We start from the raw sequence: 449,269 nt of genomic DNA, 5'->3' as shown, positions 1-449,269 counted from the left end.
TCGCGGTGGCCTGCCGATTCCGGTGCTGCCCGAGGTGACCCGCGCCGCGGCCCGGTTCATCCGCCCGCTGGTGCCGCCGGTGCTCGCCAAGGCGATCGACACCACCGCGCACCCGCTGCGCACCGCCCGGCACGCGTTCGAAGAGGTGGAGGAGATGACCTTCTCGTTCCGCCGGACCCGCAAGGTCACCTACGACACCGGTGAGGCTCCGCAGGCGCCGGCCCAGCAGGCTGTTTCGTATGCGCCGCACCCGGCCGACGCGACGGGCGCGATCCCGGTCGAACTGCAGTTCCTGCGGCCCGAGCCCCAGGCTGCGTACCCGACGCACACTCACCAGCAGCCGGCCCACCAGTTGCCGCCGCAGCCCGCGCAGGCCACACCGCTCGGAGCCGGCCACGCAGAGCAGACCGGCTTGGGCGCCCGGGAGCGCGACGCCGAGCTGACCGCGCGACGTCAGGGTGAGTTGCCGCCGCGCACCGGACCGCGGGAACTCCCGCCGGCGAATTAGCGAGGCGCTGCGGACCTGGATTCGCCCGTCGGATCTCGGACTTAGCGGCCGCCGGCGGGTTCCACACCCAATCGGTCGCGGTCGTCGGAGCCGAGCATCGCCCGGCCCTCCTCACGCATCCCGCGCACCCAGTCCAGGAACCGGGCGCTCGCGACCGCGGTGTAGTGCCCGTGGGTTGAGCCGAAGAAGTCGAAACCGTGTTGCGCGCCGGGGATTTCGGCGTACACAACCGGCGACGTCGAAGCTTCGCTGAGCTCCTGCACGAACTCCCGCGCTTCCTCCACCGGGATCAGCGAGTCGGCGTCACCGTGCAGCACGAAGAACGGCGGCGCGTCGGGGCGCACATGGTTCACCGACGACGCCTCCCGATATTCCTTCTCGCTGGTGGTGAAGTCGGTCTTCATGATGATCCAGCGCATCAGCACGCTCATAAAGGGATTACGGCCGATCCCCTCGGTGCTGTGCATGTCGTAGCGGCCGTACACCGGGACCGCCGCGGCCACCGAGGTGTCGGATTCCTCGAAGCCCGGCTGCCACTGCGGATCGTTGGCGGTCAGCGCCGACAGTGAGGACAAGTGCCCGCCGGCCGAACCTCCGCTGATGGCAATGAAATCCGGATCGCCGCCATAGTCGGCGATGTTCTCCCGCACCCATGCGATGGCCCGCTTCACGTCGATGATCTGGTCGGGCCAGGTGTGCAGCGGGGACACCCGGTAGCCGATGGACACGCAGATCCAGCCCTCTTCGGTGAGATGCCCCATCAGCGGGTAGGCCTGCGGCCGGCGCAGCCCCAAAATCCATGCCCCGCCAGGCACATTGATCAGCACCGGCGCCTTGGCGTCGGGCCTCAGGTCCTGGCGGTGCCAGATGTCGGCCCGGTTGGCCCGGTACGGCCCGTAGCGCACCACGTCCGCGCGCTTCACATAGCGACGGCGTGCGCCGCCGGACCGAAACAGCCCGGCCGCCAACTGAATTCGGCTGGGCCGGACGATGTCGGTGTAGTGGGGCCCGAGCTCGGCGCGCAGCGGCTCCTCGAAATGCGGTCCGGAGCGCAGGTTTCGCTGATGCACGCCGGCCAGCACCGCCCACGACAGCGCCGTCATCCCCAGCGCCAGCTTCCCCGAACGGCCGCGGAAGTCACCGCGGCGCCAGCGGCGCGCGGCGTCCACCATCGACGCGGTGCCGACCCAGGGGGCCAGTTCCGTGGACGGGCAGCCGGCGAAGAACGCCGGCAGCGCGCCCCAGCTGTTCCGGGTCAGCGGGCGAACGGCGTTGGCGGCGTTGACAAGTTCCAGCGCCGCCCGCACCAGGGTGCGCCGCGGGGGTCGAGGTGCTCTCACGTCTTCTGCGATCCTTCCGGGAGGGGCGTTGCCATCGTAGAAGGCGACAGCACCAGCACGAGATTGCTCACCAGGAACTCTCGCACCCCGGGCGCCGCGGTCAGCGGCCAGGCCCAGCGCGGGTGGTAGCGCGGGAACGCCGCGACCAGCGCTCCGGTGGATCGCGCCCAGTCCAGACCGTCGGCCGCCGACACCGCGAAAAGTGACGAGCCGAAGTTGTTCTTCGGCGGATGACCGTGCTTGCGGGTGTACCGGGCCGCCGCGCGCGCCCCGCCCAGGTAGTGGGTCAAACCCATCTCGTGGCCGCCGAACGGTCCCAGCCACACCGTGTAGGACAAGATCGCCAGCCCGCCCGGCCGGGTCACCCGCAGCATCTCCGCGCCGAGGCGCCACGGCTGCGGCACATGCTCGGCGACATTGGAGGACAGGCAGATGTCCACGCTGGCGTCGGCGAACGGCAGCGCCAGCCCGGAGGCCCGCACGAAGCTGCCCGTACTGCCCGCCGGCGACGTCGGGCCGGCATGCATCTCCGACGGGTCGGGCTCCACTCCGATGTACCGGGCGCCGCGGGCCGCGAACGCGTCGGCGAAATAGCCGGGGCCCCCGCCGACGTCGAGCACCGTCGTGCCGCCCAGGTCAGCGCCCGCGTGCGCGCCCGCCCACAGGTCGGCGGTCATCGCGGCGGTGTCGTCGGCCAGCGCGCCGTAGAACCGGTCCGGATCCGGTTGCTCGTAGCGGAACTCACCGAGCAGGCGCACCGAGCGGCGCAGCGTCGCCCGGCGAGCGAACAGATCGGTGACGGCCATCGGGCCAGGTTATCGGGGTGCTCTTCGGTGCGCGGAATCTGTGGGCGGAAGTGCGCGCGGGCATCGCCGAGGTGCTCCGCGTGGAACCTGGTGGCGGAAGTACCCGCGGAGATCGCCAAGACGCTCCACGTGGAACCTGGTGGCGGCGCGACATCGCCAAGACGCTCCACGTGGAACCTGGTGGCGGAAGTGCCCGCGGAAATCGCCAAGGCGCTCCGCATGGAACCTGGTGGCGGCGCGACGGCGGCGCAAACGACCGGCGCCAGCCGGGGCGAGCAGGGATTTAGCGGCGGGGCGCCGTTCAACTACCCTGAAAACGATGTCAGATCACCCCGTCCGCTCCGTGTTGCTGCTGTGTTGGCGCGACACCGAGCATCCTCAGGGCGGCGGCAGTGAGGCCTACCTACAGCGCATCGGCGCGCAATTGGCGGCCTCCGGCGCCGCCGTCACCCTGCGCACCGCGCGGTACCCGGGCGCCGGGCGCCGCTCGGTGCGCGACGGTGTGCGGATCAGCCGCGGCGGGGGCCCGTACTCGGTGTACATCCTGGCCGGCCTGGCCATGGTGGCGGCCCGGGTCGGGCTCGGCCCGCTGCGGCACGTCAAACCGGACGTGGTGATCGACTCGCAGAACGGGCTGCCGTTCCTGGCGCGGTTGGCCTACGGCCGGCGATCGGTGCTGCTGGTGCACCACTGCCATCGCGAGCAATGGCCCGTCGCGGGCCGCCGGCTGGCCCGGATCGGTTGGTTCGTCGAATCGCGGCTGTCACCGGCGCTGCACCGGCGCAACCAGTACGTCACCGTGTCGCTACCATCCATGCGCGAGCTGGTCGATCTCGGGGTGGACCCGGAGCGCATCGCGGTGGTCCGCAACGGCGTTGACGAGCCTCCCGCCGAAACGTTGACCGAACCGCGCTCCGCCACCCCGCGGGTGGTGGTGCTGTCCCGGCTGGTGCCGCACAAGCAGATCGAAGACGCGCTCGACGCGGTCGCCGCGCTGGCCCCCCGGTATCCGCAGCTGCGGCTCGACGTCGTCGGCGGCGGCTGGTGGCAGGACCGGCTGGTCGCGCACGCCGCGGCCCTCGGCATCTCCGACGCGGTCACCTTCCACGGCCACGTCGATGACGTCGCCAAGCACCACCTGGTCCAGCAGGCCTGGGTTCAGGTGCTGCCGTCGCGCAAGGAGGGCTGGGGCCTGGCGGTGATCGAAGCAGCCCAGCATCAGGTGCCGACCATCGGCTACCGCAGCGCCGGCGGGCTGTGCGACTCCATCGTCGACGGGGTGACCGGGTTGCTGGTCAGCGACCGGACCGAACTGGTCGACCGGCTCGACGAGTTGCTGGCCGACGAGGTGCTGCGCGCCGAGTTGGGACACAAGGCGGCCGCCCGCGCCGCGGAGTTCTCCTGGCGTCAAAGCGCCGACGCGATGGGAACCGTGCTGGCCGCGGTCAGCGACGGCCGTCGAGTCGGCGGACTGATCGCCGACTGAACCGACTGAGCGACGCCGCCCCGAGGCCGCCGACCACCAGCGTGGCCAACCAGACCAGATGCGCGCCGATCAGCAATCCGCGCCGTGGCGACGCGGCCACCGGCGACGGGTCCGGGACCCGGTACAACCGCAGGTCGTCGTCGCCGTAGACCTGCTCCAGTCCGGCGAGGGTTCGCGCCGAGGATCCCAGTTCCCCGGGGGAGGCGGCCACCACCACCCAGCCGACGCCGACCTCGGCCAGCGCATCCGGTGCGGCGCCGGCCAGCAGCAGGTCCTGGATCTCCCGGGCTCGATTGCCCTCGCCGTACACGGTGGACCCGGAAATGCTCAGATCGCCGGTGGTGAGCACGTCGGCCCGGACCCAGCGCGGCAGCGGATCGAGCACCGGCGCCGGCCCGGCCCAGTCGAACCGGCGCATGCTGTCGGCGGGCAGCACCGCCACCGGGGCGGGCGCATCATTGATCTGCTGCGCGACGGCGGTGAACGCGGGCGGGTACTCGACGGCGTGCGCCCGGTTTCCGACGCCGAACGCCAGATCGGGCTGGGTGGCCAGCAGCGCCGCACAGCACACCGCCGCCACCGCCGCGGGCCGCAGCCGGCTGCCCCGGCCGGCGAGCACCGGGACCGCCGCCGCCGCGCACAGCGCGTAACCGGGCATCGCCAGCGCCACCCACTTCTGCCCGTCGCGCAGCACCCCGAGGCCCGGGGAGACCTCGGCGGTGGCCTGCAGCAGCGCCCGGCCCGGACCGGTGGCCGCCAGCGCCGGTAGCAGCACCGCGACCGCGGCGAGCACCAGCAGCGGCCGCGCCTCAGCACGCTGCCAGGCGCCGCGGGCCCCGATCAGCACCAACCCGAGCAGCACCACGGTGGCGACGACGGCGAACCAACCGTCGCGCAGCGGCGGAACCGCGTCGCCGTTCCAGATGCCTCCGAGGCCGGCCAGACTGCCGAGCACGCCCAGACCGGGTTCGGCGCGGGCGGCGAAGGCGTCGAACCCGGGAGCGCCGGCGCCCCGGTAGGTCCCGAGCGCTCCGCCCGCGGACGCGATCAGCCACGGCGCGGCCGCGGCCAGCGACAACGCGAGAATCCCGAGCCCCTGGCGGGCCCGGGAACCGGCGCCCGGCGCGGCCAGGCAGGTCAGCGCCGTCACCGCGGCCAGCAGCAGCCCGGTGGGGGTCAGACCGGCCAGCGCCATCCAGAACGCCAACGCGAACCAACCGCCGCCGCCGTCGCGCAACCGAAGCGCCGTCAACGCCACCCAGGGCAGGCAGCCGTAGCCGAGCAGCAGGCTCCAATGCCCCTGCAGCAGGCGTTCGGCGACGTAGGGATTCCAGATCGCCAGCGTGACGGCGACGAATGGTCCCCCTCCGGTGTAGCCGGTGGCGGAGGAAACCAACCGGGCGGCGCCCCAGCCGGCCAGCCACAGGCCGGCCAGCAGCAGCGCCTTGACCACGATCCCGCCGTCGAGCAGCGCCGACGCGGAGGCGATCGCGAAGTCCTGCGGCACAGCGCGCGCGGCGCCCTCGGACAGGCCCAGAGCGGCGTCCGACAGCCAGGACCGCGGGGTGGAGACCGCGTCGCGCAGCAGCAGATACCCCGGCCCCAGCAGCGGGGCGAGCAGCAGCAGGCTCAGCAGCAGCGCGTACCCGGGCGCCGCGAGGCGGCGCAGCCGGGCCGAGCCGCTAGTGGGGATCGCCGGATGGCCCTCGGCCACGATCGAGGTCCGGACGCTGCGCGGGCAGCTTCTCGGTCTGCGCCTCGGCGGCCGGCATCGGTCCGGTGTCGGCCGGGCGACGGCCGAACAGGCCGCCGGTGTCCAGGCCCGGATCGATCAGGGCGGCGTCGGTGCGCATCCCGAACGAGTACAGCAGCGCCCCGGCGACCAGCGCGATCAGCCCACCGGCGGTGAAGGTGATCGGCAACACCCGGGTCCACAGTCCGATCCGGTCCCGCTCGGAGCGGGCGGAGGCGACCTGCTGCTCGATGGTGCTCTCGGTGGAGGTCACCTTGTAGTCGGCCAGCGCCATCTCCGGGGCCAGCGCGTCGCGCGAGTAATAGTGGTTCGCGTGCTCTTCGCTCTTGACGATGGTGCCCGAAACCGGGTCGACCCAGAAGGTCCGCTGAGCGGCGTAGTAGCGCTCCATGGTGATCAGCTCTTCGGGGTCGACGCCCTCCAGGCCCCACAGCCCGGCGCGGGCGGTGACCGAGGTCTCCTCATTGTGGTCCAGCAGCGACTTGTACGGGATCGGCTCGACCAGCTTGCCGGTCGAGTCGTAGCCGACGTTCTGCTGGAACCGGTAGGCGGTCAGGCCGTTGACGTCCTCTTCGCTGACGTAGTTGGCGTCGTATTCCTGCTGCGCGATCGGGTCGAAGACCGGGTAGGTCTTCTTCTCGGTGTCGAACGGGAAGCGGTAGGTCAGGCCCTGGTGCTCCAGCGGGCGGCTGGTCGCGGGCTTGGTGTCCTCGACGGTGCGCGGCGCCTGCAGCGACCCCGCCGGGTACTCCTCGCTGTTGACGGCCTGCGCGGTGGTGCGGTCCACGGTGACGGTGTCGACCATGGCCAGCAGCAAACCGGTGTCCTGCTGCTTGTCGCTGCGTCGCACCGAAGTGCCGACCTGCAGGGTCACCACTTCGGCGTTCGACGGCTGCTCGACGCTCAGCGCCTGCTGCGACACCAGCGGGACGTCACGGTTGATGACGAAATGGGGCTGCAGCAGCGAGTCCGGGTCCAGTGCGGTGCCCGTTCCGCTGCTGACCAGGGTCTTGTCCAGGTCGAGCGGAATCTGGGTGATGCGGCTGGAGGTGTACGTGGACAGCAACAGGGCAGCCATCAACAGCGCAGAGCCCAGCCCCAGCAAACCGCATGCCGCGATACGCAACAGAACTGCACGATTCACGTGGCAGAACCTTCCTTCCGGTCCGGGTTGCGGCGGCGTGACGCTCCTGTGGACCCTAACAGCAGCCACCAGGGTAGTGGTTGCGACCGAGAACGCTGCAATCAAGCCCGCCGCAGGGCCCCCGAGCGGGCATTGGGCAAGATGGTTGCGTGGCAGATCGAGCGGCTGACGGCGCCGCGCCCGCCGAGGTGGGTGGGACGCGCGGCTTCCTGCCCGCCGTGGAGGGGCTGCGCGCCTGCGCCGCGATGGGCATCGTCTTGACCCACGTCGCGTTCCAGACGGCCGCGGCCAGCGGCGCCGGGGCGCGGGCGCTGGCCCGGTTCGATTTGGCGGTGGCGGTGTTCTTCACGCTGTCCGGGTTCCTGCTCTGGCGCGGCCACGCCGCCGCCGCCCGCGGCCTGCGGCAACGACCGCCGACCATGCACTACCTGCGGTCCCGGATCGTGCGGATCATGCCCGGCTACCTCGTCGCGGTGGTGGTGATCCTGTCCCTGATGCCCGACGCCGCGGGAGCCAGCCTGACGGTGTGGCTGGCGAACCTGACCATGACCCAGATCTACGTGCCGCTGACGCTGACCGCCGGGCTCACCCAGATGTGGAGCCTGTCGGTTGAGGTCACCTTCTATCTCGCGCTGCCGCTGCTGGCGCTGGCCGCCCGGCAGCTGCCGGTGCGCGCCCGGGTGCCGGCGATCGTCATCGTGTCGCTGCTGAGCCTGGGCTGGGGATTCCTGCCGATCCCGCACCCGGATGGGTTGAGCCCGCTGAACTGGCCGCCGGCCTACCTGAGCTGGTTCGGCGCCGGGATGCTGCTGGCAGAGATGACCGTCAGCCGGGAGACCTGGATGCACCGGCTGGCCCGACGCCGGGGCTGGATGGCGGTGATCGCGCTGGTCACCTTCGCGGTGGCGACCACCCCGCTGGCCGGCCCGGAGACGATGGACCGGATGGTGCACCACTTCACCGCGCACACCGCCGTCGGCGCGATTCTGGCCTGGGCGCTGCTGGCTCCGCTGGTGCTGGACCGCCCGGACACCGAGCACCGCATCCTCGGCAGCCAGACCATGGTGACGCTGGGGCGCTGGTCCTACGGATTGTTCGTCTGGCACCTGGCCGCGTTGGCGATGGCGTTCCCGATGCTCGGGGTGTTCGCCTTCTCCGGGCATTTCTTCCCGGTGTTGGTCCTCACGCTGGTGTTCGGGTTCGCGATGGCGGCGGTCAGCTACGGGCTGGTGGAACAGCCGTGCCGGCAGCTGCTGCGCAACTGGGAGCGCCGTCGCGCGCAGGTCCCGGCGCTGGACAGCTCCGTCGACGACACCCCGGAGCCCGCCACCGCGCACTGAGGTTCACGTCCGCCGACCCTCGCTGAACCGCACGGCTCCTATGTGGCGGTTCCAGCTTCGTCTCGGCTCCGCAGGCTCCGCCGACCCTCGCTGAACCACACGGCGCTGGCCGCCAGCAGGCCCAACGCGATGAGCGCCAGTAGTTGCGGGCCCCAGGAATGCCCGATGTAGCCGTCCACCGAGCGCCACGGATACCGCGACAGCACGCAGCCGGCCAGGATCATCGCCGTCGGCGTCCCGACGAGGGGCACGACGCGGGTGGCTCGGGGCCGGTCGCGCAGCAACCGCAGCGTCGCCAGCGCCAACCCGAACACCAGCGTCCCGGCCGGCCCGGAGATCAGCGTGCCGACCACCAGCACCCCGAACACCGCGCCTGCCCGGGGCATCCAGGTCGACGGCGGCACGCCGGTTTCCCGGCGGCGCGCCGGCCACAGCGCCAGCAGTGCGAGCAGCGGCAGCAGCGCCAGGCCGCCGATCAGCCCGGCGCGGTACGGCGTGTTCGACGGGAAGCTCAGCGTGACCGGACCGGACATCCCGGCCGGCACCACCCAGCCCTGTTGCCAGCCGTTGACCACCACCGGGGTCAGCGCGGACCCGTCGGCGCCGCGGGCGATCCAGCCGGGGCTGACGCTTTCCGGGATCACCAGCGCGCGCGGCGCGGTCGACGGCGACACCCGCACCTCGCGGTGATCGGGCCCCCACACCCCGGTCTGCGCCGGCTCGGCCTTGCCGGTCGGCACGTCGGCGGCCAGCGGGGTGTCCAGTCCGACGCCGTCGACGACGAACGCCGGGCCCGGGCTGACGATCAGTTCCTGCTCGCCGCGCGGCAGCGAGATCGGCGCGGTTCGGCACGGCTGCGCCGGAATCGGGTCGCCGGCCAGCAGCGCGCCGACCGTGGTGCGCACCGAGGTTTGGATGAACTCGCCGGCCACGCCGATCACCGGGCCGTCACCGCAGGCCAGTGTGACGACGCGGTCCCGATTGGCCGCCGCGTCGGCCGCGGCGATCGGGGCTCCGTGCGGCGTCAGCGCGGTCACCTCGGCCAAGCCGGGCGGTTTCACCTGGTCGAAGCCCAGGGCGGTGCGGTCGATGACGTCGTTCCACTCCAGGATGCTGACCCGGACGGTGTCGGTGACCCGCGGTTTGAGGTTGACGGTGGTGGCCTCGTCGGGGTCGAGTTCGCGCACCTGCGGCCCGTCGCCGAGGTCGATGGCGACCAGCGTCGGATGGGTGGGCAGGTCGGCGGCGCTGGGGGTCAGTGTCAGCCCGCCCACCTCGGCGGGTTTGGGCAGCCGCAGCGTCAGGGTGGGCCGGCCGTGCGAGTGCACGATGCGCTGCGGCGCGGTCCAGGAGGTGCGGGGATCGCCGTCGGCGGCGGCGTAGGCGGTGCCCAGGATGTCGACGCCGTCGGCGTCGCCCTCGGCCCAGGCGGCCCCGGGCGCGCGCACCAGATCGGCCAGCCGCGGCCCCTGGCGCGGCCGCACCCACACGGTGGGGTCGACGTCGACCGGGTCGGTGACGGTCAGCGTGCGGCTGAAGTTCACCGGCTCCTCCGGGGACACCGCCATCGACGCCGCGCAGTGCACCGCGTCGGGGGAGTCCGCGCAGCCGGGCCGGCCGAGCAGTTCCTGGCCCAGATCCCACCCGGCTACCTGCGCGCCGCGCGGCGGGCCGGGCACGTCGAGGGTGTGCCGGATGTTGACCGGGTGGGCGTAGCCGGAGGCGTCGTACTGAGTGACCGACAGGTCGGTGATGCCGAACTGGACCCCGGAGCCGCCGTCGTCGGTGCCGGTGGCGGTGATCCGCACCCACGGCGTCTCCCCGTAGGGCAGCGCGACCGTCAGCGGCTCGCCGGGCTCCTCGAAGCGCACCGAGCTGGTGCCGTTGATCGTGGAGATCTCCAGCCGCCGGACCTGCGCGCCGATCGCGGTGCCGCTCGGGGTGACGGTGATGGTGGCGTTGGTCACCGGGTGGTCGAAGTCGATCTGCAGCCACTGGCCGAGCGCGGCCTGCAGCGCGCTGGACACCCAGGCGGTGCCGCTGTCGCCGTCGATGGCCGCCGCCGGGCCGGTGGAGGGGGCGACGACGGGCAGTGTGGTGGCGTCCGAGGAGGAACTCGACGCGGTCAGCCGGCCGCCGGACCAGTTCGCCCACACCGACCAGGCGCCCGGCGCCGGGTAGTCCGGCACCCGGTTGGAGGTGTGCCGGGTGTCGCCGCGGGCTCGGGCGGCCGACGAGTGGTCGTCGACGCGGCCGTAGTCGGTCTCCCGGGCGACCGGGGTGTCGGTGATGGTGACCAGCGGGTTCGGCAGCCCCGCGGCGGTGGCGTCCTGGCTGAGCAGCACCGGCCCGAGCGGGGTGCGATGCTGCAGCCGGCGGCGTTCGTCGATCCGCAGCAGCGACTCCGGTCCGCCGTCGACACGCGCCATGGTGTCGATGTCCGCCAGGTACGGGGCGCCGGCGTTGTCGGCGGTGGTGACCCGGTAGATCTCGATCGCCGGGTAGTGCGGCCGCAGGCCGCTGTCGGTGACGAAGCCGTCGAGCAGCCCGGGGCCGACCTCCTCGCCGAACTCGGCGACCTTCTCCAGGCCCGCGGAACCGTCGACGGCGCGGTGCGCCAGGATCGGCCGGGCCGAGCGGGAGCTGTCCGGGTCCAGGTCGTTGCGGAGCACCAGGTAGGAGATGCCCTGGCGGGCCAGGGTGTCGGCCATCCCGTCGGACGGGCGGCCGGCGGCCAGCAGCCGCTGCACCGAATCCAGCGCCCGGATGGTCTGCGGCGGGTTCAGTGGGATGGAGTCGCGCACCCCCCACGGCGTCATCGACAGCACCTGCATGGGTTCGTCGTGGCTGTTGCCCCACACCTGGTTGGCGAACGGGGCGCCGGGCGCCACCAGCACCCGGCCCGGCGTGGGCTCGCCGGTGTTGTGTTCGGCCAGCCAGGCGGCGGCGTCCGACCAGTAATCGGGGATGGCGTCGAAGTCGCCCGGTGGGACCAGCCGGCCGGACCAGGCCAGCGATGTCGCCGCGACGATCGCCGCCAGCGTCACGATGCCGACGGTGATGCGCCGGTCGTCCTCGGGGTGGGCGAAGGCGCGCCGCCAGACCGGCCGCGGCGCGCTGCCCGGCAGCGGTATGCGGCCGAGCAGGTGCGCGATGCCGAGCACGACGGGGATCCGCACCACCGGCTCCAGTTTGTGCACGTTGCGCAGCGGGGCCCCGGAGCCGTCCAAGAACGCCTGCGTCATGCCGGCGATCGGCGAGCCGAGGGCGCCGGAGTAGCCGACCGCGATCAGGGTGATGCCGACCAGCAGCATGGTGATCAGCCGGCCTCGGGCGGGCATGGTGGCCAGCGCCAAGCCGGCCAGGCCTGCGGCGACGACGATGGTGGTGGCCAGCACTCCGACCGCGCCGGTGACCAGTGACGCGCCGGCCGTCGCGTCCGGGGACACGAACGGGGTCCAACTGCTGGTGCCGCGCAACACCTCGGTCAGCGACGCCCACCGGGTGGTGACACCGGCGGATTCGATGAAGTCCAGGAACGGCGGGCTGATCCGGCCGAGCAGCACCAACGGGATGACCCACCAGGTCACCGCGAGCGCGCCGGCCAGCGCCCACCAGCCGGTGAAGCGCCACCACAGCCGGTTCGGCCGCTGGCTCAGCCACCAGATCACCGCCGGCAGACAGGCCATCGCCGTCGCGACCGCGTTCACCGCGCCCATCAGCGCCAGCGCGACCCCGGAGCGGGCGGCCAGCAGTCGCAGCGACGGCCGATCGGCGCCGCCGTGCCGGAACGCCAGCACCACCGGCAGCAGCACCCACGGCGCGAGCATCATCGGCAACGTCTCCGAGGAGATCGAGCCGAGGGTGGTCAGCGCACGCGGGGCCAGCGCGAACGCGCAGCCCGCCACCACCCGGGAGCTGGTGGTTCCGATGCCGAGCGCTTCGGCCAGCCGCAGCAGGCCCCAGAACCCGACGACCAGCAGCAGCGCCCACCACAGCCGCTGGGTGATCCACGGCGGGATGTTGAGCAGGTCGCCGACCAGGAAGAACGTGCCGTGCGGGAACAGGTAGCCGTAGGACTGGTTCTGGGTCTGGCCGAACGGCAGGTCGCTGTTCCACAGGTTGGCCGCCCGGCTCAGGAACTGCAGCGGGTCGATGGCGAGGTCGAGCTTGGTGTCCGGGGAGATACGTCCGGGGGACTGGGCGAAGGTCAGGACGAGCGCGATGGCGCTGACGAGCCACAACCAGCGTCGGGACAGGCCGGGCGGGCATGCGAGCGTCGACCCGCCCGGAAGAGTCGGCATGCCGGTGGAGCCAGAGGCTATTTGCGTTCGCCGTATTCGACGCGGTTGAGCACGGCGGAATCGGGATTGCCCGCGGTCACCGGCGGTTTCGTGTCCTGCTGAACCATCAAGGTGGCGCCGAACACGGAGGCGGCGCCCAGCAGCAGACCGACCAGGATGCTGGCGGCAGCTGGCACCACGAACCGGGACATGGCAGCTCCTTCAGCATCAGAAAAACCCTGGGGTGTTCGTGGGCCAACCTAGCAGATCGCCCGATCGGCGCTGGTCGCCGCCGAACCTCAGGCCTCCGGCGGCACGATCAGCACCGGTCGCCCGCCGTGCCGCAGCACCCGGTCGGCGACGCTGGACTGCAGCAGCGACCGCAGTCCGGTGGTGCCGCGGGTGCCGGTCACGATGAGATCCGCGTCCAGCCAGTCGGCGGCGTCGATGATGGTCCGCCAGATGGTGCCGCGCAGCGACACGCACAGCGCCTCGGCGGACAATCCGACCGTGCGGGCCAGCGTGATGCCCTCGTCGCTGGTGTGTTTGGCGTCGGCGAACGCGATGTCGACGTCGTCGGCGTCGCCGGGGTCCGGAGGCCCGTCGAGGTCGAAGCTGACCTGATCCCCGGGCTGTTTGATGGGTTCCCACACGGTGACGAGCACGGTGCGTGTGGGCGCCAAGAACTTGGCCGCGTAGCCAACTGCCCGTCGCGCCCCCGGTGTGCCGTCGTAGGCGATCATCACGACCGTCATCGCCTTCGATTATCACCCAGGACGCTCGTGGGGCAGGTCACAAGGGTCCGACCGGTTAACATTGCGGTCATGCCGACACTCTTCGATGCGGTGAAGCGCGCCCGCAAGAGCCTCCGCCCCGCCACCGTCGCCCTGAGTTTCCTGGCCGTCCTGGTGCTGACCGTCGCCGTGGTGGTCGGTCTGCAGAGCCGTTCGCCGCGCACCTCGGCGCCGGTGGCCGCCGCCGACCCGGCCCCGCAGAGCGCGGACGTGCGTCCGGCCGCGAACACCGTCGGCAACGTGCCGCAGGCCCCGATGTGCGACGCGATGCCGCTGCGCGAGCAGCTGGCGCAGCTGCTCATGGTCGGCGTGACCGGGGCGGCCGACGCCCGGGCCGTGGTCACCAACCACAAGGTCGGCGGCATCTTCATCGGCAGCTGGACCGACCTGTCGATGCTGGGCGGACCGCTGGCCGAGATCAAGGCCGCCGCCGGCGCGACCGGACTGGCCGTCAGCACCGACGAGGAGGGCGGCCGGGTGTCCCGGCTGAAGTCGGTCATCGGGGTGCAACCGTCGGCGCGCGAGCTCGCCGCCACCAAGACCCCCGAAGAGGTCCGGGCGATCGCCGCGGACCGCGCCCGCAAGATGTCCGGGCTGGGCATCACCATCGACTTCGCGCCGGTGCTCGACATCACCGCCGGTGACGCCGACGGCGCGATCGGCGACCGGTCCTTCGGCGCGGACCCGAACACCGTCATCGAGTACGCGGGCGCCTACGCGGCCGGCCTGCGCGACGGCGGGCTGCTGCCGGTGTTCAAGCACTTCCCCGGTCACGGCCGGGCGTCGGGCGATTCGCACACCGGCGGCGTGACCACCCCGCCGCTGTCGGAGCTGGAGGCCACCGACCTGGCCCCGTACCGGGCGCTGATCCCGTCCGGCCCGGCCGCGGTGATGATCGGGCATATGAACGTCCCGGGTCTGACCAACGGCGAGCAAGCCTCGTTGAGCCCGGCCGCCTACGCGCTGCTGCGCCAGATGGGCTTCGGCGGGGTGGCGTTCACCGATGACATCTCCTCGATGCAGGCCATTTCCGATCAGTACGGGGTGCCCGAGGCCGCGTTGAAGGCGCTGCAGGCGGGCGCGGATGTGGCGCTGTGGGTGACCACCGCCGAGGTCCCCGCGGTGCTGGATCGGCTGGAGGCCGCGGTGAATTCCGGTGAGCTGTCGTCGGCGCAGGTCGACGCCGCGGTGCGCCGGGTGGTCGCGATGAAGGGCGGGCACCTGCCCTGCTGACGCCCGTCGCGCGCGTTTCGGTCTGGGTCTGACCTGACCCGTTGGGCTCCGGAACGGGTAACTTACTCTGGAGTCAGATAAGCGGAGTGAGAGGTGGGTGCCGATGGCCGGCGGAACCAAACGGCTGCCACGTGCCGTCCGCGAGCAGCAGATGCTCGACGCGGCCGTCCAGGTGTTCTCGGTCAACGGCTACCACGAGACCTCCATGGACGCGATCGCCGCGCGCGCCGAGATCTCCAAGCCGATGCTTTACCTGTACTACGGCTCCAAGGAGGACCTGTTCGGCGCGGTGCTCGACCGTGAGCTGCGCCGGTTCATCGAAGGGGTGGCCGCCAACCTGGATTTCGGCCTGCCGGCCCGCGACATGCTCGCTACGGCGCTGCCCTTGTTCTTCAATTACATCGACGCCAATCGCGCGTCGTGGATCGTGTTGTACACCCAAGCCACGAGTTCGCAGACGTTTGCGCACACGGTCCGGGAGGGGCGCGAGCGCATTATCGACCTGGTCGCCCAACTGTTGTCCGCCGGAACCCGAAATCCCGAGCCGGGCACCGACTTCGAGCTCACCGCCACCGCGCTGGTGGGCGCCGGTGAGGCGGTCGCGAACCGGGTCAGCGCCGGGGACGTCGACGTCGACGACGCCACCGCGTTGCTGACCAACCTGTTCTGGCGGGGGCTCAAGGGCAAGCCCGCCGCCGGCTAAGCGAGGGGCCTGCTGCGGGCGGGCCTGCCTGCCGCGAGCGGTAGGTCGGCGGCAGTGACCGGCCTGCCACGAGCGGTCATCGAGTGAGACGTGATGGCGGGTTGTGAGAACTGGTGGCGGGGCCTTTCATCGACTGAGACGTCAGGTAGGCGTTTGAGAACTGAGGTAGCTCGGTGAGACGTGAGGGCGGCGATCTTCATCGAATGAGAAATAGGGGCGGGGGTTACTCGCACAACGTGTCCCTGATTTCTCAATCGATGAAAACGCCCGCCGCCAGTTCTCACGGAGGTGCCTGAGTTCTCACCAGCCGCCGACATTTCTCAGTCGATGGCCTGCGCGCCAACACTTCTCACTAACCGACCAGGGTTCTCACTCGATGTGAGAACCCTGGTCAGGCTCGATGTGCGAACCCCGGTCTGGCTTAGAGCCCGCGGACGGTCCCGGTCAGGTGCGGGTAACCCTTCTTCAGGTTCCGCAGCGCGACATCCCAACCCGGCGCATCCCCAGCGTCGGAAGAAGTTTCGGTGTAGACGCCCACCGATGCCGGCAGCAGGATCGGCTTGCCGAACCGCACCGAGTACTGCACGGCATCCGGGATCTGGGCCTCGATATTGGCGAGGACCGCTGCGGCGCTGAACATTCCGTGCGCAATCGCCGACGGGAACCCGAACAGCTTCGCGCCGAGGCCACTGGTGTGGATCGGGTTGTGATCCCCGCTGATCGAGGCGTAGCGGCGGATATCGCCGCCGGTGATGCGCAGGATCGCGTTCGGCGGCGGCAGTTTCGGCTGCTTGGCCGGCGCCGGCTTGGGCTCACCGGACAGGCTGGTCCGCTGTTGATGCAGGAATGTGGTGACCTGACGCCAGGCCAGCTCGTTGCCGACCTTGACCTCGGAGATCAGGTCCACCAGCAATCCCTTGCGATGCTCGCGCAGGTTCTCGGCCCGCGCGGTGACGCCCAGGGTGTCAGTGACCGAGATCGGCCGATACCGGGTGATGACGTTCTCGGTGTGCACCGAGCCCATTGCGGCGAACGGGAAGTCGAAGCCCGTCGCCAGAGACATCATCGCCGGGAAGGTCAGCACGAACGGATAGGTCAGCGGCACGGTGTCGCGGTAACGCAGCCCGGTGACCGACGCGTACTCCGCCACGTTCTCCCGGTCGATGGTGATGTCGTCGAGCTCGACCGTGCGGGTGGTCAGCTCGGCGCTGCGGGAGATCACCGGCAGCGCGCCGACGGCGGCGCGCAGCATGTTCGCCAGGTTGGACGGTTGCTCGCTCACCTCAGGCTCCGATCATCGCCTGGCCGCAGACCCGGACGGCGTTGCCGGTGACGGCGTTGGAGGCGGGGCTGGCGAAGTAGGCGATCAACTCGGCGACGTCGACCGGCTGGCCGCCCTGGAACAGTGAGTTCAGCCGTCGGCCCACCTCGCGGGTGGCGAACGGGATGGCCTCGGTCATCTTGGTCTCGATGAACCCGGGGGCCACCGCGTTGATGGTGATGTCCTTGGCGGCGAGCTCGGGGGCCAGCGCCTGGGTCAGGCCGATCATGCCGGCCTTGGTGGCGCCGTAGTTGGTCTGGCCGCGGTTGCCCGCGATGCCGGCGATCGAGGACAGGCCGACGATGCGCCCGCCGGCGCCGATCACGCCGGTGTCCACCAGGCCCTGGGCCAGTCGCTGCGGCGCGAGCAGGTTGACCGCGATGACCGAGTCCCAGCGGGCGTCGTCCATATTGGCCAGCAGCTTGTCGCGGGTGATGCCGGCGTTGTTGACCAGCACGTCGGCGTGGCCGTCGTAGTGCTCGGCCAGGTGCGCGGTGATCTTGGCGACGGCGTCCTCGGCGGTGACGTCCAGCGCCAGCGCGGTGCCGCCCACCTTGGCCGCGGTCTCGGCCAGCGCGTCGCCGGCCTGCTCGACGTCGATGGCGACGACCTTGGCGCCGTCGCGGGCGAACACCTCGGCGATGGTGGCGCCGATGCCGCGGGCCGCGCCGGTGATGATGGCGACCTTGCCGTCCAGCGGCTTGTCCCAGTCGGCCGGGGCGGTGGCGTCGGCGGCGCCGACGTAGAACACCTGGCCGTCGACGTAGGCCGACTTGCCCGACAGCAGGAAGCGCAGGGTGGACTCAAGCCCCGTCGCACCCGGGCCGGCGTCCGGGGACAGGTACACCAACTGGGCGGTGGCGCCGTGCTGAAGTTCCTTGGCCAGCGAGCGGGTGAATCCCTCCAGCGCGCGCTGGGCGATCCGCTCGTCGACGCTGCCGGCGAGATCCGGGGTGGTGCCGACGACGACGATCCGCCCGGACGGGGCGACATTGCGCAGCAGCGGGGTGAAGAACTCGTGCAGCGCCTTCAGGCCGACCGGGGTGGTGATGCCGGTGGCGTCGAACAGCAGGCCGCCGAACTTGTCGGCCCAGCGTCCGCCGAGGTTGTTGCCGACGATGTCGTAGTCGTCGGCCAGGGCGTCGCGCATCGGCTCGGCGATCCGGCCTTCGCCGCCGATCAGCAGCGGGCCGCCGAGGGCGGGGTCGCCGGCGCGGTAGCGGCGCAGCGTCTCCGGCTGCGGGACGCCGAGCTGCTTGGCCAGGAATGCGCCGGGGGCCGAGCCGAACACGGTGGAGTAGACGTCGGACGGAATCTTGGGGGCCACGGAAGCTGCCTCTCATATCGCAGTGGGATGCGGTCGGGTACTAACTTACTCCAGAGTAAGGACGGTGGGTAATATGGCCCTCGACTAGAGAGCCACGGCTCACAGCGAATAGTAGGGAGAATTCTCGTGCCCACCGAAGCATCCACCAGGTCCGAAGGCCGGCGCCGCGTCGCCGTGCTCGGCGGCAACCGGATCCCGTTCGCGCGCTCGGACGGCGCCTACGCGCACGCCAGCAACCAGGACATGTTCACCGCCGCCCTCGACGGCCTGGTCGAGCGGTTCGGGCTGGACGGCGAGCAGCTGTCCATGGTGATCGGTGGCGCGGTGCTCAAGCACAGCCGCGACTTCAACCTGGTCCGCGAATCGGTGCTGGGCAGCAAGCTGTCGCCGTACACCCCCGGATTCGACGTGCAGCAGGCCTGCGGCACCGGCCTGCAGGCCGCGCTGATCGCCGCCGACGGCATCGCGCTGGGCCGCTACGAGGCCGTCGCCGCCGGCGGTGTGGACACCACCTCCGACGCCCCGATCGCCTTCGGCGACGAGATGCGCAAGACCATGCTGTCCATCCGTCGGGCCCGTTCCACCGTCGACCGGCTCAAGCTGGCCGGCAAGTTGCCCGCCACCCTGGGCCTGGACGCCCCGGCGAACTCCGAGGTGCGCACCGGCCTGTCGATGGGCGAGCACGCCGCCATCACCGCCAAGCAGATGGGCGTCAAGCGCACCGACCAGGATGCGCTGGCCGCCGCCAGCCACCAGAACATGGCCGCCGCCTACGACCGCGGCTTCTTCGACGACCTGGTCACGCCGTTCCTCGGGCTGTACCGCGACGACAACCTGCGGCCGAACTCCTCGACGGAGAAGCTGGCCACCCTGCGCCCGGTGTTCGGCGTGCGCCTCGGCGACGCCACCATGACCGCCGGTAACTCCACGCCGCTGACCGACGGCGCCTCGGTGGCTCTGCTGGCCAGCGAGGACTGGGCAGTGGCGCACGGGCATCAGCCGCTGGCCTACCTGGTCGACGGCGAGACCGCCGCGGTGGATTTCGTCAGCGGCGCGGACGGCCTGCTGATGGCCCCCACCTACGCGGTGCCGCGGCTGCTGGCCCGCAACGGCCTCACCCTGCAGGATTTCGACTTCTACGAGATCCACGAGGCGTTCGCGTCGGTGGTGCTGGCCACCCTGGCGGCCTGGGAGTCCGACGAGTACTGCAAGGACAAGCTGGGCCTGTCCGGCGCGCTGGGCGCAATCGACCGGTCCAAGCTGAACGTGAACGGCTCGTCGCTGGCGGCCGGGCATCCGTTCGCCGCGACCGGCGGCCGGATCGTCGCGCAGCTGGCCAAGCAGCTAGCCGGGCGCAAGGCCGAGACCGGCAAGCCGGTGCGCGGTCTGATCTCCATCTGCGCCGCCGGTGGCCAGGGCGTCACGGCGATCATGGAGGCCTGAGTTTCAGTTCCACGACAAGCACCCCTCCCATTGGGCCTCTGGCCTGGGGGAGGGGTGTTTCTCGTTTGGCGACGCCGCGGATGGCTGTGACCGACGCCGGGGCGGGCCGCATCCAACATGGTGTCGATTCCGTCAGTGGGCCGTCGTTGTCGCTGGTCAACAGCGTTGTGGACGTCACCGGGGTCGGCAAGCGCATGTTCGGCGATGTCGTCAACCACGAGGCCGTCGGATTCGCGGCCCCGGCGTCCTTCAGCGCGCGCGAGGCGTTGGTCACCCCGCAGTCGGTGACCACGCAGGCGGTCAGCAGCAACCCGATCACCCGGGTGCTGTCGGCCATCGGCCTCGGCGGGCTGGTGAACGGCGGCGGGTCGGGCACCGGAGATTCCCCGCTGGTCTGGGGCCTGCTGGCGTGGGTGCGGCGCACCTTCGACAACAGCCACCCGGTGGCCGGCACGCAGACCGTCAACACCCAACTCGTGGGCACCACCGCCACCCTGCACCTGGCCCCGCCCGCCGACGCCGACGGCGACGCCACCTTCAGGCCGGATGTCTACCGCGGCACAAACGGAGGGACACTGACGGTCACCGCCGACGGCACGGCGGTCTACAAGCCGGTCTCGAGCACCACGCCCACGACCGAGCAGTTCACCGTCACCGCCACCGACGAGGGCTCCGGCTGGCACATCCACGGGTTGTCCGGATTGCTGAACACCGTCACCTTCGGGTTGCTCGGCGACCCGGGGCACACCAGCACCCAGATTGTCACCGTCAAGGCCGTGCCGGTGGCGTACGTGTCCACTGCGGTTTCATCCGGCGCCATCTTCGACCTGGACGACGGAATCGCCACGGCGAACCGCGGTGCGGACGGGACAGCCGCGTACTCTTCCAAGACTCCGGACGGGAACAAGATCACCGTATTGCGCCCCGACGGCACGAGAACAGAGTTCGACGTGCCGAAACTGCAGTATGACTATCCTCCCGGCGTGGCGGTGGGGGCTGATGGCACGGTTGCGGTGACGACAAGCGGTGGCCTCTATGTGCTGGCTCCGAACCGCGACGGGACTGCGGTGCGTGTTGTCGTGGACCCGTCGGATCTAAATGCGCCAGCCCTCGCGCCTCTGGGCACCAACGTCGGCCCGGGCAGGACCGTGGCGTTCTTTCCGAACGGTGAGCTCGCCGTGCTAAACGACACCGGGTACACCACATATCCGGGGATTGTGACCGAAACACTGACCCGGACGTTGATCGCTGAGGACGGAACGGTCATCGTCGTGCACCTCCACACCAACGACCCGTTCACCATCAGCGATCCCGATGCTCACGTGGTCCGACCTGACCTGGCGAGACCGATCCCGGGGGGACCTTGTTCAAACATCTCACCGAGATGCCGCAAATCGGTTCCGACAACACGATCGCAGTGACCTATCTCGATGACAGTGGGGCGCCCAAGGTCACCACCTGGTTCCCCGACGGCTCGCAGCAGACGACGTCGGCGACCTCGGCCCGCCTGGGCGAGCCCGGCGCGGTGATCCTCACGCGCTATGACTCTGCCAACGACAAGACCACCGTCAGCGTGATTCGAGGCAACGGCCCGGAGCAAACGATCGGCCTCCTCAGCGGCGACATGCGACTTGATGCCGGGGGCGCCGGCAACACCGCGCTCCTCACCAACGCCAACGGCGAATACGCCGTGCTGCGGCACGGCCACGACCCGGTGACCGGAGTGAGCGCCGTCAGCGGATCTGGTGATCGGTGGCCGCGTCTGGGCGACGGTTGGTCCGAATGGCGATATCGCAGTGGTATCCGACGCCCCCGACACGGATGATTCAGATCCTGACGCCCAATGGCAGACCACCGTCAGAGTGTTCCACCAGACGGCTCTCAGATCGTCAGTCAACTGCCTCTTCACGGCGATGCGGTTGCGAAGGCGGATCTCGCTGTCGGCGCAGACGGCACGGTGGCTGTGTATACGCACGACGGTGACGGCCGCGTGACGATACTCCGCCCCGACGGGAGCACACACAGTGTCGACGGCACGCTACGCACGGGACCTCTGATCGCGGATGACGGCGCGGTGGTGCTCGCGACGGATGGCGGAGTGGGCTCCGACGGCGGCTGGCTAACCAATGTGATCGTGCTGCGGCAAGGTCTGCCTGCCCGCCCAGACAATCGTGCTCCCGGGTATGACGGACTCCGTGTCACCGGTGGTGATCGGCGACGATGGCACGGTAGCGGTTTCTACCGTTTCTATCGCGGGTACGAGCGCTCCGTGGAAGCTCTATCACACCCTTTTCACCATAACCCTGGCCCCGGGGAACGAGCCGGCAACGGTGGTTTAGGTGGGGTGTGGCAACACGCGAGCCCCTCGTGCCCGAGATCAGTGCAGGTGGTCGGTCAGCGCGCCCTGCTCGCCGAACAACTCGGCGGTCCAACGCTCGAGCAGCGCGGAGTTGTCGATGTCGTCGGGATGGAACCCCAGTTTCGTGTAGGCGTTCAACCGGGACCACACCGAGCGGGCCAGAAACGGCGACCGCCGCAGCTGGTAGAGGCTGCTGAACAGTCGCCGCGGGTTGTAGGCGGCGCGGTCCCGCACCAGTGACAGCGCCGTGCAGACGACGACGCTCAGCAGGAAGCTCAGCCTGACGGTGTGCATGGTCCAGATCCGCCGTCGCTCGCTGCCGCCGACGGCCCGGTACACGTCGAACGCGACGGCGCGGTGCTCGGATTCCTCGATGGCGTGCCACAGCAGCATTGACCGCACCTCCGTCGTGCCGAGGAGCGCCTGCGCCCGTTCGTCGGTGAGCAGCGTTTCGGCGAGCACCGCGGTGAAATGTTCGAGCGCCGCGGTGGTCGCGAGGCAGTTCAGCGGCGGCAGGACGCGTTCGAAGATGGCGAGGTCCGCTCGGGTTCGCCGATCGACTACGCGGGTGGGGTAGCCCATCTGCTGGAGGCGCTCGTTGAGCGCGCGGTGTTCGCGGCCGTGGGTGACTTCCTGTCCGATGAAGCCGCGGACCTGCGCTTTCAGCTCGGGATCAGTGATTCGGTCGGCGTAGTGCCGCACCGAACGCACGAAGAAGTCCTCGCCCTCCGGGAACGTCGCGGACAGGTAGGCGACGATGTGGCTCATCACCAGGTCGCCGTCGACGAAGTGCCGGTCCAGCGACCCGGTGGGGTAGGAGAACCGGATACGACGTGCCCGCACCGCCGGTTTTCCGGCCGGGCGTGCGCTCTCGGCGTCGTTCATGCTGTGACCTCCTCGGGCTTCAGCATGCGCCGCCGGAATTATTCCGTCAATCAATTCTTCGATTTACCCGGCGTGCGCCTGAACAGGGATTCCCAGTTCTCGGACTGTGCGGTAACACAATGATCCCGGGCGTCGATATAGCGCTCAGCCCCGTATTGTCGTCCGACCCCCCGACCCGACGGCAGTACGGGGCCCTTGCGCGCCCGGCCCCGTTGGTTGGCGGCTGCCAGTGACGGTGTGGCGATAGACGCGTCGAAAATCGCCCTACCGTCACATGCGCCGGGAAGATGGTCCGGAAACGACGAAACCCCCGCCGAAGCGGGGGTTTCGCCGGTGCGAACCGATTGAGAATCGAATCAGAACGCGGCTTCGTCGAGCTCCATGACCTCGTTATCGATGTTCTCGATGATGGCACGGGTCGAGGTCAGCTGCGGCAGCATGTTCTTCGCGAAGAACGACGCCGCGGCGATCTTGCCCTCGTAGAAGGACTTGTCCGCTCCGGTCGCGCCGGCGTCGAGCTTCTCGATCGCCACCGCGGCCTGGCGGGCCAGCAGCCAGCCGGCCAGCAGGTCGCCGACGGCCATCAGGAAGCGCACCGAACCCAGGCCCACCTTGTAGACGCTGGACGGCTCTTCCTGCGCGGCCATCAGGTAGCCGGTCAGCGAGGCGGCCATCGCCTGCACGTCGGACAGCGCGGTGGCCAGCAGCTCCCGCTCACCCTTCAGGCGGCCGTTGCCGGTGTCGTTCTTGATGAACTCCTCGATCTGGCCGGCCACGTAGGCCAGCGCCTGACCCTTGTCCCGGATGATCTTCCGGAAGTAGAAGTCCTGCGCCTGGATGGCGGTGGTGCCCTCGTACAGCGAGTCGATCTTCGAGTCGCGGACGTACTGCTCGACGGGGTAGTCCTGCAGGAAGCCGGAGCCACCGTAGGTCTGCAGCGACTCCTGGCCCAGCAGCACGAAGGCGCGCTCGGAGCCGCAGCCCTTGACGATCGGCAGCAGCAGGTCGTTGACCTTGTGGGCCAGCGCCGGCTCGACGCCGTGGCAGGCCTCGGCGACCTCGGCGTCCTGGAAGGACGCACAGTAGAGGTAGATGGCGCGCATGCCCTCGGCGTAGGCCTTCTGGGTCATCAGGCTGCGACGGACGTCCGGGTGATGGGTGATGGTCACGCGCGGGGCGGACTTGTCCATCATCTGGGTCAGGTCGGCGCCCTGGACGCGCTCCTTGGCGTACTCAAGCGCGTTGAGGTACCCGGTGGACAGGGTGGCGATGGCCTTGGTGCCCACCATCATGCGGGCCTGCTCGATCACGTCGAACATCTGCGCGATGCCCTGGTGGACCTCGCCGACCAGCCAGCCCTTGGCCGGGACGCCGTGCTGGCCGAAGGTCAGCTCACAGGTGGCCGAGACCTTCAGGCCCATCTTGTGCTCGACGTTGGTCACGAACGCGCCGTTGCGCGCGCCCAGTTCGCCGGTCTCGAAGTCGAAGAGGTACTTCGGCACGAAGAACAGCGACAGACCCTTGGTGCCCGGGCCGGCGCCCTCGGGGCGGGCCAGCACCAGGTGGAAGATGTTCTCGAACAGGTCATCGGACTCGGCGGAGGTGATGAATCGCTTCACACCGTCGATGTGCCACGAGCCGTCGGGCTGCTGGGTGGCCTTGGTGCGGCCGGCGCCGACGTCGGAGCCGGCGTCCGGCTCGGTCAGCACCATGGTGGCGCCCCAGTTGCGCTCGGCGGCCATGACGGCCCACTTCTTCTGCTCTTCGGTGCCGTTGACGTAGAAGATCTGCGCGAACGCGGGGCCGCCGGCGTACATCCACACGGCGGGGTTGGCGCCGAGGATGTGCTCGTTGAGCGCCCACAGCATGGCGCGCGGGGCGGGCATGCCGCCGAGTTCCTCTTCCAGGGCGAACTTGTGCCAGTCGCCGTCCATCAGCGCGCGCACCGAGGCCTTGAAGGGCTCCGGCAGCTTCACGGTGTGGGCGTCGGGGTCGAAGACCGGCGGGTTGCGGTCGCCGTCGGCGAAGGACTCCGCGATCGGGCCCTCGGCCAGGCGGGCCATTTCGTGGAGCATCTCGCGGGCGGTGTCGGCGTCGAGGTCGGCGAACCGGCCCTTGCCGAGCGCCTTGTCAATGCCGAAAACTTCGAACAGGTTGAATTCCTGGTCGCGTACGTTGGACTTGTAGTGGCCCACGGCCGGTCCTCCTCGTTGAGAAAAAATGCCATTTGAGCTGGAATTTTGTGGTTGAGCACCGTGATCTAAGTTACCCACCAGTAACTCCAAACTATACTCAGCGAATCCTTAAATGCAAGTTTTCCGGCGGGCAATGTGACGCACCCAACCAGCCGGTTGGGCGCAATTGCAAGCGCAGGTCAGCACCGGTATCCCGGTACAGTCTGAACCCATGGACACGTCCAGCGGACTGACTCCCGCCGCGTTGCGCGACGCCTTCGGGCATTTCCCCTCCGGAGTGATCGCGGTGGCCGCCGAACACGCTGGTGAGCGCGTCGGTCTGGTCGCCAGCACCTTCTCTCCGGTCTCGTTGGATCCCCCGCTGGTGTCGTTCTGCGTGCAGAACACCTCGCTCACCTGGACCCGGCTGCAGCAGGCCCCGGCGCTGGGCATCAGCGTGCTCGGCGCGGCGCACGACGCCGTCGCGCGCACCATGGCCGGCCAAGGCGACCGGTTCGCCGGATTGAAGACCGTCACGCGCAATGGCGCGGTGTTCGTCGACGGCTCCAGTGTCTGGCTGGAATGCCGGGCCGAGCAACTGGTGCCCGCCGGCGATCACACCGTGGTGCTGTTACGCGTCGACGCGGTGGACGTGCACGACGAGGTCGCGCCTATGGTGTTCCACCGCAGCGTCTTTAGACGCCTCGACCAACGGAACTGAGATCGGCGCGAGCAGAATTTAAGAGTTCAGGGCCGGGCGGCGAGCTCTGCCCGGTACCCGTCGACCCGGGTCTCGAGCTCTTCGGCGTCGGAGAGCCTGCCCTCCTTGCGGGCCAGGTCGGCGCGGGCCGACAGCTCCCGGATCGCGGTGCGGATGTCGTTGACGCTGATGGTGGATTGACCCAGCATGGCGTGCCCTTCGTCGTTGAATTGCCGCTTCATCCGAGGCTACGCCCGCGATGTGACCCAAGCTGTGTGGGAAACGCTCTACCGCCGGCGGAATAACTTGTTGCCCAACCACACCAGCGGGTCGTAGCTGCGGTCGACCACTCGCTCCTTCATCGGGATCAACGCGTTGTCGGTGATCTTGATGTGCTCGGGGCAGACCTCGGTGCAGCACTTGGTGATGTTGCAGTACCCCAGCCCGAACTCCTCGCGCGCAGCCTCGCGCCGGTCGACGGTGTCCAGAGGGTGCATCTCCAGCTCGGCGATGCGCATGTGGAAACGCGGGCCGGCGAACGCGGCCTTGTTCTCCTCGTGGTCACGCACCACATGGCAGACGTTCTGGCACAGGAAGCACTCGATGCACTTGCGGAATTCCTGGCTGCGGTCGATATCGCGCTGATCCATCCGGTACTCGCCGGGCCGCAAACCCTCCGGCGGTGTGAACGACGGGATCTGGCGGGCCTTCTCGTAGTTGAAGGACACGTCGGTGACCAGGTCGCGCAGCACCGGGAAGGTGCGCAGCGGAGTGACGGTGACCGTCTCGTCGGGGGAGAAGGTCGACATCCGGGTCATGCACATCAGCCGCGGCTTGCCGTTGATCTCCGCCGAACACGACCCGCACTTGCCGGCCTTGCAATTCCAGCGCACCGCCAGATCCGGCGTCTGGGTGGCCTGAAGTCGGTGGATGATGTCGAGCACCACCTCGCCGTCGTTGACCTCCACGGTGTAGTCGCGCAGATCCCCGCCCGAGGGGTCGCCGCGCCAGACCCGCAGCGATGCGTCGTAAGGGGCCATTTAGCTGCTCCGTTCCGGGTGCTCGGCGAGCTCGGCGTCGGTGTAGTACTTCCTCAGTTCGGACAGTTCGAAGGTGGCCAGCAGGTCCGGGCGCATCGGGACTTGCGGCTCCGGGGTCACCGACACATCGGGCACCAGCGGGTCGCCGCCGTCGGCACGGCAGGCCAGCAGCGTGTTGCGCCAGTCGGCGTCCATGTCCGGATAGTCGTCGCGGGTGTGCCCGCCGCGGCTCTCCTGCCGGGCCAGCGCCGCCTTGGCCACGCATTCGCTGACCAGCAGCATGTTGCGCAGGTCGACGGCCAGGTGCCAGCCCGGGTTGAACACCCGCGGGCCGTCCACGCTGACCCGGTGCAGCCGTTCCCGCAGCTCGTCGAGCTTGGCCAGCGCGGCTTCCATCTCGTCGTGCCGACGGATGATGCCGACCAGGTCGTTCATCGACTGCTGCAGCTCGTGGTGCAGTTCGTAGGGGTTCTCCGGGTCCTCGTGGGGGGCGAACGGGGCCAGCGCGTCGTCGACCGCGGCGTCCAGCGACTGCGAACTGACCGTCGGGCGCGAATCCAGGGCGGCGACGTACTCGGCGGCGCCCAGCCCGGCGCGACGGCCGAACACCAGCAGGTCCGACAGCGAGTTGCCGCCGAGCCGGTTGGAGCCGTGCATGCCGCCGGAACACTCCCCGGCCGCGAACAGGCCCGGGGTGGCCGCGCCGCCGGTGTCCGGGTCGACCTCGATGCCGCCCATCACGTAGTGGCACGTCGGGCCGACCTCCATCTCATCGGCGGTGATGTCCACCTCGGCGAGCTCCAGGAACTGGTGATACATGGAGGGCAGCCGGCGCTTGATCTCCTCGGCCGACATCCGCGACGCGATGTCCAGGTACACCCCGCCGTGCGGGCTGCCCCGGCCGGCCTTCACCTCGGAGTTGATCGCCCGGGCCACCTCGTCGCGGGGCAGCAGATCCGGGGTGCGCCGCGCCGAGTCGTTGTCGCGCAGCCACTGATCGGCTTCTTCCTCGGTTTCGGCGTACTGCCCGGCGAACACCGCCGGGATATAGTCGAACATGAAGCGCTTGCCGTCAGAGTTCTTCAGCACCCCGCCGTCGCCGCGGACGCCCTCGGTGACCAGGATCCCCTTCACCGACAGCGGCCACACCATGCCGGTCGGGTGGAACTGGATGAACTCCATATTGATCAGCGCCGACCCGGCCCGCAGCGCCAGCGCGTGGCCGTCGCCGGTGTACTCCCAGGAGTTCGACGACACCTTGAACGATTTGCCGATCCCGCCGGTGGCCAGCACCACCGCCGGGGCCTCGAACAGCACGAACCGCCCGGTCTCCCGGTAGTAGCCGAACGCCCCGGCAACCGCGCCGTCTTCTAACAGCAGGTCGGTGACGGTGCACTCGTGGAACACCTTGATCCGGGCCTCGTAGTCGCCGAACTCGGCGAAGTCCTGCTGCTGCAGCGCCACCACCTTCTGCTGCAGGGTGCGGATGATCTCCAGGCCGGTGCGGTCCCCGACATGCGCCAGCCGCGGGTAAGTGTGCCCGCCGAAGTTGCGCTGGCTGATCCGGCCGTCAGGGGTGCGGTCGAACAGCGCGCCGTAGCTCTCCAGCTCCCAGACCCGGTCCGGGGCCTCCCGCGCGTGCAATTCGGCCATCCGCCAGTTGTTCAGGAACTTGCCACCGCGCATGGTGTCGCCGAAGTGCACCTGCCAGTTGTCCTTGGTGTTCACATTGCGCATCGCGGCCGCGCAGCCACCCTCGGCCATCACGGTGTGCGCCTTGCCGAACAGCGATTTGCACACCACCGCCACCCGCAGGCCGTGCTCGCGGGCCTCGATCACCGCGCGCAGTCCGGCGCCGCCGGCTCCGATCACGACGACGTCGTATTCGTGCCGTTCGATGTCCTCTTGGGTCATCCGATGAACCTCAGGTCGGAGATGGTTCCGCTGGCCACCAGCATGATGTAGAAGTCGGTGAGCATCAGGGTGCCGAGGGTGATCCAGGCGAACTGCATGTGCCGGGTGTTCAACTTCGACACCTGCGTCCAGATCCAGTAACGGATCGGATGCTTGGAGAAGTGCTTGAGCCGCCCGCCGGTGACGTGCCGGCAGGAGTGACACGACACGGTGTAGGTCCACAGCAGCGCCACGTTGAGCACCAGGATCACGTTGCCCAGCCCGAAGCCGAAGCCGCTCGGGGAGCGGAACGCGCTGATCGCGTCGTAGGTGTTGACCAGTGAGATCAGCACCGCGACGTAGAAGAAGTAGCGGTGCGAGTTCTGAATCAGCAGCGGAAGCCGGGTCTCACCGGTGTAGCGGGCGTGCGGTTCGGCGACCGCGCACGCCGTCGGGGACTGCCAGACCGAGCGGTAGTAGGCGCGCCGGTAGTAATAGCAGGTCACCCGGAACAGCAGCAGGAACGGCAGGCTGACGAACGCCATCGGGATGAACCACGGCAGCTCGCCGACCCACTGGCCGAAGTGGCTGGAGCCCGGCGCGCAGGCGGTGCTGACGCAGGGGGAGTAGAACGGCGTCAGATAGTGGTAGTCGGGCACCCAGTACGCGCTGCCCCACAGCGCGCGCACGGTCGCGTAGACGATGAACGCCGCCAGACCCAGGTCAGTGAGCAGCGGGGCCTTCCACCATCGGTCGGTGCGCAGGGTGCGCGCCGCGATCGCCGCGCGCGTCGGGGAGAAAACGCCGACGCCGCGACCCGGTGAGCCCACTACCTCAGCCCGCCCACGCCCTCGTCGTCGATGCCCTGCCAGATCTGTTCGTCGTAGCGGCTGTCGGGCACCTGGATCTTGGCCGCGGCGGGCGGCGGGGTGTAGCGGGTCAGACCCAACTCATAGGCGTCGGCGTCCAGCAGGTCCAGGTCCGCGAGTATGCGGTCGGCGTCGAGGACGAGTCGACGCATGCTCGGATCGTTGGCGTGCTGGCCGCGCAGGGCGATCGCCAGGTGCCGCATCCGGCCGGCCATATCGCGCAGTTCGGTCAATTCCGCAGTCGTGGACAAGAGGACCTCCTTGGGCTGAAGGTGGTGCGCATCACACTACGAACCCGATAGTAGGCGACGAAAATGTGACACGTGTCACGAATGTCCGGTTGCCCACCGTAATCGCAGCGTCTGCCCGGGTCGCAGCTGCGCGAGCGCGTCGGTGTCCTCGTCGAGCAGCACTCCGACGACGGGGTAGCCGCCGGTCACCGGGTGGTCCGCGCCGAGGATGACGGGCTGGCCGTCCGGCGGGATCTGGATCGCGCCGCGGACGAGGCCCTCCGACGGCAGCTGCCGATCCGGGTCGACGTGCCCCAAAGCCGTTCCGTGCAGCCGCACCCCGATCCGATCGCTGCGGTCGCTGACCGCCCAGTGCTCGCGGACCAATCGGTCGGGGTCGGTCAGCCAGTCCGCGCGCGGGCCGCGGACCACCCGCAGCGCCACCGGGTCGGTCGGCGGCGGCGGGGCCGGGGCCAGCTCGAGATGTGGCTGCGGGTCGGGGTTCGGGCCGATCGGCAGCACGTCGCCGATCCGCAGCGGCCTCGGCCCGATCCCGGACAGCGTGTCGTAACTGCGCGAACCGAGCACCTCGGGCGTCTCTACCCCGCCGCGCACCGCGAGGTAACTGCGCATCCCGGCGATGGGCGCGCCGAGGGTCACGGTCTGCCCGTCACGCAACCGCCGCACGCTGTTGAGGCCGACGGGCCGGCCGTCGACCTCGGGGCTCGCGTCGGTGCCGGTGACCGCGATCTCCAGGTCCCCGCCCAGCGCGCGGACCGCCAGGCCGCCGAGGGCGACCTCGATGGTGGCGGCGCCGTCGGGGTTGGCCAACAGCCGGTTGGCCAGTAGGTGCGCGCGACGGTCGGCGGCGCCGGAAGGGCAGACGCCCAGCTGGCTCAGTCCCGGCCGGCCGAGGTCCTCCAGCAGGGCCAGCGGCCCGGTCCGCAGCACCTGCAGCGCCCGCGGCGCGATGACGGTCACGGACGGACCGCCCGGAAACGGACCCACGCGCCGGGGGTGAGCAGCGCCGGCGGGTCGCGGTTCAAGTCCCACAGCACGGCGTCGGTGCGGCCGATCAGCTGCCAGCCGCCGGGGGACTCCCGCGGGTACACACCGCTGAACTCCCCGGCGAGCGCCACGGCGCCGGCCGGCACCCGGGTGCGTGGCTGGGCGCGGCGCGGCACCCGCAGTCGCGGGTCGCCGCCGATCAGATAGCCGAATCCGGGTGCGAACCCGCCGAAACCGACCCGCCAGGGTGTGCCGGTGTGCGCGTCGACGACCTCGGCGGGGCTCAGGCGGGTCAGGTCGGCGACGTCGTCCAGATCGGCGCCGTCGTAGACCACATCGATCACGATCTCGGTATGTTCTGGTGACGCTGCGGTGGGCTCGGGGACCTGCAGGCCGGCCAGCGCATTCCGGACCGGCGCCCGGTCGGCGGGGCCGGCCAGCCGCAGCAGCGCGGTCCGGGCCCCGACCACCACGTCGAGCACCCCGGGCAGCTCGCGCAGCGCCCCGGCGGCCGCCAGCACCGCCGCGGTGTCGTCGAACTCGAGCAGCAGCGCGGTGTCGCCGTAGTCCAGCGCGTCCATGGCTCAGGCGGGCTGGTAGCTGGGTTCGTGGCGTTTGACGTACCCGATCGCCTGGTAGGTCACCGGCAACAGCACCACCTCGACGGAGGTCTTGTAGATCAGACCCAGCACCAGGTAGACGGCGAAATCCCGGAACGTGCTGATCCCGATCGCGCCGGCCGCGATGGCGCAGAACACCACCGTGTCGCCGAGCTGGCCGACCGCGGTCGATCCGATCAGCCGGGCCCACAGATGCTTCTCCTTGGTGCGGGCCTTGATCGCCACCAGCGTCCAGGCGTTCAGCGTCTGGCCGACCAGGAAACCGGCCATGCCCGCGACGATGAGCTGGGTGTAGGCGCCGACGATGTTCTCCAGGTGCTCCTGGTTCTCGTAGAAGTCCGCCGCCGGCAGCGCGACGGTGACCCAGAACGCGGCCGCCGCCAGCGCGTTCATCGCGAAGCCGAGCAGGATCGCGCGCCGGGCGGCCTTGAACCCGTAGACCTCCGACAACACGTCGCCGATCACATAGGTCAGCGGGAACACGATGAACCCGCCGTCGGTGATGATCGGGCCGAACGCGACGCCCTTGGTGGCGGTGACATTGGAGATGATCACCAGCGCGGTGAACACCGCGACGAACACCGGGTAGTAGCGGGAGCCGGCGGCGGCGTAGGCCGGCGCGGCGCCGGGCTGGTCGGGGGAGTTGCCGGTCACTCGGACAATCCAAGCACGACCGCGCAATGCTTTGCCGTGGGCCGCCGCTCGACTCAAGCCGGCGACCGCCGCGGCGGAAGCTTGGTGGTCTCCGGCTTTCTTGCGTTCGCAAACGCAACTACTTGCGGTTGCAACCACCTGCCCGCCCGCGTCGGCCGGTGATAGGCGACAATATGGCCCATGTCGGACCGCGAACCCCGCCTCGGTCTGCGCGAACGCAAAAAGCACCGCACTCGGGAGAACATCCGGCGAGCAGCGCACCGCCTGATCGCCGAACACGGCTATGCCGCCACCACCGTCGATGACATCGCGGCCATGGCCGACGTCTCGACCAGCACCTTCTTCCGCTACTTCCCGAACAAGGCCGCCGTGCTGGTGTCCGACCACCTCGTCGACGCCGTCCTGGAGCACTACCCGGAGGCGCCGGCCGAGTTGTCTCCCGTCGGCGCCTACCGGTGGGGTTTCGAGCAGGTCATCGCGGAGATGGGTGGCGCCGGGCTCAGTGAGGAAGTGACCCGGCAGGCGCTGATGTACACCCTGCCCGAGGCCGCCGGCCCGCTGTACACCCAATACGTGGTGGCGATGGAGAAGGTCGCCCAGGCCGTGGCCGTTAGGCTCAACCTGCCCGTCGACCAAACGGGTGTCTACGGCGGGGCGATTCTTGGCGTCACAATGCAATTTATGAACGGGCGTCCCACGGATGCCGATAGGTTGGTCAACGGCCTGAACCGGCTGGACGACCTGCTGCGCCAGGCCTGAACAACCCGAAAGGCGTTTGATGCCCAAGAGTGTGTTCATCACCGGCGCGGCGGCGGGTATCGGCCGGGCCACGGCCCTCAAGTTCGCCGCCCGGGGCTACACCGTCGGAGGCTACGACCTCAATGAAGCCGGGCTGGCCTCGCTGGCCGACGATATCGCCGCGGCCGGCGGCGCGCCGCTGACCGGCCGCTTGGACGTCACCGACTACGACGAGTTCGCCGCCCGGCTGGCCGAATTCACCGAAGCCGCCGGCGGGCTGAATGTGCTGGTCAACAACGCCGGGATTCTGTTCGGCGGACGGCTGCAGGACATCGACCCGGCCGACCATCGCCGGCTGATCGACGTCAACTGCAAGGGCGTCGTCAACGGCTGCCAGGCCGCACTGCCGGCGCTGCGCGCCACCGGCGACGCCACCGTGGTGAACCTGTGCTCGGCCTCGGCGATGTACGGACAGCCCGAGCTCGCCGTCTACAGCGCCACCAAGTTCTTCGTCCGCGGTCTCACCGAGGCGCTGGACCTCGAGTGGGGCGAATACGGCATCAGGGTGATCGCGATGTGGCCGCTGTTCGTGCAGACCGCGATGGTCGACGGGCTGGACATCGGTTCGCTGGACACCACCGGGGTGCACCTGAGCGGCGACGACGTCGCCGACGCGATCCTCGCCGCCGTCGAACCCGGCCCACTGGATCGGCTCACACACCGGGTGCATTACTCGGTCGGCTTGCAGGCCGAACTCGCGGCGACGATCACCCACTACGCGCCGAGCTGGGCGTCCCGGCTGCTGCATAAATACGTCTCGCACAGCTGAACCTGCGGCGAGCGTGCAACCTGCCGGCGCTATCCGGCGGCAGGCCCGCGGCGCGAAGCCTCCGTTCCTCCGGCTTCGCTTGCGACCTGCCGCGGCTCCACCGCCACCAAAGCAGAGCCGACGGCGAACAGGATCACCGCGTGCCAGGACACCGACCCTCCCGGCGCGAAGCCCTGGGCGGCGACCACCGAGATCCCGTAGCCGGCCATGATCACCCCGGCCAGCAGGCTGAGCTCGGTCCATCGGGCCGGGGCGTTCACCCGGATCGGCGGCAGCGGCGCGGCGAAGAACCGGCGCATCTTGAGCAGCGCGAACAGCTCACCGGCGGTGACCACAGCGAGGATGCCCACCCACACCAGTCGCATCCACCACCAGGGCGCGCTGTTCTCCGGGTACTGCGGCAGCAGCCCGGCCGGGTAGGCGATGGCGGCCACGACGACCACCGGAACCATGTGCCACAGGTACAGCGCCATCACATTCGCGTTGGCCACCGACAGGATCGGCTTCAGCCGCCCGCTCATCGCGCGGTGCACCAGTGGCGCCAGCGAGGCCGCGATGCCGGTCTGGGTCAGGCCCAGGAACAGGATGGCCAGCGATGGCGGCGAGGAGTTCTGCACCTCCTGGCCCGGAATCGCGATCATGCTCACCGGGTACGGGCCGATCAGCACCAGCGCGAGCAGCACCGGGCCGGACACCGCCGCCAGCGCCACCGGCCGCCAGCCTCGCAGCATCCCGTCCCGCCAGGCCAGACCCAGCTGGTACATCGCGCCCCAGCAGAACAGGTAGTTGACCCAGTTGAGGTAGGGCGCCCCGCCCGCGTAGGTGAGCAGGTCGACCACACCCACCCCGACGGCGCAGGCGGCCGGAACCCACAGCCCGAACCGCCGGTGCAGCGCCATGCCCATCGGCGTCAGGTAGACCACCATCGAGTACACGGACAGGAACCACAGCTGCATGGCGACCGCCCAGCCGGCGTACTCCAGCACCGTGCCCGGGGCACCGAACGCGCCCGCCACGATGATGATCAGCCAGATGACACCGAGGTAGGCGGCCGTCGGGCCCAACGTGGTGGTCAGCCGTCGGCGCACCCAGTCCTGGCGGGACATCTTCCCGGACTCCACCCAGTGCCCCCAGGACACCGCGCTGGCGTAGCCGGCGGCCAGGAAGAACACCGGCACGGCCTGCAGCGGCCAGGTCAGCCATTGCGTCCACGGGATGTCGACCAGCGGGTTCTCCCGGTCGAAGGTCCCTTCGACGTAGGTGATCGAGGACAGCAGCCAGTGCCCGAACACGATCAGCATCACGCCGGAGACGCGGTAGTAGTCGACGGCCAGGTCGCGGGTGGGCGTCTTGGCGGTCGTGCCCGGGGTGCTGGACATTCCTGCCTCCGTGGAAGTCTCGGGGTGGCGGCGATGCGGTCGGTTCCGACTCTAAGTCCCACCTGCCGTCGTGCCCGGCGCCATCTGCGGGGCGGCTTTCGCATCGTCACCGAACCGAGTCCAATCCGCGGGCCGTCGTCGAAAGCGAATCCACGGCGAAACCCTTGCCGAAGGTCATAGGGTGGACACATGTCGAAGCTCACTGATCTGGCCCAGCAAGGCGTTAACGCACTGGGCGAAACGGTGTCCAAGTACGTGGATCGGGGAGCGGCGGAGCTGCACTACGCCCGCAAGATGTTCTCCTCCGGCGCGTTGAAGATGAGCCCGCCGGTCTTCGCGAACATGCTGGCCGACATGGCCCGCTGGGGTGAGATCGGGATGATCCCGGCGCTCAACGCCCGCCGCAATCCGGACGGCATCGCGGTGATCGACGACGACGGTGAGATCACCTTCGCCGAACTCGACGCCGCCGCCCACGCGGTGGCCAACGGATTGCGGGCCAAGGGCGTCCAGGACGGCGACGGGGTGGCGCTGCTGGCCCGCAACCATCGCTGGTTTCTCATCGCGCTGTACGGCTGCGCCCGCGTCGGCGCCCGGATGATCCTGCTCAACAGCGAATTCTCCGGCCCGCAGATCAAAGAGGTGTCCGAGCGCGAGGGCGCGCAGCTGATCATTCACGACGACGAGTACACCGCGGCCGTCGCCGCGGCGGAACCGCCGCTGGGCAAGCTGCGGGCGCTGCCGACCAACCCGGACACCGATGAGCCCTCGGGCAGCACCGCGCCGACGCTGGCCGAGCTGATCGAAGGCGACGACGGCAAGCCCGCGCCGCGGGCGGCCAAGCAGGCCAAGATCATCATTCTGACCTCCGGCACCACCGGCACCCCGAAGGGCGCCAACCGGGCCGCGCCGCCGTCGCTGGCGCCCATCGGCGGCATCGTGTCGGCGGTCCCGTTCCGCGGCGGTGAGGTCACCTCGCTGCCCGCGCCGATGTTCCACGCGCTGGGTTTCCTGCACGCCACCATCGCGATGATGCTGGGCAACACCCTGGTGCTGCGCCGCCGCTTCAAGCCCGCGCACGTGCTGGAGGACCTGGAGAAATACCGGGTCACCGCAATGGTGGTGGTGCCGGTGATGCTGTCGAGGATCCTGGACTACCGCGACACCCTGGAGACCAAGCCGGACACCTCCGCGCTGCGGATCATCTTCGTCTCCGGCTCCCAGCTGGGCGCCGAGCTGGCCAGCCGCACCATGAACGACCTCGGCCCGGTGGTCTACAACCTGTACGGCTCCACCGAGATCGCGTTCGCGACCATCGCCCGGCCGAAGGACCTGCAGAAGAACCCGGCCACCGTCGGGCCGCCGGTGGTCGGCGTGCGGATCAAGATCATCGACGACAACGGCGTGGAACTGACCACCCCCGGCGAGGTGGGCCGGATCTTCGTCGGCAACACGTTCCCGTTCGAGGGCTACACCGGCGGCGGCGGCAAGCAGATCATCGACGGCCTGATGTCCACCGGTGACGTCGGCTACTTCGACTCCGACGGTCTGCTCTACGTCAGCGGCCGGGACGACGAGATGATCATCTGCGGCGGCGAGAACGTGTTCCCGGCGGAGGTGGAGGACCTGCTGTCCGGGCACCCGGAGATCATCGAAGCCACCGCGCTCGGCGTCGACGACAAGGAGTGGGGCTCGCGGCTGCGCGCGTTCGTGGTCAAGGCCGACGGCGCCGAGATCGACGAGGACGCGATCAAGGCCTACGTCCGGGACAACCTGGCCCGCTACAAGGTGCCCCGCGAGGTGGTGTTCGTCGACGAGCTGCCGCGCAACCCCACCGGCAAGATCCTCAAGCGCGTGCTGCGCGACATCGGCGAGGGCGTCGCCGACGTCGAGGACGCAGCCGCCAACATCTCGGAGAAGATCGGCGAGGGCGTCTCCACCGTCACCGAGGCGATCGGCGACGCGCTGCACGGTGGCGGTGAGGACGAGCGCGCCGCCGCCGTCGCGGAGGTCGACGTGGAGGCCGTCGCCGAGGGCGTCGAGGACGGCAAGTAGCTCGGGTCCCTAACCTCCGGCGCGTGCGTGCGCGTCGTGTGTGCGTCCTGATGATCGGCGTGCGCATTGTGTGTGCGTCGTGATCGGCGTGCGCATTGTGGGTGCGTTCAGATCGTGGAATCCGCTCATTTCGCGATCTGTGCGCACGCAAGACGACGAACCTGCCACATTGCACACTCGACGGGCAGGGCGGCGCCTACGGATCCCGGGGCAGGCCCAGCAGCCGCTCGGCGATGATGTTCAGCTGGATCTCGGAGGTGCCGCCGTAGATCGTGGTCGCGCGGCTGCCCATCAGGTAGCCCACCCAGCGGCCCGGCTCGGTGGATTCGTCGCCGACGATCCCGTCGGTGCCGAAGGAGGCCACCGCGAACTCGGCGTAGCCCTGGCCGGTTTTCATCGCCAATAGCTTGGAGATGGCCGCCGAGGGCATGGCGTCCCCGCCGGCCAGTGTCAGCAGCGTCGAGCGCAGGTTCAGCAGCTTGGCGGCGTGACCCTCGGCGATCAACCGGCCGGCGTGGTTCTGCTCGATCTGGTCGAACTGCCCGTCGCGCAGGAACGCCACGAACTGGTCCAGGTTCGCCAGGAACGGCGGCTCACTGCTGCCGATGGACACCCGCTCGTTGGTCAGGGTGTTGCGGCTGACCTCCCAGCCGCGGTTGACCTCGCCGAGCACCAGATCGTCGGGCACGAACACGTCGTCGAGGAAGACGGTGTTGAACATGGCGTTGCCGGTCAGCTCGCGCAGCGGCTTGACCTCCACACCGGGGCTCTTCATGTCCAGCAGGAAGTAGGTGATGCCCTGGTGCTTCGGCGCCGACGGGTCGGTGCGGGCCAGCAGCGCCCCCCATTCGGAGAACTGCGCGCCGGTGGTCCAGATCTTCTGGCCGGTGATGCGCCAGCCGCCGTCGACCTTGACCGCCTTGGTGGTCAGGCTGGCCAGATCCGAGCCGGCGCCGGGCTCGGAGAACAGCTGGCACCAGATCATCTGGCCGCGGAACGTCACCGGCAGGAAGCGCTGCTGCTGTTCGTCGGTGCCGTAGGCGACGATGGAGGGGATCAGCCAGGCGGCGATGCCCATCATCGGCCGGCGCACCCGGCCGGTGCTGAATTCCTGGGCGATGATGATCTGCTCGACGGGGGTGGCGGCGCGGCCCCACGGGGTGGGCAGGTGCGGCTGCACCCAGCCGCCCTCGGCGATGGCGGTGTCGCGCTCCGGCCCGCTGGGGATCGCCTTGAGCGCGGCGACCTCGGCGCGGATCTCGGTCCGCAGCGCCTCGGTCTCGGGATCCAGGTCGATGTCGATGCCGCGCATCCCGGTGCTGGTCGCGGTGTCGACCACCAACTGCGGGTACTCGGCTGCGCGGCCGAAGCACGCGGCCAGCGCCAGCGCCCGGCGGTAGTACACGTTGGCGTCGTGCTCCCAGGTGAAGCCGATGCCGCCGTGCACCTGGATGCAGTCCTGCGCGCAGTCCTGGGCGGCGACCGGCGCCAGGGTGGCCGCCACCGCGGCGGCGAACTCGTAGTGGCTGTCACCGGATTCATCCAGCGCCCGGGCCGCGTCCCACACCGCGGCGGTGGCCCGCTCGGTGGTGGCGATCATGTGCGCGCACTTGTGCTTGATGGCCTGGAACTGGCCGATCGGGCGGCCGAACTGTTCGCGGATCTTGGCGTAGTCGGCCGCGGTGTCGGTGGCCCAGCGGGAAACCCCGACCGCTTCGGCGGACAGCAGGGTGGACATCAGCGCGCGGGCGCGCTGCCGCGACAGGTTGTTCAGCACCCGGTCGTCGCCGAGTTCGACGGCGTTGGCCCGCACGTCGGCGATCGGCCGTAGCGGATCCAGGCTTTGGCGCTCGACGATCTCCAGTTCGTCGGCGCGCAGCACCATCCATTCCTCGCCGCTGTCGATGGCGACCGGCAGCACCAGCACCGACGCCTGTGCCGCGGCGGGCACCGCGCGGACCTCGCCGCGGATGATCAGCACCTCGTCGTGGCGGGTGGCGGTCAGGCCGGAGTCGATGGCGTAGGCCGCGATGGTGTCGCCGGACGCCAATTCGGCCAGCAGCGCATGATCCGGGTCGTGCGCGGCGATCAGCGCGCTGGCGATGGCCGACGGGACGAACGGGCCGGGCACCGCGCCGTAGCCGAACTCGGCCAGCACGATCGCCAACTCCAGGATTCCGTAGCCCTGCCCGCCAACCGATTCGGCCAGGTGCACACCCTGCAGGCCCTGCTCGGCGGCCGCCCGCCAGTACGGCGGCGGGTTCGGAACCGGGTTCTCCAGGGCCTCGTGCAACACCTCCGACGGTGTCGTGCGCGCCACCAGGGCGCGCACCGAATCGGCCAGGGCGAGGTGTTCTTCGGCGATCGCGATGGGCATGGCGGCCTTCCATTGGCTCTATTAACCGGTTGGTTAGCGAGCCTACTCGGAGCGGCAGGTTGCGCGTTCACAGATCGCGTTGCGACCGTGTCCGAACGCGCCCACGGACGACAGTCGCGGGTTCCAGGGAACTTCCGGGGTCAGGTGCGCGACCATTCCGAGTGTGGAAACGCATCACTTCTGGCCCCGGATCGCCGCCGCCCGGGCGCGCCCGTGATCGACGAACTATGGCTGCGGTGGTTGGTCACCGCGATGTTTCTGATCAGTTCCGCCGAATGCGTCCACCAGTTGGCGACCGGTCGGAATCGTTGGGCTGATCGGGTCAGCCTGATGCTGCATGCGCTGATGGGGGTGGCCATGACGGTGATGGCCTGGCCCGCCGGAGCCGGACTGCCGACTACCGGCCCGATGTTGGTCTTTGCCGCCGCCGCGGCCTGGTTCCTGATCCGAACCCTCGCTGATCGCGGCCACCGGGCCCGCAACGCGTACCACGGCGTGATGATGCTGGCGATGGCGTGGATGTACGCGGTGATGGGCGGCGGCTTGGCGCCGACACCGGCCGACGGCGGAACGTCGGCGATCGGGCACGCCGCGCACCATGGACCGGCGGCCGCGGCCACCGGCGCACAGCATGGGGATCCACCGCTGATCACCGGACTGGACTGGGCTTTCGCGGTCGGATTCGCCGTAGCGGCACTGTGGTGGTTCGCGCGTCCGGCGCTGCGGCGAAGCGCCGGGGTGGGCGCCTCCTGGCGGGTCGGCGCCAATGACATCTGCCAGGCCATGATGGCCGCCGGAATGGCGGTCATGTTCAAAGTGATGCTGTGATGGCGGCTGACGCGTCCGCCTCGACGGGAGGGGACCCCATGACCACGACCCAGATTGCCGTCTCGGCGCGGCGCGCCGACGCCGCGGTGCTCCGCCGGATCTGGCGCCTGCACTTCTGGGTGGGAGTGTTCGCCGCCCCAGCCCTGGTGGTGCTGGCTTTCTCCGGTTTGGTGATTCTCTACAGCGAGCCAATCGAGGCGGCGCTCAACCGGAGCCTGCTGTTGGTCAGCGAGGGGCCCGGCGCGATTCCGTTGGATGACCAGGTCGCCACTGCGCGACAGCACGTGGGGCCGGGCTTCGCGTTAGACGGCGTGGCGCCACCGGCCGGACCGGGCCGCTCCACCCGGGTGGACTTTCTGGCGCCGGACGCCCCTGAGTATCCGGCGGCGGAAAGCGAACTGACGCAAGTGTTTGTCGACCCCTACACCGGCGCCTATCTGGGCCAGCGAGAATCGCTTTCCGGGCTGGTGGGTTTCGCCAACCAGGTGCACCGCATGTTCGGCAACGACGGACCCCAGGTCCCGCTGCCGTCTTTCGGACATCTGATTAATCCGGAGGCCTACCCGGACGCCACCATTGGGGTGGGAGTGGCGAACCTATGGCTTGAGCTGACCGCGATGTGGATCCTGGTGCTGTTGTGCACCGGCGTCTATCTGTGGTGGCCGCGCGCCATCGAAAGCGTCAAACCGCTGCTGCGTGTCCGGTGGGGTAGAGGCGGCCGCATCCGCTGGCGGGACCTGCACGCCAGCCTCGGAATCGTCTTGTCGGTCATGTTGATCTGCCAGATCCTGTCAGGCCTGACCTGGACCAGGTATTGGGGCGAGAACTGGCGGGCCTTTTCTTCCACCGTGGCGCCCTCGCTGAGCGTCGACGCTCCGTCCACCCCGGCCACCATGGGCGACTACGACCGGCTGGGCCGGCGCATCGCGTGGGCCGCCACCGACGACCCGGTCTACGCCTCGGCGCCGGCGGGCCCAGTCGCGGCGAAACTGTCGCTGGCCGACATCGACCGGATCGCCAAGGGCGAGAACATGGTCCCCGGTTACCTGATCATCCCGCCAGCCGACAGCACGGTTGACGGCGACACCGTCTACGGCAGCTACGCCGTGGTGAACCCGTGGCCGCAGCGGCTGTCTGAGCAGCGCACGCTCTTCCTCGACCAGTTCAGCGGGAAGACCATCGCCAACGCCACCGCCGCCCAGGACGGGGCACTGGCCCGGCTGACCAGCTTCGGCATCGACATGCACATGGGATACCAGCTCGGTGTGCTCACCAGGATCACCGCCACCCTGGCCGCGCTGGGCGTGTTGGCGATGGTCGCCACCGGGTTTCTGATGTGGTGGAAACGCCGCCCGAGCGGCAGCGCCGGCCTGCCCGGCCCGCTGAACCCGAAAATCCGAGCGGCCACCCCGAAACGCGTGGTGATCGGTGTCGGCGCCGCGGCGGTGGTCCTGGGGGTGTTGTTCCCGGCCTTCGGGGCGTCTGTGCTGCTGGTGTTCGCCGTGGACCGGCTCGTCGACCGACAGCGCCGGAAGCCGCTGGGCGATCAGACGGCTGGTGGCATCGGCGAACACTTGGCCGACGCCGACGCCGACGCCGACGCCGACGCCGCGCCGATGACGGCCAAGCGGTGACGGCGCCCGAGCGCGTTGACTTCGGGGCCGGCACCGCCGATGTTCACGCCGGGTGGTGCAAACGGTGTTCCAACAGCGGGTTGTTCTGCAGCTGCCGTAGCGCCTTGGCGCCCGCCAGCACCCCGAGGTCGGCCAGCGGCTCGATCAGGATCACGACGATGTACGCCGAGCCGAAGGTGGCGATGTCGCGGATCGTCTGCGCGGAGAAGCCCTCGCCATAGAGGGCCCAGAACGCCACCCACGCGACCACTCCCGCCTGGTAGCTCACCGACAGGGCAAGCACCTGACGGTATTTCAGGTCGACGTAGGGAGTGCGCGGTGCGATCACCTTGGACGCCACCGCCTGCAGCGCGAATAACGGCACCAGCAAAGTGGTCACGTTCATGCCGTACTGGGGCAGGTCGAACGGGGCGAAGAACACGCCCTGCAGCAGCAGTCCGCCAGCGAGGCCGAGCGCGGCTGGTCCGGGTCCGAACAGCAAGAACAGTGTCGAGCCGAGGATTAGGTGAACCTCGGACACCCCCACCGGATAATGCGGGAACACTTCGAAGAAGACGAAAACCAACCCGGTGGTCGCCAGAACTCGCATGACCAGGGCGCCGACGCCGCGCTCCTTAGCCAACTGGGTAGCCAGCCACAGTGCGTAGGCGCCGGCCCCGGTCGCGGTCAGATAGCTCAGGATGATCTTGGGGCCCTCAACGACCCCCGGTTCGATATGCAACGGAACGGACCTTTCTGTGTTTCGTCCCCGACGACGGGTTGTCTCGGGGTGCGTTTAAAGACGCTGAGAGCCGAGCACTTGTGATTTCGGCACGTCACAGCTCGATGGGTGGGCGTGGCCACGGCGACGGGGCCGGGCGGGACCGCACCACCTGCGGCCACCAGAACCATCGTCCCAGCAGGGCGGCGATGGCCGGGGTCATGAATGACCGGATCACCAGCGTGTCGAACAGCAGCCCGAGCCCGATGGTGGTGCCGATCTGGGCCACCACCCGCAGTTCGCTGACGGCCATCGACATCATGGTGAAGGCGAAAACCAGTCCCGCCGAGGTGACCACCGAACCCGTTCCGCCCATCGCCCGGATGGCGCCGGTCTTCAGCCCCGCGTGAATCTCCTCCCGGAACCGAGACACCAGCAGCAGGTTGTAGTCCGCGCCGACCGCCAGCAGCACGATCAGCGCCATGGCCATCACCATGAAGTGCAGATCCAGGCCAATGATGTGCTGCCACACCAACATCGACAATCCGAACGCCGCGCCGAGGGACAGTGCGACGGTGCCGACGATCACCGCGGCCGCGACCAGGCTGCGGGTGATGACCAGCATGATGATGAAGATCAGGCTCATCGCCGACAATCCGGCGACCCACAGGTCATAGACGTTTCCGTCGCGCATGTCCTTGAAGACCGACGCCGTGCCGGCCAGGCTGACCTTGGAGCCTTCCAGCGGCGTGCCCTTCATCGCTTCTCTCGCCGCCAGTTTGACGCGCTCAATGCGCTCAATGCCTTCGGCGGTCAGCGGATCGCCGTCGTGGGTGACGATGAACCGGATCGCGTGGCCGTCCGGGGAGACAAAGTTTCTCATGCCCTTCGCGAAATCCGGGTTGTCGAAGGTCTCCGGCGGCAGGTAGAAGGTGTCGTCATTGTTCGCGTCGTTGAAAGCCCGGCCCATCGCGGTCTGGCCCCGGGCCATCGCGTCGCCGTGGTCCTGCACGCCCTGCTGCGTCGAGGTGCTTTGCGACAGCAGGTTTCTGGTGTTCCGCAGCGTCTCGATCTGGCCTGGCAATTGCCCCAGCAGCGCCGGGGTCAGTTCGTCGAACCGGTCCAGCTCCGCCAGCAGCGCCTGCGCATCGGTGCTCAGGGTGTCCGCGCCGTCGAGCGCGTCGAACACCGAACGCATCGACCAGCATGCGGGGATGTTGTAGCAGTGCGGCTCCCAATACAGATAGTTGCGCAGCGGCCGGACGAAATCATCGAAGTCACCGAGGTGGTCGCGCAGCGCCGCAACATCGCTCACCATCTGGTGGGTCTTGGCGACCATGCTGTGGGTGACCTCGGCGGTCTGGGCGATCAGCGCCTGCATGCGCGTCAGAGTGTCGATGGTGGCGGTGACGTCTTCGATCTGCTGTTGCGCCCCGCCGGTCAGGCGCCGCAGGTGGGCTTCATTGAGCGCTTGCGGGGCCCCTGTCATGCTCAGCTGCGCCGGCAGAGTGCTGAACTTCAGCGGTTTGCCGTCGGGGCGGGTGATCGCTTGAACGCGGCTGATGCCGGGCAGCCGCGCCACCGCTTTCGCGATCTTGTCCAGCACCAGGAAATCCGCGGGATTGCGGACATCCCGATCGGCTTCGACGAGCAGGAATTCCTGGTTCATCCGGGCTGCGGAGAAATGCCGCTCCGCGGCGGCGTCGCCGGCCATCGCCGGCAGCGTGTCCGGAACGTAGTTGCGCTCGTTGTAGTTGGTGCGGTAACCCGACAACGTCAGCAGCCCGATCAGCGAGACGGCCACCGTGGCAAGCAGCACCGGCGCCGGCCAGCGCACGACCAGCGCGCCGACTTTGCGCCAACCGCGGATCCGCATGGCGCGGCGGGGTTCCAGCCGGCCGAACCGGGTGGCCACCGCGACGGTGGCCGGACCCAGCGTCACCGCCGCGCAAACCGCGACAACCATGCCGGCCGCCAACGGGACGCCGAGCGTCTGGAAGTAGGGCAGCCGGGTGAAATGCAGGCAGAGGGTGGCCCCGGCGATGGTCGACCCGGAGGCGATGATGACGTGCGTCGTGCCGCGAAACATGATGTTGTACGCGGTTTCTGGATCCTGGCCTGCGGTCCGGGCTTCCTGGTAGCGGCCCACCAGGAAAATGGCGTAGTCGGTGGCCGCGGCGATCGTCAGGGTCACCAGCAGATTGGTGACAAAGGTGGTCAGGCCGAACACGTGGTGATAGGCCAGCAGCGCCACCACGCCCCGGGCGGCCTGCAACGTCAGCAGCACCATGGCCAACACGATGAGGACCGTTCCGATCGACCGGTAGACCAACACCAGCATGGTCGTGATCACCACGAAGGTGAGGATGACGATGATCGCTGCGCTGCGGTCGCCGGCCTCCAGCTCATCGGCGGCCAACGCCGCCGGGCCGGTGACAAAAGCCTGCACCCCGGGCGGCGCCAGGGTGCCCGAGACGATCTCCTGCACGGCGCGCACCGACTCGTTCGCCAGCGGCTCGCCCTGGTTGCCGACCAGGTACACCTGAACGTAGGCGGCCATACCGTCCTCGCTCTGCACGCCCGCCGCGGTCAGCGGGTCGCTCCACAGATCCTGGACGAACTCGATGTGGTCGTGGTCGGCGTTGAGCTGCCGGACCACCGATTCATAGAAATCGTGGGCCTCGGCGTCCAGCGGCTGATGGCCCTCCACCACGATGGTCACCGAACTGTCGGAGCGGAATTCCCCGAACACTTCGCCGATCCGCTTCATGGCGGTGACCGACGGCGCGTAAGAGGGGTTCATCGACACCGCCCGCATCTGTCCGACGGCTTCCAACGGCGGAATGACGATGCTGACCGCGGCGACGAACGCGACCCAGGCGACGATGACGGGGACGGCGAACCGGCGGATCCACCGGGAGGCGCCGGATCGCTGACGCGGCAAAGGCGACTGTCGGAGTCCTACGGTCACGGGGTGTCTGCCGGACCGCTCATCGGCGTGTCAGTCGGAGTTCCTGGAGCTTGGCAGAACGCGCTGGGCGCGGCGGCGAACCGCCGAAAAGTGTTGACGTTTATCATATTTCACTGTCATCTGGTCCATCCTGTGACAATCGCAACCGTCCTGGACATCCACCGAAGCAACGCGCGCAGGGGGCCTCTCCGATCTGCGTCGTCGGGATCGGCGATGGGCGAGGTGATTTCGATCCGCTCGGCGGCCTGGTATCCGGCGCGCTCCACCGCCTGGCGCAGCTGTTCGACGGTGACGCCCGGCGCGGCGTCGACGGAGGCGATCTTGGTGGCGATCTTGACCGTGGCGCGCACGCCGCCAATCCTGTTCAGGGCTTTCTCCAGGCGTCGTGCGCACATCACGCACGTCATGCCGGTCACATCCAATTCGATGCGGCGGCTGGCCATTTCATCCTGCGGAGCTGCCAACTCGGTCAAGGCGCTGTCCCTTCTCAAAACACCGGTGTTTCCCGAGTTCTCAGTCGTCGGTCACGACGGGAAAGTTCCCGAGTTCTGCGGCGCGACTGTCCCCAGCAGCTCCCGCAGCGGGCCGGGGGGCGCTTGGAGCTCGGTGACCGACCGGATGTCGAGTTCGACCGCGGGACGCTGGGCCAGGAACTCGGCGTAGGTGCGGCCGCCGAGCAGCGCGCCCAGGGACAGCCAGCCATCGATGATGGACCAGCGCTGCGGGTGGCGGCGCGCCCACGAACTGGTGTCCAGGCGGTGTTTCCACTCGGCGGCGTCCATCGCCCGATCGGCGAAACCGGCCAGGAACTCGCGGTAGTCGACCACCGTGCCGCGCAGAGCGGTGATGTCGCGGCCCAGCCGAGGCAGGGTGTCCCCGTCGGCCAATCGGCTCAAGATCGCCTGCGCCGCAGCCCGCCCGGTCGTCACCTCTTCCCGTGCCGACAGCAGCGGCCGGGCCCCGAGCGCGGCGCAGGCGTCGACAATCGACACCAGGATGTCGTTCGACTCGGCCAGCTGGGCGGGCTCGCCGAGCACTCGGGGCAGCCGCACCATGGTGAAGTCGAGATCCTCGGGGGCGTCGGCCATCGCCAACTCGGCCACCGCCTTGACCGCCGCGTACGGATAGGGGGCCTGGCGGGGATCCACGACGCGCGCCGCGCAGACATCGTCGACCAGCACCGAAGTGGACAGGTGCACCAGGCTCACCGACCGGCGCAGGCAGGCGTCGATGGTGATGGGGACGATGTCCAGATTGGCCGGACGCAGGTCGGCGTACGGGGCCAGCATGTCGGCGCTGCCGATGCAATTGACCAGGGCGGCCGCGCCGGTGTCGCGCAGCAGCGCGTCGATCTGCGCCGGGCCGAAACCCTGCGGCATCCGCTCCAGCCGCACTCCGGGGGCGCTCGCCAGCGCCGACCAGGGATCTCCGTCGGGCAGCGCCGAGCGCATCGCCAGCACCACCTCCGGGTGCGTGGCGCCGCTTCGGCGTGCGTCCAGCACAGCCTCGGCGAAGCCGCGTCCCAGGGTGCCCGACGCGCCGAGCACCACGATCGTGTCGGATCGGGTGAGCGCCGGTTCGGCGGCGACGCGCGGCAGCGCGCGCCGCCGCTCGACGGCCCGCATGTCGGCGTCAACCTCGGCGACGGTCTCCTGTGGCATGGTGGTCGCGTTGTTCGGCGTGGCCTCGGCGAGGTTGGCCGCGGTGTCGGCGCTGATCAGATCGAAGATGGACAGCTGCCAGCCGAGGAGCTGCCGGGTGGGGGGCAGGATCTTGATCAGGTCCAGCGAGCCGACACCTTCGTCGAGCAGCGAAGATCCGACGCCGATCGGCCTGCCGAGCGCGGCGCCCCATAGGTCGGCCAGTGCGCCCGCGAGCCGTTCGGCTTCGCCGTCCCCCGCCGCGCTGCCGCCGGTCGGTTCCGGCAACGCGGTCCGGTCCACCTTCCCACCGAGCTTTCGGGGGATGGCGGCGATGCCGGCCACGAAGTACGAGGGCACCCCCGCCGCGGCCAGGACCGCCCGGACCCGGGCGGCGGTGGCCGGATCCGCGCCCTCGGCGCGACTGCGATGGGTGCTGAACCACACGCCCAGGGCGCCGTCGGCGACCTCCACCGCGAGATCGGTGATTTCGGTGTCGGCGCCGATGCGCCGGCTGATGTCGGCGGTGTCGATCCGGCGCCCGGATATCTTCACCAGCGCGTCCCGGCGCCCGCGGAACACCGGGTGGCCGTCGGCGACGGCCACCCGGTCGCCGGTGGCGTAGGCGCGCCACCGGGTTCCGTCGGCGGCCACGACGGCGCCGAACGCCTCAGCGTCGGCGCCGAGATACCCGGCGGCGACCAGCTCGCCGATGATGACGACCTCGCCGAAGGCGATGTGGACGGTGTTTGCGACCAGCGGGCGGCCCAGCCGTGAGCGCACGCCGGGGTCATGTCCGGGCGGCAGCGGAAGATAGCTGGCGATCACCGTCGTCTCGGTGGGACCGTAGGTGGAGATCAGCGAAATCGCCGCGGTGGCAGGAGATTTGCACCAATTGTCGACGGCGCTGCTGCGAACCGGCTCACCGCCTATGACCAGCTGGCGCAGCGCAGTGCCGCCCAGGCTCGCGATCGCGTCCGGGTCGTCGCACAGCAGGTGCCACAGTGCTGTCGGCAGGTCCGCCACGGTCGCCCGGGTGGACAGCAGGTCGCGGCACAGGGCCTGGAGATCGCCGGAACGGGTGGCGGTGGACCGGCGCAGCCGGGCGCCGGCGGACACCGCCCCGAAGATCTCCTCGACGCTGATGTCGGAGGTCAACGGCGCGCACTGCAGCACCGTGTCCGACGGCCCCCAGCCGTAGGCGGCCCCGATCCCGTCGCAGAACCCGGCCAGCGCGCCGTGGCTGATCCGCACCAGCTTCGGTTCGCCGGTGGATCCCGAGGTCGGCATGACGTAGGCGGTCCGCCGGCTCAGCTCGGGGTCGGCGGCGACCGCCGCGAGCCGCGCGGCGACCCGGCCGGCCGTGGCGTCGTCGACGTCGAGCCGCAACGACACGGCCGCGGGGTGCACCACGCGGGCCGCGAAACCGGACTCCGCGATCCGCCGGGCGCGTGCCGCCGCCTGCTCGGCGGTGTCGCACGGGCTGTACGCGCAGCCGGCGAGGTGACACGCCAGCAGCAGGTCCACGGTCCGGTCGGTGTTGTCGTCGGTGAGCACCAGCACTTCGCCGGGCGCGGTCTGCGCGGCCTCCAGCCAGGCCAGCCAGGGTCGCAGCCGGGAGAGGTCCAATGCGGCCGGGCGCATCGGATCGGCGAACCATGCCGGGGCCGTCCCCGGCGCCGGGGCGGCCTGCTCTCCGTCGGCCAGGGTCCCGCCGTCGGTCAGCACCTGCCACTGCCCGACGGTCGCGGCGACTGGGCGTTCCCAGCCGGTGGCGAAGGAGCCCAGCGCTCCGGCGATCCGTTCGCCGACCCCGCGGTGCGTCGTCGCCGGCGCGTCCTCCCGGTTCCAGATTGTGATCTGCAGCCGGCGCTCGACGTCGTCGACGACGGCGGCGACGGTCAGGCTTTCGATCGGGCCGATATCGGTGGTCGCCGGCGGTTCGGTCAAATGCGGGCGCAGCGCCGGCGCGCACGGCGCGGCCAGGAAATTCAGTGTCAGCGCCTCGACGCCGGTGGTCCGGTTGATCGCCAGATACATCCGGCGGTACCGCTCCTCGCGCAACCATCGCCGCCGCAGCGCTTTGACGTAGCCGCGGTCCATTCCCGAAACCACGTCGCCGACGGAGTCGAACGGCGCAAACCGGACCTTCTGGGCGATCGAGTTGACCAAGCAGGAGGCGACGTCCAGCGCCGCCTCGCCGAATCGGTTGTCGATGGCGTGCACCACGAGGATGTCGGTGCCCGACCGCGCACCCGCGTCGACCGCCACCGCCGCCGCAGCGACCAGCACGTTCAATGGGACTTCGCGCTCGTCGGCCAGCGCCTGCAACGCCTCATAATCGGCGCCGTCGACGGTGGCCACCTCGGTCAGCACCCCGCGCGAGGCATGGCCGGGTGTCTGTCCGGCGGGAACAACGTCGGCTCGCGCGTCGGCCGCCAACTCGCGCGCGGTCACCGCGGCCAGCCGCTCCAGCGCCTCGTCGATACGGTCCGCCTCGTGCCGGTGCGCCTCCTGCAGCGCGCTGAACCCCTCGGCGGTGGAGGCGAAGTCGGTGTCACCGGCCAGCGCTCGACCGAGGTGTTCTTCGACGACGCCGGTGCCCCCGCCGTCGAGCAGGATGTGGTGGCAATAGGCGTCCAGGCCGCACACCGCGCCGTCGCGGCTCGTTCGGATGATATAGCGGACCAGCGGCGCTCCGGCCAGGCCGGTTTCCCAGGCCGCGCACAGATCCGCGGCGGCGGCGCACTCGGCGCCGTCGGCGCAGACCTCGACGAGGTCCTCCGCGCGGAGTTTGCGCCGCAGCGCGGGATAGTCGTCGCCGTTGGGTTCCAGCACGCACAGGTGGATCGGGTTCGCGCGGATCGTTGCTTTCAGCGCCGAGAGCACGGCAGCAACCCCGACGGGGCGGAAACGGTAGCGGCGGCCGATCAGGTACAACCGCGGATCGCCGTCCTGTAGCACGCCGTTGTAGATATTTCGCTGGGACCGGCTCAGCGCAACACGGGTCACCGGCGCTCCAGTTCGCGGACCCAGCCGGCCACCGTCAGATGGTCGGCCAGCCGCCGCGGAAGCTCAGATTCGCGGTCCACGCCGAGACGTTTCATCAACAGCACGAAACGCACCGAGTCCAGCCCGAGGTCGCGTAGGTCGGTGTCGTCGCCATCGGCGAAATCCGTCTCGTCGACGTAGAGCACGTCGGCGAGGGCGGCCATGATGCGCTCGCGTTGATTCTTAGCCACCCGTCGGCGCCCCATCCGCCGCCGCGGCCAACTCGGCCCGGATCACCTTGCCCGAAGCCGTGCGGGGAATCTCGGTGACGGCGCAGATCCGCGCCGGCCGCGCCATGGGCTCGGATTCCTGCCGGAACCGCGCGGCGATGGCCTGTTTGAGTCGGCGGATCTGCTTGGCGTCGAGTTCGGCGGTCGGAACCACCGCCAGCCCGATCAGCGCTCCGAACTCCGGATCCGGAATCTCGAAGCAGGCGGCCTGACGCACCCCGGGAACTCTCTCGGCGATCCGATCGACCTCGTCGGGCGCCACGTTGACCCCACCGGAGATGATCATCTCCGACGCGCGGCCACGGATGTAGAAGTAGCCATCGTCGTGTTGTTCGAGCAGGTCTCCGGTGTTCACCCAGCCGTCGACCAGCACTTCGGCGGTCTTTTCCGGATTGTCCCAGTATCCCAGCATGTTCGCCGGTGAGTTGACCCAGAGTGTCCCAGCCGAGTCCAGCCGTGTCTGCACGCCCGGATAGGGCCGGCCAACGGCGCTCGCCGCGATTCGGTCGATCGATCCATCTCCGGTGGGCAGACACAGTGCGGTGCAACCGGTTTCGCTCAGGCCGTAGACCTGGGCCGTGCGGACACCCGCGGTTTCCACCTGGTCGATGTCCGAGGCGACTGCCCGTGAGCCGCCGTATCCGAGCAGCCGCAGTGATTGCGGCAGGTCCGCGCCGGTGGCCTTCTGCTCGGCGACCAGGCGGGTGATCAGGGTGGGCACCAGGCACGCGGTGGCAACCTGATGCCGTTCGAGGATCTCCAGCAGCGAGGTGGTGTCCTCACCGCCGGTGACGCAGACGCTGCCGTGCATCAGACAGTTCAAAATCCACCAGAGTCCGCCGATGTGGGTGGCCGGCAGCGGGGAATAGGTCGTTTCCCCGGGCTCCCAATCGACCCAGCTCAGCCGCTCGGCCGCCAGGATGTCCGCGATGGCGTAGAAGGTCCGGTTGGGGAGCAGGACCGCCTTGGGCTCTCCGGTTGTGCCGCTGGTGAAGATCATGGCCAGTGGATCGTCGGCTGCGCTGTCGGGAAGATCCTCGCTTCCCGCGACGCGAGCCGAATCGGCTGGCCCGGAGCCGATTCCGATATCGATCAGCGGCAGTCCGCGCAGACTGTCTGGAAGATCCGCGGCGCGGAGTCTGGCGCCGGGGGCGATCGCCACCGCCGACGGAGTGGTGATCTCGGCGAATCGCGCGATGGTGGCCGGCGGCAGAGCTCCGTCGGCCATCACCGCGATCACACCGGTGCGGGCGCAGGCCAGCACGCCCAGGTAGGTCTGCGGCCCGTTGTCGGAGACAATGAGCACCCGGTCTCTCCGGCCGATCGAGGCGGCCGCGAAATCCGCTGCGATCCGGCCGGTTTGAGAGTCCAACTGGCCATACCGCACGGTGCCGGAGTGATCGCAGCGCCGCAACGCGACATCATCGGGGTGGTTGGCGGCTTCTGCGGCGATTCGCCGCCACACCGCTGAGCTCTGTGCCATCGGTGGCGGTTGCTCCTTCTCGGACGGGGATGGGCTAGGGAATGTTGAGCGCGGCCAGTTCGACTTCGGCGCACGCGAATCCGCCGCTCTGGTCCCAGAATTCGATTTCGCAGGGGACTTTCAGGTAGCGCCAGGTGCGTGCGACCACCTCGAAGTCCTTGCACAGCAGCCGGGCCCAGAACTGGCTCGCGTTGATGGGCCGTTTGAATCGCCCGGAGAAGTTCTTGATGAGCATGCTGGGAAGCTGGTAGTTGAAGTAGTCCTCGATCGACCACCCCCGCAGTTCGGGGATTTCGCCACGGACCACCGCGGGCGCGAAGGCGCTGTAGGCGATCTGGTTGAAGCAGATCGTCAGCTCGGCGGCGTTGAAATGCCCGGTGGACCGGATGTAGGCGGAGTCGGAGATGGTGAACCGGCCCACCGAGAACACCGATGTCTCGGTGGCCCGGTACTGAGCGTCGAGCAGGTAGCGGCAGCCCTTGTGGGTGTACGGCTCGAGGACCCGTTCCAGCAGGTCGTCGCTGATCGGCTCCAGGTCGGTTGTGTCGATCTGGGCCTGTGCGACGGGGCTGGGCGCGGCGGCGCTCACGCGGGGTACCCGGGGGTCTCGAGCCCGTCCAGCATGGTCAGCCGGTGCGTGGTGAGGGTTCCCGAGGAGGCGCCGTGCTTGGCGCGGTGCATCAACACCCGGTTGTCCCACACCACGATGTCGCCCACCTCGTAGTGCTGGGTGTGGATGAACGGCGAGTTGAACTCGGGGTCGAGCTGGCCGGTCGCCCCCATCAGGCCGTCCAGAATGGCCGGATCCAGCGCATTGCCCTCGGCGTCCTCGATCTTGTTGGTGCCGGATGCGCAGATGTAGAGGATCTCCTGGCCGGTCTTGGGGTGCCGGATCACCGTCGGCCACGTGATGGGCGGGGTGGTCCGGGTGATCTCGTCCCACACCTCGCCGATCGGCCGGAAGACGTCGTCGGGCCGGATCTTGATGTGCCGCCTCGGGTCATGGGTGGCGAACGTGCCGCGGGCGAGCGCCCGCTGCGACTCGGGCAATGATTCCCAGACCCTGTTCAGATCGATGAAGTATGTGCCGCGGTCGGCGCCGGGGACCGTGAGCGGGACCACCATGGTGAACGCGAACGGCTCCGGCATGAACATATAGTCGATGTGCCAGAAAGCGCCGGTCTTGGGAACACCCTGGCCCTGTTCGGTGGACGAGACGAAGATTTCTGGGAAGTCCTTGTGGTGGTAGATCGGCTCGTAATAGGTCACCACCTCGCCGAGGACTCGCCCCAGCCGCAGGAATTGCTCCGGGGTGGGGTGGACGTCTTTGAGGACGATCAGCTTGTTGGCGTAGACGAGGTCGCGAAGTTCGTCCCGGTCGATCTCGCCGAAGCGCGCCGGGTCGAGCCCGGTGACTGAGGCTCCGATGCCTTCGCCTTTGACGTTCAATGACATATTCGCGAACCTTCCTTCGGGGTCTTACGGTGCTAGGTCGTCCGCCGGGCCGGCGGGGTTCCCGGTGGTTTCCGGGGCGGCGGTCCAGCTCGACGGCAGTAGTGGGGCTTGCTTGGCCGCCGGCATTCGCGCCCACCCGGTCGAATCGGCGTCGAGGCGCTCCGCGGGCGCTGGGGGCAGCGCCCCTGATCGCCCAGCGCGCACGGCGCCCTGGCTGCTGGCGGCGGCCGATGTCGAGGACGTTTCGGGCTCCGAAGTTGGGGTGTCCTCGGCGCTGTCGAGGTCGGCGTACTCGTACCGAGGGCCTTTGAGATCGGCGTGCTGGGGCCTTCGCCTGCGTGCGCGCTGCTGGGCCCGTGACGCGGCGCTGGCCGCGGCCACCGCGGCGATTTCGGCGGGCAGGGGGTTTGCGCCGCGCGCCTGCGTGGTCGGCCCGAAGGATTCACGCGGGGGGTCGAAGGTGTGGACGGCGTACAGCAGGGTGGGGGCCGGGGCGGCGGTCGAGGCGGCTGGGGCCGCCGACGGGCTGGGCGCAGGCGCGGCGGTGGACGCGCCGGCGGTCGCGGTGGGCGGCGGGCTCAGAAGCACCCCGCTCGGCGGATTCTGTTCGGCGGTGGTTCGGCCGCCGTCGTGGCCGGGCGCCTCGGCGGGGATCTGCGGCGCCGGCGCCCTCATCAGCAGCCCCAGGGCGCCCAGGGCGCTCAGCGCGCTGAGCGCCGGAGCGAAGAACGGCAGCAGCAGCAGCGAATACGACGCGTAGTAGGGATACCACAGCACGTCGTAGAGCAGCAGCGCGATGCCCGCCAGAATGACGGCGGTCGTGGGATCAAGGCCGAGGCTCTCGAAATAGTTCAGGAAGTGGCCGTACGGGTCGGCGATGAAATCGCCGATGTTCTGCGCGAACTGTTCGATTTGCGACCACAGATCCTGGGAGCTTGAGTTCTCGGCCTTGAGAATGGTCGGCGCCGTAGTCGTCGAGGGCGTCGCGGCTGTGGAGGCTGTCGTCACGGCTTGATAGGTGGACATGGTGGTGGCGGCCTGGACCCACATGCGGGCGTAGTCGGCTTCGTTGACCGCGATGGGAATCGTGTTGATGCCGAGAAAATTGGTGGCCAGCAGCACGCCGTGGACGGTGTGGTTGGCGGCCAGTTCGACCAGCGTCGGCATGGTCGCCAGGGCTGCGGTGTAGGCGGCGGAGGAGGTCTCCAGCTGCGCCGCGGTGACCGCGCTGTCGGCCGAGGCCTGCTCCAGCCAGGCCAGATAGGGGACATGCGCCGCGAGGTAGCCGGCCGCACTCGGGCCCTGCCAGGCGGCGGACGACACCGCGGCGAGGATCGCTGCGAGTTCGGCGGCGGCGGCGCTGTATTCCGCGCTCAGGCCGGCCCACTGGGCGGCGGCGGCCAGCAGCGACGCCGGACCGGGGCCGCCGCTGAGCATCGCCGAATGAACCTCCGGCGGTGAGGCCATCCAGATGGGGGCGGACAAAGCCGGCCTCCTTCCCCTACCGCGTGTAGTAGTTGCGTCCCGTAGTAGTCGGACGCAGGAGGTGTTCGGTTCCCGGCGGGCAAAAGCCCCGAGGCCGGTCTGGGAGAAACGCCGCTCGTTGGCTCGCCGGAGTTAGCTGCGACACATTCCTCGGGGAACTTTTCCGGCGATCGGCGCGACCAACAGGCAATGTCGGGCGCCCTCGCGTCGGGTGGCGCGCCGGAGCTCTCGACAGTTAGCTTATGCAATGCTAACTTCCGGACATTGACTGAGATTTGACGAACTGAAAGGGTTGGTGGGACGCGGGTGGCCGCGCCCGCACGGGTAGTCATGACAAACGGCAGTGAGCTCGGAACGACGCAGGTGAAGTCGCCTCCCGGGCAGATGGCGGTGGACGCCGACGTTGTGAGCAGGTTCGCCACCTGCTGCCGGGCGCTCGGCCTGACGGTCTACGACCGCCGCCGCCCGGCCGATTTGACCGCCGCTCGAGCCGGTTTCGCCGCGCTGACCCGCGTCGCGTACGACCAGTGCGACGCCTGGGTCGGACTGGCCGCTGCCGGCGACACCTCCACGGCGGTGCTCGAGGCCGCGTCGCGCACCTCGGCGACCTCCGCAGTGCTGTCTCGCAAGGTTGAATTGGCCCCCCGCGCGCTGGCCTTCCACTACGAGACCGGGCTGTACCTCAAACTCGTCGCCGCCACTCCGGACGATTTCCAGCTGGCCTATGCTGCCGCGCTGGCCGGACAGGGCCGGCTCGCCGACGCCGACGCCGTCGTCGGCGAGGTGCTGCGCCGTCGGCCCGATTGGCCGGACGCCCGCTGGGTCTCGGCGGCCATCCACTATCGCGCCCAGCGCTGGGCCGACGTGGTCCGGCTGCTGACCCCCGTCGTCAACGCCGAAGGCATCGACGCGTCGTTCGCGCATGCCTCCCGGATGGCGCTGGGCGCCGCGCTGGCCCGCTTGGGCATGTTCGCCCCCGCCCTGTCGCACCTGGAGGAGACCGCCGGCCCGGTGCCGGTGGCCGCGGTCGACGGCGCGCTGGCCAAGGGCCTCGCGCTGCGCGGACACGGCCAGGACGACGAGGCCGCCGAGGTGCTGCAGGACCTCTACGCGGCCAACCCGGAGAACGCAGAGGTCGAGGCCGCGCTCTCGGACCCCACCTACGGCATCGTCACCACCACCGGCGCGCGCATCGACGCCCGCACCGACCCGTGGGATCCGGCCACCGAGCCCACCGAAGCCGACTTCGTCGACCCCGGCGCGCACGAGCGCAAGGCCGCTCTGTTGGCCGAGGCCGAGCAGGAACTCAACCAGTTCATCGGCCTGGAAGAAGTGAAACTCCAGGTCGCGCGGCTGAAGAGCTCCGTCGCGATGGGCCTGCTGCGCCAGGAGCGCGGCCTGGCCGTCGCCCAGCGCACCAACCACCTGGTGTTCGCCGGCCCGCCCGGAACCGGTAAGACCACCATCGCCCGCGTGGTCGCCAAGATCTACTGCGGCCTCGGACTGCTCAAGCGGGAAAACGTGCGCGAGGTCCACCGCGCCGACCTGATCGGCCAGCACATCGGTGAGACCGAGGCCAAGACCAACGCGATCATCGACAGCGCGCTGGACGGCGTGCTGTTCCTCGACGAGGCGTACGCGCTGGTCGCCACCGGCGCCAAGAACGACTTCGGCCTGGTCGCCATCGACACGCTGCTAGCCCGGATGGAGAACGACCGCGATCGGCTGGTCGTCATCATCGCCGGCTACCGCGCCGACCTGGACCGGTTCCTGGACACCAACGAGGGTCTGCGGTCGCGTTTCACCCGCAGCATCGACTTCCCGTCGTACAACCCCGCCGAACTGGCCGAGATCGCCGGGGCGATGGCCGCCCAGCGCGACAGCGTGTTCGAGCAGGCCGCCCTCGACGATCTGGAGCGGCTGTTCGCGCACCTGGCCGCGTCCAGTTCCCCGGACACCGCCGGCATCCAGCGCCGCAGCCTCGACATCGCCGGCAACGGCCGTTTCGTCCGCAACGTGGTGGAGCGCTCCGAGGAGGAGCGCGAGTACCGACTGGACCACTCCGAGCTGGCCGGCACCCTCGACTTCACCGATGAGGCACTGATGACCATCACCGCCGCCGACGTGCGCGCAGCCGTCGAACCGCTGCTGGCCGGGCTCGGCCTGGCCGTGCCGGCTGGAGGCAAGCCGTGAGCGAGAACCAGCCCGAGGACGACCGGCGCGGATTCGCGTCCCGGACCCCGGACAACACCAACCCGGACAAGGTGGTCTACCGCCGCGGGTTCGTCACCAAGCACCAGGTCACCGGCTGGCGGTTCGTCATGCGCCGGCTGGCCTCCGGCGTCGCGCTGCACGACACCCGGATGCTGGTCGACCCGCTGCGCAGCCAATCCCGCGCCGTCGTCACCGGCGTGCTGGCCGTCGTCGCCGGCCTGATCGGCTGCTTTATTTTCTCCCTGATCCGTCCCGGCGGCGTCGCCGGCAACGACATCGTGCTCGCCGACCGGGCCAGCTCGGCGCTGTACGTTCGGGTCAACGACCAACTGCACCCGGTGCTCAACCTGACCTCGGCGCGGCTGATCGCCGGTAAGCCGGTGGACCCGAAGAACGTCAACGCCAAGGAACTCGACAAGTTCAACCGCGGGCCGATGATCGGCATCCCGGGGGCCCCGGAGCGGATGGTGCAGAACACCGACCGCAACGCCTACTGGGCCGCCTGTGACGGCGTCGGCAACGCCGGCTCCGGCTCGGGCGTCAGCGTGATCGCCGGCCCGCTGGACAGCGACGGCGAACGCGCCAAGCCGCTCGGCCGCGACGCCGCCGTGCTGGTCGCCAACGGCTCCGGAACCTGGGTGCTCTGGGACGGCCGCCGCAGCGCGATCGACCTGAACGACCGCGCTGTCACCTCCGCGCTGGGCTGGGGCGTCGACGCCCCGACCCCGCGCACCGTCGCCGTCGGCCTGTTCAACACCGTCCCCGAGGGCGCCCCGCTGCGGGCCCCGGCGATCCCGCGCTCCGGCGACGCGCCGGACTTCCCGATGCCCGGCGGCGCCCCGATCGGCTCGGTGGTGGTGTCCTTCAGCGCGGACAACACCATGAACCACTACGCGGTGCTGCCCGACGGCCTGGCCCCGGTCTCCGGCGTGCTGGCCGGCATCCTGCGCAACACCGACTCGCACGGCTTCGCCCAACCCCCGCGGCTGGGCGCCGACGAGATCGCGAAGCTGCCGGTGTCGCGGATGCTGGACAACGGCGCCTACCCGCAGAACCCGCTGACCCTGGTGTCGGTCGCCGACTCGCCGATCACCTGCGCCTCCTGGGCCAAACCGGACGGCGCGGCGAGCGCCTCGCTGGCGCTGCTATCCGGCTCGCTGCTGCCGGTGGCCAACCCGTCGGCGGCGGTGCCGCTGATCCCGGCCGGCTCCAGCGCCAGCCGCGCGGCCATCACCCCCGGCTACGGCTACCTGGTCCGCACCGTCGGCAACGAGCCGACCGCCCCGGCCACCGGCTCGCTGTTCTGGGTGTCCGACACCGGCATCCGGTACGGCATCGAGGCCGCCAATTCCGAGGACGCCGTGAAGACCGCCGCCGCGCTGGGCCTGGTCGAAGCGCCGGTTCCGGCCCCGTGGTCGGTGCTGTCGCTGCTTCCGGCCGGCCCCGCACTGTCACCCGCCGACGCGCTGGTCGCGTCGACCTTCACCGAGAACAGGGCTTCGTCATGAGTCGGTTGATCTTCGAGAGCCGCCGCCGGCTGCCCCGCCCGGCCGCCCGCAAGGGCGCGATCCTCATCGAGTCGCCGCCGGAACTGCAGCGGGTGGTGCCGCCGTCGTTGCTGCGCCGGGTGCTGCCGTACCTGATCGTCGCCCTGATCATCGGCATGGTCGTCGCGCTGTTCGCCACCGGCATGCGGGTGCTCAGCCCGCAGGTGCTGTTCTTCCCCTTCGTGCTGCTGCTGGCCGCCACCGCGCTCTACCGCGGCAACGACGGCAAGATGCGCACCGAGGAAGTCGACATGGAGCGCGCCGACTACCTGCGCTACCTGTCGGTGGTCCGGGACAACATCCGCGCCCAGGCCGCCGAACAGCGCAAGGGCCTGCTGTGGTCGCACCCGGACCCGGCCGATCTGGCGACCTACGCCGGCACCCGCCGGCAGTGGGAACGCGACCCGCGCGATTCGGACTACCTGGTGCTGCGCACCGGCCTGGCCGACGTCCCGCTGGACACCCCGCTGAAGGTCAAGGACACCGCCGACGAACTCGACCTGGAGCCGGTGTCGCACAGCGCGCTGCGGGCCCTGCTCGACGTGCAGCGCACCCTGCCGGACGCCCCCACCGGGCTCGGCCTGAGCCGCATCTCCCGGATCACCGTCGCCGGTGACGCGGGAGAAGCCCGCGCCGCGGTCCGCGCCTGGGTCGCCCAGGCGGTCACCTGGCACGACCCGACCGTGCTCGGGATCGCGCTGGCCAGCCCGCGACTGGAGTCTCCGGACTGGTCCTGGCTGAAATGGGTTGCCCACGTGGACATCCCGGGCGCGGTCGACGGCCTCGGCCCGGCCCGCTACCTGAGCCCCAGCACCGACCGGCTGATCGCCGCGATCGGCCCGTCGCTGGCCGACCGCCCGCTGTTCGACGGCGGCGACGACCACGGCCTGCGGCACCTGATCGTCATCGTCGACGACCCGGGCTACGACCTGAGCACCTCGGTGCTCTCCGAACCGCTGGCCGGGGTGACCGTCATCCAGGTCGCCGGCGACATCACCCCGAGCCGGGACGCCTACCCCGACCCGCAGCGACCGATCCTGCGCGTCTCCCGCGGCCGGGTGGACCGCTGGCAGGCCAGCGGCTGGGAGACCGAGGTCGACCGCGCCGACACGCTGTCCGCGCCGGACGCCAACCACCTGGGCCGCGCGCTGGCCCGCTGGGACTCCAACCCCACCCACACCGGGCTGCGCTCGGCGGCCACCAACGGCGCGTCGTTCACCACGCTGATGGAGATCCCGGACGCCACCTCGCTGGACGTGCCGACGCTGTGGTCGCCGCGCACCCGCGAAGAGGAACTGCGCGTGCCGATCGGCGTCACCGCCACCGGCGAGCCGATGTACTTCGACCTCAAGGACGAGGCCGAGGGCGGCATGGGCCCGCACGGCCTGATGATCGGCATGACCGGCTCGGGCAAATCCCAGACCTTGATGTCGATCCTGTTGTCGCTGTTGACAACCCATTCCGCCGAACGGCTGATCGTCATCTATGCCGATTTCAAGGGCGAAGCGGGCGCGGACATCTTCCGCAACTTCCCGCAGGTCGTCGCGGTCATCTCCAACATGACCGAGAAGCGATCGCTGGCCGACCGCTTCGCCGACACGCTGCGCGGGGAGGTCGCGCGCCGGGAGAACCTGCTCAAGGAGGCCGGCCGGGCCATCCAGGGCAGCGCGTTCAACTCGGTCGCCGAGTACGAGGCGGCCATGGAGACCGAGGCCGCCGCCGGATACAACTACCCGCCGCTGCCGACGCTGCTGGTGGTCGCCGACGAGTTCACCCTGATGCTCGCCGACCATCCCGAGTACGCCGAACTGTTCGATTACGTTGCGCGCAAGGGTCGTTCGTTCCGGATCCACCTGCTGTTCGCGTCGCAGACCCTGGACGTCGGCAGGATCAAGGACATCGACAAGAACACCTCGTACCGGATCGGTCTGAAGGTGGCCAGCCCGTCGATCTCCCGGCAGATCATCGGCGTCGAGGACGCGTACCACATCGAGTCCGGCAAGAACCACAAGGGCGAAGGCTTCCTGGTGCCGGCGCCGGGCGCGGCCCCGATCAAGTTCCGGGCCACCTACGTCGACGGCATCTACGAGCCGCCGCGCGCCGCGAAAACCATTGTGGTGCCGTCCACTCCGCAGCCGCGGCAGTTCAGCGCGGGCGCGGTGGACCCCGATCAGGACATCATCGAACTGGTCGCCGCCGAGGACGACTACGACACCGCGCCGCCGCGCAAGCTGATCGCCACCATCGGCGACCAGTTGGCCTCCTACGGCCCGAAGGCCCCGGAGCTGTGGCTGCCCCCGCTGGACTCCTCGATCCCGCTGACCACGGTGCTGTCGAACGCGGCCGTGCCCGCGCATTCGCGGCGCTGGCCGCTCGGCGAGATCGACAAGCCGTTCGAGATGCGTCGGGACCCGCTGGTCTTCAACGCCGCGTCCAGCGCCGGCAACCTGCTGATCCACGGCGGCCCCAAGTCCGGTAAATCGACTGCGCTGCAGACGTTCATGCTGTCGGCCGCCGCGCTGCACGCACCCGGCGAGGTCAGCTTCTACTGCCTGGACTACGGCGGCGGCAAGCTCGCCGCGATGTCCTCGCTGGCGCATGTCGGCAGCGTCGCCTCGCCGCTGGAGCCGGAGCGGATCCGGCGCACCTTCGGCGAACTGGAGGCCCTGCTGGCCGCCCGTCAGCGCTCCGGCGCGACCGGCGACTCCGCGGTCTGGGCCGACGGCTACGGCGATGTGTTCCTCATCATCGACAACCTGTACGCCTTCTCCCGCGACAACTCCGATATGTTCAACACCCGGAACCCGTTGCTGGCCAAGGTGACCGAGCTGGCGAACTCCGGCCTGGCCTACGGCATCCACGTCGTGGTGACCACGCCGAACTGGCTGGAGGTGCCGCTGGCCATGCGCGACGGCCTGGGCTCCCGGCTGGAGCTGCGGCTGGCCGACACCCGGGACTCCAACGTCCGGGTGGTCGGTGCGATCCGCCGGCCGGCCGAATCGGTGCCGATCGACCAGCCGGGCCGCGGCCTCACCATGGCCGCCGAGCACTTCCTGTTCGCCAAGCCGCAGCTGGAACTGATCGCCGAGATCAACGCCGGCTACCCGGGGCGGCGCGCCCCGGCGGTGCGGCTGCTGCCGGCCGACCTGGCGCCCTCGGCGGTGGCCCCGCTGTTCATCCCGCCGGAGCGGGTGGTCATCGGCCAGCGCGAAGAGGACCTGAACCCGGTCGCGCTGGACTTCGCCGAGAACCCGCTGGTGATGGTGTTCGGCGACGTCCGATCCGGCAAGACCACGCTGCTGCGGCATGTGATCAGCACGGTCCGCGACAACGCGGCGTCGAACTCGGTGTGCTTCACCGTGATCGACCGCCGGCTGCACCTGGTCGACGAACCGCTGTTCCCGGACAACGAGTACACCGCCAACATCGACCGGGTCACCCCGGCGATGCTGGGCCTGGCCGCGCTGATCGAACGCCGCCGGCCGCCGGCCGGGCTGACACCGGCCGAACTGGCCTCCTGGTCCTACCGAGGCGGCGAAGACGACCGCACCCACTACCTGATCATCGACGACGTCGACGCCATCCCGGACAGCCCCGCGCTGTCGGGCCCGTTCGTGGGCCAGCGGCCGTGGACGCCGCTGGTGGGGCTGCTCGCCGAAGCCGCCGATCTGGGGCTGCGGGTGATCGTCACCGCGCGGGCCACCGGCTCCGGGCACCTGCTGATGACCAGCCCGCTGCTGCGCCGCCTCAACGACCTGCAGGCGACCACCCTGATGCTGTCCGGCAACCCGGTGGACGCAGGCAAGATCCGCGGCCACAAGTTCGCCAAGATGCCGGCCGGCCGCGCCATGCTGCTCGACCACGCCGACGCGCCGACGCATCTGCAGCTGGTGAACCCGATGTTCGGCATGGGCGCCGACAGCGGAAGCCATACCCGTAGTTCAAGAAATATCGATGAGAGAGGGGAGTTCCCGTCATGACACTCCATGTGATCCCCGAAGGCCTGGCCGCTGCCGGCGCCGCCGTGGAATCTCTGACCGCCCGGTTGGCCGCGGCCCACGCCGCCGCCGCCCCGGCGATCACCGCCGTGCTGCCGCCGGGCTCCGACCCGGTGTCGCTGCAGACCGCCGCCGGTTTCAGCGCGCACGGCAACCAGCACAATGCGGTGGCCGCCCAGGGCGTCACCGAGCTGGGCCGCGCCGGTATGGGCGTCGCCGACTCCGGCGCGTCGTATGCCACCGGCGACGCAGCTATCGCTTCCACCTACGGCGTCTGATGGCCGCCCCGGTCTGGATGGCGTTTCCCCCCGAGGTCCATTCGGCGCAGCTTTTCGGCGGCCCGGGACCCGGGGCGATGCTGGCGTCCTCGGCCGCCTGGACCGGGCTGGGCGTCGAATACACCACGGCGGCAGCCGAACTCACCTCGATCCTGGCGGCGGTGAACACCGGCGCCTGGCAGGGGCCAAGCGCGGAGATGTATGTCGCCGCGCACACGCCGTACCTGGCGTGGCTGGAGCAACAGGCCGTCAACGCCGCGACCAGCGCGGCGGCGCAGCAGACCACCGCCGCCGCGTACACCACGGCGCTGGCGACCATGCCGACGCTGCCGGAGCTGGCGCTCAACCACGTGATCCACGGGGTGCTGGTGGCCACCAACTTCCTGGGCATCAACACCATCCCGATCGCAGTCAATGAGGCCGACTACGTCCGGATGTGGGTGCAGGCCGCCACCACCATGGGCGCCTACGACGCGGTGTCCACCGCGGCGATGATGCCGGCCACCCAGCCCAGTCAGCCGGCGCCGATGATCATGGCGGCCGATAGCGGGATGGTGGCCAAGGCGGCCCTCGAACCCGGGCAGACCACCCACCTGACCCCGAGCTGGTGGAGCCAGAACCCGATCATCAAGGCACTTGCGGACTACCTGCGGAACACCGTCGGGGAGTTCGGCGGCAACCAACTCGCCTACCTGATCCAGTACCCGCTGGACGCCATCCAGTGGCTCGCCACGAATCCGTCCGCGGCACTGCCCTTCCTGCTCCTGGCCGGCTACCAGGCGTTCTTCCAGCCGGTCGGCTGGGGCACCTGGATCGGCATTTTCACCTCGCCGCTGTGGTTGCCCATGCTGGGCGCGATCGCGCTCGGTGTGATCGGCGGCGTGCTGTCCCAGCTGAACCTCGGACCGGACTTCAACCCGGTCGACGTGCCGGCCGAGGACACCGGAACCCAGCAGCAGCAGTACCCGGTGGCGCCGGGCACCCCGCTGCCGGGCCCGGCCGGGGTCGGGGCGCCCGCCACGCCGGCGCCCGCCACCGCCACCCCCGCCCCGGCGCCCGCCCCCGCGGTCGCCGCCGGCGCCCCGGCGCTGGCGTATGCGGTCCGGATGGATCCCGAGGAAGGCGTCGGCCCGACACTGCGCGACCACGACAGCGTCAAGGCGCCGTCGGAGACCATCGCCGCGCCGGCCTCGGCCGCCGCGCTGGCGGCCGCCGCCGCGGCCAAGCGCAAGGCGCGCCGGGCCCGCGGCGCCGCGATCAAGGACCGCGGACGCAAGTACGAGTACGCGGACCTGGAGGCCGACGAGATGCCCGACGCGGCAGCCGCCGCGGCCGAGGAGCAGCGGCTCCGGGACGCCCGCGCCGCCGCCAACGCCGCCCAGGCCTCCCGCCAGGGCGCCGGTCAGGTGGGCGCCTCCGGCGCGTTCGCCGGCGCCACGTCGACCGCCGACACCGAAGCCGCCGCGGGACTGACCGCGCTGCCCGACGACGAGTACGGCAACGGGGCCAAGATGCCCCTGCTGCCCGGCAACTGGTCGGACCTGCCGGCGGGACAGGAAGGAGAGACTCCACCTGAAACGCAACGCTGAGCCCTCGGTTCGAGGGCGCCACCGACCGGATAGCCCCGGTCACCAGAACCCAACCCGCACAACACGATTGGAGATCACCCGATGAGTTTCCTGGACGCACACATCCCGCAGCTGGTCGCTTCGGAGGCCAACTTCGGCGCCAAGACCGCCCTGATGCGGTCCACCATCTCCGCGGCCGAGCAGTCCGCGGTCTCGGCGCAGGCCTTCCACCAGGGCGAGGCCTCGGCCGCCTTCCAGGCCGCGCACGCCCGCTTCATGGAGGCCGCCACCAAGGTCAACGTGCTGCTGGACCTGGCCCAGGCCAACCTCGGCGAGGCCGGCGCCACCTACGTCGCGCAGGATGCCGCCAACGCCGGCGCCTACGGCACCGCCGTCTAGCCGACCCGAACCCCTAGAGAGGAACACGCCTGATGAGCAACATCATGTACAACTACCCGGCCATGCTGGGCACCTCGTCGGAGATGAGCGGATACTCCGGCGCGCTGGCCGGCGTCGGCGCCGACATCGCCGCCGAGCAGGCCGCGCTGCACGCGTCCTGGCAGGGCGACAGCGGTATGACCTACCAGGCCTGGCAGGCCCAGTGGAACACCGCGATGGACGAGCTGGTCCGCGCCTACCGCGCGATGGCCGGCACCCACGAGACGAACACCATGTCGATGCTGGCGCGGGACCAGGCGCAGGGCGCCAAGTGGGGCTGAGTCGGCGTGGGGACCGCTAACGCCGTCGAACTGACGGTTGAGGCGGCCTGGCACATCGCCGACGAGGTGGGGGCCGGCGCCTATCCCTGGGTGCTGGCCATCACCCCGCCCTACCGCGACGAGGGGGAGAAACCCGCTTTCGCGCAGCGGCAGCGCGCGCAACTGCGCCGACTGAACGTGATCGGGGAAAGCGGGCGGATCAACCCCGACGTCACGCGATGGGTGTCGGCGGTGTGCTTCCCGGACCGATGGCTGGAACTGCGGTTCGTCGGCCCCAGCGGGGAGCCCGACGATCTGCTGCGCGGCGTGGTCGCCCAGCGGGACGGGAACGTGGTGGTCGCCCTGCGCAGCGGCCGGCTGATCACGCTGACCGCGATGGACATCACCGACCCGTCCGGACTGGTGCCGATCGTCACCGCCGGCCTGTCCGGCAAGGCGCCAGCCCGGTTCCCGGAGTTCGTGCTGCCGGCCCGGGCGGGCGCGGTCGCCGACGAGCAACTGCGCCGCGGTTCCCCGGTCGTCGAGGTGCTGACCCAGCTCGGCATCCCGCGCGGGGCCCGCGACGTCGTCGCCGCGGTGTACGAGGGCAAGCGCAGCTACGTCGAGATCGTCGCCGGCAGCCGGCGCGACGGGACCCAGGCCACCTCCGAGGTGGGCCTGGGCATCGTCGACGCGGCGCCGGGGCGGATCCTGGTCAGCCCGCAGCGCGCCAGCGACGGCGAATGGGTCTCCACCTTCACCCCCGGAACCCCGTTCGCCATCGCCTGCGCGATCGACAACCTGGCGGCCACGCTGCCGAACGGGCGCTGGTTCGAAACCAGCCGCCTGACCCGAGACTTCGCGGTCTAGACCGCACCACCTGAAAACTCCAACAAGCACCAGCAGAGAGAAGACCACGCATGACACAGGCCCTGGACAACCCGGCGTCGCCGGCGCCGGTGCTGCCCATCGTCCGAGTCGCGATCCTGGCCGAACGCCGGATCGTGGAGATCGCGCTGCCCACCGAGGCGCCGCTGCGGGAGATCATGCCCGCGGTGCTGCGGCTGGTGGCCGCCGATCCGGAGTCCGGCGAGGACGCGGCCGAGCCCGACGAGACCTCCCGCCGGATGAGCCTGGCGCCGATCGGCGGCGCGGCCTACAGCCTGGACGCCAGCCTGGACACCGTCGGCGTGGTCGACGGCGATCTGCTCGCGCTGGTCCCGGTGTCGACCGGCCCGGCCGCCCCCGGCGTGGTGGAGGACATCGCCGACGCGGCGGTCATCTTCTCCGCCTCCCGCCGCCGCGGCTGGGGCCTGACCGACATCCGCCGGCTGGCCCGCGCCGCGGCCATCGTGCTGCTGCTGGCCGCCACCGGCGTCGCCGTCGCGCACCGGCTGACCGCCGACAACGCCCTCGGGCTGTACGCGGTCAGCGCGCTGGCCGCCGTCGCCGTGATCGCCGCGCTGGCGCTGCGCGGCAAGGCCGACGAACTCGCGATCGCCGCCGTCGTGCCGATCGCGGCCGCCTTCATGCTGGCCGTGCCCGGATCCTTCGGGGCGCCGCAGGTGCTGCTGGGCGCCGCGGGCGTCACCGCCTGGGCGCTGGTCAACGTGTTCCTGTCCACCCGCTGGACCGGATTCTTCACCGCCGCGACCGTGATCGGCGGCGGGCTGACCGTCGCCGCCGCGGTGTCCGCGCTGTGGCCGAGCTTGACGCTGGCCTCCCTCGGCGCCGGACTGATCGTCATCGGACTGCTGGTCACCGTGCAGGCCGCCGGCCTGTCCGCGATGTGGGCGCGGCTGCCGCTGCCGGTCATCCCCGCCCCGGGTGACCCGATCCCGTCGGCGCCGGCCCGCTCGGTGCTCGCCGACCTGCCGCGCCGGGTCCGGCGCGCCGACGCCCACCAGACCGGCTTCATCGCCGCCGGTGTGCTGCTGGGCGTGCTCGGCTCGCTGGCCGTGCTGCTGCCGGTCACCGGGCAGCCCGCCGCCGGCGGCTGGTCGGTCTACCTGGTCGTCGCCATCTCGCTGGGTTCGGTGCTGCGCGCCCGGGTCTGGGACACCGCCGCCTGCAAGGCGTGGCTGCTGAGCCAGCCGTACCTGCTGGGCGTCGCGCTGCTGGCCGCGTTCGTCGCCGGTGGCCGCTACGTCCCGGCGCGGTGGGTGCTCGGCGTGCTCGCGCTCGCCACCCTGGTGTGGGTGGTCGTGGCCGCCAACCCGAAGCTGGCCGAGCCGGAGAGCTACTCGCTGCCGGCCCGCCGCGTCACCGGTTTCCTGGCGTCCGCCCTGGACGCCTCCATCATCCCGGTGGTCGCCTACCTGGTCGGCATCTTCGCCTGGGTGCTGAATCGATGATTGACCGCGTGCTTCGCCCGGCCGCGGCGGTGTGCGCCGTGGTCGGCGTGCTCGCCGCGACCGCCCCGCCGGCCGGGGCCATCACCCCGCCGACGGTGGACGCCGACGCGTCGCCGCCGTCGGGCAGCACCGGCGGCGTGCCGATGTCGCAGCGCGGCGAGTGCGTCACCACCGGACTGCTGGGCGGCGACAGCGCCACCCCGGTCTCCCCGTCGCAGCAGGCGCTGAACCTCACCGGCGCGTGGGAGTTCTCCCGCGGACAGGGCCAGAAGGTGGCGGTCATCGACACCGGCGTGCAACCGGGTCCGCTGCTGCCCGACGTCGACGGCGGCGGGGACTTCCTGGGCTCCGGCGACGGCCTGACCGACTGCGACGGCCACGGCACCCTGGTCGCCGGAATCATCGCCGGCCAGCCCGCTCCCGGCGGCTTCTCCGGGGTCGCGCCGGAGGCCACCCTGGTGTCCATCCGCCAGACCTCGGCCCGGTTCACCCCGACCGACAACGGCGGCGACCCGGCCGCCGAACGCGCCCGCGCCGACATCGCGTCGCTGGCCCAGTCCATCGTGCGGGCCGCCGACTCCGGCGCCCAGGTGATGAACATTTCTGTCACCACCTGCCTGCCGGCCGACAACACCTTCGACCAGTCCGCGCTGGGCGCGGCGCTGCGGTACGCCGCCGAGGACCGCGACGTGGTGATCGTCGCTGCCGCGGGCAACACCAACGGCGTCAGCTCCGGAACCGGAATGATCGGCCAGTGCGAGTCCAATCCCCTTGGCGGACTGGCGAATCGCAACGACCCGCGGGACTGGTCCGGGGTCAGCGCGGTGTCCGTGCCGTCCTGGTGGCAGCCCTATGTGCTCAGCGTCGGATCGCTGGCGCTCGACGGATCCCCGTCGTCGTTCAGCATGGCCGGACCGTGGGTGGGCATCGCCGCGCCCGGTGAATCCATCGTGTCGGTGTCCAACGCCCCCGACGGCGGGCTGGCCGACGGCACGCCCAATGACAAGGGCAAGCTGACCGCGCTGTCCGGCACCAGCTACGCCACCGCCTACGTGTCCGGAATCGCCGCGCTGGTCCGCAGCCGTTTCCCGGATCTGAACGCCAAACAGGTCATCGAACGGCTCACCGCCACCGCGCACAATGGCGCACGGGACCCGTCGAACCTCGTCGGCGCCGGAACCGTCGACCCGGTCGCTGCCCTGACCTGGGAACTGCCGACCGCCGCGCGCGGCCCGCAGACCGAGAACATCGCCGCGCCGGTCCCCGAGCCGGCGCCGAACCACACCCCGCGCAATATCGCCTTCGCGGTCACCGGGCTGCTGGCCTGCGCGGTCATCGCCGCCGGTTTCATCGCCCGCCGTCGCACGGGCGCCAATGGAGAGGAATCCGTCTCGTGAGCATGCGCCGACCCACCATGGTCTGGCCGGGAACAGCCCGGATCAGCCTGGTTGCGCTGTTCGCGGCGCCCGCCGCGATGGCCTACCCGTGGCACACCCTCACCCAGCGCTGGGTGCTCGGCGTCGCGATCGCCGTCGCACTGGTGCTGCTGCCGTGGTGGCGGGGTGAGCACCTGACCACCATGGCCGCCCGCCGGTTGGGCATGGTGACCCGCCGTGGCGGTGAGGGGGCCCACGAGGTGATCGACCACGCGCCGACCGAAGCCCGCACCACCGCGGTGCTGCAGGTGCGCGCCGACGACGACGAAGAGGCCCAGGAATTGCCGCTGACCTTGATCGCCGACTACCTGGACCGCTACGGCGTGCAGTGCGAGTCGGTGCGGATCGCCAGCCGCGACACCCCGGCCCGGCGCAGCACCTTCGTCAGCCTGACTATGGCCGCCGGACCGAATCTCGCCGCGCTGCGGGCGCGTTCGTCGAACCTGCCGCTGCGCCGCACCGCCGAGGCCGCAGCCCGCCGGCTCGCCGACCACCTCCGCGAACTCGGCTGGGACGCCGTCATGGTCACCGGCGGACTGGATGTGCCCGAACTGCTGGGCCCGCAGGCCAAGGAGGGCTGGCGCACCGTCACCGACGGCTCCAGCGGCTTCGTCAGCGGCTACGCGGTCAAGGTCGACGACGAACTGTCCGACGTGCTGGCCGAACTGTGGGCACTGGACTCCCCGGAGATCTGGACCGTCGCCGAGATCAGCGCCGACGGCCTGGCCGTGGGCGCGGCGATCCGCTCCGAGGACAAGCCGGATCCGGCCGGCCCGCTGGCCGGGCTGACCGCGGTGCGGGGCCGCCAACGCGCCGCGCTGGACGCGCTGCACCCGATGTCGACCGAGCGACTGCTCGGCCGGTCCGGCTCGGCCGGGCTGCTCGGCGAGCTGTCCTGGCCGGCCAGCGACGACGAGCCGGCCCGCGTCTAACACCTGGCCGGGGACGGTTTCAGCGCCGAAGGTGCGCGTAGGTCCGTTTTGGGCCGCGAGGGTGCGCGTAGGTCCGTATTTTCGCGCGAGGGTGCGCGTAAGTCCGTTTTGGGCCGCGAGGGTGCGCGTAGGTTCGCTGCGTCCTGGGGAAATGCGGACCCGTGCGCACGCTCGGCGCGGAATGCGGACCTGTGCGCACGCTCGGCGCGTCGAAGGAGCTCGCTAGAACATCACCGGGCCGAGGAACCGGGTCATCCGGCGCAGGTAGTCCGGCTGGCTGACGTGCAGGACGTGGTTGCCGGGGAACCAGTGCAGCGCGCAGCGGTCCCAGTGCCGCCACAGCTCCTCGGCGTGCTCCGGCGGCGCCAGCCGGTCGCCGAGCCCGGTGATGATCAGCCGGCGATCCTTGGCCGGCTGCGGTCGGTAGTTCAGCGGTGAGTGGAACGCCGCGGCGGCGTCGGCGGCCTCCCGGCTGATGCCGTTGGCCAGTCGCCCGAAGGACACCAGCCGATTCGCCGGAAACCAGGTGTCCAGCAGCCGTTCCGGCGCGACCACCGGGACGTTCGGGATCACCGCCTGCAACCGGTGGTCGGCGCTGGCGATCAGCGCCGAGGTGTAGCCGCCCAGCGACATTCCGGTCAGCGCCACCCGGTCCACCCCGGTGTGCTCCAGGTAGTCCAGCAGCGAGCGGAAGTCGAAGACCGCCTGGCCCATCGTCTCGGCGAACCCGGACAGGCCGTTGGCGAACACCCCGTAGCCGCTGAACGGGGAACCCTTCTCCGCGCGGGACCCGTGGAACGGCAGGGTGTAGAGCACGATGTCGTACCCGGAACGGAAGAACCACGGCAGCGAGAAGAACAGGCCGTTGAGCAGGTACGGCGAACCCAGGAATCCGTGGATGACGCACAGCGTCGGCCGGGGCCCGTCGTTGTGCCGCCAGTGCTGCGCCGCGACGGTGTTATTGCGCCCGAACCCGCTCCACAGCGAACGCATCTCCGGGTTCAGCGGCCGGAAGCCACTGGCGAACCGGATCTGCTCCACCCGCCCGTGCGCCACCCACTCGGCCAGCGGCGCGGCCGGTCGCACGCTGACCCGCGGCGGCTCGTCGGGGGCGGGGAAGGACCGGTCCGCGTCACCCGCGGCGGCCACCTCGGCGAAGAACTCCAGCCGGCGCCGTTCCGCGGCGAGCTCCCCGCGGCCCAGCAGCGCGCCGAACACCGGTGGCAGCATCGCCGCGCCGACCAGCGAGGCGATCGCCGTCCGAAGGCCCAGATCGGCCACCGCGGAGGCGTCCACCACCGCGCGCTGTCGCAGCGTCAGGTCCTGCCGGCGGGGCAACCCGCGGGCGGTCGCCTCCCCGCCGGCCACGTCCGGCATCGGCAGCGGCGGTTCCAGCGGATCTTCGACGGCGTGCTCGGCGGCCACGGTTCCCGATGCTATCGCCGGGAGGCGCCTGGCCGAGGGAACACCGCCGCACCCTTCCCTCGTCGGGGACGATGGATGCCATGTGGAATCCGGACAGCTATCTGGCCTTCGCCGACCAGCGCGGTCGGCCGTTCTTCGACCTGCTCGCGCGCGTCGGCGCCACCGAACCCCGGCGCGTCGTCGACCTGGGCTGCGGCCCGGGGAACCTGACGGCGGCGTTGCCGAGACGCTGGCCCGACGCCGCCATCGAGGCGATCGACAGCTCCCCGGAGATGGTGGCCGCCGCCCGCGAGCGCGGCGTCGACGCCCAGCTCGGCGACGTCGCGCAGTGGCGTCCCGCGCCGGACACCGATGTCGTGCTGGCCAACGCGGTGCTGCAGTGGATCCCCGGCCACACCGAGCTGCTGACCCGGTGGGCCGGCGAACTCGCGCCCGGATCCTGGCTCGCGATGCAGGTGCCAGGCAACTTCGACGCGCCGTCGCACCGGGCCGTGCGCACCGTCGCCGGCTACCCCGAGTTCGCCGACGCGCTGCGCGATATGGCGTTCCGCACCGGTGAGGTCGTGGACACCCCGGCCGGTTACGCCGCCGCGCTCACCGACGCGGGCTGCGTCGCCGACGCCTGGGAGACCACCTACATCCATGAGCTGCGCGGCGAGACTCCGGTGCTGGACTGGATCTCCGGCACCGCGCTGACCGATGTGCGGGCCCGGCTGCCGGAAGACGCCTGGGCGGAGTTCCGCCGGGCGATCATCCCGCTGCTCGCCGAGGCGTACCCCGCGCGGCCGGACGGGACGACGTTCTTCCCGTTCCGCCGGGTGTTCGTGGTGGCACAGGTGAGCGAGTGACTCGCCGCAGACTTCTCACCGCCGGTTCGCTGCTGGCCGCCGCCGTGCTCTACGCCGTGCTGTGGCTCGGCTGGACGCAGGACTGGGAGTGGCTGAACCGGGCCGATGACGCCGCGCTGAACCTGTTCGTCCGGGTCGCCGACAGTCGCCCGTGGTGGGTGACCGGCTGGGATGTGTTCTGCATCGTCTTCTCGCCGACGGCATTGCGCGTGCTGGCGCTGGTGCTCATCGTCCGGGAGCTGGCGCGGCGCAACTTTTCCACGGCGTGGTTCCTGGTGCTCAGCGTGGAGCTCAGCGGGCTGGTCACCGAGGGGGCGAAGGCCCTGGGCGACCGGCCCCGGCCGGTCACCCAGATGGTGTCCGCGCACAACACGTCGTTCCCGTCAGGGCACGCCCTGGGTTTGCTGGTGATCGTGTTCGCCCTGCTGATCGTGTACGGGCGCTACGTGCCGCCGCGGTGGCGCAACACGGTGGTGTGGCTGGGCATCGGCCTGGTCGTCGCGATCGGCCTGGGCCGGGTGGTGCTCAACGTGCACCACCCCTCCGATGTGCTGGCCGGGTGGGCGCTCGGCTACCTCTACCTGGCGCTGTGCCTGTGGTTGTGCCCGCCGCGGGGCGCCCGCGGTGGGCCGGTCAGCTCAGCCAGCGGTACACCGGCAGCGCCCGATACAGCGACGTGAACGTCGCCTCCGGCAGCGCGGCCCCCACCTCGCCGTCGTGCGCGACCGGGGTGGGCCCGTCGACCGCGGCGAAGGAGAATTCCGGCACCTGCAACTCGTGGTACAGCTTGCTGCGGGTCAGCCGGCCCAGGACCAGCGCGCCGAAGATGCGGAACCGCGCCCACGGCTGACCGACCTCCAGCATCCGGACGTCGATCAGACCGTCGTCCATCCGGGAGCGCACCGACGGGGCGAAGCCCGACGGCAGGTAGATCGAATTGCCGATGAAGAACAGCGACGTCTCGACGGTCTTGTCGTCGTAGCGGATCCGCACCGGCGGCTCGTTGCGCATCGTCTGCCACAGCGCGTACGCGCCGGCCAGCGGTTTGCCGACCTGCTTCTCGTGCCGTTCCCGGCGGGCGACGAATTGCGGGTAGGCCCCGATGCTCGCGGTGTTGACGATGATGTTCGTGCCGTTGAGCCGGATCAGGTCCACCTTGGACACCGAGCCGGCCCGGATCGCGGCGATGGTCCGCGCGGGGGTGGGGCAGCCGATGTCCTTGGCGAAATGGTTGAAGGTGCCGGCCGGGAACACCGCCAGCGGTTTGCCCACCTCGAGGGCGACCGCCGCGGCGGCGCTGACGGTGCCGTCACCACCGGCGATGCCGAGCACCTCGGCGCGCGCGGCCGCCGAGCGGAGCACCTGCGACACGTCGTCCTGCGGGCCGAGCTCGACGATCTCGACCGCCGGCAGCTCGTCGCGGACCTGCTGCAGCACCCGCTCACCGGTGCCGCTGCCGGACGCCGGGTTGACCACCAGCACCACGCCGGCGCCGTCGGGCCGCGCCGGCGTGTCGACCAGCAATGGCTCGGTGCGCGGCAGCTTGGCCTCCACCACCGGCGGAACGAGTTTGGCGCCCAGCACCGCGATGGTCGCGCCGATGCCGAACCCGGCCAGCACGTCGCCGGGGTAGTGCGCGCCGGTGTAGATCCGCGACAACCCGACCAGACCGGCCAGGCCGCCGATCACCAGCCCGGCCGGCGGACTCTCCAGGCCCACTCCCAGCGCGAACGCGGCGGCGCTGGCCGAATGCCCGGACGGGAAGGAACTCGACGTCGGGTAGCGACGGCGAATCCGGCGCGGCAGCGGCACCGAGGCGAGGCCCGGCCGCTCCCGGCGGTGCAGTCGCTTGGAGCCCTGATTGGCCACCAGGCTGGTGACCCCAAGGGTGATCAGGCCGCGAACCGCGCCGCGGCGCAGCGACGGTTTGCCGGACGCCGCCAGCGCCGCGGCGATGCCCATCCAGAGTTTGGAGTGGTCTGCGGCCCGAGTCAGCGGCGGCAGCACCGCGTCCAGCAGCGGGGTTTCGGAGCCGGCCACCGCGTCGAAAATCTCCTGGTCCAGGGTGCCCAATCCTCGGGTGATCTCCTGGTAACCGCGGGTGTTCCGCAGGTATCCACCGGTTTTCTGCAGCGCGCGTGCCATAGCGCAAACCCTATCCGCGAGGCGCGCCTCGGTCAGGCATCTGGGGACGACGGTGGGTTGGCCACCACCCGGCGGGTGGCGACCACCTTGCCGTCCACCCGCTTGGTGACCGCGGGCGCGCTGGGCGGGAGGTCGATCCGGCCCTGCACCGGCGCGCCGTTGCGGACCGCCGGCGCGCTCACCCGTTTGGTCGCCGGAGCGCCGTCGGGTGTGGACCCGGCGGCCGACGCCAGCGGGCCCGGCGACATCATCGGCATCCCGCCGACACCCGGCGTCGTCGTCGGCGCCGGGGCCGACGCAGTGGGAGTGACCGCGGGCAACGACCGGGCCGAGGTCGGGACGGTGGCAGCGGACTGCGCTGGCGGCGGACCGAGCATCGCGGTCGGCGCGGCGCCGACCGGGGAGGCGCCGTCGGACCCCTCGTCGCCGCCCAGGCCGAGGTCACCCAGATCGCCCAGATCGCCCAGCTCACCAAGGCTGCCCAGATCTTCCGGCAGCAACTCGTCGTAGCCCTGCGGGGATTCTGCGGAACCCGACACCTGCTCGGCCAACTGCTGGCCGAACTGGCCCAGCTGGCTGGGCAATTGGCTCAGCGGCTGCGTCAGACCGCCCAGTCCACCGGTGATCCCGCCGACCAGACCGCTGATCAGCTGCGGGATCTGCTGGGCGAACTCCGAACCGGACTGGCCCTGCGTGACGGCGTCCATCCGCTGCGCGGAGGCCTCCTCATTGGCCGGGAACTTCGCCGCCGCGTCGGACGCCTTCAAATCCCGCTCGGCCTGCTCGGTGGCGGCGCGCTCCAGGTCGGCCGGATCACCCCAATTGGCGGCCAACTGCAGCACTTGGGCCCACCACTCGGTCAGCACCGTGCCGGCCAACACCGGGTCCGACGGGATCGGTGGTGGTGGCGGCAGCCCCAGCAATTCCAGGTACCGGACCGCATCGGCGTTGATGGTCGGCGCCATCTCAGAATGGTAGATCCGCGGACGCCGGCGCGGTACTCACCTTCGACCGTGACTCAACCTTGACTTGACCCTTTGATCCGGCGGCGGAGACCATGGACCGATGTCTGCCCTGCGATCGATGTGCTGCGCGGCTGCGGTCCTGCTGCTGGCCGCGCTGACCGTCGGCCCCGCCACGGCCGACAACCGGCCGTGGTTCGCCGCGCAGGTCGGCAACGCCACCCAGGTGATCTCGGTGGTCGGCGTCGGCGGATCCGAGGCGAAGATGGACGTCTGGCAGCGTGGCGCGGCGGGCTGGCAACCGGTCGCCGCCGCGATCCCGGCCCAGATCGGGTCTGCGGGGATGTCGCCGAATATCTACGAGGGCTCGATGATGACCCCGATGGGCGTATTCACGCTGAACTCGGCGTTCGGCACCAAGGCGAATCCGGGCACCGCGCTGCCGTATGTGCAGGTCGGCTCGAATCACTGGTGGAGCGGCGACGTCAACAGCCCGACCTACAACTCCATGCAGGTGTGCAGTTCCGACGCCTGCGATTTCGACACCGGTCCGCCGTCGGAGAACCTGGACATCCCCGAGTACGGGCACGCGGTGGTGATGGGCGTCAACAGTCAGCGGGCCCCAGGCAAGGGCAGTGCGTTCTTCCTGCACGAAAGTGGTGACGGGCCGACCGCCGGCTGCGTCGCGATCGACGCGAACACGCTGACCCGGATCCTGCAGTGGCTGCGCCCGGGCGCGGTGATCGCCATCGCGAAGTAGTGCCCTCTGTTCGCTCGTCGACCCCGGCGGTCCTTGAGAACTCCCTGAGCGGTGGGTGTCGCACGCGCCCCGGGGCGCCGCGGTCGTTAGGGTGGGCCGAATGAGTGGGCCGACCGGTGGTGTTGCGCGCCCGGTCGGACTGTCGATCGGGACGACGAACCTGGTGGCCGCCCGGGTGGGCGACCCGCCGGTCACCCGCCGATCGATTTTGACCCTGTTCCGCAACCGTCCGCCCGAGGTGGGCGCTCCTGCCGAGAATCCGGCGTTGACCGAAAGCGGCCTGGTGCTGGGCGGTTTCGTCGAGCGCGTGGGTGACCCGGTGCCGCTGGTGGCGATCGACGGTTCGACCCACCCGGCCGAGGCGTTGCTGGCTGCCGCGCTGGCCACGATGGCGGCGCCCGGCGGCCAGCCCGTCGGGCCGGTGACCGTCGCGGTTCCCGCGCACTGGGGTCCGGGTCCGCGGCGGGCGCTGGAACGCGCGCTGGCCGGTGGGCGACTGGCCGCCGGCCGTCAGCCGCCGCGGTTGGTCTCCGACGCCACGGCCGCCCTGGTCGCGCTGCAGGCCAATCCGGGGCTGCCCGCGACGGGAGTGGTGGCGCTGCTGGACTTCGGTGGCAGCGGAACCAGCATCACCCTGGTCGACGCGGGCGCCGGGCTGGCGCCGATCGGCGAGACGCTGCGGCACCCGGATTTCTCCGGTGATCAGATCGACACCGGTGTGCTGGCCGCGGTGCTGGCCGACCTGGAAAGCCAGGGCGCGGACACCTCGGCGACCGCGGCCGTCGGCCCGCTGACCGGCCTGCGTGAGGAGTGCCGTCGGGTCAAGGAACGGTTGTCGGCGGAGTCCGCGACCACACTGGTGGTCGACTCCGGCATCGGCGGGGGCGTGCGGCGGGAGGTGCGATTCACCCGCGCCGAACTCGAGGCGCTGATCGACGAGCCGTTGACCGGTTTGCTGGGCGCGCTGCAGCAGCACCTGGACCGCAATCGGATCCCGTGGGCGCGCGTTTCGGCGGTCGCCACCATCGGCGGCGGCGCCGCGATACCCGTTGTCACCCAGCAGATTTCGCAGCTGTCCCAAGCGCCCGTGTTGACCACGCCGCACCCGGAACTGAGCGCCTCGGTGGGCGCGGCGGTGATGGCCGCCCGCGGCCCGTCGGCCGACGCCCCCACCGGCCCCGCGCCGGTGGCCCCCGATGCGGCCACCGGCCTGGCGCCCGTCGCCCCGGACGCCGCCACCGGTCTGGCCCCGGCCGTCGCCGACGCCAGCACCGCCAGCTCGCCCGCCGCCGGCGACACGCAGGCCCGTCAGGCGCTGGCCTGGTCGGAGGACGCGGACGCGATCGGCGACCCGCTGCCCTACCAGGGCGGGGACTATCAGAGCGACTACGACGCCGCGGAGAACCCGTACCGCCCCGACGGCGCGCGTCCGCGCGTCGACTTCGACGACGACGGGCCCATCGTCGCGGCCCCGGCCCGCCGATCCCGGATACCGGGTCTGGCGGTCGCGGGCGCCGGCGTGGTCGCGTTGTTCGCGTTCGGCGCGGTGGTCTACAACCTGGCCAACGACGCCAAACCCATCGAGGACACCCCGGCGCCCACCACCACCGTCGAACCGCCACCGGTGACCAGCGAAGAACCGCCACCCCCGCCGCCGAGTGAGGAGCCCGCGCCGCCACCGCCGCCGGCGCCGACCACGGTGTGGACCCCGCCGACGACGGCGGAGCCGCCGCCTCCGGAGCCGACCACCACGACGCCGGAGCCCACGACCACGACTCCGGAGCCGACGACCACCACGCCGGAACCCACCACCACGCCGCCGACCACCACGACGACGCAGCCGACGACGACCACGACCGTGCCGACGACGACCACCACGACGCGGATGACGACGACGCATCTGAACATCCCGGGCTTGCCGATCCCGATCCCGATCCAGGTGCCCGACCACAGCGGGGGCTGACTTCGGTCACCGATCGGGGGACCGTTCGTCGTCGAAAGGTCCTAAACCGCCGTTGATTTCAGCGCCGGGCCTTAGGTTGGGCGCAGGAGGATCGATGGCTGAGTTCATGACCAATGCGGACGCTTTCACCTGGGCCATGGAGGCTGATCCGCGGCTGCGTTCGACGATCGTCAGCCTGCTGATCCTGGACAAGACGCCGGATTGGGACGCGGTGCGGCTGCGGTTCGACCGGATCACCCGGGTGCTGCCGGCGTTCCGGCAGAAGGTGGTGGCGTCCCCGGTGCTGGCCCCGCCGCGCTGGGATCCCGATCAGGACTTCGACCTGGATTACCACCTGCGCCGGGTTTCGGCGCCGGAACCCGGGACCTCCGATATCGACACGGTGCTGGCGATGTGCCGGGTGGAGGCGATGGAATCCTTCGACACCGCCCGTCCGCTGTGGCGGGTGACCATGGTCGACGGCCTGCCCGAGGGCCGATCCGCGCTGATCATCAAGCTGCATCACGCGCTGACCGACGGGATGGGCGGCGTGCAGATCGGGATGCTGTTGTTCGACCTGACCGCGGACGCGCCGACGCCCGAACTGCCCGACGAACCGGGCGCCCTCGGACTGCTGGACCGCTGGGGCGAGTACCGCGAGACGCTGCGCTACGGCGCGGGATTGCTGGGGTCGGCGCTGACCGGGGCGCTGACCGCGGCGCCGCGGCTGCTGGCCGACAGTCTGCGGGATCCGCTGGGTGCGGCGGGTTCGGCGGCCGAGACGGCCGCGTCGGTGTACCGCACGGTCCGCCCGATCAACCGCAAGGGCTCACCGCTGATGCGGGAGCGCACGCTGCGGCGTGAACTGTCCACCCACACCGCGCCGTTGTCGGTGCTGCGCGAGGTGGCGCACGCCCGCGGCGCGGCGCTCAACGACGCGTTTCTGGCTGGGGTGACCGGCGGCCTGCGGCGCTACCACGAGCATCACGACTCGCCCATCGGCGATCTGCACCTGACGATGCCGATCAGTCTGCGTTCCGAGGCAGATGCCATGGGCGGCAACCACATAACGCTGATGCGGTTCGATGTGCCGGCCGGCGAGCCGGATCCGGGCCGCCGGATCGAACGGATCCACCGCCGGGTGCGACGGGTCCGTGGCGAGCGCTCGCTGCCCTACACCCAGCTGATCGCCGGCGCGCTGAACCTGGTGCCGCGGCCGATCCTCGGCTCGGTGCTGACCAATGTCGACTTCCTGGCCAGCGATGTGCCGGGCATCCCGGTGCCGGTGTACCTGGCCGGGGCGCGGGTCGTCGAGCAGTTCGCCTTCGGCCCGACGATCGGCGCCGCCGTCAACGTCACCCTGCTCAGCTACGTCGACACCTGCGCGTTCGGCATCGACGTCGACGCCGGAGCTGTTCCCGACGCCGATGTTTTCCACCGCTGCCTGGTGGAGGGGTTCGCCGAGGTGCTCGCACTGGGGGAGTAGCTGTGTTGCCGGTGTTCCCGGTGTTCCCGGGCCCGCTGTTCACGCCGTTCCCGGTGTTCGCGGGCCGGATTGGGCGTGAGCGAGGCCCCTCAAGGAGGCTTTTGGGGACATGACGCCGGGCGCCTCATCGACTGAGATCTCTGGGATGCATTTGAGACATGAGGTAGGTCAGTGAGACGCCACGGCGGCGGTTCTCCGTCGTGTGGAACACCAGGGCGGTTTTGCGTCTTGTGGCCGCCACCACGTTCCATTCGACGCAGAGCGGCCGCCCTCAGCTCTCACTCGCATCCGTGGTTTCTCACAAGCGCGCCTGGCTTCTCAGTCGATGGGCGGTTCCGCCACCAGTTCTCACAAGCGTGCCTGGTTTCTGAGTCGATGAGCAGTCCCGCCACCACCTCTCGCATCCGTCAGCTCCCTGCGAACGCGGACCGATGATCCGGAAGCGCTCGTCGCGTCAGGCGGCGACGAGCTCGTCGTTCTGGGGCCGCCAAGCCGACGGGTGCCCGAAAGCCCGGGCGGCTTCGCGGGCCAGCGCGGTGCGGGCGGCGTTGTTGGCGGCCAGCGCGGCGGGGTTGTCGCGGTAGGCCGACCGGGGGCTCCACCACCCGGTGCGACGGTTCTGCCGCTGAACAAAATCGATCTCGTCCTGGCATTCGCGGTAACTGCCGGTGAAACTGTAGCGCTCGGTGTAGCTCGTGAGGACCAGGCCGATGTGCCGGACGAGTTCGATCCGGAACTGCGGCTCAATGCGGTCCGAACTGGTCGAATCCGAGGAATCGACGGTCTGGGCGAGGGTGGCTGCGGCGCTCATGTCGGTCTCCTTGTTGCCGGTGCGCCGCGTGTTCCGCTGCGCTGATGCGGCAACTATGACAGATAAACCGTAGCAGTGCAACTCAAAACCGTAGCGCCGCGTCAGTTCTGCAAAGGAAGCTCTATTTTCGCCGCTCAAAGCTGGTTCTGGCGGATAGGTCCGGCCACGGCGGCCGCCTCAATACCGCGAGCGTTCCGATCAGCGCGGCCACGAACCCCGTCGCCGTGCCGATCACCGCCATGGTGTTCGCGTCCACCGCGGGAATCCAGCGAGACTGACCGTCGGTGCTGGAGAACACCCCGATGGTGCGGCGGTGGCCCCGCCAGGTGCGGCCCAGCACCGTGATGACGGTGCTGCCGTCGGGCATGGAGACCACGGTGGAACCGTCGGCCAGTTCGGCCACGGTGGCGCCGTTGTGCAGGGTCACCAATTCGGTCATCGCCTCACTCCGTCTCGGTAGGCCGGGCGATCTTCGGTCCGGCGATCCGGGGCGCATCGTCCTCGGGCAGGCTCGCCGGCGAATCCGCTTGTGGCGCAGAGGGTTCGGATTGGGAACTCACGGCCGGGCGGGCGATGGCGGGACCGGCGATCCGTGGCTGCTCGGCGGTCCGCGACACAGGTGGCGCGGCCGACGCAGCTGGGGCCGGCGCAGCTGGGGCCGACGCAGCTGCGGCCGACGCAGCCGGGGCCGGGGAAGCCGCGGAAGAACCGGGCGCGCCTGCCGGAGCAGTACGACGCGCACCCGCACCCGCGGTGACGCGTTTGCGGGGGCTGCGACCCAGAACCGTCAGCGCCAGGCCCAGCACCGCGGCGGCGAGCACACACAACACCACGTCGAACGTCGAGGTGATCTGCTGGTAGAGGTCGTTGCCGAAGATGTCGTCGTACTCGGTCGGTGCGAAGGACTCGACCCGCGGCACCAGGACGATGCCGAGCACCACCCGGCACACCGTCAGGGTGACCAGTCCGACCAGCACCGCCCGCATCCCGAGCTTCGGCAGGCTGTCATAGCCGTTGCGCGCGACCCAGCCGGCCAGCAGCGCGGTGAGCGCGTCGAATGCCAGCATCGCGGTCTGGTCGAACGGCATGACCGGCAGCCCCAACGTGCCGGCGGTCACCAGGTCGGTGATCCGCAGGATGGCCGAGCCCGCCGACCACACCGCGATCAGCAGCAGCGCCTTGCGGGTCGCGTTCTGCCAGGCCAGGTTTCCCGACGCGGACCGGCCGACCGCCCGCAGCAACGCCAGTGGTCCGACGATGGCCGCCACCGCGACCCAGGCCAGGTAACCCTGGAACCCGACCGTCGCCACGCCGGTGTTCTGCGCGATGCCGTGGAAGCCGTCGATCTCGCGGCCGGTCGGCAGCCACCACACCAGGGCGCCGGCCACCAGCGTGGACGCGCCCAGCAGGGTGACCACCAATCGGTCGGACTCCTCGCCGGAACGCATCCAGCGGGCGGCCACCAGGATCGGCGCCAGCGCGACCGCGCTGTAGAGCAGGAAGGCCACCGTCACGGCCAGGTTCTGGCCGACCGCCTCGCCGGCGACGATGTCCGGGACCACCCGTCGCAGCCGCCAGTACAGCGTGAACAGCACCGCCAGCACCGCCAGGCCGACGGACACGTCGGTGATCATCCGGGCGCTGCGCGACCAGCGGCCCGACGTCGTCCCGCCGCCGAACACCGGCTGCGCGCACAGCAACGCTCCGGCGACGCCGAACCAGACTCCCGGACCGACGCCCGGGGCGACGACACCGCTGCCGCCCAGCGCGATCGACCCGATCAGGCTGAACAGCACCGCCGCGGTGGCCAGCAGCAGATACGGGGTGCTCAGCAGCAACCGCAGCCGGGACAGACTTTCGGGCTGCGCGTCCTCACCGAGCCGACGATGGGTGATCAGCGCCGAGGCCCAGACTCCCAGCGTCGCGATGATCAGCAGCGCGAACATCCAGTGCGCGCTGCCCTCGATGGTCAATCCGAACCGGACGTTCCACGGCAGCAGCAGCGCCAGCAGCGCGAACGCCGCGCCGAGGCCGTCCCGGATGGCGTCGGGCCGCCGGTTCGGCGTCGTTGTCTCGTGCACGAGGGTGCCCCTTGGGTTGTCGATATTCGTAGGCTAGCGCGGCTGGAAAGCGATGTTCATGACCGCGGGGTCCGGAAGTGGTTTCGTCTCGCCGCCCAGGTCGATGCTGCGGCCCACCGGACGGGTCACCTGCTGCCCGTCGTCGATATTGAGCAGGGTGAACTCGGTGACCGGGCCGGCGTGGTCCTCGGCCGCGTATTTGACGACGACGACCTCGGTGCGGGCGAAGTAGTCCCAGGTCGTGCCGGTCAGCCGGTAGCCACCCAGGTCGGCGTCGACCGGCGGGCTCAGCGGGGAACCGGAGGCGCAGTGCGTCCGGGGCACGCCGAGCGCGTCGACCAGCACCGCGGTGCCCGCGGCCAGCACCGCCTGTTCGGGCCCGGACGGCGTGTGCAGGGTGACCCAACTGTCGTTGAGCAGCACCACCGGAGTCAGCGTGTTCAGGTAGAACGGCAGCTGCTCGGGCGTCAGGCCCAGCGCCAGGCCCCACGGTGTGGCCGTCCCGGGATTGGCGTCCAGGTCGTTGGCCAGCGCCACCACGTCGCACGGGGCGACGGCGCCGACGCCGTACAGGCCGGGCTGACGACCCGAAGCCGGGCGCACCCCGCGCCGCGGCGAGACTGGCAGCTGCTGGCGCAACTCGGCTGCCTTGGCCTGCGCCGGTTCCGACAGCAGCACCGCGGTGCTCAGCACCGACGAGGTGAACGGCTCACTGACCGCGTTGACCCCGATCAGCACGGCCTCCGGCTCGGGCGCGGCCTCGGGCTGCTCGGGCCCGTAGCTGAGCACGACGGTCACCAGCGCGGTCAACACCAGCACCGTCAGCGCCAGCGCGGACATGGCCAGGATCACCGGCGCGCGGGGATTGGTCACCGGGGTCGTCATGGCTGGGCCTTCCGCAGCGCCGGGTGCGGCCGGTCCCCGAGCGGGTTGGCTCCGGCCGCGACGTCGATGACCGTCAAACCGGTCAGCCGGTCGTGCAGGCCTGGCCGGGGAGTGGGGCTGGCCAGCATCGGCAACGCCGCCAACCCCAGGGTGCCGACGAAGATCAGGCTGCGCAGCACCGTCGGACCGAATCCGGGCGGGCGATTGTCGGCGTTGACCAGCCGCAGACCGAGCATCGCCTTGCCTGCGGACTGGCCCATCAGCCCCAGCCAGATCTGCATCCACAGCCAGACCGCCACGAACGCCAGCGGCACCACCATGGAGACCACCTCGGGCACATCCAGCAGCGCGGCCGTGATCGACAGGGGGAACGCCGGGACGATCATCGCGGCGACGTCCATCAGGTAGGCGGCGCACCGCACCGACCGGCCGGCCGGGCGGATGCCGTCGGCCGGGAGCTGTGAGGTGCCGGTTTCGGCGCCGCAGGACGGGCAATACAGCTCGGTGTGCCCCAGCGCAGCCCCGCACTGCGCGCACCAGCGTGCCTGCGAGAGCTCGGACATGGTGTGCGGTGACGCCTTTCGATCGGGGCTTTCCGGCAAACCCTAGTTTGACGGGTTCCTCGCCGGTAACAAGCCGGGCTGCGGGGACGAAAACTCAAAGCAGCGGGCAAAGTGCGCCGAGCCCGCCCGGACTACAGTGAAACCGAAGACGTGAACCGCGTCAGGCGGTCGGTTGCGAGGGGCGAACTGCATGGAACTCATGCTCGGTGTGTCGGTTGAGGGCAGCCGGGGTCGCATTGCGATGCTCGACGCCTCCGACGGAGTCACACTCATCGACCAAGCCGACGTCGACCTGCTCGGGCAGCCGCTGTCCGCGTTGGTCACCCAGGTCGCCGACACCAATCGGATCGTCGCCGAGGGCGGGCACCGGCTGGTCACCACCCGGCTGGTCTGCTCGGACGCCGACCTCGCCGAGCGGCTGAGTGGCGAATTCGTCACCGCCGGGCTGGCGAACGTGGTGTCGGTGCCCCGCGCCGACGCGCTGGCGGCCGCCGGCGAGACCGGCGAACTGGCGCTCGGGGCAGCCCGGACCGCGGCGCTGCAGGCCGCCACCGGATTGGCCCCCGCGGTGGATCCGGAGGCCACCGGCTTGGCGCCGGTCACCGATCCCGAGGCCACCGGGCTGGCCCCGGCCGCCGATCCCGAAGTGACGGGCTTGGCGCCGGTGACCGACGCGCTGGATCCGGATGCGACCGGGCTGGCCCCGGCAACCGACGCGCTGGCCGCGGACGCGCCGACCGGACTCGCGCCGGCCGCCCCGACGGACCCCGAGGGCACCTACGCCATTCCGGTCGACGCGAAATCGAACACCGAGCAGAACGACCTGGCGTACTCGCAGGCGGACGGCGGAACGCCCGTCGCCGACTACGACTTCCCGCCGCCCGACGACGTCGATTACCTGGAGGATGTCGCCGACGACGAACCGGGCAGCACCCGCGGCCCGCTGCTGCTGGGCAGCATGGTCGCGGGGGTGGTGATCGTCGGATGCGCCCTGCTGGCCGTCACGGTCGCCGTGAGCGTCCGGCCGACGGCGTCGGAGCAGGCGATCCGGCTGCAGCAGGACGCCGTTCCCGGCAAGTACTTCCCGATGGCGCCCGGTCAGGGCGTGCAACCCGACGGCCCGGCCTGGACCATGGTCGAGGAGCTGCCGCCGCCGAACGCGACCGAAGCGGTGCGCACGTTCCAACCGGTGGCGCTGAGCCGCAGCTCGAACCTCGCCACCAACGCCGCCACGCAGACCGTGCGGGTCTTCCCCGACGGCGCGATGACCGTCGGCAACGGCGCGCCGATCCCCGCCGCGACGATCCCCGGCGTCACCGCCCCCGCCGCGGTCAATCCCGGCGCCGACATCTGGACGCCGCTGATCATCGGTCAGGCGCTGCGCCACACCCAGCACATCCCGACCGTGCTGGAGACCGTCAACAACGTCACCGACATCTTCGCGCCCAAGCCGAAGCCGAAACCGCCGGTCGACGAGGACGTCGTGCTGCCCGACGACGACGGCACGGATGGCTCCACCGGGGTCGATCCCAGCGATTCGGTCACCCCCAGCGACGAGGCCACGCCCAGCGGCGAATCCACCACCAGCGCGCCGGCCAAGCCCAGCGAGTCGGCTACCTCCAGCGAATCGGCGACCTCCAGCGAGGAAACCAAGCCGAGTGAGTCGGCCACATCGAGCGAGCAGACGAAGCCGAGCGAGCGGTCGACGTCGTCGACCCCGACGCCCAGCGAAGAACCGCAGACGAGCGAATCGCCGAAGCCCAGCGAGCGGTCCCGGCCGTCGGCGGAGCCCAGCAGCGCCCCGGAGACGACCCAGGCCCCCGCGCCCACCAGCGCCGCCGCGCCGGAGCCCAGCAGCGTGCCCGCGCCGACCAGCGCGCCCGCCAGCTCGTCGGACGGTTCCGGCAGCTCGGACGCGCAGCCGCAGCAGCCTGTGCAGACCGTTCCCGAACCCGTGCAGCCCGCACCGGTTCAGGAGCCGGTCCAAGCGCCCGTGCAGGAGCCGGTCCAAGCCCCGGTGCAGGAGCCGGCCCAGGCTCCCGTGCAGGAGCCGGTGACGCCGGTCGAGCCGCCGGCGTCGTCCTCGGATTCCTCGGGCTCGTCGTCGTCGGATTCGTCGGGCTCGAGCTCGTCGAGCACGGACTCCGGGATCTTCGAACTGCCCGATTTCTCCTTCGGCGGGTGACCGCGCCGGGAGTGATCTTGCTCCGGCGTTGACCGGGATGTGACGGCGTCGGCTGTGAACCGGTGTGCGGCGCTCTCAGTGACGTCGTACACAATGGGATCGACCACACCGGCCGGCCGCCGATCGCGGACCGCTACCAGGGGAGAACATGGACGACGCCTTCCTCGGGATGGGTATCCCGACGCTGTTGCTGCTGATCATCGGCTGGCTGATCGCCGGCGCGGTGGCCGCCTTGATCGCGCATAAGCGTGGCTTGAATCCGATCGTGTTCTTCCTGGTGACAGCGTTTTTCCTGGGCCCGCTCGGGCCGGGATTCGCATTGTTGGCCCAGCCCGACGCCAATCCGGAACCGGCGAAACGAAAGGTCGCCGACGGCCGTCGCCGATTCGTCTGCCCGCGCTGCGGCGCCGAGAATGACATTCCGAATGAGGACGCGTCGTATAACTGCTGGCGTTGTGACGAGCACCGCAAGGTTCGCCCGGTCAAGGCACTCGTCGACGCGCCCGCCGGCCCCGCCGAATAGCGCATTGTGACCCGAATCGGGTCACCCACGACAATGCCGGTCGGCCAATTATTTCCGTTTGAATTGGTTCACCGTTATCAAACAGTTATCGTATCCGCGTGGGTCGACACGAATCAGCCAAGCCGACGCGGCGGCGTTCGCCGTTTCTGATGGCGGTGATGGTTGTCCCCGCGGCCGCTCTGCTGGCGGCCGGGGGTGGGGCACTGCCCGTCGCCGCCGATGTCCCGGTCCCGGACGGCGTCACGATCACCGGTGGTGATTCGTCGGTCCTGATGGTGGCGGCGCCGCAGGCGGTCAACATGGCCAACCTGCGCAAGGTGGACCCGCCGCCGGACACCCTGCCGGTCGGCCGGGCCCCGGAAAGCGGCCTGCAGGTCAAGACCATCCTGGCGGCCCGCGCGATCAGCGCGGAGTTCCCCGAGATCCTCACCATCGGCGGGGTTCGGCCCGACTCGCTGCGCTGGCACCCCAACGGCCTGGCGCTGGACGTGATGATCGCCAACTACGGCTCGGCCGAGGGCATCGCGCTCGGCGATCAGATCGTGGCGTTCGCGATGGCCAACGCCGACCGGTTCGCGCTGCAGGACTGCATCTGGCGCGACACCTATTACACGCCCGACGGCGGCGCGCAGGTCGGCGGCTACGGCCACTACGACCACGTCCACATCACCACCAAGGGCGGCGGCTACCCGACCGGCGCCGAGATCTACACCGCCCGTTGAGTCAGGGCCGCAGCACCAGTTTTCCGACCGTTCGCCGATCGCCCAGGTCTCGGTGCGCGTGCGCGACGGCCTCCAGCGGGTACTCGGTCACCGCGACCCGCAACCGCCCGTCGGCGGCGAACCCGATCAACCGGCGGAGCGCCTCGACGGCGCGTTCCCGATGCGCCAGCCGGCCCTGCAGCGCGTACCCGGTGACGCTCAGATTGCCCGCCATCAACGCCATCGCCGGGTAGTCGGCGGGCGTCCGGCTGGCCGCGCCGAACGTCACGATCCGGCCGAAGGGCGCCACGCAGTCCAGCGTCTGGCGGGAGATGGTCCCGCCGACCGAATCGAGCACCAGATCCGCCCCGCGTCCACCGGTGGCGCGCCGCACCGCGGCGGCCCAGTTCGGGTCGGTGTAGTCGACCGCCAGATCCGCGCCGTGGGCGAGCACATGATCGCGCTTCGCCGGCGTGCCCGCCGTCCCGATCACCGTCGCCGCCCCGAGCAGCCGGGCCAACTGGGTGGCCAGGGTGCCCACGCCGCCGGCCGCCGCGTGCACCAGGACGGTGTCGCCCTCGGTGAGGCCGCCGGCGTCGGTCAGCGCCTGGTAGGCCGTGAGCCCCTGCACCCATAGCGCCGCGGCGGTCGGGAAGGCCACGGAGTCCGGCAGCGGCAGCACCGCGTCGGCCCGGGCCAGCGCGTATTCGGCGTAGCCGCGGTCCACCATGGCCGCCACCCGCGTGCCGACCGCAGGCCCGCCCGGCGTATCGGCCGCGACGACACCGGCGACCTCTTGGCCCATCCCGGCCGGGAACCCGACCTCGCCGAAGTCCCCCCGCCGTTTCATCACATCGCCGTAGGAGACACCCGCGGCTTCGACCCGGATCAGCACCTCACCCGGGCCGGGGCCGGGATAGGCGCGTCGACGACGCGCAGCACCTCCGGGCCGCCGAACTGGGTGATCAGCACGGCCCGCATGGTGTTCCCCGTCGCGGCGCCCGCGGTCCCGGCGTTCATCGGCAGATCCTGGCGTCGCCGGCGAACAGCTGCCCGGCGAGGGCTTCGCGGTCGAGTTCGGCGCCGAGGTAGGCCAGGTAGCCGTCCGGGCGGACCAGCGCGACGCCACCGTCGGGCAGCCCGTAGGCGGCGGCAGCCGCCGGATCGGGGATCCGCGCCACCTGCACCCGTTCGCATAGGTCGTCGGCGTCGATATCGGCGAACACCAATAGCGTGTAGCCGTCGTCGTCGAGCAGATCGTGCAGGCGCACCGACCAGCCCGTCGCGGCGCCGACAGTGAGGTCGGGCGCCCGGTCGCCGACGGCGACCCGGCCGTGGGGCGCGGCGCCGGAACCGTCGTGATACGACACGTCGAGCTGCGAGATGGCTCGGGTCAGCACACGCTGGGTGTGCGCGAGGCGCAGCACCCGCGGCGCCACCCTTCGGCGCATCGCGGTGCCGCCCGTATCACCCGAGGTGCCCGCCAAGTCCGGCTGCGTATCGACGCCACCTGGCGCTGGGCCGCGATCATTGCCACCGCCTGGCAGGCCATCCGCACCGCCTTCGGCTGACACCGGCCCCCTGACCGACCAACCACGAAAGACCCACAGGCACTGGGAAAGCCCGCCCCGCCCGGCGACACGGGACGCCCCACCACGCCAGCCACCCGACATTGCCACACCGAGAAAGAAGCCCGGAAGACGCTGGCGGAATTGCAGAACCTGGCGGCCACCGGCGCTTATGCGTCTCCGTCGAAACTCACCGTCGAACAGGTCTGCGAGGACTACATATCCGGCCGCCACAATTTGCGGGCGACGTCGCTTTCCAAACTGGAATACGATCTTGCTCCGCTGCGGGAACGGCACGGTGAAATGGCGGTACAACGCCTCACCAAGGCTCAACTCGACCAACTCGTCGCCGATCTGGTCGCCGGCGGCACCGTCACCGCCAAGGGCAACACCCGCAGGCCGTGGTCAGCGGACTCGGTGAACAAGGTGATCGTCAGCGTCGGCCAGGTGCTCGCCGACGCCCAGGAGCAAGGCATCGTCAAGCGCAACGTCGCCGCCAAGGTCGCCAGGGTCACCAAGTCACACAAGGACGTCGAGACCTACACCCGCGCCGAGGTGGAGAAGATGCGGGCGCAGTTCGCCGACCACCGCATCGGCCACGCTGGGGAACTGTCGCTGTACGGGCTGCGGCGTGGCGAGATCGCCGGGATGCGGTGGGCCGACGTCGACCTCAAAGCGAAGACGCTGACGATTGCGAACAACCGGGTCGCCGCCGGCGCCAAGGTAGTGGAGAACGATCCGAAGTCCGATGCATCGCGGCGGAAGCTGCCGCTGCCAGATCGCTTGGTGAAGGTGCTCAAGGCGGCGAAGAAACGGCAGGCCGCCGAACGGCTCGCCCTCGGTGAGCACTACGGGCCGGGGGAGTACGTCGTCAGCAACGAGATCGGCCAGCCGTACCACCCTCAGGTGATCTCCCGGTACTGGGCCGACGCCGCCAAGGCGGCCAAGGTGCGGCACATCAAGTTGCACGGCGGCCGGCACACCGCCGCCACGCTGATGCACCTGGACGGTGTGCCCATCGCGGTGATCGCGGCGTGGATCGGGCACTCGGATGCCACGTTGCCGCTCAAGGTCTACGCGCACAGCCAGGACGATGCGCTCAAGGCCGCCGGGTCGTCCCTGGACCGCCCGAACAGGAGTTCCGTCTGAGTTGTGACCCTAGGTGAGCCTGACGGGTCGGGTCGAACAGGATCGAACAGGGTATGCGCTGGTCAGAGTGGAGCCGATGACGGGAATCGAACCCGCGTATTCAGCTTGGGAAGCTGATGTTCTGCCATTGAACTACATCGGCACGGAGCGGCTCACAGGCTATCAAACAGCGTTGCGGCGTCGGGGTGCGCGGTGGTGTCCATCGCGAATCGCCGACATGATGGCGGCCTCGGTCTCCGGCCAGTTGTAGACGACGTCCTGGTAGGTCAGGCGCATGTGGAGCAGGCCCTGCCGCGCCGCTTCGCGGTCCTTCCTGCGGTCCTTGCGGAAGCCGGCTTCGGTCAGGTGATGCTCCACGCTGTCGGCCTCGATGATCAGCCGATCCCCGACCAGGGCGTCCACCCGCCCGACGCCGGGGATCGCCGCCTGCGGCTCCACCTTGACCCTCTTGCTCCGCAGCCGCAGCCGGATCATGGTCTCGGTGCCGGAATCCGCTCGGGCGTCGCAGCGGTCCAGGCACCGTCGGATGTGGGCGGGTGCCCCGTCGAAGGCGGCTTCCACCTCGGTGGGAGTAAGGACCTCGACGACGGGCTCACCGGCCAGCGCTCGCCGCGAGATGTTCAACAACGAGTCGCACACCACGGTGATCCCTTCATGGTCCAGGCATCGCAGCGCATGGCGCAGCGCCAGAAAGGGCTCGTCGGTGGCCTCGCGCACCGGTTCGGGCGCCCCGTACTGCTGGCAGTACCGATCAGGATGGGCTCGGTTGAAATGGTCATTGCCGCGGATGTGCAGTTTTGGTGGATGCGGCGGTACCCAGACACCGAGAAACTCCAGCGCAGTGATGCAACTGACGGCGCCGCCCCTTTTCACTGCTTCCACTGCTTGGGGATTCGCACCGGGTAACGAGAACCAACCGCGCCGAATCCGAACGTAGGCTCCACTCCGCAAGCCCCGGAGAAGTTCATTCCGGCCCACCCCGCGACGATGCCACTCCTGACGCGAGCGAATGCCTGGATAGACCACCGCGTCAGTGTCACCCCTCGCCACCGCGGAGACGGGTCAGCAAGCCCAAGGCCTGTGCATAAGCACTCGTGTGCCAAACCACCGGCTGTGTGGGCGTTCATCTGGATAATCCAATCGAGAGTGCGCACAGCCGGTGGTTTGACACACCTCCACCCGTGAATCCCCCGCCGGGAGCCGATACGCTCCACGTGTGCTGCTCTCTGACCGCGATATCCGCGCGGAATTGTCCTCCGGCCGACTCGGCATCGACCCTTTCGAGGATTCTCTGCTGCAGCCGTCGAGTGTGGATGTGCGGCTGGACAATCTCTTCCGGGTTTTCAACAACACCCGTTACACCCACATCGACCCCGCGCAGCGGCAGGATGACCTGACCTCCCTGGTCGAGCCCAAGGAGGGCGAGCCGTTTGTGCTGCACCCGGGCGAGTTCGTGCTCGGCGCTACCCTGGAGCGCTGCAGCCTGCCCGAGGACCTCGCCGGCCGCCTGGAGGGCAAATCCTCGCTCGGGCGGCTCGGGCTGCTGACCCATTCGACAGCGGGATTCATCGATCCGGGGTTTTCCGGGCACATCACCCTGGAGCTGTCCAACGTCGCGAACCTGCCGATCACGCTCTGGCCGGGCATGAAGATCGGCCAGCTCTGCCTGCTGCGGCTGACCAGCCCCGCCGAGCATCCGTATGGCTCCGACAAGGCCGGATCGAAGTACCAGGGCCAGCGTGGACCCACCCCGTCGCGTTCCTACCTGAACTTCCGCCGGGACTGATCGACCGATCATTTAGCCACTCTCGACAAACGGTTCTATCGGCGTAGGGTGGACGTCGGGTCGGGGCCCGGATGTCGGGCGGGTCACCGTTGTCGGAGGTAACGCCGGCGACAGCGAAGTCGATGAAATAGCAGGCGCCAACTCAGGCGCGCACAAGACGGAGACTTGGAGGGGCCGTGGACATCGTTCTTGGTGTGTCGATGACACCCACGACGGTCCGCATGGTGCTCGTTGAAGGCGAGAACGCCGACGGCGTCACCGTTGATCACGATGTGTTCGCCATCCCCGCTGGGGAGAGCGCCCCCGCGCAGGTCGTGGCGGCGATCCTCGGCACTCGGGAGAGCGCCGTCGAGGGTGGCCACCACTTGCTTTCGGTCGGTGTCACGTGGCGCGACCACGCGTCGGCCAAGGAACTCCGCGAAGCCCTGAAGAGCAACGGCATCGATGACGTGATGCTGGTGTCCGAGTTGCACTCGGCCGGGGCCCTGGCGACTGCTGCCGGTGGCGCGATGGGCTACGAGAACACCGGGCTGATGTTCCTGGAGCGCGACACTGCGACGCTGTCCGTGGTCGACAACGCCGACGGTTCGATCATCAAGGTCGAGCGCCGCGAGCTGCACACCGCAGACGCCGTCGCCGAACTGGGTGCGATGCTGCGTGGGCTGGAGGACCTGAAGGCCTCCCCGGACGGGGTGTTCGTGGTCGGCGCCGGTGTCGATGTGGCAGCGATCAAGACCGAACTGGAATCCTCCACCAGCCTGGCGGTGGTGGCGCCCAGCGAGCCGGAGCTCGCTCTGGCCCGCGGCGCCGCGCTGGCCAGCACGCAGGCCCCGCTGTTCGAGGCGACCACCTCCGGGATGGCGTTCGCGCTGGCCGACCGCACGGTGGCCGGTTCGGTGGTCGCCGCGGCGCTGGCCGCTTCCACCGAGCCCGCCGACGGCCCCGCTCTGGCCTACAGCGCTGTTGACGACGCCGACGATGCCGCCTTTGCCGCGAAGCTCGCCAGCGAGCATGACCTGGACTCCGGGCAACTCGCCGAGATCGCCGAGGCGCTGGAGGTCGGTGAGGAGGCAGAACGCAAGCCGTTCCTGCTGGTCGGAAGCACCCTGGCGACGGTGTTCGTGGTCGGCATCGCCGCGCTGGCGATCTCTTTGGCGGTGACCATCCGGCCGACCGCCGATGAGCGTCCGGCCCCGACGAACCAGGCGATCGTTCCGGCCGAGCAGCTGGAGAAGGAACCGGTCGTCCCCGCGCCGGAGACCATCACCGCGCCCGAACCAGCCGCGCAGCAGGCGCCGGCCCAGCAGTCCGCTCCGCACACCGTTCAGGCCAACGCCCCGGCGCCGGCCCCGGCAGCTGCTCCCGTGCAGGCGCCCGCGCCCGTGGTGGTCGAGGCTCCGGCCGCGGTCGAAGCCCCGGTGGTGGTGCCCGTGCAGCAGCCGCCGGCCGCCGTGATCGAGACTCCGGCGCCCGCCGCTCCCGCACCCGTCACGCAGGCTCCGGCGGTCGTGCAGCCGACGCCCGCGCCGCAGCGTCAGCAGACCTACCCCGCGCCGCAGCGTCAGTGGGAGCCCTCGCAGAACCAGCAGACCACGCAGTACCCGCAGAGCAATCCGATGTGGCCGCAGCAGCAGTACCCGAGCTGGCCGCAGCAGCAATACCCCAGTTACCCGCAGCAGCAGTACCCGAGTTATCCGCAGCAGCGCCAGTCGGAGTCGCAGTACCCGTCGCGCAAGAGTGACAAGAGTGAACGACGCAGCTCCCGCGACGGCATCCTGGACATCCCGTTCCTGCCCTGGCCGCTGGGCGGAGATCGCTGACTGTTGGTCACCTGACGTTCGCGCTCTGATCGCGACGGCGACGCCGACGGGACATCCCCGGCTCCTATACAGGGTTCATGAGATGCGCCGTATTCGGAACCGGTTACCTCGGCGCCACCCATGCGGCCGGGATGGCCGAGCTGGGTCACGAGGTGATCGGCGTCGACATCGACCCCGGAAAGGTCGCCAAGCTCGCATCCGGTGAAATCCCTTTCTACGAACCGGGATTGGCCCGGATGCTGCGGGAGAACCTGGCGGCGGGCCGGCTGACCTTCAGCACGGACTACCAGCTCGCGGCGGACTTCGCCGACGTGCACTTCCTGGGTGTCGGGACGCCGCAGAAGAAGGGTGAGCTCGGCGCCGACCTGCGGCACGTGCACGCCGTCATCGACGAGCTCGCGCCGCGTCTGAGTCGGCCCGCGGTGATCGTCGGGAAGTCGACGGTGCCGGTGGGCACCGCCGCCGAGCTGGGCCGACGGGCCCGCGCGCTGTCCAGCGTCGAGGTCGAGGTGTCCTGGAACCCGGAGTTCCTCCGGGAGGGATTCGCGGTCGAGGACACCCTGCGACCGGATCGCATCGTCGTTGGTGTGCAACAGGATTCGACCCGGGCCGAGGCCGCGCTGCGGGAGCTCTACGCCCCGATGCTGGCCGCCGACGTGCCGTTTCTGGTCACCGATCTGCAGACCGCAGAACTGGTCAAGGTCTCGGCGAACGCCTTCCTGGCCACCAAGATCTCTTTCATCAACGCGATCTCGGAAGTGTGCGAGGCCGCGGACGCAGACGTGACTGTGCTGGCCGATGCGCTGGGCCATGACCCGCGCATCGGCCGGCGATTCCTCAACGCCGGCTTGGGATTCGGCGGCGGCTGCCTGCCGAAGGACATCCGTGCCTTCATGGCGCGCGCGGGCGAACTGGGCGCCAGCCACGCGCTGACCTTCCTGCGCGAGGTGGACAGCATCAATATGCGGCGCCGAGCCCGGATGGTGGAGCTGGCCACCCGCGCCTGCGGTGGATCGCTGCTGGGGGCGAACATCGCGGTGCTGGGAGCGGCGTTCAAACCCGAGTCCGACGATGTGCGGGATTCCCCGGCTCTCAATGTGGCGGGGCTGCTTCAGCTCAACGGCGCCGGGGTGCAGGTGTATGACCCGAAGGCGTTGGAGAACTCGCGCCGGGTGTTCCCGACACTGAACTACGCCACCTCGGTCATCGAGGCCTGTGAGAACGCCGACGCGGTGCTGGTGCTCACCGAGTGGCAGGAATTCGTGGACCTCGCGCCGGCCGAACTCGATTCGGTGGTGCGGTCGAAGGTCATCGTGGACGGCCGCAACTGCCTGGACGTCGCCCGCTGGCAGTCCGCTGATTGGCAGGTGCACTGCCTGGGGCGCCTCGTACGCTGATCGGGTGGATTTCGTCGCAGAGTTTCTCGCCCAGAACCGGGCGTTCGGTGACACCGTCGCGGTGATCGACGAGGCCGCGTCGGTGCCGACGTGCCCCGGTTGGACCGTCAAGCAGCTGTTCCGCCATGTCGGGCGCGGGAACCTGTGGGCCGCGCAGATGGTCGCGGAGCGGGCCACCGCGCCCGCCGACCCCGCGAAGGTGCCGGGCGGCCGCCCGCCAGGGGACCCCGAGGGCGATCGCGCCTGGCTCGACGCCGGGGCCCGGCTGCTGGTGGACGCGGTCAACGAGGTGCTGACCGAGGACGGTCCGGAGGCGATGGTGTGGACATTCTGGGGTCCGCGCCCGGCCCCGTGGTGGATACGCCGACGGCTGCACGAGCTGCTGGTGCACCGCGCGGACGCCGCCGCGGCGGGCGGCTTCGACTTCGAGGCGCGTCCGGAACTGGCTGCCGACTGCATCGACGAGTGGCTCGACTCGGCGGTCCGAATGGTCCCGGATCTGCCGTTCCGGGTGCATCTGCACGCCACCGACTACCCCGGCGAGATGGGCGAGTGGATGATCGGCGGCGGCACCTGGACGCACACCCACGGGACGGCGGAGCTGGGCCTGCGCGGTCCGGTCCGGGACCTGCTGCTGGTGGTCACCGGGCGCCGCCCGGTCGCGGAGACCGACATCGAGGTGTTCGGCGACGAATCACTGCTGCCGACCTGGCGTGCCGGCATGAAGTTCTGAGCAGATAGGTTTAAGCAATGAGCACTTCAGAGATCGCCACCGTGCTGGCCTGGCACGACGCCCTGAACGAGCGCAATATCGACACGCTGGTTCAGCTGTCCAGCGATGACATCGAGATCGGTTCGGCGAGCGGCGCCGCCCAGGGGTTGGCGGCGCTGCAAGATTGGGCCGCCACCGTGGAGGGCGCGGTCACCGTCGGCCGGCTGTATGTGCACGACGGCGTGGTGGTCGCCGAGCAGACCTTCGACAACGGGGCCGTCGGCGCCAGCGCGTTCCGGGTGGTCCACGATCAGGTCACCTCGGTGTTCGGCCACCCGGATCTGGAATCGGCGCTGCGGGCCACCGACCTCACCGAGGACGACCTGGACGCCTGATGCGCGGCATCATCCTGGCCGGCGGCTCGGGCACCCGGCTCTACCCGATCACGATGGGTACGAGCAAACAGTTGCTGCCGGTCTACGACAAGCCGCTGATCTATTACCCGCTGTCCACCCTGATGATGGCCGGGATCCGAGACATCCTCATCATCACCACCAGTTTCGACCAGCCCGCGTTCCAGCGACTGCTCGGCGACGGGTCCGAGCTGGGCGTGAGCATCAGCTACGCGGTGCAGGACACCCCGGACGGGCTGGCCCGCGCGTTCGTGATCGGCGCCGACCACATCGGCGAGGACAGCGTGGCTTTGGCGTTGGGGGACAACATCTTCTACGGCCCCGGGCTCGGCACCAGCCTGCGGCGATTCCAGGACGTCGACGGCGGGGCGATCTTCGCCTACCGGGTCGCCGACCCGACGGCCTACGGGGTGATCGAGTTCGACGCCGACGGCAAGGCGGTCTCGCTGGAAGAGAAGCCCAAGAACCCGAAGTCGCACTACGCGGTTCCGGGCCTGTACTTCTACGACGCCGACGTGGTCGAGATCGCCAAGTCGCTGAAGCCGTCGGCGCGTGGTGAATACGAGATCACCGAGGTGAACCAGACCTACCTGCGGCAGGGTCGGCTCGCCGTGGAGGTGCTCGATCGTGGCACCGCCTGGCTGGACACCGGCACCTTCGACTCACTGTTGGACGCAAGCGATTTCGTGCGCACCATCGAGCGTCGGCAGGGCCTGAAGATCTCCATCCCCGAAGAGGTCGCGTGGCGGATGGGTTTCATCGACGACGAGCAGCTCGACCGTCGCGCGGAGGCGCTGCTGAAATCGGGGTACGGCGGATACCTGCGAAACCTGTTGGCGGACTAACGCGCAGTGCGCGCCGGGGTGGCCAGGGCCGCCGCGATCGCGGTGGTCAACGGCACCGACAATGCCAGCGCGATGCCGCCGACGGCCGAGCGCGCGATCTCGATGGCGACCGCCTCGCTGGTCAGCACATCCCCCAGAGACCGGTTGGCCACACTAAAGAGCAGCAACAGCGGCAGCGCGCTACCCGCGTACGCCAGCACCAGGGTGTACACCGTCGAGGCGATGTGATCGCGGCCCACCCGCATGGCCCCGGTGAAGATGTCCCGCCGCGAGCCGGTTTCGGACAGCTCGGCCAGCTCGAACACCGCCGACGCCTGCGTCACGGTGACGTCGTTGAGCACGCCGAGGGAGCCGATGATGAAGCCGGCCAGCAGCAGCCCGGTGATCGACACGTGCCCGAGGTAGGCGGCGACCTCGGCGTTCTGGTCCTCCGAGAGGCCCGTCAGATGCGCCAGTTCGATGGCGGCCCAGGACAATCCGGCGGCCAGCAGCAGCGCCATCAGGGTGCCGAGCAGCGCCGCGCTGGTCCGCAGGCTCACCCCGTGCGCGAGATAGAGCACCGCGTACAGGATCGCCGCCGACGCGATGAGGGCGACCGGGACGGCGGGGGCGCCGTCGCGCAGCGCCGGCAGCAGGAATACGACCAGCACCCCGAACGCCACCACGATCCCGATCAGGGCGCGCAGCCCACGCCAGCGAGCCACCGCGACGACCACAATCGCGAACGCCAGCGCGAGCAGCGCCAGCGGCCAGGTCCGTTCGTAGTCGTAGAAGCCGTAGCTGGTGGCCCCGGCGTCGTCGACCGCCCGGATGATCCGGATGTGTTCGCCGGCAACGAGGTTCGGCTGACCCGGGCCGGGGGTGAACTCCAGCAGGGTGTTGGCGCCGGCATTCGGTCCGGAGGTGATCTCGATGAGGGACTGCACGCACGAACCGGCGCCCGGTATCCCGGGCGCCGCGGCGCCGATGAGAACCCGGCCCGCCGACGGGCTTCCACAGTCGGCGAGCTCGGTGGACCGCACCAGGCCGCTCTCGGTGCTGACTGCCCCGCCGCTGGAGCTCTGATACGGCAGCGGGATGTCGACCTTCTGGTGGCTGGGCCACATCACGGCGGCGCCCACCGCCACCACCACGCCGATGGCGACCAGCAGGCCGACCACGATGCGCGCGGCCAGCGGGCCCAGCGGCGCCGGGCCCGAATGGGCATGGGAGTGCGAGTGGCCCACCTGCGCGGTTACTGCCGGTAGCTCACCAGGAAGTTACCGAGCCGCTCGATCGCCGCGGCCAGGTCCCTGGCCCACGGCAGGGTCACGATGCGCAGGTGATCGGTTGTCGGCCAATTGAATCCGGAGCCCTGGGTGACCAGGATCTTCTCCTGCAGCAGCAGGTCGAGGACCAGCTGCTCGTCGTTGTCGATGTCGTAGACCTCAGGATCCAACCGGGGGAAGGCGTACAGCGCGCCGCGCGGCTTGACGCATGACACCCCGGGGATGGCGTTGAGGCTCTGGTAGGCGACGTCGCGCTGTTCGAGCAGCCGTCCGCCGGGCAGCACCAGGTCGTCGATGCTCTGGTGCCCGCCGAGCGCGACCTGAATCGCGTGCTGCGCCGGAACATTCGGGCACAGCCGCATGTTCGCCAGCAGGCTCAGGCCCTCGATGAAACTGGCCGCGTGTTCCTTGGGACCGGTGATGACCAGCCAGCCGGACCGATAGCCAGCCACCCGGTAGGCCTTGGACAAACCGTTGAAAGTCAGCGTCAGCACGTCGGGGGCGACGCCCGCCATATTGATGTGCTCGGCGTCGTCGTAGAGGATCTTGTCGTAGATCTCGTCGGCCAGGATCATCAGCTGGTGCTTGCGGGCGACGGCGGCCAGCTGGGTGAGCACCTCGCGGCTGTACACCGCGCCGGTCGGGTTGTTCGGGTTGATCACCACCAGCGCCTTGGTGCGGTCGGTGATCTTGGATTCGATGTCGGCGATATCGGGCTGCCAGCCGTTGGTCTCATCGCACAGGTAGTGCACCGGGGTGCCGCCGGCCAGCGCCGTCGTCGCGGTCCACAGTGGGTAGTCCGGCGACGGGATGAGTACCTGATCGCCGTTGTCCAGCAACGCCTGCATGGTCATGGTGATCAGCTCGGACACCCCGTTGCCGAGGTAGACGTCGTCGACGTCGAAGCGCGGGAAGTCCTCGACCAGTTCGTAGCGGGTGACGACGGCGCGGCGGGCGCTGAGGATGCCCTTGGAATCGGAGTAACCCTGCGCGTAGGGCAGCGCCTGGATCATGTCGCGCATGATCACGTCGGGCGCCTCGAACCCGAACGGGGCGGGGTTGCCGATGTTCAGCTTGAGGATGCGGTGGCCTTCGGCCTCCAGCCGGGCTGCGTGGTCGTGGATGGGTCCGCGGATCTCGTAGAGGACGTTCTGCAATTTGGTGGATTGCATGAACACCCGTTGCCGGTGATGCGGATGCCCCGACGCATGCGGGTGCAGCTGGTGAGTGGTCACGCAGAAGATTCTCCCACGGTTGTCCAATCGATTAGCTGGATGATCCCTGCCGAGATCCACCGGCTCCGGGCCGGGATCGGTTTGGTGACAAGGCGGACACGAATCGGCAGAAGGGTGCGCTGAACAGGTGTTTCCCCGCGCCAGGGCGGTATTTTCGCGCGGTGGGAACTTCCTTGTCTTCGTCTTCGGTTCGACCCGGCGCCCGGGTGCTCGGCGCGTTCGCTGTGGCGGGAGCCACAGCGCTGATCTGCGCGGGGCCCGCGGCAGCTGCGCTGCAGGACGGCGTCTACGCCATGGACGGCAGCGACGGGATGAGCGAGGTGACCGTCACCACCAACTGCCTGCCGACCGGGTGCGCCACCCTGGTGTCGAGCAACGCCGGCTGGGTCGCCCAGGCGCAGGAGTCCAACGGCCTTTGGTACTTCTCCTACACCCGGCCCGACGGCCAGATCTGTCCGGACCGAACCTTCGCCCCGGTCACCGTGCACTACGCGGTGAACCTGAACACCATGTCGGGGGTGATGTCGGCGGATTCCAACGGCGACTGCCCGGGCGGCGTGATCAACCAGACGCCGTTCAGCTTCCACAAGGTGCGCTGAGGATCTTCGCCGCAGGTCTTCGTCGCAGATCGGCGAGGGCGTCACCAACGTCCCCCGTGTGACCGTGCGGCGGAAAATCGCCGATCGCCCGCCGCACCGTCACAGGCGAGGTTGCGCGAGCGACACCACGGCCCCGAAAACCCAAAAGGGCGGGCGGGTGTGAACCCGCCCGCCCTTTCTGGGCTGTTGCAGTTGGCTTAACGCTTGCCGGGCCGCCGCGCGCCGGGGGCCAGCCCGAGCCCGACGACGGGCTTGGCCGGTTCGGCGGGCGCAGTGGGTTCGGCCGTAGCCGGGGCTTCGGCAGCCGGAGCCTCGGTGGCGGCAGGATCAGCTGCGGCAGGCTCGGCGGCGGCCGGAGCCGCAGCAGGCGCTGCGACCTTCTTCGCGCCGGGTCGACGCGCGCCGGCGGCCAGCCCGAGCCCGACGACGGGCTTGGCCGGTTCGGCGGGCGCAGTGGGTTCGGCCGTGGCCGGGGCCTCGGCAGCCGGAGCCTCGGTGGCGGCAGGCTCAGCTGCGGCAGGCTCGGCGGCGGCCGGAGCCGCAGCAGGCGCTGTGGCCTTCTTCGCGCCCGGTCGCCGGGCGCCGGCGGCCAGCCCCAGGCCCTTGACCGGAGCCGCGGGCGCCGACGGTTCGGCAGCGGCAGCCGGAGCGGCATCAGCGGCCGGAGTGGCGGGTGCTGCGGCCGCGGGCTTCTTGGCGCCGGGGCGGCGGGCGCCGGCAGCCATGCCGAGGCCCTTGGTCGGGGCCGCGGGCGCGGCCGGGGCGTCCGAAGCCGAGGGCGCCGGGGCGGCTGCGGCGGGGGCCGCCGCAGCCTTCTTCGCGCCGGGACGCTTTGCCCCACCGGCCATCCCCAGACCCTTGACCGGAGCGGCGGCCTTGGGCGCCTCGGCGGCTGCGGGCGCAGCCTCCTCGACCTCTTCGACGGCGGGCTCCTCGATGACCACCTCGGGCTCGGGCTTCGGCTTGGCGGCCTCGCGGGCGGCGGCCTCCTCGGCGGCGGCGCCCTTGGGGGGCAGCGTCACCGTGGACATATCCAGCGAACCCAGCAGCAGCTGGGCCACGTCGAGCACCTCGACCTTTTCGATCTGCCGGTCGGCGGCCACCTCGTCGACGCCGTCGGTGATCATCACCCGGCAGAACGGGCAGCCGGTGGCGATCTGCGAAGCGCCGGTGTCGATGGCCTCTTCGGTGCGCGAGGTGTTCACCCGCTTGCCGATGTGCTCTTCCATCCACATCCGGGCGCCGCCGGCGCCGCAGCAGAAGCCGCGGTCCTTGTTCCGCGGCATCTCGACCAGCTTCGCGCCGGAGGACTCGACCAGCTCACGCGGCGGTTCGTAGACCTTGTTGTGCCGGCCCAGGAAGCACGGATCGTGGTAGGTGATCTCCTGGCTGACCGGGCTCACCGGCACCAGCAACTTGTCCCGGACCAGCTTGTTCAGCAGCTGGGTGTGGTGCAGCACGGTGTATTCCGCGCCCAGCTGGCGGTACTCCCGGCCGACGGTGTTGAAGCAGTGCGGGCAGGTGGTGACGATCTTGCGGTGCGGGGTCTCCACCCCCTCGAACAGTTCGTTGAGGGTCTCCACGTTCTGTCCGGCGAGTTGCTGGAACAGGAATTCGTTGCCGGCGCGGCGGGCCGAGTCTCCGGTGCAGGTCTCCCCGGCGCCCAGCACCAGGAACTTCACGCCCGCGGCGGCCAGCAGTTCGGCGACGGCCTTGGTGGTCTTCTTCGCGCGGTCCTCATACGCCCCGGCGCAGCCGACCCAGAACAGGTACTCGAAGCCCTCGAAGGACTCGACGTCCTGGCCGTAGACCGGGATGTCGAAGTCGAGCTCGTCGATCCAGGCGGTGCGCTCCTTGGCGTTCTGGCCCCACGGGTTGCCCTTGTTCTCCAGGTTGCGGAACAGCACACCCAGCTCGGAGGGGAACTCCGACTCGACCATCACCTGGTAGCGGCGCATATCGACGATGTGGTCGATGTGCTCGATGTCCACCGGGCACTGCTCGACGCAGGCGCCGCAGTTGGTGCAGCTCCACAGCACGTCGGGGTCGATGACGCCGCCCTGCTCGGCAGTCCCGACCAGCGGCCGCAGCGCCTGGCCCGCGCCGGAGCCCGCGATCCGGATGAAGCCGTCCTCGGGCACACCGTGGCCGTGCTCGAACGAGTCATGGGCGAAGTCGACGGAGTCCTCCGGCGGCATCGGCTTGCCCTCGATGATGTAGGGCGCCTTGGCGAACAGGTGGTCGCGCAGGTTCATCATGACCAGCTTCGGCGACAGCGGCTTGCCGGTGTTCCACGCCGGGCACTGGGACTGGCAACGCCCGCACTCGGTGCAGGTGGCCATGTCGAGGTTGCCCTTCCAGGTGAAGTCCTCGATCTTGCCGCGGCCGAACACTGCGTCCTCGGCGGGGTCCTCGAAGTCGATCAGCTCGCCCTGGTACTCCATCGGCAGCAGCGGGCCCAGGCCGTCGGGCAGTCGCTTGAAGGTGACGTTGATCGGGGCCAGGCCGATGTGCAGATGCTTGGAATGCAGCACGATCAGCAGGAACGCCAGCATGACGCCCAGGTGGGCCATCAGCGCGCCGGTCTCCAGCCAGACGTTGGCGGTCTCGCCGAGCGGCGCGAGCAGCTTGGCCATCGCGTCGGAGAAGAAGGCGCCGGACTGGTACGGGAAGTCGGCGCCGAGCACGTTGACCGCCGCGCCGCGGAACACCGCGTAGGTCGCGATGACCAGGAAGATCATGATCAGGATGGTCCAGGCGCCGCCGTTGTGCGAGCCGTAGAACCGGGATTCGCGGCCGAGTTCCTCGGGGTTCTTCCGGATCCGGATGATCGCGAACACGATGATGCCGACCAGCACGGCGAGGGCGAAGAAGTCCTGCAGGAAGCCCAGCGCCGGCCAGCGCCCGATGAGCGGGATGTGGAACTCGGGGTTGAACAGCACGCCGTAGGCCTCGAGATACACCGTCGCGAGGACGAAGAAGCCCCACATGGTGAAGAAGTGCGCGATGCCGGGGATCGACCACTTGAGGAGCTTCGTCTGAGCGAAGACTTCCTTGTTCTGGTTGATCATGCGGCGGACGAACTCGTTCTTGCGGCCCTTCTCGTCCTTGACGGGCTGGCCGGAGCTGATCAGCTTGGTGAGCCACAGCACCCGCTTGGCGGCGAACACCAGCACCACGGCGGTGGCGACGAGAGCGAGAACCAGTCGCACCCAGAACAACGTGTGCTCGAGATGTTCGAGATCCATGGAGCGCCTCCATTCATAGTTACCCGTGGGTAACTTGAGCGTGGTTACCGACGGGTAACTTAGCTTCTGTCAGCTCATAGTGACACTTTGCGGTTTGCCTGCGCTACCGAGGATTACCTAACTTCGGTCCCGGGGTGACCTGCGTCTCAATAAATCGCCGGCGGTTCACGCGACGATTCGAACGGACGAAAGCCGCGGACTCGGCCGCCCGAAATCAGGTTTGCGGGGCGAGCATCGAGCGGAGCATGGACAGCATCTCGCTGCGCGACCCGGCGTCCAGGCGCCGCCGGATCCGGGCCACATGATGCTCGACGGTTTTGGCGGAAATGAACAATTGCGCGCCGATGTCTCGGTACGGCATGCCCAACAGCAGCAACTCCGCGACCTCGCGCTCCCGGTCGGAGAGCACCGCGCCTCGGGCTGCCGGCGGGCGGGCGGCGGGCTGATCGGCTTCCGCCGGCGCGGGGTCGTCGGCGCCCACGGTGAGCTTCAGGTCGCGGGCCAGCGCCAGCATCGCCGCCGACACCCGCGGGTCGGTGGCGCCGAGCGCCGCTTGGCCGGCCAGCCGGGTCGCGTCCCAGGTCAGACCGAACTGCGCCAGCCCGCGGGCGGCGGCCGACACCTCGGCCGCCTCCACCTGGCCGGCCAGCACCCGCAGCCAGGCCCGGCCGCCGGCGGCCAGCGCCCGGGCGAAGTCGCTGTGCGCGGCCGCCGCCGACAGCGCCGCGGCGTGCGGGGTCATCGAATCCGGCGTGCCGGCCAGAATCGCGGCGTGCACCCCGGCCCAGTGCAGCGGCAGCGACCACGCCGGTGGATTGCCCAGACCGGACAGCACCGCGAAGGCGCGCTGCAGCGGGTGCCGTAGCCGGTCGGCCTGCCGCAGCCGCGCCGCGGCCACCCACAACTCGCCCAGCGGCAGCAGCGAGTACAGGTCGGGACAGTATTCGGTGAGCACCGCCATCCCGGCGTGCCAATGCCGATGCAGCGCGCCCGCGTCACCCGCGCGACGGGCGATCCCGGTCTGCAGCGCGGCCAGCCACAGCGCGTCGCGGGGATGCGGGTCGGCGCCGACGGCCGCGGCGCCCGCGGCCGCGGCGGTCACCTGGCCGTCGAGCAGCTGTGTCCACGCCGCCAGCAGCAGCCGCCGGTTCTCGAACAATCGGTTGTGTCCGGCGTCGCGCCCGACCAGGACGGCGGCCCGTGCCGGGTCGCCGGCGTGCAGCGCGGTCAGCGCGGCCAGCGCCGCCGGGTCGTCGGGCATCGCGACCTCGGTCGGCCCGCCGACGGCCTGACTGAGTCTGCCGATGGCCGCGCCGTAGGGCTCGTCGATGGTCATCAGCAGGCCCTCGGCGAGATTGCGGGCGCGGCGCGCGCTTGACGTCGGCGGCCCCGACGGCTCGGCCCGCAGGGCGGCGCGGGCGGCCGGCAGATCGCCGACGGCCATCGCCACCACGGTGGCGGCGGACACCGTCTCGGCCTCGGGGTGTGGCGCGGGTTGGTCGGCCAGCCAGCCGAACAGTTCGGCGGCGTGCGCGGTGTTCCCGTCGTGACACGCAGTGCTGGCCGCGATGCGGACCGCAGCCGCGCGCACGCCCGGATCGGAGTCGCCCAGCAGGTCGTCGGCGATTCGGGTGGCCGCTGCGCAGTCACCGGCCAGCGCCAGGGCGTCGGCGAACGGCAGCGGGTCGGCGTCGCCGGCCCCGGCGGACAGCGCCGCGCGATAGCAGCGAGCCGCCTCGACCGGATCCGCGCCGCGGCCCGATTCGGCGAGCCGGTCGGCCAACCGCGCGTCGCGGACGCCGTGTTCGGCCAGCGTCACCGCCAACGAGACGGTCAGGGTGCCCATCTCCAACTGCGAGTCCAGCAGCGCGGTCTCCAGCTCGTGGTGGCGCAGCGCGCCGACGGCTCGGCTAGCCGCGTCATGCAGCACGTCCCGTCCCGGGGCCGCCGGATCCAGCAGCCCGGTGGCATATCCGCGGTCCACCAGGTCGCGAGCCGAATCCAGCGGAATGCCCAGGGCGGCAGCGACATCCGCGGGTCCCAGCGCGTCGTCCAGCGAGAGCACCGTCAGCGTGTCGGCCAGTTCGTCGTCCAGTCCGCGCAGCCGGGACGCCAGCCGGACCGGGTCCGTCCAGCGGCGGGCCGGGAGTCGCAGCCGGGGCCGTTCACGCTCCAGCGTCGTGGTCAGCTCCCGCAGCCGGCGATGATGCAGCCGCGGCGCCACCGCGACCACCACGGTGCGCGCCGGGTCGGCGGCCAGACTGGTCAGCGCGGCCAGTTCGGTGTCGGTGAGTTGATCGGCGTCATCGACCACGAACGCCGCGCCGGACGGCGCGTCCGGGTCGGGCCGGGTTCGGACGTCCAGGCCCGCGTCGCGCAGGGTGTCCCGGACCGCGGCGGCCGCGGCGCTCTTACCGGCGTCGATGCCACCGGCGATCACCAGCTTGACCGGGACGTCGGAGGCCTTGCCCAGCGCCGCCGTGACGACGGCGGGAAGTTCGGCCGTCGCATCCGGCCCCCCGCCGCCGGATCGATCGCTCACCTACTCGCCCGTGTCGCCACCGGTGTCGCCGCCACCGCCCGTGTCGCCGCCGCCGGTGTCGCCACCGCCGGTGTCACCCCCACCGGTGTCGGGCACCTCGGTGGTGGGTGGCTGCGTCGGTGGCTGCGTGGTCGTCGGCGGCTGGGTCGTGGTCGGCGGCCGGGTCGTCGTGGGCTGCGTGGTGGTCGGTTGGGTGGTGGTCGGTTGGGTGGTGGTGGTCCGCGTCGTGGTGGTCGGTTCGGTGGTGGTCGTGGTCTCTTCGGTCGTGGTGGTCTCTTCGGTGGTCGTCGTCTGCTCGGTGGTGGTTTCCGAGGTGGTGGTCGGTTCGGTGGTCGTCGGCGGCGGCACCATCGAACTGGTGACCTCGCCGTTCTCGCCGGTGTAGGTGACCACCGCGCTCGACGACGGCGGCAACGCGGTGGTGATGACCTCTCCGTTGGGCAGTGTGATGGTGGTGGTCACCGGCCCGGAGTCGGTGTCGCCGGACAGGGTGAGCGCCAACCCGCCCACGGACGCGATCGCGGCCACCGCGGCGATGCCGAACAACACCGGAGGACGCTTGTACCAGGGGATTGCGGGGGCCGGGTCGTACTTCTCTGTCTCGGCGTCGAACTCCACCGAGGGCCGCGCCGCGCCCGCGGTGTACTCCGCGCCGGTGTAGGGCACCGGTTCCTCTTCGCCGTGGACGCCCTCGGACCAGGCCAGCCCGCGCGAGGTGGCGTCCGGGGCGCCCGGGTCCTCCTGGCTGGTCCAGGACGCCGGGGCCATCCCGGTGGGGGAGTCCGGCGCCGCCGGCGCCAATCCGGTCGGGGAGTCCGGGGCGGCCGGGGCCATTCCGGTGGGGGCGTACGGATCGTCGACCGCGGGGGCCAGTCCGGTGGGCAGCCCGGCCGCCGCGCCCGGCATGGCGGCCATCCCGGTCATCGCGTCCGGGGCGGCGCCGCGTTCGGAGACCAGCGCGGCGCCGACGGCAGCTGCCGCCGCGGGTTCGGGGAGGGTGACCACGGGAACCCGCAGTTCCTCGGAAAGCCGCTGGGTCAGCAGCGGGATGGCCGCGCCGCCGCCGACCGTCGCCACCGCGGACAACCTGGCCGCCGGCACCCGATTGCGTTCCAGCAGGTCGCCGATCGCGTTGAGCAGGCCGCCCAGCGGCCCGCCGATCAGGCTCTCCAGTTCCGCGCGGGTCACCCGCACGTCGGTGGTCGTGCCCTGGTGCTCGGCGGGGATCACCGCGACGGTGTCGGTCGACAGCTGCTCTTTGGCCGCCCGGCACTGGTTGCGCAGCCGGCCCAGCGCGCCGACCGCGGCGGTGCCACCGGTCTCGCCCTGGCCGACCGGAGTCAGGCCGGCCAGCACGTGATTGAGCAGCGCCTGGTCGATCAGGTCGCCGGAGAGTTCGTGGTAGCGCAGCGGCTCACCGACCGGCCGCAACCCCGCGCCCGCGTCGGCCAGCGCGACGGTGGTCCCGGCGCCGCCGAAGTCGGCCAGCAGCACCACTCCCTGGCCGGGTAGCCCGGGGCCGTTGCTCAGCGCGGTCAGCGCGGCGGTGGTGTCCGGGATCAGCTCCGGCGGCGCCCCGTCGGAGTTCAGCGCGGGCTGGCCGCGCAGCGCCGTGCGCAGCGCGGCGACCGCGTTGGGTCCCCAGTGGCCGGGATGGGCGATGGTGACATTCTGCGGCGCGCCGGTTCCGGCGCCGGCCGCGCGGGCCAATGCGGCCAACGCCTCGGCGGCGACCTGCTCGGACCGGTGCGACGAGCCGTCCGGGGCGACCATCGGCACCGGGTCGCCGACCCGATCGGCGAAGCCCCACAGCACCAGACCCGATTCGGACAGCTGCGGATTCTCCGCCGGCAGGCCCACCTCGGCGGGCCGGTGCGCAAACACCGTCAGCACCGATCGTCGGCGCAGGGGAGCGGCGCCGTTGCGCACGGCCACCATGTTCGTCGTCCCGAGGGAAAGGCCCAATGAGTCCATGCACACACGGTAGTGGTCCCCCTAACAACCGGCAATCCCCTAATCCGATATCCCCTAGGGGGATAGTCTCGGGGGCGGGCCGGCGCCCGATCCCGGATTGGCCCGCGCTGCCTAACATTGCTGCCAGGAACCGCTGAATCCGGCGGGCACTCGGTAGACAGGGAGCGCTGCAGATGGCAAACGAACTCCTGGACTTCGTCATGGGACTGGTCCGAGACCCCGCGGCCGCCGCGCAGTACGCAGCCAACCCCGACCAGGTCATCGCCAACGCCCACCTTGCCGGTGTGACCAGCGCGGATGTCAATAATCTGCTGCCGATGGTGACGGAGTCGGTGGCCATGTCCACGCCCGGAGTCGGCCCCGACCTGATCTCCGCGCCCGGCGCCACGGGCCTGGATCTGACGATCGGCAACATCTGGTCCTCGGGCGCCGCGCACGCCGCGTTCGAGGCGTTCGACGCCGTCGCGCCGGGCGCCTCCGGGTTCGACCTGCCCGCCGTGCACGATGCCGCCGCCGGCGTCATCGACAGCGGTCCGGCGATCGAGGCGCCGGCCGTCGACTCCGGCCTGGCCGCCACGCTTCCGGACGCGTTCTCCCAGGTCGCGGACGCAGCACCGGTGTGGGCCGAGGAGTCCGTCGACCATGCGCCGGACCCGACGTTCGGGACCGCCTCGGATTGGGCGCACCCGGCCGCGGACGCCCATCATGTCGACCCGGGGCATACGGGGCTCGACTTCTTCAATTGACGACCTGATACGCGGGAATCCCCCGCGTTACGACCGCCCGGCTGCTGAAAGAGCGGCCGGGCGGGTTCGTTTTTGCCCCTTGAACTGCGTGAACACTGCGAATTCCGGGATCGTCACGTCGTCCCGAGTTATCCCCCTAATCCCCTAATGCATAGGGGATTAAAGCCCCTAGGGAGGCTTTGGGGGAACGGGATCAAACCCCGTTTCCGGGCGCTTTCCGCGGTTCTAACGTGTATTTCAGATCGCCGGAACCGCCGGCGGATGACCGAAAGGCACCTCAGATGCTTACTCTCGTCGACTGGCTGCTCAACCTCTTCCGCAACCAGAACGCCGCCCAGCAGTTCGTCCTCGCCCCCGAGCAGGCCATGCGCGACGCCGGCCTGTCCGGCATCACCCCGGCTCAGCTGACCGCGGTGGCCAGCACCGCGATGCCGGGCCTGGCGCTGGGCAGCGACCCGGTCGCCGGACTGCAGCGCGCGGTCGCCAACAACTACGGCTACAACGACTACACCCCGTACTCGTCGCATTACGCGCCGAGCTACTCCCAGGGCTACGACTACTCGCCGAGCATCGCCTCGCCGAGCCTGCTGTCGCCGAGCTGGGCCCCGCAGAACACCTTCGCCCCGGACACCGACCTGGCCAGCAACAACCGCACCGACCTGATGAGCCACAACCAGACGCCCATCATGAGCCCGGTGCAGAGCTCGGGGGCCAACTCCCAGCAGGGCGGGTTCAACCTGGGCTTCGGTGACATCACCCTCGGCGACAAGACCAGCAACACCGCCTCCAACGGCGGCGTGGTGGTCGGTGGCGAGAACCGCGGCGACATCGTCAGCGGCGACGGCGCGGTCCTGGGCGACGGAAACAGCGTCACCAACGGCGACGTGGTCGCCGGGTCGGGCGCCACCGTCAACCAGGGTGAGGGCACCGTCACCAACGTCGGCTCCACCACCAACACCGGCAGCGGTTCGGTGATCCGCGACAACGACGCCCCGGTCTTCCAGGACGTCGACGCCAGCGGCGGCAACGGTGGGCATGCCGGCGGTGGGTCCGGCGGTCTGCTGGACGTCGGCATCGGCAACCGGACCGACGGCGGCGACGCGGGCGGCGGCGGCATCACGGTGATCACCAAGGACACCGGCAACTCGAGCAGCAGCTCGCAGTCGCACACCGTCACCGAGACCCGCACCACCACGTTGGTCAACGACAACTCCGACAACGTCAACTACACCGGCAACACCAGCAACCACACCCTGGTCGACAACGACAACCACTCGCTGTTGAGCAACTCCGGCAGCCAGAGCCTGCTGGGCAACAGCGGCGGGGAGTCGATGTTCGGGACCACCGGCGACCACTCGCTGTTCGGCAACAGTGGCGGCGAGTCGGTGTTCGGCGCCGACACCACCGTCGACAACCAGGCTGCGGTGACCGCTCCGGGCCACCACGGGCTGCTGGGCTTCTGACCCGATCACGCTGATGCGGCGGGGACCTACCCGGTCCCCGCCGCTTCCGCGCCTACCGTGGGACCAACACCGTCAGAAAGGCGTGCGCTGTGACTCAACCGGAGGATCCGCGCCGGGTGCGGGTGATCGTCGAGCTGATCGACCACACCGCCCGGATCGCCGAGCTCTACGACCGCGGCGACCTGCGCGCCCGGCTCCAGGTGGCCAAGGAACGGATCACCGACCCGCAGGTTCGGGTGGTGATTGCCGGCCAGCTCAAGCAGGGCAAGAGCCAACTGCTCAACTCGCTGCTGAACCTGCCGGTGGCCCGCGTCGGCGACGACGAGACCACCGCGCTGATCACCGTCGTCAGCCACGCCGAGCAGCCGTCGGCGCAACTGGTGGTCGCCCCGGACCCCGGCCAGACCGAACCCGAGGTCATCCCGATCGGGGTCGAGGAGATCCGCCACGACCTGCGCCGGGCACCACAGGCCCGCGGCCGCGAGGTGCTGCGGGTGGAGGTCGGCGCCCCCAGCCCACTGCTGCGGGGCGGGCTGACCTTCATCGACACCCCCGGTGTCGGCGGGCACGGCCAACCGCACCTGTCGGCCACCCTGGGCCTGCTGCCCGACGCCGACGCCATGCTGATGATCTCCGACACCAGCCAGGAGTTCACCGAACCGGAGCTGCGGTTCATCCGCCAAGCTCACGAGATCTGCCCGCTGGGCGCGGTGGTCGCCACCAAAACCGACCTGTACCCGCACTGGCGCGCGATCGTCGCCGCCGACGTCGCGCACCTGCAGCGCGGCGGACTGAACCTGCCGGTCATTCCGGTGTCATCCCTGCTGCGCGGCCACGCGGTCGCCACCAACGACGCCGAACTCAACAACGAGTCCAACTTCCCGGCGCTGGTCGCGTTCCTGTCCGAGAAGGTGCTCGGCCGGGAGAACGACCGGGTGCGCGAGCACGTGCTCGCCGAGATCTCCGCGGCCGCGGAGCATCTCGGCGTCGCGGTGAACTCCGAGCTGTCGGCCATCAACGATCCCGACGACGTCCGCCGGCTCACCGAGGACCTGGAACGGCGCAAACAGGAGGCCTCCGACGCGCTGGCGCACACCGCGCTGTGGCAGCAGGTGCTCAACGACGGCATCACCGACCTGACCGCCGACGTCGACCACGACCTGCGGGCCCGGTTCCGCGCCATCATCGACCACGCCGAATCCGTGGTGAACTCCTGCGACCCCACCCTGCACTGGGCCGAGATCGGCTCCGAGGCCGAAGACGCCATCGCCACCGCGGTCGGCGACAACTTCGTCTGGGCGTTTCAGCGCGCCGAGGCGCTGGCCGCCGAGGTGGCGCGCACCTTCATCGAGGCCGGGATGGACGCCGTGGACCTGCCCGAGGTCAGCGCCGCCGCGATGGGCGCCGGGTTCGACGGGCTGCGCGCCATCGCCCGGATGGACTCCAAACCCGTCGGGATCTCGCACAAGGCGGTGACCAGCATGCGCGGCTCCTACGGCGGCGTGTTGATGTTCGGCATGCTCACCTCGATGGCGGGGCTGGGCATGTTCAACCCGCTGTCACTCGGCGCGGGCCTGCTGCTCGGCCGCAAGGCCTACCGCGAAGAGATGGAGGCCCGGATGTCCCGGGTCCGCGGCGAAGCCAAGGCCAACCTGCGCAAGTTCGCCGACGATGTGGCGTTCGTGGTGGGCAAGGAGTCCCGGGACCGGCTCAAGGCCATCCAGCGCCAACTGCGCGACCACTACCGGGAGATCGCCAACCAGGCGACCCGGTCGCTGAACGAGTCGCTGCAAGCCGCGGTGGCCGCCGCCCGGCTGCAGGAGAACGAGCGTTCCGGGCGGGTCCGGGAACTCGAACGCCAGGCCGACATCCTGCGGCAGGTCAACGAGAACATCGCCAAGCTGACCGCGCCGCCGAGCGCTACGGGCCGGGAGTGAGAATCCGAGTCTCGTTGTAGCGAGCCCGCTTGCGCGTCGTGGTGATCTCGGATTCCTCGTCGTCGGCCTCGGCGCCGCGGGGGCGGGTGGTCGCCGTCGTCGGGGCGTCCTCGTCGGGCTCACCGGATGCACTGGTTCCCGAGACGTCGGCGCCGCTCGGGTCGGCCGGATCGCCGGTCTCCAGGCCGATCTCCGTGGTGGAGATCGGCGCGGTGGTGTAACTGGTGGTCGACTCCGTGCTGGTCAGCAGCGACTCGCTGGAGCTGGGCAGGTTCGCGGTCATCCGGCCGAACTCCGGCGGCTTGACGTTGTCGTCGGGTGATTCCCACTGGCCCGACATCCGCACCACCAGCACGAATAGCGCGACGACCAGGATCAGCCCGAGGCCGCCCGCGGCGTACACCGCGGCCTTCGTGCGGTGCCAGGGTTGCGGGTCGTCGGTCACGACGGCCGATGCTACGTGGTTGCGTGACGATCGGAGCCGTAAACTCGCTCGTGCAATGAGCACCAGCGACCAGGTGCGCGCCATTTTGGCCGCAACAATCAGCGCCTACCAGGGCGAACCGGCCTACCGGCAGCGAGCTGACGTGTTCGACCAGCTCAACCGGATCGGCTGGCAGCTCAACCAGCCGATCCGGATCGCGCTGGCCGGCAGCCTCAAAGCGGGCAAGTCCACCCTGGTGAACGCGCTGGTGGGGGAGAACATCGCGCCCACCGACGCCACCGAAGCCACCCGCATCGTGACCTGGTTCCGGCACGGCCCCACCCCGAAGGTCACCGCGGTGGACTATCGGGGTGGCCGGCGCAACGTGCCCATCGTCCGCGCCGACGGCCTGACGTTCGACTTCGCCGCGCTGGACGCCGAACAGGTCGCCCTGCTCGACGTGGAGTGGCCGGCGTCCGAACTCGTCGGCGCGACCATCATCGACACCCCGGGCACCTCCTCGCTGTCCCGCGACGTCTCCGAGCGGACCCTGCGGCTGCTGGTGCCGACCGACGGCGTGCCCCGGGTGGACGCGGTGGTGTTCCTGCTGCGCACCCTCAACGCCGCCGACATCGCGCTGCTGCAGCAGATCGGCGAACTCGTTGGCGGCTCGGCCGGCGCGCTCGGCGTCATCGGGGTGGCCTCCCGCGCCGACGAGATCGGCGCCGGGCGCATCGACGCCATGCTGTCCGCCCGCGAGGTGGCCACCCGGTTCACAGCCGAGATGGAGAAGACCGGCATCTGCCAGGCCGTGGTCCCGGTGTCCGGGCTGTTGGCGCTGACGGCGCGGACGCTGCGCCAGAGCGAGTTCACCGCGCTGCAGAAGCTGGCGGCGATGGACCCCGCGGTGCTGAACAAAGCCATGCTGAGCGTGGATCGCTTTGTCCGCGAGGATGATTCGATTCCGGTCGACGCACCCACCCGCGCCGCGCTGCTGGAGCGATTCGGCATGTTCGGCATCCGGATCTCGATCACCCTGCTGTCCTCAGGTGTCTCGGATTCGGTGGCGCTGGCCGACGAGCTGTTGGAGCGCAGCGGGTTGACGGCGCTGCGCAACGTGATCGACCAGCAGTTCGCGCAGCGTTCGGAACTGCTCAAGGCGCACACCGCGCTGCTGTCGCTGCGACGGGTGGTGTCGGACAACCCGATTCGCGCGACCCCGCTGGTGATCGCCGACATCGACCCGCTGCTGGCCGACACCCACGCCTTCGAGGAACTGCGGCTGTTGAGCCAACTGCGCTCCCGCGCAACCACTCTGAACGACGACGAGGTGGCCTCACTGCGCCGGATCATCGGCGGATCGGGGACCGACGCGGCCAGCCGGCTCGGCCTGGCGCCGTCAGATCTGCACGACGGGCCGCGTGCCGCGTTCGCCGCGGCCCAGCGCTGGCGTCGCCGCGCCGAGCACCCGCTCAACGACCCGTTCACCACCCGGGCCTGCCGGGCGGCGGTGCGCAGCGCCGAGGCGCTGGTCGCCGGCTACGCGCGTCGCTGACGCGCGTCGCTGGCTCAGTGTCCGTCGCTGGCTTAGTGTCCGCCGTGGGCTCAGTGCCCGCCGTGGTCCCCGTCGGCGGGCGGCTCCTCGGCCGGGAAACCGCCGGGCGGCACGCTGACCGACGTGGTGGTCGTCGTGGTGGGCGCCGTCGTCGTGGTGGACGTCTCCGAGGAGGTGGTCTCCTCCGTCGTCGTCGTTTCCTCGGTGGTGGTCGTGGTCTCTTCGGTGGTGGTGGTTTCTTCGGTCGTGGTCTCTTCGGTGGTCGTCGTTTCCTCGGTGGTCGTCGTGGGCGACGGCGAGACGCTCGTCGTCGACGGGGTGGTGGTCACCGAGGTGGAGGTGGCCGGGGCGATCGGGGTGATCCGGTCGTTCTTCTCATGTGAGGCCGGCGAGCTCATCAGCGACACGATCGCGTACACGCAGAGGCCCAGAATGATCGCCGAGATCGCGCCGATCGCGATCAGCACGCCGGGCTTGTTGAACCAGCGGGGCTCGGGCTCCGGGGCCGGTTCGGCCGCGCCGGGGTCCTGATAGCCGCCGAAATTCTCGGTGGCGCCGTAGTCCTGGGCCCGCGTCGGGTCGTTGTACCCGTAGTTCGCCGCCTGAGTGGGATCGTTATAGGGATCTTCGGGGGTTCCGTTGGCCACGAACCCGATCCTAACCCGGCGGGCGGGGGATCCCGGGAACCGCAGGATTGCCGCACAACAGTGACCAGCGGGCGGCCGGGAGCATTCGCGGGTGTTCGCCAGTGACTGGTGGACGGCGAATGGCCGCCTCATCGCATCGTCAGTGACGTCAGGACGGAACCCGACGTCGCGGGTAACCACAGGGCGGAAAACGGGCCGTGAATCGGCCCCCAGTCACTGGCGCGTTCGGAAGTCGTCCTGAGGTCACTGGCGTTGCCGAATCGGCTGTCGCGGTCGTCCTGGGGTCACTGGCGTCGCGGGTTCAGCGGAACTGAGAGGAAACCCCGTCGGCGAAGAGCTCGAGGTGGTCCAGGTCGGCGAGGTCCAGCACCTGCAGGTAGACCCGAGAAACCCCGGCCTCGATGAACGGCCCCAGCCGGTCGACGATCTCGTTCGGCGTGCCCACCAGTGGCGTGTTGGCTCGCAGCTCGTCGACTTCGCGGCCGATCGCGTCGCCGCGGCGGGCCACTTCGGCGTCGTCGCGGCCGGCGGCCACCACGAAACAGGCCGAGTAGGTCATCGACTCCGGTGTCCGGCCGGCGGCGGCCACCGCGTCGGCGACCCGGGCGAACTGCGCGGTGATCACCTCCAGGGTGTCGAACGGGATGTTGAACTCGTCGGCGAATCGGGCCGCCAGCGCGGGCGTCCGCTTGGGGCCCTTGCCGCCCATGATGATCGGCGGGTGCGGACGCTGCGCGGGTTTGGGCAACCCGGGGGAGTCGACCACCGAGTAATGCGCGCCGGAGTAGCTGAAGGTCTCGCCGTCCCGGGCGCCCCACAGCCCGGTCAGGATGTCCAACTGCTCGCCGAGCCGGTCGAAGCGTTCGCCCAGCGGCGGGAACGGGATCGCGTAGGCGGCGTGCTCCTTCTCGAACCATCCCGCGCCGATCCCGAAATCGACTCGGCCGCCACTCATTTCGTCGACCTGCGCAACTGAGATGGCCAACACTCCGGGGTGCCGGAAGGTCGCCGAGGTGACCATGGTGCCGAGCCGGATGGTGCTGGTCTCCCGGGCCAACGCGCCCAGGGTGACCCAGGAGTCGGTGGGCCCGGGCAGCCCGTCGCCGCTCATCGCCAGGTAGTGATCGGAGCGGAAGAACGCCGAATAGCCCAGGGATTCGGCGGCTTGGGCGACGGCGAGTTGGTCGGAGTAGCTGGCGCCCTGCTGCGGTTCGACGAATACCCGGAAGTCCATGCCCGCCAGGTTAGAACGATTCCACGCCCTGGGTTGCGACGAACATGCCGTGGCCGGTGCCGTTGTTGGTGAACCGGGTGCCGTTGGCGTCGGCGACGATGGTCCAGCCGACGGCCTGGTAGGTGGCGTAGTCGAGGGCGACGGTGGGGATGGCGCCGAGATTGCCCTGGATCCACTCGAGGGTCCCGGCGCTGTTCACGCTGACACCGTTGGCCGGGTAGCCGTTGATCTCCGGGGCGTTGTCGAAGGCCGACTCACAACCCACGGTGGCCGAGCTGAGTTGGCAGCGGGTCTTGCCGGACTTCGTCTCGATGTAGACCAGGCCCTGGGCGTCTGCGGGCAGGTTCTCCCCGCTCGGCGCCGGACCGGTGGGCCCGGGCGCGGGTTCGACGGGGGTGGGCGCCGGCGCCGCGGTGGGCGCCTCGGCCGTCGGGGACGGCGTCGGGCCTTCGGGCTCGGTGTAGGAGCCGCAGCCCGGGCAGCTCGGATCGCCGTCGATGACCGTGCTGCACGCCGCCAGGGCCAAAACCGCCAGCAGCGCGCCCGTCACCGCCAGCCGGGACTTGATTGTGCGCACCTGAATCGCTCCTTGGAGGTTCCTCGCCACGCTACCGGGGCCGTGACGGCAGTGACAGGTGCGACGGGTGTTGTTTATCAAGTCGTGAGGTGCTTAGAGTTGAGTCATGGTGACGCAACTCACGGACCGGCTCGCCCCGCCCCGCGCCCAGGCGCGCCGTTGAGTGTGCGCTCAGGCAGGGCCTCGCCATTGTGTGTGCTGCTAGATCGTGGTTTCAGTCAAAAGTGCGATCTGAGCGCACGCAGGATGGGAATGCCCCCGAATGACCTCGAATAGCCCCGAATGGGGAGGTTCCGGGGCGCGTGCACGGCCCCACGCCGGTCTTTCCTCGGTGGTCGGGAATGAATTCCAGACGCCGCCCGTTGCACAGTTCGACAAACTTGAGTGAGACAGACTCAACTAGGGTTGACAACCGCCGCCCGGCGGGAGCAGTCTTGAGCGCGGTTCACTCAGATCCAGTAAAGCTATTCAGGAGGCAGTAACTATGGCTCGTGCGGTCGGCATCGACCTCGGGACCACCAACTCCGTCGTCTCGGTTCTGGAGGGTGGCGACCCCGTCGTCGTCACGAACTCCGAGGGCTCCCGGACCACCCCGTCGGTCGTCGCGTTCGCGCGCAACGGCGAGGTGCTCGTCGGCCAGCCCGCCAAGAACCAGGCGGTGACCAACGTCGACCGGACCATCCGTTCGGTCAAGCGGCACATGGGCACCGACTGGTCCATCGAGATCGATGGCAAGAACTACACCGCTCAGGAGATCAGCGCCCGAGTGCTGATGAAGCTCAAGCGCGACGCCGAGGGCTACCTGGGTGAGGACATCACCGACGCGGTCATCACCGTGCCCGCGTACTTCAACGACGCTCAGCGTCAGGCCACCAAGGAAGCCGGCCAGATCGCCGGCCTCAACGTGCTGCGGATCGTCAACGAGCCGACCGCGGCCGCGCTGGCCTACGGCCTGGACAAGGGCAGCAAGGAACAGACCATCCTGGTCTTCGACCTCGGCGGCGGCACCTTCGACGTGTCCCTGCTGGAGATCGGCGACGGTGTCGTCGAGGTGCGCGCCACCTCCGGTGACAACCACCTCGGTGGCGACGACTGGGACGACCGGATCGTCGAGTGGCTGGTCGACAAGTTCAAGTCCAGCGCCGGCATCGACCTGACCAAGGACAAGATGGCCATGCAGCGGCTGCGTGAAGCCGCCGAGAAGGCCAAGATCGAACTGAGCTCCTCGCAGAGCACGTCGATCAACCTGCCCTACATCACCGTCGACGCGGACAAGAACCCGCTGTTCCTCGACGAGCAGCTGACCCGCGCCGAGTTCCAGAAGATCACCCAGGATCTGCTCGATCGCACCCGCAGCCCGTTCCAGCAGGTGGTCAAGGACGCCGGCATCGCCGTCGGCGACATCGACCACGTGGTGCTGGTCGGCGGCTCCACCCGGATGCCCGCGGTCACCGAGCTGGTCAAGGAACTGACCGGCGGCCGGGAGCCCAACAAGGGCGTCAACCCCGACGAGGTCGTCGCCATGGGCGCCGCGCTGCAGGCCGGCGTGCTCAAGGGTGAGGTGAAAGACGTTCTGCTGCTTGACGTCACCCCGCTGAGCCTCGGCATCGAGACCAAGGGCGGCGTGATGACCAAGCTGATCGAGCGCAACACCACCATCCCGACCAAGCGCAGTGAGACCTTCACCACCGCCGACGACAACCAGCCGTCGGTGCAGATCCAGGTCTTCCAGGGCGAGCGCGAGATCGCGGCGCACAACAAGCTGCTCGGCTCCTTCGAGCTGACCGGCATCCCGCCGGCCCCGCGCGGTGTCCCGCAGATCGAGGTCACCTTCGACATCGACGCCAACGGCATCGTGCACGTGACCGCCAAGGACAAGGGCACCGGCAAGGAGAACACGATCAAGATCCAGGAAGGCTCCGGCCTGTCCAAGGAGGAGATCGACCGGATGGTCAAGGACGCCGAGGCGCACGCCGAGGAAGACCGTCAGCGCCGCGAAGAGGCCGACGTCCGAAACCAGGCCGAGTCGCTGGTCTACCAGACGGAGAAGTTCGTCAAGGAGCAGCGTGAAGCCGAGGGCGGATCGAAGGTTCCGGCGGACACGCTGAGCAACGTCGAGTCGGCCATCGCCGACGCCAAGTCCGCGCTGGCGGGAACCGACATCGCGGCGATCAAGTCCGCGATGGAGAAGCTCGGCGAGCAGGGTCAGGCCCTGGGCCAGGCGATCTACGAGGCCGCCCAGGCCGAGCAGGCCGCCGGCGGCTCCAGCGCCGACGCGCAGGCCGGCCCGCAGGCCGACGACGTTGTCGACGCCGAGGTTGTCGAGGATGACCAGGAGAACAAGTGAGTGAGAACGATTCGCACGAGCCGGTGACCATCACCGACAAACGGCGCATCGACCCCGAGACCGGGGCTCCTCGCGAGACGGCTTCCGGCCCGGCCCCCAGTGGGCCGGCGCCGGAGGCGTCCGCGGCTGAGGACCCGGTAGCGGACGCGCCGGACCCGGCAGCCGAACTGCTGGCCGATCTGCAACGGGTGCAGGCGGACTTCGCCAACTACCGCAAGCGGTCCCTGCGCGATCAGCAGGCCGCCATCGACCGGGCCAAGGCCGGTGTGGTGGCGCAACTGCTGCCGGTGCTCGACGACCTGGAGCGCGCCCGCGCCCACGGCGACCTGGAAACGGGTCCGCTGAAGGCCGTCGCGGACAAGCTGGCCACCACCCTGCTGGGGCTGGGGTTGAGCTCGTTCGGCGAGGAGGGCGACGAGTTCGACCCGGAGGTGCACGAGGCCGTGCAGCATTCCGGTGACGGCTCGGCCCCGGTGCTCGGAACCGTCATGCGCAAGGGCTACAAGCTCGGCGAGCAGCTGCTGCGCCACGCCATGGTCGCCGTCGTCGACGCCGCCGAGCGGGCGGCCGGCGACTCCGACCCCGGACCGGGCGAGGGATCGCCCTCGAATTCGTAAGTGAGACAGAAATTATCAGCAACGACGGCGAGGAGGTGATGCGCAGTGGCCCAGCGTGAATGGGTTGAGAAGGACTTCTACAAGGAGCTGGGCGTCTCCTCCGACGCCAGCCAGGACGAGATCAAACGGGCTGCCCGCAAGATCCTCGCGGAGAACCATCCGGACCGAAATCCGGGCAACAACGCCGCCGAGGAGAAGTACAAGGCAGCTTCGGAAGCCAAGGATGTGCTGTCCGACCCGGCCAAGCGCAAGGAGTACGACGAGACCCGTCGGCTCTTCGCCGGTGGCGGTGGCTTCGGCCGCCGCTTCGGCGCCCCCGGTGGCGCCGGCCAGGGCGGCAACTTCGGCGGATTCAGCGGCGACGGAGCCGATTTCGACCTCGGTGACCTGTTCAACGCCGCCGGCCAGTCCGGCGGGGCGAACATCGGCGACCTGTTCGGCGGCCTGTTCGGTCGCGGTTCCCAGCCCCGGCCCAGCCGGCCCCGGCGCGGCAAGGACCTGGAAACCGAAACCGAACTGGACTTCCTGGAAGCCGCCAAGGGGGTGGCGATGCCGTTGCGGCTGACCAGCCCCGCGCCGTGCACCAACTGCCACGGCAGCGGCGCCCGGCCGGGCACCAGCCCCAAGGTCTGCCCGGGCTGCAACGGATCCGGAGTGATCAACCGCAACCAGGGCGCGTTCGGGTTCTCCGAACCCTGCGCGGAATGCCGTGGCAGCGGGTCGATCATCGAGCACCCGTGCGACGAGTGCAAGGGCAGCGGACAGACCACCCGGACCCGGACCATCAATGTCCGGATCCCACCGGGGGTCGAGGACGGCCAGCGGATCCGGCTCGCCGGACAGGGCGAAGCCGGCCTGCGGGGCGCCCCGTCGGGTGACCTGTACGTCACCGTGCACGTCCGCCCGGACAAGGTCTTCAGCCGCAACGGCGACGACCTGACGCTGACTATCCCCGTCAGCTTCACCGAACTGGCTTTGGGCACAACGCTTTCGGTGCCGACGCTGGACGGAAAGGTCGGCGTCCGGGTGCCCAAGGGCACCGCCGACGGCCGGATCCTGCGGGTTCGCGGTCGCGGTGTGCCCAAGCGCAGCGGCGGCAGCGGCGACCTGCTGGTCACCGTCAAGGTCGCGGTGCCGTCCAATCTGGAGGGTGACGCGCTGGAAGCGATGCAAGCCTATGCGGCAGCCGAGAAGGCCAGCGGATTCGATCCGCGAGCCGGATGGGCTGGGAACAGGATGTGATGTCCGGTGAACACGTCGGAACCGCGTGATCAGGGGCGGACGTTCCTGATCTCGGTCGCGGCCGAACTGGCCGGAATGCACGCCCAGACGCTGCGCACCTACGACCGGCTCGGGCTGGTCAGCCCGCAGCGCAGTTCCGGTGGAGGCCGGCGCTATTCGGAGCGCGACGTGGAGCTGCTGCGCGAGGTGCAGCGGCTGTCGCAGGACGAAGGCGTCAACCTGGCCGGCATCAAGCGGATCATCGAACTCACCAATCAGGTTGAGGCGCTGCAGAACCGGGTGCGTGAGATGTCCGCGGAGATCGACGCCGCCCGGGCCGGCCGACAGCGGCCAGCCCCGGGCACGGCGTTGGTTGTGTGGCAACCCCGAAACCGGGGACAGCGCCCCAACTGAGAACTACAGATTCCGGGAGATCACCAACCGCATGATGTCGGAGGTGCCCTCCTCGATCTCCTCGAGCTTCACATCCCGCATCCACTGCTCCACCGGATACTCCCGCGAATAACCCCACCCGCCGAGGGTCTGCACCGCGGCGTGCGTGACGAACATGGCGGTCTCCGAGGCGGTCAGCTTGGCCATCGCCGCGATCCTGGTGGCGGGCTCGCCCGCGTCGATCAACCGCGCGGCGTGCAGCACCAGCAGCCGAGCCGACGCGATCCGGTTCGCCATATCGGCGAGCCGGAACGCGACCGCCTGATGCTCGATGATCGGCTTGCCGAACTGGGTCCGGTTGCGGGCGTAGGACAGCGCGTACTCGTAGGCCGCTCGGGACGCGCCGACGGCCGCCGCGCCGAGCACGATGCGGGAGATGTCGAAGGTCTCCATCAGCCCGTAGAACCCCTGGCCCTCGTCGCCGAGCCGGTCCGATTCGGGGACAAACACGTTGTCGAAGAACAGTTCTCGGCAGACGATGGCCCGCTGGCCCATCTTGCGCATCGGCTGGCCCCAGGAGAATCCCTCGGCGCCGGCGCGCAACAGGAACGCGGTGACGCCCTTCGAGCGCTCATTGCGGTCCGTCTTGGCGAACACCACGTACTGGTCGGCGGCCCCGGCGTTGGAGATCCACGCCTTCTGCCCGGTGATCCGGTAACCGCCGTCCACCCGATCGGCCCGGGTCGCGATGGACGCCGCATCCGAACCGGAACCCGGCTCGGTGGTCGCCAGCGCGGTGATCAGCGGGTTCGGCCCGGTCAGCGGCCGCAGCCACTCCTGCTTCTGCGCCTCGGTGCCCAGCGCCATCAGCGGGTCGGAGAAGAAACCGTTGGAGCACACGAAGTTTCCGATGCCCGGGTCACCCCAGCACAGCTCCTCCTGGACCAGGCACTGGGTGAAGACATCGGTGTACCCGCCGCCGCCGTACTCCTGCGCGATCATGAAATCGGTGATCCCGACCGCGGCGGCCTTGGCGAAGATGTCCACCGGGGTCACCACGTCGGCCTCGTCGACCTCGCGGCCACGCGGCCGGATCTCCTTCTCCGCGAAGTCATGACACAGTTTCACGATCTCGCGCTGCTCATCGGTCAACGGCCAGGGCTCGAACTCGCTCATCGCGGTGTCCTTTCGGGGTTTGGTGCGAAGGTCTGTGTGGGGGTGAGGGTTTCGACGATGAGGGCGTCGACTGCGACCGCGCCGTCCGGGGCGACTCGGAGCGGGTTCACCTCGATCTCGGCGATCTGCGGGCAACCGGCGGCCAGCGTGGACAGCGCCACGATCACCTCGGCCAAGGCGTCGATGTCGGTGGCCGGGCGGCCGCGCCACCCGGTGAGCAGTCGGTGGCAGACCAGTCGGCGGACCATGGCGCGCGCGGTCTCGTGGTCCACGGGAGCCAGCTCGATCGCGGTGTCGCGGTGCAGTTCGGCCTGGACGCCGCCGGCGCCGACGAGAACCACCGGGCCGAAGTGCGGGTCCCTGCGGGCGCCGACGACCATCTCCACCACGTCGCCGCGGAGGTCCTGCTCCTCGACGACGTAGTCCCCGTCGCCCAGGGCGGCCCGCATGTCCGCGAACGCGGCGCGCAAGGCGTCGGCGTCGGCAAGCCCGACCGACACCCCGCCGGCCTCGCTCTTGTGTTCCAGCCAGGACGCTTTCAGCACGTACGGCGCCGACAGCGCGGCGGCGGCCCACTCCAGCGCGTCAGCGTCACGGATCAGGCGGCCGGCGGGGAACGCAATCCCACCCCCGCGCAGGAATTCCTGCGCCGCGAGGTATCCCGAACCCGGCTGGTCGAGGATGACCGCCGGGGCGGCCGGGGTGCGGGGCGCCGCGGCCAGCCGCGCGGCGGCGGCGAGCGCGCCCACCGCGGTTTCGATGGTCGGGTACACCGCGACGCCGTGGCTGCGCAGCGTCTGCACGGTCGGGCCGCCGTCGGCCATCGAATGCGCCGCGAGCGGGATACCGGCCCGCTGCGCCGCCGCGGCGATCTCCGCGGCCACCTCGGACTCACGGGCCGCGCTCGCCGGGTTGTCCAGCGCGTAGCAGCCGAAGTAGCCGGTCAGCAGCACGGCGTCGGCTTCGCCCGATTCGAGCGCGGTTTGCGCGACGGCAAGGTAGTTGGTCAGGTCCTGCTCGCCCGCGCCGGCCAGATCGACGGGGTTGGCGCAGGCGGCCCCGGTGGGAAGTTGGGTGGCGAGGCGATCCTGCAGCGCCGCGGAGAACTCGGCCACCTGCAGCCCCGCCGCGCCGACCAGATCGGCCGCGACACCGGTCTGCCCGCCGCTGTCGCCGATCACCGCGACCCGGTCCCCGGCCGGGACGACGCCGGTGGCCAGCAGCGCGGCGGCCTGCACCAATTCGTCGGGGGTGCGGACCCGGGTGGCGCCGGCGGCGCGCATGGCAGCGTCGACCACATCCAGCGCCGAGGTCATCGAGCCGGTGTGCGAGCGGGCCAGCCGGGAACTGGCCGCCGACGCCCCGACGGTCAGCAACAGGGTGTGCTTCCCGGCGGCGCGCAGCCGCCGGATCGCGGCGACGAGGTCGGCGCCGTCGGCGAAGCTCTCCAGGTACAGCGCGACCACCCGGGTGTGTTGATCCTCGATGAGGTCGTCGAGCAATTCGACGGCCCGCACGTCGGTTTGGTTGCCGACGGAGACGAATCGCGACAACCCCATGCCGGCCCGGGCGGCGAGGCTTGCGATCTCCGAGCCGAGCTGCCCGCTCTGGGAGATCACCGCGATCGAGCCGGGCTCGAACGTTCCCCAGGTCAGCTGCAGCTCGGTTGCGGCGTCGTAGATCCCGAGACTGTTCATGCCGACCAGCCGGCCGCCGGCCGCGCTGATCCGCGCGGCGACAGCCGCCTCATCGCCGACGCCCGCGGTGATGCCGAGAAACGCCCGGACACCGAGCGCGAGCGCCTCGTCGACGACGCCGCTCACCGCGGCGGCGGGCACCGCCAGCACGACCAGCTCCGGTGTGGCGGGCAACGCGCTCAGACTCGGGTACGCGGTTGCGCCGAGAACCGTTGCCGCGCTGCGGTTCACCAGATGGACCGTGCGCCGGCCCGCGCCCCTCAGTGCTCCGTGGGCGAGCCAGTAACCCCATTTGGCGGGATCGGCGCTGGCGCCGACCACCGCCACCGACGCCGGGTCGCGGAACGACCGCAGGCCGGGTGCGCTCACTCGGTGGACTCCGGCTCGCGCACGTGGATCAGGGTCGGCCGATCGGCGCGGAACGCCTCGCGCGCCGCGGGGCCGACCTCGGCGTAGCCGGAAGCCGAAACTCCGTGGCAGCCCAGCGATTCGGCGAGCCGCGAAAAGTCCGGGGACGGCAGGTCCACCGACAGGATGCGGCCGTCACGGTCGCGCATCTCATTGCGGATCTCGCCGTAGCCGCCGTTGTCGACGACGACGATGGGCAGCGCCAGCCCGGCCGCCGCGGCGCCCGCGAGTTCGGCGATGCTGAACATCACCCCGCCGTCGCCGAGCACGCCGATCACCTGGCGCCGAGGTTGCGCGATCTTGGCGCCCATGGCGGCGGGCAGCGCGTAGCCCAGGGTGCCCAGGCCCGCCGGATACAGGAAGGTGCGCGGCCGGTACCGGGGCAGGTTGCCGAGCAGCCCGAAGTAGCAGGACATCGACTGGTCGGCGACGACGATGGCGTCCTCGTCGAGGACCTCGGCCAGCGACTCGCACAGTCCGAGATACGCCGCGCCCCGGGACCGCGCCTCGGCGCGCAGCGTCTCCCGCCCGTGCGCGGCCCGCCCGGCCCCGTCGCGTGAGCACGCCGTCAGCTGCCGGTTCAATTCGGTGAGGGTGACGCGAGCGTCGCCGACGATCCCGACGGCCGGGGTGGCGTTGGTGTTGATCGACATCGGGTCGATGTCGATCCGGACCAGGGTGGTGACCGGCGGCGGGCCCCACCACCAGTCCGCGGGCGCCAATTCGGTCCCGACGGCGATCACCACGTCGGCGTCGCGAACCAGATCCCGGGCGGCCTCCAACTGAACCCCGGCCCCCAGCGCGAGCCGATGGTCCTCGGGCACAACGGCTTTGCCGTTCGCAGTGGTCAGCACCGGGGCGTCGACGGCTTCGGCGAACGAGGTCAGCGCGGCGCCGGCGGAGCTGGATCCGCCGCCGGCGACGATCAGCGGCCGCTGCGCGGCGGCGATCAGTTCGGCAGCCCGGGCGATCGCCGCGGTCGAGGGCGCCGCGGTGGCCGCGTCGACCAGTGGCACAGGTGCGGCCGCGCCTTCGGCGTCGAGCACGTCGATCGGCAGCTCCAGGTACGCCGGGCGGGGCCGGCCGCTCGTCATGGCGGCGAAGCATTGGTCCACCGCGTGCGGGATGTCCTCGACGCTGGTGGCGCGCTGGGCGTGACCGACGACCGCGCTCATCGCGTCGAACTGGCTCTTCACCTCGTGCAACAGGCCGTTGTGGCCGCTCGGGTGCGTCAGCGGCATACCGGGGGCGATGAATAGCACCGGGATCGAGTCCGAATAGGCCTGCGCGGCGGCCGCGGCGGCGTTCAGGATCGCCGGGCCCGTCGTCGTCAGGCAGACGCCGGGCTTGCCGGCCGCGCGCGCGTAACCGTCGGCGGCGTAGCCCGCGCCCTGTTCGTGACGCGGCGTCACATGCGCGATGGCGGACTGGGCCAGCGCCGAGTAGATCGGCAGGTTGTGGGTGCCGGGAATGCCGAACACCGTGTCGACACCGCGGGCGATCAGGGCGTCGACCAGAGCCTGGCCGCCGTTGACGAGTCGGGACATCCGGGGCTCTCCTTAGCGGGGCAGGTAGGTGGGGAAGGTCGCCTCGATCTCGGCGAGGTTGCGGGCGGCCAATTCGAAGGCGGCGGCGCGCAGCGTGATGTCGCGACTTTCGGCCACGTCGAACACCCCGTCGGTGAGGGCGGTCATCCGGTCGGCGATCTTGGCGAACGACTGCTCGGGGCTGCCGTCGATATCGCCGAAGAACGCCCACCACCACCAGGCGTTGGTGGCCGAGTTGGCGACGAAGTCGGGGCAGACCAGCACGCCTCGCTCGGTGAGCGCCGCCTCGGCGTCGGCGGTGACCGGCATGTTCGCGGCCTCGACGATCAACCGGGCGGCGACCTGGTCCTGGTTGTCCGCGGTGACGCAGTAGGAGATGGCGGCCGGCACCAGGACGTCGGCGGGCAGCGACAGCCACGCGGCGGCGTCGAGTTGCCGGTCGTCGGCGCGCAGCCGCGACCGGTCCACGTTGCCCTTGGCGCTGCGGGACAGCAGCAGGGTCTCGACGTCGAGGCCGTCCGGGTTGTGGATCACCCCGTCGACGTCGACGATCCCGACGATCTTCACCCCGGCGCGGGCGAGGTAGCGGGCGGTCGCGCCACCCATCGACCCGAAGCCCTGGATGACCGCGGTGGCCTGCGCCGGGTCGATGCCGAGGCGGCGCATCGCGGCCAGCGCGGACTGCGCGACGCCGTAACCGCCGACCAGTTCGTCGAGGGTGACGCCGTCGACGCTGCTGGAGAACGCGGTGGACATCCGGGCGCGGGCCGCCTCCGGGTCGTCGACCACCTGGTAGGCGGCCTGGATGGAGTTGCTCACCCCGAGCTCCGGGAGGATGCGGTCGACGGTGGCTTGCTGGACGCCGAAGTCCTCGCCCATGGTCCAGCGCTGCTCGATGATCGGGGCCATCGCCTGTAGGAATCGGCGCAGCACCGCGTCGGCGTCGGGGCTGTAGGGGTCGAAGTCGATGCCGCCCTTGGCGCCGCCGAGTGGGACGTAGCGCGCGCCGGGCTCGTAGTGCACGCCCTCCTTGAGGGTCATGCCGCGGGCCAGGCCGCGCACCTCGTCGAGGGTGCAGCCGGCCCGCATCCGCAGCCCACCCGAGGAGACGCCGCGGACCAGCCGGTCGATGACGACGTAGCCGGTGGCGGGACTCTCGGTGTCGTGCCAGATGGCCTCGAAGAAGGCGTTGTCCGTCCGCGCGCCGGCGGCGCCGTCGATCGCATTGGGCAGCGTCAACGCCATCAAAACCACTCCTGTCATGCGTGAACACTGTCTAACTGAGTGCTCAGTCAGTATGTCTCGGACGGGGGATCGGCGTCAACCGCCGCGGCTAGCGAGCGCCCGGCAGACCCAGCTCGCGGCGGGTGGCCAGATCCAGCCAGTCCTCGATCTGGGCCATCGTCACCTCCTCGTCGAAGACGACGTGGTGCACCGCGAGCCCGTCCAACAGGCTGGTCAGCCGCCAGGCCGCGCTGGCCGGGTCGGGGCAGGCGAACGTCCCGTCCGCCACACCCTCTTCGATGAGCCCGGCGATCACCGTCCGCCAACCCTGGTCCAGCCGCGCGATCGCCGCCCGCAGCTCCGGATCCCGCAGGCTCGCCGACCAGCACTCCACCCACAGCCGCCAACCGAACGCGCTCCCGGTGGGCCCGTACTCGCGCAGCACGGCGCGCAGTCTCGTCAACGCGTCGTCGTCGGTGTCGGTCAGGAGCCCCGCGATGATCGCCATATCGCGGTCGGTGGCGTACTGCACCGCCGCGGTGATCAGCGCCGGCAGGTTGTTGAAGTGGTAGAAGATCAACCCGGTGCTGACGCCGAGGCTGCTGGAGATGTCGGCGGCCCGCACCTGGTCGATGCCCTTGGCCTCGATCTGGCGCAGCGTCTCCACCAGGATGTCCTCCCGGCGATCCTCGGCGCCCTTCTTCTTCCGGGCCATCAGACCGGGTCGCACTGGATACTGTCGGCGGGCGCGCCCTTGGCGACCAGCGCGGCCCGCGTCGCGGCGATCATCGACCGGCTGCCGGCGACCAGGATCTGCCGATCGGCCCAGCTGCCGTAGCTGGTGACCACCTCCGGCAGCAGACCGGTCTGGCGCACGTGCAGCCCGCGCGGCGGCGTGGGGTCGGGGTAGTCGACCGCCCACGGCGGACTGATCTTGTACTGCGACACCGGCGTCACCGAGAGCCACGGATTGGTCGCGGCGATCTCCCACAGCGTCTGCAGGTCATACAGCTCGCACGGATAGCGGGCCCCGAAGAACAGGTGCACGCGCGGGTTCTGACCGAACCGGCACATGTCCATGATGATCGAGCGCAGCGGCGCCAGCCCGGTGCTGCCGGCGACCATCAGGACGTCCTCGCCGGCGCGGTCGACCTCCAGCGCCCCGTGCGGGCTGGACAGTCGCCACCGATCACCGGCCCGCGTCTCGGCGACCACCGCGTTGCTGACCAACCCGCCGGACACCGCCCGAACGTGAAACTCGATGCGGCCGTCCGGATCCGGCGGCACCGCCGGCGACAGGTAACGCCATCGCCGCGGCAGCTGAGGCACCTGGACGTTCACGTACTGGCCGGGGTGGTAGTCCATCGGCCGATCCAGGATCAGCCGCACCACCGCCAGGTCGCGGGACACCCGATGATGTTCGACGACGGTGCCGTCCCACCAGTCCGGGCCCCGGTCGGCGTCGGCGGCGCCGAGCATCACCCCGGCGATCAGGTTGATCACCGCGCGGGCGGTCTCGTCGACCGCGTCGGTCCAGACGTTCTCGAACTCCGCGGACAAGGTCGCGAACAGCGAGTGCGCCAGCGTCTCGTAGTGCGCCTTGGTCGCGCCGTACTTGCGGTGATCGCGGCCGAGCTGAGCCAGGAAGGCCACCGGCTCGTCGGCGTTGCGGGCGATGAACTCCGACAGCAGCCAGTCCAGCACCCGACGGAACGTCTCGCGCTGGTCGGACATGTCCGCCGGGAACAGGTCACGCACCTCGGGGTCCAGGGCGAACCAGCAGGTGAACACCCGGCCGATCAACGCGTCGGCCTCCGGGCCGCGCACCCCGGCGCGCAGCAGCGTCAGCGCGTCGCGATTCTCCAACCCCACAACCGCGATCCTAGAGCCGTGGTGCGCGCCGACGCGCCGACACCGCGTGTCAGAGGTGGCTGATTCCCTTGTAGAGCATGTGGGCGCCGATCAGGATCAAGGTGGCGGCCACCAGCGCGGTGCTGTGCCGCTCCAGCCAGGCGCGCAGGCGCGTCAACGGCGGATCCAGCCGCTGGCCGGCGACCAGGTAGGCCAGCGTGGGCAACAGCACCGTCGAACCCGCGGCGAGCACGAACGCGAACACCGCCCAGGGGGTCGCCGCGCCCAGGTTCTCCGCGCTGATCAGCAGTCCGGCGGCCAGGCACATGAACAGGACCTTCGGGTTCGCCGCCGTCAGCACTGCGGCGATCAGGAACAGCCTCCGCGGGCTCGCGTCGGTGATGTGCCGCATGCCCGGCAGCTCGTGCGGCTCCCCGCGCTGGGTGATCCAGCGGTACAGGCCGAAGCCGATCAGCACCGCGCCGATCGCGATGCGCACCCATGCCGCCCAGACCGGGGTGCCGTGCTCCGGGCGCGGCAGCAGGCCGGGGACCACGGTGAACAACCCGGTCAGCAGGCCCAGGCCGAGAAGCCAGCCCGCCAGATAGGCCACCGATCCCGGCCGCGGGCGTGGGCTGTGCAGCACGCCGACGATGGGGATGATGGTCAGCGGGGACAGCGCGATCACCAATGCCAGCGGGATCAACTCGGTGAGCGCGGGGCCCGACGGTGAACTCATCCGCTGAACGTAGTCCACCGAACCTGTGCTTGACCCTGACGCTGCGTCAACGCCTACCGTGGGAATCGGGCGGGGGATCGATCGCGCAGGAAAGGCCGCTATGAACGCCGTCGCCAAACCCCCGGTCCTGCTGCTGCACAGCTTCTTCGGCACGCCGGAACTCATGGAGCCGTGGGCCGAACAGTTGCGCGCGCACGGCTACCACACCGTCGCCGCGACTCTGCCGGGTCGCAATCCCACCGACACGGCGGTGCTGAACCGCAGCGGGTTCACCGACTACCTCGACGCCGCGCTGGCCGCTTACGACGCCATTGGGTCCGACGCGATCGTGATCGGTCATAGCCTCGGCGGGCTGCTCGGACAGCACATCGCAGCCCAGCGCAGGCCCGCCGCACTGGTGCTGCTGGCGTCGGTGCCGCCCGGCACGCTCTGGGTGCAACCGAGCTCGATGCCGTACCTGGTCCCGATCCTGCCGGCGATCATCGCCGGCCGGGCGTTCCGGCCGTCGACGCGCACCATGGCCAACGTCCCGCTGAACACGCTCCCCGAGCAGGAGCGCCAACAATTGATCCCGAGGCTGGTGCCCGACTCCGGCCGGATCTTCCGGCAGATGTCGCTGGGCGTCCCGGCGCTGCGGGTCAAGGCCGCTGACGTGAGCTGCCCGGTGTTGTGCGTCAGCGGCGGCGCGGACCGCAATGTGTCGTCCTGGATCTCCCGGCGGATCGCTCGCCGCTACCGGGCCGAACACCAGGTTCATCCGTCCGCGCCGCACTGGATCGTGGCGGAATCCCTGACGCCGCAGGTGCTCCCACCGGTGATCGGGTGGCTCGCCACTGCGACGGGGTGAGGGAGGGAGAGATCTGTCCCTTGTTTGGTCTGGCGACGACGGCAAAACTGGCTGTCAGGACTCAAGAATCCGTGACCTTCAAGAGCCGAAGCCTGACCATCTCCGGAACCTTGTTCCTTCCGGAAGGCGTCGAAGGCAAGCTGCCCGCGATCGTGATCGGCCACCCGGTCACCAGCGTCAAGGAGCAGTCGCCCACCTTCTACGCGAAGGCGCTCTCCGGGATCGGCTACGCCGTGCTGATCTTCGACGCCACCTACCAGGGACATTCCGAGGGTGAACCGCGGCTGTTGGAGGACCCGTTCGCCCGCGCGGAGGACGTCAAGGACGCGGTGTCGTTCCTGAGCGCCGACTCCCGGATCGACGCCGACCGGATCGGCGCGCTCGGTATCTGCGGCTCCGGCGGCTACGTGCCCTTCGCGGCGCAGACCGACCGCCGGATCAAGGCGGTCGCCGGTATCAGCGCCGTGAACATCGGCGATATGGTGCGCGAGGGCACGGATTTGTCCGGCGGTGACCGTGATGCCCTGGACGCTCAGCTCAACGCTGCCAACGCGGCGCGCACCGCCGAGGCCAAGGGCGAGCCGGCCGCGGTGACGGCGATGCTCCCGATGACCGCCGAGGAAGCCGCGCAGACACCGGACCGGTCCATGCTGTCCGACGCCTACGAGTTCTACCGGGTCGAATTCTGCAGCCCGGACGCGCCGAACAAAGTCGCCGTCCGCAGCTTCGACCAGATCGCGCAGTTCGACGCCTGGCAGTTCCTCACGCTGATCTCGCCGCGGCCGCTGCTGCTGATCGCCGGCACCGTCGCGGACTCCCGGGCGCACAGTGAACGCGCCATCGAGAAGGCCGCCGAGCCCAAGGAGTTGTTCTGGGTCGAGGGCGCCAGCCACGTCGACCTGTACGGACACAAGCCGGAGTTCCTGGATCCGATCATCGCCAAGCTGACCGACTTCTACGGCAAGTGCCTATAAGACTTTTCGCACGAGCCACGCGGCGTCTCTCCGGGGCGCCGCGTGGCTCGTTTTTCGGTCTGGGACCCCCGCGTGGGCCAGGTCGCACAGATTTGTTAAGTTGAGCGGAATAGACTCAACCTTGACGAAGTTGCACCTGGCGACAAGCATTTACCGGGCGTCTCGTGTGCCCGGTCTCAGACTGAAGAAAGTGAGGTGTCGTGGACTCGTTCAACCCGACCACGAAAACCCAGGCGGCGCTGACCTCGGCGATGCAGGCGGCAACCTCCGCCGGCAACCCGCAGATCACGCCCGCCCATTTGCTGATGGCGTTGCTGACCCAGAATGACGGCATCGCCTCGCCTCTGCTGGAGGCGGTCGGAGTCGATCCCGCCACCATCCGCACCGGCGCGCAGCGCGTCCTGGACGGACTGCCCAGCGCGTCGGGCTCCAGCTCGACCCCGCAGCTCAACCCTGCGGCGATCGCGGCGATCAGCGTCGCGCAGAACCTGGCCACCGAGATGGACGACGAGTACGTCTCCACCGAGCACCTGCTCTACGGCCTGGCCAGCGGCGATTCCGACGTCGCCAAGCTGCTCGCCAATGCTGGCGCCTCCCCGGACGCGCTGCGCGAGGCCTTCGTGAAGGTCCGCGGCAGCGCCCGCGTGACCAGCCCGGACCCCGAGGGCAGCTACCAGGCGCTGGAGAAGTACTCCACCGACCTGACCGAGCGGGCTCGGGAGGGCAAGCTCGACCCGGTCATCGGCCGGGACACCGAGATCCGGCGCGTCATCCAGGTGCTTTCCCGTCGCACCAAGAACAACCCGGTGCTGATCGGCGAACCCGGCGTCGGCAAGACCGCCATCGTCGAAGGCCTGGCCCAGCGCATCATCGCCGGCGACGTCCCGGAATCGTTGCGGGACAAGACCGTCGTATCGCTGGACCTGGGGTCCATGGTCGCCGGCGCGAAGTACCGCGGTGAGTTCGAGGAACGGCTCAAGGCCGTCCTGGACGACATCAAGAACTCGGCCGGACAGATCATCACCTTCATCGACGAGCTGCACACCATCGTCGGCGCCGGTGGCACCGGCGAAGGCGCGATGGACGCCGGCAACATGATCAAGCCCATGCTGGCGCGTGGCGAGCTGCGCCTCGTCGGCGCGACCACCCTCGACGAGTACCGCAAGTACATCGAGAAGGACGCCGCGCTGGAGCGCCGCTTCCAGCAGGTCTACGTCGGGGAGCCGTCGGTGGAGGACACCATCGGCATCCTGCGTGGCCTCAAGGAACGCTACGAGGTGCACCACGGCGTCCGGATCACCGACTCGGCGCTGGTCAGCGCCGCGACGCTGTCGGACCGCTACATCACCAGCCGGTTCCTGCCGGACAAGGCCATCGACCTGGTCGACGAGGCCGCGTCCCGGCTGCGGATGGAGATCGACTCCCGCCCGGTCGAGATCGACGAGGTGGAGCGCGTCGTGCGCCGCCTGGAGATCGAGGAGATGGCGCTGGCCAAGGAAGAGGACGACGCGTCCAAGGACCGGCTGGAGAAGCTGCGTTCCGAGCTGGCGGATCACCAGGAGAAGCTGGCACAGCTCACCGCTCGCTGGCAGAACGAGAAAAACGCCATCGACATCGTCCGCGAGCTCAAGGAAGAGCTGGAGAATCTGCGCGGCGCGGCCGACCGGGCCGAGCGCGACGGTGATCTGGCCAAGGCCGCCGAGCTGCGCTACGGCCGGATCCCGGAGGTCGAGAAGAAGCTCGACGCCGCGGTCCCGCAGGCCCAGGCCCGCGAGGATGTGATGCTCAAGGAGGAGGTCGGACCGGATGACGTCGCCGATGTGGTGGCGTCCTGGACCGGCATCCCCGCGGGGCGGCTGATGGAAGGCGAGACCGCCAAGCTGCTGCGGATGGAGGACGAGCTCGGCAAGCGGGTCATCGGCCAGAAGGCCGCCGTCGCCGCGGTGTCGGATGCGGTGCGCCGCACCCGGGCCGGCGTCGCCGACCCGAACCGGCCCACCGGCTCGTTCCTGTTCCTCGGCCCGACCGGCGTCGGCAAGACCGAGCTGGCCAAGGCGCTGGCGGACTTCCTGTTCGACGACGAGCGCGCCATGACCCGCATCGATATGAGCGAGTACGGCGAGAAGCATTCGGTGGCCCGCCTGGTCGGCGCGCCTCCGGGGTACGTCGGCTACGACGCGGGCGGGCAGCTGACCGAAGCCGTGCGCCGCCGGCCCTACACCGTCGTGCTGTTCGACGAGGTGGAGAAGGCGCACCCGGATGTGTTCGACGTGCTGCTGCAGGTCCTCGACGAGGGTCGGCTGACCGACGGTCAGGGCCGCACGGTGGACTTCCGCAACACCATCTTGATCCTGACGTCCAACCTGGGCGCGGGTGGCTCCGAGGAGCAGGTGATGGCGGCGGTGCGCGCGGCGTTCAAGCCGGAGTTCATCAACCGTCTCGACGACGTGCTGATGTTCGACCACCTGCAGCCCGATGAGCTGGTCCGCATCGTGGACATCCAGCTGGAGCAGCTGGCCAAGCGGCTGGCACAGCGTCGCCTGACGCTGGAGGTCTCGCTGCCGGCCAAGCAGTGGCTGGCCGACCGCGGTTTCGACCCGCTCTACGGCGCGCGCCCGCTGCGGCGGCTGGTGCAGAAGGCCATCGGCGACGAACTGGCCAAGATGCTTCTGGCCGGACAGATCCACGATGGCGACGTCGTCCCGGTGAACGTCAACGCCGACGGCGACGGCCTGGTTCTGGGCTAGCCAAATGTGAAGTCGCCCCGGCTCTTTCGAGAGCCGGGGCGATTTCGCGTCTGTGCAGCGTTAGAACTGCACCTGCGGCGGGGCCTGGTGGGCCTCCGGCGCGGCGTAGAACGGCCGCTTGTGCACCCCGGCGATGCCGGTGAAGAACATCCACGGAATGGTGACGACCTTCTTGTTCAGCGTGGCGACCGCGTCGTTGTAGTACTGCCGCGCGAACGCCACCTGGTTTTCGGTGTCGGCTAACTGGTCTTGCAGCTGCAGGAAGTTCGCCGAGGCCTTGAGATCCGGGTAGTTCTCTGCGACCGCGATGACGTTGCCGATCGCGCGGTCCAGGCGTGCCTCGGCCTGAGCCTTCTGGTCGACGTCGTGGGAGGCGGCGGCCTTGGCGACGCCGGTGCGCGCGGCGGTGACTTCCTCGAAGATCGCCTTTTCGTGGCCGGCGTAGCCCTTGACGGTGTTCACCAGATTGGGCACCAGGTCGGCACGACGGGTCAGTTGCACGTCGATCCCGCCGAGCGCCTCCTCGGTCTCCACGTCGAGCTGGCGCAGCTTGTTGAACGCGACGATGGTGAACGCGAGCACGATCGTGATGATCACGCCGATGACGGCGACGAGAGTGGCGCCCATAGCTGCTCCTTACGGGGTGGATGTGCGGCCCTGATTCTGCCCGACGGGGGATCACTTCTTGACGGTGAACGTCACAACACCGGTGGTCGAGGCTGGCAGTGGCCGTGGTCAGTGTCCCCAGATCATCTGCACGCGGTCCCCCTCACCGGTGTTCACACCGATGGTGAGAACAAAAACGTCCCCGGAACTGTCGACGGCGAGGTCGGCCGGAAAATCCTGCAATGCGAATGGCAAGATCTCCTGCTTCCCTGACGTGGTGTAGGGCCACGCGGAAGTCAGGCTGCAGGCCAAGCACACCCTGGCACGCCTCGACAAGTGGTCCCGGTATCGCTGAGGTCGCCGCTGGCGGCGAGTGCTGATGTTCCTCAAAATGTGCGCGAAAAGCTGGGGGTCAGCGGCAATGTGTCAGTGGCCACCCCGATTTCGCGCACGTTTTGACGAAGGACGTTCAGCGGTAGCCGTAGGAAGATTCCCGGAGAGGCGATCCAGCCGAGCGGGGCGATCCACTTCAACAACTGTCACGGATCCACCAACCCGGGCGGTGCCGACGAGATTTAGCTCACCCGGCCCACCGGCCCCGACGCGATGCGGCGCAAAGCCGTAAGCAACCCGGCACGCTGCGGGAACAACAGCGAAATATGACGGACGAACACTTGAGTCAGGCAATCGGTGACGAGGTTGTGACCTGTTCGGATTCTTCAAACCTGCGCTGCAGCGATTAGGCTGTGTTCGATGGTCCCGTTTTGGTTCACGCTGTCTGCGCTCTGCTTTGTCGGAGCCGCGGTACTGCTGTATGTCGATTACGACCGGCGCCGAGGTCTCGGCCGCCGGCGTAAGTCGTGGGCGCGTTCGCACGGGTTCGACTACGAGCCGGTTTCCACCGACATTCTGGACAAGTGGAAGCGCGGCGTCATGTCCACCGTCGGCGACGTCACCGCCCGCAACGTGGTGCTCGGCCAGATCCGCGGCGAAGCGGTCTTCATCTTCGACCTCGACGACGTAGCCACCGTCATCGCCCTGCACCGCAAGGTCGGCACCAATGTGGTCGTCGACCTGCGCCTGAAGGGCCTGAAGGAACCGCGCGAGACCGACATCTGGCTGCTGGGCGCCATCGGCCCGCGGATGGTGTACTCCACCAACCTCGACGCCGCCCGCCGCGCGTGTGACCGCCGGATGGTCACCTTCGCCCACACCGCGCCGGACTGCGCGGAGATCATGTGGAACGAGGAGCACTGGACCCTGGTGTCCATGCCGATCACCAGCGGCCGCGCCCAGTGGGACGACGGGCTGCGCACCGTCCGCCAGTTCAACGACCTTTTGCGGGTGCTGCCGCCGACTCAGCAGGCGCTCGGCGCCGCTCCGCGTCGCGACGAGCCCAGTCGCCCGCTGACCCCGCCGCCGGCCGAACTGCCGCAGGGCCGCAGCGCCGAGCCGGGCATGCTGCGCACGGAAGCCCGACCCGCCGCGCCGCGGCGTGAGCCGGTCCGCCGGGGCGCGCCCCACGGTGGCCGTCAGCCGCTGTGACCTCGCTTTCCGCCGACGATCGCGCCGAGCTCGCCGCGCTGGTCCGCGACCTCGCCGTCGTGCACGGCAAGGTGACCTTGAGTTCCGGCAAGGAATCCGACTATTACGTCGACCTGCGCCGCGCCACCCTGCAACACCGCGCCTCCCGGCTGATCGGCAAGCTGATGCGCGAACTCACCGCTGATTGGGACTACGCCGCCGTCGGCGGCCTGACCCTGGGCGCTGACCCGGTCGCCACCTCGATCATGCACGCCGAGGGGCGTCCGATCGACGCGTTCGTGGTCCGCAAATCCGCCAAGACCCACGGCATGCAGCGCCTCATCGAAGGCTTCGACGTCGCCGGTCAGCGGGTGCTCGTCGTCGAGGACACCTCCACCACCGGCGCCTCCCCGCTCACCGCGGTGCGCGCGGTCCGTGAAGCCGGTGGCGAGGTCGTCGGCGTCGCCACCGTCGTGGACCGGGCCACCGGCGCCGCGGAGATCATCGAGGCCGAAGGCGTGCCGTACCGCAGCGTGCTGGGCCTGGCCGACCTCGGCCTGCCCACCTCCTGATGCCGGAGGGCCCCGGCCCCACGGAGTGGGGTTCCGGCAACGGCGTCGGGCCCTGGACCGGCCCGCTCCCGCGCGACCCCCGCTACGACCCGGACCTGCTCGCCGACGGCGACACCCGCAACGTCGTCGACGCCTACCGGTACTGGACCCGCGAGGCGATCATCGCCGACATCGACTCCCGCCGGCACCCCCTGCACGTGGCCATCGAGAACTTCGGCAGCGACGCCAATATCGGCGGGGTGGTGCGCACCGCCAACGCGTTCGCCGTCGACACCGTGCACATTGTCGGGAAACGACGATGGAACCGCCGCGGCGCCATGGTCACCGACCGCTATCAGCGGCTGTGCCACCACGACACCACCGCCGAGCTGCTGGAATTCGCCCGCGGGCGCGGGCTGGCCGTCGTCGCCGTCGACAACGTGCCCGGATCGGTGCGGCTGGAGACCGCCGAACTGCCGCGCGACGCGGTGATGGTCTTCGGCTCCGAAGGCCCCGGCATCAGCGACGACGCCCGCGCCGGCGCGGACCTGCTGGTGTCCATCGCGCAGTTCGGCTCGACCCGCAGCATCAACGCCTCGGTGGCCGCCGGCATTGCGATGCACGCATGGATCCGGCAGCACGCTGACCTGGGCCGGGCGTGGTGAGATCGGCGATGCGGCCCTAAGGACCTGCGCGGACGTCCGGTAGGGCTAAATTGGCCTGTTATGGAGCAGGTATGGGCCAACCGCGCCGGATCCGCCGAAACCGCGATCAATACCCGGCACCTCAAGAAGTTGTGGGGTCTGCCGGGCACCCAGCTCGGCGTCACCGGCTGGCCCGCCACCAAGAAGGAACGCCACTTCGGCATCTGGCACTACTGGTGGCAGGCGCACCTGCTGGACTGCCTGATCGACGCCCAGCTGCGCGATCCGCAGGCCGCCCGGCTGACCCAGATCTCCCGGCAGATCCGCGGGCACTGGCTGCGCAACACCGGCTGGACCAACAGCTACTACGACGACATGGCCTGGCTGGCCCTGGCGCTGCAGCGTGCCGACCGCCAGCTGGGCATCGAGAAGCCCCGCGCGCTGGACAAGCTGGCCTCCGAGCTCATCGACTCCTGGGTGCCCGAGGACGGCGGCGGCATCCCGTGGCGCAAAGAGGACCAGTTCTTCAACGCCCCCGCCAACGGACCGGCCGGGGTCTTCCTGGCCCGCTACGGACGACTGCGCCGGGCCACCCAGATGGCCGACTGGCTCGATGAGACCCTGATCGACCCGGACACCCACCTGGTGTTCGACGGCATCAAAGGCGGGTCTCTGGTGCGCGCCCAGTACACCTACTGCCAGGGCGTGGTGCTCGGGCTGGAGACCGAACTGGCGATCCGCAGCAACGACGATCGGCACGTCGCCCGGGTGCGCCGCCTGGTCGCCGCGGTGTCCGAGCACATGACCGAGAACGGGGTGCTGCGCGGCGGCGGTGGCGGCGACGGCGGGCTGTTCAACGGCATCACCACCCGCTACCTCGCGCTGGTCGCCGTCGAACTGCCCGGTGACACCGACGAAGACCAGCAGGCCCGGGCCACCGCCCGCGACATCGTGCTCAAATCCGCCCGTGCCGCCTGGGACTACCGGCAGACGGTCAACGGGCTGCCGTTGTTCGGGCCGGCCTGGGACCGCAACGCCGAGGTGCCCGGCGCCGAAGGTAAGGCCGCCGAGTTCGTCGAAGGCGCGGTCAACCCGTCGCAGGTCGCCGAACGAGACCTGTCGACGCAGCTTTCCGGCTGGATGCTGATGGAAGCCGCGCACCGCATCGAGGCGCACGAGTCCGGCGCCGATGACTGAACCGCTCACCGGTTCTTGGACGCCCGACCCCGCGTCGGTCGCCGGCGCCCAGATCACCGCATTCGGTGAATGGCTGCGGGACACCGGCCGCGGCGACTACCCCGACTACCCGCAGCTGTGGCAGGCGTCGGTGTCCGACGTGGCCTGGTTCTGGGAGGCGGTGTGGCAGTTCTTCGACATCCCGCTGCGCACCCCGCCGCAACAGATCCTGGCGTCCGCGGAAATGCCCGGGGCGCAATGGTTCACCGGCGCGACGCTGAACTACGTCGACCAGGTGTTCCGGCACGCGACCGTCGACCGGCCGGCGATGGTCGTCGTCGGCGAGGACGGTGCGAGCGAATGGTCCTGGGCCCGACTGGAATCCGAGACCGCCGCCTTCGCGGAGCACCTGCGCGGGCAGGGCGTCGGCCCGGGGGACCGGGTGGTGGGTTACCTGCCGAACATCGGGGAGACGGTGGTGGCCTTCCTGGCCGCGGCCAGCGTCGGCGCGGTGTGGGCGGTGTGCAACCCCGACGTCGCCGTCGGCGGGGTGATCGCGCGGCTCGGCCAGCTGGAGCCGACGGTGCTGGTCACCGTCGACGGCAGCGTCTACGCCGGCAAGCGGCGCGACAAGCGCGCGGAGGTCGCCGAGTTGCGGGCCGCGCTGCCGACGCTGCGGGCGACCGTCGTGGTGCCCCGAGTTGGGCTGGACACCTCCGAATTACCCGGGGCCATCAGCTGGGACGAGGCGATTTCGGTTGGCGGACAACTCGATCCGGTGTCGCTGCCGTTCGACCATCCGCTGTGGGTGCTGTTCTCCTCCGGCACGACCGGCGCGCCGAAGGGCATCGTGCACGGCCACGGCGGGGTGGTGCTCGAACACGTCAAGTACCTCGGGCTGCAGCTGGACATGCGGGCCGCGGACCGATTCTGCTGGTACACCACCACCAGTTGGATGATGTGGAACTTCCAGATCGCCGGGCTGCTGGTCGGCGCGACCATAGTGCTCTACGACGGCTGCCCGACCTATCCGGGCGCCGGCGCGATGTGGGACGTCGTCGACGAGCAGGGAGTCACGATGTTCGGCGCCGGCGCCGGATACCTGCTGGCCTGCGCGAAGGAGGACCTGCGACCCGATCGCCCGCTGGACCGGCTGCGCTCGGTCGGCTCCACCGGCAGCCCGCTGCCCGCCGACGCGTTCGGCTGGGTGCAACGCGCCGTCGGCCGCGCGGTCCCGGTGCAATCCTGCAGCGGCGGAACGGATCTGGTCAGCGCGTTCGTCGGCAGCGCGCCGAACGTGCCGATCGTCGCCGGTGAGCTGGCCTGCCGCTCGCTGGGCGCGGCGGTGCAGGCCTGGGACGACGGCGCGCCGGTCATCGGTGTGCCCGGCGAACTCGTGATCACCGCGCCGATGCCGAGCATGCCGGTCCACTTCTGGAATGACCCCGACGGCAAGCGCTACCGCGACGCCTACTTCGGTTCCGGAGCCGTGTGGCGCCACGGCGACTGGATCACCATCACCGACCGCGGATCCGTTGTGGTGCACGGCCGATCGGATGCCACCCTCAACCGCCAGGGGGTCCGGATGGGCAGCGCCGAGATCTACAACGCCGTCGAGCCATTGCCGGAGATCGCGGACTGCCTCGTCGTCGGTGTCGAGCTGCCCGACGGCGGCTACTGGCTGCCGCTGTTCGTCGCGCTGGCCGACGGCGCCGACCTAGACGACGCGCTGCGCGCCAAGATAACCGACGCCATCCGCACCGGCGCTTCCCCGCGACACGTGCCCGACGAGATCATCGCGCTGCCCGGCCTACCGCGCACCCTGACCGGCAAACGACTGGAGATCCCGGTCAAGCGGATCCTGCAGGGCGGCGACCCGCACACCGTCGTCACGGCGACCTCCATCGACCGCCCGGATCTCCTGGACGGCTTCACCCGCTACGCCCGAAAGGCTCCGGTATGAGCACACGCGCCCGCATCGACTTCCCGTCCCGCGTCGGCGTCTGGTGGTCCGGCGACACCTGGGCCATGCCTGCGGCGCAGCAGGTGGCCCGCGACATCGAGGAGATGGGCTACGGCTCGCTGTTCCTGCCCGAGACCGTCGCCAAAGAATGCCTGACCCAGTCGGCGGCGTACCTGTCGGCCACCGAACGCCTGGTCATCGGCACCGGCATCGCCAACATCCACGTCCGGCTGCCGTCGGCCGCCGAAGCCGGCGCCCGCACCCTGACCGCGCTGCATCCCGGCCGATTCGTGCTGGGGCTCGGCGTCAGCCACGGCCCGCTCGTGGAGCGGGGGATGGGCGGGGTCTACACCAAGCCGCTGACCACCATGCGCGACTACCTGGACCGGATGGCCGCGGTGCCCGAGGCCATCGAACCGGGCGTCGGACGTCCGCCCCGGCTGCTGGCGGCGCTCGGGCCGAAGATGATCGAACTGTCCGGCGCCCACGCCGACGGCGCGCACCCCTACCTGGTCACCCCGGAGCACACCCGGTTCACTCGGGACATCCTCGGCCCGGACAAATGGATCGTCTCCGAGCAGGCGGTGTCGCTGGATCCCGACGAGGCTGCCCGGATGGCCGCCGCGCACGGTCACCTGGAGTTCTACTCCGGGCTGCCGAACTACCGGAATTCCTGGCTGCGGCAGGGCTTCGAGGAGTCCGACCTGGTTCGCGGCGGCTCGGACCGGCTGGCCCGAGCGCTGGTTGGGATGGGCGGGGTGGAGCGGGCCGCGGCGGCGCTCGTCGCGCACCTGGACGCCGGCGCCGACCACGTCGTCGTGCAGGTCGTCGACGGCGGCATGGGCGCCGACCCACGCCCGGCGCTGCGGGAACTCGCCGGGGCGCTCGGGCTTTAGCTTTCGGACAGTCCGACGTTGTCGCCGCCGCCGCAGCGGTTCCGGAAGTCCACGATGGGCTGCCGGATGGCGCGCAGTTCGTCGCGCACCTGCGGGTTCGCGTCCCCGTAGGCCCGCAGCTCCGCCCGGATCTCGTCCTTCGGCAGGTTCTTGAGACCGGTGATGAACGCGTTCACGTCCGGGTGGGTGAACAGGTAGGCCGAGGTGGCGGTGGTGACGCCGGCCAGCACCCCGGACTGGTCGGCGGCGGTGCAGTTCGGCGGGTCGTCGGCGGCGGCGACGCCGGCCCCGACGAGCGCGGCGGCGCCGAGGGACAGGCCGGCGATGGCGGATCGGATCATCATCGGTGTTCGCGCTCCTTGGGTGAGGATTCTCATGGTGGTCAGGAACCGGCTCAGCGACGTCCGGGCCGGTTGTTTCCGCGACGCGGCAAATCGTTGTCGACCCGCGGCGGTGCGGAGACGTTGCCGCCCCCGCCGTCGATGTCCCAGACGATGTCGAATCCGTCGTAGCAGTACCAGTCGTACTCGCACGGGTACGGCGAGTAGACGCCCGGCCCGGACCCGTCTGCGCCGCGCACATCGCCCTGCGAGCAGATGGTGGTTCCGCCGGAACTCACGCAATCGGCCGCGGCCGGCGGGGCCAACGCGACCCCGGTCCCCACCGCCAGCAGCAACGGCGGAATCGCTGACAGGACCGTCGCTTTCATCGCCCACCTCCTCGTCGTGGGGCGCGGAGTGCCCGGCCGCCAGGATCGCACCGGCGAATAATAGGCCGGCCGAGGACGCCCGTCATCACCCGAAGTGGGGGATGACGATGCGGTCCCGGCGGTCCTACCGTCCGGATGTTCACAAGTGGCGACGTCGGGAGGACCGGTGATGGCGGCAGATGGCGAGGTGTGGGCCCGGCCGGCGGCCACGGCCCTGCCCGAGGAAGGGTACTTCCAGTTGGAGCGCGGCCGGTACGGCCCGATCTACCCGCGCACCCCAGCGTGCTACGGCTTTTCGATCATCGCCAAGGTCAAAGCGGGCCGTGAGGGCGCCGTGCGGGCCTACGGAAAAGAAATCGAGAACGCTGTCGCCGCGAACCCGGAGGTGCTGGCCCCGCTGCGCCTGCACTATCTGCGCTGGCAACTCTTCGACGTCGGATCCGGCCTGCACTTCCAATACCAGGGCATCTTCGACACCGACTTCGACAAGTACACCGAGGACGCGGTGAAACTCTTCAGCCAGACCGGGATCACCACGGTGTTCACCAATCTTGAGGGGTTTCCGGAGGATTGGCAGACCAATCCGGAGGCGTTCATCGCGTTCGTCCGGGCGCACCAGTGCCCCAGCTTCCTGGAGTACGGGGAATATCCGTATGTGACCGCCGACGAGATCAAGAAGGCGTTGCGGCTCAAATCCGCGTTCGCGGGCATGCTCGACCAGATGCAGTAGCGAGGTGTCGATGACGCTCGAACTCGATGACATTCAGCACATTCTGTTGACCCGAACCCCGGCGATGACCGGTCGCTACGAGTTCCTCAGCTTCGACGATCCGGTGTCCGCGCGGCGCTGGCTCGGCGAACTGCTCGACCGGGTGCAGTCCGCGGCCGACGCCCGGCGCACCATGGACGCGTCCCGACGCTGGATCACGCTGGCCTTCACCTGGTCGGGGTTGCGCGCGCTCGGACTCGACGAGGAATCGCTGGACAGCTTTCCCGACGAATTCCGGGAGGGTATGGCCGCCCGCGCGGAGATCTTGGGGGACACCGGCAGCAACGCGCCCGAGCATTGGGCGGGCGGGCTGGCCGGCGCCGAGCTGCACGCCATCGCGATCCTGTTCGCCCGCGACGAGCCGGAACGACTCCGCTGCGTCGGCGAGCACGACGCGCTGCTGCGTCGCTGCCCAGGGGTGCGGTCGCTGTCCCACCTCGACCTCAACGCGGCGCCCCCGTTCGACCACGCGCACGACCACTTCGGCTTCCGGGACCGGATCTCACAACCGGTCATCGGGGGATCCGGAGAGGATCCCACCCCGGGTTCGGGGGCACCGGTGGCGGCCGGCGAGTTCATCCTCGGATATCCCGACGAGACCGGGTCCTTGCCCGCACAGCCGCGCCCGGCGCAATTGTCCCGCAACGGAAGCTACCTGGCGTATCGGCGGCTCCAGGAACACGTCGGGCTGTTCCGGGACTACCTGGCCGGCCACGCGGGCGATCCCGCGGAGCAGGAACTGCTGGCCGCTAAGCTCATGGGGCGCTGGCGCAGCGGAGCCCCGCTGGTACTGGCCCCCGACGCCGACGATCCTGTTCTCGGCGCAGACCCGTTGCGAAACAACGACTTCGGTTACAAGGAGATGGACCCGTTCGGCTATGCCTGCCCGCTGGGCGCGCATGCCCGGCGGCTCAATCCGCGCGACACCGCGCACAACATGAACCGGCGGCGGATGATCCGACGCGGCGCCACCTACGGACCGGCGTTGCCCGACGGCGATCCTGAGGACGACGTAGAGCGCGGAATTGCGGCGTTCATCATCTGTGGCAGTCTGATCCGGCAATTCGAGTTCGCCCAGAATGTTTGGATCAACGACGACACGTTCCACGAACTCAGAAACGAACATGACCCGATCTGCGGGACGCAGGACGGCACGATGGACTTCACCGTGCCCAAGCGCCCGATCAAGAAGGTGCACAAGGGAATCCCGGCCTTCACCACGTTGCGGGGCGGTGGGTACTTCTTCTTGCCCGGGCTGGGCGGCCTGCGCCATCTCGCCGGGATCGGCAGCGGCGGGCAGCGATGACGGCCCAACCGGCGCGAACCTACAACCAGGCCCACCGGTCCCGCCCGGACACCGGCGGCCGGCGCATCAGCATCTACTGGACGTGGAGTTATCCCTGGGAAGCGCAACGGGATCCGGGCCTGCTGGAGAATCGGTTCTCCACCATCACCGAGGTGCGCAACGCGGTGTGGCCGGCCTACGAGACAGCCGAGTTCAGCGCTGACAATTTCCTGCAGGGCGTCGCCGGGACCCTGGAGTTATTCCACCGGTCCACGCTGAGCTTCCAGGACGTGGTGCAGTCGGTCACCGGCCACCCGGTCGCGGTGTTCCAGCGGGTCGACCAGGCCGGCTACCGCCAGCAGATCGACGAGCGCATCCTCGCCGACACCGACACCTTGATGGTGTTCGGCCTCGACCATCTGCCGCACGGCCAGCAGGCCGACCCGGCCGAGGTCGACGCGCTCCGGCAGTGGCTGCGCCGGGAGGGCAGCGCCCTGGTGCTGGCACCGCACCACGACGTCGGGTTCACCGACGACCGCGACCAGCAACAGGTTGAACACCTGCACCACGGCGACCCGCTGGTCCCGCGTCGGCAACGCTTCAGCGGCTACACCCGGTCGTTGATGGCCGCCCTCGGCGTTCCGGTGCGCAACACCTGGGGGCTGCGCCCGGCCGTGCTGGACGGCGGCACGGAGATCGCGCCGATCACGGCGTACCCCGACCTAGACGGGCCGGGTCTGCTGGCCGGCGTGCCGACGTTGAGCTTCCACCAGCATCTGCCGCACTACGAACTGACCGAGCCGCCCGGGGCGGGGCTGCGGGTGCTCGCTCGTCAACGCGTCGACCCGCACCGCCCGCATCCGTTCACCGCGGGCGGGAACACGGAATTCAACGCAGTCGTCTGGTTGCCGCCGGCCGGGGAACGCGCCGGTGACATCGTGGTGGTCGATTCCACGCATTTCACCACCCTTTTCGGCGGCGACCACAGTCTGCGCAGACTGTGGCGCAACGTGGCGGCCATGCCGGGGCGGTGAGCGGCGTCCGCGGTCACCCGCGGAGCAACCCGATGCGCTTGGACTCGGCGACCGCCGCGGACCGCCCGGACACCTCCAACTTGCGGTAGATCGAGGTGACCTGACTCTTGACCGTCTCCCGGCTGACCGCCAGATCATCGGCGATGCCCTGCAGCGAGCGGTGGCTCGCCAGGTGCGGCAGCAACCGCAGTTCCGCGGACGTCAGGTGCGCCACCGGTTTGCCCGTCGACTGGGTCCGGACCTGGTCCAGCAGCCGCGACAGCATTCGGGCGTCGGGTTCCCGGTGGCGGGCCCGGTCGGCGGCGTCCAAGTGGCGGCTCAGGTCGGTGGCCTCGCCGAGCAGCGCCGCGGCCCATGCGGCCAGGGCGTGGCCCAGCAGCGCGGTGCGCGCGGCCAGGTTGCCCAGCCGGTCCAGCAGGCGTTGCGTCGACCGCAGCGCCGCGCGGGCGGTGTCGAGATGGCCGGCCCGGGCGGAGGTCACGGCGCTCACGGCGTACACCACGATCATCGGCACCACGTCGCAGAGATCGGCGTCGTCGACGATCTGGCGGGCCTTGGCGCCGCGTTCGGCGGCATGGGGCTCGTCGCCGGCGATGAGGTCGAGCAACGCCAGATGCGCCAGCGCGGCGCCGTGGAAACCGGGCAGGTCGTCGACCACCGGAAGCGCCGACTCCAACAACCGGCGGGCTCGCTCGGGCTCGCCCATCATCGATATGGCTGCGCCGTACATCACCGTCGCCGCGCCCCACCACGGGTTGCCCAGGTGGCCGCCGGCGGCCCGGACGATCTGGGCGGACCGGGCGACCTCACGGACACCGCCGACCCCGACAACCGAATTGACCAGCGCGACAGCGACCGGCACGCTCGGAGTGCCGTCGGACATGGGCGCTCCGCGGTCGGCCCGGCAGGCCATCAAGACCGACTGCTGGATCAGTTGGGCGTCCCCGGTGGTCACGCCCAGCCAGGCGCGGGCGATAGCGGCGTCCGGATAGGCGGCGAAGACGCCGTCATCGAGCAGTCCGATCCGGCGGGCCAGCACCCCGGCACGACCGTCGAATCCGAGTCGGACCGCTTCGGATCCGAGCAGCGCGGCGGCACGTTGCCGGTCCTCGGCCGCCAACGCCGACAGCAGCGCGCCGTCGATGTCGCCCTGCCGCTGGCGCAGATCGGCGGCCCGGCTGGCCAGCATCCGGAACCGTGCGGGCTGCTGTTCGCGGAGCCGGGAACTCAGCACGTCGCGGAACAACCCGTGGTAGCGGTACCACACCCCCTCCGGGTCAAGGGAAACCAGAAACGGATTCCCCGATGCCACGATGGCGGCCAACATGCGCGCGGAGTCCTCGCGGTCGAGGACCGCGTCGAGATCGGCCGCGCAGAACCGGTCCAGCACCGCCGAATCCTGGAGGAAACCCGCAGTCTCCGGGTCGAGTTGGACGAGCACGTTCTCCACCAGGTACGCGGTGACCAGACGATGCCGGCCGGTGACGGTCGCCGCGTCGGCCCCGTCGCGCACCGCCAGGGCGGCCAGCACCACGCCGGCCGGCCAACCCTCACAGACCGTGTGCACGGCCAGAGCGGCCGCCGGGTCATCGGAGTGGCTGAGGCGGGGGAAGACGGCGAGCGTCTCCTCGGCGGTGAACCGGAGGTCCTGCGCGCCCACTTCGCTGAGTCTGCGCTCCAGCCGAGTGCGGGCCAGATCCAGCGGCGGTGGGCGCCGGCCGACGAACACCGACGTCAGCTGCGGCGGCGCCTGACGGACGAAGGCGCGCAACACCGCGATGGACTCGTCGTTGTCCAATCCGTCCACGTCGTCGAACACCACCACGACCGGGCCGCAACGCTGGAGCGCCTCCAGCAGCGCGGGCAGCAACTGGGTCAGCGGCCCTCGGCCTGGTCCGCGCAGATAGTCCAGGATCCTCGGGTCGACGGGCCGAACCCGATCGAGCGCGGCGGCGATATGCAGGACCAGGTGCGCGGGGTCGTCATTGAGGTGATCGATCCGCAGCCAAGCGAAGGGTCGCCGATCGGACTGGTCCCACAGCGCGACCGCCGTCGATTTGCCGTATCCGGCCGGCGCGACGACCACGACGGTCGACCCGTCGACCCCCTGGCCGAGCCGTTCCACCACCGCCGGGCGCGCGATGACACCCTCGGCGGCCGCGGGCCGGCCGGTGGTCGCCGTCGGGACACTCGGCCGCCACTCCGCAGCCCCCACGGCAGCATCGTATAACCGGTGCCCTATCGGCGCCGGTGATCCTGACAGCGTCAGTCCTCGAGCGGTTCGGGAACCTCGTTGGCGTCGTCGGCGGCGGCGTCATCGACCGCGTTCTGCTCGGCCTTGGCGGCCTTGCGGCGCTTACGCCACTCGAAGACCATCGGCAGCACCGAGAGCACCACGATCAGGATGATGATCGGCTCCAGCAGCTTCTGGATGATCTCGAACTGTCCCAGCCAGTAGCCCAGCAGCGTCAGGCCGATGCCCCAGATCAGGGCGCCGACCACGTTGTAGACGGTGAACTTGACGTAGGTCATCTTCGCCGCGCCGGCGGTGATGGGGGCCAGGGTCCGCACGATCGGAACGAATCGGGCGATCACGATGGCGATCGGCCCGCGCTCCTCGAAGAACACGTGCGCCTCGTCCAGGTACTTCTGCTTCAGGAAGCGGGCGTTGGGCTTGAACATCTCCACGCCGATGAACCGGCCGATGAAGTAACCGACCTGCCCGCCGAGGATCGCCGCGATCGGGATGAACACCAGCAGTTGCCAGAGCGCGAAATTCGGTTGGGTGGCGCAGGCCGAGCCGGTGGTGATGCCGGCGGCCAGCATGCCCGCCACGAACAGCAGCGAATCGCCCGGCAGCACCGGGAACAGCACACCGGACTCCACGAACACAACGACCAGCAGGCCGATCAGCGCCCACGTGCCGAAATTGCACAGCAGGATCGCGGGATCGAGGAAGTCGGGCATCAGCGCGAGGTGCGCGGTGGTCTCCACGGCGGCGTTTCCGATCACGATGGACAAGGGTACCCGGGTGTTATTCCGACTCCGGTTTCGTCGCCGCGCCGGTCCTGCGATACTGCAGGGACGTCACTCGCCGCAGGTCGCTTTCAGGAGGAAATCCCCATGCCCATCGCCACGCCCGAGGTTTACGCCGAGATGCTGAACCGGGCCAAGGAGAACTCCTTCGCTTTCCCGGCGATCAACTGCACGTCCTCGGAGACCATCAACGCCGCGATCAAGGGCTTCGCCGACGCCGGCAGCGACGGCATCATCCAGTTCTCCACCGGCGGCGCGGAATTCGGCTCCGGCCTGGGCGTCAAGAACATGGTCGCCGGCGCGGTGGCGCTGGCCGAGTTCGCGCACAGCATCGCCTCGCACTACCCGATCACCATCGCGCTGCACACCGACCACTGCCCCAAGGACAAGCTGGACACCTACGTCCGCCCGCTGCTGGCGATCTCCGCCGACCGCGTCGCCCGCGGCCTGGACCCGTTGTTCCAGTCGCACATGTGGGACGGCTCGGCGGTGCCGATCGACGAGAACCTGACCATCGGCCAGGAACTGTTGGCCCAGGCGGCGGCCGCCAAGATCATCCTGGAGTGTGAGATCGGCGTCGTCGGCGGCGAGGAAGACGGCGTCGAGGCCGAGATCAACGACAAGCTGTACACCTCCCCGGAGGACTTCGAGAAGACCATCGACGCGCTCGGCTCCGGCGAGAAGGGCCGCTACCTGCTGGCCGCGACGTTCGGCAACGTGCACGGCGTCTACAAACCCGGCAACGTCGTGCTCAAGCCGGAGGTGCTGGCCGAGGGGCAGCGCGTCGCCGCCGCCAAGCTGGGCCTGGACTCCTCCGCGCAGCCGTTCGACTTCGTCTTCCACGGCGGATCGGGATCGCTGAAGTCCGAGATCGAGGACTCGCTGAAGTACGGCGTGGTGAAGATGAACGTCGACACCGACACCCAGTACGCGTTCACCCGCCCGTTGGCCGGGCACATGTTCAGCAACTACGACGGCGTGCTGAAGATCGACGGTGAGGTCGGCAACAAGAAGGTCTACGACCCGCGCAGCTACCTGAAGAAGGCCGAGGCCGGGATGAGCGAGCGCGTCGTGGAGGCCTGCAATGACCTGCACAGCGCCGGCAAGAGCGTCACCGCCTGACTCGAGTCGCCGAGGAACGCAATCGGCCGCGGCACCCCGATGGGGTCCGCGGCCGAATTGCTTTATCGGGTCAGCAGATCTTCCACTGGCCGTCGGTCTTGACCAGGTCGAAGCTGCGGATCGACGTCTCCGACGGGTCCGCGGCGATGTAGCTGGTGACGTTCGCCTCGGCGTGGTCGCCGTTCACGACGATCTCGTCGATGCTGTAGACCACCGGGTTCTGCTTGGCGTCGACGACCTGGGTGTGCACGGCCTGCCACTGGTCGTCGTCGAAATCGTCGTATCCACCGCAGGTCACCGAGCGCAGGGTCGTCAGGTCACCGTCGGTGACGGCGTCGTTGTAGGTCTCGATGGTGTCGCGCACCTGGTCCACCTGCGCCTTGTCCCCGCTGCGGGCGAACAGCACGATGACCAGGATCGCGACGGCGACCAGCGCGGCGATGACCAGCAACAGCGCCAGCACCCACCCCCAGCTGTGCCGGCGCTGCGCCGCCGATTCGGCGGGGGTGGCCGGCCGCGGCGGAATGGCCTGCGGGCCTGCGGGCCGCGGCGGGGCGGGCATCGCCGGCTGGGTCGCGCCGGCGGCGGCGGTCACCTCGGCCGGCGTGCCGATGATCTCGGTCGCCGGGTCCGGGGACGGTGTGCCGATGATCTGGGTGGACCCGTCGAACGCCGACGGGGCGGTGTAGCGCCGCTCGTCCTCGGCCGGCTCCTCGGCCGGGGCGAAGATCTCGGTGGCGGCGTCACCCTGGCCGGGGTCAGCGCCTGCGCCGGATTCGGGGCGCTCCGGGCCGGGTTCGGAGGGGGTCGACATGGCTTCAAGCCTAATGGAGTGCGTCCGTCCAGGCGCCACCCGCGGTCGGCGCCGGGCACGGCAGAATGGTCGCCATGACGCGCATGGGTGATCTGCTTGGTCCCGATCCTGTCCTGCTTCCCGAGGACCCCGACGTTGAAGCGGCGCTGGTCGCCGGGGAACCGGCCGCGCGGGTGGCCGCCGCGCACCCGACCGCGTCGGTGGCCTGGGCGGCGCTGGCCGAGCGGGCCCTGGACGACGACCAGGTCATCACCGCCTACGCCTACGCCCGCACCGGCTACCACCGTGGGTTGGACCAGCTGCGCCGCAACGGCTGGAAGGGTTTCGGCCCGGTGCCGTTCGCGCACGAGCCGAACCAGGGCTTCCTGCGCTGTGTCGCCGCGCTTGCCCGTGCCGCCGACGAGATCGGCGAGACCGCCGAGTACCAGCGCTGCCTGGACCTGCTCGACGACTGCGACCCGGCCGCCCGGGTGGAACTCGGCGTCAAGTAGCGGGGCTCAGCGCCAGAACAGGGTCAGCCCGTACCCGACGCCGGCCAGCGCGGAGATACCGCCGAAGAGTTCGTAGACCTTGAACACGAACCCGAAGAACCAGCCGTTGAGCGGCGGGAGCAGCAACACCACCAGCAGAATCAGGAACCCCCACTGACGCACCGGGTCCAGCTGCTGGCGCAACTGCGGGCTCAGGTGCGGCTCCAGCGCGCCGTAGCCGTCGAGGCCGGGGATCGGCAACAGGTTCAGCACCAGCGCCATCACTTGCAGCAGTGCCAGGAACGCGATGCCGGACCAGAACACCGAATGCTCGGGGGAGTAGCCGACCTGGACTGCGGTCAGCAGGCCCACCGCCAGCGCCAGGTTCGCGATCGGGCCGGCCAGGCTCACCACCGACTGCTGAGTCTTGGTCATACCGCTGGTGTTCACCCACACCGCGCCGCCGGGCAGGCCGATGCCGCCGATCGCGATGAACAGCAGCGGCAGCGCCAGCGACAGGCCGGGGTTGGCGTACTTCAACGGGTTCAGCGTCAGGTAACCGCGGATCGCCGCTTCCCGGTCGCCGAACCGGTACGCGGTGAACGCGTGGCCGAACTCGTGCAGGCACAGTGACACCACCCATCCGGCGATGACCAGGATGAACACCCCGGCGTAGGCCAGCGGTTTGACCTCGTCGCCGGCCATCCAGGCCAGCACCCCGCCGAGCGCGGCGACGCCCACGATGAGCAGGAAAATCGGGCTGGGCCGTACGGAGGAGCGGATCGGGTGAACGGTCACACGTCCATCATTGCCGAACCGGGCTCAGGTCGGCCCGCGGCGGACGCGAGAATCGGCGTTCGCGTGTTCGATTGCTCGCCGCACCTGGACCGATGTGCCGAACCACCGGCTGTGGCGTGAGCAAAGTGGATTATCCAAACGAGGGCCCGCAGCGACGGTGGTTTGGCACACCGCGTCAGCTGACCCGGAGCCACCCGCGGGTGTTGCGGTAGAAGGTGGACCGCTTCACCGGGTTGGCCACCGGCTTTCCGTCGCGCACCACGATCGCCCCGGTGGTGCCCAGCTGCGCGGCCCGGCCGGTCACCCAGCGCGGCGAACCCAGCCGCCCGGACACCACCTGCGCCCGCAGGCCCGGCAACTGCCCGGTGGCCTGCACGCGCACCGACCGCGCGTGCCCGTCGAAGAGCACCGTGTCGTCGACGATGGCCTCGCCCTCGATCAGCGCGGAACCGTCCGGGGGCAGCCAGAACGCCGTCCCGACCAGCGCCCGGCCGGTCTCATCCCGAATCAGCGGCACCCGCTTGGACTCCCCATCGCGGGCCCGCCGGGCCAGACGCGCATTCGGCGCCGGGGCCACCTCCACGTCGAGGAGATCCTGGCGCAGCAAGCGGGACAGCACCATCGCCAGTTCGGCGTCGCCGCCGAGCACCAGCACCCGCGAAGCCGACGAGATCACCGGGTCCAGGTCGGCCGGAGCGGCCACGTCGACCAGCGGCAGGTCGCGCAGCGAACGCGGCGCCCGGCGGTCGTCGAAGCGCAGCACAACGGTCAACGCAGCTCCTTTTGGCGGTCCAAGCCCTCAAGTCGGATAAGGTTACTCACCGGCTGGATGCGGTATCCGGCGAGATGAGCAGGAGATTTGTGCCATGCCGGCAATCGTCCTCATCGGCGCCCAGTGGGGCGACGAAGGCAAGGGGAAAGCCACCGACCTTCTCGGTGGCCGAGTTCAATGGGTCGTCCGCTACCAGGGCGGCAACAACGCCGGGCACACCGTGGTGCTGCCGACCGGCGAGAACTTCGCTCTGCACCTCATCCCGTCAGGCATTTTGACCCCGGGTGTGACCAATGTGATCGGCAACGGCGTCGTCGTCGACCCGGGGGTGTTCCTCACCGAACTCAACGGGCTGATCGATCGCGGCGTGGACACCGAGCGGCTGCTGCTGTCCACCGACGCGCACCTGTTGATGCCGTACCACGTCGCCATCGACAAGGTCACCGAGCGCTACATGGGCTCCAAGAAGATCGGCACCACCGGCCGCGGCATCGGGCCCTGTTACCAGGACAAGATCGCCCGGATCGGCATCCGGGTCGCCGACGTGCTCGACGAGAAGTCGCTGGCTGTCAAGATCGAGGCGGCCCTCGAGTTCAAGAACCAGGTGCTGGTCAAGATCTACAACCGCAAGGCGCTGGACCCGGCCGAGGTGCTCGACACCCTGCTCAGCCAGGCCGAAGGCTTCAAACACCGCATCGCAGACACCCGGCTGCTGCTGGACCGCGCGCTGGCCAACGGCGAGACGGTGCTGCTGGAAGGCTCCCAGGGCACGCTGCTCGACGTCGACCACGGCACGTATCCGTTCGTCACCTCGTCCAACCCGACCTCCGGCGGCGCGGCCGTCGGCTCCGGCATCGGGCCCACCCGGATCACCACGGTGCTGGGCATCCTGAAGGCCTACACCACCCGCGTCGGCTCCGGCCCGTTCCCCACCGAGCTGTTCGACGAGCACGGCGCCTACCTGGCCAAGACCGGCGGGGAGGTCGGCGTGACCACCGGCCGGGCCCGGCGCTGCGGCTGGTTCGACGCCGTCATCGCCCGCTACGCCACCCGGGTCAACGGCATCACCGACTACTTCCTGACCAAGCTCGACGTGCTGTCCAGCCTGGAGACCGTGCCGATCTGCGTCGGCTACACCGTCGACGGCCGGCGCACCGATGAGATGCCGATGACCCAGTCGGAGTTCCTGCGCGCCGAACCGGTGTACGAGGAGATGCCGGGCTGGTGGGAGGACATCTCGGGCGCCCGGGAGTTCGACGAGTTGCCCGCGCGGGCCCGCGACTACGTGCTGCGCCTGGAGGAGTTGTCCGGCGCGCGGGTGTCCTGCATCGGCGTGGGGCCGGGCCGCGACCAGACCATCGTCCGCAACGACGTGCTGGCGTAATGGCCGAAGAAGCCGACCCGACCTCCGTCGACCCGGACTACGAACGGCACGGCGGCTTTCCGCGGTTCAGCCCGGCCGATCCGGGGCCGGGTTTCGGCGAGTTCGTCGCCGGGATGCGCCGACTGCAGGATCTCGCGGTGTCGGCCGATCCCGACGACGCCACCTGGGATGTCGCCGCCGCCAAGGTCGCCGAGCTGGTGGAGCTGCTGGCCCCGTCGCAGGCCGGCGAACTTGTCGGCCCCGCGGGGCGGTCGCTGAAACTGCCGGCCGCGGGCAGCCTGCTGCTGCCGCCGTGGCAGATCACCGCGTTCGGGCCCGACGGTGTGGCGCTGGACGTCACCTTCAGCCGCTATCACGTGGGCGGCAACAACGCGGTGCACGGCGGGGTGCTGCCGCTGCTGTTCGACACCCTGTTCGGCATGACCATCCGCGCTGTGCGGCGCCCGATCAGCCGCACCGCGTTCCTGCACGTCGACTACCGCAAGGTGACCCCGATCGACGTCCAGCTCAGCGCCCGCGGCTGGGTTCGGGAAATCGACGGTCGTAAGACGTTCGTCAACGCCGAGCTGCGTGACCCCGACGGCGCGCTGTTGGCCGAGGCCAACGGGCTCATGGTGCGCCTGCTACCGCACCAGCCCTAGCACTCAGCGGTCCAGCGCCGCCTCGCGCAGGTCCAGGTCCTGCATCAGCTCGCGGAGCACTTCGTCGTCGATGAGGTTCTCGTCGCGGGTGGCGATCAGCGCCTCCCGCTCGGCGGCCAGCATCCGCAGCCGCAGCTTCCGGTACACCGCAGACGGTTCCGGACCCATCTCCTCGGTGGGCTCCAGCGCTTCGGACTCGGCCACCACCCGGCGGCGAGCGTTCCACATGCGCAGCGCCTCGGCGGTCTCCTCGTACACGTGCATCGGCTTGCCCGCGGTCCGGGCGGCGTTCAGTTCCTTCTCCAACCGCCGGTCGGAGGCGTCGAGCGCCCGCAGCCGCGCCGCCGCGACGGCCTCGTCGTCGGCCCGCGGGTCGTCGGCGCTGATGTCGAAGCGCCGAATCACCCACGGCAGGGTGAGCCCGTGCAGCAGCAGGGTGCCGATGACCACCACGAAGGTCAGGAAGATGATGTTCGGCCGCCCCGGGAACGGGTCGCCGGCCAGCGTGGTCACCGGCACCGCGGCGGCCGCTGCCAGCGACACCACACCGCGCATGCCCGCCCAGGCCACCACGAACAGCTCGGCCGGCCCGGGTTTGACCCGCCGCACCGTCGGACTGAGCGCTGCGAACGCGAACACCCACGCGATCCGCACCGCGAGCACCGTCGCGAACACCGCGGCCGCCGAGGTGATCAGCATCAGGGCCGACAGCCCGGACAGCTGTTCCACCACCTGCGGCAACTGCAGCCCGATCAGCAGGAAGGCGAACGACTCCAGCACCAGCTGGACCGACCGCCAGGTCGCGGCGTCCTGCAGTCGAGTGGCGTAGCCGTCGCCGGTGGAACGCTGCCCGACGATCAGCGAGGCGACCACCACGGCCAGCACCCCGGAGCCGTGGATCTCCTCGCCGACCAGGTAGCAGACGAACGGCGCCACCAACCCGATCGCGCTTTCGGAGACGGCGTCTTCCATCCTCGAGCGGATCGCCACCAGAAGTTTGCCCGCGATCACACCGACGACGATCCCGCCCGCGACGGCCAGCAGGAAGGTCTCCACGGCGTGGCCCCAACTTTGCGTCACCCCGATCGCCGCGGCAAGCGACACCTTGTAGGCGGTCAGCGAGGTGGCGTCGTTGAGCAGACTCTCGCCGCCGATCAGGGTCATCAGCCGGCGCGGCAGGCCCAGTTTGCGTCCGATCGACGTCGCCGACACCGCGTCCGGGGGCGCCACGATCGCGCCGAGGACCAGCGCTGCGGCCGGCGTCAGCTCGGGAACCGTGTGGTAGGCGACCAGTCCGACGACCGCGGTGGTGCCCAGCGGCAGCAGCACCGCCAGGTTGCTGACCGCGCCGAAGTTCTTGCGCAGGTCCAGATATGAGCTCTCCAGCCCGGCCGTCCACAGCAGCGGCGGCAGGATCACGAACAACACCAGGTTCGAGTCGAGCACCAGGTGCGGCATGCCCGGGATCAGTGTCGCGGCCAGGCCGACGGCGACCAGCACCAGCGGTGACGACCAGCCGATCCGCCGGGCGACTCCGGCCACCAGCACCGACACCACCAGCGCCGCGAGAAACTCTGCGGGCAAGCTGGCTCCTTCCGTGGGTGTGCTGCACCTATTCTGGGTCGAATGTGGCCCACATGTTGCACCGAACCCCGAATTCGGGCCTGCCGATGACGAACCCGGCGGTGCGAGCGGCGCGGGTGGCGTTGCTGGGGCCCGGTGATTTCGGCGCCGACCAGGTCACTGCGTTCCAGCGGCTGGGCGCGGTCGTCATCGTGGTCAACGGGCGTGGCGAGGAGGGCGGGCCGGCGGCGCGGATCGCCGATGGCGCCGAGATCGTCAACCTCACCGACCCGACGATGTTGAGCGCGTTGCTGCGCCGGTTGGGGCCCGACGTCATCGTCACCGCGACCGACCGGGTGGCCGCCGGCGCGCTGGCCGACTTCGCGGGCGGGGACACCGTCGTCGCGCCGAGCGTGCGGACCGTGCGGCTGGCGCTGGACCGGGAGGGCCTGCGGCGACTGGCCGCCGACAAGCTGGGCCTGCCGACCGCGCCGTTCTGGTTCGCCTCCTCGGCGGCGGAACTCGCTGCGATCACCGAGCACGCCGGCCTGCCGATGGTGGTCAAGCCGTTGGTGTCGCTGCCGAGCGATGGGCAGTCGGTGCTGCTGCGCCCCGAGGATGTGGCGCCCGCCTGGGATCGCGCGGTCGCCATCGGCGGCCGGATCACCCACAACCGGGTGCTGGCCGAGACCGTCGTCGAGATCGACCACGAGCTGACGTTGCTGACCCTGCGCTCCGACATACCCGGAGAGGAGGGGCTGGTGTTCTGCGAGCCGATCGGGCACCGTCAGGTCGACGGGTTCGCCGGCCAGACCGTGCTGGAGTCCTGGCAGCCGCAGCTGCTGAGCCCCGCCGCGTTGGACGCCGCCCGCTCAATCGCCGCCCGGATCGTCAACGCGCTGGGCGGGCGTGGGCTGTTCGGGGTGGAACTGTTGGTCGCCGGCGACGAGGTGTACTTCTCCGACGTCAACCCGTGGCCGACCGACGCCGGGCTGGTCACGCTGCGCTCGCAGCGGCTGTCGCTGTTCGACCTGCAGGCCCGCGCGGTGCTGGGGCTGCCACTGGACACCATCATGATTTCGCCTGCGGCGGCGGAACTGACCTATGGTTCTGGTGCGGTGACCGGTCCGGCGCTCAGTGAGCTGGCCACCGCGCTGCGGGCGCCGGAAAGCGATGTGCGGGTGTTCGGCGGCCCGTCCCGGGCGCCGCGCCGGCGGCTCGGGTTGACCCTGGCGACCGCCGGGGATGTGACCACCGCCCGCGACCGGGTTCGACGGGCCACCACCGCACTGCACGCGCGTTGGCGCGCGGGGACGAAGGGAAGCTAGATGGGTCTGGGACGACGGGACGACGACAGCGGGTCCAGTGCGGCGCCGTTCATGATCGCGCTGGGCGTCGTTGTGATCGTGCTGATCGCAATCGGGCTGATCTCCCTGTTCGGCCGGGAGGCCGATATGGATCAGGAGCAGATCATCCGGGCCACGATCGGCCAGAACGACGCCCTGCAACGCGTCGACCACGACGCCTACGCCAGCTACACCTGCCCGGAGCAGACCCCCGACGCCGCGGAACTGACCCGCCGCCAACATGATTCGTCGGCCGAGCGTGGTCCGCGCTACGTCGAGGACGTCGTCGACGTCTCCGTCGACGGCGACACGGCGACTGCCAAGGCGGTGTATTTCTTCGAGAGCAACCGGGACGAGAAGGTCGACGCCACCATCGACTACGTGCGCGCCGACGGCCAGTGGAAGGTCTGCAGCGCGACTCCGTCCTGAGCTGTGGGAAACTGCGACGGTGAGTTACGCCGGAGACATCACCCCCGAACAATCCTGGAAGATCCTGACCGATAACGCCGAGTCCGTGCTGGTCGACGTGCGCACCTCCGCGGAGTGGCGGTTCGTCGGCGCGCCGGACCTCAGCGGACTCGACCGCGAGGTCGTCTTCGTCGAGTGGGTTCGCTCCGACGGCACTCGCAACGAGAACTTCCTCGCCGATCTGGCCGCCGCCGGGGTGACGCCGGGGGAGCGTTCGACGATCTTCCTGTGCCGCTCGGGCAACCGGTCCATCCCGGCCGCCGAGATCGCCACCGCGGCCGGCATCGCGCCGTCGTACAACATGCTCGACGGGTTCGAGGGCCAACTCGACGCTGACGGGCATCGGGGTGTGGGCGGCTGGAAGTCCGCGGGCCTGCCCTGGCGGCAGTCATGAGTTCTGAGGTCCCGTCGGTCCGGATCCCCAAGCCGCTGCCCGACGGCGTCAGCCAGGCCACCATCGGAGTGCGCGGCGGGCTGCTGCGGTCGAACTTCGAGGAGACCTCCGAGGCGCTGTTCCTCAACTCCGGTTACACCTACGCCAGCGCCTCGGCCGCCGAGCAGGCGTTCACCGGCGAGATCGACCGGTTCGTGTACTCGCGCTACGGCAACCCGACGGTGCAGATGTTCGAGGAGCGGCTGCGGCTGATGGAGGGCGCCGAGGCGGCCTTCGGCACCGCCAGCGGCATGGCCGCGGTGTTCACCGCCCTCGGCGCGCTGGTCGGCGCCGGCGACCGGCTGGTGGCCGCCCGCAGCCTGTTCGGCTCCTGTTTCGTGGTGTGCAACGAGATCCTGCCGCGCTGGGGCGTGGAGACCGTCTTCGTCGATGGCGAAGATCTCGACCAGTGGGAGCAGGCGCTGTCCGTCCCCACCCAGGCGGTGTTCTTCGAGACCCCGTCGAACCCGATGCAGGCGCTGGTCGACATCGCCGCGGTCGCCGAGATGTCGCACGCCGCGGGCGCGCAAGTGGTGCTGGACAACGTCTTCGCCACCCCGCTGCTGCAGCAGGGCCTGCCGCTGGGCGCCGACGTGGTGGTCTACTCGGGCACCAAACACATCGACGGACAGGGCCGGGTGCTCGGCGGGGCGATCCTGGGCACGCGCGAGTACATCGACGGGCCGGTGCAGACGCTGATGCGGCACACCGGGCCGGCGCTGAGCCCGTTCAACGCCTGGACGCTGCTCAAGGGCCTGGAGACCATGCCGCTGCGGGTGGCGTACTCCAATGATTCGGCGTTGCGGATCGCGGAGTTCCTGGAGGCGCACCCCGCGGTGAGCTGGGTGAAGTACCCGTTCCTCCCGTCGCACCCGCAGTACGAGCTGGCCCGACGGCAGATGTCCGGCGGCGGCACCGTCATCACCTTCGAACTCGTCGCCGACGACGGCGACGGCAAGGCGCGGGCGTTCGAGGTGCTCGACAAGCTGAAGCTGATCGACATTTCCAACAACCTGGGCGACTCCAAGACGCTGATCACCCACCCGGCGACCACCACCCACCGCGCGATGGGGCCCGAGGGCCGGGCCGCGATCGGCCTCGGCGACGGTGTGGTCCGGATCTCGGTGGGCCTGGAGGGCACCGAGGATCTGCTGGCCGACCTGGAGCAAGCGCTGAGCTTGCGAAGCGCGTAGAGGCGAGGTCGATGGGCGCAGCCCTGGAGCAAGCGCTGAGCTTGCGAAGCGCGTAGAGGCCAGGTCGATGGGCGCAGCCCTGGAGCAAGCGCTGAGCTTGTAGCTGACTCAGTCCTCGATGCCGGTCGAGCCCTCGGCGCGCTGCTCGTAGCCGGCGCGGGCGGTGCGGTCGAAGTCCAGGAACACCCGCTCGTTGCCGAGTTTGCGGTTCAGCCAGCGCCGTCCGCGCGGCGGCAGCAGCGTCGAGACGATCGAAATCGCGCGCAGCGGTTCGGGCACGCTCAGCGCGGTCCGCGGCTTGTCCAGCAGCTTCACCACGCCGGCGGCGATGTCGGCGGGCTCCACCGGCTTCTGCGCGGCCGACGGGTGGGTGCCGGAGATCAGTTCGGTGTTGGTGAAGGTCGGCAGCAGCATGCTGACCTCGACGCCCTGCGGCGCATACTCGTCGGACATCGCGGTGGTCAGCCCGACGACGGCGAACTTGGTGGCGGCGTAGACCACCTGCCCGGGCAGGCCCAGAATGCCGGCCAGTGAGGCGACGTTGATGATGTGGCCGCTGCGCCGGGCGACCATTTCCGGCAGCACCAGCCGGCAACCGGTCAGCACGCCCTCGATGTTCACCCCGATGGCGGTGCGGATGGTCTGCTCGGACTGGTCCAGGAACGGCCCGACGGGCATCACGCCGGCGTTGTTGATCAGCACGTCGATGCGGCCGTTGCCGTCGACGCGGGCCTTGTCCAGGAAGGTCGCGAACGACTCCGGGTCGCTGACGTCGAGCGGATGGCCGGTGACCTGGCCGCGACGGTTCAGCGTTTCGACGGCCGCGGCCAGGGTGTTGACGTCGCGGTCGCCGATGACGACCCGCGCGCCGCGGGCCAGCAGCGCCTCGGCGGTGGCGTAGCCGATGCCGCGAGCGGCCCCGGTGATGACGATGGTTCGGCCGGAGATTCTGTCCACGGGCCGAACTTTACAGGTGTCAAGTCCGCGGCGGTAGGGCGTGATCTCACCGCCGTCGTCCAGGACCTCGGCCCCCGCCCGGTGGCCGAGGAGTAGAAACGAAACCGTGGCTGAACTCAAACTCGGATACAAGGCGTCTGCTGAACAGTTCGCTCCCCGCGAGCTCGTCGAACTGGGGGTGCTCGCCGAAGCGCACGGTATGCAGAGCGCCACCGTCAGCGATCATTTCCAGCCCTGGCGGCACCAGGGCGGCCACGCCCCGTTTTCGCTGGCCTGGATGACCGCCGTCGGCGAGCGCACCAAGCGGCTGCAGTTGGGCACCTCGGTGCTCACACCGACGTTCCGCTACAACCCCGCCGTCGTCGCACAGGCCTTCGCCACCATGGCGTGCCTGTACCCGGACCGGATCTTCCTCGGCGTGGGAACCGGCGAGGCGCTCAACGAGATCGCCACCGGCTACACCGGTGAGTGGCCGGACTTCAAGGAACGGTTCGCCCGGCTGCGCGAATCGGTGCGGCTGATGCGCGAGCTGTGGCGCGGAGACCGGGTCGACTTCGACGGCGACTACTACCACCTGAAGGGAGCGTCCATCTACGACGTGCCCGCCGGCGGCGTGCCGATCTACATCGCCGCAGGCGGACCCGTCGTCGCCAAGTACGCCGGCCGCTCCGGAGACGGGTTCATCTGCACCTCCGGCAAGGGCGAGGAGCTCTACGCCGACAAGCTGCTGCCCGCGGTCCGCGAGGGCGCGCAGGCCGCCGATCGCGACGTCGAGGACATCGACAAGATGATCGAGATCAAGATCTCCTACGACCCGGACCCGGAGAAGGCGCTGGAGAACACCCGGTTCTGGGCGCCGCTGTCGCTCACGCCGGAGCAGAAGCACTCCATCGACGACCCGATCGAGATGGAACGCGCCGCCGACGCGCTGCCCATCGAGCAGGTCGCCAAACGCTGGATCGTCGCCTCCGACCCCGACGAAGCCGTCGAAAAGGTCGCCGACTACCTCCGCTGGGGGCTGAACCACCTGGTCTTCCACGCGCCCGGCCACGATCAGCGTCGTTTCCTGGAACTCTTCGAGCGAGACCTCGCGCCCCGGTTGCGCAGACTCGGGTGACCACGGTCCGCGCTGCGGGCCTGCGTCGTCGTGTGCGCGTGGCCAGGTAGGGCACGAGAACCTCAGCGATGACACTGAACTCGCGTGGGAGAACGTGCCGTAGATGGCCACTCGCGGCCAGGCGCGACCGTCGATGCACGCTCGTGCCGGGTAAGTTCGGAGGTCTGGACAGCGCCAAGGACTGCGTTCGCATTTCTGAAAAGCGACACCGCGACGCCGCCACCGCCGGGCAGTTCCTGGCAAGCTGATCCCCGTGTCCGACACCGCCGCGCGCACCACCGCGATCTACATCGCCTCCCCCGAGGGGCACACCGGAAAATCCACCGTCGCCCTGGGCATTCTGAACCGGCTGCGCGTCACCGCGCCACGGGTCGGGGTGTTCCGCCCGATCGGCCGGGCGGGCGAGGCCCGTGACTACCTGCTCGACCTGCTGCTGACCCAGACCACGGCGGGGTTGACGTACGAGGAGTGCGTCGGCAGCACCTACCAGCAGCTGCACGAGGAGCCGGAGACCGCGCTGGCGACGATCGTCGACCGGTACCACGCGGTGGCCGACCGGTGCGACGCGGTGCTGATCGTCGGCAGCGACTACACCGACATCGCCAGCCCCAGCGAGCTCAGCATGAACGCCCGCATCGCGGCGAACCTCGGAGCGCCGATCGTGCTGACGGTGCACGGCAACGGGCGCACCCCCACCGAGATCGCGCATCTGGCGGAGCTGTGTATGGGTGAGATCACCGCCCAGCACGCGCACACCGCCGCGATCGTCGCCAACCGCTGCGATCCCGATCAGCTGGAGGCGGTCGCCGCGGCGCTGGCCCCGCTGTCGCCGAAAACCTATGTGCTGCCGGAGGAACTGCTGCTGAGCGCGCCGACGGTCGGTGAACTGCTGACCGCCGTCGACGGCACCATGATCAAGGGCGACGAGGCGCTGCTCGGCCGCGAAGCCACCGGGGTGATGGTCGCCGGGATGACGGCCGAGCACGTCCTGGAACGGCTCACCGAGGGCGTCGCGGTGATCACCCCCGGCGACCGGTCCGACGTGGTGCTGTCGGTGATGGGCGCGCACGCCGCCGAGGGCTTCCCGACCATGTCGACGGTGATCCTCAACGGCGGCCTGCCGCTGCACCCTGCCATCGCGGCGCTGGTCGACGGGCTGCGCTTGCGGCTACCGGTGATCACCACCGATCTGGGCACCTTCGAGACGGCCAGCGCGGCGGCCTCGGCCCGCGGCCTGATGACGGTGGACTCCCAGCGCAAGGTCGACACCGCGCTCGGGCTGATGGACCACTACGTCAACGTCGGCGAGCTGGTCGACGAGTTGTCGCTGCCGATCCCGACCGTGGTCACCCCGCAGATGTTCGAGTTCGAGCTGCTGGACCGGGCACGCGCCGACCGGAAGCGCATCGTGCTGCCCGAGGGCGACGACGACCGGATCCTGCGCGCCGCCGGCCGATTGCTGCGCCGCGGCGTCGCCGACCTGACCATCCTGGGCGACGAGCACCAGGTTCGAGGGCGCGCCACCGAGCTGGGTCTGGACATCAGCGGCGCCGACGTGATCAACCCGCTCACCAGCGACCTGCGCGAAGGCTTCGCCGTCGAATACGTCGAGCTCCGCAAGAAAAAGGGCGTCACGCACGAGCAGGCCCGGGAGGTCATGCGCGACGTGTCCTACTTCGGCACCATGATGGTGCACAACGGTCTGGTCGACGGCATGGTGTCCGGGGCCCGGCACACCACCGCGCACACCGTCCGGCCGGCGTTCGAGATCATCCGCACCGCGCCCGAGGTCAACACGGTGTCCAGCATTTTCCTGATGTGCCTGGCCGACAAGGTGCTGGCCTACGGTGACTGCGCGATCGTTCCGGACCCGACGGCCGAACAACTCGCCGACATCGCGATCAGCTCGGCGCGCACCGCCGAGCAGTTCGGCATCGAGCCACGGGTCGCCCTGCTGAGCTACTCGACCGGTGATTCCGGCACCGGCGCCGACGTCGACAAGGTCCGCACCGCAACGGAATTGGTGCGGGAACGCGCCCCGGAGCTACTCGTCGAGGGACCCATTCAATACGACGCCGCCGTCGAACCATCGGTGGCGGTCACCAAGATGCCCGACTCGAAGGTGGCCGGGCGCGCGACGGTGCTGATCTTCCCGGACCTCAACACCGGCAACAACACCTACAAGGCGGTGCAGCGCAGCGCCGGCGCGATCGCGATCGGACCGGTGCTGCAGGGCCTCAACAAGCCGGTCAACGACCTGTCCCGCGGCGCGCTGGTCGCCGACATCGTCAACACCGTGGCGATCACCGCGGTCCAGGCGCAGGGGGCGGCGAAGTGACCGGCCCAGAAACCACTGTGCTGGTGGTCAATTCAGGCTCTTCATCACTGAAGTTCTCGCTGGTGGATCCGGCCGCCGGTGTCGCGTTGGCCGACGGCATCATCGAGCGGATCTGTGAGGAGACGTCGCACGCCAAACTCGGCTACCGCGACCAGGAGATCGCCCGCGAGGTGCGCGCCGCCGACCACGACGCCGCGCTGCGGCTGGTCTTCGACCTGTTCGCCGAACTCGGTGGCGATCTGGATGCCCTCGGGCTGGTCGCGGTGGGACACCGGATGGTGCACGGCGGGCAGCGTTACCACGCGCCGACCCTGATCGACGACGCCGTCGTCGCCGACCTGGCCGAATTGTCCCCCCTTGCGCCACTTCATAATCCGCCCGGAGTGCTCGGCATCGAGGTGGCCCAGCGGATCCTGCCGGAGTTGCCGCACGTCGCGGTCTTCGACACCGCGTTCTTCCACGATCTGCCCGCGGCCGCCGCGACCTACGCCATCGACGCCGACGTCGCCGCGCAGTGGCAGATCCGTCGCTACGGCTTCCACGGCACCTCGCACCGGTACGTCAGCGAGCAAGCCGCCGACCTGCTGGGCCGACCGTACGGCGAGCTGAAACAGATTGTGCTGCACCTGGGCAACGGCGCGTCGGCGTCAGCGGTCGACCGCGGCCGCGCGGTGGACACCTCGATGGGCATGACTCCGCTGGAGGGCCTGGTGATGGGCACCCGTTGCGGGGACATCGACCCGGGCATCGTGTTCTACCTGGCTCGCACCGCCGGCCTGTCGATGGACGAGATCGACACCCTGCTCAACCGCCGCTCCGGGATGCTCGGCCTGGCCGGGGAGAACGACTTCCGCGAGGTGCACCGGCTGATCGACGCCGGTGACGCCGCCGCCCGGCTGGCCTACGAGGTGTACGTGCATCGGCTGCGCAAGTACATCGGGGCCTACCTGGCGGTGCTGGGCGGCGCCGACGTCATCGCGTTCACCGCCGGGGTGGGGGAGAACGACGCGGCGGTGCGCCGCGACGCGCTGGCCGGCCTGGAGCCGCTCGGCGTCCGCCTCGACGAAGCGCGCAACACCTCCGGCGACCGCGGCGCCCGGGTGATCTCCGCCGAGGATTCCGCGGTCACCGTGCTGGTGGTGCCCACCGACGAGGAATTGGCCATCGCCCGCGACACCCTGGCGGCGCTGGGCTAGATCGCGCAGCGGGGTCAGAACGTCGTCAGCGGCCGGACGTTGTTGGCCATGTCGATCAGCGCGTAGCGGTGCTGCTGGGTGGGCGCCATCCGGGCCAGCGTGCGCAACGAATCCTCCACGCCCAGTTGCAGCCCGTGCTCGGTGAACGGGAACCCGAGGATGTGGTGCGGGTCGGCGGTGTTGTCCGCGATCCAGTCCAGCGCGGTGCCCAGCACCAGCGCCCGAATCTGTGTCACCCGCGGCTCGGACTCCGGCAGCGCGTCGACCCGGCGGGCGGCCTCGCGGATCTGGTCCTCGGTGACCTCGCTGATCGACCGTCCGGACAGCAGGGTCACCGCGCTGGTCAGGCGCGCGGTGGTGAAATGCCGGGAGGTGGCCGGGACCGCGTCGAGGGTGCGCACCGCCGCCGCGCGTTCGCCCTTGCGGGCCTGGGCCCGAGCCAGACCGAAGCCGGCCGAGATGACGCCGTTGTCGGTGCGCCACACCGACTCGTAAAAGTTCGCCGAGCGGGGGTTGCCCGCCAATTCCAGGGTGGCGGCCAGCGCCATCTTGGGGGCCAGCTCGCCGGGCAGCGTGTTGAGCACCTCGGTGAAACGCTTCGTCGCCGACTCGTAGTCGGCGTTGAGCAGCTCCGACACCCCGCGGTACCAGGTCAGCCGCCAGGACCGGCCGACCCGCCTGTAGAGCTCGTCGAGCTTGCGGGTGGCCTTGGCGACATCGCCCAGATCCAGCAGCGCGCGGATCTCCATGAGCGGCAACTCGATCGAGTCGGTGAGGTCCACGCCCTCGGAATCCAGCGAGCCGTGCCGGATCGCGCGCAGCGAGTCCAGCGTCTGCACCGGGGAGGACAGCACAGTGGCCGCCAGCACCTTCGCGCCGACGTCGTTCGGGTTGACCCGCGGGACCTGCAGCGCGGTGACGATCTCGGCGGCGGTCAGCTTCTCCGAGTGGGGGCGGCCGTCGAGGTAGACATCGGTGTGCGCGACGAGAAGCTCCACCCCGAACGTCGAGCGCGACGGGCTGAACACCGTCGACAGGCCCGGCCGGGGCAGCCCGGTGTCCAGCGAGATGACCTCGCGCAGCACACCGAGCAGCTGGGCGGACATCTTCTCCGCGGTGGCGAACCGCCGCCGCGGATTGGGGTCGGTGGCGCGGCGCAGCACCCGGGCGAAACTGTCGTAGCGCTGCAGCACCGGGTCGTCCTCGGGCAGGCCGTCGCGGTAGCGGCCCTTGCGGGTGGGCAGCTTCATGGTCATCGCGGCCAGGGTCCGCCCCACCGTGTAGATGTCGGTGGCGACCGTCGGACCGGTCCGCACGATCTCCGGGGCCTGGTAGCCCGGGGTCCCGTACAGGAAGCCGAAGGAGTTGATCCGCGACACGGCGCCGAGGTCGATCAGTTTCAGCTCGTCGCCGGTGAGCATGATGTTGTCCGGCTTGAGATCGTTGTAGCACAACCCGATTGAGTGCAGATACCCCAGCGCGGGCAGGATCTCCAGCATGTAGGCGATCGCCTGGATGACCGGAAGTCGTTGCACCCCACGTTGTTTCAGCGATGTGCCGCCGACATACTCCATCACGATGTAGCCGACCGGCTCACCGTGCTTGTCCGGGTGCTCGACGAAGTTGTAGATCTTGACGATCGACGGGTGCGCCACCTCGGCCAGGAACCGGCGTTCGGCCATCGCGATGGCTTGGGCTTCGGCGTCCCCGGCATGCACCAGGCCTTTGAGCACGACGGGTCGCTCATTGACGTTGTGGTCGACGGCCAGGTAGATCCAGCCCAGCCCGCCGTGCGCGATGCAGCCCTTGATCTCGTACTGGTCGGCGACCATGTCGCCCGGGCGAAGCTGCGGCAGGAAGGAATACTGGCTGCCGCAGTTCGGGCACCATCCTTCGGCCAGCGCCGCGCCCGCCGACGACGACCTGCCGACCGGCTTCCCGCAGTTCCAGCAGAACCGTTTCGATTCGGCGACAACGGGATCGACCATCAACGCGTTGAGCGGATCGGTTTCGGGCACCGGTGGCACTTCGACGAGCCCGCCACCAAGCCTGCGCACCGGCGCCACCGCCCGGGTGGGGACCGACCCGCGTTCGGCGGACGGAACGCTGTCCTCGTCGTCTTCTTCGTCCTCGTCGTCGTCGAAGTCCGGCCGGAACACCGCCTGGGTGGCCATCGGCCGAGCGGTGGTCAGCGAGTCCGGCGGCGCGGCCCCGGTCGCGACGCTGACCGGCGCGGGCTCGTCCTCGTCGTCGGCGAACACGTCCACGCGCTGAGTGCCGGGATGTCCCGGCTCGTCCTCGTCGTCGGCGAACACGTCGGCGCGCTGAGTGCCGGGACCGGGCTCGTCGTCGTCGGCGACGTCGGCGAAGACATCCACGCGCTGGGTGCCGGGACCGGGTTCGTCGTCGTCGGCGAACACGTCGGCGCGTTGGGTGCCCGGACCCTCGTCGGGGTCCGGCTCCGCACCGTCATCGTGAAATGTCATGTCAGTCCAGGTACCTCGGGACCGGTGGGGCCGGCGTCGGGCCGAGCACCGTCAGCCATTTGCGCCACAGCGCCGTCCAGGTGCCGTCGGCCCGGATCCGCTGCAGGGTGCCGTTGACGAAGCGCACCAGACCGGTGTTGGTCAGATTGATCCCGATGCCGTAGGGCTCCTGGTTCATGCTGGGGCCGACGATCTGCAGGTACGGGTCCTGGGACATCAGCCCGGCCAGGATGGTGTCGTCGGTGGACACCGCGTCGGCCTGGCGTTGCTGCAGCGCGACCAGGCAGTCCGCCCAGGTCGACACCGTGACGACCACCGGCGCCGGGCTGATCTCGCGCACCCGGTCCAGGCTGGTGGTGCCGCGAACCACGCACACCCGTCGGCCCGACAGATCCGAGCTCTGCCGGATCGGCGAGTCCCGCGGGGCCAGGATCCGTTGGTAGGCATACAGATACACCGAGGAGAAGTTGACCATCTTGCGTCGGGCGCAGGTGATGGTCATGGTCTTGACGACAATGTCGACGTCCCGGCTCTGCAGCGCCGCGATCCGGTCGGCCGAGGACAGGATGCGGTATTCGACCTGGTTGGGGTTGTTGAAGATGTCGCGGGCCACCTCGGCGGCCAGGTCGACGTCGAAGCCGGTGATCCGCCCGGTCACCGGGTCGCGGAAACTAAACAGGTTGCTGCCCACATCCAGGCCGACCAGCAGCCGGCCGCGTTTGCGGATGTCGGCGACGGCCTCGTCGGCCTCGGCCCGGTTGCCGAACGGCCGCAGGCTGGCGGTCAGGTCGCAGTCCTGATCGGGCGCGGGAGCGGGCGCGCGCTCGGGGGGCAGTTCGGCCATCCCCGCGGGACTGGGCGGGGCCAGGGTCAGCGACGTCGCCGTCGCCGGGAGGCCGGCGTCGCCGCATCCGGTGAGCGCCAGCAGCAACGCCAACGCCAGAATCGCCACCCGCCTCATCGGTACTCGCTCAGCCGGGGCCACAGGCCCAACGCCACCGCCAGCGCCGCGCTCAGCGCCAGCACCACACCGCCGACCGTCGTCCCGGACAGCACCCGGCGGGCCGAGGCGATGTCGCTGCGCAGTTGGTCGCGGCTGGTCTTGAGCCCGTCGGCCAGCGACGCTTCCAGGCTGTCGAAGGCCGGGGTGGCGTCGTCCTCGCCGGCGCCGAGCGCGACCTGGGTGGCGGCCTCGTAGTTGCCGACGGAGATGTAGGCGTCGATGCGTTCGTCGGCGGCGCGCCACCGTGACAGCAGCTCCTGGGCGTTGGCCAGATCGGATTTGTCGACCCGGTCCTTGCCGGACAGGTACTGGTCGAGCAACTCCTGCATGGTGTTCAGCCGCTGGTAGTAGGACTGCTTCCGGACGTTCTCGTCGCCGCGGCGGATCAGCGACAGGGTCTCGTCGGCGCGGGCCTGCTGGGCGGTGATGGACAGGTTGGTGATGACGCGCAGCGACGCGGCCGAGGTGTCCTTGGCCTGCCGGCTGCCCGCCGTCGAGATGGTCAGCGCGGTGCCCACCCAGATGACCAGCACCCCGATCGCCAGCCCGCCGACGACCAGCCCCAGGTTGATCCGGCGACGGGTGCGCCGGGCCAGCCAGCGGTGCGCGAACAGGCCGAACACGATGGTCGACCCGACCACCAGGATCACCGGGGCGGGGATGCGGGCCGAGGCGCTGGTCTCGGCGTCCACCCGCGCGGTGGTCCATTCGTAGAGCCGCTGCGCGTCGGGCAGGATGCTGTCCTGCATCAGCGCGGAGGCCTCCGAGAGGTAGGAGGAACCGACCGGGTTGCCGGACCGGTTGTTGGTGCGGGCGGTTTCGATCAGGCCCGTGTACACCGCTACGCGGGCGTTGATCCGGGTGAGCACCGCCAGCATGTCCTCGTCGGTGAGGCCGGAGGACGCCTGGGTGACCGCGGCGGTGGCGTCGATGATCGCCTGCTCGTAGCGCTGCCGGACCGGCTGTGGTTCGGACCCGGCGATGAACGCGGTGGCCGCGGCGGCGTCGGCGACCGAAAGCCGGGTGTAGATCTGGCCGGCCGCGAACGACAGCGGCTCGGTGTGGTCGAGCACCGCGGTCAGCGCCTCCTGCCGGGTGGCGACGGTGGTGGAGGTGGCGAACGCGGTCGCGATCCCCAACAACGCGAGGGTGGCCCCGATCGCCAGGATGCGCCCGGGGGTGGTCCAGATGAACCACCAACGCGGGTGGGCGCGGTCGGTCCGGGTGCGCGAGGCGAGCGGCTCGGTCGACGGATGCGCCAGCTCAACCGTCACCTGTTTGCGCCTGCCTTCCGCGGAGGATCAACTCTTAAGCAAAGTCTAAGAGGTATTCGCGGGAGCCGCTGCAGGATCGGTTGGTATGTCTTGTCCGTCTGCCCCCGCGACGGGGCGGAGCCGTCTGCTTATCCTGGTCGGGTGCGGGGTGACGGCGACGGATGGGTGGTCTCGGAATCGGGATCGCGTCATTGGGGCCGCCACGGCGCCGCCGGACTGCTGCTGCGCGCGCCCGGCCCCGACGGCCGCGCGGCGGTGCTGCTGCAGCACCGGGCCCCGTGGAGTCACCAGGGCGGAACCTGGGGTCTGCCCGGCGGCGCCCTGGACAGCCACGAAACCCCCGAACAGGCCGCGGTCCGGGAAGCCAACGAGGAAGCCGGGCTGTCGGCCGAGGCGCTGCGGGTGCGGGTCACCCTGGTCACCGCGCAGGTCGCGGCGATCGGCGGCGGCAGTTGGAGCTACACCACGGTGATCGCCGACGCGGACGGGCTGCTGGACACCATCGCCAATCGGGAGAGCGACGAACTGCGCTGGGTCGCCGTCGACGACATCACCGACCTGCCGCTGCATCCGGGGTTCGCCGCCAGCTGGCCGCAGCTGCGCGCGGTGATCGCCGAGCTCTGAGGGTTTAGCGCTTTCGCGTCGATTGAGAACTCACGGACGCGTTTGAGAACTGGTGGCGCGGCCTCTCATCGACTGAGGCCTGAAGCAGGTTTGTGAGACCTCATGGATCCCAGTGAGACACCATGGCGGCGGTTTGTCGTCGTGTGGAACACCAGGGCGGCGATCGAGGCTTTGAGCGCCACTACGTTCCATTCGCCGACGAACTACCGCCGCCAGTTCTCACGAGCCGCCCTCTGTTCTCACTCGGCGCCGGGCACGCCTGCGTGGGGTCGCATTCCGAAGCTCCGCCGCGAAGCCACTACCCGCGCAGCGCCTCGGCCAGCCGCCGGGTCGCCGCGGCTGGATCCTCGGCGGCGGTGATCGCGCGGACCACCACGATCCGGGTGGCGCCGGTCGCCAGCACCTCCGGCAGCCGCTCCTCGTCGACGCCGCCGATCGCGAACCACGGCTTGTCGGTGGCCAGGTCTACCGTGAAACGCAGCAGGTCCAGCCCGGGCGCGGGGCGGCCCGGCTTGGTCGGCGTGGGCCAGCACGGCCCGACGCAGAAGTAGTCGACGTCCTCGGCCACCGCGGCGCGGACCTGGGCCTCGTCGTGGGTGGAGCGCCCGATCACCGCGGTGGGGGCGATGATTTCGCGCGCCACCGGTAGCGGCAGGTCGTCCTGGCCCAGGTGCAGCACATCGGCGCCTGCGGCCCGGGCGATGTCGGCGCGGTCATTGACGGCCAGCAGCCTCCCGTGCCGGCGCGCGGCGTCGGCCAGCACCGCCAGCGCGTCGAGTTCGCCGCGGGCCTCCAGCGGGCCGAACTCCCGTTCCCCGGCCGAGCCCTTGTCGCGTAACTGGATGATGTCCACCCCGGCGGCGAGCACTGCGTCGGCGAATTCGGCCAGGTCGCCGCGTTCGCGGCGGGCGTCGGTGCACAGGTACAACCGGCTGCGCTGAAGGGACGGATGTGGCATCACCTGAGGGTAATCAGGTGATGAGTAGGCTGATCCGGGCAGGTCGGTGGAGGGAGTGAGCAGGATGGGCGCGACGCCGACGCTGGCCGTGATCGGTGACGGCGTCATCGGTCTCTCGGTGGCGCGCCGAGCGCTGCGCGACGGCTGGTCGGTGCGGGTGCACCGCGGCGAGGACCCGGGCGCGTCCTGGGTCGCCGGCGGCATGCTGGCCCCGCACAGCGAGGGCTGGCCCGGCGAGGAGCAGCAGCTGCGGATCGGGCTGGCGGCGCTGGACCTGTGGCGCGCAGAGGGCCCCGACAGCTACCGCCACGGACTGCCCGAGCAGATCGTCACCGCGCGCGAGTCCATGGTCGTCGCCGTCGACCGCGCCGACGTCGCGGACCTGCGGACCGTCGCCAACTGGCTTGCCGCGCAAGGGCACCCGGTGACCCTGACCGCCGCGGCCCGCGATATCGAACCGATGCTGGCCACCGGTGTGCGACACGGATTCGTGGCCGGCACCGAGATGGCCGTCGACAACCGCCGCCTGGTCGACGCGCTGACCGCCGAATGCGAACGCCTCGGAGCCAGTTGGGGCTCGCCGGTCACCGACCTGTCCGAGACCGACGACGTCGATCAGCGGGTGATCGCCAACGGCATCGACGCGCCCAAACTGGCGCCCGAACTACCGGTCCGCCCGGTCAAGGGCGAAGTGCTGCGGCTGCGCTGGCGGCCGGGCTGCCTGCCGCCGCCGCAGCGGGTCATCCGCGCCCGGGTGCACGGCCGGCCGGTGTATCTGGTGCCGCGCGCCGACGGCGTGGTGGTGGGCGCCACCCAGTACGAGCACGGCCGGGACACCGCGCCGTCGGTGGCCGGGGTGCGCGACCTGCTGGAGGACGCCTGCGCGGTGCTGCCCGCCCTCGGCGAGTACGAGATGGCCGAGGCGGCCGCCGGACTGCGCCCGATGACCCCCGACAACCTGCCGGTGGTCCGGCGACTCGATCACCGCACCCTGGCCGCTGCCGGGTTGGGCCGCAACGGATTTCTGCTCGCCCCGTGGGCGGCGCAGCGGATCGCCGAAGAGCTGCGGAAAGAAGAACTGCCGAAAGGAGACGAACGGTGAAACTGATCGTCAACGACGAAGAGGTCGAGGTCGGCGACGGGTCGACCATCACCGGACTGCTGGCCCAGCTGGGCTTCCCGGAGAAGGGCATCGCCGTCGCCGTCGACTGGACGGTGCAGCCCAAGTCGCACTGGGACGAGCCGCTGACCGACGGAGCCCGGGTGGAGGTCGTCACGGCGGTGCAGGGTGGCTAACCCGCCCGAGCCGCTGGTCATCGCCGACCGGAGCTTCGGCTCCCGGCTGATCCTGGGCACCGGCGGCGCCACCAGCCTGGCCGTGCTGGAAGAGGCGCTGGTGGCTTCGGGCACCGAGCTGACCACCGTGGCCATGCGGCGGGTGGACGCCGAGGCCGGCACCGGGGTGCTCGACCTGCTGCGCCGACGCAACATCACGTTGTTGCCCAACACCGCGGGTTGCCGCAGCGCCGCCGAAGCGGTGCTCACCGCCCGGTTGGCCCGCGAGGCGCTGGACACCAACTGGGTCAAGCTCGAAGTCATCGCCGACGAGCGCACCTTGCTGCCCGACGCCATCGAATTGGTCCGCGCCGCAGAGGAACTCGTCGACGACGGGTTCGTGGTGCTGCCGTACACCACCGACGACCCGGTGCTGGCGCGACGCCTGGAGGACACCGGCTGCGCCGCGGTGATGCCGCTGGGTTCGCCGATCGGCACCGGGCTGGGCATCGCCAACCCGCACAACATCGAAATGATCGTCGCCGCAGCCGGGGTGCCGGTCATCCTCGACGCGGGGATCGGCACCGCCAGCGACGCCGCGTTGGCCATGGAACTCGGCTGCTCGGCGGTGCTGCTGGCCAGCGCGGTGACCCGCGCCGAGGACCCGCCGGCGATGGCGGCCGCGATGGCGGCCGCGGTCACCGCCGGGCTGCTGGCCCGAAGCGCGGGGCGCATCCCGAAGCGGTTCTGGGCCCAGGCCTCCAGCCCCGACTCGGGCCTGATGACACAGGCGACCGGCTGCGAGTCCTAGCCCGTGATCGAACTCCGCGGCCTGACAAAGCATTACGGCTCGACGGTGGCCGTCGACGACCTGACCGCCACCATCGAACCGGGTGTCGTCACCGGCTTCCTCGGCCCCAACGGGGCCGGGAAATCCACCACCATGCGGATGATCCTCGGCCTGGACCGCCCCGACGCGGGCAGCGCCACCATCGACGGTCGCCGCTACCGGGACCTGGACCGGCCGCTGCGCACCGTCGGCGCGCTGCTGGACGCCCGGCAGTTCCAGCCGACCCGGTCGGTGCGTGCCCACCTGCGCTGGATCGCCGCCGCGGACGGCATCCCGGCCGCCCGGGTCGATGAGGTGCTCGGCCAGGTCGGTCTCGACTCGGTCGCCGGGCGCAAGGCCGGAACGCTGTCGCTGGGGATGTGCCAGCGCTTCGGCATCGCCGGCGCGCTGCTCGGCGACCCGCGGGTGCTGCTGTTCGACGAACCGGTCAACGGATTGGATCCCGAGGGCATCCGCTGGGTGCGGACCCTGATGCGCGACCTGGCCGCCGAGGGCCGCACCGTGCTGGTGTCCTCGCATCTGCTCTCGGAGATGGCCGACACCGCCGACCAGCTGCTGGTCATCGGCCGCGGACGACTGGTCGCCGCCACCTCGGTCGCCGACTTCACCGCGGGCGCCTCCGCGTCGGCGGTGCGGGTGCGCAGCCCGCAGCGCGCCGAACTGCGTGACGTCTTGACCCACGCCGGGCACACCGTCTCCGACGACGGGGACGCGCTGATCGTCGCGGACACCGGCCCCGAGACCGTCGGCGAACTCGCCGCGGCCCACGGGCTGACGTTGCACGAGCTGACCGCGCGGCGGGCCTCGCTGGAGCAGGCCTACCTGGAGGTCACCGAGGCCGTCACCGACTACCAGGGGCGGAGCCGATGACCCGCGCGCTGGCCTCCGAATGGCGCAAGCTCATCAGCACCCGCACCCCGTTGTGGGCGGCCGTCGCGGTGGCGGCGCTCTCGCTCGGGGTGGCGCTGCTGCTCGGCTACACCGCCTACCCGTTGACCCCGATGGCCCCGGAGAAGGCCGCCACCGGCGTCGCGCTGCTCGGCGTCCCGGCGTTGATGGTGCTGGCCTCGATCTCGGTGACCGCCGAGTACCGCTCGGCGATGATCCGCACCACGTTCCTCGCCACCCCGAACCGCGCCGCGGTGCTGACCGCGAAGGCGCTCGTCGCCGCGGTGTGCTGCGCGGTGCTGGCGGCGCTGGCCACGCTCGGATCGGTCCTGGTCGCCCGGTGGGCGGCCGCGCCGCGGGCCGCGGCCGGACTGGACCTGGCGCACGCCGACACCTGGCGCGCCGTCGGGGCTGTGGCGCTGGTGGCCGCGCTGGCGGCCGTGGCCGCGGTCGGCGTCGCGGCGGTGCTGCGCGAGGCCGCAGCGACGGTGGCGGTGCTGCTGATGTGGCCACTGGTCATCGAGTCGGTGCTGGGCACGCTGCCGTCGATCTCCGCGCACGTCGGCCCGTACCTGCCGTTCGCCAATGGGTTGGCGTTCGCACGGGTGCCCGCGTTCACCGCCCCGTTCCCGATGGCCTGGGGCGAGCTCGGCAGCCTGGCCTACTTCACCGGCTTCGTCGCGGTGTGCTTCGCCGCGGGGCTGGTGGCGATCAGCCGTCGAGACGCGTGATCGCCCGCTCGCGGTGGCGCGGCGGCAAACGTGAGTGATCTCTCCGGACTGCCGCGCGGAGCACTCCCCGACAGCGGATAACGTGGACGCACATGGGGAGAAATTCCGGCGCCGCGATCCCGGCGATTGTGATGGCCGTGTTGCTCGCGTTCACCGTCGTTGGTTGCGGGCGTGACAAACCCGCCGACGGGTCGGAATCGGAGCGCGCCGCCGCGGCCGAGGAGTTCGCCCAGCAGCTGCACGGCGACGTGACCCTCGACGCCATGATGAGCCACCTCTGGTACCTGCAGGACATTGCTGACCGCAAGGGCGGCAACCGGGCGATCGGCAGCCCCGGCTACGACGCGAGCGTCGACTACGTCGCCACCCAGCTGCGTGAGGCGGGCTTCGAGGTCCGCACCCCGGAGTTCGAGGTCCGGCTGCCCAAGAGCGAACCGGGCACGGTCCGCGCCGGCGACGCGTCGTTCGTCGCGCACGCGCTGAACTTCTCCACCGGGACCACCCCGGACGGCGTCACCGGCGATCTGCTGGTGCTGCCCATCGAGGACGACAGCCCCGGCTGCGCCGACGACGATTACGCCGGCCTGGACGCGACCGGCGCGGTGGTGCTGGTCAACCGCGGCAAATGCCCGTTCGCCGACAAGCTGGCGGTGGCCACCAAGGCCGGCGCGGCCGCCGTCGTCGTCGCCGACACCACCGACGAGAAGCAGATGGGCGGCACCATCGGGGAGAACAGCGAAGTGAAGACCCCGATCGTCTCGGTCACCAAGGCCGACGGCGCCGCGCTGCGGGAGCACCCCGGCCCGGTCACCCTCACCGTCGAGGCCAGCGTGCAGGAAATCGCGGTCCGCAATGTCATCGCCCAGACCGAGACCGGCTCCAGCTCCGATGTGGTGATGGTCGGGGCGCACCTGGACTCGGTGCCCGAGGGCCCCGGCATCAACGACAACGGCTCCGGGGTGGCCGCGGTGCTGGAGACCGCGAAGAAACTCGGCCCGAAACCGGAGATCGCCAACGCGGTCCGGTTCGCGTTCTGGGGCGCCGAAGAGGTCGGCCTGGTCGGCAGCCAGAAGTACATCGAGACCCTCGACGAAGCCGAACTGCGCGATATCGCGCTGTACCTGAACTTCGACATGGTGGGTTCGCCGAACCCCGGCTACTTCACCATCGACGGTGACCAGTCCACCACGATCCCGCGGAACCAGCCGGTGCCGCGGGTGCCGGAAGGCTCGGCCGGCATCGAACGGTTGCTGTCGGGATACCTGCGCGGCCAGGGCAAGGAATCCCGGGACACCTCGTTCGACGGCCGATCGGACTACGACGCGTTCACCTTCGCCGGAATCCCGTCGGGCGGACTGTTCTCCGGCGCCGAGGGGGAGATGACCCGCGAGGAAGCCGAGCTGTGGGAGGGGCAGGCCGGCCAGCCCTACGACCCGAACTACCACAAGGACTCCGACACCCTGGAGCACATCAACAAGACCGCGATGGACATCCAGGGCCGCGGGGTGGCGTACGCCGTGGGTTACTACGCGCAGGACCTCGGCGGGCGCAACGGCGTTCCGGCGCGCGAGGACCGCACCCGGCACGTCGTCCCGCCCAGCTGAGCGGAACTGGGCACAACCCGTTACCCAACCGAGGCATGAGCCGAATACCCTGATCCGGTGATCGGATCCCGGCTGCTTGCGGCACTCTCGGCGACGGCCCTGCTGGCCGCCTGCACCACCTCGCAGCAGCCGACCGACGCCGAACCCGAAGCGCCGACCCCGCTGGCCGGTGAGCTCGCCACCAAGGTCACCACCGACGCCATGTGGGTGCACCTGGAGGCGCTGTCGCGGATCGCCAAGGCCAACCGCGGCAACCGCGCCGATGGCACGCCGGGCGGTGAGGCCAGCGTCGAATACGTGGTCAACACCCTGCGAGACAAGGGATTCGAGGTCTCCACGCCCGAGTTCAGCCGGGTTGAGACGGTGGACGTCGGGGATCCGAGCCTGACCGTGTCCGGCATGGTCTATCAGGTGGATCAGGCGTCCCTGCTGCTGCCGACTCCCAAGGGCGGGTTGACCGGGACGGTGGTCCAACCGGTCAAACCGGCCGGGTGCGCGGCCGCGGACTACCGCAAGGTCCCCAAGGGCGCGATCGCCGTCGTCGACGACACCGGATGCTCGGTCGGGGAGAAGGCCGCCGCGGCTTCGGAAGCCCGGGCGACGGCGGTCCTTGTGGTCAGCGATGGCGGCAGCAACGGCAGCCCGAAAGGACTGTTCGGCCGCAACTACTACGAAGGCCTGCCCATCCCGGTGGCGGTGATCGGCAGCTCCGCGGGCGCGGCGGCCCGCAAGTCCCAGAAACCGGTGAAACTGGTGCTCGACGGCAAGTCGGTCAAGCACACCTCACAGAACGTGTTGGCCCAGACCAAAACCGGGTCGACGGAGAACGTGGTGCTGGTCGGCGCCCACCTCGACAGCGTCACGGCCGGGCCCGGAATGAACGACAACGGCTCCGGGGTGGCCGCGGTGCTGGAGACCGCGCTGGCCCTGGGCCCGGAGCCCGCGGTGAACAACGCGGTGCGCTTCGCGTTCTGGGGCGCCGAAGAGCGCCAGGCCGCGGGCTCCATCGACTACGTGTACGGCCTGGACCGCGACGCGCTGAACGACATCGCCCTGTACCTGAACTTCGACATGGTGGGCTCGCCGAACGCCGGCTACTTCACCTACGACGGCGACCTGTCCGGACCGGCCGACGCCAACCCGGACCCCGACACCGTTCCGTACGGGTCCGCGGGCATCGAGCGGACGCTGGCCGGGTACCTGAACCTGGCCGGCAAGCGGCCCGCGGATTCGGGTTTGAACCAGCGCTCGGACCACCGGGTCTTCCTGAACTTCGGGGTCCCGGTCGGCGGAATCACCACCGGCGCAGACGAACTCAAGACCAAGACCCAGGCGCGGCTGTGGGGCGGGAAAGCCGGCCAGGCCTTCGACCCGAACTACCACAAGAAGACCGACACCCTGGAGCAGGTCAACCGGGACGCGATGGCCATCACCGGCCCGGCCGTCGCATTCGCCGTCGCGACCTACGCGTACTCGATCGAGGGCGTCAACGGGGTGCCCGCGCGGGACAAGCGACACCGCACCCCGTTGGCCAGGTGAGGCGCGCCAATGTCTGATGACCCGACGGATCCGTTCCGGGCGCAACCGGAACCGCGCACTCAGCGGATGGCCCGGCCGGCCCAACCGACCGAGCGATTCGAGCACCTGACGGAGCGCTTCGCCCCGCCGACGGCAGAGTTGGCCCCGCCGACGGAGCAGTTCGCTGCCCCGACGGAGAAGCTGGCCCGGCCGACGGACCCGCACGCCGAATACCGACGGCAGGCAGACCTGTTCTTCGCCGGGCAATCGGCGCCCCGGATCGCCCCCGCGGCGCCGCCGCAGCCCCCGGCCGGCCCGCTGATCTTCGACCTGCGGCCCTGGCACGCGCTGTGGGGAGTGTCCGTCCTGTGCCTGCTGGCCGCGTTGTTCTCCGACTCGATGTTCGGCTGGATGCTGCTGGCGGTGGCCTTCGGCGTCGGCGGCTGGTGGGCGATGCGGAAACGGGTCGGCTGGCCGCCGGACGTCCGCGAGACGCTGACGCGTCGACGCCTGGCGCCGCCCACGCCCGCCGGCGCGCAGCCACCCGCCGCGCCACCGATCCCGTTCCGGCCCATGACCGTTTCGGAGCTGTTCACCGGCAGTCTGCGGATCATGGCCCGCAACTGGCCCACCCTGGTCGGCATCCCGGTGGCCCTGCTGTTCGGCGTCGTACTGGTCGTCTACGCCTTCGCGATGGCCATCGGGCACTTCGTGTTCGACACGGCGTCGTCGCTGGCCGGTGGGTCGCTGCTCAGCGGTGACCTGATGTCGAACATGATGATCCTCTACGTCGTGTTTCTCGTGGTGATCGCCGCGATCGGGCTGCCCGCCGACGCGCTGCTGATCGCGCTGTCGGTCAGCGCCACCGAGGACGCGGTGCGCGGCCGCGGCATCCGGTTCGGCGCGGTGCTGCGCCGGGCTCGGCGCCGGATCTTCGCCGTCTGTCGACTGACCCTGGTGTTCTACGCGGTGATCTTCCTGACCGACATCGTGATGATGTTCGCGGTCGGCGCCGCGGTGATGGCCGGGGCGCCGGAGATGCTGAACTATCTGGCGCTGGTGGCGGCGCTCGGCGTCTTCGCGTTCGGGGTGCTGTTCAGCCTGTCGCCGATCGTGCTGGTGGTCGAAGGCCGCGGGGTGTTCGACTCGTTGCGCCGGTCGGCGACGATGTCGAAACCGGCGTGGGGTCGGATCCTGGGGATCCACCTGCTGTGGGTGGTGTGCGTCTTCCCGCTGGTGTTCGGCGGGTTCTTCGTCGGCTTCAATGTGCTGTACTTCGCGCTGGCGCTGGGAGTGATGATCGCCTGGGTTCGGGTGCTGCAGGTGCTCGTCTACACCGATCTGCGGATGCGGCAGGAGCACTACGAGCAGCAACTCATCGCCGAGTGGACGCAGAACACCGGGCGGATGCCGTTGTGACGCGATTCAACGTCCCGCCGGGCTGGCCGCCACCGGCGCCGGGGTGGTTCCCCGACCGGGCCTGGGCGCCGGATCCGGCTTGGCCGCCGGCTCCGCCCGGATGGCAGTTCTTCGTCGACGAACCCGCCGCAGCCGTGAGACAACCGTCGGTGGTCGGCGGCTGGCTGGCGCGGTTCGCCGCGCTGCCCAAGCCGCTGTCGATCGGCGTCGTCGCGGTGCTGGTGGTCAGTCTGCTGACCCTCGGCTTCAACCGGGCGATGCAGCCCGAGGTGATCGTGCTCAAACCCGTCGACCAGCGCGGAAACATTGTGTACGACGAGATCGACTGGGACCTGCGCACCCCGAGCATCGAAGTCGACTGCTCCGGCGGCTGGCCGTCGCCATTCGACGTCAGCGGCCACGCGCGTTCCTGCGGCTCGAACGCCGACGCCACCTTCGCCTGCTTCCGCGACGAGGACGCGGCCCTGATCGCGTGCGTGCAGGATCCGTTCGCCGAGGAGTTGGCTTACATATCGGCCACCGGCCTGGATGAGCCGCGCCAGCCGCTGAAGGAGGATCCGCGCCCGCTCGGCCTGGAGCTCAGCGACGGCGCGCAGTGCCAGGCGCGCACCGGCGGCGCCTGGGGCTCACCCACCCAGCACCCGGATTGGATCGGCTACTACGGCTGCCGCTATCCCGATGACGAGGACGCCTTCGCCGCCGTCTGGGGGCCCGGTGACCGGGACAACGGCATCGACAAGGGCATCGGGGGCTGGAAGGTGTCGGTCGGCTCCGGCGAGGGGAAACTTAAAACCGAGCGGGTCACCAAGGTCATCTACGTGGGAACCACCTGACGCGCCCAGGGAACGCCTCAGGCTTCAGCTGTAGTTGTAAGCGCTGAGCGGGAACGTCTTCGCTTCGCGGAACGCGTTCGCCGTCGACGTCGGGCGCAGCAGCGTCGCCTCACCGGCGTGGTTGAAGTAGTAGGACCGCGCGCTCGCGCAGTCACCCGCGTAGAACACCGTGTCATCCAGGTGCGACGTCATCCGGGCCAGGAAGTCGGCGTTGGCCTCTTCGGAGACCTCCACGGTCTGCTTGCCGCGGCGTTGCGCCTCGCCGAGCACCCGCTGCAGGTGGATCATCTCGCATTCGATGGTGGTGAAGTAGGACAGGCCGCTGTAGGAGTATGGTCCGGCCAGGTTGAACAAGTTCGGGAACTCCGGGACCGAGATGCCCTGATAGGCCTGGAACCTGTTGTCCCGCCACCACTTCCCGAGGTTCCGGCTGCCGCGTCCGATGACCTCGATGGCCGGGAAATTCGCGTCCCACAGGTCGAATCCGGTGGCCAACACCAGGGTGTCGATGTCGACCTGCTGGCCGTCGAGGGTGCGGATGCCGTCGGCGGTGATCTGCTCGATCCCGCCGGCTTGCAGGGACACGTTCGGCTTGTTGAAGGCGCGGTAGTACTCGTTGGAGAAAGTGGGGCGTTTGCAGCCGAAGTCGTAGTCCGGCTTCAGCGCGTCGCGCACCTTCGGGTCGCGGACACTGAGTCGGCGGAACAGGTGCGCCGCGCCGGCCGCGATCCGGTTGACCGGGTTCAGCTGCCGGAAGTGCAGCACGCCGACCACCATGATCACCTCGTAGACCAGATCGGTGACCGTGCGGGCGCCCTTCTGCGCCAACGGGATCCGATTGAACACGCTGCGAACCGGCGCGGGGATGGCGAAGTCCACCTTCGGCGTCACGTAGATCGGGGTGCGCTGGAACACCGTCAGCTCGTCGGCGGTCTTGGCCAGTTCCGGAATCAACTGCACCGCCGTCGCCCCGGTGCCGATGATCGCGATCTTGCGGCCGGACAGGTCCAGGTCCGGATCCCACGCCGTGGTGTGCACGATCTGGCCCGCGAAATCGGTGATGCCGGGGATGTCCGGGGTGTGCGGTTGGGACAGGTATCCGGTGGCGGCGATCAGAATCCGCGGGTTCAGGGTCTGCCCGTCGTCGAGGGTGAGCCGCCAGCGCTGCTGCTCCTCGTCCCACTGCGCGCTTTCGGCGCTGACCCCGAAGCGCATGAGCCTGCGCACGTCGTACTTGTCGGCGACGTGCTCGGCGTAGCGCTTGAGCTCCGCGCCGGGCGCGAACAATCGCGACCAATTGGGATTGGGTTCGAAGGAGTAGCTATAGGTGGTGCTCGGGATGTCGACGGCCAGGCCGGGGTACCGGTTGACATGCCAGGTGCCCCCGAGGTCGTCTTCGCGTTCGACGATGACGATGTCGTCGATGCCGATCCTGCGCAGCGCGATGGCCGCGCCGATGCCGCCGAATCCAGCGCCGATGATGACGGCTTCCGGGAAGTTCTCCATAGGTCGACGGTACCGCAGGTACCGCCTATTCGACAGGTGTCAGCAGTCGCAGCGCGGCGTCCACGGCGAGGGCCGGAACGTCGGGCAGCGTGCCCGGCGCCGGGCCGGAGCGAGGCCGGCGGGGAATGAGGTCATGCCCGGCGTTGGCGATCTCCACGATCTCGGTCTCCGCCCTGATCAGCGTCGCCGCGGTGGCGAGTTCCTCGATGCTGCCGAAGGGATCCCGCGCGCCCTGGGTGAACACCGTCGGCGCGGTGATGTCCGGCAGATGCTCGGTGCGCAGTCGCTCCGGCTTGCCCGGCGGGTGCAGCGGATAGGAGAACAGCGTCAGCACGGCGACCTCGAGGCCGCCGGCGACCGCCATCGACGTCATCCGGCCGCCATAGGAATGGCCGCCCGCGATCACCGGCCCGAGGGCCAGGCCGCGCGCCCACCCGACCGCCTCGGCGACGCCGGCCTGGTCGGCCGCGGCCGACCCCGACGGCGGTCCCTTCGGCCGTCGGCGTCGGTAGGGCAGGTTGTACCGGACCGCCAGCCACCCGCGCGCCGCCCATTCGTCGCAGACCCGGACCAGCGTCGGGGTGTCCCGGTTGCCGCCTGCGCCGTGCGTGAGCACGACGACCCCCGCCGGGCTGCCGTCGGGTGAGTGCGCGACGCCGTCGATGGCGTCCGGGCCGGTCATGATCGCAGGCGGAACAGCGCGTTGACCGGGCCGTGCCCGTGGCCCAGCGGGTACGCGGCGCGCAGACATTCGGTGACCCAATCCTTGGCGAACGCGACCGCCTCGGGCACCGAGTAGCCGTGCGCCAGCGCGCAGGTGGTGGCCGCCGCCAGGGTGTCGCCGGCCCCGTGATCGTGGCCGGTGTCGATCCGCTGGGTGTTGAACTCGAAGAACCCGGTCCCGTCGTAGAGCAGGTCCGGGCTGCCCGCCGACGAGCGCAGATGCCCACCTTTGACCAGCACCCACTGCGGGCCCAGGTCGTGCAGGGCCCGGGCGGCGTCGCGCTGGCTGGCGTCGTCGACGACGTCGATGCCCACCAGCAACCGCACCTCGTCGAGGTTCGGCGTGATCACGGTGGCCAACGGGAACAGCACGTTGCGCAGCGAATCCAGGGCGCTGTGGTGCAGCAGCGGGTCGCCGTGCATGGAGGCGCACACCGGGTCCACCACCAGCGGGACCGTCAGCTTCTCAGACGTCCAGGTGTGGGCCACGGTCTCGATGATCTCCGCCGACGCCAGCATTCCGGTCTTGGCCGCCGAAATGCCGATATCGGAGGTCACCGCCGCGATCTGGCCCGCGATGATGTCGGTCGGGATCTCATGGAATGCCCTGACCCCCACCGAGTTCTGCACGGTGACCGCGACGACGGCCACGCAGCCGTGCAGTCCGAGCATGGCGAAGGTGCGCAGATCGGCCTGGATGCCGGCGCCGCCGCCGGAATCGGAGCCGGCGATGGTCATCACCCGGACGGGGGGCTCTCCGGGCGGGGATAGCGGAAGCAGGTTCACACCCGCGATCCTCGCAGAGTGGGCTCGATCGGGAGGTAGACCTGATTGCCGTGTTGGGCGAACTCTGCCGATTTCGCGTCCATCCCGGCCTGCGCGACGGCGGCGCTGCCGTCGCCGTAGGCGTCCCGGATGTCCTGGGTGATCCGCATCGAGCAGAACTTTGGGCCGCACATCGAGCAGAAGTGCGCGGATTTGGCGGGCTCGGCCGGCAGCGTCTCGTCGTGGTAGGCACGCGCGGTGTCGGGATCCAGGGACAGCGCGAACTGGTCGTGCCAACGGAATTCGAAGCGCGCCCGGCTCAGCGCGTCATCGCGCAGCTGCGCCCGCGGGTGGCCCTTGGCGAGGTCGGCGGCGTGCGCGGCGATCTTGTAGGCGATCACCCCGTCTTTGACGTCCTTGCGGTCCGGCAGCCCCAGGTGCTCCTTGGGCGTGACGTAGCAGAGCATCGCGGTGCCGGCCTGGGCGATGATCGCGGCGCCGATCGCCGAGGTGATGTGGTCATAGGCCGGCGCGATGTCGGTGGCCAGCGGGCCCAGGGTGTAGAACGGGGCCTCCTCGCAGAGCTCCTCCTCCAGTCGCACGTTCTCCACGATCTTGTGCATCGGCACGTGACCGGGGCCTTCGATCATCACCTGTGCGCCATGGGATTTCGCGATCTTGGTGAGCTCACCCAGGGTGCGGAGTTCGGCGAACTGAGCGGCGTCGTTAGCGTCGGCGACGCAGCCCGGGCGCAGGCCGTCGCCGAGGGAGAAGGTGACATCGTAGCGGGCGAGAATCTCGCAGAGCTCGTCAAAATTGGTGTACAGGAACGATTCCCGGTGGTGGGCCAGGCACCAGGCGGCCATGATCGAGCCGCCCCTGCTGACGATGCCGGTCACCCGGTTGGCCGTCAGCGGGACGTAGCGCAGCAGCACGCCGGCGTGCACGGTCATGTAGTCCACGCCCTGCTCACACTGCTCAATCACGGTGTCGCGGTACAGCTCCCAGGTCAGTTTGGTGGGATCGCCGTTGGTCTTCTCCAGCGCCTGATAGATCGGCACGGTCCCGACCGGGACCGGAGAATTGCGCAGGATCCATTCGCGGGTTTCGTGAATGTTCTTGCCGGTGGACAGATCCATGATGGTGTCCGCGCCCCAGCGGGTCGCCCACACCATCTTGTCGACCTCCTCGCCGATCGACGAGGTCACCGCGGAGTTGCCGATATTGGCGTTCACCTTCACCCCGAACGCCTTGCCGATGATCATCGGTTCGCTCTCGGGGTGGTTGTGGTTGGCCGGGATGACGGCGCGGCCGCGGGCCACCTCGGCGCGGACCAACTCCGGGTCGACACCTTCCCGGACGGCGATGAACGCCATCTCGGCGGTGATCTCCCCGGCGCGGGCCCGCTGCAGCTGGGTGCCGCGATCGGCCACGATGCCCGGTCGAGGCGGCAGCCCGCGTTCCAGGTCGATGGCGGCGTGACTGTCGGTGTACGGACCCGAAGTGTCGTAAAGGTCCAGGTGTTCGCCGTTGGTCAGGTTCACCCGGCGGAACGGGACCCGGGCGCCGTCGGGCAGGGTTTGGTACGCCTTTTCGCTGCCCTCGATGGGCCCGGTGGTGATTGACGGGTCAACAGAAACACTCATCGCAATCCTCCCTACGCCGGCATTACCCGGACAGGTTCATACGGTCGACGGCCCCAGCCGTCCTCTCAGCGCTTTCGGATAGCGCTCCCGTGGTACCCCGCCAATGTAACCCAAGTCACCGCCGGGCGGTGCGGGTGGGCGGCGGCAGTCAGCTCAGTTCGACCAGAACCGGGGCGTGATCGCTCGGAGCGGTGGCGCCCTTCTTGGGCCGACGCTCGTCCTTCACGATCTCGGCGGCCGACACCCGCGACGCCAGTCCCGGCGAGCCGAGGATGAAGTCGATCCGCATGCCGCGGCGCTTCTGGAACGCCAACTGGGTGTAGTCCCAGTAGGTGTACACCCCCGGACCCGGGGTGTAGGGCCGCACCACGTCGGTGAACCCGGCGTCGGCCATCGCGGTGAACGCGGCCCGCTCCGGCGCGGACACGTGCGTCTTACCGTCGAAGGCGGCCATATCCCAGACGTCGTCATCCTCCGGGGCGATGTTCCAGTCACCCACCAGCGCGATCGGCGCCGACGGATCCGCGGCCAGCCAGCCGGAGGCGGTGTCCCGCAGCGCGGCAAGCCATTCCAGCTTGTAGGCCAGGTGCGGGTCGGTCAGCGAACGACCGTTGGGCACGTACAGGCTCCACACCCGCACCCCGCCGCAGGTCGCGCCGATCGCGCGGGCCTCCACCGTCGGGTCGATCCCGTCCTTGCCGAATTCGGGCTGACCGTCGAAGCCGATCTGCACATCGTCGAGCCCGATCCGGGAGGCGATCGCCACCCCGTTCCACTGGCTGAGCCCGACGTGCGCGATCTCGTAGCCGAGCGCCTCGAACGCCAGCGCGGGGAACTGCGCGTCGGTGCACTTGGTCTCCTGCATGGCCAGCACGTCGACGTCGCCGCGGGCCAGCCAGTCGGTCACTCGTTCCACCCGGGTGCGGATGGAGTTGACGTTCCAGGTCGCCAGGCGCATGCGTGGTCCTCTCGGTGCCAAATGAAGCCGAACGAAATCAGTGGCCGAACGGGTCGGCGACCTCGCCGGGCATCCAGGCCAGCCCGGGCACGCCCCAGCCGTTGCGTTTGACGGTCTTCTTCGACGCGCGGGCGTGCCGGCCGATCAAGGTGTCGATGTAGAGGAAGCCGTCCAGGTGCCCGGTTTCGTGCTGCAGCATCCGGGCGAACAGACCGTTGCCCTCCAGTTCGATGGGGGAGCCGTCGGCGTCCAGGCCGGTGACCTTCGCCCAGGTCGCCCGGCCGGTCGGGAAGGACTCGCCGGGCACTGACAGGCAGCCCTCGTCGTCGTTGTCGGGGTCAGGCATGGTCTCGGGGATCTCCGAGGTTTCCAGCACCGGGTTGATGACGACGCCGCGGCGACGTTTGGTCTGCCCGCGGTCATCGGCGCAGTCGTAGACGAACAGCCGCAGCGGCACGCCGATCTGGTTGGCGGCCAGGCCGACTCCGTTGGCCGCGTCCATCGTTTCGTACATGTCCTCGATCAGCGCCGGGAGGTCAGCCGGGAGGCTGCCGTCGGCGCCGACGGGCACGGGCTGGGTGGGGTTGTGCAACACGGGGTCGCCGACGATGACGATTGGTCTGACTGCCATGATCTCCCAAGCTTAAATCGCGACCGACGCGCGCCGACATGTGGCCGGTCGGCGCCGCGGGGCGTGATTGAATAACGGCCGAACTACAAGTTTGTCATTCGGTGGGCAGCGGAGGAGGACCAGCCGGGATGAGGGACAACGCCGCAGCTCCGGTCGAGCTTGATTCGAGCGAACCCGCCGACGGCCTGACGCGACGCGAACACGACATCCTGGCTTTCGAGCGGCAATGGTGGAAGTACGCCGGCGCGAAGGAAGAGGCCATCAAGGAGCTGTTCTCCATGTCGGCCACCCGCTACTACCAGGTGCTCAACGCGCTGGTCGACCGACCGGAGGCGCTGGCCGCCGATCCGATGCTGGTCAAGCGGCTGCGACGGGTCCGGGCGACCCGCCAGAAAGCCAAGGCCGCGCGTCGGCTCGGCTTCGAACTGAGCTGACGATTCCCAGTTTCGCCTAACCCACCGATATGGTGGACGCGATGAACGAGCGCGTACCAGATTCCTCGGGGCTCCCGCTGCGGGCCATGGTGATGGTGTTGATCTTCCTTGGCGGGGTTTTCCTGCTGGTGGCCTTCCAGGCGATGTCCTCCAGCGGGCCGTCGACCAGCACGTCGGCGACCACGTCACAGAGCACGTCGGCGAACGCGGAGACCACCACCTCGGAGGCCCCCGCGCCGAAGCCTGAGGTCCGGGTCTACAACATCTCGGAGGTCGAAGGCGCCGCCGCCCGCGTCGCCGAGCAGCTGACCGGCGCCGAATGGGTGGTCAGCGAAACCGGCAACCTGGGCGAGCTCGTCGGCCCCGAAGGACCGCCGGAATTGCCCGGTGTGGTCGAGAACACGGTCTACTACGGTGAGGCCGAGGGCGAGAAGGAAGCCGCCGAGGAGATCGGCACTCTGCTGCAGGCCCCGGTGCACCCGCGCTCGCCCGAAATTTCCTGGCAGCCACCCGGCGTGATCGTCGTCGTCACCGGCTAGGCTCTAGAGCCATGGTCAAGCCCGCGTTCCCAGAGCCCTGGGGTAAGTCAGCCGTCGCAGTCCTGTTCGCCGCACCTGTCGCGCTGCTGAGCGCGTGTGCGCCTCCCGGAGAGGTGCCCGCCGACGCGCCGGGCACCACCCCGTCGGTGTGGACCGGCTCGCCCGCGCCGGGCAGCGGCGCCGAAAGCCACGGCGAAGAGTCCAGCGGCTCCGAGGCGCTGGTCGTGCCGCTGCGCAACGTCGGCGGCGCCGAGGTGGCCACCGCGACCTTCGATTTCGAGTCCGGCTTCGTCAAGGTGACCGTCGAGACCACCGGGACCGCGGCGCTGACCCCCGGCTTCCACGGCCTGCACATCCACGCGGTCGGCAAGTGCGAGCCGAGCTCCACCGCCCCGGCCGGTGGCGCCCCGGGCGCGTTCCTGTCCGCCGGCGGCCATTTCCAGGCCCCCGGGCATTCCGGACACCCGATGAGCGGCGACCTGAGCTCCCTGCAGGTCCGCGAAGACGGTTCCGCGCTGCTGGTCACCACCACCGACGCGTTCACCGAGGACGATCTGAAGGCCGGCTCCGGAACCGCCATCATGATCCACGAGGGCGCCGACAACTTCGCGAACATCCCGGACCGCTACTCCGCCGACGGCGTCGCGGGCCCGGATGCGAACACCATGGCCACCGGTGACGCCGGATCCCGGGTGGCCTGCGGTGTCATCAGCGCCGGCTAACGTCGAACGCATCCCCTTCGAGGGGTCCCCGCGGCCCACGCTGGGCGTGGAGTGGGAGTTCGCCCTCGTCGACGCCCAGACGCGCGACCTGTCCAATCAGGCCGCCTCGGTGATCGCCGAGATCGGCGAGAACCCGCATGTGCACAAGGAGTTGCTGCGCAACACCATCGAGGTCGTCACCGGGGTCTGTGACACCGTGCCGGCCGCGATGGCGGACCTGCGCTCCACCCTCCAGGTGGTGCGGAACGTGGTGCGCAACAATGGCATGGAGCTGTTCTGCGCGGGCACCCACCCGTTCGCGCAGTGGGAGGCCCAGGAACTGACCGAGGGCCCGCGGTACGCCGAGCTGATCAACCGCACCCAGTGGTGGGGCCGGCAGATGCTGATCTGGGGCGTGCACGTGCACGTCGGGGTGTCCTCGGCGCACAAGGTGATGCCGATCATCTCCTCCCTGCTCAACCAGTACCCCCACCTGCTGGCGCTGTCCGCGTCGTCGCCGTGGTGGGAGCACGAGGACACCGGCTATGCGAGCAACCGCGCGATGATGTTCCAGCAGTTGCCGACCGCGGGCCTGCCGTTCCAGTTCCAGACCTGGAGCGAGTTCGAGGGCTTCGTCGGCGACCAGAAGAAGACCGGCATCATCGACCACATCAACGAGATCCGTTGGGACATCAGGCCGTCGCCGCACCTGGGCACCATCGAGGTCCGGATCTTCGACGGGGTGTCCAATCTGCGCGAGCTCTCCGCGCTGGTGGCGCTGACGCACTGCCTGATCGTCGACCTCGACCGGCGCCTGGACGCCGGCGAGGAACTCCCGACGATGCCGCCGTGGCATGTGCAGGAGAACAAGTGGCGCGCGGCCCGCTACGGCCTGGACGCCGTCATCATCCTGGACGCCGACAGCAATGAGCGCCTGGTCACCGAGGACCTCGACGACCTGCTGACCCGGCTGGAGCCGATCGCGCGCTCGCTGGACTGCGCCGACGAGTTGCGCTCCGTCGCGGATATCCCGCGCACCGGAGGCTCCTACCAGCGGCAGCGACGGGTCTCCGAGGAACACGAGGGCGACCTTCGGGCCGTCGTCGACGCGCTGATCGGCGAGCTGGACCTGTAGCGCCATGCCGCCGACGCCGATGTTTCCGCTGCAGTCGGCGTTGCTGCCGGGCGAGACACTGCCGCTGCGGATCTTCGAGCCGCGGTACTCGGAGTTGGTCTCGCACTGCCTGGCCGGTGATGGCCGCTTCGGGGTGGTGCTGATCGCCGCGGGCGCCGAGGTCGGCGGCGGTGACCGGCGCAACGACGTCGGGGTGCTGGCCCGGATCACCTCGCACGTCGCGCACGGCGATGGCCGCTATTCGCTGAATTGCGCGCTGACCCAGCGCATTCGGGTGCTGCGCTGGCTGCCGGACAATCCCTATCCGGTGGCGGACACCCAAGCCTGGCCGGATCCGCCCGCGTCGGTGTCGGCCGCTGACCTCGCGCGCCTCGAAGACGACATCTGGGCCCTGCTGCAGACCATCGCCGGGGTACGGGGATTCCGGCTGCGCCGCCGCGCCGAGGTGCTCGGGACCGGCGCCGGCGACGACGGGCAGCGGCTCTTCGATCTGGCCGCCCGGGTGCCGATCGGCCCGGCCGACCGCTATGCGGTGCTCGCCGCGCCGGGACCGGTCGAGCGACTGGCGGTGCTGCGCGAGGCCGTCGAGACGGTGTCCGACCTGGTGAGATTCCAGCTTTCGGAGGAGTAGGCCGAGCCTACCGAGCCTGCGATGGCCGGATCCGGCCAGCGATTCCGCACCCGACCGGTGAGGACAACCTGAGTCGGCGCCACCTCCCGCGGTGCGCGACGATGAAGCGATGGAATCCCCGGGCCGCGATCTGAGCCGCTGGGCGCTGATCAGCATCGCTGCCGCAGTCGTGACGATCGCTCTGAAGACCGCCGCCTGGCAGCTCACCGGATCCGTCGGCCTGCTGTCGGACGCCGCGGAGTCGGTGGTGAACCTGGTCGCCGCCGTCATCGCCTTCATCGCGCTGAAGATCGCCGCCCGCCCGCCGGATGCCCGCCGCAACTTCGGCTACTTCAAGAGCGAGTACTTCGCGGCCACCATCGAAGGCCTGATGATCGCCGTCGTTGCGACGGTCATCATCGTCAGCGCCGTCGACCGACTGGCCCACCCGCGCGAACTCGAGCAGGTGGGCGTCGGCCTGCTGATCTCCGTGCTGGCCAGCGCCGTCAACGGGGGCGTCGCGGTGCTGCTCATCCGGACCGGGCGCCGGCACCGGTCGATGGCGCTGGAGGCCGACGGCAAGCACCTGATGACCGATGTGTGGACCACCGCCGGGGTGATCATCGGCGTCGGGCTCGTCGCGGTCACCGGCTGGCTGTGGCTGGACGCCGTGGTGGCGATCGCCGTCGCCGTCAACATCCTGGTGATCGGATTCTCGCTGGTCCGCCACTCCACCGCCGGGCTCATGGACACCGCCGTGCCCGACGAGGATCTGGCCGCCATCGAGGCGGTGCTCAACGAGTTCCGCAGCGACGAGGTCGAGTTCCACGATGTCCGCACCCGGGTGTCCGGCCGGCACAGCTTCGCGCAGTTGCACATGTTGGTGCCGGGTGCCTGGCTCGTGCAACGCAGTCACGACCTCGCCGAGGAGGTCGAATCCCGGCTGCGCGGCGCCGTCGACGGGCTGGTGCCGACCATTCACATCGAGCCCGTCGAGGACCCTCGGGCCTACGAGCCGTGGCGCCGCTGAGCGTTTGCCTTCGGGGGCGCGGGGGGTCCGTTTGAAGTTTGCGGACGTCAGTGTGGCGCCGAACGCGCGGGTGAAGTTCGCCGCGGCCTGCGAATCGAGTGAGGCGTGATGGCGGTTCGTGAGAACTGGTGGCGCGGCCGGTCATCGAGTGAGGCGCCAGGTAGGCGTTTGAGAACTGAGGTAGCTCGGTGAGACGTGAGGGCGGGGTTCTTCATTGAGTGAGACATGCGGGTGGGGGTTACTCGAACAACGTGTCCCTAGATTCTCACTCGATGAAGATCGCCGCCCTGGTGTCTCACTTGCATCCCTGAGGTCTCACTGACGTACCTGGTTCCTCACTCGATGACCGGCCCCGCCGCCACTTCTCACTGAAGTACCTGATTTCTCACTCGATGCGCGCAGCCACCCCGCCAGCCCACAGCCGCGCAGCCGAAAGCCCGCCAGCCCGAAGCCCCCGCGACCTACCGGTCGTCCATCTCGTCCAGGGTGAGTCGGTCCTTGAGGTTCTGCTCCCGGTAGGCGAGCTGGCCGACGCGCTGCGCGACCACCGGCGCGGTGATCAGGGTGAACATCCCGGTCAGGATCAGCATGCCGACATCGGAATTGCCCAGCAGCTGAATCGCCGCGCCGGCCAGCACCAGCAACAGGCCCAGGGTCTGGGGTTTGGTCGCCGAGTGCATCCTCGACAGGGTGTCGCGGAAGCGCACGATGCCGATCGCCGCGGTCAGCCCCAGCGCCGATCCGCTCAGGATCAGCACCGAGCTGATGATGTCGGTGACGCTCATGGGCGTCCTCCGTCGCGGTCCAGCGGGTCGACGGTGTCGGGCACTCGGAAGCGGGCGATGCTGACCGAGCCGACGAAGCTGATCAGGGCCAGCGCGGCGAGGCTGTAGGTGACGGTGGTGTCGTGGCTGTACGCCGCCCACACCCCGATCGACCCCATGGTCACCGCGATCAGGGTGTCTAGGGCGACCAGGCGGTCCAGGGTGCTCGGCCCGGCAAGCAGCCGGTACATGGTCAACACCGCGGCAAGCGTCATCATCACCGCGGCGATGGCGAAAACGGTGCTCATGCGCTCGCTCCTCCTCGGGGCTGGTGCCCCGCCGCGCATCGTCGGCTCGCGGTGCTCACTGAGCCTCCACTTCCGACGACGACGACGACGGCGGCGACGAGGACGAGGACGGCGACGGGTTCAGCGGCGGGAAGGCTCCGTTCACCCGTCGCTCCACCGCGGCGATCTGCCGGTAGAAATGCCCGACGGCGCGCTGCGTGCCGACATTGATCACATGCACGTAGACGATGCGCCGAACCTGGTCGATCTCCAGCACGATGGTGCCCGGAGTCAGGTTCACGATGTTGACCGCCAGCGCCAGCATCAGATCGGACTTGATGTTCAAGTGCGCCCGCAGCACCGCGTTCAACGGCGCCTTGCCGGGCTTCACCGCCAGCCAGGCCATCTGCGTTGACGACCAGATCAGGCTCCAGGTCACGTAGCCGATCAGCGCCAGCACTCCGAGCGGGCGCACCCGGCTTTCCACCGGCACCGGCGGCAACGGCAGCAGGTAGCTGATCAGCAGCGCCACCACCAGGCCACTGAGCAGGTTGGCCCAGGACACCGAACCCCACAGCAGCACCCAGACCGCGACCAGCCAGGCGATCATCCCGACCCGCAGTCCGCGGCGGCGCATATCCTCCCGGATCACGGTGGGCCTCCCAGCACGGCGCTGATGTATTCGCCGCGGTCCATGATCTCGTCCGCGGCGCGTTCGGCGTAGCCGAAGATCGGCCCGGCGAACACCGTCAGCGCCAGGCCGACGGCGATCAGCGCCATGGTCGGCACCACCATGCCCGCCGGCATCCGGCCGACGTCGTCGCGGTCGGCGAACTCCACGTCGTCGGAGTTGAACAGCAGCGCCGACGGGGTGGCCATGGCCATCTCGCCGTCTGGCGCGTCCACCCGGGCCCGCCAGAACGCCTTGGTCCAGACCCGCGTCACCACCCACAGCGTCAGCAGGCTGGTGATGACGCTGCCGGCCACCAGCGCCCAGGCCAGCACCGAGCCGTCCTGGGTGCCGGCTTCCAGCAGCGCGACCTTGCCGATGAAACCGGAGAACGGCGGGATGCCGCCGAGGTTCAGGGCGGGCACCACGAACACGAACGCCAGCAGCGGGCTGGCCGCGGCCAACCCACCGAGGCGGCGCAGCGTCGACGCCCCGGCCTGGCGTTCGATCAGGCCCACCACCAGGAACAACGTGGTCTGCACGATGATGTGGTGCGCGACGTAGTAGATCGCGCCGGCCATCCCCAGCCGGGAGGACAGCGCGATGCCGAACACCATGTAGCCGATGTGGCTGATCAGGGTGAACGACAGTAGACGCTTGATGTCGGTCTGCACCACCGCGCCCAGGATCCCGATGATCATGGTCAGCAGCGCCGCCACCAGCAGCACTTTGTCCATCGAACCGTTCGGGAACAGCAGCGAGTGCGCGCGGATGATGGCGTACACGCCGACCTTGGTCAGCAGGCCGGCGAACACCGCAGTGACCGGCGCCGGGGCGGTGGGGTAGGAGTCCGGCAGCCAGGCCGACAGCGGGAACACCGCCGCCTTGATGCCGAACGCCACCAGCAGCACCGCGAACAGCGCCATCCGGGTGCCGTCGGCGACGCCGCCCAGGCGAACCGCCAGTTCGGCCATGTTCAGCGTGCCGGTCGCCGCGTACACCAGCGCGATGCCGAACAGGAAGATCAGCGACGACACCATCGACACCATCACGTAGGAGATGCCGGCCCGCACCCGGTCCGCGCTGCCGCCGATGGTCAGCAGCACGAAACTCGCGGTCAGCAGCACCTCGAACCCGACGAACAGGTTGAACAGGTCGCCGGCCAGGAACGCATTGCAGACACCCGCCGACAGCACCAGGTAGGTGGGCAGGAAGATCGACACGGGTTGCTTGTCGTCGCCGTCGCGCAGACCCTGGCCGATGGCGTAGACCACCACCAGCAACAGCACGATGGTGGAGACCACCAGCATCAGGGCCGCCAGCCGGTCGACCACCAGGCTGATGCCCAGCGGGCCGTAGCCGGTCTCGGACTGGCCCCAGCCGCCGACTTGCAGCACCAGCGTCCCGTGCTGGTCGGTCAGGTACAGCAGCACTCCGCAGACCGCGGTCACCGCGGTCAGCGCGACCAGGGTGATCAGCCGCTGGTAGCGCGGCCGGCGGCTGCCGATCAGGGTCAGCGCCGCCCCGAGCAGTGGGATCAGCACCGGCAGCGGGATCAGCAGCTGCGCCAACTGCGGGCCGGTCATCGGGATCCCTCCCGTCCGGGCAGCGCGTCGAGCTCGTCGGGCTCGTCGGTGTCGGGGTGGGTGACCGGCTCCAGGCCCTCGTCGTCGGACTCGCGGATCTGGCCCTCCTCGGCGGACCGGGCGACCCTGGTGTCCTCGGTGTCGTCCTCGACGGCGTCGGCGGTGGTCAGTCGGTAGGCGCGGTAGGTCAGGGCCAGCACGAACGCCGCCACGCCCATGGTGATGACGATCGCGGTGAGGATCATCGCCTGGGCCAGCGGGTCGGCGACGGTGTCCTCGCCGGCGCTGCCACGGCCGTAGATCGGCGGGCTGCCGGCTTTGCCGCCCGCGGTCAGGATCAGCAGGTTGAACCCGTTGCCGAGTAGCAGCAAGCCCAGCAGGATGCGGGTCAGGTTGCGTTCCAGCAGCAGGTACACCCCGCACGAGACGAGTACGGCGATCAGCACCAGCGACACGATGTAGACGGTCATCCGGTCACCGCCGAGTGCCGCCGGGTTCCGGATTCGCCGATCTCCACGTCAATGCGCGCGCCGAGGCTGCGCAGCACGTCGAGCACCAGGCCGACGACGATCAGGTACACGCCGAGGTCGAAGAACAACGCGGTCACCATCTTCAGGTGGCCCAGCACCGGCAGGTCGATCTCGATCAGCGCCGACGACAGCGCCGGCGCGCCGACCAGCACCGAGGCGACCGCGGTGCCCGCGGCCAGACTCAACCCGACGCCGAGGATCTTCCCGGCGTCCAGCGGCAGGGTCTCGCCGAGCTCGTAGCGGCCGCCGGCCAGGTAACGCAGCACCAGAGCCAGACCCGCGGTCAGACCGCCGGCGAACCCGCCGCCGGGGGTGTTGTGGCCGGTGAAGAAGAAGTACACGCTCAGCACCATGATCAGCGGGAAGATGAACCGGGTCGCGACCTCCAGCACCAGCGAGCGGTACCGCGGATCGCGGTACTCGCTGCCGCGCAGCCAGGTGATGTCGCCGACGGCGGGGCTGTAGGGCACCGGGACCTGGACCACCCGGACCCGGTCGGTGTCCACCTCCGGGTCGGGAACCCGCGGCGGCAGGCCGAAGCGGTGGTGCCGGAACACCAGCGAGGCCACCCCGGTGGCGGCCACCAGCAGCACCGAGATCTCCCCGAGGGTGTCCCAGGCCCGGATGTCGACCAGGATGACGTTGACCGTGTTGGAGCCGTGGCCGCGCAGGTAGGCGGCGTCGGGCAGCAGTTCGGCGATGCTGTGCCCGGTCCGGGCGGCCAGCGCGAACGCGGCGAGACCGGCGACAGTCACCCCGACCCCGGCGGCCAGCACGGCGCGCGGCAGCCGGAATCGTTGGCTGCGGACGTCGGTTTCGGCCGGCAGCGCCCGCAGCACCAGCACGAAGAACACCAGCGTCAGCGTCTCCACCAGGAACTGGGTCAGCGCCAGGTCGGGGGCGCCCTGCAGCACGAAGATGACGCCGCAGCCATAACCGGTCAGGCCGACCAGCAGCACCGCGGCCAGCCGGTTGCGCATCACCACCGCGCCCAGCGCGCCGGCGATCATCAACACGCCGACCACCAGCTGCAGCCGCACGTCCCACAGCGCCAGCTCGGGCCGGTCCCTGCCGCCCAGGAACAGCACCGTGCCGGGCAGCAGCACCAGGGTCAGCAGAATCACCGACTGGGTGATCGGCAGCGAACCACGCTGGGTAGTGCCGGTGAGCCGCAGCGCGACACGTTCGATCCCGCGCAGGGTGGCGTCGTAAATCTTGTCGGCGTTGCCCAGCGGCGGGGGGCCGAGGTGGAAATCGTGCAGCCGGGCCCGGGCCGCGAACGCCAGCGTGCCGACCGTCAGCACCAGCGCCGACAGCGCCAGCGGCAGGCCGAAGCCGTGCCACAGCGCGAGGTGGTAGTCGGTGCGGCCGGGCAGGCTGGCCGGGAAGTCGCCGATCAGGCGCTCCAACAGCTGCGGCGCGAGGCCGAACACCAGCCCGGCGGCGGCCAGCACCGCCGGGGCGGCCAGGAACGCCGGAGTCGGGCGGTACAGCTCGGCGACGCGCGCCGACGGCTCGCGCAGCCGCTTGCGGGCGAACGCGCCCCACAGGAAGCGCAGGCTGTAGGCGGTGGTGAACATCGAACCGATCACCAGCAGGCCCAGCACCCAGGGGCCCCAGGCCCCAAGCGAATGGTCGTGCAGCAGCGTCTCGAACGCCGCTTCCTTGGCGATGAAGCCGAGGAACGGCGGGAACGCGGCCATGCTGGCGGTGCCGGCCGCGGCGATCGCGAACAGCGCCGGGGCGCGCGCGCCCAGCCAGGCGAGTTTGCGGATGTCGCGGGTGCCGGTGGAGTGATCGATCACCCCGACCACCATGAACAGCGTCGCCTTGAACATGGCGTGCGCGCACAGCATGGCCAGCCCGGCCAGCATCAGGTCCCCGCCGCCGATGCCGACCAGCACCGCGATCAGGCCGAGCTGGCTGACGGTGCCGAACGCGAGGATCAGCTTCAGGTCGAATTCCCGCAGCGCGCGCCAGCCCGCCAGCAGCACGGTCAGCACGCCGAGGCTGACGATCATCGGCCGCCACGGCGCGGCGTCGGCGAAGCCGGGCGCCATCCGGGCGATCAGGTACACACCGGCCTTGACCATCGCGGCGGCGTGCAGATAAGCGCTGACCGGGGTGGGGGCGGCCATCGCGCCGGGCAGCCAGAAGTGCCACGGCACGATCGCCGATTTGCTCAGCGCGCCGATCAGCACCAGCACCAGCGCGGCGTTGATCGCGGTTCCGGTCGGCGGGTTGACGACCAGATCGGAGAGCAGGTAGCTGCCGCCGAGCTCACCGATCACGATGATGCCGACCAGCATCGCCAGCCCGCCGAAGGTGGTGACCAGCAGCGCCTGGGTGGCGGCGCGACGGCTGGTGGCGCGTTCGGCGTAGTGCCCGACCAGCAGGAAGGACAGCACCGACGTCAGTTCCCAGAACACGTAGAGCAGCAGCAGATTGTCGCTGCAGACCAGGCCGAACATGGTGCCGGAGAAGGCCACCAGCTCGGCGGCGAAGCTGGGCAGCCGCTTCTCAATGTGCTCGTCGTGGTGGTGGAAGTAGTCCGAGCAGTAGAACAGCACCAGCGCGCCGATCGCCAGCACCAGCACGCTCATCAGCGCGGCCAGCGAGTCGAACCGCAGCTCGATGTCCATCGACAGCTCGGGCACCCACGGGATGCTGACGGTCTGCGTGTCGTGGCCCGCCGGCCAGTTGGCGCCCACCCAGATCAGCGACAGCAGCGGGACCAGCGCCAGCGGATAAAACGCCCGCCGCCCCCACCGGTTCACCAGCAACGGCGCCACGGCTGCGGCGACCGCGTGGGCGAACAGGACGGCGAGCATGGCACTCCTACGTCTCGGCGCTGGGCCGATATCGGGGTGTCAGCCGGAAAGGCTCTGGCTAGGGCTGATCCAACCTTACTGGGTCGGAGTCAGCGGCTCGTCGCGAAGTCCCGCAGCGCGGCCACCTGGATCGGATCGAGCGAGGGCCGGACGTTTTGCCGCGCGACCGCGACGTCGTCGGCGGTGACGTCGGCGGCGTCGATGGACCGGCGCATCGCCGTGAGCGCCGCCTCGCGCAGCAGGGCCACGCAATCGGCGGCGCTGTAGCCATCCAGGTCCGCGGCCAGCTGATCGAGGTCGACGGAGTCGGCCAGCGGCACCGATTTGGCGGCGGAGCGCAGGATGTCGCGGCGCGCTTCGGCGTCCGGCGGCTCGACGAACACCAGCTTCTCCAGCCGGCCGGGCCGCAGCAGCGCCGGATCGATCAGGTCGGGGCGGTTGGTCGCGCCGAGCACGACCACGTCGCGCAGCGGGTCGATGCCGTCCAGTTCGGTGAGCAGCGCCGCCACCACCCGGTCGGTGACCCCGGAATCGGTGCTCTGCCCGCGCCGCGGCGCCAGCGCGTCGATCTCGTCGAGGAACACCAACGACGGCGCGGAGTCCCGGGCACGGCGGAACAGGTCGCGCACCGCCCGCTCGGACGCGCCGACCCACTTGTCCATCAGTTCCGCGCCCTTGACGGCGTGCACGGACAGCCGGCCGGAGCTGGCCAGCGCCCGCACCACGAACGTCTTGCCGCAGCCGGGCGGGCCGTAGAGCAGCACCCCGCGCGGCGGGTCGACGCCGAGCCGGGCGAAGGTGTCCGGGTGCTGCAGCGGCCACAGCACCGCCTCGGTCAGCGCCTGTTTGGTGGCGACCATGTCGCCGACGTCGTCGAGGGTCACCGCGCCGACGGCGACTTCCTCGGTGGCCGACCGGGACAGCGGCCGGATCACCGTCAGGGCGCCGGTGAGGTCCTGCTGAGACAGCCGCGGTGGCGCGCCGTCGGCGCTGGCCCGGGCCGCGGCGCGCAGCGCGGCCTCCCGGATCAGCGCGGCCAGGTCGGCGGCGACGAAGCCCGGCGTCTTATCCGCGATCGCGGACAGGTCCAGGTCGTCGGCCGGCACGTCGCGCAGCAGCACCTCCAGCAGCTGGCGGCGCACCCCGGCATCCGGCAGGCTCAGGCCCAGGTCGCGGTCGCACAGATCGGGGGCGCGCAGCCGCGGGTCCAGCCCGTCGGGCAGCGCGGAGGTCGCCACGAACGCCGCGCCCGGGGTGGCGATCAGTTCCCGCAGCTCGGCCAGGATCAGGTTCGACACCGGTTCGCTCGGGCGTTCCCCGGGCGCGGGCAGCAGTGCGTCGACGTCGGCGATCAGCAGCACCCCGCCGCCTGCGCGGACCGCTCGGGCGGCGTCGCGGACCGCGGCCAGCCGCGCCTCGGCGGCCTGCGCGCCGACCTCCGGACCGTCGAGTTCGATCAGGCGCCGGCCCTCGCAGACGGTCCGGACCATGGTCGTCTTGCCGACCCCGGCGGGGCCGGTGACCAGCACCCCGAGATTGGCGGCGGCGCCCAGCGCGGTCAGCAGTTCGGGCTGGTCCAGGGCGAGTTTGAGCCATTCGGTGAGTTTGGCGGCGGGGATGTGGCAGCCCTTGAGGTCGTCGAAGGACACCCGCTTGCCCTCCGGCCGGGACGGTGGCGTCCCGGTCAGCGCGCCGGTGTCGGCGGCGTGCGTGCCGTTGCCCCAGTTCACCGCGGAGTTCGGCTGCACACTGACCGGCCCGGTCGGGTCGACGGCTGTCACGGTCAGCAGCTCGGAGGTCCAGGTGATGCCGACCGAGGCGGCCAGCGCGGAACTGGCCGCCGAGGTGGAGGTGCCGGGCCCGAGGTCGCGCGGAAGCAGCGACACCGTGTCGCCGACGGTCATCACCTTGCCGAGCAGCGCTTGGCGCAGGGTGGCCGGCGGCACCGAGCCGCTGGCCAGCGCGGATCCGGTGACGGTGACCGAACGCGCGCCGTAGACGGTCACCGGCGCGACGATGACGGCGGCGTCCTCACGCAGCCCGGCGTTGGACAGCGTGATGTCGTCGAGCAGCGCGACGCCGACCGGGATGCCGGGCCCGGTCAGCCCGACGACGGCGGCGGTGGTGCGCGATCCGGTCAACGCGACGGCGTCCCACTCGCGCAGGCCCAGGGCCGCGATCGCCTCGGGGTGCAGCCGGATGACACCGCGACGGGAATCCAGCGCGGCGGTGTTCAATCGGGCGGTCAGCGTCAGGCGCGGGGCGCTGGGGTGGGTCACACCGGTCCTTCAGGTCACTGGTGGCCGCCGGGCTTGCGCAGCCCGAGCCGGGCCGAGGAGCCGCGCAGCAGCCGGCGGTTGGGGTGTTCGGCGCGGCGGATGGCGCGGCGCGCCTCGCGTTGTTCTTTGGGCTTGTCGTCCCACACCTCGGGGTGCGTGGACAGCCACTTCTTGTGCCGCACCGCGAACGGGATGTGCAGGACGTAGGCCCCGATGATCAGCAGAATGACCAGGTAGCCGTACTGGATCGCGGCGGCGATGAAGATCGCCAGCACGGCCAGCAGCGGCACCGCCGCCTGCCGGGGCACGGCGAAGGTGTGGATCTTGCGCATCGGGATGGTGCTGACGACCAGCAGCGCCACACCGAGCATCCAGCCGGCGATCACCCACTGCGCAGTCGGGGTGGACCACCACGGGCCGGGGAACTGCAGCTTCGCCGCGATCGGGCCGATCGCGCCGATCGCCCCCGCGGGGGCGGGCATCCCGGTGAAGAACTGGTCCTCGTAGGCGGGTCCGTCGCCGTGCAGCTTCGCGTTGTAGCGGGCCAGTCGCAGCACGATGCACACCGCGTACAGCAACACCACCACCCAGCCGACCTGCGCCAGCGGGGTGCCGTTGAAGATCGCCAGGTAGACGATGAACGCGGGCGCCACGCCGAAATTCACCGCGTCGGCCAGCGAGTCGATCTCCTCGCCCATCTTCGAGGCGGCGTTCAGCATCCGGGCGGCCCGCCCGTCGAGCGCGTCCAGGATCGCCGCGACGGCCAAAAACGCCATCGCCACGGTGTAGCGACTGTTCGGGTCGGGGTGGTCGATCGCGTCGACGCACAGCTTGACCGCCGACAACCCGAAGCAGATCGCGGCGACCGTCATCGCCGACGGCAGGATCCGCAGCGACGCCTGCGACTTCAGGTTCGGTTTCATGAGGGCAGCTCGGCCAACACGGTTTCGGCGCCGACGGCCCGCTGGCCGATCGCGACGGCCAGTTGCGAACCGGCCGGCAGGTAGGTGTCGAGCCGGGAGCCGAACCGGATCAGGCCGTAGGTGTCGCCGATGCCGACGGTGTCGCCGGGGCGGACGTCGCAGACGATCCGGCGGGCGATCAGCCCGGCGATCTGGGTGGCGATCACCTCGGTCCCGTCGGGCGTGCGGATCACGATGCTGTTGCGTTCGTTCGCGTCGCTGGCCTCCGGCAGGTCCGCGGACAGGAACTGGCCGCGCTTGTGGGCGGTGGTGAGGATCTCGCCGCCGATCGGCGCGCGTTGCACATGCGCGTCGAGCACCGACAGGAAGATCGACACGCGCAGCCGTGGCTCGTCGGACAGGCCCAGCTCCGGCGGCGGGGACGCCATCTCGATCAGGCAGATCTCGCCGTCGGCCGGCGCCACCACCACGCCGGGGCGGGTCGGCGGCACCCGCTTGGGGGCCCGGAAGAACGCCGCGTTGGCCGCCGCCGCGGCCAGCCCGGCCGTCCACAGCCAGCGCCGCCGATACCCGAGGGCGGCCACGCCCAGCGCGCCGCCGACGAAGGGCACTCCGGCGGGGTGCATGGGAGGGATCTGGGACCGGATCAGGTCAATGAGATGACTTGCTTCGGACGTACGAGGGCGTCTGGCCACCGGGCCAGTGTAGATAAGGCCCCGGGTGAGGTGGCGTGCAATGGGGCGCTGCGGCGCGGGTCAGTCGCCGGGGGCGGTGGCGCTGCGCCGGACCGGTCGCATCCGGCCGGTGCGGTGCAATCGTTTGGACAACCATTCGCCGAGCGTCACGCCGGAGGCCAGCGCGGTGGCGATGGCGGTCGCGGTGAGCACCGAGTTGAACCCGATGCCGTCGGCGTCCTCGATGATTCCGTAGACGCCGTGCAGCAGCGCAAGCCCGGGCATCAGCGGGATGATGCCGGCGATCGACACCACCAGCGGCGGCGCCAGTTGACGGCGTTCCATCAGGTGGCCGACCAGGCCGATCGGCACCGCGGCGGCGAACGACGAGAACACCGCGCCGATGCCCAAACCCTGCGCGGCCAGGAACGCGCCCACACCCGCGCCGCCGCCGATCGCGGCGGCGGTCAGCGCGGATCGTTCGGCGTAGCAGGCCAGCGCGAACGCGGCGGCGGTCGCGGCGCCGAAGGCGACCCGGATCAGGATCTCCGACAGCGCGGGCGGGGCCTGGGAGCCGATGGTGAACTCCGGTCCGCCCAGGCGTGCCGAGACGTGCAGCGACAGCGCCACCCCGGCGATGGTCGCCACCGTCAGCATCACCAGTTCGAAGAACCGCCCGGCGGCGGTGACGGGCGCGCCGCTGATCAGGTCGCCGATGGAGCTGACCAGGGACAAACCGGCCAGGATCACCACCAGGCCGGCGGCGATGGTGACCTGCGGCTGGAACTGCAGGGTCCACGACCCGAGGCGGATCTCGCGGTCGGGCATCAGCCAGAAGAACGCCAGCGCGGGTGCGGTCGCGATGACCCCGCCGACCGCGTACTGGAAGAAGAACGGCAACCCGAGCTTGTTCAGCCGCCGGTTGGTGCGGTCGATCACCATCGTCGACAATGCCGCGACCACGCAGGCCAGCGGTCCGCCACCGAGGGTTCCGGCGGTCGCGAACGCCAGCGCGCCCCAGGCCAGGGTGGCGATCCAGCGCCGGTACGGGTGCGGCGCGCTCATGATGGTGTCGAGTTCGGCGCGGGCCTCGGCCGGGGAGATCGGCGGCCCGCTGCTCGGCGGGATCGGCTGTTCTCCGGTGGTCCGCGTCCGGTCCTGCCCGTCGTCCGCGGGTTCCTCGCGGACCTCCCAGCCGGAGGCCGGGGTGCAGATCCGGTTCACCAGCCGGTCGATGGTGGCCAACCGGCTGAAGTCCGTCGACCGGGTCGGCACGATGTGCATGGAGCTGCCGGGCGGCAGTTTCGGCCCGCGGTAGACGCTGATGTGGATGGCGGTGTTGATCACGTCCACCGAGCAGTCCGGGAACCCGTAGGCGTTGACGATCCGCCGGATCTGCCCGGCGGTGTCGATGGTCGCCGTGCCGGAGGCCATCAGCAGGGCGCCGACCGTGCCGGCCAGGTCGAGGACCTCGCCGAGTCGCTCGTCGTAGTAGTCGCTCGGGGTGCGGTCCTCGACCCTGATGACCGGCAGCGCGTCGGTCGGGGCCTCGGTGTCCCGCACGATCCGGCTGATCCGCCGCCGCTGCCGGTTGCTCCACGCGTGCACCGGAAGTTCGCGGTTCACCGTGCTCTCTGCATCGGTCGGCCCCCAACGACAGTGGTGAGTCTGACCTGAACCACGGTACAGATCCGCCCGAGGGCTCGGGCCTTAGAGGATGACGACGGAGCGTAGGACGGGTTCGCCGCCGCCGTGCATCCGGTGGAAGGCGTCTTCGACCTGATCCAATCCGATGCGTTCGGTGACGAATTTGTCGAGAGGGAGGCGGCCTTGGAGGTAGAGGCTGGTCAGGGTGGGGAAGTCGCGTTCGGGGAGGCAGTCGCCGTACCAGGAGGATTTCAGGGCGCCGCCGCGGGAGAAGAAGTCGATCAGCGGCATCTGGAGGGTCATGTCGGGGGTGGGGACGCCGACGAGGACGACGGTTCCGGCCAGGTCGCGGGCGTAGAAGGCTTGTTTCCAGGTGGCGGGGATGCCGACGGCGTCGATGACGACGTCGGTCCCGTATCCGTCGGTGAGGTCCTGGATGGTGTCCACCACGTCGAGTTCGTGGGCGTTGATGGTGTGGGTGGCCCCGAACTCCCGGGCCAGGGCGAGTTTCTTGTTGTCGGTGTCGACGGCGATGATGGTGCGCGCCCCGACCAGCGCCGCGCCGGCGATGGCGGCATCGCCGACGCCGCCGCAGCCGATGACGGCGACGGTGTCATCGCGGCCGAGGTTGGCGGTGTTGACCGCCGCGCCGAGTCCGGCCATCACTCCGCACCCCAGCAGTCCGACGACGGCGGGGTCGGCGGCGGGATCGACTTTGGTGCATTGGCCTTCAGATGGCCAGGCAGAGACGGTAGGCGTCGAAGATCGCGGCGTGGATATTGCGGCTGGCCACCGCGTCGCCGATCCGGTACAGCACGTACCGGCCGTCCGGGTTGTGCACCGCGGACTGCGGCCGCCGGGCCAGCAGGTCGCCGACGAGGATCTCGCCGTGATTCCGTGACCCGGCGCGCAGTGACTCGTACAGCTCGGTGTCCGGCGCGGTGCCGTGCTCGATGACGACGGTGTCGACGATCCGGGTGGTGCTGACGTGGGAGTCCTCTACCTGCAGCGTCACCGCCAGCGCGCCGTCACGCCGCTCGATGCCCATCAACTGGTGCAGCACCGTCATCCGGACGTCGTTCTCGGCGAGCATGGCGAAGTATCCGGCGGCCGGCGAGGACCCGACGTCGGGGGCGACGGTGCGGCCCAGGGTGACGTACTCGATCTGGCTGGCGCATCGGGTCAGCGTCTCGATGGCGTCCAGGCTCTGGTGACCGCCGTGGTCGTCGTAGACCAGCACCCGGCCCTTGGGCTTCACCGCGCCGCACAGGATGTCCCAGGTGTCGATGGCCAGTTCCACCCCGGTGGCGTCGATCGCGATGTCCGGCATGCCGCCGTTGGCCAGCACGATGACGTCGTAGCCGAGGCGCTCCAGTTCGCCGGGCTCGACGAAGTGGTTCAGCCGGATGTCCACGCCCAGGCGTTTGCACTCGTCCAGGCGCCAGTCGACGATGCCGATCAGGTCCCGGCGGCGGTGCGACAGCGCGGCCAGCGCGACCTGCCCGCCGACGCTGTCGTTGGCCTCGTACAGGGTGACCCGGTGGCCGCGCTCGGCCAGCACCCGGGCGGCCTCCAGACCGGCCGGGCCGGCGCCGACGACCGCGCAGTGCTTCGCCGCCGCGCCCGGGCTGACCAACTGCGGCAGCTCCTGCTCCCGACCGGTGGCCGGATTGTGGATGCACAGCGTGGAGCCGTTGGTGTAGATGCTGTCCATGCACAGGCTGGCGCCGACGCACGGCCGGATCTGGTCGGCGCGCCCGGTGCGGACCTTGTTGGGCAGTTCCGGGTCGGCCATCAGGGCGCGGACCATGCCGACCATGTCCAGCAGGCCCTCGGTGATGGCGTACCGGGCGGTGGCCACGTCGGCGATACGCCCCGCGTGCATCACCGGGACGTCGACGTTCTTCTTGACCCAGCCGGCGAACTGCAGGTGCGGGCTGGCCGGGGTCGCCATCGGTGGGATGAACTTGGTGAGCTGCGCGTCGGTGTCGAGGAAGCCGCGGTGCGCGCAGATGAAGTCGATTCCGGCGGCGGTGACCTCGTGGGCGATCCGCAGGCCGTCCTCGGGGTGGACGCCGAGCACACGCTGCTCGTCGAAGCACATCCGGACCCCGACGATGAAGTCCGGGCCGACGGCGGCGCGCACCGCCCGGATCACCTCCAGCGGGAACCGGAGCCGATTCTCGAAGCTACCGCCGTACTCGTCGGTGCGGAAGTTGCGGGCCGGGGAGATGAACTCCTCCAGCAGGTGCCCGCTGTACAGCGAGATCTCGACGCCGTCGAGCCCGCCGGCCTGACAGCGCTGCGCGGTCTCGGCGAAATCCCGGGTGATCCGCGCGATGTCGGTGGCCTCCGCGGTGCGGGTGAAGGCGCGGTGCGCGGTCTCTCGGGTGCCGCTGGCCGACAACGCCGGGATCCAGTCCCCGAAGTCGTTGTAGGTGCGGTGACCCATGTGGGTCAACTGGGTCATCAGCGCCGCGCCGGCCTCGTGCACGTCGTCGGCGATGGCCTGCAGGTACGGCACCGCCTCGTCGCGGAACAACTGCAGATTGCCGAACGGCGGGTTCGAGTCCGGGCTGACGAGCGCGCTGCCGCCCATCATGGTCAGCGCGACGCCGCCGCGGGCCTTCTCCCGGTGGTAGGCCCGGTAGCGCTCCTTGGGCAGCCCGTCCTCGCTGTAGGCGGGTTCGTGGGAGGTGCTGACGATGCGGTTGCGCAGCGTGAGGTTCTTCAACCGGAACGGCGAGAACAGTGGATCGTTCATGGGCAATGGCAACCTTCGGCGTTGTCGCTGTGCGGGTTGATCATGAATTTCCGGTTCGCACGCCGGCGACGTCATCGCGGATTTCGGCCGTGACGAACGAAAAGTACCTACGGTCAGGCGATGACGCTTCCGGCGATCTCACTCGATCCGGCCGAGCGGGACGCGCTGAGCCGGTTGATGACCTCGCGGCGCACCCCGCGCGACGAGATCACCCGGGCCCGGATCGTGCTGGCCTGCGCGGAGGACTCCGTGGCCGAGGCGGCCCGGCGCTGCGGCGTCAGTTTCCACACCGCGGCCAAGTGGAAGCGGCGCTACCAGCAGGACGGGGTCGCCGCGCTGCGCGACCTGCCGCGCACCGGCCGGCCCGCCGTCGACGACAACGTCGTGACGCAGACCCTGACCGCGGCGCTGCGTGAGCCGCCTCCCGGCGGCTGGACCACCCGGTCGATCGCCGAGGTCACCGGGATCAGTCAGTCCACCGTGTGCCGGATTCGCCGCGAGCATTTCCCGCCGGTCCGCTCCGACCAGTCACCGCGCACTGCTGAGCAGCGGGTTCTGCTGGCTTACGTTTACGCCGACGCGCAGCGCTGCGCGCTGGCGTTCCATAGCCCGCCGACCGCGCCGACCGCCCGCGCCCGCAGCCGGTCCACCGCCCGGGAGATCGCCGGGGCGCTGGAGACCGTGCTGTGCGCCCCGCTCGTCGCTCCCGCCGGGGACGCCGCGGCGACCGCGATGGATGTGCTGCGCAGGGCGGTCCGGGGGACGCCGCCGAATCGTTCGGTGACCGTCGTGATGGACGTCGAGGTGGATTCCGACATGGCGAACTGGTTGCGCCGCAACCCGCGCGTCATGGTGCGGACCGTTCCTCGACAGCGCTGGCTGGGCCAGTTGCACGCGCTGTCCGGCGGGCTCGACGGCAGACAGATCCCCGAGCTCGCCGAGTTGGGGAATCGGGTGCGGAAGTGGGCGGCGGCGCCGGTGGGCGCGTTCGAATGGAGCCGCTTCGACGGGAGTTCTGACTCGCGTTCGGCGCCCGGTCCGGTGCTGAGCCGCGGGCCCGCAGAACGCCGGGTGTCGGACTCGACCCTGGTGATGCGCGGCCTGTACCAGGCCATCCTGGACGGCGCCCTTCATGCCGGCCGGCAGATCCGGGAACGCTCGATCGGCCAGCTCACCCAGCTGTCCACCGGTGTGGTGACGGACGCGCTGCGTCAGCTCGCCGAGGACGGCCTGGTGCACAGCGACGAGTTCGGCAGGTACTTCGTCCCCGCCCCGCAGCAGCGCGATGTGCTGGAGACCTACACCGCGCGCGCGTTGCTCGGCAGCGCGCTGGTGCGACGGTTGGCGTCGGCGCCGAAACCGCCGCCGGCGGGGGCACAGGAGCTACTCGCCCAGCTGGTCGCCTACGCCGGGCAGCAGGATTACAGCCTCTGCGGGTCGCTGGACCTGGACTTCCAGGATGAGCTCGCGCATGCGGCCGACATGCCGCGGATCGAGGCTATGTTCGTGCGGTTGACCTTGCAGCTGCGGCTGTTCGTCACCCTGCTCGGACTGAATTACCAGTATCCGCCGGACGAGATCGTCGCCGATGACACGGCGATCCTGGAGGCCATTCTGGGCCGGGATCCCGACGGCGCGGTCGCGGCCTGGCGGGCCAAGATCGACAACTGCGTCCGCTACATGGTCGAGTACCTGCAGACGAGGTCCAGCTGAGCCGGTGTTGTCGCCGGTGACGGTGAACGCGCAGGACAGCGCGGCGACGTGCGCACCCTCGCGAGGGAAAGCTGACCTGGATGCACCCTCGCGGCGAATGACCCCACCATTCCTTCGCGAACGGCCAACTGTTGCACGTTTCCCTTCGCGAGTGGCCAACGACTGCACGTTTTCCTTCGCGAGTGGCCATCTACTGCGCGAGTGGCCAACGATGCACACAGATGCCCAGGACAGCACGGCCCGAGGCGGACGCCATGGAGCCCTCGTGCGCTAATTGGCCACTCGCTGAGGTTCTCGTGCCGGAATTGGCCACTCGCAAGGGTTCTCGTGCGCTACTTGGCCGCTCACGGAGCTCGCGTGCTGAAAGTGGCCACTCGCAAGGGTTTTCGTGCGCTACCTGGCCGCTGGCGAACACGCACGTACGACGACGGTCACTCCTGGCGGCTGCGAACGCACACATCCGTTCCTGACGGCGAACCCGCCTAGTCAGCGCCGCCGCGACCGACAGATCGGCGGTCTCAGCGGGCGACCTCCAAGCGAGGAACCAGGGCGACTGGCTCCGGGCCCACTCCCGTCGTTCGGCCGACCTTTTCCTCGCGCGCTCGTTCCTCGCTTGCTCGTCGAGTCGGCCGGGCGCGCTCGTTCCTCGCTTACTCGTCGAATCAGCCCGCGACGCGGATCATCTTCTTGTTGACGAACTCGTCGATGCCGAACCGGCCCAGCTCGCGGCCGAAACCGGAGCGCTTGATGCCGCCGAACGGCAACTCGACGCCCTCGGCGCCGACCGCGTTGACGAACACCATGCCCGCGTCGATCTGATTTGCGACGCGCTCCGCCTGCTCGGCGTCGGTGGTGAACACGTAGGAGCCCAGGCCGAACGGGGTGTCGTTGGCGATCTCCACGGCCTCTTCCTCGGAGCCGGCCTTGAAGACGATGGCCACCGGCCCGAACAGCTCCTGGTGGTAGACGTCGTTGTCGACGGTCACGCCGGTGAGCACACCCGGCGGGAAGAACGCGCCGTTGCGCTCGCCAGCCGCGGTCAAGGTCGCGCCCTGCTCGACGGCCTGCACGACCTGCTGCTCCAGGGTGGCGGCGGCCCGCTCGGACGACAGCGGGGCGATCCCGTCGGCGGCGGCCAGCATCTTGTCGGTGAACTTGGCCAGGAAGTCGTCGTAGATGCCCTCGGCGACGATGAACCGCTTGGCGGCGTTGCAGGCCTGGCCGGTGTTCTCCATCCGGCCGGCCACCGCGGCTTCCACCGTGGCGTCCAGGTCATCGGTGGACAGCACGATGAACGGATCGGCGCCGCCGAGCTCCAGCACGCACTTCTTCAGGTTGCGCCCGGCGATCTCGCCGACCGCGGCGCCCGCGCGCTCCGAGCCGGTCAGCGACACCGCCGCCACCCGCGGGTCGGCGATGATGTCGGCGATCTGGTCGTTGGTGGCGCGGATGTCGACGTAGGCGCCCTGCGGGAACCCTGCCTCATTGAAGATCAGCTGCAGCAGCTCCGCGGACTCCGGGCACTGCGGGGCGTGCTTGAGCAGGATGGTGTTGCCCACCGCCAGGTTCGGGCCGGCGAACCGCGCCACCTGGTAGTACGGGTAGTTCCACGGCATGATGCCCAGCAGCACCCCCAGCGGGCCGCGCTTGATCACCGCGGAGCCGCCGCCGTCGAGCAGGTCGATCTGCTCGTCGGCGAGGAAGGCCTCGGCGTTGTCGGCGTAGTAGCGGTAGATCGCGGCGCTGAAGTCCACTTCGCCGAGTGACTGGTCCAGCGGCTTGCCCATCTCCCGGACGATGACGTTCGCCAGTTGCTCGCGGCGCTCCTCGTGCAGGTCGGCGACCCGGCCCAGCAGCGCGGCGCGCTCGGCGACGGTGCTGGTCCGCGACCAGCTGCGGCCGGTCTTGGCGGCCGCCTCGATCGCCGCGGCGATCTCCGCGTCGCTCGCGGTGGGGTAGTCGGCGACGACCTCGCCGGTCGCTGGGTTGGTGACGGCGTACTCGCTCATGGTTCTCCTGTGTCGTTTGCGTGTGGACCGGCCACTCCTCGGATCACCCTAGGCCGAAACCCGGGTGAACTTCCGGGCTTTCGGCGGCCCCGCACGCCCTGGCTGGCGCTCAGTACCGCCCGGACAACGATCCCCACTGCCCGGACAGCCCGGCGCCCCGGCGGGACTGCGGCACACCCCACGGATTGTCGTCCCGCAGTGCCGGCGGCAGCACCGACTGCGGCGCGTTCTGGTAGGCCACCGGGCGCAGGAACCGGCCGATGGCCGCGGTGCCCACCGAGGTGGAGTCGACGGTGGCGGCGGGGTAGGGGCCGCCGTGCTGCATGGCGGCGGTCACCGACACCCCGGTGGGCCAGCCGTTGAAGATCACCCGGCCGGCGATCCCGGCCAGCGCGGCGGTCAGGTTCGCCAACTCGGCGGACTCCTCGCCGGCGGCGGTGTGCACGGTGGCGGTCAGGTTGCCGGGGAACAGTCGCTGGGCCAGCTCCGGCAGCGCGTCGGCGTCGTCGTATTCGACGATCACCGACAGCGGGCCGAACGCCTCTTCCAGCAGATCCTCCCCGCCGGAGGCCAGCGCGGCGACCGTCGTCACCACGAAAGTCGGTGTGGCCCAGCCATATCCGTCGTCATCGGTGCGCACTGAGCCGGGCACCACCGCGTCGACTCCGTCGGCGCCCAGCAGCGTCTCGCGACGCTCCTGGTAGCCGCGGGTGATCGGCACGGTCAGCGAGCGGTGTTCTGCGATGTCCTCGGCGGCGGAGACGATCGGTCCGACCAGCGCCTGCGCCGACGGCACGAACAGGAATCCGGGCTTGGTGCAGAGCTGGCCGGCCGACCCGCTGACGCTGGTGACGTAGCCGGCGGCGATCCCGGCCGCGTTCTCGGCGAGCGCGGCCTCGGTCACGAAAACCGGGTTGACACTGCCCAATTCGCCGTAGAACGGGATCGGGGTGGGGCGCGCGGCGGCGATATCGGCCAGCATCCGGCCGGCGTGGGTGGACCCGGTGAACGCCCCGGCGCGCACCCGCTCGTCGTTCAGCGCGGCGATGCCGTTGTCCCGGCCCTCGATCAGCGCGAACGTGCCCGACGGCATGCCGGCCTCGGTCAGGGCGTCGACGACGATCGCCGCGGTGGCCCGGCTCAACGCCGGATGACCCTGATGGGACTTGACGATCACCGGGTTGCCGGCCGCCAGCGCGGCCGCGGTGTCCCCGCCGGCCACGGAGAACGCGAACGGGAAGTTCGACGCGGCGAACACCAGCACCGGGCCGACCGGCGCGTTGACCCGGCGCAGATCCGGGCGCGGCCCGATGACGTAGTCGGCGTCGGCCTCATCGATGCGGGCGTCGAGGTAGCCGCCCTCGGCGATCACCTCGGCGAACAGCCGCAGCTGCCAGGTGGTGCGGCGCACCTCGCCGCGCAGCCGCGGCTCGCCCAGCCCGGTCTCGGTCATCGCGGTCGCGATCAGCTCGTCGGCGGCCGCGTCGATCCGGTCGGCGACCGCGACCAGGGCGCGGGCCCGCTCGCGGGGGTCGACGGCCGCGAACTCGGTGGCCGCGGCGGCGGCGCGGGACAGCACCTCGTCCAGGGCGACGGTGGTTGCGGTGTCGGTCATGAGCACTCCGTTTGATTCAGAAGGTGAACCCGGTGGGGAACGGGTCGTAGGGGTCGAGCATGTACTGGGCGGTCCCGGTGACCCAGGCCCGTCCGGTCACGGTCGGCAGCACCGCGTCGTAGCCGCCGACCGTCGTGGTTCCGAGCAGCCGCCCGACGAAGCGCGAGCCGATGAAGGATTCATTGACGAAATCCTGCCCCAGCGGCAGTTCGCCGCGGGTGTACAACTCGGCCATCCGTGCGCAGGTCCCGGTCCCACACGGCGAACGGTCGTACCAGCCGGGATGGATCGCCATCGCGTGCCGAGACAGCGTGGCGTCCGAGCCCGGCGCGATGAACTCCACGTGGTGCATGTGGCCCAGTCCGTCGATGGTGGGGTGCTTGGGCGGCGCGGTGGTGTTGATCGCGTCCATGATGGACAGCCCCGCCGACAGGATGTCGCCGGCCCGGGCCCGGTCGAACGGCAGCCCCACATCGTCCAGGTTGACCATCGCGTAGAAATTGCCGCCGAACGCGATCGAGTACGGCACCGCGCCAAGGCCGGGCACGGCGATGGTCTCGTCGAGCCGCTCGGTGAAACTGGCCACGTTCTCCAGCGTCACCGAAACCGCCCGTCCGCCTTGCACTTCCACGTCGGCGATCACCAGACCGGCCGGGGTGTCCAGCCGGATCACGGTGCGCGGCTCGGTCACCGGGACCATTCCGGTCTCCACCAGCACCGTCGCCACGCCGATGGTGCCGTGCCCGCACATCGGCAGGCAGCCGCTGGCCTCGATATAGACCACGCCATAGTCGCAGTCCTCCCGGATGGGCGGCTGCAGGATCGCCCCGGACATCGACGCGTGCCCGCGCGGCTCGTTCATCAGCAGCTGTCGAATGTGGTCGAGGTGGGCGATGAAATGCAGTCGCCGCTCATTCATGGTGGCGCCCGGGATCACGCCGACGCCGCCGGTGATCACCCGGGTCGGCATGCCCTCGGTGTGTGAGTCGACGGCGTGCAGAATCAGCGACGAGCGCATCAGCGCTTGCCGAGTGCGGCCAGCGCGCGTTCGGTGTCGGCGACGACCTGCGCGTGCTGCTCGGCGGTCAGCGGGGTGCGCGGCGGCCGGGTGGGCCCGCCGTAGGAGTTTCCGCAGACGTCCATGGACAGCTTGATGGCCTGCACGAACTCGGTCCGCGAATCCCAGCGGAACACCGCCACCAGCTGCTCGTAGAGCGTGCGGGCCTCCTGCCACTTACCGGTGGCGCACAGCTCGTAAAGCTCGACGGCTTCCTTCGGGAAGGCGTTGGGGTAACCGGCGAACCAGCCCACCGCGCCGTCGATCATCATCTCGAAGAGCACGTCGTCGGCGCCGGCGATGACGTCGATGTCGCAGCGCTCCTTGATCTCGAAGACGCGGCGCACGTCGCCGGAGAATTCCTTGATCGCGACGACCTCGGGGATCTCGGCGATCCGGGCCACCACGTCGGGGGTGATGTCGACGAAGCCCTCGCCGCGGCCGGTCAGCTTCTCGCGCATGGTGCTCAGCCGGGCCCGTCGCGCCAGCGATTCGTACAGCAGCATCTCCATGGTGGCCGGGTGCCGATGGAAGTCGGCGAACACTCGCGCTGGCTCCGGCAACCCCGGGTCGCCGAAGATCGGCCGTGCGTCCACCAGCAGCGAGGCCATGATCGCGCCCTGGTTCTCCCGCGGATGCGACAGCCAGCTTTTGGCGGCGGTCCGCCACTGCTCGTCGGTCCGGGAGAAGCCCTGGTGCATGGGGAACGCGCGATGCGGGTCGACGCTGATGCCGCACCGGGTCAGCACCTCGCCGACTGTGCCGAACACCTCCCGGTAGCGCGGGATGTCGTCGGCGTACTCGTCCTCGAACGTGACGGCGGCGTCCAGATCCGAGGACGGCACCGCCTCCCGGCGGCCGTTGCTGCCCAGCGACAGCCAGGTGAACGCGTCGGTGGTGAGGTCCGGGTGTTCCTCGAAGACCAGCGCGATGGCGCGACGCACGATGGAGTCCACGATCGCGGAGTTGACCGCGATCACCCGGTCGGCGGCCAGTCCGCGCTCCAGGAGCTCGGCGAGCAGGGACGGCACCCGCTGCGCCCGGGTGACGAGGTCCTCGATGGTGCGTGCGTGCCGGATCTGCTCGTGGATGCCGACACCGGCGGTGGTGGAGGCGAACACGAAATCGCCTTCATCGACGGCGCCCGCCAAACTGCCGTCGACGTTGGTCACCAGCAGGATCGGCACGTCGCAGTCGAGCATGGTGATCAGCGCGTCGGCCGAGGAGGCGCCCAGTGACACCGTCGCGGCCGGATGGGCCATCATCGCGGCGGCCGGGGAGTCGACCGGCATCCCGTCCACCAGCACCCGGCGGCGCAGCAGTTCGTCGGTGACCAGCCCGTAGCCGTCGTCGGTCTCGACGGCGGCGTACGGCAGGTCCCGATCGGTCATCTGCCTGGCCACCTCGGTGACCGGCTGGTCGGCCCCGACCACCAGCGGCTTCTGCTCGACCAGATCGGCGACCACGGTGTACATCGGCGTGCTGGCGACCAGCTTGCGGGCGTGGGTGATGTGTTCGGCCAGGAATCGGGCGCCGCTGCGCGACGCGAACGCCGGCATCACCAAATCCAAGGGCAGGATCGCGATCCGCGTCGTCTCCGCGGGCGCCTCGTTGATCCGGTCCGGGTCCACCCACAGATCCACCTCGCCGGAGACGATGACGTAGACGTCTTCGGGCGTCGTGTCGAACGCGTCGATGACCAGTTCGCCGGGCGAGAAATCCTTGACCGCAGCGGCGGCGACAGCCGTCGCGAGGTCCTCGGGACCCAGTGAGTCGAACGGGCGGCACGCCGCGAGCAAGGACGCGAGGTCGTCGCTGACAGTCACGGGGAGTCCTCTTCGGTTCGGACGGGCCTGGGCACGCGAGGTGGGTCTGTGGCAGTGAGGTTGTTCCAGCCGGGGCGGTTCGACGGCACGGACCTCGAACGCGCGCCAACTGCGCTGCGCGTGGACCTGATGGCCGGGGTCGACGCCGATGAATCTGCCGCCGGCCAATTCGGTGATCTCGTGGTGGGCGGCGTCGTCGTAGCTGGTCGCCGGGTCCGGCGACGGGCCGTGGCTGCCGGTGTGTCCGTGCACCTGGCTGAACGGCAGTTGGCGGTCGTTCCAGCCGGGGATCAACTCGGTCGTGCGGTCCGCCCAGATGGGTCCGACCAGCGGGTTGGGCGGCCCGCCGCCGAGCATCTTGCCGCCGCCGTAGAGCACCTGGCAGCCGTCCCGGGCCAGGACGTTGATCCGCCGGGCCGCCTCGACGGCCGAGCGCGGTCCGTGCAGCCGCTCGCGCCAGAACTGCTCGGTGACCCCAGCGTGGGTGATCAGGAACTCCTCGTCGGCGGCCCGGACCGCGACGGCGGTGTGGATCTGGCCCTCGCGCCACCACTTGCGCAGCGTGCGCCGGGCCGCGAACCCGACGTGATCGACCCAGTGGAACACCGGTTCGTGCAGGTAGTACGCCTCGTGGTTGCCGATCAACTGAATCCACTGGTCGGGTTGCTTGCGCAGGTAGCGGTTCACCAGCCGCACGACGCCGTCGGAGTCGGGGCCGCGGTGGATCAGGTCGCCCACCTGGACGACCACCAGATCGTCGGGCAAACGACCGGTCGGGCCGGCCCCGAGGCGGCGCAGCTCGCGGACCAGCTCCGTGCGGTGGCCTCCGACGTCACCGATCACCGCGACACGCAACGACATGGTCGTCGCTCACACCGGGTAGCTGACTCCGGTCAACTCCTCGGACACGGTCCACAATCGGGCGGCGATGTCCTCGTCGCGGGACTGCCGGGAGGATCGCACCCGCCGCGGCGGTCCCTTCACCTCGCCGAGCCCGGCCGGGCCGTAGTAGTCGCCGCTGACCGCGTTCGGGTCGGTGGCCGCGCGCAGCGTCGGCAGCGCGCCGTCGGCGGCCTTCTGGGCGATCAACGGCGCGGTCAGCTTGAACCCGAGGGACACCGGGAACGGCAGCTCGCGGAACAACTCGGTGTCGCTCATGCCGGGGTGAGCGGCCACCGCGATGGTCTCGGCGTCCGCGGCCGCCAACTTGCGCGACAACTCGTAGGCGAACATCAGGTTGGCCAGCTTGGACTGGCCATAGGCGGCGATCCGGTCGTAGCCGTGTTCCCAGGCCAGGTTGTCGAAGTGGATGGCGGCCCGGATGTTGTGGGCCATGCTGGAGACCACGACCACCCGTGACCCGCGCACCGGCAGCAGATTCGGCAGCAGCAGTCCGGTCAATGCGAAGTGCCCGAGGTGGTTGGTGCCGAACTGCATCTCGAAGCCGTCGGCGGTCAGTTCCCGCGATGGTGTGTACATCAGCCCGGCGTTGTTGATCAGCAGGTCGATCCGGGGGTGTTCGGCGCCGAGTTGGTCGGCTGACGCGCGCACCGAATCGAGCGACGACAGGTCCAGCCGGCGCACGCTCAACTGGGCGTTCGGGTGCAGCTCACGGATTTTCGCCGCGGCGGCCTCGCCCTTGTCGGTGTTGCGAACCGCGAGCACGACGGTGGCCCCGGCGCCCGCCAGCACCCGCGCGGTCTCATAGCCCAGGCCGGAGTTGGCGCCGGTGACGATCGCCAGCCGCCCCGACTGATCAGGCACATCGGATTCGGTCCACTTGCTGCTCATGTTTTCAACATACGGGGTGATCTAGGGTCAGAGGCCATGGATTCGCAGCAGAGCTGGGACACCGCGTGGATCGCGGTGGGCATCGTCGGAGTGCTGGCGCTGGCCGCCGTCATCACGCTGAGCGTGCTGCTGATCGTCGCGCGGAAGCAACTCCGTTCGGCCCGCGCCGAACTGGATCGCATCCGTGACGAACAGGGCCGCAGACGCAAGCGGATCGGACTGGCCCCGCTGGCGGTCAAAACGGTGTGGGAGACCGGGAACTCGCTGATCACCAAGGGCATCGGCGCCACCGTGCGCAACTCGATCGAGGATTTGGCCGGCTGGGCCAAGGTGGAGCGGCCCGACCTGGCCCGGATCACCGCCGACGGCGAGGTGGTGATCGCGTTCTCCGACATCGAGGGCTCCACCGAGCTCAACGAGACCCTCGGCGATCGGGAGTGGGTCAAGGTTCTGGACCGGCACAACAAACTGGTCACCCGGGCGGTGGAGAACCACGGTGGGCACGTGGTGAAGAACCAGGGCGACGGATTCATGATCGCTTTCGCCGATCCGGCCGAGGCGGTCCGCGCCTGCGTCGACGTCCAGCACGATCTGGAGACCACCGCGATCGCCAAGCAGCCGATCCGGGTCCGGATGGGCCTGCACCAGGGCAGCTCGGTGCGCCGCGGCGACGACCTGTTCGGCCGCAATGTCGCAATGGCTGCCCGGGTCGCGGCGCAGGCCTCCGGCGGGCAGATCCTGATCTCTCAACCAGTGCGCGACGCCGTCGCCGACACCGATATCGAGGTCGGTGAGCCGCGCACCGTGGAACTCAAGGGCATCCGCGGCAGCCAGGACCTCTACCCGGTGCTCATCCCGGAGCTCGCGACCTCTTAATCACCCGTGTTGATGGGGTGAGGTCCGCTGCGCAAAGCCTCCGCAAGCTCCGGCTTCGCTTGCGACCTCAGTGTTTGATGTTCGGTTCCAGCTTCGACTCGGCTCCGCAAGCTCCGCCTAGCCTCGCTGAACCTCACCCGTGTGCCGCGTAAATCGCTTCCGACAGTTCGATCTTCAGCCGGTAGAACTCCGGCGTGGCGATCACCGACGGGTCGCGCACGGTGTCCGGATTGTCGCCGGGCAGCGAGATCCGACGGTCGAGCACCACCCGCCCGGGCCGTGCGCTCATCACCAGCACCCGGGTGGACAGGAACAGCGCCTCCTCCACCGAGTGGGTGATGAAGATGATGGTCTTGTGCTCGCGGCGCCACAGGTTGAGCAGTTCCACCTGCAGCCGCTCACGGGTCAGCGGATCCAGCGCCCCGTACGGCTCGTCCATCAGGATGATCCGCGGGTCGTTGACCAGCACCCGGGCGATCTGCGCGCGTTGCTGCATACCGCCGGACAGTTCGTAGGGCCGACGCTCGCCGAACCCGGTCAGGCCGACGGTCTCCAGAATCGCCTCGGCCTTCTGCTGCCGAGTCGCCTTGTCGATGCCCTGGTTGCGCAGCCCGAACTCGACGTTGCCGAGCACGCTGAGCCACGGGTACAGCGTGGGCGCCTGGAACACCACGCCGCGGTCCGGCGACGGGGTCTTCACCACGGTGTCGCCGATCCGGATCGTCCCTGACGTCGGGGCGAGGAACCCGGCGATCATCTGCAGCAGCGTGGTCTTGCCGCAGCCCGACGGGCCGACCAGCGAGATGAACTCGCCCGGCTCAATGGTCAGCGAGGTCGGCTGCACCGCGGTCACTTCGTCGCCGCCGGAGCGGTAGGTCTGGCCGACGTCGACCAAAGTCAACCGCGCGCTGGGATCACTCATGTCCGGCTCCATTCTCGTGGCCCTCGTTCGCTCGCGGAAAAACGTTGCCCGCTCATCGGGCCAGCTCTTTCGCCGCGTCGGGGTAGATGGCGTCGGTGTAATCCGCGGGCGGGCCGACGGCGTCGACCCCGCTCTGGCCCTTCAGGAACAGGGCGGTGTTGCGGATATCGGGGCCCAGCCCACCGCCGAGGTACTTAGGCCCGGCCTGGGTCGCGGCGTCCAGGTAGATGTAGCCGTCCAGCTGGGCGGCCACCTGATCGGGATTGACGCCGAGCTGTCCGGACAACCGGGTGATCGCGGCGTCGCGATCGTCGTTGATCAGATTCACCGCCCAGTTCTGCGCGGCCGTCCAGGCCAGCAGCACTTCGGGGTTCTCGTCGATGAACTGCCCCCGCGCGGCCTCCAGGTCGAAGGTGGGGCTGCCGGCCTTGGCGGTGTCCTCGGCGGTCAGAATGATGTGGCCGTTCTGGGTGAGCTCGCCCAGGGTGGGCTCCCAGATGAAGGCGCCGTCGATCTGGTTGCCCTGCCAGGCGCCGACGATGGCGCTGGGCTCCAGGTTGATGACGTTCACGTCCTTGGCCAGGCCGGCCTTGTCCAGCGCGGACTGCAGGCTCAGGTGCGCGGTGGACCCGAACGGCACCCCGACGCTCTTGCCCCGCAGCCCGTAGATGTCGGTGATCGCCGGGTCACGCACCGCCAGTGACTCGGCGGAGCCGATGACGTCCTGGATCCAGATGACGCGCACGTCGAGGTTCAGTGGCGCCGACAGTGACTTGGCCGCCGGGGCGGACCCGTACAGACCCAGGTCCAGCGAGTCGGACCCGAAGGCCCGCACCACGTCGGCGCCGGAGGAGAACTGGGTCCACACGATCTGCGCGTTGGGCAAGCAGGTGTTCAGCAACTCGGCGTCCTTGACGATCAGGTCGCCGTTGGGGATCTGCTGGTAGCCGATCCGGACGGTCGCGGTGACGTCCGGGTTCGGCGCGATCGGGCAGTCCACCTTGTCGATCGTGGAACGGCTCATCTCACCGCGGCCGGACTCCACCAGGCAGCCGGAGAGAGTCAGTCCGGCGGCGAGCGCCAGCAGGCTCGTCGTCAGAATGGGCCGGGCGGGGGTGCTCACACGTGTCCCTTCCAGGGGGCGGCGATGTTGCCGAGCCATTTGATCGCCGAGTCGAGCAGCAGTGCGGTGATGCCGATGACGACGATGCAGGCGATGACCAGTGGGGTGCGTAGTTGGGTTCCGGCGACGTAGGCCAGTCCGCCGATGCCGGGGATGCCGTTGTTGAGTTCGGCGGCCACCACGGTGGTCCAGGCGAACCCGACGGCCAGCCGGATGCCATTGATGATGTCCGGCGTCGCGGCCGGCAGCACCACCCGGCGAGTGACCTGGGAGTGATTGGCGCCCAGGGCGCGGGCGGCGTTGACGTAGTCGCGTTTGACGCCGGTCACTCCGGCCAGGGTGGCGACGGTGATGGCGGGGAAGGCGGCCAGGAACAGCAGCCAAACTTTGGAGGTGTCGCCGATGCCGAACCAGACGATCAGCAGGCTGAAGTAGCCCAGCGGCGGCAGCGCCCGCAGGAAGTTCAGGTACGGCTCGACGATGGTGGAGATCCATTTCGAGGAGCCCATCAGGAAGCCGAGGGCGACGCCGAAGACGATGGCTGCGGCGACGCCGATGAAGATGCGTTGCAGGCTGGCGATGAGGTGTTCCCAGAGGAAGTAGTTCTGTTCGCCGAGCACCTCGCGGGGGACGCCGGGGGCGACTTGGTGCCAGGTGTTGGCGCGGACGAAGGCCTGCCAGACTTCGCCGGGGGCGGGCAGGTAGAGCGGTTGGATGAGGCCGGCGGCGGTGACCGCCCACCAGGCCAGCAGGAAACCGACCAGCGCGGCGACCCGCACGGCCCAATGCCGCAGGTTCGACGATGCTTCGGCGCTGAGAGTGCGCGGGCGGCCGGCGCGGCGGCTCACCGCGACGGCGTGGGCGGTCAGGGTGGTCATGCGGTCGCCTCCTTGAACAGTCCGCGTTCGGTGAGGATCGGCACGACGCCTTCGCCGAACCAGTACAGCTCTTCCAGGTGCGGGTAACCGGAGAAGATGAACTCGTCGATACCGGCGTCGGCGTACTCGGCGATCCGGTCGGCGACCTCGGTGTGACTGCCGACCAGCGCGGTGCCCGCTCCACCCCGGACCAGCCCGACCCCGGCCCACAGGTTCGGCGCGATCTCCAGCGCGCGGGCGTCGTTCCAGCTGCCGTCGGCGCGGTGGGACTCGTGTAGCGCCAGCATCCGGCGCTGCCCCTCGGATTCGCTGCGGCCCAGCCCGGCCTGGGCTTTGGCGACGACTTCGTCGTCCAGGGCGTCGAGCAGCCGGCCGGCCTCGGCCCAGGCCGCCTCGGAACTGTCCCGGGAGATGGTGTGCAGCCGGATGCCGAACCGGATCTGGCGGCCCTGGGCCTCGGCGAGTTCGCGGATCCAGGCGATCTTGGCGGCCACCGCCTCCGGTGGTTCGCCCCAGGTCAGGTACACATCGGCGTGCCGGGCGGCGACCGGGCCGGCGGCGGGGGAACTGCCGCCGAAGTACAGCGGCGGCGCTGGATTCGGCAGTGTGGCCAACGCGGCCTCCTGCACCCGGATGTGCTCGCCGTCGTAGCTGACGGTCTCTCCGGCCCACAGCCCGCGAACCACCTCCAGGAATTCGTCGCAGCGCCGGTAGCGGGAGTCCTTGTCGATGAAATCGCCGTAGCTGCGCTGCTCGTGCGCCTCGCCGCCGACGACGACGTTGAGCAGGATCCGGCCCGGCTCGTGCCGGGCGAAGGTGGCGGCCATCTGCGCCGACAGCGTCGGGCTGATCAGCCCCGGCCGCAGCGCCACCAGGAACGCCAGGGTGCTGGTCTCCCTGGCCAGCAGCGAGGCGGTGACGAACGCGTCCTCGCACCAGGCGCCGGTCGGGATCAATGCCCCGGTGAACCCGAACGTCTCGGCGGCCCGCACGATCGAGGCGAGGTAGTCGATGGAGGCGTCGCGGTCGCGCCTCGCCGCGCCGGCGGCGGTGCCGTGGCCGCCGCCGACGATCTCGCGACTGTCACCGTAAGTGGGCAGGAACCAGTGCAACTGGATGGTCATGGAAGGGCCTCGCGTAAGTAGAGTTACTTCCGCAAATGCTGCCCGGAACCGCTCAGGACGTCACGGGTTGTTCTCACCCTGAGTAGAAGCCGTCGCCTTGACCCGCTCGACCAACCGGGGCCGCTCGGCGCGTTGCTGGCGCCGATCAGTCAGCCGCTGCTCGACCGCGTTCTGAATCTTGGCGACGCCGTCGCGCAGTTTCGGCGGCGCGAGTTCGCGCACCGCGGCCTTGAGATCACGCCGTGCTGTCGAGAACGCGTTCGCCGCCGAGGTCACCGCGGTGCGCAGTTGCCCGCGCGGGGGCGCCGGTGTCGAGTCATCGCGCGTGGCGTCGGCGACGAGCCGGTCCCGCACCTTGGCGTTGCGGTCCGGGTCGCTGGTCGGAACGGTGAGCCCGAGCAGCTTGCTCGCCGATTCCTGCAGCTCCCGCGGGGTGGGCACGTCGACCCCGGCGAACTTCTGCCGCACCCCGGGCTCGGGCACCGGAACCAGGATGCTGATGACGTAATCGACCTCGCGCGGCACCGGCACGCCGTTGTCGCGCAGCATCATCGCCCACGGGTTTCCGCCGTCGTAGACGACGTAGGTGGTGTTCCCGCAGTTGGCGAGGCAGCCGTCCTTGCTGCTCCAGCGCCGGACCTCGGTGAAGTCGTTGAGGTCGTCGTTCATATTGGCGTGCAGGTAGAAGCCGGGCGCCAGGTAGAACAGCGTGCCGAGCGGGTCGGCCAGCGGGTTTCCGACGCCGCAGGTCGCGTCGCCGCGCACGCAGTAGGAGTACACCTCCGCGTCGCCGAGGTCGGCCGGATCGCGGTCCCCGTTGGTGAGCATGCCGGGCAGGAAGCTGGGCAGGACGTTCTCCACCCCGGTGTTCGGGAAGCGGGAGTCCGCGCCGACCACCACCATGATCTTCTCGTCGGGTGTGCCGCGCAGTCGCAGCAGGTGGGCGGCGTTCATCGCGATCGGGGCGCTCTGCGAATAGCCGTTGAGCACCACCCGGCCGTTGCCCTGGTGATTCTCTGCCGCCGCGACGGCCTTGGCGGAGCCGATGTCGGTGGAGCCGTTGAAGGTGCCGGTCCCCACGATCGGGATCAGCACCGGGCCGATGGTGAACCCGAACGCCGCCGGGTAGTCGATGATCCGCACCGGCGGCCAGTTCGCCGGGTCGGTCCCGAACAGGCCGATGTCACGGCTGCGGCCGAGTTGGTCGGCGCCGCCGGCGTCCCCGGTGCCGGGGACCGATACGACGACGTCGTCGTTGTCCAACGTCGGCATCCAGTCCGGCTGGGCGACGGCGCCGGCCTGGGCGGGCGCCGCCAGTGCGAGCGCGGTGACGGCCGCGACGGCCGCCGCGGCGAACCGGTAGGCGTGATGGCGCATGTGATGTTCCCCCGAGCTGCTGATCCGGCCAGCCTAGGTGGTCGGGGTCGCCACCACGAACTAGGAGCCCAGACGCCGACGGACGAAGAACAGCAACATCGCCACGGCGAAGAAGACGAACCCCAGGATGAGCACGATCATGTGCCCCATCCAGGGCAGCGCGCCGCCCATCCGCGCGTCCGAGGGATTCTCCGGGCGGTAATAGACGCCAACCTTGTCGCCGACATGCGGCGCCGGGTTCGACGAGCCGGAGGGAGTGTGCGTGTAGGGGACCCCGTCGACCTCGTAGCGGACGTCGATCCGGTAGGTGACGCTGCGGTGGCCGTCGGAATCGGTCGAGGTCACCGCATGCCGGCCGACCACGACGCCGGTGGTCTCATCGGAGGCGCGGATCATGGCGATGTCGACGGCGCCCCAGACACAGGCGCCGATGGTGAGCAGCGCGCCGAGCACACCGAAGATCCAGCCCACGATGGCCGGGACGTCCATGTCCTCGATGCTCGATCGCACGCTCACAGCTCCCGGTGCAGCGTCCGGATCGCCTCGATGCGCTCTTGGAGCTGCTCCCGGTTGGCGGCGGCCACCGGCGGCCCGCCGCAGCGGCGGCGCAGCTCGTTGTGGATCCAGCCGTGCGGCTTGCCGGACTTGTGGTGGGTGGCCGACACCAGCGAGTTGAGCTCGCGACGCAGCTCGCGCAACTGCCCGTGGGTGGACGCCACCTTCGGCAGCTCCCCGGAGGCGGTCCGCTTCTGCAGCTGGGCGTCCTGGCGACGGGACAGCAGGTCGCGCATCTGTCCGGCGTCCAGCAGACCGGGGATGCCGAGGTAGTCGGCCTCCTCGTCGCTGCCGGCGGGGGTGGCGGTGCCGAACGACGATCCGTCGAAGATCACCTGGTCGAGCTCGGCGTCGGCGCCGAGGGACTCGAAGCCCTTCTCCTCTTCGGACTTCTCTTCGCGGCGCTGCGCGGCCAGCTCGGCGTCCAGCGGATCCTCGTCGAGGCTTTCCTCGCGGTGCGGCTTGCCGAGCACGTGGTTGCGCTGTTCCTCCAGCTCGCTGGCCAGTTGCAGCAGGTTCGGCACCGACGGCAGGAAGATGCTGGCGGTCTCCCCGGCCAGTCGGGACCGCACGAACCGGCCGATGGCCTGGGCGAAGAACAGCGGGGTGGAGGCGCTGGTCGCGTACACCCCGACGCTCAGCCGGGGCACGTCCACCCCTTCGGAGACCATCCGCACCGCCACCAGCCAGCGGGAGTCGGAGTCGGAGTAGGCGCTGATCCGGTCCGAGGATCCGGGGTCGTCGGACAGCACGATGGTCGGGATCTCGCCGGTGATCTTTCTGAGCAGTTCGGCGTAGGCCCGGGCGGTGGTCTGGTCGGAGGCGATGACCATCGCGCCGGCGTCCGGCACGTGCGCGCGTTTCTGGGTGAGCCGGCGGTCGGCGGCGGCGAGCACCGCGGGCATCCACTCGCCGGCCGGGTCCAGCGCGGTGCGCCAGGCGCGGGCGGTGTGCTCAGCGCTCAGCGGTTCGCCGAGCCGGGCGGAGTACTCCTCGCCAGCGCTGTCGCGCCAGCGGGCCTCGCCGGAGTAGGCCAGGAACACCACCGGGCGGACCACGCCGTCGGCCAGCGCGTCGGAGTAGCCGTAGACGTGGTCGGCCTTCGAGCGCTGGTAGCCGGCGCCGTCGGGCTCGTACTCGACGAACGGGATGGGGCTGTCGTCGCTGCGGAAGGGGGTGCCGGTCAGGGACAGCCGCCGGGTGGCGTCGTCGAACGCCTCCCGGATGGCCTCGCCCCAGCTCTTCGAGTCGCCGCCGTGGTGGATCTCATCGAAGATCACCAGGGTCTTGCGGTTCTCGGTGCGAACCCGGTGCCGGGTCGGATGGCTGGCGACCTGGGCGTAGGTCACGACGACGCCGTGGTACTCGCTGGAGGTCTGGGAGTTCGAGTTGGAGAACCGTGGGTCCAGTGCGATGCCGTTGCGGGCGGCGGCCTGGGCCCACTGCACCTTGAGGTGCTCGGTTGGGACGACGATCGTCACCTGGTCGACGGTCCGCTCGGCCAGCAGTTCGCCGGCGATCCGCAGCGCGAAGGTGGTTTTTCCCGCGCCGGGGGTGGCCACGGCCAGGAAGTCGCGTGGCTTGGCGGCCAGGTATTTCACCAAAGCTCGTCGCTGCCAGCCCCGCAAAGCCTGGGTGCTGGGCGCTATCTCAGCCGGCACCCGAAGACTCCAATCGATTCGTCCCGCAGTTTAGGCCAGCCGGTTTGGCCGACGCACATCCGCGCGGCGTGTCCTGGGCGAACCCGGGAGCGTCGAACCCTGTCTCATCCGGGCTCCCGTCTCACGGAAACCCGGCGGCAATCAGCGACCCGGCCTGGAAGTGCCAGTACCATATATGGCATGCACAAGACCACGGTGTATCTGCCGGTCGAACTCGATGTTCGCCTGGAGGCTGAGGCGCGGGCGGAGGGCGTCAGCAAGGCTGAGTTGATTCGCCGTGGTGTCGCGAAACTGCTGGACGAAAGCCAGCGGCCCCGGCAGGCGAAGCCAATGCCCGTGTTCGACAGCGGGCGTAGCCGCGCCGTTGACGAGATCAAAGCCGAGTTGGTCGACGAGATCGCCGACCGAGCGGCGCGCCGGTGATCGTCGTCGCCGACACCTCCGCGGTGCTGGCGGCATTCGATGCCGGTGAGACCGAGCACCAATCCGCGAGGTTGGTGATGGCCTCGGAACAGCTGGTCATCTCGCCCACTGTGCTGACCGAACTCGACCACCTGATGCGCCGGAATTTCGGCTTCCGGGCCGCGCTCGCCGCCGTGGAGGCGCTGACCGACCGGATAGCGGACGGGGACTATGTGTTGGCGCCGGTCGCCAACGACGATCTGATCGCCGCCGCAGGAGTCCGAACTGCCTACGCAGGCCTGGAACTGGATCTCGCCGACGGGCTCGGCGTGGTCATCGCGGATCGGTACCGCACCAACCGGATCTTCACCCTGGACCTCCGCGACTTCCGCGCCATCACGCCTCTGACGCCTGGCTTCGGCAGCTTCACCATCCTGCCCGCCGACGGGTGAGGGGTGCTGATCCGACGTCGGATCTTGTGTCCGGGACCCGTCGGCGAGGCCCTTAGCCTCAATGTATGAGCGCGGAGGTGGGCCAACGGCGACGCGGTCTGCGCGTCGCGCTGATCACGCTGGCCGCGGTGTTGCTTGCCGGCGCGTTGGCGTTTGTCGGGTGGATCGCGTGGATCGTCATCGTGGTCGGCCCGTTCGGGGATCCCGACGACTATGGCTATCACCGGATCGACGAGCAGGCTGCGGTTGAGGCGATGGACTACCGCGAGGTCGCGATCCCCGACGGGTTCCAGTTTGAGCAGATGACCGCGCTGATCCAGTTCAGCGGGGCTGACTCGTACTGGGGCCGCTACCGCGCGCCGGGCACATTCGAGCAGGCTGCGGCGGCTGTCGCCGCCGCGAACCCGGCGTTCCCGGCGCTGCGGTCCACCACCTGCGACGACGACGTGGTGGCCCGCGGCTTCACCCGGGAGTCGGTGAACGACGGGTACAACGGACCGGTGCTGGAATGCGCCGCCGACACCCGACTGGCTGTCACCACCGCCTGGGCCGGGAGTCCCGGAGGCTCCCTCGACAACTGGGTTGGCACCCCCGCGGACGCCGAAACCCTGCTCGTCGTCGGCGCCGGGAACCGCGTCGAACTGTGGGTGCTTTCGCAAGGCCACTGACGATCCCTCGGCAGCTAAACTGAATCCCAATATGGGATTCACGGTGTACTCTGGCTGTATGAGCACTCAGATCGCGGTTCGGTTGCCCGACGCTCTGGTCACCGCGCTGGACCGTGTGGTCGCGGCCGGCCGTGCGCGCAGCCGCGCGTCCCTGGTGGAAGCGGCCCTGGAGCGGGAACTCCGTCGATTGGCTGCTGAGCGTGACGTGGAGCGCCTCGCCGAGTACGGCGCCGGCGACGATCTCGACGGTCTTGTGGAATGGACCGCCGAGGCTCTCCACGCTCGGGAATGAGCGCCCGCGAGATCTGCCTGGCCAAGCTGGACAAGACCAGGCCGGTGGTGGTGCTGACTCGCGCCCTGGCGCGGCCGGCGATGACGAAGGTGACCGTCGCGCCGATCACGACGACGGTCAAAGGGCTGAGTAGCGAGGTGCCCGTCGGCCCGGAGAACGGTCTCGACCGCGCGGGGGCCATCTCGCTGGACAACGTGGTGACCATCCCGACGCGACTGCTCGGGCGGACCGTCGGGGTCCTCACCGACGCGCAGGAACGCCAGCTCGCCGCGGCGGCCGTGCTTGCCTATGACCTGGATGTTTCGCTGCTCTCCGAGTGAGGACTGGCTGACTCATTCGGGCAGATTGCCGGCCAGCACGTCCGCGATGGTCAGGTCGGGGAATCCTGAGCAGCCCACGTCGATGATCGGCGCGACGAGGTCGGCGTTGTTGCCGCCGAGCGCCTCCAGCACCGCGATCTGATGAGACTCGTCCAGCGTCTGGTACTCCCGGCAGGTGATGGTCTGGTAGTTCGCCGGAGGCGGCACCGACGACACCGGGGCCTTGGTCGTGGTGGGCGCCGCGGTGGTGGGCACAGCGGTCGTGGTGCTCACGGTGGTCGTCGTTGTGGTGGTCGACGCTTCCGGCTCCGGATGCCCGGTTGTGGTCGGACACCCCGTCAGCACCACCGCTGCCGCAATCGCCGCCATCCCCACCCGCGCCCACGCAATTCCCCATGGCCAGAGCCTAAGCCGCGTCGGGCAGGGCGCGACGCGGCAATTCCGCCCCGGTCATTCAGCTCTGCGGAGGAACCCGGAGTCGCCGCAACAGGTAGGCGATCGCCCCGGCGGTGACGGCGAGAAATCCGATCAGCAACGCGACGAACACCCCGACGCCGACGGCGTGACCCGCCGCGACCCAGCCGGAGATCCCCAGGATCGCCGTCATCAGCAGCAGGCACGCCGCGCCCACGCACTCCATGCAGTCGGCGACGGCGTCATCGAGTTCGGCGCGGCGCTCTTCGGCGGTCCAGTAGGCGTGCGCCCGCCGCGACGGCAGATTGATCAACCCGGCCGGCATCTTGCCGAGCCAGTGGCGCATCGTCCCGAATAGCAGCGCCAGCACTGCGGCGAGCACCCCGATGACGGCCAGGAAGGCGAACTTGGAATCCCACCGGTCGACCTGACCGGCGGCGTTGAAATGCGCGGGCACCGCGGCCGGGGCCGATAGGCCGAACCACACCCACGCGGCCAGGAAGGCCACCAGCGCGATCAGGAACAACTTTGTCGGGATTCGCACGTCCTTCAGTCAACCGCATCGAGTGGTGAACGCGCTTCGACGGCCTAATCGGTCACCTGGCCAAATATCGTGTGATAGGACGAAGGTCGGACGGCAGGAGGACAGATGCACCCAGGGGTTTTCGCCGCGCTGACTCCGGACAAACCGGCCGTCGTCATGTCCGACACCGGCGAAACGTTGACCTACGCGGCCCTTGAGGAACGCTCCGTCCGGCTGGCCAACGCCCTGCGCGATGCCGGTCTGGGTCGCGGCGACGTGCTCGCGGTGTTGGCCGAGAATCTGCTCGAGACCTACGTGTTCTATTGGGCGGCAATGCGATCCGGGCTGTACCTGACCGCGATCAACCACCACCTCACCGGGCCCGAGGTCGCCTACATCGTCAACGACGCGCAAGTCGGCGCGCTCATCGCATCGGCCGGCTTCGCCGACACCGCCACCGCGGTCGCCGCCGAATGCCCGGCGGTGCGGCTCCGGTTGGCCGTCGGCGGCCCGATCCCCGGCTACGACGATTACGACGCCGCGCTGTCCGCGGCGTCGCCGACGCCGCCGCAAGACCAGCCCCGAGGAACGGACTTCCTGTACTCCTCCGGCACCACCGGCCGGCCCAAGGGTGTCAAGCCGGCGCTCCCGGAAGCCTCGATCGACACCCACGTGAACATGCTCCGGATGTTGTTCGGCGCCGCCTACGGGTTCGACGCCGACACTGTCTACCTGTCTCCGGCGCCGCTCTACCACGCCGCGCCGCTGCGGTTCGGCGGCATGATCCACGAAGTCGGCGCGACGGTGGTGGTGATGCCGCGCTTCGACGCCGCCCAAGCCTTGACGGCCATCGAGAAGTATCGCGTCACGCACAGCCAGTGGGTGCCGACCATGTTCGTCCGGATGCTGAAACTCGCCGACGAGCAACGTCGTTCGCACGATCTGTCGTCGCACCGGATCGCCATCCACGCCGCCGCCCCGTGCCCGGCCGAGGTCAAGCACGCGATGATCGACTGGTGGGGACCGATCTTGTGCGAGTACTACTCGTCCACCGAGGCGATCGGCGTCACCATGATCGACTCCGCCGAGTGGCTGGCCAAACCCGGATCCGTCGGCCGGTCGGTGCTTGGCGCCATCCACATCTGCGACGACGACGGTCGTGAACTTCCGGTCGGGGAGTCCGGCGTCGTCTACTTCGAGCGCGAGGTGTTCCCCTTCGCCTATCACAACAACCCCGAAAAGACCCGCGGCGCACAGCATCCCGAGCATCCGAACTGGGGCACCACCGGCGACATCGGTTACCTCGACGACGACGGCGCCCTCTACCTGGTGGACCGCAAGGACTTCATGATCATTTCCGGCGGGGTCAACATCTACCCGCAGGAAATTGAGGACGCCCTCGCGCTGCACCCCGACGTGCACGACGTCGCGGTGTTCGGCGTTCCGCATCCGGAAATGGGCGAGCAGGTGAAAGCCGTCGTACAGGCCGCGCCCGGATCCCGGCCCGAGGCGTCCGCGCTGGCCGACTACCTGCGCGAACGCGTCGCCGGCTACAAGATCCCGCGGGTCATCGAGTTCATCGACGAGATGCCGCGCACCCCAACGGGCAAGCTGCTCAAGCGCACGCTGATGGGCTGAAACGCCGAAGGCTGCCGACGAATACGTCGACAGCCCTCGGGGTGAAGCTCAGAACTACGCGCGCCCGGCCCGCACCATCTCGTCGCGGTCGACGACCTTGATGCGCTGGCGGCCGGCCGCCTCGCCCAGGGCCACCTCGTGGGCGTCGAGCTTGTCCCACTCCTCGCGGGTGGTGAAGTCCACGCCGTTGCCGCTCAGGTGCTCGAGGATCGCGCCCGGGTCGGAGATCTCCGGCGCGCTGATCGACGGCAGGTCCTCCAGCAGGTTCTTGATGGTCTCGGCGGCGTCGGACTTGGTGTGCCCGATCAGGCCGACCGGACCGCGCTTGATCCAGCCGGTGACGTAGACGCCCGCCTGCTGGCCGTCCATGTCCTGGACCCGGCCCGCCTCGTTCGGGATGACGCCTTCGTGGTGGTCGAACGGCACGTCGGCCAGCGGGGAGGACAGGTAGCCCACCGCGCGGTACACCGCCTGCATCGGCCATTCCTTGAACTCGCCGGTGCCGCGCACGGTGCCGTCGCCGGTCAGTTCGGTGACCTCGGTGCGCAGCGCGACGACCTTGCCATCTTCGCCGAGAATCTCCGCCGGCGACTGGCACAGGTGGATGTGGATCCGGTGCGGCGCGCCGGTCGGCTCCTGCTCGAGGTACTTCATCATGGTGTTGACGACGAGCTTGACCGACTTGGTCTTGTTGATCGCCTCCTGGCTGCCCTCGTCGATCTCGAAGCCCTCCGGGTGCACGATCACGTCGACGCTCGGGGAGTGCGACAGCTCGCGGAACTCCATGGGGGAGAACTTGATCTGGGCCGGGCCGCGGCGGGCGAACACGTGCACGTCGGTGGCCTGGTTGGCCTTCAGGCCCTGGTACACGTTGTCCGGGATCTCGGTGCTCAGCTGCTCGTCGGCCGGCTTGGCCAGCATCCGCGCGACGTCCAGGGCCACGTTGCCGGCGCCGAGCACGGCGACCTGCTTGGCAGTCAGCGGCCATTGCCGCGGAACGTCGGGGTGCCCGTCGTACCAGGACACGAAATCGGCGGCGCCGTAGCTGCCCTCGAGGTCGATGCCCGGGATGTCGAGGGCGCGGTCACGGTGCGCGCCTGTGGCGAAAATCACGGCGTCATAATGGCGTTTGAGGTCGGTCAGCTTGACGTCGCTGCCGTAATTCACGTTGCCGATGAAGCGAATCTCGTCGCGGGAGAGCACCCGGCGCAGCGCCTTGATGATCTCTTTGATGCGCGGATGATCCGGCGCGACGCCGTATCGAACCAGGCCGTAAGGCGCAGGCAGACGGTCGAAAATGTCGATCCGGGCTTCCGGATGCTCGTTGGCGAGGATGTCAGCGGCGTAGATACCCGCAGGTCCAGCGCCGATGATGGCGACACGGATCGGCCTCATAGTCATGGCTCCTTAAATAGGCGCGGCAAGATTAGCCAATCTCGCTCGCGGCTTGGGCCCTACGTCTGACAGAGCCCCGTCTCATCCCCGTCTGGTCGTGCGCACGGGATGCTGACTGATTCGTCGTTCTCCTCTGGAATTGTAATTGAGGCAAGTTAGGCAATGCACATTCGCGAAGGCCCGGGCAACGGTCTTCGGCGGGTGTTTCCTGGCTCGATGCGGCGCCGCCGCAACTTAGTTTCAGCGCTGAGCGGAAGTCCGCGCCGGCCCGCGTCCCGATCTTGCACTCTCCTATGTCGAGTGCTAAGAATGTTTTGGCACTCACGACCGGTGAGTGCTAGGTCGGGACGGTGAGGCAGGGCCTTCGTTAGCCCACAGCCGTCCGTCGCGGGCACTGCACCCGGCCGGCGTAAGTAACGAGTCATCCCCGATCCGGAGGAATACTTCGCAATGGCCAAGACAATTGCGTACGACGAAGAGGCCCGTCGCGGCCTCGAGCGGGGCCTCAACGCCCTCGCCGACGCGGTAAAGGTGACGCTGGGCCCCAAGGGTCGCAACGTCGTCCTGGAGAAGAAGTGGGGCGCCCCCACGATCACCAACGATGGTGTGTCCATCGCCAAGGAGATCGACCTGGAGGACCCGTACGAGAAGATCGGCGCTGAGCTGGTCAAGGAAGTCGCCAAGAAGACCGACGACGTCGCGGGCGACGGCACCACCACCGCCACCGTGCTGGCTCAGGCCCTGGTTCGCGAAGGTCTGCGCAACGTCGCGGCCGGCGCCAACCCGCTCGGCCTCAAGCGCGGCATCGAGAAGGCCGTCGAGCACATCACCGAGAACCTGCTGAAGTCCGCCAAGGAGGTCGAGACCAAGGAGCAGATCGCGGCCACCGCCGGGATCTCTGCGGGCGACCAGACCATCGGCGACCTGATCGCCGAGGCCATGGACAAGGTCGGCAACGAGGGTGTCATCACCGTCGAGGAGTCCAACACCTTCGGCCTGCAGCTGGAGCTCACCGAGGGCATGCGCTTCGACAAGGGCTACATCTCGGGCTACTTCGTCACCGACGCCGAGCGTCAGGAAGCCGTCCTGGAGGATCCCTACATCCTGCTGGTCAGCTCCAAGATCTCCACCGTCAAGGACCTGCTGCCGCTGCTGGAGAAGGTCATCCAGGCCGGCAAGCCGCTGCTGATCATCGCCGAGGACGTCGAGGGCGAGGCCCTGTCGACCCTGGTGGTCAACAAGATCCGCGGCACCTTCAAGTCTGTGGCCGTCAAGGCCCCGGGCTTCGGTGACCGCCGCAAGGCGATGCTGCAGGACATGGCGATCCTCACCGGTGGCCAGGTCATCAGCGAAGAGGTCGGCCTGTCCCTGGAGACCGCCGACGTCGCCCTGCTGGGTCAGGCCCGCAAGGTCGTCGTGACCAAGGACGAGACCACCATCGTCGAGGGCGCCGGTGACTCCGACGCCATCGCCGGCCGGGTGGCCCAGATCCGCACCGAGATCGAGAACAGCGACTCCGACTACGACCGCGAGAAGCTGCAGGAGCGCCTGGCCAAGCTGGCCGGCGGTGTTGCGGTGATCAAGGCCGGGGCTGCCACCGAGGTGGAGCTCAAGGAGCGCAAGCACCGCATCGAGGACGCCGTCCGCAACGCCAAGGCTGCCGTCGAAGAGGGCATCGTCGCCGGTGGCGGCGTGGCCCTGCTGCAGGCCGCCCCGTCGCTGTCGGATCTGTCGCTCTCCGGTGACGAGGCCACCGGCGCGAACATCGTCCGCGTCGCGCTGTCGGCTCCGCTGAAGCAGATCGCCTTCAACGCCGGCCTGGAGCCGGGCGTTGTCGCCGAGAAGGTCTCCAACCTGCCCGCGGGCAGCGGCCTGAACGCCGCCACCGGCGAGTACGAGGACCTGCTGAAGGCCGGCGTCGCCGACCCGGTGAAGGTCACCCGCTCGGCGCTGCAGAACGCGGCGTCCATCGCGGCGCTGTTCCTCACCACCGAGGCCGTCGTCGCCGACAAGCCGGAGAAGGCCGCCGCTCCCGCCGGCGACCCGACCGGTGGCATGGGCGGCATGGACTTCTAAGTCCTTATCAGCTCAACCGGAAGGCCCGGTCTGCTTCGGCAGGCCGGGCCTCTCCTCTTGGGCGCGAGCCCGTCAAAATGTGCGTGGATTCGGCGGGTCTACTGGCATATAGCCAGCGGACCCGCCGAATCCACGCACATTTTGACGAAGCCGCCCAGTGCGGTGCGTTCAGGTCCTGAAGATGACGCAGTCCGGGGAGCCGTCGGCGCCGCGCCGGTGCAACAGCGCTTTGGTGGGGACCACCACCGTCGACGCGGGATTGGCCTGGGCCAGCCCGTCGACCATCAGCGCGTAGCCGCCGGGTTCCCGGGCCGGCCACAGCAGGGTGACGTTCGGGCGGTCGGCCAGATTCGCCGCGGTATGCCCACCGACAGCGCCGACGTCGAAGGCCCCGGCGGTGAACATCGGATCCACCTCCACCACGTGTGGGCGGCCGTCGTCGCCGACGGTGACCAGAAAGGCCTGGTCGAAGTCGGGCAGGGCTGCGGTCAGGCGGTCCAGGTCGACGGAGCTCATCCGCACGACGATAGTCCCGCGGCGCCTCGGCGCGCGGACGTAGCGTGAGCCCATGATCGACCACATCGGCATCAACTGCGGCGACTGGCCCGCTGCGCAGGTGTTCTACGACCGGGTGCTCGGCGTGCTCGGGTACACCCGACAGCTGGATCACGGCATCGCGGTCGGGTACGGCCGCGACGGGCACCCCAGCTTCTGGATCGCCGATATGTCCGCCGGCGACGCGTCGGGCCCCAACCGGGAGGTGCACCTCGCTTTCCAGGCCGCCGACACTACGGCCGTCGACGCGTTCTACGCCGCCGCGATCGAATTGGGGGCCACCTCCTTGCACGCCCCCCGCCGCTGGCCGGAGTACCACCCGGGGTACTACGGGGCCTTCGTCCGCGACCTCGACGGCAATAACGTCGAGGCGGTCTTCCACGGCGCCGGAGCCTGAGCGCCCGCGGGTAACGTCGCCGGCCATGAGGCAGCTGTTTCGCTGGTGGCCGGTCATCGGCGTGCTGGTGATGATCGCGCTGGCCCGGGTCGTCGGCCGCGGCCCCACCCGGTTGGACCGTTACTTCCTGCGCGACAACATCGCCATCTACGACTGGCGGTTGGTGCTGCTGTTCGTCACCGACCACCGAGTGGTCACCGCCGCCTGGGTGATCGGCGTCGCTGTCGCGTTGTGGCAGCGGCGCCTGCGGGTGGCCGCCACCGTGCTGGTCACCGCGCCATTGTCGGCGTTGCTGCTGGTCCCGGCGATCAAGGCGGCGTTCGGGCGAACCAAGGGCGGCACGCTGGCCTATCCGAGCGGGCACACCACCGCCCTGGTGGTGGTAGCCGGGCTGCTGGTGATCGTCGCGGCCTGGCAGTGCTGGGCGGTGCTGGCCGCCGGTGTGCTGATCGTCGCGGGCATGCTCGGGCAGTCGCTGACCTACCACTACTTCACCGACACCGTCGGCTCACTGTTCCTGGGCACCGCGGTGGTCGCTGCGGCGGCCGTCGTCGCCGGCTGCCCACCGCCGGGAGTCGGGGCGGGTCGCTGAGCGTACCGAAATGGGGTGTGGGGGAGCCGTCGACGGGATTATCCACACAACGCCCCGCACACACCCCATTCCGGTACGGCACCGACCGACCCGGGCGTGCGCGCTGCTGCGGCGACGCGCCGCCGTGCCACACTGGCGAGGCAAACCTGCGAGGAGGGGGAGTCGTGCGCGCGATCCGGACGGCCATGCTGTGGTTGCTGGCCACCGTGTTGCTCGCCGTCGCGGTGCCGGCCAACTGGGCGCAGCACAATCTCATCCGGGCCGACGGGTACGCGGCGCTGGCACAGCGCGCGGCCGCCGATCCGGAGCTGCAGCTGGCCGTCGCCAGTCAGCTGAGCACCCAGATCGTGTCGATGGCGGGTGAGGGCTCCGGCGTGAACCCGGCGGTGGTGCGCGCGGTGGCCACCTCCTACACCCGCGGGAGCGCGTTTCCGGGCCAATTCGCGCAGGCCAACCGGTTCGCGCACCGCTGGTTGTTCACCCACCGGGTCCGCTCCGAGGTCGACGACCAAGGTCGCTGGGTGATCGACGTGGCGCCGATGCTGTCCGACCCCGCGTTCACCGACACCCTGGCGGAGTTCAACATCAGCGTGCCCGACGCAATCCCGGTGCCGCTGACCGAGGCAGCCCCGGACTGGGCGCGCCCCGGAGCCCTGAAACCGGCGTCGACCTGGGGGCCGATCGTGGCGATCGGCGCGGCGTTGCTGGCGCTGGTGTTCGCGGTGGCGACGCTGTGGAGTTCCCGACGGCTGGGCCGCGGGCTGATCTCGCTCGGGGTCTCGGGTCTGTTGGTCGGCGCGGCCGGCTGGGCGGGCGCGGAGGTCGGCCGCGGCCGGGTCGACGAGGTGTTCGACCAGCTGACCACCGACGCCCGCGCGGCGGCGCAGGCCTTGTTCGGCACAGTGCTCGACAGCCTGCACAGTTGGCTGACGATCAGTCTCGCCGTAGGCGGGGGACTGGTGGTGGTCGGCGTGATCGCCACCCTGCTCGGTGGTTTGCGCCGCGCCAGCTGAGCGTCAGGTCTTCCGCGTCAGCGACGGCAGCACCACCTCGTCGACCAGTGCGCGCACCGTTTCCGCGTCGGGTGGCGGCGTGGGCAGCAGGAACCGGAACACCAGGTAGCCCGGGAGCACGTTCCACAGTTCGGGGTTGACGGCGTCGGCGTTGATCTCACCGCGCCGAACGGCCGCCTCGAGCACCTCGTTGAACAGGGCGTGCCGCTCGTCGAGGAATTCGGACTGCATGGCCTCCCGGAGGGCCGGGGTGCGGGAGATCTCGTTGAGCACCGCGCGGACGGTTGGCGCGTGCGTCCCGGCCGTCGCGCAGATCATCCCGCCGATCGCCAGCAGGTCCTCGCGCAAGGAACCGGTGTTCGGGGGCCGGGCCTGGATGCGTACGCCCTCGATGAAGGCCGCCACCACCAGATCGGTCTTGGAGGGCCAACGCCGGTACAGGGTGGCCTTGCTGGCCTTGGCTTCGGCGGCCACTTCGTCGACGGTCAGCCGGTCGTAGCCGTGCTCCTGCAGCAGCCGCAGGGTGATTGTCAGAAACTCCTGCTCACGCGCCGACCAGCGGGGCCGCGCGGCGGCGTCGATCAGCTCGGAGGTCATGGGAACACCCTAGCCAAAGCCGAACGGTACTGTACAGTACCGTTCTATCTTGGCGGGGGCCGACGCGAAGGGTGCGGCATGGGCGCGATCTTGCGAGTTGCGCGGCGACATTGGATGTGGGTGGTGCTGGTTGTGGTCATCGCCACCGTCGGATTCACGGTGGCCCGGTTGCAGGGCATGTTCGGGTCGGACAACCGGATCACCGCCCGCAGCGTCGAGTCGCTGGACAACACCACCTACAACCCGAAGCGGGTGACGTTCGAGGTGTTCGGCGCACCCGGCGCCACCGCGACCATCAACTTCCTCGACGAGCAAGCCCAGCCGCAGCGCGTCGACAATGCCGTGCTGCCATGGTCACGGGAACTGACCACCAATGACCCGACGATGTTCGCCGACCTGCGCGCACACGGCGGCGGCTCCATCGGCTGCCGGATCACCGTCGACGGCGTCGTCAAGGACGAACGCAGTGTCGACGCGGAGAGCGGCTACATCGCCTGCCTGGACAAAGCCGCATGAGCGACACCACCGACGCCACCACCACCGACGACGTCCACCGGTCCCGCCCGGCGCGAACCGTCCGCGCGCTGGCCGTCCCGATCCTGCTGTTCTGGGTGGCCGTCGCCGCGCTGACGAACGCCCTTGGGCCGCAACTGGAAATTGTCGGCTACGAGCGATCGGTGTCGATGAACTCGCCGGATTCGCCGTCTCGGCAGGCGATGCTGCACATCGGCCAGGTGTTCGGCGAATTCGACTCCGACAGTTCGGCGATGATCGTGCTGGAGGGCGACGACGCATTGGGCGCCGACGCGCACGCCTACTACGACAAGCTGGTGAGGCGGCTGCGGGCCGACACCGAGCACGTTCAGCACGTGCAGGACTTCTGGGGCGACCCGTTGACCGCCGGCGGATCGCAGAGCAAGGACGGCAAGGCCGCCTACGTCCAGATCTACCTGGTCGGCGATATGGGGCAGGCGCGGGCGAACAAATCCGTCGAGGCGGTGCGTCACATCGTCGCCGACGAGCAGGCCCCGCCCGGCGTGCGGGCTTACGTCACCGGCGCCGCGCCGCTGCTGACCGACCAGTTCGACGTCGGCAGCGAGGGCACCGACAAGGTCACCATGCTGACCTTCGGCGTCATCTCGCTGATGCTGTTCCTGGTCTACCGCTCGGTGCTCACCACCGCGCTGATGATGGTCGTGGTGCTGGTCGAGGTCGCCGCCGCCCGCGGCGTGGTCGCGACGCTGGCCAACAGCGGCATCATCGGGCTGTCCACCTACTCCACGAACCTGCTCACCCTGCTGGTCATCGCCGCCGGCACCGACTGGGCCATCTTCCTGGTCGGCCGCTATCAGGAAACCCGCAACACCGGGCGCGACCGTGAGCACTCCTACTACGGGATGTTCAGCGGCACCGCGCACGTCATCGTCGGATCCGGGCTGACCATCGCCGGCGCCGTGCTCTGCCTGAGTTTCGCCCGGCTGCCCTACTTCCAAAGCCTGGGCCTGCCGGCGGCCCTCGGTGTGCTGGTCACGCTGGCCGCCGCGCTGACGCTGGGCCCGGCGATGATCACCATCGCCGGCCGGTTCGGCTGGCTGGATCCCAAGCGCGCCACCAAGACCCGCGGCTGGCGACGGATCGGCACCTCCATCGCGCGGTGGCCCGGACCGATCTTCGTGGTGTCCTGCCTGGTCGCGCTCATCGGCCTGCTGTCGCTGTCGGGCTACCGGACCAACTACGACGTGCGGCCCTACATGCCGGCCTGGGCCCCGGCCAATGTGGGATACCAAGCGGCGGAACGGCATTTCTCGGCGTCGCGGCTCAACCCAGAGTTGCTGATGATCGAGACGGACCGCGATATGCGCAATCCGGCCGACATGATCCTGCTCGAACGGGTGGCCAAATCGGTGCTGCACACCCGCGGAATCGCGTTGGTGCAGTCGATCACCCGCCCGCTGGGCACGCCCATCACGCACTCGTCGATCCCATTCCTACTCAGCGCGCAATCCGCCGGCCAGGTGATGAATCTCAGCGCGCAGCAGGAACAGTCGGCGAACATGCTGAGCCAGGCCGGGGAGATCTCCAAGAGCATCGAGACGCTGCGACAGCAGCTGGCCCTGCAGACCAAGAGCGCCGAGGCCACCGACGCGCAGGTGCAGGCCTTCCACGAGACCGTGAAAACAGTGGACGGCCTGCGCGACAAGCTCGCCGACTTCGACGACTTCCTGCGCCCGATCCGCAACTACTTCTACTGGGAGCCGCACTGCTTCGACATCCCGGTGTGCGCGGCCATGCGGTCGGTGTTCGACGCGCTCGACGGCATCTCGGACCTGTCGGAGAAGTTCAGCGCGGTGACCGCGAGCCTGGACCAGCTCAACGAACTGCAGCCGCAGCTGTTGGCGCTGCTAACGCCGCAGATCGAAACCCAGCAGCGCAATCTCGAACTCACCATGAGCAACTACGCGCTGACCAACGGCATGACCGACCAGGCCGGCGAGTCACTGCAGACCGCCACCGCGCTCGGCAAGGCGTTCGACGAGGCCAAGAACGACGACTCGTTCTACCTGCCGCCGGAGGCGTTCGAGAATCCGGCGTTCCAGCGGGGGTTGAAGCTGTTCCTCTCCCCGGATGGCCACGCGGCCCGGATGATCATCACCCACGAGGGGGATCCCGCCACCCCCGAAGGCATCGAACACGTGGACGCGATCAAGGAGGCCGCGTTCGACGCGATCAAGGCCACCCCGCTGGCCGACGCCAAGGTGTACGTGGCCGGCACCGCGGCGATGTACAAGGACATCGCCGACGGCGCGCGCTACGACCTGATGATCTCCGCGCTGTCCGCGCTGGCGCTGATCCTGCTGGTGATGATGTTCATCACCCGGAGCCTGGTGGCTGCGCTGGTCATCGTCGGGACGGTGGTGCTGTCCCTGGGGGCGTCGTTCGGTCTGTCGGTGTTGTTGTGGCAGCACATCTTTGGCATCAACCTGTACTGGATTGTGCAGGCGCTGGCGATCATCCTGCTGCTGGCAGTCGGCGCGGACTACAACCTGCTGCTGATCTCCCGGTTCCGCGAGGAAGTGCACGCCGGGCTCAAGACCGGGATCATCCGGGCGATGGGCGGCACCGGCGCCGTCGTGACCGCGGCCGGTCTGGTGTTCGCGGTGACCATGGCCGCGTTCATCGTCAGCGATCTGCGGGTGCTCGGGCAGATCGGCACGACGATCGGGCTGGGGCTGATGTTCGACACCCTGATCGTCCGGTCTTTCATGACGCCGTCGACGGCGGCATTGTTGGGCCGCTGGTTCTGGTGGCCGCAGAACATCCGGCCGCGCCCGGCAAGCGAGATGCTGCGCCCGTACGGGCCCCGCACCGCGGTGCGCGAACTACTGGGCCGCCCGGCGAATTAGCGCAGCACGCGGTGCAGGAAGGTGTAGGTCAGCGCGGCCTTGAACGCCGCCTGCGAGTTGTCCGCCGCCCCGGCGTGGCCACCCTCGATGTTCTCGTAGTAGCGCACCGAATGTCCGGCCGCCTCCAGTGCGGCGGTCATCTTGCGGGCGTGTCCCGGATGTACCCGGTCATCACGGGTGGACGTCGTCATCAGCAGCGCCGGGTAGTGCGCGTCCGCCGAAATGTTCTGGTACGGCGAGTATTCGGAGATGAACGCCCAGTCCTCCGGGTTGTCCGGATCGCCGTACTCGGCCATCCAGGACGCCCCGGCCAGCAGCTTGTGATAGCGACGCATGTCCAGCAACGGCACGCTGCAGACCAGCGCGCCGAACAACTGCGGGTAGCGGGTCAGCATGATGCCCATCAGCAGTCCGCCGTTGGAGCCGCCCTGGGCGCCGAGCCGATCGACGGTGGTGATGCCGCGGTCCACCAGGTCGGTTGCCACCGCGGCGAAGTCCTCGGCCACCAGATGCCGGCCCTCGCGAGTGGCCTGGGTATGCCAGGCCGGGCCGTACTCGCCGCCGCCGCGGATGTTGGCCAGCACATAGGTTCCGCCTCGGGACAGCCACAGCCGGCCCAGCACCCCGCCGTACCCCGGCAGCGAGGAATGCTCGAACCCGCCGTACCCGCCCAGCAGGGCTTTGCCCGGCCCGCTGGAATCACGGTGTCCGACAACGAAGTACGGGATCCGGGTGCCGTCGGCGGAGGTCGCGAAGTGTTGCGCCACGCTCAACCCGGCCGCGTCGAACATCTCCGGGGCACTCTTGACCTGGCTCAACTCGCCGTGCACCGATCCGCACAGCAATCGTGAGGACCGGTCGAATCCACTGGAGTCCAGGAAGATCTCGTCACCGAGGGTGTCGGCGGCCACCACAACGGTGGTGGTGTTTGGCTCCAGTCCGTCGACGTCGCGGCGCTCCCAGGTGCCGGGTGTCACGATCTGCACTCGGCTCGTCACATCGCACAGGGTGACCAGCACCAGCCGGTCCTTGGTCCAGGCGAAACTGTCCAGGAAGGTGTGTTCGTCGGGGGTGAACACCACATCGAGGTGATCGACTGCGCCGGAGACGAATTCGTCGTAGTCGGCGGCCAAGAGCGATCCGGCCGGATAGCTGTGCTCGCCGATCAGCCACTCAGTGCGCGGCCGGATCAGCAGCCAATTGCGGTGCAACGAGATCGACGCGTCGGTGGGCACGTCGATGCGGATCAACTCGTTGTCGTGGGTCAGTTCGTAGCGCTCGCGGTTGTGGAAATCCAGCGACCGGACCACCAGGGTGCGCTCGAAGCCGGGCGTGCGGTCCACTCCGGCGCCCACGCTGACGTCGGTGTGCGCGCCGCTGAACACCGTCTCGGCCTGCTCCAGCGGCTGGCCGCGCCGCCAGCGCTTGACGATCCGCGGATACCCGGAGTCGGTCAGCGAACCCGGACCGAAATCGGTGCCGATCAGCACGGTGTCCTCGTCGGCCCACCCGACATCGGTCTTGGCCTCCGGAACGACGAAGCCCTGGTCGTTGAATGTGCGGGTGGCCATGTCGAATTCGCGGACCACCACCGCGTCGGCGCCGCCGCGGGACAGGCACACCAAGGCCCGTGTCAGCTCGGGCTCGATGACCGCGGCGCCGGCCCACACCCAGTTCTCGTCCTCGGCGGCGGCCAACGCGTCGAGGTCGAGGATGACGTCCCAGTCCGGGTTTTCGGTGCGATAGGACTCCAGGGTGGTGCGGCGCCACAGGCCGCGCGGATTGGCGGCGTCACGCCAGAAGTTGTAGAGCAGCTCACCGCGGCGGCGGACGTAGGGAATGCGCGCGTCGGTGTCGAGCACCTCCAACGCCTCGGCGCGGAACTGTTCGAACTCGTCGTCGCAGAATTCCGTCAGCGTCGGCTCGTTGTGGGCGCGCACCCAGTCCAGCGCGGCCTCACCGGTGACGTCCTCCAGCCACAGGTGCGGATCGACGGGTTCGGCGGGGGTGCTCGGTTCGGCCATTCGGCCATTGTGGCCGATGGTGATCGCACTAGGCTCGGCAGTGTCGACTGTGGTGGAGGTGATGGGTCAGATGTCCGAACCGATCCCGCGGGTGTTGGTCACCCGCCCCGCCGCCGACCTGCTAGAGACGCTGATCGCGCGACACGGGCCGGTGATGTTCCACCAGTCCGGCGGCTGCTGCGACGGGTCCTCGCCGATGTGTTACCCGGACGGGGAGTTCCTGGTCGGCAGCCGCGACGTGCTGCTGGGCGTGCTGGGCGTCGGCGACGGGACGCCGGTGTGGATCTCCGGTCCGCAGTTCGAGGCGTGGAAGCACACCCAGCTGGTCATCGACGTGGTGCCCGGGCGCGGCAGTGGTTTCAGCCTGGAATCCCCGGAGGGACTGCGGTTTCTGTCCCGCGGCCGGGCCTATGCCGACGACGAGTTGGCTGTGTTGGGAGGTGATCCGCCGCTGACCGGACGGGACTGGGACGCCGGGGCGCGGCCGTCGTCGCCGCCTGCGGCGATCGTCGCGGAGGCCGCCGACGCCTGCCCGACGCCGGCGGGGCGCGCCGCGCGGCTCCCCGGCTAGCGAGGAAACCCGACGTATTGTCGGAGGCATGATTCCGCTGCCGCGGGCGCCCATCCTGACTGCTGTGATGCTGGTCGGCGTCACCGTCGGGATCCTGTGCGGGGTGCTGGGAATGTTGTTGGTGACCACGCCGATCCGGCCCGACCTGGCGATGGGCCTGGTGCTCGGCGTCCCGTCGGGGATCGGGATTCTCGCCGTGCTGGTGTCCGGGCGGCGCTGGGTGACCGGCGCCGGCGCGTTCCTGCTGTCGGTGGCGCCCGGGTGGTTCGCGGTGATGGTGCTCGCCCAGGTGGTGCACGGTGCCTGAGAAGCCCGAGGACGAGCTGGACGGTGGGTCTAGCGTCGACACCGCCGCGCCCGAGACCGGAACGCCGGCAAACGGCGCAACCGCCGAAGGCAAACCGTCCCGCAAACCCGTCGACATCGACGAGATGCCTTACACCGAGCCGCATCACGCGCCGATCTTCGACACCGGGCCGCATCCGCAGCCGCTGGGCACGGATGAAGAGGCGCTGAACGCGCCCGTCCCGGCCGAGGCGGTCGAAGACGAGCCGGGCGAGCGCAAGGACCGCTCCGGCGACAGTGGGGACCTGACCCCGGACGCCGACAGCGCGCCTGTCGCCACCGCCTGGGCCTTCTCCGACGAGGAGTTGGTCTGGCGCGCCCCCGACCCCGAGCCAGTGCCGGCAGACGTCGAACCGGACGCCGGCGGGGTTGCGCCGGGCCCCTTCGGAGCTCGTTCCTCGCGCCTCGAACCCGGCGGCGCGCTGGGCAACCCGCACGTGCACACCGAGAACCTGAGCATCACCGACCTGGACGCCGAGCGGCTCTCTGCCGACCCGGACGACCAGTCCGACGACGTCGGCGATGAACACCACGACGAACACCACGAGGAGCATCACGGGCCCCGGCACGCGATGCCCAAGAGTCGCAGCCGCAAGGTGTCACCCGCGCTGCCGGTGGTGGTCCCGGGCGCCTATCAGAGTGTCCGGCTGTGGCAGTTCCTCCTGGTGCTGGCCGGGGTGTGGGTGCTGGCCGCCGGGATCGGTCTGGGCCTGTTCCAGTGGTGGCACTCCGCGCTGGACAAGACCTGGACCGAGTTCGCCACCTTCGGGTTCGTGGCGGTCTCGACGCTGGCCGCGCTGCTGGTGTCGTTGGCCGATCAGCGGCGGCCGCTGTTGCCCGGGCTGGCGATCGCGCTGATGTCCGCCCCGTTCGCGGCCGGACTGGGAGCGCTGGCGCTGTACGGGTCCTACGCGTTCGGTTGGATCACGCCGTAACGTCGCTGAACCGTCGTGACTTTCCCCTGCCGGTATCCCGACCGAGCCGATAGGGTTGGCGACGTGACTCACTATGACGTTGTCGTGCTCGGAGCAGGCCCCGGCGGCTATGTCGCCGCCATTCGCGCAGCCCAACTCGGGCTCAAAACCGCGATCGTCGAACCCAAGTACTGGGGCGGGGTGTGTCTGAACGTCGGGTGCATCCCGAGCAAGGCGCTGCTGCGCAACGCCGAACTGGCGCACATCTTCCACAAGGAGGCCAAGACCTTCGGCATCAGCGGTGAGGTGAGCTTCGACTTCGGCGCCGCCTTCGACCGTAGCCGCAAGGTGTCCGAGGGACGCACCGCCGGCGTGCACTACCTGATGAAGAAGAACGGCATCACCGAGATCCACGGCTACGGCCGCTTCGCCGACGCCAACACCCTCAACGTCGAACTGAACGACGGGGGATCGGAGACCGTCACCTTCGACCACGCCATCATCGCCACCGGCAGCAGCACCCGGCTGGTGCCGGGCACGTCGCTGAGCGAGAACGTCGTCACCTACGAGAAGCAGATCCTGACCCGCGAGCTGCCGGGCTCCATCGTCATCGCCGGCGCCGGCGCGATCGGCATGGAATTCGCGTACGTGCTCAAGAATTACGGCGTCGACGTCACCATCGTCGAGTTCCTGCCCCGCGCGCTGCCCAACGAGGACGCCGAGGTTTCCAAGGAGATCGAGAAGCAGTACAAGAAGCTTGGCGTCAAGATCCTCACCGGCACCAAGGTGGAGTCCATCCAAGATGAGGGCGCCGACGGGTCCGTCATTGTCACCATCAGCAAGGACGGCAAGACCGAGGGACTGCGCGCCGACAAGGTGCTGCAGGCCATCGGGTTCGCGCCCAACGTCGAGGGCTACGGGCTGGATAAGGCCGGCGTCGAGCTGACCGAGCGCGGCGCGATCGCCATCGATGACCGGATGCGCACCAATGTGCCGAGCATCTACGCCATCGGCGATGTCACCGCCAAGCTGCAGCTCGCGCACGTCGCCGAGGCCCAGGCCGTCGTCGCCGCCGAGACCATCGCCGACGCGGAGACCATGACCCTCGGCGACTACCGGATGATGCCGCGGGCGACGTTCTGCCAGCCGCAGGTGGCCAGCTTCGGGCTCACCGAGGAGCAGGCCAAGGCCGAGGGCTACGACGTGGTGGTGGCAAAGTTCCCCTTCACCGCCAACGGCAAGGCGCACGGCCTGGCCGACCCGACCGGCTTCGTGAAGCTGATCGCAGACAAGAAGCACCTGGAGCTGATCGGCGGGCACCTCATCGGACCCGATGTTTCCGAACTGCTGCCGGAGCTGACGCTGGCGCAGAAGTGGGACCTGACCGCCGTCGAATGCGCCCGCAACGTGCACACCCACCCGACCCTGTCCGAAGCCCTGCAGGAGTGCTTCCACGGGCTGGCCGGGCACATGATCAACTTCTGACCCCGTACACGACTGAGCGCTCGCCGGGACCCATTCCGGCGAGCGCTCGGCTTTGTGCGGACGTCAGCTTTCAGTCGGCGAAGTCCAGCGGGATCCGCAGCGTGTTCATGCTGGCCGACAGGCCGTCGTACTGGGCGGCCAGCATGCAGAACTCGATCTGCTGACGACGGTCCAGGTGTCGGGCCAGCTCGGCCCACGTCTCATCGGAGACCCCGCGGTTGAGCACGAACTCGTCGGTGGCCCGCAGCAGCGCGCGCTGCCGGTCGGTCAGCCCGGCGGCGTCCGGGCCGGCGAAGATCTTCTCCTGCGTTTCGGCGTCCACGCCGCGGGAGCGGGCCAGCCGGCGGTGCTGCTGCAGCTCGTACTCGCACTCGCGGATGTGCCCGACCCGCAGGATGACGGTCTCGGCGTCCTGGCGGGACAGCCGGCCCCAGTACAGCAGCACCCCGGAGAACGGCAGCCAGCTCCAGAACAGCAGGCTGTGCCGACTGAGCACGTTGAACAGCCGGAACTCAGGCGCGCGAATACCGCGGGCGCCGAGACGGCAGATGGCCCAGTTGATCGGCCCCACGCTGCGCAGGTCACTGTCGGACGGGAAGCGGGCGGGCTGCAGTTCGCTCATGGGGGCAGTCTGGCACAGGCGAGGCTCCCTACGGCCGGACCAGGTACGGCGACACCGTGGACCGGTGCGCGTCCAGATCCAGCGCGCGGCCCAGCGCGGGGAAGGCCCGCTGCGCGCAATTGTCGCGCTCACACACCCGGCAACCCGCCCCGATCGGGGTTGCGACGTCGCCGGAGAGGTCCAGGCCCTCGGAGTACACCAGCCGGTGGGCGTGCCGGATCTCGCAGCCCAGCCCGATGGCGAACGTCTTGCCGGGCTGGCCGTATCGGGAGGCGCGGCGCTCGATGGTGCGGGCCACCCACATGTAATTGCGGCCGTCGGGCATCTGCGCGATCTGCACCAGGATCTTCCCCGGGTTGGCGAAGGTCTCGTAGACGTTCCACAGCGGGCAGGTGCCGCCGGCCGAGGAGAAGTGGAAGCCGGTCGCCGATTGCCGCTTGCTCATATTGCCGGCCCGATCCACCCGGACGAAGGAGAACGGCACGCCGCGCATCGAGGGGCGTTGCAGGGTGGACAGTCGGTGGCAGATGGTCTCGTAGGAGACCTGATAGAACGCGGAGAGCCGCTCGACGTCGTAGCGGAAGTTCTCCGCCACGTCGTGGAACTGGCGGTAGGGCAGCAGCGTCGCGGCGGCGAAATAGTTGGCCAGCCCGAGCCGGGCCAGCGTGCGCGATTCGTCGCTGGTGAACCCGCCGTCGGCCACCAGGGTGTCGATCAGTTGGCCGTGTTCCAGATACGCCAGCTCGGTCGCGAGTTTGAACACCTGCTGCCCGGCCGAGAGGTTGCCGTTGATCTCCAACGTCCGGGTGTCCGGGTCGTAGCGGTGCAGCAGGTTGTCGCCCAAGTCGATACGCCGGGTGATCAGCACCCCGTGCACCTCCGAGAGCCGCCGGGCCAGGTCGCCGGCCAGGTCGCCGCGGTGCATCCGCATCCGGTTGGTGAGGTCCTCGGCGGCTGTGTCGAGCTCGTGCAGATAGTTCTGCCGCTGATAGAAGTAGTCCCGCACCTCCTCGTGCGGCATGGTGATGGCCCCGCTGCCGCTGCCGTCGTTGAACCGGTCCTCGGTGGCCGCGGCCAGCTGCGCGGTGGTGATCCGGTAGCGCCGGTGCAGATTGACCATGGCCTTGGCCAGCGACGGATGCGCGGCGACCAGATCGGCGATCTCGGAGACGTCGACGTCCACGCCGAGATCGCGGTCCAGGGTGGCCTCGCGCAGTTCGGCGACCAGCCGGGTGTCGTCCTCGGAGGCGAAGAAGGTCGCGTCGACGCCGAACGCCTCGGTGATGCGCAGCAGCACCGGCACGGTCAACGGGCGGACGTCGTGCTCGATCTGGTTGAGGTAGCTCGGTGAGATCTGCAGCCGCTGGGCCAACGCGGCCTGGCTGTAGCCGCGTTCGTTGCGGAGTTGTCGTACCCGCGCGCCGACGAACGTCTTGGACACCGAGTCAGCGTACGCGCGCGGTTAAGGCCGGTTCGCAAAGGTGCCAATGCCGGCCGTCGACGGCGGCTGGCATGATCGGCTGCGTGCAGAACAACGCCGCCGGCACGACCGGCCTCGCCAAGCAACTCATGCCGGTGCCGGATCCGCATCCCGACGTGTTCGACCGGCAATGGCCGCTGCGGGTCGGCGACATCGACCGCACCGGACGGCTCCGGTTCGACGCCGCCGCGCGGCACATCCAGGACCTGGGCTCCGACCAGCTGCGGGAACTCGGCTACGAGGCCACCCACCCGCTGTGGATCGTCCGGCGCACCATGATCGACCTGATCGCGCCGATCGAGTTCGGCGACATGCTGCGGCTGCGGCGGTGGTGTTCGGGGACGTCGAACCGGTGGTGCGAGATGCGGGTGCGCATCGACGGCCGCAAGGGTGGACTGGTGGAGTCCGAGGCGTTCTGGCTCAACATCAATCGGGAAACCCAGGGGCCGTCCCGGATCTCCGACGACTTCCTGGCCGGGCTGCGCCGCACCACGTCGGTGGACCGGCTGCGCTGGAAGGCCTACTTGAGCCCGGGCGCGCGCGCCGACGCCGTCGACGTCCGGACCTACCCGGTGCGGGTGACCGACATCGACCTGTTCGACCACATGAACAACGCCCAGTACTGGGGCGTGATCGAGGATTACCTGGACGAGCATCCCGAGCTGCTGGCGAAGCCGCTGCGGGTGACCATCGAGCACGACGCGCCGGTGGCGCTGGGTGATCGGCTGGAGATCGTCAGCCACGTGTACCCGCCGGGCAGCACCGACCGGTTCGGACCGGAGCTGACGGATCGGACTGTAATAACCCTCACATATGCCGTCGGCGACGAGGTGAAGGCCGTCGCGGCGCTGTTCAATCTCTAACAGTACGTCTGTCCTGTTTTTCTCCCGTTGACCTGCGCAGACTTGTTACTTACGGGTTACTTCTGAACCGGTAAAGCGTAGGCCGATCTTCGCAAACTTAGCTAGATCGTCTGCGGCTTGGCGAAAATTGGCAATGGCATGGGGTGGACCTGCGCATATGCGGCATGGCACCCTCATAGGAGCGCATCAGCGACGTTGCGGCGGTGTTAGCAAGCCGGTGATCCCGGAGACGCCAAGGCGACGTGCAGCCAAGCAAGCATCGCGAGTTGAAGGAGTCCCCTGTGTCCACTGTCGGCACCCCCAAGTCCCCCGAGGCCATCCAGCACGACTGGGATACCAATCCCCGCTGGAAGGGCGTCACCCGCACCTACACCCCCGCCGACGTCGTCGCCCTGCAGGGCACCGTCGTTGAGGAGCACACCCTGGCCCGCCGCGGCGCCGAGGTGCTCTGGGAGCAGCTGCACAACATGGATTTCGTCAACTCGCTTGGCGCGCTGACCGGCAACATGGCCGTCCAGCAGGTCCGTGCCGGCCTGAAGGCCATCTACCTGTCCGGGTGGCAGGTCGCCGGTGACGCCAACCTGTCCGGCCACACCTACCCCGACCAGAGCCTGTACCCGGCGAACTCGGTGCCGCAGGTCGTGCGCCGGATCAACAACGCGCTGCTGCGCGCCGACGAGATCGCCAAGGTCGAGGGCGACACCTCGGTCGAGAACTGGCTGGCCCCGATCGTCGCCGACGGCGAAGCCGGCTTCGGTGGCGCGCTGAACGTCTACGAGCTGCAGAAGGCCATGATCGCCGCCGGTGTCGCCGGTTCGCACTGGGAAGACCAGCTCGCCTCGGAGAAGAAGTGCGGCCACCTCGGTGGCAAGGTGCTGATCCCGACCCAGCAGCACATCCGCACCCTGACCTCGGCCCGCCTGGCCGCCGACGTGGCCGACGTCCCGACCGTGGTCATCGCCCGCACCGACGCCGAGGCCGCCACCCTGATCACCTCCGATGTGGACGAGCGCGATCAGCCGTTCATCACCGGTGAGCGGACCAAGGAAGGCTTCTTCCGCGTGCAGAACGGCCTGGAGCCGTGCATCGCCCGCGCCAAGGCCTACGCCCCGTACTCCGACCTGATCTGGATGGAGACCGGCACCCCGGACCTGGAGCTGGCCAAGAAGTTCGCCGAGGGCGTCAAGAGCGAGTTCCCGGACCAGATGCTGGCCTACAACTGCTCGCCGTCGTTCAACTGGAAGCAGCACCTGGACGACGACACCATCGCCAAGTTCCAGCGCGAGCTGGGCGCGATGGGCTTCAAGTTCCAGTTCATCACGCTGGCCGGCTTCCACGCCCTCAACTACTCGATGTTCGACCTGGCCTACGGCTACGCCCGCGAGCAGATGAAGGCCTACGTCGAACTGCAGGAGCGCGAGTTCGCCGCCGAGGAGCGCGGTTACACCGCCACCAAGCACCAGCGTGAGGTTGGCGCCGGTTACTTCGACAAGATCGCCACCACGGTCGATCCGACGAGCTCGACCACCGCGCTGGCCGGCTCCACCGAAGAAGGCCAGTTCCACTAAGAATTCAATGCATCAGGCCCCGCCCGGCCCGTTCTGGGCGGGGCCTGTCGCATAGCTCCCCACCTGCGGAAAGAAGTGACAGCATGACAACCAAACCGATTGAACGCGTCGGCGTCGTGGGCGCCGGCCAGATGGGCGCCGGCATCGCCGAGGTGTGTGCCCGGTCTGGCGTCAACGTCAAGGTGTTCGAGACCACCGACGCGCTGGTGGCCGGCGGCCGCGCCCGGATCACCAAGTCCCTGGAACGCGGGGTCAGCGCCGGCAAGATCACCGAGCGGGAGCGCGACCGGGCCCTCGACGGCCTGTCGTTCACCACCGATCTGGCCGACTTCGCCGACCGCGACCTGGTCATCGAGGCCGTCATCGAGGACGAGAACGTCAAGGCCGCGATCTTCGCCCGCCTCGACGAGGTCATCACCGACCCGGAGGCCGTGCTGGCGTCGAACACCTCCAGCATCCCGATCATGAAGATCGCCGCCGCCACCAAGAACCCGTCCCGGGTCATCGGCCTGCACTTCTTCAACCCGGTTCCGGTGCTGCCGCTGGTCGAGCTGGTCTCCAGCCTGGCCACCGGCGACGACGCCGCGGCTCGCGCCGAGGAGTTCGCCGGCAACGTGCTGGGCAAACAGGTGGTGCGCTGCGGGGATCGCGCCGGCTTCGTCGTCAACGCGTTGCTGCTGCCCTACCTGCTGTCGGCCATCCGGATGGTCGAGGCGGGCTTCGCCACCGTCGAGGACATCGACACCGCCGTCGTCGCCGGACTCTCGCACCCGATGGGGCCGCTGCGGCTGTCCGACCTGGTGGGCCTGGACACCGTGAAAATGATCGCCGACAAGCTCTACGACGAGTTCAAGGAACCGCACTACGGATCGCCCCCGCTGCTGGAGCGTATGGTCGAGGCGGGGATGCTCGGCAAGAAGTCCGGCCAGGGCTTCTACAGCTACGGCTGATCCGCACAGGTGGGTTGACCTGGGGAAATTGGTTTCTCCGGGGAGCTCAATTAAGGTGACCTGGATCGCAATCGGTCCGTTTTCCCGTTCTGAGTTAGGTGTGTGAATGTCAAAGGTCGAGTCGGATCTCACTCCGTACTACGAGGAATCCCAGGGGATCTACGACGTCTCCGACGAGTTCTTTGCCCTGTTCCTCGATCCGACCATGGGTTACACGTGCGGCTACTACGAGCGCGACGACATGAACCTCGAAGAGTCGCAGACCGCCAAGTTCGACCTTGCCCTGGGCAAGCTGAACCTGGAGCCCGGCATGACCCTGCTGGACATCGGCTGTGGCTGGGGCGGGGCGCTGCGGCGTGCCGTGGAGAAGTACGACGTCAACGTCATCGGCATCACCCTGAGCAAGAACCAGGCCGCCTACAGCCAGAAGCTGATGGCCAGCCTGGACAGCTCGCGTAGCCGTGAGGTGCTGCTGTGCGGCTGGGAGGAGTTCGACCGCCCGGTCGACCGCATCGTGAGCATCGGCGCGTTCGAGGCGTTCAAGGCCGAGCGCTACCCGGCGTTCTTCGCCAAGGCCTACAGCCTGCTGCCGTCGGACGGCCGGATGCTGCTGCACACCATCCTGGCCCACACCCAGGCGTTCTTCCGGGAGAACGGGATCAAGCTGACGATCAGCGATCTGAAGTTCATGAAGTTCATCGGCGAGGTGATCTTCCCCGGTGGTCAGCTGCCGTCGGTGGAGAACATCGAGCAACTGGCCGTCGACAGCGGCTTCAACCTCACCCAGATCCAGCTGCTGCAGCCGCACTACGCCCGCACCCTGGACATGTGGGCGGCGAACCTGGAAGCCCGCAAGGACGAGGCGATCGCCATGCAGGGCGAGGAGATCTACGACCGGTACATGCACTACCTGACCGGCTGCGCCGATTTCTTCCGCCGTGGCATCACCAACGTCGGCCAGTTCACCCTGGTCAAGGGCAGCTAACTAGGCCTGCTCTACCCGGGCCCGCTCGGCCTCGACATCGAAATCGGCGGGTGGCCAGCTCAGGTCCATCGCGCGCAGGGCTTCGATCAACAGCTCGGTGACGGCCAGCCGGCTGTACCACTTGCGGTCACACGGCACCACGTGCCACGGGGCGTAGTCCGTGTTGGTCTTGTCCAGCACCGCCTGGTACGCCTCCTGGTACTGCGGCCACAGCTTGCGCTCGTCCAGATCGCCCGGGTTGTACTTCCAGTACTTGTCCGGGCGTTCCAGTCGGGCGGCCAGCCGCTGCTTCTGCTCCTCGGGTGAGACGAACATCGCCACCTTGACGATCGTCGTCCCGGCGTCGACGAGTTCCTTCTCGAAGGCGTTGATCTCGTCGTAACGGGCGCCCCAGACCTCCGGGGCGACCAGATTGCGCACCCGGACCACCAGCACGTCCTCGTAGTGGGATCGGTCGAACACCCCGATGTGGCCGGCCGGCGGCAGCGCGTTGCGGATCCGCCACAGGTAGTGATGCGCGCGCTCCTCGGCGGTCGGGACCCCGAAGCTGGTGTACCGCACGCCCATCGGGTTGGCCGCGCCCACCACGTGCCCGACGATGCCGCCCTTGCCCGCGGTGTCCATGCCCTGCAGCACCAGCAGCACTGATCGGTGGTCGCCGGCGGTCTTGCCGTTGGCGTAGAGCATCTCCTGCAGGTCGGCGAAGACGGCGTTGCGCTCTGCCTGCAACGCGGGGGCGTCGGCCTTGTCGCCGCGGAAGCCCGGCGTCGCGCCGGCGTCGATGTCGGTCACCCGGTTGCCGGGGCGGAAGGCGAGCACGGAGCTCGGGTGGTGGGTCCACAGGTCGGGAAGCTCTGCCATGGGGCCCACCCTAGGCCCGTCGGTCAGTCCCGGCGGGTGAGATGCGGCGGCAACGGCGGCGACGGGTGCGGGCTGTTGCGGAACACCTCCAGCGATCCGCCGACCTCGACGATGCCGCACAGCGCGTTCCACCCCAGCATAGTCAGGTAGTCGATCAGCTCGTCGGAGCTCATCCGGGGGTTCGACATCCAGGAGTGGGTGGCCAGCTGCACCCCGCCGACGATCATGTAGGACCACGGCCCCACCCCGGCGGTGTTCATGCCGACCTTCGCCATTCGCTGGCGGAACATCACCGCCAGCATCCCGGCGATGATCCGTTCGCTGTCGGCGATCACCTTGTTTTTGCTGGGGGAGTTGTTCGAGAAGACAAACGGGTAGACCTCCGGTTCGGAGGCGACGGTTTCCACGTACACCCGGATGCACTCCCGCGCCAGGTCGTAATCGTCGAGATCCTGGGCCAGCGCGGCGGCCATGTTCGGGATCAGGGTGGTCTGCGCGAACCGCATCATCACCGCGGTGGTGAGATCGGATTTGTCCACGAAGTAGCGGTACAGAACGGCCTTCGAAACGCCGATTTCAGCAGCTATATCGTCCATGCTGACATCGCGCCCGCGGCGGCGGACCGCGTCCAGCGCTCCGTCCACCAGTTCATTGCGACGATCGACCTTGTGTTGCCGCCAGCGCCGTTTGCGACCATCCACCTTGGCCGCGGGGGGCGGTGTCTGAGGGACCACAGTAAGGGCATTCCGTTCGTGTTGACTGCTTCGATTCTACGGCGTGAACCGAGCCACCGGGCCGGGCGCCGGGGTGAGGATTACCACCAGTCACAGTAACTGACTCGGAAGGGTTCTCGGCGAGGTCGCCACCGGGACAAGCTCGGTATGGCCCATGATGGTGAGGTGACGCAGACGCAAACGCGCGGGTCCTTCACCGACAACCTGGCCGAATCGTTCGCCGGCGCCGACGTGGACGCCGACGCGCAGCGCCGCGCGTCGCTGCGCCGGATGAAGCTCGTCGCGCTCAGTTTCCTGATCGGCGCGACGGTGATCTTCCTGGCCTGCACCTGGGCGCAGAAGGGCGGCGACGCGCCCGGCTGGGTGGGCTACCTACGGGCCGCGGCCGAGGCCGGCATGGTCGGCGCGCTGGCCGACTGGTTCGCCGTCACCGCGCTGTTCAAGCATCCGCTGGGCCTGCCGATCCCGCACACCGCCATCATCCGGCGCAAGAAGGATCAGCTCGGCGAGGGGCTGGGCACCTTCGTTCGGGAGAACTTCCTGTCGCCGGAGGTCGTCGAGAACAAGGTGCGCGACGCCGACATCCCGGCCCGGTTGGGGGACTGGCTGATCGACCCGGCGCACGCGATGCGGGTGGCCGACGAGACCGCCACCGTCGTCCGGGTGACCGTGGAGCTGCTCAACGACGAGGACGTCCAGCAGGTCATCGACAAGATGATCGTGCGGCGGGTCGCCGAGCCGCAGTGGGGGCCGCCGATCGGGCGGGTGCTGGAGACGCTGCTGACCGAAAGCCGGCAGGAGGCGCTACTGCAGCTGCTGGCCGACCGGGCTTTCGAGTGGGCGCTCAACGCCGGGGACACCATCGAGCGGGTGGTCACCCGGGATTCCCCGACCTGGACCCCGCGGTTCGTCGACCAGTTGGTCGGTGACCGGATCCACCGGGAGTTGATGGATTTCACCGACAAGGTGCGCCGCAACCCCGACCACGAGCTACGCCGCTCGGCGACCCGGTTCCTGTTCGAGTTCGCCAGCGACCTGCAGAACGATCCGCGCACCATCGCCAAGGCCGACGCCGTGAAGGACGAGCTGATGGCCCGCGACGAGGTGACCCGCGCCGCCGAGACGGCCTGGAAGCGGCTGAAGAACCTGCTGCTCGACGGCGCCGACGATCCCGACGGCACCTTCCGGCAGCGGATGGCCACCACGGTGGAGCAGATCGGCCAGCAACTGCAGACCGATCCGGAGCTGCGCGCCAAGGTGGAGAACTGGATCGTCCGCGGCGCCAAGCATCTGGTGGCCCGGTACGGGGTGGAGATCACCTCGATCATCACCGAGACCATCGAGCGCTGGGACGCCGACGACGCCAGCCGGCGGATCGAATTGCACGTCGGGCGGGACCTGCAGTTCATCCGGATCAACGGCACCGTGGTGGGCGCCCTGGCGGGCCTGGTGATCTACACAGTGGCGCAGATCATATTCTGACCTGCGCTTGCTAGCGCTTGCAATTGCTAGCGCACTCGTGTAGCGTTCATGTTACTGATCAGTACGAAACTGGTTCGGAACGCGAAACGAGAGGAGGCCGGCATGTCTCAGGACGAGAACATCGCCACCGTCGTCACCCAAACGGCCTCCGATATCGGCGCCTACATCAAGTCTCAGCGCGAGGCCGCCCAGGTCTCCATCCGGCAGCTGGCCGCGCGCGCCGGGGTCAGCAACCCCTACCTCAGCCAGATCGAGCGCGGGTTGCGCAAGCCGTCGGCCGAGGTGCTCGGGCAGATTGCCAAGGCGCTGACCTTGTCCGCCGAGGTGCTCTATGTCCGTGCCGGCATCCTGGAACCGGGTGAGAGCAGCCAGGTGCGCGACGCCGTGATCAACGATCAGGCGATCACCGACCAGCAGAAGCGGGCGCTGCTCGACATCTACGCGTCCTTCCTGCACCAGAACGAGAGCGTCCAGCGCGCCGCCGCTCCGGCGGAAGTGACCCAGCCGCTGGACACCCCCGCCCCGCAGGCCGCCGCGGCCCCGCAACCGCCGGTCCCCGCCGACGCGCCTGCCCCGCAAGATTTTCCGGCCCCGGCGCCGGGATCGACGACCGGTGAGGAGTCCAGCACTGGCTGAATCCGATTGTCCCGCAAGCAACACCCATCGTTAACAACCAGAGCAAACCCATTGGAAGAGGGAGAGAAAAATGGCTGAGAACACCACTGTTGAAGAACTGAAGGCCCCGCTGCTGGCCGCCGTCGGCGCTGCCGATCTGGCCCTGGCGACCGTCAACGAGATCGTCGCGACCCTGCGTGAGCGTGCCGGCGAGGCCCGCACCGACGCCACCGCGCGCCGCGAAGAGGCCCGCGACCGGATCACCAAGCTGCAGGGCGACATCGCCAAGCTGCAGGAAGAACTGCCGAGCCAGGTGGGCGAGCTTCGCGAGAAGCTGACCGCCGACGAGCTCCGCAAGATCGCCGAGGGCTACGCCGAGTCGGCCCAGGCCACCTACAGCAAGCTGGTCGAGCGCGGCGAGGCCGCACTGGAGCGGCTGCGCAACCAGCCCGCGCTGGAGGACGTTGCCGGTAAGGCCGAGGGGTATGTCGATCAGGCCGTGGAGCTGACCCAGGAGGCGCTGGGCAACGTCGCGTCGCAGACCCGCGCGGTCGGCGAGCGTGCCGCCAAGCTGGTCGGCGTCGAGCTGCCCAAGAAGACCGACGAGGCCGTCGCCAAGGCTGAGGTCAAGGTCTCCGAGGCCGCCACCGCGGTGAAGAAGGCCCCGGCCAAGAAGGCTCCGGCGAAGAAGGCCGCCCCGGCCAAGACCGCCACCGCCGCCAAGAAGGCCCCGGTGAAGAAGGCCACCCCGGCCAAGAAGGTCACCCAGAAGTAAATCAAGTTCCAAGACCCGACCGGGTCGGCCGCACCGGCCGACCCGGTCGGCGTTTTTTCTGGCGACGGATAGGCTGGCGGAGTGCATCTCGCAGTCCTGACGAACTACATCATGTTCGCGCTGTCGGTGGCCGTCCTGATCACCGCGGTCGCCGCATTCGGAAACGCCGCCACTCAGCGGCCGGACGCCTACACCGCGACGGGCAAGCTCACCAAGCCCACCTGGCTGGCGATCCTGGGCGGCGCGATCCTGCTGGCCGTGCTGGGCATCTACGGCGGCTCGGTGTTCGCCGCGGCCATCGCCGCGGCCGCCGCCGGTGTCTACTTGGCCGATGTCCGCCCGAAACTGCTGGAGATCCAAGGCAAGCGATGACCCTCGCCCGGGCGGCCGCGATCGCCGCTATACCGGTCGGCGCGGCGCTGGCCCTGGCCGGACCTGCCGCCGCCGACACCGGAGGCCAGGGCATCGAACTGGTGTCACCGCCGCCGTACGTCGAGCGGACCGAGTGGGTGACCAGGGATGGCCGCGCGTCACTGCGGGTGTACCCCACGGCGTCGGCGCGCATCGAGTCCGTGCGACCGCTGAGCGGGGAAGCCCCCGGCCGGGAAGCCTGGTCGGAGGTGCTGGCCGCCGCCCCGGACGCCGACACCCCCGGCATGCGCGCGCAGTTCCTCTGCCACTGGCACTGGGCCGAACTCGGCCAGCCGGGCAAGACCAGCTGGAACCTCGAGCCGTGGCGGCCCGTCGTCGACGACGCCCAGATGGTGCTGGACCACTGCAACCCGGGCGACGCCGAGGAGCCCTTCTAGGCCAATAGGCCGGAGGTCAGCGGATCGAGGCGAAGCAGGGGTCGTCGTTGCCCTTCGGGATGTCGGCGTTGGCGGTGGAGAACCGCGCCTGCACACCCTCGGACGTGACGGTCACGCTGTCGGCCTTGATGCCCATCGGGTAGTCCTTGGTGAGCCGCTCGGTGGCGTCGTCGAGCACAGGCTGGATGCTCTCCCGGGGCAGGATGGCGCCCAGACCGGTCAGTCGCAGCACCTCCAGCGAGATCCCGCCGTCGACCAGCTTCGGCTGGGTGACGATGGTGGCCAGCCCGGCGTCGACGGAGATGGTGCCGGCGCTCGGGTCGGTGGTGACCTCCGAGATCATGCTTCCGCCCACCGGCAGCACGCCCGACAGAGTCTGCTTGATGCCCTCGCTGGTCCACTTCACGTCGGCCACCAGCGACCCGATGGTGCCCGCCGCGTCAGCGGTCTCGTTGAGCTTCACGTCCTTGATCTCGATCTGCAGCGACATCTGGGTGGCGTCCCGGACATTGTTGCCGTCGGTGTGGATCGAGATGGACGAGTAATCACGGGTGAAGTGCTGGATCAGGAACGGCGGCATGGTCCCGAACGACGCGCTGGCCTTGTCCTGCACCACGCACTGCACGACGCCGGCCACGATGTGGTTGGCGCGGTTGCGGGCGTACAGCTCGCCGCCGACCAGCCCGGCCAGCCCCAGCGCGATCACGATCACCAGCACCAGAACCACCGACAACGGGTCCTTCAGGAACCCGGCCAACCGACCCTGGGATTTCGCCTTCGGCTCGATCTTCTTCGGCGCCGCCGGCGCGGCCACCGGCGCGTCGCCGGCTGGCTGGTGCGCGCCCGGGCGGGGCAGCTGCTGGGTGGCCGGCTCGCCATGTGTGCGGGGCAGCGCGGTGGTGGGCTCCTCGCCCGGCTTCGGGATCCGGGCGGTGGGCTGCGCCTCGGCGCCGGGCGGCCGCGACCACTGTTGGTTGCCGGGCTGCTGGGACGGGTTCTGCTGGCCACCGGGGTGCGAGGGGCCGTGCGGCGGATACGTCACCTGGGCGATTCTGCCTTATCCGGCTGAGGGCGCCCCGCACGGTTTGCCAGAACCCCCAGCTGCGCGCGGGCCGCCCGAACCTGTTCGGGGTCGACGTCGGCCAGCAGCAATGCGGCCTCGGGACCGGCGACGAGGACCTCCTCGCCCAGCGGAGAGGCCAGCAGGCTGCCGCCGACGCCGGTCGGGCCGGCGGCGGCCACCTCGTCGCCGGGATAGCCCTGGTCGACGGCCGCCACGAACCCCGCGGTGTCCAACGCCCGAGCCCGGGCCAGCAGGTTCCACTGCGCCAACTTGCCCGGCCCGGGCCCCCAGGAGGCGCTGACCGTGATCAGCTCCGCGCCGCGGTTCGCCAGCTCCACGTACAACTCCGGGAACCGGATGTCATAGCAGGTGCTGAGCCCGACGGTGACGCCGTCGACGGTGATCACGGTGGGCCGGTGACCCGGCGCGACGGTGCGCGACTCGGCGAATCCGAACGCGTCGTAGAGGTGGATCTTGTCGTAGCGGGCCGCCACCCCCGGGCCGGTGGCCAGCAGCGTGTTGGTGACCCGGCGGTCGTCGTCATCGGCCGGGCAGAACATGCCGGCCACCACGGTGATCTGCGCGTCGGCGGCGATCGCCCGGACCGCGTCGGCCCAGCGGCCGTTGAACGGTTCGGCGACCTCGGCGAGCGGGACCCCGAACCGGCACATCGTCGCCTCGGGAAACACCACCAGCGACGCCCCGGCGTCGGCCGCCCGATGGGTGTGGTCGGCCAGCACCGCCAAGTTGGCTGCCGGGTCGACTCCGCTGATGATCTGGGCCAGCGCGATCCGCATTCGTCCAGGGTAGGTCAGCGCACCGGGGCGACGGCAGACCACGGGACGGTCAGCACCGCGTCGCGCAGCGCCCGGCGCTGCGGCTCGATCGGCGTGCCGGCCTCGGTCAGCTCCGCGAGCATCGCCCGCCAGCGCGCCCGCGGCCCGAACACCCCGTGGCCGGCGGCGTTGGCCCAGGCCCGGTCGGCGGCGCGCAGCAGGTCGTGGATGGGTTCGCCGTCGACATTGCGGTGGATCAGCGCCTTGGGCAGCCGTTCGGCCAGATCCGACGGTCGGTCGATGCGCCGCGGATCACAGGCCAGGGTCAGGCTGACCGGCCCGGCGGCATCGAGCAGCACCCAGGCGCAGCGTCGGCCCAGCTCGTCACAGGTGCCGTCGACGATCAGCCCGTCGGCGGTGACGCCGGCCCGCAGCCGCGCCCAGGCGGCGAGCACCTCGTGCTCCGGGTACTGGCGCAGCACGTTGAACGCCCGGACCAGCACCGGGCGCAGACCCGCCAGCTCGAATCCGCCCAGTGCGAAGTCCACGCCGTCGCCGGCCGCCGCGGCCGCCGTCGCCACCCGCTCCGGGTCGATCTCCAGACCGGTCACCCGCAGGTCGGAACGCACCGCGCGCAGTCGCGCGGCCAACTCCAGCGTCGTCACTGGCAGCGCCCCGTAGCCCAGGTCGACGACCAGCGGATCGGCCGCCTCGGTCAGCACGCGACGAACCCGGGGGGAGTGCGCGAGCCAGCGGTCGCAGCGACGCAGCCGGTTGACGCCGGTGGTGCCGCGGGTGATCGCCCCGACCGGTTTGGGCATCGGTCAGGAGCGACCGGTGAGCCACTCGGTGGTGAAGCGCTGCTCGTAGGCGATCAGCTCCCGCAGCTGGCCGCCCAGCATCTCTTCGATCTTCCCGCCCACCAGTGGGATCCGGACCTCGACGGACACGGTGAGCTGCAGGTGCGATCCCGCGTGGGCGGGGGACAGCGTGCCGTTGCCGGCGAGTCGCACCGGGGCGCCGGGCACCGCCCCGGTCACCGTCGCCGTCGAACTGCCGCCGGAGACCGGGGACCAGTGCTCGCTGCGTTCGACGCGCAGGTCACCGGGATACACCTGGCGCACCAGCGCAGGCAAGGTGTCGCTGTCGAGCACCTCGGTGGTGCGCACCGTGATGGCGCCGTCGGAATCGCGGGTCAGCTGGTCGAGGTGCGCTTCGCCGGTGGAGGCGTCCAGCCGGGCCAACCAATAGCGCTCGTCGCCGAACGCCGCGAGCACGGTCGGCACGCTGCTGGCGTAGTCGGCGGCCATGTCGAATGAGCGTGGCATAGCTGGTCAGGCTACCGTTAGCCCCCGTGACCGGTGCACGCTACGCGGGCGCGGCGGTGGCCGAGCAGGCCCCGCTGGCTTCCTTGACGACCCTGCGCACCGGGCCGGTGGCCGATCGGTTGATCACCGCCGTGAGCACCGAGCAGATCGTCGCGGCCGTCACCGAACTCGACGCCGAAGGCGCCGCCCCGCTGCTGCTGGCCGGCGGGTCGAACGTGGTGATCGCCGACGACCTCGCGGGCCTGGCGGTGCTGCGGCTGGCCAGCGCCGGGATCACCGTGGACGGCAACCTGGTCCGCGCCGAGGCCGGCGCGTGTTGGGACGACGTGGTGACCGCCGCGCTGGCCGCCGGCCTGGGCGGACTGGAATGCCTGTCCGGGATCCCCGGATCGGCAGGCGCCACGCCGGTGCAGAACGTCGGCGCCTACGGCGTCGAGGTGGCCGACGTGATCACCCGGGTGCGGCTGCTGGACCGGCGCACCGGCGAGGTGTCCTGGGCGCCGGCGCAGCGGCTGGCGTTCGGCTACCGCACCAGCGTGCTCAAGGGCAGCGACGACGCCGTCGCGCTGGAGGTCGAGTTCGCCCTCGACGACGCCGGGCGCAGCGCCCCGCTGCGCTACGGCGAACTGAGCGCCACCCTGGGCGTGGAACCTGGCGGGCGTGCCGATCCGCAGCGGGTCCGCGAGGCGGTGCTCGCGCTGCGCCGTGGCAAAGGCATGGTGCTCGACGCCGAGGACCACGACACCTGGAGCGTCGGTTCGTTCTTCACCAACCCGGTGGCCCCCCGCGCGGTGTACGACGCGGTGTGCGCCGCGGCCCCCGGACCGGTGCCCAACTATCCGGCGCCGGGTGACCAGGTGAAGTTGGCCGCGGGCTGGCTGGTGGAGCACGCCGGCTTCGGCAAGGGTTATCCCGACGCCGCGGCACCGGCCAGGTTGTCGACGAAACACGCTCTGGCGCTTACCAATCGGGGTTCGGCGAGCACTTCGGACATCCTGGCGCTGGCGCGGGCGGTGCGCGACGGGGTGGCCGAGAAGTTCGGCATCACCCTGGTCCCCGAACCGGTGCTGATCGGCGCCCAGCTTTAGCGGCAGGCCCGCTGCGCAAAGCCTCCGCAGGCTCCGGCTTCGCTAGCGACCTACCGGGGCGCTTGATCCCGCGGCCGCATCACGATCCGGTCCAGCGCCACGTGCGACGGCCGCGACGCCACGAACCCGATCACCTCGGCGACATCCTCGGCGACCAGCGGGGTCATCTTGGCGTAGATGGCGTCGGCGCGCTCGGAGTCGCCGTCGAAGCGGCGCAGTGAGAATTCGGTCTGCACCGCGCCGGGCAGAATCTCGGTGAGCCGCACCGGTTTGCCGAGCAGCTCCAGCCGCAGGGTCCGGTGCAGCGCGGACTCGGCGTGCTTGGCCGAGGTGTAACCCGCCCCGCCGACGTAGGTCTCGAACGCCGCGACCGAGGTCACCGTGACGATCAGGGCGTCGCCGGAGTCCAGCAGCGCCGGCAGCAGCGCCCGGGTCACCCGCAGCGTGCCCAGCACGTTGGTCTCCCACATCCAGCGCCAGTGCTCGATGTCGGCCTCGTCGATCGGCTCCAGCCCGCGGGCCCCGCCGGCGTTGTTCACCAGCACCGACAACGGACCCGGCAGTCGCCCGACGGCGTCGGCCAGCGCGTCCACCGACTCCTGGTTTGTGACATCGGCCACTACCGAGGCGCCGCCGATCTCCTCGGCCAACTCGGTGATGCGGGCCGCGCGGCGCGCCGCCAGCACCACGTGAAAGCCCTGTGCGGCAAGGGTTCTGGCGGTGGCCGCGCCGATCCCGGAACTGGCGCCGGTGACCACCGCGATGGGCTGGGCCGAATTTGGGTCGCTCATCGGGCCAACTGTAATCAGCGTGCTAAATTCTCATCCATGTTCACCGGACACCCTGCCGCCGCGCACGTCGGCATGTGTTGTTGTCCCGGTTTCTGCTGCGCCTGACGTCTGAAGGTCGGCGCGGCGCAGGTCCCCGCCCCGACTTTTTCAAGGACAACTCCTCGTGCGCACCGCTGTTTCCACCCCCGTTGCCGTTTCCACCAGCACTGCCGATTCCGCTCCCGTCCGCCCGGTGACCGCCGCGGCCAGGGCGGCCCATCCCACCCGGCTGCACCCGGTTCGGCCGCGGCGCCATGTCGTCTCCCCGGCCCTGCAGGTCGCCGAATCCGCGAGCGCCGCGGTGTTCGGCGCGGTCCGCGCCCGCGGGCCGATCGCCCGCGACACCATCGCCCGCTCCACCGACCTGTCCATCGCCACGGTCAACCGCCAGGTCACCGCGCTGCTGGACGCCGGCTTGCTGCGGGAACGCGCCGACCTGACCATCGCCGGGGCGATCGGCCGCCCCCGGATCCCGGTCGAGGTCAACCACGAGCCGTTCCTCACCCTCGGGGTGCACATCGGCGCCCGCAGCACCAGCATCGTGGCCACCGACCTGCTCGGCCGGGCCCTGGACGCCGTGGAAACCCCGACCCCGCGCGGCGGCCAGCAGGTCGCGCTGGCCGCGGTCGCCGCCAGCGCGCAGCGTTACCTCACCCGGTGGCGGCGCCGGCGGGTGCTGTCGGTCGGTGTCAGCATCGGCGGCACGGTGCACAGCGCGACCGGCTACGTCGACCATCCGCGGCTGGGCTGGACCGAGGCGCCGGTCGGGCCGGTGCTGGCCACCGCGCTCGGGTTGCCCACCTCGGTCGCCGCGCACGTCGAGGCGATGGCCGGCGCGGAACTGCTGCTGGGCCGGACGGGGCCGGAGCGCGGCAGCGCTCCGCGACTCGGAGACGACGCCACCCGGCTCTACGTGTACGCCCGCGAGACCGTCGGGTACGCCCTGGTCATCGGCGGTCGGGTGCACAGCCCGGCCAGCGGTCCCGGCACCATCGCGGGGCTGCCGGTGCGCAGCGACCTGCTCGGCGGCGACGGGACGCTGGAGGCCACCGTCAGCGACGAGGCGGTGCTGACCGCCGCCCGTCAACGCGGCGTGGCCGCCGCAATCGACGGCGTCGCGGCGGTGCTGGCCGCCGCCCGCGGCGGCGACGAGACGGCCGCCGCGCTGCTGCGCGAACGCGCCCGGATCCTCGGCGAATCCACGGCCCTGCTGCGCGATCTGCTCAATCCCGACGAACTCGTCGTCGGCGGACAGGCGTTCACCGACTACCCCGAAGAACTGCCCACCCTGCGGGAGGCGTTCGCGGCGCGCAGCGCGCTCGCGCCGCGGGCGATCCGGCTGACGACATTCGGCAACCGGGTGCAGGAAGCCGGCGCCGGCATCGTGTCGCTGAGCGCCCTGTTCAGCGACCCGATCCGGGCGCTGCGCCGGGCGCAGTGAGCGCGCGGCGGGCCGCCATCGCCCGTCGTGCCAATATGGGAGGGTGCGCGCAGCCGTCATCTCCGTCCACACCTCGCCGTTGGCGCAGCCCGGCAAGGGCGACGCCGGTGGGCTCAATGTGTACGTGTTGCAGAGCGCGCTGAACCTGGCCCGGCGTGGAGTGGCGGTGGACATCTTCACCCGGGCCACCAGCTCCGCGGACCCGGCGGTGGTCGCGGTGGCGCCCGGGGTGACGGTCCGCAACGTCATCGCCGGCCCGTTCGAGGGCCTGGACAAATACGACCTGCCCACCCAGCTGTGCGCGTTCGCCGCCGCGGTGCTGCGCGCCGAAGCCGCGCAGGAACCCGGCTACTACGACGTGGTGCACTCGCACTATTGGCTGTCCGGGCAGGTTGGCTGGCTGGCCGCCGACCGGTGGGCGGTGCCCCTGGTGCACACCGCGCACACCCTGGCGGCGGTGAAGAACGCCGCGCTGGCCGACGGCGACATCCCCGAACCACCCTTGCGCGCGGTCGGCGAGCAGCAGGTGGTCGACGAGGCGGACCGGCTGATCGTCAACACCGCGATCGAAGCCGACGAACTGGTCGCGCTGCACAATGCTGACCCCGACCGCATCGACGTGGTGCACCCCGGTGTGGATCTCGAGGTGTTCACCCCCGGCGACAGGACCGCCGCGCGGGCCGCGCTGGGGCTCGGCGACGGGCCGATGGTCGCGTTCGTCGGCCGGATCCAGCCGCTGAAGGCCCCCGATGTGCTGCTGCGGGCCGTAGCCCAACTCCCGGACCTGCAGGTGGTGGTGGCCGGCGGGCCGTCCGGATCCGGGCTGGCAGCCCCCGACGGGCTGGCCGAACTGGCTGCCGACCTCGGTATGGCCGACCGCGTCACGTTTCTGCCGCCGCTGCCGCGCGCGGAACTGGCCGACCTGTACCGGGCCGCCGACCTGGTCGCGGTGCCCAGCTACTCGGAGTCCTTCGGACTCGTGGCGGTGGAGGCGCAGGCCTGCGGCACGCCGGTGGTCGCCGCGCGGGTGGGTGGTCTGCCGGTCGCGGTGCGCGACGGCGTCACCGGGGTGCTGGTCGACGGCCATCGGCCCGACGACTGGGCTGCGGCGCTCGGCGCGGTGCTGTCCTCCGGCCGGCTGGCTGAGATGGGCCGCGCCGCCGTCGAGCACGCCGGCGGGTTCTCCTGGGGTCACACCGCCGACGCGCTGCTGGAGTCCTACCGGCGGGCCATCGCCGACTACGGTCGGGAACGGCAGCGCGCCGCCGGGCTGGCGCTGCGGGCCCGCCGCGATGGCCGGCGGTGGAACCTACGAAGGGGAGTTCGCGCGTGAGGCAGCACAAGGCATGAGCGCCGCCGTGGAAAAGCTGATCGCCGACGCCCTCGACGAGCGCGAGTTGACCTACCAGCGGTTCCCGGGCGCGCACGGCGGGCTGCCGGGCCTGGTGGTCGAACTGCCCGGCGAACGCAAGCTCAAGACCAACACCATCCTGCAGATCGGCGAGCATTCGGTGCGGGTGGAGGCGTTCGTCTGCCGCCAGCCCGACGAGAACTTCGAGGGCGTCTACCGGTTTCTGCTGAAACGCAACCGGCGGCTGTACGGGGTGGCCTACACGCTGGACAACACCGGCGACATCTACCTGGTCGGGCGGATGGCGCTGGAAGCGGTGACCGCCGATGAGATCGACCGGGTGCTCGGGCAGGTGCTGGAGGCGGTGGACTCCGACTTCAACACCCTGCTGGAACTCGGCTTCCGCAGTTCCATCCAGAAGGAATGGGCCTGGCGGGTCGACCGCGGCGAGTCGCTGAAGAATCTGCAGGCCTTCGAGCACCTGATCGAGGAGTGAGGCGGGTTCTTGGTGCGCGAGCGAACCCTCGGGTACGCGTGAGAGGATTCCTGGCATGGGAACCTCGACGCTGGTGCTGCTCCGTCACGGCGAGAGCGAATGGAACGCGCTGAACCAATTCACCGGGTGGGTGGACGTCCACCTGACCGAGAAGGGCCGCTCCGAGGCGGTCCGCGGCGGTGAGCTGATGGCAGAGGAAGGCCTGCTGCCGGACGTGCTCTACACCTCGCTGCTGCGTCGCGCGATCACCACCGCCAACCTGGCGCTGGACGCCGCGGACCGGCACTGGATCCCGGTGCACCGCGACTGGCGGCTCAACGAGCGCCACTACGGCGCGCTGCAGGGCCTGGACAAGGCCGCCACCAAGGAGAAGTACGGCGAAGAGCAGTTCATGGCGTGGCGGCGCAGCTACGACACCCCGCCGCCGCCGATCGAGAAGGGCAGCGAGTTCAGCCAGGACGCCGACCCGCGCTACGCCGAGATCGGCGGCGGGCCGCTGACCGAGTGCCTGGCCGACGTGGTGGCCCGGCTGGTGCCGTACTTCCAGGAGACCATCGTTCCGGACCTGCGGGCCGGCAAGACGGTGCTGGTCGCCGCGCACGGCAACTCGCTGCGCGCGCTGGTCAAGCACCTCGACAACATGTCCGATGACGCCATCACCGGCCTGAACATCCCGACCGGCATCCCGCTGCGTTACGACCTCGACGAGAACCTCACGCCGCTTGTCGCGGGCGGGGTGTACCTGGATCCGGAGGCCGCCGCCGCCGGCGCGGCCGCGGTCGCCGCCCAGGGCGCCAAGAAGTAGCCGCGCCGTCGCCGGGGCGACAAACACCACCGGCCCGCGAACACCGGGTGAACGTCGGTGAACGCTGCCTGAACAGCCGCGCTGATGGCTGTGATCTGTGCCGAGAATGGCCGCACGCTGCTGGGATGACGTTCATCGGGGCCGTACGATTTGCCCGTGAGTTTGTTGGCGGCAGTTCTGCTCGCCGGTGTCACGACGGCCGCGGGCGTCGCCATCGGGCTGGCCTTGTCGCCGCGGTTGGCCGAACGCCGCCGGATCGCCGACGCCGAGCAGGCCGGGATGACAATGTCGGAACTCCTCGCTGACATCGTCGCCCGCGCCCCGATCGGCGTCGCCGTGGTCGACAAGTTCCACGATGTGGTCTACGCCAACGACCGCGCCGCCGAGCTGGGGCTGGTCCGGGACCGCCGGCTCGACGACCGGGTGTGGCAGGCCGCCCAGCGCACCCTTGCCGACGGCCGCGACACCGAGGTGTCCCTGCTTGCCGGGCGCCGCGCCGCTCAGGGCCGCTCCGGGCTGTCGGTGCGGGTCCAGCTTCGCCGGCTGGACGGCGCCGACCCCCGATTCGCCCTGATCTACGCCGACGACCAGTCCGAGCTGGCCCGGGTGGAGGCCACCCGGCGGGACTTCGTCGCCAACGTCAGCCACGAGCTCAAGACCCCGGTCGGGGCGATGGGAGTGCTGGCCGAGGCGCTGTTGGAGTCGGTCGACGACCCCGAGACGGTGCGCCGGTTCGGCACGAAGGTGCTCGCCGAGTCGCGCCGGCTGGCAGGCATGGTCGGCGAGCTCATTGAACTGTCCCGGTTGCAGGGCGCCGACCCGCTGCCCGACCTCGGCGAGGTCGACGTCGACTCGGTGGTCGCCGAGGCGGTCAAGCGCAACAAGGTGGCCGCCGACAACCACGAGATCCGCATCGTCACCGACGCCGCCAGCGGTCTGACCATGCTGGGCGACCACACCCTGTTGGCCACCGCGGTGGCCAACCTGATCTCCAACGGGATCGCCTATTCACCGCAGCGTTCGACGGTGTCGATCTCCCGTCGCCGCCGCGGGGACCTGATCGAGATCGCGGTCACCGACCGCGGCATCGGCATCGCCAAGGACGACCAGGAGCGCGTCTTCGAGCGCTTCTTCCGCGTCGACCAGGCCCGCTCCCGCGCCACCGGCGGGACCGGCCTGGGGCTGGCGATCGTCAAACACGTGGCCGCCAACCACAACGGGACGATCCGGGTGTGGAGCCAACTCGGCACCGGATCCACCTTCACCCTCGCCATCCCGGCCTGGCCGGAGACCGATGAACAAGCCTGAAAAGAAAGTGAGTGATCACGCGATGACCAGTGTGCTGATCGTCGAAGACGAAGAGTCTTTGGCCGACCCGTTGGCCTTCCTGTTGCGCAAGGAGGGATTCGAGGCGACCGTGGTGACCGACGGGCCCTCGGCGCTGGCCGAGTTCGAGCGTTCCGGCGCCGACATCGTGCTGCTGGATCTGATGCTGCCCGGAATGAGCGGCACCGACGTCTGCAAGCAGCTGCGTGCGAAATCCGCGGTGCCGGTGATCATGGTGACTGCGCGCGACAGCGAGATCGACAAGGTGGTGGGCCTGGAGCTGGGCGCCGACGACTACGTCACCAAGCCCTACTCCGCGCGTGAGCTGATCGCCCGGATCCGCGCGGTGCTGCGCCGCGGCGGTGAGGGCGACGCCATCGGCGGCGACGGGATCCTGGAGGCCGGGCCGGTGCGGATGGACGTCGAACGCCACATCGTCACCGTCGGCAACGAGCCCATCACGCTGCCGCTCAAGGAGTTCGACTTGCTCGAATACCTGATGCGCAACAGCGGCCGGGTGCTCACCCGCGGCCAGTTGATCGATCGGGTGTGGGGCGCGGACTACGTGGGGGACACCAAGACCCTCGACGTCCACGTCAAGCGGTTGCGCTCCAAGATCGAGGAGGACCCGGCCAACCCGGTCCGCCTGGTCACCGTGCGAGGGCTGGGCTACAAGCTCGAGGGCTAAGCCGGGCTAAGCCCGCTTCTTGCCGCAGCGGCCCTGCGCGGCCGTCGTCGCCGGATGCACGGCGACCAGGCCCAGCTGGGAACGCCGGCGGCACAGCGCGGCCAGCGCGTCGTAGGCGTTCTCGCCGATCAGCTCGATGAGCTCGGGCCGGTAGGACTCGTAGACCGGCCGCGCCCCGGTGTGCGCGTCCGGGTCGCTGGTGCAGTACCAGTGCAGGTCCGCGCCGCCGGGACCCCAGCCGCGGCGGTCGTACTCGGTGATGGTGGTCTTCAGGATCTCCGCGCCGTCGGGCCGCTGCACCCAGTCCTGGCTGCGCCGAACCGGCAGCTGCCAGCACACCTCCGGCTTCATGGTCAGCGGCTCGACGCCCAGTTCCAGCGCCTTGCTGTGCAGCGCGCAGCCCACCCCGCCGGCGAACCCGGGCCGGTTCAGGAAGATGCAGGCGCCCTTGTGCTTGCGGGTCCGCAATTGCGGCTCCCCGTCGTGCTCGTCTTCCTCCAGGTAGCCCTTGCGGCCCAGTCCCTTGTCGCGGTACTGCCAGTCGTCGGCGCCAAGGCGCTTCACGGCGTCGTCGAGTTTGGCGCGGTCGTCGTCGTCGGACAGGAACGCGCCGTGGCTGCAGCAACCGTCGTCGGGACGGCCCGCGACGGTGCCCTGGCAGGCCGGCGTGCCGAACACGCAGGTCCACCGCGACAGCAGCCAGGTGAGGTCCGCGCAGATCAGATGTTCGGGGTCATCCGGATCGGCGAACTCGACCCATTCGCGCGGGAAGTCCAGCGCCACCTCGCCGGGGTGTTCAGCAGACCACGCGTTCACGGCTGTCACCGTAGTGGCTAACCGACCCCGCCCGCGACACGCCGGGTGTTAGCCGACTAATTTGTCATCGTGCGATTGGGCGTGCTCGACGTGGGCAGCAACACGGTTCATCTGCTGGTGGTGGATGCCCGTCGCGGCGGTCACCCCACACCGATGAGTTCGACGAAATCGGCGCTGCGGCTGGCCGAGGCGATTGACGACTCCGGCAAACTCACCCGCAAGGGCGCCGACAAGCTGGTGTCGACGGTGAGCGAGTTCGCCACCATCGCCGCGAGTTCGGGCTGCGCGGAGCTGATGGCGTTCGCGACCTCCGCGGTCCGCGACGCCACCAACTCCGAGGCGGTGCTGGCCCGGGTGGCCGAGGAGGCCGGGGTCAACCTGCAGGTGCTCTCCGGCCGCGACGAGTCGCGGTTGACCTTCCTGGCGGTGCGCCGCTGGTACGGCTGGAGCGCCGGTCGGATCATCAACCTGGACATCGGCGGCGGGTCGCTGGAGCTGTCCAGCGGGGTCGACGAGGAACCCGACGTGGCGCTGTCGCTGCAGCTGGGCGCGGGCCGGTTGACCCGGGACTGGATCACCGAGGATCCGCCGGGCAAGCGTCGGGTGGCGATGCTGCGTGACTGGCTGGACGTCGAACTGGTGGAGCCGGCCAAGGAGGTGCTGGCCGCCGGGTCGCCCGACCTGACCGTCGCCTCGTCCAAGACGTTCCGTTCGCTGGCCCGGCTGACCGGGGCGGCGCCCTCGGGCGCGGGACCGCGTGTCAAGCGGACGCTGACAGCCAACGGTCTCAGACAGCTCATAGCGTTCATCTCTAGGATGACCGCAGCTGATCGGGCAGAGTTGGAAGGGGTCAGCAGCGAGCGGGCGCCACAGATCGTGGCCGGCGCCTTGGTCGCCGAGGCCAGTATGCGGGCGCTGTCGATCGACACCGTCGACATTTGCCCGTGGGCGCTTCGCGAGGGCCTTATCCTGCGCAAGCTGGATAGTGAAGCCGACGGCACCGCACTGGTGGAGACGCCGGTGCGGGATGCTGGTCGAGGTGCCGACGAACCTCGTTCCGGTGGGACGAAAGGCGGGAAACGATGAGCGACGCAGACGACACCAAGCGGATATCGGTGGCCGAGCTGCTGGCCAAGAACGGCACCATCGGCTCGCCCCCGGTGGGCGGGCGTCGCCGCCGGCGCCGCGGCAACGCCGACGCGGTGACGGTCGCCGAATTGACCGGCGAGATCCCCATCATCCGGTCCGGCGCCATGCCGATCGTCACCGACAAGGACCTCAAGGACGCCGGGTACGAGTCCGCGCCCGAACAGGTGGAGGAGCCGCCGGCCGAGGCGCTGGCCCCGGAGTCGGAGATCTTCGAAGAGGCCGTCGAGGTCGAAGAGATCATCGCCGAGGATGAGCCCGCGGTTGCCGAGGAGCCCGCCGCCGCCGAGCCCGCCGCCGAGCCCGAGCCCGAGCCGGAAGAGCCCGAGGAGTCCGTCGCCGCGGTCGAGGTGCCGCCGCAGCGCTCGTCGCGCCCGTCCCCGCGCCGCGGCGGTGACCGCCGTCCCGAGCGCAGCCCGGACTTGCGTCCGCTGCGCCGCAGCCTGCGCTCCCGCCCGGCTCCCAAGACCGAGGAACCGGCGGAGGAAACCGTCGTCGAGGAGCCGCAGCCCGCGGCGGTGGCGGCCGTCGAGGTCGAAGACGCCGAGTGGATGAGCCCGGACCTGGCCGATGAGGTCGCCGTCGTCGACCTCGAGCTGGACGCCGATGCCGACGACGCGCTGTTCGGCGGTGACAGCGTCGCCGACGAACTGGCCCGCCGGCGGGTCAACGGCGAGCCGGAGATCGTGCTCGACGACAGCGACGCCGTCGACGAGGACGAAGCCCCGCCGCCCTCGCACGATCAGCCCGGTTTCGGGCACAAGCTGCTGCGCGGGCTGGCCATCGCCGCGCAGTCCATCCTCGCGGTGGCGCTGGGGGGCGGGCTGTTCCTGGCGTTCCTGCGGCTGTGGGAGTGGCAGAACATCATCGCGCTGGTGCTGTCGGTGCTGGTCATCCTCGGACTGGTGGTCGGCGTGCGCATCGTGCGCAAGACCGAGGACATCGCCAGCACGCTGATCGCCGTCGTGGTGGGCGCCCTGATCACGCTGGGTCCGCTGGCCCTGCTGCAATCGAGCTAGTGCGCCCCGCGATCAAAGTCGGCCTGTCGACGGCCTCGGTCTATCCGCTGCGCGCCGAGGCCGCCTTCGAATACGCCGCCCGGCTCGGTTACGACGGCGTCGAGCTGATGGTGTGGGCGGAATCGGTCAGCCAGGACATCGACGCCGTGGCCCGGCTGTCCCGCAAGTACTCGATGCCGGTGTTGTCCGTGCACGCCCCGTGCCTGCTGATCTCGCAGCGGGTGTGGGGCGCGAACCCGATCGCCAAACTGGACCGCAGCGTGGCCGCGGCCGAGAAACTGGGCGCGCAGACGGTGGTGGTGCACCCGCCGTTCCGCTGGCAGCGGCGCTACGCCGCCGGCTTCTCCGATCAGGTCGCCGAACTGGAGTCGCGCAGCGACGTGCTGGTCGCGGTGGAGAACATGTTCCCGTTCCGCGCCGACCGGTTCTTCGGCACCGGCGCGCCGTCCATCGAGCGGATGCGCCGCCGCGGCGGCGACCCGGGCCCGGGGATCTCGGCGTTCGCGCCGTCCTACGACCCCCTGGACGGCGATCACGCGCACTACACGCTGGACCTGTCGCACACCGCGACGGCCGGCACCGACGCGCTGGAGATGGCCGCCCGGATGGGATCCGGTCTGGTGCACCTGCACCTGTGCGACGGCAACGGCGCGGCGGCCGACGAGCACCTGGTGCCCGGCCGCGGCGCGCAACCGACCGCGCAGGTGTGCCAGAACCTGGCCGCCGGGGACTTCAACGGCCACGTCGTGCTGGAAGTCACCACCTCCGCCGCCCGTGACGACGCCGAGCGGACCGCGCTGCTGGCCGAGTCGCTGGAGTACGCGCGCACCCACCTCATGCGTTAAGTGTCGCGATAGGGTTCTCGGCCATGGCGAGAATCGCGATCATCGGTGGCGGAAGTATGGGCGAGGCGATCCTGGCGGGTCTGCTGCGCAGCGGCAGGCAGGTCAAGGATCTGGTGGTGGCCGAGAAGGCCCCCGCGCGGGCCAAGCATCTGGCCGGCAGCTACGGCGTGCAGGTCACCGACAAGGTGTCCGACGCGGCCGGCCACGCCGCCTACGTGATCGTGGCGGTCAAGCCCACCGACGTCGCCTCCGCCGTCGCCGCCATCTCCGAGGCGGCCGCGGTCGCCGAGGACAACGGCACCGAGCAGGTGTACATCTCGGTGGCGGCCGGAGTGTCCACCGCCTTCTACGAGTCCAGCCTGCCGGCCGGGGCCCCGGTGATCCGGGCGATGCCGAATGCGCCCGCCCTCGTCGGCGCCGGTGTCACCGCGCTGGCTCCCGGGCGCTTCGCGACCCCGGAGCAGCTCGAAGAGGCCGCCACCCTGTTCCGGGCCGTCGGCACCGTCGAAACGGTCTCCGAGGCGCAGATGGACGCCGTTACGGCGCTCTCCGGTTCCGGCCCGGCGTACTTCTTCCTGGTGGTCGAGGCGTTGGTCGACGCGGGGGTGGCCTCCGGGCTGAGCCGCGCGGTGGCCACCGACCTCGCGGTGCAGACGATGGCCGGGTCGGCCGCGATGCTGCTGGAGCGACGGGAATCGGATCGCTCCGCGGCCGACGGCGCGCAGGCGCACGCGGTCGACACGTCGGCCGCCCAATTGCGCGCGACGGTGACCTCTCCGGGCGGCACCACCGCCGCGGGCCTGCGGGAACTCGAAAAGGGCGGGCTGCGGGCGGCCGTCGCCGCGGCCGTGGACGCCGCGAAAACGCGGTCTGAGCAGCTGGGAATCACACCCGAGTAGTTCAAGAATTTTCAACGGATTACCCCACACCCGTCGCAGTAACCCCATCAGTCCCGCTATTCTCCTCGTGGAAGCACGCGTTCGCTCCAGCGGTGGGGAAGCCGCTGGAACGGCCGTGCCTGACTGATTGGGTTGCGATGACGTCTATGAACGGACCATCGGGTGGCGCCAAGGGCGCGCGTGACGGGGCCCCCGAAGGGCAACCGGCGGCAACGACGCAGTTTCTGACCGTCGCCGAGGTCGCCGCATTGATGCGGGTGTCAAAGATGACGGTGTACCGGTTGGTGCACAACGGCGAACTGCCCGCGGTCCGGGTCGGACGCTCCTTCCGGGTGCACGCCAAGGCCGTGCACGACCTGCTGGAGACCTCCTACTTCGACGCCGGCTGAGAACGTCCACACCCGTCGATCGTGCGTGTGACCGGCCCGTTTTCGGGTTCACGCGCTCTCTTCGGTAAGGTGACCGGGTTGAGTCAGGAGCGGCGCATGGCGTCGCGTGGGTAGACAGCGGAGTTATGGGTTCAGTCATCAAGAAGCGGCGTAAGCGGATGTCGAAGAAGAAGCATCGCAAGCTGCTCCGCCGCACCCGGGTTCAGCGCAGAAAACTCGGCAAGTAGCGCTTGTGGCGGCCCGACGCGCACCCGGTCACGGCGTGCGCTCGGGTCGTCATCTCGTCTGTACCTGCCGGTAACACCCGCGCCCAACGCGCTCGGTACCCTATCGGGATGGAGTCGGGACACCGCGGCGTGAACGAGGCAGCAGGGCCCCCCAAGGTGGTGCTGGTCACCGGCGCCTGCCGATTCCTCGGCGGCTATCTGACCGCCCGGTTGGCGCAGAAATCCGACATCGAGCGGGTCATCGCCGTCGACGCCTTGACCCCGAGCAAGGACATGCTGCGCCGGATGGGCCGCGCCGAATTCGTGCGCGCCGACATCCGCAATCCCTTCATCGGCAAGGTGATCCGCAACTACGACGTCGACACCGTCGTGCACGCCGCGGCCGCGTCCTTCGTGCCGCGGTCCGGCGGCCGCGCCACGTTGAAGGAACTCAACGTGATGGGCGCGATGCAGTTGTTCGCCGCCTGCCAGGCCGCCCCCACGGTGCGGCGGGTGGTGCTGAAATCCACCTCCGAGATTTACGGTTCGAGCGCCTATGACCCGGTGGCCTTCACCGAGGACAGCAGCGCCCGCCGGCCGCCGCGGGAGGGATTCGCCCGCGACAGCATCGACATCGAGGGATACGCCCGCGGGCTGGGCCGCCGTCGCCCCGACATCGGGGTCACCATCCTGCGGCTGGCCAATATGATCGGCCCGGCCATGGACACCGCACTATCGCGCTACCTGGCGGGCCCGGTGGTGCCGACCATCGCCGGCCGCGACGCCCGGCTGCAGCTGCTGCACGAGCAGGACGCGCTGGGCGCTCTGGAGCACGGCGTGGTCGCCGGCCGGCCCGGAACCTTCAACGTCGGCGCCGACGGGATCATCATGATGTCCCAGGCGATCCGCCGGTCCGGCCGGATCGCGCTGCCGATGCCCGCGTTGGGGTTGCGGCTGATCAGTTCGGACATCACCGAGGATCAAGTGGATTACATGAGCTACGGCCGGGTGATGGACACCGTTCGGATGCGCGCTGAGCTGGGATTCGGGCCCAAGTGGACGACGCTGGAGGCGTTCGACGACTACGTCCGCGGCCGCGGACTGACTGCCATCCTGGACCCGCGATGGGTAGTCTCTGTGGAACGACGCGCGGTGGCGATGGCCCAGCGCCTGGGGAGCTGATATTCACGCCGGAATCGGGCCGGCGAAACAAGCGGTGGGGAGAAGGTGGACGTGGCGAACAGTTCTGAAGCGAATGTGATTCCGCTGCATGGCAATTCGGGCCGCGCCGGGGCGAGTCGACGTAGTGCGCAGCGGGCCGAGGCGGCTCGCCGCCACCCATCGTTGGCGGATCAGCAGGCCACCGCCGAGGAGTTCGCCGGGGTCGTGTTCGACCTGGAGGGCCGAAATCTCACCGCCGCCGCCGAACCCAACGAACTGTCGCAGCGGATCGCCTCGGTGGCCGACTTCCTGCGCAAGCGGTTGACCGGTGACTACGTCGTCGACGAGTTCGGCTTCGACCAGCATCTCAACGACGGCGTGATCCTGCCGTCGCTGCGGCTGCTGTTCAACAACTGGTTCCGCGTCGAGGTCTCCGGGGTGGAGAATCTGCCGCGTGAGGGCGCCGCGCTGGTGGTGGCCAACCACGCCGGTGTGCTGCCGCTGGACGGCCTGATGGCCTCGGTCGCCGTGCACGACCACCACCCCGCGCACCGCGACCTGCGGATGCTCGCCGCGGACCTGGTGTTCGACGTCCCCGGGCTGGGGCAGGCCGCCCGCAAGGCTGGCCACACCATGGCCTGCTCGGCCGACGCGCACCGGCTGCTGGCCGCCGGTGAGCTGACCGCGGTGTTCCCCGAGGGCTACAAGGGTCTCGGCAAGCATTACCGGGACCGCTACAAGCTGCAGCGATTCGGCCGCGGTGGGTTCGTGTCCGCCGCGCTGCGCACCAAGGCGCCGATCATCCCGTGCTCGATCGTCGGGTCCGAGGAGATCTACCCGATGATCGCCGACCTCAAGCCGCTGGCCCGGCTGCTGGGCCTGCCGTACTTCCCGATCACGCCGTTCTTCCCGTTCGCCGGGCCGGCCGGGTTGATCCCGTTGCCGTCGAAGTGGCGCATCGAGTTCGGCGCGCCGATCGAGACCGCCGACTACGACGAGGCCGCCGCGGATGACCCGATGGTCACCTTCGAGCTGACCGACCAGGTGCGCGAGACCATCCAGCAGACCCTGTACCGGCTGCTCGGCCAGCGCCGCAACACCTTCCTGGGTTAGAGCCCAAGCGGTTAGAGCCCGAGGCGGGCGGCGATGGCCTTGGTCTGCTCGTCGAGCTCGGCGTCGCTGGCGGCCTCACCGATCATGGTGACGATGCTGGTCATCACGGGTTCGCCGGCGGCGTTGGTGACCTCGGCGCGCATCTCGACGATGACGGTGCCGTGCGACTCGATGATCGAGTCCAGGTAGGAGTCGAAGAACAACTTGTCGCCGACCTTCACCGGGCGGTGGTACTTCCACTTCTGGTCGCGGTGGATCACCCGGGCGATGTTCACCCCGACGTCGAACTTCTTGAACATCTCCAGCTGCACCTGCCGGCCGGCCACCGCGACGAAGGTCAGCGGGGCGACGGCGGCGTCGTGGCCGAGTTCGGACGCGGCGTCGGCGTCGAAATGCGCCGGGTGCTCGTCGAACACGGCCCGGGCGAACTCGCGGACCTTCTCGCGGCCGACCTCGAAGTAGTCCGGGTAGCGGTAGTGCGTTCCGATGATGTCTTCGGCGATGACCATGTCAGTTCTGCTCGTCTCTTCCGCGCGTGCCCGCCGCTGCCGGCAACTCGATTCAGCGGCGAAGTTTACCGGCTCAACGCCGGTCGTTGCGGCGTGATGCCAGCGCGGCCAGCGCTCCGCCCGCCGCCCCCAGCGCCAGCGCCGACGGCACGCCGATCCGGGCGGCCTTGCGCGCGGTGCGGAAGTCGCGGATCTCCCAGCCGCGCTTGCGGGCGTACTCGCGCAGATCCCCGTCGGGGTTGATGGCGACCGCGGTGCCGACCAGCGACAGCATCGGCACGTCGTTGTAACTGTCGGAGTACGCGGTGCAGCGCCGCAGGTTCAGGCCCTCCCGGATGGCCAGCGCGCGCACCGCGTGCGCCTTGCCCGGCCCGTGCAGGATGTCGCCGACCAGCCGGCCGGTGAACACCCCGTCCACCGACTCGGCGACGGTGCCCAGCGCGCCGGTCAGCCCGAGCCGGCTGGCGATGGTGGCGGCCAGCTCGTAGGGGGTCGCGGTGACCAACCACACCTGCTGGCCGGCGTCCAGGTGCATCTGCGCCAGTTCGCGGGTGCCGGGCCAGATCTTGTCGGCCAGGATCTCGTCGTAGATCTCCTCGCCGAGTTCGACCAGCTCGGAGGTCGGGCGGCCCTCGATGAAGGACAGCGCCTTGCGCCGGCCCTCGGCGACGTCCTCGCTGTTCTCCTTGCCGGTGAGCTGGAACTTTGCCTGGGCGTAGATGAACTTGGCGATGTCGAGATAGGTGAAGTAGTCCCGGGCCGCCAGACCGCGGGCGAAATGCACCAGCGAGGAGCCCTGGATCAGGGTGTTGTCCACATCGAAGAACGCGGCGGCGGTCAGGTCCGGCGGCGGCGGGGTCCGTTCGCCGAAGGCGTCGGTGTCAAGTCGGGCGTTCTCCAGGCGTGCCTTCTCCAGATCGGCCAGCGCCATCTCGGCGCTCGGCGCGCCGCCGGCAGCCGTCTCGGTGTCGTCGGTCATCGCTCCCCTGCCTCGCCTCGCCTGGACCAATATCGTATCGGGCACACTGGGCCGGGTGGAGCGCGCACGTGTGGAATTGCTGACCCGGGCCGGCTGTGTGATCTGCCAACGATTGGCCGGGGAGTTGATGGCGCTGGCCGACGAACTGGGCTTCGAGCTGGCGGTCACCGATGTCGACGAAGCCGCGGCGGCGGGGGAGCCCGCCCTGCGGGCGGAGTTCGGCGACCGGCTGCCGGTGGTGTTGCTCGACGGCGTCGAGCACAGCTATTGGGAGCTCGACGAACCACGGCTGCGCCGGGATCTGGCCGCCCGCCGACCCTGACCAAGGGCGCCCTCGCCTCGCTGACCACGCGGTTTGACGGCCGTCGACGGGGTTCGGCCAAAATTTGGTGCCCGCGACTCCCACCGTCTACCGTGGGTGGACGTCTATGGTGAGGGAGCGGGCACAATGACGGCCACCAGGGTGGTGCTGTGAGCGTTCTTCTGTTCGGTGTGTCGCACCGCAGTGCGCCGGTGCCGGTCCTGGAGCAACTCGCCACCGATGAGGCCGATCAGGCCAAGATCATCGACGAACTGCTGCAATCCTCTCTGGTCACCGAGGCCATGGTGCTGTCCACCTGTAACCGGGTCGAGGTGTACGCGGTGGTCGACGCCTTCCACGGCGGACTGTCGGTCATCGGCCAGGTGCTCGCCGAGCGGTCCGGGATGTCGCTGGGCGACCTCACCAAATACGCCTACGTGCGCTACGCCGAAGCCGCTGTCGAGCACCTTTTCTCGGTGGCCGCCGGCCTGGATTCGGCGGTCCTCGGCGAGCAGCAGGTGCTGGGCCAGGTGCGCCGCGCCTATGCCTCGGCGGAAGCCAATCAGACCGTCGGTCGCACCCTGCATGAGCTGTCGCAGCGCGCGCTCTCGGTCGGCAAGCGGGTGCATTCGGAGACCGGGATCGACGCCGCCGGGGCCTCGGTGGTGTCGGTGGCCCTCGGCATGGCCGACGGGCCGCTGAACGGACTGGCCGGACGCGCCGCCGTCGTCGTCGGCGCCGGGTCGATGGGCGCGCTCACCGGCGCGCACCTGGCCCGCGCCGGCATCGCCAAGGTCCATGTGGTCAACCGGTCGATGGCCCGCGCGCACCGGCTGGCCGCCAACCTCAGCGAACTGGGTGTGATCGCCACCGCGGTGGCGCTCGACGATGTTGCGGGCGCGCTGATCGACGCCGACGTGGTGATCAGCAGCACCGGAGCCGTCAGCCCGGTGGTCTCGCTGGCCGATGTGCACCACGCGCTGGCGCACCGCTCCTCGGCCGGCGCGGGGGAGCGCCCGCTGGTGATCTGCGACCTGGGCATGCCGCGCGACGTCGACCCGGCCGTCGGCGGCTTGCCGGGTGTGCTCGTGGTCGACATGGAGCGCATCCAGCGTGAGCCGGCCGCCCGGGCGGCCTCCGGCGACGCCGAGGCGGCCCGCGCGATCGTGGCCACCGAGGTGGCCACCTACCTGGCCCGGCAGCGGATGGCCGAGGTCACCCCGACCGTCACCGCGCTGCGGCAACGCGCCGCGGAGGTGGTGGAGGCCGAGTTGCTGCGGCTGGACAACCGGCTGCCGGGGTTGGACACCAGCCACCGCGACGAGGTCGCCCGGACCGTGAAGCGGGTGGTGGACAAGCTCCTGCACGCCCCGACCGTGCGGGTCAAACAACTGGCCGGCGCGCCGGGCGGCGACAGCTACGCCGAAGCGCTGCGGGAACTCTTCGAGCTGGATCCGACGGCCGTCGAAGCCGTCGCCACGGCCGGTGAATTGCCTTCGGTGTCAATGGATTTCGACAATCAACTGACCGCTGAGAACGACGAGTAGATTGCCCACTCCTGACTTGGCCGGATCGCAGCCGATCCGGATCGGCACCCGCGGCAGCCTGCTGGCCACCACCCAGGCCGGCACGGTGCGCGACGCGCTGATCGCCCTCGGCCGGCCCGCCGAGCTGGTCATCATCTCCACCCAGGGCGACCGCTCACAGGCCCCGGTCGCCGAGATCGGGGTCGGGGTGTTCACCGCGGAACTGCGCGAAGCCATCGCCGACGGCCGCGTCGACGCCGCCGTGCACTCCTACAAGGACCTGCCAACCGGCGCGGACCCCCGGTTCGTCATCGCCGCCACCCCGGCCCGGGCGGACGCCCGCGACGCCCTGGTGGCGCGCGACAACCTGGTGCTGGGGGAGTTGCCGGCCGGCGCGACGATCGGCACATCCTCGGTGCGGCGGGCGGCGCAGCTTAGAGCACTGGGTCTCGGTTTGGAAATCCGCCCCCTAAGAGGCAACCTAGATACCAGGTTGAACAGGGTGAGCAGCGGTGAACTCGATGCCATCGTGGTTGCTCGAGCGGGTCTGGCCCGTATCGGACGCCTCGAGGCCGTGACCGAGACGCTGGAGCCGGTGCAGATGTTGCCGGCCCCGGCTCAGGGGGCGCTGGCGATCGAGTGCCGTTCCGGTGATGCCGAGCTGGTGGGGCTGTTGGCGAATTTGAACGACGCCGACACTCAGGCAGCCGTCACCGCCGAGCGAATCCTGCTCGCCGAACTGGAGGCGGGTTGTTCCGCACCGGTCGGCGCGATCGCTGAGGTGGTCGAGTCGATCGATGAGGACGGCAATGTCTTCGAAGAGCTGTCGCTGCGCGCCTGCGTGGCGGCACTCGACGGATCCGATGTGATCCGCGCGTCCGGGATCGGGACTCCCGACCGGGCAGCCGAGCTGGGACGCTCGGTCGCCGGGGAGCTTTTCGAGCTGGGCGCGCGAGAACTGATGGATTCCCTGCACTAGCCGGGTATTCAGAAAGCGGTGGGAGAGATACATGACCACGCGAGGGCGTAAGGCCAAGCCGGGGCGTATCACGTTTGTGGGCTCCGGCCCGGGGGACCCCGGTCTGCTGACCACGCGGGCCAAGTCGGTGCTCGGCGCCGCGGCCCTGGTGTTCACCGATCCCGATGTCCCCGAGGCCGTGCTGCGGCTGGCCGGCGCCGATCTGCCGCCGACCGTCGGACCCGACCCGGTGGCCGCCCCGGCCGGCGAAGAGGCCGCGGCCCCGATCGTCAGCGGCGGCGCCGAGGTGCGCCCCGCGCTCGGCGATCCCGCCGAGGTCGCCAAGACCATGGTCGCCGAGGCCCGCAAGGGCAACGACGTGGTGCGCCTGGTGTTCGGCGACCCGCTGTCGTTGGACCCGGTGCTGGCCGAGGTGAACGCGATCGCGCGGACCCAGCTGGTCTTCGACATCGTGCCGGGCCTGCCCGCCACCACCGCGGTGCCCACCTACGGCGGCCTGCCGCTGGGCTCCTCGCACACTATCGCCGACGTCCGCGGCGACGTGGACTGGGCGGCGCTGGCCGCCGCTCCCGGCCCACTGATCCTGCAGGCCGGCCCCGAGCATCTCGCGGACGCGGCCCGCACCCTGATCGACTACGGCCTGGCCGACAACACCCCCTGTGTGGTCACCGCCCAGGGCACCACCTGCCAGCAGCGCAGCGTGGAGACGACGCTGAGCGGCCTGACCGAACGCGCCGCGCTCGGCGCCGCCGACCCGGCCGGTCCGCTGACCGGTCCGCTGGTGGTCACCATCGGCCGCACCGTCGCCAACCGCGCCAAGCTGAACTGGTGGGAGAGCCGCGCCCTGTACGGCTGGACCGTGCTGGTGCCGCGCACCAAGGACCAGGCCGGTGAGATGAGCGACAAGCTCGTCGGCCACGGCGCGCTGCCGATCGAGGTGCCCACCATCGCCGTCGAGCCGCCGCGCAGCCCCGCGCAGATGGAACGCGCCGTCAAGGGTCTGGTCGACGGCCGCTACCAGTGGGTGGTGTTCACCTCCACCAACGCGGTGCGCGCGGTCTGGGAGAAGTTCGGCGAGTTCGGCCTGGACGCCCGCGCGTTCTCCGGGGTCAAGATCGCCTGCGTCGGCGAGGCCACCGCGGAGCGGGTGCGCGCCTTCGGCATCAGCCCCGAGCTGGTGCCCTCCGGTGAGCAGTCCTCGCTGGGCCTGCTGGCCGAGTTCCCGCCGTACGACGAGATCTTCGACCCGGTCAACCGGGTGCTGCTGCCGCGTGCCGACATCGCCACCGAGACCCTGGCCGAAGGCCTGCGCGAATCCGGCTGGGAGATCGAGGACGTCACCGCCTACCGCACCGTGCGCGCCGCCCCGCCGCCGGCGCAGACCCGCGAGATGATCAAGACCGGCGGGTTCGACGCGGTCTGCTTCACCTCCAGCTCCACGGTCCGCAACCTGGTCGGCATCGCCGGCAAGCCGCACGCCCGGACCATCGTGGCGTGCATCGGCCCCAAGACCGCCGAGACGGCCGCCGAGTTCGGCCTGCGGGTGGACGTGCAGCCGGAGACCGCCGCGATCGGCCCGCTGGTCGACGCGCTTGCCGAGCACGCCGCCCGGCTGCGCGCCGAGGGCGCGCTGCCCCCGCCGCGCAAGAAGAGCCGTCGCCGGTAGTCCGCCGTGACCCTCCACCGGCCCCGGCGGCTGCGAACCACGCGTGCGATGCGCCGGCTGGTCGCCGAGACGTCGCTGGAACCGCGGCACCTGGTGCTGCCGATGTTCGTCGCTGACGGCATCGCCGAGCCCCGGCCGGTGTCCTCGATGCCCGGCGTCGTGCAACACACCCGGGATTCGCTGCGCGCCGCCGCCGCCGAAGCGGTGACCGCCGGCGTCGGCGGGCTGATGCTGTTCGGGGTGCCCGCCGAAGGCGATAAGGACGCCTGCGGCTCGGTGGGCACGGACGCCGACGGAATCCTCAACGTCGCGCTGGCCGATCTGGCCGCCGATCTGGGCGACGCCACCGTGCTGATGGCCGACACTTGCCTGGACGAGTTCACCGACCACGGACACTGCGGGGTGCTCGACGACCTCGGTCGCGTCGACAACGACGCCACCAACGCCCGGTACGCCGACCTTGCCGTCGTGCAGGCCTCGGCCGGCGCGCACGTCGTGGCCCCCAGCGGGATGATGGACGGCCAGGTCGGCGTGATCCGGGCGGCGCTGGACGACGCCGGGCACGCCGACGTCGCGATCTTGGCGTACGCCGCCAAGTACGCCTCGGCGTTCTACGGCCCGTTCCGGGAGGCCGTGGGGTCCAGCCTCACCGGCGACCGCCGCACCTACCAGCAGGATCCGGCCAATTTCCGGGAGTCGCTGCGCGAGATCGACCTCGATCTGGCCGAGGGCGCGGACCTGGTGATGGTGAAGCCGGCGATGTCCTACCTCGACGTGGTCCGCGCCGCCGCCGAGCTGTCCAATGTGCCGGTGGCGGCCTACCAGGTCTCCGGCGAGTACGCGATGATCTCCGCCGCGGCCGCCAACGGCTGGATCGACCGTCGGGCCGCCGCGCTGGAATCGCTGCTGTCCATCCGACGGGCCGGCGCGGATATCGTGCTGAGCTACTGGGCCGCGGAAGCCTGCGGCTGGCTCCAATAGGCTGGGGGATCATGACCTCACCTCAGAACCGGCCGAAAGTCGTCGAGGCCGCCAGTTGGTCGATGTTCGTCGGCGCCATCCTGTTGATCGTGGGCGGTGCGCTGGCCGCGACCGTCGACGGCGACGCCATCCGCGCGCAGGCCCAGGGCGTGCTCACCCCCGACCAGACCGAAAGCCTGCTGCTGGCGCATCGCATCGGCGGTGTGCTGGTGGCGGCCGCCGGCCTCGGCATCGGGTATCTGACCGCCCAGGCCCGGCGCGGTGATGAGCGCTACCGCCGCAGCGGCGTGGTGCTGTCGGTGGCCACCGTGTTCGCGGTGCTGGTCATCACGGTGTTCCTCGGGTCGCACCTGCTGACCATCATCGGCATGCTTCCGATCATCGTCGGCGCGCTGATGCTGACACGGCCGGCGGCCCGGGCGTGGTTCGCCGAGCGCACCGGCCATCAGGGATACGGAGACCTCGTTGTCTGAGCCGACCACCCCGCCCGGCGAGGACGCCCCGGTGCTGTTCGCCGAACCTGGCGCCAGCCTGTTCTGGCTGCTGGCCGGGCCCGCCGGCGGTGGCGTGCTGGCCTATATGCAGGTCAGCAGCGGCGTGGGCTTCCAGTGGGGATTGCCGGTGGTGTTCGGCGGGATCCTCACCATCTTCACCACCATCGTGGTGCTCGGCGCGCGTCATCACACCACCGTCGAACTGACGCCGGGCATTCTGCGCCAGGGCGCTCAGCGGCTGCCCACCGCGCAGATCGTCGGGATCTTCCCGGAGCTCTCCGATGGCGACGACGGCGGACCGCGACAGGCTTGGGTGAACCCGGTGACGGCGCGCGCGCTGCGCAAGGCGGGGCTGGACCCGGCCGAGGCCAAGGGCGCCACGCCGGTGGAGCCGGACGCCGACGTGCATTGGCGCGACGCCCCGTCGCTGGGGGAGCTGACCGGAGTGCCCCGCGGTCGCAAGGGCATCGGGCTGCGGTTGGCTGATCAGCGGATCGTGCAGGCCTGGGGGCGCAACCACCACGGCCTGCGGGCGGCGCTGGTGGCGTTGCTCAACGACCGGGAGGAAGGCCCGGCAGATGACTGAGCCGGGGCGCACCGCTCGGCGGGCCCGGGTGCTGATCGGCGCCGCGGCGCTGTTCGCTGTGTTGGGGGTGTGGAGCTGGCTGGCGGCGCAGCGCACCGTCGCGGTCAATCCCGTCGTCGAGGGCGCCCCGGCCACCGAGTCGGTGGTCTTCGACCCGTCGCTGGTGACGCTCTTCCTGATGGCGGTCACCGCCGCGGGTGTCTGCGCGGTGCTGGGCGTCGCCCGGTTGCGGCGATCCATTGATACATACCCCTAGGGGGTATGCACTCAATGGTGTTCGTGATGGGCGACGGGAAGGGATCCAGCATGACGACCACGGAATACCAGGTCACCGGGATGTCCTGCGAGCACTGCGAGAGGGCGGTCCGCGAGGAACTGAGTGAGCTGCCCGGCTTGGAGTCGATCGAGGTCAGCGCGTCGACCGGAAAGCTGGTGGTCACCGCGTCCGGCCCCGTCGACGACGCCGCGGTGCTGGCCGCCGTCGACGAAGCGGGGTACGCGGCCGTGCCCGTCGGGTGATTGCGGTACAGGGGACAATATTTGTAACATTGTTCCTATGACGGAACTGGCTGACGCCGAAGCACTGTCCGGGGAGGGGCGCGCCGACGGCCTGCCGCTGGACGCCGACTCGCTGATCTGGCGGTGGTTCGGCGACAACCGGATGTACCTGATCGGCCCGCGGCCCGCCGTGCTGCAGAACATGCTCGCCGAACTCGGCCAGGGCGTCGCGGATCATTCGGTGTTCTTCGCCGACACCGCCGCCCGGATCAAGCGTTCGATGCCGCCCATCTTCGGCACCGTCTACGGCTCCGAGGACGACAACGCCGGCACCCGGGTCCGCGACTTCCACACCGGCATCAAGGGGGAGATGCCCGGCCCAGACGGCGGGCGCTACCACGCGTTGAACCCGGAAACCTACTTCTGGGCGCACGCCACCTTCGTCGAAGCGGTGCTGTACATGGCAGACACCTTCGTGCGCCGGCTCAGCGACGCCGAGCGCGAGCAGATCTACTCCGAATCCAAGACCTGGTACCGTCGCTACGGCGTCAGCGACCGGATCCTGCCGGCCGACTACGCCGCGTTCACCGCCTACTGGGACCACATGATGGACACCGTCCTGGTGCCTCACCGGACCGCCATCTACGGCGTCGGCTACGTCACCAAGGGCTTCCCCAAACCCAAGGCCGTGCACCCGCTGGCCTGGAAAATCATCGCGCCACTGTTCAATCCGGTCGCGGCGTTCCTGACCACCGGAGGCATGCCGCCGCGGGCCCGGGCCATGCTGAACCTGCCGTGGACCGAGAAGCAGGAGCGCCGCTACCAGCGCTTCGCCGCCCTCTGGCGAACCCCGACGGTGAACCGGATCTGGGACCGGCTGCCGATGTCGGCGCGCTACACCCCGATCGCCAAGCGCGCCTACGCCGACGCCGGGGTGACCCCATAGCCGCCGACGCGACGACCGGGGCCATCCTGGACGCCGCCCTCGCCGAGTTCTCCGCGCACGGCTTCCGCCGGGTGGCGCTCGACGATGTGGCCCGACGCGCCGGGGTCAGCCGCACCACCATCTACCGCCGGTTCGCCGGCCGCGACGAACTGATCGCCGCGGTGATGGACCGGGAGAACGACGAACTGTTCGCCGAGATCGCCGAACACATCAACGCCCTCGGGCCGCAATCCAACATCTACGTCGAAGCGTTCACCGTCGCGATCGTCAAGTTCCGCGACCACCGAGTGCTGAACCGGCTGATCACCGACGAGCCCGCGTTGGCGCTGGAACTGGCCCACCAGCACTACGGGGCGGCGCTCACCCGGGTCACCGCCGCCCTGCAGCGGGTGTTCCCGACCGGCTTCGCCGCGAAAGTGGGGCCGCGGACGGTCAACGAACTCGCCGACGCCATCCTGCGGTACGCGCTGATGGCGCTGCTGCTGCCGGGCCTGCGCCCGCTGGACACCATTGAGGACATCCGCGCGTTCGCCGCCGCGGAGTTCCTGCCCAGCGTGCCCGCGGCGCTGCGCGCCGCCACCGTATAAAGGCAGATATGACCGAACTGCAGACCGTCGCCCCCGCCTTCGTCGAGATGGCGCACCGCATCGTGTGGGCCTCGGTGGCCACCGTCGACGACGCCGGCCGCCCCACCAGCCGGGTGCTGCACCCGATCTGGGAATGGGACGGCGCCGAACTGACCGGCTGGATCGCGGTGTGGGCCTCGCCGCTCAAGCGCGCGCACATCGCCGCCCACCCGCAGCTCTCGGCGAACTACTGGCATCCCGACCAGGACACCTGCCTCGCCGACTGCGAGGTCGAGTGGGTCTTCGACGACGCCGGCCGCGCCGCGCTGTGGGAGCGGTTCGCCACCGCGCCGGCCCCGGTCGGCTACGACCCGGCGATCATCCCGCAGTGGGCCGACGGCCCGACCTCGGAGAGCTTCGCCGGCTGGCGGCTGCGGCCCTACCGGCTGCGGGTGGCCCCGGCCGCGGTGCTGCTGGGCCAGGCCCAGCCGCTCAGTTGGCGCGCTTGAGCACGACCGCCTGCTCGAACGGAAGCCGCGGGAACACCAGTCGCATCGGGCCGGTGATGTAGGGCGCGGCCTGCTCCTTGCTCATCACCTTCGGATCGGTCACCCGGAAGGTTTTGCCGCGGCGGATCATCAACCCGCCGCCGTCCGCGGTGATGTTCTTCAGCCAGTCCCGGTTCGGACCGTAGGTCAGCAGGATCGCCACGCCGTCGTCGGTGCCGAATACGGTCAACGGGGTGCGATAGGTCTTGCCCGATTTGCGCCCGACGTGCTCCAGGATCCCGAATGTCGGGGCCTTGCCCGCCCAAAGGCGCTGGATCGGATTGGTGACGTGCCGGTTGAACCGGGCCAGCCGCTGAGGAAGTCGCATCCTCCGATCATCGCGCGACCGCTCGGTTCTGTACAGGTCGGAGTGCGCACATCCCCGCGACGGACCACTTTTCGCACGCGCGTTCCTGGGGTTGGCGTGCCAGAACTGGCACTTCGTGCGAAAAGTGTTCCCTCGCCGACGGGTTCGACGGCTCTGGCCCCGGCTCAGCGCGCCGATAGGCCACAATCAACGCCATGGGCATCCTGCCGAAACCGCACGCCACCCTCAGCGACGCCGACGTGGCCGACGGGCTGAGCAAAGCCGTCGCCGTCATCGACCCGCTGCTGGACCTGCTGAGCGAAACCGACGTCACCGGGCTGCGCGCCCGCACTCACCGGCTGCTGCGGCCCGCCCGCGGCATCGGCGACCGGATCCGCCGCTTCCGGGTGCGCCGGCGCCGCAAGGAGGCCGGGCGCGCGCCGAGCAACGCCAACCGCGCCATGAACGCCGGCGCGCACCTGGCCAACGCCGTCGAACTGCCCGGCACCGCGGCCTGGGAGCGGATGAGTCGCGACCAGCGGGTGTCCTGGTGGGTGAACCGGGTCGGCGGTCTGGACACCGTCGCGGTCGCCTCCCCGGGCGCGTTCGGCTGGCTGAACCGGCTGCTGCCGATCAGCGACATCACCGGCTTCGTCAACCAGGCCATCGTGCTGTGCGCGGTGGCCCGCGAGTACGGCGTCACCGACCACCGCGAACAGGTGCGACTGCTGGCCGAGGTGCTGTGCCGACGACAGTTGCCGCCGGACTTCGATTGCGACGACCATCCCGATCCGGGCCCGCTGCCGGAGACCGCGCCGAAGGGCTTCGCCCCGCTGGAGGCGATCAAGTCCTCCATGCCGGTGGTGGTCACCCGCACGCTGTGGCAGCTGGCCGGCATCCTGCGGGCGGTCTTCGACGAGACCGGCAAGCGGCACAAGCCGACCAAGCGCTACCGCTACCTGTCGATGATTCCCGGCCTCGGCTGGGGCGCGGTCTACCTGGGGGAGCGCTCGGCGCTCAAGCGTTCCGCCCGTGACGGCGTCGCCTGGCTGAACGCCCACACCGCCGAAACCACGCATGCGCCCGGGCCCACCCACTCCCCGGCGCCCGGGGGCGAAACCCCCGCCGCCCCGCAGGTGGGCGACCCGACCCTCTGATTAGGACCGCGCCGGAGCGCCTGTAAGACTGAAGGGGTGAGCAACACGGACCTGTCGGCGGCGCTGTTCGCCGATGCCTGCGAGGTCATCCCCGGTGGCGTGAACTCCCCGGTCCGCGCGTTCCAATCCGTCGGCGGCACACCGCGGTTCATCAGCTCCGCGCAAGGCTGCCGACTGACCGACGCCGACGGCAACGTCTACGTCGACCTGGTCTGCTCCTGGGGCCCGATGATCCTCGGCCACGCGCATCCGGAGGTCGTCGACGCCGTCGCGCAGGCGGCCAGAAACGGCCTCTCGTTCGGGGCGCCGACGGCGTGTGAGTCCGAGCTGGCCCGGGAGATCATCGGCCGCGTCGGGCCGGTGCAGCGGCTGCGGCTGGTGAACTCGGGCACCGAGGCCACCATGAGCGCGCTGCGGCTGGCCCGCGGCTACACCGGCCGCGCCAAGGTGATCAAATTCGCGGGCTGCTACCACGGCCACGTCGACGCGCTGCTGGCCGCCGCCGGCTCCGGTGTGGCGACCCTGGGCCTGCCCACCTCGCCGGGAGTGACCGGGGCCAGCGCAGCCGACACCATCGTGCTGCCCTACAACGACATCGACGCGGTGTCGGAGACCTTCAACCGCTACGGCGACGAGATCGCCGCCGTCATCACCGAGGCCAGCCCCGGCAATATGGGCTGCGTGCCGCCGGTGAACGGCTTCAACGCCGCGCTGCGCCGGCTGACCACCGAGCACGGCGCGCTGCTGATCTCCGACGAGGTGATGACCGGTTTCCGGGTCAGCCGCAGCGGCTGGTTCGGCCTCGATCCGGTGGAAGCCGACCTGTTCACCTTCGGCAAGGTGATGAGCGGCGGGCTGCCGGCCGCGGCGTTCGGCGGCCGCACCGACATCATGGAGCGCCTCGCCCCGCTCGGACCCGTCTATCAGGCCGGCACGCTGTCCGGGAACCCGGTCGCGATGGCCGCCGGCCTGGCCACCCTGCGCGCCGCCGACGACGAGGTGTACGCCGCGCTGGACCGAAACGCCGACCGGTTGGCCGGGCTGCTCACCGACGCGCTGACCGCCGAGGGCGTCACCCACCGGGTGCAATGCGCCGGCAACATGCTCAGCGTGTTCTTCACAGACGCCGAGGTGACGAACTTCGCCGCGGCCCAGGCCGCCCAGACCTGGCGTTTCCCACCGTTCTTCCACGCCCTGCTCGACGGCGGTGTGTACCCGCCGTGCAGCGCGTACGAGGCGTGGTTCGTTTCGGCCGCCCTCGACGACGCCGCCTTCGACACCATCGCCGCGGCGCTGCCCGCCGCCGCCCGGGCCGCCGCCGCAGCCACCGACCCCAAGGACGCGAATGCCTGAGAAGACGCTGGTGCACGTGATGCGCCACGGCGAGGTGCACAACCCGGAGAAGATCCTCTACGGCCGGCTGCCCGGCTATCGGTTGTCCGACCGCGGCCAGGCCCAGGCGCAGGCCGTCGCGAAATGGCTGGCCAAAAACGACATCACCTACATCGTCGCGTCGCCGCTGCAGCGGGCCCAGGAGACCGCCGCGCCGATCGCCGCCGAGCACGGGCTGACCATCCACACCGACGACGAGCTGATCGAATCGGAGAACATCTTCGAGGGCCAGCGGGTGTCCCCGGGGGACGGCGCGCTGCGCGACCCGCGGAACTGGAAGCACCTGCGCGACCCGATCACCCCATCCTGGGGTGAGCCGTACCGGCAGATCGCGGCCCGCATGATGGCCGCCGTCGACCGGGCGCGCCAGGCCGCCGTCGGGCACGAAGCGGTGTGCGTCAGCCACCAACTGCCGGTGGAAACGCTGCGCCGCGCCCTGACCGGATCCCGGCTGGCGCACTTCCCGACGCACCGGCAGTGCAACCTGGCCTCACTGACCACCTTCGCCTACGACGGCGACACCCTGGTCGGCTGGGGATATGCGGAGCCGGCCGGTCGGTGAGCGGCAGGTTCGGGTCGACGGCGCGCCGACTGCAGGCGGCGCTGGCGGCCGCGGCGCTGCTGGTGACCGGTTGCGCCACCGGCGATGACGCCGTCGTCACCGGCGGCACCTTCGAGTTCGTCGCCCCCGGCGGCAAGACCGACATCTTCTACGACCCGCCGGCCGACCGCGGCAAGCCCGGGAAGATCTCCGGGCCCGACCTGATGGATCCCGAGACCACCATCGGCGTCGACGACTTCCCCGAACAGGTGATCGTGCTCAACGTGTGGGGTCAGTGGTGCGCCCCGTGCCGCACCGAGATCAGCGACCTGCAACAGGTCTACGAGCAGACCCGCGACCAGGGCGTCACCGTGCTCGGCATCAACGTCCGCGATTACAACCGCGACGCGGCCGTCGACTTCATCACCGACCGCGGCATCACCTTCCCGTCGATCTACGACCCGGCGCTGCGCACCCTGATCGCGTTCGGCGGCAAATACCCGACCACCACCGTCCCGGCGACCATCGTGCTGGACCGTCAGCACCGGGTGGCCGCGGTGTTCCTACGCGAACTGCTGGCCAGCGACCTGCTGCCCGTCGTCCAGCGACTGGCCGACGAACCCGCCGAGGGCGCGACCGCCGAGGGCGCGCCGTGACCGGAGCCACCGAGATCGCCGTCAACGGGCCGCTGCTGCTGGCGCTCGGGGTTTGCGTGCTGGCCGGATTGATCTCGTTCGCCTCGCCGTGCGTGGTGCCGCTGGTGCCCGGGTACCTGTCGTATCTGGCCGCGGTCGTCGGCGTCGACGAGAACACCCCCGGCGCCCGGGTGCTCACCCGTCGCTCCGAGGCGCTGCGGCTGGCCGGCGCGGCGCTGCTGTTCGTGGCCGGTTTCACCACCGTGTTCGTGCTGGGCACCGTCGCTGTGCTCGGCATGACCACCACCTTGATCACCAACCAGGTGCTGCTGCAACGCATCGGCGGTGTGCTGACCATCCTGATGGGCCTGGTGTTCATCGGGTTCGTCCCGGCGCTGCAGCGGCAGGTCCGGTTCACCCCGCGGCGGGTGTCCACGCTGGCCGGCGCGCCGCTGCTGGGCGCGGTGTTCGGGCTGGGCTGGACGCCGTGCCTGGGCCCGACGCTGACCGGGGTCATCACCGTCGCGTCGGCGACCGATGGGGCCACCGTCAGCCGCGGCGTCGCCCTGGTCATCGCGTACTGCCTGGGCCTGGGCCTGCCGTTCGTGGCGTTGGCGCTGGGCTCCGGCTGGGCGGTGTCCGGGATGGGCTGGCTGCGCCGGCACACCCGGACCATCCAGATCGTTGGCGGGGTGCTGATGATCCTGGTCGGGGTCGCGCTGCTGTCGGGGGCCTGGAACGAATTCGTCGGCTGGGTCCGCGACGCGTTCGTCAGCGACGTGAGGTTGCCCCTGTGAGCGTGACTGAGCAGACGGTGGAGACGACCGACGAGCCCCCGGAGCGGACCAAAGCCCGCCGCTCGCCGCTCGCTCTGATCCGCAACACCTGGCGCGCGCTGACCTCCATGGGCACCGCGCTGGTGCTGCTGTTCCTGCTGGCCCTCGGCGCGGTGCCGGGTGCGCTGATCCCGCAGCGCTCGCTGAACGCCGGCAAGGTCGACGAGTACCTCGTCCAACACCCGACGATCGGGCCGTGGCTGGACCGGCTGCAGATGTTCGACGTGTTCTCCAGCTTCTGGTTCACCGCCATCTACGTCCTGCTGGTCATCTCGCTGATCGGCTGCCTGACCCCGCGGATCATCGACCACATCCGATCCATGCGGGCGGTCCCCACCAAGGCTCCGCGCAACCTCGGCCGACTGCCCAAGCACGCCGAGGGCTGCGCCGTCGGCGACCCGGAAAGCGTCGCCGCGGGAATCACCGCCAAACTGCGCGGCTGGCGCACCATCACCCGCCCGGACGGCGCCGGCGTCACGGTGTCCGCGGAAAAGGGCTACCTGCGTGAGTTCGGCAACCTGGTGTTCCACTTCTCGCTGCTGGGCCTGCTCGCCGCCGTCGCCGCCGGAAAGCTGTTCGGTTACGAGGGCAACGTCATCGTCATCGCCGACGGCGGCCCCGGATTCTGCACCGCGTCCCCGTCGGCGTTCGACTCGTTCCGCGCCGGAAACACTGTCGACGGCACCTCGCTCTACCCGATGTGCGTCCAGGTCGACGGCTTCGACGCCGACTACCTGCCCAGCGGGCAGGCGCTGTCGTTCGCCGCGGACATCCGCTACCAGGCCGGCGCCGATCTGACCGATGACATCTGGCGGGACTACCGGCTGGAGGTCAACCACCCGCTGCGGGTCGCCGGCGACCGCGTCTACCTGCAGGGCCACGGTTACGCGCCGACGTTCACCGTCACCTTCCCGGACGGACAGGTGCGCAGCCAGACCATCCAGTGGCGGCCCGACGACCTGAACACGCTGCTGTCCTCCGGCGCGATCCGGATCGACCCGCCCGCCGGCGCCTACCCGGACGCGATGGAGCGCCGGAAGAACCAGATCGCCATTCAGGGTCTGCTGGCACCGACCCAACAACTCACCAGCGGTGAGGAGGGCGGCGCCGCCACCCTGCTGTCCTCCAGCTACCCGGAGCTGCGTGACCCGGCGGTGGCCATCGACATCTACCGCGGCGACACCGGCCTGGACACCGGCCGGCCGCAGTCGATCTTCGCCCTGGACCACTCGATGATGGCGCAGGACCGGCTGAAGCGGGAGAAGCGGACCAACCTGTCGCTAGGGGAGTCGGTGCGCCTGGACGACGGCACGGTCGTCGCGTTCACCGACGTCACCCCGTTTGTGAACCTGCAGGTCAGCCACGACCCGGCGCAGATCTGGGTGCTGATCTTCTCGATGACCATGATGGGCGGGCTGCTGGTGTCGCTGGTGGTGCGCAGCCGCCGGGTGTGGGCGCGGATTGAGCCCGCCGGTGTGGCGGGTACCGTGAACGTCGAGCTTGGCGGCCTGGCGCGCACCGACAACTCCGGTTGGGGCGACGAGTTCGAGCGATTGGCCTCCCGATTGCTCGATTCCGGGTCAGCAGGACATAAGGAAGGTCGATGAACAGCGAGCACGTCGATATCGGGTTGTCCCGCTACTCCGACTGGGCGTTCACCTCGTCGGTGCTGGTCCTGACCCTGGCGCTGCTGGCGCTGGCCATCGAATTGGCCTATAGCCGCAGCCGCAAGGCGGCCGAGAAAGAACTGGTGTCCGTCGGCGCGACGGTCAGCTCGGACGCCGAGGTTCCCGGTGTGGTGGCGTCGGCCCCGACCCGCTCGGTCGAAGAGCGCACCGGTCGCGCGGGTGTCGCCCTGGTGTACCTGGGCATCGGACTGCTGGCCGTCAGCGTGGTGCTGCGCGGCCTGGCGACCTCACGGGTGCCGTGGGGCAACATGTACGAGTTCATCAACCTGACCTGCCTGTTCGGCCTGCTGGCCGCTGCGGTGGTGCTGCGCCGCTCCGGTTACCGCTCGCTGTGGGTCTTCGTGCTGCTGCCGGTGCTGATCCTGCTGACCGTCTCGGGCAAGTGGCTGTACGCGCACGCGGCGCCGGTGATGCCCGCCCTGCAGTCCTACTGGCTGCCGATCCACGTGTCGGTGGTCAGCCTGGGCTCCGGGGTGTTCCTGGTGGCCGGCGTGGCCAGCATCCTGTTCCTGCTCAAGACCTCCCGGTGGGCCGAACCGGACGCAGGAGGCCCGATGGCCGCGCTGGTGTCCCGGCTGCCGGACGCGAAGGCGCTGGACCGGATCGCCTACCGCACCACGATTTTCGCGTTCCCGGTGTTCGGCTTCGGTGTCATCTTCGGCGCGATCTGGGCCGAGGAGGCCTGGGGCCGCTACTGGGGCTGGGACCCCAAGGAGACGGTGTCCTTCATCGCCTGGGTGATCTACGCCGCCTACCTGCACGCCCGGTCCACCGCCGGTTGGCGTGACCGCAAGGCGGCCTGGATCAACGTGGCCGGCTTCGTGGTGATGGTCTTCAACTTGTTCTTCATCAACCTGGTCACCGTCGGCTTCCACTCCTACGCGGGAGTGGGCTGAGCGATGTCGAGTGGCGCCCGGTGTGCGCACGCACCGGCGCCCACCCGCGCGATGTGTGATCGGACACGGTTGCCCGTTTCCGGTTAACGGCGCTGAGCGCTGGGCCGATACCCCGGGCAGCGTCGTCGAGAAACGCAGGCTGTCGAGAAACGCAGACGAGGAGTTTTGGTGTCAGATTCATTGGGTTCCGATCCCCGCCGCCGCGATGAGGATGAGGCCCCGACCAGCCTGATCGAACCGGTGCGGCAACCCTCGGGCGGCTACCCGCAGCCCAGCTTCCGTAGTGAGCAGCGCCGCACCGAGCAGCGCTTCGCCGAACCGGACCCGATGACCGGCCCGACCCGGCCCACCGCGCAGTTGGCCCCGCCCACCGGGATGCCGTCGGTCGACCCGTTCGGCCAGCCCGGCTACGGTCCGCACTTCGGCCACAACGCCCCGGTGCGCCCGGCCCCCACCCCGGCCGGCGCGGCGCTGCCGGTCCCGGTGCGCCCCGTGGTGCCGCAGACCCCCTACCCGGACCTGTCCACCAGTTCGCTGCTGCGCCAGGTGAAGCCGGCGCCGACCCAGGGTTGGCGACGCTGGGTCTACCTGGGCACCGGCAAGCTGGTGAACCTCGGCGAAGGGGCTGCGGGCGAGCACCACAGCAACCTGATCGCGCACGTCAACAAGCCGCTGGCCGGCTGCCACACCATCGCGGTGCTCAGCCTCAAGGGCGGCGTCGGCAAGACCACCATCACCGCGACGCTGGGCGCGACGTTCGCCTCCATCCGCGGTGACCGGGTCGTGGCCGTCGACGCCAACCCCGACCGCGGGACGCTGAGCCAGAAGGCGGCGCTGGAAACCCCGGCCACCGTGCGCGATCTGATCGCCGGCGCCGCGGACATCGCCCGCTACAGCGATGTGCGCCGCTACACCTCCCAGGGCCCCAGCCGGCTGGAGTTGCTGGCGTCGGAGGCCGACCCGGCGGTGTCCGAGGCGTTCAGCGACGCCGACTACACCCAGGTGCTCGAGGTGCTGGAGCGCTACTACAGCCTGGTCCTCACCGACTGCGGCACCGGTCTGATGCACTCGGCGATGTCCGCGGTGCTGGCCAACGCCGACACCCTGATCATCGTCAGCTCCGGATCGGTCGACGGCGCCCGCAGCGCGTCGGCGACGCTGGACTGGCTGGACGCGCACGGACACGAGGAACTCGTCCGCAACGCGGTCACCGTCATCAACGCGGTGCGGCCGCGCAGCCGCAAGGTGGACCTGCAGAAGGTCGTCGACCACTTCTCCCGGCGCTGCCGCGCGGTGCGCCTGGTGCCGTTCGACCCGCACCTGGAAGAGGGCGCGGAGATCGACCTGCAGCGGCTGCGCCCGCAGACCCGGGAGGCCCTCATCGAGTTGGCCGCCGTCGTGGCCGACGGGTTCAGCAGTAACTAGGGCGCGTCACGAGAAGCCTGACGTTGATCGTCGTCGTGCGGGCACGTTCGCGAACGGCCAGGTAGCGCACGAGAAATCTTGCGAGTGGCCGATCCCGGCACGAAAACCTTCGCGATTGGCCAGTTAGCGCACGAGGGCTCCGTGGCGTCCGCCTCGCGCAGGGCCGTCCTGGGCTTTTGTGTGCGTCGTTGGCCCCTCGTGCAATACATGGCCACTCGCGTAGGAGAACGTGCCGTAGCAGGCCGTTCGGGAAAGAAACGTCCCCTCGTTGGCCACTTGCGGTCAGACGCGACCGTCGGCGTCTCCTACGGGAGGCGGCGCAGGAAGTCGGGGTCGTCGTCGGGCCCGATCACGCGCGGGGGCACCGTGCGCCGCTGCGACAGCCGCACACCCACGTAGACCAACGCGGCTGCCAGAAACAGGGCCAAGAGCAGGTAAAGCACGACGAACCTCCTGAGATCGAATATACCCGCGTGGGTAGGCTCTGAACCGTGGCTGAGCAGCGCCCGATGGGCCGGATGATGACCGACGTGCTGATGTACACCCTGGCGCGCATTGCCCTGGTGGTGGTGTTGACCGTGGTGATCTACTACGGCGCGAAGGCGTTCGGGGTGCAGAACCTGCCCACCTATGTCGCCGCGCTGTTCGGGCTGGTCATCGCGATGCCGCTGGGCATCTGGCTGCTGCGCCCGCTGCGGCAGCGCGCCACCGCCAGCATCGCCGTGATCGATGAGGGCCGCCGCGCCGAGCGTGAGCGCCTGCAGAGCCGGCTGCGCGGCGAGGACGACGCCTAACGGCCTGTTGCGTAAGTGGCGGGTGTTGCCCAGCGGGCTTCTGTTGCGAGGGGGTCGGGGCTAAGGCCGCCGGAAGCTGATCTGAGTGCAGCTCGGCCCCGAAACCGGATCTAACCGAGCCCCAGCGCGACGGCGGCGCAGGTCGCCAGCACCAGCATGGTCAGCCCGGTGTCGCGCAGCACCGGGATCAGCGCCGGCCCGACGGCCCCGGTGACCACCGGCCGGGCGGCGCGCGCCGCCAGCGGAGCCGCCGCCAGTCCGGCCAGCGCCCACGGAGTGGCGAAAGCCAGGGCCACCGTGGACAGGCCCGCGACCACAAGCAGCCCCAGGTACAGCCGTCGGGTCCGGGTGTCGCCGAGCCGCACCGCCAGGGTGATCTTGCCGGAGACCGTGTCGGTGGGGATGTCGCGCAGATTGTTGGCGACTAGCACCGCCGAAGACAGCGAGCCCATCGCGACCGCCAGGGCCAGGCCGACCCAATCGACCCGCAGCGCCTGGGTGTACTGGGTGCCGCAGACCGCGACCAGCCCGAAGAACACGAACACCGCCACCTCGCCGAGACCGAGGTAGCCGTACGGCTTGGAGCCGCCGGTGTAGAACCAGGCCGCCGCGATGCACACCGCGCCCGCGACGATCAGCCACGGATTGCTGGCCAGCGCCAACGCGACGCCGGCGAGCCCGGCCACCCCGAGGCTGATCAGCGCGGCGGTCAGCACCGCCCGCGGCGCCGCCAATCGGGCGCCGACCAGCCGAACCGGGCCGGCGCGCTCGTCGTCGGTGCCGCGGATGCCGTCGGAGTAGTCGTTGGCGTAGTTCACCCCGATGATCAACGCCACCGAAACCAGCAGTGCCAGCAGCGCTTTCCACCACACAGCGGCGCCCAGCCAGGCCGCGGCGCCGGTGCCGGCGATCACCGGCGCGATGGCGTTGGGCAGGGTGCGGGGACGGGCGCCTTCAACCCACTGCGCGACGGTGGCCATCCGGCAAGCGTAGTCAGCCCAAATTCAGCAGGCTCGCCACCAGGTTGATGGAGATGGCCAGGATCACCGCGCCGAGGACGAAGGACACCAACGCCTGGGCCAGGATGGTCCGGCGCATCCGGGGACTGCGCAGGTTGGTGTCGGCAACCTGGTAGGTCATGCCGACGGTGAACGCCACGTAGGCGAAGTCCAGGTAGGTCGGCTCGAACTCCGGGTCGTTGAAATCGATCTCCCGATTCGGGTAGTACAGCCGCGCGTACCGCAGCGTGAAGGCGGTGTGCACGGTCAGCCAGGCGCAGATCACGCTGAGGATCCCGACCGTCACGTTCCGGACGTCGCCGCCGTGTCGTGCGGCGACCAGCAGCGCGCCGACCCCGGCGAGGCTGGCCAGGGCCGCCAGCACCACGATCAGCTCGACCGCGCGTGGGGTGGAGTCGTCCCGGGCGGCGGCGGTGGCGTGCTCACGCGTTTCTGCCGGGGTCATCGGGGCGATCAGCAGCCAGGTCCAGCACAGGTACACCAGCGCGGCGGCGATCCAGCCCGCCACCGGAGCGTACGTCCAGCCGACCTGAGAACCGAAGACCCCGATCGCCGCGAGGCCGACGACGGCGGCCGCCGCCAGCCGGACGGTCGGCGGTCCGCTATGAACTCGAAGTGCCACGCCGTCAGCTAAGCACGCGGGGCGCCGGTTCGCCCCGTCGGAGCAGGCCGGTGTCGGCACGTAGTCGTCGCGCCGGAGACAATGGCGTGATGATCGGCGTGATCGGTGGCTCCGGCCTCTACAGTTTCTTCCCGCCCGACGCCCGCCGGGTCGAGGCGGACACTCCCTACGGCGCCCCCAGCGCGCCGATCACCGTCGGCGAGATCGCCGGCCATGAGGTGGCGTTTTTGCCCCGGCACGGTGTGCGGCACGAATACTCGCCGCACACCGTGCCGTATCGGGCCAATATGTGGGCGCTGCGCGCGCTCGGGGTGCGACAGGTGCTGGCCCCGTGCGCGGTCGGCAGTCTGGACCCGCGGTTGGGACCGGGCGCGATGGTCGTGCCGGACCAACTGGTGGACCGCACCGCGGGCCGGGCGTCGACCTACTTCGATGGCGGCGGCATCCACGTCGGGTTCGCCGATCCGTACTGCCCGGATCTGCGGTCGGCGGCGCTGGTCGACGGCGTCCTCGACGGTGGGACCATGGTGGTGATCGAGGGCCCGCGGTTCTCCACCCGCGCGGAGAGCCGCTGGTACGCCGATCAGGGCTGCACCCTGATCAATATGACCGGCTGCCCGGAGGCGGTGCTGGCCCGCGAGTTGGAAATCTGTTACGCGCCAATCGCTTTGGTCACCGACCTGGACGCCGGCGTGGAGGTCGGGGAGGGTGTGCGCACCGTGGACGTGATGGCGGAGTTCCAGCGGAACCTCGGCCCGTTCAAGGACGTGGTGGCCGCGGCCATCGCCCGGATACCGGCGCAGCACACCTGCGCGCACTGCCTGGCACACGACGGGGTGAAACTGCCGTTCGAACTTCCTTGAGCTGATCAGACGACGGTTCCCGCTGCCGCACAAGTCATTTGGACGTTGTGCGCGTCGGTGTTCATATTGTCGGCGGTGGTGTTGAGCCGGTCGCCGCCGGCGTGCAACCCCATGATCAGCAGCAGTTTGGTGGCCCGCAACGACCAGGACCGCATCGGTCCGGAGATCGCCGGGTCCAGTCCCGGGGTGTTGGCGGCGCTCATCGCCGCGGCGGAGGCCTCCCGCAACGCGGTGCGACCGGTCACGTTCGAGGTGCGCACGTTGGGATCCGACCAGTTGACCCCGATGACCCCAATGTGGCCCAGGTCGCGAACAACGCCCCGGATGCCGCCCCGCCGGCCGGCGACCCGGGCTCGGCGCTGCTGGGGCCGATGCCCTCGGGGCCGCCCGGGGTGATGATGACCCCGGACGGTTGGCAGCTCAATGTCACCGGGCTGGAGGAGTCCCTGGCGGCGGTGCCGTCGTTGACCGGCGCTCCGACCTCCCGCGAGTACATCGTCGACGGGACCTTCGTCGGCACCATCACCGGCGCGGGCAGCACCGAGCTGTCCGGCGGAGTGCTGGAGGCGGGCTACCAGATCGGATGCGGCATCATCCAGGACACCGTGGAGTCGATCACCTCCGCCGGTGTCTCGCCGTTCGTCGGCGGATTCATGAAGGGCTGGCGGCCGCAGCTGCCGACTTTCGGCATCGCCGCGAACGTGAACCAGCAGCTGAAGATCGCGCTGAAGCCGGGCACCGTGAACATCGTCTCGGTGGGGAAGAAGTCCTACAAGGGGGACACCGCGCGGGTCTCCATCTACGGCTTCCGAGTGAAGATCGACGGTTGCGCGGGCCAGTCGTTCATCCGGTCATTCGCCACCCTGACCAGCTCGACCGACGACACAGACGACGTCATCACCTATCTCGGTGTGACCAAGGCCGTTTAGGCCAACGACGCAGAGCAAGGACAGAACATGTTGCACCGCTTGGGAATTCCGGCCGCCGCGCTGATTCTCGCGGTCGCCGGCGCGCCACTCGCGCCGGCCGACCCGACCGATCCGGCAGTGGCCGCCGCCGACGCGGCGCCCGCACCGGAGGCCGCGCCGCCGGACGACGCAGTGGCGCCGCCGGACGCGGCCCCGCCCGTTGAAACCGGCGCCGCGCCGTCCGGGCCGCCCGGAATCGCGCACACGCCCGACGGCCGCATGCTGACCGTGCTGGCCAAGGATGAGACCCAGCTGCCGGTCGCGCCGCTGACCACCTCGCTGTCGTCGCGGGAATGGCTGGTGGGCGCCACCTTCACCGGTGAGGGCATGGACTCGGTCAAGGGCGGGACGCTGGAGGTCGGCTACCAGATCGGCTGCGGCATCGAAATGGACAAGGTGAAGCTCAACGGCTCGATCGGCTTGTCCGGTGGCCAACTCGCCTATGACACCACCGGCGCCAGCGGCACCAACGGACTGTCCGACATCGGCGCGATCACCGTGCCGATCCAGGGGCAGATCGAGGTCGCCCCGCGGCCGGGCACCGTCACCGCCGTGGTCGTGAACAAGAAGTCCTTCAAGGGCAATTCGACGCGGGTCACCATCCGCGATGTGCACGTCAAGATCGACAACTGCGTGGGCGCCTCGTCGTTGCGGTCGTATGCCGTGCTGACCAGCTCGGGGCCCGACGCCGACGACATCGTCTCGTACTACGGCGTGCCGAAGACGTTCTGAGATGGCCATTCCGAGGCCACTGTGGTTCGCGGCCGCGGCGCTCGTCGCGGCGGTGGCGGCTAACGCTCCCGCCGCGACGGCAGACCCGGCGCCCGCGCCGCCCGCGCCCGCTCCCGCGCCTCCGATCGGGTCGGGACTGCTTGCCGGGCAACCGAATCCGGGGGCGGTGGTCGACGCGCCGCCGCCGCCCGACCCGCAGGTGCAGTCCTTCGGTCCGCTGGGCGCGGTGGCCGGAGCGCCAATGGATCAACTGACCCTCGGGCAGCGCCCACCGTCGGGGCAGCCCGGGGACGCGGGGCCGAATGACGATCTGCTGTCGGCCGGGGCGTACCTGAACCCGAACCAGTACCGGGTGCCCGGTGACCGGGCGCCCAACCAGTACCAGCTGCAGACCAGCGCGCCCGGCCCGTTCGCCCGGATCGACGGGTTCAAGGGGCTGCACGCCATGCTGCACGGGGCGCTCGGCCGGATGCCCGCGCCGCAGTTGTCGGAGCCGCTGCCGGGCACCGCGCCACCGGAGGACGCGGCCCTGCCGCCCGGGCCGGTGGAGAACCTGCCCCCGGCGCCCACCGAGCCCACCGACGTGCCGCCCGCGGTCCCTTAGTCGACGTTGGCCGTCGGAGTGAAGCCCCGCAGCCGCAGGCTGTTGCCCACCACGAACGCGCTGGAGAACGCCATCGCCGCGCCGGCCAGCATCGGGTTGAGCATGCCGACGGCGGCGACCGGGATGGCCGCGGTGTTGTAGGCGAATGCCCAGAACAGATTGCCCTTGATGGTGCTCAGCGTTTTACGGGATAGCCGGATCGCGTCGACGGCCCCGGTCAGGTCGCCGCGCACCAGGGTGATGTCGGCGGCCTCGATCGCCACGTCGGTTCCGGTGCCCATCGCCAGTCCCAGATCGGCCTGAGCCAGCGCGGGCGCGTCGTTCACGCCGTCGCCGACCATCGCCACCACCTTGCCGCGGGCCTGCAGCCCGGCGACCACGTCGACCTTGTCCGCGGGCAGCACCTCGGCGATCACCTCGTCGACGCCGACCTCGGCGCCGACCTGCCGGGCCACCGCGGTGTTGTCGCCGGTGAGCAGCACCGGCGTCAGACCGAGTCGGCGCAGGCCGGCGATGGCGGCCGCGCTGGTCGGTTTCACCGCGTCGGCGACGACCAGCACGCCGCGGGCGGCGCCGTCCCAGCCGACGGCGACCACGGTCTTGCCCTCCCGCTCGGCGGACGCCTTGGCCGCGGCCAGTTCCGGGCTCAGGTGCTCCGACCAATCGGCCAGCAGCGACTCGCGGCCGACGACGACGGCGTGCCCGTCGATGACGCCTTGCACGCCCTTGCCCTCGACGTTGACGAAGTCCTCCGGTTCGGGCAGCTCGCCGACATCACGGGTGGCGGCGGTGGCGATGGCCGCGGCGATGGGGTGTTCGGAGGCGTTCTCCAGCGCGCCGGCCAACCGCAGCAGTTCCGAGCGGTCCACGCCCGCCTCGGGCAGCGCGTCGAGCAGCGTCATCTTGCCGGTGGTCACCGTGCCGGTCTTGTCCAGCACAATGGTGTCGACCTTGCGGGTCGATTCCAGCACCTCGGGCCCCTTGATCAGGATGCCCAGTTGCGCGCCGCGGCCGGTGCCGACCAGCAGCGCGGTCGGGGTCGCCAGGCCGAGCGCGCACGGGCAGGCGATGACCAGCACAGCGACGGCCGCGGTGAGCGCGGCGTTGACCGGGAATCCCGCGCCCAGCCAGGCCCCGAGGGTCATGGTCGCGACCGTGATGACGATCGGCACGAACACCCCGGAGATCCGGTCGGCCAGCCGCTGCACCTGCGCCTTGCCGGTCTGGGCGTCCTCGACCATCCGGGCCATCTGCGCCAATTGGGTGTCCGAACCGACCCGGGTGGCCCGCACCACCAGTCGGCCGCCGGCGTTCACGGTGGCGCCGGTGACCAGGTCGCCGAGGCCGACCTCGACGGGCGCCGACTCGCCGGTCAGCATCGACGCGTCGACGGCCGAGGAACCTGAGACGATCTGGCCGTCGGTGGCGATCTTCTCACCCGGCCGGACCACGAATTCGTCGCCGACGGCGAGTTCGTCGACGCCGATCGTGCGCTCGACGCCGTCACGGCGAACCGTGACGTCCTTGGCGCCGAGCTCCAGCAGCGCGCGCAGCGCGGCGCCGGCCTGACGTTTGGACCGCTTCTCGAAGTAGCGGCCGGCCAGGATGAACAGCGTCACCCCGGCGCCGACCTCGAGGTAGATGTTGGCGGCGCCGTCGGAGGGCTGCAGGGTAAGGGTGAAGGGGTGCTTCATCCCCGGGGTTCCCGCCGTTCCGAAGAACAGCGCGTACAGCGACCACAGGAAGGCGCTGAGGGTGCCCATCGAGATGAGGGTGTCCATGGTCGCCGCGCCGTGACGCAGGTTGACCCAGGCCGCCCGGTGGAACGGCCAGGCGCCCCACACAATCACCGGTGCGGCCAGCGTCAGCGACGCCCACTGCCAGTAGGGGAACTGCAACGCCGGGATCATCGCCATGGCGATCACCGGCACGGTCAGCACGGCGGAGACGATCAACCGGGTCCGCAGGCTCGACAGTTCCGGGTCGGCGTCGGCGGGTTCGGCGGTGTCGTCCGGACGGGATTTGCGGGGCGCCGGCAGCGCGGCGGTGTACCCGGTCTTCTCCACCTCGGCGATCAGCTGCTCGGGGTCCAGACCCTCCGGAACCCGCACGGTGGCCTTCTCGGTGGCGTAGTTCACCGTCGCGTCGACCCCGTCGAGCTTGTTCAGCCGCCGCTCGATCCGGTTCGCGCACGACACGCAGGTCATGCCGCCGATCTGCAGTTCGACGGTGCTCACGAGTGCTCGTCCTCTCCCACGTGCCGGTGCGCGGTGTCGACGACGAACGTTGCCGTTCGGACCTGGTCATCGACCTGGAAATCCAGGTACAGCAGGTAGCGGCCGGCGGTCGGGGCTTGGGTCGCGAAGGTGACCGTTGGGCCGCCGCGGTGATCGGCGGTGGGTTCGGCGCCGTCGGGATGCGCGTGCAGGAACGCCAGATCGCCGTCGCGCAGCGCGACGAGGTGACCGAACGCGCCGAGGTAGGGCTGCAGGTCGGTGACCGGGCGGCCGTCGCGAGCGAACTCGACGGTCAGCTCCTCGGTGGCGCCGGGGGTGAGGTCGCCGCGAAGTGTCACGGTGAACCCGTCGACCTCGGCGGTGCGCCGGACCGGCCCGGCCTCGATGGGGTTGAAGTCTCCGGCCACCTGCACGGTCCGGGACAGGGTCAGCGCCGGCGCCTCGGCGGGCTGGAAGTCGGCGAAGACGCGGTAGGTCCCGGCGCTGTCCCACCGCCAGGGCAGCGACCACACGCCGGTCTGGCGGTCCAGCCGCGGGTGCGCGTGCCGGAATTGCGCGCCGTCGGACCGGACCGCGATGAGGTGCAGGTCCCGGTCGTGGGTGGTGTCGTAGTCCCGCAGCGGCGTGCCGTCGGCGCCCAGAATGGCGAAGCTCAGTTCCCCGGGGGCGGCGGTGGTCGGGGGGGTCCGCACGGGACCCAGGGTGTAGCCGCCCTGACCCAACGAGAGCCCGGTCGGACCGGAGTCGTGGTCCATACCGGGCATGTCGGCGTGCGCCGCCGCCTGTTGCTGCCAGGTGGTGACCGCGGATTCCGGGACGATCGCGCCGGCCGCGGCGTACGCGCCGGCGAACGCCACCGCCAGTCCGGTCCCGAAGGCCGCCAATCGTCCTGCGGCGTTCATCCGGCTCTCCTCTCCCGCGCCATATACCCCTAGGGGGTATATGGCGCAGAGTATACCCCTTGGGGGTATGCCGCAAGGGGTGTGGAGTCAGGCGCCGGAGAACCGGGCGACCAACGCGCGGCGGTCCGGTTTGCCGATCCCGCGGCGTGGAATCTCTTCGACGACGTGCGCGACGCGCGGCGCGGCCGTGCCCGCCAGCCCGGCGGCCTCGAGGTGGCGCCGCAGCTCGCCAAGTGTCGGGGCGGCGGCGTCGGGGGAGAGCACCAGTGCCGCGGTCACCTGCTGACCGAGCCGCGGCTCGGGCGTGCCGAACACCACCGCTTCGGCGATCGCGGGATGAGCCAGCAGCGCCGCCTCCACCAGCTGCGGGAGCACCGTCAGCCCACCGGTGAGGATGCCGTCGTCGACGCGTCCCAGCACCCGCAGCCGGCCGTCGCCGTCGAGCTCGCCGAGGTCGTCGGTGGCGAACCAGCCGGGCTCGGCAAAGGGATTGGGCGTCACAGGATTTCGGTACCCGCAGGCCAGCGTTGGACCGCCGAGGCGCACCCGGCCGCCGTCCACCCGCACCCGCACACCGTTCAGCGGCACACCGTCGTACACACAGCCGCCCGCGGTCTCGCTCATCCCATAGGTGCGCACGACGGGGATCCGCGCCGCGGCGGCGGAGTCCAGCAGCGGCGCGGGCGCCGGCCCGCCGCCGAGCAGCACCGCGTCGGTCTCGGCCAGCGCGGCGGCGGCCGCGGGGTCACGCAGCGCGGCCGCCAGCTGGTTGCTCACCAGCGACAGATAGCGCCGCCCGGAGCCTAAAGCGGCGATCGCGCCCGGCAGCGCGGTGACGTCGAATCCGCCGCTGACATCCAGACGGACCGGCGCCGTGCCGGCGACCAGGCCCCGGATCAGCACCTGCAGCCCGGCGATGTGGTGCGGCGGCAGCGCCAACAGCCAGCGACCCGGACCGCCGAGGCGGTCATGGGTGGCCGCGGCGCTGGCCAGCACCGCCGCGGTGGACAGCATCGCGCCCTTGGGGAAGCCGGTGGAACCGGAGGTGGGCACCACCAGAGCGACCGCGTCGTCGATGGGTTCCCCGGCCCGCAGCGCCTCGGCGACGCCGCGGCTGTGATCGTCGTCGCCGGCCAGCGGCAGCAGAGTGATGCGGCCCGAGAGCGCGTCATCGAGCAGGCCGAGGAGTTCGGCGTCGGGCAGTCCCGCGTCGAGGGCCCGGGCGGTCAGGACGCGGATTCGGGCCCGTCCTCGGCGCGTCCGGTGTCGACCGGGCTGTCGTCCCGCAGATCATCGAGCGGCCAACCCTTGGCGATCAGCCGTTCCCGGACCCGTTCGACGTCCACCGGGGCGGGCAGGTCGTCGATCACCGACATCACCTCGACGCCGATGTCCACATTGTCGATCGGCGGGTCGGCCGACGCGGCCAGCTCCTCGGCGATGAACTTGATCTCTTCGACGGTCAGCTGCCGGCGCAGCAGCGCGAACAGTGGCAGGTAGTCGTTCTGCGGAACGCCGTTCGGGTAGCCGGCGCGCAGCCAGGTGACGATCCGGTTGAGGAAATCGCTCAAGGACTCACCTTTCGAGGAGTCGGCGTGCTCGCTGACAGCGGCCGATGCTACTTGGCTTTCGCGCCCAGCAGGTACCAGCCGGTGTGATGCCCGATGAAATCACGGGCAATAAAGAGGATGCCCAGAAGCACCACCGTCAAAACAAGCAGGAAGATCGCCCAGCTCAGCGCGACCAGCACGGGGCTCTTGCGGGTCACGCCGCCGTGTTCGGCGACCCCGACGCCTTCGGCGTTGAGTCGGACCCCGATGGAGAACAGGGCCGGCAACCCGGCGCCGACGATCAGTCCGGCGACCAGGATCTGGAAGATCGCGGTGGTGTTGATCCAACCGTTCACGGAAAGGCCTCTCTGATTCCTGCTCAGACCGCGGGGGTCTCGGCCTGCGTGGCCTTATTAGGGGAAGTGGGCTCGGGGTCGTCGTTGACGCCGGTGGTCAGATCGCCCTTCCACTCATTGTTGACGTTGTTGTGGTCGATCTTGGTCTTGCGGGACTGCAGGTAGATCGCCGCGGAGACCGCGATCAGGCCGCTGAAGCCGACGATCGCCCCGACCCAGCCGCCGATCCCGTGCACGACCCCGTAGGTCAGGGCGCCGACCAGCGCCGCGGCGGGCAGGGTGACCAGCCAGGCGACCGCCATCCGGGCCGCCACATTCCAGCGGACCTCCGCGCCGGGCTTGCCGACGCCGCTGCCCAGGATCGAGCCGGTGGCGACATGCGTGGTCGACAGCGAGTAGCCGAAGTGGCTGGACAGCAGAATGATCGCGGCGGACGAGGTTTCCGCCGACATGCCCTGCGGGGACTCGATCTCCACCAGGCCCTTGCCCAGGGTGCGGATGATGCGCCAGCCGCCCAGGTAAGTGCCCAGCGCGATGGCGAACGCGCAGGACGCGATCACCCAGAACGGCGGCATGTGATCGTCGCTGCTGACCGCGCCGTAGGAGATCAGCGCCAGGAAGATCACGCCCATGGTCTTCTGCGCGTCATTGGTGCCGTGCGCCAGCGAGACCAAGGCGGCCGAACCGATCTGGCCGTAGCGGAATCCGGTGTTGGTGCGCTCTTCGGGCACCTTGCGCACCGAGCGGTACACCAGCCAGGTGCCGACGCAGGCCACCAGGCCGGCGATGAACGGCGCCATCATGGCCGGGACGATCACGGTGCGGACCACGCCCTGCCAGAGCACGCCGGAGATGCCGGCCGCGGCGAGCATGGCGCCGATGATGCCGCCGATCAGCGCGTGCGACGAACTCGACGGGATGCCCAGCAGCCAGGTCAGTAGGTTCCACACCACGCCACCGACCAGGCCGGCGAACACCAGTTCCAAGGACACCAGGTTGGCGTCCACCAGTCCCTTGGCGATGGTGGCCGCCACGGCGGTGGACAGGAACGCGCCGACGAGGTTCAACACCGCCGACATCGACACGGCCACCTTGGGCTTCAGCGCCCCGCTGGCAATCGACGTCGCCATGGCATTGCCGGTGTCGTGGAAGCCGTTGGTGAAGTCGAAGGCCAACGCCGTCATCACGACGATGATCAGGAGGAAGAACTGGAAGTCCACCCCTGGATTCTGTCGGGTTGGTGAACGTCTGGCAAACCAATCGGAGAACTGGTGCCAGCAAATTACCTAGGTATGCCGGCGGAGGGTCATTCGGACCGGAGCACACCCTTAGGCGGACCCGAGGGCCGAGGCGCCAGATTGGTCGCGCTGCCGCTGGGAAACGGCTGAGCGACAACGCGTGAACGCTTGGTGAACTCCTCCCGAATTCCGGTAAATCAGCAGGTCAGGCTGCTACAGATCATTAGGAGAACCCGTGTGGGGTCTGCTGCAATGTTCAGCTATGAGCGCAGAGTTGATCATTCTGGTGCTGTTGGTTGCCACCGCGTTGGCATTCGACTTCACCAACGGCTTCCACGACACCGGGAACGCCATGGCGACGTCCATCGCGACGCGCGCCCTCAAGCCGAAGACCGCCGTGCTGCTGGCCGGCGTGCTGAACCTGGTTGGCGCCTTCCTCTCGGTCGAGGTCGCCGTCACGGTCACCACCTCGGTGCTGAAGATCCAGGACAGCAAAACCGGATCGCTGCTGCCGAACATCGACCCGTCGATGGGTCTGACCATCATCTTCGCCGGCCTCATCGGCGGCATCCTGTGGAACCTGCTGACCTGGCTGTTCGGCATCCCGTCCAGCTCGTCGCACGCGCTGTTCGGCGGCCTGATCGGCGCCGGACTCGCCGCGGTCGGCCTGGCCGGCATCAACTGGGGCGGTGTCACGCAGAAGGTGCTGATCCCCGCCCTGGCCGCGCCGGTGATCGCCGGCCTGGTCGCCGCCTGCGGCACCTGGCTGGTCTACCGGCTCACCCGCAACGTGGTGAAGCGTCGCCGCGAAGAGGGATTCCGCTGGGGCCAGATCGCCACCGCCTCGCTGGTTGCGCTGTCGCACGGCACCAACGACGCGCAGAAGACCATGGGCGTGATCGCGCTCGCGCTGATCACCACCGGGCACCTCACCGGCAATGTCGCCGAAGACGGGCTGCCCATCTGGGTCATCGCGAGCTGCGCGATCGCCATCGGCCTGGGCACCTACCTCGGCGGCTGGCGCGTCATCCGCACCCTGGGCAAGGGCCTGGTGGAGATCGAATCCCCGCAGGGCCTGGCGGCCGAGGCGTCCTCGGCGGCGATCATCCTCAGCTCCAGCGCCGCGGGTATGGCCCTGTCCACCACGCACGTCGCCACCGGTTCGATCCTCGGCTCCGGCGTCGGAAAGCCCGGCGCCCAGGTGCGCTGGGCGGTCGCCGGCCGGATGGTCGTCGCCTGGGTCGTCACCCTGCCCGCTGCCGCCCTGGTCGGCGCGCTGACCTTCTGGCTGGCGCACGCAATCAGCAGCGCCACCTCGGCGCTGGTCGGCTCCCTGGTCATCTTCGCGATCCTGGTGGGGCTGTCCTACTACATCTGGTGGCGCGCCAACCAGCAGAAGGTCGACCACACCAACGTCAACGCCGACTGGGATGACAGCACCAACTCCGTCGTCCCGGCCGAAATGCGCCAGGGCGAGAAGTCCGCCGCCGGCAACACTCCGGTCGCCTGAACGGGTTAGGAAAGAACTGATGCATTACCTGGAAAGCATCCTGCGGGTGCTCGCAATCGGCCTGGTCCTCGGCGCCGGCCTGCCCGCACTGTTCGCCGTCGGACTGGTCGCGTTCTCCTCCGGCGCGGGCGGTGAGACCGAGGACGGCGCCCTGCACGCCCCGAACCCGGTGCTCAAGGCTCTCGGCCTGGTGCTGTTCGCCGTGGTGGGACTGGTCATCGTGATGGCGATCCTGTGGATCACCCGGTCCACGATCGTCCACCACTTCAACGTTGATCCGTTCTGGTACCTCCCGAAGAAGTAGGGGCCCAGATGTCGGAGAACACGAATGCGGCGGACAACGTCCTGGACTGGCTGCGAGCCGGTTACCCGAACGGCGTGCCGCCCAAGGATTACTTCCCGTTGCTGGCGCTGCTGACCCGGACGCTGACCGAGGAAGAGGTGGTGCTCGCTACCCGCGGAGTGCTGCTCAGCGACGCCAACCCGGACGGGGTGAGCCCCGAGCGGATCAAACAGGCCATCCGCGAGGTCGCGGAGAAAGAGCCGAACCCCGAGGAGATCCACCAGGTGGCCGCGCGTCTCGCGTCGGTCGGGTGGCCGCTGGCGTCAGCGCACTAGCTCGCGGTGCGGGTGTCCCGCCGCAGCGGGTGGTCGGCCGGGATCTGGACGAAGATCAGGGTGAGGCCGTCCGGGTCGGCGACGTGCAGCTCGTGCAGGCCCCACGGCTCCTGGCGCGCCGGCCGCAGAATCGGCACACCGCGCCCGGAAAGGTCGGCCTCGGTCGCGTACACGTCGCGGACCTGCAGCCACAGCGCACCCGGGAACGGCGGCGCCCCGGCCGGCGGTGTGCCGTGTCCGGCCAGCTCGATCAGCGACTGCCCGGCGTGAAAGACCGTGCCGCCGGGGTACTCCCGGGCAATGGCCAGCCCGAGCTGCTCGCCGTAGAACTGCAGTGAGCGCTGATAGTCGGCGGGCCGCAACAGGATCCGGCTGGCCAGGATCTCCATCGTGGCGGCTCAGCCCTTCGGCGGCGTGGGCTGCACGCGCTGGCGGGTCATCAGGTTGTTGACCACACCGGGAGCGACGACGTCGATGGCGCGGGCCCCGACCGCCATCCGCGGCGCGATCCGCAGCGGCCGGTGCTTGGCCGCGTCGATCATCCAGTCCGCGGCCTCCGACGCCGATATCGCGGCCAGGTCGTCATACGCTCGGGTCGGGGCGATCATGGGCGTCGAGACCAGTGGGTAGAACAGCGTGGTGGAGTGCACACCCTTGCGGGTCCACTCGGTCTGGGCGACCCGGCTGACCGCGGTGAGCGCCGACTTGGACGCGGTGTACACCCCGAACAGCGGGGACGCCTCGGTCAGCACGCCCCACGTCGACACGTTGATGATGTGTCCGTCCCCGCGCTCGATCATGCCCGGAGCCAACCCGCGCATCAGCCGCAGCGGCGAATAGTAGTTCAGCGTCATGGTCCGCTCGACGTCGTGCCAGCGGTCCAGCGAATCCGACAGCGGCCGGCGGATGGACCGGCCGGCGTTGTTGATCAGAATGTCCACCGGCCCAACGGATTCGCACAGCGCGTCGACGGCGTCCAGGTCGGTCAGGTCACACGGGACCGCGCGGGCGTCGCCACCCGCGGCGGTGATCCGCCCGACCACCTCGCCCAGCAGATCCTCGCGCCGGGCCACCGCGATGACCGTCGACCCGGCCCGCGCGAACTTCTCCGCCGCGGCCTCCCCGATGCCCGACGAGGCGCCGGTCAGCAGCACGGTCTTGCCGGCCAGGTCGATATTGATCCCGGTCGGCAGGCTCAGAGGTGGACGCATCGCGTTCAGCATCACCGTGTCGGAAATCCTGCGCAGCAACGGTTTACGGCTCATCGGGGTCCCTGTCGGTCAGAAGTAGCGGGGGTAAGGGGTCCAGTCCGGGTCGCGTTTCTCCAGGAACGCGTCGCGTCCCTCGACGGCCTCGTCGGTCATGTACGCCAGCCGGGTCGCCTCCCCGGCGAACAGCTGCTGGCCCACAAGTCCGTCGTCGATCAGGTTGAACGCGTACTTCAGCATCCGTTGGGCCTGCGGTGACTTGCCGTTGATGGCCGCGGCCCACTCCAGCGCGACCCGCTCCAGGTCGGCGTGGTCGACGACCTCGTTGACCGCGCCCATCTGGTGCATCTGCGCGGCGGTGTAGGTGCGGCCCAGGAAGAAGATCTCCCGGGCGAACTTCTGCCCGACCTGACGGGCCAGATACGCCGAGCCGAAGCCGCCGTCGAAGCTGCCCACGTCGGCGTCGGTCTGCTTGAACCGGGCGTGCTGGCGGCTGGCCAGGGTCAGGTCGCACACCACGTGCAGGCTGTGCCCACCGCCGGCGGCCCAGCCGTTGACCAGGCAGATCACCGGCTTGGGCATGAACCGGATCAGGCGCTGCACCTCCAGGATGTGCAACCGGCCGGCGCGCGCGGCGTCGACGGTGTCGGCGGTCTCGCCGGAGGCGTATTGGTAGCCGCTGCGCCCGCGGATGCGCTGGTCCCCGCCGGAGCAGAACGCCCACCCCCCGTCCTTGGGCGACGGGCCGTTGCCGGTCAGCAGCACCACCCCGACGTCGGGGGACATCCGCGCGTGGTCGAGAACCCGGTACAACTCGTCGACGGTGCCGGGCCGGAACGCGTTGCGCACCTCGGGGCGGTCGAACGCCACCCGCACCGTGGGCTGCGGCACGCCGTCGACGACGTGGCGGTGGTAGGTGATGTCGGTCAGATCGGCGAAGGCCGGCTCGAACTCTGCGACGGGCCGCCATGCCGTGGGGTCGAACGGATTCTCGGTCACGGCAATACGGTATCCCCACCCGCAATAGTCGGTACCGCTGGTACCGGGTAATCAGGGGCGCTGATGCGGCTGACCTCTTCCTCGCGCGCTCGTTCCTCGCGCGCTCGTTCCTCGCTTGCTCGTCGAATCAGCCGGCGCTGATACGGCTGACCTCTTCCTCGCGCGCTCGTTCCTCGCTTGCTCGTCGAATCAGCCGGCAGGATCGATGCGGAAAACCGCGCAGCGACCGGCCAGCGCCTCGAACTCATCCGGCGAGCCCTCGGTGACGAGGCCGGCGTTGCGGATGAAGCTCACCCCGGTCGGCACCAGCGTCGGGAACTGCCGCAGCAACGGCCGGGCCTGCTCGACGCTCATCTCCACCAGTCGCACCGGGCGGCTGCGCCGGTTCTGGGTGTAGGTCGCCTCCGGGTTGGCCCGAGCGTTGCGCACCCAGTCCGCGCCCGGGAAACCGCCGACCACATAGCGGGCGCCGTCGACCGTCATCGGCGTGACCGGCACCGGGCGGGGTTTGCCGGTGCTGCGACCGGTGACCGTCAGCACCACGGGACCGTTATCCCCGCCTATCGGAACCCCGAGTTTGAGCACCGCCATGAACACCTTGTTCATCGGTTTGAGCCACCACGGCGGTTTGATCTTCTCTTCGGCCATCAGCCCGACGATAGTCCCGAACTATGACAGCACGCCGCGCTCGCGCAGCGGGCGCAGTAATCCGTCCGGGCGCTGCGTGGTGGGCAGCGGGTCGACCAGCACGAACTCGCAGCCCAGCGCCCGCGCGCCGCCGTCGGCCTCCTCGGAATCGCCGACCATCACGGCCCGGTCTGCCGCCACCCCGAGCCGGGCCAGCGCGGCCGCGAAGATCGCCGGATCCGGTTTGACCGCCCCCACCTCGAAGGACAGCACAAACTCGTCGACGTCGCCGGCCGCCCCGATCGAGGCGAACGCCGGCCGCACATCGAAGGCGATATTGGACACCACGGCGGTGCCGATCCCGGCGGCCTTGAGCCCGGCCAGCACCGCGGCGGTGTCCGGGTAGGCCACCCACGACGCCGGGTCGACCACCCGCCGGTACAGCGACTCGGCGTGCTCGTCGGCGACGCCGGACTCGCGCAGCACGTGCAGGTAGGCCTCCCGGTGCAGATGCGGGGCCAGATCCCGGTTCACCCAGGCGTGGTGCTCCTCGGGCCCCATCTCCACGCTGCGCCCGGTCGGCGCGGTCAGCCGGCGCATCAGCTCGGCCTGCACGTGCCCGTCGACCTGCTGGTCGTCGACGACCATGCCGTCGAACCAGCTGTCGTTTTCCTCCAAGCGGAAGAGCGTTCCGGAGAAGTCGAACAGGACGGCGTCAGGTTGGGGCACGCCCTAAATTATCGCCCCGTCGATGTTCTCGGCGATCTCGTTGACCAGATCGGCGGCGCTGTCGGCGTCGCCGCCGCCCGCGCACACGACGGTGTCGATGACGACATTGCGGTGCGCGCCCAGACCGCGCTGGCACGCCCAATCGGCGCCGCGGCGGGAGTTGACGATGGTGATCACCCCGTCGTCGGTGCGATTCAGCTCGCCGAGCACCGCGACCACCTCCACCCCGGAGTCGGTGTCGGTGTCGATGACCTCCTGCCCGGCGCACTTGGCCCACGCGGTCGCGGAATCCTCCAGATAGTCCTGGGCCCCACCGGCGTCGGTGAATCCAACGACGAACTGGATCACCGTCATGCCGTCGGCCGCGGTCGTCCCTCCGCGCATCAGCGCCCCGGCGGCCGACAGGTACCCGCTGCCCTGGTAGCCGGCCTGCTCACCGCCGTTCCACGCCCCGACACACTGCTGCTTGTCCACCCCGACGCCGTCGTTGATCAGCGTCGGCGAGGTGGCCACGAGATCGACGCCGGACCCGCCCACGATGTCGGAGACGGCGTCGTCATCGAGCAGCAGCGACGGCAGCGTGGCCATCGGAACGGTCACCGTCTCCAGCGGGCCGCCGCCGTCGTCGGCGCGCACGGCATTGCCGTCGGTGGTGTTGGCGCAGCCGGGCAGCAACAGGCAGATCGCGGCCAGGGCCATCGGGTATCGCATATGTGTTCCGCTCAGGAGTCTCTGACAGCTGAGTCTATGGCCACCTTTGGCGCCTGCCGTGCGCCAATGCGCGCGCGTCGGGGTAGCCCTGGACACATTCGGTCACAGCGCCAACACTGGCAGTCGTGACCGAGCAAACCTTCACCCCCGCCATGGGCCGCTTCGGCTCCGGCCGACTCTTCGACCTGGTCGCCATGGCGACCCGCGAACGGCTGTGGCGCCCGCTCATCGTGATGTACGCCGCGCCGCGGGCGGGGGAGCGGATCGTCGACGTCGGCTGTGGCACCGGATCGTTGGCGGTGTTGCTGAATCGGGTCGCGCCGGACGCCGACGTCATCGGTGTCGACCCGGACCTCGCCATGCTGGCCGTGGCCGCGGGCAAGAACGGGTTGATCGATTGGCGAGAAGGCATGGGCGACCAGCTGGTTGAGCTCTTGGGCCCCGAGTCGGTTGACACCGTGGTGAGTTCGCTGGTGCTGCACCAATGCCCGATGCCGGTCAAGCAGGCGATCCTGGCGGCCATGTTCGCCGCGCTGCGCTCCGGCGGCCGACTGGTCATCGGCGACTACGGACTGCAGCGGAACCCATTGATGCGCAACGGGTTCCGTATTGTGCAGTTCGTCGACGGCAAGGAGGACACTCAGCCCAACGCCGACGGCGTGCTGCCGGATCTGATCACAGCAGCCGGGTTCGCCCGGGTACGCGAGGCGGAGGTCATCTCCACCGTCAGTGGCTCGATTTCCATCTACGTCGCCGAAAAGGACTGAGCCCGAGTGGATCTGCCGCCGCTGGCCGACCTGCTGGAGCGGGTGCGGGTGGTGTCGCTGCCGATGCGGGTGCGCTTCCGCGGCATCACCGTGCGGGAGGCCGCGCTGATCGACGGACCGGCCGGCTGGGGTGAATTCTCCGCGTTCGCCGAGTACGGACCCGCCGAGGCGGCGCACTGGCTGGCCGCCGGCGTCGAATCCGCGTACCGCGCGCTGCCGCCGCCGCGACGGGACGCCATCGCGATCAACGCCACCGTGCCCGCGGTGCCCGCCGCCGAGGTCGCCGCGGTGGTGGCCCGGTTCCCCGGCGCGCGCACCGCCAAGGTCAAGGTCGCCGAAAAGGGCCAGACCCTGGCCGACGACGTCGCCCGGGTCAATGCGGTCCGCGCGCTGATCCCGACCGTGCGAGTGGACGCCAACGGCGGCTGGACCCTCGACGAGGCGGTGCGCGCCGCGGCGGCGCTCACCGCCGACGGCCCGCTGGAATACCTCGAGCAACCGTGCGCGAGCGTGGCCGAACTCGCCGAGCTGCGCGAGCGCGTCGACGTCCCGGTCGCCGCCGACGAGAGCATCCGGCGGGCCGAGGACCCGCTGAAGGTGGCCCGCGCGGGCGCCGCCGATATCGCCGTGCTCAAGGTCGCCCCGCTCGGCGGGGTGGCCAACCTGCTGCGAATCGCCGACGAAATCGCCCTTCCCGCGGTCATTTCCAGCGCGCTGGACACCGCGGTCGGGATCGCCGCCGGGTTGCGCGCCGCCGCCGCGCTGCCGCGGCTGGAGCACGCCTGCGGACTGGGGACCGGGCGACTGTTCGTCGAGGACGTGGCCGAACCGGTGCAGCCGGTCGACGGCGCCCTGCCGGTGGCGCCCGTCGTCCCCGACCCGGACCGGCTCGCGGCATTGGCCGCCGACCCCGTGCGCCGGGACTGGTGGCTGGCCCGCGTCGCCGACTGCTACCCGCTGCTGTCCTGATCTGTGGGGACCATGTCCTAGACGCCACGGGTGAACCCGCCGACGATGGACCTCATGCGAAGAACGGTGCTCATCCTCGGCTACCCGGGCGTGCAGGCGCTCGATGTCGTCGGCCCGTTCGAGGTGTTCACCACCGCCTCGCTGCTACTGGCGGCCGATCCGGACAAGGCCGGCCGGGCCCTCGGCTACGACGTGACCCTCGTCGCCCCGGGCGCCCAGCCGGTGACCTCGGCGACCGGGCTCGGACTGGTCACCGCGGAACTGCCCGACCAGGGCCGCGCGCCGGTCGGCACCGTTCTGCTGCCCGGCGGGAACACCACGGCGATCATCGCCGACGAGACCGCGATGGCGTGGGTCGCCGCGATCGCCGGGCATGCCCGCCGCGTCGTCAGCGTGTGCACCGGCGCATTTCTGGCCGCGGAGGCGGGCCTGCTCGACGGCTGCCGCGTGACCACCCACTGGCCCGTACGAGGTGCTGCGCATGCTGCCGGACGCCGACATCCGGTTCGTGTGGCGCGAAACCGGTCCGGTCGCCGCCGATTCCGGAGTCCTGCTGATCGGCGCCACCCACACCTTCGACGAGACCCCGGCGCCCGACGTGGTGCTGGTGCCCGGCGGGCCCGGCACCGTGGCGGCGGCCCGCGACGACGCGCTGCTGGGCTGGCTGCGCGCGGTGCGCCCCGGCGCGGCGTGGACGACGTCGGTGTGCTCGGGGTCGGTCGTGCTGGCCGCGGCCGGGCTGCTGGACGGGCTGCGAGCGACATCGCACTGGTCGACGCTGCCGGTGCTGAAGACCTTCGGCGTCACCCCGGTGGCTGACGAACGCGTCGTGCGCGCCGGCGACATCGTCACCGCGGCGGGGGTGTCGTCGGGCATCGACCTGGGACTGTGGCTGGCCGGGCAGATCGCCGGCGACGCCCGGGCCCGCGCCATCCAGCTCGGCATCGAGTACGACCCGCAGCCGCCGTATGACTCCGGCCACATGTCCAAGGCCTCGGCAGCCACCAAAGCCGCCGCCACCGCGCTGCTGTCCCGGGATCTGATCAGGCCCGCGGCGCTCAAAGCCGGCGCGCTGTTGGCGTGGGACCGGGCCATCGCCACCGCCCGATCGCGGCGCAAGGGCCGCTGAGCCGCGCAGCGTTCTCCGATACCGTGACCGGGTGAGCACCCTGGCATACGAGGACCGCGGCACCGGCGACCCGGTGCTGTTCATCGCCGGACGCGGCGGCGCCGGGCGGACCTGGCACCTGCACCAGATCCCGGAGTTCCGCCGCAACGGCTACCGCGTCATCACTTTCGACAACCGCGGCGTCGGCGCCACCGAGAACGCCGGCGCGTTCACCACCGAAACCATGGTCGCCGACACCGCCGCCCTGATCGACGAACTCGTCGGCGGTCCGGTGCGCATCGTGGCGGTGTCGATGGGCTCCTACATCGCCCAGGAGTTGATGGTGGCCCGCCCCGACCTGGTCAGCCAGGCGGTGCTGATGGCCACCCGCGGCCGCCCGGACCGGATGCGCCAGATCGGCGCCGTCGCCGAGAAGGCGCTGGCGGCCTCCGGGGCGAACCTGCCGGTCGAATACCAGGCCCGGGCCCGGCTGCTGGAGAGCTTCTCCCCGAAGACGCTCACCGACGACCGGATGGTCGGCGACTGGTACGAGATGTTCACCATGTGGCCGACGGTGCTGACCCCGGGTGTGCTGTGCCAGCTGGACATCTCCCCGCAGGAGAACCGGCTACCGGCCTACCGCGGGATCAGCGCCAAGGTGCTGGTCATCGGATTCGCCGACGACGTCGTGCTGCCCGCGCCGCTGAGCGCCGAGGTCGCCGCGGCCATCCCCGGCGCGCGGTACCTGGAGATCCCGGACACCGGGCACCTGGGTTTCATCGAGGCCCCGGACGCCGTCAACACCGCGATCCTCGACTTTTTCCGGCCCGGCGCCCTCGGCCTGGTGTGACACGCTGTGAGCGTGAACCCCTCCACCGCACAGGCGCGCATCGTCGTCGACGAGTTGATCCGCGGCGGCGTGCGAGACGTGGTGCTGTGCCCCGGGTCGCGCAACGCGCCGCTGGCGTTCGCGCTGTCCGCGGCTGACGCGGCCGGCCGGATCCGGCTGCACGTGCGCATCGACGAGCGCACCGCCGGGTTCCTCGCCGTCGGTCTGGCCGCCGCCCAAGGCGCGCCGGTGTGCGTGGCGATGACCTCCGGCACGGCGGTCGCCAACCTCGGGCCGGCCGTGCTCGAGGCGAATTACGCCCGGGTGCCGTTGATCGTGCTGAGCGCCAACCGGCCCTACGAACTGCTGGGCACCGGCGCCAACCAGACCGTCGAGCAACTCGGCTACTTCGGCAATCAGGTCCGCGCGGCGATCAGCCTCGGGCTGGCCGAGGACGACCCGGCGCGGATGGCGACCTTCAACGCGCAGTGGCGTTCGGCGACCTGCCGGGTGCTGGTGGCCGCCACCGGGGCCCGCACCGGCAACGCCGGGCCGGTGCAGTTCGACATCCCGCTGCGGGAACCGCTGGTGCCCGACGTCGACGACGACGGCGCCGCCCCGGCCGGCCGGCCCGACGGCCGGCCCTGGACCCACACCCCGCCGGTCAGCTTCGACCAGCCGGTGGACATCGACCTGACGCCGGACACCGTCGTCATCGCCGGGCACGGCGCGGGTCCGCAACCCAACCTCGCCGCGTTGCCCACCGTCGCCGAACCGACCGCGCCGCAGGCCACCTCCGGGGCGAAGCTGCTGCACCCGCTGGCCTTGCCGCTGCTGGCGCCCAAGCAGGTCGTCATGCTCGGCCGGCCCACCCTGCACCGGCCGGTCTCGGCGCTGCTGGCCGACCCGTCTTTGCCGGTGTACGCGCTGACCACCGGCCCGCGCTGGCCCGACGTGTCAGGTAACTCGCTGGCCACCGGAACCCGCGCCATCACCCACGGCGACCCGGACCCGTCCTGGCTGAACCGGTGCGCGCAGGCCAACGCCGGCGCCGTCGCCGCGGTCGGCGCGCAGCTGCGCAGCCACTCACCGGCGACCGGACTGCATGTCGCGGCGGCGGTCGCCGCCGCGCTTCAGCCTGGCGACCAGCTGGTGCTCGGCGCGTCCAACCCGGTTCGTGACGTGGCGCTGGCCGGAACGCTGCCCGCCGGGGTGCGAGTGCGGTCCAACCGCGGCGTGGCCGGCATCGACGGCACGGTGTCCACCGCGATCGGCGCGGCGCTGGCGCACGACCGCACCGGCGGGCACACCGTGGCGCTGATCGGCGACCTGACCTTCGTGCACGACGCGTCCGGGCTGCTGGTCGGTCCCACCGAACCACGACCGCGACGGTTGACCATCGTGGTGGCCAACGACAACGGCGGTGGAATCTTCGAGCTGCTGGAGCAGGGCGACCCGCGTTTCGCCGACGTGTCGTCGCGGGTGTTCGGCACTCCGCACGATGTGGACATCGCGGCGCTGTGCCGGGCGTACCACGTCGAGCACAGCTGCGCCGATGTCGAGGAACTGGGCCCGGCGCTGGGGTCGGCGTTCGACGGGGTGCGGGTGCTGGAGGTCAAAACCGACCGCAGCACCCTGCGCGGGCTGCACGCCGGCATCCGGGCGGCCATCGCCGGAGCGGTCGCCGGATGAGCGTCGTCGACTCCGCCCGGATGCAGCTCGGGCTGCTGCTGGAAGTGGCCAAAGCGGTGTCGCGGGTGATGATCCACGGCCCCGGCGGGGAGGTGTCGCATCACCGGTCCGGGAAGATCATCCGGTGGTGCCGGATCACCATCCTGGTGATCGCCGCGGCGGTGGCCGCCCAGTCGGTGCTGCTGGTGGCGGGCGCCTGGCGCAACGACCGGATCATCGAATCCAATATGGGCGTGGCGGCCGCCACCGTGCTGAATGCGGGCCCGCGCCGTTCCACTATCGAATTCGTCACGCCCGACCGGGTGACCTACCGGCCCGAACTCGGCGTGCTGTACCCGTCCGAGCTGGAGAACGGGATGCGGATCTACGTCGAGTACGACCGCGACGACCCGAACCTGGTCCGGGTGCAGGACCGTGACGCCCGGCTGGCGCTCATCCCGGCCGGGTCAATCCTGGTGCTGGACTGGGTGATCGCCGGCGCGCTGCTGATCGGTCTGGCGGTGCTGGAGAAGTCGCTGGACCGACGACGGGAACTGGCGGAGCTGTAGCGCTGTTCGCGCCCCGTCCGGTTTGCGGTCACCTGCGCGTCACCGCGGCCTGGGACCGTGGACGGCGTGCGGGTAGCCATCGTCGCGGAAAGTTTCCTGCCGAACGTCAACGGCGTCACCAACTCGGTGCTGCGGGTCCTGGAGCATCTGCGGGCCGGGGGCCACGAAGCGCTGGTCATCGCCCCGGACACGCCGCGCGGCCAGGAGCCCGCCGACCGGTTGCACGACGGCATCCGGGTGCACCGCGTGCCGTCGGTGATGTTCCCGGGCGTCACATCGCTGCCGCTCGGCGTCCCGCTGCCGCGGCTGGTGCGGGTGCTGCGCGGTTTCGCGCCGGACGTGGTGCACCTGGCCTCCCCGGCGTCGCTTGGGATGGGCGGGGTGCTGGCTGCGCGCCGGCTCGGCGTGCCGAGCGTCGCGGTGTTCCAGACCGACGTCGCCGGCTTCGCGGAAAGCTACGGGATGGCCGCGGCGTCGCGGGCCGCCTGGGCGTGGGCCCGCCGACTGCACTCGATGGCCGACCGGACCCTGGCGCCGTCCTCGGCGAGCATGGAAGCCCTGGCCGCGCAGCGGATCCCGCGGGTGCACCACTGGGCCCGCGGCGTCGACATCACCGGGTTCGCCCCGTCGGCGCGCAGCGACGAACTGCGCCGGCGCTGGTCGCCGCAGGGCATGCCGATCGTCGGGTTCGTCGGGCGCCTCGCCCCGGAGAAGCAGGTGCAGCGGCTGGCGGCGCTGGACCGGATGCCGGGTGTGCAAGTGGTGGTCGTCGGCGATGGGGTGGACCGCGCCAAGCTTGAGCGCGCGCTGCCGTCGGCGGTGTTCACCGGCGCGCTGTACGGGCCGGAACTCGCCTCCGCCTACGCCAGCATGGACGTGTTCGTCCACACCGGCGAGCACGAGACGTTCTGCCAGGCGGTGCAGGAAGCCATGGCGTCGGGCCTGCCGGTCGTCGCGCCGGACCAGGGTGGACCGCGAGACCTGGTCACGCCCATGCAGACCGGACTGCTGCTGCCGGTTCCCGAATTCGAGGCGCAACTGCCCGCGGCGGTCGGCCACCTGCTGGCCGAGCGGCGCCGCTACTCGCCGGCCGCGCGGCGCTCGGTGTTGCACCGCACCTGGCCGATGATCTGCGACGAATTGCTCGCGCATTACCGCGCGGTTCAGCCCCGCGGCGCGTTCGATGTGCCGAACCACCGGCTGTGCGAGCCATCGAGTGGATTATCCAGTTGAGTGCTCGCTGGGCCGGTGCTTTGGCACACACTGCGCGGCGTCCGAGCCCGCAGGCGCTAACGTCGTCGGGGTGAGCCGCGCGACGCTGGACAAGGATCCCCGCGAGGTGGCGTCGATGTTCGATGACGTCGCCCGCCGCTATGACCTGACCAACACGGTGTTGTCGATGGGCCAGGACCGCTACTGGCGCCGGGCGACCCGCGCGGCCCTGCAGATCGGCCCGGGGGACCGGGTGCTGGATCTGGCCGCCGGCACCGCGGTGTCCACGGTGGAGCTGGCCCGCTCCGGCGCCTGGTGCGTCGCGGCGGACTTCTCGGTCGGGATGCTGGCTGCCGGGGCACACCGACCGGTGCCGAAGGTGGGCGCCGACGCGACCCGGCTGCCTTTTGCCGACAACACTTTCGACGCGGTCACCATCAGCTTCGGGCTGCGCAACGTGGTCGACCACGTCGCCGGCCTGGCCGAGATGGCCCGGGTCACCCGGCCCGGCGGGCGGCTGGTGGTGTGCGAATTCTCCACGCCGACCATCCCGGTCTTCGCCACCGCGTACAAGGAGTACCTGATGAAGGCGCTGCCGGCGATCGCCACCGCGGTCTCCAGCGACCCGGAGGCCTACGTCTATCTCGCCGAATCGATCCGCGCCTGGCCGGACCAGGCGGCGCTGGCCCGCCAGATCGAGTCGGCCGGCTGGTCACAGGTGCGCTGGCGGAACCTGACCGGCGGCATCGTCGCGCTGCACGCCGCGCAGAAGCGCTAAATGATCGCGTCGTAGAGCGCGGTGAACCGGGCGATCAGGTCCGTGTAGTACGGCGCCTCGGTGGGATTGGGCACCGTCAGGTCGGTCTCCGGGATCACCGCGGCGGGATGATCCGGCGCCAGCACCGACAGCGCCAGCACGGCGGCGCCGCGCATCGTCACCCGCTTGACGTTGACGACCTGCACCGGGAATCCCAGCGCGTGCGCCACCACTTGCATCACTCCGGGGTAGGCGCTGGTCACTCCACCGGAGGCGATCACCCGCTCCATCTCGGGGTTGACCTGGCGCAGCTGCTCGAACACCCGGGCGTAGGACACCGCGACGCCTTCGGCGACGCCGCGCCACATGTCCAGCGGCGTCGTCGCAGAGGACACCCCGGTCATCGCGGCCCGCGCGTTTCCGGCCCAGCCGGTGGCCCGCTCACCGGTCAGGAACGGCAGCACCAGCGGAACATTGGCGCGCGCCGGAGCCACCAGCGCCTCATGGATCTGCTCCATGGTCATCGGCGTCAGACTGTTCTGCAGCCAGATCATCGCGCGCCCGACGTCGTTGAGCGCGCCGCCGACGATCGACTGGGAGCGTGACACCGAGTACGCCCACAGGCCCGACGGCAGCACCTCGGGCGTGCCGTCGACGATGACCCGGATGGCCCCGGACGTCGCGGCCGAGAGCGCCGCCTTGGTCGGGGTGGCCGCGCCGACCCCGATATTGGAGGCGTAGCCGTCCGGGATGGCCGGGAACCATGCCGCGCCGGCCAGCGCGGGCCAATTCTTCTCCACCTCGGCGGACACCTCGGTGATCGGCTGGTCGGGGTCGATCACCGGCGCGAACTGGTCGGCGGACACCCCGGTGACCTCCAGCAGCTGCTCATCGAGCGTCAGGGTGTGCCGGTTCAGGATGCCGGCCCACGCCATCGTCGAGGTGGCGGCGCCTCGGATGCCGGCGAGCTTGGCGTACACGTACTCGCCCAGGGACAGGAACTTCGCGGTCCGCGCCAGCACGGTCGGGAACGCCTCACGCAGCCACAGCAACCGCGGCGGGTGATAGCTGGTGTGCAACCGGGTGCCGGTCCGCTGGTGGATGGCGGCCTCGTCGAGCTGGGTCCGCAGCTGCGCCAGTTGCGGCGCCGAGCGGGAATCGGCGTAGGTGAAACACGGGGTCAGCGCCGCGCCGTCGGCGTCCACGCAGACCAGTGAGGACGCGAAGGTGTCCATCACGACACCCTTGATCAGACCGGGCTCGATGCCGCCCACCGCGGCGGTGAGCACCGACGCGACTTCGTTGGCGATCTGGTCCGCGTCGATCTCCGCTGTGCCGTCGGCCTTTTCGACGAACAGATGATCGGCCTTGACGGTGCGTTTCTTGATTGGCCGGGCGTAGGCGTCGTACACGCCGCAGCGCGTCGACCCGGAGCCGATGTCGATGGCCACCACGAACGGCTGGACCGCGTCGGCGAGTTCCACCGCCTTGAGGTCCGGCAGGTTGCGGGGAATGCGGGCAGTCACGGAGTTGGTCATGGCGTCGTCCCGCTCAGCGGCGGTGCTGGCTGCGGTCTGCCTCCCAGATGATGTGGAAATTGCCCTCTTGGTCGGTGCGCTCGTAAGTGTGCGAACCGAAGAAGTCGCGCAGTAGCTGAACCAGCGCGGTCGGAAGGGCGCCGCTCATCAGCATCGTCTGGTGGTTGACCGCGGCGGCCAGCGCGGGGGTGGGGACGTTGCCGAGGATCGCCTCGGCGGCCACCTGGCGCAGGCTCGGCAGCCGCTCCAGCAACTGCCCGCGGAACGGCTCCATGCTCAAGAACGACACGCACTCCGGGTTCTCGGCGTACACCCGGGACACCGCGTCGAGGAACCCGGCGCGGATGATGCAGCCGGCCCGCCAGATTCGCACCACCGGCGCCAGCGCGACGTTCCAGCCGAAGGTCTCCGAGGCGGTCGCCAGCAGCGCCAGACCCTGTTGGTAGGCGATCAGTCGGGCGGCCATATAGGCGTCCCGCACGGCGTCGACCGGCAGGTCGGCGGAGGCGCTGACCGGATCGCCGGCCCAGGCCTGCCGTTCGGCGGTGGCCGACGAGATCGACCGGGCGAAAAGCGATTCGGCGATCACGCTGACCGAGACGCCTTCGTCGGCGCCGGCGATGACCGTCCAGGCGCCGGTGCCCTTGCCCTTGGCGTGGTCGAGCACGTAATCGATCAGCGCCCCGCCGGTGTCCGGGTCGGACTGGGCGAGCACCGTGGCCGCGCTCTCCAGCAGGTAGGACCGGTCCTCGCCGGTGTTCCAGGAGGCGAACACCTCCGAACACTCGGCCGCGTTGCGGCCGCCGGCCCGCAGCAGCGCATACGCCTCGCCGATCAACTGCAGGTCGGCGTACTCGATGCCGTTGTGCACCATCTTGGTGAAGTGCCCGGAGGCCCCGGACCCGACCAGCGTCACGCAGGGCTGGCCGTCCTCGGCCTTGGCGGCGATCGGCTCCAACAGCCCGGCGATATCCGCCCACACCGTCGGGTCGCCGCCGGGCATCATGGCCGGGCCGAGCAGGGCGCCCTGCTCGCCGCCGGAGACACCCATGCCGATGAACCGCAGATTGTTCTGCGCGCATTCGGCGACCCGGCGCTCGGTGTCCGGGTAGTGGGTGTTGCCACCGTCGATGATGATGTCGCCGTCGGTCAGCAGCGGGGTCAGCGACTCGATCACCGCGTCGACCGGCCGGCCGGCCGGCACCATCAACAGGATCACCCGCGGCACGGCGAGTGCGGCCACGAAGTCCGGCAGGTGCGAGAAGCCGGACAGGTTGGCCTCCGGGTGCGCGGCGACCAGCGCGGAAATCTTGGACTCGTCGAGGTCGAACATCGCCACCGATCCGTCGACGTTGCGGGACAGATTGCGTGCCAGGCTGGCGCCCATCACCCCCGTCCCGACGACGCCGATCGGACTGAGTCCGGACTGGTTCGAAGATGCTGCTTCGGCCACAGGGTCTCCTTCGATTCGGCGGCGAGGACGGACGCCGAAACTGATGCTAGGGGAGTGACTCGCGCCGCGTGGGTCGTCTGTGTTTCATACGGTTCCAAGTCTGGGCCGACGACAATTTCAAACCCCGCCGCGGCGGGGTTCGCGGGTCTAATGTTCCCGACGTGAGCCTGCTGCAATCGGTGTTGCCCGCCCTGGACGGAGTTCAACTGCTGGCCGAGGCACCGGAGGAACCCGTCGCCGGAACCACGCAATTGGTGCTGGCTGCTGTCGTCTCGATCGTGCTGATCGTGGTGCTGATCATCTGGGTGAAAATGCACCCGTTCTTCGCGCTGATGCTCGGCTCGGCCGGAATGGCCGTCGCGGCGAACATCCCGTACACCGACGCGTTCGCGTCGTTCTCCACCGGATTGGGCAAGACCGTCGGCGGCGTCGGCGTGCTGATCGTGCTGGGCGCGGTGATCGGCCAATTCCTCACCGAATCCGGCGGCGCCGACGAGATCGTGGACACCATCCTGGCCAAGACGCCAGCCAAACGATTGCCGTGGGCGATGGCGTTCGCGGCGTTCATCATCGGCATCCCGCTGTTCTTCGAAGTCGGTGTGGTGCTGCTGATTCCGATCGTCATGCTGGTCGCCAAACGCGCCAAACTTCCGGTCATCCTGGTCGGCATCCCAGCGCTGGCCGGCCTGTCCGCACTGCACGGCCTGGTGCCGCCGCACCCCGGACCGCTGATCGCCATCGACGCCCTGGACGCGAACCTCGGTCTGACCCTGGCCCTCGGGTTGCTGGTCGCGATCCCGACGGTGATCGTGGCCGGTCCGATCCTGGCCAAGCCGATGGCCAAGTGGGTCCCCATCGGGGCGCCGGAGAAACTGCTGGCCTCCGCCGACGAGCAGAAGGGTCAGCGACCCAGATTCGCCATCGCGCTGTCGGTGGTGCTGATGCCCGTGGTGCTGATGCTGATGATGACCGCGGTCGAGGCGATGGGCATGGACGAGACCGCGATCGGCCGGGTGTTGGTGTTCATCGGCACGCCGCTGCAGGCGCTGCTGATCACCTCGCTGTACTCGATGTGGGCGCTGGGCCTGTCGCTGGGCAAGTCGGCCAGCGAGGTCGCCGACGAGACCGGCGCCGCGTTCGCGCCGATCGCCTCGATCCTGCTGATCGTCGGCGCGGGCGGTGGTTTCAAGGAGACGCTGGTGAACTCCGGGGTCGGCGACGTGATCGGCGAGGGCATCGCGAGTTCCGGTATGCCGCTGCTGCTGGCCGGCTGGGTGGTCGCGGTCGCGATCCGCGTGGCGACCGGTTCGGCGACCGTCGCCACCATCACCGCCGCGGGCATCATGGCGCCGCTGGCAACCGACCTGAGCAACACGCACGTGGCGCTGATGGTGCTGGCGATCGGCGCCGGGTCGGTCTTCCTCTCGCACGTCAACGACGCCGGCTTCTGGCTGGTCAAGGAGTACTTCGGGATGACGGTGCTGCAGACCTTCAAGACCTGGTCGCTGATGGAGTGTGCGGTGTCGGTGGTCGGTCTGATCGGCGTGCTGCTGCTGGGCCTGGTGGTCTGAGGGCCCGCAGGCCGTCGCGGATGGCAGCTTGGGCGGCGGTGTCGTCGCAGTTGTAGCGCAGGCACCAGTCCTTCGCCTCCACCGACCCGGCGCGGGCCTGCTCGATGCGCAGCAGCGCGGTCAGCCCGCCGGAATCCTCGTGGTCCCAATCGAATCCGAAAAGCGGCGCCACCGCCTTGATGGACGACGACGTCCGGGCGAAGAACTCCGCCTTGAACCAGGCCATCAGGTCGACGGTGTGCCCGGCCAGCGCCGCGGCCACCCGCGGGAACTTCGCCGACTTGTGGATCTCCACCGGGCTCCAGTGGAAGACGGTGACGCTGCGGCCGGTTCGCCGCGCGTCGGCCAGCACCGCCTCCAGCCAATCGGCGAACTCGTCGGCCAGCGCGGCTTCGCCCGCGTCGTCCATCGGATCGAAGGACACCGTCGGCTCATAACGCGCGGTGGCGTCGTCCTGGCCGTCGCGGATCCGCACGCCCCACTGATAGATGTGATCCATATCGTGCTCGATGTCGAAGTCGATCTCGATATCGGCGGTTGGGACGTCGGGCCAGCCGGACCCGTTCGGTTCGACGTCGACACCGGTCACCGTCATGGCCGCCCGCCGCACCGCGTTGGCCAGCCGGGTCAGCCCGCTGCGCTGACCGAGGGCGGCAAAGGATTCCCGGTGCGCCTCGACATCGACGCCGGCCAACTCCTCGACGGTCAGCCGGGCGCCGTCGCCGACGGTGTCGTACAGGTGGCGCCACTCGGGCAGGCTCAGGTGCCCGGTCAGCACGGCGAACGACGCGTCATCGGGCCCGGCGACCTGCGCGCAGTGCGGGAACCAATCGCAGCTGTCGCACTCGGAGATCCGCACCGGCCGCACCAGCTCCCGGCCTTCCCGGGCCGCTTCGGCGACCCGCAGCCGCAGGGCGAACTCCTCGTCGTAGCGGGCCAGGGTGTCCTCCAGCGGATGCCACACCACGCCCTGCGCGGTCCCCAACGCCGCGGTCAGGTCGGTGGCGCCGATGACCCCGCCGATCAGCTCGCCGCCGTGGCGGCCCAGGTCCTGCAGCATTCGCGTGTAGTGCGCCAGCTGCATGGCGTCTTCGCGGCGTTTGCCCGAGTCGGCGCGCAACCCGGTCACGGTGTGGATCTGTCCGGGCGCCGACAGCGGGGCGACCTGCACCGAGGCCCGCGACCTCGGGCTGGTCGATCGGGTCGGGGAGTCCAGCGTCTTATGGTTCTTGATGTCGACGGGCAGATAGCCGTCGCCGTGGCGGATCAGCAGGTCCGGCGCCCCGGACCGGCCGTTGACGTTCGGCAACCGGGCTCCGGCGATCACCGGAACGCCCGCGTCCATCGCGGCCGCCGTCTGCTCGACCGCGGCCGACCAGTCCGCGGCGTCGACGACGACCACCCCGTCGCCCAGCGTGGGAGCGAGCGTCTCCACAACCGCGGCCTCGAACGCGATCCCGGCGTCCACCAGCGCCTGCCGGGCCGGGTCGGGCGGCCCGAGGGTGGGCGCCGTCGGATCGAACCGGTTGTGGGTCGATCGGGCGCAGCGTTTCGCCGGGTAGCTGCCCAGCGCGATCTCTGCCATCTCGCCACCGACGATACGGCGCTCCCCCGACAATGGATCGCATGACCGACTTGCCGCTCGATCCCACCGGCCGCCGATTCACCATCGCCTCCGGCGACGCGGTCGCCGAGGTGTGCGAGGTGGGCGCGGCGCTGCGGGCGTTCGCCGTCGGCGACATCGACCTGGTGCCCCGCTACGGCAGCGACCGGTCGACCCCGGCGGCGTCCGGGATCGTGCTGGCGCCCTGGCCCAACCGGGTGCGCGACGGGCACTGGACCCAGCGTGGACAGCAGTACCAGCTCGCGATCACCGAACCCGCGAAGGGCAACGCCTCGCACGGGCTGCTGCGGTTCGCGTGCTACCGGCTGCACAGCCAGCAGGACGACGCGGTGACGCTGGCCGCCGACATCGTGCCGCAGACCGGGTACCCGTTCCACCTGGCCACCACCGTCGAATACGCCCTGACCGGACCGGCGCTGACGGTCACCCACACCGTCCGCAATGTCGGCGCCGCCGAGGCGCCGGTGGCGCTCGGCACGCACCCGTACTTCTGCGTCGGCGACGTGCCGACCGGTGACCTCACGGTGCGGCTCGACGCCGCGTCGCGATTCGTGGTGGACGACCGATCACTGCCTGTCGGCGAGGAACCGGTGGACGCGGACACCGACCTGCGCGAACCGCGCCGGCTCGCCGAGCTGGACCTCGACACCGCCTACAGCGACATCGGCCGGGACGCGCAAGGACGCATCGGCGCCCGACTGGCCGCGCCGGACGGCCGCGCGGTGTGCCTGTGGGCCGACGAGAACTTCAACTATCTGCAGGTGTTCACCACCGACCGGTATCCCGGGTATGACCTGGCGGTCGCGATCGAGCCGATGACGGCGCCGGCCGACGCCTTCAACTCCGGCCGGGACCTGCGCTGGATCGCCCCCGGAGAGCGTTGGACCGCGCGGTGGGGCGTCGACTACCAAACTCCCTGAGCGTCAGCAGAACGGTTTGCGTCGGTCGGCGAGCCGGGAGCCGGCCCCGGAGAACCGCCACAGCCGGGCCACCCAGTCGGCGTCCTCGTCGGTGACGAGATTGCCCATCACCCGGACCGCCAGGTGCATCAGCCGGGGGGAGCGCATGGCCAGCGGCCCGGTGCGCGGCAGGAACCCGGGCACGGTCAGCAGCAGCCCGAGCCGTCGCGCGATGGAGAAGCCGCGCCCGTAGTGCTGGACCAGGGTCTGCGGCCACACCTCGGTCAGATCGGCGCTGTCGGCGACCAGTTCGGCGGCCAGCCGGCCGGATTCCAGGCCGTAGTCGATGCCCTCGCCGTTGAGCGGGTTGACGCACGCCGCGGCGTCGCCGATGAGCATCCAGTTCGGGCCGGCGACGCCGGACACCGCACCGCCCATCGGCAGCAACGCCGAGGCGACCGCGCGCGGCTTACCGTCGAAGCCCCACTCGTCACGGCGCTGATTGGTGTAGTGCTCCATCAGCGGGCGCAGCGCCAGATCGGCGGGGCGTTTGCTGGTCGCCAGCGCGCCGACGCCGATGTTCACCTCGCCGTTGCCGAGCGGGAAGATCCAGCCGTAGCCGGGCAGCACGGCGCCCTCCGGTGACCGCAGCTCCAGGTCCGAGGAGATCCACGGCTCGTCGTTTCGCGGAGAGGTGAGGTATCCGCGGGCGGCCACCCCGTACACGGTCTCCTTGTGCCAGGTCCGGCCCAGCGCCCGGCCCAGGGTGGAGCGGGCGCCGTCGGCGACGATCAGCTTCTGGCAGCCCACCCGCGACCCGTCGGCCAGCAGCACCGCCGTCACCCGACCTACCGCGTCGAACTCGACGTCGACGGCCTTGTCGCCCAATCGCATTCGCGCGCCGGAGTCGACGGCGACCATCCGGATCTTGTCGTCGAGTTCGGTGCGCGGCACCGCCGACCCGTTCGCCGGGAACGACGGGCCGGGCCAGCGCACCTGCACGTCGTGGCCGAATCCGCGGAGCCGCAAGCCGTGGTGGGCGATGTGCTCGTCGAGCCACGGACCCAGTCCGAGCAGCCGTAACTCGGCGACCGCGCGCGGGGTGAGACCATCGCCACAGGTCTTGTCCCGGGGGAACTTCGCGCCATCGATGACCAGCACATCCCGGCCGTCGCGGGCGGCCCAGGCGGCCGCCGCCGCACCCGCGGGCCCGGCGCCCACCACAGCCAGCTCGACGTTGACGTCCATTACTTCAGTATGTTGGACCAATGAGAACGCCGGGCAGCGTGGTCGCAGGGGTGGACTTCGGCGACGCCGAGTTGGCGCGGGAGGTTCGCGACGGGGTGGACCGGGTCGAGGCGCTGATGCGGACCGAACTGGGCCGCGCCGATTCGTTGATGTCTGAGGCCGTGCAGCACCTGTTCATGGCCGGCGGCAAACGGTTCCGGCCGTTGTTCACCGTGCTGTGCGCCCAGCTGGGGCCGGAGCCGGACTCCGATCGGGTGACCGTCGCCGGCGCGGTGATCGAGATGGTGCACCTGGCCACGCTGTACCACGACGACGTGATGGACGAGGCGCAGGTGCGCCGCGGCGCCCTGTCGGCAAATGCTCGCTGGGGCAACAACATCGCCATCTTGGCCGGCGACTACCTGTTCGCCACCGCCTCGCGGCTGGTGTCGCAGCTCGGCCCGGAGGCGGTGCTGATCATCGCCGACACCTTCGCCGAGCTGGTCACCGGCCAGATGCGGGAGACCAAGGGCGCCGCCGAGCACACCGACAGCGTCGAACACTACCTGAAGGTGGTCTACGAGAAGACGGCGTGCCTGATCGCGGCGTCCGGACGGTTCGGCGGCACCTTCTCCGGCGCCCCGGCGGACCAGGTGGATCGGCTGGCTCGTCTCGGCGGCATCGTCGGCACCGCGTTCCAGATCTCCGACGACATCATCGACATCGAGAGCGACGCCGACGAGTCCGGCAAGCTGCCCGGCACCGACCTGCGTGAGGGTGTGCACACCCTGCCGGTGCTCTATGCGCTGCAGGAGAGCGGACCCGGCGCGGACCGGCTGCGCGAGCTGCTCGCCGAGCCGCTGACCGACGACGACGAGGTCGCCGAGGCGCTGACGCTGCTGCGGGCCTCCGACGGCATCGAGAAGGCGCGGGCCACGGTCCGCGACTACGCCCGCCGGGCCGACGAGGAACTGGCCGAGCTCCCGGATCTGCCCGGACGCCGGGCGCTGGCCTCGCTGGTGCAGTACACCGTCAACCGGCACGGTTGAGGCCGGCCGCAATATCGCTGACCCGGTTCGCCAGTCGCGTCACACCGGGGAACCCCTGCGGTCATACTCGGCGTTGAAGCAGCGAGTCTTCAGGAGGTATTTCGATGCATTGGCACCCCGCCGGGAACCGCATCAAGACGTTTGTGCTGCTCGTCGGCTTCACCGCCCTCATCGGGCTGGTCGGCGCGATGTTCGCTTCGGCGACCGGCAACACGATCTGGATCTGGGTGGCGCTGGCGTTCGCGCTGGCCACCAACTTCTACACCTACTTCAACAGCGACAAGCTGGCGCTCAAGGCGATGCACGCGCAGCCGGTCACCGAGGTGCAGGCGCCGGCGATCTACCGCATCGTCCGCGAGCTGGCCACCACCGCGCACCAGCCGATGCCGCGGCTCTACATCTCCGACACCGCCAACCCGAACGCGTTCGCCACCGGCCGCAACCCGCGCAACGCGGCGGTCTGCTGCACCACCGGCATCCTGAACATGCTCGATGAGCGCGAATTGCGCGCCGTGCTGGGCCATGAGCTCTCGCACGTCTACAACCGCGACATCCTGATCTCCTGCGTGGCCGGGGCGATGGCCTCGGTGATCACCGCGCTGGCGAACCTGGCGTTCTTCGCCGGGATGTTCAGCCGCGGCAACGGCCAGGGCGGCGGAAATCCGCTGGCGTTGCTGCTGATCCAACTGCTCGGGCCGATCGCCGCGACGGTGGTGCGGCTGGCGGTGTCCCGGTCGCGGGAGTACCAGGCCGACCAGTCCGGCGCCGAGCTGACCGGCGACCCGCTGGCGCTGGCGTCGGCGCTGCGCAAGATCTCCGGGGGAGTGCAGCGCGCGCCGCTGCCGCCGGAGCCCGAGCTGGCCGACCAGGCCCACCTGATGATTGCCAGCCCGTTCCGGGCCGGGGAGAAGCTGGGCAAATTGTTCGCCACCCACCCGCCCATGGAGGACCGCATCCGCCGGCTGGAGAACATGGCCGGCGAGCGGGGCTACCGGCCGCCCGGCGGCTACTGAGCGAGCGCTATTCGGTGTCGGACGACGTCGGCTTGGCCCGGCGGTCCAGACCCAGCGCCTTGGCGGCCTTCCGCACCACCTCGCGGGTGGCGGTGACGAGCTTGGGCTTCTCGGCGTTGCTCCGGCCGTCCGAGAGGCCGGCTACCAGCGACTGAAGCGGCCGGGAAGTCTCGCGATTCGAACCGGCGCGGCCGGCCGGGCCGTTGTCGGTCAGCGTGCCCAGCCCTTGGCGCACCCCGTCGCGGAAATTCCGCAGGAAGGTCCGCGTCTCCCGCAGCGACGGGACCAGCCCGGCCGGTTGGTAGTCGCCCGGGTTGCCCAGCGGGTCGTTGTCCGGGTAGCCGTAGTTCACGACGGCCCGCAGCGAGGGTTACAGGGCGTCGGCCAGCTTCTTGCCGGTGTCCCCGCCGACGCCGCGCAGCGGCGCGAGCAGCGGAAGCTCGTCGGTGTGGTAGCCGACGTAGGTGACGCCGTTGACCTTCCGGACGGTTGCGCGCATCGACCGGCCGTCGGCGGTGAACGCGACAGCGGTTGAGCCGTCGTCGTTCAGGGTGGTGGCGCAGGGGGCGTCGCAGCCCGGGGAGCCGTCGTCGCGCACCGGCAGCGTGAGCGACCCTTGACCGAGCCGTCCGCTCAGGTAGGTGGCCAGCGAGTTGAGGTCCGCGACCGGGTTGAGGATGTACTTCGGGGCGTTGCTGTTGATGTCGTACTCGGTGGCGGTCGAAATCACCGTCGGCCCGTCGGGCAGCGCTGGAGTCCCGGTGGGCAGCGGATTCACCCCGATCAGCGCGAACAGCGGATACCGGGTCCCGAAGCCGCCGTTGGGATTGGCGACGTTGTTGTCCAGCACCCAGGTGCTGTCCGTGAGCAGCGGGTCACCGGTGGCCGACAGGTGCGCGAGCAGCAGGCTCGCGTTGGCGGCTCCCCACCCGGAGGACAGCACCACGTCGGGGTCTCCACCACGCTCGACCCGCAGTTCCCGAAGGATGCCGTACGGGCCGGTCAGGAAGTTGATCGTGCGGATGTCCTCGGCCAGGTTCTCGGTGAACCGGCCGCCGTAGAACTCGGCGATCCCGTCGCCGCCCTGGTTCGTGGAGCTGCCCTGGATGATCAGCGCGCTCAGCGACACCGGCTGGGTGGACACCGCCAAATCAGGCAAAGCAGCGGATCCTGCGGTAACGGCGCTTGCGGCGACGGCGATGGTCATCGTGAGCGAAGCGATGGATGTGCGCACGCTGGTGGTCCTCCCCCGAGGTCCGGTTGAGGACACCGGAACCGCTGGATCATATCCGTCGCGCGCGACTGCGGCTGCGGAGACGAGCGGGAGGGCCTAGGGTGACGAAGGTGTTGAGCAGAGCGCTGGCAGGACTGGCGATCACGGCGGCCGCGGTGAGCATGCCCGCGGCCTCCGCCGACCCGGAACCGGCCCCGGCGCCCGCGCCGCCGAGCGTGCAGGGGCTGACGCCGGTGTCCCCGGTGCCCTTCACCGTCGCCGACGGCATCTACGCCTTCAGCGCGCCGGTCGGGGTGAACTGCGTGGTGAGCAAGACCTCGCGCAGCTACGGCTGCAGCGGAACCATGCCCGGGGCGCCCAACGGCGCGAACACCGTCACGGGCGGCGCGGCGGGGGAGCCGGGCTTCTCCGCCGCCGACCGGCCGCTCTTCCACTTCGACGGCACTCCGCAGGAACTCGGCGAGGGCACCCGGATCGGTACCGGCACCATCAGCTGCGGCGTGGTGGCCGGCGGCGTGGTGTGCGACAACAGCTTCGACCAGACCGGCTTCGTGATCAGTTCGGCCGGCACCTACAGCTACGGCGCGGTGAACCCGCTGCTGGACCGCCCGGAGGGCACCAACCCGTACTTCAACTGAGTCAGAACCCGGTGCCGTACACCTCGTGCCCGGGCTTCTCTGCGATCAGCCCGCGGTAGGCCTGCTCGACAGACGCGCCGTGGTTGATCACCGCGTCGACCTCGCGGGCGATCGGCATGTTCAGCCCGTACTCGTCGGCGAACTCCATGATCACGCTGGCCGCCTTCACGCCTTCGGCGACCTGGTTCATCGAGGCGATGATCTCCTCGACCGTCTTGCCGGAGCCGAGTTCCTCGCCGACGTGCCGGTTACGGCTGCGCTTGGAGGTGCAGGTGACGATCAGGTCGCCCATGCCGGCCAGGCCGGCGAAGGTGTCGCGGTGGCCGCCGACGGCCTCGCCCAATTTCGACATCTCCCGGACCGCGCGCGCCATCACCATGGCGCGGGTGTTCTCGCCGATCCCCAGTGAGTACCCCATCCCGACGGCGATCGCGTAGACGTTCTTCAACGCGCCGGCCATCTCCACGCCGATCACGTCGTCGGTGGTGTAGGTGCGGAATCGCTTGGTGCGGAACAGCTTTGCCAGCGTGGCGGCCAGGTTCTGGTCGGGCATGGCCAGCACCGCCGCGGCCGCGTAGCCCTCGGCGACCTCGCGGGCGATGTTCGGCCCGGCCAGGATGCCGGCCGGATGCCCGGGCAGCACCTCTTCCACGATCTGGCTCATCCGCAGGTTGGTGCCCTGCTCCAGGCCCTTGACCAGGGACACCACCGGAACCCACGGCCGCAGTTCCTTGGCCAGTTCCACCAGCACGCCGCGGAAGCCGTGCGAGGGCACCGCCATCACGATGACGTCGGCGCAATTGGCCGCCTCGGTGAAGTCGGTGGTGGCCCGCAGGGTGTCCGGCAGCACCGCCTCGTCGCCGATGTAGGCCGAGTTGCGGTGGTTCTCGTTGATGTCGGCGGCGGTGTCCGCCGAGCGCATCCACTGCAGCGTCTCCCCGCGCCGCGCGCAGATGGAGGCGACGGTGGTCCCCCAGGACCCGCCGCCGAGGACAACTACCTTGGGTTCGCGATGATCTCCCGACATGCCGATCAGGCTATGACGGCGGCGTCTCCCGCGCGGGAAGTTGGCAAACTCGCTATCGAGCGTCGGAGGAGGCCGAGCCTGCGCGGTTCGCCTCGGTCCGGTCCGGACGGCAACCGCCGAACACCATGTGCTCGTCGATCCGATCGACCCGGTGGTCGATGGCGTCGAAGACGTAGTTCTGCCGCACATTCCACGGCCGACGGGTGCCTGACTTCGGCAGCGCGTGCGCGTCCCGCCGCACGTATCCGGCGTTGATGTCCCAGGACAGTTTCTCCCGCATGGTGGCGCCGCGCAGGTGCGGGTAGGCGTGGGTGTAACCGTGAGAATCCATGTGCGACACCAGCTTCGAGAACTTCTGCGCGGTCAGGTCTGAGCGCAGGGTCCACGACGCGTTGGTGTAGCCCAGGCACCAGGCCAGGTTCGGCACGTCCTCCAGCAGGTAGGCCTTGTAGACGAAGCGGTCCTGCGGGGCGACCTCGACGCCGTCGACGGTGATCCGGATGCCGCCGAGCGCCTGCAGGCGCAGTCCGGTAGCGGTCACCACGACGTCTGCGGCCAGATGCCGGCCGGACTGCAGCCAGATCCCGGTGGCGTCGAACCGCTCGATCTGGTCGGTGACGATCTCGGCGCGGCCGGCGGACACTGCGCTGAGCAGATCGGCGTCGGCGTCCAGGCACAACCGCTGGTCCCACGGGTTGTAGCGCGGTTTGAAGTGCAGGTCGACGGGATAGCCGTCGGGCAGTTTGGTGATGACGTGCCGGCGGATCATCGCCCGCATGGCGCGGGGGAACAGCCGGCACAGCAGGAACACCAGGCCCTCGAACAGCGCGGCGTACCACTTGGCGACCCAGTGCGACGCCCGCCGCGGCAGCACCCTGCGCACCGCGTCGATGGCGGGGTTCACCCGCGGCAGGGCGAAGATGTAGGTCGGCGACCGCTGCAGCATGACGACCTTGTCGGCCCGATCGGTCAGCGCGGGCACCAGCGTGATCGCGGTGGCGCCGCTGCCGATCACCACGACGCGCTTCCCGGCGTAGTCCAGGTCCTCGGGCCAGTGCTGCGGGTTGACGACGGTCCCGGCGAACGACGACAGCGACGGGAACTCCGGGACGTAGGGCTCGTCGTAGTTGTAGTAGCCGCTGCCGAAGAACACGAACCGGGACCGGACCTGATGGGTCTGGCCGTCCTGCTCATAGCCCACCAGCCAGGTGTCGGAACGCGAGTCCCAGTCCGCCGAGATCACCCGGGCGCCGAACCGGATGTGCCGGTCGATGCCGTACTTGGCGGCGAAATCGGTCAGGTAGTTGCGGATGTCGTCTCCGTCGGCCACGCCCTCCGGATGCGTCCACGGCTCGTATGGGTAGCTGAGCGTGAAGATCGAGCTGTCCGAGCGCACCCCGGGATAGCGGAACAGGTCCCAGGTGCCGCCGATGCGGTCCCGGCGTTCCAGCACGACGTAGCGCTTGCCGGGATTCCTCTCGATCAGCCGGTAGGCGGCGCCCAGGCCGGAAATCCCCGCGCCGACGATGACGACTTCGACCTCTGTGCCCATGTTTCCCGCCTCGCTTGGACCCGGTAATGCCGGGTCCCAGGGTAGTCAGCAGGCGGCCCTCACCCGCAGGGCTTGGCTGGCTGCGGTGTGATCCCACCCGCGAACTCGATGGTCCCCGACTTGTCCGCCGATGGCCCGTTGACCAATTCGGTGGGCGAATCGGAGGTCACCGAGCAGGTCAGCTTGAGGCCCGCCGGCCCCGCGCTGGTGGCCGACACCGTCAGCCATGGCGCGTCGATGACCTTCCCGGTCCGGGTCCACGACCACCCGACGGTGACGTCGATGTTGTTCTCCTGGACGAACTTATTGTCGTCGCCGAGGTAAGCGATGTTGATGCGGGCCCACGGCAAGCCCTCGGCGCGCAAGTTGTAGGTGGCCGTCGACTTGCTCCACTCGCGGCCGATCTCCGGATTCACCTCGGCCCTGTCGTCGACCTGGATGCCGTCGGCGCCGGTTCCGGTGACGGGGTCTTCCTTGTGCGCGGTGTAGAGCGCGACCGCGACGCTGCTGAGGTCGGCGTTGTCATTGCGGAAGTTGCCGACCCCGAAGGTGTCGTAGCCGCAGTCGGCGATGGCCTCGGCGGCCTTGCCCATCAACATGTCGACGGCGTAGCGGTCGCGGCTGCCGCTCTGGTCGATGACGACGGCCCGGTCGGCGGTCACGTTCACGGCCGCCAGCGCGCCGATCGGGTCCGTCTGCGGATTGGTGTGCAGGTCGATGGGTGGCAAGGGCGCGAAGAGCGCGTCGGAGGTTTTTGCGTGCGCGATGTTGTAGTCGGCGTTGATCCACGAGCTGTACCAGGCCACCGTCGCTCCCTCGGTGGTCCAGGCGAGTGGCGCGCACCCGGCGGACGCGCGGGCGCCGTCCACCCGGGTGCGCAGGTCGTCGGCGGTGCCTGCGTGCGCGGGCGTGACCGACATCAGCGCGGCTGCGATCAACGCGGCGCCGGTCAGTGGGACAAGACGGGTGGGCTTGCGCATGGCGTCGCCTCCGGGGCGGTTCTGGCCCCGCGGGCGCGTGGCTGGAAACCGATCGTCGGCGCGGACGGCGCCCGGGACAACGCCCGGTTCCACTCAGTGGAACCGGGCCTCCGGTTCCCTACCGGTAGTTGACGAACTGCAGCGCCACGTCGAGGTCGGCCCCGCGCAGCAGCGCCTGGACGGCCTGCAGATCGTCGCGCTTCTTGGAGCTGACCCGGATCTCCTCGCCCTGGGTCTGCGTCTTGACGCCCTTGGGGCCCTCGTCGCGGATCAGCTTGTTGATCTTCTTGGCGTCCTCGCTGCTGATGCCCTGCTTCAGAGTGCCGGTCAGGCGGAAGATCTTGCCGCTGGGCTGCGGGTCGCCGGCGTCGAACGCCTTCATCGAGATGTCCCGGCGGACCAGCTTCTCCTTGAACACGTCGATGGCGGCCTTGAGTCGTTCTTCGGTGGAGCTGGTCATCTCGATCGCCTCGTCGCCCTTCCAGGCGATGGTGGTGTCGGTGCCGCGGAAGTCGAATCGGGTGGAGAGTTCCTTGGCCGCCTGGTTCAGCGCGTTGTCGACCTCCTGGCGGTCGACCTTGCTCACGATGTCAAACGATGAATCCGCCATGGACCCGTCCTCTCTGCTTCGCCGGCTCATGGACCGGGGCGTTTTCGTTCTGGGTACATCCTCTTGTACCCTGCTAGTCGCACCACGCCCGGGGTTCCCCGCGCGCAGTGCGACTAACCCGGCAGGTTGCCCGAGCGGCCAATGGGAGCGGACTGTAAATCCGTCGGCTAACGCCTACACAGGTTCGAATCCTGTACCTGCCACCAGAAGTCAGGCCCCCTTGCGAGGGGGCCTGACTTTGTCGGGGGCTCGCTTCAGGCGGTGTGGCGCTCGAGGTATTCGATAAGGGCGCGCCGGATGATCTCGGCAGGCTTGACGTCTTCCGCGACCGCTTGAGCATCGAGTCTTGTCTTGATGTCTACGGGCAATCGGACGGAGGTCGTCGGGGTGCGGCCCTGCGGGGTGCCGCCACCTGCCGGCCGACCGGTGCGCAGTACGGCGACGTCGGGATGGTCGGGGTTGATCACGACAGGTCCGACCATTTCGTCGGACCGCAGTGGGTTCGCCGCATAGTCGGCAGCCATCTCGGCGTATTCGGCATCGGTCAGGCGGTGTCGGGTCATGGTGCTGGCGCCTCCTGTCTCAGAATCGTTGGGCCGCGTATCGGGGCGTGAAGAGTCCGTTTAGATGGGTTTCATAGGTGCTGGGGCGAAGCAACATCGCGTGGAAGGCAACCGCGACGGCTTGGTCGATGTGGTCTGCGATGACTTCGATGTGCGGTTGGTGGTCGTTCACCGATCCTGCGTATAGGAACAGGTCGGCGTGGTAACGGCGAGCGGGTATGGCCTGTCGTGCGATCGGAAAAGTGACGACCGCGCGTATCTCCTCATCGGTGATGCCATGCTGTCGGGCGCTTGGTGCGATTTTGATCCGCACGAACTAAGGGTAGCACCCTTTTGGTGAAGTGCAGCACCATTACGGGGGGCTGATCCAAGGTTGCCGCACTGGGAGCGGACTGTAAATCCGTCGGTGTGGCGCGGCGCAGCGCCGATCGCATGATCTAACCGGTCCTCCAGTTCGTCGTCGGGCTGGCGTGAGCGCGGTCTACCCTCACCTCCATGAGGTGGCCCGCGTCGATCTGCGCGGTGCTGCTGTGCGCGGCGCTGGCCCCGGCGCCGCTCGCCCAGGCCCGGGTGCAGGTCGCCCCCGGCATGGAGATCCAGCTCTCCAGCGGCTCGGCCTGCACGCTGGGGTTCCTCGCCGGAAACGACGCGGGCAAACGCCTCGCGGTGACCGCCGGGCACTGCGCCGATGGCCCGGGGGAGGGCGTCTACACCAAGAACGGCGGCTTGATCGGCGAGGTCGTCGCGCACTACCCGGACTCCGAGAACATCGCCGAGGGGTTCGGGGTCACCGTGCTGGAGCTGGATTCTCGCGTCGAGATCGCCGACGGGTTCTTCACCCGATACGGCAATCCTCGCCCGGGGGACGCGGTGGCCAAGTACGGCAGCACCACCGCCGGCACCGAGGGTGAGATCACCTCGGTCGACGTCGACGAGGAGTTCCCCCGCTACTCGGTGATGCGATCGACATTGCTTGCCGAACACGGCGACAGCGGATCGCCGTGGTTTGCCGACACCGACGCCGGTCCGATGCTCTACGGCATCACCATCGGGCATTTCGCCGATCCGGACAGTGGCGCCACCCGCGGCGCCTACGGGTTCCCGATCGACAGCCTGGTCGCCTATGCGCGGCAGGCCTCCCCGGAGTGGGGCGCCGGGTTCATGCCCGGGAGTTGAGACCTCTCCCGGATCGTGACGGACATGACGTTTTCCCTCGATCGTCATCGGGGGTCACCGGCGGCTAGTATCTAGGTCACGGCCGGCGGGGCAATCCCGGCCGAATCAAACGAAATCACAATGGAGTTGGCTGTTTTGCGCGTGAATCGTCGTCTGGTCGGAGCCTGGCTCGCCGCTTTCCTGGGCGTGCTGGTGATCGCCGGTGGGGTGCTGGTCACCTGGCTGCCGGAGTGCCAGGGGCGCTGCGCCGATGTCGCCAACGCCAGTCACCCGGTCGCCGTCGTCGTGACCCCCGGGCCGGCGAAGCTGGCCGTGATGCCCGCCGATGGCTCCAAGGGCGTGTCGCCCGCCGCGCCGGTGCGCGTCGCGGCGCGCACCGGGACGCTGAAGAACGTCAGCATGGTCAACGACGCCGGCGTCGAGGTGCCCGGAACGCTGTCCGCCGACCGGCTCAGCTGGACGCCGGACACCCAGCTCGGCTACGGCCGCGGCTACACGCTGACCACCACGGCCGTCGGGCCCGGCGAAACCCCGACCAAGAAGGTCTCGTCGTTCCGCACCGTGTCCCCGGACGCGCAGAGCTACCTCTACCTGCGGATGAGCTCGGGCAACCTGATCAGCGAGGGCGCCACCTACGGCGTCGGCGCGGTGATCTCCGCCCGGTTCGACAGCCCGGTCGCCAATCGCGCGGCCGCCGAGGCCAGGATGAAGGTCACCTCGGTCCCGGCAGTGGAGGGCTCGTGGAACTGGGTCAACGACCAGACCGCGCACTGGCGCCCGCGCGACTACTACCCGGCCGGCGCCCGCGTCACGGTCGACGCCCCGATGTACGGCGTCCCGCTCGGTGACGGCGTCTACGGCGCCCAGGACGAGAAGGTGTCCTTCCTGATCGGCCCGCGCCGGGTCAGCATCGTCGACGACGTCGACAAGATCGTGCACTCCTTCGAGAACCACCAGCTGGTGCGCTCCATGCCGACGTCGATGGGCAAGGGCGGCGTCGAACAGATCGCCGGCCAGACGCTGACGTACTGGACCCCGCCCGGGATCTACAGCGTCTTCGACAAGGCCGAGTCGGTGGTGATGGACTCCTCCACCTACGGCGTCCCGGTGAACTCGTGGCTGGGGTACAAGCTGACCATCCCGTGGGCCACCCGGATCAGCACCAACGGCATCTACCTGCATCAGCTCAACGACACGGTCTGGGCGCAGGGCAACACCAACGTCAGCCACGGTTGCCTGAACCTCTCCGGCGAGAACGCCCAGTGGTTCTACAACTTCGCCCAGCCCGGCGACATCGTCGAGGTGAAGAACACCGGCGGCCCGGCGCTGACCCTGGAGCAGGGTGGCGACTGGAGTGTGCCGTGGGACCAGTGGCAGGCCGGCAGCGCCTTCGCCGTCGCGGCCGGCTGAGTGCAATGCCGCGCAGCTAACTGGCGCGGGATGGGGCCCGGCGTCTCGTGTCGAGCGGTCAGTTTCGGCACGGAATCGCCCTCGAGTGGCCCGATCCCGCACAATATCGCCCGCGAGCGGCCCGATAGGGCACGAGCGCCCCATGGTGTCCGCTGCGCGCGGAGCTGTCCTGGGCTTTTGTGTGCATCGATGGCCGCTCGAGCAGCAGCAGGCCGCTCGAGGCCCTATCCCCGCAAAGGAGCTACGGGCCACGCAAAGGAGCTACCGGTTTTGCTTGCGACTAGCCGCCCATCAGGGCGCGCCACTGCGGCAGGCTCGACGCCCGGTACACGTAATTGCTGCGCTTGACCTCTTCCAGCCCCGCGCTGGGCTCCGCGGAATACCAGTGCCCGGGGAACACCGTCGGGTCGCCGGGCAGCGCGGCCAGTTGCTGCAGGCTGCCGAACATGGCGTCGACGTCGCCGCCGGGGAAATCGGTGCGCCCGCAGCCCTCCAGGAACAGCGTGTCGCCGGCGACCAACCGGCCGTCGACCAGGAAGCACTGACTGCCCGGTGTGTGCCCGGGGGTGTGCAGCAGTTCGATGTCGATATCGCCGACCGAGACGACGTCCCCGTGCGAGTGGCTGGTCAGCTCGCTGGGCGCGATGCCGGTGATCTTGGAGACCCAGTCCGCCTCGAGGGCGTTGACGTGCACCGGGACACTGCTGCGTTCCAGCATTTCGGCCAGTCCCTTGAGGGTGAACCCCATCATCGAGCCACCCACGTGGTCGGGGTGGTGGTGGGTGACCAGCACTCCGGCGATGCGCATGCCGTCGGCTTCGGCGGCGTCCACCAGATCGCCGGCCGCGTACGCCGGATCGACCACCAGCGCCTCGCCGGTCTCCCGGTCGCCGATCAGGTAGGCGAAGTTTCGCATCTGGGTGGCGATCATGTCGCCGGCGGCGTAGTCGCGGCCCGCCAGCAGCTGGCGGAAGTAGAGGCGGTCGTCGTCACCGGAGGCCATGTTCGCGAGCCTAATCCGGGGGCCTCAGTAGCGACTCCGCAGGTCTAAAAACCGCACGAAAGTGGGTGTTCAACGGCACAGCCGTAAAACTGGCATCTGAGATGCGGAATTAACTAGCGTCCTGGATCGTGCAACTCACCCGGTTCACCGATCTCGGCCTGCGAGCGATGATGCTGCTCGCCGCCGGGGAGTCGCAGGAGCAGCGGATCACCACCCGCGGCATCGCGGTGGCCGCCGGCGCCTCCGAGCACCACATCGCCAAGGCCGTGTCGCGACTGGCCGAACTCGGCCTGGTGCGCACCCGGCGCGGTCGCAGCGGGGGACTGGCGCTCACCGACGCCGGCCGACAGGTCTCGGTCGGCTGGCTGGTCCGGCAGCTGGAGCGTGACCGCGAGGTCATCGACTGCGACGGCGACAGCCCGTGCCCGCTGCTGCCGGCCTGCCGGCTGCGCCGCGCGATGGCCGCGGCCAAGGAAGCCTTCTACGCCGAGCTGGATCGGCACACCATCACCGAACTCGTCGGGAGCAGCCCGCTGCCCGTCGTGCTGCCGGCGCCGCGCCTGCAGCTCTCCACCGAAAGGATCCCGTCATGACCGTCGCCGTCGAACGCGCCGAACTCTCCGCTGAGCACGCCGAAGTCATCCGGGCCACCTTGCCCCTGGTGGGCGCCCATATCGACGAGATCACCCGCGCGTTCTACAACCGGATGTTCGCCGCGCACCCGGAGCTGCTCCGCAACCTGTTCAACCGCGGCAACCAGGCCCAGGGCGCCCAGCAGAAGGCGCTGGCCGCGTCCGTGGCGACCTTCGCCACCCACCTGGTGGACCCGGACCTGCCGCATCCGGCTGAGCTGATGACCCGGATCGCCCACAAGCACACCTCGCTGGGCATCGTCGCCGAGCAGTACCCGATCGTGCACGAGCACCTGTTCGCCGCGATCGTGGCGGTGCTGGGCGCCGACGTGGTGACCGAAGACGTCGCCGAGGCCTGGGACCGGGTGTTCTGGATCATGGCCGACGCGCTGATCGGCGAGGAGCGCGCGCTCTACGCCGACGCCGGTGTCGCCCCCGGCGATGTGTTCCACCGGCTGCGGGTGTCCGGGCGGGTCGACGACCCGTCGGGTGTGGTGCTGGTCACCGTCGCCGCGCCCGGGATCCGCGCGCTGCCCGGCCAGTACGTGTCGGTGGGCGTGACGCTGCCCGACGGGGCCCGCCAACTGCGGCAGTACTCCCTGGTCGGGATTGACGGCGACGAACTGACCTTCGCGGTCAAACCGGTGCGGGCCGACGGCGGCTGCCCGGCCGGTGAGGTGTCCACCTGGATCCGGGCAAACGTGCGGGTGGGTGACCTGCTGGAGGTGACCACGCCGTTCGGCGACCTGCCCACCCCGGCCACCGACGGCACTTCGCTCATGCTGATCTCGGCCGGCATCGGGATCACCCCGATGATCTCGATCCTGCAGTTCCTGGCCGAGCGCGCGCCGCAGACTCCGGTGCTGGTGTGCCACGCCGACCGCAGCCCGGCCGAGCATCCGCTGGCCCAGCGCCAGCGGGACCTGGTGGCCGCGCTGCCCAACGCCGACCTGGAGCTCTGGTACGAGGACGACGCGGGCGACGCGCACCACGGCCGGATGAGCCTGCGCGGCGTCCCGGCGCCCGCCGAGGCCCAGGTGTACCTGTGCGGGCCGGACGCGTTCATTCGCGGCGTCCGCGAGCAGGTGCTCGCCGCGGGAGTGCCGGCCGAGAGGTTGCACTGCGAGCTGTTCAGCCCCAACGACTGGCTGCTGGGCTGACTCGGAACAGGGGTACAGCCTGCGGTTTGGTGTAGCTGAGCCGCAGCCTGTACCCTGCATAAGGCTTCTAACGGCGTTGCCGGAGAAGCCACGAAGGAAGGCCCCCTTAGCTCAGTCGGCAGAGCGTTTCCATGGTAAGGAAAAGGTCAACGGTTCGATTCCGTTAGGGGGCTCGGTGGACGCGCGGCGCTCGCAGCGCCGCCCGCGGCTATCGGGGCGGTGTAGCTCAGCTGGTTAGAGCGCACGACTCATAATCGTGAGGTCGGGAGATCGAGCCTCCCCACCGCTACTAGGCAATCCGAGAACGTGAAAGTAGAGGGCAGTCAGCATGGCCTCAAGCACCGATGTCCGGCCGAAGATCACCCTGGCCTGCGACACCTGCAAGCACCGTAATTACATCACCAAGAAGAACCGCCGCAACGACCCCGATCGGCTGGAGCTGAAGAAGTTCTGCCCGAACTGTGGCAGTCACCAGCCGCACCGCGAATCGCGCTGATCGCTGGGGGGCCGGCCCGGATTTCAGCGAACACCGTCGGCCCGCGGAATCGAGATGGGTAGGTTCTAGGCTGTGGTAGCGGAGAGCTTGGTGGGGTTCCATTATCGGCACCCCGAGTCCTACATGGTGGAGCGCGAGAAAGTCCGGGAGCATGTTCGCTCCGTTCAGGCGACGCACCCGGCGAGCCTCTCCGAGGCCGCGGCCGCCGAACTGGGCTATGACGGCCTGATCGCGCCGCCGACCTACTCCGCGAGCTTCGGCGTGATCGCCGAGACGGCCATGTTCAACGCGGCCGGAGTCGACCTGCACACCGCGCAGATCGTCCATGTCGATCAGGTGGTGAAGACCTTCCAGCCGCTTGTTGTCGGCATGGAACTGTTCGCGGACGTCACGGTCGAGTCGCTGCGCAAGGCGCACGGCACCGATGTCATCCTCATCAAGTTGGTCATCACCGATCCGAAAGGTGATGTCGTTCAGGAGACCTACACCACGTTGGCGGGGCGTAGTGGAGAAGAAGATGGAGAGGCTGGCTTCAGCGATGGCACTGCGTAAGTTCGATTCTGTCCAGGCGGGCGATGAGTTGCCGGAGAAGGTCTACACGCTGACCCGACAGGACCTGGTGAACTACGCCGGCGTTTCCGGCGACCTGAACCCCATCCACTGGGACGACGAGATCGCCAAGATGGTCGGCCTCGACGTCGCCATCGCGCACGGCATGCTGACCATGGGTCTGGGCGGCGGCTACGTGACCGACTGGGTCGGCGACCCGGGCGCGGTCACCGAGTACAACGTGCGGTTCACCGCCGTCGTGCCGGTCCCCAACGACGGCAAGGGCGCCGAACTGGTCTTCAACGGCCGGGTCAAGTCCGTCGATCCGGAGACCAAGTCCGTCACCCTGGCGCTGAACGCCACCACCGGCGGCAAGAAGATCTTCGGGCGCGCCATCGCGACCGCGAAACTGGCCTGACCGTGGCGCTGGCAACCGACATTCTGGGGATGGTGCACACCTACCCCGACACCTTCATCGTGGCCCGCGAGCAGATCCGCGGCTTCGCGCGCTCGGTGCAGAACGACGATGACGCGTTCTTCTCCGACGACGCGGCCGCGGAACTGGGGTACGACGGCGTGCTCGCCCCGCTGACCTTCGTCTCGATTATCGCCAACCAGGTTCAGCAGCACTTCTTCATGACCGTCGACGTCGGCGTGGAGACCATGCAGATCGTCCAGGTCGACCAGCAGTTCCTCTACCACCGGCCGATCAAGGTCGGCGACGAACTGCAGGCCGTCATGCACATTCATTCGGTGGACGAGCGGTTCGGGGCCGATATCGTCGTCACCCGGAACGTGCTGATCGACGTCGCCACCGGCGAGACGGTGATGGAGGCCTTCACCACCCTGATGGGCCAGCAGGGTGAGGAGTCTTCGAAGATCAAGTTCGACAAGTCCACAGGTCAGGTCAGCCGCGTAGCGGATTAGGCGGTAGTGGATTAGCACCTGGGATAAACCCCGTTGTACACTCGGACCTTGGGGTTCTCCCAGAACAAGCGCGCTGTTCGACGGTTCGTTTCGATGGACTGATCGAAGAGCGCGCAAGTTTTGTGGGCATCTCGACAGAGGGGCGTAGCTCAACTGGCAGAGCAGCGGTCTCCAAAACCGCAGGTTGCAGGTTCAAGTCCTGTCGCCCCTGCTCAACTGAATATGGCAACTGGTGAACCAAAGGAGCGACCGGGTGAGCGACGATCGGGGCGATGCCGACGGTGAGGGCACTGCTGCCCTGTCGACGACGCCGGGGATTACCCCCCCGCGGCCGACCGGCAAGCGGACCCGCCGGCGGGCGCTGACCGCGGACGTCGACACCGAATCGGCCGAGGTCGAGACGACCGAGGTCGTCACGGACGACGCCGCGGCGGACGACAAGGCCAAGGACAAGCCGAAAAAGAAGAAGAAGGCGAAGTCCGACAGCCCGTCGCGCAATCCGATCGTCTTCGTCATCAACTATCTGAAGCAGGTCGTCGCCGAGCTGCGGAAGGTGATCTGGCCGAACCGCAAGCAGATGGTCAGCTACACCTCGGTGGTGCTGGTCTTCCTGGTGTTCATGGTGACGCTGATTTCGCTCGCCGACGTCGGCTTGGCCAAGCTGGTGCTGATGGTGTTCGGTTAAGCGCCGAACTCAACGATTTTTTAGAGAGGACTGACAACCGTGACGAGCTTCGAGGGCGATACGCCCGCGGCCGACTCGGACGACGTGGCCGGCGTGGTCGATGTCGTGGACGAGACCGTTGTCGAGAGTCCGGCGGAAGAAGAGGAGCTGGACCCCGCCGTTGCGCTCAAGAAGGAGCTGCGTCTCAAGCCGGGCGACTGGTATGTCATCCACTCCTACGCCGGGTACGAGAACAAGGTGAAGGCCAACCTCGAGACCCGCGTGCAGAACCTCGACGTCGGTGACTACATCTTCCAGGTGGAGGTCCCCACCGAAGAGGTCACCGAGATCAAGAACGGGCAGCGCAAGCAGGTCAACCGCAAGGTCCTGCCCGGCTACATCCTGGTGCGGATGGACCTCACCGACGATTCCTGGTCCGCGGTGCGCAACACCCCCGGTGTGACCGGCTTCGTCGGCGCGACCTCGCGGCCGACGGCGCTGTCGCTGGACGACGTGGTGAAGTTCCTGCTGCCGCAGGGCGCCGCGAAGAAGGCCGCCAAGTCGACGGCCGCCGCGGCCGCCTCCAGCGAGGCGACCCTGGAGCGTCCGGAGATCCTGGTGGACTTCGAGGTCGGCGAATCCGTCACCGTCATGGACGGCCCGTTCGCGACGCTGCCGGCGTCGATCAGCGAAGTCAATGCCGAACAGCAGAAGCTCAAGGTGCTGGTGTCCATCTTCGGGCGCGAAACACCTGTCGAACTGGGCTTCAACCAGGTCGCCAAGATCTAGGCAGATCTGAACTTTCAGAAAGGAAATATCACCCCATGGCACCGAAGAAGAAGAAGGTCGCCGGGCTGATCAAGCTGCAGATCCAGGCCGGGCAGGCCAACCCCGCCCCGCCGGTCGGCCCCGCGCTCGGTCAGCATGGCGTCAACATCATGGAGTTCTGCAAGGCGTACAACGCCGCGACCGAGTCGCAGCGCGGGAACGTCATCCCCGTGGAGATCACCGTCTACGAGGATCGCAGCTTCACCTTCGCCCTGAAGACCCCGCCCGCCGCCAAGCTGCTGCTCAAGGCAGCCGGTGTGCCCAAGGGTTCCGGCGAGCCGCACAAGACCAAGGTCGCGAAGGTCAGCTGGGATCAGGTGCGCGAGATCGCCGAGACCAAGAAGGAAGACCTCAACGCCAACGACATCGACGCCGCGGCGAAGATCATCGCCGGCACCGCCCGCAGCATGGGCATCACCGTCGAGTAGTTCGAGCGCGACCACCACCGTGGGAGGGCCCGCTTCGGCCCGCAACCACAACCTCTGAAATTCAGGAGAGAAAATGAGCAAGAACAGCAAGGCCTACCGGGCCGCCGCCGAGAAGATCGACAAGACCCGCCTGTACAGCCCGCTGGAGGCCGCCAAGCTGGCCAAGGAGACCTCCTCGAAGAACCAGGACGCCACCGTCGAGGTCGCGATCCGGCTCGGTGTGGACCCCCGCAAAGCCGACCAGATGGTGCGTGGCACGGTGAACCTGCCCAACGGCACCGGCAAGACCGCCCGCGTCGCGGTGTTCGCCGTCGGTGAGAAGGCCGAGGCCGCGCTGGCCGCCGGCGCCGACGTGGTGGGCAGCGACGATCTGATCGAGAAGATCCAGGGCGGCTTCCTGGACTTCGACGCCGCGATCGCCACCCCGGACCAGATGGCCAAGGTCGGCCGGATCGCCCGCGTGCTGGGCCCCCGTGGCCTGATGCCGAACCCCAAGACCGGCACCGTCACCCCGGACGTGGTCAAGGCCGTCAACGACATCAAGGGCGGCAAGATCAACTTCCGCGTCGACAAGCAGGCCAACCTGCACTTCGTGATCGGCAAGGCGTCCTTCGACGAGGGCAAGCTGGCGGAGAACTACGGCGCCGCGCTCGATGAGATCCTGCGCGCCAAGCCGTCGTCGTCCAAGGGCCGCTACCTGAAGAAGATCGTCGTTTCGACGACCACCGGCCCCGGCATCCCGGTCGACCCGGCCGTCACCCGGAATTTCACCGAGGAGTAAACCTCGTGTCGACTGTGGACCTGTTGCGCATCACACGCCGTAAGGCGCGCAACAGGTCCACAGTCGTTTGCGCGGGCCTGCTGGCGGCGTACAGCCTCTCGCCGCAGGTGAACGCCGCGCCGACAGCCGCGCAGGCGGGATTCGTCGACGTTCGCACCGTGGTGCCCGACGCCGTCATCGACCTGCGCTACGCGACCCCGAACAACTTCACCGGCGTCCAGCTGTATCCCACCGGCGCGCGTTGCCTGGTGCACGAGTCGTTGGCCCCGGGCCTGGCGACCGCCGCGGCGGCGCTGCGCCGCCAGGGCGCGCGACTGGTGTTCTGGGACTGCTACCGCCCGCATTCGGTCCAGGTCGCGATGTTCGAGGTGGTGCCCGACCCGAACTGGGTGGCCCGGCCCGGGACGACGGCCCGCAGTCACACCGCGGGCCGCTCGGTCGACGTCACTCTCGCAGACGCGGCCGGCCGGCTGGTCGACATGGGCACCGATTTCGACGACTTCCAGCCGCAGGCCGGGGCGTACGCCACCGACGGCGTGTCGACTGCCGCGCAGGCCAATCGGGCGGTGCTGCGCAACGCGATGGCCGCCGGCGGGCTCGGTGTCTACGCGGGGGAGTGGTGGCACTTCGACGGACCGGGGGCCGCGGTGGACCGCCCGATCGTCGAAGTTCCGTTGGTCTGACCTACGGCTGCTTTTCGCAGGTGAACTGGTCGACGCCGAGGTGCCCGCTGCGGAACCGGGGCGCACAGCCGGTCAGGTACTTCATGAAGCGGTCGTAGGCCACCTGGCCCTGCAGCGCGATCGCCTCGTCCTTGTGCTCCTCCAGCGCGGCGGCCCAGATGTCCAGGGTCCGGGCGTAGTGGTCCTGCAGCGACTGGACGCGGCTGACGGTGAAGCCCGCCTCGGTGGCCCGCTCGACCACCATCGGGACCGACGGCAGCCGGCCCCCGGGGAAGATCTCGGTCATGATGAATTTCGCGAACCGGGCGTGCTCGAAGGTCATCTCCAGCCCGAGTTCCTTGGCGCGCCGCAGGTCGAATCCGGTGATGCAATGCAGCAGCATCACACCGTCGTCGGGCAGGGCGTCGTAGGCCATCTTGAAGAACGCCGGGTAGCGCTCGAAGCCGAAGTGCTCGAAGGCGCCGATGGAGACGATGCGGTCGACCTTCTCATCGAACTCCTCCCAGCCCTGCAGCCGGACCTCGATGGTGCGGTCGGTGTCGATTTTGGACAGCTTGTCGATGGCGTACTGGCGCTGCTCCTGGCTCAGGGTCAAGCCGATGACGTTGACGTCATAGCGCTCGACCGCGCGTTGCATGCAGGCGCCCCAACCGCAGCCGATGTCGAGCAGCGTCATGCCGGGCTGCAGGCCCAGCTTGCCCAGTGCGAGATCGAACTTGGCGAGTTGCGCCTCGTCGCCGGTCATGTCGTCGCGCTCGAAGTATCCGCAGGTATAACCCATCGTGGGCCCGAGAAAGAGCTCGTAGAACTCGTTCGAGATGTCGTAGATCGAAGCCAACTCGTCGTACTTCGGCGTCAGTTTCATGTCGTCACTCACCAGCGGTCTCCCACCCAGCATCTGTTCGTTGCCCCCGGGACGAGCATAGTCGCCGATGCCGGCGTGTCGGGGTTGTGAACCGCGGCGAAAGACCCCGGAGCCGGTGACCTAAGTCAGTTCGACGCGGCGCGGAAGGTGATCTCGAGTTGCTCAACGATCGGGTCCCAGAGCTGTTCGGGCAGGTCGTGGCCCATGCCGTCGAACATCACCAGCCGGGCGCCGTCGATATTGCCGGCGACGGCCTTTCCGCCGGTCGGCCGCATCAGCCGGTCGGCCCGGCCGTGCAGCACGACGGTCGGCGCGCTGATCTTCCGATTGTGGTGGCGCAGGCTGCCGCTGCCCAGCACCGCGCCGAAATGTCGCGCCACGCCGACCGGGTAGTAGGAGCGGTCGTAGCTCTCGGCGGCGTCGGCGCGCAACCGTTCCTCGGGCGCCGGATAGCCGGGGCTGCCGATGATGCGGCTGACCCGCACCGAGTTGTCGATGATCACCTCGCGCGGGGAATCCACCGGCGGGCCCTTGAGCAGCGCGAACAACGCCTTGGGGTGCGGCGGTGGCAGCGCGGCCTGATTGTTGCTGGAGAAGATCACCCCCAGCGAGCGGGTCCGCTCGGCGTGCCGGGCGGCGACGATCTGGGCGATCATTCCGCCCATCGAGCCACCGACGATGTGCGCCCGCTCGATGTCGAGGTGATCGAGCAGCGCGGCGGCGTCGTCGGCCATGTCCTCGAGGGTGTACACCGCCGCGCTCGGCTTGCCGAGCACCGAGCGCAGCATCGCCGGGTACTGCGAACCGGGGACGCGCTGCCCGTCGAGTTTGGTGGACAGGCCGACATCGCGGTTGTCGAACCGGATGACCCGGTAGCCGAGATCGATGAGCTTCTGGCAGAAACCCGGCCGCCACAGCAGCAGCTGGGCGCCGAGGCCCATGATGAGCAGCACCGCCGGGTCGTCCGGATTGCCCATGTCCTCGTAGTAGATCTCGATGTCGCCGGAGCGGGCGACACCGGTGCGGACGGGCGTCGGGGTGCTCACTTGGTGGTCTCCGATTCGTCGATGTCGAGGTCTTCGCGGTGATCCCGGCTGACCTCGACCATGAAGTTGGCGAAGTAACCGGAGAACTGCGGATCGTTCATCATCTGCCACCTGGGGGCCAGCAGTTTCATGTACCGCTCGACGTAGAGGAACTGCTTGCCGATCAGCACCAGTTCGCGGGGCAGTTTGACGTCATAGGCGTCGGCCAGGGTGGACAACTGCCTGCCGATCTCGGCATACGACATGTCGCCCAGGGTTTTCAGCGTCAGCGGCTGGGCGAAGGACTCCAGATCCTTGGCGGCCTCGGCCTCCGGCCGCATTCGCCCGACCGCGCCCAGCAGCACGACGATCTTGCCGGCGGCGGCGTGGTCCTTCTTGACCAGCAACGCGTAGATGAGCTCGCGCAGCAGCCACCGGGTGCGCGGGTCGATGCGGCCCATGATGCCGAAGTCCAGGAACACGATCCGGCCCTCGTCGTCGACCAGCAGGTTCCCGGCGTGCAGGTCGCCGTGGAACAGGCCGTGCCGCAGCCCGCCCTCGAACGTCGAGAACAACAACGCCTTGACCAGTTCGGTGCCGTCGAACCCCTTCTTGCGGATCGCGGCGACGTCGTCGATGCGGACGCCGGCCACCCGCTCCATCGTCAGCACCCGCTCGCTGGTGAAGTCCCAGTGCACGTCGGGCACCTTGATGTTCTTGCCCAGCGGCGAGGAGTGCAGGCTGGACACCCAGGCCTCCATGGACTGGGCCTCGATGCGGAAGTCGAGCTCTTCGGCGAGGTTGTCGGCGAAGTCCGCGACGACGTCCTGGGCGGAGAGTCGGCGGCCCAGCTTGGCCACCTCGACCAGCTGGGCGAATCGCTTGAGGATCTGCAGGTCCGCCGACACCCGGCCGCGGATGCCCGGCCGCTGGATCTTCACCACGACGTCCTCGCCGGAGTGCAACGTCGCGTAGTGCACCTGGGCGATCGACGCCGACGCGAACGGTTGCTCGTCGAAATGCTTGAACAGATTCTGCGGCTCGTCGCCGAGCTCCTCTTTGAACAGCCGGTGCACCTCGGCGGTGTCGGCCGGAGGGACCGCGTCGAGCAGGGTGCGGAACTCCCGGGACAGCGGCTCGCCGAACGCCCCGGGACTGGAGGCGATGATCTGGCCGAACTTCACATAGGTGGGGCCCAGATCGGCGAAGGTCTGCGGGATCTCCTTGATGGCCGCGCCCTGCAGCTGTGCGGGGGTGGGGAGCTTGAGGGCCACCCGGGCTGCGGTGCGGGCGATCTGCCACCCGGTGGCGCCGATCCGCAGCGCCTCGACGGGCAGCGGCACCCGGTCCAGCCTGGCGTTGTCGCGGTGGTTGGTCGGACTCATTCCGTCAGTGTCTCAAAGCCACGCAACTCTTACCAATTTGCCAAACTATGCGCGTGCGAGCGGGCACACCGCGTGGCCGGTTGTTAGCTGGATCGTCCTCAGCGCCTGCCTGTGATGGATGAAACGCGTCGCTGCGGGGCGCTGGCATGCCAGCGCAACCGCAGTAGCAGCAGGCCCCGGTGGGCCTGCCAGCCCAAGGACAGCGGATCGCGCCAGGGCGATCCGGAACGGTGTTCGTCCATCGATGCCTCCTGCCGGCTCTCGGAAGTGCTTTCGGCGGTCCCCTCCACTGTGGCACGGGCGCCGCGGCTCGGCATCCGGGCGCAACCGGCTCTGCGCTGAACTGTTGCCGAACAGTGGTCACGGGCCGGTGCCGGGCGGGTATGTGAACATCCGGTCTTGGGCGCGACGAAACATAGGTGCTGTGATATAAACATTCAGTGATTGCAGGCAAGGGTGACGAAGAAAGCCTCTTGTGCATAGGTGAGGCTATTGATATCGCGGCAGATCTGACCGCGCGGTTCCTCAGTGACCGGACCTCGGTCAGCGCCCCCGCCGCCTACGTGCTCAACCGCATCGATCACGGTGGGCCGGAGCGGTTGACCACGCTGGCGACGCTGGAGGGCGTCAGCCAGCCGTCGATGACCCAGCTGATTCAGCGCATGGAACGCCACGGATTGGTGTCCCGCCGGGCCGACGCCGACGACGGGCGGGTGGTGCTGGTCGGTCTCACCGATGAGGGCCGCGCGCTGCTCGACCAGCGGCGCGACGCCCGTCGTCGGCGACTTGGCGATCTATTGCCCGAGTTGAGCGACGAAGACCGCGCGACGCTGCTGCTCTCGTTGAAGGTGGCGGCGCCGATTCTGGCGAAGCTGACCGGTGCCGCAGAGACGAGGCGCCGGACCGACGATCCGCCGGGCGGCCCCGCAACGGGAGGCCCTGAGACGAAGAAACGGGGGGACTGACGATGAAGCGATTCTTCACCGCGGCGGGCCGGGTGCTGAAGAGCCGCGCAGCGCCCGGCCGGGCCGATTCTGGTTCAAGGTGGGCACCGCGGTGGTGCGCTGGCCGGCGCCGATCTTCGTGGTCAGCCTGGCCGTGGTGATGGTCGGCATGCTGGGGCTGCCCGGCTACCAGACCGACTACAACGACAAGCACTACCTGCCGCAGGACGCGCCGTCGAACCTGGGATACGCCGCCGCCGGTCGGCACTTCACCGAGGCGCGGATGAACCCGGACATCCTGATGATCGAATCCGACCACGACATGCGCAACACCGCCGACATGCTGGTGCTGGACAAGGTGGCCCGCAACCTGCTGGGCGTCGAGGGCATCGCGATGGTGCAGAGCATCTCCCGGCCGCTGGGCGTGCCGATCCAGCACAGCTCGATTCCGTTCCAGACCTCGATGTCGGGGCAGACGATGAATCAGAACCTGCCGTTCCTGACCGAGCGGATGGGTGACATCAAGAAGATGTCGGACGAGATGGGCGTCATGATCGACACGATGACGCGGATGTACAACATCATGAAGAAGCTCACCGAGACCCGCCAAGTACGACCTGATGATCTCGGTGGTGTCCTCGCTGACGCTGATCTTCATGATCATGCTGATCCTGGTGCGCAGCGCGGTGGCCGCCCTGGTCATCGTCGCCACCGCGGCCAGCTCGATCGCCGCCTCGTTCGGGTTGTCGGTGCTGATCTGGCAGGACCTGTTCGGCTTCCGGCTGCACTGCCTGGTGGCGGTGATGTCGGTGATCATCCTGCTGGCGGTCGGTTCCGACTACAACCTGTTGTTGGTGTCCCGGTTCAAGGAGGAGATCCACGCCGGCCTCAAGACCGGCATCATCCGCGCGATGGGCGGCACCGGTGGCGTGGTCACCGCGGCGGGCATGGTGTTCGCCGCGACCATGGCGGGCATGCTGATGAGCGACCTGACGGTGCTTGCCCAGATGGGGTCGACGATCGCGATCGGCCTGATCCTGGACACCTTCATCGTGCGCTCACTGCTGATGCCGTCGATCGCCACCATGCTCGGCAAGTGGTTTTGGTGGCCGATGGTGGTGCACCCGCGCGGCGAGTACGGCAGCGGCCACCAGCCCGCGCCGGTCGGTGGCGACGGACCCGACGGCGGTCCTGACAACGACGGCGGTCCGGAGGACGGCGGTCCGGACGACGACGGACCCGACGACGGCGGCGACCGCTCCGACGACGACCGAACGACCAGGCTGGCCACCGTCGGGTAGTGCCCGCCGCGTCCGCGAACCGGCGCCGGGTGCGGCCGGGGATCGGCGTGGGGTGAGAATCGGCGGTATGACCGGACCCCTGCTGGCCATCGACGTCGGCGGCACCAAGATCGCCGTCGGCCTGGTCGACTCCGGCGGCACGCTGCTGACCGCGGCGAAACACCCGACACCGCGCGGCGAGGGGCCGGAGGCGGTGTGGGCCACGCTGGCCGAGCTGATAGCCGAGCAGACCGCGGGCATCGCGGTGCGCGGGGTCGGGATCGCCTCGGCCGGACCGGTGGACCTGCCGTCGGGAACGGTCAGCCCGATCAACCTGACGGACTGGCGACGGTTCCCGATCCGGGACCGGGTGGCCGAATTGCTGCCCGGTCTGCCGGTGCGGCTGGCCGGCGACGGCGCGGCGATGGCGCTGGGCGAGCACTGGCGCGGCGCCGGACAGGGCGCGTCGTACGTGCTGGGCATGGTGGTCTCCACCGGGGTGGGCGGCGGTTTGGTGCTCGACGGGCTGCCCTACGGCGGCCGGACCGGCAACGCCGGGCACGTCGGGCACGTCGTCGTCGAACCCGAGGGCAGGCCGTGCAGCTGCGGCGGGCACGGTTGCGTGGAAACCGTCGCCGCCGGTCCGCACCTGGTCGAATGGGCCCGCGAGCAGGGCTGGACCGGCCCGGACGACGCCCGCGACCTGGCCGCCGCCGCCGATGCCGGCGACCCGATTGCTCTCGCGGCGTTCGACCGGGCCGGCGTCGCGCTGGCGGCGATGGTGGCGTCGGTGGCCGCGGTCTGCGACCTGGACCGGGTGGTGGTCGGCGGCGGCGTGGCCAAGGCCGGTGAGCTGCTGTTCGGTCCGCTGAACCGGGCGCTGGGGCGGTTCGCCGGGCTGGACTTCATCGCGAGGCTGCAGGCGGTTCCGGCCGAACTCGGCGGCGACGCCGGCCTGATCGGCGCCGCGGCCCTGGCCCGCTGAGGGAGGAGTGAAGCCATTGGTGCTGAACGACGCCCGTTTTGGCTGATCGGGCCCCGACCCGTTACGCTTGTCCACGATCCACCGAAGACCGTCGGTCACCGAGCAATCGGTTGAAGGTCCGGGACACACTCCCGGCGGCCCACGCAGGAGGACGAGGTGACACCGAACGTGCACGCCCCGGCCGCATCCTGCGCCGGGGCGTTTGTCGTTCCAGGTGGGCACGGGAGAGTTTCACGTACACAGGCACAACACTTAAGGAGGCGTGCATGGCAAAGGCTGACAAGGCGACCGCCGTTGCAGAGATCACCGAGCAGTTCAAGGCCTCGACTGCGACCGTCATCACCGAATACCGCGGTCTGAGCGTGGCCAACCTGGCCGAGCTGCGGCGTTCGCTGGGTGCCTCGGCGACCTACTCCGTCGCCAAGAACACCCTGGTCAAGCGCGCCGCCGCGGAGGCGGGCGTGGACGGCCTGGACGAGCTGTTCGCCGGCCCGACCGCCATCGCCTTCATCGGTGGCGAGCCGGTCGACGCGGCCAAGGCGCTCAAGAAGTTCGCCAAGGACCACAAGCAGCTGGTCATCAAGGGCGGCTACATGGACGGAGCCGCGCTGACCGTGGCGCAGGTCGAGGCGATCGCGGATCTGGAGAGCCGCGAGGTGCTGCTGGCGAAGCTGGCGGGCGCCATGAAGGCGAACCTGTCCAAGGCGGCCGCGCTGTTCAACGCGCCGGCGTCGCAGGTCGCCCGTCTGGCGGCCGCGCTGCAGGACAAGCGGATCGCCGACGGCGAGACCGCTCCGGTGGCCGAGGCCGCCGACGCTCCGGCCGAGGCCGAAGCGACCGAGACTGCGGAAGCCGCTGAGGCTTCCGAAGCCGCCGAATAACCCAAGCCAACAATCCGGCTGTAATCAAACCCCTGGAAAGGATCCAAAATGGCCAAGCTGACCACCGACGAACTGCTCGACGCGTTCAAGGAACTGACCCTGCTCGAGCTGAGCGAATTCGTTAAGAAGTTCGAGGAGACCTTCGAGGTCACCGCCGCCGCCCCGGTCGCCGTCGCCGCCGCCCCGGCCGCCGGCGCCCCGGCCGAGGCCGCCGAAGAGCAGACCGAGTTCGACGTCATCCTGGAGGGCGCCGGCGACAAGAAGATCGGCGTGATCAAGGTCGTTCGCGAGATCGTCTCCGGCCTGGGCCTCAAGGAAGCCAAGGACCTGGTCGACAGCGCCCCGAAGCCGCTGCTGGAGAAGGTTTCCAAGGAAGCCGCCGACGACGCCAAGGCCAAGCTGGAAGCCGCCGGCGCCTCGGTCTCCGTCAAGTAAGACCGCAGTTCCCCGAAATGCCCCGGAGCCCACGGCTCCGGGGCATTTCTGCGCGCTCAGGCCCGCAGCTGGGCGGCCACCGCCGACGCCTGCAGGGCCGCCGGCTCGTCGCCGAGGTCCAGCAGCACGTGCATGCCGAGCCCGCCCAGCACCGGCCCGACGGCGGCGCCGTCGTCGCCGAAGAAGCCGGCGAGTTCCAGCATCACGAACCCGTGCGTCATGGCCCAGAACTGCCCGGCGATGGTCATCACCTCGCGGTTGTCGGTGGCGTCGCCGCGCATCCGGCCGGCGGTGATGCAGCGGCGCACCAGCCGCACCAGGTGAATCAGGCTGGGGTGCAGGTCCCGCTCGGGCTCGCCGGTCTGGATGTCGCGCGCCGGCGCCCGCACGCCCGCGGCGCTGGTGCTGCCGAACATCAGCCGGTACAGGTGCGGGCGGCGGATCGCGAAGTGGCGGTAGGCGCCGCCGCAGGTCAGCAGGTCTGCCACCGGATCGTCGGTGTCGGGCACATCCAGGGCGAGGTCGAACTGGGCGAGGCCGTAGTCGGCGACCGCGGCGATCAGATCCGGCATCCCGCCGAAGTGGGTGTAGACGGCCATGGTGGAGGTCCCCGCGGCGGTGGCCACCCGGCGGGTCTGCAGCGCGTCGGGCCCGTGCTCGTCGAGCAGCCCGACGGCGGCCAGCAGTAGCTCGTCGCGCACCGATCGCGGCGCTTTCGCCTCTGGATCCATTTCCCGCCCGTTCCGCCATTGCCAAGCCGATCAACCCGGCGTAGCCTATCCATAAATCGGTAATAACAATGTTATGCCAGGTCGCAGCTTATCCCTAGGAGGACAGATGTCCGCGCCAACCGTTTCCGCAACCGACAACCAGTACCTGGAGGGATTCCTGGCCCCGGTGGGTCGCGAGGTCACCGCGATCGACCTCAAGGTCACCGGGACCATTCCCGAGCACCTCGACGGCCGCTATCTGCGCAACGGCCCCAATCCGGCCGAGGAGGTCGACGCCGAGCGGTACCACTGGTTCGCCGGGGACGCGATGGTGCACGGGCTGTCCCTGCGCGACGGCAAGGCGCTCTGGTACCGCAACCGCTGGGTCCGCACCGCCGCGGTGGCCGGGACGCTGGGGGAGCCGCGCCCGGCGCGGCTGGACCCCAAGGCGGGCATGCTCTCGGTCGCCCCCAACACCAATGTGCTCGAACACGCGGGCAAGACGCTCGCCCTGGTCGAAGGCGGCGGCGCGAACTACGAACTCACCGATGACCTGGACACCGTGGGCACCTGCGACTTCAACGGCACTCTCGGCGGCGGCTACACCGCCCATCCGCACCGCGACCCGGTCAGCGGCGAACTGCACGCGGTGTCCTACTCCTTCGCGCGCGGCCGCAATGTGCAGTACACCGTGCTGGACACCGCCGGCCGGGTGCGCAAGGTCGTCGACATCCCGGTGCACGGCTTCCCGATGATGCACGACTTCACCCTGACCGAGAAGTACGTGGTGCTCTACGACCTGCCGGTGGTCTTCGATCCGGGCCAGGCGGTGCCCGACAGCGTGCCGAAGCTGGCCCGCCCGGCGGCCCGCAAGATGATGAACGCGCTGGCCGGGCGAGTTTCGATCCCCGGTCCGATCGCCGCCCGGGTGGCCGCCGACACCACCCGCATCCTGTCGCTGCCGTTCGCCTGGGACGACAATTACCCGGCCCGGATCGGGGTCCTGCCGCGCGACGGCGGCGCCGACGACATCCGATGGTTCCAAATCGCGCCGTGCTTCGTGTTCCACCCGCTCAACGGCTACACCGAGGTCCGCGACGGCCAGGAGGTGCTGGTGCTCGACGTGGTCCGCTACCGCCGGATGTTCGACCGGGATCGGCGCGGCCCCAGTGACGGCGTCCCCAGCCTGGACCGCTGGGAGATCAACCTGGCCACCGGGCGGGTCAGCGACGGCGTCCGGGACGACCGCCAGCAGGAGTTCCCGCGGATCAACGAGGCGCTGACCGGCCGGGCGCACCGCTTCGGCTACACCGTCGGCACCGACGGCATCTTCGAGTCCGCCGCGGACATGAAGAGCTCGCTGTACAAGCACGATTACGCGACCGGATCCGCCGTGGTCGCGGGCCTGGACCCCGATCTGCTGCTCGGCGAGTTCTGCTTCGTGCCGAACCCGGACTCCCGGGCCGAGGACGACGGGATCCTGATGGGCTATGCCCATCACCGGCCCACCGACGAAGGCCGGCTGGTGATGCTGGACGCGCAGAGCCTGGACACGATGGCCGCCGTGCACCTGCCGCAACGGGTGCCGATGGGCTTCCACGGCAACTGGTGCCCCCGCTAGGTCACATAACAAAAGTTATGTTGCCGAGATTGCGCTCCGGTACGCGCACAACGTGAATACAACCGTTTAGGCTGCGTTACAGTGACTCGAACCACATCGCCGCGCGGGTGGTGGGTGGTCGGCGAAAATCGCCGTGATTGGAAGGATCAGACGTGGGCATTGGTATCCAGGTCGAAGGGCTCACCAAATCGTTCGGCTCCCAGGTCATCTGGGAGGACGTGACATTCGACCTGCCGGCCGGCGAGGTCACCGTGCTGCTGGGGCCGTCCGGCACCGGTAAGTCGGTGTTCCTGAAGTCCCTGATCGGCCTGCTGCGCCCGGAGCGCGGCAAGATCATGATCGAGGGCACCGACCTGATCGAGTGCTCGGCCAAGGAGCTCTACGAGATCCGCACCCTGTTCGGCGTCATGTTCCAGGACGGCGCGCTGTTCGGGTCGATGAACCTCTACGACAACACGGCCTTCCCGCTGCGCGAGCACACCAAGAAGTCCGAGAGCGAGATCCGCAAGATCGTCATGGAGAAGCTGGACCTCGTCGGTCTGGCCGGCCACGAGATGAAGGCCCCCGGCGAGATCTCCGGCGGTATGCGCAAGCGCGCCGGCCTGGCCCGCGCCCTGGTGCTCGACCCCAAGATCATCCTGGTCGACGAGCCGGACTCCGGCCTGGACCCGGTCCGGACCGCCTACCTGTCGCAGCTCCTGATCGACATCAACGCCCAGATCGACGCCACCATCCTGATCGTGACGCACAACATCAACATCGTGCGCACCGTGCCGGACGACATCGGCATGCTCTACCGCAAGCGCCTGGTCATGTTCGGCCCCCGCGAGCTGCTGCTGACCAGCGAAGAGCCGGTGGTCAAGCAGTTCCTCAACGGCCGCCGCATCGGCCCGATCGGCATGTCGGAGGAGAAGGACGAGGCCACCGCCGCAGCCGAGGCCCGGGCCCTGGAACTCGGCCAGAGCGACGGCGGCGTCGAGGAGATCGAGGGCGTGCCGCCGCAGCTGACCGTCACCCCCGGCATGCCGGAGCGCAAGGCCGTCGGCCGTCGCCAGGCCCGGGTGCGCGAGGTGCTGCACACCCTGCCGCCGGCCGCCCAGGAGGCGATCCTGGCCGATATGGCCGCCACCGGCGCCGACTACCACTCCGAGTCGCGCACCGAGGAGGTCCGGACCCAGGAAGTTCGGGCCGACGAGGACAAAACCGTCAGCATTCCGGTCCAGCGCGAAGGCTGAGCGGCGCGTTCCTCTTGACGGAACCGCCGCGAGGGTCCACGCTATTTGGCAGCATGCTCATACGCAGTGATCGGGCCGCCAGCCAGCGCTTGACCTGTACGCACATGCGGGCTGACGCCGTCATTTGAGGAATACGCCGTCCTGCGCTATTGTTGGACGTTGCGCTGGCTGCCTCCTGCCCTTCACCTCTATCCGACCTGCACCGGTCGTTGTGGACCTGGCCCTGAGCATTGTCGCTCAGTGACTGGCCACCTGCCGTGCGTCGGGCCCCGGGACGGGTGCTTCCAGCCAAACCGACGCAGATAACGCGACGAGCAGGCATCCGGCGTCCGCCGGGGGGCTGAGCAGTCGCCATAGGTGCTGGAAGGACGCATCTTGGCTGTCTCCCGCCAGAGCAAGTCAGTGGCTACCAACTCCGTTCCCGGAGCGCCGAACCGAATCTCCTTCGCCAAGCTTCGCGAGCCGCTGGAGGTTCCCGGGCTGCTGGATGTGCAGACGGATTCGTTCGAGTGGTTGATCGGATCGGACAAGTGGCGCGCGAGCGCCTCCGCCCGTGGCGATATCGCCAACCCCAAGGGCGGCCTGGAGGAGGTGCTCGACGAGCTCTCCCCGATCGAGGATTTCTCCGGCTCGATGTCGCTGAGCTTCTCCGACCCGCGCTTCGACGAGGTCAAGGCGCCCGTCGCGGAGTGCAAAGACAAGGACATGACGTACGCGGCTCCGCTGTTCGTCACGGCCGAGTTCATCAACAACAACACCGGCGAGATCAAGAGCCAGACGGTCTTCATGGGTGACTTCCCGATGATGACCGAAAAGGGCACCTTCATCATCAACGGCACCGAGCGCGTCGTGGTCAGCCAGCTGGTCCGCTCGCCGGGCGTCTACTTCGACGAGAGCATCGACAAGTCCACCGAGAAGACGCTGCACAGCGTCAAGGTGATCCCGGGCCGCGGCGCCTGGCTGGAGTTCGACGTCGACAAGCGCGACACCGTGGGTGTGCGCATCGACCGCAAGCGCCGTCAGCCGGTCACCGTGCTGCTCAAGGCGCTGGGCTGGACCAGCGAGCAGATCCGCGAGCGCTTCGGCTTCTCCGAGATCATGATGGGCACCCTGGAGAAGGATCCCACCGCCGGACCTGATGAGGCCCTGCTGGACATCTACCGCAAGCTGCGCCCGGGCGAGCCGCCGACCAAGGAGTCCGCGCAGACCCTGCTGGAGAACCTGTTCTTCAAGGAGAAGCGCTACGACCTGGCCCGCGTCGGCCGCTACAAGGTCAACAAGAAGCTGGGTCTGAACCTGGACAAGCCGGTCAACACCAGCTCGAACACGCTGACCGAGGAAGACATCGTCGCGACCATCGAGTACCTGGTCCGCCTCCACGAGGGCCAGACCACGATGACCGCCCCCGGCGGCTCCGAGGTGCCCGTCGAGGTCGACGACATCGACCACTTCGGCAACCGTCGGCTGCGCACCGTCGGTGAGCTCATCCAGAACCAGATCCGGGTCGGCCTGTCCCGGATGGAGCGCGTCGTGCGCGAGCGGATGACCACCCAGGACGTCGAGGCGATCACCCCGCAGACCCTGATCAACATCCGCCCCGTGGTGGCTGCGATCAAGGAGTTCTTCGGGACCAGCCAGCTGTCGCAGTTCATGGACCAGAACAACCCGCTGTCCGGCCTGACCCACAAGCGCCGCCTGTCGGCGCTGGGCCCCGGCGGTCTGTCCCGTGAGCGCGCCGGCCTCGAGGTCCGCGACGTGCACTCCAGCCACTACGGCCGGATGTGCCCGATCGAGACCCCGGAAGGCCCGAACATCGGTCTGATCGGCTCGCTGTCGGTGTACGCCCGGGTGAACCCGTTCGGCTTCATCGAGACGCCGTACCGCAAGGTCATCGACGGTGTGATCACCGACCAGATCGACTACCTCACCGCCGACGAGGAGGACCGCCACGTCGTGGCGCAGGCCAACTCGCCGACCGCTGAGGGCGACGGCGGCCTGGTCTTCACCGACGATCGCGTGCTGGTCCGCCGTAAGGGCGGCGAGGTCGAGTTCGTCTCGGCCGCCGAGGTCGACTACATGGACGTCTCGCCGCGCCAGATGGTGTCGGTGGCCACGGCCATGATCCCGTTCCTCGAGCACGACGACGCCAACCGCGCCCTGATGGGCGCGAACATGCAGCGCCAGGCGGTTCCGCTGGTGCGCAGCGAGGCGCCGCTGGTCGGCACCGGCATGGAGCTGCGCGCCGCCATCGACGCCGGCGACGTGGTCGTCTCGGAGAAGGCCGGTGTGGTCGAGGAGGTCTCCGCCGACTACATCACCGTGATGGCCGACGACGGCACCCGGCAGACCTACCGGATGCGCAAGTTCGCCCGCTCCAACCACGGCACGTGCGCCAACCAGCGTCCGATCGTCGACGCCGGCCAGCGGGTGGAGTCCGGCCAGGTCGTCGCCGACGGGCCGTGCACCGAGAACGGTGAGATGGCGCTCGGCAAGAACCTGCTGGTCGCGGTCATGCCGTGGGAAGGCCACAACTACGAGGACGCGATCATCCTCTCGCAGCGCCTGGTGGAGGAGGACGTCCTGACGTCCATCCACATCGAGGAGCACGAGATCGACGCCCGCGACACCAAGCTGGGCGCCGAGGAGATCACCCGGGACATCCCGAACGTCTCCGATGAGGTGCTGGCCGATCTCGACGAGCGCGGCATCGTCCGCATCGGCGCGGAGGTCCGCGACGGCGACATCCTGGTCGGCAAGGTCACCCCGAAGGGTGAGACCGAGCTGACCCCGGAGGAGCGGCTGCTGCGCGCCATCTTCGGCGAGAAGGCCCGTGAGGTCCGCGACACCTCGCTGAAGGTGCCGCACGGCGAGTCCGGCAAGGTCATCGGCATCCGGGTGTTCTCCCGCGAGGACGACGACGAGCTGCCCGCCGGCGTCAACGAGCTGGTCCGCGTCTACGTCGCGCAGAAGCGCAAGATCTCCGACGGCGACAAGCTGGCCGGCCGGCACGGCAACAAGGGCGTCATCGGCAAGATCCTGCCGATCGAGGACATGCCCTTCCTGCCCGACGGCACCCCGGTCGACATCATCCTGAACACCCACGGTGTGCCGCGACGGATGAACATCGGCCAGATCCTGGAAACCCACCTCGGGTGGGTGGCCAAGGCCGGCTGGAACGTCCAGGTGGCCGGCGGCGAGATCCCGGAGTGGGCGGGCAACCTGCCCGAGGACCTGCTGTCCGCCCCGTCGGACAGCATCGTCAGCACCCCGGTGTTCGACGGCGCCCGCGAGGAGGAGCTGCAGGGCCTGCTGAGCTCGACGCTGCCCAACCGCGACGGCGAGGTCATGGTCGACGGCGACGGCAAGGCGCGGCTGTTCGACGGCCGTTCCGGCGAGCCGTTCCCGTACCCGGTGACGGTCGGCTACATGTACATCCTGAAGCTGCACCACCTGGTGGACGACAAGATCCACGCCCGCTCCACCGGTCCGTACTCGATGATCACCCAGCAGCCGCTGGGCGGTAAGGCGCAGTTCGGTGGCCAGCGGTTCGGCGAGATGGAGTGCTGGGCCATGCAGGCCTACGGCGCCGCCTACACGCTGCAGGAGCTGCTGACGATCAAGTCCGACGACACCGTCGGCCGCGTCAAGGTGTACGAGGCCATCGTCAAGGGCGAGAACATCCCCGAGCCGGGCATCCCGGAGTCGTTCAAGGTGTTGCTCAAGGAGCTGCAGTCGCTGTGCCTCAACGTCGAGGTGCTCTCCAGCGACGGCGCCGCGATCGAGATGCGCGACGGCGACGACGAGGATCTGGAGCGCGCCGCGGCCAACCTCGGCATCAACCTGTCCCGCAACGAGTCGGCGTCCGTCGAGGACCTGGCCTAAACCTCGCCCGTAGTCAGTTTTCTATCCCGCAAGGGGAAAGGGAGTTTACGTGCTAGACGTCAACTTCTTCGATGAGCTCCGCATTGGCCTGGCCACTGCGGAGGACATCCGCAATTGGTCCTACGGCGAGGTCAAGAAGCCGGAGACCATCAACTACCGCACGCTCAAGCCGGAAAAGGACGGCCTGTTCTGCGAGAAGATCTTCGGACCGACTCGCGACTGGGAGTGCTACTGCGGCAAGTACAAGCGCGTCCGGTTCAAGGGCATCATCTGTGAGCGCTGCGGCGTCGAGGTGACCCGCGCCAAGGTGCGCCGCGAGCGGATGGGCCACATCGAGCTCGCCGCCCCGGTCACCCACATCTGGTACTTCAAGGGCGTCCCGTCCCGGCTGGGCTACCTGCTGGACCTGGCGCCCAAGGATCTGGAAAAGATCATCTACTTCGCGGCGTATGTGATCACCGCGGTCGACGACGAGATGCGGCACAACGAGCTGTCCACTCTCGAAGCCGAGATGGTCGTCGAGAAGAAGCGCGTCGAGGACCAGCGGGATCTGGATCTGGCTGAGCGCTCCCAGAAGCTGGAAGCCGATCTGGCCGAGCTGGAGGCCGAGGGCGCCAAGAGCGACGTCAAGCGCAAGGTTCGCGACGGCGGCGAGCGCGAGATGCGCCAGCTGCGCGACCGGGCCCAGCGGGAGCTGGACCGGCTCGACGAGATCTGGACCACCTTCACCAAGCTGGCCCCCAAGCAGCTGATCGTCGACGAGAACCTCTACCGCGAGCTGGTCGACCGCTACGGCGAGTACTTCCAGGGCGCCATGGGCGCGGAGTCGATCCAGAAGCTCATCGAGAACTTCGACATCGACGCCGAAGCCGAGATCCTGCGCGACACCATCAAGAACGGCAAGGGCCAGAAGAAGCTGCGCGCGCTCAAGCGACTCAAGGTCGTCGCCGCGTTCCAGCAGTCCGGCAACTCCCCGATGGGCATGGTGCTCGACGCCGTTCCGGTCATCCCGCCGGAGCTGCGCCCGATGGTTCAGCTCGATGGTGGCCGGTTCGCCACCTCGGACCTGAACGATCTGTACCGCCGCGTGATCAACCGCAACAACCGCCTCAAGCGACTGATCGACCTCGGCGCGCCCGAGATCATCGTCAACAACGAGAAGCGGATGCTGCAGGAGTCCGTCGACGCGCTGTTCGACAACGGCCGTCGTGGCCGTCCGGTCACCGGCCCGGGCAACCGCCCGCTGAAGTCGCTGTCGGATCTGCTCAAGGGCAAGCAGGGCCGGTTCCGCCAGAACCTGCTCGGCAAGCGCGTCGACTACTCGGGCCGTTCGGTCATCGTGGTCGGCCCGCAGCTCAAGCTGCACCAGTGCGGTCTGCCCAAGCTGATGGCGCTGGAGCTGTTCAAGCCCTTCGTGATGAAGCGTCTGGTCGACCTGAACCACGCGCAGAACATCAAGAGCGCCAAGCGGATGGTCGAGCGCCAGCGCCCGCAGGTGTGGGACGTCCTCGAAGAGGTCATCTCCGAGCACCCGGTGCTGCTGAACCGCGCGCCCACGCTGCACCGCCTGGGCATCCAGGCCTTCGAGCCGCAGCTGGTCGAGGGCAAGGCCATCCAGTTGCACCCGCTGGTCTGTGAGGCGTTCAACGCCGACTTCGACGGCGATCAGATGGCGGTCCACCTGCCGCTGAGCGCCGAGGCGCAGGCCGAGGCCCGCATCCTGATGCTGTCCTCGAACAACATCCTGTCCCCGGCGTCGGGCCGGCCGCTGGCCATGCCCCGCCTGGACATGGTGACCGGCCTGTACTACCTGACCACCGAGGTCCCCGGCGCGGACGGCGCCTACGCGCCGGCCACCGCCGACGCCCCGGAGACCGGCGTGTACAGCAGCCCGGCCGAGGCCATCATGGCGATGGACCGCGGCGCCCTGGGCGTGCGCGCGCCGATCAAGGTGCGGCTCACCCAGCAGCGCCCGCCGGCCGAGGTCGAGGCCGAGCTGTTCGGTGAGCAGGGCTGGCGCCCGGGCGACGCCTGGACCGCCGAGACCACGCTGGGCCGGGTGCTGTTCAACGAGTTGCTGCCCAAGGCCTACCCGTTCGTGAACGCGCAGATGCACAAGAAGGTGCAGGCGTCGATCATCAACGATTTGGCCGAGCGCTACCCGATGATCGTCGTCGCGCAGACCGTCGACAAGCTCAAGGACGCCGGCTTCTACTGGGCGACCCGCTCCGGCGTGACGGTCTCGATGGCCGACGTGCTGGTGCCGCCGCAGAAGAAGGAGATCCTCGACCACTACGAGGGCGAGGCCGACGCGATCGAGAAGCAGTACCAGCGCGGCAAGCTGAATCACGACGAGCGCAACGAGGCGCTGGTCAAGATCTGGCAGGAGGCCACCGAGAAGGTCGGTAAGGCTCTGGAGGATTACTACCCGGAGGACAACCCGATCACCCTGCTGCCGAAGTCGGGCGCGACCGGCAATATGACGCAGGTGCGCAACCTGGCCGGCATGAAGGGTCTGGTGACCAACCCGAAGGGTGAGTACATCCCGCGTCCGATCAAGTCCTCCTTCCGCGAGGGCCTGACCGTGTTGGAGTACTTCATCAACACCCACGGCGCCCGTAAGGGTCTGGCTGACACCGCGCTGCGCACCGCCGACTCGGGTTACCTGACCCGTCGTCTGGTGGACGTGTCGCAGGACGTCATCGTCCGCGAGACCGACTGCGGCACCGAGCGCGGCATCACGGTGACCATCGCCGAGAAGCAGGCCGACGGCTCGCTGATCCGCGACGCGCACGTCGAGACCAGCGCGTTCGCCCGCACCCTGGCCGCCGACGCGGTCGACGCCGACGGCAACGTCGTCATCGAGCGCGGTCACGACCTGGGCGACCCGGCGATCGACGCGCTGCTGGCGGCCGGCATCACCGCCGTCAAGGTGCGTTCGGTGCTGACCTGCACCACCGGCACCGGCGTCTGCGCGACCTGCTACGGGCGCTCGATGGCGACCGGCCAGCTGGTCGACATCGGCGAGGCGGTCGGCATCGTGGCCGCCCAGTCCATCGGCGAGCCCGGCACCCAGCTGACCATGCGCACCTTCCACCAGGGTGGCGTCGGTGGCGACATCACCGGCGGTCTGCCGCGGGTGCAGGAGCTGTTCGAGGCCCGCGTGCCGCGCGCGCGTGCCCCGATCGCCGATGTCACCGGCCGCGTGCAGCTCGAAGAAGGCGACAAGTTCTACAAGATCACCATCGTCCCGGACGACGGTGGCGAGGAAGTCGTCTACGACAAGCTGCCGCGTCGTCAGCGCCTGAAGGTGTTCAAGCACGAGGACGGCTCCGAGCGTCCGCTGTCCAACGGCGACCACGTCGAGGTTGGCCAGCAGCTGATGGAAGGCTCCGCCGATCCGCACGAGGTGCTGCGCGTGCAGGGCCCGCGGGCGGTTCAGGTCCACCTCGTCAACGAGGTTCAGGACGTGTACCGGGCGCAGGGTGTGTCCATCCACGACAAGCACATCGAGGTGATCGTCCGGCAGATGCTGCGCCGGGTGACCATCATCGATTCGGGCGCCACCGAGTTCCTGCCCGGCTCGCTCACCGAGCGCGCCGAGTTCGAGTCGGAGAACCGTCGGGTTGTCGCCGAGGGCGGCGAGCCCGCGGCCGGCCGTCCGGTGCTGATGGGTATCACCAAGGCATCGCTGGCCACCGACTCGTGGCTGAGCGCGGCTTCCTTCCAGGAGACCACCCGCGTGCTGACCGATGCGGCGATCAACTGCCGCAGCGACAAGCTGCAGGGTCTGAAGGAGAACGTGATCATCGGCAAGCTGATCCCGGCCGGCACCGGCATCAACCGGTACCGCAACATCTCGGTGGAGCCCACCGAGGAGGCCCGGGCCGCCGCGTACACGATCCCGTCCTACGAGGATCAGTACTACAGCCCGGACTTCGGCCAGAGCACTGGCGCCGCGGTCCCGCTGGACGACTACGGCTACAGCGACTACCGCTAGGTTGCAAGCAAAACCCGGAGCTTGCGTAGGGTTTTGCGCAGCAGGCCTAGCGGCGTCAAACACCGCTAGGTTGCAAGCAAAACCCGGAGCTTGCGTAGGGTTTTGCGCAGCAGGCCTAGCGGCGTCAAACACCGCTAGGTTGCAAGCAAAACCCGGAGCTTGCGTAGGGTTTTGCGCAGCAGGCCTAGCGGCGTCAAACACCGCTAGGTTGCAAACGAAAAAGCCCCCGCTTCGGCGGGGGCTTTTTCGTTCAGATCGAGACTTGTCGTTTACACCGTCAGGTCGGTGATCGCCACGACGGTGCCCGGCGCCTCGTCGAGCAGGGCGACGGTCGCCCGCGCGGCCTCGTCGATCTGCACTCGCGGTTCCGGGGGCAGCTCGTTGGTGTACCAGGTGCCCGGACCGTAGAAGTAGCCGTACCGCAGGATCACCCCGCCGGCGTCGAGCACCAGCTGCTCGTGCTCGGCGACCGCTGCCGGGAACGCGGTGCTCTGCGCGATCATCTTGGCCGGCTTGGCGGCGGCCAGCAGGTTGCGGGTGCCCTCGGTGCGGATCCGCTCGTTGGCGGCCAGCGAATCCTCCAACTCATCGAAGTGATCAGGCAGATCGGTCAACTGGTGCATCACCAGGCTCGGGTTGAAGTCCAGCACCGCCTCGCGAAGCCCCGGCAGGTCGTAGATGTCGCACACCACCGGCTCGGCGCCGAGATTGGCCACCGCCTCCGGGTTGGACCGGGTCAGCCCGGCCACGGTGTGGCCCTCGGCCAGCAGCAACGGCACCAGCCGTCGTCCGATGACACCGGTAGCCCCGGCCAGGAAGATTCGCACGACGACCGCCCTTCTGCTGTGCTGCTGATCTGATCATCACCGGATACCCGCCGGACGGACCGCGCACACGCCGCAGCGGATGTGATTTACGCCGAAATCGGTGTCCGATGGGGTTCCCGCGCGCTCGTAGGCTCGACGCATGGACGGCGCGCCCCAGCAACCGCGGCGCGGCCGATGGACGCTGGCCGGTGTGCTGCTCGGCGCGGGGGTGACGTCGCTGCTGGCGGCGATTGGCTTCGGGGTGTTCGCCCGCACCTATGCGACCCGCGCGCAGCTTCCGGTGCGCAACTCGGGCGGCTGGGACAGCGCGACGCCCGGCTTCGCCGCCGTGATGGCGGTGTTGGTGAGCGTCCTGCTGTTGACCGCCGTGGTGATCGCCGTGGTCAACCGCGGATGGCTGCCGCTGGCCGGCCTCGCCGGCATCCTGGCGCCGTGGATGCTCGCCCTGTGCGCCCTGCCGCGTCACTACCGGATCATGGTCGACGCCTACCCGCCGGCCCAGTCGGTGCCGGTGACCCTGCTGGCCTGGACCTTCGCCATGGCCGGCGCGATCGTGGTGCTGCTGGCCGCCTGCTGCGCGCTGGTGCGACGGAGCGGGATCGGGTGGCGGTCGGCCACTGTCGGGGTGGCGGCCGCGGTGGCGGCCTGCGTCGCGTTCTCGGTGGTGGTGATGGGCGACATGAACCCCGACCGGTTGTTCACCGCGACCACCGCGCCCAGCCTGGCGCCGCCGCCGGTCCCGGATGCCGTCACCGGCCCGGCGCTATTCACCCTGCGGGCGGCGGATTACGAGGCCACGGTGCGCGCCGCCGAACCGGGGTTCGTCGTCCGCACCCCCGATGGCGTCCGCGCCTTCGACGCCGACGGCCGGCAGCGCTGGGAACACCTCGGGAAGGGGCCCTGGCAGGCGGCGCACATCGGGGTGTTCGACGACGGGAAGACCGACGTGATCGACTTCGATTCCGGGGCGCACGAATCGGGCCAACTGGTCGGCCTGGACGCCGACACCAGCGAGCGGCTGTGGCGGCACGGTTACGGTCCGAGTCTCTGGGAATTTCGTCAACAGGCGGCGACCTGGGACGGCGCCGACCTGCGCCACCTGATGCTCGACAGCGGTCGGACGCTGGACCGGATCGACACCAGGACCGGTGAGCAGCTGTGGAGCGTCGATAGCCTCGAGCTGCGATCGCGGGTGCTGTTTCAGAACGCGGCCGGGATCGGCTACTTCGGTGTCGACGACGAAGGGCAGCGGCGCTACATCGTGCTGGACCCGGCGACCGGTGAGCGCCGGTCCGACGTCGAAGTCGACGGCTCCCGGGACCCGCGGGGCGTCGGCAGCGTCGGGCTGATCGTCGGCGGTGAGGACGGCCTCCGCTACGTGAACGCGCAGACCGGCGGCGTCTGGCCGTTCGACACCCGGGCGCTGATCCCGTCCGGCTTCGACGACCAGGACTTCCTCACCTGGAGCGACACGGTCATGCGCGGGCGACGGGTGACGCTGCGTGACGGGGCCGACGGCCGGGCGCGTTGTGACATCGTGGCGCCGCGGGACGTGAGTTCGGCGGCTTGGCTGCCCGACGCCGTGCTGCTGGGCGATGCCGACGGCGTGTCCGTCTACCGGCGCGCGGACTGCGCGGCGCTGCCCTCGTCAGGGATCGACGGTCCCGTCGAGGAGATCGTGAAGGCGCCCGGCGTGCTGCTGATGTTGGAGCGCAGCGGCGACGTCACCACGGTGACGGGCTACCGCTGAGTCGCGAGCACGGGCGCTAAGCCAGGTACACCTTGCGCAGCGTCTCGGTGACCGTCCACACGGTGTGGCTGCCACCGGCCAGGCGCACCACATCACCGGCGCGCAGCGCCAGCGCCGGGCTGCCGTCGTCGAACTCGACGGTGGCCGCGCCGGAGAGCACCACGAACAGCTCCTCGGCCTCCACGTCGGTCATCACCCCGGGGCTCATCTCCCAGACGCCGACCTCCAGTCCGCCGAACTCGCCGAGGGCGGTGGCCGCGGTGGTCGGGTCGTCATGAACAGACTGTTCGGCGGGGACCGGCTCGTGGTTGAGCGTCAGGGCGGCGACGTGCGTGACGGCGTTGGGCTGCATGCCACCAGGTTATTACACTTCTTGTTCAAGCGGCGACAAAATGTAACACTGGATTCATGTCGGACACCCACGTCGTTTTCAACCAGGTCCCGCCGCTGCAGGGCTACAACCCCGCCACATCGCCGGTGCTGGCCGAGGCGCTGGAACGCGAAGGCGGCGGCTGGGGCGCCGAGGAGGTGTTCGCGCTCGGCGCACTGGCAGGCACCGCCGAAGCCGAGCGCTGGGGCGACCTCGCCGACCGCAACGCGCCGATCCTGCGCGCCTACGACCGCTACGGCCACCGCGTCGATGAGATCGAATACGACCCCGCCTATCACGAGCTGATGCGCACCGCGATCGCGCACGGCCTGCACGCCGCGCCGTGGGCCGAAGACCGCCCGGGCGCCCACGTCGTGCGCGCCGCGAAGAACGGCGTGTGGACCGTCGAACCTGGGCACTTGTGCCCGATCTCCATGACCTATGCCGTCGTCCCCGCGCTGCGGCACAACCCGGAGCTCGCCGCGATCTACGAACCGCTGCTGACCTCGCGGATCTACGACCCCGAACTCACCGTCCCGGCGACCAAAACCGGCATCACGGCGGGCATGTCGATGACCGAGAAACAGGGCGGCTCCGACGTCCGCGCCGGCACCACCCAAGCGGTTCCCAACGCCGACGGCAGCCACACCCTGACCGGGCACAAGTGGTTCACCTCCGCCGCGATGAGCGATATCTTCCTGGTGCTCGCCCAGGCCCCCGCCGGGTTGAGCTGCTTCATGCTGCCGCGGGTGCTGCCCGACGGAACCCGCAACCGGATGCGCATCATGCGGGTCAAGGACAAGCTCGGCAACCACGCCAACGCCTCCAGCGAGATCGAATACGACGGCGCCGCCGCGTGGCTGGTGGGCGAGGAGGGCCGCGGCGTGCGGACCATCATCGAGATGGTCAACCTCACCCGGCTGGACTGCGCGCTGGGCAGCGCCACCTCGATGCGCAAGGGCCTGGCCCAGGCGATGCACCACACCGCCCACCGCAAGGCGTTCGGCGGCTACCTGATCGACGCGCCGCTGATGCGCAATGTGCTCGCCGATATGGCGGTGGAGGCCGAGGCCGCCACCATGCTGGCCATGCGGATGGCCGGCGCCACCGACCGCGCCGTCCGCGGCGACGAGCGGGAGGCGATGCTGCGCCGTATCGGTCTGGCCGCGGCCAAGTACTGGATCTGCAAGCAGGCCACCGCGCACGCCGCCGAGGCGATGGAGTGCTTCGGCGGCAACGGCTACGCCGAGGAATCCGGCATGCCACGGCTGTTCCGGGAGGCCCCGCTGATGGGCATCTGGGAGGGCTCCGGGAACGTCAGCGCGCTGGACACGCTGCGCGCCATGGCCACCAAACCGGAGTGCGTGGAAGTGCTGCTCGACGAGCTGGCGGGGCCGGCCGGCCAAGACGCCCGGCTCGGCGCGCACGTCGACGGGCTGCGCGCGCAACTGGCCGACCCGGCGACGCTGGAGTACCGGGCCCGCGCGGTCGCGGAGAACATCGCGCTGGCGCTACAGGGCGCGCTGCTGGTCGGCCGCGGCCACCCGGCGGTCGCCGAAGCGTTCCTGGTCACCCGCCTCGACGGCCGCCACGGCGGCGCGTACGGCACCCTGCCGACGGGGCTGGACCTCGCGCCCATCCTGGAGCGCGCGATGGTGAAGGGCTGACGCCGTGGACTTCGACAACCTGGCCACCATGACCTACCAGGTCACCGGGCGCGTCGCCCGGATCACCTTCAACCGGCCGGAGAAGGGCAACGCGATCATCGCCGCCACCCCGCTGGAACTGGCCGCCTGCGTGGAGCGCGCCGACCTGGACCCGGCGGTGCGGGTGATCCTGGTGTCCGGCCGCGGCGAGGGCTTCTGCGCCGGGTTCGACCTGTCGGCCTACGCCGACCAGAGCGCGCCCGACGGCGCCGGCGGGGACCGCCGCGGCACCGTCCTGGACGGACAGACGCAACTGCGCAATCACCGGCCGGACGCGCCGTGGGACCCCATGCTCGACTATCAGATGATGAACCGGTTCGTCCGGGGCTTCGCCAGCCTGATGCGGGCGGACAAGCCGACGGTGGTCAAGATCCACGGCTATTGCGTCGCCGGCGGCGCCGATATCGCGCTGCACGCCGACCAGATCATCGTCGCGTCCGACGCCAAGATCGGTTACCCGCCGATGCGGGTCTGGGGCGTCCCGGCCGCCGGGCTGTGGGCGCACCGCCTCGGCGACCAGCGAGCCAAACGCCTGCTGTTCACCGGCGACTGCATCACCGGCGCGCAGGCCGCCGAGTGGGGGCTGGCCGTGGAAGCCCCAGAACCGGCGGACCTCGATGAGCGCACCGAGCGACTTGTCGAGCGCATCGCGTCGATGCCGGTCAACCAGCTGATGATGGCCAAACTCGCCTGCAACACCGCGCTGCTGCAGCAGGGCGTGGTCACCAGCCAGATGGTGTCGACGGTGTTCGACGGGATCGCCCGGCACACCCCCGAGGGCCACGGGTTCGTCGCCGACGCGCTGGCGAACGGTTTCCGCGACGCGGTCCGGCGCCGCGACGAACCCTACGGTGACGCCGGCCGGCGCGCCTCCGGGGTCTGACCGGGTGCCCGGGACCCGCCGGCTCACCGCGCGGTCGGTGGTGCTGTCGGTGCTGCTCGGCGCGCACCCCGCCTCGGCGACGGCTGCTGAACTGATCCGGCTGACCCGCGACTTCGGCATCCGGGAGTCCACCCTGCGGGTGGCGCTGAGCCGGATGGAGGCCGCCGGGGACCTGATCCGCGCCGACGACGGCTACCGGCTCGCCGACCGATTGCTGGCACGGCAGCGCCGCCAGGACGCCGCCCTGGAACCGTCCCTGCGGGACTGGGACGGCAGCTGGACCACGCTGGTGATCACCGCCGTCGGCGCCGACGCCCGGTCCCGCGCGGACCTACGCGCGCGGCTGCGTCAGGCCCGGTTCGGCGAACTGCGCGAGGGGGTGTGGCTGCGCCCGGCGAACCTCGAGGATTCCGGTTTCGACGACCTGGCCGGGCGGGCGCGGGTGCTGTCGGCGCGCGACGACGACCCGGCCGCGTTGGCCGCCGCGCTGTGGGACCTCGACGGCTGGGCGGGGCGCGGCCGAGACCTGCTGGCCGCGTTGTCGCGCGCCGACGACGTTCCCGCCCGGTTCGCCGTCGCCGCCGCCATCGTGCGCCACCTGCTCACCGACCCGGTGCTGCCGACCGCGCTGCTGCCCCCCGATTGGCCGGGGGACCAGCTGCGGGCGGCCTACCGGGAATTCGCCGCCGACTTCGCCCGGCGGCTAGCCTCGACGCCATGACCGAGCCGCACCGCGACTGGACGGATCAACCGGCCGAGGACGCCGGACTCGCCGACATCTGGCGCCGGCGGTTCGCCTTCTACGACGCCTACGGCACGCCGAACTCCTCACCGGAGGCACAGCAGGCGTTCAAGGCGCTGCCATTCGGAACCCGGATGCGGATCAGCGGGAACTTCCTGGCCGCTCTGTTCGGGCCGCTGTACTTCTTCGCCAAGGGCATGTGGCGGAAGGGCTTGAGCCTGCTCGGACTCGGCTTGGCGCTGGGCGTAGTGGTGGCCTACACCGACTTCGGCGGAGCGATCGACCGTGCGCTGAACTTCGTGGTGCCGATGATCGCGCTGCTGACCGCGAACTGGTGCTACTACCTGCAGGTCCGATTCCGCAGTGAGTCCTGGAACCCGTTCGAGGGGATGACCAGCCACCGGCCGCCCGGGCGTCGGCCCGAGGCGCATGCGGCTGACAGCTAACCTTCAGAAATGCCCGATTGGTCCGAGAAGTACGCCGGCCTGCCGCCGATCTGGCAGGCCCGATTCAAGTTCTACGACAAGTTCGGGCACCCCGCCTCGCAGAACGCCCGCGCCGCGGCGCAGCAGCTGGACTTCTGGAGCCGGTTCCTGATGCGGTTCAACCTGTGGGCGTTGCTGTTCAGCCCGATCTACTTCTTCATCAAGGGCATGTGGCGCAAGGGCCTGACGCTGCTGGCGCTGAACATCGCCGCCGCGCTGGGATTGTCCGCGGCCGGCTGGCCCAACCAGTGGGCGAATCTGGTCGCCGGTGCGATCGGGCTGGTGACCGCCAACTGGGCCTACTACCTGCACGTCACGCAGCGCAGCGTGTCCTGGAACCCGTTCGAGGGCTCGGCGCTGAGCCCGGGCGGCGAGCGACTGTGAGTCGACGATGCGGGACGAGGGACGAGTCCTGCGGAGGAGCGAACTCATGGGCGCTGTGAGTCGACGATGCGGGACGAGGGACGAGTCCTGCGGAGGAGCGAACTCATGGGCGCTGTGACGGTTCGGGTGGAGCGCGACGGCCCGGTGACCACGGTCATCCTGTCGCGGCCGCACGCCCGCAACGCCGTCGACGGCCCCACCGCCGCCGCGCTGCACGACGCATTCGCCGCCTTCGACGCCGACGACACCGCCGCCGTGGCGGTGCTGGCCGGTGACGGCGGCACGTTCTGTTCCGGCGCGGATCTCAAGGCGATGGGCGGCCCCGAGAGCAACCGCGTCGAACCCGACGGGCCCGGACCGATGGGCCCGACCCGGATGACGCTGTCCAAACCGGTGATCGCCGCCGTCAGCGGGCACGCGGTGGCCGGCGGGCTGGAACTCGCGCTGTGGTGCGACCTGCGGGTCGTCGAGTCCGACGCCGTGTTTGGGGTGTTCTGCCGGCGCTGGGGGGTGCCGCTGATCGACGGCGGCACCGTCCGGCTGCCCCGGCTGATCGGGGGATCCCGCGCGATGGACCTGATCCTCACGGGCCGCGCTGTGGACGCGCAGGAGGCGCTGGCCATCGGGCTGGCCAACCGGGTGGTTCCGCCCGGGCAGGCCCGCGCCGCCGCGGAGGCGCTCGCCGCCGAGCTGGCCGGGTTGCCGCAGGGTTGTCTGCGCGCCGACCGTGCCTCGGCGCTCGGCCAGTGGGGGATGGCCGAGCCGGACGCGCTGGTCGCCGAATTCGCCAGCCTGGCCGCCGTCGCGCCGGAATCGCTGGCTGGCGCGAAACGCTTCGCCCAGGGCGCCGGCCGGCACGGGGCGCCCGCCGATTAACCCCAATGCTGCGGGGATAGGCCCACGAACGGCCCGTTTCTGCTCGAGTGGCCAACGATGCACACAAAAGCCCAGGATGGCTTCCCACGCAGCGGACACCATGGAGCGCTCGTGCTCTATCGGGCCGCTCGCGGGCGTTCTTGTGCCGAATCCGGCCACTCGATCGGGATTTCGTGCCGAAACGGACCGCGCGGCACCAGCCGCCGCGGCCAGTTCCGCGCTGAGGGAGACGCACGCGGCGACTCCCACCCGCGCGGAGCCACCTGTGTCACGCGTGACCCACCAGCAACACCGTGAAGTGCCCGCCGATCAACCCCGCCGGACGGTGTTCCCGCCACCGGTGTCGCTCACGGTGGGGTTCCCGTCGCGGTAGGTCACGGTGTTGTTCACCCCGCCGGTCGACACCCGGCCGGTGATCTTGTCCACGGTGAGCCGATTGTCGCTGCCGGTGATCTCCACATCGGCGCAGGCGCCGGTGACGGTCAGCTTGTTGTTGGAGCCGCCGACCGACAGCGAACGCCCCGACCCGCAGTCGATGGTCATGGTGGTGCCCATCGGGGAGTAGCTGATGGCGCTGCCGGGCTCGCCGTGGTCGTCGGCGCCCGGGCCGACGCCGCCGCAGCCGGCCAGCCCGCAGATTGTGACCGCGATCACCGCGGGCGCGAAGGTGCGGACGCCGAGGCCGGGCATGGCGGGCAGCCTACGCCTACAATCGTTGCCGAGAAGGCCTGACGACTCGGCGTTTCCGCAGTTGGGAGGCCCTGTTGGCGCGCTTTGACCTGCAGCGCCGCGGGCGGGTATGGTAGTAGCTCGTGCCTGGCCACCAGGCGCGCACGCCGCTGCCTGTCAGCGGTGAGGTGCGCCGTCGGGCGAATTCGCGTGTGCCACGTCGAGAATCTAGATCAGTTTCTTGGCGCGGGTGCGCCCGACACGCCCGGTCGCGGGTTACGAGACCGGGGCCATAACCGCAGTACAGAGACCTCAAAGCAAGACCTCGAAGAAGTAGCAACACAGGAAGCCGGTAAATGCCAACCATCAACCAGCTGGTCCGCAAGGGCCGCCACGACAAGGCGACGAAGGTGAAGACCGCGGCGCTGAAGGGCAGCCCGCAGCGCCGTGGCGTGTGCACCCGCGTGTACACCACCACCCCGAAGAAGCCGAACTCGGCGCTTCGCAAGGTCGCCCGTGTGCGGCTGACCAGTGGCGTTGAGGTCACCGCTTACATCCCCGGCGAAGGCCACAACCTGCAGGAGCACTCGATGGTGCTGGTGCGCGGTGGTCGTGTGAAGGACCTGCCGGGTGTGCGTTACAAGATCATCCGCGGTTCGCTCGACACCCAGGGTGTGAAGAACCGCAAGCAGGCCCGTAGCCGCTACGGCGCCAAGAAGGAGAAGAGCTAATGCCGCGCAAGGGCCCGGCGCCGAAGCGCCCCCTGGTCAACGATCCGGTCTACGGTTCGCAGCTGGTGACCCAGCTGGTCAACAAGATCCTGCTGGACGGCAAGAAGTCCACCGCCGAGCGCATCGTCTACGGCGCGATGGAGCAGGCCCGGGACAAGACCGGCACCGATCCGGTCATCACCCTCAAGCGCGCGCTGGACAACGTCAAGCCGAGCCTCGAGGTCCGCAGCCGCCGCGTCGGTGGCGCCACCTACCAGGTGCCGGTCGAGGTCCGTCCGGACCGCTCCACCACGCTGGCGCTGCGCTGGCTGGTCAGCTTCTCGCGGGCTCGCCGCGAGAAGACCATGATCGAGCGTCTCGCCAACGAGATCCTCGACGCCAGCAACGGCCTGGGCGCCTCCGTCAAGCGGCGTGAGGACACCCACAAGATGGCCGAGGCCAACCGCGCCTTTGCGCACTACCGCTGGTGATCACGCCCGGCGATGAGCCAGGTGTGGATCAGCAGATGAATCTACGAAGCGAAAGAGTGGGAATTTAGCGTGGCACAAGAGGTGCTCACCGACCTGAGCAAGGTCCGCAACATCGGCATCATGGCGCACATCGACGCCGGCAAGACCACCACCACCGAACGGATCCTGTTCTACACCGGGGTCAACTACAAGATCGGTGAGACCCACGACGGCGCCTCCACCACCGACTGGATGGAACAGGAGCAGGAGCGCGGCATCACCATCACCTCCGCCGCGGTGACCTGTTTCTGGAACGGCACCCAGATCAACATCATCGACACCCCCGGGCACGTCGACTTCACCGTCGAGGTGGAGCGCTCGCTGCGCGTGCTCGACGGCGCCGTGGCGGTGTTCGACGGCAAGGAAGGCGTCGAGCCGCAGTCCGAGCAGGTCTGGCGTCAGGCCGACAAGTACGACGTCCCGCGCATCTGTTTCGTCAACAAGATGGACAAGCTGGGCGCCGACTTCTACTTCTCGGTGCGCACCATGGAAGAGCGCCTCGGCGCCCGCGCCATCCCGATCCAGCTGCCGATCGGCGCCGAGAACGACTTCGAGGGCGTCGTCGACCTGGTCGAGATGGTCGCCAAGGTGTGGCGCGGCGAGACCAAGATGGGCGAGAAGTACGAGGTCGTCGAGATCCCCGCGGACCTGGCTGACAAGGTCGAGGAGTACCGGACCAAGCTGCTCGAGGTCGTCGCCGAAGCCGACGACGACCTGATGGAGAAGTACCTCGGTGGCGAGGAACTGACCGTCGAGGAGATCAAGGCCGGCATCCGCAAGCTCACCGTCACCTCCGAGATCTACCCGGTGCTGTGCGGCTCGGCGTTCAAGAACAAGGGCGTTCAGCCCATGCTCGACGCCGTCGTCGACTACCTGCCGACCCCGCTGGACGTCCCCGCCGCCGAGGGCCACGTGCCCGGCAAGGAAGACGAGATCATCAGCCGGAAGCCGTCGATCGACGAGCCGTTCTCCGCGCTGGCGTTCAAGATCGCCGTGCACCCGTTCTTCGGCAAGCTGACCTACATTCGGGTGTACTCCGGCAAGGTCGACTCCGGCTCCTCGGTGGTCAACTCCACCAAGGGCAAGAAGGAGCGTCTGGGCAAGCTGTTCCAGATGCACGCCAACAAGGAGAACCCGGTCGATTCCGCCTCCGTCGGCCATATCTACGCGGTCATCGGCCTCAAGGACACCACCACCGGTGACACCCTGTGCGATCCGAACCATCAGATCGTGCTGGAGTCGATGACCTTCCCCGATCCGGTGATCGAGGTGGCCATCGAGCCCAAGACCAAGAGCGACCAGGAGAAGCTGGGCACCGCGATCCAGAAGCTCTCCGAAGAGGACCCCACCTTCAAGGTGCACCTGGACCAGGAGACCGGCCAGACCGTCATCGGCGGCATGGGCGAGCTGCACCTGGACATCCTGGTGGACCGTATGCGCCGCGAGTTCAAGGTCGAGGCCAACGTCGGCAAGCCGCAGGTGGCCTACCGCGAGACCATCCGCAAGAAGGTCGAGAACGTCGAGTTCACCCACAAGAAGCAGACCGGTGGGTCGGGCCAGTTCGCGAAGGTGCAGATCACGCTGGAGCCGTTCGTCGGCGAAGACGGCGCGACCTACGAGTTCGAGAACAAGGTCACCGGCGGCCGCATCCCGCGCGAGTACATCCCGTCGGTGGACGCCGGCGCCCAGGACGCCATGCAGTACGGCGTGCTGGCCGGCTACCCGCTGGTGAACGTCAAGGTCACCCTGCTCGACGGCGCCTACCACGACGTCGACTCCTCGGAAATGGCCTTCAAGATCGCCGGTTCCCAGGCCCTGAAGAAGGCTGCCAACGCTGCGCAGCCGGTCATCCTGGAGCCCCTCATGGCCGTCGAGGTCACCACGCCCGAGGACTACATGGGCGACGTGATCGGCGACCTGAACTCCCGCCGTGGCCAGATCCAGGCCATGGAGGAACGCAGCGGCGCCCGTGTCGTCAAGGCGCAGGTTCCGCTGTCGGAGATGTTCGGCTACGTCGGCGACCTCCGGTCGAAGACCCAGGGCCGGGCGAACTACTCCATGGTGTTCGACTCGTATGCGGAAGTCCCCGCGAACGTGTCGAAGGAGATCATCGCGAAGGCGACGGGCGAGTGAGCGTAGCGAGCGAGTCCGGAGCCGTAGCCATGGGCAACGCGAAGGCGACGGGCGAGTAAGCCCATTCGGGGCGGTGGACTACTCTGCTAACCCGGCTGACAACCCAATAAATCAACCCCTGCTTTAACCAGAAGCACCAACAGTCCAGGAGGACAAAAGTGGCGAAGGCGAAGTTCGAGCGGACGAAGCCGCACGTCAACATCGGGACCATCGGTCACGTTGACCACGGCAAGACCACGCTGACCGCGGCTATCACCAAGGTTCTGCACGACAAGTACCCCGATTTGAACGAGTCGCGCGCATTCGACCAGATCGACAATGCGCCCGAAGAGCGTCAGCGCGGTATCACCATCAACATCTCCCACGTGGAGTACCAGACTGACAAGCGCCACTACGCGCACGTCGACGCCCCCGGCCACGCCGACTACATCAAGAACATGATCACCGGCGCCGCTCAGATGGACGGCGCGATCCTGGTGGTCGCCGCGACCGACGGCCCGATGCCGCAGACCCGCGAGCACGTGCTGCTGGCCCGCCAGGTCGGCGTGCCCTACATCCTGGTCGCGCTGAACAAGTCCGACATGGTCGACGACGAGGAGCTGCTGGAGCTCGTCGAGATGGAGGTCCGCGAACTGCTGGCCGGCCAGGACTTCGACGAGGACGCCCCGGTCATCCGGGTGTCCGCGCTGAAGGCCCTCGAGGGCGACCCGCAGTGGGTCAAGTCCGTCGAGGATCTGATGGACGCCGCCGACGAGAACATCCCGGACCCGGTCCGCGAGACCGACAAGCCGTTCCTGATGCCCGTCGAGGACGTGTTCACCATCACCGGTCGTGGCACCGTGGTGACCGGCCGCGTCGAGCGCGGTGTGATCAACGTGAACGAGGAAGTCGAGATCGTCGGCATCCGCCCGACCGTCACCAAGACCACCGTCACCGGTGTGGAGATGTTCCGCAAGCTGCTCGACCAGGGCATGGCCGGCGACAACGTCGGTCTGCTGGTCCGCGGCATCAAGCGCGAGGACGTCGAGCGCGGCCAGGTTGTGGTCAAGCCCGGCACCACCACCCCGCACACCGAGTTCGAGGGTCAGGTGTACATCCTGAGCAAGGACGAGGGCGGCCGCCACACCCCGTTCTTCAACAACTACCGTCCGCAGTTCTACTTCCGCACCACCGACGTGACCGGTGTTGTGACGCTGCCGGAGGGCACCGAGATGGTTATGCCCGGTGACAACACCGACATCTCCGTCAAGCTGATCCAGCCCGTCGCAATGGACGAGGGCCTGCGCTTCGCGATCCGCGAAGGCGGCCGCACCGTCGGCGCCGGCCGGGTCACCAAGATCATCAAGTGATCTTGTAGCCAAGCTGCGAAAGTGGCGCTCACCTCTCCGGTGGGCGCCACTTTTGTGTGCGGGGGAGGCCGACCTCGGCGGGCTTCGGTACCCTGACGCGGTCGGATCACCACGGCGAAGCGAGGGGCGATGTTCCTGCGGTACCTCAAGGCACAGGCCGCCGTGCTGCTCTGCGGCGGGCTCGTCGGCCCGATCTTCCTGACGGTCTACTTCGCGCTGGGCTCCGACCCGCTGCTGAAGTGGATGTTCTGGACCGGTTTGCTGGTCACCGCCGGCGATGTGCTGGTCGCGCTGTGGCTCACCAGCATGTTCACCCGGTCGGCCGGGGTGAGCGAGCGCCTGGACGCCAACGGGATCGTGGGGCTGGCGCGGATCACCTCGATCCAGGAGACCAACACCCAGATCAACGACCGGCCGCTGGTCAAACTCCGGCTGCACATCGAAGCCCCCGGATTGGCGCCCATGGACGTCGAGGACCGGGTGATCGCGTCCATCACCCGGCTGCCGCTGCTCAGCGGCCGGGAGCTGGTGGTGATGGTCGACCCGGATGACCGCAGCTTCCGGATCGACTGGGACCGCAGCGCCCTGGTCGCCGGCGCCGTTCCGGCGACCTTCACGCTCGCCGAAGACGGGCGGACCTACGACCTCACCGGACAGTCCAAACCGCTGATCGACATCCTGCGGATCCTGCAGGCCAACGGCATTCCCTTCAACGGCGTCATCAACGTCCGGGACAACCCGAGTGTGCGTCAGCAGGTCTCCGACGTGGTGCGCGCGGCCGGACGTTCCCGGGAGTCCGTGCCCACCAACCCGGCGCCGGAGCCCGCCGAACCGAAATTGCCGTTCGCGCAGCGGATTCAGGAGTTGGAGCAGTTGCGCGCCAACGGCCTGATCTCCGAAGCCGAGTACGTCGCGAAACGTCAGCAGATCATCGCCGACCTGTAGGTTCGTCGGCCATCGGAAGGGAATGGGACATGAGCAGACCGTCTGACGCCTACGGAGTGCACTCCGAAGTGGGCAAACTGCGCAAGGTGCTGGTGTGCTCCCCGGGCTTGGCCCATGAACGGCTCACCCCGACCAACTGCGACGACCTGCTGTTCGACGATGTGCTGTGGGTGCAGAACGCGCGCCGCGACCACTTCGACTTCATGAACAAGCTGCGGGACCGCGACGTCGAGGTCGTCGAGCTGCACAATCTGCTCACCGAGACGGTGGCGATCCCGGAGGCCAAGTCCTGGCTGCTGGATCGCAAGATCGTGGCCAACGAAGTGGGCCTGGGACTGGTCGAGGACACCCGCGGCTTCCTGGACTCCCTGCAGCCCCGCCGGCTCGCCGAACTGTTGATCGGCGGCATGTCCACCCGCGATCTGCCCGCCGACATCCAATCGGGTTACCGGGCGTTGGCCCGCGAGGACACCGGCGTCACCGAGTACCTGATGCCGCCGCTGCCCAACACGCTGTACACCCGTGACACCACCTGCTGGATCTACGGGGGCCTGACGCTCAACCCGCTGTTCTGGCCCGCGCGCCACGACGAGACGCTGCTGATGAAGGCCATCTATGAGTTCCACCCCGACTACGTGGGCTCCGAAGTGTGGTGGGGTGACCCGGAAAAGTCTTGGGGCATGGCCACATTGGAGGGTGGCGACGTGCTGATACCGGGCAACGGCGTCGTTGTGATCGGGATGAGCGAACGATCGTCCCGCCAAGCCATCACCCAGGTCGCGGCAGAATTGTTCGCCCGGGGCGCGGCCGACAAGGTCATCGTCGCGGGCATGCCCAAGCTGCGCGCGGCGATGCACTTGGACACGGTGTTCACCTTCGCCGACCGGGACGTGGTCACCATCTACCCCGAAATCGTCGACGGGATCGCGCCGTTCACCCTGGTTCCCAGTGACAAGAACTCAGGTGTCGAGGTGATTGAGGAGACCAAGCCGTTCGTGGACGTGGTGGCTGCCGCGCTCGGCTTGCCCGCCTTGCGGGTGGTGAAAACCGGTGGCACCAAATATGACTCGGAGCGCCAACAGTGGGACAGCGGCAACAACCTCGTCGCCGTCGAACCCGGCGTGGTGTTCGCCTATGACCGCAACACGCACACCAATGCGCTGTTGCGCAAGGCGGGCATCGAGGTGATCACCATCGTCGGCGCTGAACTCGGGCGCGGCCGCGGCGGCGGGCACTGCATGACGTGCCCGATCATCCGCGACGGGGTCGACTACTAGGACGTGGACCGGAGCTCGGTGCTTGATAGGCGGTTCCAGCTTCGACTTGGCTCCGCAAGCTCCGCCAAGCCTCGCTAAACCGCCGCCAGCGCCTCGGCCAATTGACCCACCGCCCAGTCGATCTCCTCGGCGGTGATGACGATCGGCGGGGCGAACCGCAGCGTGGAACCGTGGGTGTCCTTGACCAGGATGCCGCGCCGGGCCAGCGCCATGCTGAGCTCCTTGCCGGTGCCCAGGTCGGGGTCGACGTCCACACCGGCCCACAGCCCGAAGCCGCGCACCGCTAGCACCCCCTGGCCGATCAGCGCGCGCAGCCCGGCGTGCAGCCGCTCGCCGAGCTCGCGGGAGCGGGCCTGGAACTCGCCGGTGGCCAGCATCTTCACCACGGTCGTGCCGACCGCAGTGGCCAGCGGGTTGCCACCGAAGGTGGAACCGTGCTCGCCGGGGTTGAGCACGCCGAGCACATCGGCGTTGGCCACCACGGCCGACAGCGGCACCACCGCGCCGCCGAGCGCCTTGCCGAGCAGGTACACGTCGGGCACCACGCCCCAGCGCTGGCAGGCGAAGGTGTAGCCGGTGCGGGCCAGCCCGGACTGGATCTCGTCGGCGATCATCAGCACGTTGTTGGCCGTGCAGATCTCACGCACCCGGGGCAGGAAGTCGTCCGGCGGGACGATGATCCCGGCCTCGCCCTGGATCGGCTCCAGCAGCACGGCGACGGTGTTCTCATCGATGGCGGCGGCCACCGCGTCGGCGTCACCGAACGGAACCTTGCGGAACCCGGGGGTGTACGGACCGAAGCCGCCGCGGGCCACCGGGTCCGAGGAGAAGCTGACGATGCTGATGGTCCGGCCGTGGAAGTTGTTCTCCGCCACCACGATATTGGCTTGACCGTCCGGGACGCCCTTGACCTCGGCGCCCCACTTGCGGGCCACCTTGATGCCGCTCTCCACGGCCTCGGCGCCGCTGTTCATCGGCAGCACCATGTCCTTGTCGGCCAGCTTGGCCAGCGCCGCGGCGAACGGCCCCAGCCGGTCGGAGTGGAAGGCGCGGCTGGCCAGCGTCATGGTGTCGAGCTGGGCGTGCGCGGCCGCGGTGATCTCCGGGTTGCGGTGGCCGAAGTTGACCGCGGAGTAGGCGGCCAGGCAGTCCAGGTAGCGGCGGCCGTCAACGTCGGTGATCCACGCGCCCTCGGCGGAGTGGGCCACCACCGGCAGCGGCGCGTAGTTGCGCGCCACATGCCCGCTCTCTAGCTCGATGGCGGCGTCGGTGTTGGGGGTCGCGCTCTCGGAAGTCACGTTGTCCAGGATGGTCATGAGTACACCTCGAATGTGCAGCATTTGACAGATCCGCCGCCCTTGAGCAGTTCGGACAGATCGATGGCGATGGGTTCGAATCCGGCGTCGCGCAGTTGCCGGGCGAATCCGGTGGCGGCGGCCGGCACCAGGACGTTCCTGCCGTCGGACACCGAGTTCAGCCCGAACGCCAGCGCGTCGGCCTCGGACACCTCGATGGCGTCCGCGAACAGCGTGCGCAGCACTTCCTGGGACTCCGGGGCGAAGGCCGGCGGGTAGTAGGCGATGGTGTGGTCGTCGAGGACGGCCAGGCAGACGTCGAGGTGGTAGAACCGCTCGTCGACCAGGTGCAGGCTGATCACCGGCATTCCGGTGATCGCCGCGATCTCGCCATGGGCGGTGTGGTCGGTGCGAAAACCGGTGCCCGCCAGGATCATCGACCCGACGGTGAGCATGTCGCCCTGGCCCTCGTTGAATCCGGAGGTCGGGATCGGGGAGTGGCCGGCGGCGGTCATCCAGTCCGCGTGGGCCAGTGCCTCGTCCGCCCGCTGCGGGAACCTGAACTGGGCCAGCACCGCCGAACCGTTGACGATGGTGCCGCCGTTGGCCGCGAACACCATGTCCGGCAGACCCGGAACCGGGCTCATCAGGTCGACGCGGTGGCCGAGGTCGAGGTAGGCCTGACGCAGTGAATCCCACTGCCGCAGCGCCAGTTCGGCGTCGACGCCGCTGACGGTGTCCATCCACGGGTTGATCGCGTACTCGACGGTGAAGTACGTCGGCGGGGCCATCACGTAGTGCCGGGTGCGCGCGACCCGTGCGGCCTGGCGGGCGGGGGCCGGGTAGTGCGGATGCTGGGTGTGGCTGGCGTGCGGGGCCCGGCAATGCTCCGCGGCGATGTCACAGATCGTCATGCTCGCAATGGTATTTTCAGCGCGCGGCGCAAGCAATCGACATGCATTGCGAGTTAGCACACTGATCAATGCGCTGCGGCCGCCATTACGGCGTTTTATTGTGTGTGAGGAGGAGGGCTGTGTGGTGCATCACTTGGACCGGACCGACGAGCTGATTCTGACCGAGCTCGCCGAGCACGCGCGGGCGACGTTCGCCGAGATCGGCGCCAAGGTCAACTTGTCCGCCCCGGCGGTCAAGCGCCGCGTCGACCGGTTGGTCGGCGCCGGGGTGATCCGCGGTTTCACCACCGTGGTCGACCGCAGCGCATTGGGTTGGCACACCGAGGCTTTCGTGCAGGTGTACTGTCACGGCACCATCTCGCCGGAGGTGCTGCGGCGCGCCTGGGCCGATATTCCGGAGGTGGTGAGCGCCGCCACCGTCACCGGCACCGCGGACGCCATCCTGCACGTGCTGGCCCGGGACATGCAGCACCTGGAGAACGCGTTGGAGCGGATCCGCTGCAGCGCGGACATCGAACGCAGCGAGTCCATCGTGGTGCTGACCAACCTCATCGACCGGGCCCGATCCGGCGGCTGAACCCCGACGTCGGTCCGCGGTCGTGTATGAACAGACCGTGGCCAAACAGGGAATCGTGATCGTCGGCGCCGGCCTGGCGGCCGTGCGCCTCAGTGAGCAACTCCGTCGCGGTGGGTACGACGGCCCGCTGACCATCGTCGGCGAGGAGCCCCATCTGCCGTATGACCGTCCACCGCTGTCGAAGGAGGCGTTGCGCGATCCGAGCGTGGACACCACGCTCAAACCCGCGCAGTTCTACGCCGACCAGAACATCACGCTGCGGCTCGGGTCGCCGGCCGTCGGGCTGGACACTGCGACGCGTGTCGTGCGGCTGGCCGACGGGACCGAGCTCGGCTACGACGAGCTGATCATCGCAACGGGATTGCGGCCCAGGAGAATTCCCGGCTTCGACCTTCCCGGCGTGCATGTGCTCCGGTTCGTCGACGACAAGGCTGCGCTGAGCGCCGACGCCGCCGGCGCGCGCCGGGCGGTCGTCGTCGGCGCCGGATTCATCGGCTGCGAAGTGACCGCCAGCCTGCGCGCGATGGGCCTCGAGGTGGTTCTGGTGGAACCGGCCGCGCAACCGCTGGCGGGGGTGCTCGGCGAGCAGATCGGAGCGCTGGTCGCCCGGTTGCATCGCGCCGAGGGGGTCGACGTCCGCACTGGTGTCGGAGTGCGCGCGGTGTCCGGCGAGGACCGGGTGCGGGCTGTCACGCTGGGTGACGGCGTCGAGATCGACGCGGACCTGGTGGTGCTGGGCATCGGGTCGACGCCGGCGACGGACTGGCTGGAGGGTTCGGGCGTCGAGGTCGGCGACGGCGTGATCTGCGACAACGTCGGGCGCGCCAGCGCGCCGCATGTGTGGGCGGCCGGCGACGTGGCGGCCTGGCGAGACCGTGACGGGGTGCTGGCGCGCCCGGAGCACTGGAGCAACGTGGCCGAGCAGGCGCGCGTGCTGGTTCCGGCGATCCTCGGTGGTCAGATTCCGGAAACTGTTGTGGTGCCGTTCTTTTGGAGTGACCAGTATGACGTCAAGCTGCAGAGTCTGGGCGCGATGAAGGACGGCGACGTGGTGCACGTGGTGGACGACGATGGGCGGGCGTTCCTGGCGTACTACGAGCGCGACGGGATTCTGGTCGGCGCGGTGGGCGCCGGGATACCGGGCCGGGTGACCAAAGCCCGCGGAAAGATCGCGGCCGGCGTGCCGATCGCCGAGGTGATCGGGCCGGACTGAGTCCAGAAAAGTCGTGACTCACGGGGCTGGCGTGACCCCGGTGACCCGCGCGGCAGGCGAGGAACGGCTTGGGCAAATTGACGGCGATCAACCGGTGATATTCGGGTGGATACCGCCTAACATCACCTCTCGTGGTCGCTGCTGCCGGAACTGGACGCTCTAAACCGATCGAGCGCGGTGTCGGCGGGACCGCGGTGGGTGAGGGGTAGATCTTGGGGGACACACGGCAGCGGGGGCCCGTCGACACGGCGGGGCCGCGGCTTCCCGACGGTTTCGCGGTGCAGGTGGACCGACGGGTTCGGGTGCTCGGCGCGGGCACGGCGTTGCTCGGTGGGTCGCCGGCCCGCCTGCTGCGCTTACAGCCCGAGGCCGGCGGCATGCTCGACGGTGGCCGCCTTGAGGTCCGCGACGCGCAGTCCGCGGAACTGGCCCGCACACTCTTGGACGCCACCGTCGCGCACCCGCGACCGGCCAGTGGCCCGTCCTATCTGGACGTCACCATCGTCATCCCGGTCTGTGACAATATCGCCGGGGTAGTGCGGTTGCTCAACACCTTGCGCGGCATGAAGGTCATCGTCGTCGACGACGGATCCGTTGATCCATTGCGGGACAGCGACTTCGACGCCAGCAGCTGTGACGTGCGGATCCTACGCAACGAGCGGCCGCGGGGCCGCGCCGCCGCGCGCAACCTCGGGCTGGCGGCCTGTCAGACCGACTTCGTGGCGTTCCTGGACTCCGATGTGACCCCGCGCCGCGGCTGGATGGAAGCGCTGCTCGGGCACTTTTGCGATCCGGCGGTGGCGCTGGTGGCGCCGCGCATTGTCGGGATGCCGGGGTCGGAGAACCTGCTGGCGCGCTACGAGGCCGTGCGGTCGTCACTGGACCTCGGTAAGCGGGAGGCCCCGGTGGTGGCCTACGGCGCGGTGTCGCACGTGCCCAGCGCGGCGATCGTGGCCCGCGTCGACGCGTTGCGCTCGGTCGCCGGTTTCGACGAGTCGATGTCGTGCGGCGAGGACATCGACCTGTGCTGGAGGTTGACTGAGGTCGGCGCCCGGCTGCGCTACGAACCCATCGCTCTGGTCTCCCACGATTACGGCAGCCGACCATTGGAATGGATGAAGCGGCGCGCGCAGTCCGGCCTCTCGTCGGGACCGCTGGCCGAACGCCATCCGGGCAAGGTGGCCCCGGTGCTGCTCTCGGCGTGGTCGACACTGCCGTGGCTGCTACTGCTGATCGGCACCAGGCTCGGGGCGTTCGCGGCGGTGTTCGCGGCGGGGATGGCCGGCGGCCGATTGGCGCAGGGGATGCGAGTGCCGGAGGCCACCGTTGGCGACGTCGCGGCGGTGGCCGCCCGCGGGCTGGGGGAGGCCGTGCTGCAGCTCGCCTCGGCGATCTGTCGGCACTACTGGCCGGTCGCGGCTGTTGCGGCGCTGTTGGCGCCCCGGTGGCGTCACATCGTGCTGCTGGCGGCCGTGGTCGACGGTGTCGCGGACTGGCTCGCGCATCGAGACGCGGCGGCCGACGAGGTGAAACCCATCGGGCCGCTGGCGTACCTGCTGATCAGGCGGCTCGACGATATGGCCTACGGGGCCGGACTGTGGGCCTCGGCGGTGCGGGGACGCACCATAGAGCCGTTGCTGCCACAGCTGCGCAGCTGAAACACCCCTGGGCGTAACAGGACTGGGGTCCGGGCAGATCGGCCGCAGCCGGCGCCCGTGGACGTCCCGTAGGGTCGAAAACTGTGGGGGATCGAACGAAGGCTTGGTGGTTGCGCGCCGCGTGGCCGATCGCGCTGGCGATGCTGCTGGCGGTGACCGGGTGCGTCGGCGTCGCATCGACACCCGCTCCCGACGGCCCGATCATGACGCCGGCCGCCTGGTCCGAGCCGCTCGCGCTGCGCCAGACCGCCGCCGGCGCGGTGCGCGGCGTGTCCGGCGCCGGCTACTCGGTGTATCAGGGCATCCCCTACGCCGCCCCGCCGGTGGGCCCGCTGCGCTGGAAGCACGCGATTCCGGCCGCCCCGTGGACGGGCCTTCGCGATGCGACCGCGCCGTCGCCGCGCTGCGTTCAGGAGGGCGGCTCCGACGCTGAAGACTGCCTGACGCTGAACGTCTGGGCGCCGGTCGGCGCGCCCGCGAAGCCCGTGCTGGTGTGGTTCCACGGCGGTGGGTTCGCCTCCGGCAGCGCCAGTCTCTACCAAGCCCGACGACTCGCCGTCGACGGCGATCTGGTTGTTGTCACGGTGAACTATCGCCTTGGGGCACTTGGGTTTCTGGCGCATCCGCAGCTGGAGGACGGCAACTTCGGCTTCACCGACCAGCAGCTGGCGCTGCGCTGGGTCCGGGACAGTATCGCCGCGTTCGGCGGAGATCCGAACCGGGTGACCATCGCCGGGGAGTCGGCGGGCGCGATGGCGGTCTGCGACCACCTGTCGGCCCCGGGCTCGGCCGGACTGTTTCACGCCGCGATCTTGGCCAGCGGGCCGTGTCAGAACCAGGTGGACCTGGAGTCCGCCCGCGCTGTCGGCCGGGAGTACGCCCGATCGGTCGGCTGCCCGGACGGGTCTGACGTTGCGCGGTGTTTGCGGGCGCTTCCGGCTGCCGAGCTGCGCGGGTCGCCTTGGTATGTCCGCTACGCCCACAACCGGGTCACCGGACCGGTGTATGGCACGCCGGAACTGCCGGCGGCGGCGATGAGCCGGCTGGGTGAGCCGGGTACGGCCCGGGTTCCGGTGATGATCGGAACCACCGCCGACGAGTTCACCCTGTTCACCGCGATCACCTATCTGCGGACGCACGAATTGCCCAGCGCCGCAGAGTATCCCGGTCTGCTGAGATCGGTCTTCGGTGACGATGCGGCCGCGGTTGCCGATCGGTACCCGCTTCATCCGGGCGACGAGGTCATCGGGCGGTTCGCCGAAGCAGTCACCGACGGGGTCTTCTCCTGCCCGACGGCACGCATGGCCTCGTTGCTGTCTCGACGAGTTCCGGTGTACGCCTATGAGTTTGACGATCCAGACCCGCCAACACCGGTGTCGTTGCAGCGAGTGCCGTTCCGGGTCGGCGCGGCGCATTCACTGGAGTTGCGTTCGCTGTTCGAGATCGGTGGCGCACCGGACCTCACTGCCAGTCAAGTTCGGTTGTCGGAGCAGATGATTCGCTACTGGTCGGCGTTCGCCAGCTACGGCGCGCCCGCGGTTCCCGGCGCACCGGACTGGCCGCGATGGCGTACGGGTGAGGTGCTGTCACTGCGCCCGGACGGTCCCCGGACGATGACGACGTTCGCCACCGCGCACCACTGCGAATTCTGGAACTCCCTGGCGCGCTGAAGAATTCACGGCCAGAGCCGGATTCGGTCCCACCCGTCGTCCGCGCGCCGATAGGACAGTCGCAGGTGCCGGCGGTCCGGGTAGCCCTGCCAGAATTCGACCTCGGCGGGGCGCACGCAGTAGGACAGCCACTCCACGGGTGTCAGATCCGGATCGTCGGCCAGCTTGCGCCGGGCCTTGTCGATCTCGGTGTCCATTTCGCCGGGGTCGGCCATCGGGGTGCTTTGCCGCAGGGTCAGCGCCTGGGCCCGGGATTCCAGCGGGCGAGCGCGGAAATCGGCGGCCGCCGCGGCGGGTCCGTCGTCGACGATGTCGCCCACCACCCGAACCTGCCGGACCACGGCCGGCCAGTGGAACGTCAGCGCCGCGACGGGGTTCGCGGACAGGTCCGCGCCCTTCTGGCTGGCCGAAACAGCGGCGAAATGCCAGCCGTCGGCGTCGACGGACTTGACGATCAGCACCCGGGCGCGCGGAAAGCCGAGGGCGTCAATGGTGGAAAGCGTCATCGCGTGCGGTTCGGGCACTTCAGCGGCGACGGCTTGGCGCAGCCACTGGGCGAAGAGCGTGGCCGGGTCGCTCGGGGCCTGGTCGATGTCGAACTCGGGCGCCTCGCCGGCCAGCACCGGCAGCGCGCGCAGGAAGGCCCGTCCGCCGTCGTCGTCCGACCAGCTGGTGTGCTCCATTTGGGTAACGCTAACGCCCGCCAGAATTCGCGTGCGCTGGGTGTCGGCACAGACGGTGGCGTCCCGCGAGCGATATCACCAGGACCGAACGGACCGACCTCATGCGCACTCGGATTCTGCTCCTCGCGCTGCCAGCCACGGCCACCATCCTGACCGCGTGTTCCGGCGGTGGAGCTGTCCAAGACCGCCGATCCCAATGGCGACCCGGCCCGCGGCGCGATCATCGTCGGCGCTGCCATCGCCGCGTTTAGCCCCGACCAACAGGCCAACCTGCTTTCCAGCTGACACCTCGTGCGCTGAGCTCGGTCGTTTCGGATTCCGGGCGCGTCCTAACGTGGCATCGCTGAGGTCGCCGCCGTCGGCGGTGCTGATGTTCGTCAAAACGTGCGCGAAAAGCTGGGGGTAAACGGCAATGCGTCAGTGGCCACCCCGATTTCGCACACGTTTTGACGAAAGACGTTCAGCGGTAGGCGTACAGGTAGATTCCCGCATAGGCGAGCAGGGAGATCCACTGCGACCGTCGCACTGACGCTCCAGACCCGCGATGGTTTTGCTGCGGTGTCATCTCCGATAAGTCTCCCGTGCGCGCGTTCCACCGGCGCCGCGGTGAAGTTCACCAGGCGTCCGGGTGCTCGCCGACCACTATTCTGCGCGAGGGCTCAGCTGATCCGATGCTCAAGGCGATAGCGCCAGCAGCGCGAATCCGCCGGCGATGATGCCGGCGACGATGCGGCAGCCGACCGCCGCTCGCCCGGTTCCCAGACATCCGACGACCACTGCCGCCATGAACAGGACCCCGACGTCATCGAGACCCTCTCCGCCCCGGTAGTCGCGGGTGCCGTTCTCGAAATCGTTGGCCCACTGCGAGCTGTTGAGCGCCTGCCAGATCAGCCAGCCCGCCGCGACGGCCGCCGTGAGCGCGACGATGGCGGCCACCCGGGCCAGCCAGCGTCGTGCGGTCAGAACGGATTCCATCAGTCACTGGGCCAGGCCAACAAGGGAGCCCTTCGTAGCGAACAGATCATTCTGAATGACCAACGCCGGTCGGGGTTTGGCCGCATGCGCACCACCGCAGGCCGTCCACAGCGCTGGTTCGTCCGGTCGAGCTGCTCACGACAAAAGCGTTCCATGAAACAACCTTGTCGGTACTGCCGTCCGGCCACGATGGCCTCAGGCCGGTGTCACCCAGGTGGTGATCTCCGCGGAAACCACCTCGTCGCCGTTGCGGTCGGTGATGGACACCGGCACCACGACGTCGGTCCCTTCGGTGATCGCGTCGAAGTCGGGAATGTCGAGAGTGGCGACCGCCCGCAGCGACGTGGTGGCCTTGCCCAAGTACTGAACGTTCATCGCCTTGGGGATCCAGCGGTGCGACGAGGGAACCGTCGCTTCCATCAGCATGCCCATCGACACCTCGGCCAGATTGCAGGCCGCGATGGCGTGGAAGGTGCCGATGTGGTTGTAGACGCCGATCCATTTCGGCGCGGTCACCTCGCAGTAACCCGGCGCCATCTTTTGCACGCGCGGCATCACAGAGGCGAAGTAGGGGACTCGGGCCATCATCGCCGCGGAGAACAGCGCGGAGCCGGCCGGCTTGCCCTGCAGTTTCTGCCAGGCCTTATACGTAGGAGAGGAACCCATGTGCCGACCTTACTCCAAAGTAAGATAGCGCCGAAACTGCTGCCCGGGGACCTGCGCGGGCGCCGCTAGCGTTGTTCGGCATGGTCCGCAAGACGATGGTGACCGTGGCCGTCCTACTGGCGGTCGTGATGTGGCTGTTCGGCGGCTGCTCGTACCGGTACCCCGACGTGGTCGTCACCAAACTGGACCGTGACGGCGCCGTCCGGGTCGCCGTCGGCAAGTACCTGGCGATCATGCTGCCCGGCGACTATGAGGCCACCGGGTGCCAGTGGGCTGACGAGGACGGGCCGGACTGGGACGTCCTGCGCCCGCGGGTGTCCATCTATTCCCCGCGCGCACGCCCACTCGAGGGCGGGGAACCCGGCCGCTACGCCGATGTCTACCTCGCGGTCTCCCCGGGCGTCACCCGGATCGGCCTGGTGCAGAAAACCGGCGGATACCCGGCGCGGGTATGCGACCGGTTCGCGGTGGAGGTCGAGGTGGTTGGGCGATTCGATCTCCGCTGAATCCAGAAAACGAATATATCTGCGCGCTCGGCGCTTAATAGAGCCACGCGGAACCGCGCCAGCTGCCGCGCAGAACGGCGACCGGGGCAGAGCGCGACGCCCGACCCGCGATCCCCAAACGCCCAGGTGGCACACTGGGACGGGCCGACGGGCGGGCCGCTCACGAGCGTTCCACCTGCGATTTGGAGCCCGCGCCGATCTAGGGCATACTGTTCGGGTTGCCTTGAGCCGGGTTCGCGCCTGGCCGGGCATACGAGCGGCGTCCACACGGACGCCTTCGGTCCACCCAGGAGAACACCGATTATCAGGGGTTTTCGCGGGCGCGAGCGGGCGACACGCCCGACCGCGGGGGGCCGGAGCACTTAGACAGGTAAACAGCGGCGGCAGTCGAGCGCGCAATGCGCCGGAGGCACCACGTCTGGGGTCACCCAGGCATAACAGTGAGGTAGGAGAAGCGTGGCGGGACAGAAGATCCGCATCAGGCTCAAGGCCTACGACCACGAGGCGATTGACGCCTCGGCGCGCAAGATCGTGGAGACGGTCACCCGGACGGGCGCCAGTGTGGTCGGCCCGGTGCCGCTGCCGACCGAGAAGAACGTGTACTGCGTTATCCGGTCGCCGCACAAGTACAAGGACAGCCGCGAGCATTTCGAGATGCGCACCCACAAGCGGCTCATCGACATCCTCGACCCGACGCCGAAGACGGTTGACGCGCTGATGCGCATCGACCTGCCGGCCTCCGTCGACGTGAACATCCAGTAGGAGACCAGAGATATGGCTAGGAAAGGCATTCTGGGCACCAAGCTGGGCATGACGCAGGTGTTCGACGAGAACAACAAGGTCGTCCCGGTGACTGTCGTCAAGGCGGGCCCCAACGTGGTGACCCGCATCCGCACCGAGGAGCGCGACGGCTACAGCGCCGTGCAGCTCGCCTACGGCGAGATCAGCCCGCGCAAGGTCAACAAGCCGGTCACCGGTCAGTTCGGCGCCGCCGGGGTCAACCCGCGTCGGCACCTGGCCGAGCTGCGCCTGGACGACGAGGCCGCGGCCGCTGATTACGAGGTCGGCCAGGAGCTGACCGCCGAGATCTTCGCCGACGGCGCTTACGTCGACGTCACCGGCACCAGCAAGGGCAAGGGCTTCGCCGGCACCATGAAGCGGCACGGCTTCCGCGGCCAGGGCGCCAGCCACGGCGCGCAGGCCGTGCACCGCCGGCCCGGCTCCATCGGTGGCTGCGCCACCCCGGGCCGTGTCTTCAAGGGCACCCGGATGTCCGGCCGGATGGGCAACGAGAAGGTCACCACTCAGAACCTGAAGGTGCACAAGGTCGACGCCGAGAACGGCGTGCTGCTGATCAAGGGCGCCATCCCCGGCCGCAACGGCGGCCTCGTCATGGTTCGCACCGCGATCAAACGAGGTGAGAAGTAGTTATGGCAACGAAGATTGACGTCCGGACCCCGGGCGGCAAGTCCGACGGCAGCATCGAGCTGCCGGCTGCGCTCTTCGACGTGGAGCCCAACATCGCGCTGATGCACCAGGTGGTCGTCGCGCAGTTGGCCGCCGCTCGGCAGGGCACCCACTCCACCAAGACCCGCGGCGAGGTCCGCGGCGGTGGCAAGAAGCCGTACCGGCAGAAGGGCACCGGCCGCGCCCGTCAGGGTTCGACCCGCGCCCCGCAGTACACCGGTGGCGGCGCCGTCCACGGCCCCAAGCCGCGTGACTACAGCCAGCGGACCCCGAAGAAGATGATCGCCGCCGCACTGCGTGGCGCTCTGACCGACCGGGCCCGCAACGACCGCATCCACGCGGTCACCGAGCTGGTCAGCGGCCAGACCCCGTCGACCAAGAGCGCCAAGGAATTCCTGGCCAGCCTGACCGGGAACAAGAAGGTGCTCGTGGTCATCGGCCGCACCGACGAGGTCGGCGAGAAGAGCGTGCGCAACCTGCCGGGTGTGCACATTGTTTCTCCCGACCAGCTGAACACCTACGACGTGCTCAACGCCGACGACGTGGTGTTCTCGGTGGAGGCCCTCACGGCGTACATCGACGCGAACACCAAGCAGGAGGTGTCGGCCTGATGGCAACCCTGACCGCCCCCCACGACATCATCTTGGCCCCGGTCATCTCGGAGAAGGCTTACGGCCTCATCGAGGGCAACGTCTACACGTTCCTGGTCCACCCGGACTCGAACAAGACGCAGATCAAGATCGCCATCGAGAAGATCTACAAGGTCAAGGTCGACTCGGTGAACACCGCCAACCGGCAGGGCAAGCGCAAGCGGACCCGCGCCGGCTACGGCGTGCGCAAGAGCACCAAGCGCGCGATCGTCACCCTGGCCGCCGGCGAGCAGCCGATTGACGTGTTCGGAGCGCCGGCCTGACGGCCCGGCGACGACTAGAGGAATCCACTGATGGGAATTCGCAAGTACAAGCCGACGACCCCCGGTCGCCGCGGTTCTAGCGTCTCCGATTTCGCCGAGATCACGCGCGACCATCCGGAGAAGTCGCTGGTTCGCCCGCTGCACAGCACCGGCGGACGCAACGCCCACGGCCGTATCACCACCCGGCACAAGGGTGGCGGCCACAAGCGCGCCTACCGCGTCATCGACTTCCGTCGCAATGACAAGGACGGCGTCAACGCCAAGGTCGCGCACGTCGAGTACGACCCGAACCGCACCGCGAACATCGCGCTGCTGCACTTTGTCGACGGCGAGAAGCGCTACATCATCGCGCCGCAGGGCATCAAGCAGGGCGACGTGATCGAGTCCGGGCCGAACGCCGACATCAAGCCCGGCAACAACCTGCCGATGCGCAACATCCCGGCCGGCACGCTGATCCACGCCGTGGAACTGCGCCCGGGCGGCGGCGCCAAGCTGGGCCGCTCCGCCGGCGCCAGCATCCAGCTGCTGGGCAAGGAAGGCGCCTACGCCACGCTGCGTATGCCTTCCGGTGAGATCCGCCGCGTCGACGTGCGCTGCCGCGCCACCGTCGGCGAGGTCGGCAACGCCGAGCAGGCCAACATCAACTGGGGCAAGGCCGGCCGGATGCGGTGGAAGGGCAAGCGCCCGACCGTCCGCGGTGTCGTCATGAACCCGGTCGACCACCCGCATGGTGGTGGTGAGGGCAAGACCTCCGGTGGTCGCCACCCGGTCAGCCCGTGGGGCAAGCCCGAGGGCCGCACCCGCAAGCCCAATAAGCCGAGCGACAAGCTCATCGTCCGCCGCCGGCGCACCGGCAAGAAGCGCTAGGGAGTAACCAGCGATGCCACGCAGCCTCAAGAAGGGCCCGTTCGTCGACGACCATCTGCTCAAGAAGGTCGACGCCCAGAACGAGAAGAACACCAAGCAGGTCATCAAGACCTGGTCCCGTCGGTCGACCATCCTCCCCGACTTCATCGGACACACCTTCGCCGTCCACGACGGCCGCAAGCATGTGCCGGTGTTCGTCAGCGAATCGATGGTCGGGCACAAGCTGGGCGAATTCGCCCCGACGCGGACCTTCAAGGGTCACATCAAGGACGACCGGAAGAGCAAGCGCCGCTAATGACTACCGTTACCGAATACCCGTCCGCCTCTGCGCAGGCCCGGTTCGTCCGCGTGTCGGCGAGCAAGGCTCGCCGGGTCATCGACCTGGTCCGCGGCAAGTCCGTCGAGGAAGCCCTCGACATCCTGCGCTGGGCGCCCCAGGCCGCCAGCGAGCCGGTCGCCAAGGTGATCGCCTCCGCCGCCGCCAACGCCCAGAACAATGACGGCCTGGACCCGGCCACCCTGGTGGTGGCCACCGTCTACGCCGACGAGGGCCCGACCGCCAAGCGTATCCGGCCGCGTGCCCAGGGCCGCGCCTACCGGATCCGCAAGCGGACCAGCCACATCACCGTCATCGTGGAGAGCCGTCCCCCCAAGAAGGACGCCGCCAAGAGCAGCTCGGGCGCGCGCGCCCGGCGCGCCCAGGGCAGCAAGGCCGCCGCGGAGAAGAAGGCAACCACTAAGGCTTCCAGCGAAGCGAAGGGAGGCTCGAACTAGTGGGCCAGAAGATCAACCCCCACGGCTTCCGGCTCGGCATCACCACCGACTGGAAGTCCCGGTGGTACGCCGACAAGCAGTACGCCGACTACGTCAAGGAAGACGTCGCGATCCGCAAGCTGCTGGCCACCGGCCTGGAGCGGGCCGGCATCGCCGACGTCGAGATCGAGCGCACCCGTGACCGGGTCCGTGTCGACATCCACACCGCCCGGCCGGGCATCGTCATCGGCCGCCGCGGCGCCGAGGCCGACCGGATCCGCACCGACCTGGAGAAGCTGACCGGCAAGCAGGTCCAGCTGAACATCCTCGAGGTGAAGAACCCCGAGGCCCAGGCGCAGCTGGTGGCCCAGGGCGTCGCCGAGCAGCTGAGCAACCGTGTGGCGTTCCGTCGCGCGATGCGCAAGGCGATCCAGTCGGCGATGCGCCAGCCCAACGTCAAGGGCATCCGCGTGCAGTGCTCTGGCCGCCTCGGCGGCGCCGAGATGAGCCGCTCGGAGTTCTACCGCGAAGGCCGGGTGCCGCTGCACACGCTGCGCGCCGACATCGACTACGGCCTGTACGAGGCCAAGACCACCTTCGGCCGGATCGGCGTGAAGGTCTGGATCTACAAGGGTGACATCGTCGGTGGCAAGCGTGAGCTGGCCGCCGGCGCGCCCGCCGACCGCCCCCGCCGGGAGCGGCCGACGGGCACCCGTCCGCGCCGCAGTGGGGCCTCGGGCACCACTGCCACCAGCACCGACGCCGGCCGTGCGGCCAGCGACGACACTGCTGCCGTCGAAACCGCCGCCTCGGCGGAGCCGATGGCGCACGAGAATACGGAGAGCTAGTCATGCTGATTCCCCGTAGGGTCAAGCACCGCAAGCAGCACCACCCCAAGCAGCGTGGGGTTGCCAGCGGCGGCACCACCGTCAGCTTCGGTGACTACGGCATCCAGGCTCTGGAGCACGCCTACATCACCAACCGGCAGATCGAGTCCGCTCGTATCGCCATCAACCGGCACATCAAGCGTGGCGGCAAGGTGTGGATCAACATCTTCCCGGACCGCCCGCTGACCAAGAAGCCGGCCGAAACCCGCATGGGTTCGGGCAAGGGCTCGCCGGAATGGTGGGTCGCCAACGTCAAGCCCGGACGCATCCTGTTCGAGCTGAGCTACCCCAACGAGGAGACCGCGCGCGCCGCGCTCACTCGTGCGATCCACAAGCTGCCGATCAAGGCACGCATCGTTACCCGAGAGGAGCAGTTCTGATGGCAGTGGGAGTTTCCGCTGGCGAACTGCGTGAGCTCAGCGACGACGAGCTGACCGACCGCCTGCGCAAGTCGAAGGAAGAGCTGTTCAACCTGCGCTTCCAGATGGCCACCGGACAGCTGGAGCGCAACCACGCGCTGGGCCGGGTCCGCAAGGAGATCGCACGGATCTACACCGTGCTGAACGAACGTGAACTGGGCCTGTCCGCCGGGCCCGCAGGTGAGGAAGCGTAATGGCAGAGACCAAGGGCCCCAAGCACACCCCGGCCGCCGAGAAGCCGCGCGGCCGTCGCAAGACGGTCATCGGCTACGTGGTCAGCGACAAGATGCAGAAGACCATCGTCGTCGAGCTGGAGGACCGCAAGTCCCACCCGCTCTACGGCAAGATCATCCGCACCACCAAGAAGGTCAAGGCGCACGACGAGAACGGCGACGCCGGCATCGGCGACCGCGTCTCGCTGATGGAGACCCGTCCGACCTCTGCCACCAAGCGGTGGCGTCTGGTCGAGGTCCTCGAGAAGGCCAAGTAAGACCTCGAAGCACCCAAAAGGGCCGTGCGCATTCGTTGCGCGCGGCCCTTTTGCCATTCGACGGCGCGGCGCCGAAAGAATGGCGATCTCACCCGAATCGGGTGAGGAAATTCCGGCCCGACGGGGTATTCGCCGAGGATATCTCGCGTGTTCAGCGAATTTGTCGCGTCGGTATTGGTGCCGGTGGGTCTCGGCAATAGTCTGACCGCATGAACACCCCGCCGGCGCCGCACGCCGCAGCCGCGTCCCCTGCCCGGTTCTCCCGGCGCGCCGCCCTGAGCCGCCTCGGCGTCGTGGGTGTCGGAGCCGTCGCCGCCGGTTCGCTGCTGGCGTCCTGCGCGGACGGCGGCGGATCCGGAGACGGCGGCGACGGCGCGCTGGAGACCAACACCGATCCCAAGCCCGCGTCGGAGGCCACCAAGGCCGCCAACCAGAAGCTCTACGACGAGCTGCCGTTCGACGACCGCGACGATTTCGAGGACGCCTCCCGCAACCTCGTCGACCGGCCCGACACCCTGACCATCACCAACGAGGACGGTTCGGTGGCCTGGGATCTCGAGGAATACAAGACCTACATCACCGCGGACGCGAAGGCCCCGGACACGGTGAACCCCAGCCTGTGGCGCAACGCCCAGCTGTGCATGAACTACGGCCTGTTCAAGGTCACCGACCGCATCCACCAGGTGCGCGGCTACGACCTGTCCAACGTCACCTACATCGAGGGCGACACCGGCTGGATCGTCTTCGACCCGCTGCTGACCCCGGCGACCGCCAAGGCTGCCCACGCGCTGGTCACCAAGAATCTGGGCGAGCGGCCGATTCACGCGGTGGTGTACAGCCACTCGCACACCGACCACTACGGCGGTGTCCGCGGCGTCATCAATCAGGCCGACGTCGACGCCGGCAAGGTCAAGGTCATCGCCCCGGCCGGGTTCGTCGACCACGCGGTCAGCGAGAACGTCATCGCCGGCAACGCCATGTCACGCCGCGCGGTGTACATGTACGGCGCGCTGCTGCCGCGCAATCCCCAGGGCGGCGTCAACGGCGGGCTGGGCATGACGATCTCCAACGGGTTGCCGACCATGGTGCTGCCCACCGAAAGCGTCTCCGAAACCGGCCACACGATCACCATCGACGGCGTCGAGATGGTGTTCCAGATGACCCCGGGCACCGAGGCGCCCAGCGAGATGAACACCTTCTTCCCGCAGTTCAAGGCGATGTGGATGGCCGAGAACACCACCAACACCATGCACAACCTGCTCACCCTGCGCGGCGCGCAAGTGCGCGACGCGGCGAGCTGGGCGTCCTTCCTGGATGAGACCATCCGCACCTACGGGCCGAACACCGAGGTCAAATTCCAGAGCCACCACTGGCCGATGTGGGGCAACGAGAAGGTCATCGACTACTGGAAACGCCAGCGCGACATGTACAAGTACATGCACGACCAGTCGGTCCGGATGATGAACGAGGGCATGATCGGTTCGGAGATCGCCGAGGAGATCGCCTTCCCGCCGGAGCTCGACACCTACTGGCCCGACCGCGGCTACTACGGCACGCTGCGGCACAACAGCCGCGCGGTGTACCAGCGCTACATGGGCTGGCATGACGGCAATCCGGCGGACCTCAACGACCTCCCGCCGGTGGACGCGGCCCGCAAGTACGTCGACTATATGGGCGGCGAGGCGAACATCCTGTCCAAGGCCAAAAGCGACATCGACGCGGGTGAATACCGCTGGGCCGCCATGGTTCTCAAGCACGTGGTGTTCGCGAACCCGGACAGCGTCGACGGCAAAAACCTGCTGGCCGACGCGTTCGAGCAGATGGGCTACCAGGCCGAGTCCGGGCCGTGGCGCTCGGTGTACCTGCAGGGCGCCTACGAACTGCGCAACGGGGTGCCCGACGTCGCGGTGTCCGACACCGCGAGCCCGGACACCATCGAGGCGATGCCGCCGGAATTGATGTTCGACTACCTGGCGGTGCGCCTCAACGGCCCGCGCGCGGCCGGCAAGAACCTCACCATCAACGTCACCCTGGACGACCTGAAATCCGACTACACGTTGACGGTCGAGAACGCGGTGCTGCATTACGCGCCCGGAAAGGCCGACGGCGCCGACGCGAGCCTGACCCTGAGCAAGGAGACGCTCAACCAGATCCAGCTGGGCAAGCTCACCCTGCAGGAGGCCATCGACTCGAAGAAGGCCACGCTGGACGGGAATAGGGACGCGGTCACCGAGTTCGTCGGCCTGCTCGACGAATACCCGTTCTGGTTCAACATTGTGACGCCGTGAAGGTGACGGTTCCTCGGGAATCGCGCCGTCTGTCAACGCCGTCACGCCGTAGGGGATGACGCAGCACGTGCCGCCGACCGGATCCTCGGGCATGCAACCCGTTCCGTGGTTCTTGGCGACCCGGCCGTCGCTGAATCCGGACATGGCGGCGCGGCCCCGGATCGCCGCCATGCTCGATGAGGTCCCCGCGCACAACCGCGCCGTGCTGGTCGCCGCGCCGTCCGGATTCGGCAAGACGGTGGCGGTTTCGCAATGGGCGGATGCGGCCGAGCGCGCCGACCCGGGCCGGGTGGCCTGGCTGACCCTGGCCGAACCGGTCAACAACGCCGTCGACGTGCTGCGGGGAATATTGACGGCACTGCTGAATGCGGTTGGCGCACACGACGAATCGTCGCGTCGCGCGCTCTCGGCGCTGTTCGAGGCCCCGTCGGCCGAGGCGGCGATGACGGCGTTGTCGGCGCTGCAGGTTCCCCGCCGGCTGACCATCGTCATCGACGACTTTCAGTTGGCCCGCGACGCCTACCCCGACGACGCAGTCGTCGCGCTGATCGAGAACGGGCCGCAGTGGCTGCGCTACGTGCTGCTGTCCACCGACCCGGCGTCGAACGCGTGGATGCGGCTGCGAATTCAGGACAAGGTGTCGGTGATCGGCGCCGCCGATCTCGCCTTCGACCGGCGCGAGGTCGCCGAGTTGGCCGCCCGGGCCGGCGCGCGGCCGACCGACGCGGACATCGCCGCGCTGGTGTCGGCCACCAACGGGTGGCCCGCCGCGGTGCGACTGAGCCTGGTCGCCGGCGGGGCGCCGGTGGGCGAGCGATCCGATGTCACCGGCTACATCCAGACGGCGGTGCTGGCGCGGCTGCGCCCGGACCTCGCGGACTTCGCCCTGCGCGCCACGGTGTGCTCACGCGTCGACGAGCCGCTGGCCGATGTGCTCTCCGGGCAGGCCGGCAGTGGCCGCCTCCTGGAGGACTGCGTCGCCGCCGGCTTGTTCATCGAGCGCATCGGGTCTCGGAAATCAGCGGTTTACCAGTGGCATTCGCTGTTCGCCGAGCACTGCCGGGAAATCCTGCGGCGCACCGACCCGCAGTCGTGGCTGCGGCTCAACCGCGCCGCCGGCCAGCAGCTGCGGGACCGCTATCCGCTGGCCGCCGTCGAACACGCGATCCGCGGTGGTGACCGCGCGGGCTGCGACATCATCGCCGACCACTGGCTGGAACTGCTGCTGCAATCCCGGGCCACCGCGCTCGACCACGCCTGCGTGCGGCTGATGAGGGCGTTCGGCGAGCGGTCCGAACTGTTGATGATCCGGTCCTGCTGCCGGGCGATGGCCGGCGACGACGCCGCCGCGGCGATGTTGCTGGACCGAGCCGAGGCCATCGCGGCCGGTCGGTCCAGCCGGCGGTTGGGCTTCATCGCCGACCTCACCGTGCTGCTGGTTTCCGACGACCGCGACGCCATGGCCGCGGCCGCCGGCCGGGTCGAGCGCGCGCTGCCGACCCGCGACGTCACCTCCCCGCGGCTCTACGCCTGCGCGCTGTTCGTCCTCGGCTGGGCCGATTCCCGGCTGCGGCGCGGATTGGAACGAGGCTCGGCGCTGCTGGAGGCCGCGGTCCACGAGTGCGCCGCCCTCGGCTTGCCCGAGGTCGCACAGCGGGCCCGGCAGAACCTGGCGTTCGCGCTGTCGCACGCCGGGCAGTTCGACCGTGCCGACGAGGCCCTGCGGATCGACATCGCCGGTGATGTCGGCGGCTCCGAACTCTGGCTCTCGCACGACGGCGATGGCATCGAGCGGTTCACCGCCGGCTGGATCCAGCTCTGGAGGGGAGAGCTGGAACCGGCCGCCGCCGATTTCCTCGCCGCCGACGCCGGCGCCGGCGTCGGCTACCCGGACACCGCGCGGATGTGCCTGGCGTTCGCCGCGGCGACGTTGCGCGATCCCGCGGTGCTGCGACGGGCCGAGGCCGCGCTGACGCGGATGCCGGACACCGACAGCCACGGGGTGCCGTGGCGGGCCTACCGCAGCGCCGCGCAGGCACGGTTGGCGGAGGTCCGCGGCGAGCGGTCCGCCGCCCTCTCGCTCGCCGAAACCGTTCTGGACAACCCGCATTTGCCGATGGTGTCGGCCGTGCTGTCGGGTATGAGCCGTCGCCTGGGCGAGCCGGAACTGGCCGAGCGGCTCGCGCGGCAGGCACTGGCGCAGCCGAACCCGGGCTACATCACGGCGTATGCCACCTGGACTCTGGCGCTGCTGGATTGGCAGCGTGGCCGGAGGTGGTGGACATCTGTGTCAACTCCTTTGTTGTGGGGGCGGTCGAACTCAACGCACCTTCATCTTGATCGTCGCCACGGCAGCCAAACAGGGAGACTTTTATCCCCGGACCGGGCGCCCGCGGGCGGCCGGCAGGCGAAGATGGCGCGATGGCAACAGAATTCGCCGGCCGGATCGCCCTCGACATCCGCGATTCCGAACCGGACTGGGCGCCCTATTTGGCGCCGCAAGCCCCCGAAGGCGCCCCGAACGTGCTGTACCTGGTCTGGGACGACACCGGCATCGCCACCTGGGACTGCTTCGGCGGGCTGGTGGACATGCCGAACATGAGCCGCATCGCCGAGGCCGGTGTTCGGCTGACCCAGTTCCACACCACCGCGCTGTGCTCACCGACCCGGGCGGCGCTGCTCACCGGGCGCAACCCCACCAATGTCGGGATGGCCACCATCGAGGAGTTCACCGAGGGCTTCCCGAACGCCTCCGGACGGATCCCGGCCGAGACGGCGCTGCTGTCGGAGGTGCTCGCCGAACACGGTTGGAACACCTATGCCGTCGGGAAGTGGCACCTCACCCCGCTGGAGGAGTCCAACGTGGCCGCCACCAAACGGCACTGGCCGTGCGCGCGGGGGTTCGAGCGGTTTTACGGGTTCATGGGCGGCGAGACCGACCAGTGGTATCCGGAACTGGTCTACGACAACCATCCGGTCGCCCCGCCGGCCACCCCCGAACAGGGCTACCACCTGTCCAAGGACCTGGCCGATAGAACCATCGAGTTCATCCGGGACTCGAAAACGATCGCGCCGGACAAGCCGTGGTTCACCTACCTGTGCCCGGGCGCCGGGCACGCGCCGCACCACGTGTTCCGGGAGTGGGCCGATCGCTACGCCGGCCGCTTCGACATGGGCTACGAGCGCTACCGCGAGATCGTGCTGGAGAACCAGAAACACATGGGTCTGCTGCCGCCGGAGACCGAACTGTCCCCGATGAACCCGTACGCCCAGGTGACCGGCCCGAACGGGCAACCCTGGCCGGCGCTGGACACCGTGCGGCCGTGGGACTCGCTCTCCGATGACGAGCGGCGGCTATTCGCCCGGATGGCGGAGGTGTTCGCCGGCTTCCTGTCCTACACCGACGACCAGATCGGCCGGGTGCTGGATTATCTGGAGGAATCCGGGCAGTTGGACAACACCGTCATCGTCGTCATCTCCGACAATGGCGCCAGCGGCGAGGGCGGGCCGAACGGCTCGGTCAACGAGGTGAAGTTCTTCAACGGACTGCCCGACACCGCCGCCGAGGGTCTTCGGTTCGCCGACGAGCTGGGCAGCCCGGCGACGTACGGGCACTACCCGATCGGGTGGGCGATGGCATTCAACACGCCCTACAAACTGTTCAAGCGCTACGCCAGCCACGAGGGCGGCATCGCCGACCCGGCCATCATCTCCTGGCCGGCCGGGATCGGCGCCGCCGGTGAGCTGCGGGACAACTACGTCAACGTCGCCGACATCACCCCGACGATCTACGAGCTGCTCGGCATCACCGCGCCGGTCACCGTGAAGGGCATCCCGCAGCGGCCACTGGACGGCACGAGTTTCGCTGCGGCGCTGCGACATCCGGACGCGCCCACCGGCAAGCAGACCCAGTTCTACACCATGCTCGGCACCCGTGGGATCTGGCATCGCGGCTGGTTCGCCGGGGCCGTGCACGCCGCGACCCCCAGCGGCTGGGGGCACTTCGACGACGACCGCTGGGAGTTGTTCCACCTCGACGTCGACCGCAGTCAATGCGTCGACCTGGCCGAGGAACACCCCGAGAAGCTCGCCGAACTGCGGCAACTGTGGTTCGACGAAGCGGCCCGACACAACGGGCTGCCGCTGGCCGATCTGAGCATCGCCGAGATCTACGGCCGCAACCGCCCCGGTGTCGCCGGACAGCGGGAACGGTTCGTCTTCTACCCGGGCGCCGAGGTCGGCATGGGGGCGGACCCGCAACTGCGGGGGCGGTCCTTCTCGGTGCTGGCCGACGTCGACCTCGGGGCGGAGCCGGAGGGAGTGTTGTTCAAACACGGTTGCGGGCACGGCGGCTACCTGCTGGTGGTGGCGGACCGACGGCTGTGCTTCGTCTACAACTTCATGGGCGCCGACGAGCAGTGGGTCCGCGCCGAGTCGCCGCTGCCGACCGGCCGGCGGGTGCTCGGCGTGCGCTACGAACGCACCGGCGTGATGGAGGGCAGCCACGTCCCCGTCGGCGCGGTCACCCTGCACGTCGGCGACGACGTCGTCGGGCGCGCCGAGGGGGTGCGTGCGCATCCGGGCACCTTCGGGCTGGGCGCGGTGTCGGCGTCGGTGGGCCGAAACTCCGGACAGGCGGTGTCGGCGGCCGTCGGAGCGCCGGCCGCGTTCACCGGCGGGACCATCGAGCGGGTGATCGTCGACCTGTCCGGCACGGAGTACCGCGACGCCGCCGCAGAGTTGGCTGCGGCGTTCGCCCGGGATTAGTAGGCGAGGCCGACGACTCCGGTGTCGCCGTTGTCGCAGGTGATGCGGTACTCGGAGAACTGCCAGCGCGGCGGGCTATTGAACATTGCGCCGCCGCGGCCGAGCGCGTCCTGATAGGAGGTCACCTCGGTCCAGTTGCTGACGGTGGTGCAGGTCGCCGGGCCGCTGCCGCCGGTCCAGCGGATCCAGACGCCGTCGGTGGTGATCTGCGGTTCGGCGCTGACCGTCAGGTCCGCGGCCTGCGCGCTGCCGGCGCCCAGCAACATCGCCGGCGCTGCCAGCGCAGCGGCCATGGCGCAAAAGATCGTCTTGGCGGTGCTGCCCATCGATGCCTCCTTGTTTGCTGACTCGACGGTAATTCAGTGGACCCGCCGAAGCTGCCATTTAACCTGAACCGGTGCTGACCGAACTCATCGAACTGCGCGGCGGCTCGTTTCCGATGGGGTCGGCGCAGTTCTACGCCGAGGAAAACCCGGTCCACACCGTCATCGTGAGCCCGTTCGCCATCGAGCGGACCCCGGTGACCAACGCGCAGTTCGCCGCGTTCGTCGCCGACACCGGCTATGTCACCGTCGCCGAGCGGCCGCTGGACCCGGCGCTGTACCCGGGCGTCGCCGAGGCGGATCTGGCGCCCGGTGCGCTGGTCTTCGCGCCGACCGCCGGGCCGGTGAACCTCGCCGACTGGCGGCAGTGGTGGCGGTGGGCCCCCGGCGCCTGCTGGTCGCGGCCTTTCGGGCCGGGCAGTTCGGTCGCGGAATTGGGGGAGCATCCCGTCGTGCAGGTCGCCTACCCGGACGCGGCCGCCTACGCCGCCTGGGCCGGCCGTCGGTTGCCGACCGAGCAGGAATGGGAGTACGCCGCGCGGGCCGGCGCGGCAACCGTCTACCCGTGGGGCGATGAGGTCGCTCCGGGCGGCCGGCTGATGGCCAACACCTGGCAGGGCGCGTTCCCGTATCGCAACGATGGCGCGCTCGGCTGGGTCGGGACCTCGCCGGTCGGGACGTTCCCGCCCAACGCGTTCGGGTTGTCCGACATGATCGGCAACGTCTGGGAATGGACGACGACGCGCTTCGTCGGCGGGCACCGGCCCGGGAGTGCCGCCGGCGGCTGCTGCGCACCGGGCCGCGACCCGGACCCGACGGTGTCCCAGGTGCTCAAGGGCGGCTCGCACCTGTGCGCCCCGGAGTACTGCCACCGCTATCGGCCGGCGGCGCGGTCCCCACAATCCCAGGACAGCGCCACCACTCACATCGGGTTCCGCTGCGCTGTCAGCATCGAGGGGTGCGGCCCAGCCAGGAACGCCACCGCGACTCGATGACAGTCCGTCCCTGTCATCGAGTCCAACGATTGTTTCTGTTAATAGACATCGATAAAATCGATGACTATGGAGCTGCGGCAGATCGAGCACTTTCTCGCCGTGGCCGACGAGCTGAGCTTCACCCGGGCCGCCGAGCGCGTCCACCTGGTCCAATCGGCCCTGTCGGCGTCGATCGCCAAGCTCGAACGCGAACTCGAGGTGACGCTGTTCGACCGATCTCGGCAACAGATCAGCTTGACAGCGGCGGGGGAGGCCTTCCGTCCGCAGGCCCAGCGGGTGACGCGCGCGTCCCGGGACGCGGTCGAGGCGGTGCAGGAGTTCCGCGGAAGATTTTCCGGGACAATCGAATTCGGCTCGCTGATCTCGTTCGGGCCGGTGGATGTGCCGCGCGCCCTGGGTGAGTTCCACCGCGAGCATCCCTTTGTCCGGCTCCGGCTTCGACTCAGCCAGGCCGGGGCGTCGGCCTATCTCGCGCAGCTGGTCGAAGGCTCACTGGACCTGGCTCTGGTCTCGATGCCGAACCGGCGGCCGGCGCAACTGCGGCTGCGTCTGCTGTTCGAGGAGCCGATGGTGTTCGTCTGCCGCCCGGACCACCGCCTCGCCACGGCGCCCCGCATCGCCCTGACCGAACTCGAGGGTGAGGAGCTCGTCGGATTCCCGCGTGGCTTCGGGCTGCGCGCCCTGATGGACGACGCGTTTCACGCGGCCGGGGCGCAGGCGAACACCGTCTACGAGGCGCCCGGTGGGTACCAGGCGGTCGCCGACCTCGTCGAGAACGGGTTGGGCGCCGCGTTCATGCCGGTGTCGGAGGCCGGCCGTCGCCCGTCACTGCGGGCGGTCGCGCTGGCCGAACCCGTGCGCTGGCAGGTCTATCTCGTCACACCGGCGCCGGAACGGATGTCTCCGGCGGCGGTCAAACTGGCCGACGCGCTGTGGCGGGCTGCTCAGCGTCGCCGTCCACAGCGGTGGGGGTGACGCGCCCGTACCGGCGGTTGAACTTCTCCACTCGGCCCGCGGTGTCCATGACGCGGCGCTGGCCCGTCCACACCGGGTGCGAATCGCTGGTCACGTCGACCACCACCAGCGGGTAGCTGCGCGGCCCGTCGGGGGTGTCCCATTCCACCGTCCGCGAGCTGGTGATGGTGGACCGGGTGAGGAACTGCTTTCCGGTGTTGGCGTCCTGGAACACCACCGGGTGGTAGTCGGGGTGAATGCCGGGTTTCATCGTCGTTCTCCTTCGTCGCTGCTGACAACCAATTGCTCGGATTCGGATTCGACGATCTCGTCGCGCCAGTCGTCGAACGGGTCCGGGTAGCGGGCCCACTGCGCGGGCGCGCGCATCTCGTTGTCGGTGAGCAGCGCCCCGGTCAGCGCGTCGTGAATCTCGGTCGGGTCTGCGCCGCAGACCAGCGCGGTCAGGCAGGTGTGCCGGTCGCCGTGCGTGGGATGCCAGATCAGGTCGGCCAGCAGCCGTCGTTCCGGACTGACGTAGGCGGCCTCGGAGTCGGTCATCGCCGCCAGCCACCGCCCGCCCGAGGACGCCCGGCACCCGCCGCCGGCGGTCTCCAACCACATCAGCTCGTCGTTGTCGCTGGCCAACCAGGCCCGGCCGCGGGTGCGCACCACCCCGTCGAGCAGCAGGTCGACCGCGGCATGGAGCCGTCCCGGGTGGAACGGCCGACGGGCCTGGAACTCCAGCAGCATCACCGCGCCGGTCGGCTCCAGCGGCGGTTGGCCGGCCAGCAGCGGCTCGGTGGGGACGTCGCTGGCGCCGCGTCGGGCCGCCCGCGGCAGCTGGGCCAGGCTCACCTCGATCTCCGACGGTTCGCCCATGACCACCGACCGCGGCGCCAGCCGGCGCAGTACCGCGTGGGTGTCCGGGTCGAGGGTTGGGGTGAGCAGCACATCGGCGAACTCGGCCTGGCCGACCACCACCTGGGCGATGGTGCGGCCGTCGGGGAGTTCCTCGTCGCCGAGCGCCTGGGGCAGCCAGTCGTCGTCCAGGCAGCCGACGACGGCGTCGATGACCACGTCGCGGGCCGCCGGGCCGTCGATGAAGCCGGGCAGGCCGCAGACGCGGACGTGCCGGATCGCCCAGCAGATCGGCTCCGGCTCCAGCCAGTCCTGCAGGTGGATGACGATGCGGGTGACATCCTCACGCCGGTGCAGGCGGCGCAGCAGCACCAGCAGATCGTCGCGGATGGTGCAGTTGGCGCAGCCGTGCGCCAGCTCCAGCACATTGTGGGCGCGGGTCTGCACGCCGCCGCGGACGGTGGTGGTGGCCCGGTGCACGACGTGCCCGTCGAAGTGGTGCCGCACCGACAGGGTGCCGGGTCGGCGCAGCAACTCCGCGACGACGGCGTCGCTGTCGCCCTGGCCGCTGACGAGCACTACCGGGGTCCGCATCCGCGTTCCTCCTTGTTGAAAACGATTTCCATTTAAGTCGATGCGAGCGTACAGTCCGAACCCGACGTTGTCGAAAATGATTGCCAATAAGCCACCTCGGGTGGCTCCGTGAAGGGAGGGCGATGTCCGCGCATTGCCAGGTGACCGGGCGCAAGCCAGGATTCGGGAACACGGTGTCGCACTCGCACCGCCGGACCCGCCGCCGCTGGGACCCGAACATCCAGACCAAGACCTACTTCGTGCCCTCGGAAGGCCGGCGGGTGAAGCTGCGGGTCAGCGCCAAGGGCATCAAGGTCATCGACCGCGACGGCATCGACGCCGTGGTCGCGCGCCTGCGTCGTGACGGGCAGCGGATCTGATGGCGCGCGCCACCGACACCCGGCCCGTGGTCAAGCTTCGCTCCACCGCGGGCACCGGTTACACCTACGTCACCCGTAAGAACCGTCGCAATGACCCCGACCGCCTGGTGTTGCGCAAGTACGACCCGATCGCGCGCAAGCACGTCGACTTCCGGGAGGAACGCTGATGGCCAAGAAATCGAAGATCGTCAAGAACGAGCAGCGGGCGCTCATCGTGGCCCGCTACGCCGCGCGCCGAACCGAGCTCAAGGACATCATCCGATCGCCGTCGAGCAGCCCGGAGCAGAAGCTGGCCGCCCAGCGTGAACTCAACAGCCAGCCCCGCGACGCCAGCCCGGTGCGGCTGCGCCACCGCGACGCGATCGACGGCCGACCGCGCGGGCACCTGCGCAAATTCGGGCTGTCGCGCGTACGCGTGCGGGAACTGGCCCACAACGGGCAGCTGCCAGGCGTCCGGAAAGCGAGCTGGTGATGGCCAACCAACGCCGAGTCGACCGCCGCGACGCGGAGAAACGCAAACCCAAACGGAACCTGTTCAAGCAACTGGGCATCACCGAGGTGGACTACAAGGACACCTCGACCCTGCGGCAGTTCATCTCCGACCGCGGCAAGATCCGGTCCCGCAACGTCACCGGCCTGACGGTGCAGCAGCAGCGGCAGGTCGCCACCGCGATCAAGAACGCCCGCGAGATGGCGCTGCTGCCGTACGCCGGCCCGAGCTCGCGCTGAGGCTCACGCGGACTCGATCCGGGGTTCGTGCTGAACCGGGAAAACCACCGAATTGGCGATGTAGCACCTGCTGCTCGCCGCGGTGTGCAACGCCGACGCCTCACGGGCCCGGCTCGCATCGGTGATCCGCACCGTCGGGCGCAGGGTGACCTCGGTGAACTTGGTGTCCGACATGACGCCGACGGCGTCGTCGCGGTAGTCGAGCACGACGATCCCGGCCTCCACGCACAGATGCAGGTACCAGAGCATGTGGCACTGGGACAGTGACGCGACGAACAACTGCTCGGGGTTCCAGCGGCCGTCGTCGCCCCGGCCGATGAGCGGATCGGCCGAGCACTCGATCGGCGTCTGACCCGGCACGCTCACCCGGTGGTTGCGGGAATAGTCCCGGTAGCCCGTCGTCGCCCCGGACCAGTGGACGTGGACCTCGTAGCGGTGCATGGTTCGAGGATTCCATGGGCCGCGGGCGGGAATCCGGCGCGCTCGGGGTGATGAAACGATGGGGGTCCGGCGTCGCGCCGGGCCGTCCCAACGTCGTCGCGAGAGATCCCATGCTGCTGACCGTGCTCAATTTCGCCGGCGTCGCGGTGTTCGCGGCCTCCGGCGCGCTGATCGGAGTGCGCAAGCGACTCGACATCTTCGGGGTGTGGACGGTTGCGGCGCTGACCGGGCTCGGCGGTGGCGTCGTGCGGGACGTGCTGCTCGGCGAGAGCCCGCCGACCGCCTTCGAGAGCTGGGAAAGCCTCACGGTGGTCGCCGTGGCGGCGTTGACCGTCTTCATATTCCATCCCCAGTTCGCCGCGTTCCGTCGTGCCGTGCTGGTCCTGGACGCGTTCGGGGTCGCGTTGTTCTCGGCGTCGGGGGCGTTGATGGCCGTGCACGTCGGCACCAGCGCTGTCGCCGCGACGCTGATCGGCATCACCACGGCGCTGGGCGGCGGGGTGCTGCGCGACATCCTCGTCAACGAAGTCCCCTTGCTGATTCAGGGCGGCAACCTGCAGGCGATCCCCGCGCTGTCCGGCGCCGGGGTCACCGTGTTGTTGAGCGAGTCGTCGGTGGGGGAGGACTGGGCGCTGGTCGCCGGAACGGTGCTGGCGTTCGGCTTCCGGGTGGTGGCGGTGTGGCGAAACTTGAACGCGCCGTACGCCCCGGACAATGTGGTGAACTCGCTGGCGATGTCGCTGCGCCGCCGCTGGCAGAACCGCGATCGCGGATCCCGACTTCGCCTCCGGCGTCGGTGACGGAGCGGATTGCCGTTGTGGCCATGCCCGACCAGGCGATTCCGGACCGCGCTCGGTTGCTGCGAGGGGCGGGCGGCGCTCGCCGGCGATGCCCGGTTGCCGGTCGAGTTGCGCGCCGAACTGGCGTGACGGAACTGGCGCCGATCGGCCGCCCGTCGCCGCGATAGCGTTAGCCCGACACACCGCACACTCCGGCGGGACCGACCGATCCGAGGACACCCCGATGCGCAGTTCGCTGTTCGACCAGAGCAACCGTGAGAAGGAATCCAACCAGCGCTGGACCCTGCAGTCCCCGAAGATGCTGCGGGTCGGGTTCGGTCCCGAGGCGATGGCCGCCAAAGGCGCGATGGTCGCCTACCAGGGCCATTTCGACTTCCGTCACGAAGGCTCCGGCAGCGTCAGCAACTTCATCAAGAAGGCCGTCACCAACGAGGGCGGCGCGCTGATGCGGGTCAGCGGACAGGGCGAGGTGTTCTTCGCGCGTCAGGCTCAGGACGTCTTCACCCTGCAGTTGGAAGGCCCGCAGGAGGCGATCACCGTCAACACCTCGAGCCTGTTGGCCTTCGACGCGTCGCTGAACTGGAACATCACCAGTATCGGCAACGCCGGGATCCTGGCCGGCGGCCTGTTCAACCTGACTCTCAACGGCCACGGCGTCGTCGGCGTGACCAGCGACGGCCCGCCGATGATCCTGGACTGCTCCACCCAGCCCACCTTCGTCGACCCGCACGCCGCGGTGTGCTGGTCGGCCAACCTGCAGCCCGGCTTGAAGAACGACTTCAAGATGGGCGCGCTGATCGGCCGCGGTTCGGGGGAGTCCTTCCAGCTGGCCTTCCACGGACCGGGCTTCGTCGTGGTGCAGCCCAGCGAGGGAATGGGCTACGGGCGGGTCTGAACCGGCTCAGTAGTAGTAGCTGCCCAGGAACCCGGAGTCCCCGTTGTCGCAGTTGACGTGGATGTCCCAGGTGCGGTTCAACGGGATGCCCGGGATGAAGATCCCGCCCTGGCCGATGTTGTTCTGATAGACGCGGTTGGTGTACCAGTCCGAGGTGTAGGTGCACCAGGTGCCGCCACTGCCGCCGTCCCAGCCGACCCAGATGCCGCCGACGTGCGGCACCGGGTACAGCGTGAGCGCGTTGGCGTGCGCGACCCCCGCGCCCAGCAACATGGCCGGTCCCGCGGCCAAGGCGGCGACGGCGCCGGTGACGAGGCGGGTGATCCGTGTTTTCATCGAAATTCCTCCCGGTGTGCGGGCCGGTTCGGCCCGGATATGAGCAGCCTGGCCCGACGCCGCCGCGGCGACAATGCCGTGTTCCACTGAGCGGAACCCTGGAGCTCCTGCGCTGGTTGTTGGGGGTCCGGGCATCCAGTGAGGAACCCGGTACGTCAGTGAGAGACGTGAGGGCGGCGGCCCTCATCGATTGAGGAACCAGGGACGCCAGTGAGACGTCAGGGATGCCAGTGAGACGTGGCGGCGGGGCCGGTCATCGAGTGAGAATCTAGGGACACGTTGTTCGAGTAACCCCCACCCGTATTTCTCACTCGATGCAGATCGCCGCCCTCACGTCTCACCGAGCTACCTCAGTTCTCAAACGCCTACCTGACTCCTCACTCGATGACCACCCCGCCACCAGTTCTCACAAGCCGCCATCACGCCTCACTCGATGACCGCCGCAGCGGAACTGCCGCAACCACCCGCAACCACCCGCACTCACCGGCCGTACCAGCGGCAATTTGGTGTCCACGGTGATCTCCCCTAGACTCAGGGGGTTGCCGTGGGCAGACCTCGGTCGGCGTAAGTCGGCCCCGCGTGCCTTTCGGTGACAAAGACCGCGCATGTCAGGTTGTGAAACCGGCCCTTCGGGGTGCTGTTTTCTGGCGTGCACACAATGGACAGGGAGATCTAGTGATTCAGCAGGAATCGCGGTTGAAGGTCGCCGACAACACGGGCGCCAAGGAGATCTTGTGCATCCGCGTGCTCGGTGGCTCCTCGCGGCGGTACGCCGGCATCGGCGACATCATCGTGGCGACCGTCAAGGACGCCATCCCGGGCGGCAACGTCAAGCGGGGCGATGTCGTCAAGGCCGTCGTCGTCCGCACCGCGAAGGAGCGTCGCCGGGCCGACGGCAGCTACATCAAGTTCGACGAGAACGCCGCGGTCATCATCAAGAACGACAACGATCCGCGTGGCACCCGCATCTTCGGCCCGGTCGGCCGTGAGCTGCGCGAGAAGCGCTTCATGAAGATCGTCTCGCTGGCTCCGGAGGTTTTGTAAATGAAGATCCACAAGGGCGACACCGTCCTGGTCGTCTCCGGCAAGGACAAGGGCGCCAAGGGCAAGGTCATCAAGGCCATCCCGACCCGCAACCGCGTCCTCGTCGAGGGTGTGAACCGGATCAAGAAGCACACCCCGGTCTCGTCCAACGAGCGTGGCGCGCAGTCCGGCGGCATCGTGACCCAGGAAGCGTCGATTCACGTGTCCAACGTGATGGTGCTGGACTCCGACGGCAAGCCGACCCGCGTCGGCTACCGCACCGATGAAGAGACCGGCAAGCGCGTCCGCATCGCCAAGACGAACGGCAAGGACATCAAGGCATGACAACCACTGAGAAGGTTCAGCCTCGGCTGAAGCAGCGCTACCGCGAAGAGATCCGCGACGCGCTGAACAAGGAATTCGAGTACTCCAACGTCATGCTCATCCCGGGCGTGACCAAGGTCGTGGTCAACATGGGTGTGGGCGAAGCCGCCCGCGACGCCAAGCTGATCAACGGCGCCGTCGCCGACCTGGCGCTGATCACCGGCCAGAAGCCGGAGATCCGCAAGGCCCGCAAGTCCATCGCGCAGTTCAAGCTGCGTGAGGGCATGCCGATCGGCGCCCGGGTCACCCTGCGCGGCGACCGGATGTGGGAGTTCCTGGATCGGCTGATCTCCATCTCGCTGCCGCGTATCCGCGACTTCCGCGGGCTGAGCCCGAAGCAGTTCGACGGCACCGGCAACTACACCTTCGGTCTGACCGAGCAGTCGGTCTTCCACGAGCTCGACGTGGACAAGATCGACCGCCCGCGCGGTATGGACATCACCGTCGTCACCTCGGCGACGACCGACGACGAAGGGCGAGCACTGCTGCGGGCCCTCGGCTTCCCGTTCAAGGAGAACTGAGCAGATGGCAAAGAAAGCTCTGGTCAACAAGGCCAATAAGAAGCCGAAGTTCGCGGTTCGGGCCTACACCCGCTGCAACAAGTGCGGTCGCCCGCACGCCGTGTACCGCAAGTTCGGCCTGTGCCGGATCTGCCTGCGCGAGATGGCCCACGCCGGCGAACTGCCGGGTGTGCAGAAGTCCAGCTGGTAATCCGCCGGACCACGAGACCAACGACCACATAGAACAGGTGCGCGGTAGGCCTGCCGGAAGACTCCGGCCGGGAACCGCCGCGAGGAAGGTGACACCGCTGTCATGACAATGACGGATCCGATCGCAGACTTCTTGACGCGTCTGCGCAACGCCAACTCGGCGTACCACGACGAGGTGACCCTGCCGCACAGCAAGATCAAGGCCAATATCGCCGAGATCCTGAAGCGCGAGGGCTACATCAACGACTACCGCACCGAGGACGCCCGCGTGGGCAAGTCCCTGGTCGTTTCGCTCAAGTACGGCCCCAGCCGTGAGCGCAGCATCGCGGGCCTGCGCCGGGTGTCCAAGCCCGGTCTGCGGGTTTACGCGAAATCCACCAATCTGCCGCGCGTGCTCGGCGGCCTGGGCGTGGCGATCATCTCCACGTCCTCGGGCCTGCTGACCGATCGCCAGGCGGCTCGACAGGGCGTGGGCGGCGAAGTCCTCGCGTACGTCTGGTAGCGGGATAGGAGCAGCAGAACTATGTCTCGCATTGGAAAGCAGCCGGTCCCGGTTCCCACCGGGGTCGACGTCACGATCGACGGCCAGAACGTCTCGGTGAAGGGCCCCAAGGGCACCCTGACCCTCGACGTCGCCGAGCCGATCTCGGTCGCCCGCAACGACGACGGCGCCATCGTGGTGACCCGTCCGAACGACGAGCGGCAGAGCCGCAGCCTGCACGGGCTGTCCCGCACCCTGATCGCCAACCTGGTCACCGGTGTCACCGAGGGTTACACCCGCAAGATGGAGATCCACGGCGTCGGCTACCGCGTGGTCGCCAAGGGCTCGAACCTCGAGTTCGCCCTGGGCTACAGCCACCCGGTGCTGATCACCGCGCCGGAGGGCGTCACCTTCACGGTGGACACCCCCACCCGGTTCTCCATCACCGGCATCGACAAGCAGAAGGTCGGCCAGGTTGCGGCGAACATCCGTCGACTGCGGAAGAACGACCCCTACAAGGGCAAGGGCATCCGCTACGAAGGCGAGCAGATCCGCCGCAAGGTCGGAAAGACAGGTAAGTAGTCATGGCCAAGACTGAAACCAAGAAGCAGGTCGGGCAGAACATCTCGGCCACCCGTCGGACCGCCCGGCTGCGTCGGCACGCCCGGCTCCGCAAGAAGGTCGCCGGCACCGCCGCGCGCCCGCGCCTGATGGTCAACCGGTCCGCCCGGCACATCCACGTGCAGCTGATCGACGACCTCACCGGCACCACCCTGGCCGCCGCGTCCTCCATCGAGGCCGACGTCCGCGGTGTCGACGGCGACAAGAAGGCCGCCAGCACCCGGGTCGGCCAGCTGATCGCCGAGCGCGCCAAGGCCGCCGGCATCGACGAGGCCGTGTTCGACCGCGGCGGCCACACCTACAGCGGACGGATCGCGGCCCTGGCCGACGCCGCCCGCGAAGGGGGGCTGAAGTTCTAGTGACTGACTTTTTCGACAACGGAAGGACCGCATGATGGCGGAGCAGACCACGGCAGCTGACGCCGGGACCGGCGCTGCCAACACCGGCAGCCGTAATGACCGCGGTGGCCGCGACGACCGTGGCGGCCGTGGCCGTCGCGATGACCGCGGTGGCCGTGGCGGTCGCGATGACCGCGGCGAGAAGAGCAACTACCTGGAGCGGGTTGTCACCATCAACCGCGTCTCCAAGGTCGTCAAGGGCGGTCGCCGCTTCAGCTTCACCGCGCTGGTGATCGTCGGCGACGGCAAGGGCATGGTCGGCGTCGGCTACGGCAAGGCCAAGGAAGTTCCGGCCGCCATCGCCAAGGGCGTCGAAGAGGCTCGCAAGAACTTCTTCCGCGTGCCGCTGATCGGCGGCACCATCACCCACCCGGTGCAGGGCGAAGCCGCCGCCGGTGTCGTGATGCTGCGCCCGGCCAGCCCCGGCACCGGTGTGATCGCCGGTGGCGCCGCCCGCGCGGTGCTGGAATGCGCCGGCGTGCACGACATCCTGGCCAAGTCGCTGGGCAGCGACAACGCGATCAACGTGGTGCACGCCACCGTTGCCGCGCTGAAGATGCTGCAGCGTCCCGAAGAGGTGGCGGCCCGTCGCGGTCTGCCCGTCGAGGACGTCGCGCCGGCCGGCATGCTGCGCGCGCGTCGGGAGAGCGAAGCGCTGGCCGCCGCGGCCGCGCGTGAAGGAAATGTCTGATCATGGCTGAACTGAAGATCACCCAGGTCAAGGGCACCGTCGGCACCCGCTGGAAGCAGCGGGAGAGCCTGCGCACCCTGGGCCTCCGCAAGATCCGCCAGTCGGTGGTCCGCGAGGACACCCCGGCGACCCGCGGTCTGATCCGCGTCGTTGATCACCTCGTCGAGGTGGAGGAAGTCTGATGAGCGTTATCAAGCTGCACGACCTGAAGCCGGCCCCCGGCTCCAAGAAGGCCAAGACCCGCGTCGGTCGCGGCGAGGGCTCCAAGGGCAAGACCGCCGGCCGCGGCACCAAGGGCACCAAGGCGCGTAAGAACGTGCCGGTGAGCTTCGAGGGCGGCCAGATGCCGATCCACATGCGGCTGCCGAAGCTCAAGGGCTTCCGCAACCGGTTCCGCACCGAGTACGCCCCGGTGAACGTCGGCGATATCGCCAAGGCGTTCCCCAAGGGCGGCGCCGTCGGCGTCGAGGAACTGGTCGCCGCCGGTCTGGTCCGGAAGAACGTCCTGGTCAAGGTGCTCGGCGACGGCAAGCTGTCCGTCAAGGTCGACGTCACCGCCAACAAGTTCTCGGCCTCGGCCCGGGAAGCGATCACCGCCGCCGGCGGCACCGCCACCGAGCTGTAGACCGCGCAGGTTCGGAAAAGCCCCGCCTCGGCGGGGTTTTTCTTTGCCCGCAGGGGCCCAATACCTGCACGACGGACCACCGTTTGCACGACGGACCAGTTTTTGAACAGCCACTCCTGGACTAATGCGTTCTAAAAGTGGCGTCTCGTGCTGAAACTGGCCCCTCGTGCCGGATCCACGCCCGGTGGAGCTATCTCGCCGCTCTCGCACCAGCTGCTCTGCGCCACCCACGGCGACGCCGTCGCGGCCACCGCCCAGGCGTCCGCAGCGGGAATGTCGACGACGAGATAGCGCTTCGTTCCGGCCGCCGTCGCGGCCACCAGGGTCGCCACCCCGGCCCGCCGCTGAAAGAACGTCTGGCGCACCGTCCAACCGATCACCCCGGCGGTCTGCAGGCAGTCCCGCCGGCGCGCCACGCTGCCGCGCCGGGCCACCAGCCAGCGCGAATCCACCCGGTGTCCGAGCGCGCGGACCCGGTCGGCGGCCAGCAGCGCGCACACCCCGGTTCCCCCGGCCCACACCGGCCACACCCAAACCGGGACCCAACCGGCCAGCGCGGCCAGCGCGAGCCCGACGGCCACCGGCAACGCCAGCGCTCGGACCCAGCGTCGGCGCGCGGCGACCGGCCCGTGCGAGACCACAGGCCCGGCCACGACGTCGTCGCGGCCGATCAGTCCGGCCAGCACCCCGCGCACGGTGTCCCGCGGGCACGGCGGCAGCAGCAGCGACGCCTCACCGGCGCCGTGCACCCCGGTCATCACCGCGTCCAGCCGCGCCCCGCCCAGCGCCCGCACCAGCAGCGGTTCGCGCACCGTCGCGCCCCGCAGCCGGCTCATGTCGTAGCTGTGTTCGCGGACCCGCAGCAACCCGTGGGTCAGGTTCAGCGTGTCCGCCGACCGGGTCAGCGTCAGGTTCGCGTAGCTCAGCAGTGACTGGCCGACGGCCAGCAGGACCGACGCGCCGAGCACCGCAGCGACGGCCGCCGCCGCCACCAGCGACGCCGACGCCCCGGTGAACACCCCGGCCGCCGAACCCAGCACCGTCTCGCCGAGGCCGGCCTGGGCGATCAGGCCCCAGCCGCCCAGGATCATCACCAGCCCGGACCAGCTCAGCGGGCTGTAGCGCAACCACGACGGCTGCCAGCGGGCCAGCACCGCCACCGGCGCGGCGGGCGCGCCGGGATCGGGCGCGGCCGACGCCCGCGCCAGCAGTTCGTGCCGCAGCGCCGCGACGTGTTTGGCCTCGACCGCGTCGAGCTCGAAGGCATTGTCACCGCGGGCCTGCTGCCCGGTGCTGACCCGCAGCACCGTCAGGCCCAGCAGTCGGTGCAACGGCCGGGCGTCGGTGGACACCGACCGGATCCGGTTGCGCGGCACCGACAGCGCCTTGCGCTGCAGCACCCCGGTGCGCAGTTCGACGTCGTCGGGTCCGATCCGGTAGCTGGTGGTGAACCAGCGGGCCACGCCGACGGCCATGATCGCGGCGGCGCCGAGCAGTGTGAGCAGCGGATTCTGGGTGGCCGAGCCGACCGCGACCGCGCCGATCAGCAGCGGCAGCTGGCGCAGCAGCTCGTGCGCCGGATGCACCGCCAGCATCAGCGGGGACAACCGCCGCCAGCCGTCCTCGGTCGGTTCGGTCATGTCGCGTCGTGGGCGCCCAGCGCGGCGATGTCGGTCAACCGGGCCACCACCTCGTCGGCGACCGGGGCGTCGAGCGCCACGATCCGCACCGCGCCGGCCGAGGACGCCGTCGTCACCGTCACGTTCGCCAGCCCGAACAGCCGATCCAGCGGCCCGCGCTCGGTGTCGACGGTCTGCACCCGCGACAGCGGCGCGATCCGGCGCTCCTGGGTCAACCAGCCGGTCCGGGTGTACACCGCCTGCGGACCGATCTCCCAGCGATGCACCCGATAACGCCACAGCGGCGCGACCAGCACCGAACACGTCGCGCCGATCAGGGTCAACGCCGCCAGCAGCGCGTGCAACCAGACCACCCGGCCGTCGGCGAGGAACCAGACCACCTGGGCCGCCGCGGCGAACGCCCAGCCCACCGCCGCGCTGAGCCCCCACACCAGCGGAGCCTTGCGGCTTGGCGGGTTCACCGGGTCACGCATCCGCACGGCAGACCCCGCGACGTTGGGTGACATGCTCGCACCTTACGCCCGCCGGATAGAATCGCCCGGACGTAACGGGCATGGGGCGCAAGGAGATAGATAAGCGTGGTCAGTCACCGATTCGCCGCCGCGGCCCTCACCGTCGGCTGCCTGCTCGCGGGCGGCTTCACAGCGGGCCCGGCGCACGCCGACGACGGCGACGCCCCGGTCGAGGCGGCCCCCACCGCCGCCGACGTCAAGTTCACCGAGAGTGTGGTCGCCCTCGGCATCCCGACCAAGCCCGACGACGACGTCCCGGCCGTCGGCCGCAAGGTCTGCGAGATGATGACCGCCGGCCTGGCCGGCCAGATCAACCCCATCCCCGCGGTGCGCGGCACCTTGCGGACGCTGCAGAACAACGGCCTCACCAAGACCCAGGCCGCGGGCCTGCTGCAGGCCTCCGTCGTCACCTACTGCCCGGAGTACGGCCGCTTCTTGCCGCGCTAGACGCCGCTAGACGCCGCTATCCGTCGGTACGCTCGACGGCATGCCTTCTTTCCTGCCCGGACTGCCGGGGCTGCCCGGACCCGATGACCTCAAGTCGCTGGCCCGCCGCGTCGACACCGCCCGCCACCACGGCATCCCGTCGGGCTGCGTGCTGGAACTCGACCTGACCTCCATCCCGTCGGAGACCGCCGGATTCGACCCGGTGGCCATGGTCGCCGGATTGGCCGGCGCGAAGCGGCCGCTGCTGCTGCGCGAGGTGATCGCCGCCATCCACCGGGCCGCCGACGACGACCGGGTGGCCGGGCTGATCGCCCGGGTGCAGATCGCCGCCGCCCCGCCCGCGCCGACCCAGGAGCTGCGTGACGCGATCGCCGCGTTCACCGCGAAGAAACCGTCGCTGGCCTGGTCTGAGACCTACCCGGGCACGCTGTCCTACTACCTGGCCTCGGCGTTCGGCGAAGTGTGGATGCAGCCTTCGGGCACCGTCGGGCTGATCGGCTTCGCCACCCACCCGTTCTTCCTGCGCCGGGCGCTGGACAAGATCGGCGTCGAGGCGGAGTTCGTCGCCCGCGGCGAGTACAAGTCCGCCGCGTCGATGTTCACCGAGGAGGGCTTCACCGAGGCGCACCGGGAGGCCGACGCCCGGCTGCTGGAAAGCCTGTCCGAGCAGGTCCGCCGCGACATCGCGGTGTCCCGCGGGCTCACCGCCGAAGAGGTCGACGCGCTGGCCGACACCGCGCCGCTGCTGCGCGACGCCGCCGTCGCCGCCAAGCTGGTGGACCGGATCGGGTTCCGCGACGAGGCCTACGCCCGGATCGCCGAGCTGTCCGGGGTCGAGCTCACCGACGGACCCGACGGGGAGGACGCCCCGGACCGGCTCTACCTGGCCCGCTACGCCCGGGCCGGCAAATCAGACCTGCCGACGCCGTCGCTGCCGTCGATCCCGGGCCGCAAGACCGACCCGGTGATCGCGGTGGTCACCCTGTCCGGCCCGATCGTGCCCGGCCGCGGCGGCAAGCCCGGGCTGTTCGGCAGCTCGTCGGCCGGCGGGGACACCATCGGCGCCGCCCTGCGCGAGGCGGCCGCCACGCCGGGCGTCGCCGCGATCGTGCTGCGGGTGGAGAGCCCCGGCGGCTCGGTGACCGCGTCGGAGACCATCTGGCGGGAGGTCGTGCGGGCCCGCGAGGGTGGCGTGCCGGTGGTCGCGTCGATGGGCGCGGTCGCCGCGTCCGGCGGCTACTACGTGTCGATGGCGGCCGACGCCATCGTCGCCAACGCCACCACCCTCACCGGGTCGATCGGGGTGATCACCGGAAAGCTGATCACCCGCGACCTGAAGGACCGGCTCGGCATCACCTCCGGGGAGTTGCGCACCAACGCCAACGCCGACGCCTGGTCGCCGAACGCCCCGTTCACCGAGGCGCAGCTGGCGCAGGTGACCGCCGAAGCGCAGCTGTTCTACGACGACTTCCTGGCCCGCGTCGCCGAGGGCCGCAAGATGACCGTCGAGCAGGTGCACGAGGTGGCCCGCGGCCGGGTGTGGACCGGCGCCGACGCCGCGCAGCGCGGCCTGGTCGACGAGCTCGGCGGGCTGCGCACCGCGATCCGCCGGGCCAAGACGCTGGCCGGCATCGATCCCGACGAGAAGGTGAAGGTCCGGCACCTGCCCGGCTCCTCGCTCAAGGACCTGCTGCGCCCCAAGGCGTCGTCGCAGCCGGCGGCCGCGCTGACCGACCTGATCGGGGCGCGGGCGGTGTCCGCGGTCGGCGAGTTGGTGACCGGCACGAGCGACGCGCTGAGCGGGGCGAACGTGCTGTGGTTGGGCTCCGACCGGTACTGATCCCCGCCCGCCGCGGCACGCCCGGCGTCGGGAGGGCTTTGCGGATTCTCGCCCCGGTCACGTTAACTGGAGGAGTCGGCGGTTCCCGGAACCGTCGGCCCGACCGGAAAATAAGGCCCGGTGCTGCGGGGTTTGGCAGCTGTCAGCCCGCACATGCACCCGTGCGCGAACCCCGTCGAGGTGTTTGCCCGGGGCGCCGTGTCGACCGACACGAGGAGACTGTTCATGCAGTCCGATCAGACGGAATTGACCGACGGCGATCACGCTGCTGACCTACATGCCGACCTACCTGTACCTCAATATCGGGCTGTCCACCGACGCCGCGCTGCTGGTGCCCATCATCGGCATGCTCGCGATGATGGTCTTCCTGCCGGTCGCCGGCGCGGTCTCCGACCGGGTGGGCCGCAAACCACTGTGGTGGTTCTCGCTGATCGGATTGATCGTCGCGGGGATCCCGATGTTCTTGCTGATGGCCACCGGCCCGCTGGGCGCCGTCATCGGCTTCGCGGTGCTCGGACTGCTCTACGTGCCGCAGTTGGCGACGATCTCGGCGGCGTTCCCGGCGATGTTCCCGACCCAGGTGCGCTTCGCCGGATTCGCCATCGCCTACAACGTGTCCACCTCGCTGTTCGGCGGGACCGCGCCCGCGGTCAACGACGCGATGGCGCAGTCCACCGGGGACAACCTGTTCCCGGCCTACTACATGATGGGCGCCTGCCTGATCGGGGCGCTGGCCCTGATCAAGGTGCCCGAGACCGCGCGCTGCCCGATCAGCGGGACCGAGGTCCCCGGCACCCCGGACGCCCCGGCGCAGCTGGAGTACGTCAGCCCAGCCGGCCGCTGACGTAGACGATCTCGCCGAGCGCGTCGTCCAACTCGGGCATCGGACGTTGATGCCGCTCGAACAGTTCGGCGCGTGACAACCCGTCGACCGACCATCCCTGGGCGGTCAGGTATTCCAGCACGTGGCTGCGGTCACCGCGGTAGACCAGTTCGCCGAAGTCCAGATCCAGCCCGGCGTCGCGCATGGCGGCGAACCGCTCCTTGGCGGCCTCGGCGTCGAAGTCGACGATGCCGGGCACATACTCGGTGCCCACCGCGCTGCCGGGCGCGGACAGCGCCAGGATCTGGTCGAACAACCGGTCCTGGGCCTGCGGCGGCAGGTAGATCAGCAGACCCTCGGCCAGCCAGGCGGTCGGCTGCGCGGCGTCGAACCCGGCCGCGGCCAGCGCCGCCGGCCAGTCCTCGCGCAGATCGATCGCCACCGTGCGGCGGGTGGCGGACGGCTGCGCGCCCAGCTCGGCCAGCGTTCGGGTCTTGAACTCGACGACCTCCGGCTGGTCGATCTCGTAGACCACCGTGCCGTCCGGCCAGTCCAGCCGGTAGGCGCGGGAATCCAGGCCCGCGGCCAGGATCACCGCCTGCCGGATCCCGGCCTCGCCGGCGGCCGCGAAGTACTCGTCGAAGAACCGGGTCCGCACCGCCATCCCGTCGACCATCGCCTGATAGCGCTCGGGGGAGGCGTCCGGCATCGCGGAGATGTCCAGCGTGCCGTCCAGCGCCCGGACGAAGAAGTCCATCCCGACGGCGCGCACCAACGGCTCGGCGAACGGGTCGTTGATCAGCGGATTCGGGTCCCGGGTCGCCATCGCCCGGGCTGCGGCGACCATCGTCGCGGTGGCCCCCACGCTGGAAGCCAGATCCCAGCTGTCGTCATCGGTGCGCGCCATGGACGTCTTTCTACCGGATCGCCGAGATGTAGGAGGCGGCGAAGTTGGTTTCGTCGGCCATCGGCTCCAGGCCGTAGGAGGTCAGCAGTTCGTTGGCGGTCTGCTCCGTCGCGGTCCAGCCGCGTTCGGTCAGATACGGCAGCACCTCGGCGCGATCACCGAGGTACACCAGCTGGCTGAAGTCCAGGTCCATGCCGTGCTTGCTCCAGCGCTGCTTCGCCTGCTCCATCCGGGCCTTGACCTTCTCGTCGTTGAAATCGACGCCGACCGAGGGCACCGCTTCCACCGCGAACCGGCTGCCGGCCGGGCTGAGCGCGGTGAGCTGGTCGATCAGCCGGTCCTGGGCGTCCGGCGGCAGGTAGCCCAGCAGACCCTCGGCGATCCAGGCGGTCGGCCGGCTGGCGTCGAAACCGGCCGCGGCCAGCGCGGCCGGCCAGTCCTGCCGCAGGTCGATGGCGACGGTGCGCAGGTCGACGGTGGGGGAGGCGCCCAGGCCGGTCAGGGTGGTGGTCTTGAACGCGATCACCTCGGGCTGGTCGATCTCGTAGACGACCATGTCGGCCGGCCACTGCAGCCGCCAGCCCCGCGCGTCCAGGCCGGAGGCCAGGATCACCGCCTGCCGGACCCCGGCGTCGACGGCGTCGGCGAAGAATTCGTCGAAGAACCGGGTGCGGGCGGCCATCCCGTCGGGAAAGCGCCGCATGCTGGTGACCGAATCGGCCTCGTCATCGTCCTCGTCGAGCGGGAGTTCGCCGTCGGCGAACTTGGTGAAGAACTCCAGCCCGACGGCGCGCACCAGCGGGGCGGCGAACGGGTCGTTGATGATGGCGTCCGGGGCGGCGCTGGCCACCGCGCGGGCGGCGGCCACCGCGGTCGCGGTGGCGCCCACGCTGGAAGCCAGGTCCCAGCTGTCGTCGTCGGTGCGGGGCATGAGGTGACCTCGAATCTGTGCGGGGGCGGATGGTCCGGCGGAGCCGGAAAGTAGTTAGCGGATGTAAACGACAGTACGCGCGGGTTCGCGCCGCCGTCGGCGGGTTCTGGCGGCGCCCGTGCGAACTGTTACTCTCAGAAGCTGTTTGACGCCCGCGTTCTGCCGGCTTCCGGTCAGGGGGGATCGGGGCGCGAACGCACAGAACAACCGACGCTGGTCCGTCCAGCCACATCGGCATGCCGCGACCCGCTGGCTGTCCAGGAGGAATGAGTGCTCTCGGCTTTTATCTCGTCGCTGCGGACACCGGACCTGAGGCGGAAGATCCTTTTCACCCTCGGCATCGTGCTGCTCTACCGGGTCGGCGCAACGCTGCCGTCCCCGGGGGTGAACACCCGCAACGTCCACCAGTGCATCGACATCATCAACTCGGGTGACTCCGCGCAGCTCTACTCGCTGATCACGCTGTTCTCCGGCGGCGCGCTGCTGCAATTGGCGGTGTTCGCCGTCGGCGTCATGCCCTACATCACCGCCAGCATCATCGTGCAGCTGCTGACCGTGGTCATCCCGCGCTTCGAACAGTTGCGCAAGGAAGGCCAGGCCGGCCAGGCGAAGATGACGCAGTACACCCGCTACCTGTCGATCGCGCTGGCGATCCTGCAGTCCACCAGCATCGTGGCGCTGGCCGCCAACGGTGGCCTGATGCAGGGCTGCGACCTGGACATCCTGACCGACGACAGCATCTTCACCCTGTTCACCATCGTCGTGGTGATGACCGCGGGCGCCGCGCTGGTGATGTGGATGGGCGAGCTGATCACCGAGCGCGGCATCGGCAACGGCATGTCGCTGCTGATCTTCGCCGGCATCGTGGCCCGCATCCCGTCCGAGGGCAAGTCCATCCTGGACGACCGCGGCCCCACCACCTTCGCCCTGGTCTGTGTGGCCGCGCTGGCGATCCTGATCGGCGTGGTGTTCGTCGAGCAGGGCCAGCGCCGCATCCCCGTGCAGTACGCCAAGCGCATGGTCGGCCGCAAGATGTACGGCGGCACCTCCACCTACCTGCCGCTGAAGGTCAACCAGGCCGGCGTCATCCCGGTCATCTTCGCCTCGTCGCTGATCTACATCCCGCACCTGGTCACCCAACTGGTGCAGAGCGGCAGCGGCGGCGCCGGCAACAGCTGGTGGGAGAAGTTCGTCGCGGGCCACCTGACCAACCCGGCGGACCCGATCTACATCGCCGTCTACTTCGGCATGATCATCTTCTTCACCTACTTCTACGTCTCCATCACGTTCAACCCCGACGAGCGGGCCGACGAGATGAAGAAGTTCGGTGGATTCATCCCCGGCATCCGCCCGGGCAAGCCCACCGCCGACTACCTGCGCTACGTGCTCAGCCGCATCACCCTGCCCGGCTCGATCTACCTGGGCGTGATCGCCGTGCTGCCGAACCTCTTCCTGCAGATGGGTGGCGGCAACACTCTGCAGAACCTGCCGTTCGGCGGTGTCGCCGTTCTGATCATGATCGGCGTCGGTCTCGATACGGTTAAGCAGATCGAGAGCCAGCTCATGCAGCGCAACTACGAAGGGTTCCTCAAGTGAGAATTGTTCTTCTCGGCGCTCCCGGCGCCGGCAAAGGCACCCAGGCCGTCAAACTTGCCGAGACGCTCGGCGTCCCGCAGATCTCCACCGGCGACCTGTTCCGGCACAACATCAGCACCGGCACCGCGCTCGGCGTCGAAGCCAAGCGCTACCTGGACGCCGGCGACCTGGTCCCGGCTGAGCTGACCAATGCCCTGGTCGACGACCGGCTGGACCAGCCGGATGCCGCCAACGGGTTCATCCTGGACGGCTACCCCCGCTCCGTCGAGCAGGCCGAGGCGCTGGCGGCGATGCTGGCCAAGCGCGGCCTGGCGCTCGACGCGGTGGTGGAGTTCCGGGTGCCCGAAGAGGAGCTGGTGTCCCGGCTGATGGGCCGCGGCCGCGCCGACGACACCGAAGAGGTCATCCGGAACCGGTTCAAGGTGTACGACACCGAGACCGCGCCGCTGTTGGACTACTACGCCGCCGACGTGAAGACCGTCGACGCCGTCGGTGAGCTCGACGAGGTGTTCGCCCGGGCGCTGCAGGCACTGGGCCGGTAACTGCTGATGGGCTTCGCCGGGCTGCGGACCCGCAAGGTGGTGCCGACCCGCACCGCCGCCGAACTGGACGCGATGGCCGCGGCCGGGGCGCTGGTCGCCGCCGCGCTGGCCGCCGTCCGGGAGGCCGCGCGGCCCGGCGAGTCGACGCTGGGCCTGGACCTGATCGCCGAGACGGTGATCCGCGACGGCGGCGGCATCCCGTCGTTCCTCGGCTACCACGGCTTCCCGGCCACCATCTGCGCCTCGGTCAACGATCGGGTGGTGCACGGCATCCCGTCGGCCGGCGACGTGCTCGCCGACGGGGACCTGGTGTCCATCGACTGCGGCGCGGTCCTGGGCGGCTGGCACGGCGACTCCGCGGTGACCTTCGGGATCGGCGAGCTGAGCGAGGCCGACGCCGCGCTGAGCGAGGCCACCCGGCTGTCGCTGGAGGCCGGCATCGCCGCGATGCTGCCCGGCAACCGGCTGACGGACGTCTCGCACGCCATCGAGCAGGGCACCAAGGCCGCCGAGAAGCAGTTGGGCCGGCGCTTCGGCATCGTCTCCGGCTACGGCGGTCACGGCATCGGCCGAGAGATGCACATGGACCCGTTCCTGGCCAACGAGGGCGCGCCCGGCAAGGGCCCGCTGCTGGCGGTCGGATCGGTGCTGGCCATCGAGCCGATGCTGACCCTGGGCGCCACCAAGACCAAGATCCTCGCCGACAACTGGACCGTGGTCACCGCCGACGGTTCCCGCGCGGCGCACTGGGAGCACACCGTCGCCGTCACCGAGGACGGCCCGCGGGTCCTGACCGCCGCGGTGTGATCGGTGACTGACGACCCCATCGCCGTCGCCCGGGCGAACTGGGCGAAGGCCGGCTGGGGCGACGTCGCCGACGGCATGGTGGCGGTGACCTCGGTGATGCGGGCCCACCAGATCCTGCTGGCCCGGGTGGAGACCGCGCTGCGGCCCTACGATCTGAGCTTCTCCCGCTTCGAGTTGCTGCGGCTGCTGGCCTTCAGCCGGACCGGCGCGCTGCCCATCGCGAAGGCGTCGGCGCGGCTGCAGGTGCACGTCACCAGCGTCACGCACGCCATCCGGCGCCTCGAGTCCGCCGGGCTGGTCTCCCGCGCGCCGCATCCCACCGACGGCCGCACCACCCTGGTGGCGATCACCTCGGCGGGCCGGGAGCTGGTCGAGCGGGCCACTGTGACACTCAACGAGCAGGTGTTCGCCGACATCGGCGTGTCACCCGAGCAGTCCCGGGCACTGGTCGGCGCCATCGACGCTCTGCGCCACAGCGCGGGCGACTACTAGCGGGCTCTGATTGGCGGGCCTCCTCATCGCGGCTCGTTCCACGCCGCTTGATCGTCGCCTCGCAGGGTCTCGATGACGGCGGAGAAGTCCAGTCCGGCGTGCTGCTCGCCGAACTCGGCGTAGATCGTCGCCGCGTGGCTGCCCAGCGGCGCCGCGGACCCCGTCGAGCGCACCGCGTCCATCGCCAGTTGCAGGTCCTTGTTCATCAGCGCGGTGGCGAACCCCGGCTTGAAGTCATTGTTGGCCGGCGAGGTCGGAACGGGGCCGGGCACCGGACAGTTGGTGTGCACCGCCCAGCAATTCCCGGTGGCGCCGGTGATCACGTCGAACAGCGACTGCGCGCTCAAGCCCAGGCGTTCGGCCAGCACGAACGCCTCCCCGACGGCGATCTGCTGCACCGCCAGCACCATGTTGTTGCACACCTTGGCGGCCTGACCGGCGCCCGCGGCCCCGCAGTGCACCACCTTGGCGGCCATCGGCTCCAGCACCGGCCGGGCCGCGGCCACCGCGTCCTCGGCGCCGCCGACCATGAACGCCAGGGTGCCTGCCACCGCCCCCTTGACCCCGCCGGACACCGGCGCGTCGAGCTGGCCGAACCCGGCCGCGGTGGCCCGCGCGTTGACCTCGCGGGCGTCGTCGACGGAGATGGTCGAGCTGTCGATGAGCAGCGCGCCCGGCGGCGCGGCGGGCAGGATCTCCGCGTAGCAGCCTTTGACCAGGTCCCCGTTGGGCAGCATGGTGATGACCACCTGCGCGCCCGCCACCGCTTCGGTGACACTGCCGCAGACGGTGACACCGGCCTCCGTCGCGGCCTGCGCGGCCGCCGGGACCGGGTCGAAACCGCGCACTTCCAGCCCGGCGGCGACCAGGTTCTTCGCCATCGGTCCGCCCATGTTCCCCAGCCCGAGGAACGCCACCGTCGTCATCGGCTCAGTCCTTTCCGTCGGCGCGAGCGGCTTCGGCGCGCCCGACCACCACTTTCATGATCTCGTTCGTGCCCTCCAGGATGCGGTGCACCCGCAGGTCCCGGACGATCTTCTCCACCCCGTACTCGCGCAGATATCCGTAGCCGCCGTGCAGCTGCAGCGCCGCGTCGGCGACGCCGAAGCAGGTGTCGGTCACGTAGCGCTTGGCCATCGCGCACAATTCGACCTTGTCGGGCGCGTCGGCGTCCAGGGCCGCCGCGGCCCGCCACAGCATCAGCCGGGAGGTCTCCAGGCCGGTAGCCATATCGGCCAGGGCGAACCGGATGGTCGGTTCGTCGATCAGTTTGGCGCCGAACGCGTCCCGGTCCCGGACGTAGCCGCGGGCCTTCTCGTAGGCGGTGCGCGCGCCGCCCAGGGAGCAGGCCGCGATATTGAGCCGGCCGCCGTTGAGACCGTTCATCGCGATGCCGAACCCGGCGCCCTCGCCGCGCGCGCCGCCGAGCATGGCCGAGGCCGGCACCCGCACGCCTTCGAGGATCACCTGCGCGGTGGGTTGGGCGTTCCAGCCCATCTTCGCCTCGCTCGTCCCGAAACCCAGGCCGGGCGTGTCGCGCTCGACCAGGAACGCCGAGATGCCGCGGGGGCCGTCGGCGCCGGTGCGGGCCATCACCACGTACAGATCCGAGGCCCCGGCGCCGGAGATGAACTGCTTGACCCCGTCGAGCACGTAGTGCTCCCCGTCGCGCACCGCGCGGGTCCGCAGCGCCGCGGCGTCACTGCCGGCGCCCGGCTCGGTCAGGCAGTAGCTCGCCATCACGTCCATGCTCGCCAGCCGGGGGATCCACTGCTCCCGTTGCTCGTCGTCGCCGTACCGGTCGACCATCCACGCGCACATGTTGTGGATGGACAGGAAGGAGGCGATCACCGGGTCGGCGGCGGCCAGCTCGGTGAAGATCCGCACCGCGTCGATCCGGCGCAGCCCGGCCCCGCCGAGGTTCTCGTCGCAGTAGATGGCGGCCATGCCGAGCTCGGCGGCCGCGCGCAGCACGTCGACGGGGAAGTGCTTGGTGGCGTCCCACTCCAGCGCGTGCGGCGCGATGCGCTTGGCGGCGAACGCGGCGGCGGTGTCGATCAGCACCCGGTCGTCATCGTCGGTGTCGAATGCGGCGCTCATTTGAAGGTGGGGATGACGAATTCGGCGCCGTCCTTGATGCCCGACGGCCAGCGCTCGGTGACGGTCTTGACCTTGGTGTAGAACTGGATCGAGGCGGTGCCGTACTGGTTCAGGTCGCCGAAGCCGGAGCGCTTCCAGCCGCCGAAGCTGTGGTAGGACACCGGCACCGGGATCGGCACATTCACCCCCACCATGCCGACCTGCACGCGGGACACGAAGTCGCGGGCGGTGTCGCCGTCGCGGGTGAAGATCGCCACCCCGTTGCCGTACTCGTGCTCGGTGGGCAGGGCGAGCGCCTCTTCGTAGCTGCCGGCTCGCACGATGCACAGCACGGGGCCGAAGATCTCGTCGGTGTAGATCGACATGTCGGAGGTGACGTGGTCGAACAGGGTGGGGCCGATGAAGAACCCGTTCGACAGGTCCTCGCCGTCGAAGCTCAATTCGGTGGCGCCGCGCTCCCGGCCGTCGACCACCAGGTCCGCGCCGGCCTCCACGCCCTGGCCGATGTAGTCGCGCACCCGCTGCAGCGCGGCGCCGGTGACCAGCGGGCCGTAGTCGGCCTTGGGGTCCAGGCTGTGTCCGACGCGCAGCGCTTCGATGCGCTCGACCAGCCGGTTGCGGAGCCGGTTGGCGGTCTCCTCGCCGACCGGAACCGCGACGGAGATCGCCATGCAGCGCTCGCCCGCGCTGCCGTAGCCGGCCCCGATCAGCGCGTCGACGGCCTGGTCCAGATCGGCGTCGGGCATCACGATCATGTGGTTCTTCGCCCCGCCGAAGCACTGCGCGCGCTTGCCGTGGGCGGCCGCGCCGGAATAGATGTACTGGGCGATGTCGGAGGAGCCGACGAAACCGATGGCCTTGATGTCCGGGTGTTCGATGATCGCGTCGACGGCTTCCTTGTCGCCGTTGACCACCTGCAGGACTCCGGGCGGCAACCCGGCCTCGATGAACAGCTCCGCCAGCCGCAGCGGCACCGACGGGTCCCGCTCGGAGGGTTTGAGGATCAGCGCGTTGCCGCAGGCCAGCGCCGGGCCGGCTTTCCACAGCGGGATCATCGCGGGGAAGTTGAACGGGGTGATGCCGGCGACGACGCCCAGTGGCTGGCGCATCGAGTACACGTCGATGCCGGACCCGGCGCCCTCGGTGAACTCGCCCTTGAGCAGGTGCGGGATGCCGACGGCGAATTCGATCACCTCGATGCCGCGTTGGATGTCGCCGTGGCTGTCGGCGACGGTCTTGCCGTGCTCTTTTGACAGCAGTTCGGCCAGTTCGTCGGCGTTGGCGTTGACCAGCTCGATGAACTTCATCAGCACCCGGGCGCGGCGCTGCGGATTCCAGGCCGCCCACTCCTTCTGGGCTGCGACAGCGGAGCCGACGGCGGCGTCGACATCGGCGGCCGAGGCGAGCAGCACCTGGGCCTGCGCGGCGCCGGTGCTCGGGTCCAGCACGTCGGCGCTGCGGGTGGAGTTCAGCGTGGTGCGCGCGCCGTCGACGAAGTGCGGGATGGTGGCTGTCATGGGGTCCTCACCGTGAATTACTTGCATATCCTAGTAATTTGGGAATGGTAGGCCCCACCGCCGGTTCTCCGCAAGGGAATGCCGCGTTCGGTCTTAGGGAAGCCGCCCGATGAACGCCTGCGTCTCATCCCAGGACGGCAACAGCCCCGCGGCGGCCACCTCGGCCAGCGACGGCGCGTCCCGGTCGCGGGGGGATTGGGTGTGCGTCGCCCCGAACACGGTGTCCGGCCACACGATCCCGATCTCCGGGTCCGTCGCGGCGATGGTGTGCTCCCGGTCCGGGGCGTAGCCCGCCGAGCACAGGTACATCACCGTCGCGTCGTCCTCGAGCGCCAGGAAACCGTGCGCCAGCCCCTCCGCCAGGTACACCGAGTTGTGTTTCTGCTCGGAGAGGGTGACCGCGTCCCAGCGGCCGAACGTGGGCGAACCCACCCGGATGTCGACGACGACGTCGTAGACCGATCCGCGCAGGCAGGTGACGTACTTGGCTTGGCTCGGCGGTAGTTGCGCGAAGTGCAGCCCGCGCAGCACACCCGCCGAGGACGTCGAGCAGTTTGCCTGCCGCAGATCCAGCCGGTGTCCGGTCATCGCGGTGAACTCCGCGTCGGTGAACCATTCGAAGAACGACCCGCGGTCATCGCCGTGCGCCCTCGGGGTGAGCTCCCACGCGCCGGGGATGCCCAATTCGCGAAACGCCATCATTGTCCCCGTTCGGTGTAGCCGGCTTCGACGGCGTCCTTCAGCGGCGCCCACCAGGCCTCGTTGGCGCGGTACCAGTCCACCGTGGCCGCGAGCGCGGCGGGGAAGTCGGTGTGCGCCGGCGCCCAGCCCAGCTCCTCACGCAGCGCCGAGGAGTCGATCGCATACCGCAGGTCATGCCCGGCCCGATCGGCGACGTGGTCGAAATCGTCCGGGTCGTGGCCCATGATCTCCAGCAGGGTCTGCAGCACGGCGAGGTTGGAGCGTTCGCAGTCCGCGCCGATCAGATAGGTCTGCCCGATCCGCCCGCCGGCCAGGATGGCTCGCACCGCGGCATTGTGGTCCTCGACGTGGATCCAGTCCCGCACGTTCGCGCCGGCGCCGTAGAGCTTGGCGCGCCGGCCGGTCAGCAGGTTGGTGATCTGGCGCGGGATGAACTTCTCCACGTGCTGGTACGGGCCGAAGTTATTCGAGCAGTTCGACAGCGTCGCTGCCACACGAAAGGAGCGCACCCAAGCCCGCACCAGCATGTCCGAGCCGGCCTTGGTCGCCGAGTACGGGCTCGACGGGTTGTACGGGGTGTCCGCGGTGAAGCGGATGTCCGGGGCGTCCAGCGGCAGGTCGCCGTAGACCTCGTCGGTGGAGATGTGGTGCAGCCGGGTGCCGTGCCGGCGCACCGCCTCCAGGATCGTGAAGGTGCCGACGAGATTGGACTGGACGAACGCCGACGGCCCGGTCAGCGAGTTGTCGACGTGGGTTTCGGCGGCGAAGTGCACGACGGCGTCGGCGCCGGCGACCAGCTCGTCGACCAGCGCGGCGTCGGTGATGTCGCCGACCACCAGCTCCACCGCCTCCCCGAGCGGCGCGAGGGTGTCCGCGCTGCCCGCGTAGGTCAGCGAGTCGACGACGGTGATCTGGTCTCCAGGATTTTCGTTGGCCCAGGAGTGTGTGAAGTTCGCGCCGATGAACCCCGCACCACCGGTCACCAGCAAACGCATGCGCCCAATGCTAGAGCGCGGACGGGCGTAGCTTTGGCACATGCGCTTCGACGCGGATCTCGCCGCCCGAGTGCGGGCTGTGCTGGACGGCCGGCCCTCGTTGAGCGAGAAGGCGATGTTCGGCGCGCTGGCGTTCCTGCTCGACGGGCGTATTGCCGTCGTCGTCAATGCCAGCGGCCTCTGGGTCCGGGTCGGCGACGCGGCGGCCGCCGCGGAGCTGCTGCGGACCACCCCGGCTCGCCCGGCCGAGATGGGGGCCAAGGAGATGCGCGGTTGGGTCCAGGTGGACGCTCAGCATCTGCGGACCGCGCTCGACCTCGAGGAGTGGATTGCCATCGGAACCGCGGTCGCTGGCAGCATGGGGCCATGACCCGTCCCAAGATCATCTGCCACATGCACACCCTGCTCAACGGGAAGATCGACGGCATCGCCAACCCGACCGAGCGCGGCATGATCGCCCAGCGTGAGTACTTCAACCTGATCCGGAACGCTGCCCTGGCGGCAGAACAGCTTCGACTACTTCGACGCGAAAACGCACATCGTCGAGCTCCTCAGTGCGCAGGCGAGCGACACCTACAAGGCGCACCTGCGCTCGATCGGGGTGTCCTACCTGATCGCCGGTGAGGACCGCCTCGACATGGAGTTGGCGGTCCGCAAGATCGGTGAGGCCTTCGGCGTCGACGAGGTCATCCTCGGCGGCGGCGCGAACCTGAACTGGTCGATGATCCGCGACGGCCTCTGCGACGAGGTCTCACTGGTCCTGATGCCCGTCGCCGACGGCGAGAACCACACCAACTCCGTGTTCGAGGCCAACGAGAAGTACTCCGCCGCCGTGCCCATCGGGTTCACGCTGCTCGGCGTGCAGGCCCTCGACGACGGCAGCGTCTGGCTGCGCTACTCCGTCGACGGCCCGGTCAGCTAGCTAGTCCTTGGTCTCGGTCGGCGCCAGCATGGCCCCCAGATCGATCCCCGAGGACTTCAGCGCCTCGACGATCTTGGCCACCGCCAGCGGGCTCACACCCAGCAGTCCGCCGACGGAGTCCTGGGCGTCCGAGGACCCGCCGATAATCGACATCCGGTCGATGGAGGCCAGCGGCATCGCGGCCGCCTCGGTGGCCTTGACCACCGAGTTCAGCACGTCGGGCAGGGTCTGCAGTCGGGCGGCCTCCGGGCTGAAGCTGTTCAGCGCCGCGGCGACCTCCTTCTTGCCCTCCGCCTCGGCGAACAGCCGCGCCTTGATGCCGTCGGCCTCGGCCATCAGCTCGGCCTTGGTGCCTTCGGCCTTGGCGGTCAGCTCGGCCTTGGTGCCCTCGGCCTTGGCCAGCAGCTCCGCGCGGGTGCCGTCGGCCTGGGCCTGGCGTTCCACCCGCAGCGCGTCGGCGGCGGCCTTGCGGGCGTCGGCCTCAGCCTCACCGGCCTGACGGGCGGCCGCGGCGCTGGCCTCGGCGGCCAGGATCGCGGACTGACGACGGCCCTCGGCCAGCTTGATGTCGGCCTGGCGCTGCGCCTCGGCGGGCGCGATCACGTCAGCCTGCAGCGCGGCCTGGGCCTGCTCGCTGCGGCGCTGCTCCACCTCGATGCGGGCCTGCACCCGGGCGGCTTCGGCCTGCTCGACGGCGATGCCGACGTCCTTCTGCGCGCGGGCGTTGGCCAGCGGTCCGGCCTGATCTGCCTGAGCGTTCTCCGCCTCGGTCTGGGCGCGCAGCCGGGCCAGTTCCACATCGCGGCGCTGGTTGGCCGAGGCGATCGCGGTGTCGGCCTCGGCCTGGGCGACCGCGCCGGCCTGGCGGGCCTTGGCGGATTCGATCTGCGCGTCCCGCTCGGCCTCGGCGGTGCCGATCGCGGCGTCCCGCTTGACCTCGGCGATCCGGCGCTGGCCGAGGGACTCCAGATACTGGTTTCGGTCGGAGATGCCGGCGATCTTGAGCACGTCGACCTCCATGCCGATACGGGCCAGGTCGCCGCCGGCTTCCTCGACCACCGAGCGGGCCAGCGAGTCGCGGTTGGAGTTCAGGTCCTCGACCGTCATCGTCGCGGTGATGCCGCGCAGCGAACCGGACAGGATCTCGTTGATCTGTCGGCGCAGCTCCTCCTGGTCGGAGGTGAGGAAGCGCTGCACGGCGGTCTGCACGGCCTCATCGGCCGATCCGATGCGGACCAGGCCGACAGCCTCGACGTTGACCGGCACGCCGTTGCTGCTCAGCGCGTTCTGCAGGTTGATGTTGACGTTGAACGGCTCCAGGCTCATGATGTCGACCCGCTCGATGCCGGGCATCCGGAACCGCGCCCCGCCGCGCACCACCTTCGGGGTGCCGCGGCCGGTGAACACCGCCACCTCGTTCGGCGGCACCTTGATGTAGTTCTTCACATAGATCAGCGGCAGCGCGACCAGCAACAACAGCGCCGCCACGGCGGCGATGACGACGATCATCAGCGTGGACATGGTTCAAGACCCCCTGGTCGGTTAAATCGCCTGAACGGCGACGACGTGAACGAACTCGGAGTCCACATCGGCGATGTAGATCCGGGTGGATTTGGGCAGCGCTTCGGGTTCGGCGGTGATGGCCCGGGCGCGCACCCGGTTGCCGTCGGGGTCGACGAAGGACACCTCGCCCCAGCCGTCGGCCGGCACATCCAGAGTCACTTCGCCGAGCAGGCCGATGTAGGACGCCCGGCCGCGATGGGAGTTGGCTTCCTGCCGGCGCAGGTAGGGCAGCAGCAGCCCCTGCAGCGCGAACATCAGCGCGACGCCGCTGCCGGCGGCGATCAGGCCGGAGCCCAGCCCGCCGAGCCCGGCCCAGCCGCTGACCAGCCCGCCGGCCCCCGCACCCAGCAGGCCGGCGGACAGCCCGGTCAGGCTCAGGAACGGCAGCCCGTCGTGCGTCCCGCCGAGGTCGATGTCGGTGAGCAGCAGCGTCACCAGCACGGCGATCCCGCCGATTGCGAACATCGCCACGTACGCTGTGGTCACAGGGTCCTTTCCGGCCGCGCGGGGAAGTCGTTGAACTCATTGTCTCATCGCGGCGGGGGTGTGGTCGCCGCGATTTTGGCGGGCGGGGATGCAGCGGGTATCGTGGGCAGACGGTGCGGTCGTCGCGCCGGCTTTTTTGTGTGTTTTCTTCGTTCGGCGGAATGCCCTGGTAGGAGCCCACGTTCTTAGTCGGTGCGCCTGCTGTTCCCGCACAGGTGCTCCCACCAGATACGAAACCGAAACGACAGGATCGTCACACAGTATGGCCAAGAAAGACGGCGCCATCGAGGTCGAGGGCCGCGTGGTCGAACCCCTGCCCAATGCGATGTTCCGCATTGAGCTGGAGAACGGACACAAGGTGCTCGCCCACATCAGTGGCAAGATGCGGCAGCACTACATCCGCATCCTGCCGGAGGACCGGGTGGTCGTGGAGTTGTCTCCCTACGACCTGTCCCGCGGCCGCATTGTCTACCGCTACAAGTAGCACCTGAAGTAACCGACCGTGGTTGCGGGCGCGCGCGCCCGCAACACCTGAAAGAACGAAGGATCGAACAGCCGTGAAGGTGAACCCGAGCGTCAAGCCGATCTGCGACAAGTGCAGGGTGATCCGCCGGCATGGGCGGGTCATGGTGATCTGCTCCGATCCCCGCCACAAGCAGCGGCAGGGCTAAGACCCGCGCAAGCAGCACCCACAACTGAATTGATGAACTCCCAGCACCACCCGAGTGATTCGCACTCGACACACGTCCGGCACGGAGGCCGGACCCCGATGAGGGGAACGGGCTGGGACCAGACCTCCGCAATGAAGAAGGAAGAACTGCCACATGGCACGTCTCATGGGCGTCGACCTCCCGCGCGATAAGCGCATGGAGATCGCGTTGACCTACATCTACGGCATCGGCCGTACCCGCTCCCAGGAAATCCTGGACGCCACCGGCATCTCGCGGGACCAGCGCACCAAGGACCTCACCGATGATCAGGTGACCCAGCTGCGCGACTACATCGAGGGCAACCTCAAGGTGGAAGGCGATCTGCGCCGCGAGGTGCAGGCCGATATCCGCCGCAAGATCGAGATCGGCTGCTACCAGGGCCTGCGGCACCGCCGCGGCCTGCCTGTCCGCGGCCAGCGAACCAAGACCAACGCGCGCACCCGCAAGGGTCCGAAGCGCACCATCGCCGGCAAGAAGAAGGCCAGGTAAGCAGATATGCCTCCGCAGAAATCCGCCGCCAAGCGCGGCAAGACCACCACTCGGCGCAAGGAAAAGAAGAACGTTCCGCACGGCGCCGCGCACATCAAGAGCACCTTCAACAACACCATCGTTTCGATCACCGACCCCCAGGGCAACGTGATCGCGTGGGCGTCCTCGGGTCACGTGGGCTTCAAGGGTTCGCGCAAGTCGACCCCGTTCGCCGCCCAGCTGGCCGCCGAGAACGCCGCCCGCAAGGCGCAGGAGCACGGCGTCAAGAAGGTCGACGTGTTCGTCAAGGGCCCGGGTTCGGGCCGCGAAACCGCCATCCGCTCGCTGCAGGCCGCCGGCCTGGAGGTCGGGCAGATCTCCGACGTCACGCCGCAGCCGCACAACGGTTGCCGTCCGCCCAAGCGGCGCCGGGTCTAGGGCTAGAGAGGACTTAAGAACATGGCTCGTTACACCGGACCCGTCACCCGCAAGTCGCGCCGCCTCGGCGTCGACCTCGTCGGCGGCGATCAGTCGTTCGAAAAGCGCCCCTACCCGCCCGGCCAGCACGGCCGCGCGCGGATCAAGGAGAGCGAATACCGCCTGCAGCTGCAGGAGAAGCAGAAGGCCCGCTTCACCTACGGCGTGATGGAGAAGCAGTTCCGCCGCTACTACGAGGAAGCGGTTCGCAAGCCGGGTAAGACCGGCGAGAACCTGCTGCAGATCCTGGAGAGCCGGCTGGACAACGTCGTGTACCGCGCCGGTCTGGCGCGCACCCGCCGGATGGCCCGCCAGCTGGTCAGCCACGGGCACTTCACCGTCAACGGCGTGAAGGTCGACGTCCCCAGCTACCGGGTGTCGCAGTACGACATCGTCGACGTCCGCGACAAGTCGCTGAACACCGACCCGTTCATCATCGCCCGGGAGACCGCCGGCGATCGTCCGATCCCGTCCTGGATTCAGGTCGTCGGCGAGCGTCAGCGCATCCTGGTCCACCAGCTGCCCGAGCGCGCACAGATCGACGTGCCGCTGACCGAGCAGCTGATCGTCGAGCTCTACTCGAAGTAATCACCCCCAACCGGCATCAAATAGCGGGTGCCGAGAAGGAGAAACACCACCCATGCTGATCTCTCAGCGACCCACCCTCAGCGAAGAGACGCTGGCCGACAACCGGTCCCAGTTCGTCATCGAGCCGTTGGAGCCGGGCTTCGGCTACACCCTCGGCAACTCGCTGCGCCGCACCCTGCTGTCGTCCATCCCGGGCGCGGCGGTCACCAGCATCCGGATCGACGGCGTGCTGCACGAGTTCACCACCGTCCCCGGGGTGAAGGAAGACGTCACCGACATCATCCTGAACCTCAAAAGCCTGGTCGTCTCCTCGGAAGAGGACGAGCCGGTCACCATGTACCTGCGCAAGCAGGGCCCCGGTGAGGTCACCGCCGCCGACATCGTGCCGCCGGCCGGTGTCACCGTGCACAACCCGGATCTGCACATCGCCACCCTGAACGACAAGGGCAAGCTCGAGGTCGAGCTCGTCGTCGAGCGCGGCCGCGGGTACGTCCCGGCCGTGCAGAACAAGGCCTCCGGCGCGGAGATCGGCCGCATCCCGGTCGACTCCATCTACTCGCCGGTGCTGAAGGTCACCTACAAGGTGGAGGCCACCCGCGTCGAGCAGCGCACCGACTTCGACAAGCTGATCCTCGACGTCGAGACCAAGAACTCGATCAGCCCGCGCGACGCCTTGGCGTCGGCCGGCAAGACCCTGGTCGAGCTGTTCGGTCTGGCCCGTGAGCTCAACGTCGACGCCGAGGGCATCGAGATCGGCCCGTCGCCGCAGGAAGCCGACCACATCGCCAGCTTCGCGCTGCCGATCGACGACCTGGACCTGACGGTGCGTTCCTACAACTGCCTCAAGCGCGAGGGTGTGCACACCGTCGGCGAGCTGGTGGCGCGCACGGAGTCCGATCTGCTGGACATCCGCAACTTCGGCCAGAAGTCCATCGACGAGGTGAAGATCAAGCTGCATCAGCTGGGTCTGGCCCTCAAGGACTCCCCGGCCACCTTCGATCCGTCCGAGGTCGCCGGCTACGACGTCGCCACCGGCACCTGGACCAGCGACGCCGGCTACGACCTGGACGACAACCAGGACTACGCCGAGACCGAGCAGCTGTAACCCCCAGGGTCACCTGACCCGATCCGTCCCGGTCCTACCTGATACGGGGACCGGCCCCATTTAGGAGATAGTCGCAATGCCCAAGCCCACCAAGGGCGCCCGCTTCGGCGGATCGTCCTCGCACCAGAAGGCGCTGCTGGCCAACCTGGCCACCTCGCTGTTCGAGCACGGCCGGATCACCACGACCGAGCCGAAGGCCCGGGCGCTGCGGCCGTACGCGGAGAAGCTGATCACGCACGCCAAGAAGGGCGCGCTGCACAACCGCCGCGAGGTCATGAAGAAGATCCGCGACAAGGATGTCGTGCACATCCTGTTCGCCGAGATCGCCCCCTTCTACGACGATCGCGACGGCGGCTACACCCGGATCGTCAAGGTCGGCAACCGCAAGGGCGACAACGCCCCGATGGCGGTCATCGAGCTGGTGAAGGAGAAGACCGTCACCTCCGAGGCCGAGCGGGCCCGCAAGGCCAAGCCGGCCCAGGCCGCCAAGGTTGAGGAGCCCAAGGCCGACGAGGCCGAGGCCCCCGCCGAGACCCCGGTTGAGGCAGTCGAGGCCGAGGACGAGGCCATCGCCGACGCCCAGACCGCCGAGGTCGAGGCCGAGGCCGAGGCGCCCGCCGAGGATGACGCTGCCAAGTAGCGAAGCGAAACCGAACATGCCCGCCCCCGACACCGGTGGCGGGCATGTTCGTCTGCGCCTCGACATCGCCTACGACGGAACCGAATTCGCCGGCTGGGCCACCCAGGCCGGTCAGCGCACGGTCGCCGGGGTGATCGAGGAGCGCCTGGCCGCGGTGTTCCGGGAACCGGTGACGCTGCGCGCCGCCGGACGCACCGACACCGGGGTGCACGCCACCGGTCAGGTCGCCCACCTCGATGTCCCCGAGGCCGCCCTCGTGCACGCCTACCCGCGGACGCCGCGCCCGGACGGCGAACCGGAGTTCCTCCCGCTGGTCCGCCGACTCGCCCGCTTCCTGCCACCGGACGTGCGGGTCCGCGACATCACCCGGGCCGCAGCGGATTTCGACGCCCGGTTCTCCGCGTTGCGCCGGCATTACGAGTACCGGCTGAGCACGGCTGCCTACGGCGTCGACCCGCAGCGCGCCCGGTTCGTCACGCCGTGGGCCCGGCCGCTCGACGTCGACGCGATGAACCAGGCGTCGGCGAAACTGTTGGGGCTGCGCGACTTCGCCGCGTTCTGCCGGCATCGCGAGGGCGCCACCACCATCCGGGAACTGCAGCGGCTGGACTGGGAGCGCTCCGGGCAGGATGTCATCGCCCGCGTCAGCGCCGACGCGTTCTGCTGGAACATGGTGCGTTCGCTGGTCGGCGCGCTGCTGGCGGTGGGGGAGGGCCGTCGGCCCCCGGAATGGATCGCCGCGCTGCTCCAAAATGACCGCCGGTCAAGCGATTTCGCCGCCGCACCGGCCCGCGGGCTGACCCTGGTCGCCGTGGACTACCCCGCGGATCCGGAACTGGCCGCGCGCTCGCGCGTCACTAGAGCCGTGCGGCCACAAAGTCGGCGGCCTGATTCACCAGGCCCGCCTTGATATACGCCGGCGCCAGGTGGTCCGGCCAGCGGGCCTGCCAGTTCCGCGGATCGGTCGGATTGCAGATCGGGTCGTCGCCGTGGCACAGCTCGATGGTCCGCGCCCGATACACCGGGTTGAAACTGGTGATCGGCCCCACCCACTGAAAACCGTTGCCGAACAGGGCGACCGCGGCGATGCTGTTGGACGCCGAATCCGGCAGTGGACTGCGGAAGGTGATGAACGGCATCGGCACCGCCAGCACCACATCGCTGACCGCGGCGCCCAGCGAATAGCCGCCCACCACGATCCGGGTGCCCGGGCAGCTGGCGATCACACTCTGGATGCGCCGGCTCATGTCATTGGCGCCGATGTCGACCTCGGTGTTCGCCGGATAGTTCACCGCGTACAGCCGAATGTTCTTGCCGGTCTTGGCCGACAGCAGTTGGTGCAGGGTGTTGCCGATCTGGCCGGCGCCGGGCGCCTCATTGCGGCCGCGGGCGAAGACCAGTTCGGTGTCCGGGCAGTCCGCGGCGGCGGCCGCGGGCGTCAGCGGGGACAGCAACGCCAAGGCGAGCACGGCCGCGCAGGCCGGCGCGAGCCAGCGGCGGACGCTCACGGTTCCCTAGACGCGGGCCGCGACGAACTGGGCGGCGGCGTACGCCGGGCCACCGTCGTAGGCGCGGTGCGGTCCGACGTCCTCGCTCCAGGCCCAGCTGTCGCAGACGATGTCGCCCGGGTTGCACAGGTCGATGGTCCGCGACCCCCAGGTGGGGCTCATGGTCAGCGGCATCCCGGTCTTCGCGGTCGGGTTGCCGAACACCGCGATGGCCGCGACGTGGTCGACGGCGTTGGCGGGCAGCGGCATGTCGAAGCCCAGGCCGGGGAAGGGCAGCGCGGCGACGGCGTCGACCACCGCCGCGCCCTGGGAGTAGCCGCCCAGCACCAGGCGAGTGGCCGGGCAGTTGGCCATCATCCACTGAATGTGCGCGCTGGCGTCGTTGGCGCCGCCGGCGGCCTGCAGGAAGTCGTAATCGGCCGGGTAGTTCACCGCGTACTCGCCCACCGAGCGTCCGCCGACCATGCCGCGCAGGTCGTTGATGAACGCATTGCCGATCCGGCCGACGCCGGGGCCTTCGCTGGTGCCGCGGGCGAACACCACTTCGATGTCGGGACAGTCGGCCGCCGAGGCCACGGCGGTCATCGCCGCCGGGGCTGCGGTCAGCAGGCCGAAGCCCAGCGCGACGGCGGAAACCGCCGACAGGAGTCGGGCACTGCGATTACGGAGCACGGAAGTTTTGTCGGTCGCCACGATGATTATGTTAGCCGCTCTTCAGAATCGGTTTCCGCGTCTCCGGTTCGCCCTCCGGACCGGCGAGGGTGGTTTCGATGATCTGCGGCTGCTGATCGCGCGCCAGCGCCAGCCCGGCCAACACCACGGCGCCGCCGATCAGCTGGGTCACGGTCATCGCCTCGCCGATCAACAGCCAGGCCCACAGCACGGCGAACAACACCTCGGAGAGTCCGAGCAGCGAGGCGAAGCCTGGCTTGAGCAGCGCGACGCCCATGATGCCGAACGTGTAGGCCATCGCGGTGGGCACCACGGCCAGCACCGCGACCGCCACCAGCGGGGACAGCGTGGCGCCGCCGATGACCACGTCGGCGGAGCCGAACTGCAGCGGCATCAGGCCGGACACGCCCAGCAGACCGACGCCGCCGGCGCCGAACCACAGGCCGCCGGTGGCCAGCGTGATCGGGCTCAGCGCGGTGCCGTCCGCCGACGTGGTGTCGCTGATGTTGCTCATCATGAAATAGCAGGCCGCGCAGACCGCGGCGGCCAGCCCCCATGCCACGCCGACGCCGCTGATGGCGGCGGAGCTGAACACGTCGAGCACCAGCATGATCCCGGCGATCGCCATGCCGACCCCGGCCAGCGTCTTGTTCGACGGCCGTCGGCGCGTGGTGCCCCACAGCCAGGCCACCACCAGCACCGGCGCCGTGTATTCCAGCAGCAGCGCCACGCCAACGCTGAGGTGCGCGACGGCGTTGTAGTAGGCCAGTTGCGCGCCGGCGATCGGAACCAAGCCGTAGACGACGATGATCCGGCGGTGCTTGACCGCCTCGGTCCACCAACCGGGCCGCACAGCGGTGGCCACCACCGTCATCACCAGCGCGCCGCCGGCCATCCGGGCCAGCACCGCGGCGGTGGGGGACCAGCCGGCGTTCATCAGCGACCTGGCGAACGGGCCGGACAGGCCGAAGCACATCGCCGAGGTCAGCGCGAAGGCCAAGCCCAGCCGGAAATGATTGGCCGGGGCGAATCGCTGCAGCACCGTGAACTCCTCATGAGTAAAATCAACTTCGCTCATGACGATATGACCGAAGGGAGTCATGAGTCAAATGAATTTCAGTCATGACACGGAGTTGTCGCTGCGCTGCGCCGCCGCCTTGGTCAACACCAACCGGGTCGGCGGCGAGCAGCTGGGTGACCAGCGTCTGCTGGGCGCGTTCCTCAACGAGTGGGTGTGGACCGGACGCCGGGACGGCGACGACGCCGAACTCGCCGCGGTGTGGGATCTACGCGACCGGCTCGGTGGCATCTGGGCGCTCGCCGGCGACGAGACCGCCGCCGTCGCCGCGGTGAACGAGCTGCTGGCCGACACCGGCGCGCGGCCCTGGCTGACCCGGCACCCGGAACTGCCCGAATGGCACCTGCACCTGTCCGCCGACGACGACCCGCTGGCCCAGCGCATCGGCGCCGAGGTCGGGATGGCGCTGGCCGACGTCATCCGGGACGGCGAATTGCGCCGCCTCAAGATCTGCGCCGCCCCGGACTGCGACGCGGTGCTCGTCGACCTCTCCCGAAACCGGTCCCGGCGGTTCTGCGACACCGGCAACTGCGGCAACCGCCAACATGTGGCCGCCTACCGGGAACGCCAAGCCCACCAGCACCGCGACCTGTGAACAGCTGAACACGCCGGCGCCCCGCCGGCCGTAGCGTGCCGGGATGAGCGCACCCACCCACCCGTTCCTGCGCCGGCGCGCCATCGCGGCGCTGCGCTACGGCGACCCCGACCGCCGCGACGCCGGCCCGACCGTCACGACCGCCCTCATCGCGGGCGCCGTCGCGGCTGGCCTGCTGGTCGCCGGCGCGGTGGCGCTGCCCCGGTTGAAGACCCCGGCGACGCTCGGCGACGCGGCCATCGTGATGGTCGCCGACACCGGCGCGCTGTATGTGCGGCTGGAGGACACCGTGCACCCGGTGCTCAACCTGAGCTCGGCGCGACTGCTCACCGGCTCCACCTCGCCGCCGCGCAAGGTGGCCGCCGCCGCGCTGGCCACCGCCGACCGCGGCCCGACCCTCGGCATCCCCGGCGCGCCCGACGACCCGGGCCGGCCGCTGCTGGCCGACGCGGTGACCTGGACGGTGTGCGACGACGGCGCCACCACCGTGCTGATCACCGCCGAGCCGCCCGACCCGCCGACCGGCGCCGACGCCGCGCTGGTGGCCGGCCCGTCCGGGCGGCGCTACCTGCTCGCCGACGGCCGCCGATTCCAGATCGCCGACCCGCTGATCACCCGGGCCCTGGGCGTCGAGGGACTCGCGCCGCAGTCGGTGTCGGCAGCGCTGCTCACCCTGCTGCCCGACGGCCCGCCATTGGCGGTCCCGGTGATCCCGGACGCCGGAAACCCCGGTCCGGACGCGCTCGGGGACGCCCGGGTCGGGCAGGTGCTGCGGGCGCCGAACGCCGGCGCGGACCAGCACTACCTGGTGCTGGCCGGCGGCGTGCAGCGGATCGGGGAGCTGGCCGCGGACCTGGTCCGGCTGGCCGGCGGGCGAACCGAGATCCGCGACGTCGACCCCGCGACCGTGGCGGAGGTCCCCACCGTCGGCGTGCTGAGCCTGAGCGATCTGCCCGACACCCTCGGCGAGGTGCGCGGCGCCGGATCCGGCGCGCTGTGCGCCGACTGGAACCCGCAGGCGAGCGCGGTCCGGTTCACCCCCGAGGCGCCCACCCCGGCCGGTCGCCGCCCGGTCACCCTGCCGACCGCCGACGACGCCGGACCCGCGCTGGACCGGGTGCTGGTGCCGCCCGGGCGCAGCGTGTACGTCCGCGACCGCGGGACGACCGCCCTGATCGACGACACCGGAGTCCGGTACCCGCTGGACGCCGACGCCGTCGCGGCGCTGAGCCTCGTGGACCAACCGACTCCCGCGCCTCCGGGCCTGCTGGCCGCGTTGCCCGCGGGACCGGCGCTCAGCCGATCGGCCGCGGCCCAGCCCGCCATCGGTTGAGACCCCACATCGCGGCCAGCGCCAGGGCGCACACCGCCGTCCCGAGCAATGCGACGAACCGCCCGTCCGGCGCCGCGACGGCCCCCGGGGTCACCGGGATAGGTTGCGCGGTTGTCTGCGACGGGGGCGCCGCGACGGTCTCCGGGGCCAATGCCGCCAGCGGGTCGATCAGCCCCGCGCCCAAGGCGGGCGTCCAGCCCGACCCGCCGGCGGTCGACTCGATCCGCGCCATCACCTGGCGCGCGGTGAGCTCCGGATAGCGGGCCCGCAACAGCGCGGCGACGCCGGCGACCACCGGAGCGGCATAGCTGGTGCCCGAGATCGGCGCGTCCGCTCCCACCCCGGCAACGCTGTCGGCCAGCGTGTTTCCGTCCAGGTTCAACGACGTCAGCCCCTCGCCCGGCGCGGCGACATCCACCCACGGGCCGGGCATGGTGAACACCGATGGTGTGCCGTCGGCAGCCGCCGACGCGACCGTCAGGACGTAGTCGTCGTACCAGGCCGGGCTGACCGCCACCGTCACGGTGTCCCAGCTCAACCGGGCGCCGGTGGGGACCTGCGCCGGGCACTGACCCAGCCCGCCGGTGTTTCCCGCCGCGGTCACCACCACCGCGTCCTTGACGTCGACCGCATAGGCCAGCGCGGCGCCCAACGCGCCGTCGGCCACCGGGCCCACTCCGCAGGCCACCGTCGAGATGTTGATCACCGTCGCTCCCTGATCGGCGGCCGCCCGGACCGCCGCGGCCAACGTGTCCACGTCCCCGACGCCGACCTCCCCGGGAGTGTCCGCGGGCCCGAACTTCACGCTGGTCTGCCGGATGGCGATGACCGAGGCGTCCGGCGCGACGCCGGAGAATCCGTCACCGGGATCGGTTGCCGCGGCGATGATCCCGGCGACGACGGTGCCGTGGCCGTCGCAGTCCTGCGCCCCGTCGCCGGTGGACACGAAGTCCCCGCCCGGGACCAACGCCCGCAACCGGCGATGCCGGGCGACGCCGGTGTCGATCACCGCGACCTTCTGCCCGGCGCCGCGACTGAACCGCCACAGCGCCGGCAGGTCGAGGGCGGCCAGCGGGTCGGCGTCGGACGCTTCGGCGGGCGGGGACACCGCGCACATCTGCCGCTGCCGAGTGGGCCGGGTCGGCCGCGGGGCCGTCGCTGGGGGCAGCGCCGAGGAATCGACCGGGCCCGGGGCGACCGGATCCGCGACCACCGGCGGCGCGGCGCCGGTCGCGATGGTCACCAACACCGCGGCCAGGGCCGCTGCCCGCGCCGGATTCACCGCGGCCACCCGGGCCCGACGGCCACCCAAGCCGTCAGCGGGACCAACGCCGCCAGCAGCGCGGCGGCCGCGAATGCGGGCGCCGCCCGTGGTGACCCGGCCGGCCGGGCCAGCAGGCCCAGCGCGGCCGCCGCGGCCAGCACCCAACCCCCGGCCCACACCGTCGCGCCGTGGCGCGCCAAACCGATCGCCGCCGCGGACCCGGCCCCGACGGCGCCAATCAGCAGCGACGCCCGCCGCATGACGTCTGACTCGGACGGAACCCGCAGCGCGAGCATCGTCGCCGCCGCGGCGGACAGCGCCACCGGCGCCCAACCCGGGCCCGCGGTCACCCAGAGCGCGGCCACCCCGACGGCGACCGCCGCGCCGGAGCCCAACGCGGTCAACCGGCGCCCCGCGTCCTCGAGGGCGCCGAACCGCAGCGCCGCCGGGGCCGCGCCGGCCAGCAGCGCCGCCGCCGCCAGCAGCGCCACCGCCGCGGCCCCCGAGCCCGGCAGCGCGGCCGCCGCGGCCACCAGGGCCCCGGTCGCCAGCGCCCCGAACACCGCGGCGACCCCGAGGAAAAGCATTGGCGCACTGCGGAAAGCCATCACCGCGGCGGTCACTCCGGCGACGCCGGACAGCAGCACCCGGGCTGGGTCGCCCCACCCGCCGGGCACGCCGAGATAGCCGATCAGCGCGCCGGCCCAGACCGCCGCCAGGCCCGCGGTGACCCGCCCCGCCGGGGTGTCCCAACACCGCTGCGCCCCGGCCTGCTGTTCGGCGATCCGATCCGCCGCCTCCAGTGCCGTCGGCCCCGGTGGCGGCGGGTCGGCCTCCAGCAACAGCACCGCGCCGTCCCCGACGCCGCTCTCGGCCAGGCATTGCTCCGGGTCCAGCGCCGCGGCGCCCGGTGGGCGCAGGTGCGTCGGCGTGGCCGCGGGAGGACCGCCGGCCGCGGCGGTGAGCTCGAACAGCGACGGGATCAGCGCGGCCACCGGCACCCGGGCGGGCAGCGTGACATCCACCCCGGCCGCGCCGTGCCACACCGAAACCCGCACGGAATCAGCGGTGGTGGCGGTTGTTTGGTTTGCCATCGCGCCACGGTAGGCGCCGAGCGCCGGCCGCCGTGTTCAGCCATCCACAGCTGAATTGCGGCCGCCGGACCGGCGTCCTACCGTCACCGGATGACCGCCCCCGGCGTCATCGAGGCCCCACCGGCGCCGCCCGCAGCGGCGCGGATCGGCCTGGGCATGCGGCTGCTGCCGCTGCTGCTCATCGTCGGCAGCGGCGCCGCGGTGCTGGTGATGGTCGGCTCCGGTTCGCCGACCGCGCGCAATCCGCTGATCTGGCTGCTGCCGATCAGCATGGCCGGGTCCGCGTTCGTCGGACTCGCCGGGGCAGGCGGGCAGCGCCGGCGCGACCTCGACGATCAGCGCCGCCGCTACCTGTCCCGGTTGGCGAACACCCATCGGCAGCTCGGTGAAACCG

At 69.7% G+C, this 449,269-nt stretch carries 442 protein-coding genes, 5 tRNA genes, 7 pseudogenes and 1 riboswitch (2 of these 455 running past the window's edge); of the genes and pseudogenes, 269 read left to right on the top strand and 185 right to left on the bottom strand.

All coding sequences use genetic code 11. The features are described from left to right. Positions 1 to 508, top strand: partial view of a DUF4407 domain-containing protein gene (locus L2Z93_RS18160; protein WP_099541243.1) — the 3' end only. Its footprint begins 1,112 nt before the window's first position; 508 of the gene's 1,620 nt are visible here — the last part of the coding sequence; its start codon lies off the left edge, out of view; its stop codon occupies positions 506 to 508. 41 nt (positions 509 to 549) lie between these two features. On the opposite strand, the gene L2Z93_RS18155 is transcribed toward L2Z93_RS18160, so the two are convergent. Then, positions 550 to 1,848: an alpha/beta hydrolase gene (locus L2Z93_RS18155; protein ID WP_090588815.1), complete on the bottom strand. Its 1,299-nt coding sequence runs from the start codon at positions 1,846 to 1,848 to the stop codon at positions 550 to 552. Further along, positions 1,845 to 2,654 (bottom strand): class I SAM-dependent methyltransferase, encoded by an 810-nt coding sequence (locus L2Z93_RS18150; protein WP_090588814.1) that lies wholly within the window; start codon positions 2,652 to 2,654, stop codon positions 1,845 to 1,847. Before L2Z93_RS18150 ends, L2Z93_RS18155 begins: the two co-directional genes overlap by 4 nt. A gap of 319 nt (positions 2,655 to 2,973) precedes the next feature. Between L2Z93_RS18150 and L2Z93_RS18145 the strand changes: the two genes are divergently transcribed. Further along, positions 2,974 to 4,140, top strand: a complete 1,167-nt coding sequence (locus L2Z93_RS18145; protein ID WP_090588813.1) for a glycosyltransferase family 4 protein — start codon at positions 2,974 to 2,976, stop codon at positions 4,138 to 4,140. Here L2Z93_RS18145 and L2Z93_RS18140 read toward each other — a convergent pair. Further along, positions 4,100 to 5,833 (bottom strand): MmpA family trehalose lipid delivery protein, encoded by a 1,734-nt coding sequence (locus tag L2Z93_RS18140; RefSeq protein WP_370745821.1) that lies wholly within the window; start codon positions 5,831 to 5,833, stop codon positions 4,100 to 4,102. The genes L2Z93_RS18145 and L2Z93_RS18140 overlap by 41 nt on opposite strands. Beyond that, the gene (gene pgfA / locus L2Z93_RS18135; RefSeq protein ID WP_090588812.1) at positions 5,823 to 7,037 is read right to left on the bottom strand and encodes a cell envelope lipid trafficking protein PgfA; all 1,215 of its coding nucleotides are present in this window, start codon (positions 7,035 to 7,037) and stop codon (positions 5,823 to 5,825) included. The genes L2Z93_RS18140 and pgfA overlap by 11 nt, the downstream gene beginning before the upstream one ends. Positions 7,038 to 7,186: 149 nt before the next feature. Between pgfA and L2Z93_RS18130 the strand changes: the two genes are divergently transcribed. Next, positions 7,187 to 8,377, top strand: coding sequence for an acyltransferase family protein (locus L2Z93_RS18130; RefSeq protein ID WP_090588811.1), 1,191 nt, complete (start codon positions 7,187 to 7,189; stop codon positions 8,375 to 8,377). A 38-nt stretch (positions 8,378 to 8,415) separates the two neighbouring features. Here L2Z93_RS18130 and L2Z93_RS18125 read toward each other — a convergent pair whose 3' ends face one another. From L2Z93_RS18125 to L2Z93_RS18115, 3 genes are all read right to left on the bottom strand, one after another. Then, a complete protein-coding gene (locus L2Z93_RS18125) occupies positions 8,416 to 12,681 on the bottom strand; it encodes an alpha-(1->3)-arabinofuranosyltransferase (protein ID WP_090588810.1) in 4,266 nt (1,421 codons plus the stop codon). A gap of 17 nt (positions 12,682 to 12,698) precedes the next feature. Then, positions 12,699 to 12,872, bottom strand: a complete 174-nt coding sequence (locus tag L2Z93_RS18120; RefSeq protein ID WP_090588809.1) for a DUF2613 domain-containing protein — start codon at positions 12,870 to 12,872, stop codon at positions 12,699 to 12,701. A gap of 87 nt (positions 12,873 to 12,959) precedes the next feature. Continuing rightward, the gene (locus L2Z93_RS18115) at positions 12,960 to 13,415 is read right to left on the bottom strand and encodes a universal stress protein (RefSeq protein WP_090588808.1); all 456 of its coding nucleotides are present in this window, start codon (positions 13,413 to 13,415) and stop codon (positions 12,960 to 12,962) included. A 69-nt stretch (positions 13,416 to 13,484) separates the two neighbouring features. Between L2Z93_RS18115 and L2Z93_RS18110 the strand changes: the two genes are divergently transcribed. Both L2Z93_RS18110 and L2Z93_RS18105 read left to right on the top strand, forming a co-directional pair. Next, positions 13,485 to 14,687: a glycoside hydrolase family 3 N-terminal domain-containing protein gene (locus L2Z93_RS18110; protein WP_090588807.1), complete on the top strand. Its 1,203-nt coding sequence runs from the start codon at positions 13,485 to 13,487 to the stop codon at positions 14,685 to 14,687. Between the two features lie 103 nt (positions 14,688 to 14,790). Further along, on the top strand, positions 14,791 to 15,390 hold the full coding sequence (locus L2Z93_RS18105) for a TetR/AcrR family transcriptional regulator (RefSeq protein WP_090588806.1): 600 nt from the start codon (positions 14,791 to 14,793) through the stop codon (positions 15,388 to 15,390). A 421-nt stretch (positions 15,391 to 15,811) separates the two neighbouring features. Here the strand turns inward: L2Z93_RS18105 and L2Z93_RS18100 are convergent, their stop codons facing one another. Both L2Z93_RS18100 and L2Z93_RS18095 read right to left on the bottom strand, forming a co-directional pair. Beyond that, positions 15,812 to 16,672 carry a MaoC/PaaZ C-terminal domain-containing protein gene (locus L2Z93_RS18100; RefSeq protein ID WP_272938670.1) on the bottom strand — a complete coding sequence of 287 codons (861 nt, stop codon included), beginning with the start codon at positions 16,670 to 16,672 and terminating at the stop codon, positions 15,812 to 15,814. A 1-nt stretch (position 16,673) separates the two neighbouring features. Beyond that, positions 16,674 to 18,038 carry a 3-oxoacyl-ACP reductase gene (locus L2Z93_RS18095; protein ID WP_090588805.1) on the bottom strand — a complete coding sequence of 455 codons (1,365 nt, stop codon included), beginning with the start codon at positions 18,036 to 18,038 and terminating at the stop codon, positions 16,674 to 16,676. A 126-nt stretch (positions 18,039 to 18,164) separates the two neighbouring features. On the opposite strand from L2Z93_RS18095, the gene L2Z93_RS18090 reads away from it, so the two are divergent. From L2Z93_RS18090 to L2Z93_RS18080, 3 genes are all read left to right on the top strand, one after another. Next, positions 18,165 to 19,481, top strand: a complete 1,317-nt coding sequence (locus L2Z93_RS18090) for an acetyl-CoA C-acetyltransferase (RefSeq protein ID WP_090588804.1) — start codon at positions 18,165 to 18,167, stop codon at positions 19,479 to 19,481. Between the two features lie 80 nt (positions 19,482 to 19,561). Further along, the gene (locus L2Z93_RS18085) at positions 19,562 to 20,902 is read left to right on the top strand and encodes an Ig-like domain-containing protein (protein ID WP_090588803.1); all 1,341 of its coding nucleotides are present in this window, start codon (positions 19,562 to 19,564) and stop codon (positions 20,900 to 20,902) included. Next, positions 20,866 to 21,306: a hypothetical protein gene (locus tag L2Z93_RS18080; RefSeq protein WP_099541240.1), complete on the top strand. Its 441-nt coding sequence runs from the start codon at positions 20,866 to 20,868 to the stop codon at positions 21,304 to 21,306. Before L2Z93_RS18085 ends, L2Z93_RS18080 begins: the two co-directional genes overlap by 37 nt. 552 nt (positions 21,307 to 21,858) lie before the next feature. On the opposite strand, the gene L2Z93_RS18075 is transcribed toward L2Z93_RS18080, so the two are convergent. Then, entirely contained in the window at positions 21,859 to 22,725 is an 867-nt protein-coding gene (locus tag L2Z93_RS18075) for a metal-dependent hydrolase (RefSeq protein ID WP_090588801.1), read from the bottom strand. Between the two features lie 356 nt (positions 22,726 to 23,081). Continuing rightward, complete coding sequence (locus tag L2Z93_RS18070) at positions 23,082 to 24,920, bottom strand: acyl-CoA dehydrogenase (RefSeq protein ID WP_090588800.1); 1,839 nt, start codon at positions 24,918 to 24,920, stop codon at positions 23,082 to 23,084. Positions 24,921 to 25,131: 211 nt separating this feature from the next. On the opposite strand from L2Z93_RS18070, the gene L2Z93_RS18065 reads away from it, so the two are divergent. Beyond that, positions 25,132 to 25,620 (top strand): flavin reductase family protein, encoded by a 489-nt coding sequence (locus L2Z93_RS18065; protein WP_090588799.1) that lies wholly within the window; start codon positions 25,132 to 25,134, stop codon positions 25,618 to 25,620. A 26-nt stretch (positions 25,621 to 25,646) separates the two neighbouring features. Here L2Z93_RS18065 and L2Z93_RS18060 read toward each other — a convergent pair whose 3' ends face one another. The 8 genes from L2Z93_RS18060 to L2Z93_RS18025 form a co-directional block, all read right to left on the bottom strand. Next, on the bottom strand, positions 25,647 to 25,841 hold the full coding sequence (locus L2Z93_RS18060) for a hypothetical protein (RefSeq protein WP_109395656.1): 195 nt from the start codon (positions 25,839 to 25,841) through the stop codon (positions 25,647 to 25,649). A gap of 45 nt (positions 25,842 to 25,886) precedes the next feature. Then, positions 25,887 to 26,639 (bottom strand): succinate dehydrogenase/fumarate reductase iron-sulfur subunit, encoded by a 753-nt coding sequence (locus L2Z93_RS18055; protein ID WP_090588798.1) that lies wholly within the window; start codon positions 26,637 to 26,639, stop codon positions 25,887 to 25,889. Continuing rightward, complete coding sequence (locus L2Z93_RS18050) at positions 26,640 to 28,553, bottom strand: fumarate reductase/succinate dehydrogenase flavoprotein subunit (RefSeq protein ID WP_090588797.1); 1,914 nt, start codon at positions 28,551 to 28,553, stop codon at positions 26,640 to 26,642. It lies immediately after the preceding gene. After that, complete coding sequence (locus tag L2Z93_RS18045; RefSeq protein WP_090588796.1) at positions 28,550 to 29,362, bottom strand: succinate dehydrogenase subunit SdhC; 813 nt, start codon at positions 29,360 to 29,362, stop codon at positions 28,550 to 28,552. Before L2Z93_RS18045 ends, L2Z93_RS18050 begins: the two co-directional genes overlap by 4 nt. Further along, complete coding sequence (locus L2Z93_RS18040) at positions 29,362 to 29,652, bottom strand: Rv0250c family protein (RefSeq protein ID WP_090588795.1); 291 nt, start codon at positions 29,650 to 29,652, stop codon at positions 29,362 to 29,364. The genes L2Z93_RS18045 and L2Z93_RS18040 overlap by 1 nt, the downstream gene beginning before the upstream one ends. Positions 29,653 to 29,727: 75 nt before the next feature. Beyond that, positions 29,728 to 30,603, bottom strand: coding sequence for a 5-oxoprolinase subunit C family protein (locus L2Z93_RS18035; protein ID WP_234786124.1), 876 nt, complete (start codon positions 30,601 to 30,603; stop codon positions 29,728 to 29,730). Between the two features lie 5 nt (positions 30,604 to 30,608). Next, positions 30,609 to 31,220, bottom strand: a complete 612-nt coding sequence (locus L2Z93_RS18030; protein WP_090588794.1) for a 5-oxoprolinase subunit B family protein — start codon at positions 31,218 to 31,220, stop codon at positions 30,609 to 30,611. Positions 31,221 to 31,223: 3 nt separating this feature from the next. Next, on the bottom strand, positions 31,224 to 31,913 hold the full coding sequence (locus tag L2Z93_RS18025) for a queuosine precursor transporter (protein ID WP_090588793.1): 690 nt from the start codon (positions 31,911 to 31,913) through the stop codon (positions 31,224 to 31,226). A 180-nt stretch (positions 31,914 to 32,093) separates the two neighbouring features. Here L2Z93_RS18025 and L2Z93_RS18020 point away from each other — a divergent pair, with 180 nt between their 5' ends. Next, complete coding sequence (locus L2Z93_RS18020) at positions 32,094 to 32,672, top strand: TetR/AcrR family transcriptional regulator (RefSeq protein ID WP_090588792.1); 579 nt, start codon at positions 32,094 to 32,096, stop codon at positions 32,670 to 32,672. A gap of 19 nt (positions 32,673 to 32,691) precedes the next feature. Further along, on the top strand, positions 32,692 to 33,480 hold the full coding sequence (locus tag L2Z93_RS18015; protein WP_090588791.1) for an SDR family oxidoreductase: 789 nt from the start codon (positions 32,692 to 32,694) through the stop codon (positions 33,478 to 33,480). Between the two features lie 29 nt (positions 33,481 to 33,509). Here L2Z93_RS18015 and L2Z93_RS18010 read toward each other — a convergent pair whose 3' ends face one another. Beyond that, positions 33,510 to 34,859 (bottom strand): acyltransferase family protein, encoded by a 1,350-nt coding sequence (locus L2Z93_RS18010; protein WP_090588790.1) that lies wholly within the window; start codon positions 34,857 to 34,859, stop codon positions 33,510 to 33,512. Between the two features lie 189 nt (positions 34,860 to 35,048). Here L2Z93_RS18010 and fadD2 point away from each other — a divergent pair, with 189 nt between their 5' ends. Continuing rightward, on the top strand, positions 35,049 to 36,914 hold the full coding sequence (gene fadD2 / locus L2Z93_RS18005; protein ID WP_090588789.1) for a long-chain-fatty-acid--CoA ligase FadD2: 1,866 nt from the start codon (positions 35,049 to 35,051) through the stop codon (positions 36,912 to 36,914). A 196-nt stretch (positions 36,915 to 37,110) separates the two neighbouring features. Here fadD2 and L2Z93_RS18000 read toward each other — a convergent pair whose 3' ends face one another. Beyond that, the gene (locus tag L2Z93_RS18000) at positions 37,111 to 39,291 is read right to left on the bottom strand and encodes an acyl-CoA dehydrogenase family protein (RefSeq protein WP_090588788.1); all 2,181 of its coding nucleotides are present in this window, start codon (positions 39,289 to 39,291) and stop codon (positions 37,111 to 37,113) included. A gap of 252 nt (positions 39,292 to 39,543) precedes the next feature. Here L2Z93_RS18000 and L2Z93_RS17995 point away from each other — a divergent pair, with 252 nt between their 5' ends. After that, positions 39,544 to 40,119: a DUF5134 domain-containing protein gene (locus L2Z93_RS17995; protein WP_260575696.1), complete on the top strand. Its 576-nt coding sequence runs from the start codon at positions 39,544 to 39,546 to the stop codon at positions 40,117 to 40,119. A 38-nt stretch (positions 40,120 to 40,157) separates the two neighbouring features. Next, positions 40,158 to 41,753, top strand: coding sequence for a PepSY-associated TM helix domain-containing protein (locus tag L2Z93_RS17990; protein WP_090588786.1), 1,596 nt, complete (start codon positions 40,158 to 40,160; stop codon positions 41,751 to 41,753). 43 nt (positions 41,754 to 41,796) lie between these two features. Here L2Z93_RS17990 and L2Z93_RS17985 read toward each other — a convergent pair whose 3' ends face one another. The 9 genes from L2Z93_RS17985 to L2Z93_RS17945 form a co-directional block, all read right to left on the bottom strand. Beyond that, positions 41,797 to 42,474, bottom strand: a complete 678-nt coding sequence (locus L2Z93_RS17985) for an energy-coupling factor ABC transporter permease (protein ID WP_090588785.1) — start codon at positions 42,472 to 42,474, stop codon at positions 41,797 to 41,799. 94 nt (positions 42,475 to 42,568) lie between these two features. After that, the gene (locus L2Z93_RS17980; protein ID WP_272938669.1) at positions 42,569 to 45,397 is read right to left on the bottom strand and encodes an MMPL/RND family transporter; all 2,829 of its coding nucleotides are present in this window, start codon (positions 45,395 to 45,397) and stop codon (positions 42,569 to 42,571) included. 143 nt (positions 45,398 to 45,540) lie between these two features. Beyond that, entirely contained in the window at positions 45,541 to 45,897 is a 357-nt protein-coding gene (locus L2Z93_RS17975; RefSeq protein ID WP_128111784.1) for a heavy-metal-associated domain-containing protein, read from the bottom strand. A 51-nt stretch (positions 45,898 to 45,948) separates the two neighbouring features. Beyond that, on the bottom strand, positions 45,949 to 50,076 hold the full coding sequence (locus tag L2Z93_RS17970) for an AMP-binding protein (protein ID WP_162561901.1): 4,128 nt from the start codon (positions 50,074 to 50,076) through the stop codon (positions 45,949 to 45,951). Beyond that, positions 50,073 to 50,321, bottom strand: a complete 249-nt coding sequence (locus L2Z93_RS17965) for an acyl carrier protein (RefSeq protein ID WP_090588782.1) — start codon at positions 50,319 to 50,321, stop codon at positions 50,073 to 50,075. Before L2Z93_RS17965 ends, L2Z93_RS17970 begins: the two co-directional genes overlap by 4 nt. Next, entirely contained in the window at positions 50,299 to 51,810 is a 1,512-nt protein-coding gene (gene fadD10, locus L2Z93_RS17960) for a fatty acid--CoA ligase FadD10 (RefSeq protein ID WP_370745822.1), read from the bottom strand. The genes L2Z93_RS17965 and fadD10 overlap by 23 nt, the downstream gene beginning before the upstream one ends. Before the next feature lie 52 nt (positions 51,811 to 51,862). After that, positions 51,863 to 52,417, bottom strand: coding sequence for an FcoT family thioesterase (locus L2Z93_RS17955; RefSeq protein ID WP_370745820.1), 555 nt, complete (start codon positions 52,415 to 52,417; stop codon positions 51,863 to 51,865). Continuing rightward, positions 52,414 to 53,283, bottom strand: a complete 870-nt coding sequence (gene scoE / locus L2Z93_RS17950) for a (3R)-3-[(carboxymethyl)amino]fatty acid oxygenase/decarboxylase (RefSeq protein ID WP_090588780.1) — start codon at positions 53,281 to 53,283, stop codon at positions 52,414 to 52,416. The genes L2Z93_RS17955 and scoE overlap by 4 nt, the downstream gene beginning before the upstream one ends. 24 nt (positions 53,284 to 53,307) lie before the next feature. Next, positions 53,308 to 54,768: a PPE family protein gene (locus L2Z93_RS17945; protein ID WP_128111785.1), complete on the bottom strand. Its 1,461-nt coding sequence runs from the start codon at positions 54,766 to 54,768 to the stop codon at positions 53,308 to 53,310. A 384-nt stretch (positions 54,769 to 55,152) separates the two neighbouring features. On the opposite strand from L2Z93_RS17945, the gene eccA reads away from it, so the two are divergent. The 11 genes from eccA (at position 55,153) to eccE (ending at position 69,793) form a co-directional block, all read left to right on the top strand. Then, entirely contained in the window at positions 55,153 to 56,961 is a 1,809-nt protein-coding gene (gene eccA, locus L2Z93_RS17940) for a type VII secretion AAA-ATPase EccA (protein WP_370745823.1), read from the top strand. Next, positions 56,958 to 58,490, top strand: a complete 1,533-nt coding sequence (gene eccB / locus L2Z93_RS17935; RefSeq protein ID WP_090588777.1) for a type VII secretion protein EccB — start codon at positions 56,958 to 56,960, stop codon at positions 58,488 to 58,490. Before eccA ends, eccB (L2Z93_RS17935) begins: the two co-directional genes overlap by 4 nt. Continuing rightward, on the top strand, positions 58,487 to 62,509 hold the full coding sequence (gene eccCa / locus L2Z93_RS17930; RefSeq protein WP_090588776.1) for a type VII secretion protein EccCa: 4,023 nt from the start codon (positions 58,487 to 58,489) through the stop codon (positions 62,507 to 62,509). Before eccB (L2Z93_RS17935) ends, eccCa begins: the two co-directional genes overlap by 4 nt. Next, positions 62,506 to 62,805: a PE family protein gene (locus tag L2Z93_RS17925; protein WP_090588775.1), complete on the top strand. Its 300-nt coding sequence runs from the start codon at positions 62,506 to 62,508 to the stop codon at positions 62,803 to 62,805. Before eccCa ends, L2Z93_RS17925 begins: the two co-directional genes overlap by 4 nt. Then, positions 62,805 to 64,394, top strand: coding sequence for a PPE domain-containing protein (locus L2Z93_RS17920; protein WP_260575466.1), 1,590 nt, complete (start codon positions 62,805 to 62,807; stop codon positions 64,392 to 64,394). The genes L2Z93_RS17925 and L2Z93_RS17920 overlap by 1 nt, the downstream gene beginning before the upstream one ends. Before the next feature lie 81 nt (positions 64,395 to 64,475). Then, on the top strand, positions 64,476 to 64,772 hold the full coding sequence (locus L2Z93_RS17915; RefSeq protein WP_090588772.1) for a WXG100 family type VII secretion target: 297 nt from the start codon (positions 64,476 to 64,478) through the stop codon (positions 64,770 to 64,772). 32 nt (positions 64,773 to 64,804) lie between these two features. After that, entirely contained in the window at positions 64,805 to 65,092 is a 288-nt protein-coding gene (locus tag L2Z93_RS17910; RefSeq protein ID WP_090588771.1) for a WXG100 family type VII secretion target, read from the top strand. Between the two features lie 6 nt (positions 65,093 to 65,098). Next, complete coding sequence (locus L2Z93_RS17905) at positions 65,099 to 65,941, top strand: ESX secretion-associated protein EspG (RefSeq protein ID WP_090588770.1); 843 nt, start codon at positions 65,099 to 65,101, stop codon at positions 65,939 to 65,941. Between the two features lie 50 nt (positions 65,942 to 65,991). Beyond that, positions 65,992 to 67,425 (top strand): type VII secretion integral membrane protein EccD, encoded by a 1,434-nt coding sequence (gene eccD / locus L2Z93_RS17900; RefSeq protein WP_090588769.1) that lies wholly within the window; start codon positions 65,992 to 65,994, stop codon positions 67,423 to 67,425. Continuing rightward, the gene (gene mycP, locus L2Z93_RS17895; RefSeq protein ID WP_090588768.1) at positions 67,422 to 68,822 is read left to right on the top strand and encodes a type VII secretion-associated serine protease mycosin; all 1,401 of its coding nucleotides are present in this window, start codon (positions 67,422 to 67,424) and stop codon (positions 68,820 to 68,822) included. The genes eccD and mycP (L2Z93_RS17895) overlap by 4 nt, the downstream gene beginning before the upstream one ends. A 2-nt stretch (positions 68,823 to 68,824) precedes the next feature. Then, a complete protein-coding gene (gene eccE / locus L2Z93_RS17890; protein WP_234786122.1) occupies positions 68,825 to 69,793 on the top strand; it encodes a type VII secretion protein EccE in 969 nt (322 codons plus the stop codon). Positions 69,794 to 70,015: 222 nt separating this feature from the next. Here eccE and L2Z93_RS17885 read toward each other — a convergent pair whose 3' ends face one another. Continuing rightward, a complete protein-coding gene (locus L2Z93_RS17885; protein WP_090588924.1) occupies positions 70,016 to 71,170 on the bottom strand; it encodes an alpha/beta hydrolase in 1,155 nt (384 codons plus the stop codon). Between the two features lie 128 nt (positions 71,171 to 71,298). Between L2Z93_RS17885 and L2Z93_RS17880 the strand changes: the two genes are divergently transcribed. Together L2Z93_RS17880 and L2Z93_RS17875 are read left to right on the top strand one after the other, a co-directional pair. After that, entirely contained in the window at positions 71,299 to 72,066 is a 768-nt protein-coding gene (locus L2Z93_RS17880) for a trans-aconitate 2-methyltransferase (protein WP_090588766.1), read from the top strand. Further along, a complete protein-coding gene (locus tag L2Z93_RS17875) occupies positions 72,063 to 72,746 on the top strand; it encodes a phosphatase PAP2 family protein (protein ID WP_090588765.1) in 684 nt (227 codons plus the stop codon). Before L2Z93_RS17880 ends, L2Z93_RS17875 begins: the two co-directional genes overlap by 4 nt. Here the strand turns inward: L2Z93_RS17875 and L2Z93_RS17870 are convergent. Next, positions 72,700 to 74,211: a bifunctional phosphatase PAP2/diacylglycerol kinase family protein gene (locus L2Z93_RS17870; RefSeq protein WP_090588764.1), complete on the bottom strand. Its 1,512-nt coding sequence runs from the start codon at positions 74,209 to 74,211 to the stop codon at positions 72,700 to 72,702. The genes L2Z93_RS17875 and L2Z93_RS17870 overlap by 47 nt on opposite strands. A gap of 32 nt (positions 74,212 to 74,243) precedes the next feature. Continuing rightward, positions 74,244 to 75,176 carry a hypothetical protein gene (locus L2Z93_RS17865; RefSeq protein ID WP_090588763.1) on the bottom strand — a complete coding sequence of 311 codons (933 nt, stop codon included), beginning with the start codon at positions 75,174 to 75,176 and terminating at the stop codon, positions 74,244 to 74,246. 100 nt (positions 75,177 to 75,276) lie between these two features. Between L2Z93_RS17865 and L2Z93_RS17860 the strand changes: the two genes are divergently transcribed. The 3 genes from L2Z93_RS17860 (at position 75,277) to L2Z93_RS17850 (ending at position 79,361) form a co-directional block, all read left to right on the top strand. After that, entirely contained in the window at positions 75,277 to 75,933 is a 657-nt protein-coding gene (locus L2Z93_RS17860) for a L,D-transpeptidase family protein (RefSeq protein WP_090588762.1), read from the top strand. A 100-nt stretch (positions 75,934 to 76,033) separates the two neighbouring features. Next, positions 76,034 to 77,896 (top strand): Hsp70 family protein, encoded by a 1,863-nt coding sequence (locus tag L2Z93_RS17855; RefSeq protein ID WP_090588761.1) that lies wholly within the window; start codon positions 76,034 to 76,036, stop codon positions 77,894 to 77,896. Between the two features lie 94 nt (positions 77,897 to 77,990). Further along, positions 77,991 to 79,361 (top strand): wax ester/triacylglycerol synthase domain-containing protein, encoded by a 1,371-nt coding sequence (locus L2Z93_RS17850; RefSeq protein WP_090588760.1) that lies wholly within the window; start codon positions 77,991 to 77,993, stop codon positions 79,359 to 79,361. A gap of 454 nt (positions 79,362 to 79,815) precedes the next feature. Here L2Z93_RS17850 and L2Z93_RS17845 read toward each other — a convergent pair whose 3' ends face one another. The 5 genes from L2Z93_RS17845 to L2Z93_RS17825 all read right to left on the bottom strand — a co-directional run bounded on the left by L2Z93_RS17845 (position 79,816) and on the right by L2Z93_RS17825 (position 83,701). Continuing rightward, on the bottom strand, positions 79,816 to 80,172 hold the full coding sequence (locus tag L2Z93_RS17845) for a hypothetical protein (RefSeq protein WP_090588759.1): 357 nt from the start codon (positions 80,170 to 80,172) through the stop codon (positions 79,816 to 79,818). 121 nt (positions 80,173 to 80,293) lie between these two features. Next, on the bottom strand, positions 80,294 to 80,611 hold the full coding sequence (locus L2Z93_RS17840; protein WP_234786103.1) for a hypothetical protein: 318 nt from the start codon (positions 80,609 to 80,611) through the stop codon (positions 80,294 to 80,296). Positions 80,612 to 80,615: 4 nt separating this feature from the next. After that, positions 80,616 to 82,253 carry a DUF7937 domain-containing protein gene (locus L2Z93_RS17835; RefSeq protein ID WP_090588758.1) on the bottom strand — a complete coding sequence of 546 codons (1,638 nt, stop codon included), beginning with the start codon at positions 82,251 to 82,253 and terminating at the stop codon, positions 80,616 to 80,618. Positions 82,254 to 82,286: 33 nt separating this feature from the next. Then, complete coding sequence (locus L2Z93_RS17830; protein ID WP_090588757.1) at positions 82,287 to 83,138, bottom strand: DUF6777 domain-containing protein; 852 nt, start codon at positions 83,136 to 83,138, stop codon at positions 82,287 to 82,289. Further along, positions 83,135 to 83,701 (bottom strand): RDD family protein, encoded by a 567-nt coding sequence (locus L2Z93_RS17825; RefSeq protein WP_090588756.1) that lies wholly within the window; start codon positions 83,699 to 83,701, stop codon positions 83,135 to 83,137. The genes L2Z93_RS17830 and L2Z93_RS17825 overlap by 4 nt, the downstream gene beginning before the upstream one ends. Positions 83,702 to 83,891: 190 nt before the next feature. Here L2Z93_RS17825 and L2Z93_RS17820 point away from each other — a divergent pair, with 190 nt between their 5' ends. From L2Z93_RS17820 to L2Z93_RS17810, 3 genes are all read left to right on the top strand, one after another. Beyond that, a complete protein-coding gene (locus L2Z93_RS17820; protein WP_090588755.1) occupies positions 83,892 to 85,886 on the top strand; it encodes a hypothetical protein in 1,995 nt (664 codons plus the stop codon). 148 nt (positions 85,887 to 86,034) lie between these two features. Next, entirely contained in the window at positions 86,035 to 86,409 is a 375-nt protein-coding gene (locus L2Z93_RS17815) for a hypothetical protein (RefSeq protein WP_090588754.1), read from the top strand. Between the two features lie 98 nt (positions 86,410 to 86,507). Further along, positions 86,508 to 87,131: a VldE C-terminal domain-containing protein gene (locus tag L2Z93_RS17810; RefSeq protein ID WP_090588753.1), complete on the top strand. Its 624-nt coding sequence runs from the start codon at positions 86,508 to 86,510 to the stop codon at positions 87,129 to 87,131. A gap of 1 nt (position 87,132) precedes the next feature. On the opposite strand, the gene L2Z93_RS17805 is transcribed toward L2Z93_RS17810, so the two are convergent. From L2Z93_RS17805 to L2Z93_RS17795, 3 genes are read right to left on the bottom strand one after another with little or no spacing between them, the layout of a single operon-like run. Next, positions 87,133 to 87,960 (bottom strand): zinc-binding dehydrogenase, encoded by an 828-nt coding sequence (locus tag L2Z93_RS17805; RefSeq protein ID WP_128111828.1) that lies wholly within the window; start codon positions 87,958 to 87,960, stop codon positions 87,133 to 87,135. 38 nt (positions 87,961 to 87,998) lie between these two features. After that, a complete protein-coding gene (locus tag L2Z93_RS17800) occupies positions 87,999 to 88,130 on the bottom strand; it encodes a hypothetical protein (RefSeq protein WP_260575463.1) in 132 nt (43 codons plus the stop codon). Further along, positions 88,127 to 88,561 (bottom strand): aromatic-ring hydroxylase C-terminal domain-containing protein, encoded by a 435-nt coding sequence (locus L2Z93_RS17795; protein ID WP_162561893.1) that lies wholly within the window; start codon positions 88,559 to 88,561, stop codon positions 88,127 to 88,129. Before L2Z93_RS17795 ends, L2Z93_RS17800 begins: the two co-directional genes overlap by 4 nt. Before the next feature lie 261 nt (positions 88,562 to 88,822). Here L2Z93_RS17795 and L2Z93_RS17790 point away from each other — a divergent pair, with 261 nt between their 5' ends. Beyond that, positions 88,823 to 89,827: a tyrosine-type recombinase/integrase gene (locus tag L2Z93_RS17790; protein WP_260575462.1), complete on the top strand. Its 1,005-nt coding sequence runs from the start codon at positions 88,823 to 88,825 to the stop codon at positions 89,825 to 89,827. A gap of 68 nt (positions 89,828 to 89,895) precedes the next feature. On the opposite strand, the gene L2Z93_RS17785 is transcribed toward L2Z93_RS17790, so the two are convergent. Next, positions 89,896 to 89,969 (bottom strand) — tRNA-Gly (locus L2Z93_RS17785). 20 nt (positions 89,970 to 89,989) lie between these two features. Further along, positions 89,990 to 90,700 carry an endonuclease domain-containing protein gene (locus tag L2Z93_RS17780; protein ID WP_128111829.1) on the bottom strand — a complete coding sequence of 237 codons (711 nt, stop codon included), beginning with the start codon at positions 90,698 to 90,700 and terminating at the stop codon, positions 89,990 to 89,992. 343 nt (positions 90,701 to 91,043) lie between these two features. Between L2Z93_RS17780 and dcd the strand changes: the two genes are divergently transcribed. From dcd to rfbA, 6 genes are all read left to right on the top strand, one after another. Then, complete coding sequence (dcd, locus tag L2Z93_RS17775; protein ID WP_090588748.1) at positions 91,044 to 91,613, top strand: dCTP deaminase; 570 nt, start codon at positions 91,044 to 91,046, stop codon at positions 91,611 to 91,613. Between the two features lie 176 nt (positions 91,614 to 91,789). Beyond that, complete coding sequence (locus tag L2Z93_RS17770; protein ID WP_420092984.1) at positions 91,790 to 93,433, top strand: DUF7159 family protein; 1,644 nt, start codon at positions 91,790 to 91,792, stop codon at positions 93,431 to 93,433. Positions 93,434 to 93,510: 77 nt separating this feature from the next. Further along, positions 93,511 to 94,830, top strand: coding sequence for a UDP-glucose dehydrogenase family protein (locus L2Z93_RS17765; protein WP_090588746.1), 1,320 nt, complete (start codon positions 93,511 to 93,513; stop codon positions 94,828 to 94,830). Positions 94,831 to 94,834: 4 nt separating this feature from the next. Beyond that, a complete protein-coding gene (locus L2Z93_RS17760; protein ID WP_090588745.1) occupies positions 94,835 to 95,563 on the top strand; it encodes a maleylpyruvate isomerase family mycothiol-dependent enzyme in 729 nt (242 codons plus the stop codon). A gap of 17 nt (positions 95,564 to 95,580) precedes the next feature. Next, positions 95,581 to 95,937, top strand: a complete 357-nt coding sequence (locus L2Z93_RS17755; RefSeq protein ID WP_090588744.1) for a nuclear transport factor 2-like protein — start codon at positions 95,581 to 95,583, stop codon at positions 95,935 to 95,937. Then, positions 95,937 to 96,800 carry a glucose-1-phosphate thymidylyltransferase RfbA gene (gene rfbA / locus L2Z93_RS17750; protein ID WP_090588743.1) on the top strand — a complete coding sequence of 288 codons (864 nt, stop codon included), beginning with the start codon at positions 95,937 to 95,939 and terminating at the stop codon, positions 96,798 to 96,800. Before L2Z93_RS17755 ends, rfbA begins: the two co-directional genes overlap by 1 nt. Here the strand turns inward: rfbA and L2Z93_RS17745 are convergent. Next, positions 96,797 to 98,026 carry a YibE/F family protein gene (locus L2Z93_RS17745; RefSeq protein WP_090588742.1) on the bottom strand — a complete coding sequence of 410 codons (1,230 nt, stop codon included), beginning with the start codon at positions 98,024 to 98,026 and terminating at the stop codon, positions 96,797 to 96,799. The genes rfbA and L2Z93_RS17745 overlap by 4 nt on opposite strands. An 8-nt stretch (positions 98,027 to 98,034) precedes the next feature. Beyond that, positions 98,035 to 99,330: a pyridoxal phosphate-dependent aminotransferase gene (locus L2Z93_RS17740; protein WP_090588741.1), complete on the bottom strand. Its 1,296-nt coding sequence runs from the start codon at positions 99,328 to 99,330 to the stop codon at positions 98,035 to 98,037. A gap of 197 nt (positions 99,331 to 99,527) precedes the next feature. Here L2Z93_RS17740 and L2Z93_RS17735 point away from each other — a divergent pair, with 197 nt between their 5' ends. Beyond that, positions 99,528 to 99,902, top strand: coding sequence for a hypothetical protein (locus L2Z93_RS17735; RefSeq protein ID WP_128111831.1), 375 nt, complete (start codon positions 99,528 to 99,530; stop codon positions 99,900 to 99,902). A gap of 197 nt (positions 99,903 to 100,099) precedes the next feature. Here L2Z93_RS17735 and L2Z93_RS17730 read toward each other — a convergent pair whose 3' ends face one another. From L2Z93_RS17730 to L2Z93_RS17720, 3 genes are all read right to left on the bottom strand, one after another. Beyond that, a complete protein-coding gene (locus tag L2Z93_RS17730) occupies positions 100,100 to 103,150 on the bottom strand; it encodes a (Fe-S)-binding protein (RefSeq protein ID WP_090588739.1) in 3,051 nt (1,016 codons plus the stop codon). 214 nt (positions 103,151 to 103,364) lie between these two features. After that, positions 103,365 to 105,692 carry an isoniazid response ATPase/transcriptional regulator IniR gene (gene iniR / locus L2Z93_RS17725; protein ID WP_234786101.1) on the bottom strand — a complete coding sequence of 776 codons (2,328 nt, stop codon included), beginning with the start codon at positions 105,690 to 105,692 and terminating at the stop codon, positions 103,365 to 103,367. Next, positions 105,693 to 107,666: an Hsp70 family protein gene (locus tag L2Z93_RS17720; protein ID WP_090588738.1), complete on the bottom strand. Its 1,974-nt coding sequence runs from the start codon at positions 107,664 to 107,666 to the stop codon at positions 105,693 to 105,695. A 173-nt stretch (positions 107,667 to 107,839) separates the two neighbouring features. Here L2Z93_RS17720 and L2Z93_RS17715 point away from each other — a divergent pair, with 173 nt between their 5' ends. From L2Z93_RS17715 to L2Z93_RS17705, 3 genes are all read left to right on the top strand, one after another. Further along, positions 107,840 to 108,412 (top strand): Rv0340 family IniB-related protein, encoded by a 573-nt coding sequence (locus tag L2Z93_RS17715; protein WP_090588737.1) that lies wholly within the window; start codon positions 107,840 to 107,842, stop codon positions 108,410 to 108,412. 281 nt (positions 108,413 to 108,693) lie between these two features. Then, positions 108,694 to 109,875, top strand: coding sequence for an IniB N-terminal domain-containing protein (locus L2Z93_RS17710; RefSeq protein WP_099541237.1), 1,182 nt, complete (start codon positions 108,694 to 108,696; stop codon positions 109,873 to 109,875). 89 nt (positions 109,876 to 109,964) lie between these two features. Next, the gene (locus L2Z93_RS17705; RefSeq protein ID WP_162561900.1) at positions 109,965 to 111,812 is read left to right on the top strand and encodes a dynamin-like GTPase family protein; all 1,848 of its coding nucleotides are present in this window, start codon (positions 109,965 to 109,967) and stop codon (positions 111,810 to 111,812) included. On the opposite strand, the gene L2Z93_RS17700 is transcribed toward L2Z93_RS17705, so the two are convergent. Next, complete coding sequence (locus tag L2Z93_RS17700; RefSeq protein WP_090588736.1) at positions 111,796 to 112,257, bottom strand: hypothetical protein; 462 nt, start codon at positions 112,255 to 112,257, stop codon at positions 111,796 to 111,798. The genes L2Z93_RS17705 and L2Z93_RS17700 overlap by 17 nt on opposite strands. Before the next feature lie 55 nt (positions 112,258 to 112,312). Between L2Z93_RS17700 and L2Z93_RS17695 the strand changes: the two genes are divergently transcribed. Further along, positions 112,313 to 113,791, top strand: coding sequence for a dynamin family protein (locus L2Z93_RS17695; protein ID WP_090588735.1), 1,479 nt, complete (start codon positions 112,313 to 112,315; stop codon positions 113,789 to 113,791). Positions 113,792 to 113,841: 50 nt separating this feature from the next. Here L2Z93_RS17695 and L2Z93_RS17690 read toward each other — a convergent pair whose 3' ends face one another. From L2Z93_RS17690 to L2Z93_RS17680, 3 genes are all read right to left on the bottom strand, one after another. Further along, positions 113,842 to 114,438, bottom strand: a complete 597-nt coding sequence (locus L2Z93_RS17690; RefSeq protein ID WP_090588734.1) for a hypothetical protein — start codon at positions 114,436 to 114,438, stop codon at positions 113,842 to 113,844. A 301-nt stretch (positions 114,439 to 114,739) separates the two neighbouring features. Beyond that, positions 114,740 to 115,672 carry an LLM class F420-dependent oxidoreductase gene (locus L2Z93_RS17685; RefSeq protein ID WP_090588733.1) on the bottom strand — a complete coding sequence of 311 codons (933 nt, stop codon included), beginning with the start codon at positions 115,670 to 115,672 and terminating at the stop codon, positions 114,740 to 114,742. 10 nt (positions 115,673 to 115,682) lie between these two features. Next, positions 115,683 to 116,240, bottom strand: coding sequence for a hypothetical protein (locus L2Z93_RS17680; RefSeq protein ID WP_370745870.1), 558 nt, complete (start codon positions 116,238 to 116,240; stop codon positions 115,683 to 115,685). A gap of 493 nt (positions 116,241 to 116,733) precedes the next feature. Between L2Z93_RS17680 and dnaK the strand changes: the two genes are divergently transcribed. From dnaK to L2Z93_RS17660, 4 genes are read left to right on the top strand one after another with little or no spacing between them, the layout of a single operon-like run. Beyond that, entirely contained in the window at positions 116,734 to 118,596 is a 1,863-nt protein-coding gene (gene dnaK / locus L2Z93_RS17675; RefSeq protein ID WP_090588732.1) for a molecular chaperone DnaK, read from the top strand. After that, complete coding sequence (gene grpE / locus L2Z93_RS17670) at positions 118,593 to 119,213, top strand: nucleotide exchange factor GrpE (RefSeq protein WP_090588731.1); 621 nt, start codon at positions 118,593 to 118,595, stop codon at positions 119,211 to 119,213. The genes dnaK and grpE overlap by 4 nt, the downstream gene beginning before the upstream one ends. A gap of 45 nt (positions 119,214 to 119,258) precedes the next feature. Beyond that, positions 119,259 to 120,455, top strand: a complete 1,197-nt coding sequence (dnaJ, locus tag L2Z93_RS17665; protein WP_090588730.1) for a molecular chaperone DnaJ — start codon at positions 119,259 to 119,261, stop codon at positions 120,453 to 120,455. 6 nt (positions 120,456 to 120,461) lie between these two features. Next, on the top strand, positions 120,462 to 120,848 hold the full coding sequence (locus L2Z93_RS17660) for a heat shock protein transcriptional repressor HspR (RefSeq protein WP_260575461.1): 387 nt from the start codon (positions 120,462 to 120,464) through the stop codon (positions 120,846 to 120,848). 3 nt (positions 120,849 to 120,851) lie between these two features. On the opposite strand, the gene L2Z93_RS17655 is transcribed toward L2Z93_RS17660, so the two are convergent. The 7 genes from L2Z93_RS17655 to L2Z93_RS17625 all read right to left on the bottom strand — a co-directional run bounded on the left by L2Z93_RS17655 (position 120,852) and on the right by L2Z93_RS17625 (position 129,469). Then, entirely contained in the window at positions 120,852 to 122,003 is a 1,152-nt protein-coding gene (locus L2Z93_RS17655) for an acyl-CoA dehydrogenase family protein (protein ID WP_090588729.1), read from the bottom strand. Further along, positions 122,000 to 124,069, bottom strand: a complete 2,070-nt coding sequence (locus L2Z93_RS17650) for an acetate--CoA ligase family protein (RefSeq protein WP_090588728.1) — start codon at positions 124,067 to 124,069, stop codon at positions 122,000 to 122,002. Before L2Z93_RS17650 ends, L2Z93_RS17655 begins: the two co-directional genes overlap by 4 nt. Next, positions 124,066 to 125,655, bottom strand: coding sequence for a thiamine pyrophosphate-binding protein (locus L2Z93_RS17645; RefSeq protein ID WP_090588727.1), 1,590 nt, complete (start codon positions 125,653 to 125,655; stop codon positions 124,066 to 124,068). The genes L2Z93_RS17650 and L2Z93_RS17645 overlap by 4 nt, the downstream gene beginning before the upstream one ends. A gap of 12 nt (positions 125,656 to 125,667) precedes the next feature. Beyond that, positions 125,668 to 126,918 (bottom strand): glutamate dehydrogenase, encoded by a 1,251-nt coding sequence (locus L2Z93_RS17640; RefSeq protein WP_234786100.1) that lies wholly within the window; start codon positions 126,916 to 126,918, stop codon positions 125,668 to 125,670. Between the two features lie 70 nt (positions 126,919 to 126,988). Continuing rightward, on the bottom strand, positions 126,989 to 127,594 hold the full coding sequence (locus L2Z93_RS17635; RefSeq protein WP_090588726.1) for a TetR/AcrR family transcriptional regulator: 606 nt from the start codon (positions 127,592 to 127,594) through the stop codon (positions 126,989 to 126,991). Next, on the bottom strand, positions 127,594 to 128,751 hold the full coding sequence (locus tag L2Z93_RS17630) for an FAD-binding oxidoreductase (protein WP_090588725.1): 1,158 nt from the start codon (positions 128,749 to 128,751) through the stop codon (positions 127,594 to 127,596). The genes L2Z93_RS17635 and L2Z93_RS17630 overlap by 1 nt, the downstream gene beginning before the upstream one ends. Positions 128,752 to 128,800: 49 nt before the next feature. Then, entirely contained in the window at positions 128,801 to 129,469 is a 669-nt protein-coding gene (locus tag L2Z93_RS17625) for a GAP family protein (RefSeq protein WP_090588917.1), read from the bottom strand. A gap of 100 nt (positions 129,470 to 129,569) precedes the next feature. On the opposite strand from L2Z93_RS17625, the gene L2Z93_RS17620 reads away from it, so the two are divergent. The 3 genes from L2Z93_RS17620 (at position 129,570) to clpB (ending at position 134,037) form a co-directional block, all read left to right on the top strand. Continuing rightward, positions 129,570 to 130,316 (top strand): alpha/beta hydrolase, encoded by a 747-nt coding sequence (locus L2Z93_RS17620; protein WP_090588724.1) that lies wholly within the window; start codon positions 129,570 to 129,572, stop codon positions 130,314 to 130,316. A gap of 71 nt (positions 130,317 to 130,387) precedes the next feature. Continuing rightward, positions 130,388 to 131,290 (top strand): alpha/beta hydrolase, encoded by a 903-nt coding sequence (locus tag L2Z93_RS17615; protein ID WP_202971874.1) that lies wholly within the window; start codon positions 130,388 to 130,390, stop codon positions 131,288 to 131,290. A 200-nt stretch (positions 131,291 to 131,490) separates the two neighbouring features. After that, positions 131,491 to 134,037 carry an ATP-dependent chaperone ClpB gene (clpB, locus tag L2Z93_RS17610; protein ID WP_090588723.1) on the top strand — a complete coding sequence of 849 codons (2,547 nt, stop codon included), beginning with the start codon at positions 131,491 to 131,493 and terminating at the stop codon, positions 134,035 to 134,037. A 60-nt stretch (positions 134,038 to 134,097) separates the two neighbouring features. Here the strand turns inward: clpB and L2Z93_RS17605 are convergent, their stop codons facing one another. Then, positions 134,098 to 134,664: a LemA family protein gene (locus L2Z93_RS17605; RefSeq protein ID WP_090588722.1), complete on the bottom strand. Its 567-nt coding sequence runs from the start codon at positions 134,662 to 134,664 to the stop codon at positions 134,098 to 134,100. A gap of 732 nt (positions 134,665 to 135,396) precedes the next feature. Between L2Z93_RS17605 and ttfA the strand changes: the two genes are divergently transcribed. Genes ttfA through L2Z93_RS17575 form a run of 6 tightly spaced genes read left to right on the top strand, consistent with a single transcriptional unit; the run spans position 135,397 to position 141,397 of the window. Further along, positions 135,397 to 136,188 carry a trehalose monomycolate transport factor TtfA gene (ttfA, locus tag L2Z93_RS17600; RefSeq protein WP_090588720.1) on the top strand — a complete coding sequence of 264 codons (792 nt, stop codon included), beginning with the start codon at positions 135,397 to 135,399 and terminating at the stop codon, positions 136,186 to 136,188. Next, on the top strand, positions 136,185 to 136,739 hold the full coding sequence (pyrE, locus tag L2Z93_RS17595) for an orotate phosphoribosyltransferase (RefSeq protein WP_090588719.1): 555 nt from the start codon (positions 136,185 to 136,187) through the stop codon (positions 136,737 to 136,739). Before ttfA ends, pyrE begins: the two co-directional genes overlap by 4 nt. Beyond that, positions 136,739 to 137,383: a TrmH family RNA methyltransferase gene (locus tag L2Z93_RS17590; protein ID WP_090588718.1), complete on the top strand. Its 645-nt coding sequence runs from the start codon at positions 136,739 to 136,741 to the stop codon at positions 137,381 to 137,383. The genes pyrE and L2Z93_RS17590 overlap by 1 nt, the downstream gene beginning before the upstream one ends. Before the next feature lie 60 nt (positions 137,384 to 137,443). Beyond that, entirely contained in the window at positions 137,444 to 138,559 is a 1,116-nt protein-coding gene (locus L2Z93_RS17585; protein WP_090588717.1) for a glycoside hydrolase family 76 protein, read from the top strand. Next, positions 138,552 to 140,501, top strand: a complete 1,950-nt coding sequence (locus L2Z93_RS17580; protein ID WP_090588716.1) for an acetoacetate--CoA ligase — start codon at positions 138,552 to 138,554, stop codon at positions 140,499 to 140,501. The genes L2Z93_RS17585 and L2Z93_RS17580 overlap by 8 nt, the downstream gene beginning before the upstream one ends. Next, positions 140,498 to 141,397 carry an LLM class F420-dependent oxidoreductase gene (locus L2Z93_RS17575; RefSeq protein WP_090588715.1) on the top strand — a complete coding sequence of 300 codons (900 nt, stop codon included), beginning with the start codon at positions 140,498 to 140,500 and terminating at the stop codon, positions 141,395 to 141,397. Before L2Z93_RS17580 ends, L2Z93_RS17575 begins: the two co-directional genes overlap by 4 nt. Here L2Z93_RS17575 and L2Z93_RS17570 read toward each other — a convergent pair. After that, the gene (locus L2Z93_RS17570) at positions 141,394 to 141,741 is read right to left on the bottom strand and encodes a heme-binding protein (RefSeq protein ID WP_090588714.1); all 348 of its coding nucleotides are present in this window, start codon (positions 141,739 to 141,741) and stop codon (positions 141,394 to 141,396) included. The genes L2Z93_RS17575 and L2Z93_RS17570 overlap by 4 nt on opposite strands. A 50-nt stretch (positions 141,742 to 141,791) precedes the next feature. Then, positions 141,792 to 142,106: a hypothetical protein gene (locus L2Z93_RS17565; RefSeq protein WP_090588713.1), complete on the bottom strand. Its 315-nt coding sequence runs from the start codon at positions 142,104 to 142,106 to the stop codon at positions 141,792 to 141,794. Between the two features lie 169 nt (positions 142,107 to 142,275). Between L2Z93_RS17565 and L2Z93_RS17560 the strand changes: the two genes are divergently transcribed. From L2Z93_RS17560 to L2Z93_RS17550, 3 genes are read left to right on the top strand one after another with little or no spacing between them, the layout of a single operon-like run. Continuing rightward, positions 142,276 to 142,836, top strand: coding sequence for a hypothetical protein (locus L2Z93_RS17560; RefSeq protein WP_090588712.1), 561 nt, complete (start codon positions 142,276 to 142,278; stop codon positions 142,834 to 142,836). A gap of 10 nt (positions 142,837 to 142,846) precedes the next feature. Continuing rightward, the gene (locus L2Z93_RS17555) at positions 142,847 to 144,181 is read left to right on the top strand and encodes a Dyp-type peroxidase (RefSeq protein ID WP_090588711.1); all 1,335 of its coding nucleotides are present in this window, start codon (positions 142,847 to 142,849) and stop codon (positions 144,179 to 144,181) included. Beyond that, positions 144,178 to 145,194 carry a hypothetical protein gene (locus L2Z93_RS17550; RefSeq protein ID WP_090588710.1) on the top strand — a complete coding sequence of 339 codons (1,017 nt, stop codon included), beginning with the start codon at positions 144,178 to 144,180 and terminating at the stop codon, positions 145,192 to 145,194. The genes L2Z93_RS17555 and L2Z93_RS17550 overlap by 4 nt, the downstream gene beginning before the upstream one ends. 13 nt (positions 145,195 to 145,207) lie before the next feature. Here L2Z93_RS17550 and L2Z93_RS17545 read toward each other — a convergent pair whose 3' ends face one another. Beyond that, positions 145,208 to 147,409, bottom strand: a complete 2,202-nt coding sequence (locus L2Z93_RS17545) for a helix-turn-helix transcriptional regulator (RefSeq protein WP_090588709.1) — start codon at positions 147,407 to 147,409, stop codon at positions 145,208 to 145,210. 50 nt (positions 147,410 to 147,459) lie between these two features. After that, positions 147,460 to 148,206 (bottom strand): VTT domain-containing protein, encoded by a 747-nt coding sequence (locus tag L2Z93_RS17540; RefSeq protein ID WP_370745860.1) that lies wholly within the window; start codon positions 148,204 to 148,206, stop codon positions 147,460 to 147,462. A gap of 111 nt (positions 148,207 to 148,317) precedes the next feature. Between L2Z93_RS17540 and fbaA the strand changes: the two genes are divergently transcribed. After that, on the top strand, positions 148,318 to 149,352 hold the full coding sequence (gene fbaA, locus L2Z93_RS17535; RefSeq protein WP_090588708.1) for a class II fructose-bisphosphate aldolase: 1,035 nt from the start codon (positions 148,318 to 148,320) through the stop codon (positions 149,350 to 149,352). Between the two features lie 70 nt (positions 149,353 to 149,422). On the opposite strand, the gene L2Z93_RS17530 is transcribed toward fbaA, so the two are convergent. Then, a complete protein-coding gene (locus tag L2Z93_RS17530; protein WP_090588707.1) occupies positions 149,423 to 150,166 on the bottom strand; it encodes an Rv0361 family membrane protein in 744 nt (247 codons plus the stop codon). Positions 150,167 to 150,240: 74 nt separating this feature from the next. On the opposite strand from L2Z93_RS17530, the gene L2Z93_RS17525 reads away from it, so the two are divergent. Further along, entirely contained in the window at positions 150,241 to 150,657 is a 417-nt protein-coding gene (locus tag L2Z93_RS17525; RefSeq protein ID WP_162561899.1) for a DUF3151 domain-containing protein, read from the top strand. A gap of 6 nt (positions 150,658 to 150,663) precedes the next feature. Here the strand turns inward: L2Z93_RS17525 and L2Z93_RS17520 are convergent, their stop codons facing one another. Both L2Z93_RS17520 and L2Z93_RS17515 read right to left on the bottom strand, forming a co-directional pair. Next, complete coding sequence (locus L2Z93_RS17520) at positions 150,664 to 151,434, bottom strand: site-2 protease family protein (protein ID WP_090588706.1); 771 nt, start codon at positions 151,432 to 151,434, stop codon at positions 150,664 to 150,666. A 175-nt stretch (positions 151,435 to 151,609) separates the two neighbouring features. After that, positions 151,610 to 152,206 (bottom strand): peptidase M50, encoded by a 597-nt coding sequence (locus L2Z93_RS17515; RefSeq protein WP_090588705.1) that lies wholly within the window; start codon positions 152,204 to 152,206, stop codon positions 151,610 to 151,612. Between the two features lie 94 nt (positions 152,207 to 152,300). On the opposite strand from L2Z93_RS17515, the gene L2Z93_RS17510 reads away from it, so the two are divergent. Further along, on the top strand, positions 152,301 to 153,590 hold the full coding sequence (locus L2Z93_RS17510) for an adenylosuccinate synthase (protein ID WP_090588704.1): 1,290 nt from the start codon (positions 152,301 to 152,303) through the stop codon (positions 153,588 to 153,590). After that, positions 153,590 to 154,231 carry a PaaI family thioesterase gene (locus L2Z93_RS17505; protein ID WP_090588703.1) on the top strand — a complete coding sequence of 214 codons (642 nt, stop codon included), beginning with the start codon at positions 153,590 to 153,592 and terminating at the stop codon, positions 154,229 to 154,231. Before L2Z93_RS17510 ends, L2Z93_RS17505 begins: the two co-directional genes overlap by 1 nt. Positions 154,232 to 154,234: 3 nt before the next feature. Here the strand turns inward: L2Z93_RS17505 and L2Z93_RS17500 are convergent, their stop codons facing one another. Then, the gene (locus L2Z93_RS17500; RefSeq protein ID WP_090588702.1) at positions 154,235 to 155,815 is read right to left on the bottom strand and encodes a Na+/H+ antiporter; all 1,581 of its coding nucleotides are present in this window, start codon (positions 155,813 to 155,815) and stop codon (positions 154,235 to 154,237) included. Positions 155,816 to 155,868: 53 nt separating this feature from the next. Between L2Z93_RS17500 and purT the strand changes: the two genes are divergently transcribed. Genes purT through L2Z93_RS17480 form a run of 4 tightly spaced genes read left to right on the top strand, consistent with a single transcriptional unit; the run spans position 155,869 to position 159,234 of the window. Beyond that, positions 155,869 to 157,122, top strand: coding sequence for a formate-dependent phosphoribosylglycinamide formyltransferase (purT, locus tag L2Z93_RS17495; protein WP_090588701.1), 1,254 nt, complete (start codon positions 155,869 to 155,871; stop codon positions 157,120 to 157,122). Then, positions 157,123 to 157,569, top strand: a complete 447-nt coding sequence (locus L2Z93_RS17490; protein ID WP_090588700.1) for an Rv0361 family membrane protein — start codon at positions 157,123 to 157,125, stop codon at positions 157,567 to 157,569. It abuts the gene before it with no gap. A gap of 19 nt (positions 157,570 to 157,588) precedes the next feature. After that, positions 157,589 to 158,002 carry a rhodanese-like domain-containing protein gene (locus L2Z93_RS17485; protein ID WP_090588699.1) on the top strand — a complete coding sequence of 138 codons (414 nt, stop codon included), beginning with the start codon at positions 157,589 to 157,591 and terminating at the stop codon, positions 158,000 to 158,002. Continuing rightward, positions 157,999 to 159,234, top strand: coding sequence for an O-succinylhomoserine sulfhydrylase (locus tag L2Z93_RS17480; RefSeq protein WP_090588698.1), 1,236 nt, complete (start codon positions 157,999 to 158,001; stop codon positions 159,232 to 159,234). Before L2Z93_RS17485 ends, L2Z93_RS17480 begins: the two co-directional genes overlap by 4 nt. Positions 159,235 to 159,342: 108 nt before the next feature. On the opposite strand, the gene L2Z93_RS17475 is transcribed toward L2Z93_RS17480, so the two are convergent. Next, positions 159,343 to 160,191 (bottom strand): SDR family oxidoreductase, encoded by an 849-nt coding sequence (locus tag L2Z93_RS17475; RefSeq protein WP_090588697.1) that lies wholly within the window; start codon positions 160,189 to 160,191, stop codon positions 159,343 to 159,345. Positions 160,192 to 160,297: 106 nt separating this feature from the next. Here L2Z93_RS17475 and fgd point away from each other — a divergent pair, with 106 nt between their 5' ends. From fgd to L2Z93_RS17460, 3 genes are all read left to right on the top strand, one after another. Further along, positions 160,298 to 161,308 carry a glucose-6-phosphate dehydrogenase (coenzyme-F420) gene (gene fgd, locus L2Z93_RS17470; RefSeq protein ID WP_090588696.1) on the top strand — a complete coding sequence of 337 codons (1,011 nt, stop codon included), beginning with the start codon at positions 160,298 to 160,300 and terminating at the stop codon, positions 161,306 to 161,308. A gap of 253 nt (positions 161,309 to 161,561) precedes the next feature. Continuing rightward, positions 161,562 to 163,646: a phosphate acetyltransferase gene (gene pta, locus L2Z93_RS17465; protein ID WP_370745861.1), complete on the top strand. Its 2,085-nt coding sequence runs from the start codon at positions 161,562 to 161,564 to the stop codon at positions 163,644 to 163,646. Further along, complete coding sequence (locus L2Z93_RS17460; RefSeq protein ID WP_090588694.1) at positions 163,643 to 164,842, top strand: acetate kinase; 1,200 nt, start codon at positions 163,643 to 163,645, stop codon at positions 164,840 to 164,842. The genes pta and L2Z93_RS17460 overlap by 4 nt, the downstream gene beginning before the upstream one ends. A 14-nt stretch (positions 164,843 to 164,856) precedes the next feature. Here the strand turns inward: L2Z93_RS17460 and L2Z93_RS17455 are convergent. From L2Z93_RS17455 to glnX, 3 genes and pseudogenes are all read right to left on the bottom strand, one after another. Continuing rightward, a pseudogene (locus L2Z93_RS17455) lies at positions 164,857 to 167,040 on the bottom strand (serine/threonine-protein kinase PknG); the annotation flags it as partial. Between the two features lie 289 nt (positions 167,041 to 167,329). Continuing rightward, positions 167,330 to 168,289, bottom strand: a complete 960-nt coding sequence (locus tag L2Z93_RS17450) for a glutamate ABC transporter substrate-binding protein (protein ID WP_090588692.1) — start codon at positions 168,287 to 168,289, stop codon at positions 167,330 to 167,332. Then, positions 168,286 to 169,605 carry a protein kinase G-activating protein GlnX gene (gene glnX, locus L2Z93_RS17445; RefSeq protein ID WP_090588691.1) on the bottom strand — a complete coding sequence of 440 codons (1,320 nt, stop codon included), beginning with the start codon at positions 169,603 to 169,605 and terminating at the stop codon, positions 168,286 to 168,288. Before glnX ends, L2Z93_RS17450 begins: the two co-directional genes overlap by 4 nt. Positions 169,606 to 169,746: 141 nt before the next feature. On the opposite strand from glnX, the gene L2Z93_RS17440 reads away from it, so the two are divergent. Then, the gene (locus tag L2Z93_RS17440) at positions 169,747 to 170,229 is read left to right on the top strand and encodes an NUDIX hydrolase (protein WP_162561898.1); all 483 of its coding nucleotides are present in this window, start codon (positions 169,747 to 169,749) and stop codon (positions 170,227 to 170,229) included. Positions 170,230 to 170,527: 298 nt separating this feature from the next. Here the strand turns inward: L2Z93_RS17440 and thiE are convergent, their stop codons facing one another. Continuing rightward, positions 170,528 to 171,187 carry a thiamine phosphate synthase gene (gene thiE, locus L2Z93_RS17435; protein WP_090588689.1) on the bottom strand — a complete coding sequence of 220 codons (660 nt, stop codon included), beginning with the start codon at positions 171,185 to 171,187 and terminating at the stop codon, positions 170,528 to 170,530. Between the two features lie 64 nt (positions 171,188 to 171,251). Between thiE and thiO the strand changes: the two genes are divergently transcribed. From thiO to L2Z93_RS17390, 9 genes are all read left to right on the top strand, one after another. Beyond that, positions 171,252 to 172,289, top strand: coding sequence for a glycine oxidase ThiO (gene thiO / locus L2Z93_RS17430; protein WP_090588688.1), 1,038 nt, complete (start codon positions 171,252 to 171,254; stop codon positions 172,287 to 172,289). Next, positions 172,286 to 172,483: a sulfur carrier protein ThiS gene (gene thiS, locus L2Z93_RS17425; RefSeq protein WP_090588687.1), complete on the top strand. Its 198-nt coding sequence runs from the start codon at positions 172,286 to 172,288 to the stop codon at positions 172,481 to 172,483. The genes thiO and thiS overlap by 4 nt, the downstream gene beginning before the upstream one ends. 13 nt (positions 172,484 to 172,496) lie before the next feature. Further along, on the top strand, positions 172,497 to 173,273 hold the full coding sequence (gene thiG / locus L2Z93_RS17420) for a thiazole synthase (protein WP_090588913.1): 777 nt from the start codon (positions 172,497 to 172,499) through the stop codon (positions 173,271 to 173,273). A 3-nt stretch (positions 173,274 to 173,276) separates the two neighbouring features. Continuing rightward, entirely contained in the window at positions 173,277 to 174,182 is a 906-nt protein-coding gene (locus tag L2Z93_RS17415; RefSeq protein WP_090588686.1) for an ABC transporter ATP-binding protein, read from the top strand. Continuing rightward, complete coding sequence (locus L2Z93_RS17410) at positions 174,179 to 174,931, top strand: hypothetical protein (protein ID WP_090588685.1); 753 nt, start codon at positions 174,179 to 174,181, stop codon at positions 174,929 to 174,931. The genes L2Z93_RS17415 and L2Z93_RS17410 overlap by 4 nt, the downstream gene beginning before the upstream one ends. A gap of 92 nt (positions 174,932 to 175,023) precedes the next feature. After that, the gene (locus L2Z93_RS17405) at positions 175,024 to 176,535 is read left to right on the top strand and encodes a M28 family metallopeptidase (protein WP_090588684.1); all 1,512 of its coding nucleotides are present in this window, start codon (positions 175,024 to 175,026) and stop codon (positions 176,533 to 176,535) included. 60 nt (positions 176,536 to 176,595) lie between these two features. Then, positions 176,596 to 178,074 (top strand): M28 family peptidase, encoded by a 1,479-nt coding sequence (locus L2Z93_RS17400; RefSeq protein WP_090588912.1) that lies wholly within the window; start codon positions 176,596 to 176,598, stop codon positions 178,072 to 178,074. A gap of 9 nt (positions 178,075 to 178,083) precedes the next feature. Then, complete coding sequence (locus L2Z93_RS17395) at positions 178,084 to 179,472, top strand: hypothetical protein (protein ID WP_090588683.1); 1,389 nt, start codon at positions 178,084 to 178,086, stop codon at positions 179,470 to 179,472. Continuing rightward, positions 179,469 to 180,305: a hypothetical protein gene (locus tag L2Z93_RS17390; RefSeq protein WP_090588682.1), complete on the top strand. Its 837-nt coding sequence runs from the start codon at positions 179,469 to 179,471 to the stop codon at positions 180,303 to 180,305. The genes L2Z93_RS17395 and L2Z93_RS17390 overlap by 4 nt, the downstream gene beginning before the upstream one ends. Positions 180,306 to 180,329: 24 nt before the next feature. Here L2Z93_RS17390 and L2Z93_RS17385 read toward each other — a convergent pair whose 3' ends face one another. The 6 genes from L2Z93_RS17385 to L2Z93_RS17360 all read right to left on the bottom strand — a co-directional run bounded on the left by L2Z93_RS17385 (position 180,330) and on the right by L2Z93_RS17360 (position 186,534). Then, positions 180,330 to 181,811 (bottom strand): flavin-containing monooxygenase, encoded by a 1,482-nt coding sequence (locus tag L2Z93_RS17385; RefSeq protein WP_090588681.1) that lies wholly within the window; start codon positions 181,809 to 181,811, stop codon positions 180,330 to 180,332. 25 nt (positions 181,812 to 181,836) lie between these two features. Beyond that, positions 181,837 to 182,493, bottom strand: coding sequence for an alpha/beta hydrolase family protein (locus L2Z93_RS17380; protein WP_090588680.1), 657 nt, complete (start codon positions 182,491 to 182,493; stop codon positions 181,837 to 181,839). Continuing rightward, positions 182,490 to 183,320, bottom strand: coding sequence for a bifunctional hydroxymethylpyrimidine kinase/phosphomethylpyrimidine kinase (thiD, locus tag L2Z93_RS17375; RefSeq protein WP_090588679.1), 831 nt, complete (start codon positions 183,318 to 183,320; stop codon positions 182,490 to 182,492). The genes L2Z93_RS17380 and thiD overlap by 4 nt, the downstream gene beginning before the upstream one ends. Continuing rightward, complete coding sequence (thiC, locus tag L2Z93_RS17370; protein ID WP_090588678.1) at positions 183,317 to 184,945, bottom strand: phosphomethylpyrimidine synthase ThiC; 1,629 nt, start codon at positions 184,943 to 184,945, stop codon at positions 183,317 to 183,319. Before thiC ends, thiD begins: the two co-directional genes overlap by 4 nt. Next, positions 184,937 to 185,046: riboswitch (TPP riboswitch) on the bottom strand. Its footprint overlaps the gene before it by 9 nt. A 47-nt stretch (positions 185,047 to 185,093) precedes the next feature. Next, a complete protein-coding gene (locus tag L2Z93_RS17365; RefSeq protein ID WP_090588677.1) occupies positions 185,094 to 185,903 on the bottom strand; it encodes an exodeoxyribonuclease III in 810 nt (269 codons plus the stop codon). 37 nt (positions 185,904 to 185,940) lie between these two features. Continuing rightward, a complete protein-coding gene (locus tag L2Z93_RS17360) occupies positions 185,941 to 186,534 on the bottom strand; it encodes a peptide deformylase (protein ID WP_090588676.1) in 594 nt (197 codons plus the stop codon). Positions 186,535 to 186,662: 128 nt separating this feature from the next. Between L2Z93_RS17360 and L2Z93_RS17355 the strand changes: the two genes are divergently transcribed. From L2Z93_RS17355 to L2Z93_RS17330, 6 genes are all read left to right on the top strand, one after another. Then, positions 186,663 to 186,968, top strand: coding sequence for a nucleoid-associated protein NapA (locus tag L2Z93_RS17355; RefSeq protein ID WP_090588675.1), 306 nt, complete (start codon positions 186,663 to 186,665; stop codon positions 186,966 to 186,968). A 41-nt stretch (positions 186,969 to 187,009) separates the two neighbouring features. Beyond that, positions 187,010 to 187,507 carry a LytR C-terminal domain-containing protein gene (locus L2Z93_RS17350; protein WP_090588911.1) on the top strand — a complete coding sequence of 166 codons (498 nt, stop codon included), beginning with the start codon at positions 187,010 to 187,012 and terminating at the stop codon, positions 187,505 to 187,507. A gap of 11 nt (positions 187,508 to 187,518) precedes the next feature. Beyond that, the gene (gene sodC / locus L2Z93_RS17345) at positions 187,519 to 188,229 is read left to right on the top strand and encodes a superoxide dismutase[Cu-Zn] (RefSeq protein WP_090588674.1); all 711 of its coding nucleotides are present in this window, start codon (positions 187,519 to 187,521) and stop codon (positions 188,227 to 188,229) included. Beyond that, entirely contained in the window at positions 188,210 to 189,343 is a 1,134-nt protein-coding gene (locus tag L2Z93_RS17340) for a glutamate--cysteine ligase (RefSeq protein ID WP_090588673.1), read from the top strand. Before sodC ends, L2Z93_RS17340 begins: the two co-directional genes overlap by 20 nt. A gap of 4 nt (positions 189,344 to 189,347) precedes the next feature. Continuing rightward, positions 189,348 to 189,974, top strand: a complete 627-nt coding sequence (locus tag L2Z93_RS17335; protein ID WP_090588672.1) for an LON peptidase substrate-binding domain-containing protein — start codon at positions 189,348 to 189,350, stop codon at positions 189,972 to 189,974. Positions 189,975 to 190,083: 109 nt separating this feature from the next. Beyond that, positions 190,084 to 190,983 carry a cation diffusion facilitator family transporter gene (locus tag L2Z93_RS17330; RefSeq protein WP_090588910.1) on the top strand — a complete coding sequence of 300 codons (900 nt, stop codon included), beginning with the start codon at positions 190,084 to 190,086 and terminating at the stop codon, positions 190,981 to 190,983. A 461-nt stretch (positions 190,984 to 191,444) separates the two neighbouring features. Here the strand turns inward: L2Z93_RS17330 and mnhG are convergent, their stop codons facing one another. From mnhG to L2Z93_RS17270, 12 genes and pseudogenes are all read right to left on the bottom strand, one after another. Further along, positions 191,445 to 191,768: a monovalent cation/H(+) antiporter subunit G gene (gene mnhG, locus L2Z93_RS17325; RefSeq protein WP_090588671.1), complete on the bottom strand. Its 324-nt coding sequence runs from the start codon at positions 191,766 to 191,768 to the stop codon at positions 191,445 to 191,447. Beyond that, positions 191,765 to 192,055: a monovalent cation/H+ antiporter complex subunit F gene (locus tag L2Z93_RS17320; protein WP_090588670.1), complete on the bottom strand. Its 291-nt coding sequence runs from the start codon at positions 192,053 to 192,055 to the stop codon at positions 191,765 to 191,767. The genes mnhG and L2Z93_RS17320 overlap by 4 nt, the downstream gene beginning before the upstream one ends. Positions 192,056 to 192,110: 55 nt before the next feature. Continuing rightward, a complete protein-coding gene (locus L2Z93_RS17315) occupies positions 192,111 to 192,671 on the bottom strand; it encodes a Na+/H+ antiporter subunit E (RefSeq protein WP_090588909.1) in 561 nt (186 codons plus the stop codon). An 11-nt stretch (positions 192,672 to 192,682) separates the two neighbouring features. Further along, complete coding sequence (locus tag L2Z93_RS17310) at positions 192,683 to 194,290, bottom strand: Na+/H+ antiporter subunit D (RefSeq protein WP_090588669.1); 1,608 nt, start codon at positions 194,288 to 194,290, stop codon at positions 192,683 to 192,685. After that, positions 194,287 to 194,760, bottom strand: coding sequence for a Na(+)/H(+) antiporter subunit C (locus tag L2Z93_RS17305; protein ID WP_090588668.1), 474 nt, complete (start codon positions 194,758 to 194,760; stop codon positions 194,287 to 194,289). The genes L2Z93_RS17310 and L2Z93_RS17305 overlap by 4 nt, the downstream gene beginning before the upstream one ends. Next, entirely contained in the window at positions 194,757 to 197,651 is a 2,895-nt protein-coding gene (locus tag L2Z93_RS17300; RefSeq protein ID WP_090588667.1) for a Na+/H+ antiporter subunit A, read from the bottom strand. The genes L2Z93_RS17305 and L2Z93_RS17300 overlap by 4 nt, the downstream gene beginning before the upstream one ends. Positions 197,652 to 197,740: 89 nt before the next feature. Next, positions 197,741 to 199,930 carry an AAA family ATPase gene (locus L2Z93_RS17295; RefSeq protein WP_090588666.1) on the bottom strand — a complete coding sequence of 730 codons (2,190 nt, stop codon included), beginning with the start codon at positions 199,928 to 199,930 and terminating at the stop codon, positions 197,741 to 197,743. 14 nt (positions 199,931 to 199,944) lie between these two features. Beyond that, positions 199,945 to 200,853, bottom strand: coding sequence for a CDP-alcohol phosphatidyltransferase family protein (locus tag L2Z93_RS17290; protein ID WP_090588665.1), 909 nt, complete (start codon positions 200,851 to 200,853; stop codon positions 199,945 to 199,947). After that, a complete protein-coding gene (locus tag L2Z93_RS17285) occupies positions 200,850 to 201,548 on the bottom strand; it encodes a phosphatidylserine decarboxylase (protein ID WP_090588664.1) in 699 nt (232 codons plus the stop codon). The genes L2Z93_RS17290 and L2Z93_RS17285 overlap by 4 nt, the downstream gene beginning before the upstream one ends. 60 nt (positions 201,549 to 201,608) lie before the next feature. Further along, positions 201,609 to 203,153, bottom strand: a complete 1,545-nt coding sequence (locus L2Z93_RS17280; protein ID WP_234786099.1) for a threonine/serine exporter family protein — start codon at positions 203,151 to 203,153, stop codon at positions 201,609 to 201,611. An 84-nt stretch (positions 203,154 to 203,237) separates the two neighbouring features. After that, positions 203,238 to 203,906: pseudogene (locus L2Z93_RS17275) on the bottom strand (zinc-binding dehydrogenase); the annotation flags it as partial. Beyond that, a complete protein-coding gene (locus L2Z93_RS17270; protein ID WP_193438849.1) occupies positions 203,905 to 205,938 on the bottom strand; it encodes an NADH:flavin oxidoreductase in 2,034 nt (677 codons plus the stop codon). The pseudogene L2Z93_RS17275 and the gene L2Z93_RS17270, both read right to left, overlap by 2 nt. Positions 205,939 to 206,058: 120 nt before the next feature. On the opposite strand from L2Z93_RS17270, the gene L2Z93_RS17265 reads away from it, so the two are divergent. After that, positions 206,059 to 207,651: a helix-turn-helix domain-containing protein gene (locus L2Z93_RS17265; protein ID WP_090588662.1), complete on the top strand. Its 1,593-nt coding sequence runs from the start codon at positions 206,059 to 206,061 to the stop codon at positions 207,649 to 207,651. A gap of 662 nt (positions 207,652 to 208,313) precedes the next feature. Here the strand turns inward: L2Z93_RS17265 and L2Z93_RS17260 are convergent. The 5 genes from L2Z93_RS17260 to L2Z93_RS17240 form a co-directional block, all read right to left on the bottom strand. Next, positions 208,314 to 209,660, bottom strand: a complete 1,347-nt coding sequence (locus L2Z93_RS17260) for an NAD-dependent succinate-semialdehyde dehydrogenase (RefSeq protein WP_090588661.1) — start codon at positions 209,658 to 209,660, stop codon at positions 208,314 to 208,316. A 109-nt stretch (positions 209,661 to 209,769) separates the two neighbouring features. Further along, positions 209,770 to 211,275 (bottom strand): aldehyde dehydrogenase (NADP(+)), encoded by a 1,506-nt coding sequence (locus tag L2Z93_RS17255; RefSeq protein WP_090588660.1) that lies wholly within the window; start codon positions 211,273 to 211,275, stop codon positions 209,770 to 209,772. A 16-nt stretch (positions 211,276 to 211,291) separates the two neighbouring features. Then, complete coding sequence (locus L2Z93_RS17250) at positions 211,292 to 212,293, bottom strand: proline racemase family protein (RefSeq protein WP_090588659.1); 1,002 nt, start codon at positions 212,291 to 212,293, stop codon at positions 211,292 to 211,294. Continuing rightward, a complete protein-coding gene (locus L2Z93_RS17245; protein ID WP_202971867.1) occupies positions 212,293 to 215,019 on the bottom strand; it encodes a dihydrodipicolinate synthase family protein in 2,727 nt (908 codons plus the stop codon). The genes L2Z93_RS17250 and L2Z93_RS17245 overlap by 1 nt, the downstream gene beginning before the upstream one ends. 9 nt (positions 215,020 to 215,028) lie before the next feature. Then, a complete protein-coding gene (locus tag L2Z93_RS17240; RefSeq protein ID WP_090588658.1) occupies positions 215,029 to 215,949 on the bottom strand; it encodes an oxidoreductase in 921 nt (306 codons plus the stop codon). Positions 215,950 to 215,985: 36 nt separating this feature from the next. Between L2Z93_RS17240 and L2Z93_RS17235 the strand changes: the two genes are divergently transcribed. Further along, the gene (locus L2Z93_RS17235; protein ID WP_090588657.1) at positions 215,986 to 216,825 is read left to right on the top strand and encodes an adenylate/guanylate cyclase domain-containing protein; all 840 of its coding nucleotides are present in this window, start codon (positions 215,986 to 215,988) and stop codon (positions 216,823 to 216,825) included. Between the two features lie 133 nt (positions 216,826 to 216,958). Here the strand turns inward: L2Z93_RS17235 and L2Z93_RS17230 are convergent, their stop codons facing one another. The 7 genes from L2Z93_RS17230 to L2Z93_RS17200 are packed head-to-tail and all read right to left on the bottom strand — an operon-like array spanning position 216,959 to position 224,465. After that, on the bottom strand, positions 216,959 to 217,747 hold the full coding sequence (locus L2Z93_RS17230; protein ID WP_090588907.1) for an ABC transporter ATP-binding protein: 789 nt from the start codon (positions 217,745 to 217,747) through the stop codon (positions 216,959 to 216,961). A gap of 52 nt (positions 217,748 to 217,799) precedes the next feature. Further along, positions 217,800 to 218,870 carry a taurine ABC transporter substrate-binding protein gene (locus L2Z93_RS17225; protein WP_090588656.1) on the bottom strand — a complete coding sequence of 357 codons (1,071 nt, stop codon included), beginning with the start codon at positions 218,868 to 218,870 and terminating at the stop codon, positions 217,800 to 217,802. Then, complete coding sequence (locus tag L2Z93_RS17220; protein WP_090588655.1) at positions 218,867 to 219,748, bottom strand: ABC transporter permease; 882 nt, start codon at positions 219,746 to 219,748, stop codon at positions 218,867 to 218,869. The genes L2Z93_RS17225 and L2Z93_RS17220 overlap by 4 nt, the downstream gene beginning before the upstream one ends. After that, positions 219,745 to 220,872: an LLM class flavin-dependent oxidoreductase gene (locus tag L2Z93_RS17215; RefSeq protein WP_090588654.1), complete on the bottom strand. Its 1,128-nt coding sequence runs from the start codon at positions 220,870 to 220,872 to the stop codon at positions 219,745 to 219,747. The genes L2Z93_RS17220 and L2Z93_RS17215 overlap by 4 nt, the downstream gene beginning before the upstream one ends. 60 nt (positions 220,873 to 220,932) lie before the next feature. Continuing rightward, positions 220,933 to 222,249, bottom strand: coding sequence for a PE-PPE domain-containing protein (locus L2Z93_RS17210; protein WP_090588653.1), 1,317 nt, complete (start codon positions 222,247 to 222,249; stop codon positions 220,933 to 220,935). 60 nt (positions 222,250 to 222,309) lie between these two features. Further along, entirely contained in the window at positions 222,310 to 222,765 is a 456-nt protein-coding gene (locus tag L2Z93_RS17205; RefSeq protein ID WP_128111837.1) for a DUF3592 domain-containing protein, read from the bottom strand. Beyond that, on the bottom strand, positions 222,762 to 224,465 hold the full coding sequence (locus L2Z93_RS17200; protein WP_090588651.1) for a DEAD/DEAH box helicase: 1,704 nt from the start codon (positions 224,463 to 224,465) through the stop codon (positions 222,762 to 222,764). Before L2Z93_RS17200 ends, L2Z93_RS17205 begins: the two co-directional genes overlap by 4 nt. Positions 224,466 to 224,645: 180 nt before the next feature. On the opposite strand from L2Z93_RS17200, the gene L2Z93_RS17195 reads away from it, so the two are divergent. The 5 genes from L2Z93_RS17195 (at position 224,646) to L2Z93_RS17175 (ending at position 226,599) form a co-directional block, all read left to right on the top strand. Continuing rightward, positions 224,646 to 224,888 carry a ribbon-helix-helix domain-containing protein gene (locus tag L2Z93_RS17195; RefSeq protein WP_090588650.1) on the top strand — a complete coding sequence of 81 codons (243 nt, stop codon included), beginning with the start codon at positions 224,646 to 224,648 and terminating at the stop codon, positions 224,886 to 224,888. Continuing rightward, complete coding sequence (locus tag L2Z93_RS17190; protein WP_090588649.1) at positions 224,885 to 225,319, top strand: PIN domain-containing protein; 435 nt, start codon at positions 224,885 to 224,887, stop codon at positions 225,317 to 225,319. The genes L2Z93_RS17195 and L2Z93_RS17190 overlap by 4 nt, the downstream gene beginning before the upstream one ends. A 65-nt stretch (positions 225,320 to 225,384) precedes the next feature. Further along, the gene (locus tag L2Z93_RS17185; RefSeq protein ID WP_090588648.1) at positions 225,385 to 225,987 is read left to right on the top strand and encodes a hypothetical protein; all 603 of its coding nucleotides are present in this window, start codon (positions 225,385 to 225,387) and stop codon (positions 225,985 to 225,987) included. A 58-nt stretch (positions 225,988 to 226,045) separates the two neighbouring features. Further along, positions 226,046 to 226,279, top strand: coding sequence for a YlcI/YnfO family protein (locus L2Z93_RS17180; RefSeq protein WP_090588906.1), 234 nt, complete (start codon positions 226,046 to 226,048; stop codon positions 226,277 to 226,279). Next, positions 226,276 to 226,599, top strand: a complete 324-nt coding sequence (locus L2Z93_RS17175; protein ID WP_090588647.1) for a type II toxin-antitoxin system PemK/MazF family toxin — start codon at positions 226,276 to 226,278, stop codon at positions 226,597 to 226,599. The genes L2Z93_RS17180 and L2Z93_RS17175 overlap by 4 nt, the downstream gene beginning before the upstream one ends. 12 nt (positions 226,600 to 226,611) lie before the next feature. Here the strand turns inward: L2Z93_RS17175 and L2Z93_RS17170 are convergent, their stop codons facing one another. Both L2Z93_RS17170 and L2Z93_RS17165 read right to left on the bottom strand, forming a co-directional pair. After that, the gene (locus L2Z93_RS17170) at positions 226,612 to 226,872 is read right to left on the bottom strand and encodes a hypothetical protein (RefSeq protein ID WP_090588646.1); all 261 of its coding nucleotides are present in this window, start codon (positions 226,870 to 226,872) and stop codon (positions 226,612 to 226,614) included. 181 nt (positions 226,873 to 227,053) lie between these two features. After that, positions 227,054 to 227,557 carry a DUF1648 domain-containing protein gene (locus L2Z93_RS17165; protein ID WP_202971868.1) on the bottom strand — a complete coding sequence of 168 codons (504 nt, stop codon included), beginning with the start codon at positions 227,555 to 227,557 and terminating at the stop codon, positions 227,054 to 227,056. A 105-nt stretch (positions 227,558 to 227,662) separates the two neighbouring features. Here L2Z93_RS17165 and L2Z93_RS17160 point away from each other — a divergent pair, with 105 nt between their 5' ends. Continuing rightward, positions 227,663 to 229,174: an acyl-CoA synthetase gene (locus L2Z93_RS17160; protein ID WP_090588644.1), complete on the top strand. Its 1,512-nt coding sequence runs from the start codon at positions 227,663 to 227,665 to the stop codon at positions 229,172 to 229,174. A gap of 54 nt (positions 229,175 to 229,228) precedes the next feature. Here the strand turns inward: L2Z93_RS17160 and L2Z93_RS17155 are convergent, their stop codons facing one another. After that, positions 229,229 to 230,569 (bottom strand): FAD-dependent oxidoreductase, encoded by a 1,341-nt coding sequence (locus tag L2Z93_RS17155; RefSeq protein ID WP_090588643.1) that lies wholly within the window; start codon positions 230,567 to 230,569, stop codon positions 229,229 to 229,231. Between the two features lie 450 nt (positions 230,570 to 231,019). Between L2Z93_RS17155 and groL the strand changes: the two genes are divergently transcribed. Then, complete coding sequence (gene groL, locus L2Z93_RS17150) at positions 231,020 to 232,645, top strand: chaperonin GroEL (protein ID WP_090588642.1); 1,626 nt, start codon at positions 231,020 to 231,022, stop codon at positions 232,643 to 232,645. Positions 232,646 to 232,813: 168 nt separating this feature from the next. Here the strand turns inward: groL and L2Z93_RS17145 are convergent, their stop codons facing one another. Beyond that, positions 232,814 to 233,161, bottom strand: a complete 348-nt coding sequence (locus L2Z93_RS17145) for a pyridoxamine 5'-phosphate oxidase family protein (protein ID WP_090588641.1) — start codon at positions 233,159 to 233,161, stop codon at positions 232,814 to 232,816. A gap of 52 nt (positions 233,162 to 233,213) precedes the next feature. Here L2Z93_RS17145 and L2Z93_RS17140 point away from each other — a divergent pair, with 52 nt between their 5' ends. The 3 genes from L2Z93_RS17140 to L2Z93_RS17130 all read left to right on the top strand — a co-directional run bounded on the left by L2Z93_RS17140 (position 233,214) and on the right by L2Z93_RS17130 (position 235,202). Further along, positions 233,214 to 233,597 carry a VOC family protein gene (locus tag L2Z93_RS17140; protein WP_090588640.1) on the top strand — a complete coding sequence of 128 codons (384 nt, stop codon included), beginning with the start codon at positions 233,214 to 233,216 and terminating at the stop codon, positions 233,595 to 233,597. A gap of 25 nt (positions 233,598 to 233,622) precedes the next feature. Then, the gene (locus tag L2Z93_RS17135) at positions 233,623 to 234,189 is read left to right on the top strand and encodes a phosphatase PAP2 family protein (RefSeq protein ID WP_090588639.1); all 567 of its coding nucleotides are present in this window, start codon (positions 233,623 to 233,625) and stop codon (positions 234,187 to 234,189) included. 164 nt (positions 234,190 to 234,353) lie between these two features. Continuing rightward, positions 234,354 to 235,202, top strand: coding sequence for a hypothetical protein (locus tag L2Z93_RS17130; protein WP_090588638.1), 849 nt, complete (start codon positions 234,354 to 234,356; stop codon positions 235,200 to 235,202). Positions 235,203 to 235,205: 3 nt separating this feature from the next. Here the strand turns inward: L2Z93_RS17130 and L2Z93_RS17125 are convergent, their stop codons facing one another. Further along, positions 235,206 to 235,799: a TetR/AcrR family transcriptional regulator gene (locus tag L2Z93_RS17125; RefSeq protein ID WP_090588637.1), complete on the bottom strand. Its 594-nt coding sequence runs from the start codon at positions 235,797 to 235,799 to the stop codon at positions 235,206 to 235,208. Between the two features lie 78 nt (positions 235,800 to 235,877). On the opposite strand from L2Z93_RS17125, the gene L2Z93_RS17120 reads away from it, so the two are divergent. Both L2Z93_RS17120 and L2Z93_RS17115 read left to right on the top strand, forming a co-directional pair. After that, a complete protein-coding gene (locus L2Z93_RS17120; RefSeq protein WP_090588636.1) occupies positions 235,878 to 236,315 on the top strand; it encodes an MmpS family transport accessory protein in 438 nt (145 codons plus the stop codon). After that, complete coding sequence (locus L2Z93_RS17115; protein WP_090588635.1) at positions 236,312 to 239,203, top strand: MMPL/RND family transporter; 2,892 nt, start codon at positions 236,312 to 236,314, stop codon at positions 239,201 to 239,203. Before L2Z93_RS17120 ends, L2Z93_RS17115 begins: the two co-directional genes overlap by 4 nt. Here L2Z93_RS17115 and L2Z93_RS17110 read toward each other — a convergent pair. Next, entirely contained in the window at positions 239,200 to 241,227 is a 2,028-nt protein-coding gene (locus L2Z93_RS17110; RefSeq protein WP_090588634.1) for a prolyl oligopeptidase family serine peptidase, read from the bottom strand. The two genes, L2Z93_RS17115 and L2Z93_RS17110, sit on opposite strands and share 4 nt — an antisense overlap. Before the next feature lie 70 nt (positions 241,228 to 241,297). Between L2Z93_RS17110 and L2Z93_RS17105 the strand changes: the two genes are divergently transcribed. The 4 genes from L2Z93_RS17105 (at position 241,298) to lpdA (ending at position 244,542) form a co-directional block, all read left to right on the top strand. After that, positions 241,298 to 241,798 carry a DUF779 domain-containing protein gene (locus tag L2Z93_RS17105; protein ID WP_090588905.1) on the top strand — a complete coding sequence of 167 codons (501 nt, stop codon included), beginning with the start codon at positions 241,298 to 241,300 and terminating at the stop codon, positions 241,796 to 241,798. A 28-nt stretch (positions 241,799 to 241,826) separates the two neighbouring features. Further along, on the top strand, positions 241,827 to 242,105 hold the full coding sequence (locus L2Z93_RS17100) for a putative holin (protein WP_090588633.1): 279 nt from the start codon (positions 241,827 to 241,829) through the stop codon (positions 242,103 to 242,105). After that, on the top strand, positions 242,098 to 243,078 hold the full coding sequence (locus tag L2Z93_RS17095; protein ID WP_234786098.1) for a hypothetical protein: 981 nt from the start codon (positions 242,098 to 242,100) through the stop codon (positions 243,076 to 243,078). Before L2Z93_RS17100 ends, L2Z93_RS17095 begins: the two co-directional genes overlap by 8 nt. A 63-nt stretch (positions 243,079 to 243,141) precedes the next feature. Continuing rightward, a complete protein-coding gene (gene lpdA / locus L2Z93_RS17090; protein ID WP_090588632.1) occupies positions 243,142 to 244,542 on the top strand; it encodes a dihydrolipoyl dehydrogenase in 1,401 nt (466 codons plus the stop codon). Positions 244,543 to 244,612: 70 nt separating this feature from the next. On the opposite strand, the gene L2Z93_RS17085 is transcribed toward lpdA, so the two are convergent. Together L2Z93_RS17085 and ramB are read right to left on the bottom strand one after the other, a co-directional pair. After that, entirely contained in the window at positions 244,613 to 245,164 is a 552-nt protein-coding gene (locus L2Z93_RS17085) for a carboxymuconolactone decarboxylase family protein (RefSeq protein ID WP_090588631.1), read from the bottom strand. A 28-nt stretch (positions 245,165 to 245,192) separates the two neighbouring features. After that, complete coding sequence (gene ramB / locus L2Z93_RS17080) at positions 245,193 to 246,605, bottom strand: acetate metabolism transcriptional regulator RamB (protein WP_090588630.1); 1,413 nt, start codon at positions 246,603 to 246,605, stop codon at positions 245,193 to 245,195. Positions 246,606 to 246,676: 71 nt separating this feature from the next. Between ramB and L2Z93_RS17075 the strand changes: the two genes are divergently transcribed. The 4 genes from L2Z93_RS17075 to L2Z93_RS17060 all read left to right on the top strand — a co-directional run bounded on the left by L2Z93_RS17075 (position 246,677) and on the right by L2Z93_RS17060 (position 251,010). Continuing rightward, positions 246,677 to 247,507 carry an acyl-[acyl-carrier-protein] thioesterase gene (locus L2Z93_RS17075; protein WP_090588629.1) on the top strand — a complete coding sequence of 277 codons (831 nt, stop codon included), beginning with the start codon at positions 246,677 to 246,679 and terminating at the stop codon, positions 247,505 to 247,507. Positions 247,508 to 247,788: 281 nt separating this feature from the next. Next, positions 247,789 to 249,075, top strand: coding sequence for an isocitrate lyase (aceA, locus tag L2Z93_RS17070; RefSeq protein ID WP_090588628.1), 1,287 nt, complete (start codon positions 247,789 to 247,791; stop codon positions 249,073 to 249,075). Between the two features lie 83 nt (positions 249,076 to 249,158). Beyond that, complete coding sequence (locus L2Z93_RS17065) at positions 249,159 to 250,025, top strand: 3-hydroxybutyryl-CoA dehydrogenase (protein WP_090588627.1); 867 nt, start codon at positions 249,159 to 249,161, stop codon at positions 250,023 to 250,025. A 106-nt stretch (positions 250,026 to 250,131) separates the two neighbouring features. Continuing rightward, the gene (locus L2Z93_RS17060) at positions 250,132 to 251,010 is read left to right on the top strand and encodes a cyclopropane mycolic acid synthase family methyltransferase (RefSeq protein ID WP_090588626.1); all 879 of its coding nucleotides are present in this window, start codon (positions 250,132 to 250,134) and stop codon (positions 251,008 to 251,010) included. Here L2Z93_RS17060 and L2Z93_RS17055 read toward each other — a convergent pair whose 3' ends face one another. Both L2Z93_RS17055 and L2Z93_RS17050 read right to left on the bottom strand, forming a co-directional pair. Continuing rightward, positions 251,011 to 251,871 (bottom strand): PPK2 family polyphosphate kinase, encoded by an 861-nt coding sequence (locus tag L2Z93_RS17055; RefSeq protein WP_090588625.1) that lies wholly within the window; start codon positions 251,869 to 251,871, stop codon positions 251,011 to 251,013. It lies immediately after the preceding gene. A 23-nt stretch (positions 251,872 to 251,894) separates the two neighbouring features. Continuing rightward, entirely contained in the window at positions 251,895 to 252,605 is a 711-nt protein-coding gene (locus L2Z93_RS17050) for a TetR/AcrR family transcriptional regulator (protein WP_090588624.1), read from the bottom strand. A 147-nt stretch (positions 252,606 to 252,752) separates the two neighbouring features. Here L2Z93_RS17050 and L2Z93_RS17045 point away from each other — a divergent pair, with 147 nt between their 5' ends. The 5 genes from L2Z93_RS17045 (at position 252,753) to L2Z93_RS17025 (ending at position 256,286) form a co-directional block, all read left to right on the top strand. After that, positions 252,753 to 254,087 carry a DUF445 domain-containing protein gene (locus L2Z93_RS17045; protein ID WP_090588623.1) on the top strand — a complete coding sequence of 445 codons (1,335 nt, stop codon included), beginning with the start codon at positions 252,753 to 252,755 and terminating at the stop codon, positions 254,085 to 254,087. Positions 254,088 to 254,189: 102 nt separating this feature from the next. Further along, positions 254,190 to 254,723 carry a helix-turn-helix domain-containing protein gene (locus L2Z93_RS17040; RefSeq protein WP_202971869.1) on the top strand — a complete coding sequence of 178 codons (534 nt, stop codon included), beginning with the start codon at positions 254,190 to 254,192 and terminating at the stop codon, positions 254,721 to 254,723. 70 nt (positions 254,724 to 254,793) lie between these two features. Continuing rightward, positions 254,794 to 255,477, top strand: coding sequence for a heparin-binding hemagglutinin (locus L2Z93_RS17035; protein WP_090588622.1), 684 nt, complete (start codon positions 254,794 to 254,796; stop codon positions 255,475 to 255,477). A 111-nt stretch (positions 255,478 to 255,588) separates the two neighbouring features. Next, positions 255,589 to 255,849 carry a DUF2516 family protein gene (locus tag L2Z93_RS17030; RefSeq protein WP_090588903.1) on the top strand — a complete coding sequence of 87 codons (261 nt, stop codon included), beginning with the start codon at positions 255,589 to 255,591 and terminating at the stop codon, positions 255,847 to 255,849. Then, a complete protein-coding gene (locus L2Z93_RS17025; RefSeq protein WP_090588621.1) occupies positions 255,846 to 256,286 on the top strand; it encodes a DUF2599 domain-containing protein in 441 nt (146 codons plus the stop codon). The genes L2Z93_RS17030 and L2Z93_RS17025 overlap by 4 nt, the downstream gene beginning before the upstream one ends. Before the next feature lie 16 nt (positions 256,287 to 256,302). Here L2Z93_RS17025 and L2Z93_RS17020 read toward each other — a convergent pair whose 3' ends face one another. From L2Z93_RS17020 to L2Z93_RS17005, 4 genes are read right to left on the bottom strand one after another with little or no spacing between them, the layout of a single operon-like run. Continuing rightward, complete coding sequence (locus tag L2Z93_RS17020) at positions 256,303 to 257,328, bottom strand: LmeA family phospholipid-binding protein (protein WP_090588620.1); 1,026 nt, start codon at positions 257,326 to 257,328, stop codon at positions 256,303 to 256,305. Continuing rightward, entirely contained in the window at positions 257,325 to 258,146 is an 822-nt protein-coding gene (locus tag L2Z93_RS17015; protein WP_090588619.1) for a carbon-nitrogen hydrolase family protein, read from the bottom strand. The genes L2Z93_RS17020 and L2Z93_RS17015 overlap by 4 nt, the downstream gene beginning before the upstream one ends. Positions 258,147 to 258,160: 14 nt before the next feature. Further along, positions 258,161 to 258,946: an SAM-dependent methyltransferase gene (locus tag L2Z93_RS17010; protein WP_090588618.1), complete on the bottom strand. Its 786-nt coding sequence runs from the start codon at positions 258,944 to 258,946 to the stop codon at positions 258,161 to 258,163. 3 nt (positions 258,947 to 258,949) lie between these two features. Next, positions 258,950 to 259,453 (bottom strand): DUF2505 domain-containing protein, encoded by a 504-nt coding sequence (locus L2Z93_RS17005; RefSeq protein WP_090588617.1) that lies wholly within the window; start codon positions 259,451 to 259,453, stop codon positions 258,950 to 258,952. A 26-nt stretch (positions 259,454 to 259,479) separates the two neighbouring features. Here L2Z93_RS17005 and L2Z93_RS17000 point away from each other — a divergent pair, with 26 nt between their 5' ends. Continuing rightward, on the top strand, positions 259,480 to 260,541 hold the full coding sequence (locus tag L2Z93_RS17000; RefSeq protein ID WP_090588616.1) for a UDP-N-acetylmuramate dehydrogenase: 1,062 nt from the start codon (positions 259,480 to 259,482) through the stop codon (positions 260,539 to 260,541). 50 nt (positions 260,542 to 260,591) lie between these two features. Here L2Z93_RS17000 and L2Z93_RS16995 read toward each other — a convergent pair whose 3' ends face one another. After that, a complete protein-coding gene (locus L2Z93_RS16995; protein WP_090588615.1) occupies positions 260,592 to 261,332 on the bottom strand; it encodes an SDR family oxidoreductase in 741 nt (246 codons plus the stop codon). Positions 261,333 to 261,564: 232 nt separating this feature from the next. Here L2Z93_RS16995 and L2Z93_RS16990 point away from each other — a divergent pair, with 232 nt between their 5' ends. The 6 genes from L2Z93_RS16990 (at position 261,565) to L2Z93_RS16965 (ending at position 267,478) form a co-directional block, all read left to right on the top strand. Then, the gene (locus L2Z93_RS16990; protein WP_234786096.1) at positions 261,565 to 262,812 is read left to right on the top strand and encodes an ROK family transcriptional regulator; all 1,248 of its coding nucleotides are present in this window, start codon (positions 261,565 to 261,567) and stop codon (positions 262,810 to 262,812) included. A gap of 43 nt (positions 262,813 to 262,855) precedes the next feature. Beyond that, on the top strand, positions 262,856 to 264,145 hold the full coding sequence (mshA, locus tag L2Z93_RS16985; RefSeq protein WP_090588613.1) for a D-inositol-3-phosphate glycosyltransferase: 1,290 nt from the start codon (positions 262,856 to 262,858) through the stop codon (positions 264,143 to 264,145). Positions 264,146 to 264,158: 13 nt separating this feature from the next. Beyond that, positions 264,159 to 264,659, top strand: coding sequence for a type III secretion system chaperone family protein (locus L2Z93_RS16980; RefSeq protein WP_090588612.1), 501 nt, complete (start codon positions 264,159 to 264,161; stop codon positions 264,657 to 264,659). 55 nt (positions 264,660 to 264,714) lie between these two features. Then, complete coding sequence (locus tag L2Z93_RS16975; protein WP_090588611.1) at positions 264,715 to 265,464, top strand: phosphoglyceromutase; 750 nt, start codon at positions 264,715 to 264,717, stop codon at positions 265,462 to 265,464. Positions 265,465 to 265,620: 156 nt separating this feature from the next. Then, positions 265,621 to 266,772 carry a sensor histidine kinase gene (locus L2Z93_RS16970; protein WP_090588610.1) on the top strand — a complete coding sequence of 384 codons (1,152 nt, stop codon included), beginning with the start codon at positions 265,621 to 265,623 and terminating at the stop codon, positions 266,770 to 266,772. Between the two features lie 22 nt (positions 266,773 to 266,794). Next, positions 266,795 to 267,478, top strand: coding sequence for a winged helix-turn-helix domain-containing protein (locus tag L2Z93_RS16965; protein ID WP_090588609.1), 684 nt, complete (start codon positions 266,795 to 266,797; stop codon positions 267,476 to 267,478). 6 nt (positions 267,479 to 267,484) lie between these two features. Here the strand turns inward: L2Z93_RS16965 and L2Z93_RS16960 are convergent, their stop codons facing one another. Further along, positions 267,485 to 268,294: a DUF3109 family protein gene (locus tag L2Z93_RS16960; RefSeq protein ID WP_090588608.1), complete on the bottom strand. Its 810-nt coding sequence runs from the start codon at positions 268,292 to 268,294 to the stop codon at positions 267,485 to 267,487. 69 nt (positions 268,295 to 268,363) lie between these two features. On the opposite strand from L2Z93_RS16960, the gene L2Z93_RS16955 reads away from it, so the two are divergent. From L2Z93_RS16955 to L2Z93_RS16920, 8 genes are all read left to right on the top strand, one after another. After that, complete coding sequence (locus tag L2Z93_RS16955) at positions 268,364 to 269,380, top strand: Ppx/GppA family phosphatase (protein WP_090588607.1); 1,017 nt, start codon at positions 268,364 to 268,366, stop codon at positions 269,378 to 269,380. Continuing rightward, complete coding sequence (locus tag L2Z93_RS16950; RefSeq protein ID WP_090588606.1) at positions 269,377 to 270,459, top strand: Rv0497 family membrane protein; 1,083 nt, start codon at positions 269,377 to 269,379, stop codon at positions 270,457 to 270,459. The genes L2Z93_RS16955 and L2Z93_RS16950 overlap by 4 nt, the downstream gene beginning before the upstream one ends. Continuing rightward, positions 270,459 to 271,304: a sugar phosphate isomerase/epimerase family protein gene (locus L2Z93_RS16945; protein ID WP_090588604.1), complete on the top strand. Its 846-nt coding sequence runs from the start codon at positions 270,459 to 270,461 to the stop codon at positions 271,302 to 271,304. The genes L2Z93_RS16950 and L2Z93_RS16945 overlap by 1 nt, the downstream gene beginning before the upstream one ends. Before the next feature lie 23 nt (positions 271,305 to 271,327). Then, a complete protein-coding gene (gene proC, locus L2Z93_RS16940) occupies positions 271,328 to 272,203 on the top strand; it encodes a pyrroline-5-carboxylate reductase (protein ID WP_090588602.1) in 876 nt (291 codons plus the stop codon). 137 nt (positions 272,204 to 272,340) lie between these two features. After that, positions 272,341 to 272,592, top strand: a complete 252-nt coding sequence (locus tag L2Z93_RS16935; RefSeq protein WP_090588600.1) for a cell division/environmental response transcriptional regulator — start codon at positions 272,341 to 272,343, stop codon at positions 272,590 to 272,592. 125 nt (positions 272,593 to 272,717) lie between these two features. Next, positions 272,718 to 272,819, top strand: coding sequence for a 30S ribosomal protein bS22 (locus L2Z93_RS16930; RefSeq protein ID WP_003402602.1), 102 nt, complete (start codon positions 272,718 to 272,720; stop codon positions 272,817 to 272,819). Between the two features lie 108 nt (positions 272,820 to 272,927). Further along, positions 272,928 to 273,980 (top strand): NAD-dependent epimerase/dehydratase family protein, encoded by a 1,053-nt coding sequence (locus tag L2Z93_RS16925; RefSeq protein ID WP_162561897.1) that lies wholly within the window; start codon positions 272,928 to 272,930, stop codon positions 273,978 to 273,980. 51 nt (positions 273,981 to 274,031) lie between these two features. Beyond that, entirely contained in the window at positions 274,032 to 275,072 is a 1,041-nt protein-coding gene (locus tag L2Z93_RS16920) for a lysophospholipid acyltransferase family protein (RefSeq protein ID WP_090588902.1), read from the top strand. Positions 275,073 to 275,083: 11 nt separating this feature from the next. On the opposite strand, the gene L2Z93_RS16915 is transcribed toward L2Z93_RS16920, so the two are convergent. Both L2Z93_RS16915 and L2Z93_RS16910 read right to left on the bottom strand, forming a co-directional pair. Beyond that, positions 275,084 to 275,581 carry an FAS1-like dehydratase domain-containing protein gene (locus L2Z93_RS16915; protein WP_090588595.1) on the bottom strand — a complete coding sequence of 166 codons (498 nt, stop codon included), beginning with the start codon at positions 275,579 to 275,581 and terminating at the stop codon, positions 275,084 to 275,086. A 73-nt stretch (positions 275,582 to 275,654) separates the two neighbouring features. After that, on the bottom strand, positions 275,655 to 276,560 hold the full coding sequence (locus tag L2Z93_RS16910) for an HAD family hydrolase (RefSeq protein ID WP_090588592.1): 906 nt from the start codon (positions 276,558 to 276,560) through the stop codon (positions 275,655 to 275,657). Between the two features lie 70 nt (positions 276,561 to 276,630). Here L2Z93_RS16910 and L2Z93_RS16905 point away from each other — a divergent pair, with 70 nt between their 5' ends. The 12 genes from L2Z93_RS16905 to L2Z93_RS16850 all read left to right on the top strand — a co-directional run bounded on the left by L2Z93_RS16905 (position 276,631) and on the right by L2Z93_RS16850 (position 285,612). Further along, entirely contained in the window at positions 276,631 to 276,882 is a 252-nt protein-coding gene (locus L2Z93_RS16905) for a glutaredoxin family protein (protein ID WP_370745872.1), read from the top strand. 149 nt (positions 276,883 to 277,031) lie between these two features. Then, positions 277,032 to 278,408 (top strand): glutamyl-tRNA reductase, encoded by a 1,377-nt coding sequence (locus tag L2Z93_RS16900; protein WP_090588586.1) that lies wholly within the window; start codon positions 277,032 to 277,034, stop codon positions 278,406 to 278,408. A 34-nt stretch (positions 278,409 to 278,442) separates the two neighbouring features. After that, positions 278,443 to 279,366, top strand: coding sequence for a hydroxymethylbilane synthase (gene hemC / locus L2Z93_RS16895; protein WP_370745873.1), 924 nt, complete (start codon positions 278,443 to 278,445; stop codon positions 279,364 to 279,366). Positions 279,367 to 279,397: 31 nt separating this feature from the next. Next, entirely contained in the window at positions 279,398 to 281,032 is a 1,635-nt protein-coding gene (locus L2Z93_RS16890) for a bifunctional uroporphyrinogen-III C-methyltransferase/uroporphyrinogen-III synthase (protein ID WP_090588581.1), read from the top strand. A 6-nt stretch (positions 281,033 to 281,038) separates the two neighbouring features. Beyond that, positions 281,039 to 282,013: a porphobilinogen synthase gene (gene hemB, locus L2Z93_RS16885; RefSeq protein WP_260575457.1), complete on the top strand. Its 975-nt coding sequence runs from the start codon at positions 281,039 to 281,041 to the stop codon at positions 282,011 to 282,013. Positions 282,014 to 282,024: 11 nt separating this feature from the next. Beyond that, a complete protein-coding gene (locus tag L2Z93_RS16880; protein ID WP_128111838.1) occupies positions 282,025 to 282,486 on the top strand; it encodes a hypothetical protein in 462 nt (153 codons plus the stop codon). Beyond that, positions 282,479 to 283,093 (top strand): transport-regulating membrane protein Mce1N, encoded by a 615-nt coding sequence (locus L2Z93_RS16875; RefSeq protein ID WP_234786095.1) that lies wholly within the window; start codon positions 282,479 to 282,481, stop codon positions 283,091 to 283,093. The genes L2Z93_RS16880 and L2Z93_RS16875 overlap by 8 nt, the downstream gene beginning before the upstream one ends. Further along, positions 283,086 to 283,349: a hypothetical protein gene (locus L2Z93_RS16870; protein ID WP_090588571.1), complete on the top strand. Its 264-nt coding sequence runs from the start codon at positions 283,086 to 283,088 to the stop codon at positions 283,347 to 283,349. The genes L2Z93_RS16875 and L2Z93_RS16870 overlap by 8 nt, the downstream gene beginning before the upstream one ends. Before the next feature lie 50 nt (positions 283,350 to 283,399). Continuing rightward, positions 283,400 to 283,612, top strand: a complete 213-nt coding sequence (locus tag L2Z93_RS16865) for a heavy-metal-associated domain-containing protein (protein ID WP_090588900.1) — start codon at positions 283,400 to 283,402, stop codon at positions 283,610 to 283,612. A 37-nt stretch (positions 283,613 to 283,649) separates the two neighbouring features. Continuing rightward, on the top strand, positions 283,650 to 284,537 hold the full coding sequence (locus L2Z93_RS16860; protein ID WP_090588569.1) for an oxygenase MpaB family protein: 888 nt from the start codon (positions 283,650 to 283,652) through the stop codon (positions 284,535 to 284,537). Then, positions 284,534 to 285,124: a TetR/AcrR family transcriptional regulator gene (locus L2Z93_RS16855; protein WP_090588899.1), complete on the top strand. Its 591-nt coding sequence runs from the start codon at positions 284,534 to 284,536 to the stop codon at positions 285,122 to 285,124. Before L2Z93_RS16860 ends, L2Z93_RS16855 begins: the two co-directional genes overlap by 4 nt. Positions 285,125 to 285,132: 8 nt before the next feature. Then, entirely contained in the window at positions 285,133 to 285,612 is a 480-nt protein-coding gene (locus L2Z93_RS16850; RefSeq protein ID WP_090588566.1) for a pyridoxamine 5'-phosphate oxidase family protein, read from the top strand. Here the strand turns inward: L2Z93_RS16850 and L2Z93_RS16845 are convergent. After that, entirely contained in the window at positions 285,596 to 285,979 is a 384-nt protein-coding gene (locus L2Z93_RS16845; RefSeq protein ID WP_090588563.1) for a nitroreductase family deazaflavin-dependent oxidoreductase, read from the bottom strand. The genes L2Z93_RS16850 and L2Z93_RS16845 overlap by 17 nt on opposite strands. Before the next feature lie 194 nt (positions 285,980 to 286,173). Between L2Z93_RS16845 and L2Z93_RS16840 the strand changes: the two genes are divergently transcribed. From L2Z93_RS16840 to L2Z93_RS16805, 8 genes are all read left to right on the top strand, one after another. Then, positions 286,174 to 287,115 carry a hypothetical protein gene (locus tag L2Z93_RS16840; protein WP_193438851.1) on the top strand — a complete coding sequence of 314 codons (942 nt, stop codon included), beginning with the start codon at positions 286,174 to 286,176 and terminating at the stop codon, positions 287,113 to 287,115. A gap of 36 nt (positions 287,116 to 287,151) precedes the next feature. Beyond that, entirely contained in the window at positions 287,152 to 288,468 is a 1,317-nt protein-coding gene (gene hemL, locus L2Z93_RS16835; RefSeq protein ID WP_090588561.1) for a glutamate-1-semialdehyde 2,1-aminomutase, read from the top strand. Beyond that, positions 288,461 to 289,069 (top strand): histidine phosphatase family protein, encoded by a 609-nt coding sequence (locus L2Z93_RS16830; protein ID WP_090588559.1) that lies wholly within the window; start codon positions 288,461 to 288,463, stop codon positions 289,067 to 289,069. Before hemL ends, L2Z93_RS16830 begins: the two co-directional genes overlap by 8 nt. Then, on the top strand, positions 289,066 to 289,704 hold the full coding sequence (locus L2Z93_RS16825; protein ID WP_090588556.1) for a TlpA disulfide reductase family protein: 639 nt from the start codon (positions 289,066 to 289,068) through the stop codon (positions 289,702 to 289,704). The genes L2Z93_RS16830 and L2Z93_RS16825 overlap by 4 nt, the downstream gene beginning before the upstream one ends. Further along, entirely contained in the window at positions 289,701 to 290,480 is a 780-nt protein-coding gene (locus tag L2Z93_RS16820) for a cytochrome c biogenesis CcdA family protein (RefSeq protein WP_090588554.1), read from the top strand. Before L2Z93_RS16825 ends, L2Z93_RS16820 begins: the two co-directional genes overlap by 4 nt. A gap of 107 nt (positions 290,481 to 290,587) precedes the next feature. After that, on the top strand, positions 290,588 to 292,126 hold the full coding sequence (gene resB, locus L2Z93_RS16815) for a cytochrome c biogenesis protein ResB (protein WP_090588898.1): 1,539 nt from the start codon (positions 290,588 to 290,590) through the stop codon (positions 292,124 to 292,126). Next, a complete protein-coding gene (ccsB, locus tag L2Z93_RS16810) occupies positions 292,123 to 293,103 on the top strand; it encodes a c-type cytochrome biogenesis protein CcsB (protein ID WP_090588551.1) in 981 nt (326 codons plus the stop codon). The genes resB and ccsB overlap by 4 nt, the downstream gene beginning before the upstream one ends. A 240-nt stretch (positions 293,104 to 293,343) precedes the next feature. Beyond that, positions 293,344 to 294,528: a MinD/ParA family ATP-binding protein gene (locus L2Z93_RS16805; RefSeq protein ID WP_370745874.1), complete on the top strand. Its 1,185-nt coding sequence runs from the start codon at positions 293,344 to 293,346 to the stop codon at positions 294,526 to 294,528. A gap of 305 nt (positions 294,529 to 294,833) precedes the next feature. Here L2Z93_RS16805 and L2Z93_RS16800 read toward each other — a convergent pair whose 3' ends face one another. Next, a complete protein-coding gene (locus L2Z93_RS16800; RefSeq protein WP_099541220.1) occupies positions 294,834 to 294,971 on the bottom strand; it encodes a hypothetical protein in 138 nt (45 codons plus the stop codon). A gap of 48 nt (positions 294,972 to 295,019) precedes the next feature. Here L2Z93_RS16800 and L2Z93_RS16795 point away from each other — a divergent pair, with 48 nt between their 5' ends. Next, a complete protein-coding gene (locus tag L2Z93_RS16795; RefSeq protein ID WP_162561896.1) occupies positions 295,020 to 295,322 on the top strand; it encodes a DUF4229 domain-containing protein in 303 nt (100 codons plus the stop codon). Positions 295,323 to 295,432: 110 nt separating this feature from the next. Here the strand turns inward: L2Z93_RS16795 and L2Z93_RS16790 are convergent, their stop codons facing one another. Further along, positions 295,433 to 296,302, bottom strand: a complete 870-nt coding sequence (locus L2Z93_RS16790; protein ID WP_090588548.1) for a 1,4-dihydroxy-2-naphthoate polyprenyltransferase — start codon at positions 296,300 to 296,302, stop codon at positions 295,433 to 295,435. Positions 296,303 to 296,315: 13 nt separating this feature from the next. Continuing rightward, positions 296,316 to 296,963, bottom strand: a complete 648-nt coding sequence (locus L2Z93_RS16785; protein WP_090588546.1) for a DUF1345 domain-containing protein — start codon at positions 296,961 to 296,963, stop codon at positions 296,316 to 296,318. A gap of 86 nt (positions 296,964 to 297,049) precedes the next feature. On the opposite strand from L2Z93_RS16785, the gene L2Z93_RS16780 reads away from it, so the two are divergent. After that, on the top strand, positions 297,050 to 297,826 hold the full coding sequence (locus L2Z93_RS16780) for an S-methyl-5'-thioadenosine phosphorylase (RefSeq protein WP_193438858.1): 777 nt from the start codon (positions 297,050 to 297,052) through the stop codon (positions 297,824 to 297,826). Between the two features lie 5 nt (positions 297,827 to 297,831). On the opposite strand, the gene L2Z93_RS16775 is transcribed toward L2Z93_RS16780, so the two are convergent. Next, positions 297,832 to 298,086, bottom strand: coding sequence for an Rv2240c family protein (locus L2Z93_RS16775; RefSeq protein ID WP_193438862.1), 255 nt, complete (start codon positions 298,084 to 298,086; stop codon positions 297,832 to 297,834). Between the two features lie 36 nt (positions 298,087 to 298,122). Between L2Z93_RS16775 and L2Z93_RS16770 the strand changes: the two genes are divergently transcribed. The 3 genes from L2Z93_RS16770 to L2Z93_RS16760 are packed head-to-tail and all read left to right on the top strand — an operon-like array spanning position 298,123 to position 300,130. Next, on the top strand, positions 298,123 to 298,755 hold the full coding sequence (locus L2Z93_RS16770; RefSeq protein ID WP_234786093.1) for an MspA family porin: 633 nt from the start codon (positions 298,123 to 298,125) through the stop codon (positions 298,753 to 298,755). Between the two features lie 27 nt (positions 298,756 to 298,782). Beyond that, positions 298,783 to 299,526, top strand: coding sequence for an MspA family porin (locus L2Z93_RS16765; protein WP_090588541.1), 744 nt, complete (start codon positions 298,783 to 298,785; stop codon positions 299,524 to 299,526). Between the two features lies 1 nt (position 299,527). Then, positions 299,528 to 300,130 carry a hypothetical protein gene (locus tag L2Z93_RS16760; RefSeq protein ID WP_128111839.1) on the top strand — a complete coding sequence of 201 codons (603 nt, stop codon included), beginning with the start codon at positions 299,528 to 299,530 and terminating at the stop codon, positions 300,128 to 300,130. Here L2Z93_RS16760 and L2Z93_RS16755 read toward each other — a convergent pair. From L2Z93_RS16755 to L2Z93_RS16730, 6 genes are all read right to left on the bottom strand, one after another. Further along, positions 300,127 to 302,367: a heavy metal translocating P-type ATPase gene (locus tag L2Z93_RS16755; RefSeq protein ID WP_260575455.1), complete on the bottom strand. Its 2,241-nt coding sequence runs from the start codon at positions 302,365 to 302,367 to the stop codon at positions 300,127 to 300,129. The two genes, L2Z93_RS16760 and L2Z93_RS16755, sit on opposite strands and share 4 nt — an antisense overlap. Then, positions 302,364 to 303,269, bottom strand: coding sequence for a DUF8832 domain-containing protein (locus tag L2Z93_RS16750; protein WP_090588535.1), 906 nt, complete (start codon positions 303,267 to 303,269; stop codon positions 302,364 to 302,366). The genes L2Z93_RS16755 and L2Z93_RS16750 overlap by 4 nt, the downstream gene beginning before the upstream one ends. Positions 303,270 to 303,356: 87 nt before the next feature. Then, positions 303,357 to 304,472, bottom strand: coding sequence for an o-succinylbenzoate--CoA ligase (menE, locus tag L2Z93_RS16745; RefSeq protein WP_090588532.1), 1,116 nt, complete (start codon positions 304,470 to 304,472; stop codon positions 303,357 to 303,359). A gap of 23 nt (positions 304,473 to 304,495) precedes the next feature. After that, positions 304,496 to 304,840 carry a DUF3349 domain-containing protein gene (locus tag L2Z93_RS16740; protein ID WP_090588529.1) on the bottom strand — a complete coding sequence of 115 codons (345 nt, stop codon included), beginning with the start codon at positions 304,838 to 304,840 and terminating at the stop codon, positions 304,496 to 304,498. Positions 304,841 to 304,887: 47 nt separating this feature from the next. Continuing rightward, positions 304,888 to 305,175, bottom strand: coding sequence for a hypothetical protein (locus L2Z93_RS16735; RefSeq protein WP_090588526.1), 288 nt, complete (start codon positions 305,173 to 305,175; stop codon positions 304,888 to 304,890). 23 nt (positions 305,176 to 305,198) lie between these two features. Beyond that, on the bottom strand, positions 305,199 to 306,395 hold the full coding sequence (locus L2Z93_RS16730; protein ID WP_090588524.1) for an inorganic phosphate transporter: 1,197 nt from the start codon (positions 306,393 to 306,395) through the stop codon (positions 305,199 to 305,201). 280 nt (positions 306,396 to 306,675) lie between these two features. Here L2Z93_RS16730 and L2Z93_RS16725 point away from each other — a divergent pair, with 280 nt between their 5' ends. The 3 genes from L2Z93_RS16725 to L2Z93_RS16715 are packed head-to-tail and all read left to right on the top strand — an operon-like array spanning position 306,676 to position 308,541. Continuing rightward, positions 306,676 to 307,923, top strand: a complete 1,248-nt coding sequence (locus L2Z93_RS16725; protein ID WP_090588522.1) for an inorganic phosphate transporter — start codon at positions 306,676 to 306,678, stop codon at positions 307,921 to 307,923. 19 nt (positions 307,924 to 307,942) lie between these two features. After that, positions 307,943 to 308,227 carry a hypothetical protein gene (locus L2Z93_RS16720; RefSeq protein WP_090588520.1) on the top strand — a complete coding sequence of 95 codons (285 nt, stop codon included), beginning with the start codon at positions 307,943 to 307,945 and terminating at the stop codon, positions 308,225 to 308,227. 8 nt (positions 308,228 to 308,235) lie between these two features. Continuing rightward, a complete protein-coding gene (locus L2Z93_RS16715) occupies positions 308,236 to 308,541 on the top strand; it encodes a DUF3349 domain-containing protein (RefSeq protein ID WP_090588517.1) in 306 nt (101 codons plus the stop codon). Here the strand turns inward: L2Z93_RS16715 and L2Z93_RS16710 are convergent. The 6 genes from L2Z93_RS16710 to L2Z93_RS16685 form a co-directional block, all read right to left on the bottom strand. After that, on the bottom strand, positions 308,538 to 308,930 hold the full coding sequence (locus tag L2Z93_RS16710) for a VOC family protein (RefSeq protein ID WP_090588514.1): 393 nt from the start codon (positions 308,928 to 308,930) through the stop codon (positions 308,538 to 308,540). The two genes, L2Z93_RS16715 and L2Z93_RS16710, sit on opposite strands and share 4 nt — an antisense overlap. 9 nt (positions 308,931 to 308,939) lie before the next feature. Then, positions 308,940 to 309,806 carry an SDR family oxidoreductase gene (locus L2Z93_RS16705; protein WP_090588512.1) on the bottom strand — a complete coding sequence of 289 codons (867 nt, stop codon included), beginning with the start codon at positions 309,804 to 309,806 and terminating at the stop codon, positions 308,940 to 308,942. Positions 309,807 to 309,821: 15 nt separating this feature from the next. Continuing rightward, positions 309,822 to 310,748, bottom strand: a complete 927-nt coding sequence (locus L2Z93_RS16700) for a 1,4-dihydroxy-2-naphthoyl-CoA synthase (RefSeq protein WP_090588509.1) — start codon at positions 310,746 to 310,748, stop codon at positions 309,822 to 309,824. Positions 310,749 to 310,937: 189 nt separating this feature from the next. Next, on the bottom strand, positions 310,938 to 311,396 hold the full coding sequence (locus L2Z93_RS16695) for a nitroreductase/quinone reductase family protein (protein ID WP_090588506.1): 459 nt from the start codon (positions 311,394 to 311,396) through the stop codon (positions 310,938 to 310,940). Between the two features lie 21 nt (positions 311,397 to 311,417). Continuing rightward, entirely contained in the window at positions 311,418 to 312,104 is a 687-nt protein-coding gene (locus L2Z93_RS16690; RefSeq protein WP_090588503.1) for an HAD family hydrolase, read from the bottom strand. A 3-nt stretch (positions 312,105 to 312,107) separates the two neighbouring features. Then, complete coding sequence (locus tag L2Z93_RS16685; RefSeq protein ID WP_090588500.1) at positions 312,108 to 312,815, bottom strand: sensor domain-containing protein; 708 nt, start codon at positions 312,813 to 312,815, stop codon at positions 312,108 to 312,110. 125 nt (positions 312,816 to 312,940) lie between these two features. Here L2Z93_RS16685 and L2Z93_RS16680 point away from each other — a divergent pair, with 125 nt between their 5' ends. The 9 genes and pseudogenes from L2Z93_RS16680 to L2Z93_RS16640 all read left to right on the top strand — a co-directional run bounded on the left by L2Z93_RS16680 (position 312,941) and on the right by L2Z93_RS16640 (position 320,718). Then, on the top strand, positions 312,941 to 313,582 hold the full coding sequence (locus L2Z93_RS16680) for a class I SAM-dependent methyltransferase (RefSeq protein ID WP_090588497.1): 642 nt from the start codon (positions 312,941 to 312,943) through the stop codon (positions 313,580 to 313,582). Between the two features lie 12 nt (positions 313,583 to 313,594). Continuing rightward, positions 313,595 to 314,551 carry an o-succinylbenzoate synthase gene (locus L2Z93_RS16675; protein WP_090588893.1) on the top strand — a complete coding sequence of 319 codons (957 nt, stop codon included), beginning with the start codon at positions 313,595 to 313,597 and terminating at the stop codon, positions 314,549 to 314,551. 54 nt (positions 314,552 to 314,605) lie between these two features. Continuing rightward, positions 314,606 to 315,013, top strand: a pseudogene (locus tag L2Z93_RS16670) (DJ-1/PfpI family protein); the annotation flags it as partial. Then, positions 315,012 to 315,680 (top strand): annotated as a pseudogene (locus L2Z93_RS16665) (DJ-1/PfpI family protein); the annotation flags it as partial. The pseudogenes L2Z93_RS16670 and L2Z93_RS16665, both read left to right, overlap by 2 nt. Positions 315,681 to 315,720: 40 nt before the next feature. Then, entirely contained in the window at positions 315,721 to 316,509 is a 789-nt protein-coding gene (locus tag L2Z93_RS16660; RefSeq protein ID WP_090588891.1) for an alpha/beta fold hydrolase, read from the top strand. Between the two features lie 12 nt (positions 316,510 to 316,521). Further along, entirely contained in the window at positions 316,522 to 318,180 is a 1,659-nt protein-coding gene (gene menD, locus L2Z93_RS16655; RefSeq protein WP_090588495.1) for a 2-succinyl-5-enolpyruvyl-6-hydroxy-3-cyclohexene-1-carboxylic-acid synthase, read from the top strand. Beyond that, the gene (locus L2Z93_RS16650) at positions 318,177 to 318,728 is read left to right on the top strand and encodes a DUF3592 domain-containing protein (protein ID WP_370745866.1); all 552 of its coding nucleotides are present in this window, start codon (positions 318,177 to 318,179) and stop codon (positions 318,726 to 318,728) included. Before menD ends, L2Z93_RS16650 begins: the two co-directional genes overlap by 4 nt. Positions 318,729 to 318,794: 66 nt before the next feature. Then, positions 318,795 to 319,961, top strand: coding sequence for a glycosyltransferase family 4 protein (locus tag L2Z93_RS16645; RefSeq protein WP_090588889.1), 1,167 nt, complete (start codon positions 318,795 to 318,797; stop codon positions 319,959 to 319,961). Between the two features lie 70 nt (positions 319,962 to 320,031). After that, the gene (locus L2Z93_RS16640; protein WP_090588492.1) at positions 320,032 to 320,718 is read left to right on the top strand and encodes a demethylmenaquinone methyltransferase; all 687 of its coding nucleotides are present in this window, start codon (positions 320,032 to 320,034) and stop codon (positions 320,716 to 320,718) included. Here L2Z93_RS16640 and L2Z93_RS16635 read toward each other — a convergent pair. Next, positions 320,715 to 322,235 carry a gluconokinase gene (locus L2Z93_RS16635; RefSeq protein WP_090588490.1) on the bottom strand — a complete coding sequence of 507 codons (1,521 nt, stop codon included), beginning with the start codon at positions 322,233 to 322,235 and terminating at the stop codon, positions 320,715 to 320,717. The genes L2Z93_RS16640 and L2Z93_RS16635 overlap by 4 nt on opposite strands. 13 nt (positions 322,236 to 322,248) lie before the next feature. Next, a complete protein-coding gene (gene gndA / locus L2Z93_RS16630) occupies positions 322,249 to 323,688 on the bottom strand; it encodes an NADP-dependent phosphogluconate dehydrogenase (RefSeq protein ID WP_128111840.1) in 1,440 nt (479 codons plus the stop codon). A gap of 191 nt (positions 323,689 to 323,879) precedes the next feature. Here gndA and L2Z93_RS16625 point away from each other — a divergent pair, with 191 nt between their 5' ends. Beyond that, a complete protein-coding gene (locus L2Z93_RS16625) occupies positions 323,880 to 325,259 on the top strand; it encodes a GntP family permease (RefSeq protein ID WP_370745876.1) in 1,380 nt (459 codons plus the stop codon). On the opposite strand, the gene L2Z93_RS16620 is transcribed toward L2Z93_RS16625, so the two are convergent. Continuing rightward, positions 325,180 to 326,844 (bottom strand): ribonuclease H-like domain-containing protein, encoded by a 1,665-nt coding sequence (locus L2Z93_RS16620; RefSeq protein ID WP_090588485.1) that lies wholly within the window; start codon positions 326,842 to 326,844, stop codon positions 325,180 to 325,182. The two genes, L2Z93_RS16625 and L2Z93_RS16620, sit on opposite strands and share 80 nt — an antisense overlap. 41 nt (positions 326,845 to 326,885) lie before the next feature. Here L2Z93_RS16620 and L2Z93_RS16615 point away from each other — a divergent pair, with 41 nt between their 5' ends. Further along, the gene (locus L2Z93_RS16615) at positions 326,886 to 327,803 is read left to right on the top strand and encodes an aldose 1-epimerase family protein (protein WP_193438852.1); all 918 of its coding nucleotides are present in this window, start codon (positions 326,886 to 326,888) and stop codon (positions 327,801 to 327,803) included. Between the two features lie 3 nt (positions 327,804 to 327,806). Here L2Z93_RS16615 and menJ read toward each other — a convergent pair whose 3' ends face one another. After that, a complete protein-coding gene (gene menJ, locus L2Z93_RS16610; RefSeq protein WP_090588483.1) occupies positions 327,807 to 329,030 on the bottom strand; it encodes a menaquinone reductase MenJ in 1,224 nt (407 codons plus the stop codon). Positions 329,031 to 329,050: 20 nt separating this feature from the next. Between menJ and grcC1 the strand changes: the two genes are divergently transcribed. Together grcC1 and htpX are read left to right on the top strand one after the other, a co-directional pair. Next, the gene (gene grcC1, locus L2Z93_RS16605; protein ID WP_193438853.1) at positions 329,051 to 330,058 is read left to right on the top strand and encodes a nonaprenyl/(2E,6E)-farnesyl/geranylgeranyl diphosphat synthase; all 1,008 of its coding nucleotides are present in this window, start codon (positions 329,051 to 329,053) and stop codon (positions 330,056 to 330,058) included. A 104-nt stretch (positions 330,059 to 330,162) separates the two neighbouring features. Continuing rightward, complete coding sequence (htpX, locus tag L2Z93_RS16600; RefSeq protein WP_090588477.1) at positions 330,163 to 331,071, top strand: zinc metalloprotease HtpX; 909 nt, start codon at positions 330,163 to 330,165, stop codon at positions 331,069 to 331,071. 7 nt (positions 331,072 to 331,078) lie between these two features. On the opposite strand, the gene L2Z93_RS16595 is transcribed toward htpX, so the two are convergent. Next, positions 331,079 to 331,423, bottom strand: coding sequence for a hypothetical protein (locus L2Z93_RS16595; RefSeq protein WP_090588475.1), 345 nt, complete (start codon positions 331,421 to 331,423; stop codon positions 331,079 to 331,081). Between the two features lie 18 nt (positions 331,424 to 331,441). After that, positions 331,442 to 332,230: a PE-PPE domain-containing protein gene (locus tag L2Z93_RS16590; protein ID WP_162561895.1), complete on the bottom strand. Its 789-nt coding sequence runs from the start codon at positions 332,228 to 332,230 to the stop codon at positions 331,442 to 331,444. Between the two features lie 185 nt (positions 332,231 to 332,415). Here L2Z93_RS16590 and L2Z93_RS16585 point away from each other — a divergent pair, with 185 nt between their 5' ends. Then, complete coding sequence (locus L2Z93_RS16585) at positions 332,416 to 332,943, top strand: hypothetical protein (protein WP_090588886.1); 528 nt, start codon at positions 332,416 to 332,418, stop codon at positions 332,941 to 332,943. Position 332,944: 1 nt separating this feature from the next. Here the strand turns inward: L2Z93_RS16585 and L2Z93_RS16580 are convergent, their stop codons facing one another. The 4 genes from L2Z93_RS16580 to L2Z93_RS16565 form a co-directional block, all read right to left on the bottom strand. Continuing rightward, positions 332,945 to 333,970 carry an NAD(P)H-dependent glycerol-3-phosphate dehydrogenase gene (locus L2Z93_RS16580; protein ID WP_090588470.1) on the bottom strand — a complete coding sequence of 342 codons (1,026 nt, stop codon included), beginning with the start codon at positions 333,968 to 333,970 and terminating at the stop codon, positions 332,945 to 332,947. 52 nt (positions 333,971 to 334,022) lie between these two features. Further along, positions 334,023 to 335,522, bottom strand: coding sequence for a flavin-containing monooxygenase (locus L2Z93_RS16575; protein ID WP_090588467.1), 1,500 nt, complete (start codon positions 335,520 to 335,522; stop codon positions 334,023 to 334,025). Positions 335,523 to 335,581: 59 nt separating this feature from the next. Further along, entirely contained in the window at positions 335,582 to 336,502 is a 921-nt protein-coding gene (locus L2Z93_RS16570) for a hypothetical protein (protein WP_090588465.1), read from the bottom strand. 118 nt (positions 336,503 to 336,620) lie between these two features. Then, a complete protein-coding gene (locus L2Z93_RS16565; RefSeq protein WP_090588462.1) occupies positions 336,621 to 337,112 on the bottom strand; it encodes a YajQ family cyclic di-GMP-binding protein in 492 nt (163 codons plus the stop codon). A 120-nt stretch (positions 337,113 to 337,232) separates the two neighbouring features. Between L2Z93_RS16565 and L2Z93_RS16560 the strand changes: the two genes are divergently transcribed. Next, positions 337,233 to 337,318: transfer RNA gene (locus tag L2Z93_RS16560), tRNA-Tyr, on the top strand. A gap of 48 nt (positions 337,319 to 337,366) precedes the next feature. Here L2Z93_RS16560 and L2Z93_RS16555 read toward each other — a convergent pair. Together L2Z93_RS16555 and L2Z93_RS16550 are read right to left on the bottom strand one after the other, a co-directional pair. After that, a complete protein-coding gene (locus L2Z93_RS16555; RefSeq protein ID WP_090588459.1) occupies positions 337,367 to 337,675 on the bottom strand; it encodes a CopG family ribbon-helix-helix protein in 309 nt (102 codons plus the stop codon). A 19-nt stretch (positions 337,676 to 337,694) separates the two neighbouring features. After that, complete coding sequence (locus tag L2Z93_RS16550) at positions 337,695 to 337,988, bottom strand: hypothetical protein (protein ID WP_128111841.1); 294 nt, start codon at positions 337,986 to 337,988, stop codon at positions 337,695 to 337,697. A 182-nt stretch (positions 337,989 to 338,170) separates the two neighbouring features. On the opposite strand from L2Z93_RS16550, the gene L2Z93_RS16545 reads away from it, so the two are divergent. Both L2Z93_RS16545 and L2Z93_RS16540 read left to right on the top strand, forming a co-directional pair. Beyond that, positions 338,171 to 338,851 carry a S1 family peptidase gene (locus tag L2Z93_RS16545; RefSeq protein ID WP_128111842.1) on the top strand — a complete coding sequence of 227 codons (681 nt, stop codon included), beginning with the start codon at positions 338,171 to 338,173 and terminating at the stop codon, positions 338,849 to 338,851. Positions 338,852 to 338,971: 120 nt separating this feature from the next. Then, positions 338,972 to 340,261: a L,D-transpeptidase gene (locus L2Z93_RS16540; protein WP_090588452.1), complete on the top strand. Its 1,290-nt coding sequence runs from the start codon at positions 338,972 to 338,974 to the stop codon at positions 340,259 to 340,261. Between the two features lie 280 nt (positions 340,262 to 340,541). On the opposite strand, the gene L2Z93_RS16535 is transcribed toward L2Z93_RS16540, so the two are convergent. Continuing rightward, positions 340,542 to 341,264, bottom strand: coding sequence for an MBL fold metallo-hydrolase (locus L2Z93_RS16535; protein ID WP_090588449.1), 723 nt, complete (start codon positions 341,262 to 341,264; stop codon positions 340,542 to 340,544). Between the two features lie 128 nt (positions 341,265 to 341,392). Here L2Z93_RS16535 and L2Z93_RS16530 point away from each other — a divergent pair, with 128 nt between their 5' ends. The 14 genes from L2Z93_RS16530 to L2Z93_RS16465 all read left to right on the top strand — a co-directional run bounded on the left by L2Z93_RS16530 (position 341,393) and on the right by L2Z93_RS16465 (position 348,412). Beyond that, on the top strand, positions 341,393 to 341,857 hold the full coding sequence (locus tag L2Z93_RS16530) for an RrF2 family transcriptional regulator (RefSeq protein ID WP_090588446.1): 465 nt from the start codon (positions 341,393 to 341,395) through the stop codon (positions 341,855 to 341,857). Next, entirely contained in the window at positions 341,854 to 343,056 is a 1,203-nt protein-coding gene (locus L2Z93_RS16525) for a globin domain-containing protein (protein ID WP_090588442.1), read from the top strand. The genes L2Z93_RS16530 and L2Z93_RS16525 overlap by 4 nt, the downstream gene beginning before the upstream one ends. Positions 343,057 to 343,156: 100 nt before the next feature. Beyond that, a tRNA-Thr gene (locus L2Z93_RS16520) sits at positions 343,157 to 343,229 on the top strand. Between the two features lie 42 nt (positions 343,230 to 343,271). Continuing rightward, positions 343,272 to 343,345, top strand: a tRNA-Met gene (locus L2Z93_RS16515). Positions 343,346 to 343,384: 39 nt separating this feature from the next. Beyond that, on the top strand, positions 343,385 to 343,552 hold the full coding sequence (gene rpmG, locus L2Z93_RS16510) for a 50S ribosomal protein L33 (RefSeq protein ID WP_090588439.1): 168 nt from the start codon (positions 343,385 to 343,387) through the stop codon (positions 343,550 to 343,552). A 72-nt stretch (positions 343,553 to 343,624) separates the two neighbouring features. Continuing rightward, a complete protein-coding gene (locus tag L2Z93_RS16505; RefSeq protein ID WP_260575453.1) occupies positions 343,625 to 344,104 on the top strand; it encodes an FAS1-like dehydratase domain-containing protein in 480 nt (159 codons plus the stop codon). Continuing rightward, a complete protein-coding gene (gene hadB, locus L2Z93_RS16500; RefSeq protein WP_090588433.1) occupies positions 344,091 to 344,519 on the top strand; it encodes a (3R)-hydroxyacyl-ACP dehydratase subunit HadB in 429 nt (142 codons plus the stop codon). The genes L2Z93_RS16505 and hadB overlap by 14 nt, the downstream gene beginning before the upstream one ends. Before the next feature lie 2 nt (positions 344,520 to 344,521). Beyond that, the gene (gene hadC, locus L2Z93_RS16495; protein WP_090588430.1) at positions 344,522 to 345,028 is read left to right on the top strand and encodes a (3R)-hydroxyacyl-ACP dehydratase subunit HadC; all 507 of its coding nucleotides are present in this window, start codon (positions 344,522 to 344,524) and stop codon (positions 345,026 to 345,028) included. A 138-nt stretch (positions 345,029 to 345,166) separates the two neighbouring features. Next, positions 345,167 to 345,239 (top strand) — tRNA-Trp (locus L2Z93_RS16490). Between the two features lie 42 nt (positions 345,240 to 345,281). Next, complete coding sequence (gene secE, locus L2Z93_RS16485) at positions 345,282 to 345,713, top strand: preprotein translocase subunit SecE (protein WP_370745867.1); 432 nt, start codon at positions 345,282 to 345,284, stop codon at positions 345,711 to 345,713. A 39-nt stretch (positions 345,714 to 345,752) separates the two neighbouring features. Next, entirely contained in the window at positions 345,753 to 346,481 is a 729-nt protein-coding gene (gene nusG, locus L2Z93_RS16480) for a transcription termination/antitermination protein NusG (RefSeq protein ID WP_090588424.1), read from the top strand. A 35-nt stretch (positions 346,482 to 346,516) separates the two neighbouring features. Further along, positions 346,517 to 346,948 (top strand): 50S ribosomal protein L11, encoded by a 432-nt coding sequence (gene rplK / locus L2Z93_RS16475; protein ID WP_090588421.1) that lies wholly within the window; start codon positions 346,517 to 346,519, stop codon positions 346,946 to 346,948. A 73-nt stretch (positions 346,949 to 347,021) separates the two neighbouring features. Continuing rightward, entirely contained in the window at positions 347,022 to 347,729 is a 708-nt protein-coding gene (rplA, locus tag L2Z93_RS16470; RefSeq protein ID WP_090588418.1) for a 50S ribosomal protein L1, read from the top strand. 20 nt (positions 347,730 to 347,749) lie between these two features. Next, the gene (locus L2Z93_RS16465; protein WP_090588885.1) at positions 347,750 to 348,412 is read left to right on the top strand and encodes a M15 family metallopeptidase; all 663 of its coding nucleotides are present in this window, start codon (positions 347,750 to 347,752) and stop codon (positions 348,410 to 348,412) included. A 1-nt stretch (position 348,413) separates the two neighbouring features. On the opposite strand, the gene L2Z93_RS16460 is transcribed toward L2Z93_RS16465, so the two are convergent. The 3 genes from L2Z93_RS16460 to L2Z93_RS16450 form a co-directional block, all read right to left on the bottom strand. Continuing rightward, positions 348,414 to 349,277, bottom strand: a complete 864-nt coding sequence (locus tag L2Z93_RS16460) for a cyclopropane mycolic acid synthase family methyltransferase (protein WP_090588884.1) — start codon at positions 349,275 to 349,277, stop codon at positions 348,414 to 348,416. 125 nt (positions 349,278 to 349,402) lie between these two features. Next, positions 349,403 to 350,254, bottom strand: a complete 852-nt coding sequence (locus tag L2Z93_RS16455; protein ID WP_090588883.1) for an alpha/beta fold hydrolase — start codon at positions 350,252 to 350,254, stop codon at positions 349,403 to 349,405. A 65-nt stretch (positions 350,255 to 350,319) separates the two neighbouring features. Further along, complete coding sequence (locus L2Z93_RS16450; protein ID WP_090588416.1) at positions 350,320 to 351,687, bottom strand: ABC1 kinase family protein; 1,368 nt, start codon at positions 351,685 to 351,687, stop codon at positions 350,320 to 350,322. A gap of 440 nt (positions 351,688 to 352,127) precedes the next feature. Here L2Z93_RS16450 and L2Z93_RS16445 point away from each other — a divergent pair, with 440 nt between their 5' ends. Next, positions 352,128 to 352,652 carry a MarR family winged helix-turn-helix transcriptional regulator gene (locus tag L2Z93_RS16445; RefSeq protein ID WP_234786091.1) on the top strand — a complete coding sequence of 175 codons (525 nt, stop codon included), beginning with the start codon at positions 352,128 to 352,130 and terminating at the stop codon, positions 352,650 to 352,652. Positions 352,653 to 352,667: 15 nt separating this feature from the next. Here the strand turns inward: L2Z93_RS16445 and L2Z93_RS19460 are convergent, their stop codons facing one another. Beyond that, a complete protein-coding gene (locus L2Z93_RS19460) occupies positions 352,668 to 352,802 on the bottom strand; it encodes a hypothetical protein (RefSeq protein WP_409347460.1) in 135 nt (44 codons plus the stop codon). Here L2Z93_RS19460 and L2Z93_RS16440 point away from each other — a divergent pair. The 4 genes and pseudogenes from L2Z93_RS16440 to rplL form a co-directional block, all read left to right on the top strand. After that, positions 352,741 to 353,932: pseudogene (locus L2Z93_RS16440) on the top strand (MMPL family transporter); the annotation flags it as partial. The gene L2Z93_RS19460 and the pseudogene L2Z93_RS16440 overlap by 62 nt on opposite strands. 67 nt (positions 353,933 to 353,999) lie before the next feature. Next, positions 354,000 to 354,896 carry an ROK family protein gene (locus L2Z93_RS16435; RefSeq protein WP_090588413.1) on the top strand — a complete coding sequence of 299 codons (897 nt, stop codon included), beginning with the start codon at positions 354,000 to 354,002 and terminating at the stop codon, positions 354,894 to 354,896. Positions 354,897 to 355,162: 266 nt separating this feature from the next. Beyond that, positions 355,163 to 355,777: a 50S ribosomal protein L10 gene (gene rplJ / locus L2Z93_RS16430; protein WP_090588411.1), complete on the top strand. Its 615-nt coding sequence runs from the start codon at positions 355,163 to 355,165 to the stop codon at positions 355,775 to 355,777. Positions 355,778 to 355,825: 48 nt separating this feature from the next. Further along, a complete protein-coding gene (gene rplL / locus L2Z93_RS16425; RefSeq protein ID WP_090588408.1) occupies positions 355,826 to 356,212 on the top strand; it encodes a 50S ribosomal protein L7/L12 in 387 nt (128 codons plus the stop codon). A gap of 56 nt (positions 356,213 to 356,268) precedes the next feature. Here the strand turns inward: rplL and L2Z93_RS16420 are convergent, their stop codons facing one another. Beyond that, positions 356,269 to 356,943: a TetR/AcrR family transcriptional regulator gene (locus L2Z93_RS16420; protein ID WP_090588406.1), complete on the bottom strand. Its 675-nt coding sequence runs from the start codon at positions 356,941 to 356,943 to the stop codon at positions 356,269 to 356,271. Between the two features lie 106 nt (positions 356,944 to 357,049). Between L2Z93_RS16420 and L2Z93_RS16415 the strand changes: the two genes are divergently transcribed. The 4 genes from L2Z93_RS16415 to L2Z93_RS16400 all read left to right on the top strand — a co-directional run bounded on the left by L2Z93_RS16415 (position 357,050) and on the right by L2Z93_RS16400 (position 367,660). Then, positions 357,050 to 358,543, top strand: coding sequence for a carotenoid oxygenase family protein (locus L2Z93_RS16415; protein WP_090588403.1), 1,494 nt, complete (start codon positions 357,050 to 357,052; stop codon positions 358,541 to 358,543). Positions 358,544 to 358,695: 152 nt separating this feature from the next. Further along, the gene (locus L2Z93_RS16410; RefSeq protein WP_090588401.1) at positions 358,696 to 359,778 is read left to right on the top strand and encodes an ABC transporter ATP-binding protein; all 1,083 of its coding nucleotides are present in this window, start codon (positions 358,696 to 358,698) and stop codon (positions 359,776 to 359,778) included. 357 nt (positions 359,779 to 360,135) lie between these two features. Further along, complete coding sequence (gene rpoB, locus L2Z93_RS16405; protein WP_090588398.1) at positions 360,136 to 363,660, top strand: DNA-directed RNA polymerase subunit beta; 3,525 nt, start codon at positions 360,136 to 360,138, stop codon at positions 363,658 to 363,660. Positions 363,661 to 363,709: 49 nt separating this feature from the next. Further along, positions 363,710 to 367,660, top strand: a complete 3,951-nt coding sequence (locus L2Z93_RS16400; RefSeq protein ID WP_090588395.1) for a DNA-directed RNA polymerase subunit beta' — start codon at positions 363,710 to 363,712, stop codon at positions 367,658 to 367,660. 269 nt (positions 367,661 to 367,929) lie between these two features. Here the strand turns inward: L2Z93_RS16400 and L2Z93_RS16395 are convergent, their stop codons facing one another. Continuing rightward, positions 367,930 to 368,487 carry an NAD-dependent epimerase/dehydratase family protein gene (locus tag L2Z93_RS16395; RefSeq protein WP_090588393.1) on the bottom strand — a complete coding sequence of 186 codons (558 nt, stop codon included), beginning with the start codon at positions 368,485 to 368,487 and terminating at the stop codon, positions 367,930 to 367,932. A gap of 139 nt (positions 368,488 to 368,626) precedes the next feature. Between L2Z93_RS16395 and L2Z93_RS16390 the strand changes: the two genes are divergently transcribed. Continuing rightward, entirely contained in the window at positions 368,627 to 370,237 is a 1,611-nt protein-coding gene (locus tag L2Z93_RS16390) for a BamB-related PQQ repeat family beta-propellar protein (RefSeq protein WP_090588390.1), read from the top strand. 16 nt (positions 370,238 to 370,253) lie between these two features. Here L2Z93_RS16390 and L2Z93_RS16385 read toward each other — a convergent pair whose 3' ends face one another. Further along, positions 370,254 to 370,589 (bottom strand): cupin domain-containing protein, encoded by a 336-nt coding sequence (locus L2Z93_RS16385; protein WP_090588387.1) that lies wholly within the window; start codon positions 370,587 to 370,589, stop codon positions 370,254 to 370,256. A gap of 56 nt (positions 370,590 to 370,645) precedes the next feature. On the opposite strand from L2Z93_RS16385, the gene L2Z93_RS16380 reads away from it, so the two are divergent. The 6 genes from L2Z93_RS16380 to L2Z93_RS16355 all read left to right on the top strand — a co-directional run bounded on the left by L2Z93_RS16380 (position 370,646) and on the right by L2Z93_RS16355 (position 375,683). Beyond that, a complete protein-coding gene (locus L2Z93_RS16380) occupies positions 370,646 to 372,274 on the top strand; it encodes an acyl-CoA dehydrogenase family protein (protein WP_090588385.1) in 1,629 nt (542 codons plus the stop codon). A 4-nt stretch (positions 372,275 to 372,278) separates the two neighbouring features. Next, positions 372,279 to 373,196, top strand: a complete 918-nt coding sequence (locus L2Z93_RS16375; protein WP_090588383.1) for a crotonase/enoyl-CoA hydratase family protein — start codon at positions 372,279 to 372,281, stop codon at positions 373,194 to 373,196. Positions 373,197 to 373,200: 4 nt separating this feature from the next. Then, the gene (locus L2Z93_RS16370) at positions 373,201 to 373,917 is read left to right on the top strand and encodes a PaaX family transcriptional regulator C-terminal domain-containing protein (RefSeq protein WP_090588881.1); all 717 of its coding nucleotides are present in this window, start codon (positions 373,201 to 373,203) and stop codon (positions 373,915 to 373,917) included. Continuing rightward, positions 373,914 to 374,384 carry a DUF2628 domain-containing protein gene (locus L2Z93_RS16365; RefSeq protein ID WP_090588380.1) on the top strand — a complete coding sequence of 157 codons (471 nt, stop codon included), beginning with the start codon at positions 373,914 to 373,916 and terminating at the stop codon, positions 374,382 to 374,384. Before L2Z93_RS16370 ends, L2Z93_RS16365 begins: the two co-directional genes overlap by 4 nt. A gap of 9 nt (positions 374,385 to 374,393) precedes the next feature. Next, positions 374,394 to 374,807, top strand: a complete 414-nt coding sequence (locus L2Z93_RS16360) for a DUF2628 domain-containing protein (protein WP_234786090.1) — start codon at positions 374,394 to 374,396, stop codon at positions 374,805 to 374,807. Between the two features lie 105 nt (positions 374,808 to 374,912). Next, the gene (locus L2Z93_RS16355) at positions 374,913 to 375,683 is read left to right on the top strand and encodes a crotonase/enoyl-CoA hydratase family protein (RefSeq protein ID WP_090588377.1); all 771 of its coding nucleotides are present in this window, start codon (positions 374,913 to 374,915) and stop codon (positions 375,681 to 375,683) included. A 309-nt stretch (positions 375,684 to 375,992) separates the two neighbouring features. Here the strand turns inward: L2Z93_RS16355 and L2Z93_RS16350 are convergent, their stop codons facing one another. Next, complete coding sequence (locus tag L2Z93_RS16350; RefSeq protein WP_090588374.1) at positions 375,993 to 376,373, bottom strand: DUF3060 domain-containing protein; 381 nt, start codon at positions 376,371 to 376,373, stop codon at positions 375,993 to 375,995. Positions 376,374 to 376,708: 335 nt separating this feature from the next. Between L2Z93_RS16350 and rpsL the strand changes: the two genes are divergently transcribed. From rpsL to arcA, 6 genes are all read left to right on the top strand, one after another. Next, positions 376,709 to 377,083 carry a 30S ribosomal protein S12 gene (gene rpsL / locus L2Z93_RS16345; protein WP_090588371.1) on the top strand — a complete coding sequence of 125 codons (375 nt, stop codon included), beginning with the start codon at positions 376,709 to 376,711 and terminating at the stop codon, positions 377,081 to 377,083. Beyond that, the gene (gene rpsG / locus L2Z93_RS16340; RefSeq protein WP_090588369.1) at positions 377,083 to 377,553 is read left to right on the top strand and encodes a 30S ribosomal protein S7; all 471 of its coding nucleotides are present in this window, start codon (positions 377,083 to 377,085) and stop codon (positions 377,551 to 377,553) included. Before rpsL ends, rpsG begins: the two co-directional genes overlap by 1 nt. Positions 377,554 to 377,622: 69 nt before the next feature. After that, on the top strand, positions 377,623 to 379,725 hold the full coding sequence (gene fusA / locus L2Z93_RS16335; protein WP_090588365.1) for an elongation factor G: 2,103 nt from the start codon (positions 377,623 to 377,625) through the stop codon (positions 379,723 to 379,725). A gap of 158 nt (positions 379,726 to 379,883) precedes the next feature. After that, complete coding sequence (tuf, locus tag L2Z93_RS16330; RefSeq protein WP_090588362.1) at positions 379,884 to 381,074, top strand: elongation factor Tu; 1,191 nt, start codon at positions 379,884 to 379,886, stop codon at positions 381,072 to 381,074. A 129-nt stretch (positions 381,075 to 381,203) separates the two neighbouring features. Then, positions 381,204 to 382,019: an SHOCT domain-containing protein gene (locus L2Z93_RS16325; RefSeq protein ID WP_090588359.1), complete on the top strand. Its 816-nt coding sequence runs from the start codon at positions 381,204 to 381,206 to the stop codon at positions 382,017 to 382,019. Between the two features lie 29 nt (positions 382,020 to 382,048). Further along, a complete protein-coding gene (gene arcA, locus L2Z93_RS16320; RefSeq protein ID WP_090588357.1) occupies positions 382,049 to 383,296 on the top strand; it encodes an arginine deiminase in 1,248 nt (415 codons plus the stop codon). Positions 383,297 to 383,370: 74 nt separating this feature from the next. Here the strand turns inward: arcA and rocD are convergent, their stop codons facing one another. Further along, positions 383,371 to 384,612: an ornithine--oxo-acid transaminase gene (gene rocD / locus L2Z93_RS16315; protein WP_090588354.1), complete on the bottom strand. Its 1,242-nt coding sequence runs from the start codon at positions 384,610 to 384,612 to the stop codon at positions 383,371 to 383,373. Continuing rightward, complete coding sequence (gene ddaH / locus L2Z93_RS16310) at positions 384,609 to 385,382, bottom strand: dimethylargininase (RefSeq protein ID WP_234786114.1); 774 nt, start codon at positions 385,380 to 385,382, stop codon at positions 384,609 to 384,611. Before ddaH ends, rocD begins: the two co-directional genes overlap by 4 nt. Positions 385,383 to 385,629: 247 nt before the next feature. On the opposite strand from ddaH, the gene L2Z93_RS16305 reads away from it, so the two are divergent. The 4 genes from L2Z93_RS16305 to L2Z93_RS16290 all read left to right on the top strand — a co-directional run bounded on the left by L2Z93_RS16305 (position 385,630) and on the right by L2Z93_RS16290 (position 390,623). Then, the gene (locus L2Z93_RS16305; RefSeq protein WP_090588879.1) at positions 385,630 to 386,082 is read left to right on the top strand and encodes an Rv2324 family transcriptional regulator; all 453 of its coding nucleotides are present in this window, start codon (positions 385,630 to 385,632) and stop codon (positions 386,080 to 386,082) included. Positions 386,083 to 386,119: 37 nt separating this feature from the next. Continuing rightward, complete coding sequence (locus L2Z93_RS16300; RefSeq protein ID WP_234786089.1) at positions 386,120 to 387,295, top strand: NAD(P)/FAD-dependent oxidoreductase; 1,176 nt, start codon at positions 386,120 to 386,122, stop codon at positions 387,293 to 387,295. A 212-nt stretch (positions 387,296 to 387,507) separates the two neighbouring features. Beyond that, positions 387,508 to 388,953 carry a mycofactocin biosynthesis glycosyltransferase MftF gene (gene mftF, locus L2Z93_RS16295; protein ID WP_090588349.1) on the top strand — a complete coding sequence of 482 codons (1,446 nt, stop codon included), beginning with the start codon at positions 387,508 to 387,510 and terminating at the stop codon, positions 388,951 to 388,953. Between the two features lie 83 nt (positions 388,954 to 389,036). Beyond that, entirely contained in the window at positions 389,037 to 390,623 is a 1,587-nt protein-coding gene (locus L2Z93_RS16290; protein ID WP_306439054.1) for a carboxylesterase/lipase family protein, read from the top strand. Positions 390,624 to 390,628: 5 nt separating this feature from the next. Here the strand turns inward: L2Z93_RS16290 and L2Z93_RS16285 are convergent, their stop codons facing one another. The 3 genes from L2Z93_RS16285 to L2Z93_RS16275 form a co-directional block, all read right to left on the bottom strand. Further along, complete coding sequence (locus L2Z93_RS16285; protein WP_090588343.1) at positions 390,629 to 391,306, bottom strand: pyridoxine/pyridoxamine 5'-phosphate oxidase; 678 nt, start codon at positions 391,304 to 391,306, stop codon at positions 390,629 to 390,631. A 675-nt stretch (positions 391,307 to 391,981) separates the two neighbouring features. Next, positions 391,982 to 392,281, bottom strand: coding sequence for a hypothetical protein (locus tag L2Z93_RS16280; RefSeq protein WP_090588339.1), 300 nt, complete (start codon positions 392,279 to 392,281; stop codon positions 391,982 to 391,984). Between the two features lie 195 nt (positions 392,282 to 392,476). After that, positions 392,477 to 392,947: a hotdog fold domain-containing protein gene (locus tag L2Z93_RS16275; RefSeq protein ID WP_090588337.1), complete on the bottom strand. Its 471-nt coding sequence runs from the start codon at positions 392,945 to 392,947 to the stop codon at positions 392,477 to 392,479. An 80-nt stretch (positions 392,948 to 393,027) separates the two neighbouring features. On the opposite strand from L2Z93_RS16275, the gene L2Z93_RS16270 reads away from it, so the two are divergent. The 15 genes and pseudogenes from L2Z93_RS16270 (at position 393,028) to L2Z93_RS16205 (ending at position 406,304) form a co-directional block, all read left to right on the top strand. Then, on the top strand, positions 393,028 to 393,453 hold the full coding sequence (locus tag L2Z93_RS16270) for a hypothetical protein (protein ID WP_090588334.1): 426 nt from the start codon (positions 393,028 to 393,030) through the stop codon (positions 393,451 to 393,453). A gap of 456 nt (positions 393,454 to 393,909) precedes the next feature. After that, the gene (gene rpsJ / locus L2Z93_RS16265) at positions 393,910 to 394,215 is read left to right on the top strand and encodes a 30S ribosomal protein S10 (protein ID WP_003883485.1); all 306 of its coding nucleotides are present in this window, start codon (positions 393,910 to 393,912) and stop codon (positions 394,213 to 394,215) included. A 12-nt stretch (positions 394,216 to 394,227) separates the two neighbouring features. Continuing rightward, positions 394,228 to 394,881 carry a 50S ribosomal protein L3 gene (rplC, locus tag L2Z93_RS16260; RefSeq protein WP_090588331.1) on the top strand — a complete coding sequence of 218 codons (654 nt, stop codon included), beginning with the start codon at positions 394,228 to 394,230 and terminating at the stop codon, positions 394,879 to 394,881. 2 nt (positions 394,882 to 394,883) lie between these two features. Beyond that, positions 394,884 to 395,531 carry a 50S ribosomal protein L4 gene (gene rplD, locus L2Z93_RS16255; RefSeq protein WP_090588328.1) on the top strand — a complete coding sequence of 216 codons (648 nt, stop codon included), beginning with the start codon at positions 394,884 to 394,886 and terminating at the stop codon, positions 395,529 to 395,531. After that, positions 395,531 to 395,833: a 50S ribosomal protein L23 gene (gene rplW / locus L2Z93_RS16250; protein WP_090588326.1), complete on the top strand. Its 303-nt coding sequence runs from the start codon at positions 395,531 to 395,533 to the stop codon at positions 395,831 to 395,833. The genes rplD and rplW overlap by 1 nt, the downstream gene beginning before the upstream one ends. A gap of 30 nt (positions 395,834 to 395,863) precedes the next feature. Further along, complete coding sequence (rplB, locus tag L2Z93_RS16245) at positions 395,864 to 396,700, top strand: 50S ribosomal protein L2 (protein ID WP_090588323.1); 837 nt, start codon at positions 395,864 to 395,866, stop codon at positions 396,698 to 396,700. 13 nt (positions 396,701 to 396,713) lie between these two features. Next, entirely contained in the window at positions 396,714 to 396,995 is a 282-nt protein-coding gene (gene rpsS, locus L2Z93_RS16240) for a 30S ribosomal protein S19 (RefSeq protein ID WP_090588320.1), read from the top strand. Then, entirely contained in the window at positions 396,995 to 397,474 is a 480-nt protein-coding gene (gene rplV / locus L2Z93_RS16235) for a 50S ribosomal protein L22 (protein ID WP_090588318.1), read from the top strand. Before rpsS ends, rplV begins: the two co-directional genes overlap by 1 nt. Next, positions 397,474 to 398,301, top strand: coding sequence for a 30S ribosomal protein S3 (gene rpsC / locus L2Z93_RS16230; RefSeq protein WP_090588316.1), 828 nt, complete (start codon positions 397,474 to 397,476; stop codon positions 398,299 to 398,301). The genes rplV and rpsC overlap by 1 nt, the downstream gene beginning before the upstream one ends. A 2-nt stretch (positions 398,302 to 398,303) precedes the next feature. Then, entirely contained in the window at positions 398,304 to 398,720 is a 417-nt protein-coding gene (gene rplP / locus L2Z93_RS16225) for a 50S ribosomal protein L16 (protein ID WP_090588313.1), read from the top strand. Further along, positions 398,720 to 398,953 carry a 50S ribosomal protein L29 gene (gene rpmC / locus L2Z93_RS16220; protein ID WP_090588311.1) on the top strand — a complete coding sequence of 78 codons (234 nt, stop codon included), beginning with the start codon at positions 398,720 to 398,722 and terminating at the stop codon, positions 398,951 to 398,953. Before rplP ends, rpmC begins: the two co-directional genes overlap by 1 nt. Beyond that, positions 398,953 to 399,249, top strand: coding sequence for a 30S ribosomal protein S17 (gene rpsQ, locus L2Z93_RS16215; protein ID WP_090588309.1), 297 nt, complete (start codon positions 398,953 to 398,955; stop codon positions 399,247 to 399,249). Before rpmC ends, rpsQ begins: the two co-directional genes overlap by 1 nt. A 209-nt stretch (positions 399,250 to 399,458) precedes the next feature. After that, positions 399,459 to 401,537 carry an alkyl/aryl-sulfatase gene (locus tag L2Z93_RS16210; protein WP_090588306.1) on the top strand — a complete coding sequence of 693 codons (2,079 nt, stop codon included), beginning with the start codon at positions 399,459 to 399,461 and terminating at the stop codon, positions 401,535 to 401,537. Between the two features lie 55 nt (positions 401,538 to 401,592). Continuing rightward, positions 401,593 to 402,618, top strand: a pseudogene (locus L2Z93_RS19485) (winged helix-turn-helix domain-containing protein); the annotation flags it as partial. 1,340 nt (positions 402,619 to 403,958) lie between these two features. Further along, positions 403,959 to 406,304: an arylsulfatase gene (locus L2Z93_RS16205; protein ID WP_090588304.1), complete on the top strand. Its 2,346-nt coding sequence runs from the start codon at positions 403,959 to 403,961 to the stop codon at positions 406,302 to 406,304. Here the strand turns inward: L2Z93_RS16205 and L2Z93_RS16200 are convergent. Then, complete coding sequence (locus L2Z93_RS16200; RefSeq protein ID WP_090588301.1) at positions 406,301 to 406,630, bottom strand: hypothetical protein; 330 nt, start codon at positions 406,628 to 406,630, stop codon at positions 406,301 to 406,303. The genes L2Z93_RS16205 and L2Z93_RS16200 overlap by 4 nt on opposite strands. A 71-nt stretch (positions 406,631 to 406,701) precedes the next feature. Between L2Z93_RS16200 and L2Z93_RS16195 the strand changes: the two genes are divergently transcribed. Beyond that, a complete protein-coding gene (locus L2Z93_RS16195; protein WP_090588298.1) occupies positions 406,702 to 407,622 on the top strand; it encodes a formylglycine-generating enzyme family protein in 921 nt (306 codons plus the stop codon). A gap of 66 nt (positions 407,623 to 407,688) precedes the next feature. After that, positions 407,689 to 408,597, top strand: coding sequence for a LysR family transcriptional regulator (locus tag L2Z93_RS16190; protein ID WP_090588296.1), 909 nt, complete (start codon positions 407,689 to 407,691; stop codon positions 408,595 to 408,597). Here the strand turns inward: L2Z93_RS16190 and L2Z93_RS16185 are convergent. Both L2Z93_RS16185 and mrf read right to left on the bottom strand, forming a co-directional pair. Then, positions 408,536 to 408,847, bottom strand: coding sequence for a type B 50S ribosomal protein L31 (locus tag L2Z93_RS16185; RefSeq protein WP_090588294.1), 312 nt, complete (start codon positions 408,845 to 408,847; stop codon positions 408,536 to 408,538). The two genes, L2Z93_RS16190 and L2Z93_RS16185, sit on opposite strands and share 62 nt — an antisense overlap. Further along, positions 408,844 to 410,028: a ribosome hibernation factor-recruiting GTPase MRF gene (mrf, locus tag L2Z93_RS16180; protein ID WP_090588293.1), complete on the bottom strand. Its 1,185-nt coding sequence runs from the start codon at positions 410,026 to 410,028 to the stop codon at positions 408,844 to 408,846. Before mrf ends, L2Z93_RS16185 begins: the two co-directional genes overlap by 4 nt. A 122-nt stretch (positions 410,029 to 410,150) precedes the next feature. Here mrf and rpmB point away from each other — a divergent pair, with 122 nt between their 5' ends. The 4 genes from rpmB to rpsR are packed head-to-tail and all read left to right on the top strand — an operon-like array spanning position 410,151 to position 411,116. Then, complete coding sequence (gene rpmB, locus L2Z93_RS16175; RefSeq protein WP_090588290.1) at positions 410,151 to 410,387, top strand: 50S ribosomal protein L28; 237 nt, start codon at positions 410,151 to 410,153, stop codon at positions 410,385 to 410,387. Next, positions 410,387 to 410,554, top strand: a complete 168-nt coding sequence (gene rpmG / locus L2Z93_RS16170) for a 50S ribosomal protein L33 (RefSeq protein ID WP_090588288.1) — start codon at positions 410,387 to 410,389, stop codon at positions 410,552 to 410,554. The genes rpmB and rpmG (L2Z93_RS16170) overlap by 1 nt, the downstream gene beginning before the upstream one ends. Beyond that, entirely contained in the window at positions 410,554 to 410,859 is a 306-nt protein-coding gene (gene rpsN / locus L2Z93_RS16165) for a 30S ribosomal protein S14 (RefSeq protein WP_090588285.1), read from the top strand. Before rpmG (L2Z93_RS16170) ends, rpsN begins: the two co-directional genes overlap by 1 nt. Beyond that, positions 410,859 to 411,116 carry a 30S ribosomal protein S18 gene (gene rpsR / locus L2Z93_RS16160; RefSeq protein WP_090588282.1) on the top strand — a complete coding sequence of 86 codons (258 nt, stop codon included), beginning with the start codon at positions 410,859 to 410,861 and terminating at the stop codon, positions 411,114 to 411,116. Before rpsN ends, rpsR begins: the two co-directional genes overlap by 1 nt. Before the next feature lie 3 nt (positions 411,117 to 411,119). Here rpsR and L2Z93_RS16155 read toward each other — a convergent pair whose 3' ends face one another. Further along, a complete protein-coding gene (locus L2Z93_RS16155) occupies positions 411,120 to 411,557 on the bottom strand; it encodes an OsmC family protein (RefSeq protein ID WP_090588279.1) in 438 nt (145 codons plus the stop codon). A gap of 50 nt (positions 411,558 to 411,607) precedes the next feature. On the opposite strand from L2Z93_RS16155, the gene L2Z93_RS16150 reads away from it, so the two are divergent. Continuing rightward, the gene (locus tag L2Z93_RS16150) at positions 411,608 to 412,357 is read left to right on the top strand and encodes a trimeric intracellular cation channel family protein (protein WP_370745868.1); all 750 of its coding nucleotides are present in this window, start codon (positions 411,608 to 411,610) and stop codon (positions 412,355 to 412,357) included. 223 nt (positions 412,358 to 412,580) lie between these two features. Beyond that, complete coding sequence (locus L2Z93_RS16145; protein WP_090588272.1) at positions 412,581 to 413,252, top strand: AIM24 family protein; 672 nt, start codon at positions 412,581 to 412,583, stop codon at positions 413,250 to 413,252. Positions 413,253 to 413,258: 6 nt separating this feature from the next. Here the strand turns inward: L2Z93_RS16145 and L2Z93_RS16140 are convergent, their stop codons facing one another. Next, complete coding sequence (locus L2Z93_RS16140; RefSeq protein WP_090588269.1) at positions 413,259 to 413,588, bottom strand: hypothetical protein; 330 nt, start codon at positions 413,586 to 413,588, stop codon at positions 413,259 to 413,261. 675 nt (positions 413,589 to 414,263) lie between these two features. Here L2Z93_RS16140 and rplN point away from each other — a divergent pair. The 10 genes from rplN (at position 414,264) to rplO (ending at position 418,521) form a co-directional block, all read left to right on the top strand. Next, positions 414,264 to 414,632: a 50S ribosomal protein L14 gene (rplN, locus tag L2Z93_RS16135; protein WP_090588266.1), complete on the top strand. Its 369-nt coding sequence runs from the start codon at positions 414,264 to 414,266 to the stop codon at positions 414,630 to 414,632. Further along, positions 414,633 to 414,956: a 50S ribosomal protein L24 gene (gene rplX, locus L2Z93_RS16130; protein WP_090588263.1), complete on the top strand. Its 324-nt coding sequence runs from the start codon at positions 414,633 to 414,635 to the stop codon at positions 414,954 to 414,956. Then, on the top strand, positions 414,953 to 415,516 hold the full coding sequence (gene rplE, locus L2Z93_RS16125) for a 50S ribosomal protein L5 (protein WP_090588260.1): 564 nt from the start codon (positions 414,953 to 414,955) through the stop codon (positions 415,514 to 415,516). Before rplX ends, rplE begins: the two co-directional genes overlap by 4 nt. Positions 415,517 to 415,520: 4 nt before the next feature. Beyond that, positions 415,521 to 415,706: a type Z 30S ribosomal protein S14 gene (locus L2Z93_RS16120; RefSeq protein WP_005143893.1), complete on the top strand. Its 186-nt coding sequence runs from the start codon at positions 415,521 to 415,523 to the stop codon at positions 415,704 to 415,706. 102 nt (positions 415,707 to 415,808) lie between these two features. Next, positions 415,809 to 416,207, top strand: coding sequence for a 30S ribosomal protein S8 (gene rpsH, locus L2Z93_RS16115; RefSeq protein WP_090588257.1), 399 nt, complete (start codon positions 415,809 to 415,811; stop codon positions 416,205 to 416,207). Between the two features lie 21 nt (positions 416,208 to 416,228). Further along, positions 416,229 to 416,768, top strand: a complete 540-nt coding sequence (rplF, locus tag L2Z93_RS16110) for a 50S ribosomal protein L6 (protein WP_090588255.1) — start codon at positions 416,229 to 416,231, stop codon at positions 416,766 to 416,768. A 2-nt stretch (positions 416,769 to 416,770) separates the two neighbouring features. Further along, positions 416,771 to 417,166: a 50S ribosomal protein L18 gene (rplR, locus tag L2Z93_RS16105; RefSeq protein ID WP_090588252.1), complete on the top strand. Its 396-nt coding sequence runs from the start codon at positions 416,771 to 416,773 to the stop codon at positions 417,164 to 417,166. 34 nt (positions 417,167 to 417,200) lie between these two features. Further along, positions 417,201 to 417,896 carry a 30S ribosomal protein S5 gene (gene rpsE / locus L2Z93_RS16100; RefSeq protein WP_193438854.1) on the top strand — a complete coding sequence of 232 codons (696 nt, stop codon included), beginning with the start codon at positions 417,201 to 417,203 and terminating at the stop codon, positions 417,894 to 417,896. 2 nt (positions 417,897 to 417,898) lie between these two features. Further along, positions 417,899 to 418,078, top strand: coding sequence for a 50S ribosomal protein L30 (rpmD, locus tag L2Z93_RS16095; protein ID WP_090588247.1), 180 nt, complete (start codon positions 417,899 to 417,901; stop codon positions 418,076 to 418,078). Further along, positions 418,078 to 418,521: a 50S ribosomal protein L15 gene (gene rplO / locus L2Z93_RS16090; protein WP_090588245.1), complete on the top strand. Its 444-nt coding sequence runs from the start codon at positions 418,078 to 418,080 to the stop codon at positions 418,519 to 418,521. The genes rpmD and rplO overlap by 1 nt, the downstream gene beginning before the upstream one ends. 131 nt (positions 418,522 to 418,652) lie before the next feature. Here rplO and L2Z93_RS16085 read toward each other — a convergent pair whose 3' ends face one another. Together L2Z93_RS16085 and L2Z93_RS16080 are read right to left on the bottom strand one after the other, a co-directional pair. Then, the gene (locus tag L2Z93_RS16085) at positions 418,653 to 420,161 is read right to left on the bottom strand and encodes a PH domain-containing protein (RefSeq protein WP_090588242.1); all 1,509 of its coding nucleotides are present in this window, start codon (positions 420,159 to 420,161) and stop codon (positions 418,653 to 418,655) included. Further along, positions 420,158 to 420,667: a PH domain-containing protein gene (locus L2Z93_RS16080; protein ID WP_234786088.1), complete on the bottom strand. Its 510-nt coding sequence runs from the start codon at positions 420,665 to 420,667 to the stop codon at positions 420,158 to 420,160. The genes L2Z93_RS16085 and L2Z93_RS16080 overlap by 4 nt, the downstream gene beginning before the upstream one ends. 72 nt (positions 420,668 to 420,739) lie before the next feature. On the opposite strand from L2Z93_RS16080, the gene L2Z93_RS16075 reads away from it, so the two are divergent. The 3 genes and pseudogenes from L2Z93_RS16075 to L2Z93_RS16065 all read left to right on the top strand — a co-directional run. Continuing rightward, the gene (locus L2Z93_RS16075; protein ID WP_234786087.1) at positions 420,740 to 421,120 is read left to right on the top strand and encodes a DUF732 domain-containing protein; all 381 of its coding nucleotides are present in this window, start codon (positions 420,740 to 420,742) and stop codon (positions 421,118 to 421,120) included. A 40-nt stretch (positions 421,121 to 421,160) separates the two neighbouring features. Further along, on the top strand, positions 421,161 to 422,960 hold the full coding sequence (sppA, locus tag L2Z93_RS16070) for a signal peptide peptidase SppA (RefSeq protein WP_090588234.1): 1,800 nt from the start codon (positions 421,161 to 421,163) through the stop codon (positions 422,958 to 422,960). 262 nt (positions 422,961 to 423,222) lie between these two features. Then, positions 423,223 to 423,804: pseudogene (locus L2Z93_RS16065) on the top strand (MFS transporter); the annotation flags it as partial. On the opposite strand, the gene L2Z93_RS16060 reads toward L2Z93_RS16065, so the two are convergent. Together L2Z93_RS16060 and L2Z93_RS16055 are read right to left on the bottom strand one after the other, a co-directional pair. Next, complete coding sequence (locus L2Z93_RS16060; protein ID WP_090588231.1) at positions 423,785 to 424,690, bottom strand: class I SAM-dependent methyltransferase; 906 nt, start codon at positions 424,688 to 424,690, stop codon at positions 423,785 to 423,787. The pseudogene L2Z93_RS16065 and the gene L2Z93_RS16060 sit on opposite strands and share 20 nt — an antisense overlap. A 10-nt stretch (positions 424,691 to 424,700) precedes the next feature. After that, positions 424,701 to 425,621, bottom strand: a complete 921-nt coding sequence (locus tag L2Z93_RS16055; RefSeq protein WP_090588229.1) for a class I SAM-dependent methyltransferase — start codon at positions 425,619 to 425,621, stop codon at positions 424,701 to 424,703. Between the two features lie 270 nt (positions 425,622 to 425,891). On the opposite strand from L2Z93_RS16055, the gene secY reads away from it, so the two are divergent. Genes secY through L2Z93_RS16035 form a run of 4 tightly spaced genes read left to right on the top strand, consistent with a single transcriptional unit; the run spans position 425,892 to position 429,058 of the window. Further along, positions 425,892 to 427,217 (top strand): preprotein translocase subunit SecY, encoded by a 1,326-nt coding sequence (secY, locus tag L2Z93_RS16050; RefSeq protein ID WP_090588227.1) that lies wholly within the window; start codon positions 425,892 to 425,894, stop codon positions 427,215 to 427,217. Then, on the top strand, positions 427,214 to 427,759 hold the full coding sequence (locus L2Z93_RS16045; protein WP_090588224.1) for an adenylate kinase: 546 nt from the start codon (positions 427,214 to 427,216) through the stop codon (positions 427,757 to 427,759). Before secY ends, L2Z93_RS16045 begins: the two co-directional genes overlap by 4 nt. Positions 427,760 to 427,765: 6 nt before the next feature. Then, positions 427,766 to 428,566 (top strand): type I methionyl aminopeptidase, encoded by an 801-nt coding sequence (gene map, locus L2Z93_RS16040; protein ID WP_090588221.1) that lies wholly within the window; start codon positions 427,766 to 427,768, stop codon positions 428,564 to 428,566. Positions 428,567 to 428,569: 3 nt separating this feature from the next. Beyond that, on the top strand, positions 428,570 to 429,058 hold the full coding sequence (locus L2Z93_RS16035; protein WP_090588219.1) for a MarR family winged helix-turn-helix transcriptional regulator: 489 nt from the start codon (positions 428,570 to 428,572) through the stop codon (positions 429,056 to 429,058). 23 nt (positions 429,059 to 429,081) lie between these two features. Here L2Z93_RS16035 and mmsB read toward each other — a convergent pair whose 3' ends face one another. The 5 genes from mmsB to rfbB form a co-directional block, all read right to left on the bottom strand. Then, a complete protein-coding gene (gene mmsB, locus L2Z93_RS16030; RefSeq protein WP_090588216.1) occupies positions 429,082 to 429,984 on the bottom strand; it encodes a 3-hydroxyisobutyrate dehydrogenase in 903 nt (300 codons plus the stop codon). Between the two features lie 4 nt (positions 429,985 to 429,988). Further along, positions 429,989 to 431,158, bottom strand: a complete 1,170-nt coding sequence (locus tag L2Z93_RS16025) for an acyl-CoA dehydrogenase family protein (protein ID WP_090588214.1) — start codon at positions 431,156 to 431,158, stop codon at positions 429,989 to 429,991. Continuing rightward, positions 431,155 to 432,675: a CoA-acylating methylmalonate-semialdehyde dehydrogenase gene (locus L2Z93_RS16020; RefSeq protein WP_090588211.1), complete on the bottom strand. Its 1,521-nt coding sequence runs from the start codon at positions 432,673 to 432,675 to the stop codon at positions 431,155 to 431,157. The genes L2Z93_RS16025 and L2Z93_RS16020 overlap by 4 nt, the downstream gene beginning before the upstream one ends. 93 nt (positions 432,676 to 432,768) lie before the next feature. Then, positions 432,769 to 433,374: a dTDP-4-dehydrorhamnose 3,5-epimerase gene (gene rfbC / locus L2Z93_RS16015; protein ID WP_090588208.1), complete on the bottom strand. Its 606-nt coding sequence runs from the start codon at positions 433,372 to 433,374 to the stop codon at positions 432,769 to 432,771. After that, positions 433,374 to 434,372, bottom strand: coding sequence for a dTDP-glucose 4,6-dehydratase (rfbB, locus tag L2Z93_RS16010; protein WP_090588205.1), 999 nt, complete (start codon positions 434,370 to 434,372; stop codon positions 433,374 to 433,376). The genes rfbC and rfbB overlap by 1 nt, the downstream gene beginning before the upstream one ends. A gap of 40 nt (positions 434,373 to 434,412) precedes the next feature. Here rfbB and L2Z93_RS16005 point away from each other — a divergent pair, with 40 nt between their 5' ends. From L2Z93_RS16005 to L2Z93_RS15995, 3 genes are read left to right on the top strand one after another with little or no spacing between them, the layout of a single operon-like run. Beyond that, a complete protein-coding gene (locus tag L2Z93_RS16005) occupies positions 434,413 to 434,742 on the top strand; it encodes a TfoX/Sxy family protein (protein ID WP_090588202.1) in 330 nt (109 codons plus the stop codon). Then, a complete protein-coding gene (locus tag L2Z93_RS16000; RefSeq protein WP_128111843.1) occupies positions 434,739 to 434,996 on the top strand; it encodes a hypothetical protein in 258 nt (85 codons plus the stop codon). Before L2Z93_RS16005 ends, L2Z93_RS16000 begins: the two co-directional genes overlap by 4 nt. Next, positions 434,974 to 435,294: a dihydrofolate reductase family protein gene (locus L2Z93_RS15995; protein ID WP_234786086.1), complete on the top strand. Its 321-nt coding sequence runs from the start codon at positions 434,974 to 434,976 to the stop codon at positions 435,292 to 435,294. The genes L2Z93_RS16000 and L2Z93_RS15995 overlap by 23 nt, the downstream gene beginning before the upstream one ends. Here the strand turns inward: L2Z93_RS15995 and L2Z93_RS15990 are convergent, their stop codons facing one another. Together L2Z93_RS15990 and L2Z93_RS15985 are read right to left on the bottom strand one after the other, a co-directional pair. Continuing rightward, positions 435,295 to 436,815: a flotillin family protein gene (locus L2Z93_RS15990; RefSeq protein ID WP_090588195.1), complete on the bottom strand. Its 1,521-nt coding sequence runs from the start codon at positions 436,813 to 436,815 to the stop codon at positions 435,295 to 435,297. Between the two features lie 21 nt (positions 436,816 to 436,836). Continuing rightward, positions 436,837 to 437,343 carry an NfeD family membrane protein gene (locus L2Z93_RS15985; RefSeq protein WP_090588193.1) on the bottom strand — a complete coding sequence of 169 codons (507 nt, stop codon included), beginning with the start codon at positions 437,341 to 437,343 and terminating at the stop codon, positions 436,837 to 436,839. A gap of 262 nt (positions 437,344 to 437,605) precedes the next feature. Between L2Z93_RS15985 and infA the strand changes: the two genes are divergently transcribed. From infA to truA, 8 genes are all read left to right on the top strand, one after another. After that, positions 437,606 to 437,827: a translation initiation factor IF-1 gene (gene infA, locus L2Z93_RS15980; protein ID WP_003418601.1), complete on the top strand. Its 222-nt coding sequence runs from the start codon at positions 437,606 to 437,608 to the stop codon at positions 437,825 to 437,827. 73 nt (positions 437,828 to 437,900) lie between these two features. After that, the gene (gene rpmJ, locus L2Z93_RS15975; protein WP_003879483.1) at positions 437,901 to 438,014 is read left to right on the top strand and encodes a 50S ribosomal protein L36; all 114 of its coding nucleotides are present in this window, start codon (positions 437,901 to 437,903) and stop codon (positions 438,012 to 438,014) included. Between the two features lie 153 nt (positions 438,015 to 438,167). Beyond that, complete coding sequence (rpsM, locus tag L2Z93_RS15970) at positions 438,168 to 438,542, top strand: 30S ribosomal protein S13 (RefSeq protein WP_090588189.1); 375 nt, start codon at positions 438,168 to 438,170, stop codon at positions 438,540 to 438,542. A 6-nt stretch (positions 438,543 to 438,548) separates the two neighbouring features. After that, positions 438,549 to 438,959: a 30S ribosomal protein S11 gene (rpsK, locus tag L2Z93_RS15965; RefSeq protein WP_090588187.1), complete on the top strand. Its 411-nt coding sequence runs from the start codon at positions 438,549 to 438,551 to the stop codon at positions 438,957 to 438,959. Between the two features lie 21 nt (positions 438,960 to 438,980). Next, on the top strand, positions 438,981 to 439,586 hold the full coding sequence (gene rpsD, locus L2Z93_RS15960; protein WP_090588185.1) for a 30S ribosomal protein S4: 606 nt from the start codon (positions 438,981 to 438,983) through the stop codon (positions 439,584 to 439,586). A 52-nt stretch (positions 439,587 to 439,638) separates the two neighbouring features. Beyond that, positions 439,639 to 440,691, top strand: a complete 1,053-nt coding sequence (locus L2Z93_RS15955) for a DNA-directed RNA polymerase subunit alpha (protein WP_090588182.1) — start codon at positions 439,639 to 439,641, stop codon at positions 440,689 to 440,691. A 76-nt stretch (positions 440,692 to 440,767) separates the two neighbouring features. After that, positions 440,768 to 441,331 carry a 50S ribosomal protein L17 gene (gene rplQ, locus L2Z93_RS15950; protein ID WP_090588177.1) on the top strand — a complete coding sequence of 188 codons (564 nt, stop codon included), beginning with the start codon at positions 440,768 to 440,770 and terminating at the stop codon, positions 441,329 to 441,331. Beyond that, positions 441,315 to 442,241, top strand: coding sequence for a tRNA pseudouridine(38-40) synthase TruA (truA, locus tag L2Z93_RS15945; RefSeq protein WP_193438855.1), 927 nt, complete (start codon positions 441,315 to 441,317; stop codon positions 442,239 to 442,241). The genes rplQ and truA overlap by 17 nt, the downstream gene beginning before the upstream one ends. Here the strand turns inward: truA and L2Z93_RS15940 are convergent. Genes L2Z93_RS15940 through L2Z93_RS15930 form a run of 3 tightly spaced genes read right to left on the bottom strand, consistent with a single transcriptional unit; the run spans position 442,189 to position 444,589 of the window. Then, positions 442,189 to 442,839 (bottom strand): cutinase family protein, encoded by a 651-nt coding sequence (locus tag L2Z93_RS15940; protein ID WP_090588173.1) that lies wholly within the window; start codon positions 442,837 to 442,839, stop codon positions 442,189 to 442,191. The genes truA and L2Z93_RS15940 overlap by 53 nt on opposite strands. 6 nt (positions 442,840 to 442,845) lie before the next feature. Continuing rightward, positions 442,846 to 443,532: a cutinase family protein gene (locus L2Z93_RS15935; RefSeq protein WP_370745869.1), complete on the bottom strand. Its 687-nt coding sequence runs from the start codon at positions 443,530 to 443,532 to the stop codon at positions 442,846 to 442,848. A gap of 10 nt (positions 443,533 to 443,542) precedes the next feature. Further along, positions 443,543 to 444,589, bottom strand: coding sequence for an EamA family transporter (locus L2Z93_RS15930; RefSeq protein ID WP_090588170.1), 1,047 nt, complete (start codon positions 444,587 to 444,589; stop codon positions 443,543 to 443,545). A gap of 31 nt (positions 444,590 to 444,620) precedes the next feature. Here L2Z93_RS15930 and L2Z93_RS15925 point away from each other — a divergent pair, with 31 nt between their 5' ends. Both L2Z93_RS15925 and eccB (L2Z93_RS15920) read left to right on the top strand, forming a co-directional pair. Then, entirely contained in the window at positions 444,621 to 445,184 is a 564-nt protein-coding gene (locus tag L2Z93_RS15925) for a CGNR zinc finger domain-containing protein (protein ID WP_090588168.1), read from the top strand. Between the two features lie 43 nt (positions 445,185 to 445,227). Beyond that, positions 445,228 to 446,517 carry a type VII secretion protein EccB gene (gene eccB / locus L2Z93_RS15920; protein WP_090588165.1) on the top strand — a complete coding sequence of 430 codons (1,290 nt, stop codon included), beginning with the start codon at positions 445,228 to 445,230 and terminating at the stop codon, positions 446,515 to 446,517. Here eccB (L2Z93_RS15920) and mycP (L2Z93_RS15915) read toward each other — a convergent pair. Together mycP (L2Z93_RS15915) and L2Z93_RS19325 are read right to left on the bottom strand one after the other, a co-directional pair. Continuing rightward, positions 446,480 to 447,829: a type VII secretion-associated serine protease mycosin gene (gene mycP, locus L2Z93_RS15915; RefSeq protein WP_272938666.1), complete on the bottom strand. Its 1,350-nt coding sequence runs from the start codon at positions 447,827 to 447,829 to the stop codon at positions 446,480 to 446,482. The genes eccB (L2Z93_RS15920) and mycP (L2Z93_RS15915) overlap by 38 nt on opposite strands. Beyond that, the gene (locus tag L2Z93_RS19325) at positions 447,796 to 448,875 is read right to left on the bottom strand and encodes an EsaB/YukD family protein (protein ID WP_090588163.1); all 1,080 of its coding nucleotides are present in this window, start codon (positions 448,873 to 448,875) and stop codon (positions 447,796 to 447,798) included. Before L2Z93_RS19325 ends, mycP (L2Z93_RS15915) begins: the two co-directional genes overlap by 34 nt. Positions 448,876 to 448,965: 90 nt before the next feature. On the opposite strand from L2Z93_RS19325, the gene eccCb reads away from it, so the two are divergent. After that, positions 448,966 to 449,269: the beginning of a type VII secretion protein EccCb gene (gene eccCb, locus L2Z93_RS15905; protein WP_090588161.1), read on the top strand. The gene runs 3,032 nt beyond the window's last position; 304 of the gene's 3,336 nt are visible here — the first part of the coding sequence; it begins with the start codon at positions 448,966 to 448,968; its stop codon lies off the right edge, out of view.

The sequence above is a fragment of the Mycolicibacterium brumae genome (assembly GCF_025215495.1).
Classification (GTDB): Bacteria; Actinomycetota; Actinomycetes; order Mycobacteriales; family Mycobacteriaceae; genus Mycobacterium; species Mycobacterium brumae.
Note: the sequence above shows the minus strand (reverse complement) of the source record. Positions and strands in the feature narration are given on the sequence as shown.

Bases quoted from the DNA above. Each gene is read 5' to 3' on its own strand.
- L2Z93_RS18150 (WP_090588814.1), bottom strand. From the start codon at position 2,654: ATGGCCGTCACCGATCTGTTCGCTCGCCGGGCGACGCTGCGCCGCTCG.
- L2Z93_RS18145 (WP_090588813.1), top strand. From the start codon at position 2,974: ATGTCAGATCACCCCGTCCGCTCCGTGTTGCTGCTGTGTTGGCGCGAC.
- L2Z93_RS18125 (WP_090588810.1), bottom strand. From the start codon at position 12,681: ATGCCGACTCTTCCGGGCGGGTCGACGCTCGCATGCCCGCCCGGCCTG.
- L2Z93_RS18120 (WP_090588809.1), bottom strand. From the start codon at position 12,872: ATGTCCCGGTTCGTGGTGCCAGCTGCCGCCAGCATCCTGGTCGGTCTG.
- L2Z93_RS18115 (WP_090588808.1), bottom strand. From the start codon at position 13,415: ATGACGGTCGTGATGATCGCCTACGACGGCACACCGGGGGCGCGACGG.
- L2Z93_RS18110 (WP_090588807.1), top strand. From the start codon at position 13,485: ATGCCGACACTCTTCGATGCGGTGAAGCGCGCCCGCAAGAGCCTCCGC.
- L2Z93_RS18105 (WP_090588806.1), top strand. From the start codon at position 14,791: ATGGCCGGCGGAACCAAACGGCTGCCACGTGCCGTCCGCGAGCAGCAG.
- L2Z93_RS18085 (WP_090588803.1), top strand. From the start codon at position 19,562: ATGGCTGTGACCGACGCCGGGGCGGGCCGCATCCAACATGGTGTCGAT.
- L2Z93_RS18080 (WP_099541240.1), top strand. From the start codon at position 20,866: ATGCCGCAAATCGGTTCCGACAACACGATCGCAGTGACCTATCTCGAT.
- L2Z93_RS18075 (WP_090588801.1), bottom strand. From the start codon at position 22,725: ATGAACGACGCCGAGAGCGCACGCCCGGCCGGAAAACCGGCGGTGCGG.
- L2Z93_RS18065 (WP_090588799.1), top strand. From the start codon at position 25,132: ATGGACACGTCCAGCGGACTGACTCCCGCCGCGTTGCGCGACGCCTTC.
- L2Z93_RS18060 (WP_109395656.1), bottom strand. From the start codon at position 25,841: ATGAAGCGGCAATTCAACGACGAAGGGCACGCCATGCTGGGTCAATCC.
- L2Z93_RS18055 (WP_090588798.1), bottom strand. From the start codon at position 26,639: ATGGCCCCTTACGACGCATCGCTGCGGGTCTGGCGCGGCGACCCCTCG.
- L2Z93_RS18050 (WP_090588797.1), bottom strand. From the start codon at position 28,553: ATGACCCAAGAGGACATCGAACGGCACGAATACGACGTCGTCGTGATC.
- L2Z93_RS18030 (WP_090588794.1), bottom strand. From the start codon at position 31,220: ATGGACGCGCTGGACTACGGCGACACCGCGCTGCTGCTCGAGTTCGAC.
- L2Z93_RS18020 (WP_090588792.1), top strand. From the start codon at position 32,094: ATGTCGGACCGCGAACCCCGCCTCGGTCTGCGCGAACGCAAAAAGCAC.
- L2Z93_RS18015 (WP_090588791.1), top strand. From the start codon at position 32,692: ATGCCCAAGAGTGTGTTCATCACCGGCGCGGCGGCGGGTATCGGCCGG.
- L2Z93_RS18010 (WP_090588790.1), bottom strand. From the start codon at position 34,859: ATGTCCAGCACCCCGGGCACGACCGCCAAGACGCCCACCCGCGACCTG.
- fadD2 (WP_090588789.1), top strand. From the start codon at position 35,049: ATGTCGAAGCTCACTGATCTGGCCCAGCAAGGCGTTAACGCACTGGGC.
- L2Z93_RS18000 (WP_090588788.1), bottom strand. From the start codon at position 39,291: ATGCCCATCGCGATCGCCGAAGAACACCTCGCCCTGGCCGATTCGGTG.
- L2Z93_RS17995 (WP_260575696.1), top strand. From the start codon at position 39,544: ATGTTTCTGATCAGTTCCGCCGAATGCGTCCACCAGTTGGCGACCGGT.
- L2Z93_RS17990 (WP_090588786.1), top strand. From the start codon at position 40,158: ATGACCACGACCCAGATTGCCGTCTCGGCGCGGCGCGCCGACGCCGCG.
- L2Z93_RS17965 (WP_090588782.1), bottom strand. From the start codon at position 50,321: ATGGGGCGCCGACGGGTGGCTAAGAATCAACGCGAGCGCATCATGGCC.
- scoE (WP_090588780.1), bottom strand. From the start codon at position 53,283: ATGTCATTGAACGTCAAAGGCGAAGGCATCGGAGCCTCAGTCACCGGG.
- eccA (WP_370745823.1), top strand. From the start codon at position 55,153: ATGGCGGTGGACGCCGACGTTGTGAGCAGGTTCGCCACCTGCTGCCGG.
- eccCa (WP_090588776.1), top strand. From the start codon at position 58,487: ATGAGTCGGTTGATCTTCGAGAGCCGCCGCCGGCTGCCCCGCCCGGCC.
- L2Z93_RS17925 (WP_090588775.1), top strand. From the start codon at position 62,506: ATGACACTCCATGTGATCCCCGAAGGCCTGGCCGCTGCCGGCGCCGCC.
- L2Z93_RS17920 (WP_260575466.1), top strand. From the start codon at position 62,805: ATGGCCGCCCCGGTCTGGATGGCGTTTCCCCCCGAGGTCCATTCGGCG.
- L2Z93_RS17915 (WP_090588772.1), top strand. From the start codon at position 64,476: ATGAGTTTCCTGGACGCACACATCCCGCAGCTGGTCGCTTCGGAGGCC.
- L2Z93_RS17910 (WP_090588771.1), top strand. From the start codon at position 64,805: ATGAGCAACATCATGTACAACTACCCGGCCATGCTGGGCACCTCGTCG.
- eccD (WP_090588769.1), top strand. From the start codon at position 65,992: ATGACACAGGCCCTGGACAACCCGGCGTCGCCGGCGCCGGTGCTGCCC.
- mycP (WP_090588768.1), top strand. From the start codon at position 67,422: ATGATTGACCGCGTGCTTCGCCCGGCCGCGGCGGTGTGCGCCGTGGTC.
- eccE (WP_234786122.1), top strand. From the start codon at position 68,825: ATGCGCCGACCCACCATGGTCTGGCCGGGAACAGCCCGGATCAGCCTG.
- L2Z93_RS17885 (WP_090588924.1), bottom strand. From the start codon at position 71,170: ATGCCGGACGTGGCCGGCGGGGAGGCGACCGCCCGCGGGTTGCCCCGC.
- L2Z93_RS17880 (WP_090588766.1), top strand. From the start codon at position 71,299: ATGTGGAATCCGGACAGCTATCTGGCCTTCGCCGACCAGCGCGGTCGG.
- L2Z93_RS17870 (WP_090588764.1), bottom strand. From the start codon at position 74,211: ATGGCACGCGCGCTGCAGAAAACCGGTGGATACCTGCGGAACACCCGC.
- L2Z93_RS17865 (WP_090588763.1), bottom strand. From the start codon at position 75,176: ATGGCGCCGACCATCAACGCCGATGCGGTCCGGTACCTGGAATTGCTG.
- L2Z93_RS17860 (WP_090588762.1), top strand. From the start codon at position 75,277: ATGTCTGCCCTGCGATCGATGTGCTGCGCGGCTGCGGTCCTGCTGCTG.
- L2Z93_RS17855 (WP_090588761.1), top strand. From the start codon at position 76,034: ATGAGTGGGCCGACCGGTGGTGTTGCGCGCCCGGTCGGACTGTCGATC.
- L2Z93_RS17850 (WP_090588760.1), top strand. From the start codon at position 77,991: ATGGCTGAGTTCATGACCAATGCGGACGCTTTCACCTGGGCCATGGAG.
- L2Z93_RS17845 (WP_090588759.1), bottom strand. From the start codon at position 80,172: ATGAGCGCCGCAGCCACCCTCGCCCAGACCGTCGATTCCTCGGATTCG.
- L2Z93_RS17840 (WP_234786103.1), bottom strand. From the start codon at position 80,611: ATGACCGAATTGGTGACCCTGCACAACGGCGCCACCGTGGCCGAACTG.
- L2Z93_RS17830 (WP_090588757.1), bottom strand. From the start codon at position 83,138: ATGACGACCCCGGTGACCAATCCCCGCGCGCCGGTGATCCTGGCCATG.
- L2Z93_RS17825 (WP_090588756.1), bottom strand. From the start codon at position 83,701: ATGTCCGAGCTCTCGCAGGCACGCTGGTGCGCGCAGTGCGGGGCTGCG.
- L2Z93_RS17820 (WP_090588755.1), top strand. From the start codon at position 83,892: ATGGAACTCATGCTCGGTGTGTCGGTTGAGGGCAGCCGGGGTCGCATT.
- L2Z93_RS17815 (WP_090588754.1), top strand. From the start codon at position 86,035: ATGGACGACGCCTTCCTCGGGATGGGTATCCCGACGCTGTTGCTGCTG.
- L2Z93_RS17805 (WP_128111828.1), bottom strand. From the start codon at position 87,960: ATGAAACGGCGGGGGGACTTCGGCGAGGTCGGGTTCCCGGCCGGGATG.
- L2Z93_RS17800 (WP_260575463.1), bottom strand. From the start codon at position 88,130: ATGAACGCCGGGACCGCGGGCGCCGCGACGGGGAACACCATGCGGGCC.
- L2Z93_RS17795 (WP_162561893.1), bottom strand. From the start codon at position 88,561: ATGCGCCGAAGGGTGGCGCCGCGGGTGCTGCGCCTCGCGCACACCCAG.
- L2Z93_RS17765 (WP_090588746.1), top strand. From the start codon at position 93,511: ATGAGATGCGCCGTATTCGGAACCGGTTACCTCGGCGCCACCCATGCG.
- L2Z93_RS17755 (WP_090588744.1), top strand. From the start codon at position 95,581: ATGAGCACTTCAGAGATCGCCACCGTGCTGGCCTGGCACGACGCCCTG.
- rfbA (WP_090588743.1), top strand. From the start codon at position 95,937: ATGCGCGGCATCATCCTGGCCGGCGGCTCGGGCACCCGGCTCTACCCG.
- L2Z93_RS17730 (WP_090588739.1), bottom strand. From the start codon at position 103,150: ATGGATCTCGAACATCTCGAGCACACGTTGTTCTGGGTGCGACTGGTT.
- L2Z93_RS17720 (WP_090588738.1), bottom strand. From the start codon at position 107,666: ATGGACTCATTGGGCCTTTCCCTCGGGACGACGAACATGGTGGCCGTG.
- L2Z93_RS17715 (WP_090588737.1), top strand. From the start codon at position 107,840: ATGGCAAACGAACTCCTGGACTTCGTCATGGGACTGGTCCGAGACCCC.
- L2Z93_RS17710 (WP_099541237.1), top strand. From the start codon at position 108,694: ATGCTTACTCTCGTCGACTGGCTGCTCAACCTCTTCCGCAACCAGAAC.
- L2Z93_RS17695 (WP_090588735.1), top strand. From the start codon at position 112,313: ATGAGCACCAGCGACCAGGTGCGCGCCATTTTGGCCGCAACAATCAGC.
- L2Z93_RS17685 (WP_090588733.1), bottom strand. From the start codon at position 115,672: ATGGACTTCCGGGTATTCGTCGAACCGCAGCAGGGCGCCAGCTACTCC.
- dnaK (WP_090588732.1), top strand. From the start codon at position 116,734: ATGGCTCGTGCGGTCGGCATCGACCTCGGGACCACCAACTCCGTCGTC.
- L2Z93_RS17655 (WP_090588729.1), bottom strand. From the start codon at position 122,003: ATGAGCGAGTTCGAGCCCTGGCCGTTGACCGATGAGCAGCGCGAGATC.
- L2Z93_RS17645 (WP_090588727.1), bottom strand. From the start codon at position 125,655: ATGTCCCGACTCGTCAACGGCGGCCAGGCTCTGGTCGACGCCCTGATC.
- L2Z93_RS17640 (WP_234786100.1), bottom strand. From the start codon at position 126,918: ATGACAGGAGTGGTTTTGATGGCGTTGACGCTGCCCAATGCGATCGAC.
- L2Z93_RS17635 (WP_090588726.1), bottom strand. From the start codon at position 127,594: ATGGCCCGGAAGAAGAAGGGCGCCGAGGATCGCCGGGAGGACATCCTG.
- L2Z93_RS17625 (WP_090588917.1), bottom strand. From the start codon at position 129,469: ATGAGTTCACCGTCGGGCCCCGCGCTCACCGAGTTGATCCCGCTGGCA.
- L2Z93_RS17620 (WP_090588724.1), top strand. From the start codon at position 129,570: ATGAACGCCGTCGCCAAACCCCCGGTCCTGCTGCTGCACAGCTTCTTC.
- L2Z93_RS17605 (WP_090588722.1), bottom strand. From the start codon at position 134,664: ATGGGCGCCACTCTCGTCGCCGTCATCGGCGTGATCATCACGATCGTG.
- ttfA (WP_090588720.1), top strand. From the start codon at position 135,397: ATGGTCCCGTTTTGGTTCACGCTGTCTGCGCTCTGCTTTGTCGGAGCC.
- L2Z93_RS17590 (WP_090588718.1), top strand. From the start codon at position 136,739: ATGCCGGAGGGCCCCGGCCCCACGGAGTGGGGTTCCGGCAACGGCGTC.
- L2Z93_RS17585 (WP_090588717.1), top strand. From the start codon at position 137,444: ATGGAGCAGGTATGGGCCAACCGCGCCGGATCCGCCGAAACCGCGATC.
- L2Z93_RS17580 (WP_090588716.1), top strand. From the start codon at position 138,552: ATGACTGAACCGCTCACCGGTTCTTGGACGCCCGACCCCGCGTCGGTC.
- L2Z93_RS17575 (WP_090588715.1), top strand. From the start codon at position 140,498: ATGAGCACACGCGCCCGCATCGACTTCCCGTCCCGCGTCGGCGTCTGG.
- L2Z93_RS17570 (WP_090588714.1), bottom strand. From the start codon at position 141,741: ATGATGATCCGATCCGCCATCGCCGGCCTGTCCCTCGGCGCCGCCGCG.
- L2Z93_RS17565 (WP_090588713.1), bottom strand. From the start codon at position 142,106: ATGAAAGCGACGGTCCTGTCAGCGATTCCGCCGTTGCTGCTGGCGGTG.
- L2Z93_RS17560 (WP_090588712.1), top strand. From the start codon at position 142,276: ATGGCGGCAGATGGCGAGGTGTGGGCCCGGCCGGCGGCCACGGCCCTG.
- L2Z93_RS17555 (WP_090588711.1), top strand. From the start codon at position 142,847: ATGACGCTCGAACTCGATGACATTCAGCACATTCTGTTGACCCGAACC.
- L2Z93_RS17550 (WP_090588710.1), top strand. From the start codon at position 144,178: ATGACGGCCCAACCGGCGCGAACCTACAACCAGGCCCACCGGTCCCGC.
- fbaA (WP_090588708.1), top strand. From the start codon at position 148,318: ATGCCCATCGCCACGCCCGAGGTTTACGCCGAGATGCTGAACCGGGCC.
- L2Z93_RS17530 (WP_090588707.1), bottom strand. From the start codon at position 150,166: ATGTCGACCCCCTCCGAACCCGGCCCGGAGCGCCCCGAATCCGGCGCA.
- L2Z93_RS17525 (WP_162561899.1), top strand. From the start codon at position 150,241: ATGACGCGCATGGGTGATCTGCTTGGTCCCGATCCTGTCCTGCTTCCC.
- L2Z93_RS17510 (WP_090588704.1), top strand. From the start codon at position 152,301: ATGCCGGCAATCGTCCTCATCGGCGCCCAGTGGGGCGACGAAGGCAAG.
- L2Z93_RS17505 (WP_090588703.1), top strand. From the start codon at position 153,590: ATGGCCGAAGAAGCCGACCCGACCTCCGTCGACCCGGACTACGAACGG.
- purT (WP_090588701.1), top strand. From the start codon at position 155,869: ATGTTGCACCGAACCCCGAATTCGGGCCTGCCGATGACGAACCCGGCG.
- L2Z93_RS17490 (WP_090588700.1), top strand. From the start codon at position 157,123: ATGGGTCTGGGACGACGGGACGACGACAGCGGGTCCAGTGCGGCGCCG.
- L2Z93_RS17480 (WP_090588698.1), top strand. From the start codon at position 157,999: ATGAGTTCTGAGGTCCCGTCGGTCCGGATCCCCAAGCCGCTGCCCGAC.
- L2Z93_RS17450 (WP_090588692.1), bottom strand. From the start codon at position 168,289: ATGAGGCGGGTGGCGATTCTGGCGTTGGCGTTGCTGCTGGCGCTCACC.
- thiE (WP_090588689.1), bottom strand. From the start codon at position 171,187: ATGCCACATCCGTCCCTTCAGCGCAGCCGGTTGTACCTGTGCACCGAC.
- thiO (WP_090588688.1), top strand. From the start codon at position 171,252: ATGGGCGCGACGCCGACGCTGGCCGTGATCGGTGACGGCGTCATCGGT.
- L2Z93_RS17410 (WP_090588685.1), top strand. From the start codon at position 174,179: ATGACCCGCGCGCTGGCCTCCGAATGGCGCAAGCTCATCAGCACCCGC.
- L2Z93_RS17405 (WP_090588684.1), top strand. From the start codon at position 175,024: ATGGGGAGAAATTCCGGCGCCGCGATCCCGGCGATTGTGATGGCCGTG.
- L2Z93_RS17395 (WP_090588683.1), top strand. From the start codon at position 178,084: ATGTCTGATGACCCGACGGATCCGTTCCGGGCGCAACCGGAACCGCGC.
- L2Z93_RS17385 (WP_090588681.1), bottom strand. From the start codon at position 181,811: ATGGAGAACTTCCCGGAAGCCGTCATCATCGGCGCTGGATTCGGCGGC.
- L2Z93_RS17380 (WP_090588680.1), bottom strand. From the start codon at position 182,493: ATGACCGGCCCGGACGCCATCGACGGCGTCGCGCACTCACCCGACGGC.
- thiC (WP_090588678.1), bottom strand. From the start codon at position 184,945: ATGAGTGTTTCTGTTGACCCGTCAATCACCACCGGGCCCATCGAGGGC.
- L2Z93_RS17365 (WP_090588677.1), bottom strand. From the start codon at position 185,903: ATGCGCCTGGCGACCTGGAACGTCAACTCCATCCGCACCCGGGTGGAA.
- L2Z93_RS17360 (WP_090588676.1), bottom strand. From the start codon at position 186,534: ATGGCAGTCAGACCAATCGTCATCGTCGGCGACCCCGTGTTGCACAAC.
- L2Z93_RS17355 (WP_090588675.1), top strand. From the start codon at position 186,663: ATGAGGGACAACGCCGCAGCTCCGGTCGAGCTTGATTCGAGCGAACCC.
- L2Z93_RS17350 (WP_090588911.1), top strand. From the start codon at position 187,010: ATGAACGAGCGCGTACCAGATTCCTCGGGGCTCCCGCTGCGGGCCATG.
- sodC (WP_090588674.1), top strand. From the start codon at position 187,519: ATGGTCAAGCCCGCGTTCCCAGAGCCCTGGGGTAAGTCAGCCGTCGCA.
- L2Z93_RS17335 (WP_090588672.1), top strand. From the start codon at position 189,348: ATGCCGCCGACGCCGATGTTTCCGCTGCAGTCGGCGTTGCTGCCGGGC.
- L2Z93_RS17330 (WP_090588910.1), top strand. From the start codon at position 190,084: ATGGAATCCCCGGGCCGCGATCTGAGCCGCTGGGCGCTGATCAGCATC.
- mnhG (WP_090588671.1), bottom strand. From the start codon at position 191,768: ATGAGCGTCACCGACATCATCAGCTCGGTGCTGATCCTGAGCGGATCG.
- L2Z93_RS17320 (WP_090588670.1), bottom strand. From the start codon at position 192,055: ATGAGCACCGTTTTCGCCATCGCCGCGGTGATGATGACGCTTGCCGCG.
- L2Z93_RS17315 (WP_090588909.1), bottom strand. From the start codon at position 192,671: ATGCGCCGCCGCGGACTGCGGGTCGGGATGATCGCCTGGCTGGTCGCG.
- L2Z93_RS17310 (WP_090588669.1), bottom strand. From the start codon at position 194,290: ATGACCGGCCCGCAGTTGGCGCAGCTGCTGATCCCGCTGCCGGTGCTG.
- L2Z93_RS17305 (WP_090588668.1), bottom strand. From the start codon at position 194,760: ATGACCGTCTACATCGTGTCGCTGGTGCTGATCGCCGTACTCGTCTCG.
- L2Z93_RS17300 (WP_090588667.1), bottom strand. From the start codon at position 197,651: ATGCTCGCCGTCCTGTTCGCCCACGCGGTCGCCGCAGCCGTGGCGCCG.
- L2Z93_RS17290 (WP_090588665.1), bottom strand. From the start codon at position 200,853: ATGAAACCGAACCTGAAGTCGCAGGCGTCGCTGCGGATCCTGCCGTCG.
- L2Z93_RS17270 (WP_193438849.1), bottom strand. From the start codon at position 205,938: ATGAACGATCCACTGTTCTCGCCGTTCCGGTTGAAGAACCTCACGCTG.
- L2Z93_RS17265 (WP_090588662.1), top strand. From the start codon at position 206,059: ATGACGCTTCCGGCGATCTCACTCGATCCGGCCGAGCGGGACGCGCTG.
- L2Z93_RS17260 (WP_090588661.1), bottom strand. From the start codon at position 209,660: ATGAGCGAGTACGCCGTCACCAACCCAGCGACCGGCGAGGTCGTCGCC.
- L2Z93_RS17255 (WP_090588660.1), bottom strand. From the start codon at position 211,275: ATGACCGACACCGCAACCACCGTCGCCCTGGACGAGGTGCTGTCCCGC.
- L2Z93_RS17250 (WP_090588659.1), bottom strand. From the start codon at position 212,293: ATGCGCTCGTCGCTGATTCTGCACGCCGTCGACTCACACACCGAGGGC.
- L2Z93_RS17245 (WP_202971867.1), bottom strand. From the start codon at position 215,019: ATGTCGTTGCGTGTCGCGGTGATCGGTGACGTCGGAGGCCACCGCACG.
- L2Z93_RS17240 (WP_090588658.1), bottom strand. From the start codon at position 215,949: ATGAGCAGCAAGTGGACCGAATCCGATGTGCCTGATCAGTCGGGGCGG.
- L2Z93_RS17235 (WP_090588657.1), top strand. From the start codon at position 215,986: ATGGATTCGCAGCAGAGCTGGGACACCGCGTGGATCGCGGTGGGCATC.
- L2Z93_RS17230 (WP_090588907.1), bottom strand. From the start codon at position 217,747: ATGAGTGATCCCAGCGCGCGGTTGACTTTGGTCGACGTCGGCCAGACC.
- L2Z93_RS17220 (WP_090588655.1), bottom strand. From the start codon at position 219,748: ATGACCACCCTGACCGCCCACGCCGTCGCGGTGAGCCGCCGCGCCGGC.
- L2Z93_RS17215 (WP_090588654.1), bottom strand. From the start codon at position 220,872: ATGACCATCCAGTTGCACTGGTTCCTGCCCACTTACGGTGACAGTCGC.
- L2Z93_RS17210 (WP_090588653.1), bottom strand. From the start codon at position 222,249: ATGCGCCATCACGCCTACCGGTTCGCCGCGGCGGCCGTCGCGGCCGTC.
- L2Z93_RS17195 (WP_090588650.1), top strand. From the start codon at position 224,646: ATGCACAAGACCACGGTGTATCTGCCGGTCGAACTCGATGTTCGCCTG.
- L2Z93_RS17185 (WP_090588648.1), top strand. From the start codon at position 225,385: ATGAGCGCGGAGGTGGGCCAACGGCGACGCGGTCTGCGCGTCGCGCTG.
- L2Z93_RS17180 (WP_090588906.1), top strand. From the start codon at position 226,046: ATGAGCACTCAGATCGCGGTTCGGTTGCCCGACGCTCTGGTCACCGCG.
- L2Z93_RS17175 (WP_090588647.1), top strand. From the start codon at position 226,276: ATGAGCGCCCGCGAGATCTGCCTGGCCAAGCTGGACAAGACCAGGCCG.
- L2Z93_RS17160 (WP_090588644.1), top strand. From the start codon at position 227,663: ATGCACCCAGGGGTTTTCGCCGCGCTGACTCCGGACAAACCGGCCGTC.
- L2Z93_RS17155 (WP_090588643.1), bottom strand. From the start codon at position 230,569: ATGAGGCCGATCCGTGTCGCCATCATCGGCGCTGGACCTGCGGGTATC.
- groL (WP_090588642.1), top strand. From the start codon at position 231,020: ATGGCCAAGACAATTGCGTACGACGAAGAGGCCCGTCGCGGCCTCGAG.
- L2Z93_RS17145 (WP_090588641.1), bottom strand. From the start codon at position 233,161: ATGAGCTCCGTCGACCTGGACCGCCTGACCGCAGCCCTGCCCGACTTC.
- L2Z93_RS17140 (WP_090588640.1), top strand. From the start codon at position 233,214: ATGATCGACCACATCGGCATCAACTGCGGCGACTGGCCCGCTGCGCAG.
- L2Z93_RS17135 (WP_090588639.1), top strand. From the start codon at position 233,623: ATGAGGCAGCTGTTTCGCTGGTGGCCGGTCATCGGCGTGCTGGTGATG.
- L2Z93_RS17125 (WP_090588637.1), bottom strand. From the start codon at position 235,799: ATGACCTCCGAGCTGATCGACGCCGCCGCGCGGCCCCGCTGGTCGGCG.
- L2Z93_RS17120 (WP_090588636.1), top strand. From the start codon at position 235,878: ATGGGCGCGATCTTGCGAGTTGCGCGGCGACATTGGATGTGGGTGGTG.
- L2Z93_RS17115 (WP_090588635.1), top strand. From the start codon at position 236,312: ATGAGCGACACCACCGACGCCACCACCACCGACGACGTCCACCGGTCC.
- L2Z93_RS17110 (WP_090588634.1), bottom strand. From the start codon at position 241,227: ATGGCCGAACCGAGCACCCCCGCCGAACCCGTCGATCCGCACCTGTGG.
- L2Z93_RS17105 (WP_090588905.1), top strand. From the start codon at position 241,298: ATGTCCGAACCGATCCCGCGGGTGTTGGTCACCCGCCCCGCCGCCGAC.
- L2Z93_RS17100 (WP_090588633.1), top strand. From the start codon at position 241,827: ATGATTCCGCTGCCGCGGGCGCCCATCCTGACTGCTGTGATGCTGGTC.
- L2Z93_RS17085 (WP_090588631.1), bottom strand. From the start codon at position 245,164: ATGAGCGAACTGCAGCCCGCCCGCTTCCCGTCCGACAGTGACCTGCGC.
- L2Z93_RS17075 (WP_090588629.1), top strand. From the start codon at position 246,677: ATGATCGGCTGCGTGCAGAACAACGCCGCCGGCACGACCGGCCTCGCC.
- L2Z93_RS17065 (WP_090588627.1), top strand. From the start codon at position 249,159: ATGACAACCAAACCGATTGAACGCGTCGGCGTCGTGGGCGCCGGCCAG.
- L2Z93_RS17060 (WP_090588626.1), top strand. From the start codon at position 250,132: ATGTCAAAGGTCGAGTCGGATCTCACTCCGTACTACGAGGAATCCCAG.
- L2Z93_RS17055 (WP_090588625.1), bottom strand. From the start codon at position 251,871: ATGGCAGAGCTTCCCGACCTGTGGACCCACCACCCGAGCTCCGTGCTC.
- L2Z93_RS17045 (WP_090588623.1), top strand. From the start codon at position 252,753: ATGGCCCATGATGGTGAGGTGACGCAGACGCAAACGCGCGGGTCCTTC.
- L2Z93_RS17040 (WP_202971869.1), top strand. From the start codon at position 254,190: ATGTCTCAGGACGAGAACATCGCCACCGTCGTCACCCAAACGGCCTCC.
- L2Z93_RS17035 (WP_090588622.1), top strand. From the start codon at position 254,794: ATGGCTGAGAACACCACTGTTGAAGAACTGAAGGCCCCGCTGCTGGCC.
- L2Z93_RS17030 (WP_090588903.1), top strand. From the start codon at position 255,589: ATGTTCGCGCTGTCGGTGGCCGTCCTGATCACCGCGGTCGCCGCATTC.
- L2Z93_RS17025 (WP_090588621.1), top strand. From the start codon at position 255,846: ATGACCCTCGCCCGGGCGGCCGCGATCGCCGCTATACCGGTCGGCGCG.
- L2Z93_RS17015 (WP_090588619.1), bottom strand. From the start codon at position 258,146: ATGCGGATCGCGCTGGCCCAGATCATCAGCGGAGTCGACCCGGCAGCC.
- L2Z93_RS17010 (WP_090588618.1), bottom strand. From the start codon at position 258,946: ATGCCCAAACCGGTCGGGGCGATCACCCGCGGCACCACCGGCGTCAAC.
- L2Z93_RS17005 (WP_090588617.1), bottom strand. From the start codon at position 259,453: ATGCCACGCTCATTCGACATGGCCGCCGACTACGCCAGCAGCGTGCCG.
- L2Z93_RS16995 (WP_090588615.1), bottom strand. From the start codon at position 261,332: ATGAGCGACCCAAATTCGGCCCAGCCCATCGCGGTGGTCACCGGCGCC.
- L2Z93_RS16980 (WP_090588612.1), top strand. From the start codon at position 264,159: ATGAGCGCCGCCGTGGAAAAGCTGATCGCCGACGCCCTCGACGAGCGC.
- L2Z93_RS16975 (WP_090588611.1), top strand. From the start codon at position 264,715: ATGGGAACCTCGACGCTGGTGCTGCTCCGTCACGGCGAGAGCGAATGG.
- L2Z93_RS16965 (WP_090588609.1), top strand. From the start codon at position 266,795: ATGACCAGTGTGCTGATCGTCGAAGACGAAGAGTCTTTGGCCGACCCG.
- L2Z93_RS16950 (WP_090588606.1), top strand. From the start codon at position 269,377: ATGAGCGACGCAGACGACACCAAGCGGATATCGGTGGCCGAGCTGCTG.
- proC (WP_090588602.1), top strand. From the start codon at position 271,328: ATGGCGAGAATCGCGATCATCGGTGGCGGAAGTATGGGCGAGGCGATC.
- L2Z93_RS16935 (WP_090588600.1), top strand. From the start codon at position 272,341: ATGACGTCTATGAACGGACCATCGGGTGGCGCCAAGGGCGCGCGTGAC.
- L2Z93_RS16930 (WP_003402602.1), top strand. From the start codon at position 272,718: ATGGGTTCAGTCATCAAGAAGCGGCGTAAGCGGATGTCGAAGAAGAAG.
- L2Z93_RS16925 (WP_162561897.1), top strand. From the start codon at position 272,928: ATGGAGTCGGGACACCGCGGCGTGAACGAGGCAGCAGGGCCCCCCAAG.
- L2Z93_RS16915 (WP_090588595.1), bottom strand. From the start codon at position 275,581: ATGGTCATCGCCGAAGACATCATCGGAACGCACTACCGCTACCCGGAC.
- L2Z93_RS16910 (WP_090588592.1), bottom strand. From the start codon at position 276,560: ATGACCGACGACACCGAGACGGCTGCCGGCGGCGCGCCGAGCGCCGAG.
- L2Z93_RS16890 (WP_090588581.1), top strand. From the start codon at position 279,398: ATGACCACGCGAGGGCGTAAGGCCAAGCCGGGGCGTATCACGTTTGTG.
- L2Z93_RS16880 (WP_128111838.1), top strand. From the start codon at position 282,025: ATGACCTCACCTCAGAACCGGCCGAAAGTCGTCGAGGCCGCCAGTTGG.
- L2Z93_RS16870 (WP_090588571.1), top strand. From the start codon at position 283,086: ATGACTGAGCCGGGGCGCACCGCTCGGCGGGCCCGGGTGCTGATCGGC.
- L2Z93_RS16865 (WP_090588900.1), top strand. From the start codon at position 283,400: ATGACGACCACGGAATACCAGGTCACCGGGATGTCCTGCGAGCACTGC.
- L2Z93_RS16860 (WP_090588569.1), top strand. From the start codon at position 283,650: ATGACGGAACTGGCTGACGCCGAAGCACTGTCCGGGGAGGGGCGCGCC.
- L2Z93_RS16850 (WP_090588566.1), top strand. From the start codon at position 285,133: ATGACCGAACTGCAGACCGTCGCCCCCGCCTTCGTCGAGATGGCGCAC.
- L2Z93_RS16845 (WP_090588563.1), bottom strand. From the start codon at position 285,979: ATGCGACTTCCTCAGCGGCTGGCCCGGTTCAACCGGCACGTCACCAAT.
- L2Z93_RS16840 (WP_193438851.1), top strand. From the start codon at position 286,174: ATGGGCATCCTGCCGAAACCGCACGCCACCCTCAGCGACGCCGACGTG.
- L2Z93_RS16830 (WP_090588559.1), top strand. From the start codon at position 288,461: ATGCCTGAGAAGACGCTGGTGCACGTGATGCGCCACGGCGAGGTGCAC.
- resB (WP_090588898.1), top strand. From the start codon at position 290,588: ATGGGCACCGCGCTGGTGCTGCTGTTCCTGCTGGCCCTCGGCGCGGTG.
- ccsB (WP_090588551.1), top strand. From the start codon at position 292,123: ATGAACAGCGAGCACGTCGATATCGGGTTGTCCCGCTACTCCGACTGG.
- L2Z93_RS16790 (WP_090588548.1), bottom strand. From the start codon at position 296,302: ATGGCCACCGTCGCGCAGTGGGTTGAAGGCGCCCGTCCCCGCACCCTG.
- L2Z93_RS16765 (WP_090588541.1), top strand. From the start codon at position 298,783: ATGTTGCACCGCTTGGGAATTCCGGCCGCCGCGCTGATTCTCGCGGTC.
- L2Z93_RS16760 (WP_128111839.1), top strand. From the start codon at position 299,528: ATGGCCATTCCGAGGCCACTGTGGTTCGCGGCCGCGGCGCTCGTCGCG.
- L2Z93_RS16750 (WP_090588535.1), bottom strand. From the start codon at position 303,269: ATGAACGCCGCAGGACGATTGGCGGCCTTCGGGACCGGACTGGCGGTG.
- L2Z93_RS16725 (WP_090588522.1), top strand. From the start codon at position 306,676: ATGAGCGCAGAGTTGATCATTCTGGTGCTGTTGGTTGCCACCGCGTTG.
- L2Z93_RS16720 (WP_090588520.1), top strand. From the start codon at position 307,943: ATGCATTACCTGGAAAGCATCCTGCGGGTGCTCGCAATCGGCCTGGTC.
- L2Z93_RS16715 (WP_090588517.1), top strand. From the start codon at position 308,236: ATGTCGGAGAACACGAATGCGGCGGACAACGTCCTGGACTGGCTGCGA.
- L2Z93_RS16710 (WP_090588514.1), bottom strand. From the start codon at position 308,930: ATGGAGATCCTGGCCAGCCGGATCCTGTTGCGGCCCGCCGACTATCAG.
- L2Z93_RS16705 (WP_090588512.1), bottom strand. From the start codon at position 309,806: ATGAGCCGTAAACCGTTGCTGCGCAGGATTTCCGACACGGTGATGCTG.
- L2Z93_RS16695 (WP_090588506.1), bottom strand. From the start codon at position 311,396: ATGGCCGAAGAGAAGATCAAACCGCCGTGGTGGCTCAAACCGATGAAC.
- L2Z93_RS16685 (WP_090588500.1), bottom strand. From the start codon at position 312,815: ATGCGATACCCGATGGCCCTGGCCGCGATCTGCCTGTTGCTGCCCGGC.
- L2Z93_RS16650 (WP_370745866.1), top strand. From the start codon at position 318,177: ATGAGCGTCGTCGACTCCGCCCGGATGCAGCTCGGGCTGCTGCTGGAA.
- L2Z93_RS16635 (WP_090588490.1), bottom strand. From the start codon at position 322,235: ATGACCAACTCCGTGACTGCCCGCATTCCCCGCAACCTGCCGGACCTC.
- L2Z93_RS16620 (WP_090588485.1), bottom strand. From the start codon at position 326,844: ATGGCAGAGATCGCGCTGGGCAGCTACCCGGCGAAACGCTGCGCCCGA.
- L2Z93_RS16615 (WP_193438852.1), top strand. From the start codon at position 326,886: ATGACCGACTTGCCGCTCGATCCCACCGGCCGCCGATTCACCATCGCC.
- menJ (WP_090588483.1), bottom strand. From the start codon at position 329,030: ATGGACGTCAACGTCGAGCTGGCTGTGGTGGGCGCCGGGCCCGCGGGT.
- grcC1 (WP_193438853.1), top strand. From the start codon at position 329,051: ATGAGAACGCCGGGCAGCGTGGTCGCAGGGGTGGACTTCGGCGACGCC.
- htpX (WP_090588477.1), top strand. From the start codon at position 330,163: ATGCATTGGCACCCCGCCGGGAACCGCATCAAGACGTTTGTGCTGCTC.
- L2Z93_RS16580 (WP_090588470.1), bottom strand. From the start codon at position 333,970: ATGTCGGGAGATCATCGCGAACCCAAGGTAGTTGTCCTCGGCGGCGGG.
- L2Z93_RS16575 (WP_090588467.1), bottom strand. From the start codon at position 335,522: ATGGGCACAGAGGTCGAAGTCGTCATCGTCGGCGCGGGGATTTCCGGC.
- L2Z93_RS16570 (WP_090588465.1), bottom strand. From the start codon at position 336,502: ATGCGCAAGCCCACCCGTCTTGTCCCACTGACCGGCGCCGCGTTGATC.
- L2Z93_RS16565 (WP_090588462.1), bottom strand. From the start codon at position 337,112: ATGGCGGATTCATCGTTTGACATCGTGAGCAAGGTCGACCGCCAGGAG.
- L2Z93_RS16555 (WP_090588459.1), bottom strand. From the start codon at position 337,675: ATGACCCGACACCGCCTGACCGATGCCGAATACGCCGAGATGGCTGCC.
- L2Z93_RS16545 (WP_128111842.1), top strand. From the start codon at position 338,171: ATGAGGTGGCCCGCGTCGATCTGCGCGGTGCTGCTGTGCGCGGCGCTG.
- L2Z93_RS16540 (WP_090588452.1), top strand. From the start codon at position 338,972: ATGGAGTTGGCTGTTTTGCGCGTGAATCGTCGTCTGGTCGGAGCCTGG.
- L2Z93_RS16535 (WP_090588449.1), bottom strand. From the start codon at position 341,264: ATGGCCTCCGGTGACGACGACCGCCTCTACTTCCGCCAGCTGCTGGCG.
- L2Z93_RS16525 (WP_090588442.1), top strand. From the start codon at position 341,854: ATGACCGTCGCCGTCGAACGCGCCGAACTCTCCGCTGAGCACGCCGAA.
- rpmG (WP_090588439.1), top strand. From the start codon at position 343,385: ATGGCCTCAAGCACCGATGTCCGGCCGAAGATCACCCTGGCCTGCGAC.
- hadB (WP_090588433.1), top strand. From the start codon at position 344,091: ATGGCACTGCGTAAGTTCGATTCTGTCCAGGCGGGCGATGAGTTGCCG.
- rplK (WP_090588421.1), top strand. From the start codon at position 346,517: ATGGCACCGAAGAAGAAGAAGGTCGCCGGGCTGATCAAGCTGCAGATC.
- rplA (WP_090588418.1), top strand. From the start codon at position 347,022: ATGAGCAAGAACAGCAAGGCCTACCGGGCCGCCGCCGAGAAGATCGAC.
- L2Z93_RS16460 (WP_090588884.1), bottom strand. From the start codon at position 349,277: ATGAAACTGACGCCGAAGTACGACGAGTTGGCTTCGATCTACGACATC.
- L2Z93_RS16455 (WP_090588883.1), bottom strand. From the start codon at position 350,254: ATGGGCAATCCGGACGACCCGGCGGTGCTGCTCATCATGGGCCTCGGC.
- L2Z93_RS16450 (WP_090588416.1), bottom strand. From the start codon at position 351,687: ATGAGTCCGACCAACCACCGCGACAACGCCAGGCTGGACCGGGTGCCG.
- L2Z93_RS19460 (WP_409347460.1), bottom strand. From the start codon at position 352,802: ATGCCGACCATCACCACGGCCAGGCTGACCACGAAGATCGGCGCCGGC.
- L2Z93_RS16435 (WP_090588413.1), top strand. From the start codon at position 354,000: ATGACCGGACCCCTGCTGGCCATCGACGTCGGCGGCACCAAGATCGCC.
- rplJ (WP_090588411.1), top strand. From the start codon at position 355,163: ATGGCAAAGGCTGACAAGGCGACCGCCGTTGCAGAGATCACCGAGCAG.
- rplL (WP_090588408.1), top strand. From the start codon at position 355,826: ATGGCCAAGCTGACCACCGACGAACTGCTCGACGCGTTCAAGGAACTG.
- L2Z93_RS16420 (WP_090588406.1), bottom strand. From the start codon at position 356,943: ATGGATCCAGAGGCGAAAGCGCCGCGATCGGTGCGCGACGAGCTACTG.
- L2Z93_RS16415 (WP_090588403.1), top strand. From the start codon at position 357,050: ATGTCCGCGCCAACCGTTTCCGCAACCGACAACCAGTACCTGGAGGGA.
- L2Z93_RS16390 (WP_090588390.1), top strand. From the start codon at position 368,627: ATGGACGGCGCGCCCCAGCAACCGCGGCGCGGCCGATGGACGCTGGCC.
- L2Z93_RS16385 (WP_090588387.1), bottom strand. From the start codon at position 370,589: ATGCAGCCCAACGCCGTCACGCACGTCGCCGCCCTGACGCTCAACCAC.
- L2Z93_RS16380 (WP_090588385.1), top strand. From the start codon at position 370,646: ATGTCGGACACCCACGTCGTTTTCAACCAGGTCCCGCCGCTGCAGGGC.
- L2Z93_RS16365 (WP_090588380.1), top strand. From the start codon at position 373,914: ATGACCGAGCCGCACCGCGACTGGACGGATCAACCGGCCGAGGACGCC.
- L2Z93_RS16360 (WP_234786090.1), top strand. From the start codon at position 374,394: ATGCCCGATTGGTCCGAGAAGTACGCCGGCCTGCCGCCGATCTGGCAG.
- L2Z93_RS16355 (WP_090588377.1), top strand. From the start codon at position 374,913: ATGGGCGCTGTGACGGTTCGGGTGGAGCGCGACGGCCCGGTGACCACG.
- L2Z93_RS16350 (WP_090588374.1), bottom strand. From the start codon at position 376,373: ATGCCCGGCCTCGGCGTCCGCACCTTCGCGCCCGCGGTGATCGCGGTC.
- rpsL (WP_090588371.1), top strand. From the start codon at position 376,709: ATGCCAACCATCAACCAGCTGGTCCGCAAGGGCCGCCACGACAAGGCG.
- rpsG (WP_090588369.1), top strand. From the start codon at position 377,083: ATGCCGCGCAAGGGCCCGGCGCCGAAGCGCCCCCTGGTCAACGATCCG.
- L2Z93_RS16325 (WP_090588359.1), top strand. From the start codon at position 381,204: ATGTTCCTGCGGTACCTCAAGGCACAGGCCGCCGTGCTGCTCTGCGGC.
- arcA (WP_090588357.1), top strand. From the start codon at position 382,049: ATGAGCAGACCGTCTGACGCCTACGGAGTGCACTCCGAAGTGGGCAAA.
- rocD (WP_090588354.1), bottom strand. From the start codon at position 384,612: ATGACCATCCTGGACAACGTGACTTCCGAGAGCGCGACCCCCAACACC.
- ddaH (WP_234786114.1), bottom strand. From the start codon at position 385,382: ATGGCCCCGCCGACGTACTTCACCGTCGAGTACGCGATCAACCCGTGG.
- L2Z93_RS16285 (WP_090588343.1), bottom strand. From the start codon at position 391,306: ATGGAGCACACCAGCTGGTCGGACGACGACGGCGGACGGGCCTTCCTG.
- L2Z93_RS16280 (WP_090588339.1), bottom strand. From the start codon at position 392,281: ATGGAATCCGTTCTGACCGCACGACGCTGGCTGGCCCGGGTGGCCGCC.
- L2Z93_RS16275 (WP_090588337.1), bottom strand. From the start codon at position 392,947: ATGGGTTCCTCTCCTACGTATAAGGCCTGGCAGAAACTGCAGGGCAAG.
- L2Z93_RS16270 (WP_090588334.1), top strand. From the start codon at position 393,028: ATGGTCCGCAAGACGATGGTGACCGTGGCCGTCCTACTGGCGGTCGTG.
- rplC (WP_090588331.1), top strand. From the start codon at position 394,228: ATGGCTAGGAAAGGCATTCTGGGCACCAAGCTGGGCATGACGCAGGTG.
- rplD (WP_090588328.1), top strand. From the start codon at position 394,884: ATGGCAACGAAGATTGACGTCCGGACCCCGGGCGGCAAGTCCGACGGC.
- rplW (WP_090588326.1), top strand. From the start codon at position 395,531: ATGGCAACCCTGACCGCCCCCCACGACATCATCTTGGCCCCGGTCATC.
- rplB (WP_090588323.1), top strand. From the start codon at position 395,864: ATGGGAATTCGCAAGTACAAGCCGACGACCCCCGGTCGCCGCGGTTCT.
- rpsS (WP_090588320.1), top strand. From the start codon at position 396,714: ATGCCACGCAGCCTCAAGAAGGGCCCGTTCGTCGACGACCATCTGCTC.
- rplV (WP_090588318.1), top strand. From the start codon at position 396,995: ATGACTACCGTTACCGAATACCCGTCCGCCTCTGCGCAGGCCCGGTTC.
- rplP (WP_090588313.1), top strand. From the start codon at position 398,304: ATGCTGATTCCCCGTAGGGTCAAGCACCGCAAGCAGCACCACCCCAAG.
- rpmC (WP_090588311.1), top strand. From the start codon at position 398,720: ATGGCAGTGGGAGTTTCCGCTGGCGAACTGCGTGAGCTCAGCGACGAC.
- rpsQ (WP_090588309.1), top strand. From the start codon at position 398,953: ATGGCAGAGACCAAGGGCCCCAAGCACACCCCGGCCGCCGAGAAGCCG.
- L2Z93_RS16210 (WP_090588306.1), top strand. From the start codon at position 399,459: ATGAACACCCCGCCGGCGCCGCACGCCGCAGCCGCGTCCCCTGCCCGG.
- L2Z93_RS16205 (WP_090588304.1), top strand. From the start codon at position 403,959: ATGGCAACAGAATTCGCCGGCCGGATCGCCCTCGACATCCGCGATTCC.
- L2Z93_RS16200 (WP_090588301.1), bottom strand. From the start codon at position 406,630: ATGGGCAGCACCGCCAAGACGATCTTTTGCGCCATGGCCGCTGCGCTG.
- L2Z93_RS16190 (WP_090588296.1), top strand. From the start codon at position 407,689: ATGGAGCTGCGGCAGATCGAGCACTTTCTCGCCGTGGCCGACGAGCTG.
- L2Z93_RS16185 (WP_090588294.1), bottom strand. From the start codon at position 408,847: ATGAAACCCGGCATTCACCCCGACTACCACCCGGTGGTGTTCCAGGAC.
- mrf (WP_090588293.1), bottom strand. From the start codon at position 410,028: ATGCGGACCCCGGTAGTGCTCGTCAGCGGCCAGGGCGACAGCGACGCC.
- rpmB (WP_090588290.1), top strand. From the start codon at position 410,151: ATGTCCGCGCATTGCCAGGTGACCGGGCGCAAGCCAGGATTCGGGAAC.
- rpmG (WP_090588288.1), top strand. From the start codon at position 410,387: ATGGCGCGCGCCACCGACACCCGGCCCGTGGTCAAGCTTCGCTCCACC.
- rpsN (WP_090588285.1), top strand. From the start codon at position 410,554: ATGGCCAAGAAATCGAAGATCGTCAAGAACGAGCAGCGGGCGCTCATC.
- rpsR (WP_090588282.1), top strand. From the start codon at position 410,859: ATGGCCAACCAACGCCGAGTCGACCGCCGCGACGCGGAGAAACGCAAA.
- L2Z93_RS16155 (WP_090588279.1), bottom strand. From the start codon at position 411,557: ATGCACCGCTACGAGGTCCACGTCCACTGGTCCGGGGCGACGACGGGC.
- L2Z93_RS16150 (WP_370745868.1), top strand. From the start codon at position 411,608: ATGAAACGATGGGGGTCCGGCGTCGCGCCGGGCCGTCCCAACGTCGTC.
- L2Z93_RS16145 (WP_090588272.1), top strand. From the start codon at position 412,581: ATGCGCAGTTCGCTGTTCGACCAGAGCAACCGTGAGAAGGAATCCAAC.
- L2Z93_RS16140 (WP_090588269.1), bottom strand. From the start codon at position 413,588: ATGAAAACACGGATCACCCGCCTCGTCACCGGCGCCGTCGCCGCCTTG.
- rplX (WP_090588263.1), top strand. From the start codon at position 414,633: ATGAAGATCCACAAGGGCGACACCGTCCTGGTCGTCTCCGGCAAGGAC.
- rplE (WP_090588260.1), top strand. From the start codon at position 414,953: ATGACAACCACTGAGAAGGTTCAGCCTCGGCTGAAGCAGCGCTACCGC.
- L2Z93_RS16120 (WP_005143893.1), top strand. From the start codon at position 415,521: ATGGCAAAGAAAGCTCTGGTCAACAAGGCCAATAAGAAGCCGAAGTTC.
- rpsH (WP_090588257.1), top strand. From the start codon at position 415,809: ATGACAATGACGGATCCGATCGCAGACTTCTTGACGCGTCTGCGCAAC.
- rplF (WP_090588255.1), top strand. From the start codon at position 416,229: ATGTCTCGCATTGGAAAGCAGCCGGTCCCGGTTCCCACCGGGGTCGAC.
- rplR (WP_090588252.1), top strand. From the start codon at position 416,771: ATGGCCAAGACTGAAACCAAGAAGCAGGTCGGGCAGAACATCTCGGCC.
- rpsE (WP_193438854.1), top strand. From the start codon at position 417,201: ATGGCGGAGCAGACCACGGCAGCTGACGCCGGGACCGGCGCTGCCAAC.
- rpmD (WP_090588247.1), top strand. From the start codon at position 417,899: ATGGCTGAACTGAAGATCACCCAGGTCAAGGGCACCGTCGGCACCCGC.
- rplO (WP_090588245.1), top strand. From the start codon at position 418,078: ATGAGCGTTATCAAGCTGCACGACCTGAAGCCGGCCCCCGGCTCCAAG.
- L2Z93_RS16085 (WP_090588242.1), bottom strand. From the start codon at position 420,161: ATGACCGAACCGACCGAGGACGGCTGGCGGCGGTTGTCCCCGCTGATG.
- L2Z93_RS16080 (WP_234786088.1), bottom strand. From the start codon at position 420,667: ATGTCACCCAACGTCGCGGGGTCTGCCGTGCGGATGCGTGACCCGGTG.
- sppA (WP_090588234.1), top strand. From the start codon at position 421,161: ATGCCTTCTTTCCTGCCCGGACTGCCGGGGCTGCCCGGACCCGATGAC.
- L2Z93_RS16060 (WP_090588231.1), bottom strand. From the start codon at position 424,690: ATGGCGCGCACCGATGACGACAGCTGGGATCTGGCTTCCAGCGTGGGG.
- L2Z93_RS16055 (WP_090588229.1), bottom strand. From the start codon at position 425,621: ATGCCCCGCACCGACGACGACAGCTGGGACCTGGCTTCCAGCGTGGGC.
- map (WP_090588221.1), top strand. From the start codon at position 427,766: ATGGGCTTCGCCGGGCTGCGGACCCGCAAGGTGGTGCCGACCCGCACC.
- mmsB (WP_090588216.1), bottom strand. From the start codon at position 429,984: ATGACGACGGTGGCGTTCCTCGGGCTGGGGAACATGGGCGGACCGATG.
- L2Z93_RS16025 (WP_090588214.1), bottom strand. From the start codon at position 431,158: ATGAGCGCCGCATTCGACACCGACGATGACGACCGGGTGCTGATCGAC.
- L2Z93_RS16020 (WP_090588211.1), bottom strand. From the start codon at position 432,675: ATGACAGCCACCATCCCGCACTTCGTCGACGGCGCGCGCACCACGCTG.
- rfbC (WP_090588208.1), bottom strand. From the start codon at position 433,374: ATGGCGTTTCGCGAATTGGGCATCCCCGGCGCGTGGGAGCTCACCCCG.
- rfbB (WP_090588205.1), bottom strand. From the start codon at position 434,372: ATGCGTTTGCTGGTGACCGGTGGTGCGGGGTTCATCGGCGCGAACTTC.
- L2Z93_RS16005 (WP_090588202.1), top strand. From the start codon at position 434,413: ATGCGCTTCGACGCGGATCTCGCCGCCCGAGTGCGGGCTGTGCTGGAC.
- L2Z93_RS16000 (WP_128111843.1), top strand. From the start codon at position 434,739: ATGACCCGTCCCAAGATCATCTGCCACATGCACACCCTGCTCAACGGG.
- L2Z93_RS15990 (WP_090588195.1), bottom strand. From the start codon at position 436,815: ATGTCCACGCTGATGATCGTCGTCATCGCCGCCGTGGCGGCGCTGTTG.
- infA (WP_003418601.1), top strand. From the start codon at position 437,606: ATGGCCAAGAAAGACGGCGCCATCGAGGTCGAGGGCCGCGTGGTCGAA.
- rpsM (WP_090588189.1), top strand. From the start codon at position 438,168: ATGGCACGTCTCATGGGCGTCGACCTCCCGCGCGATAAGCGCATGGAG.
- rpsK (WP_090588187.1), top strand. From the start codon at position 438,549: ATGCCTCCGCAGAAATCCGCCGCCAAGCGCGGCAAGACCACCACTCGG.
- rpsD (WP_090588185.1), top strand. From the start codon at position 438,981: ATGGCTCGTTACACCGGACCCGTCACCCGCAAGTCGCGCCGCCTCGGC.
- L2Z93_RS15955 (WP_090588182.1), top strand. From the start codon at position 439,639: ATGCTGATCTCTCAGCGACCCACCCTCAGCGAAGAGACGCTGGCCGAC.
- rplQ (WP_090588177.1), top strand. From the start codon at position 440,768: ATGCCCAAGCCCACCAAGGGCGCCCGCTTCGGCGGATCGTCCTCGCAC.
- truA (WP_193438855.1), top strand. From the start codon at position 441,315: ATGACGCTGCCAAGTAGCGAAGCGAAACCGAACATGCCCGCCCCCGAC.
- L2Z93_RS15930 (WP_090588170.1), bottom strand. From the start codon at position 444,589: ATGAGCGAAGTTGATTTTACTCATGAGGAGTTCACGGTGCTGCAGCGA.
- L2Z93_RS15925 (WP_090588168.1), top strand. From the start codon at position 444,621: ATGAATTTCAGTCATGACACGGAGTTGTCGCTGCGCTGCGCCGCCGCC.
- eccB (WP_090588165.1), top strand. From the start codon at position 445,228: ATGAGCGCACCCACCCACCCGTTCCTGCGCCGGCGCGCCATCGCGGCG.
- L2Z93_RS19325 (WP_090588163.1), bottom strand. From the start codon at position 448,875: ATGGCAAACCAAACAACCGCCACCACCGCTGATTCCGTGCGGGTTTCG.